This window comes from Corynebacterium jeddahense, from assembly GCF_028609865.1.
Taxonomy (GTDB): domain Bacteria; phylum Actinomycetota; class Actinomycetes; order Mycobacteriales; family Mycobacteriaceae; genus Corynebacterium; species Corynebacterium jeddahense.
This window is the reverse complement of the sequence record NZ_CP063194.1, coordinates 1,525,086-1,981,709: the sequence shown is the minus strand read 5'-3', so window position 1 is coordinate 1,981,709 and position 456,624 is coordinate 1,525,086. Positions and strand designations below refer to the sequence as shown.

The 456,624-nt window shown below is 67.6% G+C and carries 412 protein-coding genes, 5 tRNA genes, 1 other RNA gene, 8 pseudogenes and 1 riboswitch (2 of these 427 running past the window's edge); of the genes and pseudogenes, 270 read left to right on the top strand and 156 right to left on the bottom strand.

All coding sequences use genetic code 11. The annotated features are described in order from the left end of the window. From efeO to CJEDD_RS09570, 6 genes are all read right to left on the bottom strand, one after another. Positions 1-233, bottom strand: the start of a protein-coding gene (efeO, locus tag CJEDD_RS09595; protein ID WP_042409762.1) for an iron uptake system protein EfeO. The gene continues 1,018 nt to the left of window position 1, outside the view; the window shows 233 of its 1,251 coding nt (coding positions 1-233); the start codon lies at positions 231-233; its stop codon lies off the left edge, out of view. Then, positions 230-1,165: an FTR1 family iron permease gene (locus CJEDD_RS09590; RefSeq protein ID WP_042409759.1), complete on the bottom strand. Its 936-nt coding sequence runs from the start codon at positions 1,163-1,165 to the stop codon at positions 230-232. The genes efeO and CJEDD_RS09590 overlap by 4 nt, the downstream gene beginning before the upstream one ends. Positions 1,166-1,276: 111 nt before the next feature. Continuing rightward, entirely contained in the window at positions 1,277-2,788 is a 1,512-nt protein-coding gene (locus tag CJEDD_RS09585; RefSeq protein WP_273657496.1) for a cytochrome b/b6 domain-containing protein, read from the bottom strand. Continuing rightward, on the bottom strand, positions 2,788-3,717 hold the full coding sequence (locus CJEDD_RS09580; protein ID WP_042410373.1) for an electron transfer flavoprotein subunit alpha/FixB family protein: 930 nt from the start codon (positions 3,715-3,717) through the stop codon (positions 2,788-2,790). Before CJEDD_RS09580 ends, CJEDD_RS09585 begins: the two co-directional genes overlap by 1 nt. Before the next feature lie 9 nt (positions 3,718-3,726). Further along, positions 3,727-4,503, bottom strand: coding sequence for an electron transfer flavoprotein subunit beta/FixA family protein (locus CJEDD_RS09575; protein WP_042410370.1), 777 nt, complete (start codon positions 4,501-4,503; stop codon positions 3,727-3,729). A 64-nt stretch (positions 4,504-4,567) separates the two neighbouring features. Then, the gene (locus tag CJEDD_RS09570) at positions 4,568-5,314 is read right to left on the bottom strand and encodes a DUF1542 domain-containing protein (RefSeq protein WP_420536346.1); all 747 of its coding nucleotides are present in this window, start codon (positions 5,312-5,314) and stop codon (positions 4,568-4,570) included. Between the two features lie 118 nt (positions 5,315-5,432). On the opposite strand from CJEDD_RS09570, the gene CJEDD_RS09565 reads away from it, so the two are divergent. Next, positions 5,433-5,507: transfer RNA gene (locus tag CJEDD_RS09565), tRNA-Gly, on the top strand. A gap of 56 nt (positions 5,508-5,563) precedes the next feature. On the opposite strand, the gene CJEDD_RS09560 is transcribed toward CJEDD_RS09565, so the two are convergent. Then, the gene (locus tag CJEDD_RS09560) at positions 5,564-6,745 is read right to left on the bottom strand and encodes an IS1249 family transposase (protein WP_273657494.1); all 1,182 of its coding nucleotides are present in this window, start codon (positions 6,743-6,745) and stop codon (positions 5,564-5,566) included. Between the two features lie 297 nt (positions 6,746-7,042). Here CJEDD_RS09560 and CJEDD_RS09555 point away from each other — a divergent pair. From CJEDD_RS09555 to CJEDD_RS09540, 4 genes are all read left to right on the top strand, one after another. Further along, positions 7,043-7,116 (top strand) — tRNA-Pro (locus tag CJEDD_RS09555). Between the two features lie 81 nt (positions 7,117-7,197). After that, positions 7,198-8,568 (top strand): trigger factor, encoded by a 1,371-nt coding sequence (gene tig / locus CJEDD_RS09550; RefSeq protein WP_042405036.1) that lies wholly within the window; start codon positions 7,198-7,200, stop codon positions 8,566-8,568. 167 nt (positions 8,569-8,735) lie between these two features. Then, a complete protein-coding gene (locus CJEDD_RS09545) occupies positions 8,736-9,329 on the top strand; it encodes an ATP-dependent Clp protease proteolytic subunit (RefSeq protein ID WP_042405039.1) in 594 nt (197 codons plus the stop codon). Positions 9,330-9,366: 37 nt separating this feature from the next. After that, positions 9,367-9,987, top strand: coding sequence for an ATP-dependent Clp protease proteolytic subunit (locus CJEDD_RS09540; RefSeq protein ID WP_042405040.1), 621 nt, complete (start codon positions 9,367-9,369; stop codon positions 9,985-9,987). A gap of 62 nt (positions 9,988-10,049) precedes the next feature. Here CJEDD_RS09540 and CJEDD_RS09535 read toward each other — a convergent pair whose 3' ends face one another. Both CJEDD_RS09535 and CJEDD_RS09530 read right to left on the bottom strand, forming a co-directional pair. Beyond that, positions 10,050-10,742 carry a hypothetical protein gene (locus tag CJEDD_RS09535; RefSeq protein ID WP_052333700.1) on the bottom strand — a complete coding sequence of 231 codons (693 nt, stop codon included), beginning with the start codon at positions 10,740-10,742 and terminating at the stop codon, positions 10,050-10,052. A 55-nt stretch (positions 10,743-10,797) separates the two neighbouring features. After that, complete coding sequence (locus tag CJEDD_RS09530) at positions 10,798-11,565, bottom strand: alpha/beta fold hydrolase (RefSeq protein WP_042405042.1); 768 nt, start codon at positions 11,563-11,565, stop codon at positions 10,798-10,800. Between the two features lie 108 nt (positions 11,566-11,673). Here CJEDD_RS09530 and clpX point away from each other — a divergent pair, with 108 nt between their 5' ends. Further along, positions 11,674-12,951: an ATP-dependent Clp protease ATP-binding subunit ClpX gene (gene clpX / locus CJEDD_RS09525; RefSeq protein ID WP_042405045.1), complete on the top strand. Its 1,278-nt coding sequence runs from the start codon at positions 11,674-11,676 to the stop codon at positions 12,949-12,951. An 18-nt stretch (positions 12,952-12,969) separates the two neighbouring features. Here clpX and CJEDD_RS09520 read toward each other — a convergent pair whose 3' ends face one another. Beyond that, positions 12,970-13,680, bottom strand: a complete 711-nt coding sequence (locus tag CJEDD_RS09520) for a TetR/AcrR family transcriptional regulator (RefSeq protein WP_052333701.1) — start codon at positions 13,678-13,680, stop codon at positions 12,970-12,972. A 104-nt stretch (positions 13,681-13,784) separates the two neighbouring features. On the opposite strand from CJEDD_RS09520, the gene CJEDD_RS09515 reads away from it, so the two are divergent. From CJEDD_RS09515 to CJEDD_RS09500, 4 genes are read left to right on the top strand one after another with little or no spacing between them, the layout of a single operon-like run. After that, on the top strand, positions 13,785-14,756 hold the full coding sequence (locus CJEDD_RS09515) for a malate dehydrogenase (RefSeq protein WP_042405047.1): 972 nt from the start codon (positions 13,785-13,787) through the stop codon (positions 14,754-14,756). A 13-nt stretch (positions 14,757-14,769) separates the two neighbouring features. Continuing rightward, positions 14,770-17,523: a valine--tRNA ligase gene (locus tag CJEDD_RS09510; protein WP_232297656.1), complete on the top strand. Its 2,754-nt coding sequence runs from the start codon at positions 14,770-14,772 to the stop codon at positions 17,521-17,523. Then, a complete protein-coding gene (folC, locus tag CJEDD_RS09505; protein WP_042405049.1) occupies positions 17,524-18,987 on the top strand; it encodes a bifunctional tetrahydrofolate synthase/dihydrofolate synthase in 1,464 nt (487 codons plus the stop codon). Beyond that, on the top strand, positions 18,984-19,424 hold the full coding sequence (locus tag CJEDD_RS09500; RefSeq protein WP_042405051.1) for a DUF4233 domain-containing protein: 441 nt from the start codon (positions 18,984-18,986) through the stop codon (positions 19,422-19,424). Before folC ends, CJEDD_RS09500 begins: the two co-directional genes overlap by 4 nt. Here the strand turns inward: CJEDD_RS09500 and CJEDD_RS09495 are convergent. Further along, positions 19,421-20,848 carry an AMP-binding protein gene (locus CJEDD_RS09495; RefSeq protein WP_042405052.1) on the bottom strand — a complete coding sequence of 476 codons (1,428 nt, stop codon included), beginning with the start codon at positions 20,846-20,848 and terminating at the stop codon, positions 19,421-19,423. The genes CJEDD_RS09500 and CJEDD_RS09495 overlap by 4 nt on opposite strands. A gap of 25 nt (positions 20,849-20,873) precedes the next feature. Between CJEDD_RS09495 and CJEDD_RS09490 the strand changes: the two genes are divergently transcribed. From CJEDD_RS09490 to obgE, 7 genes and pseudogenes are all read left to right on the top strand, one after another. Beyond that, a complete protein-coding gene (locus CJEDD_RS09490) occupies positions 20,874-21,179 on the top strand; it encodes a hypothetical protein (protein ID WP_042405054.1) in 306 nt (101 codons plus the stop codon). 15 nt (positions 21,180-21,194) lie between these two features. After that, positions 21,195-21,605 carry a nucleoside-diphosphate kinase gene (gene ndk, locus CJEDD_RS09485; RefSeq protein WP_042405056.1) on the top strand — a complete coding sequence of 137 codons (411 nt, stop codon included), beginning with the start codon at positions 21,195-21,197 and terminating at the stop codon, positions 21,603-21,605. A 152-nt stretch (positions 21,606-21,757) separates the two neighbouring features. Then, positions 21,758-22,318 (top strand): TetR/AcrR family transcriptional regulator, encoded by a 561-nt coding sequence (locus CJEDD_RS09480; RefSeq protein WP_198132954.1) that lies wholly within the window; start codon positions 21,758-21,760, stop codon positions 22,316-22,318. 176 nt (positions 22,319-22,494) lie between these two features. Beyond that, positions 22,495-25,146, top strand: coding sequence for a translation initiation factor IF-2 N-terminal domain-containing protein (locus CJEDD_RS09475; protein ID WP_052333702.1), 2,652 nt, complete (start codon positions 22,495-22,497; stop codon positions 25,144-25,146). Positions 25,147-25,331: 185 nt separating this feature from the next. Beyond that, positions 25,332-25,637 (top strand): 50S ribosomal protein L21, encoded by a 306-nt coding sequence (gene rplU / locus CJEDD_RS09470; protein ID WP_042405059.1) that lies wholly within the window; start codon positions 25,332-25,334, stop codon positions 25,635-25,637. 21 nt (positions 25,638-25,658) lie between these two features. Then, positions 25,659-25,916, top strand: a pseudogene (rpmA, locus tag CJEDD_RS09465) (50S ribosomal protein L27); the annotation flags it as partial. A 178-nt stretch (positions 25,917-26,094) separates the two neighbouring features. After that, positions 26,095-27,600: a GTPase ObgE gene (gene obgE / locus CJEDD_RS09460; RefSeq protein WP_042405061.1), complete on the top strand. Its 1,506-nt coding sequence runs from the start codon at positions 26,095-26,097 to the stop codon at positions 27,598-27,600. A gap of 55 nt (positions 27,601-27,655) precedes the next feature. Here the strand turns inward: obgE and CJEDD_RS09455 are convergent, their stop codons facing one another. Further along, complete coding sequence (locus CJEDD_RS09455; RefSeq protein ID WP_074432468.1) at positions 27,656-28,729, bottom strand: HNH endonuclease signature motif containing protein; 1,074 nt, start codon at positions 28,727-28,729, stop codon at positions 27,656-27,658. A gap of 57 nt (positions 28,730-28,786) precedes the next feature. On the opposite strand from CJEDD_RS09455, the gene proB reads away from it, so the two are divergent. The 13 genes from proB (at position 28,787) to CJEDD_RS09390 (ending at position 39,661) form a co-directional block, all read left to right on the top strand. Then, complete coding sequence (gene proB / locus CJEDD_RS09450; RefSeq protein ID WP_042405063.1) at positions 28,787-29,902, top strand: glutamate 5-kinase; 1,116 nt, start codon at positions 28,787-28,789, stop codon at positions 29,900-29,902. An 18-nt stretch (positions 29,903-29,920) separates the two neighbouring features. Further along, the gene (locus tag CJEDD_RS09445) at positions 29,921-30,829 is read left to right on the top strand and encodes a D-isomer specific 2-hydroxyacid dehydrogenase family protein (protein ID WP_042405065.1); all 909 of its coding nucleotides are present in this window, start codon (positions 29,921-29,923) and stop codon (positions 30,827-30,829) included. 2 nt (positions 30,830-30,831) lie between these two features. After that, positions 30,832-32,079 carry a glutamate-5-semialdehyde dehydrogenase gene (locus CJEDD_RS09440; protein WP_042405066.1) on the top strand — a complete coding sequence of 416 codons (1,248 nt, stop codon included), beginning with the start codon at positions 30,832-30,834 and terminating at the stop codon, positions 32,077-32,079. 10 nt (positions 32,080-32,089) lie between these two features. After that, the gene (locus CJEDD_RS09435; RefSeq protein ID WP_232297654.1) at positions 32,090-33,028 is read left to right on the top strand and encodes a cutinase family protein; all 939 of its coding nucleotides are present in this window, start codon (positions 32,090-32,092) and stop codon (positions 33,026-33,028) included. Continuing rightward, positions 33,028-33,438: a hypothetical protein gene (locus tag CJEDD_RS09430; protein ID WP_042405068.1), complete on the top strand. Its 411-nt coding sequence runs from the start codon at positions 33,028-33,030 to the stop codon at positions 33,436-33,438. Before CJEDD_RS09435 ends, CJEDD_RS09430 begins: the two co-directional genes overlap by 1 nt. Positions 33,439-33,494: 56 nt before the next feature. Then, the gene (gene nadD, locus CJEDD_RS09425) at positions 33,495-34,064 is read left to right on the top strand and encodes a nicotinate-nucleotide adenylyltransferase (RefSeq protein ID WP_042405095.1); all 570 of its coding nucleotides are present in this window, start codon (positions 33,495-33,497) and stop codon (positions 34,062-34,064) included. A gap of 69 nt (positions 34,065-34,133) precedes the next feature. After that, on the top strand, positions 34,134-34,607 hold the full coding sequence (gene rsfS / locus CJEDD_RS09420; RefSeq protein ID WP_042405069.1) for a ribosome silencing factor: 474 nt from the start codon (positions 34,134-34,136) through the stop codon (positions 34,605-34,607). Between the two features lie 13 nt (positions 34,608-34,620). After that, a complete protein-coding gene (locus CJEDD_RS09415; protein WP_042405070.1) occupies positions 34,621-35,253 on the top strand; it encodes a histidine phosphatase family protein in 633 nt (210 codons plus the stop codon). After that, on the top strand, positions 35,253-36,065 hold the full coding sequence (locus CJEDD_RS09410) for a DegV family protein (RefSeq protein ID WP_042405072.1): 813 nt from the start codon (positions 35,253-35,255) through the stop codon (positions 36,063-36,065). The genes CJEDD_RS09415 and CJEDD_RS09410 overlap by 1 nt, the downstream gene beginning before the upstream one ends. Before the next feature lie 79 nt (positions 36,066-36,144). Next, entirely contained in the window at positions 36,145-36,798 is a 654-nt protein-coding gene (locus CJEDD_RS09405) for a helix-hairpin-helix domain-containing protein (RefSeq protein ID WP_042405074.1), read from the top strand. Positions 36,799-36,801: 3 nt separating this feature from the next. After that, complete coding sequence (locus CJEDD_RS09400) at positions 36,802-38,469, top strand: ComEC/Rec2 family competence protein (RefSeq protein WP_042405076.1); 1,668 nt, start codon at positions 36,802-36,804, stop codon at positions 38,467-38,469. A gap of 1 nt (position 38,470) precedes the next feature. After that, positions 38,471-39,406: a DNA polymerase III subunit delta gene (gene holA / locus CJEDD_RS09395; protein ID WP_042405078.1), complete on the top strand. Its 936-nt coding sequence runs from the start codon at positions 38,471-38,473 to the stop codon at positions 39,404-39,406. Positions 39,407-39,529: 123 nt separating this feature from the next. Next, positions 39,530-39,661 (top strand): hypothetical protein, encoded by a 132-nt coding sequence (locus tag CJEDD_RS09390; RefSeq protein WP_269744990.1) that lies wholly within the window; start codon positions 39,530-39,532, stop codon positions 39,659-39,661. On the opposite strand, the gene CJEDD_RS09385 is transcribed toward CJEDD_RS09390, so the two are convergent. The 4 genes from CJEDD_RS09385 to CJEDD_RS09370 all read right to left on the bottom strand — a co-directional run bounded on the left by CJEDD_RS09385 (position 39,658) and on the right by CJEDD_RS09370 (position 42,640). After that, positions 39,658-40,668, bottom strand: coding sequence for a CE1 family esterase (locus CJEDD_RS09385; protein ID WP_052333704.1), 1,011 nt, complete (start codon positions 40,666-40,668; stop codon positions 39,658-39,660). The genes CJEDD_RS09390 and CJEDD_RS09385 overlap by 4 nt on opposite strands. 95 nt (positions 40,669-40,763) lie before the next feature. Next, a complete protein-coding gene (gene rpsT / locus CJEDD_RS09380; RefSeq protein WP_042405079.1) occupies positions 40,764-41,027 on the bottom strand; it encodes a 30S ribosomal protein S20 in 264 nt (87 codons plus the stop codon). Positions 41,028-41,222: 195 nt separating this feature from the next. Further along, complete coding sequence (locus CJEDD_RS09375; protein ID WP_232297655.1) at positions 41,223-41,729, bottom strand: type II toxin-antitoxin system PemK/MazF family toxin; 507 nt, start codon at positions 41,727-41,729, stop codon at positions 41,223-41,225. A 32-nt stretch (positions 41,730-41,761) separates the two neighbouring features. Next, positions 41,762-42,640, bottom strand: a complete 879-nt coding sequence (locus tag CJEDD_RS09370) for a CPBP family intramembrane glutamic endopeptidase (protein WP_042405081.1) — start codon at positions 42,638-42,640, stop codon at positions 41,762-41,764. A 46-nt stretch (positions 42,641-42,686) separates the two neighbouring features. On the opposite strand from CJEDD_RS09370, the gene lepA reads away from it, so the two are divergent. The 5 genes from lepA (at position 42,687) to efeB (ending at position 50,484) form a co-directional block, all read left to right on the top strand. Beyond that, the gene (gene lepA, locus CJEDD_RS09365) at positions 42,687-44,561 is read left to right on the top strand and encodes a translation elongation factor 4 (protein WP_042405083.1); all 1,875 of its coding nucleotides are present in this window, start codon (positions 42,687-42,689) and stop codon (positions 44,559-44,561) included. A 3-nt stretch (positions 44,562-44,564) separates the two neighbouring features. Then, positions 44,565-45,758 (top strand): alpha/beta fold hydrolase, encoded by a 1,194-nt coding sequence (locus CJEDD_RS09360; RefSeq protein WP_042405085.1) that lies wholly within the window; start codon positions 44,565-44,567, stop codon positions 45,756-45,758. Positions 45,759-45,991: 233 nt separating this feature from the next. Further along, the gene (locus CJEDD_RS09355; protein WP_273657493.1) at positions 45,992-47,995 is read left to right on the top strand and encodes an alkaline phosphatase family protein; all 2,004 of its coding nucleotides are present in this window, start codon (positions 45,992-45,994) and stop codon (positions 47,993-47,995) included. A gap of 9 nt (positions 47,996-48,004) precedes the next feature. Then, entirely contained in the window at positions 48,005-49,243 is a 1,239-nt protein-coding gene (locus CJEDD_RS09350) for an EfeM/EfeO family lipoprotein (protein ID WP_273657492.1), read from the top strand. Next, complete coding sequence (efeB, locus tag CJEDD_RS09345) at positions 49,243-50,484, top strand: iron uptake transporter deferrochelatase/peroxidase subunit (protein ID WP_042407120.1); 1,242 nt, start codon at positions 49,243-49,245, stop codon at positions 50,482-50,484. The genes CJEDD_RS09350 and efeB overlap by 1 nt, the downstream gene beginning before the upstream one ends. On the opposite strand, the gene CJEDD_RS09340 is transcribed toward efeB, so the two are convergent. The 11 genes from CJEDD_RS09340 to CJEDD_RS09290 all read right to left on the bottom strand — a co-directional run bounded on the left by CJEDD_RS09340 (position 50,424) and on the right by CJEDD_RS09290 (position 63,220). Continuing rightward, positions 50,424-51,230, bottom strand: a complete 807-nt coding sequence (locus CJEDD_RS09340; protein WP_157034464.1) for a CPBP family intramembrane glutamic endopeptidase — start codon at positions 51,228-51,230, stop codon at positions 50,424-50,426. The two genes, efeB and CJEDD_RS09340, sit on opposite strands and share 61 nt — an antisense overlap. Positions 51,231-51,233: 3 nt before the next feature. Then, a complete protein-coding gene (locus CJEDD_RS09335) occupies positions 51,234-52,130 on the bottom strand; it encodes a ribokinase (protein ID WP_042407117.1) in 897 nt (298 codons plus the stop codon). 18 nt (positions 52,131-52,148) lie between these two features. Further along, on the bottom strand, positions 52,149-53,480 hold the full coding sequence (locus CJEDD_RS09330) for an ATP-binding cassette domain-containing protein (RefSeq protein WP_042407114.1): 1,332 nt from the start codon (positions 53,478-53,480) through the stop codon (positions 52,149-52,151). Then, positions 53,467-54,246 (bottom strand): ABC transporter permease, encoded by a 780-nt coding sequence (locus CJEDD_RS09325; protein ID WP_042407111.1) that lies wholly within the window; start codon positions 54,244-54,246, stop codon positions 53,467-53,469. The genes CJEDD_RS09330 and CJEDD_RS09325 overlap by 14 nt, the downstream gene beginning before the upstream one ends. Further along, a complete protein-coding gene (locus CJEDD_RS09320; RefSeq protein ID WP_042407128.1) occupies positions 54,243-55,163 on the bottom strand; it encodes an ABC transporter permease in 921 nt (306 codons plus the stop codon). Before CJEDD_RS09320 ends, CJEDD_RS09325 begins: the two co-directional genes overlap by 4 nt. After that, the gene (locus CJEDD_RS09315) at positions 55,163-56,599 is read right to left on the bottom strand and encodes an ABC transporter substrate-binding protein (RefSeq protein ID WP_042407110.1); all 1,437 of its coding nucleotides are present in this window, start codon (positions 56,597-56,599) and stop codon (positions 55,163-55,165) included. The genes CJEDD_RS09320 and CJEDD_RS09315 overlap by 1 nt, the downstream gene beginning before the upstream one ends. Before the next feature lie 9 nt (positions 56,600-56,608). Then, positions 56,609-57,388: a GntR family transcriptional regulator gene (locus tag CJEDD_RS09310; protein WP_042407107.1), complete on the bottom strand. Its 780-nt coding sequence runs from the start codon at positions 57,386-57,388 to the stop codon at positions 56,609-56,611. Between the two features lie 110 nt (positions 57,389-57,498). Next, entirely contained in the window at positions 57,499-58,485 is a 987-nt protein-coding gene (locus tag CJEDD_RS09305) for an LLM class flavin-dependent oxidoreductase (RefSeq protein WP_042407106.1), read from the bottom strand. A gap of 45 nt (positions 58,486-58,530) precedes the next feature. Then, positions 58,531-59,931 (bottom strand): branched-chain amino acid transport system II carrier protein, encoded by a 1,401-nt coding sequence (gene brnQ / locus CJEDD_RS09300; protein WP_042407103.1) that lies wholly within the window; start codon positions 59,929-59,931, stop codon positions 58,531-58,533. A gap of 115 nt (positions 59,932-60,046) precedes the next feature. Then, entirely contained in the window at positions 60,047-61,168 is a 1,122-nt protein-coding gene (locus CJEDD_RS09295; RefSeq protein WP_042407101.1) for a MalY/PatB family protein, read from the bottom strand. Between the two features lie 159 nt (positions 61,169-61,327). Then, positions 61,328-63,220 (bottom strand): ABC transporter ATP-binding protein, encoded by a 1,893-nt coding sequence (locus tag CJEDD_RS09290; RefSeq protein WP_042407126.1) that lies wholly within the window; start codon positions 63,218-63,220, stop codon positions 61,328-61,330. Positions 63,221-63,285: 65 nt separating this feature from the next. On the opposite strand from CJEDD_RS09290, the gene CJEDD_RS09285 reads away from it, so the two are divergent. Further along, positions 63,286-63,885, top strand: a complete 600-nt coding sequence (locus tag CJEDD_RS09285; protein WP_042407099.1) for a hypothetical protein — start codon at positions 63,286-63,288, stop codon at positions 63,883-63,885. Here the strand turns inward: CJEDD_RS09285 and CJEDD_RS09280 are convergent. Then, the gene (locus CJEDD_RS09280) at positions 63,882-64,538 is read right to left on the bottom strand and encodes a carboxylesterase family protein (RefSeq protein ID WP_273657491.1); all 657 of its coding nucleotides are present in this window, start codon (positions 64,536-64,538) and stop codon (positions 63,882-63,884) included. The two genes, CJEDD_RS09285 and CJEDD_RS09280, sit on opposite strands and share 4 nt — an antisense overlap. A 31-nt stretch (positions 64,539-64,569) precedes the next feature. Between CJEDD_RS09280 and CJEDD_RS09275 the strand changes: the two genes are divergently transcribed. The 4 genes from CJEDD_RS09275 (at position 64,570) to CJEDD_RS09260 (ending at position 67,987) form a co-directional block, all read left to right on the top strand. Further along, positions 64,570-66,534: a M3 family metallopeptidase gene (locus CJEDD_RS09275; protein ID WP_042406634.1), complete on the top strand. Its 1,965-nt coding sequence runs from the start codon at positions 64,570-64,572 to the stop codon at positions 66,532-66,534. Positions 66,535-66,613: 79 nt separating this feature from the next. Then, a complete protein-coding gene (locus CJEDD_RS09270; protein WP_157034448.1) occupies positions 66,614-67,687 on the top strand; it encodes a chymotrypsin family serine protease in 1,074 nt (357 codons plus the stop codon). Then, positions 67,687-67,854: a hypothetical protein gene (locus CJEDD_RS09265; protein ID WP_198132985.1), complete on the top strand. Its 168-nt coding sequence runs from the start codon at positions 67,687-67,689 to the stop codon at positions 67,852-67,854. Before CJEDD_RS09270 ends, CJEDD_RS09265 begins: the two co-directional genes overlap by 1 nt. Next, positions 67,841-67,987, top strand: a complete 147-nt coding sequence (locus CJEDD_RS09260; protein ID WP_042406630.1) for a hypothetical protein — start codon at positions 67,841-67,843, stop codon at positions 67,985-67,987. Before CJEDD_RS09265 ends, CJEDD_RS09260 begins: the two co-directional genes overlap by 14 nt. A 3-nt stretch (positions 67,988-67,990) precedes the next feature. On the opposite strand, the gene malQ is transcribed toward CJEDD_RS09260, so the two are convergent. Next, positions 67,991-70,147, bottom strand: coding sequence for a 4-alpha-glucanotransferase (gene malQ / locus CJEDD_RS09255; protein WP_074432508.1), 2,157 nt, complete (start codon positions 70,145-70,147; stop codon positions 67,991-67,993). A gap of 53 nt (positions 70,148-70,200) precedes the next feature. Between malQ and CJEDD_RS09250 the strand changes: the two genes are divergently transcribed. The 11 genes from CJEDD_RS09250 (at position 70,201) to pdxY (ending at position 81,726) form a co-directional block, all read left to right on the top strand. Then, entirely contained in the window at positions 70,201-72,039 is a 1,839-nt protein-coding gene (locus CJEDD_RS09250; protein WP_042406626.1) for an AMP-dependent synthetase/ligase, read from the top strand. Positions 72,040-72,119: 80 nt separating this feature from the next. Further along, positions 72,120-72,788 (top strand): hypothetical protein, encoded by a 669-nt coding sequence (locus CJEDD_RS09245; RefSeq protein ID WP_042406624.1) that lies wholly within the window; start codon positions 72,120-72,122, stop codon positions 72,786-72,788. An 8-nt stretch (positions 72,789-72,796) separates the two neighbouring features. Next, a complete protein-coding gene (hemW, locus tag CJEDD_RS09240) occupies positions 72,797-73,915 on the top strand; it encodes a radical SAM family heme chaperone HemW (protein ID WP_198132984.1) in 1,119 nt (372 codons plus the stop codon). Between the two features lie 10 nt (positions 73,916-73,925). Further along, positions 73,926-74,939 carry a heat-inducible transcriptional repressor HrcA gene (gene hrcA / locus CJEDD_RS09235; protein WP_042406619.1) on the top strand — a complete coding sequence of 338 codons (1,014 nt, stop codon included), beginning with the start codon at positions 73,926-73,928 and terminating at the stop codon, positions 74,937-74,939. A 10-nt stretch (positions 74,940-74,949) separates the two neighbouring features. Beyond that, positions 74,950-76,083, top strand: a complete 1,134-nt coding sequence (gene dnaJ / locus CJEDD_RS09230; protein ID WP_042406618.1) for a molecular chaperone DnaJ — start codon at positions 74,950-74,952, stop codon at positions 76,081-76,083. Next, positions 76,080-76,799, top strand: a complete 720-nt coding sequence (locus CJEDD_RS09225) for a 16S rRNA (uracil(1498)-N(3))-methyltransferase (RefSeq protein WP_042406617.1) — start codon at positions 76,080-76,082, stop codon at positions 76,797-76,799. The genes dnaJ and CJEDD_RS09225 overlap by 4 nt, the downstream gene beginning before the upstream one ends. A gap of 11 nt (positions 76,800-76,810) precedes the next feature. Then, positions 76,811-77,833, top strand: a complete 1,023-nt coding sequence (locus CJEDD_RS09220; RefSeq protein WP_042406615.1) for a PhoH family protein — start codon at positions 76,811-76,813, stop codon at positions 77,831-77,833. Then, a complete protein-coding gene (gene ybeY / locus CJEDD_RS09215; protein WP_042406613.1) occupies positions 77,830-78,396 on the top strand; it encodes an rRNA maturation RNase YbeY in 567 nt (188 codons plus the stop codon). The genes CJEDD_RS09220 and ybeY overlap by 4 nt, the downstream gene beginning before the upstream one ends. Beyond that, positions 78,393-79,709: a hemolysin family protein gene (locus CJEDD_RS09210; protein WP_042406611.1), complete on the top strand. Its 1,317-nt coding sequence runs from the start codon at positions 78,393-78,395 to the stop codon at positions 79,707-79,709. Before ybeY ends, CJEDD_RS09210 begins: the two co-directional genes overlap by 4 nt. Positions 79,710-79,782: 73 nt before the next feature. Continuing rightward, the gene (locus CJEDD_RS09205; protein ID WP_042406610.1) at positions 79,783-80,847 is read left to right on the top strand and encodes a 2,3-butanediol dehydrogenase; all 1,065 of its coding nucleotides are present in this window, start codon (positions 79,783-79,785) and stop codon (positions 80,845-80,847) included. 9 nt (positions 80,848-80,856) lie between these two features. Then, positions 80,857-81,726, top strand: a complete 870-nt coding sequence (pdxY, locus tag CJEDD_RS09200; protein WP_042406605.1) for a pyridoxal kinase PdxY — start codon at positions 80,857-80,859, stop codon at positions 81,724-81,726. Between the two features lie 58 nt (positions 81,727-81,784). On the opposite strand, the gene CJEDD_RS09195 is transcribed toward pdxY, so the two are convergent. Both CJEDD_RS09195 and CJEDD_RS09190 read right to left on the bottom strand, forming a co-directional pair. Then, entirely contained in the window at positions 81,785-82,825 is a 1,041-nt protein-coding gene (locus CJEDD_RS09195; protein WP_273657489.1) for an HNH endonuclease signature motif containing protein, read from the bottom strand. Positions 82,826-82,914: 89 nt separating this feature from the next. Further along, positions 82,915-83,382 (bottom strand): gluconokinase, encoded by a 468-nt coding sequence (locus CJEDD_RS09190; protein WP_042407280.1) that lies wholly within the window; start codon positions 83,380-83,382, stop codon positions 82,915-82,917. Positions 83,383-83,446: 64 nt separating this feature from the next. Here CJEDD_RS09190 and era point away from each other — a divergent pair, with 64 nt between their 5' ends. From era to CJEDD_RS09175, 3 genes are read left to right on the top strand one after another with little or no spacing between them, the layout of a single operon-like run. Then, complete coding sequence (gene era, locus CJEDD_RS09185) at positions 83,447-84,364, top strand: GTPase Era (RefSeq protein ID WP_042407283.1); 918 nt, start codon at positions 83,447-83,449, stop codon at positions 84,362-84,364. Beyond that, on the top strand, positions 84,354-85,070 hold the full coding sequence (gene recO, locus CJEDD_RS09180) for a DNA repair protein RecO (protein WP_042407287.1): 717 nt from the start codon (positions 84,354-84,356) through the stop codon (positions 85,068-85,070). Before era ends, recO begins: the two co-directional genes overlap by 11 nt. A gap of 8 nt (positions 85,071-85,078) precedes the next feature. Further along, positions 85,079-85,804, top strand: a complete 726-nt coding sequence (locus tag CJEDD_RS09175) for an isoprenyl transferase (RefSeq protein ID WP_042407291.1) — start codon at positions 85,079-85,081, stop codon at positions 85,802-85,804. On the opposite strand, the gene CJEDD_RS09170 is transcribed toward CJEDD_RS09175, so the two are convergent. Both CJEDD_RS09170 and CJEDD_RS09165 read right to left on the bottom strand, forming a co-directional pair. Next, positions 85,805-86,278 (bottom strand): Fur family transcriptional regulator, encoded by a 474-nt coding sequence (locus tag CJEDD_RS09170; RefSeq protein WP_042407294.1) that lies wholly within the window; start codon positions 86,276-86,278, stop codon positions 85,805-85,807. It abuts the gene before it with no gap. A gap of 15 nt (positions 86,279-86,293) precedes the next feature. Continuing rightward, on the bottom strand, positions 86,294-86,782 hold the full coding sequence (locus CJEDD_RS09165; RefSeq protein ID WP_081764531.1) for an ArsR/SmtB family transcription factor: 489 nt from the start codon (positions 86,780-86,782) through the stop codon (positions 86,294-86,296). Between the two features lie 176 nt (positions 86,783-86,958). Between CJEDD_RS09165 and CJEDD_RS09160 the strand changes: the two genes are divergently transcribed. From CJEDD_RS09160 to CJEDD_RS09140, 5 genes are read left to right on the top strand one after another with little or no spacing between them, the layout of a single operon-like run. Then, positions 86,959-88,341 (top strand): glycine--tRNA ligase, encoded by a 1,383-nt coding sequence (locus tag CJEDD_RS09160; protein ID WP_042407297.1) that lies wholly within the window; start codon positions 86,959-86,961, stop codon positions 88,339-88,341. Next, a complete protein-coding gene (locus CJEDD_RS09155; RefSeq protein ID WP_042407300.1) occupies positions 88,341-88,847 on the top strand; it encodes a hypothetical protein in 507 nt (168 codons plus the stop codon). The genes CJEDD_RS09160 and CJEDD_RS09155 overlap by 1 nt, the downstream gene beginning before the upstream one ends. Then, complete coding sequence (locus tag CJEDD_RS09150; protein WP_042407303.1) at positions 88,844-89,419, top strand: hypothetical protein; 576 nt, start codon at positions 88,844-88,846, stop codon at positions 89,417-89,419. Before CJEDD_RS09155 ends, CJEDD_RS09150 begins: the two co-directional genes overlap by 4 nt. Positions 89,420-89,444: 25 nt before the next feature. Then, entirely contained in the window at positions 89,445-91,076 is a 1,632-nt protein-coding gene (locus tag CJEDD_RS09145; RefSeq protein WP_081764532.1) for a DUF262 domain-containing protein, read from the top strand. A 22-nt stretch (positions 91,077-91,098) separates the two neighbouring features. Continuing rightward, positions 91,099-92,289 (top strand): type II toxin-antitoxin system HipA family toxin, encoded by a 1,191-nt coding sequence (locus CJEDD_RS09140; RefSeq protein WP_198132993.1) that lies wholly within the window; start codon positions 91,099-91,101, stop codon positions 92,287-92,289. A gap of 11 nt (positions 92,290-92,300) precedes the next feature. On the opposite strand, the gene CJEDD_RS09135 is transcribed toward CJEDD_RS09140, so the two are convergent. After that, positions 92,301-94,340, bottom strand: a complete 2,040-nt coding sequence (locus tag CJEDD_RS09135; protein ID WP_042407310.1) for a TPM domain-containing protein — start codon at positions 94,338-94,340, stop codon at positions 92,301-92,303. A 20-nt stretch (positions 94,341-94,360) separates the two neighbouring features. Here CJEDD_RS09135 and CJEDD_RS09130 point away from each other — a divergent pair, with 20 nt between their 5' ends. Further along, entirely contained in the window at positions 94,361-95,644 is a 1,284-nt protein-coding gene (locus tag CJEDD_RS09130; protein WP_042407312.1) for a deoxyguanosinetriphosphate triphosphohydrolase, read from the top strand. Here the strand turns inward: CJEDD_RS09130 and CJEDD_RS09125 are convergent. Both CJEDD_RS09125 and CJEDD_RS09120 read right to left on the bottom strand, forming a co-directional pair. Then, a complete protein-coding gene (locus CJEDD_RS09125; protein WP_042407314.1) occupies positions 95,641-95,892 on the bottom strand; it encodes a hypothetical protein in 252 nt (83 codons plus the stop codon). The two genes, CJEDD_RS09130 and CJEDD_RS09125, sit on opposite strands and share 4 nt — an antisense overlap. After that, entirely contained in the window at positions 95,889-96,296 is a 408-nt protein-coding gene (locus CJEDD_RS09120) for a guanyl-specific ribonuclease (protein WP_042407317.1), read from the bottom strand. Before CJEDD_RS09120 ends, CJEDD_RS09125 begins: the two co-directional genes overlap by 4 nt. Positions 96,297-96,331: 35 nt before the next feature. Here CJEDD_RS09120 and dnaG point away from each other — a divergent pair, with 35 nt between their 5' ends. Then, positions 96,332-98,290, top strand: a complete 1,959-nt coding sequence (gene dnaG, locus CJEDD_RS09115) for a DNA primase (protein ID WP_042407320.1) — start codon at positions 96,332-96,334, stop codon at positions 98,288-98,290. Positions 98,291-98,566: 276 nt separating this feature from the next. On the opposite strand, the gene CJEDD_RS09110 is transcribed toward dnaG, so the two are convergent. Then, a complete protein-coding gene (locus CJEDD_RS09110) occupies positions 98,567-99,214 on the bottom strand; it encodes an 8-oxoguanine DNA glycosylase OGG fold protein (RefSeq protein WP_042408473.1) in 648 nt (215 codons plus the stop codon). Between the two features lie 34 nt (positions 99,215-99,248). Between CJEDD_RS09110 and CJEDD_RS09105 the strand changes: the two genes are divergently transcribed. Then, positions 99,249-99,845, top strand: coding sequence for a MazG nucleotide pyrophosphohydrolase domain-containing protein (locus CJEDD_RS09105; protein WP_042408468.1), 597 nt, complete (start codon positions 99,249-99,251; stop codon positions 99,843-99,845). On the opposite strand, the gene CJEDD_RS09100 is transcribed toward CJEDD_RS09105, so the two are convergent. After that, positions 99,842-100,291, bottom strand: coding sequence for a hypothetical protein (locus CJEDD_RS09100; protein WP_042408465.1), 450 nt, complete (start codon positions 100,289-100,291; stop codon positions 99,842-99,844). The two genes, CJEDD_RS09105 and CJEDD_RS09100, sit on opposite strands and share 4 nt — an antisense overlap. Before the next feature lie 152 nt (positions 100,292-100,443). On the opposite strand from CJEDD_RS09100, the gene CJEDD_RS09095 reads away from it, so the two are divergent. The 7 genes from CJEDD_RS09095 to CJEDD_RS09065 all read left to right on the top strand — a co-directional run bounded on the left by CJEDD_RS09095 (position 100,444) and on the right by CJEDD_RS09065 (position 107,511). Next, a complete protein-coding gene (locus CJEDD_RS09095) occupies positions 100,444-101,283 on the top strand; it encodes a lytic transglycosylase domain-containing protein (RefSeq protein ID WP_081764564.1) in 840 nt (279 codons plus the stop codon). Positions 101,284-101,338: 55 nt separating this feature from the next. Further along, positions 101,339-102,616, top strand: a complete 1,278-nt coding sequence (gene eno / locus CJEDD_RS09090) for a phosphopyruvate hydratase (RefSeq protein ID WP_042408460.1) — start codon at positions 101,339-101,341, stop codon at positions 102,614-102,616. Between the two features lie 115 nt (positions 102,617-102,731). Continuing rightward, a complete protein-coding gene (locus CJEDD_RS09085) occupies positions 102,732-104,375 on the top strand; it encodes an SWIM zinc finger family protein (protein WP_042408458.1) in 1,644 nt (547 codons plus the stop codon). 12 nt (positions 104,376-104,387) lie between these two features. Then, on the top strand, positions 104,388-104,963 hold the full coding sequence (locus CJEDD_RS09080) for a septum formation initiator family protein (RefSeq protein ID WP_042408456.1): 576 nt from the start codon (positions 104,388-104,390) through the stop codon (positions 104,961-104,963). Positions 104,964-105,041: 78 nt separating this feature from the next. Beyond that, positions 105,042-105,989, top strand: coding sequence for an NAD-dependent epimerase/dehydratase family protein (locus tag CJEDD_RS09075; protein ID WP_042408454.1), 948 nt, complete (start codon positions 105,042-105,044; stop codon positions 105,987-105,989). A 44-nt stretch (positions 105,990-106,033) separates the two neighbouring features. After that, positions 106,034-106,579, top strand: coding sequence for a DUF501 domain-containing protein (locus CJEDD_RS09070; RefSeq protein ID WP_042408452.1), 546 nt, complete (start codon positions 106,034-106,036; stop codon positions 106,577-106,579). Next, the gene (locus CJEDD_RS09065; RefSeq protein WP_042408450.1) at positions 106,576-107,511 is read left to right on the top strand and encodes a Ppx/GppA phosphatase family protein; all 936 of its coding nucleotides are present in this window, start codon (positions 106,576-106,578) and stop codon (positions 107,509-107,511) included. Before CJEDD_RS09070 ends, CJEDD_RS09065 begins: the two co-directional genes overlap by 4 nt. Positions 107,512-107,517: 6 nt before the next feature. On the opposite strand, the gene CJEDD_RS09060 is transcribed toward CJEDD_RS09065, so the two are convergent. Continuing rightward, positions 107,518-107,793 carry a hypothetical protein gene (locus tag CJEDD_RS09060; protein WP_042408447.1) on the bottom strand — a complete coding sequence of 92 codons (276 nt, stop codon included), beginning with the start codon at positions 107,791-107,793 and terminating at the stop codon, positions 107,518-107,520. 143 nt (positions 107,794-107,936) lie between these two features. Here CJEDD_RS09060 and wecB point away from each other — a divergent pair, with 143 nt between their 5' ends. The 4 genes from wecB (at position 107,937) to CJEDD_RS09040 (ending at position 111,947) form a co-directional block, all read left to right on the top strand. Further along, positions 107,937-109,082: a non-hydrolyzing UDP-N-acetylglucosamine 2-epimerase gene (gene wecB, locus CJEDD_RS09055; RefSeq protein WP_042408444.1), complete on the top strand. Its 1,146-nt coding sequence runs from the start codon at positions 107,937-107,939 to the stop codon at positions 109,080-109,082. A 70-nt stretch (positions 109,083-109,152) separates the two neighbouring features. Further along, a tRNA-Ile gene (locus CJEDD_RS09050) sits at positions 109,153-109,226 on the top strand. Positions 109,227-109,245: 19 nt separating this feature from the next. Next, a complete protein-coding gene (locus tag CJEDD_RS09045; RefSeq protein WP_273657488.1) occupies positions 109,246-110,562 on the top strand; it encodes a glycosyltransferase family 4 protein in 1,317 nt (438 codons plus the stop codon). Between the two features lie 11 nt (positions 110,563-110,573). Beyond that, positions 110,574-111,947, top strand: a complete 1,374-nt coding sequence (locus tag CJEDD_RS09040; protein WP_052333798.1) for a glycosyltransferase family 4 protein — start codon at positions 110,574-110,576, stop codon at positions 111,945-111,947. On the opposite strand, the gene CJEDD_RS09035 is transcribed toward CJEDD_RS09040, so the two are convergent. Next, positions 111,932-112,921: a hypothetical protein gene (locus CJEDD_RS09035; RefSeq protein WP_042407464.1), complete on the bottom strand. Its 990-nt coding sequence runs from the start codon at positions 112,919-112,921 to the stop codon at positions 111,932-111,934. The two genes, CJEDD_RS09040 and CJEDD_RS09035, sit on opposite strands and share 16 nt — an antisense overlap. 2 nt (positions 112,922-112,923) lie before the next feature. After that, positions 112,924-114,813, bottom strand: a complete 1,890-nt coding sequence (locus CJEDD_RS09030) for a glycosyltransferase family protein (protein WP_081764536.1) — start codon at positions 114,811-114,813, stop codon at positions 112,924-112,926. 59 nt (positions 114,814-114,872) lie between these two features. Here CJEDD_RS09030 and CJEDD_RS09025 point away from each other — a divergent pair, with 59 nt between their 5' ends. The 5 genes from CJEDD_RS09025 to CJEDD_RS09005 all read left to right on the top strand — a co-directional run bounded on the left by CJEDD_RS09025 (position 114,873) and on the right by CJEDD_RS09005 (position 121,752). Next, positions 114,873-115,793: an ABC transporter permease gene (locus CJEDD_RS09025; RefSeq protein ID WP_042407467.1), complete on the top strand. Its 921-nt coding sequence runs from the start codon at positions 114,873-114,875 to the stop codon at positions 115,791-115,793. Then, complete coding sequence (locus CJEDD_RS09020; protein ID WP_042407472.1) at positions 115,780-116,625, top strand: ABC transporter ATP-binding protein; 846 nt, start codon at positions 115,780-115,782, stop codon at positions 116,623-116,625. The genes CJEDD_RS09025 and CJEDD_RS09020 overlap by 14 nt, the downstream gene beginning before the upstream one ends. Positions 116,626-116,660: 35 nt before the next feature. Then, a complete protein-coding gene (locus CJEDD_RS09015; RefSeq protein WP_052333800.1) occupies positions 116,661-118,457 on the top strand; it encodes a CgeB family protein in 1,797 nt (598 codons plus the stop codon). A 3-nt stretch (positions 118,458-118,460) separates the two neighbouring features. Continuing rightward, complete coding sequence (locus CJEDD_RS09010; RefSeq protein ID WP_042407474.1) at positions 118,461-120,350, top strand: glycosyltransferase; 1,890 nt, start codon at positions 118,461-118,463, stop codon at positions 120,348-120,350. A gap of 508 nt (positions 120,351-120,858) precedes the next feature. Further along, positions 120,859-121,752, top strand: coding sequence for a DUF6492 family protein (locus CJEDD_RS09005; protein ID WP_337956189.1), 894 nt, complete (start codon positions 120,859-120,861; stop codon positions 121,750-121,752). Positions 121,753-122,238: 486 nt separating this feature from the next. Here the strand turns inward: CJEDD_RS09005 and CJEDD_RS09000 are convergent, their stop codons facing one another. The 5 genes from CJEDD_RS09000 to CJEDD_RS08980 all read right to left on the bottom strand — a co-directional run bounded on the left by CJEDD_RS09000 (position 122,239) and on the right by CJEDD_RS08980 (position 129,327). Next, positions 122,239-123,150 (bottom strand): SGNH/GDSL hydrolase family protein, encoded by a 912-nt coding sequence (locus tag CJEDD_RS09000; RefSeq protein WP_157034477.1) that lies wholly within the window; start codon positions 123,148-123,150, stop codon positions 122,239-122,241. 518 nt (positions 123,151-123,668) lie between these two features. After that, complete coding sequence (locus CJEDD_RS08995) at positions 123,669-124,322, bottom strand: hypothetical protein (RefSeq protein ID WP_042407476.1); 654 nt, start codon at positions 124,320-124,322, stop codon at positions 123,669-123,671. After that, positions 124,319-126,343, bottom strand: coding sequence for a glycosyltransferase family 2 protein (locus CJEDD_RS08990; protein ID WP_273657487.1), 2,025 nt, complete (start codon positions 126,341-126,343; stop codon positions 124,319-124,321). The genes CJEDD_RS08995 and CJEDD_RS08990 overlap by 4 nt, the downstream gene beginning before the upstream one ends. Positions 126,344-126,347: 4 nt before the next feature. After that, on the bottom strand, positions 126,348-127,946 hold the full coding sequence (locus CJEDD_RS08985) for a glycosyltransferase (protein WP_081764604.1): 1,599 nt from the start codon (positions 127,944-127,946) through the stop codon (positions 126,348-126,350). 10 nt (positions 127,947-127,956) lie between these two features. Beyond that, positions 127,957-129,327 (bottom strand): UDP-glucose dehydrogenase family protein, encoded by a 1,371-nt coding sequence (locus CJEDD_RS08980; protein WP_081764603.1) that lies wholly within the window; start codon positions 129,325-129,327, stop codon positions 127,957-127,959. A 147-nt stretch (positions 129,328-129,474) separates the two neighbouring features. Here CJEDD_RS08980 and wecC point away from each other — a divergent pair, with 147 nt between their 5' ends. From wecC to CJEDD_RS08950, 6 genes are all read left to right on the top strand, one after another. After that, positions 129,475-130,722 (top strand): UDP-N-acetyl-D-mannosamine dehydrogenase, encoded by a 1,248-nt coding sequence (gene wecC, locus CJEDD_RS08975; protein WP_232297768.1) that lies wholly within the window; start codon positions 129,475-129,477, stop codon positions 130,720-130,722. A 327-nt stretch (positions 130,723-131,049) separates the two neighbouring features. Continuing rightward, positions 131,050-131,850, top strand: a complete 801-nt coding sequence (locus CJEDD_RS08970) for a lamin tail domain-containing protein (RefSeq protein ID WP_042409640.1) — start codon at positions 131,050-131,052, stop codon at positions 131,848-131,850. Positions 131,851-131,948: 98 nt separating this feature from the next. Beyond that, complete coding sequence (locus CJEDD_RS08965; protein WP_273657486.1) at positions 131,949-132,923, top strand: UTP--glucose-1-phosphate uridylyltransferase; 975 nt, start codon at positions 131,949-131,951, stop codon at positions 132,921-132,923. A gap of 70 nt (positions 132,924-132,993) precedes the next feature. Then, positions 132,994-133,203 carry a hypothetical protein gene (locus CJEDD_RS08960; protein WP_157034534.1) on the top strand — a complete coding sequence of 70 codons (210 nt, stop codon included), beginning with the start codon at positions 132,994-132,996 and terminating at the stop codon, positions 133,201-133,203. Beyond that, complete coding sequence (locus CJEDD_RS08955; protein WP_198133025.1) at positions 133,170-133,652, top strand: hypothetical protein; 483 nt, start codon at positions 133,170-133,172, stop codon at positions 133,650-133,652. The genes CJEDD_RS08960 and CJEDD_RS08955 overlap by 34 nt, the downstream gene beginning before the upstream one ends. Positions 133,653-133,676: 24 nt before the next feature. Beyond that, the gene (locus CJEDD_RS08950) at positions 133,677-134,588 is read left to right on the top strand and encodes an ornithine cyclodeaminase family protein (protein WP_042409786.1); all 912 of its coding nucleotides are present in this window, start codon (positions 133,677-133,679) and stop codon (positions 134,586-134,588) included. Between the two features lie 37 nt (positions 134,589-134,625). Here the strand turns inward: CJEDD_RS08950 and CJEDD_RS08945 are convergent. Continuing rightward, a tRNA-Asn gene (locus CJEDD_RS08945) sits at positions 134,626-134,698 on the bottom strand. 99 nt (positions 134,699-134,797) lie between these two features. Between CJEDD_RS08945 and CJEDD_RS08940 the strand changes: the two genes are divergently transcribed. Beyond that, the gene (locus CJEDD_RS08940; protein WP_042409782.1) at positions 134,798-135,088 is read left to right on the top strand and encodes a hypothetical protein; all 291 of its coding nucleotides are present in this window, start codon (positions 134,798-134,800) and stop codon (positions 135,086-135,088) included. 3 nt (positions 135,089-135,091) lie between these two features. Here the strand turns inward: CJEDD_RS08940 and CJEDD_RS08935 are convergent, their stop codons facing one another. Beyond that, positions 135,092-136,171: a hypothetical protein gene (locus CJEDD_RS08935; protein WP_157034533.1), complete on the bottom strand. Its 1,080-nt coding sequence runs from the start codon at positions 136,169-136,171 to the stop codon at positions 135,092-135,094. Between the two features lie 90 nt (positions 136,172-136,261). Here CJEDD_RS08935 and CJEDD_RS08930 point away from each other — a divergent pair, with 90 nt between their 5' ends. Continuing rightward, positions 136,262-136,861, top strand: a complete 600-nt coding sequence (locus tag CJEDD_RS08930; RefSeq protein ID WP_157034532.1) for a hypothetical protein — start codon at positions 136,262-136,264, stop codon at positions 136,859-136,861. A gap of 59 nt (positions 136,862-136,920) precedes the next feature. On the opposite strand, the gene CJEDD_RS08925 is transcribed toward CJEDD_RS08930, so the two are convergent. Further along, the gene (locus CJEDD_RS08925; RefSeq protein ID WP_052333870.1) at positions 136,921-137,550 is read right to left on the bottom strand and encodes a hypothetical protein; all 630 of its coding nucleotides are present in this window, start codon (positions 137,548-137,550) and stop codon (positions 136,921-136,923) included. A gap of 1,081 nt (positions 137,551-138,631) precedes the next feature. Here CJEDD_RS08925 and CJEDD_RS08920 point away from each other — a divergent pair. Together CJEDD_RS08920 and CJEDD_RS08915 are read left to right on the top strand one after the other, a co-directional pair. Next, positions 138,632-139,981, top strand: coding sequence for an IS256 family transposase (locus CJEDD_RS08920; RefSeq protein ID WP_273657485.1), 1,350 nt, complete (start codon positions 138,632-138,634; stop codon positions 139,979-139,981). Between the two features lie 22 nt (positions 139,982-140,003). After that, positions 140,004-140,342, top strand: a pseudogene (locus CJEDD_RS08915) (IS1/IS1595 family N-terminal zinc-binding domain-containing protein); the annotation flags it as partial. Between the two features lie 137 nt (positions 140,343-140,479). Here CJEDD_RS08915 and istB read toward each other — a convergent pair. Beyond that, positions 140,480-141,214, bottom strand: coding sequence for an IS21-like element helper ATPase IstB (gene istB, locus CJEDD_RS08910; RefSeq protein ID WP_081764632.1), 735 nt, complete (start codon positions 141,212-141,214; stop codon positions 140,480-140,482). Then, entirely contained in the window at positions 141,211-142,704 is a 1,494-nt protein-coding gene (gene istA / locus CJEDD_RS08905) for an IS21 family transposase (protein ID WP_273657484.1), read from the bottom strand. Before istA ends, istB begins: the two co-directional genes overlap by 4 nt. Before the next feature lie 1,108 nt (positions 142,705-143,812). Between istA and CJEDD_RS08900 the strand changes: the two genes are divergently transcribed. Next, positions 143,813-147,394, top strand: coding sequence for an RNA-directed DNA polymerase (locus CJEDD_RS08900; RefSeq protein WP_157034536.1), 3,582 nt, complete (start codon positions 143,813-143,815; stop codon positions 147,392-147,394). 92 nt (positions 147,395-147,486) lie between these two features. Here the strand turns inward: CJEDD_RS08900 and CJEDD_RS08895 are convergent, their stop codons facing one another. The 4 genes from CJEDD_RS08895 to CJEDD_RS08880 form a co-directional block, all read right to left on the bottom strand. Then, positions 147,487-148,545 carry an XRE family transcriptional regulator gene (locus CJEDD_RS08895; protein ID WP_042409802.1) on the bottom strand — a complete coding sequence of 353 codons (1,059 nt, stop codon included), beginning with the start codon at positions 148,543-148,545 and terminating at the stop codon, positions 147,487-147,489. Positions 148,546-148,585: 40 nt separating this feature from the next. Next, on the bottom strand, positions 148,586-149,272 hold the full coding sequence (locus CJEDD_RS08890) for a hypothetical protein (protein ID WP_273657483.1): 687 nt from the start codon (positions 149,270-149,272) through the stop codon (positions 148,586-148,588). Between the two features lie 130 nt (positions 149,273-149,402). Next, entirely contained in the window at positions 149,403-150,134 is a 732-nt protein-coding gene (locus CJEDD_RS08885; protein ID WP_042410418.1) for a hypothetical protein, read from the bottom strand. Further along, on the bottom strand, positions 150,115-151,197 hold the full coding sequence (locus tag CJEDD_RS08880) for an ImmA/IrrE family metallo-endopeptidase (RefSeq protein WP_042410416.1): 1,083 nt from the start codon (positions 151,195-151,197) through the stop codon (positions 150,115-150,117). The genes CJEDD_RS08885 and CJEDD_RS08880 overlap by 20 nt, the downstream gene beginning before the upstream one ends. A 220-nt stretch (positions 151,198-151,417) precedes the next feature. Between CJEDD_RS08880 and CJEDD_RS08875 the strand changes: the two genes are divergently transcribed. Continuing rightward, entirely contained in the window at positions 151,418-152,722 is a 1,305-nt protein-coding gene (locus CJEDD_RS08875; protein ID WP_273657482.1) for an ISL3 family transposase, read from the top strand. A 24-nt stretch (positions 152,723-152,746) separates the two neighbouring features. Here CJEDD_RS08875 and CJEDD_RS08870 read toward each other — a convergent pair. The 3 genes and pseudogenes from CJEDD_RS08870 to CJEDD_RS08860 all read right to left on the bottom strand — a co-directional run. Next, positions 152,747-152,968: pseudogene (locus tag CJEDD_RS08870) on the bottom strand (AbgT family transporter); the annotation flags it as partial. A 568-nt stretch (positions 152,969-153,536) separates the two neighbouring features. Continuing rightward, complete coding sequence (locus CJEDD_RS08865) at positions 153,537-154,241, bottom strand: hypothetical protein (protein WP_042409042.1); 705 nt, start codon at positions 154,239-154,241, stop codon at positions 153,537-153,539. A 427-nt stretch (positions 154,242-154,668) separates the two neighbouring features. Continuing rightward, a complete protein-coding gene (locus tag CJEDD_RS08860; RefSeq protein ID WP_157034518.1) occupies positions 154,669-155,178 on the bottom strand; it encodes a hypothetical protein in 510 nt (169 codons plus the stop codon). Positions 155,179-155,254: 76 nt separating this feature from the next. On the opposite strand from CJEDD_RS08860, the gene CJEDD_RS08855 reads away from it, so the two are divergent. Next, on the top strand, positions 155,255-155,452 hold the full coding sequence (locus CJEDD_RS08855; RefSeq protein ID WP_042409045.1) for a hypothetical protein: 198 nt from the start codon (positions 155,255-155,257) through the stop codon (positions 155,450-155,452). 120 nt (positions 155,453-155,572) lie between these two features. Here CJEDD_RS08855 and CJEDD_RS08850 read toward each other — a convergent pair whose 3' ends face one another. Continuing rightward, positions 155,573-157,132 carry an AbgT family transporter gene (locus CJEDD_RS08850; protein WP_042409060.1) on the bottom strand — a complete coding sequence of 520 codons (1,560 nt, stop codon included), beginning with the start codon at positions 157,130-157,132 and terminating at the stop codon, positions 155,573-155,575. Positions 157,133-157,322: 190 nt separating this feature from the next. On the opposite strand from CJEDD_RS08850, the gene CJEDD_RS08845 reads away from it, so the two are divergent. The 6 genes from CJEDD_RS08845 to CJEDD_RS08820 all read left to right on the top strand — a co-directional run bounded on the left by CJEDD_RS08845 (position 157,323) and on the right by CJEDD_RS08820 (position 163,042). Continuing rightward, complete coding sequence (locus tag CJEDD_RS08845) at positions 157,323-157,985, top strand: DUF4230 domain-containing protein (protein ID WP_232297758.1); 663 nt, start codon at positions 157,323-157,325, stop codon at positions 157,983-157,985. A gap of 10 nt (positions 157,986-157,995) precedes the next feature. Next, complete coding sequence (locus CJEDD_RS08840) at positions 157,996-158,646, top strand: hypothetical protein (RefSeq protein WP_042409048.1); 651 nt, start codon at positions 157,996-157,998, stop codon at positions 158,644-158,646. 74 nt (positions 158,647-158,720) lie between these two features. After that, a complete protein-coding gene (locus CJEDD_RS08835) occupies positions 158,721-159,518 on the top strand; it encodes a serine hydrolase domain-containing protein (RefSeq protein WP_042409051.1) in 798 nt (265 codons plus the stop codon). Between the two features lie 76 nt (positions 159,519-159,594). Further along, on the top strand, positions 159,595-161,037 hold the full coding sequence (uriT, locus tag CJEDD_RS08830) for a uridine transporter UriT (RefSeq protein ID WP_042409054.1): 1,443 nt from the start codon (positions 159,595-159,597) through the stop codon (positions 161,035-161,037). After that, positions 161,030-161,968, top strand: coding sequence for a uridine-preferring nucleoside hydrolase UriH (gene uriH / locus CJEDD_RS08825; RefSeq protein WP_042409057.1), 939 nt, complete (start codon positions 161,030-161,032; stop codon positions 161,966-161,968). Before uriT ends, uriH begins: the two co-directional genes overlap by 8 nt. A 264-nt stretch (positions 161,969-162,232) precedes the next feature. Further along, positions 162,233-163,042, top strand: a complete 810-nt coding sequence (locus tag CJEDD_RS08820) for a trimeric intracellular cation channel family protein (RefSeq protein ID WP_052333864.1) — start codon at positions 162,233-162,235, stop codon at positions 163,040-163,042. Positions 163,043-163,066: 24 nt separating this feature from the next. On the opposite strand, the gene CJEDD_RS08815 is transcribed toward CJEDD_RS08820, so the two are convergent. After that, positions 163,067-163,552, bottom strand: coding sequence for a hypothetical protein (locus CJEDD_RS08815; RefSeq protein WP_042409667.1), 486 nt, complete (start codon positions 163,550-163,552; stop codon positions 163,067-163,069). Between the two features lie 40 nt (positions 163,553-163,592). Between CJEDD_RS08815 and CJEDD_RS08810 the strand changes: the two genes are divergently transcribed. The 3 genes from CJEDD_RS08810 to CJEDD_RS08800 all read left to right on the top strand — a co-directional run bounded on the left by CJEDD_RS08810 (position 163,593) and on the right by CJEDD_RS08800 (position 166,476). After that, complete coding sequence (locus CJEDD_RS08810) at positions 163,593-164,510, top strand: DMT family transporter (RefSeq protein ID WP_042409664.1); 918 nt, start codon at positions 163,593-163,595, stop codon at positions 164,508-164,510. A 261-nt stretch (positions 164,511-164,771) separates the two neighbouring features. Beyond that, positions 164,772-165,092 carry a hypothetical protein gene (locus CJEDD_RS08805; RefSeq protein ID WP_042409661.1) on the top strand — a complete coding sequence of 107 codons (321 nt, stop codon included), beginning with the start codon at positions 164,772-164,774 and terminating at the stop codon, positions 165,090-165,092. Beyond that, on the top strand, positions 165,082-166,476 hold the full coding sequence (locus tag CJEDD_RS08800) for an NAD-dependent succinate-semialdehyde dehydrogenase (RefSeq protein ID WP_042409670.1): 1,395 nt from the start codon (positions 165,082-165,084) through the stop codon (positions 166,474-166,476). The genes CJEDD_RS08805 and CJEDD_RS08800 overlap by 11 nt, the downstream gene beginning before the upstream one ends. A 15-nt stretch (positions 166,477-166,491) precedes the next feature. On the opposite strand, the gene CJEDD_RS08795 is transcribed toward CJEDD_RS08800, so the two are convergent. Both CJEDD_RS08795 and CJEDD_RS08790 read right to left on the bottom strand, forming a co-directional pair. Next, entirely contained in the window at positions 166,492-167,292 is an 801-nt protein-coding gene (locus CJEDD_RS08795) for an HAD-IIA family hydrolase (protein WP_042409660.1), read from the bottom strand. After that, entirely contained in the window at positions 167,289-167,585 is a 297-nt protein-coding gene (locus tag CJEDD_RS08790; RefSeq protein WP_042409657.1) for an acyl carrier protein, read from the bottom strand. The genes CJEDD_RS08795 and CJEDD_RS08790 overlap by 4 nt, the downstream gene beginning before the upstream one ends. Positions 167,586-167,602: 17 nt before the next feature. Here CJEDD_RS08790 and CJEDD_RS08785 point away from each other — a divergent pair, with 17 nt between their 5' ends. Continuing rightward, complete coding sequence (locus tag CJEDD_RS08785; protein WP_042409654.1) at positions 167,603-168,502, top strand: Rib/alpha-like domain-containing protein; 900 nt, start codon at positions 167,603-167,605, stop codon at positions 168,500-168,502. A gap of 127 nt (positions 168,503-168,629) precedes the next feature. Here the strand turns inward: CJEDD_RS08785 and CJEDD_RS08780 are convergent, their stop codons facing one another. Beyond that, on the bottom strand, positions 168,630-170,387 hold the full coding sequence (locus CJEDD_RS08780) for an IS3 family transposase (protein WP_273657480.1): 1,758 nt from the start codon (positions 170,385-170,387) through the stop codon (positions 168,630-168,632). Between the two features lie 236 nt (positions 170,388-170,623). Between CJEDD_RS08780 and CJEDD_RS08775 the strand changes: the two are divergent. Continuing rightward, positions 170,624-172,420, top strand: a pseudogene (locus tag CJEDD_RS08775) (NAD(P)-binding domain-containing protein). 266 nt (positions 172,421-172,686) lie between these two features. On the opposite strand, the gene aceE reads toward CJEDD_RS08775, so the two are convergent. Then, complete coding sequence (aceE, locus tag CJEDD_RS08770; RefSeq protein ID WP_273657710.1) at positions 172,687-175,476, bottom strand: pyruvate dehydrogenase (acetyl-transferring), homodimeric type; 2,790 nt, start codon at positions 175,474-175,476, stop codon at positions 172,687-172,689. Between the two features lie 197 nt (positions 175,477-175,673). Between aceE and CJEDD_RS08765 the strand changes: the two genes are divergently transcribed. Continuing rightward, positions 175,674-176,078 carry a DUF3052 domain-containing protein gene (locus CJEDD_RS08765; protein ID WP_042408833.1) on the top strand — a complete coding sequence of 135 codons (405 nt, stop codon included), beginning with the start codon at positions 175,674-175,676 and terminating at the stop codon, positions 176,076-176,078. Positions 176,079-176,087: 9 nt separating this feature from the next. On the opposite strand, the gene CJEDD_RS08760 is transcribed toward CJEDD_RS08765, so the two are convergent. From CJEDD_RS08760 to CJEDD_RS12360, 4 genes and pseudogenes are all read right to left on the bottom strand, one after another. Further along, a tRNA-Val gene (locus CJEDD_RS08760) sits at positions 176,088-176,163 on the bottom strand. 153 nt (positions 176,164-176,316) lie between these two features. Next, positions 176,317-176,730: a hypothetical protein gene (locus CJEDD_RS08755; RefSeq protein ID WP_042408832.1), complete on the bottom strand. Its 414-nt coding sequence runs from the start codon at positions 176,728-176,730 to the stop codon at positions 176,317-176,319. Positions 176,731-176,748: 18 nt separating this feature from the next. Beyond that, positions 176,749-177,699, bottom strand: coding sequence for an SURF1 family cytochrome oxidase biogenesis protein (locus CJEDD_RS08750; RefSeq protein ID WP_232297751.1), 951 nt, complete (start codon positions 177,697-177,699; stop codon positions 176,749-176,751). Between the two features lie 11 nt (positions 177,700-177,710). Further along, a pseudogene (locus CJEDD_RS12360) lies at positions 177,711-177,947 on the bottom strand (replication initiation protein). A gap of 115 nt (positions 177,948-178,062) precedes the next feature. Between CJEDD_RS12360 and CJEDD_RS08740 the strand changes: the two are divergent. After that, positions 178,063-178,575 (top strand): hypothetical protein, encoded by a 513-nt coding sequence (locus tag CJEDD_RS08740; RefSeq protein ID WP_157034512.1) that lies wholly within the window; start codon positions 178,063-178,065, stop codon positions 178,573-178,575. Between the two features lie 193 nt (positions 178,576-178,768). Here CJEDD_RS08740 and CJEDD_RS08735 read toward each other — a convergent pair whose 3' ends face one another. Then, positions 178,769-179,245, bottom strand: a complete 477-nt coding sequence (locus tag CJEDD_RS08735) for a low molecular weight protein-tyrosine-phosphatase (protein WP_074432564.1) — start codon at positions 179,243-179,245, stop codon at positions 178,769-178,771. Further along, a complete protein-coding gene (locus CJEDD_RS08730) occupies positions 179,235-179,867 on the bottom strand; it encodes an HAD-IA family hydrolase (RefSeq protein ID WP_042408823.1) in 633 nt (210 codons plus the stop codon). Before CJEDD_RS08730 ends, CJEDD_RS08735 begins: the two co-directional genes overlap by 11 nt. Before the next feature lie 36 nt (positions 179,868-179,903). Here CJEDD_RS08730 and CJEDD_RS08725 point away from each other — a divergent pair, with 36 nt between their 5' ends. The 6 genes from CJEDD_RS08725 (at position 179,904) to CJEDD_RS08700 (ending at position 186,811) form a co-directional block, all read left to right on the top strand. Next, positions 179,904-181,037 carry a Nif3-like dinuclear metal center hexameric protein gene (locus CJEDD_RS08725; protein WP_042408820.1) on the top strand — a complete coding sequence of 378 codons (1,134 nt, stop codon included), beginning with the start codon at positions 179,904-179,906 and terminating at the stop codon, positions 181,035-181,037. A gap of 9 nt (positions 181,038-181,046) precedes the next feature. Beyond that, positions 181,047-181,727: a zinc ribbon domain-containing protein gene (locus tag CJEDD_RS08720; RefSeq protein WP_042408817.1), complete on the top strand. Its 681-nt coding sequence runs from the start codon at positions 181,047-181,049 to the stop codon at positions 181,725-181,727. Continuing rightward, entirely contained in the window at positions 181,728-182,876 is a 1,149-nt protein-coding gene (locus CJEDD_RS08715) for a bifunctional RNase H/acid phosphatase (protein WP_042408815.1), read from the top strand. A gap of 108 nt (positions 182,877-182,984) precedes the next feature. Further along, positions 182,985-184,742: an IS3 family transposase gene (locus CJEDD_RS08710; RefSeq protein WP_273657480.1), complete on the top strand. Its 1,758-nt coding sequence runs from the start codon at positions 182,985-182,987 to the stop codon at positions 184,740-184,742. Between the two features lie 231 nt (positions 184,743-184,973). Continuing rightward, an RNA gene (gene rnpB / locus CJEDD_RS08705) (RNase P RNA component class A) lies at positions 184,974-185,376 on the top strand. 25 nt (positions 185,377-185,401) lie between these two features. After that, complete coding sequence (locus CJEDD_RS08700) at positions 185,402-186,811, top strand: ribonuclease catalytic domain-containing protein (protein ID WP_042409301.1); 1,410 nt, start codon at positions 185,402-185,404, stop codon at positions 186,809-186,811. A gap of 14 nt (positions 186,812-186,825) precedes the next feature. Here the strand turns inward: CJEDD_RS08700 and CJEDD_RS08695 are convergent, their stop codons facing one another. Further along, positions 186,826-188,001, bottom strand: coding sequence for a galactokinase family protein (locus tag CJEDD_RS08695; protein WP_042409298.1), 1,176 nt, complete (start codon positions 187,999-188,001; stop codon positions 186,826-186,828). Positions 188,002-188,085: 84 nt separating this feature from the next. On the opposite strand from CJEDD_RS08695, the gene CJEDD_RS08690 reads away from it, so the two are divergent. After that, complete coding sequence (locus tag CJEDD_RS08690; RefSeq protein WP_042409297.1) at positions 188,086-188,292, top strand: hypothetical protein; 207 nt, start codon at positions 188,086-188,088, stop codon at positions 188,290-188,292. 4 nt (positions 188,293-188,296) lie between these two features. On the opposite strand, the gene CJEDD_RS08685 is transcribed toward CJEDD_RS08690, so the two are convergent. Then, positions 188,297-189,877 (bottom strand): CYTH and CHAD domain-containing protein, encoded by a 1,581-nt coding sequence (locus tag CJEDD_RS08685; RefSeq protein ID WP_042409294.1) that lies wholly within the window; start codon positions 189,875-189,877, stop codon positions 188,297-188,299. Between the two features lie 82 nt (positions 189,878-189,959). Between CJEDD_RS08685 and CJEDD_RS08680 the strand changes: the two genes are divergently transcribed. From CJEDD_RS08680 to CJEDD_RS08660, 5 genes are all read left to right on the top strand, one after another. Further along, positions 189,960-191,294, top strand: a complete 1,335-nt coding sequence (locus CJEDD_RS08680; RefSeq protein WP_042409292.1) for a glutamine synthetase family protein — start codon at positions 189,960-189,962, stop codon at positions 191,292-191,294. Next, a complete protein-coding gene (locus CJEDD_RS08675) occupies positions 191,291-194,368 on the top strand; it encodes a bifunctional [glutamine synthetase] adenylyltransferase/[glutamine synthetase]-adenylyl-L-tyrosine phosphorylase (RefSeq protein ID WP_273657479.1) in 3,078 nt (1,025 codons plus the stop codon). Before CJEDD_RS08680 ends, CJEDD_RS08675 begins: the two co-directional genes overlap by 4 nt. 220 nt (positions 194,369-194,588) lie before the next feature. Continuing rightward, on the top strand, positions 194,589-196,016 hold the full coding sequence (locus tag CJEDD_RS08670; RefSeq protein WP_273657478.1) for an IS3 family transposase: 1,428 nt from the start codon (positions 194,589-194,591) through the stop codon (positions 196,014-196,016). A gap of 40 nt (positions 196,017-196,056) precedes the next feature. After that, entirely contained in the window at positions 196,057-196,347 is a 291-nt protein-coding gene (locus tag CJEDD_RS08665; RefSeq protein WP_273657476.1) for an IS3 family transposase, read from the top strand. A gap of 255 nt (positions 196,348-196,602) precedes the next feature. Continuing rightward, on the top strand, positions 196,603-196,872 hold the full coding sequence (locus CJEDD_RS08660; RefSeq protein ID WP_042409719.1) for a hypothetical protein: 270 nt from the start codon (positions 196,603-196,605) through the stop codon (positions 196,870-196,872). Here the strand turns inward: CJEDD_RS08660 and CJEDD_RS08655 are convergent. Next, positions 196,841-197,314: an MFS transporter gene (locus CJEDD_RS08655; protein ID WP_052333867.1), complete on the bottom strand. Its 474-nt coding sequence runs from the start codon at positions 197,312-197,314 to the stop codon at positions 196,841-196,843. The two genes, CJEDD_RS08660 and CJEDD_RS08655, sit on opposite strands and share 32 nt — an antisense overlap. A gap of 25 nt (positions 197,315-197,339) precedes the next feature. On the opposite strand from CJEDD_RS08655, the gene thrC reads away from it, so the two are divergent. The 3 genes from thrC to CJEDD_RS08640 are packed head-to-tail and all read left to right on the top strand — an operon-like array spanning position 197,340 to position 199,987. Continuing rightward, entirely contained in the window at positions 197,340-198,788 is a 1,449-nt protein-coding gene (thrC, locus tag CJEDD_RS08650; protein WP_042409716.1) for a threonine synthase, read from the top strand. Between the two features lie 16 nt (positions 198,789-198,804). Next, a complete protein-coding gene (locus tag CJEDD_RS08645; protein ID WP_198133023.1) occupies positions 198,805-198,948 on the top strand; it encodes a hypothetical protein in 144 nt (47 codons plus the stop codon). Further along, positions 198,932-199,987: a S1 family peptidase gene (locus CJEDD_RS08640; RefSeq protein ID WP_232297770.1), complete on the top strand. Its 1,056-nt coding sequence runs from the start codon at positions 198,932-198,934 to the stop codon at positions 199,985-199,987. The genes CJEDD_RS08645 and CJEDD_RS08640 overlap by 17 nt, the downstream gene beginning before the upstream one ends. Here CJEDD_RS08640 and CJEDD_RS08635 read toward each other — a convergent pair whose 3' ends face one another. Further along, positions 199,988-200,761 (bottom strand): hypothetical protein, encoded by a 774-nt coding sequence (locus CJEDD_RS08635; protein WP_042409714.1) that lies wholly within the window; start codon positions 200,759-200,761, stop codon positions 199,988-199,990. A gap of 27 nt (positions 200,762-200,788) precedes the next feature. Here CJEDD_RS08635 and CJEDD_RS08630 point away from each other — a divergent pair, with 27 nt between their 5' ends. The 3 genes from CJEDD_RS08630 to CJEDD_RS08620 are packed head-to-tail and all read left to right on the top strand — an operon-like array spanning position 200,789 to position 202,947. Next, positions 200,789-201,313 carry an NUDIX hydrolase gene (locus CJEDD_RS08630; RefSeq protein ID WP_042409713.1) on the top strand — a complete coding sequence of 175 codons (525 nt, stop codon included), beginning with the start codon at positions 200,789-200,791 and terminating at the stop codon, positions 201,311-201,313. Next, complete coding sequence (locus tag CJEDD_RS08625) at positions 201,310-201,858, top strand: glycoside hydrolase family 25 protein (protein ID WP_042409711.1); 549 nt, start codon at positions 201,310-201,312, stop codon at positions 201,856-201,858. Before CJEDD_RS08630 ends, CJEDD_RS08625 begins: the two co-directional genes overlap by 4 nt. Positions 201,859-201,906: 48 nt before the next feature. Further along, positions 201,907-202,947, top strand: coding sequence for an HNH endonuclease signature motif containing protein (locus tag CJEDD_RS08620; RefSeq protein WP_042409707.1), 1,041 nt, complete (start codon positions 201,907-201,909; stop codon positions 202,945-202,947). A 49-nt stretch (positions 202,948-202,996) separates the two neighbouring features. Here the strand turns inward: CJEDD_RS08620 and CJEDD_RS12355 are convergent. The 3 genes and pseudogenes from CJEDD_RS12355 to glnA all read right to left on the bottom strand — a co-directional run bounded on the left by CJEDD_RS12355 (position 202,997) and on the right by glnA (position 206,200). Further along, positions 202,997-203,485, bottom strand: a pseudogene (locus tag CJEDD_RS12355) (VIT1/CCC1 transporter family protein). A 249-nt stretch (positions 203,486-203,734) separates the two neighbouring features. Continuing rightward, positions 203,735-204,691 carry a TDT family transporter gene (locus tag CJEDD_RS08610; protein WP_081764599.1) on the bottom strand — a complete coding sequence of 319 codons (957 nt, stop codon included), beginning with the start codon at positions 204,689-204,691 and terminating at the stop codon, positions 203,735-203,737. A 72-nt stretch (positions 204,692-204,763) separates the two neighbouring features. Beyond that, positions 204,764-206,200: a type I glutamate--ammonia ligase gene (glnA, locus tag CJEDD_RS08605; protein WP_042409608.1), complete on the bottom strand. Its 1,437-nt coding sequence runs from the start codon at positions 206,198-206,200 to the stop codon at positions 204,764-204,766. A gap of 75 nt (positions 206,201-206,275) precedes the next feature. Between glnA and CJEDD_RS08600 the strand changes: the two genes are divergently transcribed. Beyond that, complete coding sequence (locus CJEDD_RS08600; protein WP_042409605.1) at positions 206,276-206,752, top strand: RDD family protein; 477 nt, start codon at positions 206,276-206,278, stop codon at positions 206,750-206,752. A 3-nt stretch (positions 206,753-206,755) separates the two neighbouring features. On the opposite strand, the gene CJEDD_RS08595 is transcribed toward CJEDD_RS08600, so the two are convergent. The 9 genes from CJEDD_RS08595 to sucB form a co-directional block, all read right to left on the bottom strand. Further along, positions 206,756-208,039, bottom strand: coding sequence for a threonine/serine exporter family protein (locus CJEDD_RS08595; protein ID WP_042409603.1), 1,284 nt, complete (start codon positions 208,037-208,039; stop codon positions 206,756-206,758). 16 nt (positions 208,040-208,055) lie between these two features. Continuing rightward, a complete protein-coding gene (locus CJEDD_RS08590; protein ID WP_042409600.1) occupies positions 208,056-208,841 on the bottom strand; it encodes a DUF4191 domain-containing protein in 786 nt (261 codons plus the stop codon). Positions 208,842-208,884: 43 nt separating this feature from the next. Then, the gene (gene lipA, locus CJEDD_RS08585) at positions 208,885-209,928 is read right to left on the bottom strand and encodes a lipoyl synthase (protein WP_273657475.1); all 1,044 of its coding nucleotides are present in this window, start codon (positions 209,926-209,928) and stop codon (positions 208,885-208,887) included. 5 nt (positions 209,929-209,933) lie between these two features. Then, entirely contained in the window at positions 209,934-210,719 is a 786-nt protein-coding gene (lipB, locus tag CJEDD_RS08580) for a lipoyl(octanoyl) transferase LipB (RefSeq protein ID WP_042405600.1), read from the bottom strand. An 18-nt stretch (positions 210,720-210,737) separates the two neighbouring features. Continuing rightward, positions 210,738-211,130 carry a glycine cleavage system protein GcvH gene (gcvH, locus tag CJEDD_RS08575; protein ID WP_042405602.1) on the bottom strand — a complete coding sequence of 131 codons (393 nt, stop codon included), beginning with the start codon at positions 211,128-211,130 and terminating at the stop codon, positions 210,738-210,740. A 2-nt stretch (positions 211,131-211,132) separates the two neighbouring features. After that, a complete protein-coding gene (gene gcvT / locus CJEDD_RS08570; RefSeq protein ID WP_042405604.1) occupies positions 211,133-212,218 on the bottom strand; it encodes a glycine cleavage system aminomethyltransferase GcvT in 1,086 nt (361 codons plus the stop codon). A 12-nt stretch (positions 212,219-212,230) separates the two neighbouring features. Then, on the bottom strand, positions 212,231-215,095 hold the full coding sequence (gene gcvP, locus CJEDD_RS08565) for an aminomethyl-transferring glycine dehydrogenase (RefSeq protein WP_042405606.1): 2,865 nt from the start codon (positions 215,093-215,095) through the stop codon (positions 212,231-212,233). A 96-nt stretch (positions 215,096-215,191) separates the two neighbouring features. Continuing rightward, complete coding sequence (locus tag CJEDD_RS08560; protein WP_042405608.1) at positions 215,192-216,904, bottom strand: dihydroxyacetone kinase family protein; 1,713 nt, start codon at positions 216,902-216,904, stop codon at positions 215,192-215,194. A 69-nt stretch (positions 216,905-216,973) separates the two neighbouring features. Next, entirely contained in the window at positions 216,974-219,199 is a 2,226-nt protein-coding gene (gene sucB / locus CJEDD_RS08555; protein ID WP_042405609.1) for a 2-oxoglutarate dehydrogenase, E2 component, dihydrolipoamide succinyltransferase, read from the bottom strand. Positions 219,200-219,321: 122 nt separating this feature from the next. Between sucB and CJEDD_RS08550 the strand changes: the two genes are divergently transcribed. Then, entirely contained in the window at positions 219,322-219,717 is a 396-nt protein-coding gene (locus CJEDD_RS08550; protein WP_042405639.1) for a hypothetical protein, read from the top strand. Between the two features lie 141 nt (positions 219,718-219,858). Here CJEDD_RS08550 and CJEDD_RS08545 read toward each other — a convergent pair whose 3' ends face one another. Next, positions 219,859-221,016, bottom strand: a complete 1,158-nt coding sequence (locus tag CJEDD_RS08545; RefSeq protein WP_332307882.1) for a leucyl aminopeptidase — start codon at positions 221,014-221,016, stop codon at positions 219,859-219,861. A gap of 19 nt (positions 221,017-221,035) precedes the next feature. Further along, positions 221,036-221,377: a M17 family peptidase N-terminal domain-containing protein gene (locus CJEDD_RS12280; protein ID WP_332307883.1), complete on the bottom strand. Its 342-nt coding sequence runs from the start codon at positions 221,375-221,377 to the stop codon at positions 221,036-221,038. 73 nt (positions 221,378-221,450) lie between these two features. Between CJEDD_RS12280 and CJEDD_RS08540 the strand changes: the two genes are divergently transcribed. Continuing rightward, on the top strand, positions 221,451-222,557 hold the full coding sequence (locus CJEDD_RS08540; RefSeq protein ID WP_042405611.1) for a branched-chain amino acid aminotransferase: 1,107 nt from the start codon (positions 221,451-221,453) through the stop codon (positions 222,555-222,557). On the opposite strand, the gene CJEDD_RS08535 is transcribed toward CJEDD_RS08540, so the two are convergent. Both CJEDD_RS08535 and CJEDD_RS08530 read right to left on the bottom strand, forming a co-directional pair. Then, positions 222,554-223,540, bottom strand: coding sequence for a nicotinate-nucleotide--dimethylbenzimidazole phosphoribosyltransferase (locus CJEDD_RS08535; RefSeq protein ID WP_042405612.1), 987 nt, complete (start codon positions 223,538-223,540; stop codon positions 222,554-222,556). The genes CJEDD_RS08540 and CJEDD_RS08535 overlap by 4 nt on opposite strands. 4 nt (positions 223,541-223,544) lie before the next feature. Continuing rightward, on the bottom strand, positions 223,545-224,252 hold the full coding sequence (locus CJEDD_RS08530) for a DUF3043 domain-containing protein (RefSeq protein WP_042405614.1): 708 nt from the start codon (positions 224,250-224,252) through the stop codon (positions 223,545-223,547). 148 nt (positions 224,253-224,400) lie between these two features. Here CJEDD_RS08530 and CJEDD_RS08525 point away from each other — a divergent pair, with 148 nt between their 5' ends. Beyond that, positions 224,401-224,745 carry a HesB/IscA family protein gene (locus CJEDD_RS08525; protein ID WP_042405617.1) on the top strand — a complete coding sequence of 115 codons (345 nt, stop codon included), beginning with the start codon at positions 224,401-224,403 and terminating at the stop codon, positions 224,743-224,745. 64 nt (positions 224,746-224,809) lie between these two features. Here CJEDD_RS08525 and CJEDD_RS08520 read toward each other — a convergent pair whose 3' ends face one another. Continuing rightward, positions 224,810-225,457 (bottom strand): DUF1345 domain-containing protein, encoded by a 648-nt coding sequence (locus tag CJEDD_RS08520; protein ID WP_042405619.1) that lies wholly within the window; start codon positions 225,455-225,457, stop codon positions 224,810-224,812. 2 nt (positions 225,458-225,459) lie between these two features. Next, complete coding sequence (gene asnB / locus CJEDD_RS08515; protein ID WP_042405621.1) at positions 225,460-227,382, bottom strand: asparagine synthase (glutamine-hydrolyzing); 1,923 nt, start codon at positions 227,380-227,382, stop codon at positions 225,460-225,462. A gap of 419 nt (positions 227,383-227,801) precedes the next feature. On the opposite strand from asnB, the gene ctaC reads away from it, so the two are divergent. The 14 genes from ctaC to CJEDD_RS08445 all read left to right on the top strand — a co-directional run bounded on the left by ctaC (position 227,802) and on the right by CJEDD_RS08445 (position 241,728). Further along, positions 227,802-228,896, top strand: coding sequence for an aa3-type cytochrome oxidase subunit II (gene ctaC / locus CJEDD_RS08510; RefSeq protein WP_042405623.1), 1,095 nt, complete (start codon positions 227,802-227,804; stop codon positions 228,894-228,896). An 18-nt stretch (positions 228,897-228,914) separates the two neighbouring features. Next, positions 228,915-229,346, top strand: a complete 432-nt coding sequence (ctaF, locus tag CJEDD_RS08505) for an aa3-type cytochrome oxidase subunit IV (RefSeq protein WP_042405626.1) — start codon at positions 228,915-228,917, stop codon at positions 229,344-229,346. Positions 229,347-229,756: 410 nt separating this feature from the next. Next, a complete protein-coding gene (gene ctaE / locus CJEDD_RS08500; RefSeq protein WP_198132962.1) occupies positions 229,757-230,377 on the top strand; it encodes an aa3-type cytochrome oxidase subunit III in 621 nt (206 codons plus the stop codon). 59 nt (positions 230,378-230,436) lie between these two features. Further along, positions 230,437-231,285, top strand: coding sequence for a cytochrome bc1 complex diheme cytochrome c subunit (qcrC, locus tag CJEDD_RS08495; RefSeq protein WP_042405630.1), 849 nt, complete (start codon positions 230,437-230,439; stop codon positions 231,283-231,285). Next, positions 231,282-232,502 carry a cytochrome bc1 complex Rieske iron-sulfur subunit gene (gene qcrA / locus CJEDD_RS08490; protein ID WP_042405632.1) on the top strand — a complete coding sequence of 407 codons (1,221 nt, stop codon included), beginning with the start codon at positions 231,282-231,284 and terminating at the stop codon, positions 232,500-232,502. The genes qcrC and qcrA overlap by 4 nt, the downstream gene beginning before the upstream one ends. Beyond that, positions 232,502-234,133 carry a cytochrome bc1 complex cytochrome b subunit gene (gene qcrB, locus CJEDD_RS08485; RefSeq protein WP_042405635.1) on the top strand — a complete coding sequence of 544 codons (1,632 nt, stop codon included), beginning with the start codon at positions 232,502-232,504 and terminating at the stop codon, positions 234,131-234,133. Before qcrA ends, qcrB begins: the two co-directional genes overlap by 1 nt. A gap of 362 nt (positions 234,134-234,495) precedes the next feature. Continuing rightward, a riboswitch (cyclic di-AMP (ydaO/yuaA leader) is annotated at positions 234,496-234,670 on the top strand. A gap of 13 nt (positions 234,671-234,683) precedes the next feature. After that, complete coding sequence (locus CJEDD_RS08480; RefSeq protein WP_042405640.1) at positions 234,684-235,439, top strand: C40 family peptidase; 756 nt, start codon at positions 234,684-234,686, stop codon at positions 235,437-235,439. 196 nt (positions 235,440-235,635) lie between these two features. Next, a complete protein-coding gene (locus CJEDD_RS08475) occupies positions 235,636-236,658 on the top strand; it encodes a C40 family peptidase (RefSeq protein ID WP_042405637.1) in 1,023 nt (340 codons plus the stop codon). Further along, positions 236,654-237,793: a glycosyltransferase family 4 protein gene (locus CJEDD_RS08470; protein ID WP_273657708.1), complete on the top strand. Its 1,140-nt coding sequence runs from the start codon at positions 236,654-236,656 to the stop codon at positions 237,791-237,793. The genes CJEDD_RS08475 and CJEDD_RS08470 overlap by 5 nt, the downstream gene beginning before the upstream one ends. 11 nt (positions 237,794-237,804) lie before the next feature. Continuing rightward, positions 237,805-238,767 carry an ROK family protein gene (locus tag CJEDD_RS08465; protein WP_042409617.1) on the top strand — a complete coding sequence of 321 codons (963 nt, stop codon included), beginning with the start codon at positions 237,805-237,807 and terminating at the stop codon, positions 238,765-238,767. 13 nt (positions 238,768-238,780) lie between these two features. Further along, the gene (locus CJEDD_RS08460; RefSeq protein WP_042409620.1) at positions 238,781-239,509 is read left to right on the top strand and encodes a lysophospholipid acyltransferase family protein; all 729 of its coding nucleotides are present in this window, start codon (positions 238,781-238,783) and stop codon (positions 239,507-239,509) included. Beyond that, positions 239,506-239,748, top strand: coding sequence for a hypothetical protein (locus tag CJEDD_RS08455; RefSeq protein ID WP_042409622.1), 243 nt, complete (start codon positions 239,506-239,508; stop codon positions 239,746-239,748). The genes CJEDD_RS08460 and CJEDD_RS08455 overlap by 4 nt, the downstream gene beginning before the upstream one ends. A 1-nt stretch (position 239,749) precedes the next feature. After that, complete coding sequence (locus CJEDD_RS08450; protein ID WP_042409624.1) at positions 239,750-240,262, top strand: polyadenylate-specific 3'-exoribonuclease AS; 513 nt, start codon at positions 239,750-239,752, stop codon at positions 240,260-240,262. 77 nt (positions 240,263-240,339) lie between these two features. Further along, on the top strand, positions 240,340-241,728 hold the full coding sequence (locus CJEDD_RS08445; protein WP_042409627.1) for a class II 3-deoxy-7-phosphoheptulonate synthase: 1,389 nt from the start codon (positions 240,340-240,342) through the stop codon (positions 241,726-241,728). Positions 241,729-241,907: 179 nt separating this feature from the next. Here CJEDD_RS08445 and CJEDD_RS08440 read toward each other — a convergent pair whose 3' ends face one another. Both CJEDD_RS08440 and CJEDD_RS08435 read right to left on the bottom strand, forming a co-directional pair. After that, positions 241,908-242,042, bottom strand: a complete 135-nt coding sequence (locus tag CJEDD_RS08440; RefSeq protein WP_269745005.1) for a hypothetical protein — start codon at positions 242,040-242,042, stop codon at positions 241,908-241,910. Positions 242,043-242,592: 550 nt separating this feature from the next. Next, a pseudogene (locus CJEDD_RS08435) lies at positions 242,593-243,489 on the bottom strand (protein kinase domain-containing protein); the annotation flags it as partial. A 25-nt stretch (positions 243,490-243,514) separates the two neighbouring features. Between CJEDD_RS08435 and CJEDD_RS08430 the strand changes: the two are divergent. Beyond that, entirely contained in the window at positions 243,515-243,877 is a 363-nt protein-coding gene (locus tag CJEDD_RS08430; RefSeq protein ID WP_415857860.1) for an Rv2175c family DNA-binding protein, read from the top strand. On the opposite strand, the gene CJEDD_RS08425 is transcribed toward CJEDD_RS08430, so the two are convergent. Genes CJEDD_RS08425 through CJEDD_RS08415 form a run of 3 tightly spaced genes read right to left on the bottom strand, consistent with a single transcriptional unit; the run spans position 243,780 to position 246,982 of the window. Then, positions 243,780-245,264, bottom strand: a complete 1,485-nt coding sequence (locus CJEDD_RS08425) for an alpha-(1->6)-mannopyranosyltransferase A (protein ID WP_273657474.1) — start codon at positions 245,262-245,264, stop codon at positions 243,780-243,782. The two genes, CJEDD_RS08430 and CJEDD_RS08425, sit on opposite strands and share 98 nt — an antisense overlap. Continuing rightward, positions 245,264-246,361 carry a polyprenyl synthetase family protein gene (locus CJEDD_RS08420; RefSeq protein WP_042407859.1) on the bottom strand — a complete coding sequence of 366 codons (1,098 nt, stop codon included), beginning with the start codon at positions 246,359-246,361 and terminating at the stop codon, positions 245,264-245,266. The genes CJEDD_RS08425 and CJEDD_RS08420 overlap by 1 nt, the downstream gene beginning before the upstream one ends. 39 nt (positions 246,362-246,400) lie before the next feature. Beyond that, the gene (locus CJEDD_RS08415; RefSeq protein ID WP_042407862.1) at positions 246,401-246,982 is read right to left on the bottom strand and encodes a GNAT family N-acetyltransferase; all 582 of its coding nucleotides are present in this window, start codon (positions 246,980-246,982) and stop codon (positions 246,401-246,403) included. 159 nt (positions 246,983-247,141) lie between these two features. On the opposite strand from CJEDD_RS08415, the gene CJEDD_RS08410 reads away from it, so the two are divergent. From CJEDD_RS08410 to CJEDD_RS08300, 23 genes are all read left to right on the top strand, one after another. Further along, entirely contained in the window at positions 247,142-247,576 is a 435-nt protein-coding gene (locus tag CJEDD_RS08410; RefSeq protein WP_042407864.1) for an SAV_6107 family HEPN domain-containing protein, read from the top strand. A gap of 124 nt (positions 247,577-247,700) precedes the next feature. Continuing rightward, the gene (locus CJEDD_RS08405) at positions 247,701-248,069 is read left to right on the top strand and encodes a DUF3040 domain-containing protein (protein ID WP_232297726.1); all 369 of its coding nucleotides are present in this window, start codon (positions 247,701-247,703) and stop codon (positions 248,067-248,069) included. 408 nt (positions 248,070-248,477) lie between these two features. Continuing rightward, entirely contained in the window at positions 248,478-248,912 is a 435-nt protein-coding gene (gene mraZ / locus CJEDD_RS08400; protein WP_042407870.1) for a division/cell wall cluster transcriptional repressor MraZ, read from the top strand. Between the two features lie 191 nt (positions 248,913-249,103). Then, positions 249,104-250,117: a 16S rRNA (cytosine(1402)-N(4))-methyltransferase RsmH gene (gene rsmH / locus CJEDD_RS08395; protein ID WP_042407873.1), complete on the top strand. Its 1,014-nt coding sequence runs from the start codon at positions 249,104-249,106 to the stop codon at positions 250,115-250,117. A 12-nt stretch (positions 250,118-250,129) separates the two neighbouring features. Beyond that, positions 250,130-250,840 carry a cell division protein FtsL gene (gene ftsL, locus CJEDD_RS08390; protein WP_052333822.1) on the top strand — a complete coding sequence of 237 codons (711 nt, stop codon included), beginning with the start codon at positions 250,130-250,132 and terminating at the stop codon, positions 250,838-250,840. A 137-nt stretch (positions 250,841-250,977) separates the two neighbouring features. Continuing rightward, a complete protein-coding gene (locus tag CJEDD_RS08385; RefSeq protein WP_052333823.1) occupies positions 250,978-252,876 on the top strand; it encodes a peptidoglycan D,D-transpeptidase FtsI family protein in 1,899 nt (632 codons plus the stop codon). Between the two features lie 15 nt (positions 252,877-252,891). Further along, on the top strand, positions 252,892-254,385 hold the full coding sequence (locus CJEDD_RS08380; RefSeq protein WP_042407879.1) for a UDP-N-acetylmuramoyl-L-alanyl-D-glutamate--2,6-diaminopimelate ligase: 1,494 nt from the start codon (positions 252,892-252,894) through the stop codon (positions 254,383-254,385). Between the two features lie 5 nt (positions 254,386-254,390). Next, positions 254,391-255,911: a UDP-N-acetylmuramoyl-tripeptide--D-alanyl-D-alanine ligase gene (locus tag CJEDD_RS08375; RefSeq protein WP_042407882.1), complete on the top strand. Its 1,521-nt coding sequence runs from the start codon at positions 254,391-254,393 to the stop codon at positions 255,909-255,911. A gap of 37 nt (positions 255,912-255,948) precedes the next feature. Continuing rightward, a complete protein-coding gene (mraY, locus tag CJEDD_RS08370) occupies positions 255,949-257,055 on the top strand; it encodes a phospho-N-acetylmuramoyl-pentapeptide-transferase (protein ID WP_042407886.1) in 1,107 nt (368 codons plus the stop codon). Beyond that, complete coding sequence (murD, locus tag CJEDD_RS08365) at positions 257,055-258,446, top strand: UDP-N-acetylmuramoyl-L-alanine--D-glutamate ligase (RefSeq protein WP_273657473.1); 1,392 nt, start codon at positions 257,055-257,057, stop codon at positions 258,444-258,446. Before mraY ends, murD begins: the two co-directional genes overlap by 1 nt. A 102-nt stretch (positions 258,447-258,548) precedes the next feature. After that, positions 258,549-259,991, top strand: coding sequence for an FtsW/RodA/SpoVE family cell cycle protein (locus CJEDD_RS08360; protein WP_081764522.1), 1,443 nt, complete (start codon positions 258,549-258,551; stop codon positions 259,989-259,991). A 15-nt stretch (positions 259,992-260,006) separates the two neighbouring features. Continuing rightward, positions 260,007-261,110: a UDP-N-acetylglucosamine--N-acetylmuramyl-(pentapeptide) pyrophosphoryl-undecaprenol N-acetylglucosamine transferase gene (locus tag CJEDD_RS08355; RefSeq protein ID WP_042406919.1), complete on the top strand. Its 1,104-nt coding sequence runs from the start codon at positions 260,007-260,009 to the stop codon at positions 261,108-261,110. Positions 261,111-261,112: 2 nt separating this feature from the next. After that, on the top strand, positions 261,113-262,534 hold the full coding sequence (murC, locus tag CJEDD_RS08350; protein WP_042406922.1) for a UDP-N-acetylmuramate--L-alanine ligase: 1,422 nt from the start codon (positions 261,113-261,115) through the stop codon (positions 262,532-262,534). Then, positions 262,534-263,190 (top strand): cell division protein FtsQ/DivIB, encoded by a 657-nt coding sequence (locus CJEDD_RS08345; protein WP_042406925.1) that lies wholly within the window; start codon positions 262,534-262,536, stop codon positions 263,188-263,190. The genes murC and CJEDD_RS08345 overlap by 1 nt, the downstream gene beginning before the upstream one ends. Positions 263,191-263,326: 136 nt before the next feature. Further along, complete coding sequence (ftsZ, locus tag CJEDD_RS08340; RefSeq protein ID WP_042406948.1) at positions 263,327-264,490, top strand: cell division protein FtsZ; 1,164 nt, start codon at positions 263,327-263,329, stop codon at positions 264,488-264,490. A gap of 14 nt (positions 264,491-264,504) precedes the next feature. After that, a complete protein-coding gene (gene pgeF, locus CJEDD_RS08335; RefSeq protein ID WP_042406950.1) occupies positions 264,505-265,230 on the top strand; it encodes a peptidoglycan editing factor PgeF in 726 nt (241 codons plus the stop codon). After that, positions 265,223-265,915 (top strand): YggS family pyridoxal phosphate-dependent enzyme, encoded by a 693-nt coding sequence (locus CJEDD_RS08330; protein WP_042406928.1) that lies wholly within the window; start codon positions 265,223-265,225, stop codon positions 265,913-265,915. The genes pgeF and CJEDD_RS08330 overlap by 8 nt, the downstream gene beginning before the upstream one ends. A gap of 37 nt (positions 265,916-265,952) precedes the next feature. After that, positions 265,953-266,498, top strand: coding sequence for a cell division protein SepF (locus tag CJEDD_RS08325; RefSeq protein WP_042406931.1), 546 nt, complete (start codon positions 265,953-265,955; stop codon positions 266,496-266,498). Positions 266,499-266,508: 10 nt separating this feature from the next. Beyond that, entirely contained in the window at positions 266,509-266,817 is a 309-nt protein-coding gene (locus CJEDD_RS08320) for a YggT family protein (RefSeq protein WP_042406934.1), read from the top strand. A gap of 134 nt (positions 266,818-266,951) precedes the next feature. Continuing rightward, positions 266,952-267,914, top strand: coding sequence for a DivIVA domain-containing protein (locus CJEDD_RS08315; RefSeq protein WP_042406938.1), 963 nt, complete (start codon positions 266,952-266,954; stop codon positions 267,912-267,914). Positions 267,915-268,152: 238 nt separating this feature from the next. After that, on the top strand, positions 268,153-271,320 hold the full coding sequence (ileS, locus tag CJEDD_RS08310) for an isoleucine--tRNA ligase (protein WP_042406940.1): 3,168 nt from the start codon (positions 268,153-268,155) through the stop codon (positions 271,318-271,320). Positions 271,321-271,696: 376 nt separating this feature from the next. After that, complete coding sequence (locus CJEDD_RS08305; RefSeq protein WP_042406943.1) at positions 271,697-273,031, top strand: HNH endonuclease signature motif containing protein; 1,335 nt, start codon at positions 271,697-271,699, stop codon at positions 273,029-273,031. 53 nt (positions 273,032-273,084) lie between these two features. Further along, entirely contained in the window at positions 273,085-274,467 is a 1,383-nt protein-coding gene (locus CJEDD_RS08300; RefSeq protein WP_042406944.1) for a DNA polymerase IV, read from the top strand. On the opposite strand, the gene CJEDD_RS08295 is transcribed toward CJEDD_RS08300, so the two are convergent. Then, positions 274,456-275,349 carry an asparaginase gene (locus CJEDD_RS08295; RefSeq protein WP_273657471.1) on the bottom strand — a complete coding sequence of 298 codons (894 nt, stop codon included), beginning with the start codon at positions 275,347-275,349 and terminating at the stop codon, positions 274,456-274,458. The two genes, CJEDD_RS08300 and CJEDD_RS08295, sit on opposite strands and share 12 nt — an antisense overlap. 75 nt (positions 275,350-275,424) lie before the next feature. Here CJEDD_RS08295 and CJEDD_RS08290 point away from each other — a divergent pair, with 75 nt between their 5' ends. Next, the gene (locus tag CJEDD_RS08290; RefSeq protein WP_042410001.1) at positions 275,425-276,003 is read left to right on the top strand and encodes a WKL family lipoprotein; all 579 of its coding nucleotides are present in this window, start codon (positions 275,425-275,427) and stop codon (positions 276,001-276,003) included. Positions 276,004-276,012: 9 nt separating this feature from the next. Here CJEDD_RS08290 and CJEDD_RS08285 read toward each other — a convergent pair whose 3' ends face one another. Beyond that, complete coding sequence (locus tag CJEDD_RS08285) at positions 276,013-276,999, bottom strand: hypothetical protein (protein ID WP_052333876.1); 987 nt, start codon at positions 276,997-276,999, stop codon at positions 276,013-276,015. A 44-nt stretch (positions 277,000-277,043) separates the two neighbouring features. Here CJEDD_RS08285 and lspA point away from each other — a divergent pair, with 44 nt between their 5' ends. Genes lspA through dnaE form a run of 7 tightly spaced genes read left to right on the top strand, consistent with a single transcriptional unit; the run spans position 277,044 to position 286,362 of the window. Beyond that, on the top strand, positions 277,044-277,553 hold the full coding sequence (gene lspA, locus CJEDD_RS08280; protein ID WP_042409998.1) for a signal peptidase II: 510 nt from the start codon (positions 277,044-277,046) through the stop codon (positions 277,551-277,553). Beyond that, a complete protein-coding gene (locus CJEDD_RS08275) occupies positions 277,543-278,472 on the top strand; it encodes an RluA family pseudouridine synthase (RefSeq protein WP_042410006.1) in 930 nt (309 codons plus the stop codon). Before lspA ends, CJEDD_RS08275 begins: the two co-directional genes overlap by 11 nt. Before the next feature lie 3 nt (positions 278,473-278,475). Next, entirely contained in the window at positions 278,476-278,964 is a 489-nt protein-coding gene (locus tag CJEDD_RS08270) for a hypothetical protein (protein WP_074432579.1), read from the top strand. Positions 278,965-279,022: 58 nt separating this feature from the next. Further along, positions 279,023-280,705, top strand: coding sequence for an efflux RND transporter periplasmic adaptor subunit (locus tag CJEDD_RS08265; RefSeq protein WP_273657470.1), 1,683 nt, complete (start codon positions 279,023-279,025; stop codon positions 280,703-280,705). Between the two features lie 60 nt (positions 280,706-280,765). Beyond that, entirely contained in the window at positions 280,766-281,479 is a 714-nt protein-coding gene (locus tag CJEDD_RS08260; protein ID WP_042405031.1) for an ABC transporter ATP-binding protein, read from the top strand. Continuing rightward, positions 281,476-282,744, top strand: a complete 1,269-nt coding sequence (locus CJEDD_RS08255; protein WP_042405015.1) for an ABC transporter permease — start codon at positions 281,476-281,478, stop codon at positions 282,742-282,744. The genes CJEDD_RS08260 and CJEDD_RS08255 overlap by 4 nt, the downstream gene beginning before the upstream one ends. 57 nt (positions 282,745-282,801) lie before the next feature. Then, positions 282,802-286,362 carry a DNA polymerase III subunit alpha gene (gene dnaE, locus CJEDD_RS08250; RefSeq protein ID WP_042405029.1) on the top strand — a complete coding sequence of 1,187 codons (3,561 nt, stop codon included), beginning with the start codon at positions 282,802-282,804 and terminating at the stop codon, positions 286,360-286,362. Between the two features lie 47 nt (positions 286,363-286,409). Here the strand turns inward: dnaE and CJEDD_RS08245 are convergent, their stop codons facing one another. Beyond that, positions 286,410-286,874, bottom strand: coding sequence for a hypothetical protein (locus CJEDD_RS08245; protein ID WP_042405014.1), 465 nt, complete (start codon positions 286,872-286,874; stop codon positions 286,410-286,412). A gap of 35 nt (positions 286,875-286,909) precedes the next feature. Then, complete coding sequence (locus tag CJEDD_RS08240) at positions 286,910-287,398, bottom strand: hypothetical protein (RefSeq protein ID WP_042405012.1); 489 nt, start codon at positions 287,396-287,398, stop codon at positions 286,910-286,912. Between the two features lie 224 nt (positions 287,399-287,622). Between CJEDD_RS08240 and ilvA the strand changes: the two genes are divergently transcribed. The 4 genes from ilvA to CJEDD_RS08220 are packed head-to-tail and all read left to right on the top strand — an operon-like array spanning position 287,623 to position 290,198. Further along, a complete protein-coding gene (ilvA, locus tag CJEDD_RS08235) occupies positions 287,623-288,912 on the top strand; it encodes a threonine ammonia-lyase IlvA (RefSeq protein ID WP_042405010.1) in 1,290 nt (429 codons plus the stop codon). 4 nt (positions 288,913-288,916) lie between these two features. Next, positions 288,917-289,561: an IMPACT family protein gene (locus CJEDD_RS08230; RefSeq protein WP_042405007.1), complete on the top strand. Its 645-nt coding sequence runs from the start codon at positions 288,917-288,919 to the stop codon at positions 289,559-289,561. A 19-nt stretch (positions 289,562-289,580) separates the two neighbouring features. Then, a complete protein-coding gene (locus CJEDD_RS08225) occupies positions 289,581-289,814 on the top strand; it encodes a hypothetical protein (RefSeq protein ID WP_042405006.1) in 234 nt (77 codons plus the stop codon). Next, entirely contained in the window at positions 289,815-290,198 is a 384-nt protein-coding gene (locus CJEDD_RS08220; protein WP_042405005.1) for an RNA-binding S4 domain-containing protein, read from the top strand. Here CJEDD_RS08220 and CJEDD_RS08215 read toward each other — a convergent pair whose 3' ends face one another. The 6 genes from CJEDD_RS08215 to CJEDD_RS08190 are packed head-to-tail and all read right to left on the bottom strand — an operon-like array spanning position 290,199 to position 298,471. Then, on the bottom strand, positions 290,199-291,227 hold the full coding sequence (locus CJEDD_RS08215) for a GTP pyrophosphokinase (protein ID WP_042405004.1): 1,029 nt from the start codon (positions 291,225-291,227) through the stop codon (positions 290,199-290,201). A 14-nt stretch (positions 291,228-291,241) separates the two neighbouring features. Beyond that, on the bottom strand, positions 291,242-293,617 hold the full coding sequence (gene treY / locus CJEDD_RS08210; RefSeq protein ID WP_042405003.1) for a malto-oligosyltrehalose synthase: 2,376 nt from the start codon (positions 293,615-293,617) through the stop codon (positions 291,242-291,244). Positions 293,618-293,654: 37 nt separating this feature from the next. Beyond that, positions 293,655-294,260, bottom strand: coding sequence for a hypothetical protein (locus tag CJEDD_RS08205; RefSeq protein WP_052333695.1), 606 nt, complete (start codon positions 294,258-294,260; stop codon positions 293,655-293,657). A 53-nt stretch (positions 294,261-294,313) separates the two neighbouring features. Further along, positions 294,314-295,720: a 3'-5' exonuclease gene (locus CJEDD_RS08200; protein ID WP_042405002.1), complete on the bottom strand. Its 1,407-nt coding sequence runs from the start codon at positions 295,718-295,720 to the stop codon at positions 294,314-294,316. Further along, the gene (gene glgX / locus CJEDD_RS08195) at positions 295,717-297,909 is read right to left on the bottom strand and encodes a glycogen debranching protein GlgX (RefSeq protein WP_042404999.1); all 2,193 of its coding nucleotides are present in this window, start codon (positions 297,907-297,909) and stop codon (positions 295,717-295,719) included. The genes CJEDD_RS08200 and glgX overlap by 4 nt, the downstream gene beginning before the upstream one ends. Further along, entirely contained in the window at positions 297,902-298,471 is a 570-nt protein-coding gene (locus CJEDD_RS08190) for a TetR family transcriptional regulator (protein ID WP_042404997.1), read from the bottom strand. The genes glgX and CJEDD_RS08190 overlap by 8 nt, the downstream gene beginning before the upstream one ends. A 215-nt stretch (positions 298,472-298,686) precedes the next feature. Here CJEDD_RS08190 and CJEDD_RS08185 point away from each other — a divergent pair, with 215 nt between their 5' ends. Continuing rightward, complete coding sequence (locus tag CJEDD_RS08185) at positions 298,687-299,439, top strand: nuclear transport factor 2 family protein (RefSeq protein ID WP_042404995.1); 753 nt, start codon at positions 298,687-298,689, stop codon at positions 299,437-299,439. 53 nt (positions 299,440-299,492) lie between these two features. Beyond that, positions 299,493-299,951: a hypothetical protein gene (locus CJEDD_RS08180; protein WP_157034380.1), complete on the top strand. Its 459-nt coding sequence runs from the start codon at positions 299,493-299,495 to the stop codon at positions 299,949-299,951. 3 nt (positions 299,952-299,954) lie between these two features. On the opposite strand, the gene CJEDD_RS08175 is transcribed toward CJEDD_RS08180, so the two are convergent. Further along, complete coding sequence (locus CJEDD_RS08175) at positions 299,955-300,998, bottom strand: YbjN domain-containing protein (protein WP_042404994.1); 1,044 nt, start codon at positions 300,996-300,998, stop codon at positions 299,955-299,957. A gap of 109 nt (positions 300,999-301,107) precedes the next feature. Here CJEDD_RS08175 and CJEDD_RS08170 point away from each other — a divergent pair, with 109 nt between their 5' ends. The 9 genes from CJEDD_RS08170 (at position 301,108) to CJEDD_RS08130 (ending at position 310,529) form a co-directional block, all read left to right on the top strand. Beyond that, entirely contained in the window at positions 301,108-301,302 is a 195-nt protein-coding gene (locus CJEDD_RS08170; protein WP_157034379.1) for a hypothetical protein, read from the top strand. A 1-nt stretch (position 301,303) separates the two neighbouring features. Then, a complete protein-coding gene (locus CJEDD_RS08165) occupies positions 301,304-302,620 on the top strand; it encodes an MFS transporter (RefSeq protein WP_081764456.1) in 1,317 nt (438 codons plus the stop codon). Positions 302,621-302,635: 15 nt separating this feature from the next. Beyond that, positions 302,636-303,274 carry a type 1 glutamine amidotransferase family protein gene (locus tag CJEDD_RS08160; RefSeq protein ID WP_042404993.1) on the top strand — a complete coding sequence of 213 codons (639 nt, stop codon included), beginning with the start codon at positions 302,636-302,638 and terminating at the stop codon, positions 303,272-303,274. Between the two features lie 4 nt (positions 303,275-303,278). Next, positions 303,279-304,085 carry an inositol monophosphatase family protein gene (locus tag CJEDD_RS08155; RefSeq protein ID WP_042404992.1) on the top strand — a complete coding sequence of 269 codons (807 nt, stop codon included), beginning with the start codon at positions 303,279-303,281 and terminating at the stop codon, positions 304,083-304,085. A 2-nt stretch (positions 304,086-304,087) separates the two neighbouring features. Beyond that, a complete protein-coding gene (locus CJEDD_RS08150; protein WP_042404991.1) occupies positions 304,088-304,762 on the top strand; it encodes a TIGR02234 family membrane protein in 675 nt (224 codons plus the stop codon). Positions 304,763-304,829: 67 nt separating this feature from the next. Beyond that, on the top strand, positions 304,830-305,648 hold the full coding sequence (locus tag CJEDD_RS08145) for an indole-3-glycerol phosphate synthase TrpC (RefSeq protein WP_042404990.1): 819 nt from the start codon (positions 304,830-304,832) through the stop codon (positions 305,646-305,648). A gap of 36 nt (positions 305,649-305,684) precedes the next feature. Then, complete coding sequence (lgt, locus tag CJEDD_RS08140) at positions 305,685-306,641, top strand: prolipoprotein diacylglyceryl transferase (RefSeq protein WP_081764457.1); 957 nt, start codon at positions 305,685-305,687, stop codon at positions 306,639-306,641. Further along, positions 306,634-308,061, top strand: a complete 1,428-nt coding sequence (gene pyk, locus CJEDD_RS08135; RefSeq protein ID WP_042404988.1) for a pyruvate kinase — start codon at positions 306,634-306,636, stop codon at positions 308,059-308,061. The genes lgt and pyk overlap by 8 nt, the downstream gene beginning before the upstream one ends. Before the next feature lie 14 nt (positions 308,062-308,075). Next, positions 308,076-310,529, top strand: coding sequence for an excinuclease ABC subunit UvrA (locus CJEDD_RS08130; protein WP_042404986.1), 2,454 nt, complete (start codon positions 308,076-308,078; stop codon positions 310,527-310,529). A gap of 785 nt (positions 310,530-311,314) precedes the next feature. Here CJEDD_RS08130 and CJEDD_RS08125 read toward each other — a convergent pair. Then, entirely contained in the window at positions 311,315-312,064 is a 750-nt protein-coding gene (locus CJEDD_RS08125; protein WP_042404983.1) for an aminotransferase class IV, read from the bottom strand. Continuing rightward, positions 312,057-313,904, bottom strand: a complete 1,848-nt coding sequence (locus CJEDD_RS08120) for a chorismate-binding protein (RefSeq protein WP_042404982.1) — start codon at positions 313,902-313,904, stop codon at positions 312,057-312,059. Before CJEDD_RS08120 ends, CJEDD_RS08125 begins: the two co-directional genes overlap by 8 nt. A gap of 37 nt (positions 313,905-313,941) precedes the next feature. Here CJEDD_RS08120 and CJEDD_RS08115 point away from each other — a divergent pair, with 37 nt between their 5' ends. Next, complete coding sequence (locus CJEDD_RS08115; RefSeq protein ID WP_042404980.1) at positions 313,942-314,424, top strand: GNAT family N-acetyltransferase; 483 nt, start codon at positions 313,942-313,944, stop codon at positions 314,422-314,424. A 7-nt stretch (positions 314,425-314,431) separates the two neighbouring features. Here the strand turns inward: CJEDD_RS08115 and CJEDD_RS08110 are convergent, their stop codons facing one another. Genes CJEDD_RS08110 through CJEDD_RS08100 form a run of 3 tightly spaced genes read right to left on the bottom strand, consistent with a single transcriptional unit; the run spans position 314,432 to position 319,443 of the window. Next, positions 314,432-316,816: a glycogen/starch/alpha-glucan phosphorylase gene (locus CJEDD_RS08110; RefSeq protein ID WP_042404978.1), complete on the bottom strand. Its 2,385-nt coding sequence runs from the start codon at positions 316,814-316,816 to the stop codon at positions 314,432-314,434. Between the two features lie 30 nt (positions 316,817-316,846). Next, on the bottom strand, positions 316,847-318,100 hold the full coding sequence (locus CJEDD_RS08105; RefSeq protein ID WP_042404977.1) for an amidohydrolase: 1,254 nt from the start codon (positions 318,098-318,100) through the stop codon (positions 316,847-316,849). Between the two features lie 2 nt (positions 318,101-318,102). Continuing rightward, positions 318,103-319,443, bottom strand: coding sequence for a DUF4921 family protein (locus tag CJEDD_RS08100; RefSeq protein ID WP_198132952.1), 1,341 nt, complete (start codon positions 319,441-319,443; stop codon positions 318,103-318,105). A 31-nt stretch (positions 319,444-319,474) separates the two neighbouring features. Between CJEDD_RS08100 and CJEDD_RS08095 the strand changes: the two genes are divergently transcribed. Then, positions 319,475-319,864: a hypothetical protein gene (locus CJEDD_RS08095; protein ID WP_042404976.1), complete on the top strand. Its 390-nt coding sequence runs from the start codon at positions 319,475-319,477 to the stop codon at positions 319,862-319,864. Here the strand turns inward: CJEDD_RS08095 and CJEDD_RS08090 are convergent. Beyond that, complete coding sequence (locus tag CJEDD_RS08090; protein WP_273657469.1) at positions 319,834-320,961, bottom strand: glycerate kinase; 1,128 nt, start codon at positions 320,959-320,961, stop codon at positions 319,834-319,836. The two genes, CJEDD_RS08095 and CJEDD_RS08090, sit on opposite strands and share 31 nt — an antisense overlap. Positions 320,962-321,073: 112 nt before the next feature. On the opposite strand from CJEDD_RS08090, the gene gdhA reads away from it, so the two are divergent. The 11 genes from gdhA to ffh all read left to right on the top strand — a co-directional run bounded on the left by gdhA (position 321,074) and on the right by ffh (position 334,651). Further along, positions 321,074-322,420 (top strand): NADP-specific glutamate dehydrogenase, encoded by a 1,347-nt coding sequence (gene gdhA, locus CJEDD_RS08085; RefSeq protein ID WP_042410489.1) that lies wholly within the window; start codon positions 321,074-321,076, stop codon positions 322,418-322,420. Between the two features lie 25 nt (positions 322,421-322,445). Beyond that, entirely contained in the window at positions 322,446-323,186 is a 741-nt protein-coding gene (locus tag CJEDD_RS08080; RefSeq protein ID WP_273657468.1) for a DivIVA domain-containing protein, read from the top strand. Between the two features lie 12 nt (positions 323,187-323,198). Further along, positions 323,199-323,735 (top strand): YceD family protein, encoded by a 537-nt coding sequence (locus tag CJEDD_RS08075; protein ID WP_042405108.1) that lies wholly within the window; start codon positions 323,199-323,201, stop codon positions 323,733-323,735. Continuing rightward, on the top strand, positions 323,732-324,499 hold the full coding sequence (rnc, locus tag CJEDD_RS08070) for a ribonuclease III (protein WP_042405110.1): 768 nt from the start codon (positions 323,732-323,734) through the stop codon (positions 324,497-324,499). Before CJEDD_RS08075 ends, rnc begins: the two co-directional genes overlap by 4 nt. Continuing rightward, positions 324,492-325,313, top strand: coding sequence for a bifunctional DNA-formamidopyrimidine glycosylase/DNA-(apurinic or apyrimidinic site) lyase (gene mutM / locus CJEDD_RS08065; protein WP_042405112.1), 822 nt, complete (start codon positions 324,492-324,494; stop codon positions 325,311-325,313). Before rnc ends, mutM begins: the two co-directional genes overlap by 8 nt. A 15-nt stretch (positions 325,314-325,328) precedes the next feature. Further along, on the top strand, positions 325,329-325,823 hold the full coding sequence (locus CJEDD_RS08060) for a flavin reductase family protein (RefSeq protein ID WP_042405114.1): 495 nt from the start codon (positions 325,329-325,331) through the stop codon (positions 325,821-325,823). An 81-nt stretch (positions 325,824-325,904) separates the two neighbouring features. Next, entirely contained in the window at positions 325,905-327,416 is a 1,512-nt protein-coding gene (locus CJEDD_RS08055; protein WP_042405115.1) for an alanine/glycine:cation symporter family protein, read from the top strand. Positions 327,417-327,434: 18 nt separating this feature from the next. Next, complete coding sequence (locus CJEDD_RS08050; protein WP_042405117.1) at positions 327,435-327,719, top strand: acylphosphatase; 285 nt, start codon at positions 327,435-327,437, stop codon at positions 327,717-327,719. Between the two features lie 81 nt (positions 327,720-327,800). After that, positions 327,801-331,256, top strand: a complete 3,456-nt coding sequence (gene smc / locus CJEDD_RS08045) for a chromosome segregation protein SMC (RefSeq protein WP_042405119.1) — start codon at positions 327,801-327,803, stop codon at positions 331,254-331,256. A 28-nt stretch (positions 331,257-331,284) separates the two neighbouring features. Then, positions 331,285-332,898 (top strand): signal recognition particle-docking protein FtsY, encoded by a 1,614-nt coding sequence (gene ftsY / locus CJEDD_RS08040; protein ID WP_042405121.1) that lies wholly within the window; start codon positions 331,285-331,287, stop codon positions 332,896-332,898. 139 nt (positions 332,899-333,037) lie between these two features. Continuing rightward, a complete protein-coding gene (gene ffh / locus CJEDD_RS08035) occupies positions 333,038-334,651 on the top strand; it encodes a signal recognition particle protein (RefSeq protein WP_042405163.1) in 1,614 nt (537 codons plus the stop codon). Here the strand turns inward: ffh and CJEDD_RS08030 are convergent. Beyond that, the gene (locus CJEDD_RS08030) at positions 334,648-336,810 is read right to left on the bottom strand and encodes an acyltransferase family protein (RefSeq protein ID WP_042405123.1); all 2,163 of its coding nucleotides are present in this window, start codon (positions 336,808-336,810) and stop codon (positions 334,648-334,650) included. The two genes, ffh and CJEDD_RS08030, sit on opposite strands and share 4 nt — an antisense overlap. 359 nt (positions 336,811-337,169) lie before the next feature. Between CJEDD_RS08030 and rpsP the strand changes: the two genes are divergently transcribed. The 12 genes from rpsP to CJEDD_RS07970 all read left to right on the top strand — a co-directional run bounded on the left by rpsP (position 337,170) and on the right by CJEDD_RS07970 (position 348,378). After that, positions 337,170-337,685, top strand: coding sequence for a 30S ribosomal protein S16 (gene rpsP / locus CJEDD_RS08025; RefSeq protein WP_042405125.1), 516 nt, complete (start codon positions 337,170-337,172; stop codon positions 337,683-337,685). 162 nt (positions 337,686-337,847) lie between these two features. Then, entirely contained in the window at positions 337,848-338,348 is a 501-nt protein-coding gene (gene rimM, locus CJEDD_RS08020; RefSeq protein WP_042405127.1) for a ribosome maturation factor RimM, read from the top strand. Beyond that, on the top strand, positions 338,341-339,522 hold the full coding sequence (gene trmD / locus CJEDD_RS08015; protein ID WP_042405129.1) for a tRNA (guanosine(37)-N1)-methyltransferase TrmD: 1,182 nt from the start codon (positions 338,341-338,343) through the stop codon (positions 339,520-339,522). The genes rimM and trmD overlap by 8 nt, the downstream gene beginning before the upstream one ends. Next, positions 339,519-341,795: a Tex family protein gene (locus CJEDD_RS08010; protein ID WP_042405132.1), complete on the top strand. Its 2,277-nt coding sequence runs from the start codon at positions 339,519-339,521 to the stop codon at positions 341,793-341,795. Before trmD ends, CJEDD_RS08010 begins: the two co-directional genes overlap by 4 nt. A gap of 113 nt (positions 341,796-341,908) precedes the next feature. Then, positions 341,909-342,256 (top strand): 50S ribosomal protein L19, encoded by a 348-nt coding sequence (gene rplS, locus CJEDD_RS08005; RefSeq protein ID WP_042405134.1) that lies wholly within the window; start codon positions 341,909-341,911, stop codon positions 342,254-342,256. 221 nt (positions 342,257-342,477) lie between these two features. After that, the gene (lepB, locus tag CJEDD_RS08000; RefSeq protein WP_081764464.1) at positions 342,478-343,167 is read left to right on the top strand and encodes a signal peptidase I; all 690 of its coding nucleotides are present in this window, start codon (positions 342,478-342,480) and stop codon (positions 343,165-343,167) included. A 4-nt stretch (positions 343,168-343,171) separates the two neighbouring features. Continuing rightward, entirely contained in the window at positions 343,172-343,852 is a 681-nt protein-coding gene (locus tag CJEDD_RS07995; protein WP_042405137.1) for a ribonuclease HII, read from the top strand. Further along, the gene (locus tag CJEDD_RS07990; RefSeq protein WP_042405139.1) at positions 343,849-344,154 is read left to right on the top strand and encodes a DUF2469 domain-containing protein; all 306 of its coding nucleotides are present in this window, start codon (positions 343,849-343,851) and stop codon (positions 344,152-344,154) included. The genes CJEDD_RS07995 and CJEDD_RS07990 overlap by 4 nt, the downstream gene beginning before the upstream one ends. A gap of 201 nt (positions 344,155-344,355) precedes the next feature. Next, on the top strand, positions 344,356-344,736 hold the full coding sequence (locus CJEDD_RS07985) for a YraN family protein (RefSeq protein WP_042405142.1): 381 nt from the start codon (positions 344,356-344,358) through the stop codon (positions 344,734-344,736). Further along, a complete protein-coding gene (locus CJEDD_RS07980) occupies positions 344,723-346,264 on the top strand; it encodes a YifB family Mg chelatase-like AAA ATPase (RefSeq protein ID WP_042405144.1) in 1,542 nt (513 codons plus the stop codon). Before CJEDD_RS07985 ends, CJEDD_RS07980 begins: the two co-directional genes overlap by 14 nt. Further along, positions 346,265-347,473, top strand: coding sequence for a DNA-processing protein DprA (locus tag CJEDD_RS07975; protein ID WP_042405146.1), 1,209 nt, complete (start codon positions 346,265-346,267; stop codon positions 347,471-347,473). A gap of 11 nt (positions 347,474-347,484) precedes the next feature. Beyond that, the gene (locus CJEDD_RS07970; RefSeq protein ID WP_042405149.1) at positions 347,485-348,378 is read left to right on the top strand and encodes a tyrosine recombinase XerC; all 894 of its coding nucleotides are present in this window, start codon (positions 347,485-347,487) and stop codon (positions 348,376-348,378) included. Positions 348,379-348,402: 24 nt separating this feature from the next. Here CJEDD_RS07970 and CJEDD_RS07965 read toward each other — a convergent pair whose 3' ends face one another. Beyond that, positions 348,403-348,906, bottom strand: coding sequence for a murein hydrolase activator EnvC family protein (locus CJEDD_RS07965; protein ID WP_074432470.1), 504 nt, complete (start codon positions 348,904-348,906; stop codon positions 348,403-348,405). A gap of 300 nt (positions 348,907-349,206) precedes the next feature. Between CJEDD_RS07965 and rpsB the strand changes: the two genes are divergently transcribed. From rpsB to pyrH, 3 genes are all read left to right on the top strand, one after another. Further along, positions 349,207-350,154: a 30S ribosomal protein S2 gene (rpsB, locus tag CJEDD_RS07960; RefSeq protein WP_042405152.1), complete on the top strand. Its 948-nt coding sequence runs from the start codon at positions 349,207-349,209 to the stop codon at positions 350,152-350,154. A gap of 227 nt (positions 350,155-350,381) precedes the next feature. Then, positions 350,382-351,200 carry a translation elongation factor Ts gene (gene tsf / locus CJEDD_RS07955; RefSeq protein WP_042405153.1) on the top strand — a complete coding sequence of 273 codons (819 nt, stop codon included), beginning with the start codon at positions 350,382-350,384 and terminating at the stop codon, positions 351,198-351,200. Positions 351,201-351,442: 242 nt separating this feature from the next. Then, positions 351,443-352,126 carry a UMP kinase gene (gene pyrH, locus CJEDD_RS07950; RefSeq protein ID WP_042405164.1) on the top strand — a complete coding sequence of 228 codons (684 nt, stop codon included), beginning with the start codon at positions 351,443-351,445 and terminating at the stop codon, positions 352,124-352,126. Here pyrH and CJEDD_RS07945 read toward each other — a convergent pair. After that, the gene (locus CJEDD_RS07945; protein ID WP_081764462.1) at positions 352,123-353,235 is read right to left on the bottom strand and encodes an amidase family protein; all 1,113 of its coding nucleotides are present in this window, start codon (positions 353,233-353,235) and stop codon (positions 352,123-352,125) included. The two genes, pyrH and CJEDD_RS07945, sit on opposite strands and share 4 nt — an antisense overlap. Positions 353,236-353,309: 74 nt before the next feature. Here CJEDD_RS07945 and frr point away from each other — a divergent pair, with 74 nt between their 5' ends. The 3 genes from frr (at position 353,310) to rlmN (ending at position 355,966) form a co-directional block, all read left to right on the top strand. Next, the gene (frr, locus tag CJEDD_RS07940; protein WP_042405154.1) at positions 353,310-353,867 is read left to right on the top strand and encodes a ribosome recycling factor; all 558 of its coding nucleotides are present in this window, start codon (positions 353,310-353,312) and stop codon (positions 353,865-353,867) included. A gap of 118 nt (positions 353,868-353,985) precedes the next feature. Further along, on the top strand, positions 353,986-354,810 hold the full coding sequence (locus CJEDD_RS07935; RefSeq protein WP_042405168.1) for a phosphatidate cytidylyltransferase: 825 nt from the start codon (positions 353,986-353,988) through the stop codon (positions 354,808-354,810). Between the two features lie 52 nt (positions 354,811-354,862). Then, positions 354,863-355,966 carry a dual-specificity RNA methyltransferase RlmN gene (rlmN, locus tag CJEDD_RS07930; RefSeq protein WP_042405155.1) on the top strand — a complete coding sequence of 368 codons (1,104 nt, stop codon included), beginning with the start codon at positions 354,863-354,865 and terminating at the stop codon, positions 355,964-355,966. 65 nt (positions 355,967-356,031) lie between these two features. Here the strand turns inward: rlmN and CJEDD_RS07925 are convergent, their stop codons facing one another. After that, the gene (locus tag CJEDD_RS07925; protein WP_074432472.1) at positions 356,032-356,571 is read right to left on the bottom strand and encodes a DUF2631 domain-containing protein; all 540 of its coding nucleotides are present in this window, start codon (positions 356,569-356,571) and stop codon (positions 356,032-356,034) included. Positions 356,572-356,668: 97 nt separating this feature from the next. On the opposite strand from CJEDD_RS07925, the gene dxr reads away from it, so the two are divergent. Genes dxr through map form a run of 5 tightly spaced genes read left to right on the top strand, consistent with a single transcriptional unit; the run spans position 356,669 to position 363,060 of the window. Continuing rightward, positions 356,669-357,883, top strand: coding sequence for a 1-deoxy-D-xylulose-5-phosphate reductoisomerase (gene dxr / locus CJEDD_RS07920; protein ID WP_042405156.1), 1,215 nt, complete (start codon positions 356,669-356,671; stop codon positions 357,881-357,883). 18 nt (positions 357,884-357,901) lie between these two features. Then, positions 357,902-359,107: a M50 family metallopeptidase gene (locus tag CJEDD_RS07915; RefSeq protein WP_042405158.1), complete on the top strand. Its 1,206-nt coding sequence runs from the start codon at positions 357,902-357,904 to the stop codon at positions 359,105-359,107. Positions 359,108-359,127: 20 nt separating this feature from the next. Further along, positions 359,128-360,291, top strand: coding sequence for a flavodoxin-dependent (E)-4-hydroxy-3-methylbut-2-enyl-diphosphate synthase (gene ispG, locus CJEDD_RS07910; protein WP_042405160.1), 1,164 nt, complete (start codon positions 359,128-359,130; stop codon positions 360,289-360,291). Between the two features lies 1 nt (position 360,292). Continuing rightward, positions 360,293-362,101, top strand: coding sequence for a penicillin-binding transpeptidase domain-containing protein (locus CJEDD_RS07905; RefSeq protein ID WP_273657467.1), 1,809 nt, complete (start codon positions 360,293-360,295; stop codon positions 362,099-362,101). Positions 362,102-362,160: 59 nt separating this feature from the next. Then, the gene (map, locus tag CJEDD_RS07900) at positions 362,161-363,060 is read left to right on the top strand and encodes a type I methionyl aminopeptidase (protein WP_042409356.1); all 900 of its coding nucleotides are present in this window, start codon (positions 362,161-362,163) and stop codon (positions 363,058-363,060) included. A 139-nt stretch (positions 363,061-363,199) separates the two neighbouring features. On the opposite strand, the gene CJEDD_RS07895 is transcribed toward map, so the two are convergent. The 4 genes from CJEDD_RS07895 to CJEDD_RS07880 all read right to left on the bottom strand — a co-directional run bounded on the left by CJEDD_RS07895 (position 363,200) and on the right by CJEDD_RS07880 (position 367,493). After that, complete coding sequence (locus CJEDD_RS07895; RefSeq protein ID WP_042409359.1) at positions 363,200-363,862, bottom strand: hypothetical protein; 663 nt, start codon at positions 363,860-363,862, stop codon at positions 363,200-363,202. Positions 363,863-363,909: 47 nt separating this feature from the next. After that, complete coding sequence (locus tag CJEDD_RS07890) at positions 363,910-364,656, bottom strand: hypothetical protein (RefSeq protein WP_157034521.1); 747 nt, start codon at positions 364,654-364,656, stop codon at positions 363,910-363,912. Between the two features lie 319 nt (positions 364,657-364,975). Then, positions 364,976-366,406 carry a mycothione reductase gene (gene mtr / locus CJEDD_RS07885; RefSeq protein WP_042409361.1) on the bottom strand — a complete coding sequence of 477 codons (1,431 nt, stop codon included), beginning with the start codon at positions 366,404-366,406 and terminating at the stop codon, positions 364,976-364,978. 64 nt (positions 366,407-366,470) lie between these two features. Further along, positions 366,471-367,493 carry an alpha/beta hydrolase gene (locus CJEDD_RS07880; protein WP_042409363.1) on the bottom strand — a complete coding sequence of 341 codons (1,023 nt, stop codon included), beginning with the start codon at positions 367,491-367,493 and terminating at the stop codon, positions 366,471-366,473. A gap of 128 nt (positions 367,494-367,621) precedes the next feature. On the opposite strand from CJEDD_RS07880, the gene mqo reads away from it, so the two are divergent. Beyond that, positions 367,622-369,142, top strand: a complete 1,521-nt coding sequence (gene mqo / locus CJEDD_RS07875) for a malate dehydrogenase (quinone) (protein WP_042409365.1) — start codon at positions 367,622-367,624, stop codon at positions 369,140-369,142. A 114-nt stretch (positions 369,143-369,256) separates the two neighbouring features. On the opposite strand, the gene CJEDD_RS07870 is transcribed toward mqo, so the two are convergent. The 3 genes from CJEDD_RS07870 to CJEDD_RS07860 all read right to left on the bottom strand — a co-directional run bounded on the left by CJEDD_RS07870 (position 369,257) and on the right by CJEDD_RS07860 (position 372,476). Continuing rightward, entirely contained in the window at positions 369,257-370,276 is a 1,020-nt protein-coding gene (locus tag CJEDD_RS07870) for an IS3 family transposase (RefSeq protein ID WP_273657694.1), read from the bottom strand. After that, positions 370,273-371,190, bottom strand: coding sequence for a hypothetical protein (locus CJEDD_RS07865; protein ID WP_042410540.1), 918 nt, complete (start codon positions 371,188-371,190; stop codon positions 370,273-370,275). Before CJEDD_RS07865 ends, CJEDD_RS07870 begins: the two co-directional genes overlap by 4 nt. A gap of 80 nt (positions 371,191-371,270) precedes the next feature. Beyond that, positions 371,271-372,476, bottom strand: coding sequence for a protein adenylyltransferase SelO family protein (locus CJEDD_RS07860; protein ID WP_042410420.1), 1,206 nt, complete (start codon positions 372,474-372,476; stop codon positions 371,271-371,273). A 24-nt stretch (positions 372,477-372,500) separates the two neighbouring features. On the opposite strand from CJEDD_RS07860, the gene cobA reads away from it, so the two are divergent. From cobA to CJEDD_RS07845, 3 genes are all read left to right on the top strand, one after another. Continuing rightward, positions 372,501-373,241, top strand: a complete 741-nt coding sequence (gene cobA / locus CJEDD_RS07855; RefSeq protein ID WP_052333889.1) for a uroporphyrinogen-III C-methyltransferase — start codon at positions 372,501-372,503, stop codon at positions 373,239-373,241. A 130-nt stretch (positions 373,242-373,371) separates the two neighbouring features. Then, entirely contained in the window at positions 373,372-374,265 is an 894-nt protein-coding gene (locus CJEDD_RS07850) for a class I SAM-dependent methyltransferase (RefSeq protein ID WP_273657466.1), read from the top strand. A 24-nt stretch (positions 374,266-374,289) separates the two neighbouring features. Further along, on the top strand, positions 374,290-374,508 hold the full coding sequence (locus CJEDD_RS07845; RefSeq protein ID WP_042404658.1) for a type II toxin-antitoxin system Phd/YefM family antitoxin: 219 nt from the start codon (positions 374,290-374,292) through the stop codon (positions 374,506-374,508). On the opposite strand, the gene CJEDD_RS07840 is transcribed toward CJEDD_RS07845, so the two are convergent. From CJEDD_RS07840 to CJEDD_RS07825, 4 genes are all read right to left on the bottom strand, one after another. Further along, entirely contained in the window at positions 374,505-375,242 is a 738-nt protein-coding gene (locus CJEDD_RS07840) for an NAD-dependent deacylase (RefSeq protein ID WP_042404656.1), read from the bottom strand. The genes CJEDD_RS07845 and CJEDD_RS07840 overlap by 4 nt on opposite strands. 39 nt (positions 375,243-375,281) lie before the next feature. Then, positions 375,282-376,403 (bottom strand): ATP-binding protein, encoded by a 1,122-nt coding sequence (locus CJEDD_RS07835; RefSeq protein WP_042404654.1) that lies wholly within the window; start codon positions 376,401-376,403, stop codon positions 375,282-375,284. 88 nt (positions 376,404-376,491) lie between these two features. Further along, entirely contained in the window at positions 376,492-377,217 is a 726-nt protein-coding gene (locus CJEDD_RS07830) for a DUF1648 domain-containing protein (protein WP_042404652.1), read from the bottom strand. A 10-nt stretch (positions 377,218-377,227) separates the two neighbouring features. Beyond that, positions 377,228-377,914 carry a YaaA family protein gene (locus tag CJEDD_RS07825; RefSeq protein WP_042404650.1) on the bottom strand — a complete coding sequence of 229 codons (687 nt, stop codon included), beginning with the start codon at positions 377,912-377,914 and terminating at the stop codon, positions 377,228-377,230. Between the two features lie 31 nt (positions 377,915-377,945). Here CJEDD_RS07825 and CJEDD_RS07820 point away from each other — a divergent pair, with 31 nt between their 5' ends. Then, on the top strand, positions 377,946-379,724 hold the full coding sequence (locus CJEDD_RS07820) for a proline--tRNA ligase (protein WP_042404648.1): 1,779 nt from the start codon (positions 377,946-377,948) through the stop codon (positions 379,722-379,724). An 8-nt stretch (positions 379,725-379,732) separates the two neighbouring features. Here the strand turns inward: CJEDD_RS07820 and CJEDD_RS07815 are convergent, their stop codons facing one another. Then, entirely contained in the window at positions 379,733-380,527 is a 795-nt protein-coding gene (locus CJEDD_RS07815; protein WP_232297642.1) for a DUF4439 domain-containing protein, read from the bottom strand. A gap of 31 nt (positions 380,528-380,558) precedes the next feature. On the opposite strand from CJEDD_RS07815, the gene rimP reads away from it, so the two are divergent. The 9 genes from rimP (at position 380,559) to CJEDD_RS07770 (ending at position 389,928) form a co-directional block, all read left to right on the top strand. Then, positions 380,559-381,107 carry a ribosome maturation factor RimP gene (rimP, locus tag CJEDD_RS07810; protein WP_042404671.1) on the top strand — a complete coding sequence of 183 codons (549 nt, stop codon included), beginning with the start codon at positions 380,559-380,561 and terminating at the stop codon, positions 381,105-381,107. Next, positions 381,108-382,118 (top strand): transcription termination factor NusA, encoded by a 1,011-nt coding sequence (nusA, locus tag CJEDD_RS07805; RefSeq protein ID WP_042404646.1) that lies wholly within the window; start codon positions 381,108-381,110, stop codon positions 382,116-382,118. A gap of 148 nt (positions 382,119-382,266) precedes the next feature. Continuing rightward, positions 382,267-382,599, top strand: coding sequence for a YlxR family protein (locus CJEDD_RS07800; RefSeq protein ID WP_074432454.1), 333 nt, complete (start codon positions 382,267-382,269; stop codon positions 382,597-382,599). A gap of 106 nt (positions 382,600-382,705) precedes the next feature. Then, positions 382,706-385,600 (top strand): translation initiation factor IF-2, encoded by a 2,895-nt coding sequence (infB, locus tag CJEDD_RS07795; protein WP_042404644.1) that lies wholly within the window; start codon positions 382,706-382,708, stop codon positions 385,598-385,600. Positions 385,601-385,696: 96 nt separating this feature from the next. Then, on the top strand, positions 385,697-386,143 hold the full coding sequence (rbfA, locus tag CJEDD_RS07790) for a 30S ribosome-binding factor RbfA (protein ID WP_042404642.1): 447 nt from the start codon (positions 385,697-385,699) through the stop codon (positions 386,141-386,143). Positions 386,144-386,146: 3 nt separating this feature from the next. Then, positions 386,147-387,142 (top strand): DHH family phosphoesterase, encoded by a 996-nt coding sequence (locus CJEDD_RS07785; RefSeq protein ID WP_042404641.1) that lies wholly within the window; start codon positions 386,147-386,149, stop codon positions 387,140-387,142. Between the two features lie 4 nt (positions 387,143-387,146). Next, the gene (locus CJEDD_RS07780; RefSeq protein WP_042404640.1) at positions 387,147-388,475 is read left to right on the top strand and encodes an MATE family efflux transporter; all 1,329 of its coding nucleotides are present in this window, start codon (positions 387,147-387,149) and stop codon (positions 388,473-388,475) included. Next, complete coding sequence (locus tag CJEDD_RS07775; RefSeq protein ID WP_042404639.1) at positions 388,475-389,275, top strand: metallophosphoesterase family protein; 801 nt, start codon at positions 388,475-388,477, stop codon at positions 389,273-389,275. The genes CJEDD_RS07780 and CJEDD_RS07775 overlap by 1 nt, the downstream gene beginning before the upstream one ends. After that, the gene (locus CJEDD_RS07770) at positions 389,275-389,928 is read left to right on the top strand and encodes a 4'-phosphopantetheinyl transferase family protein (protein ID WP_042404638.1); all 654 of its coding nucleotides are present in this window, start codon (positions 389,275-389,277) and stop codon (positions 389,926-389,928) included. Before CJEDD_RS07775 ends, CJEDD_RS07770 begins: the two co-directional genes overlap by 1 nt. A gap of 73 nt (positions 389,929-390,001) precedes the next feature. Here the strand turns inward: CJEDD_RS07770 and truB are convergent, their stop codons facing one another. After that, the gene (truB, locus tag CJEDD_RS07765) at positions 390,002-390,895 is read right to left on the bottom strand and encodes a tRNA pseudouridine(55) synthase TruB (protein ID WP_042404636.1); all 894 of its coding nucleotides are present in this window, start codon (positions 390,893-390,895) and stop codon (positions 390,002-390,004) included. A gap of 30 nt (positions 390,896-390,925) precedes the next feature. Here truB and CJEDD_RS07760 point away from each other — a divergent pair, with 30 nt between their 5' ends. From CJEDD_RS07760 to CJEDD_RS07745, 4 genes are all read left to right on the top strand, one after another. Beyond that, positions 390,926-391,903, top strand: coding sequence for a bifunctional riboflavin kinase/FAD synthetase (locus CJEDD_RS07760; RefSeq protein ID WP_042404668.1), 978 nt, complete (start codon positions 390,926-390,928; stop codon positions 391,901-391,903). Further along, positions 391,904-392,854 (top strand): nucleoside hydrolase, encoded by a 951-nt coding sequence (locus tag CJEDD_RS07755; RefSeq protein ID WP_042404634.1) that lies wholly within the window; start codon positions 391,904-391,906, stop codon positions 392,852-392,854. Between the two features lie 94 nt (positions 392,855-392,948). After that, positions 392,949-393,218 (top strand): 30S ribosomal protein S15, encoded by a 270-nt coding sequence (rpsO, locus tag CJEDD_RS07750; RefSeq protein WP_042404631.1) that lies wholly within the window; start codon positions 392,949-392,951, stop codon positions 393,216-393,218. Positions 393,219-393,334: 116 nt separating this feature from the next. Then, positions 393,335-395,656 carry a polyribonucleotide nucleotidyltransferase gene (locus tag CJEDD_RS07745; RefSeq protein ID WP_042404629.1) on the top strand — a complete coding sequence of 774 codons (2,322 nt, stop codon included), beginning with the start codon at positions 393,335-393,337 and terminating at the stop codon, positions 395,654-395,656. A gap of 75 nt (positions 395,657-395,731) precedes the next feature. On the opposite strand, the gene CJEDD_RS07740 is transcribed toward CJEDD_RS07745, so the two are convergent. Next, positions 395,732-396,409: an AMIN-like domain-containing (lipo)protein gene (locus CJEDD_RS07740; protein ID WP_157034367.1), complete on the bottom strand. Its 678-nt coding sequence runs from the start codon at positions 396,407-396,409 to the stop codon at positions 395,732-395,734. Between the two features lie 56 nt (positions 396,410-396,465). Here CJEDD_RS07740 and dapB point away from each other — a divergent pair, with 56 nt between their 5' ends. From dapB to CJEDD_RS07700, 8 genes are all read left to right on the top strand, one after another. After that, positions 396,466-397,209: a 4-hydroxy-tetrahydrodipicolinate reductase gene (dapB, locus tag CJEDD_RS07735; protein WP_042404626.1), complete on the top strand. Its 744-nt coding sequence runs from the start codon at positions 396,466-396,468 to the stop codon at positions 397,207-397,209. Continuing rightward, complete coding sequence (locus tag CJEDD_RS07730; RefSeq protein ID WP_052333682.1) at positions 397,210-397,836, top strand: FAD-dependent thymidylate synthase; 627 nt, start codon at positions 397,210-397,212, stop codon at positions 397,834-397,836. Between the two features lie 36 nt (positions 397,837-397,872). Next, positions 397,873-398,781 carry a 4-hydroxy-tetrahydrodipicolinate synthase gene (dapA, locus tag CJEDD_RS07725; protein WP_042404624.1) on the top strand — a complete coding sequence of 303 codons (909 nt, stop codon included), beginning with the start codon at positions 397,873-397,875 and terminating at the stop codon, positions 398,779-398,781. A 2-nt stretch (positions 398,782-398,783) separates the two neighbouring features. Next, a complete protein-coding gene (locus tag CJEDD_RS07720) occupies positions 398,784-400,967 on the top strand; it encodes a ribonuclease J (protein WP_042404622.1) in 2,184 nt (727 codons plus the stop codon). Positions 400,968-401,041: 74 nt separating this feature from the next. Continuing rightward, on the top strand, positions 401,042-401,500 hold the full coding sequence (locus CJEDD_RS07715) for a hypothetical protein (protein ID WP_042404620.1): 459 nt from the start codon (positions 401,042-401,044) through the stop codon (positions 401,498-401,500). A 61-nt stretch (positions 401,501-401,561) separates the two neighbouring features. Further along, the gene (locus CJEDD_RS07710) at positions 401,562-402,188 is read left to right on the top strand and encodes a TIGR03085 family metal-binding protein (protein WP_042404618.1); all 627 of its coding nucleotides are present in this window, start codon (positions 401,562-401,564) and stop codon (positions 402,186-402,188) included. 67 nt (positions 402,189-402,255) lie between these two features. Continuing rightward, the gene (locus tag CJEDD_RS07705; RefSeq protein WP_052333681.1) at positions 402,256-405,369 is read left to right on the top strand and encodes an FtsK/SpoIIIE family DNA translocase; all 3,114 of its coding nucleotides are present in this window, start codon (positions 402,256-402,258) and stop codon (positions 405,367-405,369) included. Between the two features lie 184 nt (positions 405,370-405,553). Next, positions 405,554-406,729, top strand: coding sequence for a TerC family protein (locus CJEDD_RS07700; protein WP_042404614.1), 1,176 nt, complete (start codon positions 405,554-405,556; stop codon positions 406,727-406,729). A gap of 15 nt (positions 406,730-406,744) precedes the next feature. On the opposite strand, the gene CJEDD_RS07695 is transcribed toward CJEDD_RS07700, so the two are convergent. Further along, positions 406,745-407,029 (bottom strand): YciI family protein, encoded by a 285-nt coding sequence (locus CJEDD_RS07695; protein ID WP_042404611.1) that lies wholly within the window; start codon positions 407,027-407,029, stop codon positions 406,745-406,747. Positions 407,030-407,063: 34 nt separating this feature from the next. Here CJEDD_RS07695 and pgsA point away from each other — a divergent pair, with 34 nt between their 5' ends. From pgsA to CJEDD_RS07670, 5 genes are all read left to right on the top strand, one after another. Next, the gene (gene pgsA, locus CJEDD_RS07690; protein ID WP_042404609.1) at positions 407,064-407,618 is read left to right on the top strand and encodes a CDP-diacylglycerol--glycerol-3-phosphate 3-phosphatidyltransferase; all 555 of its coding nucleotides are present in this window, start codon (positions 407,064-407,066) and stop codon (positions 407,616-407,618) included. Continuing rightward, on the top strand, positions 407,615-408,154 hold the full coding sequence (locus CJEDD_RS07685) for a CinA family protein (RefSeq protein ID WP_042404607.1): 540 nt from the start codon (positions 407,615-407,617) through the stop codon (positions 408,152-408,154). The genes pgsA and CJEDD_RS07685 overlap by 4 nt, the downstream gene beginning before the upstream one ends. 23 nt (positions 408,155-408,177) lie before the next feature. Then, the gene (locus CJEDD_RS07680) at positions 408,178-408,564 is read left to right on the top strand and encodes a helix-turn-helix domain-containing protein (protein WP_042404605.1); all 387 of its coding nucleotides are present in this window, start codon (positions 408,178-408,180) and stop codon (positions 408,562-408,564) included. Between the two features lie 69 nt (positions 408,565-408,633). After that, positions 408,634-409,494, top strand: a complete 861-nt coding sequence (locus CJEDD_RS07675; RefSeq protein ID WP_042404604.1) for a PspA/IM30 family protein — start codon at positions 408,634-408,636, stop codon at positions 409,492-409,494. A gap of 219 nt (positions 409,495-409,713) precedes the next feature. Next, positions 409,714-413,556, top strand: a complete 3,843-nt coding sequence (locus CJEDD_RS07670) for a lamin tail domain-containing protein (protein ID WP_198132945.1) — start codon at positions 409,714-409,716, stop codon at positions 413,554-413,556. Positions 413,557-413,587: 31 nt separating this feature from the next. Here the strand turns inward: CJEDD_RS07670 and CJEDD_RS07665 are convergent, their stop codons facing one another. Genes CJEDD_RS07665 through CJEDD_RS07655 form a run of 3 tightly spaced genes read right to left on the bottom strand, consistent with a single transcriptional unit; the run spans position 413,588 to position 415,505 of the window. Continuing rightward, positions 413,588-414,193 (bottom strand): energy-coupling factor transporter transmembrane component T family protein, encoded by a 606-nt coding sequence (locus tag CJEDD_RS07665; RefSeq protein WP_042404602.1) that lies wholly within the window; start codon positions 414,191-414,193, stop codon positions 413,588-413,590. Next, positions 414,190-414,879, bottom strand: coding sequence for an energy-coupling factor ABC transporter ATP-binding protein (locus tag CJEDD_RS07660; protein WP_042404600.1), 690 nt, complete (start codon positions 414,877-414,879; stop codon positions 414,190-414,192). Before CJEDD_RS07660 ends, CJEDD_RS07665 begins: the two co-directional genes overlap by 4 nt. A gap of 5 nt (positions 414,880-414,884) precedes the next feature. Further along, complete coding sequence (locus CJEDD_RS07655; RefSeq protein WP_042404598.1) at positions 414,885-415,505, bottom strand: biotin transporter BioY; 621 nt, start codon at positions 415,503-415,505, stop codon at positions 414,885-414,887. 58 nt (positions 415,506-415,563) lie between these two features. Between CJEDD_RS07655 and CJEDD_RS07650 the strand changes: the two genes are divergently transcribed. The 6 genes from CJEDD_RS07650 (at position 415,564) to CJEDD_RS07625 (ending at position 420,837) form a co-directional block, all read left to right on the top strand. Further along, positions 415,564-415,779 carry a DUF3046 domain-containing protein gene (locus CJEDD_RS07650; protein WP_042404596.1) on the top strand — a complete coding sequence of 72 codons (216 nt, stop codon included), beginning with the start codon at positions 415,564-415,566 and terminating at the stop codon, positions 415,777-415,779. A 276-nt stretch (positions 415,780-416,055) separates the two neighbouring features. Continuing rightward, positions 416,056-417,198: a recombinase RecA gene (gene recA, locus CJEDD_RS07645; RefSeq protein WP_042404594.1), complete on the top strand. Its 1,143-nt coding sequence runs from the start codon at positions 416,056-416,058 to the stop codon at positions 417,196-417,198. 3 nt (positions 417,199-417,201) lie between these two features. Then, positions 417,202-417,789 (top strand): recombination regulator RecX, encoded by a 588-nt coding sequence (gene recX / locus CJEDD_RS07640; protein ID WP_042404592.1) that lies wholly within the window; start codon positions 417,202-417,204, stop codon positions 417,787-417,789. 152 nt (positions 417,790-417,941) lie between these two features. Further along, positions 417,942-419,411, top strand: coding sequence for a tRNA (N6-isopentenyl adenosine(37)-C2)-methylthiotransferase MiaB (miaB, locus tag CJEDD_RS07635; protein WP_232297643.1), 1,470 nt, complete (start codon positions 417,942-417,944; stop codon positions 419,409-419,411). Positions 419,412-419,428: 17 nt separating this feature from the next. Beyond that, entirely contained in the window at positions 419,429-420,037 is a 609-nt protein-coding gene (locus CJEDD_RS07630; RefSeq protein WP_042404587.1) for an Rv2732c family membrane protein, read from the top strand. An 11-nt stretch (positions 420,038-420,048) separates the two neighbouring features. After that, positions 420,049-420,837 carry a hypothetical protein gene (locus tag CJEDD_RS07625; protein ID WP_273657465.1) on the top strand — a complete coding sequence of 263 codons (789 nt, stop codon included), beginning with the start codon at positions 420,049-420,051 and terminating at the stop codon, positions 420,835-420,837. Here CJEDD_RS07625 and CJEDD_RS07620 read toward each other — a convergent pair. Both CJEDD_RS07620 and CJEDD_RS07615 read right to left on the bottom strand, forming a co-directional pair. Next, positions 420,834-421,907, bottom strand: a complete 1,074-nt coding sequence (locus CJEDD_RS07620; RefSeq protein WP_042410350.1) for a GNAT family N-acetyltransferase — start codon at positions 421,905-421,907, stop codon at positions 420,834-420,836. The genes CJEDD_RS07625 and CJEDD_RS07620 overlap by 4 nt on opposite strands. Beyond that, complete coding sequence (locus CJEDD_RS07615) at positions 421,907-423,310, bottom strand: DUF349 domain-containing protein (RefSeq protein ID WP_273657464.1); 1,404 nt, start codon at positions 423,308-423,310, stop codon at positions 421,907-421,909. The genes CJEDD_RS07620 and CJEDD_RS07615 overlap by 1 nt, the downstream gene beginning before the upstream one ends. A gap of 135 nt (positions 423,311-423,445) precedes the next feature. Between CJEDD_RS07615 and CJEDD_RS07610 the strand changes: the two genes are divergently transcribed. The 4 genes from CJEDD_RS07610 (at position 423,446) to CJEDD_RS07595 (ending at position 426,817) form a co-directional block, all read left to right on the top strand. After that, positions 423,446-424,009 (top strand): hypothetical protein, encoded by a 564-nt coding sequence (locus CJEDD_RS07610; RefSeq protein ID WP_042408232.1) that lies wholly within the window; start codon positions 423,446-423,448, stop codon positions 424,007-424,009. After that, entirely contained in the window at positions 424,006-424,905 is a 900-nt protein-coding gene (gene miaA / locus CJEDD_RS07605) for a tRNA (adenosine(37)-N6)-dimethylallyltransferase MiaA (protein WP_042408207.1), read from the top strand. Before CJEDD_RS07610 ends, miaA begins: the two co-directional genes overlap by 4 nt. Next, positions 424,902-425,699, top strand: a complete 798-nt coding sequence (gene dapF / locus CJEDD_RS07600) for a diaminopimelate epimerase (protein ID WP_042408208.1) — start codon at positions 424,902-424,904, stop codon at positions 425,697-425,699. The genes miaA and dapF overlap by 4 nt, the downstream gene beginning before the upstream one ends. 95 nt (positions 425,700-425,794) lie before the next feature. After that, positions 425,795-426,817 (top strand): hypothetical protein, encoded by a 1,023-nt coding sequence (locus CJEDD_RS07595; RefSeq protein ID WP_042408211.1) that lies wholly within the window; start codon positions 425,795-425,797, stop codon positions 426,815-426,817. Between the two features lie 305 nt (positions 426,818-427,122). On the opposite strand, the gene CJEDD_RS07590 is transcribed toward CJEDD_RS07595, so the two are convergent. Both CJEDD_RS07590 and CJEDD_RS07585 read right to left on the bottom strand, forming a co-directional pair. Further along, positions 427,123-427,638: a hypothetical protein gene (locus CJEDD_RS07590; protein WP_052333832.1), complete on the bottom strand. Its 516-nt coding sequence runs from the start codon at positions 427,636-427,638 to the stop codon at positions 427,123-427,125. 17 nt (positions 427,639-427,655) lie between these two features. After that, positions 427,656-428,396 (bottom strand): hypothetical protein, encoded by a 741-nt coding sequence (locus tag CJEDD_RS07585; RefSeq protein ID WP_042408240.1) that lies wholly within the window; start codon positions 428,394-428,396, stop codon positions 427,656-427,658. 82 nt (positions 428,397-428,478) lie between these two features. Between CJEDD_RS07585 and hflX the strand changes: the two genes are divergently transcribed. Then, positions 428,479-430,014: a GTPase HflX gene (gene hflX, locus CJEDD_RS07580; protein ID WP_081764557.1), complete on the top strand. Its 1,536-nt coding sequence runs from the start codon at positions 428,479-428,481 to the stop codon at positions 430,012-430,014. 232 nt (positions 430,015-430,246) lie between these two features. Here the strand turns inward: hflX and CJEDD_RS07575 are convergent, their stop codons facing one another. The 4 genes and pseudogenes from CJEDD_RS07575 to lexA form a co-directional block, all read right to left on the bottom strand. After that, positions 430,247-430,516: an HPr family phosphocarrier protein gene (locus CJEDD_RS07575; protein WP_042408216.1), complete on the bottom strand. Its 270-nt coding sequence runs from the start codon at positions 430,514-430,516 to the stop codon at positions 430,247-430,249. A gap of 28 nt (positions 430,517-430,544) precedes the next feature. Further along, a pseudogene (locus tag CJEDD_RS07570) lies at positions 430,545-431,651 on the bottom strand (PTS fructose transporter subunit IIC); the annotation flags it as partial. Positions 431,652-431,717: 66 nt separating this feature from the next. Further along, positions 431,718-432,506: a DeoR/GlpR family DNA-binding transcription regulator gene (locus tag CJEDD_RS07565; protein ID WP_042408220.1), complete on the bottom strand. Its 789-nt coding sequence runs from the start codon at positions 432,504-432,506 to the stop codon at positions 431,718-431,720. Between the two features lie 43 nt (positions 432,507-432,549). Continuing rightward, positions 432,550-433,236, bottom strand: a complete 687-nt coding sequence (gene lexA, locus CJEDD_RS07560; RefSeq protein WP_042408223.1) for a transcriptional repressor LexA — start codon at positions 433,234-433,236, stop codon at positions 432,550-432,552. Between the two features lie 206 nt (positions 433,237-433,442). Here lexA and CJEDD_RS07555 point away from each other — a divergent pair, with 206 nt between their 5' ends. Together CJEDD_RS07555 and nrdR are read left to right on the top strand one after the other, a co-directional pair. Continuing rightward, complete coding sequence (locus CJEDD_RS07555) at positions 433,443-433,811, top strand: hypothetical protein (RefSeq protein ID WP_157034499.1); 369 nt, start codon at positions 433,443-433,445, stop codon at positions 433,809-433,811. Between the two features lie 100 nt (positions 433,812-433,911). Continuing rightward, positions 433,912-434,370 (top strand): transcriptional regulator NrdR, encoded by a 459-nt coding sequence (gene nrdR, locus CJEDD_RS07550; protein WP_042408226.1) that lies wholly within the window; start codon positions 433,912-433,914, stop codon positions 434,368-434,370. A 23-nt stretch (positions 434,371-434,393) separates the two neighbouring features. Here the strand turns inward: nrdR and hrpA are convergent, their stop codons facing one another. Further along, on the bottom strand, positions 434,394-438,323 hold the full coding sequence (gene hrpA, locus CJEDD_RS07545) for an ATP-dependent RNA helicase HrpA (protein ID WP_273657462.1): 3,930 nt from the start codon (positions 438,321-438,323) through the stop codon (positions 434,394-434,396). A gap of 38 nt (positions 438,324-438,361) precedes the next feature. Beyond that, positions 438,362-439,318: a hydrogen peroxide-inducible genes activator gene (locus CJEDD_RS07540; RefSeq protein ID WP_042408695.1), complete on the bottom strand. Its 957-nt coding sequence runs from the start codon at positions 439,316-439,318 to the stop codon at positions 438,362-438,364. Positions 439,319-439,431: 113 nt separating this feature from the next. On the opposite strand from CJEDD_RS07540, the gene CJEDD_RS07535 reads away from it, so the two are divergent. Both CJEDD_RS07535 and ahpD read left to right on the top strand, forming a co-directional pair. Further along, a complete protein-coding gene (locus tag CJEDD_RS07535) occupies positions 439,432-440,028 on the top strand; it encodes a peroxiredoxin (protein WP_042408698.1) in 597 nt (198 codons plus the stop codon). A 36-nt stretch (positions 440,029-440,064) separates the two neighbouring features. Continuing rightward, entirely contained in the window at positions 440,065-440,589 is a 525-nt protein-coding gene (ahpD, locus tag CJEDD_RS07530; RefSeq protein WP_042408703.1) for an alkylhydroperoxidase, AhpD family, read from the top strand. 69 nt (positions 440,590-440,658) lie between these two features. Here the strand turns inward: ahpD and CJEDD_RS07525 are convergent, their stop codons facing one another. The 6 genes from CJEDD_RS07525 to CJEDD_RS07500 all read right to left on the bottom strand — a co-directional run bounded on the left by CJEDD_RS07525 (position 440,659) and on the right by CJEDD_RS07500 (position 451,866). Then, a complete protein-coding gene (locus CJEDD_RS07525) occupies positions 440,659-441,687 on the bottom strand; it encodes an ornithine cyclodeaminase (protein WP_042408704.1) in 1,029 nt (342 codons plus the stop codon). Positions 441,688-441,719: 32 nt separating this feature from the next. Further along, positions 441,720-443,234, bottom strand: coding sequence for an amino acid permease (locus CJEDD_RS07520; RefSeq protein ID WP_081764570.1), 1,515 nt, complete (start codon positions 443,232-443,234; stop codon positions 441,720-441,722). 39 nt (positions 443,235-443,273) lie between these two features. Next, positions 443,274-446,705 carry a proline dehydrogenase family protein gene (locus tag CJEDD_RS07515; RefSeq protein WP_042408707.1) on the bottom strand — a complete coding sequence of 1,144 codons (3,432 nt, stop codon included), beginning with the start codon at positions 446,703-446,705 and terminating at the stop codon, positions 443,274-443,276. A gap of 158 nt (positions 446,706-446,863) precedes the next feature. Next, positions 446,864-448,111 carry an NAD(P)/FAD-dependent oxidoreductase gene (locus tag CJEDD_RS07510; protein WP_042408525.1) on the bottom strand — a complete coding sequence of 416 codons (1,248 nt, stop codon included), beginning with the start codon at positions 448,109-448,111 and terminating at the stop codon, positions 446,864-446,866. Between the two features lie 80 nt (positions 448,112-448,191). Further along, complete coding sequence (locus CJEDD_RS07505) at positions 448,192-450,750, bottom strand: DEAD/DEAH box helicase (protein ID WP_042408552.1); 2,559 nt, start codon at positions 450,748-450,750, stop codon at positions 448,192-448,194. Between the two features lie 66 nt (positions 450,751-450,816). Continuing rightward, entirely contained in the window at positions 450,817-451,866 is a 1,050-nt protein-coding gene (locus tag CJEDD_RS07500) for a PAC2 family protein (RefSeq protein ID WP_415857858.1), read from the bottom strand. Between the two features lie 215 nt (positions 451,867-452,081). On the opposite strand from CJEDD_RS07500, the gene CJEDD_RS07495 reads away from it, so the two are divergent. Further along, a complete protein-coding gene (locus CJEDD_RS07495; RefSeq protein ID WP_074432555.1) occupies positions 452,082-453,257 on the top strand; it encodes a DUF4192 domain-containing protein in 1,176 nt (391 codons plus the stop codon). Here the strand turns inward: CJEDD_RS07495 and galE are convergent. From galE to dtd, 4 genes are all read right to left on the bottom strand, one after another. Further along, complete coding sequence (gene galE / locus CJEDD_RS07490) at positions 453,254-454,237, bottom strand: UDP-glucose 4-epimerase GalE (RefSeq protein WP_042408534.1); 984 nt, start codon at positions 454,235-454,237, stop codon at positions 453,254-453,256. The genes CJEDD_RS07495 and galE overlap by 4 nt on opposite strands. 20 nt (positions 454,238-454,257) lie before the next feature. After that, complete coding sequence (locus CJEDD_RS07485; RefSeq protein WP_042408537.1) at positions 454,258-454,947, bottom strand: metal-dependent transcriptional regulator; 690 nt, start codon at positions 454,945-454,947, stop codon at positions 454,258-454,260. A gap of 115 nt (positions 454,948-455,062) precedes the next feature. Continuing rightward, complete coding sequence (locus CJEDD_RS07480; RefSeq protein WP_042408540.1) at positions 455,063-456,055, bottom strand: sigma-70 family RNA polymerase sigma factor; 993 nt, start codon at positions 456,053-456,055, stop codon at positions 455,063-455,065. Positions 456,056-456,190: 135 nt separating this feature from the next. Next, on the bottom strand, positions 456,191-456,624 hold the 3' portion of the coding sequence (gene dtd / locus CJEDD_RS07475) for a D-aminoacyl-tRNA deacylase (protein WP_042408543.1). It continues 1 nt past the right edge of the window; the window shows 434 of its 435 coding nt (coding positions 2-435); only part of the start codon is in view: it crosses the right edge, with 2 bases visible at positions 456,623-456,624; the stop codon is at positions 456,191-456,193.

Here is a 456,624-nt window from a genome sequence, read left to right as displayed (position 1 = left end):
ATGACGCGCAGCCCGTCGTTGCCCAGCAGGTAGAACTCGGTGACCTGCTCGCCGTCGTTGGTGACGGAGAAGGTGCGCGCGCCCGACTCGGCGTGGTCGGCGCTGACCTTGCAGGTATCGGCGTTCGCGGTCACCTTGATCGCGTCGCCGTCCGCGGCGTTTTCCACGCACGAGGCGAGGATCAGCGCGAGCGGCGTGGCGGCCAGCAGGGCAAGTGTGCGGCGGGTGGTCATACTGGTTCCTTTGCTAGTTGCGTATCGACGACCGGTCGGTCCGCCCGGTCCTTCCTCAAGTGCGAGACAAACACCGGCACGACCACGGCGATGTACGTGATCCAACCGATGACCTGCAGCCACGACATCTTCGGCTCGAACCCGGTGAGTGCCTTGGCGAACGTGGCCAGCACACCGGTCGGGTCGATCGCGTCCTCGAGGTCGAACGACCACCCGAAGGGGAACGACGCCATCCAGAACGGGTACGTGGCAAACCCCACGAGCACTTCGCCGGTGCGCGGGTGCGTCGGCGCGATGGGCGCGCCGGAGTAGGGCCCCGGCAAGAACCGCGCCTCCTGTAGGTCGTGGATGGCGTAGGCGAGGATGCCGGCGGCGACGATGATGAGCAGCGCGGAGGAGACGCGGAAGAACGTGCGCATGTTCATCTGCAGCGCGCCCTTGAAGATCGCCCAGCCCATCGCGACGGCCACCGCGATGCCGGCGAACGCGCCGATGATCGCGGACGGCTGCACGACCCAGCCCCACATGAGCAGCGTGAGCTCGAGACCCTCGCGGCCGACGGTGATGAACGAGAGCCAGAACATCGCGGTGGCGCCGGCGGCGACGGCCTCCCCGGTCTTGGCGTCGAGCACCTTGCGCATGACGCCGTTGCGGTTCGACATCGACAACACCATGGCGGTGACCATGGCGACGGCCACGAGCGAGAGGATGCCGCCGATCGCCTCCTGCGCGCGGAACGTCAGGCCGTAGCGGCCGAACGTAAACAGCGCGCCGAGCGACGTGCAGATGATGACCGCGAGCGCCACGCCCCACCAGAGGCTGCGCTTCGCGTCCGTGGCGCCGCGGCGGTTTAAGCCCGCGAGCAAAATGCCGACGATGAGCGACGCTTCGAGGCCTTCTCGCAGGCCCACCAAAAACGCGGCGAGGGACATGGGCGCCACTTTCTTCGATGCCGATGGGACACACCCCGCCACGACATGGCTAAGGGTAGCCTTACCCTATTCAGGGCCACCTAAAAAACGCAAGTCGCGCCCGCTGCGGGGCTAGCGCTTGGACACCTTGCCCGTCGCCTGCGCGAGCGGCATGACCACCGACGTGCGCGCCGCCCACCAGCCGAGCGCGGTAACGCCCGCGGCGACGAGGAAGAGCAGGATGCCGGTCCAACCGGTCGCGTCGTCACGCGCTGCGAACATCGCGTTGAAGTTGCCGCGCAGGCCCGTGGTGAGCACGAGGAAGACGTGCACCGCCACGAACGCGAGGAAGTAGACCATGGTGGGGAAGTGCACCGCGCGCGCCCACGCGACCGGCGGCTTCGCCCACGACTTCGGCCACATCCCGCTCATCCGCCAGCCCGAGAGGATCGCGAGCGGCGCCGCGACGAACACGGTGACAAAGTACGCGAGCTCCTGCAGCGCGTTGTAGAACACCCACGGGTGTTCCGTCGGCCAGTCGAGCGAGAGGTACTGCAGCCCCGCGGACACCGCGTTGGGGAAGACGTCCCAGCTCGTAGGAACGATGCGCACCCACTGCCCGGTGGTGAACAGCAGCACGTAGAACACGGCGCCGAGCACCACCCACGCCACGTCGAGCACGTTATGCAGCCACAGCGTGACGGAGATCTTCTTCCCGCCCTTGGTCGGCGTCCAGTACGCCTCGGGGCGCTTCTCGCGGCGCACGTCGAGGCCCGTCTTCACGATGAGCGCCATGAGGAACATGTTGAACGCGTGCGCCCAGTTCAGCCACGCGGGGAGGCCGACGGGGGCGTCGTCCGGCAGCGGCTGCGCGCCGTCGTAGCGGGCGATAAAGTCGGCGCCCGAGTCGGTGCCCACGTACCAGCGCGCGCCGAGGATCGCCGCGGCGAGCACTACGAGCGCACCGATCGCCCACGGCACCCAGCGCCGTTGCGTATCGACGACCTCCGGTTCCACCCGCCCCCGCTTCTGCGCCGGCGCGGGCGCCGGCTTCGCTGCGCGTGTCGGCTGCGCTGTGCGCTCCGGCTTCTGCGCCGGCGCGGTCTTCGCGACCGCGTCCGCGAGCACCGTCGGCTCAGCGGGCTCAGCAGGCTGTGCAAGCGCGTCCGGCGCGGGTTGCTGCTCCGGTGTCGGCTCCGCGACCGCCACCGGTGCGGCGACGCGCACGGTGCCCGCGGGCGGGAACGGCTCGCCGCCGGGCGTGCGCGGCAAGCCGCGGCGCAGGGCCACCTCGACGGTGCCGGCGGCGGGCGTGGCGGCCTCGGCAGCAGCGGCCGGAGCAGCCGCCGCTGCCGGCACCTCCACCGCCACCGACGCGGCGACGCGCACGGTGCCCGCGGGCGGGAACGGCTCGCCGCCGGGCGTGCGCGGCAGGCCGCGGCGCAGCGGCACGTCGACAGTGGCGACGGTGCCAGCGGCGGCGGTGCCAGCGGCGACGGTGCCAGTGGCGGCGTCCGCGGCGGGCGCGGCTTCCGCGACTCCCGCCAAGGGTACGGGGTCGGCAGCCACCTCGACGGTGCCGGCGGGCGGCCATGGTTCGCCGCCGGGGGTGCGCGGCAAGCCGCGGCGGAGTTGGACCTGCATTACTTGCGTGCCTCGATTTCCTTGATCACCTCGGGGACGACGTCGAAAAGGTCGCCGACGATGCCGAAGTCGGCGATCTCGAAGATGGGCGCGTCCTCGTCGTTGTTGATGGCCACGATGGTGTCGGCGGTCTGCATGCCCACGAGGTGCTGCACCGCGCCGGAGATGCCGACGCCGACGTAGAGCTTCGGGCTGACCACCACGCCGGTCTGGCCGATCTGGGCCTCGTAGGGCACTTGGCCCTCGTCGACGGCGGAGCGCGTCGCGCCGACGGCGGCGCCGAGCGCGTCCGCGAGACCGCCGACGAGCTCTTCGAACATGTCCTCATCGCCGAGGGAGACGCCGCCGGCGACGACTTTGTCCGCGGTGAGCAGGTCGGGCCTGCTCGAGGTGCGCTCAACCGGCGTGACGGCGACGACCTCCGCCTCGCGCGCGCCGGACGCCTCGACGTCGAGCTCGCGCACCTCCGGGGTCGCGGCGGCCGCCCGGGTCTCGCAGGAGCCCGGGCGCACCGTCACCACCGGCGCGGAGTGGGTTGCGGCCGCGGTGGCGGAGTATGCGCCGCCGAAGTTCTGGTGGTCGGTGACCACGCCTTCGTCGTCGCGGCGCACGGCCACGGCGTCGGTGAGCAGGGCGAGCCGCTCGCGCACCGCGAAACGGCCGGCGGCCTCGCGCCCGCGCACCGTGTGGGAGAACAGGACGGCGTCGGGGTGGGTGGCGGCGTAGGCGGCGGAAACGGCGTCGATACGCGGCTGCGAAGCGACGAGCACCGTGGCGGCGCCGAGCGAACCGAGCTCGTCGACGTGGGCGGCGTCGTCGGCGAGGACGACGGGCGTACCGAGCGCGCTGGCGGCGCCAATGAGCTCCGCGGCGCCGTGATCCACGCCGCTGTCGAAGGAGCGGTCCGGGACAACGAGAATTGCAGGCATGCGGGCTCCTTAGATGAGGTTCTTCGATTCGAGGAAGTCGACGAGGCGGGCGGACGACGTCGAGTTCGCGTCGAGGATCTCGCCGCGCTCGCGCTCCGGGCGGCGCTCGATGGCGACCATGATCGCGCGGGGGCGAGTGAAGTCCTCCGCGTCGACGCCCAGGTCGGCGAGCGTGACGGCGTGCAGCTCCTTCTTCTTCGCGGCCATGAGCCCCTTGAAGTTGGGGTAGCGCGGGTCCGCGAACTCGTCCGCGACCGAGACGACGGCGGGTAGCGCGGCCGCGAGCTCGACGGTCGCGCCGTCGGAGGCCTGCGTCGCGGTGACGCGCCCGTCCGCGACGGCCACCTCGGTGAGGTTCGTCAGCGCCGGCCAGCCGAGCAGCTCGCCGATCATCGGGGCGATCACGCCCGACCCGCCGTCGGAGGATTCCGCGCCCGCGATGACGAGGTCGTAGCCTTGCTTCTCGACGAGCTTCGCCAGCACCTCCGCAGTCAACGTCACGTCCGCGCCCGCCAGCGCGGCGTCGGAAACGAGGTACGCGTCGGCGGCGCCCATGGCGATGCCGCGGCGCACGGAGTCGGCGGCGGATTCCGGGCCGACGCTCAAGATCTCCACGACGGTGTCGTCTCCGGCGGCTTCGGCGATGCGCAGCGCGGCCTCGACGGCGCGCTCGCCGACCTCGTCGGCCACCACGTCGCCGGAGCGGTCCGTGAGGCCGGTCTCCAGGTTCATCTCGCGGTCGCTGTAGGTGTCCGGCACCTCTTTCAACAGCACGGCTATGCGCACGTCGGCTCCTTATACATACGTCAAACGCAATCGGTGCGCAGTCTATCGCACGGCGCGAGCGCGGCTAGAAGTCGAATCCCCCGAAGTCGAACCCGCCGAAATCGCCGAAGTCGCCGCCCCCGAAGTCTCCGCCGTCGAGATCGCCACCCAGGTCGCCACCGAGCCCGTCGCCCAGGCCACCGGCCTCGAACGCCTGCGCCGACGCGGCGCCGGCCATCCCGCCGAACAGGGCGGAGTAGAACATCATCGAGCCCGCGGCCCACACGCCCGTGGCCAGTGCCGGGGCCCACCACGCGGTGGAGTACCAGCCCGCCGGAACCGGGCGGCCCGCCACCGCGCCGCCGGGGTAGTAGTGCGGGGTGTATTCGGTGGCGTACGGCGAGGCGGTGACCTGGGTGCCGTCCGGCTGCGTGATCGTGCGCTGCTCCGTCACGCGACCGGCCTGGCGCTGGCCCTCGAGCTCCGGCAGCTGCGGGCCGGCGGGCAGGCCCATGATCTCGCGGGCGGCGTTGACGTAGTGCAGGCCCTCGAGCGCGGACTCGCGGGCGAGCATCGCCTGCTTCACGGTGCGCGCGTCGGCGAGGCCGGCGGAAGCGGCGGTGAAGCGCTCCGAGGCGTCCGCCATGGCTTGGCGGGAGGCGTCGTCGGTGCCGGAGAGGTTGAGCACCTGGGCGCCGAGCCGGTCGGTCCAGCGTTTGGCGTCCGCGAGGGCGTCGTCAAGCGAAATCTGCTCCTGCTGGCGCAGCTGGCGCCGCGAGGGGGCGGGGCCCGGCGAGCGCCGCCCGCCGCCCGACATCGGCAGGAACAGCATGGTCGCGAAGATGAAGAAGAGGAAAATCAGACCGAACAATGTGGCTCCTTGGATCGTTGCACGTGTTTGGTTCAACTGCCCCGGCTGCGCTAACATTCCGGGCAGCGCTGACGCGTGCGGGAATGTCGTATAGTGGCTAATACCTCAGCCTTCCAAGCTGAAGACGCGGGTTCGATTCCCGTCATTCCCTCCAAGGTGAACGCCGGGTTAAACGACAAAATGTGTGTCTGGCTCCGGCGTGTCGCGGGGTTAGATGTGGCCTTTTTGGATGCCGATTGAGTGTGTGTAGTTGGTGTCGATAGCGTTGTCGTAGAGGGCTGGTCGTCCGGTTTCGTGGTCGGCTTGGTTCTCGTTGTGGGTCAGGGTGGATACTTTGGCGAGTTGGTCCTGGCCCCAGTTGGACTGCCTGGCGATCTCTACCGGATCGTCAGGCAGTTCCGTTTGCAGATACAGCCACCACTCCAGCATCCGGCGTTGATGCTCCCCGGATCTGCCGCGGTGGGTGCGGGCCAGCAGTTTCAGTTGGGCGTTGATGCCGCCTTCTAGGCTGTTGGTGGTGGATTTGATCCGGCTGGCATCGAGGACACCGTCGGGTGGGTCGAGATAGACAAATAACAGCTGGTTGCGCCATAGGTGGTTGAGGCTGTTGTAGGCCTTGCGGGTGCGTTCATGTGTCCATGACCAGGTGCGTTGCCGTGTCGCCGGGTCGGTTGTCCACGTTTTCTGGTTCATCCAGTCGCGGTAGATAGTGCCGTATTCGTGCAGCTGCGCACCCCACGCGGCGGCTTCGTCAAGATCGGTGATTTTCGTGAGGTTGAGCGCAAGCTGGTAGATCGCTCGTCCTGCATCGGTGCGTGGGCGTGCGGTGGTGTGCCGGCGTACCACGCGTTGGGCGTGGACGAGGCAGCGCTGCACTTTCGTTGTGGGCCAGCATGTCTTGATCGCGCTGGCAGCACCTTGGCCGCCGTCGATGACAGCGATCAGGGGTGCGGGGATACGTTCGAGAAGTCTTTGGTAGTCGCGGGTGGTTTCACGTGTGCACCAGTGCCAGGCGATGACGTGATCCAAGGTGGCGGCCACGATGAGACACCCACCGGCGGTGTAGGTGCCGTCAAGAAAGACCTGGTCGTAAACCCGGCCTTCGTGCCCGATTGTGGGATCGGGGATATCAACTAGCCAGAAGTGTTCAAACCGGCGTTGCAGGGTACGAGGATGACACCCTGCTTCGGCGGCAGCGGTGTTCAAGCTTGCACCGGTCGTGAGGTGGGCGATAAATGCTGCGAAGGCTGCGGAGTTGGTGATATCGGGGCGCTGCTTGGTGGTGGAAGCGCCGCAGTTCTTGCACCGCCACCGGGTGCGGTTGGCAGAAGTCTTTCCATTGCGTTTCATCTCGCCGCCGCACACCTGGCAGCGGGGTTGGTTCTTCGGCATTGATCAAGCCAACACCGGCTACTACCACATGCTGCTGTCACACCCCAGTATTTCGCCGCCCCGGGGCGGATATAAGCTCCAGGAGCATATACTTTCCGGATTACCCCTGGTCATCCCAAACAAATCGACGAATCCGGACACACATTTTGTCGTTTAACCCTGAACGCCGGCTCCGGTTGCGGGGCCGGCGTTTTTGTGCCCTCAATGCTGGGGGTGTCGTATACCCCGCTACAATGACTGTCCTGAGCCGCAAGCGGTCGCCCGATTCGGCTCATACCGTGCGGTTTTACCACCGAACGGGGCGTGGCGCAGCTTGGTAGCGCACCTGCTTTGGGAGCAGGGGGTCGCAGGTTCAAATCCTGTCGCCCCGACAACGGCGGGCCTGCGAAGGCGGGGCCGCCACATAACGAACATCTGACACTCGTTTCCACGAACTAGTACAGGAGAAATCCGTGAAGACTTCCGTCGACAAGCTCAGCGACACCCGCGTGAAGCTCAACGTCAGCGTGCCGTTCGACGAGCTCGGCAAGGAGATCGACCAGGCGTACGCGGCCATCGCGCAGCAGGTCACCATCCCGGGCTTCCGCCGCGGCAAGGCACCGCGCCAGCTTATCGACGCCCGATTCGGCCGCGGCCCGATCCTCGAGCAGGTCGTCAACGACATGCTCCCGACGCGCTACGAGCGGGCGCTCCTGGAAAACGACCTCAACCCGCTCGGCCAGCCCGAGATCGAGATCACGAAGATCGAGGACAACGACGTTGTCGAGTTCACCGCGGAAATGGACGTCCGCCCGGAGATCGAGGTGCCGGACTTCTCCAAGATTGACGTCACCGTCCCGGAGCTCAAGCTTGACGACGCCGCGGTCGACGCCGAGCTGGATACCCTCCGCGAGCGCTTCGGCGAGCTGAAGGACACGAAGCGCAAGCTGAAGAAGGACGACTTCGCGGTCATCGACCTCGAGGCCACCATCGACGGCGAGAAGCTCGGGGAGCTCGGCGCCGAGGGGCTGACCTACCACGTGGGCCACGACGAACTCATCGATGGCCTGGACAAGGCCATCAAGGGTCTGAAGACCGGCGAGGACGCCGAGTTCACCAGCGAGGTGCAGTTCGGCGACCACAAGGGCGAGGAGGCGACCGTGAAGGTCACCGTCCAGCAGACGAAGGAGCGCGTCCTGCCGGAGCTCGACGACGAGTTCGCGCAGATGGCTTCTGAGTTCGACACCGCCGACGAGCTGCGCGAGGCGACCCGCGAGCAGGTCGAGGAGAATGCGAAGGCGCAGCAGGCCGCCGACATCCGCGACGAGGTGCTCAAGGCGGCCCTCGAGCAGGTCGAGTTCGCGTTGCCGGAGTCCATCGTCGACGAGCAGGTGCACAACCAGCTCCACCAGATCCTCGGCCAGATGGCGCACGACGAGGCCGCGTTCGCCCAGCTGCTCGAGGCCCAGGGCACGACCCGCGAGGAGTTCGACAAGCAGTCCCGCCAGCAGGCTGAGGAGTCCGTGCGCACCCAGCTCTTCCTCGACGCCGTCGCCGAGGCGGAGCAGCCGGAGGTTTCCCAGCAGGAACTCACCGACCACATCCTGTTCACCGCGCAGTCCTACGGCATGGACCCGAACCAGTTCGTGGCCCAGCTGCAGCAGTCCGGCCAGATCGCCAACCTCTTCTCCGACGTGCGCCGCGGCAAGGCCCTCGCCGCCGCCATCTCCCGCACGTCCGTGAAGGACGAGGCCGGCAACACAATCGACCCGAACGAGTACTTCGGAGAGATTGAGGACGACGCCGACGCCGAGGTTGCGGAGACGACGGCCGAGGAGAAGTAGCCCTTCTCTCACACAGCGGCCGAGGCGCGCTCGCGTCTCGGCCGCTTTCGTGTGCCTCTGCCCCACAACTCAGACGCGTACGCTGGTAGCGAACAGGCTCGGAGCCGGCGCACCCCGCGGGTAGGGTGGGGTCGTTGAACTGACGAACTAGCGAAGGAGCCTCTCTGATGACTTCCCCGACCCAAGGCATGAACCTGGGAGACTCGGTGTACGAGCGCCTCCTGCGGGAGCGCATTATCTTCCTGGGCCAGCAGGTGGACGACGAGATTGCCAACAAGCTCTGCGCCCAGATCCTGCTGCTCTCCGCCGAGGACCCGACCCGGGACATCAACCTCTACATCAACTCGCCGGGCGGCTCGGTCACGGCGGGCATGGCCATCTACGACACGATGAAGTACTCGCCGTGCGACATTGCGACGTACGGCATGGGCCTCGCCGCGTCGATGGGCCAGTTCCTGCTCTCCGGCGGCACGAAGGGCAAGCGTTACGCGCTGCCGCACGCCCGCATCATGATGCACCAGCCCTCGGCCGGCGTCGGCGGCACGGCGGCGGACATCGCGATCCAGGCGGAGCAGTTCGCGCAGACGAAGCGCGAGATGGCCGAGCTCATCGCGGAGCACACCGGCCAGAGCTTCGAGCAGATTACGAAGGACTCGGACCGCGACCGCTGGTTTACCGCCCTCGAGGCGAAGGAATACGGCATCGTGGATCACGTCATTGAGAACGCCGCGCAGGCCGGCGAGTACGCGATCGGCGACTAAGGCACAAGGCACTCACCGAGAAGAGGAGACAACGACTATGACCTTCCAGATGCCCAATTCCCGCTACGTGCTGCCGCAGTTCCTCGAGGAGACCAGCTTCGGCACGAAGCAGATCGACCCGTACGGCAAGCTCTTCGAGGAGCGCATCCTCTTCCTGGGCACCCAGGTGGACGACACCTCCGCCAACGACATCATGGCGCAGCTGCTCGTGCTCGAGTCCCAGGACCCGGACCGCGACATCACGATGTACATCAACTCGCCGGGCGGCTCCTTCACCGCGCTCATGGCCATCTACGACACGATGCAGTACGTCCGCCCGGACGTGCAGACCGTGTGCCTCGGCCAGGCCGCTTCCGCAGCCGCGGTGATCCTCGCCGCCGGTGCGAAGGGCAAGCGCGCCGCGCTGCCGAACTCGCGCGTGCTCATCCACCAGCCCGCCACCGAGGGCACCCAGGGCCAGGTCTCGGACCTCGAGATCCAGGCCGCGGAGATCGACCGCATGCGCCGCCTCATGGAGGAGACGCTCGCTCACCACACGGGCCGCACGGCGGAGCAGGTGCGCATCGACACCGACCGCGACAAGATCCTCACCGCCCAGGAGGCCGTGGAGTACGGGATCATCGACCAGGTCTTCGACTACCGCAAGCTCAACGGCTAGCAGCACACGAAAAAGCGCCCGTCCCCGCGGGCGCTTTTTGCGTATCGACGAAACCTTCCGGCCTACTCCGCCTCCGCCGAGGTCGACGCCGCAGGCTCGCAGAGGGTGACCGCGCTGCGGATCGCCTCCGGCGCGTCCTCGAACTCGCCGCGGGACCAGCAGACCTTGCCGTTCTGGTTGCCCGCCGGGTCGACGGAGACCCACCCGGTGCCGCGGGCGACCCAGTAGTAGTCCTGCCCGTCGGAGGTGACGGTGCGCGCCCACTCGCGGTTGCAGAACGTGCTGTACTCCTCGCTGCCGGTGCGCGCGCCCTGGGTCGGCCAGGCGCAGGCGGCGCCCGGCTCGTCGGCGGCGGAGTTCTCGCGCGCCGGTGCGGGGGCCGCCGGCGCGGGTTCGCGGGCGGCGTTGCCCGAGCCGGACGAGCCCGAGCCCGAGCCCGAGCCCGAGCCCGAGCCGGAGGAGCTGGAGCGCTTCCTCGTCGACGTCTTCGTGGACGTGCGCGTCGAGCTGGAGCTCGAGGACGAGGAGGAGCTCGACGTCGAGGTGGAGGTGGTGGTCGACTCCTCGGTGGTCTCCTCCGTCTCCTCGGCCTCGGTGGTCGTCGGGGTCGGGGTGGGAGTGACGCTGGTCTGCGGGAAGTCCAGCACCGGCTCGGGGAGACGCACCTCGTCGGCGGAGGAGTCCGAGCAGCCGGTGAGCAGGGACGCGGACAACACCGCTGCGGCGGCGAGCGGAAGGGTGCGGCTACGGGTCACGGCAGGATCGTTCCTTTGCGGTGAAAAACTCTGTGAACGTGTCCAGGCTAGCCCATTACTCGGCGAGGAATCGCGTGAGTACGTCGTTGAAGTCCGCCGGGTTCTCAATCGCCACCTGGTGGGCGCCCGGATCGATGACGACGGACTCCGCCGGACCCGAGACGCCGGCGGCGATCTTCGCCAGCGCATCGGGCGGGCAGGTCGGGTCGCTCGCCCCAGCGATGGTGAGCACCGGGCATTCGATCAGGCCCAGCTCGGCCTCGAAATCCCACGTTGCCAGGGCGTCGCCGTTCTGGGCGTAGCCTTCGTCGTCGACCGAGTCGATCATGTCCCGGATGGTGCGGATGGTGTCCGGATGGTCTCGTCGATACGCGGGTGTGAACCAGTTCTCCACCAACCCGTCCGCGAGCGCGCCGGTGCCATCGCGGCGCGCGGTGGCGGTGCGCTCCTCCCACTTCTCGGCGCCGCCGAGGAAGGTGGCGGTGGAGGCGAAGACCGCCCTGTCCACGCGCCCGCTGTGCGCGGCGAGCCACTGTGCGATCGCGCCGCCGAGCGAGAGCCCGACGACGTCGAAGCGGTCGACACCGCACTCGTCGAGGGCGGCGAGGACGTCGCGCGCCAGCGTCTCGACGCCGTCCGGCCCCTCCGCGGGCGTCCCCGAGGAGCCGTGGCCCCGGTGGTCGACGGTGATCACACGGTAGGTCTCAGCGAGGGCCGGGATCTGGGCGTCCCACGCCTCGTGCGTCGTGGCGATGGAGGACAGCAACACAACGGTGCGCTGCGCGGTGTGGTTTCCGTACTCGGTGGTGTAAAGCAGTGCCATGGCCCCATTGTGGCCAGTTTCCCCGGCGCGTGTCTGCCCGCCCTGTACGGTTTGACGCAACCACTATGCTCGGTGGGGTTAACAGGCAACGGGAGTAGTTAGGCGCATATGGCAACCACGCACGACAGCGCAAGCCTGCTGAAGTGCTCTTTCTGCGGGAAGAGCCAGCAGCAGGTGCGCAAGCTCATCGCCGGCGGCGGCGTCTATATCTGCGACGAATGCATCGAGCTGTGCAACGAGATCATCGAGGAGGAGCTCGCTGGCGCGCAGCGCACCCAGGAGGGCGACGAGGACCGCCTGCCGCGCCCCTCGGAGATCACGGCGTTCCTTGACGAGTACGTCATCGGCCAGGACACGGCGAAGAAGACCCTTGCGGTCGCGGTGTACAACCACTACAAGCGGATGCGCGCGGAGCAGTCGAACGTGACCAGCCGCAAGCGCGACGAGGACGTCGAGATCGCGAAGTCGAACATCCTCCTGCTCGGGCCGACGGGCTCCGGCAAGACGTACCTCGCGCAGACGCTCGCGCGGATGCTCAACGTGCCGTTCGCCATCGCGGACGCGACGAGCCTCACCGAGGCGGGCTACGTCGGCGAGGACGTGGAGAACATCCTGCTCAAGCTCCTGCAGGCGGCGGACTTCGACGTCAACCGGGCGCAGCACGGCATCATCTACGTCGACGAGGTGGACAAGATCTCGCGCAAGAGCGAGAACCCGTCGATCACCCGCGACGTCTCCGGCGAGGGCGTGCAGCAGGCGCTGCTGAAGATCCTCGAGGGCACCGTCGCCTCCGTGCCGCCGCAGGGTGGGCGCAAGCACCCGAACCAGGAGTTCATCCAGGTGGACACGACGAACATCCTGTTCATCGTCGCCGGCGCGTTCGCGGGGCTGGACAAGGTGATCGCCGAGCGCGTGGGCAAGAAGGGCATCGGCTTCGGCGCGGAGATCGACTCGAAGGACGAGCGCGACGAGGCGGACCTGCTCGCCCAGGTGCAGCCGGGGGACCTGGTGAAGTTCGGGCTCATCCCCGAGTTCATCGGCCGCCTGCCCATCATCGCGCACGTCAACGACCTCGACCGGGACTCGATGAAGCGCGTCCTCGTCGAGCCGAAGAACTCGCTGGTCAAGCAGTACCAGCGCCTCTTCGCGATGGACGGCGCCCAGCTCACCATCACCGACGGCGCGCTCGGCGTCATCGCCGACAAGGCCGCGGAGCGCAAGACCGGCGCGCGCGGACTGCGCGCGATCATGGAGGAGCTGCTCGTGCCCATCATGTACGAGCTGCCGGACCGCGAGAACATCGCGGAGGTGGTCATCGACGAGGCCGCGGCGCGCGGGGAGGGGGAGCCGAAGTTCGTCGAGGCGGAGACGAAGCGCTCCGCGTAACGACGCGCACCTTCGGCCCTACACGATCCCCCCGTCGCCACTGTAGAGGTCCGGGTCCTCGACCGGGATCTGGTCGGCCTCGAGGTAGGACTCGTAGCCGGAGTAGGAGATGTTCGAGGTCACGAACGCCAGCACGGCGTCGATGACCATGCGCCGCATCCCGTCGATGTTGCGGCGCGTGCCCAGGTCGACCCGGCTCACCCGCTGCGCCGTCATGGCGTTGCCCACCCGGAAAAAGCAGAGCGATGAGATGAGGGTGAGCAGGTCCACCGCCGTGATGCCGGGGCGGAACGCGCCGGCATCCTGTCCGGCGAGCAGCAGCCCCTCGGCGTGGAGGGCGACGGCGCCCGCGCCGGAGAGCACCGTCGCGTCCTCGTCGACGGTCACCGGGTCGAGGTTCTCGCGCAGGATGAGGCGCACGGCGTCCGGGTTGTCTAAGAACGCGTGGTAGAGCGCGTCGACGAAGCGGCGCATCCCCTCCACGGCCACGGCGTGGGAGCGGTTGAGGATCTCGTCGGGCGGGGAGACGCGCTCGAGCGCCACCTGCAGCGCGCGCATGTACAGGCCCCGTTTGTCGCCGAAGTGGTAGTGGATCATCCGCTTCGTCATGCCGGTCTGCTTCGCCAGCGCCTCCACCTTCACGGCCGCGTAGCCGTCGCGGGCGAAGGCGGTGATCGCGGCGTCGACCACCTCGTTCGGGGAGGGTGCGCCGGATGACAGGTCGGTCACGTCCGTCCCCTTTCTTGCTTGCCTCACCCATATCGTGCACCACAGGGGCCGAATGGCGTGCTTTTCGGGCGAAACCTGCCCCCAGCGGGGGTAGATTGGGGTGCATGGCTGAACTCACATCTGCACCCCAGAAGGTTGTTGTCACCGGCGCCGCGGGCAACATCGCCTACTCGCTGCTGTGGCGCATCGCGGCGGGCGACGTGTTCGGGCCCGAGCAGCCCGTCGACCTCACGCTGCTGGAGATCCCGGATGCCGTGCGCGCGGCGGAGGGCACGGCGATGGAGCTCGCCGACTCCGCGCTGCCGCTGGTCAGCACCATGAACGTCACCGACGACGCCGCGGCCGCGTTCGACGGCGCCCAGGCGGCGTTCCTCGTCGGCGCGAAGCCGCGCGGCAAGGGTGAGTCACGTGCGGACATGCTCGCGGCGAACGGGAAGATCTTCATTGGCCAGGGGCAGGCGATCAATGCGGGCGCCGCCGACGACGTGCGCGTCCTCGTCGTGGGTAACCCGGCGAACACGAACGCGTACATCGCGAACAAGGCGGCCCCTGACGTGCCGGCGGATCGCTTCAACGCGCTCATGCGGCTCGACCACAACAGGGCACTGTCGATGCTCGCGGCCCGCCTTGGGGTGCCGTCGCAACGCATTGAGCGCCTCGTGGTGTGGGGCAACCACGCGGACACCCAGTTCCCGGACATCACGTTCGCCACCGCTGACGGCGCGCCCGTCGAGGTAGACCGCGCGTGGTACGAGGACGAGTACATCCCGCGCGTGGCCAAGCGCGGCGCCGAGATCATCGACGTGCGCGGCAAGTCCTCGGCGGCGTCCGCGGCGTCGGCGGCGGTGGACCACATGCGCGACTGGGTCCGCGGCACGGGCGAGCGCTGGACCACGGCGGCGCTGCCGTCGCGCGGCGAGTACGGCGTCGACGAGGGCCTCGTCTTCGGCTTCCCCGTGCACGGCGACTGGGAGGTCGTCGAGGGGCTTTCGCTTAGCGACGACCAACGGGCCCGCATCGACGCCAACATCGAGGCGCTGCGCGGGGAGGCGGCGATCGCCGACAAGCTGTTTTAGGGCGCTGGTTAAGATAGGGCGCGTGACTGAGAACGATCTTGCGAACGATCTGAACCGCGCCGACGCCCTGCCCAAGTCGTGGGAGCCTTCCGCCCACGAACGTGACCTCTACGAGGGGTGGGTCGACGCAGGCTACTTCACGGCCGACGCGGACTCGGACAAGCCCGCCTACTCCATCGTGCTGCCGCCGCCGAACGTCACCGGCCAGCTGCACATGGGCCACGCGCTCGACCACACGCTGATCGATTCGCTCGTGCGCCGCAAGCGCATGCAGGGCTACGAGGTCCTCTGGCTGCCGGGCATGGACCACGCCGGCATCGCCACCCAGACGAAGGTGGAGGCGAAGCTCAAGGCCGAGGAGGGCAAGGACCGCTACGACTACGGGCGCGAGGAGTTCATCGACCGCGTCTGGGAGTGGAAGGAAAAGTTCGGCGGCACGATCACGACGCAGATGCGCGCGATCGGCGACTCGGTCGACTGGTCGCGCGAGCGCTTCACGCTCGACGAGGGCCTTAACCGCGCGGTGGTGACGATCTTCAAGCAGCTCTACGACCGCGGGATGATCTACCGCGACCACCGGCTGGTGAACTGGTCGCCGGTGCTCGAGACCGCGGTGTCGGACATCGAGGTGATCTACAAGGACGTTGAGGGCGAGTTCGTCTCCATCCGCTACGGCTCGCTCAACGACGACGAGCCGCACCTCGTCGTGGCCACGACCCGTGTGGAGACGATGCTCGGTGACGTCGCCATCGCCGTCCACCCCGACGACGAGCGCTACCAGCACCTCATCGGCGAGGTGTTCGAGCACCCGCTGCGCGAGGGCATGCGCGTGACCGTCATCGCCGACGACTACGTGGACATGGAGCTCGGCACCGGCGCGGTGAAGATTACCCCGGCGCACGACCCGAACGACTACGAGATGGGCCTGCGCCACAACCTGGACATGCCGATCATCATGGACGAGCAGGGCCGCATCGCCGATACCGGCACCCGCTTCGACGGGATGAGCCGCGAGGAGGCCCGCGTCGCCGTGCGCGAGGCGCTCGCGGAGCAGGGCCGCATTGTCAAGGAGGTCCGACCGTACGTGCACTCGGTGGGCCACTCGGAGCGCTCCGGCGAGCCGATCGAGCCGCGCCTGAGCCTGCAGTGGTTTGTCAAGGTCGACGAGCTGGCCAAGATGTCCGCTGAGGCCGTGCGCAACGGCGACACCCAGATCCACCCGGCGTCGCTCGAGCAGCGCTACTTCGACTGGGTGGACAACATGCACGACTGGACGATCTCGCGCCAGCTGTGGTGGGGCCACCGCATCCCGATCTGGTACGGCCCGGAGGACGAGAACGGGCAGCGCGACGTCGTCTGCGTCGGCCCGGACGAGGAGCCGCCGGCCGGCTACGAGCAGGACCCGGACGTGCTGGACACCTGGTTCTCCTCGGCCCTGTGGCCGTTTTCCACGATGGGCTGGCCCGAGAAGACGCCGGACCTGGAGAAGTTCTACCCGACGACGGTGCTGGTCACCGCCTACGACATCCTGTTCTTCTGGGTCGCGCGCATGATGATGTTCGGCACCTTCGCTGGCACCACCACGCCCGAGATCCTCGGCGAAGGCAAGGACGGGCGCCCGCAGATCCCGTTCGAGCACCTCTACCTCCACGGCCTCGTGCGCGATGAGAAGGGCCGCAAGATGTCGAAGTCGCTGGGCAACGGCATCGACCCGATGGACTGGGTGGAGCGCTACGGCGCCGACGCGCTGCGCTTCGCGCTCGCCCGCGGCGCGAACCCGGGCGTCGACCTGCCCATCGGCGAGGACCACGCCACCGCCGCCCGCAACTTCGCCACGAAGCTGTTCAATGCGACGAAGTTCGCGCTCATGAACGGCGCGTTCGTCGACGAGCTGCCGCCGCGCGAGCAGCTTACCGACGCCGACCGGTGGATCCTCGACCGCGCCGAGGAGGTCCGCGCGAAGGTGGACGCCTACCTCGACGACTACCAGTTCGCGAAGGCCAACGACGCGCTCTACCACTTCGCGTGGGACGAGCTGTGCGACTGGTACCTCGAGATCGCGAAGACCCAGATCCCGCGGGGCGCCGCCGACGCTTCCGCCGAGGAGCTCGAGCGCGGCCGCACGACGCAGGTCGTGCTCGGCCGCGTCCTCGACGTCGTGCTGCGCCTGCTGCACCCGACCATGCCGTTCATCACCGAGGTGCTGTGGAAGGCCCTGACCGGCGGCGAGACGATCACGCTCGCGCCGTGGCCGACTGAGGCGGACACAAATGGCGGAGCTGCCGTCGATACGCAGGCCCGCTCCCGTGTCGAAGACGCGATCAAGCTCATCACCGAGCTGCGCCGCTTCCGCTCCGATCAGGGTGTGAAACCGTCGCAGAAGGTGCCCGCGCGCATCGACTTCGCCTCCGCGGACCTCGCGGGGATGGAGGAGCTCGTGCGCCAGATTGCGAAGGTCGAGGCGCCGGGGGAGGGCTTCACGGCCTCGGCGAGCATCGAGATGCGCCTGAGCAAGGCGAACCTCGACGTCGCGCTGGACACGTCCGGCACGGTCGACGTCGCCGCGGAGCGCAAGCGCCTGGAAAAGGAACTCGCGGCAGCGCAGAAGGAGCTGGACACCACCGGCGGGAAGCTGTCGAACGAGCAGTTCCTCGCCAACGCGCCGGACGCGGTGGTGGAGAAGATCAAGGTGCGCCAGCAGGTCGCGCAGGAGGAGTTCGAGCGCGTCACCGCCCGGCTCGAGCAGCTCCCGGAGGCTGGTGCGTAGGTGGACGACGAACGCTACGACATCGAGCAGACCGACTCGGGCCTGACGCTCAACCTCGGCGCGCCGGGTGAGGGGCCGGACGATGCCGCCGCTCCGCGCGCGGTGGGCGAGGAGGATCTGCGCGCGCTCGCGGAGGTCGAGGAGGAGCTCAAGGCGCGCTGGCCGGAGACCGAGATCGACCCGAGCCTCGAGCGCATCGAGCTGCTCATGGACTACCTCGGTGAGCCGCAGAAGTCCTGCAAGATCATCCACGTCGCAGGCACGAACGGCAAGACCTCGACGGTGCGGATGATCGAGTCGCTCCTGCGCGCGCTCGGCCACCGCGTCGGGCGCACGACGAGCCCGCACCTGCAGACGATCACCGAGCGCATCGGCATCGACGGCGCGCCGATCCACCCCGCCGACTTCGTGCGCATCTACCGCGAGATCGAGCCGTACATCGAGATGGTCGACGAGCGCACCGGCACCCCGATGAGCTACTTCGAGGTCATGGTGGGCCTCGCGTTCGCGGCGTTTGCCGACGCCCCGGTGGACGTCGCCGTGGTCGAAGTGGGCATGGGCGGCACCTGGGACGCGACGAACGTGGTCGACGCGGACGTGGACGTGATCATGCCCGTCGGCCTTGACCACACGGAGTACCTCGGCGACACCATCGCCGAGATCGCGGGCGAGAAGGCCGGCATCATCCGCTCGGCCGATGCGGTCGCCGTCATCGCGCAGCAGGAGCCGGACGCGATGCGCGTCATCCTCGAGCGCGCCGTCGAGATCGGCGCCCCCGTCGCCCGCCTCGGCACCGAGTTCGACGTCGCGTCGAGCGAGGTCGCCGTCGGCGGGCAGCGGCTCACGCTGCGGGGCCTGTCCGGCGAGTACGACGACATCTTCGTCCCGCTCTCCGGCCCGCACCAGGCGCAGAACGCGTCGGTGGCGCTCGCGGTGGTGGAGGCGTTCCACGGGGCGTCGTCGGAGCGCCAGCTCGACGCGGACGCGGTGCGCGCCGGGTTCGCGGCGGCGTCCTCGCCGGGGCGGCTCGAGCGCGTGCGCGCGACGCCGACGACGTTTATCGACGCCACCCACAACCCGCACGGCGCGCGTGCGCTCGCGAGCGCGATCGAGCGGGACTTCGACTTCGCGCGCCTCATCGGCGTGCTTGGCATCCTCGGCGACAAGGACGCCCGGGGCATCATGGAGGCGCTCGAGCCGGTGCTCACGGAGGTCGTCGTCACGCAAAACTCGTCCCCGCGCGCGGAGGACGCCTACGAGCTGGCGGAGACCGCCCGCGAGGTGTTCGGCGACGAGCGCGTCCACGTCGAGGAGCACCTGCCGGCGGCCTACGCGCTTGCCGTCGAACTCGCCGAGGAGGCGCTCGCGGAGGTCGGCGTGCAGTCCGGCTCCGGGGTGCTCATCACCGGCTCCGTCGTCACCGCAGGCGAGGCGCGCGCCATGTTTGGAAAGGACCCGCAATGAGCACAACACGCCGCGAGCAGGAGATGGGCCCGCTCGGCCCGGGCAAGCAGCCCGTGAAGGACCCGCTCGCCGGGCTGACCGGCGTGCTCTCCGGCACGCTCGTCATGGAAGCGATCACGATCTTCCTCATCCTCACCGTCATTCTGAAGGTCGACGGCGGGGAGCACTGGACCACGTTCAACTGGGTTTACATCACCGTCATCGGGCTCGCGCACGTAGTGGCGGCGTTTTTTCAGAAGAAGCCGGCCGCGCTGTGGGTCGACCTCGCGCTGCAGATCCCGCTCATCTTCGGATTCTTCATCCACTGGTCCGTCACGGCCGTGGGCATCATCTTCGGCATCGTGTGGTACTTCGTCATCCGCATGCGCTCCGAGATCGTGCAGCGCATGCGCGGCGGTTACCTCACCACCCAGCACCTGGGCACGGCGGAGGACTAACGCAGCTCGCGCCGCAGGATCTTGCCGGCGGCGTTGCGCGGGACCTCCTCGACGAACGTCACGCCCCGCACCTTTTTGTAGGCGGTGACGCGGGCGGCCACCCACGCCATGAGGCCGGCGGCATCCACCCCGGCGCCGTTTCGCTTCACGACGAACGCGTGCGGGACCTCCTCACCCCGGCCGTCCACGCGCCCCGCGACGGCCGCGTCCGCGACATCCGGGTGCGTGAGCAACACCGCCTCGAGCTCCGCCGGCGCGACCTGGAACCCGTGGTACTTGATCACGTCCTTCGCCCGGTCCACGACGGTGACGGTGTCGTCCGCGTTGACGCGCGCGACGTCGCCGGTGCGCAGCCAGCCGCCGGCGAGCGCGGCCCGGGTGGCCAAGGGGTCGCCGCGGTAGCCGCGCATGAGCTGGGGGCCGCGGACCTGCAGCTCGCCGTCCGCGCCGTCGGGGGCCTCCGCGCCGGTGGCGAGATCCACGACGCGGAACTCGGTGTTGGGCACCGCGAAGCCGATGGTGCCGGGGTTGGAGCGCCCGGAGATGCCGACGTGCGTGACCGGGGAGGATTCGGTCGTGCCGTAGCCCTGTAGGAGCACCGTGCTCAGGCGCGTCTCCACCCGCCGCGCGAGCGCCTCGTCGAGCGGGGCGGCGCCGCAGACCATGTGCGCGCACGCGGCGAAGTCGCGCGGGTCGATGCCGGGGTCGTTCGCGAGCCGCAGCGCGATCGGCGGGGCGATGAAGGAGAGCTCGATCGCGTGCTCGCGGTGCGCGCGGGCGAACTGCGCGAGGTCGAAGCGGGCGGCGGTGAAGACGTGGCGGCGCGCGGCGAGCGAGGACAGCAGCAGCGTGTTCAGCCCGTAGATGTGGCTGAACGGCAACGGCGCGGCGACGCGGGTACCCTCGCCGATCCCGCTCGCAGCGAGCGCGGCGTTGAACTGCAGCGCGTTCGCGACGATGGAGCGGTGGGTGAGCTCCACAGCTTTCGGCAGTCCCGTCGTGCCGGAGGAGAACGCGACGACGGCCACCGCGTCCGCGTCCGGGTTGACGACGGCCGGCGGGTCGAAGCAAGGGGCGCCGCCGGGGTGCAGCGTGCCCTCGGCGCCGGCGAGGTCGGCGAGGCGGCGCGCCTCCGCATCGACGAGCGTGTGCCCGATGAGGCAGGCGGTGGCGCCGGCGCGGGACGCGGCGAGCAGCGCGACGGCGAAGTCGATCGAGTTGGGGGCCCGCAGCGCCAGGGTGGTGCCGGGGCGGAGGGAGCGCGAAGCGGCGTCGACAAGCGAGAAAAGCTCGCCGTACGTGACGCTGCGCTCGGTGTCGAGCTCCGTGATCGCGGGCAGGGCGGGATCGGCGCCGTCGAAGGCGAGGGCGTGGAGCGGGGTGCCGGGCAGCGCGATGCCCGGCAGCGGGCTGCGGTGGACCATGGTGATCCAGGCTACGGTATGCCTCATGCGCATCGTGAGCTTTGTCCTGGCAGCCGTGTTCTCGCTCGTCGCCGTGGTCGCGGTGTATACCACCGTGCCCGGGTGGGTGGGCACCGTGGCGATCGTCGCGGCGGGGCTCTTCCTCGTCCTCGGCTTCGCCGAGCAGTACCGCCGCCAGGAGCGGGTGGAGCCGCAGCTTGACGACGAACAGCGCCTCACGGTGCGCCGCATGAAAGAGGAGGGCAACACGCAGCTGGCGATCCAGCAGGTGCAGCTGTGGTTGCGGGGCGTCTCGCAGGAGGACGCGGCGCGCATCGTGCGCGGCGTTTAGGTAGGATTTGGTGCCATGACTGAACGCACTTTGATCCTGATCAAGCCCGACGGCGTTGCGAACGGCCACGTCGGCGACATCATCTCCCGCATCGAGCGCAAGGGCCTCAAGCTCGTCGAGCTGGACCTGCGCACCGCGGACCGCGAGACCGCCGAGAAGCACTACGCCGAGCACAAGGACAAGCCGTTCTTCGGCGAGCTGGTGGACTTCATCACCTCCGCCCCGCTCGTCGCCGGCATCGTCGAGGGCGAGCGCGCCATCGAGGCGTGGCGCCAGCTCGCCGGCGGCACCGACCCGGTGTCGAAGGCGACCCCGGGCACGATCCGCGGCGACTTCGCGCTGTCCGTGGCGGAGAACGTCGTCCACGGCTCGGACTCGCCGGAGTCCGCCGAGCGCGAGATCGCCATCTGGTTCCCGAACCTCTAGGGTTCGCCCCCAAACCGGACTTCTTGACGGCACCGCAGCTTGCACGGCTGCGGTGCCTTTGTCGTTGACGGGGGTACCGAGCTGAATTTTTCCAAAGTGATGTTGTATAAATTGTGTTGCATGTGAACGTGGGAGCAGGAAGGCGGTTGTCGGTGTCATCTCGGTCGGAGCAGGCTCGCGCGGTGGAGAAGCGCGGGGTCATTCTCGAGTCTGCGTTGGAGCTGCTGCTCACCGAGGGACTCAAGGGCGTGACGCACCGCCAGGTGGCGGCCGCGGCGGGGGTGCCGGTCGGATCCATCGGCTACTACTACTCCACCCGAGACAAGCTCGTGGCCACGTGCTTCGAGCGGCTTGTCGACGGCCGCCACGCCGCCTACGGCCAGGCCACCTCTGGCGAGGTCGACCTTGCCGACCCGGTGTGCCTCGCCGAGGCGAGCGTGAGCGTCGTCGCCTGCGGCCAGCCGGAGCGCGCCCGCGCGGTGGTGAGCGCGTTCATCGAGGGCCAGCGCGAGGACAGCGAGGTCGGCGACTCGATCGAGCGGGCGCTTGCCGAGCTCAAGGATATGATCGCCGAGCTCCTGCGGCGCGGCGGGGTGGAGCAGCTCAGCTCCGCGCGCGTGCTACAGATCGTCGTGGGCGCCGCCGTCACCGAGCGCCACCCGACCGCGCCGGTGGCCGCGGTGGCCGACCTGTTGCGCCTCGCCGAGCGGTAGGGGTCGAGCAGCCCGGGCGGGGCTGTGCCACAATGGGTGCGCAAGCGCTCGAGCGCTGAAAAACTTTCACACTCGCGCCCTCGTGCACCGCGCCGTGCGGCCGCTCCAGCACACGCTGGCAGCGCCCGGCCACCCTCGCACGGGGGCGTGGCCGAACTCAACTGGAGAACGTCGCTTTGGCAACACACGAGGAAAACCCCTACGCATCCTTCGACCGCTCCAAGCTCCGCGACAAGACGCGCGTCTTCGCCCTGGCGAAAGAGCTGGGCGTGCCGTCGAAGGAACTGGTCGTCGCCCTCTCCGAGCTCGGGGTGGTCAAGGTCGCGCAGTCGACGCTGACGAGGGCGGAGAGCGAGCAGCTTCTCGACGCGCTGGCGCAGCGCACCGCCCCCAGCAGCGCCGACGAGTCTGGCGAGGCCGAGAAGATCCGCCAGCGCGTGCGCAAGGACGTCGAAAACGAGATCCACCAGATCGAGCAGAAGGTCGACGCGGACCTCGACGCCAACGCGGTTGATGCGGAGCCGCTGACCGACGTCGAGCCGGACGTCACCCCGGCGCCCGAGGCGGAGGCGACGCACGCGCCGCTGTTCAAGGCGCCGGAGCGCAAGCGCCGCCGGGCGAGCCGGCCCGCCGTTGAGGAGACGGTGGCGCAGGAGGAGCCGGAGGACGTCGATACGCAACTGCCCGATGAGCCTACCGCGATCAAGGGGTCGTCGCGGCTCGAGGCGCAGCGCCGGCGCCGCAGCGAGAAGCGCGAGGAGGAGCGCAAGCGCTCGCGGATTGTGAGCCAGGCGGAATTCCTTGCGCGGCGCGAATCCGTCGAGCGGATCATGGTGGTGCGCGAGCGCGACCGTCACGACGGGGTGGGCAAGCTGACGCAGGTCGGGGTGCTCGAGGACGGGCTGCTCGTGGAGCACTTTGTGACGTCGGAGAACCAGGCGTCCATGATCGGCAACATTTACCTCGGCCGGGTGCAGAACGTGCTGTCCAGCATGGAGGCCGCGTTCGTGGACATCGGGCAGGGGCGCAACGGCGTGCTCTACGCAAGCGAAGTGGACTGGAAGGCGGCGGGGCTTGGCGGGCGCTCGCGGCGCATCGAGCACGCGCTGAAGTCCGGCGACCAGGTGCTCGTGCAGGTGACGAAGGACCCGGTCGGCCACAAGGGCGCGCGGCTGACCACGCAGATCTCGCTCGCCGGGCGCTACCTCGTGTACGTGCCGGGCGGGCGCAGCGCCGGGATTTCACGCAAGCTGCCGGCGCCGGAGCGCAAGCGCCTCAAGGAGATCCTGAACAACGTCGTGCCGGGCAAGGGTGGGGCGATCATCCGCACCGCCGCGGAGAACGTGCCCGAGGAGGCGATCGCCGCCGACGTGAACCGGCTGCACAACCAGTGGACCGCGATCCAGGAGCAGGCGGAGAAGGAAAAGCAGTCGAAGGGCGCGAAGCCGGTGACCCTCTACGAGGAGCCGAACGTGCTGGTCAAGGTCGTGCGCGACCTGTTCAACGAGGACTTCACGTCGCTCATTGTCGACGGGCGCAAGCCGTGGAACACCGTCCACGCCTACGTGCAGTCCGTCGCGCCCGACCTGCTCGACCGGGTGGAGAAGTTCGACCGCGCCGAGCACGGTGGCAAGGACGCGTTCGAGGTCTACCGGGTGGACGAGCAGCTGCAGAAGGCGCTGTCGCGCACGGTGTGGCTGCCGTCGGGCGGCACGCTGGTCATCGACAAGACCGAGGCAATGACCGTCGTCGACGTGAACACCGGCAAGTTCACCGGCGCCGGCGGCTCGCTCGAGGAGACGGTGACGTCGAACAACCTCGAGGCCGCCGAGGAGATCGTGCGCCAGATCCGCCTGCGCGACATCGGCGGGATGATCATCATCGACTTCATCGACATGATCCTGCCCGAGAACCAGGAGCTCGTGCTGCGCCGCCTCAAGGAGGCACTGGGCCGCGACCGCACCCGCCACCAGGTCTCCGAGGTGACCTCGCTCGGCCTCGTGCAGATGACGCGCAAGCGCCTGGGCAACGGGCTGCTGGAGACGTTCTCCACCGAGTGCGAGTGCTGCGGCGGCCGCGGCGTCATCGTGTCCGACGACCCGGTCGAGCACGACCCGTACTCCGAGCACGGCCGCGAGCGGGAGCGCGAACGCGAGCGCGAGCGGGCGAGGGGGCGCACACGGCACCGGGAACGCGCCGAGGCGCGCGAGCGCGAGGCGGCGCGGGAGGCCGGTCGCGGCGGCGCGCGGGGCAAGGCGCGCAATACCGCGCACGACGATGTGCGAACCACCGCCCCGGACGCCGGCAAACGCCTCAACGACGACGAGATGGACGACCTGCTTAACTCCATCTTCAGCGACGACGACACTCCGAAGCGCGCCGACGACGCCGAGAAGCCACGCTCCTCGCGCCGGCGCGGGCGCCGCGGCGGTAACCGAGGCCGCGGCCGGGCGGAGCAGCGAGAGCCGCAGCAGGCGTTCGAGGAGGCCGTCGCGGAGTTCGAGGCCTCGCCGCGCCGAAAGCGCCGCACCCGCGGGAACTCGCGCTCGGACCAGCGGCCGCGCCCGGAGGACTTTGAGGTAGAGGCGGAGACGGCCGCCCCGAAGGAGCAGGCAGCGAGCGAGAAGGCCGCGCCGAAGCCAGCAGAGGGACGCCGGGGCCGGCGCCGGGCGACGCGCAAGACCGGCAACGCGACGGAGCACGCGCCGCAGGAGCAGCCGCGGCCGGAGCGGGCCACGCAGGAGCGCGGGGAGAAGCCGGAGGAACGTCGAGAAGCTGGTGCCTCTCCCCGGCGAGGGCGGCGGCGCGCGACCCGGCGCAACGGGTAGCGCGGTTTGATAACGGGCGAGGTGCCGGTGTAGTCTTGCCGAGTCGCTGTTTCGGGGCGAGCTGCCTCGTTGCCTACGCATGCGGGCACGGCTGGCTCACGATGGGCCCCGAAACGCTCACACTGTTCCATTCCACCCCCGTGGCATGCCGGGGGTGGGCGAGTAGAGATAAGGGGTAACCCTCTATGTACGCGATCGTCAAGACCGGCGGCAAGCAGTACAAGGTTGCCGAGGGCGACCTCGTCAAGGTCGAGAAGCTTGAGGGTGAAGCAGGCGACAAGGTCGAACTCACCCCGGTCCTTCTCGTCGATGGGGCAGACGTCACCTCGGGTGCGGACGCGCTTTCCAAGGTCAACGTCTCCGCGGAGATCGTTGAGCAGGGCAAGGGCAAGAAGGTCGACATTCTCAAGTACAAGAACAAGACCGGCTACAAGAAGCGTCAGGGCCACCGCCAGCAGCTGACCACCGTCAAGATCACCGGCATCAAGTAACAACTTAGGAGAGTTTGAACAATGGCACACAAGAAGGGTGCATCCAGCTCCGCGAACGGTCGTGACTCTGAGTCCAAGCGCCTCGGTGTGAAGCGCTTCGGTGGCCAGCAGGTCAAGGCCGGCGAGATCATCGTCCGCCAGCGCGGCACCAAGTTCCACCCGGGCGACAACGTCGGCCGCGGTGGCGACGACACGCTGTTCGCGCGGACCGCTGGCTCCGTCCAGTTCGGCATCAAGCGTAAGCGCCGCATCGTGAACATCGTCCCGGCCGACGGCGCCGGCGTCGCCTCCGAGGTCCTCGAGCAGGCCGAGGCGGCGGGCGTTGTCGAGGAGGGTACCGCCGCAGAGGCGACCGCCACCGCGTAACGCGTTTTCGTCGAGCGCCGCGGGTCCGTGCATTCGGGCCGCGGCGCTTTTTCTTTATCCTTGTCGTGATTGATGAAAGGCGGTTTTCACCATGGCCCAATTCGTTGACCGCGCCACCCTGCACCTCCAGGCGGGCGACGGCGGGCACGGCTGCGCGTCCGTGCACCGCGAGAAGTTCAAGCCGCTCGGCGGGCCGGACGGCGGCAACGGCGGCCACGGCGGCGACATCGTCCTCGAGGTATCCACGCAGGTGCACACGCTGCTGGACTTCCAGTACCGCCCGCACGTGAAGTCGGGCCGCGGCGGCAACGGCGAGGGCGACTGGCGCAACGGCGCGCGCGGCGAGGATCTCGTGCTCGAGGTGCCGGTGGGCACGGTGGTGCGCAGCGAGGACGGCGAGGTGCTCGCGGACCTCACCGTCCCCGGCACCCGCTTCATCGCCGCGGAGGGCGGCTACGGGGGCTTGGGCAACGCCGCCTTAGCGACGGCGAAACGCAAGGCACCCGGGTTCGCTCTCAAGGGCGAGCCGGGCGAGGCGCACGACCTCATCCTCGAGCTGAAGTCGATGGCGGACGTCGGGCTCGTCGGCTTCCCGTCGGCGGGCAAGTCGTCGCTCATCTCGGTGCTCTCCGCCGCGAAGCCGAAGATCGCGGACTACCCGTTCACCACCCTTGTGCCCAACCTGGGCGTGGTCACCGTGGGGCACGACACGTTCACCATCGCGGACGTGCCGGGGCTCATCCCGGGCGCGAGCGAGGGCAAGGGCCTGGGCCTCGACTTCCTGCGCCACATCGAGCGGACCGCGGTGCTCGCGCACGTCGTCGACGTCGCCACGATGGAGCCCGGGCGCGACCCGATCTCGGACATCGAGGCGCTCGAGCGCGAGCTCGATTCGTACGCGGAGGCGCTCGACATGGACTCCGGTCTCGGCGACCTGCGGGAGCGCCCCCGCCTCGTGGTGCTGAACAAGATGGACGTGCCCGAGGCGAAGGAGCTCGCGGAGTTCCTCGCCGGCGACATCGAGGCGAAGTTCGGCTGGCCGGTGCACATGATCTCGACGGCGACGCGCGAGGGTCTCGACGAGCTGAAGTGGGCGATGTGGGACATCGTGAAGCGCTCGCGCGCATCCCGCCCGCGTCCCCAGCGTATCGACGCACCACAGGTCATCCGCCCCAAAGCCGTCGGCCGCCGCGACGAGGAAGGCATCGAGGTCATCCGCGACCCGTTCTATCCCGAGGGCTGGCTGGTCACGGGCGAGAAGGTGGAGCGCTGGGTGCGCCAGACCGACTTCGAGAACGACGAGGCCGTGGGCTACCTCTCCGACCGCCTGAACAAGGCGGGCGTGGAGGACATGCTGCGCAAGCTCGGCGCGCACGAGGGCGACACCGTCACCATCGGCGAGATCTCCTTCGACTGGGAGCCCTCGATCGGCGGCGACCCGACGATGGCGGGCCGCGGCCAGGACGCGCGCCTCGGCGGCACGGACCGCGCGTCGGCGGCCGAGCGCAAGCGCGCCTCCCAGGCCCGCCGCGGCCTCATCGACGAGTACGACTACGGCTCCGACGAGCAGGCGGATCGGGAGCGTTGGCAGGGCTAGGCACGCTGAACGGGCGGCCGCACTGGGTGCGGTCGCCGTTTACCGGGCGCGGGGGCTAGCCGAAGAGCAGTTCCATCGCGCCGCGGGGCCCGCGCGCGTTGACTGCGTCGCGGTCGAACGGGGAGCGCCAAGAGATCCGGCCGTTGCGGCGCACGATCCGGCCGCGCCTGGCGGTGCCGGGGTCGTCGTCGTTCGTGCGGTTGTGGTATCTGCACAGCGGCGCCAAGTTGTCGAGGTTCGTCTTTCCGCCGTGCTTCCACGGGGTGATGTGGTGGAACTCGCAGAAGTCCGCGGCGCGCCGGCAATCCGGCACGGGGCACATGGGCTGGGCCGCGCGCAGCAGGTCGCGCTGTTTCTGGTTGGCGAAGCGCTCGGTGTGGTACATGTTCACCGGCCCGGCCGCGGGGTGGAACGCCGCCACCTCGAGCACGTCGCCGAAGTGTTCTTGGAGGTACTCGGCGCCGGTCATGGTCGTGCCGTCGGAAAGGCCGAGGACTACGTCGTCGCCGGAGCCGGCGAGGATGCGGCAGTGCTCCTCGACCGGGACGAGGAGCAGCGGGCGCGGCACGGCGTGGGCGATGCCGGCGTCGCCGTCCCGGAGGGCGTCGAAAAGCGGTGCTACCATCTGGGGAGCCTCGGGGAGCTCGGGGTCGAGGTCCTGGCGCAGGCGGTGCTCGATGTCGGTGATGTCGCGCTCGGGGGCGGTGACGATCATCGTGCGCATGCCGAGGATGGCCGCGCAGAAGCGCACCTGCGCGCGCGGCTTCTTCGGCGGCGGCTTCGGCACCACCTCGTCCGCGTAGCGCTGCAGCGCCTCGTACCCGCCGCGGAACGCGAGGAGCCGGTGACGCAGCTGCCAGCGCAGCGCGTCGTCGGCGACGCTGCGCAGCCGCTTCTCGATGAGCACGAGCTGGTCGAGCGTGAGCGCGGACGAGCGCGCGAGCGCCACCGCCTCGCGCTGCTTCGCCGTCCATGTCGTCGCGCCGAAGTACGCGCTGTGCGCGAGGCGCCAGTCGCGCACGCGCGCGGGGCTGAACCCGGCGGCGAGGAGGCGCTCGCGATCGAAGTGCGCGAGGAACTCCACCGCGAGTTCGCCGGATGCGGAAAGCATGGTCTCAAATGCGTTCATGATGCGAATAATAGCCAGTCAACCGAAATAGTCAATAGTCCGCTACACTCGCACGGCGTGGAGGAGCTGAGAGACACAATCGCGTCGGCGCGCAAGATCGTGGTGAAGCTGGGTACGTCGTCCCTCGTCGACGGCACCGGTGCGCTGGATCCCGCAAAGATCGACCGCATCGTCGACGCGATCGAGGGTCGCATCGCCCGCGGCTGCGACGTCGTCGTCGTGTCCTCCGGCGCCATCGCCGCAGGGATGGCGCCGCTCGGCCTGAAGGCGCGCCCGCGCGACCTAGCCACGAAGCAGGCCGCCGCCGCGGTCGGCCAGATCCACCTCGCGCAGGTCTGGGGCGCCTCCTTCGCTCGCTACGGGCGCACGGTCGGGCAGGTGCTACTCACGCAGTCCGACGCCGGGTCGCGCGAGCGCGCCCGCAACGCGCAGCGCACGATCGACAGGCTGCGGCAGATGGGCGCGGTGCCGATCGTCAACGAGAACGACACCGTCGCCACCTCGGAGATGCGCTTCGGCGACAACGACCGCCTCTCCGCGATCGTGGCCACGCTCGTCGGCGCGGACGCGCTCGTGTTGCTCTCCGACGTCGACGCCCTCTACGACATCAACCCCGCAGACCCGCGCGCGGTGCGCATCAGCGACGTGCGCACCGGCAGCGACCTCGAGGCTGTCCAGGCCGGCGACGGGGGAGCGTTCGGCACCGGCGGCATGGCGGCGAAGGTCTCGGCGGCGCGCTTGGCGGCGCGCGGCGGGGTGCCGGTGCTGCTCACCGCCGCCGACAAGATCGAGGAGGCCCTCGGCGCGGCGCAGGTGGGCACCGTGTTCCACACCCGCCCCGAGCGCTCGCTCTCGGCGTGGAAGTTCTGGGCGCTCTACGCCGCGGATGCGGAGGGCGTCTTGCGTCTCGACGCCGGGGCCGTCGACGCCGTCACCCGCGGGGGCACGAGCCTCCTCGCCGTCGGCATCACCGGCATCGAGGGCGAGTTCCACGCCGGCGACATCGTCGAGATCCTCGGCCCTGACTCGGCGGCCATCGGCCGCGGCGAGGTGGCCTACGGCGCCGCCGAGCTCGCCGGCATGCTCGGCCGCCGCTCCGACGAGCTGCCGGAGCACCAGCGCCGCGCCGTCGTCCACGCGGACTACCTGTCCAACTACGCCTCCCGCCTCTAGGCGCTACCCTTGGCGGGCATGAAATTCGCCTACCTGCCCAAGCCCAAGGACGAGCCGATCGCGGACCTCGAGGCGAACGGCCACGAGCACGTCGCGCTCGAGGACAACCCGGACATGGTGATCTTCGGCGGCGGGCCGAAGGACTTCCCGGACGAGCTGCCGGAATCGGTCAAGGTCGTGCAGATCGTCTACGCGGGCGTGGAGAACCTGCAGGACGTCTTCGCCACACACGCGAAGCACGGCGTCCGCTTCGCCAACGCCGGCGGGCTCTACGACGACACGGTGGCCGAGTCCACCCTCGCGCTGCTGCTCGCCATCGAGCACCGCCTCAAGGCCGTGCGCCCCGAGTGGAACAACACCCAGCTCTTCGCGGAGAAGCAGTACCTTTTCGACGACAAGAAGCTCGCGCTCATCGGCGCCGGCGGCATCGGCAAAACGCTCATCCGCTTCCTCGCGCCGTTCGGCATGGACATCACGGCGGTCAATCGCTCCGGCAACCCGGTCGAGGGCGCGAACCGCACCGTCACGCTCACCGACGAGGTCTGGGCGGACAACGACTACTTCGTCCTGCTCGCCCCGCTCACGGACGCCACGCGCCACATGGTCAACGCCGACACGCTCGGGAAGATGAAGGACGGCGCGGTGGTGGTCAACGTGGGGCGCGGCCCGCTCGTCGATACGCAGGCGCTCACGCAGTCGCTGCTCAACGGCCACCTGCGCGGGGCCGGCCTCGACGTCACCGAGCCCGAGCCGCTGCCCGCCGACCACCCGCTGTGGGGCCTGGACAACTGCGTGATCACGCCGCACACGGCGAATATCCCGCGGTTCATGATGCGCCGCATCGGCGGGCTCGCCGCGCGGAACTGGGAGCTCTTCGCTGCGGGCGAGACGATGGCGACCGAGGTCGACGTCGAGGCGGGGTACTAGGCGTGAACGAGGTATACGAGCAAGCCCGGCGGGCGAAGGAGGTCGCGCCGGCGCTCGCCGCGCTGCCCACGCCGGAGAAGGACGCGGCGCTTACCGCCGCCGCCGACGCGCTCACGCAGCGCGCCGCCGAGGTCTTGGAGGCGAACGCGCTCGACCTGGACAGCGGCAGGCAGGCGGGGCTGGCGGAGGCGATGCTCGACCGGCTCGCGCTCGATGCGGCGCGCATCGAGGGCATCGCCGGCGGCCTGCGCCAGGTGGCGTCGCTGCCCGACCCGGTGGGGGAGGTGCTCGCCGGCCGCACGCTGCCGAACGGCATCCGACTGCGGCAGGTGCGCGTGCCGCTCGGCGTCATGGGCATGGTGTACGAGGCGCGCCCGAACGTCACCGTCGACGCGTTCGGCCTCGCGCTCAAGTCCGGCAACGCGGCGCTGCTGCGCGGGTCGAAGACGGCGCGGCGCACGAACGAGGCGCTCGTGGCGGTGCTGCAGGACACCCTCGCCGCCCGCGGCCTGCCGCGCGAGGCGGTGCAGCTCCTGCCGAGCGAGACCCACGACTCGGTGCGTGACCTCATCACCGCGCGCGGGCTGGTGGACGTGGTCATCCCGCGCGGCAGCGCGCGCCTCATCGAGTCCGTGGTCACCGGCGCCACCGTGCCCACGATCGAGACCGGCACCGGCAACTGCCACTGCTACATCGACGCGTCCGCCGACCTGGGTCGCGCCATCGCCATCCTGCTCAACGGCAAGACGCGCCGGGTGAGCGTGTGCAACGCGACGGAGACGGTGCTCCTCGACGCAGCGCTGCCCGCGCACGACAAGCTCGCCGTCATCCGCGCGCTCCAGGAGGCGGGCGTGGAGGTCCACGGGGACGTCGAGACGCATGCCGCGTTCGGTGCGCGCGTGACCCCGGCGACCGAGGCGGACTTCGCCGAGGAGTACCTCTCCATGGACATCGCGAGCGCCGTCGTCGACGGCGTGGATGGCGCGATCGCCCACATCGCGCGCTACTCCAGCGGGCACACGGAGGCTATCGCCGCCCAGGACGCGGATGCGTTGCGACGCTTCACCTCCGGCGTCGACGCCGCCGTCGTTGCGTGCAACGCCTCGACGGCGTTCACGGACGGCGAGGAGTTCGGCATGGGCGCCGAGATCGGCATCTCCACCCAGAAGCTCCACGCGCGCGGCCCGATGGCGCTGCCGGAGCTGACCACCACGAAGTGGATCATGGAGGGATCTGGGCAGGTGCGCTAGGGTATCCGTCGTGTTGAAATCCCGTACCTCCCTGCGCGCCCGCGTTGCGACGTTCGTCGCCGCCGTCGCAACCGCCGTCACCGCCACCTTCACTCCCGTCGCACCCGTGCAGGAGGCGGACGCCCAGACCCGCTGCCCCGCGGTCGCGTTCATCGCCGCCCGCGGCTCCGGCCAGAACACCCAGATCTACCCGACCCGCTACTCGTGGGCCGCGCCGTGGACCTCGAACGGCTGGGAGGCCGAGACGATCCGCGCCTTCCTCCAGCGCTCCGAGGCCCGCTACGCCGCCACCCACGGCGGCAACTCGCTGATGAAGGATGTCGAGGTCATCGGCCTCGAGCCGCGCTACTATCCGGCGACGTTCCCGGAATACGACGTGCCCGAGGTCGCCGTGCCCGCCACGATCCTCCAGGCCCTCGGCCTGGCCGTGCAGTGGGCGAACCCGGTGTTCATGACCGCGCGCCGCGCCGCGACCGAGTTCGTCGACTCGGTGAACATCGGCCGCACCGGCGTGATGCAGATGATCAACGACTACGAGGCCTCCCGCGGCTGCCACCCGCAGTACATCCTCTCCGGGTACTCGCAGGGCGCGATGATCCTGCTCGAGCACGAGCGCGAGCTCGCGCGGCGCGGGCAGCTCGCCGGCGTGGTCTACTTCGGCAACCCCAACACCGCGCCGGGCGACTGGTCGACGGTCGGCGTGCCCGGCGGTGGCGCGGGCGGCATGCTCGGCTTCCTGCCGTTCAACTCGAAGACCGCGGCGGGCACCCGCAACCGCGTGAACTACTGCCTGCCGCAAGACGCGGTGTGTGACCTGTCGGTGCAGACGCTGCAGGCCTCCCAGGCCACCGGCGGCAACCACGCCCGCTACTTCCGCTGGCCGTCGCGCTGGGACAACCAGGTTTCGGACTCCTTTGGCCGCTTCGTCGACCAGGTGCGGTACCGCTAATGCGCCGGCTGCGGGGCGCGGCGCTCGCCGCGGCAGCGGCGCTCGGGGCCGTGTGCGCGGCGCCCGCCGGCGCCGCCGAAACGATGGTGCGCGATACGAAGCGCGTCGTCGTGGTCGAGGAGAACTGCACGTGGAAGGTGGACGCCGAGGGCAACAAGCTCCTCGACGAGGCGAGCAAGCCCATCCCCGTCACCGACAAGGACGGCAAGCCGGTGTGCACCACCCAGGAGGTCAAGGGCGGCGCGAACGGGAGCAGCGGCAAGGAGCGCTGGGCGGACGACGAGTCCGGCAAGAAGACGGCCGTCGCCGCCGTGCTCGGCGTCGTGGGTGCGCTCGTGGCCGGGTTGATCGGGATGTCGCTGCTGTTCATCGAGTCCGTCGACATCCACTTCGTGCCGAAGGCGGTGTGACGGGCGTGTCGGAGCACTTCGCGGCGTCCCTCGAGCGGGCGCGGCGCATCGGCGTCATGGGCGGCACGTTCGACCCCATCCACCACGGCCACCTTGTCGCGGCGAGCGAGGTCGCGGACCGCTTCGCCCTCGACGAGGTCATCTTCGTGCCCACCGGCCAGCCGTGGCAGAAGGAGGGCAAGCAGATCAGCCCGGCGGAGGACCGCTACCTCATGACGGTCATCGCCACCGCCTCCAACCCGCGCTTCTCCGTCTCCCGCGTGGACATCGACCGCGGGGGGCCGACGTACACCATCGACACGCTCAAGGACCTGCGCGAGGAGTTCGCGGACGAGGAGCTGTACTTCATCACCGGCGCGGACGCCTTGGCGTCGATCATGTCCTGGCACGACTGGGAGGAGATGTTCCAGCTCGCCGAGTTTGTCGGCGTCACCCGCCCGGGCTACGAGCTGCGCGAGGACATGCTGCCCCCCGCCATCCAGGAGCGGGTGCACCTCGTGGAGATCCCGGCGATGGCCATCTCCTCGACCGACTGCCGCGCCCGCGCCGCGGCGGGCCGCCCGGTCTGGTACCTCGTGCCGGACGGGGTGGTGCAGTACATCGCCAAGAATTCGCTCTACGACTAGCGTTTCGCGGGCCGGCCGTGGGACAATGGCCCGGTCTGTGCCCAAAACACACCCACGAAGGATTGCCACTTGACCGCTCCGCAGATCTCGATTGACCGGGCGAAGGTCGCCGCCAAAGCCGCCGACGAGAAGCTCGGCACCAACATCGCCGTGATCGACGTATCCAACGTCATGGCCATCACCGACGTGTTCGTCGTCGTCTCCGCGGACAACGAGCGCCAGGTCGCCGCGATCGTCGAGGAAGTCGAGGGTGACCTCACTGACCTCGGGGTGGAGCCGAAGCGCCGCGAGGGCAACCGGGAGAACCGCTGGGTCCTACTCGACTACGGCAACTTCGTCGTCCACGTCCAGCGCGAGGCGGAGCGCGAGTTCTACGGCCTCGACCGCCTCTACGCCGACTGCCCGGTCATCGAGGTCGAGGGGCTCGAGCCTTACGAGCGCCCCGCCGCCTTCGGGGACGAGGCGCAGCTGCGCGCCGCCCAGCACATCGAGGATCTGCCGCTCGCCGGCGAGGGCCCGGCCGACGCCGACGACGTCTACTAAGCCGCCGCCGACCATGCAACGACGCCTTATTCTGCTGCGCCACGGCGAGACGGAGTACAACGCGACCCAGCGCATGCAGGGCCAGCTCGACACGGTGCTCTCTGAGCGCGGCCTCGCCCAGGCCCACGCCGCCGCCGCGGAGCTGCGCGACGCCGGCATCGGCAAGATCGTGTCCTCCGACCTCGTGCGCGCCCGGCACACCGCAGAGGTGGTCGGGGCTGATCTGGGGCTCGCTGTAGACGTCGATACGCGGCTGCGCGAAACGCACCTCGGGGACTGGCAGGGCAAGACCCACAGCGAGGTGGACGAGGAGCACGAGGGCGCCCGCGCGATGTGGCGCAGCGACGCGTCGTGGGCGCCGCCCCAGGGAGAAAGCCGCGTCGAGGTCGCGCGGCGGGCGCGCGAGGTGGTCGAGGAGCTCATGGCGTCGCACGACGGGTGGGACGGCGAGGCGCTGCTCATCGTCTCGCACGGCGGCACGATCGCGGGGCTTACGGCATCGCTACTCGGCCTCGGCGTGGAGCAGTACCCGGTGTTCAAGGGGCTTGGCAACGCGAACACGTCGCGGCTCGTGGCGCTGCCGCGTATCGACGACCCTTCGGCCACCCAGTGGTACCTCGAGGCCTGGAACCGGGGGTTGAACTGATGGGTGTGCGCGTGGTGGTCGACTCGTCCGCGGGGCTGCCCGCGGAGGTGGTTCGCGAGCTCGACATCACGGTCGTGGACCTGCACGTCATGGACGAGGGCGACGGCACGTCCACGTCCGGCCTGTCCTCGCTCGAGCTCGCCGCCGCCTACGCGCGCCAGCTCGAGCGCGGCGGGGATGAGGGCGTGGTGGCGCTGCACCTGGCGAAGGCGCTGTCCTCGACGTGGTCGGCGGCCGTGGCGGCGTCGGCGGTGTTCCCGGGGACGGTGCGCGTGGTGGAGACGGACTCGGTGGGCATGACCATCGGCGCCGCCGCGATGGCCGCCGCAACCGTCGCGCAGGAGGGCGGGGACCTCGCCGCGTGTGAGGCGATGGCGCAGTCGACGCTCGCGCGTTCCGAGACGTGGCTGTACCTGCACCAGCTCGATGACCTGCGCAAGTCCGGCCGCCTGCCCACGGGCACGTCGGTGCTCTCGGCGGCGCTGCTGGCCAACAAGCCGATCCTGCGCGTCAACGACGGCAAGCTCGAGCTGGCGGGCAAGACGCGCACGCAGTCGAAGGCGTTTGCCAAACTCGCGGAGCTCGTAGTCGAGCGCGCCGCGGGCCAGCCCGTCTTCGCCGCGATTCAGCACGCGTCCGCGCCGGATCCGGCCGCCCAGCTCGCCGAGCTGCTCGAGGGCCAGCTGCCGGCGGGCTCCCGCGTCATGGTCGAGCCGCTCGTCCCGGCGCTCGCGGTGCACACCGGGGCGGGCGCGATCGGGCTGTCCGTTGTCTTTTCCTCGCACGGGCCTGTGGAGAACTCCCGCGGCTAGTTGACGTTTCAGCGGAGTTATCCACAGCCGCACCCCGCGCCCCTTTTATTTCGTCTGGGGCGTTTGTAGCGTCTCGGGCATGAAGGCCATCGACCGCATTCAGGACCTCACCCGGCCCACCGGGGAGGAGGACCTGCTCGCCGTGCGCTACCCGCAGCCGCGTGTGACGGTGCCGGTGAAGCAGGCCGCCGCGGCGGTGGGGCTGGTGCTTGCACTCGTGGTCGCGTGGGCGCTGCTGCGCGGAGGGGGCGGGACGGCCGAACCAGCGTGGGAGCCTGCCGCGGCGCCGACGGAGGTCGCCGGGGTGGTCGTGGTCTCCGTCGTCGGTGAGGTGGAAAACCCGGGGCTGGTCACGCTCAACGACGGCGCCCGCGTGGCCGACGCGCTGCAGGTCGCGCGCCCGCTACCCGGCGCGGACCTCATCGCGCTCAACCAGGCGCAGCTGCTTGTCGACGGCCAGCAGATCCACGTCACAGCCATTGGCGCCGCCCCGCCGCCCGCGGCCGCCCCCGCGCCGGGCGGTGCCACGGGCGCTGCGGCGGGCGCGGTCTCGCTCAACGCCGCGACCGCGCAGGAGCTCACGGCGCTGCCGGGCGTGGGCGCGGCCACCGCGGCGGCGATCGTCGCGCACCGGGAGGCGAACGGGCCGTTCCGGTCCGTCGACGGGCTGCTCGACGTCAAGGGCATCGGGCCGGCGAAGCTCGAGGCGATGCGCGCCCAGGTGGTGTTGTAGACCGTGGGGGAGCTGCGGCTGGTGCCGGCGGCGCTCGCGGTGTGGGCGGGTGCCGCGTGCTGCATCCTTGTCGGCGCGTGGGCGGGGGCGCTGGCCGTCGCGGTGCTGTGCGCCGCCGCGCTCGCGCTGCGCGAACCGGGGCAGGCGCTGCTCACCGCGGGGCTCGGGGCGGCCGCGGTGGCGACGGCGGGGCTGCGGGTGCGCGCGGCCGCGGCGTGGGAGTTCGGCCGCGCCCGCGCCGAGGTGGCGGGCACGCTGAGCGGGCCGGTGAAGCGGGTCGCCTCGGGCGCGTACCTCGCCAACGTGTCGGTGCCGGGCTACCCGGCGCCGGTGCCGGTGTTCGCGGAGGCGCTGCCGCCGGGCGCGGTGTCGGGCGCGCGCGTCGTGGCAACGGGGACGCTGGGGGAGTCCGCGCGGGCGGGGGTGAACCCGTACACGGTCAACGGCGGCCTCGAGGTGGTCGGGCCGCCGCAGGGGCTGGCCGCGTTCGCGCAGCACGTGCGCTCGACGTTCGCGGCGGTGGTGGAGGCGAAGGTGGGGCCGTCCTCGCAGGGACTCATCCCGGGCATGGTGCTTGGCGACGTCTCCCTGCAATCCGCGGCCGAGCAGCAGGCGTACGTGGACACCGGCCTGTCCCACCTGTCCGCCGTGTCCGGGGCGAACATCGCGGTGGTGACCTCGTTCGCGGCAGTGGCGGCCGCCGCGGTCGGCCTCGGGCTGCGCGGGCGGCTCGCCTGCTCGGCGGCGGCGCTGCTGCTCTACGCCGGCCTCGTCGGGCCAGAGCCGAGCGTGCTGCGCGCGTCGGTGTCCGGGCTCGTCGGGCTCGTGGCGGTGCTCGCGTCGCGCCAGTCGGAGCCGGTGCACGCGCTGTGTCTGTCGGTCATCGGGCTCGTGCTCGTGGATTCGGACCTCGCGGTGCATTTCGGGTTCGCGCTGTCGGTGGCAGCGACGGCCGGCATCGTCGCGCTGTTCCCGTTCCTCTACCGGGCGCTGGCCGTTACCCGGTGGCCGGACATCCTCGTACGGGCGCTCGCCGTGGCGGTCGCCGCGGATGCGGCGACGGCGCCGATCGTCGCGCTTATGGCCGGGCGGGTCTCGCTCGTCTCGGTGGCGGCGAACGTGCTCGTCGCCCCGGTGGCGGGGGCGGTGACGGTGCTCGGGCTCGCAGCGGCGACGCTCTGCCTCGTCCCCGGCGGGCTGGAGACCCCGCTGCTGCGCCTCGTCGAGCCGCTGACGTGGTGGGTGCACACCGTCGCCCGCGTCGGCGCGTCGCTGCCCGGTGCGACGGTGGAGGCGGGCCCGCTCGCCGTCCTCGTCGCCTACGGGTGGATCGCCGCAGGCCTCGCCGCCGGGCGGGTTCGGCTCACGGCAGGTGCGGCGTGCGCGGCGTGCGCACTCGCCGCCGTGGCCGGCCTCGGTGTCGCGGCGCTGCCCGGCCACCACGCCCGGCCCGTCGATACGGCGACGCTGCGCGCGTACGTCGTGGACACGAAGGATGACGTCGAACCGGTCCCGCCCGGCACGCAGCTCGTCGTCGTGCTCGAGGGTGGCGCCCCGCACGCCCGGCCCGTGGCCACGCGCGGGGGCATCCCGGTGATCTTCCCGAACCGCGACGGGCCGGTCGTGCTCTACAGCGACGGGACGCAGCGCCTCGGCGGGGGCGGGGCTTAAGATGGTCGGCATGCTCAACCCCGTGCACCTCGTGCTCGGCGAGGACGAATTCCTTGCCGAGCGGGCCACCAGGCAGATCGTCGCCGAGGCCGGCGACGGCGTCGAGGTGACCACGCTCAAAGCGGGCGAGGTCTCGGAGGGTGAGATCGCGATGGCGACGAGCCCATCGCTGTTCGCCGAGGACCGGGTTGTCGTGTTCGAACACACCGAGCTCGCCGGCAAGGAACCCACCGAGGTTCTGCTGCGCGCGTGCGTCGACCCGGCGCCGGGGATCACGCTCGTGGTCCAGCACACCGGCGGCGGGCGACAGAAGGCGATGGTGAAGAAGTTCGCCAAGGTCGCGCAGGTGCACACCGTCGATCCCCTCAAGGAGGGCGAGCGGCGCACCTGGCTCGCGCAGGAGTTCCGCAGCCACGGCGTGCGGCCCACCCCGGACGTCGTGGCGGCGGTGCTGGAATCCGTCGGCTCCGACCTGCGCGAGCTCTCCTCGGCCGTCTCGCAGCTCGTCAGCGACACCGAGGGAGAGCTCACCGTCGAGGCGGTGCGCCAGTACTACGTCGGCGTTGCCGAGGTCGCGGGCTTCGACATCGCGGACCAGGCGGTTGCGGGCCGGGTCGACCGCGCGTTGGCGTCGACACGCCGGGCCCTGCAGCTGGGCACGGAACCCGCCGCGATCACCGCGGCGCTCGCCCACAAGGTGGGCGACATCGCGAAGCTTTACGACGTCCGTGGCACGCCCGAACAGGTCGCCCGCACGGTTGGGATGCACCCCTACGTGGCAAAGAAGACGATGCAGGTGGCGCGGCAGTGGAGCGGCGAGGCCGTGTCCCAGGCCGTGGTCATCGTCGCGCAGCTCGACGCCGAGGTGAAGGGGCAGGGCGGCGACGCGGAATTCGCCGTCGAGGACGCGGTCCGCCGCATCGCCGAGCTCGTATGATCGCGCCCGCCGACCTCGCCACCATCGTCGGCCCCGCTGCTGCCGCCCGCGCCGTCCGCCGGCACCGCCCTGCTGGTCATCGCCGCGCTGTGGGCTAGCTCGCTCGCGCTGTTTGCGGTGCTCGTGCAGGTGCTTTCCGCCGAGCGCGTGCGCCGGAAGTTTCTGCGCGTCGGCCCGTACGTGGACATCGGCGCCGGCGTGTTCTTCGTCGAGGTCGGCGCGGTGCTTATCGTCCGCGGGGCGGCGGCCCTTTAGAGGTAGCGGCTGAGGAACTGCGCGGTCTCGCGCGTCGCGGACGGGTCGGTGAACCACGTGTGGGTGCCGCCCTCGACGCGCTCCACGGTCGTGCGCGCGAGGCAGCCGGTGGCGTCGAACGTAGTCACGTTGCCGGACCGGGACTGCGAGAACGTGCCGCTGCAGCCGTTCTTGCGCCCGAACGTCCCGGCCACCGCGTCGACCGATGCGTAGCTCGCGCCGTGGCGGGTCCCGCCGCCGTAGCCGACGACGTCGTCGCGCGTGCCGTGCATGAGCAGCACCGGCACCGCCCCCGGGGCGCACCCGGTCACGGTTGGCGTGTAGTACGCGCCCGCCACCGCGGCTGCGGCGCGCACCGTGTCCGGGGCGTGGCAGGCGAGGGCGGCGGCCATCCCGCCGCCGTTGGACAGGCCGACCGCGACGGCGCGGCGGGGATTGGCGTTGTAGCGCGTTGCGACGTCGTCAAGCACCGCCCTCACGTACGCGATATCATCGTCCACGCTGGTGGCGGCGTACGGTGCGCCGCCCCACGCGTCGTTCACGCCCTGCGCGTAGACCACGATGGCGTCATCGAACTCGCGCTCGAGGCCCGCGTAGCCGCGCATCTGCGCCGCTGAGTGCTGCCAGCCCCCGAACCCGAGGACGACGGGGTAGGAGCGCGCCGGGTTGTAGCCGCGCGGCAGGACGGCGTCGTACGAGCGCGTCCGCGTGCCGACGCGTACCGTGTTCGTCTCCACCGACCCGCCGACCGCGCTCGGGGCGGCGTCGGCCTGCCCGCCGCCGGCGCGCGCGATGGGGATGGTCAGCGCGATGCTGGCCGCGAGCGCCGCGATCACCGCGAGCACCTGCACCGTCTCCGGGGGCACTCCGGGGACGTAGCGTTTGAGCAGCGCCTCGAGTTCGGAGGAGGAGCTCAGCGCCTGTGCCTCGGCGGGCGGCGCGACGGTGGCGGACAGGGGCAGGGCGACGGTGAGTGCGGCTGCGAGCGCGCGGCGGGAATGGTTCACGGCAGGTACATCCGATGCTTCGGCGGGGGCGTTACAGCACAACACTGCCCCGCACGCCGAACGGGGCGGGCGGGGCAGTGCGGAGCGCGCGGGCCTTAGGCCATCTTGTTCAGGGCGCGGGCCATGTTGGACTTCTTGTTCGCCGCGCTGTTGCGGTGGAACACGCCCTTGGTCACGGCCTTGTCCAGCTTGCGGGACGCGACGCGCAGCTGCGCCTCGGCAGCGGCCTTGTCGCCGGACTCGACAGCCTCGCGGAACTTGCGGATCTCGGTGCGGGTGGCAGAGCGGATCGACTTGTTGCGGACGCGACGCTTCTCGTTGGTGAGCACGCGCTTCTTCTGCTGCTTGATGTTTGCCATCGTGAATACCTCTTGGTTTCTCGCTTGAATCTGAATGTCGTCGCTCCGGCCCGGGCGTCACGCGCGCCGCTTTGGGTATGAACGCGAACCCAAGGTCCTGTCCGCGTAGCGGTGCGCACCCGGTACGTGGCCGGTGGCGGGCAACTCGGGGCAGATTACCAGGACAGCCTGCGCCGACCAAACCGCGCCAGCCGGCTAGGACCAGGCGAAGCGCTCGCGCAGCGTGTTTGCCACGCGCTCGAAGCGGCGCTGGGGCACGGTGGTGCCGCGGCGGTGCACGTCCGCCTCCGGCACGATGAGGGTCTTGTCCAGGCGCACCCAGCACGGCGAGCCGGACGCCTCCCAGTCGCCGGGGCCGATCTCAAACCAGCGGTCGTCATAAGCGTGCTGCTTCTCGGGGGAGATGAGTAGGCCGAGGATGTCGTGGTGCTCCCGCCCGACCACGAGCATGGAGCGCTCCTTCGGCGGGCGCGAGGGCACGGTCACCCACACCACCTCGCCGGGCTCGGCGCCGCCGTCCATGTCGGGGGCGTAGTAGACGTTGCGGGGCACCGACGCCGTCGCGCGGACGTTGAGGCGCGAGGCGCGCTGGCGGCGCTGCTCGATCTGGTTGGCCACCCGCGCGTTGAGCATGGACAGCCCCTGGTCGAGCGAGCCGGCGCGGGGCCGGCTCCCTCTCCGCTTGAACCGCTCGAACGCCACGATTGCACCTCCAGTTGCAGCTACCGGCAACCTTAAGCCGTCGTAGAAGCGGAGACAACCGAATTTGCGGAGCTTTGTTCGCGCAGCACCCACAGCAGCAGCACGGTCACCCCGATCGTGAGCAACGAGGACATAATCGTCTGCTCCGGGGTGATCTCGGTCTCCGAAGGGTCCGACATCCCGAGCGCGCCGTAGGTGAACACCACCGTGTTGCTCACGGCGTGCAGTGCCACCGTCGCCTCGACGCCGCGCGTGCGCCAGGCGAGCAGCGCGGTGCAGAACGCGAAGATGGAGATGTCCACGAGGCCGACCCAGTTGTAGGCGTGGCTGGCCACGAACGCGACAGCGGGCAGCCCGTAACAGATCCACCCGGGGCGGATCCACTGGCCGAGGATCTGGGGTAGCGCGCCGCGGAACACGAACTCCTCGGCGGCGGCCTGTAGCGGCACCACGATCACGAACGCGGCGATGAGCTGCACCTGCCGCGTGGTCAGATGGGTGGGGGCGTCGTCGAACAGGATCGCGTCGACAAGCACCTGGCCCCCGTAGACCGCGAGGACGACGGCGAGCGCCCTGCCGAACACCCCCCACCGCAGCCGCCCGGCGGCGCTCCACAGCGCGCCGGGGTCGCGGCCCGCGATGCGCGCGGCGAGAAACGGCGCCGGCAGCCAAATCGCGATGAAGAACACCTGCATGAGTGCGGCGAGCGGGTCGGACGAGCCCTCGTCGAAGATGATGTCGTCGACACCGTAGTGGCCGGCCGCGAAGCCCACCGGCAGCGTCACGGCGACGGTGAACACGACGATGAGCACCCCGAGCATCGCGAGCTCCACGAGCGGGCGCCACCACGCGGGACGGGTCGTGCGGTACGCCAGGCCGGCGCGGTGGTAATCGGTGGCTGAGGCAGTCATGGGCAACACCGTACCTTGGGCCCGCGCTCAGTAAGATGTGGCAATTATGGCTGCAACATCGACGAATTTTGCGGAGCAAACGTTCACGGATCCCGCACGGATCCGGAACTTCTGCATCATCGCCCACATCGACCACGGCAAATCCACGCTCGCCGATCGCATCCTGCAGCTCTCCGGCGTCGTCGACGCGCGCGACATGCGCGACCAGTACCTCGACAACATGGACATCGAGCGCGAGCGCGGCATCACCATCAAGGCCCAGAACGTGCGCCTGCCGTGGGTGCCGTCCGCGGGTGAGTTCGCGGGCCAGGAAATGGTCCTCCAGATGATCGACACCCCCGGCCACGTCGACTTCTCCTACGAGGTCGCGCGCTCCCTCGACGCGTGCGAGGGGGCAATTTTGCTTGTCGACGCAGCCCAGGGCATCGAGGCGCAAACCCTCGCGAACCTCTACATGGCCATCGACAACGACCTCGAGATCATCCCGGTGCTCAACAAGATCGACCTGCCGGCGGCCGACCCGGACAAGTACGCCCTCGAGATCGCCAACATCATCGGCTGCGAGCCCGAGGACGTGCTGCGCGTCTCCGGCAAGACCGGCGAGGGCGTGCCCGAGCTGCTGGATAAGGTTGTCGAGCTTGTGCCGCCGCCGTCGTCGCTTCGCGCGGACGGTGAGGAGAACGACGCTGACGCGCCGGCGCGCGCGCTCATTTTCGACTCGGTCTACGACACCTACCGCGGCGTGGTCACTTACGTGCGCATGATGGACGGCAAGCTCGAGCCGAACCAGAAGGTGCTCATGATGAACACTGGCGTGACGCTTGAGATCCTCGAGATTGGCGTCGTCTCGCCGACGATGAAGAAGACAAAGGGCTTGGGCCCCGGCGAGGTGGGCTACCTCATCACCGGCGTGAAGGACGTCCGCGACACCCGCGTCGGCGACACCGTCACGTGGGCCTCCAACGGCGCGACCGAACCGCTCGAGGGCTTCGAAGAGGTCAAGCCGATGGTTTACTCGGGCCTCTTCCCGGTCTCGCAGGAGGACTTCCCGGCGCTGCGCGAGAGCTTGGAGAAGCTGCAGCTGAACGACGCCTCGCTCACGTGGGAGCCGGAGACCTCCGTCGCGCTCGGCTTCGGCTTCCGCTGCGGGTTCTTGGGCCTGCTGCACATGGAGATCACCCGCACCCGCCTCGAGCGCGAGTTCGACCTCGACCTCATCTCCACCGCGCCGTCCGTGACCTACCGGGTGATCAGCGAGGACGGCTCCGAGCAGATCGTGCACAACCCGTCCGACTGGCCGGACGGGAAGATCCCCGAGGTCTACGAGCCGATCGTGAACATGACCATCATCGTGCCCCAGGAGTTCGTGGGCACGACGATGGAGCTGTGCCAGTCTAAGCGCGGGCAGATGAAGAACATGGAGTACCTCTCCGAGGACCGCGTGGAGCTGCGCTACATCATGCCGCTCGGCGAGATCATCTTCGATTTCTTCGACATGCTCAAGTCCCGCACGAAGGGCTACGCCTCGCTGAACTACGAGGAGGCCGGCGAGCAGCTCGCGGACCTGGTGAAGGTGGACATCCTGCTCCAGGGCGAGCCCGTCGACGCGTTCTCCGCCATCGTGCACAAGGACTCCGCGCAGTGGTACGGCAACAAGATGACGAAGAAGCTCAAAGAGCTCATCCCGCGCCAGCAGTTCGAGGTGCCGGTGCAGGCCGCGATCGGCTCGAAGATCATCGCCCGCGAGAACATCCGCGCGCTGCGCAAGGACGTGCTGTCGAAGTGCTACGGCGGCGACATCTCCCGCAAGCGCAAGCTGCTGGAGAAGCAGAAGACCGGCAAGAAGCGCATGAAGAACATCGGCTCGGTGACCGTGCCGCAGGAGGCGTTCGTCGCGGCGCTGTCCACCGACGAGGAGTAAGCGGTGACCCGCACGATCACCATCCAGCGCGATGGCGTCGACGTCTTCGCCCGCGTCCTCGGCGATGCGGACCGCCCGGCGCTGCTCTTCCTCCAGGGCGGGCCCGGCTCGCCCGCCCCGCGCGAGCACTTCGCCTGGATGGACACCGCGCTGCGCCGCGGCTACCAGGTGGTGCTCCTCGACCAGCGGGGCACGGGGCGCTCGACGCGTATCGACGCGCACACGCCAGAACTCATTCACGCCGACGTGCTTGCGCGCCTGCGTGCCGACGCGATCGTGGCCGACGCCGAGGCGCTGCGGGAGGAGCTGGGGCTGGCGCGCTGGGACGTGCTGGGCCAGTCGTTTGGCGGGTTCTGCCTCACGCACTACCTGGCCGCGGCGCCGGAGGCGGTGGGGAGGGCGTTGTTCACCGGAGGGTTGCCGTCGATACGCACGGGCCCCGACGAGGTCTACCGGGCGACGTTTGCGAAGCTCAAGGCGCGCCACCTGCGGTTCAACGAGGAATACCCGGCGGCGGAGGCGGCGGTGCGCGAGGTGTGCCGCCACCTCGCGGCAAGCGAGGAGCTGCTGCCCACCGGCGAGCGGCTTACGCCACGGCGGCTGCGCACGCTCGGCATCGCGCTCGGCCGCGAGGACGGCTTCGCGTCGCTGGCCCGGCTGTTCGAGGCCCCGTTCCACGCGAACGGGCGCCTGCGCACCGACTTCCTCGCGGAGGTGGGGGAGCGGGTGAGCTTTGCGAGGGCGCCGCTCTACGCCGCGGTCCACGAGTCGATCTACGGCGGGACCGTGCCCGGGCCGACGGCGTGGTCGGCGCAACGGGTCTCGGAGACGCTCGACGGCTTCGCGCCGGACGCCTCCCCGGATGACGACGAGTTCTACCTCACCGGCGAGCACATCTTCCCGTTCCAATTCGCCGAGGACCCGGCGCTGCGGCCTTTCGCCGCGGCCGCGGAGGAGCTCGCGCGCAAGGACGACTGGGCGGACCTCTACGCGGGCCTGCGCGGCGCGTCGGGCGGCGGGTTCCGCGCCTACGCAGCGGTGTATACCGACGACATCTTCGTGCCCCGCGAGCTCTCGCTCGAGACCGCCGATGCGCTGGGCGCGGAGGTGTTTGAGACGGCGAAGTACCAGCACGACGGGCTGCGCCGCCACGGCGCGGAGGTGCTGGGGACGCTGCTGGACATGGCGGGGGTATAGCGAGAGTGTACCCGGGTGACGCGAGGGGAAAAACCGGGTGAAATTTGGGTGAACTTCTCCGGCGGGCGCGGTGGGGGTGTGGCGCTGGCCAGCGGAGACCGAAATCGACGCGCAGTAATGCATATTTTCGGGCGAAATTTAGCCGGTGCACGGGCGCTTATAAGGGTCTTAAATAGTCGCCGAAAGTAACCCTTTCACCCTCTTCCCATCGTCGACTCAAGGTTGGAATCACCATGAAGCTTCGCACCCGCGTCATCGCGACCTGCGCCGCGGCCGCCGCTACCGCCTCCCTCGTCCCGGTCGTCGCAGACGCCGAGACCAAGACCCCGATCGAGCACGTCGTGGTCATCTACTCGGAGAACATCTCCTTCGACCACTACTTCGCCACCTACCCGAACGCGCTGAACAAGGACGGCGAGACGCTGCAGGGCTCGAACAAGCCGGCGCCGAAGTTCACCGCGAAGAAGGACACCCCGAAGGCCGACAACCTCGAGAACGCGAACCTCCTCGGCGAGAACAACCCGAACTCCATCAGCCCGTTCCGCATCGGCCCGGGCAATGCCGTGACCACCGACCAGAACCACCACTACGGCGACGAGCAGGCCGCGTACAACGGCGGCAAGATGGACAAGTTCCCGGAGACGGTGTCCACCGACATCGACAAGTACGGCGGCGGCTCGTACGCCGTTCCGGGCATGACGATGGGCTACTACGACGGCAACACCGTCACCGGCATGTGGAACTACGCGCAGAACTTCGCGCTGAACGACAACAGCTACTCCACGATCTTCGGCCCCTCCACCCCGGGCGCGCTCAACCTCATCTCCGGCACCGTCGCGAACGCAACGATGCACGACCCGGCGACCGGCGAGCAGCAGACGATCGAGGACGGCAAGAACCACGCGCTGGCCGGCGTGTCCGCCGACGGCAAGACCGCGACCGTGGTCGGCGACCCGGACCCGCTGTACGACGACTGCTCCAACAACTCTTCCGCGGCGACGAACCAGGTCACCGCGATGCACTCGAAGAACATCGGCGACCAGCTCAACGAGAAGAACGTCACCTGGGGCTGGTTCCAGGGCGGCTTCCGCCCGACCGAGAAGGCCACCGACAACTCCCGTGCACGCTGTGGCGCTGCGCACAAGACGCTGACCGGCGGGACGCAGACGGACTACAACCCGCACCACCAGCCGTTCCAGTACTACGCGTCTACCGCGAACCCGCACCACCTCGCGCCGTCCTCCGACGCGATGATCGGCAAGACCGACCAGGCGAACCACCAGTACGACCTCAAGGACTTCGACACCGCGGTGAAGAACGGCAACCTGCCCGCAGTGTCCTTCCTCAAGGCCGCGAACTACCAGGACGGCCACGCCGGCTACTCCAACCCGCTCGACGAGCAGGCCTTCATCACCCACTACATCAACGAGCTGCAGAACTCCCCGCAGTGGAAGTCGACCGCCGTGGTCATCGCCTACGACGACTCTGACGGCTGGTACGACCACAAGGCCCCGACGATCCTCAACGGTTCCAACGACCCGCACCAGGACAAGGAGATCTGCACCGCCGCAGCCGCAAAGGTCGGCGTCGCCGGCGACAAGCACGGCCAGTGCGGCCCGGGCACCCGCCAGCCGCTGCTCGTCGTCTCGCCGTACGCGAAGACGAACTTCATCGACAACACCTACACCGAGCAGACTTCGATCACGAAGTTCATCCAGGACAACTGGGGCCTCGGCCGCCTCGGTGGCATCGCCTTCGACGAGCGCGCCGGCGAGCTGAACAACATGTTCGACTTCAACGCCAAGACTAAGGCGCCGAAGCTGTTCCTCAACGAGACCGACGGCACCGTGGCGAAGGACTACGCCTCCATCGAGCGCGTGGACAACACCTCCCGCGAGCTGACCAACCTCAAGCCGGTCGCCGAGGGCATGAACGACCCCAAGTTCACCGAGGACGGCGTCCCGGCCATCACGAAGCTGAAGAAGGAAGTCCCGACCCCGACGGAGACCGCACCGACGGCGACCACGACCACCGCTGAGCAGCCGAAGCACGACTCGTCCTCCTCGAGCTCCGACGGCTCCTCGAAGTCCTCCGAAGCGGACGGCTCCTCGAAGGCCGGCATCGTTGCCGCTGTCGTCGCGGCGCTTGCCCTCGCGATCGGCATCGGCGCGTGGTACATGAACGGCATGCCGGGCCTCGACCCGCAGCTGGTCGAGAACATCAAGCTCCCGTTCTAACCTTCACCCATGGACACCTACCAATACGCCATGGCGGTGCTGGCCGCGGTCTTCGCGATCATCGCCGCCATCGTCCACGGCCCGGCGGCCGGCTCGAGCGGTTCGAGCCACCACGGCGCGGCAGCTGAGGCGACTTCCGCCACAGCGACCACCGCGGCCACAGCCAGCCAACCGAGCGGCCAGCCGAGCGAGCCGGCCGCGGGCGGGCAGGACACGACGGCCCCGAACGGCACCGAGCAGGGCAGCAGGTTGCATGTGCGCAACGTGTACAACTGCCCGACGCCGGGTGACGTCGACGGCCGGGCGCAATGGCGGGTGTACAACACGACGGGCCTCGCCCTCAACGTCTACGTTTCCGACGACGAGGGCAACGCCTACCAGGTCCTCGAGCGCATCGGCTCACCCGCCGAGCGCGCCTGGGCCCCCAAGCTTTCCAACGGCACGTACCACCTGACGTGCGTGTTCCACAACGATTCCGCGGTGAAGTCCGGCGACTTCCGCGTCTCCGGCTCCCCGTTCGCGGACACGCCGAAGATGGTGCCCATCACCGACCGCGAGATCGCCGCGGTCTCCGTCGCGCAGGCGGCGAGCCAGAAGCAGCGCGTCCCGGAACTCCAGCAGCGGGCGCACGAGCTTGTCGACGCCGTCCGGTCCGGCGACCGCCCCCGCGCGCAGCGCGCCTACCTCGCCTACCTCGAGACCTATCGCTCCTTCGATGACTCGTCGGAGATGTGGCCTGGGCCGGGGCTGGACGGGTACGAGGACGTCGAGACGCTGCTGTGGTCCGCGGAGCCGGTGAGCGCCGCCGCCCAGCCGGCGGCGGACCTCGCCGCGGCCGTCGACGCGACCGCGGACGCGCTCGCGACCAGCCACTTCGCCATCCCGCAGCCCGACTACGGCCTGCGCGCCCACGAGGTGATGGAGGAGTTCGAGCGCTTCGACATGCGCGGCGAGCGCGACTTCGGCGCCCACGCGCTGCCGGTCGCGCTGCGCGGCGACGTGCGCTCCACGCGCGCCACGCTCGACCCGCTGCGCGAGCTCGTCGAGGGCCGCGGACTCGACACCGCGCCGATCTACGCCCAGCTCGACGAGCTCGATCGGCTCGCCGACGAGATGGACGCGAAGTACGACGTGGCCTACAGCGAGTGGGAGCAGCAGGACCGCCTGCGCCTGCAGGCCGAGGTCGCACGCGCGAACGAGCTGCTCGCGCCCGCGGCCACCATGACCGTGATTCGGAGGATGAACTGATGCCGTGCCCGTTCCACATCTCCCGCCGCGCGTTCCTCACCGGCGCCGCCGCGTCGGTGGCGCTCGGCGCCCAGGCGACCGCGCAGGCGAGCCTGGGCGCCCCGCGTGACGACGGCACGCCGCGCTCCGACAAACCCACCGTCAACGACCCCGACGCCCGCCTCGAGTTCCACGGCGTGCACCAGCAGGGCATCGTGAACCAGCCGCAAACGTACGCCGAGGTCGTCGCGCTCGACTGCCAGTTCACCGGCAAGAAGCGCCTGGAGCAGCTGCTGCGCACCATCACCGAGCGCGCCCGGGCGCTCACCGCGGGCGGGACGACGCCGCCGGACGGCATCGCGTACCCCGCCGGCGACTCCGGCGAGCTCGGCCCGGAGCTGCCCACCGACAACCTCTCCGTCACCCTCGGGGTGGGCGATTCGCTATTCGACGGCCGGTTCGGCCTCTCGGCGAAAAAGCCCGCCCGCCTGCGCGCGATGGAGTCGTTCGCGGACGACACGCTCGTGGCGGACAAGTGCCACGGCGACCTCGTCCTGCAGATCTGCGCCGACCAGCACGACACGGTCACGCACGCGCTGCGCGACATCCTCCGCCACACGCGCGGGGACGTCGCGGTGCGGTGGCGCCAGAACGGGTACATGAACGAGCCGCGCCCGACGGGCACGCAGCGCAACCACCTGGGGTTCAAGGACGGCATTGTCAACCCCTCGCCGGACGAGTTCGACCACCTCGTGTGGGCGGGCGCCGGCGAGCCGGCCTGGGCGGCTGGGGGCAGCTACATGGTGGTGCGACTCATCGCGATGTACACGGAGTTCTGGGACCGCATCTCCATCGCGGAGCAGGAGCAGATCTTCGGCCGCGACCGCGCGACGGGCGGGCCGCTCTCTGGCGGCGACGAATACGCCGAGCCGGACTACCTCGACGACGCGACCGGCGACGTCATCCCGACCGACGCCCACATCCGCCTGGCCAACCCGCGCACGCCGGAGACCGCCGACCAGCTCATGCTGCGCCGCGCCTACAACTACGACAACGGGGTGCGCGACAACGGCACGCTCGACGTGGGCCTGCTCTTCGTCTGCTTCCAGCAGGACCTCGAGCGGCAGTTTGTCACCGTGCAAAAGCGCCTCGAGGGCGAGCCGCTGGCGGACTACATCCGGCCCTACGGCGGCGGCTACTTCTACGCGCTGCCCGGCGTGCGGGGCTCGGACGACTTTTTCGGCAGCGGGCTGCTCGCGTAGCCGTTCCTGGGGTAGCGTCGCAGCAGCAGGGCGATGAGCCCGGTCGCACACAGCGGCGCCGCAACATTGATGAAGAAGTCTGCGATGTGCACCGGCGAGCCGCACACGAGCGGGACGTAAAACGCCAGGTTCGTGCAGGTGTGCAGCGCGACTGGGGCCTCGAGGCCGTCGCTGCGCCATGCGAGGTAGGACACGCACGCGGCGAACGCCGCAACGCCCACGAGCGAGAACGGACCCCCGGTGTGGCCCACGACGAACACCAGCCCCGGCAGGCCGTAGGCGAGCCAGGCGGACCCGCCGATGAGCTGGGGCAGCGAGCCGCGGAATATCGCCTCCTCCGCCGCGGCCTGCAACGGCACCACGATGAAGCAGGCGGCAACCAGCGCAATATTGATGGACCCGCCGGACGCGAGCCGCCACGCCAGGACGGTGGCGTACACCCCGCCCGCGACGAGCAGGCAACGCGCGAGCAGCCCCCAGCGCACGCGTTGCGCCGGGCCGAACAGGTCGCGCCAGCTGCGCCCCGACCACTTCGCCGCCAGGAACGGGGCCGGCAGCGCCGCAGCCATGACGGCGAGGTTGCGCACCTCGGACCACCCCGGATCGAAGGGTTGGCCGCTCAGCACCATCATCATGATGAAGTCAGCGGCTGCTGAGAGAAAGACTGCCAGCACCACGACCTCCGCGCACTCGCGCAGCCGCCCCTTCACTCCCACGCCCGTTGCGAGTTCGTGGTGGTGTGCCAAGTTTTACATCCCCGGCAGCGGGTCGGTGGAGGAGGGGTACGACGGCTGGGCCCCCGGCAGGGTGACGGAGAACGCGCCGACGCGGCAGGCGAAGCGTGCGGCTTCGACGAGCGTGTCGCCCTCGACCACGCGGTGGCAGAACGCCCCGGCGAACGCGTCGCCCGCGCCGACGGTGTCGATCGCCTCCACGGCGGGGGAGGCGACGTGCTCGAACACCTCGTCTTGCGCCACGAGCGCGCCCGCCGAGCCGAGCGTGAGTACGACGGAGGCGAAGCCGGCGCCGAGCAGGCGCCGCGCGAGCTCCTCCGGGGTGCCCGCGCCGTCGAGGCCGAGCTGCGACAGGATGAGCCCCGCCTCGTGCTCGTTGGCCATGAGCGGGTCGGCGCGCAGCAGCGCCTCTCGCGGCACCTCCACCACCGGGGCGAGGTTGACCACGACCCGCCCGGTCGCGAGCTCGGCGGCGCGCGCGAAGCCGTCCGCCGGGATCTCGCCCTGCAGCAGCACGAGCTCGGCCTCCCGCACCGGCGCGGCGTGCCTGTCCACGAAGTCCGCGCCCACCTCCGTGTTCGCCCCCGGCACGACGATGATCGTGTTCTCCCCGTCCGCGGACACCGCGATCACGGCGAGGCCGGTGACGGAGTCGACCTCCTCGACGTGGGTGAGGTCCACCCCGGCGTCGTCGAGGAGCGCCGTCGCGGGCCCGGAGTTTGCGTCGCAGCCGGTCGCGCCGACGAGAACGACCTCCGCGCCGAGACGCGCTGCCGCGCAGGCCTGGTTGGCGCCCTTCCCGCCGGCGGTGATCCCGCCCCCACCGCCCAGGAGTGTTTCTCCCGGGACGGGGTGGCGCTCGACGTTGACGGTGAGGTCGGCGTTGATGGAGCCGACGACGCAAATGCTCATGGCTCCGCAGTCTACGGTCTAGAGCACCGCCTCGAGGAGCTCTCGCGTGTAGGGGTGCTCCGGCGCGTCGAAGATGTCGGCGGTGGCGCCGCGCTCCACGATGCGCCCGGCCTGCATCACGGCGACAGTGGGGCACAGCTCGCGCGCGACCTGCAGGTCGTGGGTGACGAAGACGAGCGTGCCGTCGCCGACGGTGTCGCGCAGCAGGTCGAGCACCTGCCGCTGGATGGTGGCGTCGAGGGCGGAGACGGGCTCGTCGGCAAGCAGGATGCTCGGGCGCGGGGCGGCGGCGCGCGCGATGGAGATGCGCTGGCGCTGCCCGCCGGAGAACTGCGCCGGCCGGCGCGTGCCCGTGCCCGCGAGCCCGACGCGCTCGAGCATCGCGTCGGCGCGGGCCTCGTCGACGCCCGCCTCGCGTATCGACGCCCCGACGGCCATCCGCGGGTCGAGCGAGGAGTACGGGTCCTGGAAGACCATTTGCACGTCGCCGGCGACCCGCACCGTGCCGGACGTCGGCCGCACGAGGCCGGCGATGAGGTGGAGCAGCGAGGTCTTGCCGGAGCCGGAGCCGCCGACGACGGCGAGTCGCTCGCCGGCGCGCACGGCGAGCGAGACGCCGTCGACGGCGCGGGTGCCCCCGCGCTCGAGGGTGACGTCTTCGAGCTCGACGACCGGCTCGCCGAGCGGCACCGGCACCGCCGGCGCGCCGGGGATCGCGGCGGCGGCGAGCTCGCGGGCGTAGGCGGAATCGCGCGGCACGATGCGCCCGTCCTTGAACACGAGCACCCGGTCGGTCATGCGACGCACGACGGCGAGGTCGTGGGAGATGAACAACAGCCCCATGCCGCGCTCGCGCACGAGGCGGTCGAGCAGGTCGAGGATCTCCGCCTGTACGATCGCGTCGAGCGCGGTGGTGGGCTCGTCGCAGATGAGCACGTCGGGGTCGCGGGAGAGGGCGAGCGCGATGAGGACGCGCTGGCGCTGCCCGCCGGAAAGTTCGTGCGGGTAGGCGCCGGGGCGGTCGACGCCGACCTCGGCGAGCAGCTCGCGCGGCACGAGCGAGCCGACCTTCTTCAGCGGGTCGAGCGCCGTCATCGGCTCCTGGAACACCATGGCCACCTTGCGCCCGCGCACGCGGCGGCGCACGCGGTCGGGGGTGCCCACCATCTCCACGCCGTCGACGGTGATCGAGCCGGTCGCGGGCAGGTCGGTCAGCCCCATGATGGACAGCACGGTGACGGACTTGCCGGAGCCGGACTCGCCGATGATGCCGACGCGCTCGCCGGGGCCGACGGAAAACGTGATGTTTTCGAGGATGCCGGGGACGGTGAGGTGCTTAACGTCGATCATCGGTGTCCCCCAACAGGTTGAAGCCGAGCACCGTCACCGCGATGGCCAGGCCCGGCCACAGCGCGAGGTGCGGGGAGGTGGCCAGGTACGGCTGGGAGGCCTGCAGCATGCGCCCCCACGACGCGTACGGCGCGGGCGCCCCGAGGCCCAGAAACGACAGGCCGGCCTCGGCGAGGATCGCGAGCGCCACCGCGACCGAGACCTGGGTGAGCACGATCGGCCAGATGTTCGGCACGACGTGGCGCCACGCGATCCGCGGACCCGGCACCTTGGCCACGCGCGCGGCGAGGATGTAGTCGTTGTGCATCACCTGCAGCGTCCCGGCGCGGGCGACGCGCACGAAGCCCGGGATGCCCGCGATGCCGATGGCGAGCACGACGATCCAGATGGACGCGCCGAACACGGCCGTGAACACGATGGCCAGCAGCAGCGCCGGAAACGCGAGCAGGAGGTCCGCGCCGGCCATAATCGCCTTCGAGGCCCCGCGGCGCATCCCCGCCCAGATGCCGAGCGGCACGCCGACGAGCGCGGAGATGCCCACCGCGCCGACCGCGACGGTGAGCGTGAGCCGGGCGCCGTCCATGACGCGCGAGGCGATGTCGCGGCCGAACTGGTCGGTGCCCATCCAGTGCCGCCACGAGGAACCCTCGAGCCGCGCGGCCGGGTCCGCCTGCAGCGGATCGTACGGCGTCCACACAAGCGAGAGCAGCGCGCACGCGGCCACGAGCGCGACGAGGACGGCACCCACCTTCTGCTGCCTGGTCATGCCTGCCTCCGAATCCGCGGGTCCACCACCGCGTAGGTGAGGTCCACGATGAGGTTCACCACGAGGGTGAACGCGACGATAACCATCATCACGGTCTGGACGGTGGTGAGGTCGCGGTTGCCTACGGCGTCGAGAAGCAGCGAGCCCAACCCCGGGATCGTGAACACCCGCTCGATGACCACCGCGCCGACCACGAGCGACGCGAGCTGCACGCCCACGACCGTGATCACCGGCAGCGCCGCGTTGCGCAGGGCGGAGGAGTAGAGCACATTGCTTATCGACGCCCCGAGGGAGCGCCCCGTGCGCACATAGTCCTTGCCCATCTCCTCGTGCACCGCGGCGGCGACGTAACGGGTGAGAATCGAGGCCTGCACGAGCGCGAGCGAGGCGACCGGCAGCACGGCGTGCGCGGGGCTGCCCCAGCCGTTCGCCGGCAGCCAGCCGAGGCGCACCGAGAACAGCGCGACGAGGGCGATGCCGACGAGGAACGACGGCACGATGATGCCCACCTGCGAGAGCGCCCCCACCACCGCGCCGCCGGGGGAGCGGGCGCGCCGGGCGAGGTAGACGCCGGCCGGCACGGCCACGGCGAGCGAGACCGCCATGGCCAGCAGCGTGAGCGTGAGCGAGACGCCGGCGCGCTCGAGGACGGTGTCGGTGATGTCCTTGCCCGAGGACATGGAGATGCCGAAGTCGCCGGTGAGCAGCCCGCGGACCCAGTCGAGGTACTGCTGCGGCAGCGGCTTGTCCAGGCCGAGGCGGGCGGTGAGCTCCGCGACGGCCTCCTCGGTGGCGGAGACGCCGAGGGCGACGCGCGCCGGGTCGCCCGGCACCGCGCGCAGCAGCGTGAAGATGATGAGGCTCGCGGCGAAAAGCAGCAGCGCGAAGCGCTGCAGGTGTCTGCCGATGGTGCGGATCACTTGGTCACCTCGCTCAGGCGCAGGGAGTCGGTGACCACGTTCGGGTCGAGGCCGCCGACGCCGGGGGCGAACAGGACGATGTTCGGGGCGTTGACGAGGGTGAGCGCCGCGGCGTCGCCCATGATGGTGTCCACCGCGCCGGCCATGTCCCCGGCGGCGATCTCCTCGCGCGCGGCGGGCGAGTCGTAGCCGAGGTAGTAGTCGGGGTTGCCGAAGAGCATGGGCACGTCGCGCGGCTCCACGTGGGCCACGAGCGACGCCTGGTAGTCGTGGCCCTTGAGTACCTGGTTGAGCCACACGGCCGGGAACTCCACCGTCTCCAGGTGCACCGTGAAGCCGACGTCGCGCAGCTGGGAGAAGATGAGCTCGGCCGCCGTCTGCGCGTACGGCAGGTTCGGCACCGTGATGGTGATCTCCGGGGTGCGCCCGGCGAGGAGCTCGCGGGCCTTGTCCGGGTCGAAGGGGTAGTAGTCGCGCCCCGGGAACCAGGGGTCCGTCGGGGGCACGGGCGCGCCGCGGGTATCGGTGGCCAGGCCGTTGTAGACCACGTCGTTGACGGCCTTGCGGTCGATGGCGTAGGCGACAGCGCGGCGCACGTCCGGGTCGTCGAAGGGAGCGCGCTTGTTGTTCATGGACAGCAGCACCTCGCCGTTCGTCGTGCCCACCTCGACGCGGATGTCGTCCGGCAGCGTGTCGATGAGCTGCGGCGCCTGCATCGCCCACACGACGTCCGCGTCGCCCACGCGCAGCGCGTTGACGGCGGAGACCGGGTCGTCGAAGTAGCGGATCTCCGCGTCGTGCGCGACCGGCCCGCCCCAGTAGTCCCCGCGCGCGTCGAACTCAATCGCCTCGCCGACGTCGAAGCGCTTCACGGTGTACGGGCCGGTACCCAGGGGCGCGGTCGCCAGCGTATCGACGCCCTCCGGCGTCATCATCGCCCCCGTGAGCGTGCCCATGGACCACAGCCACGCGTCCTGCGCCGCCGCGTCGCCGCCGACGGTGACGCGCAGCGTGCGCGGGTCGAGCGCCTCCACGGCGGTGACCGGGTCCATCTGCGCCTTGAGCCCGTTCGTCCACTTGTCCTTGACGTAGTTGATGGAAAACGCGGCGTCGTCGGCGGTGAACGGCTTCCCGTTGGAGAACGTCACCCCGTCGCGGAGGTGGAACGTGAACACGCCACCGTCGCGGTCCCAGGACTCGGCGAGCAGCGGAGTGGGGGTGCCGGAGGCGTCGATACGCACGAGCGTCTCGTAGACGTTGCCCACGAGCGCCTGGGGTGCGGCGGCGCCGCCGGTGGTGGTGAAGTCGAGCCCGGCGGGGGCCGCGGCGGCCGCGACGACGACCTCGTCGCGGGGCGCGGTGCTCGAGCATGCGGCGAGGGGCAGCGCCAGCGTGGCGAGTGCGACGGCTGCAGCAAGCGTCCGAGTGCGCATGCTGAGAGGTTACTGGATGGAGGACTCCACCTGGAACCAGAGGGGGGAGGAGTGGCCGCGGACGTTGTTCAGGCCGAAGCGCAGGGTCTCGGTGCGGTACACGTCGCGGGCGACGGAGAGGATCTTGCCGTTGTGGGTGTACGCCGTGATCTTGATCACGAGCACGGGCGCGCCGGGCTCGAGTCCGAGCTTCGCCGCGGTGGCCTCGTCGGCCTGCTCGACCGTGAACGCGCGCGAGATGTTGTTGAAGTCGGTGCCCGCGCGGATGAGCTCGCGGTGGATGGACTCCTCGGAGGTGTCGATGCCCTGGATCGTCTCCGCGAGCGAGGCGTCGAACGCGATCTCCTCGGCGACGATGGGCTCGCCGTCGGCGGTGCGCACCCGCCGCACGATGAACACGTCGTCGCCCGAGTCGATGCCCATGCACTCGGCGATCTTTTCGTCGGCGGGGCTGACGCCGAACTCCTCGACCACCTCGCCCGGCTCCTTGCCCATGCGGTAGATCCAGGAGGTGTTGGAGAGGATCTCCTCGAAGGTCTCGGTGCGGGTGTTCGACAGGACGAGGGAGCGGCGGCCGCGGCCGGAGGAGAGCAGCCCCTCGGCGCGTAGCGTGGCGACGGCCTGCCGGACCGGCCCGCGCGAGGTATTGAACTGCTCGCACAGCTCAACCTCGCTAGGCAGCGACTCGCCGGCGGGGATGTGGCCGGCGAAAATCTCGTCGCGCAGGTAGTCGGCAATCTCCTCGTGCTGCTGCGGTCGGCGGAGAGGGCCGTTCGGCGATTGGGCCATGTGGGGTCACGTCCTTTAGGTGTAACGCGGGACAAGGATGCACCGATACTAAGCCAACGATCGCCAGACGCCTATTAGTTGGAGATGTGTCCCATATATGCCGCAGAGTTCTAGCTGTTCCACGCCTCGGCGAGGATTGCCATCGAGCGCGCCGTCTCCTCGTGGCTGCCGGACTGTAGCGAGATCATGAGCTCGTCCGCCTGGGCGGTAGCCCGGAAGCGCTCGAGGTACTCCGCGACCTGCTCGCCGGTGCCCTCGGCGGTGTAGCGCAGCATGTCCGTGATCTGGCGGCCCTGGAAGGAATTGAGCACGGTGTCCACCTGGTCGTCTGAAAGCACCTTGCCCTGCTGGCCCATGAACGCGCGCACGCGGTTGCGGTGCACGACCTGCGTCTGACGCTTCGCGTCCTCTTCCGTGTCGGCGGCGGTGACGTTGACCGCTGCGATGCAGTACGGCTCGGGGTGGCGCGCGGAGGGCTGGTAGTGCTCGCGGTAGTAGGCGGTCGCTTCCTCGAGGTGCTGCGGCGCAAAATGGGAGGCGAACGCGTAAGGCAGGCCGAGCTTCGCCGCGAGCGTCGCGCCGAACATCGACGAGCCGAGGATGATGAGCGGCACGTTCGTGTTAAAGCCGGGCACCGCCGTCACGCCCGGCAGCGGTGACTCGTTGGACAGCCACGCCTGCAGCTCCTGGACGTCCTGCGGGAAGTTCTCGGCCGAGCGGGGGTCGCGCCGCAGCGCGCGGCCGAGGGTCTGCTGGTCGGTGCCGGGCGCGCGGCCGAGGCCGAGGTCGATGCGGCCGGGGTAGAGCTCGGCGAGCATGCCGAACTGCTCGGCGACGACGTAGGGCGCGTGGTTCGGCAGCATCACCCCGCCCGCGCCGAGGCGGATGCGGCTCGTCTTCGCGCCGATGTGGCTGATGAGCACCGCCGGGGAGGAGGAGACGATACTCGACATGTTGTGGTGTTCGGAGTACCAGATGCGCTCGTAGCCGAGCACCTCCGCCTGCTGCGCGAAGGCGACGGAGCGCTGTATCGCCTCCCCGACGGATTCGTCGGGGAGGCGGGTGCAGAAGTCGATGAGGGAAAGCGGTGCGTTCATGGCCCCCACAGTACGCATTCCGCGTCTCGACGTGCGTCCCGCCGCCTACGCGGAAAGGTCCTCGCCCTCGACCGATTCCATGGTGCCCGGGATCATCGCCGGCTTCGGCCGCGCGAAGTCGATGGCCAGGCCGACGACGAACGCCACGAGCACGGGCACGATCCAGCCGAGGCCCTCGTCGAACAGCGGCGACCAGCTCACGAGCGGGGTGAGCGCGTCTGCGGCCCAGCCCTGCGAGATGAACGTCTCGATCGCGGACCACACGACAGCGACCCAAAGCGGGGCGAAGAACGCCCAGTTGAAGCGGGTGCGGGCGCGGAAAGCCGGCTCGATGAGGGTGAGGAAGATGAGCGTGATCGCCGGCGGGTAGAGGAAGCCGATGACCGGGGCGGCGATGGACATGACGAAGTCGAGGCCCTGGGTCGCCATGATCATGGACGCGACGGCGAAGGTCACGGCCCACACGTGGTAGGAGCCGGCGAACTGCTCGGAGAAGAACTCGGCGGTCGAGGTGATCAGGCCGACGGCGGTGGTGAGGCAGGCGAGCAGCACGATCGCGGAGAACACGGCCTGGCCCGCGCCGCCCATGGTGCGGTGCGCGGCCTCGGCGAGCAGGCCCGCGCCGTTGTCGAACTCACCCGCGCCCGGCATGACGCGGCCGATGAGCCCGAGGCCGATGTAGACAAGCGCGAGCATGATGCCCGCGCCGATGCCGGCGGTGATGGTGCCGTTGACCAGTTCCTTGCCCTCCTTGAACCCGCGGCCGCGCAGGGTGGAGATGACCACGATGGAAAACGCGAGCGCCGCGATGGAGTCCATCGTGAGGTAGCCCTCGAGCAGCCCCGCGGTGAACGGGCCGTCGTCGTACGGCTCGCTCGGCGTGACCGGCTCGGCGTTCCAGCGGAAGGCGGCGACCGAGATCATGATGACAAGCAGGACGAGCAGCGCGGGGGTGAGGAACTTGCCGAGGGTCTCCATGATCGTGTTCGGGTTCCAGCTCAGCAGCAGGGCGACGCCGAAGAACACGACGTTGAACACGCCGGAGGCAAACAGCGAGTCGAAGCCGAACAGCGGCGTCATCGCGGTCTCAAACGACACCGCACCCGTGCGGGGCAGGGCGTAGAACGCGCCGATGGACAGGTACGCCAGCACTGGAAAGACGATGCCGAAGGCGGTGCCGGCGCGCTGCGCGAGGTCGCGCAGGTTCGAGCCGGACAGCGCGATGGCGACGACGGCGAGCATCGGCAGCAGCGAGCCGGTGGCGAGGAAGCCGAAGAGCGCCGGCCAGAAGTTGTCGCCGGCCTGCACGGCGAGCATGGGCGGGAAGATGAGGTTGCCCGCGCCGAAGAACATGGAGAACAAGGCGAGCGCCGTCACGACGATCGCGCTCGTCGAGCGCTTGTGCTGCGGCTGCCCGTCAGCCGTGGAGACCGCTGTGGAACCCATAGGGAGACCCCTCTCGTTTCGTTGGAGTGGTCTCAGCATAATCTAACGGCCCGCTAGGCGGGAACTGGGTTCCGCAGCGTGGGACAGTCAGCGGGCCGCGCGGGATGGTGCCGCGCTACAGCGTGGCGACGGCGTCGCCGATCCGCCGCACCGCCTCCTCGAGGATCGTGGGGCTCGTGGCGAAGTTGAGCCGCGCGCGGTGCTCGCCGCCGGGGCCGAAGTCCACGCCCTCGTTCATGGCCACCTTGGCGTGGCGGCGCAGCCAGGCGGCGGGACGATCGTCGACAAGCTTGGTGCCCGAAAAATCGAGGAACATGAGGTAGGTCGCCTGCGGCACTTCGATGCCGATACCCGGCACGGCCTGCGGGAGGTGCTCGACGAGCCAGTCCCGGTTGTCCTTGAGCTGCGCGACCTCCTCGTCGAGGAACTCGCGGCCCTGCGTGTAGCACGCCTCGGCGGCGACGATGCCGAGGGTACCCACGCCGTCCTTGGCCACGCCCGACATGGCGTTCCAGGTGGCCACGTCCTCGTCGTTGGAGAAGATCATCTGCGCGCACTTCAGGCCCGCGACGTTCCACGCCTTCGACGTCGCCGTGACGGTGATGCACACGTCCGGGTTGTTCGCGGCGGCGCAGACGTGCGTGCCCTCGTAGACGAGCGGGGCGTGGATCTCGTCGACGATGACGCGCCCGCCGTACCTGCGCGCGATCGCGCAGATCTGGTCGAGCTCCTCGGCGTCGAAGATGTAGCCGCCGGGGTTGAACGGGTTGGTGACGATGATGCTGCCCGCCCCGTTCTTGAACGCCGCGTCGACCTCCATGAGGTCGAGCCCGTTCGCCGAGCCGACGTCCACGCGCTCGCGCCCGGCCACCTGGGCGACGTCGAGGAACGGGAAGTACGCCGGCACCGGCACGATCACCGGGCCCTGCGTGAAGTACTCGATGGCGAGCAACACCCCGCGAACGACGTCCGCGACTGGGAAGACGCGCTCCGGGGCGGGGCGCCAGCCGTAGCGCCAGCCGTAGAAGTCCGCCACCGCCTCGCCGAGGTGGTGCGCGTGCGGTGCGGGGGTGTAGCCGAACATCTCGCGCTCGGCGGCGTCGATGATCGCGCGCTTGACGGCGGGCGCGGTGGGGAAGTCGCTCTCCGCGATGAACAGCGGCAGGACGTCCCCGCCGAACTGCGTCCACTTGCGCGTGCCGCGGGCTTTGAGGGTCTCGAGGTCGGGAAATTCCATGCCCGCCACGGTAGCGCCGCGGCTACGCGGACTCGAGAGTTTGATTCGGGCGCGCGATGGGGCGGTTTGCGTGACGACGCGGCTCGCGCTCCGTCTGCCGGTACCCCCACACGACCGAGGACATCACCCAGTCGCCGAGCACCCGGTCGCGCGCGCTGACTAGTTGCGCTCGCTGCCCCCGCCGTCCTCGTCCTCGTCAGCATCGCCGTCGCCGTCGACGTGGAACCCGAACGCCTTGAGGCGCTCCCGGTCGGCCGCCGAGGACGACGCGGTCAGGCGCAGCAGCTCGGAGTAAATGCCGCCGGAGACGGCGAGCTCGGCCGGGGAGCCGATCTCGTCGACGCGGCCTTCGCGCAGGGTGATGATGGTGTCCACGCCCGCGATCGTGGAGAGGCGGTGCGCGATCATGAGCGTCGTGCGCCCGACCATGAGCTCGTCGAGGCCCGCCTGCACCGCACGCTCGGCCTTGGTGTCGAGGGCGGAGGTCGCCTCGTCGAGGATCAAGATCGGCGCGTCCTTGAGCATCGCGCGCGCCACGGCGACGCGCTGGCGCTGCCCGCCGGACAGGCGTAGGCCGCGCTCGCCGATGACGGTGTCGTAGCCGTCGGCGAACTTCATAATGAAGTCGTGGGCGTTCGCGCGCTTCGCCACCGCGACGACCTCCTCCATCGTCGCGTCCGGCTTGCCGTAGGCGATGTTCTCGTAAACGGAGCCGGAAAACAGCGCCGCCTCCTGGAACACCACGCCGGTGGTGGCGCGCAGCTTCTCCACGTCCAGCTCGCCGAGCTCCTCGCCGCACACGCGCAGCCGCCCCTGCTTCACGGGGTAGAGACCGAGCAGCAGGTTCACGATGGTCGACTTGCCGCCGCCCGACTCGCCGACCAGGGCGATCTTTTCGCCTTCGTGGGCGGCGAAACTGACGCTGTGAAGTACGGGTTCGCCCTCCGTGTACGCAAACGTCACGCCGTCGAACTCGAGCACGGGCTCCGCAACGGGCAGCGGGGCTTGCTGCGTGGCCACAACCTCCGGCATCCCGCTCGCCTCCGTCGCGGCGACGAGCTGGCGGTTCGCGGTCGGCTCGACCGGCTCGTCCATCACCTTGAAGTAGTCGCGCGACCCGGCGACGGCGCGCTGGGCGGAGTCGACGATCCAGCTCATCATCGTCACCGGCTGGCGGGCCATGGTGACCATCTGGATGAGCATGACCATCTCGCCGATGGTGAAGTGCCCGCGCAGCGTGCGCAGGAAGAGGATGAGGTAGATGCCCAGGAAGATGAGGTTCATGGCCACCCCGCGCGCGGTGTCCATGGAGTGCCACCAGCGCGACTGCGGGCGGGTGATGTCCACGGTGTTGGTGTAGTGGCGGCCGAACTTCTCCAGCTCGCGCACCTCCGCGCCGTAGGACTTGGTCACCTTCACCGGGCCGACGACCTCGGCGAAACGGCCGTTGCCCTCGTCGATGTTGGCGTTTTTCTCCTTCTCAAAGACTTGCCAGCGCTTCGACGTGAGCGCCGTGAGCCACGTGTACAGGGGGAACAGCAGCGCGAGCAGTACCGTGAGCGGCCAGTAGTAGTACGCCGTGATGCCCAGGATGGCGAAGACCTGGATGAGCATGGGCAGGAAGTTGTTGGTGAAGGACTGGATGAACTGCGTGACGTTCGCGATCGAGCGGTCGAGCCGCGCGATGATCGTGCCGGTGACCTGGTTGTCGTAGTAGCGCTGCGGCAGCGCGAGCAGTTTGGCGAAGTAGCGGGTGGACAGGATCTGGCGGATGCGCGCGACCATGACGTCGCCGAGGTAGCCGGCGACGTTGCGCAGCAGGGAGGCGGTGGCTTCCGCGCCGAACAGGGCGATCGCGAGCCAGATGACGGTGTGGGTGGGGTCCGGCAGGGACGCATCGTGCAGCTTTGCGACGATCGTGTCCGTCGCCTCCCGCACCAAAAACGGCGACACGAGCCCCAGACCCGCCACCAGCGACGAGACCACCACGACGGCGATGTAGTACGGCCAGAGGGCGGAGGCGCTGCGGGCGACGCGCATGAGAGACTGCATAAAATCCACAGGGTAGCGCGCTGTACAGTGGTGCACCGAAGCACAGCTCGACGAAAGGCCCGCCCATGATCCACCGCTTCCGCAGCACGCTCGCCGTCGCCGTCACGCTCGCCGCGGGCCTTGTCCTCGCCGCGTGCGGGGACGACGACCACGCGATGGGCTCGGGCGCGTCCGGCGAGACCACCCAGGTCGAGGCGAGCGAGGCCGCACCGCAGGGCGAGGGCGGCCACGAGATCGGCGTGCACCGCCCCGGCTTCCAGACAAACCAGGTCGAGCCGCTGGTCACCGACCAACTCGACGGCGAGCGGGTGAAGGACCCCGGGATGGAGCTGTCCTACAAGTGGCAGGGCACCTCCACGGCGCCGGGCGGCGGCTCCATCGTCGTGGTCGCCGTGACCAACAACTCGGACGCGCCGCTGCCCGTGGACGCGCTCACGCCGAAGCTTCGCTACAACACGGGCAGCTCGTCGAGCCGCGACCTCAAGGACGCCACGTTCGAGCCCATCGCGGACGAGGCCGGCGTGGACATCGTCGGGCTCGACCAGCCGCTCGGCCCCGGCGCGACCGTGAACGCGAAGTACCCCTTCGACGTGAGCGTGGGCAACCTGTGGGACGCCGAGTTCACCATCGGCAACGTCACGTTCAAGGGCAACCTGAACAACTAGCGCAGCTCCACCTCGGCGAGCGGGGCGAGCTCCGCGTCGTCGAACGGGGCTGGCCCGAGCCCCTCGCCGCGGGTGTAGAAGACGTAGCGGCGGTACGCCCGCTCCACGCGCGCCGGGTGCTCCCGGGCGAGCGCGTCCAGCCGGTCGCGGGTGAGCGGGGCGGCGAGCACCGCGCGGGCGAGCCACCTGCGCCGGGCGACGGGGGTGCGCGCGAACACCGGCTGGGAAAGCCGGGCGCGGCGGAACTCGCCTTTGTAGTGGTCGCGCCGGCACAGCCAAAGCCCCACCGCGGCGGCCTCGCCCGCGCCGACGAGGGTGACATTCGTCGGGTCCCCGCCGTAGCCTTCGGCGTTGTCTTGCACCCAGGCGAGCGCGGCGGCCGCGTCGGCGACGGCGCGGGTGTGCCCCGGCGGGTCGCCGGGCAGGGGGAGGAACCCGGCGAAGCCGCGGCGGTAGCGCACCCGCACGACGACGCCCTCGCCGCTGCCGCTGCCGGGCTCGGGGAGGGGAGTGTCGCCGAGGACGACGGTGACGGGCAGGTCCGCGCCGGGCCGGGTGCCGGCGGGGGCGGTGATGGTGAGGGAGGGGGTGCCGGAGGCGTCGATACGCAGCTGCCCCGGCAGCGGGTCGTCGAACGCGGAAATTTCGCCCATGGGCCGATCGTATCCGCCTACACTGTCCGCCATGACAAACCCGCTTCTCACCCCCTCGACCCTGCCGTACAACCTGCCGGACTTCGCCGCGATCCGCCTCGAGCACGTGGAGCCCGCGTTCGAGGAGGCGCTTAAGCGGCACGGGGCGGAGATCGCCGCGATCACTACCCAGGCCGAGCCGACGTGGGAGAACACGGTCGAGGCGTTCGAGCTGGCGGGGGCGGATCTCGACCGCGTCATGGCGTGGTTTTTCAACCTGCAGGGCACCGATTCGACCGACGAGTTCGACGCCGTCGCCGACCGGATCGTGCCGAAGCTGTCGGCGCACGTCGACTCGATCTACCAGAACGGGGAGCTCTACGCGCGCATCCAGGCCGTTGAGCCGCCGGAGGACGAGGAGTCGCGCCGGCTCTACGGCGAGCTCACGCGCCGCTTCACCCGCAGCGGCGCGGACCTCGACGCCGCCGGCAAGACCCGCCTGCAGGAGATCAACCAGCGCCTCTCCGAGCTCTCGGAGCGCTTCGGGCGCAACCTGCTCGCGGACACGAAGGCGCTCGCGGTGACGTTCGAGCGCGACGAGCTCGCCGGCCTGTCGGAGGAGCAGCTCGCCGCGTACGAGGAGGGCGGGCGCTACGTCGTCCCCGTCGAGCTGCCCACCACCCAGTCGCTGCAGGCGGAGCTCGAGGACTCGACGTCGCGCCACAAGCTTTTCGACGCCTCCCGGCAGCGCGGCCGCGAGTCCAACCCCGAGATCGTGCTCGAGTCGGTGGCGCTGCGCCTCGAGCGCGCGAGGCTACTCGGCTTCGACTCGCACGCCGACTTCGTCATCGCCGAGGAGACCGCCGGCACTGCCGCGGCGGCGCGCCAGCTCATCGCCGACCTCGCCCCGGCGGCCGCGGCGAACGCGAACGCGGAGCGCAAGCTCGCCTCCGAGCTCGCCGGCGTGGAGGTCGACGGCGCGGACTGGCCGTACTGGCAGGCGAAGCGGCGCGAGGAGGAGCTCGGCATCGACGAGGCGGAGCTGCGCAAGTACTTCCCGCTCGAGCAGGTGCTCACCGACGGCGTCTTCTCCGCGGCGAACCTGCTCTACGGCGTCACCGTGGACAAGCGCGAGGACCTCGCCGGGTACCGCGAGGACGTCGACGTGTGGGAGGTGAAGGAGGCGGACGGCACCGGCATCGGGCTCTTGCTCACGGACTACGCCGCGAGGCCGTCGAAACGCGGCGGCGCCTGGATGAGCTCCTTCGTGGACCAGTCGCACCTCGCCGGCACGAAGCCGGTGGTGGTCAACGTGATGTCGGTGAGCTCGAACCTGCTCACCATCGACGAGGTGACCACGATCTTCCACGAGTTCGGCCACGCGCTGCACGGCCTGCTCTCCGACGTGCGCTACCCGTCGCTGTCCGGCACGAACGTCCCGCGCGACTGGGTGGAGTTCCCCTCCCAGATCAACGAGAACTACGCGTTCGCCCCGGAGATCGCGCGCCACTACGCCCGCCACGTGGACACCGGCGAGGTCATCCCCGACGAGCTGCTCGCCGCGCTGCAGGCCTCGCGCCAGTTCGGCCAGGGCTTTTCCACCGCCGAGTACCTCGCGGCCTCCGCGATCGACCTCGCGTGGCACTCGCTCGAGGGCGACGTGCCCTCCGACCCCGCCGCCATCGACGCGTTCGAGCGTGACGCGCTGCGCGAGGTGGGCCTCGACGTCGACGGGCTCGAGCCGCGCTACCGCTCCACGTGGTTCAACCACATCTTCGCGGGCGGGTACTCGGCGGGCTACTACTCGTACCTGTGGGCCGAGGCGCTCGACGCGGACGGCTTCGAGCTCGTGCGCGAGGAGGGCATCAACCGGGCGACGGGGCAGAAGTTCCGCGACGCGATCCTGTCCAAGGGCGCCGCGCGCGACTACGCCGAGGCGTACCGGGCGTTCCGCGGCCGGGACAAGGACACCCGCCCGCTGCTCGAGCGCCGCGGGCTCGGCGGGGCCGTCTCGTAGAACGGCTACGTCTCGCGCGCCCGGTGCGCTAGAGTTGCCGGGAGCCCCACCTAAGAAAGTTGCACAAAGGTATATTTCCATGTCCCGTCCCGCCACCCGCCGCAGCGCCGCGGTTCTCACTGTCGCGGCGTCAGTGGCGACAGCGGCGTCAGTGGCGCTCGCTGCGGGGTGGGCCGCGGCGCCGGCGCCTGCCGCGACGGTGCGCGGGGGGACCAGCGTGGGGGTCTCGCTCACGGCGCCGCCGCTCGACGCGCGCCAGGGCGACGTCTTCTTCGTGGACAACCTGGGCGCGAACCTGCTGACCACCTGCACGATCGGCACGAACGACACCGCCCGGCGCGTGAGCTACGCCGCCGGCCACTGCGTCGTCCGCGACGGCGTGTACAACAAGCAGGGCGCGCTCGTCTACCTCGCCGACGCGACCGGTAAACAGATCCCGTGGCCCGCCGGCACGATCTACCCGGCCGCGGCGTACGACCCGAAGGGCGAGGCGAACGACTGGTCGGAGATCCACTGGTTCACCAACGTGAACGTGGCCGAGAACCGCTTCGGCGGCGCGACCATCTCGGCGAGCGAGCTCACGCCCGGCGACACCGTCTGCTACCACGGCTACGCCTCCCACGGCCGGACGGCGGCGACGACGTGCGGGCCGTTCGTCGGCATGATCGAGAAGACGCTCTATTTCGACGCGCCCGGCCTGCCGCAGTTCGGCGATTCCGGCGGTCCGGTGTTCGTGCCCGGCCGCGGCGTCGTGGGCGTGATGTCGGGGGCGAACTACCTCACCGACGACAAGGGCGGCATCATCATCGACCTCGAGCGCGCGAGCACGATGTGCAGCGGGAACACCTACGACGGCGAGCGTGTGGACAAGTTCCTCCAGGAGCAGCTTGCGTTGCGACGCCCTCCGGCGACCACGACGTCGGCCCCCGCGCCGACGACTCCGCCGACCACAACCATGCCGCCGCCGACGGTGGTCACCGGCGCCGCGACCCCGTCGGTCGTGCCGTCCGTCGCCCCGCCGCAGCGCGAGCCGGAGCCGACGCCCGCCGCCAAGGAGAAAGACCGCACGGTGGAGACCGTCGCGATCGTCCTCGGCGTCGCCACGACGGTCGCGCTCGTGCCCATCGTCGCCTACCTCTTGGGACTCATCTGATGGGCTGGCTCATGGGGCTCACCCCGTGGCTGCAGGTGCCGGTGATCCTCGCCGTCGCCGTGCCGGCGTGCGCGGTGGCGGGCGCGGTGGTGCTCTGGCTCGTCGACTGGGTGTTTCGCGCGGCCGGGCGGATCTCCGCTAGCCTAAGGGGCCATGGCGAACCCTGAAGAGCTGCGCAAGCAGGACCAGAAGCTGCCGCGGCAACAGCGCAAGTACCCGCAGTCGCGGGTCACCCAGGTGATGTGGGTGCTCATTGCGCTCGTGGTCGTCGCGGCGATCGTGAGCGCGGTCACCGGCTAGCGGTTACCGGCGCTCGTCGGTGCGCGGGCGCCGCGACGCCTCGGCGAGGCGCGCCACGAGGTCGATCTCGGGGAGGTCCTCGATGAGGACGGGGGTCCCGGAGGCGTCGCAAAGCGGAATGCACCAGTTGGAGTACTGCTCGCGGTTGGTGCCCGGCTGGTTCTGGATGCGCACGTCGCCCACCATGTCCACGAGGTTCGTGCACGTCATCGCGGACGGGGTGGAGGCGATGAAGCGGGTCAGGCCCACGAGCAGGGTCTCCACGTCGTCGTACTCGCCGAGGTCCTTGTCCAGGAAGTCCACGTCCGCGAGCGCCGTGCCCGCGAACGCGCCCTCGGCCTGCGCGGCGGCAAGCACCTGGGAGATCCACACCGCGTCGGAGGCGTTGAGCTCGTCGAGCGACTCCTCCACGAGCCCGAGCTTGTGGCGCAGCGCGTTGTGCGCGCCCTCGAGGTAGCCCGCGGTCGGCGGCAGGTCGTGCGTGCCCACCGCGGTGAGCGCGAGGTTGCGGTACTGCTGCGAGGGGCGCGGCGTCTCCGGCGGCACGGACTCGAACCAGAGCACGGAGGTGCCCAGCACGCCCTTGTCGCGCAGGACGTCCTGCACCCACGGCTCGAACGTGCCCAGGTCCTCGCCGACGACGACGGCGCCGGCGCGCTCCGCCTCGAGCGCGAGCACGCCCACCATCGCCTCGAAGTCGTAGTTCATGTACGCCCCGTTGAGCGGGGTGTCCATGCGCGGCAGCCAGAAGAGGCGGAACAGGCCCAGCACGTGGTCGACGCGGATGCCGCCGGAGTGGCGCAGCACGGTGCGCAGCAGGTCGCGCCACGGCCCGTAGCCGGCCTCGGCGAGCTGCTGCGGGTTCCATGGCGGCTGGGACCAGTCCTGGCCCTGCTGCGAGTACTGGTCCGGCGGTGCACCCACCGAGGCGTCGGGCACGAGCACGTCGTGCAGCGTCGCCGCGTCGGCGCCGCCGGGGTGGATGCCCACGGCGAGGTCCGTCATGATGCCGATGGACATCCCGGCCGCCAGCGCCCGCTCCTGGGCGATGCGGCGCTGCTCGTCGGCGACGAACTGCAGCCACATGTAGAACCGTACGAGCTCGCGCGGGTCCTCCCCGTCGCGCCGCGGGGAGCCGGGGTGCTCCGACTCGCTCGCCTGCGCGGCGCACCACTCGGCGAACTGCGTGAGCCCCTCGCCCTCGTCGAGGCAGAACAGCTCGAAGTCGTGGGTGCGCGCGGCGTCGCGCTCGGAGGCGTCGTGCAGCAGACGCAGCGCCTCGAGCTTCGCGGCGAAGACCCGGTCGCGCTCGAGCGGGTCGGCGGTGAGGTCCATCGCCTTGAGTGGCGCGGCCAGCGTATCGACGACGTCCCGCTCCTTTTCGCTCAGCATCCCGAACTCCGGCACCTGCTCGACTGCGATGTAGATCGGGTTGACGAAGCGGCGCGACGTGGGCAGGTACGGCGAGTCCTCGACCGGCGGGACCGGCTGCGCGGCGTGGACCGGGTTGATGAGCAAGTAGTCCGCACCGAGGCCCGCCACCGCCTCCGCGAGCGCGCCGAGGTCTGCGAAGTCACCGATGCCCCAGGACTCCAGCGAGCGCACCGAGTAGAGCTGCGCCATGACGCCCCACACCGGCTCGCGCACCACCTCCGCGTTCGTCGACAGGGCCTGCGGCACGACGATGAGCGTGCACGCCTCGTCGAGGTCGTCGGACTCGAGGTGCAGCTCGTGCCAGCCCGGCGGCAGGTCGCCCGGCGTGTGGAACGTCGCCTCGCCCCACACGACGCCGTCCGCGCCCGTCGTGGGCGGCGCCCAGTTCTCGTCCTGCCAGCAGTCGCGCGAGGAGCCGTCCTCGAGGCGGATCCAGCAGTGCGCCCAGTGGCCGTCGTGCACGTGGACGTTGAAGTGCTTCTCCGCCCCCGCGGTGGCCACGACGCACGGCGGCAGCGGCCGGGTCGCCCAGAACTCGCGGCGCGCGTTGAGGTGGAAGAGGAGTTCTTCGTCCGAAGGATCGTCGTCAAGCGGGAGCCCGAGCGCGCGCAAGAGCTTGACAAACGACGCCGCCGGAGGCTCGGTGATCAGCCCGTTCGAGGCGCGGTACGAGGTGCCGAAGCCGTAGGACTCGGCGAGGGCGTGCAGGAGATCCACGTTGGTCACGCCACGCATTCTGCCAAAGCTCACCGCCACCCGCTGGGGTAGTCTTGGACACCATGCCATCGAACGCGCACACGACCGAACTCGGATTCACACTCAAGGACACGGACACGTGCATCGGGCGGCTGGTGGAAACGTGCGAGCAGCGCCCCCACCTCGTCCTGTTCTCGCGGCCCCGCAACTACGAATGGGTCAACGTCACGGCCGGGGAGTTCCTCCAGGAGGTCTACGAGGTGGCCAAGGGGCTCATCGCCGCGGGCGTCGAGCCGGGCGACCGCGTGGCCATCCTCTCCTCGACGCGCTACGAGTGGTCGCTGCTCGACTTCGCCATCTGGGCCGCCGGCGCCGCCTCCGTGCCCATCTACCCGACGAGCTCGATGCACCAGATCCAGTGGATCCTCGAGGACTCCGGGGCGAAGATCGCCTTCACCGAGACCCGCGACCACACCGAGCTGATGACGCCGTTCTTGCTCGACAGCTCCGGGCGGCCGAAGTTCGCGGACTCGCCGTCGCAGCTCGAGCGCATCTACGAGTTCAACTCCGCGGGCGTGGAGACCATCAAGTTCGAGGGGCGCGAGGTGCCGCAGTCGCGTATCGACGAACGCATCGCCGCCCTGCGCCACCCCGACCTCGCGTCGCTGGTGTACACCTCCGGCACGACCGGGCGGCCGAAGGGCGTCGAGCTCACGCAGGGCAACTGGGCGTACCAGTGCTGGGCACTGCTGGAGAACAAGATCGGCGAGGTGTCCTACCCGGGCCAGCGGATGGTGACGTTCCTGCCGCTCGCGCACGTGCTCGCCCGCGCGGTGGCGATCTCGTGGACGCTGTCGGGGGCGACGCAGTCGCACTGGTCCGACACGTCGACGCTCACGGTGGAGCTGCAGCGCGCCCGGCCGAACCTGGTCATCGGCGTGCCGCGCGTGTTTGAGAAGGTGCGCGACGGCGCGTACAACAAGGCAGCCGACGGCTCGGCGGTGGGCAAGCGGCTGTTCCTCGAGGCGGAGCGCGCGGCCGTCGAGTACTCGAAGGCGCTGGACACCCCGGAAGGCCCGACGCGGGTGCAGAAGGCGAAGCGGGCGGTCTACGACAAGCTCGTCTACGCGAAGATCCGCGCCGCGATGGGCGGGTCCGTCTGGTACGGCATCACCGGCGGCTCGGCGATGAGCGCGGACCTGAGCCACTTCTACCGCGGCATGGGCGTGCCCATCTACGAGGGCTACGGGCTGACCGAGACGTGCGCGGCCGCGTGCGTGAACAACGCCGACGGCAACAAGGTCGGCACCGTCGGCCGCCCCGTCAACGGCTACAGCGTGCGCATCAACGACGACGGCGAGATCGAGTTCGCCGGCCCCGGCGTGTTCCAGCAGTACTGGCGCAACCCGTCCGCGACGCAGGAGGCGATCACCGACGGCTGGTTCAACACCGGCGACCTCGGCGAGGTGGACGAGGAGGGCTTCGTGCGCATCACCGGGCGCAAGAAGGACCTCATCGTCACCGCCGGCGGCAAGAACATCTCCCCGGGCCCGCTCGAGGAGATCATCCGCCAGGATCCGCTCATCGCCAACGCGCTCGTCGTCGGCGACGGCAAGCCGTTCGTCGGCGTGCTGGTCACGCTCGACGAAGAGGAGCTCAAGCGCTGGAAGGCGAACCACAACATCCCGGCGAACAAGAAGGTCTCCGAGCTCGCCCAGGACCCGGCGCTGCGCGCGGAGGTGCAGGACGCCGTGAACATGGCCAACGCCACCGTCTCGCGCACCGAGGCGATCAAGAAGTTCCGCATCCTCGACCGCGACCTCTCCGAGCAGCACGACGAGATGACGCCGACGATGAAGGTGAAGCGCAACGTGGTGTTCCAGCGCTTCCAGGAGGACATCGACAAGCTGTACCAGCGTTAGCGGCGCGCCTCCCGTGTGCGGCGGGCGCTCTGGCATAGCATCCCAACTTGTTTACCAGTTCTCTCCAAGGGGGTCTCGCCGTGCACAAGTCCGCAGCCGTGCTGCGCCACCGCGAGCTCACTCAGGAGATCTACAACATCGGCGACGAGGTTGCGGAGTACACCGAGCACCTCGCGGAGGCGATCGCGGACTACGACGGCGAGCTCACGGAGGACTGCCTCGCTGAGTTCGTCGAGATCGTCGACGACGCCCGCCAGGACGCGCGCCGCGTTGTCGCCGAGCTCATCGGCCTGCGCCAAGCGCTGACCACCGGCCGCGCCGCCGGGCACCTCTCCGCCGCCGCGAGCCCCGAGGAGCGCATCCCGGAGCCCGAGCTTCTCGACGCCTCCGGCCTCGCCGACCTCTTCCCCCTCCAGGCGCCGTTCTCCGTGCAAACGATGCAGGACGCGCTCACGGGCCGCACCGACCTCGTCGTACAGCACCTCGGCGAGGTGGTGGGCTACACCCTCGAGCAGACCGACATGGTGGCGCGCGAGCTCGGCGTGGTGAGCCTGCCGCACCTCTACGCCCGCGTCGGCGAGATCGTCGAGGCCGCGGTGCTCGGCTGGGTGGAGACCGTCTGCGTCGACCACCCCGCGTTCGTGCGCACGATGCGGGGCACGAACCCGCCGGAGTTCTTGGAGGAGCGCGCCCGCATCGACCGGATCGTGGCGAAGGTCGCCGCGAAGCGCTCCCGCCGCGGGGCCTAGCCTGCGTGATGGACTCGTTCGGCGTCTACGTCCACGTCCCGTTCTGCGCGACGCGCTGCGGGTACTGCGACTTCAACACGTACACCCCGACGGAGGTCGACTCGTCCCACGCCGAGTACCTCGACGCGCTCGGCCGCGAGCTCGAGCTCGCCGCCGCGCGTGGCCTGCCGGCGGCCGACACCGTCTTCGTCGGCGGCGGCACGCCGAGCCTGCTCGGCGCGGACGGGCTCGCCCGGGTGCTCGGCATGGTGCGCGAGACGATCGGCGTCAACGCCGGCGCGGAGATCACCACCGAGTCCAACCCCGAGTCCACGAGCCCGGCGTACTTCGCCGGCTTGCTCGAGGCGGGGTTCACCCGCGTCTCGCTGGGCATGCAGTCGGCGTCCGCGCCGGTGCTGCGCGTCCTCGAACGCCAGCACACGCCCGGCCGCGCCACCGCCGCCGCGCGCGAGGCCCTCGCCGCCGGTTTCGAGCACGTCAACCTCGACATGATCTACGGCACGCCCACCGAGACCGACGACGACGTCCGCCGCACCCTCGACGCCGTCCTCGCCACCGGCGTGGACCACGTGAGCGCCTACTCGCTCATCGTCGAGGATGGCACGCGCATGGCCCGCAAGATCCGCCGCGGCGAGCTGCCCGCGCCCGAGGAGGACGCCTACGCCGACTGCTACGAGCTCATCGCCGACACGCTTGCGGACGCCGGCTACGGCTGGTACGAGGTGTCGAACTGGGCGAAGCCGGGCGGGGAGTGCCGCCACAACCTCCTCTACTGGCGCAACCGGCAGTGGTGGGGCGCCGGGCCGGGCGCGCACAGCTTCATCGGCCGGGAACGCTTCTTCAACGTCAAGCGCCCCGAGCGGTACGCGCAGCTGCTTCGCGACGGCCACCTGCCGGTCGACGACAGCGAAACCGTCACCGACGCCGAGGCCCACACCGAGGCCGTCATGCTCGGGCTGCGCCTCGCCGAGGGAATCCCGGCGGGGCTGGTTGGGGAGGGGGCGCGGGACGTCGTCGATACGCATGTGCGAGCTGGTCTGCTCGAGCGCGGCGCGCGGCTGCGGCTCACGGACACCGGCCGGCTGCTGGCGGACGGCATCATCACCGATATCCTGGCAGCCGAGTGAGGAGGCGACCATGAGTACTGCGGACGAGCGGCGGCAGGCGGTGCTGCGCGCGATCGTGGCCGACTACATCGCCAACCAGGAACCCGTCGGGTCGAAGACGCTCGTGGAGCGGCACAAGCTGGGGGTGAGCTCGGCGACGATCCGCAACGACATGGCGGTGCTCGAACAGCAGGGCTACATCTCGCAGACGCACGCGTCGTCCGGGCGCATCCCCACCGAGGCGGGCTACCGCGCGTTCGTCGACGCGCTGCACGACGTCAAGCCGCTCTCCGCCGCGGAGCGCCGCGCGATCCTCGACTTTTTGGAAAACGGCGTGGACATGGAGGACGTGCTGCGTCGCTCCGTGCAGCTGCTCGCGCAGCTGACGAACCAGGCGGCGGTGGTGCAGCTGCCGGCGCTCACGGTCTCGCGGGTGAAGCACTGCGAGGTCGTCGAGCTCACGCCGACGCGGCTGCTGCTCGTGCTCATCACGGACACCGGGCGCGTGGACCAGCGCAACGTCGACCTCGCCGCGCCCATCGGGGCCGACGGGGTGCGGGCGGTGCGCGACCTGCTCAACGACGTCCTCGTGGGCAAGACGATGCGCGACGCCTCCGAGTCGCTCGCGAACCTCACCATGCGCGCGCCCGCCCCGCTTGCCGACGCCGTCCGGCGCGCCTCCGACGTGCTCATCGCGACGCTCGTCGACGCCGCCCCGGATCGGCTCATCATCGCCGGGTCGTCAAACCTGCTCGTGCCGTCGGGGAGCCTGCAGGGCGTCATCGACGCGCTGGAGCAGCAGGTGGTCGTGCTCAAGCTCCTCGCGAGCGCGCAGGAGCTCGAGCACGTCTCCGTGCGCATCGGCCGCGAGAACGAGGACGAGGAATTATCTTCCGCCGCGATTGTTACAACAGCGTACGGTTCCGGCGACGAGGCCCTCGGCGGGCTCGGGGTGGTCGGCCCGACGCACATGGACTACCCCGGTACCATGCAGAAGGTTGCCACCGTCGCCCGCTACATCAGCCGCATCCTGCGGGGCGAATAGAAGGGAAGTTATGGCTCTCGATTATTACGGCATCCTCGGCGTGGACCGGGAAGCCACGGAGCAGGAAATCAAGAAGGCGTACCGCAAGCTGGCGCGCAAGTACCACCCGGACGTCAACCCGTCCGAGGAGGCGCAGGAGAAGTTCGCCGAGATCTCCATGGCGCAGGAGGTGCTGCTCGACCCGCAGAAGCGCTCCATCGTCGACCGCGGCGGGGACCCGATGGAGGCCGCCGGCGGGATGGGCGGCGGCGCCGGGTTCGGCGGGGGCTTGGGCGACATCTTCGAGGCGTTCTTCGGCGGCGGGGCCGGGGCCCGCCAGCCGCGCTCGCGCGTCCAGCCGGGCAACGACGCGCTGCTGCGCACCACCATCACGCTTGAGGAGGCGTTCTCGGGCACGAAGCAGGACGTCACCGTGGATACCGCGGTGCTGTGTGAGAAGTGCCACGGCACCGGCTCGCAGTCCGAGTCGAAGCCCGTCACGTGCGGCACCTGCCAGGGCTCCGGCCAGATCCAGGAAACGCAGCAGTCCTTCCTGGGCAACGTGATGACCACGCGCGAGTGCCCCACCTGCCGCGGCTACGGCGAGGTCATCCAGGACCCCTGCCCGCAGTGCGCCGGCGACGGCCGGGTGCGCGCCACCCGCGACCTCACCGTGAACATCCCCGCCGGCATCAACTCCGGCATGCGCATCCGCATGGCGGACCAGGGCGAGGTCGGCCACGGCGGCGGCCCGGCCGGCGACCTCTACGTCGAGGTGCAGGTCGAGCCGCACCCCGTCTTCGTCCGCGAGAACAACGACCTCCACCTGCGCCTCAACGTGCCCATGTACGACGCGGCGCTGGGCACGGAGCTCGCCGTGGACAACCTCGCCGGCGGCGAGACCATCATCGAGGTCCCCGGCGGCACCCAGCCCGGCGACACGATCCACCTGCCCGGCGAGGGCATGCCGCGCCTGCGCGCCGAGGGCGCCGGCGACATGATCGCCCACGTCCAGGTCGCCGTGCCCACCGCGCTGTCCAACGACGAGCGCGCCGCCCTCGAGGACCTGCGCGCCGGCTGCCCCGACGACGCCCGCGTGCACACCGAGCACGACGAGCACGGCGACGGCTTCTTCTCCCGCATGCGCGGCAAGTTCCGCCGATGAGCCTGCCGTACTTCCTCGCCCCCGACCCCGCCGCCGGCGTGCTCGAGGGTACGGAGGCGAAGCACGCCGGCGTGAAGCGGATCCAGCCCGGCGAGCGCATCATGCTTATCGACGGCCACGGCACCCGCGCCGAAGCCACCGTCACCGGGGTGGATGGGTCGGGGTGCGTGCGGTACGACGTCGAGACGCTCGAGCACCTGCCGCAACCCACCCCGCGCGTGACCGTCGTGCAGGCGGTGCCGAAGGGCGAGCGCGCCGAGCTCGCCGTCGACCTTGCGGTGCAGGGCGGCGCGGACGCGATCGTGCCGTGGATCTCGCACCGCACCATCGCGCGCTGGCCCGCGAACAAGCAGGCCAAGCAGGTGGAGAAGTGGCGGGCGCAGGCGCTCGCGAGCGCGAAGCAGGCGCGCCGCGCGTGGGTGCCCGAGGTGCGCGAGCCGGTGACGACGAACCAGCTCGCCGCGCTGCTCGGCGAGCTGCCCGGCGGCAACGCGGTCGTGCTGCACGAGGACGCGACCGAGTCCATCCGCGACCTCGACTTCGCCGCGTTCGGTGACGAGGTCTGGCTCATCGTCGGGCCGGAGGGCGGCATCGGCGACGACGAGCTGGAGCTCCTCGGCGCGCGCCCGGTGAAGCTCGGGCCCGAGGTGCTGCGCACGGCGTCGGCGGCGTTCGCGGGGCTTTGCGCCATCGGCGCGCTGTCCACCCGCTGGTAGGGTAGGGCTACATGGAAGAAATGGTCACGCGCAAGGTCGAGCTCGACTCGGCCTACGCGCAGTCCGTCCTCGGCATCAACGACGACAACCTGCGCGTCCTGCACCAGCAGCTCGGGGTGGGCGTGCACGCGCGCGGCACCGCGCTCACCGTGAAGGGGCACGCGGACCAGGTGGCGCACGCGCTGCGCGTCGTCGAGGAGCTCGAGTCCATGGCGCGCCGCGGCGTGCCGCTCGGGGCGGACACCGTCGTGCAGGCGGTGAAGATCATGGAGGCGGAGGCGCCCGGCTCCGTCGCGGACATGCTTGGCGAGGAGATCATCGCCCGGCGCGGCAAGGTGATCCGCCCGAAGACGGCCGGCCAGCGCCGTTACGTCGACGCGATCGACGAGAACACGATCACGTTCGGCATCGGCCCGGCGGGCTCGGGCAAGACGTACCTCGCCGTGGCAAAGGCGGTGCAGGCGCTGCAGAACAAAGAGGTCAAGCGCATCATTTTGACGCGCCCGGCCGTCGAGGCGGGGGAGAAGCTCGGGTTTTTGCCCGGCACGCTCTCGGACAAGATCGACCCGTACCTGCGCCCGCTCTACGACTCGCTGCGCGACATGATGGACCCGGAGGCGATCCCGAAGCTCATCGAGGCCGGCATCATCGAGGTCGCGCCGCTCGCGTACATGCGCGGGCGCACGCTCTCGGACGCGTTCGTCATCCTCGACGAGGCGCAGAACACCACCGGCGCGCAGATGAAGATGTTCCTCACCCGCCTCGGCTTCGGCTCGAAGATGGTGGTCACGGGCGACACCTCCCAGGTGGACCTGCCGCGTGGCACGGTCTCGGGCCTGCGCGTCGCGCGACGCATCCTCTCCGACATCGAGGGTATCTCCTTCCAGGAGCTCTCGGGCGACGACGTGGTGCGCCACCACCTCATCTCCCGCATCGTCGCGGCCTACGACCGGCACGACGCGCAGAACGCGCTGCGCTACGAGAAGCGCCAGCGCGACATCGAGGCGGAACGCGAAGCGGAGGCGGCACAGTGAGCATCGAGGTCTTGAACGAATCCGGCGAGGGCGAGGTCAACGAGCAGATGCTTGTCGACGTCGCGTCGTACGCCATGCGATCCATGGACGTCCACCCGGAAGCCGAGGCGACGATCACGCTCGTCGACGAGCCGACGATGGCCGACCTCCACGTGCGCTGGATGGACCTCGAGGGCCCCACCGACGTGATGAGCTTCCCCATGGACGAGCTCACCCCCGGCGGCGGGCGTCCCGACGCGGACGCGCCGGGGCCGGCGATGCTCGGCGACATCATCCTCTGCCCGGCTTACGACCGGAAGCAGGCGGAGATGGCCGGGCACGACCTCGCACACGAGATGGCGCTGCTCACCGTCCACGGCGTGCTCCACCTGCTCGGCTACGACCACGTCGAGCCGGCCGACGAGCGCGAGATGTTCGCCCTGCAGAACGAGATCCTCGCCGACTGGTACGACGACCTTGCCCGCCGCGGCGTGGCCTACCAGCCGAAACCGACCGGGGCGCACGCGTTCCCGTCGGCGGCGGACCGCGACGAGCTGGACAAGCTGATGAAGGGCGCCGAGTGACACTCACCCTCACGTACGCGGCGGTCACCGTCGTCGCGCTGCTGCTGTCCGGCCTGTTCGGTTCCATCGAGTCCGCGCTCGCGCCGATCTCGCGCGCCCGCGTCGAGGGGATGGTCAAGGACGACGAGCCGGGCGCGGCCGCGCTCCTGCGCGTCGTGGACAACCGCGCAAACCACGTGAACACGCTCGTGCTGCTCAAGACGGTCCTCGACGTCACCGCCTCGGTCTCCGCGGCGATGCTCGCGATGGACCTCATCGACTCCGACGGGTGGGCGCTCGCCGTCGCGGTGCTCGTGGTCACGCTGCTGCAGTTCTCCATCATCGGCGTGTTCGCCCGCACCGCCGGCAAGCGCAACCCCTACACCATCTCGCTCAAGGCGGCGCAGGCGCTTGGGGTGTTCCAGGTGATCCTTGGGCCCGTCGCAAAGCTGCTGATCTGGGTGGGCAACGTGTTCCATCCCGGTGAGGACTTCCGCGACGGCCCGTACGCCACCGAGGTCGAGCTGCGCGAGATGGTGGAGGTCGCCCAGGAAAAGGGCGTGGTGGAGACCACCGAGGGCCGCATGATCCAAAACATCTTCGACCTTGCGTCCACCCACGCCCGCCAGGTCATGGTCCCGCGCACCGAGATGGTGTGGATCGAGGGGGAGAAGCGCGCCCGGCAGGCCACCGCGCTCATGGTGCGCTCGGGGCACTCGCGCGTGCCCGTGATCGGCGAGAGCGTCGACGAGATCGTCGGTGTCGCGTACCTGAAGGATATGTTCGATGAGCGCGGGGCCGCCGTCGATACGCAAACGCCCCTCACCGAGCTCATGCGCGAGCCGCTGTTCATCCCCGACTCGAAGCCGCTCGACGTACTGCTGCGCGAGATGCAGCAGTCGAACACGCACATCGCGATCCTGATCGACGAGTACGGCGCCGTCGCCGGGCTGCTGTCCATGGAAGACCTGCTCGAGGAGATCGTCGGCGAGATCACCGACGAGTACGACGAGGACGAGGAAACCCCCATCGAGGAGGTCGGGGAGCGCGTGTACCGGGTGCAGGCGCGCCTGCCGCTCGCGGACCTCGTGGACTACCTCGCCGACAACCTCGACTACGAGCTCGAGTACTCCGAGGAGATCGAAGACAACGTGGAGACCGTCGCCGGGCTGTTGTCCTACGAGCTCGGGCGCGTGCCGCTGCCGGGGGCGTCGATCCTGCGCGACGGGGTGCGCTACACCGCCGAGGGCGGGCGCGACCGGCGCGGGCGCGTGAAGACGCGTACCGTACTCGTTTCCGTGGCCGAGCGCACCGAACCGCTCGCGGGAGATTAATCACACTTTTGGGCGCACGTGCGACGGTAGAATCGGCCCTGTAGGCAACGTTTTCTACCGGAAGGAGCAACCCATGCGCGCTGTGCGCTACTACGGCCAGAAGGACATCCGGGTCGAGGACATCGACGCCCCCGTCGCAGGCAAGGGCCAGGTGCTCATCGACATCGCCTGGTGCGGCATCTGCGGCACCGACCTCCACGAGTACCTCGAGGGGCCGATTTTCGTGCCGAAGCCGGGCCACCCGCACCCGATCACCGGCGAGGAGCCGCCCGTCACGCTCGGCCACGAGTTCTCCGGCGTCGTCGCCGCGCTCGGCGAGGGCGTGGACGACCTCGAGGTGGGCCAGCACGTCGTCGTCGAGCCGTACATCCTGCCCGAGGACGTCGACCCGAACGAGCCGGGGCCGTACAACCTGCACCCGGACGTGAACTTCATCGGCCTCGCCGGCGGTGGCGGCGGCCTGTCCGAGCACATCGCCGTCGAGCGCCGCTGGGTCCACCCGATCTCCAACGACGTCCCGCTCGACGAGGCCGCGCTCATCGAGCCGCTGTCCGTCGCCCACCACGCGTTCGTCGCGTCCGAGGCCGGCGAGGGCGACGTCGCGCTTATCGGTGGCGCCGGCCCGATCGGCGTGCTCACCGCGGCTGTGGCGAAGGCGTACGGCTGCACCGTCGTCGTCTCTGAGCTCTCTGAGCTGCGCCGCCAGCGCGCCCTCGACGCGGGCGTGGCCGACTACGCCATTGACCCGTCGTCGCAGGACCTCAAGGAAGAGATCCTGAAGATCACCGACGGCAAGGGCGCCGACGTCGCGTTCGAGGCGACCTCCGTCAACGTCGTGCTCGACCAGCTCGTCGACTGCCTGAAGCTCCAGGGCGTCCTCGTCGTCGAGTCCATCTGGTCGAAGAAGGCCAACCTGGACATCCACGCGGTGGTCATGAAGGAGCTGACCGTCCGTGGCATCATCGGCTACGCCCACGACCACGAGCAGACCATCAAGCTCGTCGAGGAGGGCAAGGTGGACCTCAAGCCGTTCATCACCGGCAAGATCGGCTTTGACGGCGTGGTCGACGAGGGCTTCGACACCCTGATCAACCGCAACGAGACCGCCGTGAAGATCCTGGTGTCGCCGGAGCTCTAAAATGCTCGTATGAGCAATATTCTCTCCATCCAGTCCGCTGTCGCGTATGGCCATGTTGGCAACTCGGCAGCGGTCTTTCCTTTGCAGCGCATCGGCCACGAGGTGTGGCCGGTCTACACCGTGAACTACTCCAACCACACCGGGTACGGCGCGTGGCAGGGGCCGATGATTCCGGCGGCGGACGTCGCCGCCGTCATCGATGGCGTGGAAGAGCGCGGGGCTTTTCCGCGTATCGACGCCATCCTGTCGGGCTACCAGGGCGGCGACGACATCGCCGACGTCATCATCGACGCCGTGGCCCGCGTCAAGGCCGCGAACCCGTCCGCGATCTATGCCTGCGACCCGGTGATGGGCAACGCGAAGTCCGGCTGCTTCGTCGCCGACACCATCCCGCCGCTGCTGCGCGACAAGGTCGTGCCCGTCGCCGACCTGATCACCCCGAACCAGTTTGAGCTCGGCTACCTCACCGAGCGCGACGTGGTCGACCTCGACTCGACGCTCGCCGCCGTCGACGCCGCCCGCGAGATGGGCCCGTCCACCGTGCTGGTCACCTCCGTCACCCGCCCGGAGACCCCGGAGGACGCCATCGAGATGATCGCCGTCGACGACCACGGCAAGTGGATCGTGCGCACCCCGCGCCTGCCGTTCAAGCGCAACGGCTCCGGCGACGTCACCGCGGCCCTGTTCACGGGCCACTACCTGCGTGGCCTCGCGGACAACCCGGCGGACGCGGCGAAGGACGCCCTCGCCAAGACCGCCTCCTCCGTCTACGACCTCCTCCGCGTCACCTACGAGGCCGACTCCCAGGAGCTCACGCTCGTGGAGGCGCAGGACTACTACGCCAACCCGCAGCTCCAGTTCACCGTCGAGGCGCTCTAGCAAAACGGCGCGCCGAATTGCCCGCCCTGTTGGGGCGGGTTTTGGGGTGGGGTGGGGGTTAGTCGAAGAGCAGCTCCATGGCGCCGGGGGTGGTCATGGGTACTTCGGCCCCGTTCGGGGCGATCCAGTGGACGCGCCCGCCGCGGGTATCAATGTGGCCGCGCCACGCGCGCTCCCGGTCGTCGTCGTTGGCCCCGTTGTGGTGGGGGCACAGTTGCACGAGGTTGTTCATGTTGGTCATGCCCCCGTGCTTCCACGCCCGCATGTGGTGGGTTTGGCACGACTCCGCGGCGTGGCGGCAGTTCGGGAACGCGCACGCGGGGCTGAGCAGTTTCGACAAGGTGCGCTGCTTGCCGTTGGCGAGCCGGCTCGTGCGGTAGAGGTTCACCGCCCCTGCCTGCGGGTGGAACGCCGCGACCTCGAGTGTGGCCCCGTACTCCTGCTGCAGAAACTCCGCCCCGCTCATCGTCGTGCCGTCCGTGAGTGTGAGTGTGATGTCGTCGCCGGTGCCGGAGGTGATGCGTAGGTAGTCCGGGATGGGCACGAGCACGATGGGTCGGGGTGCGGCCTGGGGCACGGCTGCCCCGTCGTGGAGCAAGGCGCGCAGGGCGTGGGCGAGGTCTGCGGCACCGGGGATGTCGGATTCTGCCATTTGGCGCAGGAGGTGTTCGAGGTCGGCGATGTCGCGCTCGTTGTAGGTCCAGATCATGGTGCGCATCCCTGCGACGGACTGAGTAAAGCGGCAGGCGGGTTGCGGTTCGCGCACCGGAACCTTGACTAGCCGCGTGATGCGCTTCGACAGGGCCCGGTAGGACCCGCGGTGGCGCACGAGGTCGAGGCGGATGCGCCACCGCTCGGCAGCATCGGCCACCACGCGTAGTTTCTTCTCGATGAGCACTAACTGGTCGAGGGGCATCCCCGCCGCAAACACAAGCGCATCACGCTGTTTGCGGGTGAACTTCGTCGGCCCGTAGTAGGCCTCCCATACCCGCCCCAGGTCGCGCACCCGCGTCGTCGACAGGCCGGCGGCCAGGGCGGCGTCGCGGGAGAAACCGGCGAGCACCTCGACACCGGCTTCGCAGAATTCGTTGAACATCATGGCAGCGACGTTAAACGCCGCCTATCCGCAATGGCAAGACCTTGGCCGAAATGTGGATAACGTTTCCTGAGAATCCCACAATCCGCAGCTCAGCGGGCCGACACCCACGCCGCGATCTCGCGGGCGAGCTCCGCCGGCGGGGTGGAGATGGAGAAGGTGGTGCCGGGTTCGTCGTCACGCAACGGCTCGAGGGTGTCCAGCTGCGAGCGCAGCATCTCCGGCAGCATGAAGTGCCCGGGCCGCGAGTACATGCGGGCGCGCAGCAGGTCCTCGGGGCCCTCGAGGTGCGCGAACACGACGCCGGGCGCCTCCTCGCGCAGCAGGTCGCGGTAGGAGCGCTTCAGCGCCGAGCAGCCGACCACGCCGCCGTCGATGTTAAGCCACGCGGCGACGTCGCGGAGCCAGGGCCAGCGGTCGTCGTCGTTAAGCGGAATGCCCGCCGACATCTTCTCGATGTTCGCCGCAGGGTGGAGCTCGTCGCCGTCCTTGAACGGCACCCCGAGCTCCTCGGCGAGCAGCTCGCCCACCGTCGACTTGCCGCACCCGGACACGCCCATGACCACAATCTTCGGATTTGCCACGCACCGACCTTACCGCCGCCCCGGGTAAGCTCCATGAACTATGAGCTTCACCGACACCCCCGCCGGCTTCAAATCCGGCTTCGTCAGTTTCGTGGGCCGCCCGAACACCGGCAAATCGACGCTGACCAACGCGCTGGTGGGCGAGAAGATCGCCATCATGGCGGACCAGCCGGAGACCACCCGACACCCGATCCGCGGCGTAATCAACCGGGATGACGCGCAGGTCATCGTCGTGGACACGCCGGGCATCCACCGCCCCCGCACGCTCCTCGGCGAGCGCCTCAACGACGTGGTCAAGGACACCTTCGCCGACGTGGACGTCATCGGCTTCACCGTCCCAGCCGACGAGAAGCTCGGCCCTGGCGACCGCTACATCTACGAGCAGATCAAGGAGACGAAGCCGAACACCCCGATCGTGGGAATCGTGACCAAGCTGGACAAGGCGGGCAAGGACACCGTCGGCGAGCGCCTCATCGAGCTGCACGAGCTCCTCGGCCCGGACAGCGAGGTCGTGCCGGTTTCCGCGACGGCGCAGATACAGACGGACACGCTGCTGGACATCCTCGTCGGCGAGCTGCCGGAGGGCCCGCGCTTCTACCCGGAGGGCCACACCACGGACGAGGACTTGGAGACCCGCATCGCCGAGCTCATCCGCGAGGAGGCGCTCCACGGCCTGCGCGAGGAGCTGCCGCACTCCGTCGCCGTCCAGATTGACGAGATGCACCCGGACCCCGACAACCCGGACCGCCTGATGATCTACGCGGTGCTCTACCTCGAGCGCCCCGGCCAGAAGCGCATCATCGAGGGCCCGGACGGGCGGCGCCTGAGCGGCATCGTGCACCGCGCGCGCCGGCAGATCATCGAGCTCACCGGGCGTAACGTCTACCTCGACGTGCGCGTGAAGATCCTCAAGAACTGGCAGCAGGACCCGAAGGCGCTGGGCCGGCTTGGGTTCTAGGCCGAGCTGGCGCGACCGCGCGTTCGTGGTGCGCACGTACGACTTCGGGGAGGCCGACCGCGTCGTCGTCCTGCTCACCCGCGAGCACGGCCTCGTGCGCGGCGTGGCCAAGGGCGTGCGCAAGTCCCGCTCCCGCTTCGGCTCGCGCCTCCAGCCGTTCGTCGACGTCGACGTGCTCGTCTACCCGGGCAGAGGCTTATCGACGATCGCCAGCGCCGACACCGTCACCTACTACGGCGCCCGCATCATCGACGACTTCGACCGCTACGCCGCCGCCTGCGCCGTCATGGAAACGGCGGAGCGGCTCGCCTACGACGAGGCCGACCCGGCCCTCTACGCCCTCGTCCAGGCGGCGCTTTCCGGCCTGCAGACGGACCAGCACCCGACGATGGTTCTCGACGCGTTCATCCTCCAGGCCACCGAGCACGCCGGCTGGGGCTTGAGCCTGTTCGACTGCGCCAACTGCGGCGCGCCCGGCCCGCACGCGGCGTTCAACGCAGCGGTCGGCGGGGCGGTGTGCAACAACTGCCGGCCGCCAGGCTCCATGGACGTCGACCCGGAAACCCTCCACGACATGTGGTTGATGCAGCGGGGGCGCCCCGCGTCGTCGATACGCGTCGCCCACATCCACCGCGCCGCGGTGGCGCACCTCCAGTACAACCTCGAGGGAGGGCTGAAGAGCCTGAAGATCATGGAGCAGGCATAATTGCGCACATGAGCGCTCCACAGATCGACCCGAAGTTCATCCCGAAGCACATCGCACTCGTGATGGACGGCAACGGCCGGTGGGCGCAGCAGCGCGGCCTGAAGCGCACCGAGGGGCACAAGGTGGGCGAGGAGAAGCTCATGGACGCCGTCGACGCCTGCATCGAGCTCGGCGGGGTGGAGTGGCTCTCCGCGTACGCGTTCTCCACCGAGAACTGGAAGCGCTCGCCGAGCGAGGTGCACTTCCTCATGAACTTCACGCGCGACGTGCTGCGCCGACAGCGCGACGAGCTGCACGAGAAGAACGTGCGCGTCGTGTGGTGCGGGCGGCGCCCGAAGCTGTGGGGCAGCGTCATCGAGGAGCTCGAGGTCGCCGAGGAGCTGACGAAGCACAACACCGGTCTCACGCTCGCGATGTGCGTGAACTACGGCGGGCGCGCCGAGATCGCGGACGCGGTGCAGCGCATTGTCGACGACGGCGTGCGCTCCGTCGACGAGAAAACCATCGCCCGCTACCTCTACCGCGCCGACATGCCCGACGTGGATCTCTTCCTGCGCCCGTCGGGGGAGCAGCGCACATCGAACTTCATGCTCTGGCAGTCCGCGTACGCGGAGATGGTGTTCCAGGACGTGCTCTTCCCGGACTTTGAGAAGCAGGACCTGTGGGACGCCGTGCTCGAGTACGCGAAGCGCGACCGGCGCTTCGGCGGCGCGGTGGACAAGTACGCCGAGTAGCTAGCGCTTCGCGCCCGGCGCCTGGCGCTTCGCCTGGCAGGCGCGGCACACGCCGTAGATCTCCGCCTCGTGGCCGATGAGCTCGTAGCCGTAGCGCGCCGCGACGATCTCGGCCCACTTTTCCACCGGGCCGCCCTCGATCTCTTCGCTGCGCCCGCACTCGGAGCAGACGAGGTGATGGTGGTGGTGGCCGGAGAGGCAGTCGCGGTAGAGCGTCTCGCCGTCGGGGGAGTGCAGCACGTCCACGGCGCCGACCTCGGCGAGGGACTGGAGCGTGCGGTAGACGGTGGTCAGCCCGACGGAGGCGCCGTCCTCGGAGAGCTTGTCGTGGATCGTCTTCGCCGAGGCGAACTTGTCGGTCGCGCGCAGCGCCTCGACGACGGCCGCGCGCTGGCGCGTCATGCGGGGGCCGAGTTTGGGCACTGGCCTGGCCGCGGAGCGGGCCGCGGACCGGCGGGGCTGGGGGCGCGTCATGGGCGCCGATTGTAACTAGTCGCGCCGCGGCTGCGGGGTGGAGGGGGCCAGCCCCGGGTCGATCTCGGGGCGCACGCTCGCCGGCGGGTCGATGATCGCGGCGCCCGCGGAGCCGTCGCTCGACGCGTAGTCCTCGGGGTGCCGCCGGGCGTTGCGCCGCTCGGCGAGCTCGTCGCGCGCCTCCGTGTAGTTCGTCAGCGCCGCGAGGTCCTGGATCACCCGGACGACGTCAGGCTGCGCGAGCGAGTAGAGCACCTCGCGCCCGTTGCGTGTCGACGTCACCAGGCCCGCCCCGCGCAACACCCGCAGGTGCTGGGAGATGAGCGGCTGGGACTTGCCCAGCTCCGCGACGAGCTCGCGGACGACGCGCTCGCCGTCGTCGAGCAGGAGCAGGATTTGCAGCCTCATCTTCGAGTCGAGGACCTTCACCAGCTCAGCCGTGCGGGCAATGTCGTCCTCGCCCAACCCGGCGCGTGCGCCGGTGTGACGGTCTAGGTCGCGCATTGGCGTCCCCTTTCGTCAGCGCCGATGAGCTTGCCGATGAGCTTAATGTATTGATCTTCTTCACCATACAAGACTTGGGAGCCGCATTGGGACTCATGTCCAAAATTGGGCTGTGTGCGCGTACCGGCTACACTATGGCCGGTACGTTGCCCGTGTGTCCCTAGCAGGAGATTGTGATGCCAGCATCCAAGATCGATACCGTCGTTAACCTCTGCAAGCGTCGCGGGCTGGTGTTCCCCGCGGGCGAGATTTACGGCGGCACACGCTCCGCGTGGGACTACGGCCCGCTCGGCGTCGAGCTGAAAGAGAACCTCAAGCGCCAGTGGTGGCGTCACATGGTGACGTCGCGCCCGGACACCGTTGGCGTCGATACGTCCGTGATCCTGCCGCCCAAGGTGTGGGAGGCCTCCGGCCACGTCGAGGTGTTCACCGACCCGCTCGTGGAGTCCCTGCACACCCACAAGCGCTACCGCGCCGACCACCTCATCGAGGCCTACGAGGAGAAGCACGGCCACCCGCCGGTCAACGGGCTCGCGGACATCAACGACCCAGAGACCGGCCAGCCCGGCAACTGGACCGAGCCGCGCGCCTTTTCTGGGTTGATGAAGACCTACCTCGGCCCCGTCGACGACAAGGAGGGCCTGCACTACCTGCGCCCAGAGACGGCGCAGGGCATCTTCGTCAACTTCAAGAACGTTATGACGTCGGCGCGCCTCAAGCCCCCGTTCGGCATCGCCAACACCGGCAAGAGCTTCCGCAACGAGATCACGCCCGGCAACTTCATCTTCCGCACCCGCGAGTTCGAGCAGATGGAGATGGAGTTCTTCGTCAAGCCCGGCACCGACGAGGAGTGGCACGAGTACTGGATCAAGGACCGCTACGACTGGTACATCGACCTCGGCATCGACCCGGAAAACCTGCGCCTCTACGAGCACCCGAAGGAGAAGCTCAGCCACTACTCCAAGCGCACCGTCGACATCGAGTACGCGTTCGGCTTCACCGGCTCGACGTGGGGCGAGCTCGAGGGCGTGGCCAACCGCACCGACTACGACCTGCGCACCCACGCCGAGGCGTCCGGCGAGGACCTGAGCTACTTCGACCAAGAGAACAACGAGCGCTGGATCCCGTACTGCATCGAGCCGGCCGCGGGCCTCGGCCGCGCCATGATGGCGTTCCTCATCGACGCCTACGACGAGGAGGAGGTGCCCAACGCGAAGGGCGGCACCGACACCCGCGTCGTGCTGCGTCTCGACCGCCGCCTCGCGCCGGTGAAGGTCGCCGTGCTGCCGCTGTCGAAGAAGCCGGAGCTTGCCGGCCCGGCCGAGGAGCTCGCCGCGAAGCTGCGCCAGCACTGGAACGTCGATTACGACACTTCCGGCGCGATCGGCCGCCGCTACCGCCGCCAGGACGAGACGGGCACCCCGTTCTGCGTCACCTACGACTTCGACTCGCTCGAGGACCAGGCCGTCACCGTGCGCGAGCGCGACACGATGGAGCAGGAGCGCGTGCCGCTCGCCGAGCTTGAGTCCTACCTCGCCGCCCGCCTGATCGGCTGCTAATGCACTACGTCAGCTGGGACCGCGCGAACCGCGACGCGCCGAAGCTGCTCGCCGAGGACGGCCCCGAGGTCCTCGGCATCTTCGAACACGACCGCGCGATCGTGTCGGGGCAGCACTGGGAGTTGACGAGCTCGCCCGACGCTGGCGCCGTCGCCACGTGCGGCGGGCGCGAGGTGGTGCGGACGAACCAGCGCCTCTCGCGCGCCAAGCGCATCGACGTCGCCGTCGCCGGCCACCCCTACGTCTTCATCCCGGAGACCTCGAAGAACTGGGTGGTCGAGGACGCGAGCGGCGAGAAGGTCGCCCAGTTCACGCAAGACCACAACGGCGTGCGCCGCGCGATCCTCGAGTTCGAGGGCGAGACCGCCCTGCCGCCCACCGACGTCGCCGGCCTCGCGTGGGTATCGCGCCTCGTGCTCGAGGCGCGCAAGATGGTCAACACGACCGCGCTCATCGCCACGCTCGTCTTCTTCTCCGCGTTCATTGTGCTAGTGTTCGCGCTGTGATCTGGCAGGGCTTTTCGCTCATCGACGGCCAAGGTTGCCACCTCGCCACCACCACCAACGGCCTGATCGTGTACGGATCCGACGAGCTGCGGGTGGTCTCCGACTCGGCGACCGACTTTCGCGCCGTGCTCGTTGGCACGGGGTCGGAGGGCGCCGGGTCGGAGTTCCGGCTGTGGAAGGCGGGGCTGACGGTGTCGCGCTACCGCGCCGACTGCGCCGGGCGCGCGTACTCCCTGAACCGCATAAGAGTCGGCCCTCTGACTAGCATCTTCGCGCCGGGCAGGGAGATTCGGGCCGTGGACTTGGGGGAGCTCGCAGTGACCGAGCCCGGCTCCGGCACCAAAGCAGCGGAGCCGGTGCTCTCCGCTGGCACTGATCAACCCGGCTCTGACTCCGATATGCTCATACGCCCCGGTAACGGGACGGTTGTGGCCACAACCTGCGCTGAGATGGACGGCGACTTGGTGGTAGAGCCCCAAGTCAAGCTCGACGCGCCGCTTGACTTAGACCTCGTGTTTATGTCGTGGGCGCTAACCTATGTGGACACGCCCACCCGCCGCACAAACTACTAGCTTGCTCGATGAGTTTTAGGAGCCGATGATGACTCATTCCGCCGCGAAAGCTGATTCATTTACCATAAACGAGCTTCATGAGATGGTCGCACAAGGGCGCATGCGGATTCCTTCGTTTCAGCGCTCCTTTCGTTGGGAGTTCAACGACGTCTTAGCCCTCTACGACAGCATCATGAAAGGTTATCCGTTCGGTTCGCTTTTATTGTGGCGACGGGGAGCTCCAGCCGATGAGATCACCCTCGGTGCAATTGACATCAAAACAGGGGAAAAGGAAGACGCATTTTGGGTCGTTGACGGCCAGCAGCGCACGACGTCGCTTGTGAACGTGTTCGACGAGCAAGCGTCTACTACTGATCCACGCTTCAGGCTCGGGTACGACCTGAAGGAAAAGCGTGTGGTGAGCTTGGACGCAGTTTCACCGGTTGCGCTGGTGGTACCTCTTTCGACGCTCTTCGACTTCAGCAAGTCCTTCGCGTGGCTAGAAAAGAATCCGCAGGCCCGCGAATATGCGGCGGAGCTACAGAACGCGGTCAAGTTTCTCAACGATGTCAAGGTTCCGGCTTCCATTGTCGAACAGAGCGATGAATCGGTACTGCGGGAAGTGTTCGACCGGATTAACTCACACGGCAAGCGTCTAAGTGCGAGCGAGATTTTCCACGCGATTCACGGGGGCACTGGCCCGTCTGCTGCCACGCACGGTTCGTTGCAAGGGATCTGTGAAGCAGTCGAAGCGCGCACGAGATTCGGTCTTCTGGACGAACAGGTGGTACTGCAGGCGCTTCTCGTTCGCAGACACCCTGATGTGACTCGCGACTTTCACCAGGAGTTTGAGCCGAAAACCGCGAGTCGTCACAGCATGACTGGCGAAACCCGGGAAGAGGCTTTCGAGCGCACCATCGAAACGCTACTGCGAACGGTGACATTTTTGCGCGAGACGGCGGATGTTCCCCACTACTGGTTCGTGCCGTTCCGGCTACAGTTTCTGGTTCTAGTTCGGTTCTTCGGTCTGTTCCCGGACCCTTCCGCGCGGAATATCGAACTCTTGAAACGGTGGTTCTGGCGGGTGTGTGTGGCCGCCCGCCCGCTTCGTATTACCGGGTCGACGAGTGAAGTCCGTAACTTCGCCTCCCTCGTGCAACCGGACGACGAGGATGGCTCAGTACAGCGTCTGCTTGAACGAATAGGTGAGGCTGGTACCTGCGCTGACGCAGCCGCCGAGGCGGTAAAGGACTTCCGCCCAAACCGCTCCCTGTCGAAAGTGCTGCTGTGTGCAATGTGGGACCAGAGGCCTACCGACCCGTGCACCGGCAAAGCGATGACCTATGAAGAGATTGCGGATGGCATCGGTGAGGAATCCTCCCCAAGCCCGGTAGTAATCAAACTTCGGCGTGAATCGGACGCGGGGTACCGCGCCATTTCGTTGCTCGATGCGTTCCAATTCATCTCCTGCGTAACATCGAGCCAAGAACCCGGAGTACTGAAGTCTCTTCTACTCAATGATGAGTTGGTGTCGCTCTACAACGGAGGTGACTTCGAGCAGTTCAAGCTTGAGCGCGAGGCGCTTATGCGACAGCTGACCGAAGCATTTCTGAGCGCTCGTTGCGGCTACGGTTTGCCTTCGAACCGCTCCATCGCCAGCTTGCAAGTGAACGGGTAGCACCTTGGGATCGGTCACAAGTTTGCCTGTCCGTCTCAGCGACAAACACATCGGCAACCTGCTTGTTTCAGAGGGAAGGACCCAGCTTGTCTTTGCAGAGGACTACTGGAGTGACCCACGCCGCCCGGTGCTCGGGCTGCATTTCGAAGACCATCCAGGGGTCGTGGAGCCGTGGCGCACGGGTTTACCAGTGTGGTTTGAAAATATCGTGCCAGAGGGACGTTTGAGGGATGTGGTGGCACGCACTGTCGACGTCGACCCGTACTCGTCGTTGCGAATATTGCAGTCCATAGGTATCGATCTACCCGGTGCGGTAGTCCTAGGAGCTCCATTCGAAGCGGAAGCTGGTACTAGGGATCTCATGCAGTCCTTGCCTGGTAACCGTGAGTCAAGCAAGTGGAACTTCAGTTTGGCTGGTTACTTTCTCAAATTGTCTGTGGCGAAGTCACAGGGCCGAATTACTACGCCCGCCTTCGGTGAGTATGGCAACTGCATTCTTAAATTCCCCTCTAGCGGCCACCCGAATCTTCCGCTAAACGAGTTCTGGATGATGAGTCTCGCGCGTCACATGGGCTTTGACACACCCGAATTCTTTCTAGTGCCCCGTAAAGACCTGCCAGAGAATGTGAGTGATGATTTCTGGCCGGACACCGAAAACGTTGGATTCGGTATCGTGCGTTTCGATCGAACTGAGGATGGTGAGCGCATCCACATGGAGGACTTCGCTCAGATCCTGAACAAGCTTCCTCACGAAAAGTACCGATCAAACTTTGAAACGGTCGGCAGGATCGCATCCGCGGTGGGCTGCAGTGATGGCACAGCTGAGTTTGTGCGGCGTCTGACGCTCAACATTCTCATCGGCAACGGAGATGCCCACCTGAAAAACTGGTCGGTGATCTATCCCGACGGGCGAAAACCCCAACTGTCTCCGGTGTACGACCTAGTCTGTGACGGCATCTATCCGGGTAGGCACAATCTGGGAATGAAGTTTGGTGGTATCGACATGTTCTCAGCGATTACAAGGAAAACGTTTGAGGGGGCGAGCCAGCGGTTGGGTGATGCCCCGGAGGACGTTTTGGATCAGGTGGACCAGACCTGTGCGGCGTTCGAGGAAGCTTGGGCTGATCTCAACGCGGAAATGCCCAGCGAAGTGCGGGAATTCGTTGGGCGACACTCGTCTGCTGCGTTACTGCGCCTAAGCAAGCCGGCCTAAAACCGGGGCTGCTAGAACGTGCCGCCGCGGTTGGAGGGACGCCCGCCGGAGAACCCGCCGCCTCCGAAGCCGCCACCATAACCACCGCCGTAGCCTCCACCGCCTCCGCCGCCGAGGATCGCACCCCACAGCATCGCGCGCGCCATGGTGTCGGCGGTCTGGCGGTTGCGCGCCGCCTGGTAGCGGTTGAGGTCGTCGTGCGCCGCCTGCTCGGCGCGCCGCGCGGTGTCGGTGGCGGCGCGGGCGTACTCGATCGCCTTGCGGGTGTCGCGCGTGCGCAGCTGGTGGGCCTGCGCGTAGAGGCGCTTCGACTCGGCCAGCAGCGAGCGCGCGTGCGAGCCGATGATGCGCCCGCGGGAGCGGATGAGGTCCTCGGCGCCCTCGATCTGGGCGGTGGCGACCTGCATCTGCTGGTCGAAGAGCTGCAGGGCGCGGGTCTGGTCGCCGGCGACGCCCTTCGCTCGGTCGAGCGCGACGTCGATCTCCGCGTCCAGGCTGGTCAGCTCCTGGTAGAGCGCCAGCGGGTCGGTGGAGTCCCGGTCGCCCATGCTGGCCAGCGCCGCCTGTGCCTTGTGGGAGACGGCGTCGAGCGAAGCGACGTCGATACGAGCACCCTGCGAACGGGCGCCCTTGACCTGCTCGATCTCGCGCAGCTCGCCCTTGATCTCCTCCACGAGGGCGGGCAGGTTCGCCTTCGCCGCGCGGATGTTCTCCTCGGCGTGCTCGATGGCGGCGAGGTTGGTGTCGGAGATCTCCACGGCGCGGGTCGCCGCGGCGAGGGTGTCCAGCAGCGCGCCCTGGCGCCCCGCCGGCTGCTGGGCGAGGGAGCGCGCGTCGCCGAGCGCCTTCTCCGCCTCGTCGAGCGACGCGGCAGCGAGCGCGACGTTGTCGTTGATGGAGGAGAGCATCTCGGCCGGGTACTGGGCGCGCAGCGACTCGAGCGTGCGCGACGCCGGCTCGAGGCGCGCCCGGATGTCCACGGTGCGCGCGAGCACCTTGTCCACCTCCTCGGGGGCGCGCATGAGCACGCCGCGCATCTCGTTGAACTCGGTGGTCTTGTCGCGCAGCGCCTGCTCCGCCTGGCCGGATGAGGAGATGATGTCCACGAGCATGGCGCGCTTTTCGGGCTCGGTTTCCGGGATGGCGTCGTAAAGCTTCTGGTGCGTCGCAAACGCCCGCTGGAGCGTCGCGGTCGCCTCGTTCATCGCGGAGGTAAAGGGGCGCACGCGATCCGCGCCGAACTCGCTCGTGGCCAGCTCGAGCTCCTGTTTGCCCTGCGTGATGGACTCGTCGGCGGAGACGAGCGCGTCGCGCGCGACCTCCTCGAGCGTCGGCGTGGGCAGGTGGCCGAGCGAGTCGGTGTCGGCCGGGTCGAGCGCTTTCGCCGAGGCGATCTCCTGCGCCTGCTGCTTCTTCGAACCCTTGCGCGTCGCCGCGTAGATGCCGCCGCCCGCGAGCGCCGCCACGCCGAGGCCGCCGGCCACCCAGCCCACGCCGGAGCCGTCGGAGCCATTGCTTGACGACGCCCCACCGGACCCCACCGCGTTCACCGCGTTGAGCGCCGCGCCCGACCAGTTCAGCTCGGTGAGCTGCGCGTACGCGGCGGTGTTCATGCGGTCGATCTCGTCCTGCGTCCACTCGTCGCCGCCGCCGACGTTGTAGGCGCGCTCGTCCGGCGAGATCGCGAGCACGGCCGTGTTCGAACCGTTCGCCGCGACGGCCTTGTCCACCCACGCCGACGGCGTGTACTGGCCGAACGAGCGCAGGAACACCACGCGCACGGACTTGCCCTTTGTCTGGCTCACCTTCTGTATCGCCGACTCGATCTCGGAGCGCTCGGAGGCGGTGAGCACGCCGGCGTCGTCGGTGACGGGCTGGGTGAGCAGGCCGGGTTCGACGGAGTCGGTCGTCGCCGTCGCCGGGGCTGCGGGCGCGGCGGGCGCTTGGGCGAGGACGTGGGTGGGCGGAGCTTCCGTCGCAAAGCCGTATGCGGGTGCGGCGGCGCACAACAGCCCGCCGGCGGCGAGGACACGGAGGTAGCGGCTAGTCATGCCGACTAGGGTAGCGCGATGTGTACGCCTACAACGCCGATGATCTTGCACGCCGCGCGGCCGAGGCGCCGAAGGGCGCACAGCTCGCGCCGGATTCGCGCGGGGATTTCTCCCGCGACCGCGCGCGCGTGCTGCACTCCGCCGCGTTGCGACGCCTCGCGGACAAAACCCAGGTCGTCGGCCCCCGCGACGGGGACACCCCGCGCACGCGCCTGACGCACTCGCTCGAGGTCGCTCAGATCTCGCGCGGCATCGGGGAGGGCCTCGGCCTCAACCCGGACCTGTGCGAGATGGCCGGCCTCACCCACGACATCGGCCACCCGCCGTACGGCCACAACGGGGAGGTGGCGCTCAACGAGGTCGCGCCCGCCGGCTTCGAGGGCAACGCGCAGACGCTGCGGATCCTGGCGCGCCTCGAGCCGAAGGTGCTTGTCGGCGGCACCTCCTTCGGCCTCAACCTCACTCGCGCGTCCCTTGATGCAGCGGTGAAGTACCCGCGGACAAGGACGAACGCGGACGGGTCGCTGAACCGCAAGTACTCCGCCTACGACGAGGACGCCGCGATTTTGGCCTGGGCGCGCGAGGGCCACGCGGACGCGCTGCCGCCGCTGGAGGCGCAGGTGATGGATTTCTCGGACGACATCGCCTACTCCGTCCACGACGTCGAGGACGGCATCGTCTCCGACCGCGTTTCGCTGAGCGTGCTGTGGGACCTCGTTGAGCTCGCCGCGCTCGCCGAGAAGGGCGCAGCGGCGTTTGGCGGGGACGCCGACTCGCTCGTCGACGCCGCGGACCGCCTGCGCGCCCTGCCCGCCATCGCGGCGGCCACGGAGTTCGACTACACCCTTAGCGCGTGGGCGGGCCTGAAGGCGCTCACGTCGCAGCTGGTCGGGCGCTACGTTGGCGCGGTGACGAAGGCGACGCGCGAGGACGAAAGAAACCGCGCACTCGCGGAACCCGCGGCTGCTGGGCCGGGCCTTGGACGCCAGCACGGGCGCCTCGTCGTCCCGCCCGACGTCGAGGCCGAGGTCCGCCTGCTCAAGACCGTCGCCGTCATCTACGTCATGGACCAGCCCGCGCATCAGGCGCGCCAGGATCGCCAGCGCGACCGCATCTACCGCGTGCACGAGTACCTCCGCGCCGGCGCGCCGGGCACCCTGGACACGATGTTCCAGGGTTGGTTCGCGGCCGCGGAGACGGACGCGGAGCGCGAGCGCGTCATCGTCGACCAGATCGCCTCCATGACGGAGTCCCGCCTCGAGCGCACCGCGAAGAAGGCGGCCGCGTTCGAGGGGTTCATCTAGATCACGAGCTCGACGCCCTCGTCCGCGAACACCTCGAGCACACTGCGTAGCGACGCCTCCGGCAGCCCACAATCCGCCACCACCACCCGCTTCACCCGGGTCTCGCGCAGCAGGTCCGCGAGCGCGTCGAGGTTCGCCGCCGCGGGGCGCTCGGCGGCGCCGGCTGGCCCGAACGCGGCGCTGGCGATCGCGCGGCCGAAGTCCTCGAGCGTGCGCACCGGGCGGGCGAGAAAGATCGGGTTCATCATCGGACCTCCATCTGGCAGAAGGATTCGTAGTGGTCGGCGGTGTAGAACCACTCGTCGACGTGGCCGTCCGCGCCCCCGCCGGTGATCACGCGCCGGGCCCCGCGGTGGCGCGCGCCGGGCGTGTCCACGGTGTACTCGCGGTAGTAGTTCTTCGGCTGCTCGGGCAGGTGGCGCTCGTAGTTGCCGAAGCGCTTGTCGTCGTTGTCGGGGTAGGGGTACGGGCCGCCGGCCTTGATGAGGTCGACGGTGTCCCAGGCCTCGCGCGGGAGCTTCCCGCACGCGGGCACGCCGGAAGCGGTGCTCGGGGAGGCGGCGGTGCTCGGGGAAGCGGGGGAGTCCGAAGGTGGCGTCGATACGCAACTGCTTAAAAGCAGGCACGCGAGCAGGGCGAGCGGGCGTTTCATAGGGCAACATCGTGCCACGCGCTAGAGTGAGCGCCATGGCAAGGGGCAGGATTCCGGATAGCGACATCGAGGCTATCCGTCAGCGCGCGCCGCTCGACGAGATCGTTGGCGAGTACGTGCAGCTCAAGCCCGCCGGGCACGACTCGCTCAAGGGCCTGAGCCCGTTCAAGGACGAGAAGACGCCGAGCTTCCACGTCCGCCCCGCGCACGGCTACTACCACTGCTTTTCCACCGGCAAGGGCGGCGATGTCTTCTCCTTCCTCATGGAGATGGAGCAGCTGACGTTCCCCGAGGCCGTCGAGGCGGTCGCGGACCACATCGGCTACCACATCAACTACCAGGGCGGATCCACGGGCGCGCGCAACGTGGACCGGGGCACGCGCCAGCGCCTCCTCGCCGCGAACGCCGCCGCGCACGAGTACTTCCGCGAGCAGCTCGAGACCGCCGACGCGAAGCCCGCGCGCGACATGCTGTTCCAACGCGGCTTCTCCCGCGAGCTCATCTACGACTTTGAGTGCGGCTTCGCGCCCCGCGGCTGGGACCCGATGACGAAGCACCTGCTGCGCAAGGGCTTCGAGGTGCAAGAGCTTCTCGACGCAGGCCTGTCCTCCATGGGCAAACGCGGGCCCATCGACAAGTTCCGCGGCCGCCTCATCTGGCCGATCAAGGACACCGCCTCCAACGTCATCGGCTTCGGGGCGCGCAAGCTGTTCGACGACGACCCGCTGGGCAAGTACATCAACACCCAGGACACGCTGCTGTACCACAAGTCGAAGGTGCTCTTCGGCATCGATAAGGCGAAGAAGAACATCGCGGAGAAGCACCAGACCGTGGTGGTCGAGGGGTATACCGACGTCATGGCGATGCACGCCGCGGGCGTGGACACCGCCGTAGCCACGTGCGGCACCGCGTTCGGCGCCGACCACATGAGCCTCATCCGCCGCCTCATGCTCGACGACAGCTTCTTCCGCGGCGAGCTCATCTACACCTTCGACGGCGACGAGGCCGGCCAGAAGGCGGCGGTGCGCGCCTTCCAGACCGACGCGGAGTTCGGCGCGCAGTCCTTCGTCGCGGTCGCCCCCGACGGCATGGACCCCTGCGACCTGCGCCTTTCGCGTGGCGACGCCGCCGTGCGCGACCTCGTCGCCTCCCGCGTGCCCGTCTACGAGTTCGTCATCGAGTCGTTGTTGAAGGACTACCCGTTGGATTCGGCGGAGGGGCGCGTCCAAGCGTTACGACGCACCGTGCCCGTCGTCGCCACCATCGACGACAAAGTCCTGCAGCAGGAGTACGCCCGTCGATTGGCCGGCTGGGTGGGCTGGCCGAACCCGGACGAGGTGCTCGAGCAGGTCCGCGCCGAGGCCCGCAACGCGAAGAAGCCGAAGAAGCAGCTGCGCGCGCCCAAGTCCCAGGATCCCGCTGGCCCCGGCGCCGGTTCCGGTGCTGGCCCCGGTGCTGGCCCCGGTGCTGGCCCCGGTGCTGGCCCCGGCACCCAATCCGAGATCCTCATCCCGCCCCGCCCCGACGATCCCGTCCTGTGGCCGCAGCGCGAGGCGCTCAAGCTCGCCCTGCAGCACCCGGACACGGCGGGCAACTACTTCGACGGCATCAACCCCGACGCGTTCACCCACGACGCCTACCGACAGGTCCGCGAGGCCATCACCGCCGCCGGCGGCTGCGCCCGCGCGGGCGACGCCTCGAACTTCCTCGCCTCGGTGGCGGGGGAGATGCGCGACTACGCCGGCCGCAACTTCGTCTCCGAGCTCGCGGTCGAGCCCATCCACGCCGACGACCTCGACGAATACGCCGACTCCGTCCTCTCCCGCCTCCAAGAAACGCGCGTCGGTGGCCAGATCGCGCAGCTGAAGTCCCAGCTCCAGCGCATGCGCCCCTCCGACGACGAGGAGGCCTACAACGCCCTCTTCTCCGACCTCGTCGCCCTCGAGCAGGCGCGCCGCGACCTCAACGACCGCGCCTTCCGCGGCAACCGGTAGCCCCGCGCCGCGCCCGCCCCGCGCCGGCCCGGCCCGCCCCGCCCCGCGCCCCGCCCCGCGCCCGCCCCGCATTCTCGCGGAAACCGGCTACCTACAACCGGCTACCGGGCCCAAAACCGCCGGGTAGCCGGTTGTAGGTAGCCGGTTTTGCCGCGATGGGGGGGACTCGGCGCCACTGGCCGGGCTCGCACAGGGCGGCCGGGGTGTGTCAGAGGGAATTAGGACAATGTTGACCTCAATCCCTCAACACACCACCCCCCACCCACGCCGAGGTTCCTACGCCTGGTCGGCGGCGAACTTACGCGCGGCCCACTCGACGGCGTCCAACGGCAGCGACGGATCGTACGCGTCGCGCGCGGACTTCAACGCGGAGAGGTACTCCCCGTACTCCGCAGCGGACCAGGCGGATTCCGACGAAAGCCCAGCCACAGCGGCGCGCTTCGAGCAGATGATCACCGGCTTCGACGCATCACCCGGCGACTGCTCGCCGGCGAGGAAGTACGCCACCGCAGACGCCGGCTTCGGCGCGAGGCCGGTGGCGAGCAGGGACGAGTAGGCGTCGATAGGCGAGGCGCCCTCGAGCCCCCGCACCGCCGACAGCAACTGGGCGGCGTTGCCCTTGTTGCGCAGGAATGACTGCAGCTGCATCACCTCGTTGGACTGCCCGGCGACGTAGGCGAAGCAGGCGCCGAGGAAGTCGATGACCTGCTCGCGCGCGTAGCCGGACTCGACCACGTCCGCGGCGAACGCGAAGACCTCGGAGCGCGTGATGGAGGCGGTGGCGTCGTCGCGAAATGGCGGCACGCGACGCAGGTGGTGCGGCCACCCGGTCTTCCAACGGATGGGGGAGAAGGTCACGGAATCGCCCAGGACGTCGGCGGACGTCGGCTTCACTGCCTCGAGGGCTTCTGCAATCTGAGTCATGCGCCCCATTCTAAAGCCCCTACACTTGCCCACCATGACCGCAACCGTCCTGCTTCTCGACCCCCGCTGGCCCACCCTCATCCCCCTCCACCTCGCCGGCCGCATCGGCGGCACCGTCGAGTTCACCTTGGAGGTCCCGGTCGCGGTGCGCTGGGCGCTGGACACGACCGAGGGCGACGGCCACTGGCTCATCACCACCGACGAGGCGCACGCGCGCCGCCTCGAGCAGGGCGGCGCCACCGTCGAGCGCGCCGCCAGCCTCGCCGACCCCGTCTACCAGGCCACGAGCACCATGCACGCCGCCCGCCGCCGCGGCGAGTGGGAGCAGGCCATGACGCACAAAAGCCTCCTCCCGTACCTGCGGGAGGAGGCCGAGGAGGTCGCGGAGGCGATCCAGAGCGGTTCGCTTGACGACGAACTCAAGCAAGAACTCGCCGACCTCCTCCTCCAGGTGCTCTTCCACGCCGAGCTCGCGGCGGAGCGCGGCGCCTTCGACTTCGCCGACGTGGCCGACGCGTTCGTGCAGAAGATGCGCCGCAGGGCGCCGTATTTGTTCGATGGGTCCGAAGGGCTCGTCGATAAGCAGACGCAAGACCGCCTGTGGGCGGAGGGGAAGGCGCGCGAGCGCTAGCGGACGAGGCCGATGACGGTGCGGATGTCCGGCAGGCCGGCCTGCGAGGACAGCTGCGAGCTCATGGCGAAGAACTGGTCGAGCGGCGTGGCCGGGTCGGGCTTGACGATGCCGCACTCCAGCGCGCGGTCCGCAAGCGTGTTCACGGTGGACGCGGACGCGATGCGCAGCGCGGCGTCCTGGCCCACGACGGCGTTGACGTTCTGCACGAGCTGGCCGCGCGTGGTGTCCGGGCCGACCATACGGGTGGCGGTGAGCGAGGTGCGCAGCACGTCGCAGTTCGCGTTGGCGACGCCGCCGTTGAGCAGCTTGATCAGCTCGAGCGACGGGGCCTGGGTCTGGGCCGGGGCCTGGGCCTGGGTCTGGGCGTGGGCCGGGGCGGCGGGGCCGGCGATGGCGGCCGCGGCGACGAGGCCCGCGGCGGCGACGGAAGCGAATCGGCGCATGGGGAGGGATCCTTTCAAGGCGGGGGAGAGGACGGTTGTCCACGGCATACATTACCTGTGACGCAAGTGCCGTGTGCGACTCAAGTGTCTGTTGAAGCGAGCGGCGAGCGCGAGCGCCGCGGCGGCGTTGGCGCCCGGTACACTTTCCGCCCATGACTGCACCCCGGCGAGCATCCCGGCGAGCATCCCGGCGCGTGGCCCGCGGCTGCGGCTGCGCGGGTCTCGTCGCCGCGGCCGCCGCCGTCATCGCGGTGGTGGCGCTCGCCGCGTGGCTGCTCTCCGCGTTCGGCGCCCACGGCACACGAGACGCGCACGAGCCGCTGCGGCCGGTGCCGGTCACCGTCCCGCCGCCGACCGCCGCCGAGCCGCCGCGTATCGACGTCCACGCCCCCGGCCGCACCTCCGACCAGCTCTTCGACTGGTCCCAGGACATCGGCAACGCCACCAACGTGAACGGCCAGGCGATCCGGGCGTACGCGAACGCCGCGCTCATCGCGCAGGAGGCGTGGCCAGAGTGCCACCTGAGCTGGAACACGCTCGCCGGCATCGGCTGGGTGGAGACACGCCACGGCACGTATACGGGCATCTTCGAGAACTCGAAGCTCGACGAGAACGGCTACCCGGTCCCGCGGATCATCGGCCCGGCGCTCGACGGGAAGAACTTCGCGCTCGTGCGCGACACCGACGGCGGCGAGCTGGACAACGACCCGGAGTTCGACCGCGCGGTGGGGCCCATGCAGTTCATCCCCGAGTCCTGGGCCCGCTACGGCCGCGACGCGAACGGCGACGGCAAGGCGGACCCGCAGCAGATCGACGACGCCGCGCTCGGCACCGCGAACCTGCTGTGCAACTCCGGCGGCGCGACCAGGGATCTCGCCACGGAGCAGGGGTGGCGCGACGCCATCTTCGCCTACAACCAGTCGAACGACTACGTGGCCAAGGTGCGCGACGCCGCGGCGAACTACGCGCAGAACCAACCCGCCCACCGCTAGCGCGGGGCTACACTGGTCTGCGGAACAACTGCACTCTACGTATCAAGGAGTCACCATGGCCGACATCATGCACATCTTCGCCCGCGAGATCCTGGATTCCCGCGGCAACCCCACCGTAGAGGTCGAGGCGCTGCTCGCGGACGGCTCCCGTGGTCGCGCGGCGGTGCCATCAGGCGCGTCGACAGGTGAGCACGAGGCGCACGAGCTTCGCGACGGCGACGAGCGCTACGGCGGCAAGGGCGTGCAGAAGGCTGTCGATAACGTGAACGAGGTCATTGTCGACGAGCTCGCGGGGTTGGAGGCGGACGACCAAAGGATCGTCGATACGCTGATGCTCGAGCTCGACGGCACCGAGAACAAGTCGAAGCTCGGCGCGAACGCGATCCTCGGCGTGTCCATGGCGGTGGCGAAGGCCGCCGCCGACGCCGCGGAGCTGCCGCTGTACCGCTACATCGGCGGCCCGAACGCGCACCTGCTGCCGGTGCCGATGATGAACATCCTCAACGGCGGCGCGCACGCGGATTCCGGCGTGGACGTCCAGGAGTTCATGATCGCCCCGATCGGTGCGGAGAGCTTCCGCGAGGCCCTGCGCATGGGCACCGAGGTCTACCACGCGCTGAAGAGCGTGCTCAAGGCGAAGAACCTCTCCACCGGCCTCGGCGACGAGGGCGGCTTCGCTCCGTCCGTGGGCTCGACGCGCGAGGCGCTCGACCTCATCGTCGAGGCGATCGAGAAGGCCGGCTACACCCCGGGCAAGGACGTCGCGCTCGCGCTCGACGTCGCCTCCTCCGAGTTCTTCGAGGACGGCCACTACAACTTCGAGGGCGGCCGCCACACCGCTGACGAGATGGCGAAGGTCTACGCGGAGCTCGTGGAGAACTACCCGATCATCTCCATCGAGGACCCGCTGGACGAGGACGACTGGGCCGGCTACACCAAGCTCACCGCCGAGCTCGGCGAGAAGGTGCAGATCGTGGGCGACGACTTCTTCGTTACCAACCCGAAGCGCCTGGCCAAGGGCATCGAGGAGAAGGCCGCGAACGCGCTGCTGGTGAAGGTGAACCAGATTGGCACGCTCACCGAGACCTTCGACGCCGTCGAGCTCGCGCACCGCAACGGCTACCGCACGATGATGTCGCACCGCTCCGGCGAGACCGAGGACACCACCATCGCGGATCTCGCCGTGGCGCTCGGCTGCGGCCAGATCAAGACCGGCGCACTGGCGCGCTCGGAGCGCGTGGCCAAGTACAACCGCCTGCTGCGCATCGAGGAGGAGCTCGGCCCGGCCGCCGAGTTCGCGGGCCGCTCCGCGTTCCCGCGCTTCAACAAATAAGCATTAGCTTATCGACGAGCCGAAGGTTCAACAGGTATCGTTGCTCCCCGTGAATACGGAAACCCCGGCGCGGTTCCGCCTCGCGGGAGCCAACTGCCACCGTAAGGTAGGAACCATGTTTGACAACCTGACGGTGGACACCATTGCCGAGCGCACCGACCACGCGAGTTTCGACCGTGGCCAGAAGATCGACCCGGGGCGCGTGGAGATCGTGGAGCGCGGCGACGACGTCGTGCGCGCCAAGGTCACCGCGCCCTACGAGTACCACGTCTGCCTCGAACTCGACGGCACCGACCTCGTGGCCACGTGCGACTGCAAGATCGAGCACGAGTGGTGCCGCCACGCGGTGGCCACGGCGCTCAAGCTCATCAACGAGCGCGGCGGCGAGATCTTCGACCCCGCGATGCAGGCCGCGGCCGCCGCGGAGGCCGTCTTCGACGACGAGGTGGACACCTACCTCGCCGCGTTGTCGCGCGAAGAGCTCATCCAGGTCGTGCGAAACCTGCGCGTCGCCCAGCCGCGCATCGACCTTTCCCTCGAGGTCGGCGCGGCCGAGCACCGCGGGGGCCCGCGGGCAGTCGGCGAGCGCATCTCGCAGCGCGTACAGCGTCTCGCCCGCAAGAACCCAGGCTGGTCCGCGCGCCTGACCGCGGAGGCGGCGCAGGAGTGGTTCGATCTCCTCGACGTCTGCTCCGCCTGTATCGACCGCGGCTGGGGCGCGGAGCTCGTCGTCCCGCTCGAGTCCGCCACCGAGGGCATCGGCCAGATGCTCTTGCGTACCGACGACTCCTACGGCGCCCTCGCAGACGCCTACCGCACCGCGATCATCCTCCACCTCGCCGCGTACCGGCAGTCCCCGCCGACGCCGGGCGAGGTCGTGGAGTGGATCAGCTCCCTCGTCTTCGAGGAGTACGGATTCGGCGAGCCTGACCTGGACGACTACGCCGAGTGGCTGGACATCGAAGCCGTCGACGAGATTGAGAACCGCCTGGACAAGCAGGACACCCACGCGCACTACGACGACTCCTTCGAGTACCTCCGCGAGGGCATCGCCCGCCTGCGCGGCGACGACACTGCACTCGAGCAGATGCTCTCCGGAGACGAACTGCTGGAGTTCTACGAGGAGCGCGCCCGCGACGAGGACGCGCGTGACCTGCTCACCCAGGCCGCCGCGGAGCGTGTAAGCAAGAAGCGCCTCGGCCTCGGTGGCACCGGCGTGTCGCTGGAGGCCCTCACGAGCCGCCTCGACCGCTACTTCGGCCCCGGCAGCCTGCTCGCGTTCCGCACGAAGTTCGCGAAGGCCCACCCGGGCCGCGGCTTCCGCGAGCTGCTCGCCGAGGACGGCGTGACCCCCGAGATGGCCATGGGGGTCATCGAATCCGCCCCGAGCTGGCTGCGCGCCAACCTGCAGCTGCTCTACGCCATCCGCTTCGACGACTTCGACCTGGGCTACGCCGTGGCCACCGAGCACCCGCGCCCGGAGGAGCTCGACCCGGAGCTCGTCTTCGAGATGGGCACCGCCATCGGCGTGAACGTCGACCGCGCCCGCGGCACCGAGCTCATGTTCACGCTCGCCGAGCACTTCGCCGCCGCCGGCGACCTGCCCAGCTACAAGCGCCTGGAGTCCGAGCTGCGCGACATCCGCAAGTTCGTCGCCGACGACGCCGCCGCACTCGAGCGCTTCGAGGCCCTCATCGCCGACATGCGCGAGCGCTACGCCGGCCGCGCCGCGATCCGCGAGATCCTCGAGCGGATCTAAGATCTGCAGGCTATGAAGAACCGCCCCGCCACCCCGCGCAAGGTCCCCGTCGCCAGCCGCGACAAGGAAAACGCCGAGCGCGCCGCGCAGAAGGCGGCCCGCGGCCGTTCGCGGGCCCTGCCGAAGCAGGACATGGTGGGCGTGGTCGTCCTCATCGCCGTGGTACTCCTCGTGCTCATGGCCATCGCCGCGCCGCTGCGCAACTACTACGAGGGCCGCGCCGAGATCGCCCGCGCCAACGAGTCCATCACCCAGCTGCAGGCCCAGAAAGACGCCCTCGAGCGCGACATCGCCATGTACGACGACGACGCCTTTATCAAACAGGAGGCCCGCCGCCGGCTCGGCGTGATGGAGGAGGGCGAGACGGCCTGGCGCATCATCGACCCCCGCATGTCCGCCCCCGAAAACATCACCACCGGCAAGGAAGACATCCCCGACACTCGCTCCTGGCCCGAGGTGATGTGGGACTCGCTGCGCCCCGCCGAGGGCACACCGCTTGACGACGCAGCTTCGCCCGCCCCTGTGGCTCCCGAGGCGCCGGCCGCGCCCGCTGAGGAGCCATCGGCAGAGGAGCCTGTGGGAGAATAGCCCACGATCAACGAGTAAGAACCGTTCGTTATAGACTGAGCCTGTTTGGCTACGCTGAGAAGAAAAGGATTTTCGCATATGCAGGCTGTTGTTACAGGTGGAGCGGGATTCATCGGCTCGCACCTCGTCGATCTGCTGGTGTCAGAGGGACACGCGGTCACCGTGATCGATAATCTCAGCAGCGGGCGGCGCGAGAATATTGCAGAGCACCTCGAATCCGGCGCGGCAGAGCTCCTCGAACAAGATATTCGCGATGCCGATTTCGAAGCCGTATTTCGGCGAGTGGAACCGGAGGTCGTCTTTCACCTCGCGGCGCAAATCGATGTTCGCCGCTCTGTGGAAGACCCGCTGCTGGACGCCGAGATGAATATCGCGTCGACCATTCGGCTCGCGGACGCGGCGCGGCGGTCCGGCGTGCGCAAAGTTGTCCACACCTCCTCCGGAGGATCGATCTACGGCGAGCCTGAGCAGCTACCCGCAACCGAGCAGTTGCACGTTGACCCCAAGTCGCCGTACGCCGCTTCCAAAGTTGCAGGTGAGCTTTACCTCAACGTTTTTCGTGCTCTCTACGGCCTGCAAACAAGCTTCATCGCACCGGCGAATGTGTACGGCCCACGGCAGAATCCATTCGGGGAAGCTGGCGTTGTCGCAATCTTTTCTCGCGGCTTGTTAGATGGGAAGCCGACTCGGGTGTTTGGGGGCGGGACAAACACGCGGGATTACGTCTACGTCGGTGATGTTGCGCGCGCGTTTTATCTGGCCTCGGGTGAGAAGGGGGATGGAGAGCGTTTCAACATTGGAACAGGCGTGGAGACGACCGATCGCGCGCTGCACACCGCAGTTGCCGCAGCTGTAGGTGCCGAGGACAACCCCGCTGACGAGCCCGCTCGTCTCGGGGACGTGGCCCGTTCTGCGCTCAGCTACGATAAGGCGAAAGACGTTCTCGGCTGGGAACCCGAGGTAGATCTCGCCGAGGGTGTAGCCCGAACTGTTGAGTACTTCCGTAATCAATCTGCCTCTAGCTAGGAGCCGCGAGCGAATCTAATCGGAGGCGTGGGACAATAACCCTCATGCAACCCACGCAAGAGCAACTGGACATAGTAGCCGAGCAGCTCGGTCGCGTCCCCCGCGGCGCGCTCGAGGTGTCCTACACCACGCCCGACGGCCAGCCCGCCGTGATCAAGACCGCCCCCAAACTGGACGACGGTACGCCCTTCCCGACGCTGTACTACCTCACCGACCCCCGCCTGACCGCCGAGGCGTCCCGCCTTGAGGCCGCGCAAGTGATGAAGTGGATGGAGGCCCGTCTCGCGGACTCCGAGGAGCTTCAGCGCGACTACCAGTCCGCCCACAAGCACTACCTCACCGAACGCAATGAGATCGAGGACCTGGGCACCGAGTTTTCCGGAGGCGGCATGCCGGAGCGTGTGAAGTGCCTCCACGTGCTCATCGCTTACGCCCTTGCCGAGGGCCCGGAGCGCGTCCGCTTCGGCACCGAGGGAGTGGCTCTTGCCGCCGAACACGGCAACCTGCGCGGTACCGCCATCCCAGCGGACTGGCCGACACTGAATGACCTCGCTATCACCCTCGAGGAAGCGGGGGAGGGGCTGGCATGACCCGCGTAGCAGCCGTTGACTGCGGCACCAACTCCATCCGCCTGCTCATCCACGACACCGAAGCCGGCGAGGTCTCGCGCAGAAATACCATCGTTCGTCTCGGCCAAGACGTCGACGAGACCGGGAAGTTCAACCCGGATGCTATCGAGCGCACCCGCGTCGCCCTTGCGGACTACGTCGAGGAAATGGAGCGCGAATCCGTTACCCGCGTGCGCATGGTGGCCACCTCCGCCACCCGCGACGCCGCCAACCGTGAGGACTTCTTCGCCATGACCCGCGAAATCCTCGGCCGCATCCAGCCCGGAGCAGTCGCTGAAGTCGTTACTGGGGAGGAAGAGGCAGCCCTGTCGTTCCGCGGCGCTACAGCAGACCTAGACGCGTCGCGAGGGCCGTTCTGCGTGATAGATCTCGGCGGCGGCTCCACCGAATTTGTGATGGAAACAGATTCCGGTCTACACGCCAAGTCCACTCAAATGGGATGTGTGCGCATCACGGAACGGTTCATGCGCACCGATCCGCCAACGCAGCAGGAAACCGACGCTGCGCGCGCCTACATCGACGAGCGGATCGCCGAGGCCGCCGCAGAGGTGCCGTTCGATACCGCGCGCACCTTTGTTGGCTGCGCTGGGACATTTACGACGCTCTCTGCCTTAGCACAGGGATTGCCCACCTATGACCCGGAGGCGATCCACATGTCAGGGGTTCCCTTCGGGCGAATGCGCGAGGTGACCGCGAGCCTGCGCAGCAAGACCGCCGTGCAGCGCCTAGAGAACCCTGTGATGCACCCAGGCCGCGCGGACGTCATCGGCTCAGGCTCCACAGTGGTGGAGCAGATGATGGATGCCTTTGAGAAAGCAGCGAACGCGTCAAGCTTTGTGATCAGTGAGAAGGACATCCTCGACGGGATCGTCGCCGACCTGTCGCGCGATTAGAACCGGTTAATCCTCGTCAGGTTCGTATAACTGATCTTCGAGCTCCTCGGGCTTTTGCTTTCCTCGGAGCTTCCGGCCCTTGTTCAGATCCTTTACTTCCCGCATCCGCGGTTCGGGATCGATCTTGTTGGCAATCGCCTTGCGTGCGGAGTCGGTAATCTGCTTCGTCACGGGCGAATTCACGACGGCCTGGGTGGCATTGACAATCTGGTGATAACGCTTGCGACCAGCTTTCGTACCGAGGACGTAGCCAGCCGCGGCTCCGATGGCGTATTGGTACATGCAAGTTATCTTACCTGTGAGTTGAGAATAGAAAATATCCTTAAAGGCGCTGCATAAGCCAGCCGTGTAATACGTTGTAAATAGCTAGCTTTTTTCACAATGAAGTTTGCGAGGAACCCGTGGCTGCATCAAAGCCCAAAATCATGACAGTCTATGGCACTCGGCCAGAGGCGATCAAGGTTGCACCAGTTGTCAGCGCTTTGCAGGACGACGACCGCTTTGAGACCGTCGTTGTCTCGACTGGCCAGCATCGCGAGATGTTGGAGCAGGTAAATAAGCGTTTCGGAATTGTACCAGACTACGACATGGCATTGATGAAGCCGGGCCAGTCTCTTAACGAATTGGTTTCCCGTGCCCTTGTTGGACTTGATGAGATCGTCGTTCGAGAGCAACCAGATGCGATAATTTCTCAAGGCGATACTTCCACTGCCATGGCGGCGGCCTTGGCAGGGTTCCACCGTGGCGTGAAAATCGTACATCTCGAAGCCGGACTCCGTACGGGAAATATTTTTTCGCCGTATCCGGAGGAAGCAAATCGGAAAATCATCGGCCAGGTAGCCAGTCTGCATCTCGCGACGACCGCGGAATCAAAGGGAAACCTGCGACGCGAAAACTTCCGGACGAAGGACATCGTAGTTGCAGGTAATACGGTCATCGATGCGCTGCTGGCCGCTTCCGAGTGGGACGTCAATTTCGAGGATCCCCACCTTGAAGCCCTCCGTGGTGGAGACAAGCGCGTCATACTAGTTACCACTCACCGTAGAGAAAACTTTGATGCTATGACTGAGATTGGTGGCGCCGTACAGGATTTGGCCAAGAAATACCCGGATCACACCTTTGCGCTTCCGCTCCATCTCAACCCCAAGGTGCGCGAAGCAGTGCTGCCAGAGGTGAAAGATCTGCGCAACGTCATCATCACCGACCCTTTGCCGTACGACCAGTTCACCGCACTGCTGTCCATGGCCCACATCGTGCTGACAGATTCTGGCGGAGTGCAGGAAGAAGCGCCGTCCTTGGGAAAGCCGGTATTGGTGATGCGCGAGAACACGGAGCGCCCCGAGGCCGTCGTTGCAGGCACGGTCAAGCTGGTAGGAACGGATCGTGAGCGAATCGTGGCTGAGGCGTCAAACCTCCTCGATCACGAAGCCGCCTACGCAGCCATGGCCAACGCGGTTAACCCGTACGGTGATGGCAAGGCCGCGGCTCGCGCCGTGGCCGCGATCGCTGCACTCACGGGTGTCGGTGAACGTGTTGCCGAGTTCGAGCCTAGGGACACGGAGCAGCAGTAGTCCTGGCACTTGAGCGTTTCGTCTGTTCTTCCAGTCGCGGGTTATAGTATTGGATGGCTAACTGCCAGTAGGGGCTATAGCTCAGTCGGTTAGAGCCGCGGACTCATAATCCGCTGGTCGCGGGTTCGAGCCCCGCTGGCCCCACCCGTACAAGACGAGTCGTTTGAGGAGGAACACTCTGCGAATCCTTCTCATTACCCAGTACTGGGCCCCCGAAAACGGTGTTCCCCAGCGGCGTTGGGCATGGCTGACTAGGGTACTGGAAAACGCGGGGCACGAGGTCATCGTCGTTGCCCCGCCGCCGCACTACCTCCGCAACGTGGGCGTGAAGGAGTGGTGTGCGCAAAAGGGCTACCGTTCACGCATTGAGCTGCGAGATGGGCAGCCAGGACGGGTTATTGTGCGGTCTGGGTATGTGCCCGGGGGTTCGTCGATAACCAAAAAGGTGCTTAATCAGCTCGCCGTGGCCGCGGGCGGTCTGTATGTTATTTTTCGACGGAGGGGCGCACTCGCGGACTTTGAGCCCGAAATCGTGATAGGTACGGTGCCGGCTTTGCCAACTGCTCTGGTTACCGCCGTGTCTGCGTGGAGATTCAAGGCTCCGTACATCATCGACTTGCGGGACGCGTGGCCCGAGCTACTCACCGTTTCAGACCGGTGGAATGCCTCCACGGGACGGCCGTCTCTGCGGCAGCGGCTGCTAACCAAAGGGCCTCTGCAGGTGGCCATCAAGGCAACCGATGTCTGGCTAGATCGAATTCTGCAGCACTCAGCAGCCGTTATTTCCACATCGAGCTACCTCGCGGATGACTTGCAACGGCGTACCTCTCAGGGCCGCCGGACCTATACGGTCAGAAACGTGTTTCCGCCCGAAACACTGATATCAAAGCATGTCGATGTTTCCGGCTCCTCGGACCAACTCAATGTGCTCTACGCGGGCACACTGGGTCGCGCCCAGAACCTGTTCAACGCGCTGCTGGCTGCGCAGGAGGCAGAACGCCTCGGCGTGCGAGTGCATCTCCGGTTTGTGGGTGCCGGTGCGGCGAAGCAGGAGTTGATGCAGTCCGCGGATCGGCTCGGAATAGACGCGGTGTTTGAGCAGCGTCGCGGCGCCGATCTCCTCGAGGAGTGCTATGAGTGGGCCGATACTGCATTGGTTCACCTGACGGACTGGGCCCCATTGGCCAATGCGGTGCCGTCGAAGACGTACGAGCTCATGGATCAGGGGCTGCACATCTCGGGCGTTGTGGCGGGAGAGACCGCGGATATCATTTCAACCCTCCAGGCTGGCGATGTGGTTGAGCCGGAGAATCCGCAGGCGCTCGCGCAATTGTGGGTCGACCTTGCGCGCGATCGCTCGCGGCTGCAGGTGCCCAGAAAAGGGGCTGAGTGGGTGCACCAGCAACGGGAGAGCGCCGCGCCTGCAACGTTGCTGGAATGCGTGGAGTGGGTCTACTGGGTCCACTCGCGCCGAAACTGACTGAGCCGGATATGAATAAGCGAGCAGGATACACGTTTAGTCGCGCGCAGTTTGCCCCACTTGCGGCCAGCAGCTTTGCTGCCCAGATCGCACGAGATCCGGCGGCATTTGCATCGAAGGTGAGCACCCGGCTTACCGGCCGGCCCCTTCGCCTGTGGGGATCGGCTGGGGAACAGCTTCCAGGAGATTTTGCGGTTCCGATCTACAAATCTGACTACGGGGGCTTTAAAGGCACTGTCCTGCACGTCCTGACGAACTCGCTGCCCCACTCGACCGGCGGATACGCGATTCGCAGCCACGAAATACTCAAGGCGCAGGCAGAGATTGGGTTATCCCCGTCAGCGATCACCAGGCTGGGCTATCCGGTCAGTGTGGGCAAGATGCCAGCCGGAGCCTTTGAGCTTGTCGACGCCATCCAGTACGCCCGCGTACTCCCATCTTTCTACCCCCTTCGATTTGCGAAGCAAGTACGATTGCACGCCGATTGCATAGCCCGCGAAGCCGAGGAGCGTGGCGCTAGCGTCTTGCACACAACGACGCCGTGGCCAAACGCCGCAGCAACCTCCCTCGCTGCCGCCAAGTTGGGTATCCCATGGGTGTACGAAGTTCGGGGTGAGCCGGAGGCCACGTGGGCGGCGTACCAGCCAGCGGAATCTCAGCCGGAGCAGTCCGCATACTTTCACGCCGCGCGGGCGAAGGAGGAGGAAGCGATGCGGGCAGCCGCTGCGGTTGTCGTGCTGAGCCAAACCTCCAAGGAGGCGATCCAAGCGCGCGGCGTTCACGGTCGCATCGTTGTAGTGCCGAACGCGATCGATGCCGGCTCGCCCGCGAAACGGATAGACCAGGAGGAAGCCCGCCACGTACTCAAGCTGCCCCAGCGACGGTATGTCGGAGCCGTGAGCTCGGTGGTGGAGTACGAGGGCTTCGATACCCTCATCCGTTCGCTTCATCGCCTACCCCGAGACGTGGCGGTACTACTGGTCGGTGACGGCACTTACTTGCCAGCGCTGAAAAGGCTCGCCGCCACGGAACGACTAGCGGATCGAGTGGTGTTCGCAGGCCGCCAACCTACGACCCAAATCGCCCCCTGGTACTGCGCGCTCGACGTGTTTGTCTCACCCCGCGTAGACACGCCCGTCACTCGTACGGTCACACCGATGAAAACGCTCCAAGCACACGCGTTTGGCATCCCCGTAGTGGCTTCAGACCTGCCCGCGCTGCGGGAAGTGACCAGGCAAAAAGCGTTCTACTTCACGCCTGGCGATCCAGCTGCACTTGCACAGGCGATACGGATGGCCCTTGCCGCCCCCCGGAAAGCTGTTCCTAGCCTCCCAACGTGGGCGGACGCCGCCGGCACGTACTCCGAGCTCTACGCGAGTTTGTAGCTCGACGCAGATGTGAAACCGAGCGATCTAAGCGCAAGTTCGTCATTTTCCACCACCGCCCGAAGCGCAGCGTGGAAGACACTTTTCGGTGGAGCGATGTGGCCGTCGCCCCAGCCGCCAAACAGTAGCTGAATGTTGGGGCTATCACCGAAGGCCTTGACAAAGGGATCGAGGTGCCCGCGTATGTGGAAGACATCGGTGGAGTTTTGCATGTACAGAATCCGCGGCACCCGATCAGCCTCACCGAGTTTGTCGATCGCCGAATACCCTCCCGCTGCGAGGAACGCATCCCGGTCCCCACCCCAGGCAAGGTTGATGAACGTTTGCACGTGATCCTCGTGGTACAGCAACGCGTTGGTCTGGGCATTGGCTATCAAGGCTGTGGCACTGGGTATTGCCGCAGCCTGTACGAGCGAGGCGAATCCGCCGCCTGAGGAGCCGAACAGCACAATCCGCTTCGCGCCAACCGAAGCAGCAGTTTTGCGAATGATCCTTGTCGTGACCTGCTGCAGATCCGGCTGGAACCGGTTTCCGGCATGCCACGCCAACGGCAATTCGGGGGAGAGATACAAGGAAGGGTCCGTGAATGAGAGTCTTGCCAGGTTCAAACCGCTGGACACGTTCGCGCCGGAGAAGATCGGCAGCGCCGCATTGAGCTCGAGCGCCCCGTGGAACACGACCAACAATACGTCCGCGCGATTCCGCGTGAGCTCGAAATCAATGGGGAGGCCGCCGTGCCAGAGTGAGTGCACCCCTTTGCGCACACGCTTTGCGGCCTCAAACGCATCAATGTCGTGCCACACCGTTTGTATGGTGGGGAAGAAACCGACTGCTCTCTCCCGTGCAACGTGCGAATCGTCTGGGGAATTGAACAACGCTGGCGTCTGGTACACAGCGACTGCTCTGGAGACGTCGCGATGCACCCGCATCAGCTTGCGCCGGTACTCCCGTTTCTGCTCGTAAGAGAGTTCCATTGTCACACCTCCACGTGCTTGACGTTCATCCCGAACGTTTCGACTTCGGCGTTTGCCAGGATCTCTGCATCACTAATCGCCCAGGTGTGTTCGGTGTTACCGCGGATGCAGAGGTAGTTGAAGCTATCTGCTGAATACACCTTTCGCCCCTTGCGCTCCAGCCGTAGGAGAAAGTCGCTGTCCTCGCCCTTTGTTCGATCCGCGAACGGCGTGTCTGCAAACACCTCGCGCCAACCTACCAGCGTCGCCCCCGCGACGAAGTTGCGCCAGATGTGTTCCTGGTGCTTCCACCGCCTGGCTATCAGATTCGGGCCAGGCAGGTAGAAGTAGATCGATCCTTTCCCCACCACATCCGCATTCATGTTTACCAGCGTGTTGACCTGGTCGCGGAGGTAGTTGGGCAAGTAAAAATCATCATCATCAAATTTCGCTACAATCTCCCCGTTCGCAGCCTCCACGAGCGCGTTCAAGCATTCGCCAAGGCTTGTTTGGCTTGTCCGGTGCAGTACTTGCACCCCCTCAATCTCAGCCGCCTCGGCCCGGCGTGCGAACGAAGAATCAATTTCGACCCCATGTCCGAGGACAAGAAGTTCCACGCGCTGGTAGGTTTGGGCAGCCACTTGATCAAGCAAGTGCGAGAGTTCAAAGTCTCGGTTCGTTGAGCAGATCACACTCACCAGGGGCAATTCGCCTTCGCCCTCGCCCAGACCCAGCTCCCGGACGATTACCCTCGCCCGCTGCCGATACGTGTGTTCTTCCCACACGCGACGTAATGCGAGTTGTGTGGTGCGCCGACGCAGAAGCTCTGAAGTGAGCAACGACCGCAGAACTAGCTCAGCGTCATCGCTGGAACGCACCGACGGCACCTCTTCCGCGGTGAAGAAGTTCCGAAGCGCTGCCGACTCGGTGCTCACCACCGGTGTCCCCGACGCAGCAATCTCGAAGATCCGCCGTGCGCACATGCTCGGGCTCTCAACGACGGAGTTAACGTTCAAGAAGACCTTGAACGCCCTATACGCGGAAAGCATCTCGGGGTAGGGGAGCGAACCAACCACGTGCTTGCTCCACTTGGAAGGAAACTGGTACTTCGCATCCCCACCTGCATGACGGGAGAAGATGGTGAACTTGGCCTCGGACTGCTGGCTGATCCGGTGGGCTGCCCCCAACAGCAGATCCATCTGTTCTCGGCGCTGCTTGAACTTGTGCCGGAAGTACGTGCCTGCGAAAGCGATGTCGCCAGCAGTCTCGGGGACATCGTTGCGCGCCGGGTTCTGCAGTGCGGGCTGCGCGGCGAACGGAAGGACGAACACGTGCGCATTCGGAAAGAGCTGCTTGTAATCCGAAACCTTTCCTGAGTCTGTCGTAGCAATGAAGTCGAACAACGCGGCGGTTTCTCGGAAATCCTCGAAGTGTGCTGGATCCTCCTTGTTCCAGAAGACAGTGGGGACTCCGCGCTCCCGACACGTGGCGATTACATCTTGCAGCTCCTGCGAGGGCGCATGTTCCCCGACAAGCTGGTACTTCCAGGCGCCGCCACTGCCGGCCCAGGCGGACTCTACAAGCAGGAAATCCATCGCCGGAAGGTCCGCACCTGGTGTCACCTGGACTAAGTTAAGCTCTGGTGTCCACGCCGCTAAAGAGAACTCGTCCAGAATGCATCCGGCCGTCAGGTCGAAGTGAGGTGGCCGCTGGGGTAGTGCAAAAACGCTTCCCGGCACCACTGGTGGGAACCCCCCAGCCGAAACCCGCCGAACACGAGCCGCTTTCACCTGTTTCTGCGCTTTGCGCAGTTGATACACCACAGGTTTCGGAGCGTGGCGCAGGATGAAACGCTTCGCTCGTGTCACGGTGGCCCGCGCAACGCTGGAAAATGGGTGCGAGCGTCTCGCCATTTCGGTTCACTCCTAACAATTCAGTAATATTCCAATCATAGGTTGAGAGGAGCACAGGAATGCGTCGCAATTGCTCGCAGGCCGAGGACACTCACAAGGAAGCTGATCTACTGGGCGTCCAAGAACCCATTACAGTTGAAGTGAACATGCGCGGAATGCGCAAACTTAATGTACGCCCCCCGCTGCAGTTGTATCTACAACAGCTGTGGGGGAGAAGGCACTTCATTGTTACCGACGCTCGCTTTCGTGCTTTCCGCACGGCCAAGAGTTATAACCTGTGGCGCTTTTGGCTCATCGCGCAACCGCTGCTAGACGCCACCATGTACGGCATCATCTTCGGCTTCCTGCTGAAGACATCGCGCGGCGTGGAGAACTTCATTGGCTTCCTCATAATTGGCGTGACATTCTTCGGGTTCCTTACGTCTTTAGTCAATGGGGGCCAGTCCCTTGTGCAAACTTCGAAGAACCTCATCCAAGCGTTCTCGTTCCCCAAAGCCACGCTTGTTTTTTCCCAGTCCCTGAGGTATCTTATTGACAACCTGCCGGCACTGCTCATTGCAATTGTGTTTGCACTCGTGGCCCAGTGGCACAAGCCTATCTCGTGGACGGTCATCCTTGTTATCCCGCTCACATTTCTCGTGTGGGCGTTCGGTACCGGGCTCATGTTCATCGTCGCCCGCATCACCGCATTCCTGCCGGATTTCAAGGTGATCATCAGCGTAGGCATCCGTGCGTGGTTTTTCAGCTCGGGCATCTTCTTTCCGCTTGAGCGATACGCCCACTCGCCAATTCTGTACAAGATCTTCTCGTTGAACCCGGGGTATATCTTTCTCACCGCGATCCGCGACAGCGTGCTCTACGCCACCGTTCCATCCGCGCAAACCTGGCTCACCCTCATCGCCTGGAGCCTGGGCACGTTCATCGTCGGTCTCGTCTTCTTCTGGATGGCCGAGGAAAGGTACATCAATGTCCACGCATAACCCCGAAACTCAATCTGTCATCCAACACCCGGCAGTCGTCGCGCAGAACATCGGCAAGGATTACGTACTCACCGGCGCTGACGCAAGCGGCGGGCGCTCTTTCTGGAAGCAAAAGCGTGCCCGCACTGTCGACGCGCTTCGGGGGGTGACTTTCGTTGTACAGAAAGGCGAATCCATCGGTATCATCGGCCGTAACGGTTCTGGCAAGTCCACCTTGCTTCGTGTTATCGCAGGCAGCGAAGCGCCCACGTCCGGCACTATCCACGTGTCCTGCCAGCCCACTCTGCTCGGTGTCGCACCTGCCCTGCAGAGCTGGCTCACGGGCGAACAGAATGCGTACCTGGGACTCCTCGCCCTGGGCATGTCGCCAGACGAAGCCCGCGACACCGTCCCGAAGATCATCGAGTGGGCCGAGCTGGGAGAGGCAGCCACGCGCCCCATGGCCACTTACTCGTCCGGCATGGGTTCCAAGCTGAGCTTCGCAATCTCCACTTCGGTAAGGCCAGAGGTTTTGCTTGTCGACGAAGCCCTGTCCACCGGCGACTCCGCTTTCGGTGCGAAAGCCCACAAGAGGATGGAATCTCTCCTTCAAGATGCCGGAAACGTTTTCCTCGTTTCTCACATCCTCGATACGGTAAAAGAGAACTGCGACCGCACCATTTGGATCCATCGTGGTGACATGATCGCGGACGGCCACACGGATGAAGTCGTGCAGCGCTACCAGGAGTTTTCAAACCTGTTCCGCGATGGCGCAGAGGCGAAGGCGATCGAACTCCTCCGCCAAGTCCGCGCGACGCTTCCCGACATTACGATTCAGCCAGTCAAGGGCTAGCATCGCCGCTTGCTAGCGGAGGTAAAGTACTCCTCATGCATGTGCCCCGCACCTTTAAGCTCAACTTCGCCCTTACTTCACTTGGATTTGCCACATTGTCCGCGTCTCGACTTGCGGCGCCTGTACTGAAGAAGCACCAGCGAAGCACGATGGAAGGCGTGGGTCTCGCACTCATTGGCGTGGGTGAAGCTGCGAAACTCGTACGCAACGAGAAGGAATCACAGCGGGCAGCGGAGCGGGCAAAGACGACCGACCGCGCCCTTAACAGGATCCTGGCCAGGATCGAATCCCAACCGCGCGTAACCAAAGCTTCGAGGCGTCGCGCCGCGAAGCCCCGTAAGCTCGAGGAACACCGCGTTGCCGCCATCCTCGATGAGTTCTCCTATCACAGCTTCGCACTAGAATGCCAGCTCATCCCCATCACTCCGGAGAATTGGCGTGATCGTTTCGAGCAGGAACAACCGGATCTGTTCTTCTGCGAGTCGGCATGGTCGGGCAGCGACCCTATCGCACGCCCTTGGCGCGGCAAGATCTACGCCTCGGAGAACTTCTCGCACGAAAACCGTTCGGCTTTGCTCGATATTCTCCAGTACTGCAAGCGCGAGGGTATCCCTACCGTCTTCTGGAACAAAGAGGATCCCTCACATTTCGACGACCGTGCCCACAACTTCGTCGCCACCGCTACCCATTTCGACCATATCTTCACCACGGACGCCGCCTGTGTGCCTCGCTACCAGCAAGAATACGGCCACCCCAGTGTCCACGTCCTACAATTCGCGGCTCAGCCTAAATTGTTTAACCCCATCGAGATCACGCGCCGCAGCGATGATGCTGTCTTCGCCGGCGGCTGGTATGACAACCACGTCGAGCGCTCGAAGGATATGGTTACGATTTTTGATGCAGTCATTGCCTCCGGTCACAACCTCAAGATCTACGACCGTTACGCAAACTTTGCCGACGACACCACTCACATTTTCCCGCGGCGCTACCAGCCGTACATCAACCCGCCTGTCCCCGGCGACCAGGTAGCAAAGGTGTATAAGGAATCTACCCTTGGTATCACGCTGAACACTGAGACCGAATCGGAGACCATGTTTGCTCGCCGCATCTTTGAGCTCATGGCCTGCAACACCTTTGTCATCTCGAACTACTCGCGCGGTGTCGACCAGCTCTTCGGAGACACCGTCCTTTTCCTCGACCAACACCCAGAGGATCTCAGGGTATTGAGCACATTGCGAATCGACGACGCACGGCACCGTAACCTTAAAACAGTCCTGCGCGACCACACCTACCGTCACCGCTTTGAACAGATTGCCCGCGTAGCGGGTCTCGAGTTCGCGCCTACCGAACCGGCAGTGGCCGCTACTGCGGTGGTCACCGACCCCGCACAATCTGAAGCCGCCTTCACCTATCTCCGCCAGCTCAGCGGCCCCAACGTCGTTGCGAAGATCCTCCTCGTCGGCCCCACCGTCGAACCCTTCGACTACGGTCTGCTCCTGCGCGACTACAACCAAGACGGCGTGCAGGTGATCCGCTTCGCGGAGGATGCTCCGCGTAGGGGAGAGGTCCTCAGCGCTACTGAAGTAGACCACTTCCTCGTTTTCCCTGCCGCAACTCTGCCGGACCCTCTTAATCTGGAGGACACCCTCGAGGATCTATTGCTTCACGCCCAATATGCCCCGGGAGCCATAACTATGGCCCACAGCCAACAACCATTTACTTTCGTCACCCAGAGTCTGAAAGACACCGTATTGATTCCCGCAGTTGCGGCCGAACCAACCCTCGGCGCAGTCATCGCCAACCTACCCTTCGAGCAGCTTCTCATCGCCTAAGCTATGAACCCAATTGTCTCGGTCATCGTACCCAGCTACAACCCGGGCGCGAAGTTCACACAATGTCTTGCTTCGCTCGATCGGCTCCGCGAAGTCCTTGAATTTCAAGCCGTGCTCGTGGACGATTGCTCCACCGATTCCACCTATGCCCGTATTGTCCGTTTTGGGGGTACTCGCGACTGGGTCACCCCCCACCAGCTGGAACGGAACTCGGGTTCCCCCTCGAAGCCGCGTAACATCGGTCTAACACTCGCCACCGGCGATTACGTCATCTACCTGGACGCGGACGACCAAATCCTGCCAGAGGGCGTCATCGCCGCCCTCGATGTCGCCCGACGCACCAACGCCGACTTCGTCCGCGCTCCCTTGATTCGCGTCGACGGCGGCGGCGAACAGCTCATGAACACCATCGACAACTGGTCGGCCTTTCGCTCCCGTTCCGAGAAAGCTAAGGCGATCGTTCGCTTCCACAGCACAATCCCGACGGCCCTGTTTTCCCGCCAGTTCCTCCTGGATCATGCCCTCACTTGGTCCACGGATCTGCACATCGCGGAGGACGCCGTCTTCCTCTATCAGGCCTTGGCTGCTGGAACAGTGGAATACGCCGATGTGCCTCTGTACATTTACGATTCCACTTCGGTTGCAGGCCAAACTTCCGCGACACAGCGCTATGAGAATGCCGAAATGCGGAATCACATAATTGCCTGGTCCGAGTGTCAACGAATCTTGGCCACCTTAGGCATCGACTATTTCGCCACCCGTGGGCAAGTTGCCCTCCAGGCTGTCATCAGGAATATGATCCGTTACAATCGCAATGGTTTCGACCGCGACACGTTTCGCGAGTTTGGAAATCTTCTCCGCAGTCACCCATCGGTCGCCCAGTACACATACAATGACCGATTTGCTGAGATCCGTGATCTGATTCTGGCCGATCGATACGAGGATTTTCTAGAGGCAATCAAAGCCCGCATGGTTATTGCTGGCCCAGACTTGAAATTCATCATCCCGGCTCTCCCCACGCTAGAGCAACATTATCAAGTGTGTATTGATGAATGGTTGAGCCACGATGAGCATGACCAATTACGGAGCGAGAAGCTGCTCTCCTGGGCAGAAATAATCTTCTGTGAATGGATGCTGGGCAACGCAGTTTGGTATTCGGAACGTAAAAAACCAGAACAGCGTCTGGTGGTTCGCTTGCACCGTTTTGAACTAACAAAAGAGTACGGTTTGGATGTGGAGACAGAAAACGTTGATCGTTTCGTGGTGATTGCTCCGGCGCTCGTGGATGAGCTGCAAATCACATTCGGTATCCCGCGCACGAGGATTGCTTACGTGCCCAACTTCATACCAATCAACGATTACGACAGGGGAACGGATCCGAGCCGAGTCTTCAATCTAGCGATGGTCGGTTTCGTGCCCAAGCTCAAGGGCCTGCATCGGGCTCTCGAGCTACTCGCAGAGTTGCGCAAGTACGACAAACGCTACACTCTAAGTCTCTATGGAAAGCACCCGAGCGAATACCCGTGGGTCATGTCAAATCCCGAAGAGGTAGCTTACTTTGAGTACTGTAATCAAATCGTGCGTGAAAATAATCTAATGGACGCAGTGCATTTCGGCGGATGGATTGATACCAAAAAGGTACTTTCAAACGTGGGTTTCGTACTGTCCTTGAGCGACGTGGAAGGATCACATGTCGCGGCTACGGAGGGATTCGCATCAGGAGCGATTTCCCTAATTTTGCACTGGCCGGGAGCCCTATTCCTGTATCCGAAAAACTTCATCTTCAGAACGCTTGATGAAATATGTGGCTACATCTTGGACAAAAGTGACCAGCAAGTTTATGAAAGAGAACAGAAAATTGGAGCCGAAGCAATGAAGCGATTGTATAAATAGTGCCTTTTGGCGCTACTACAATGTTGCTTCGGAGGTCTAACGAATCGCCCAAGTTGCAAGATTCAACGATTAATCGAACTGGAGAATTGGTCTTACCGGAATCGACCGAGCTGAGTAAAACCGTATAACTTGCGATTAGGTCGATGGGATTGAAAAATTTTGCTCAACTCTATAGTGGTGATTAAGTGCGGGCGTCTACCAGGATATGACGAGTTTTCGATAAAGATTCCATGGCAGTCGCGCAGGGTCCCCACTAAAAGGGGGACGTCAAACTGACCGTGCGGCCGGTTGTGCGACTTGTGTTGAGCTGTCTAATTGTAGATAGAATGCTGGTCGGAACCAGGGGATTGCTTCGATACTATGCTCGAAGCAAATCGTAGGGTGTTCACCTACTTATCAAATAATGCTGCTATCGTCTTTTGGGTCAATAGCAGATAGGATTCTACTTCTGTTAAAGAGTAGATAACGGTCTGAAAATTATCCTACGGGGAGAGAATGAAATGGTACCATACCGGTAGTCTCCATAACTTTCCGGGGCGATGTCCGCCTAACATTTCTGCAGATCTTAAGCTTCGACCGTCTGTTCGAACTTAACCGTCTCGGCACTCTCTATGTCGTCATAAACGACCCAAGTCCTGAACAGGCGCTGGAGACCCGTCGGATACTAAGTGGATTGCTTTCGGCCAATGGAATCATTTCTGACTGTATGCGCGATAGGCTGAGAATAATTGATTGGAATGATGTTTTTCCGAGCGTTCCCAAGGTAGGCCAGCGTGACCAGCAGGCTATCAAACTCGGAATCTCACGGTTGATTACCGAGGAGTTCTTTTTAGTACTTGATGGGAAAAATCATTTTGTCCGACCGTCGAACATATTTGACTTTTTTGAGAGTGGCAATCCCAAACTCCCGTTGACGAAGAAAGTCGAAGAGTTCTGGAAGCGTTGTTTGTATCCCTCGGTTGATGTCATGGAAGCCGACGATCGTTTCAAATCGAGTATGTGGCCATCCGTCACCCCGTACGTTATGTACACAAAATATGCGCGTGAGGTTTGCCAATTCTTGGAGAATAAGTACTGCCTGCCTCTTCCGTTAGTTTTTAATGAAACTGGAGACGCGACTGAGTTTCTGATGTATTATGCTTATGTCGCTGATCGCTACGGGACTGATGGATACGCCGACGTTCCACAGCCCAATAAGACCTTGTTCACAATTGCTCCTCGGTACCCTGAACAAGTTGAAGCGTTGATTAAATCTGTTCGCGACGAAAACATTTCAATGTTCGGACTACATCGCAACCGAATACCTAAACTGACTGGTGAACAGAAAAGCCTTATCGCGAATCTCTGGTACACGAGTCTCCTTTATCCATGGGAATCGGCGAATTGGTTTATGGTGAGGTAACGAAAAGTCTAAATTTCGAGTGCATTTCCAAAGGGTCGTTTCGATTTAATGTTATCGGTCGGCTTTTGGATAAGTTCATAGTTAACTGGGCAGCCACCGCCACTGGGTAGTCGGCGAGACCGGTTGTCGCGGCGTCGTTTTAAAACCAAGAAGAGGAAGGCCGGTAGACGCTCCTCAAGGTGCTTACGACTCGGCGCGCTCTTTATTGACGGCTGTCTCCAAACGATAGATACTCTGCCCCGCAGCACCTGTTCAATATCCTTGCAGCACGGGAACTCCGCGGGTCGACCCTTCTGTCGCACTATTACAGCTCGGTCGAACGGACAAATATTGACCCTGATACTGGCGTGTTAGAATCCATCCTCAACTGCTTAGATGCTGGCTAGCCCCACAGGATTAGCCCGAGTTGCCCGGCACTCACCAGGGTGTTACTCGGTTCCCATCGAACGCGAGATCGTTTCGAGGAGAACCGTAGACCCAAGGATCCTAATATTGGCTTCTAAAGAAGTCGTATAGCAAAGTCGCCATCTTCTGTTGGCCGGTAGTATTTAAATGCAACGTATCGTAAAAATTTTCGGTAGCCCCTATGAATTCACTTGAGGCATCAAGCGTTGGAACTTTTAATTCGGCCGCCGTCTCTCGTGCGGCGAGATTAATCAGGTTATAGTGCTCTATGTATTGGGTATGGCCAGAGCTATCGGGGAAGAGGGCGTCAAGGTAAGGATCGACGCCGAGGTCGGCGCTTCTAAACGGAGAAAGAACTACCAGCGGTTTTCCTCCAAACGCCTGGCAAAGCTCTAATAGGCTGCGAAACAAAATTCTCTGCGAGACCGTGCTGGGGGGAACCATCTGTGTCGCCCTACTGGTGTTCCGAGGGTCCAATATCGGTGCATGCATCGTGTGACTGGACCAGTATGACGACTGCGAGGTCATCGCACGGTTGTCGATCATTGAAGTAAAGAAAATGACTTTTTCAGTGTACTTCAACAGGGGTACAACTTTATTCAAAAAGATGTTGTAAGTATGCAACAAGTTTTCTCCCGAGTACCCACCGTTTAATACAACGAAGGGAAACCCCGTCTTTTGCAGCTGATCCTCAAAAAGGGAGGGAAATCTCAATCTCTCGTGTTCAAATAGGGATTCAACAAATGAGTCTCCCAAGAGAATCACTTTTCGCTTACGTCCCGGGTCTGGGACTTCATTTCCAGTCTTGATGAAACCGTTTTCGTCCGTGCGGAGCCGAAAAGCCTCTTGGGCGAGTGACCCATCAGTACTCCTCAAATACTCATTGGAGGGGGTTTTCGTGGTGTCCTGCGAAATGCCCCACTCTTTTAATCGGATATATCGTCGTTCGTCCATGATTGATTGTGTTTCAAAAGAGGTAGAAAAGATATTCAACTAAGATCTTGTATTACTGACCGAATCAAAATCGCCAAAGGTACTCCTATACCGCCTAAAGTGAGGAGGTGCCAGAGGGTGGCATAAAGAGCACTTTGGAGCATCAGGTAGCGGTATAACCGGATTGTACCCGGTTGCGTCCCTTGCCGTGGCGTAACGCTGGCCGGCCAGCGATTCGACTCACCTATTAAAATCCCACCGATGGGTTACAACGATGACCGCTGCATCGCATTCTATCGACACGGCAGCCATCTTGCTAGTCTACTTAGTAGGCCTATCCGGATTTGAAGCGCCAGATGCTCTAGGGCTTTCATCGCCCCGATTGTTCTGCCGTTACCAGCATCGTTTGCATTGCCGAATACGGTGTGGCCCCCAATGAACGCACTAACCACCACAATGGCTACTGTCGCAGCGGTCTCGATACGCCCGTGCGCCTAATTGAAGTGATAACGCCTACTTGCATCGTGTGCTAACGGAGAAGTTGGGGCGGTAACCATGGGGCGGTGAAGAAATAGAGGTTATTCTCCAACTTCGAGGCGCATGTCGATAGAGCGGAGCACCTTCCGCAACTCGGTGGCACCAGGTCCGTTAAGCCTGGGAATTCGGATCGTGCCTATTTCAAAAGCATCTGCGATAAGAATCACAACGGCGATTAAGGGCGACCACCAATCCCGGCTGAAAGGCTCAAGGTTCTCTTGGAACCTAGAAATGTTGGCTGGAATGTCGATATATGGCAGTTCCATCGACCAGCCGACACGCCGGGAAGAATCGTGGAATGTCAAAACGAACTCTCTGTCGCGCTCGAACGAGTTTGTAGCCGCTGGAGTTGGAAGGTTTGAGTTCGCTAAGTTCAAGCTCGCGATGTTGGGGCGGCGGCAGGGATCTTTCGGTCGAAAGTCGACCCCGGAGAAATAGACGTAAGGTTGGCCGAGATAGCTTTGAAGAGCCTCGGCAACGGGGCGATCGATGTGACCCTGATAGCTCACCCTTCCTTCTATATACCGACCGAAACACAATGTTCCAGCTGCAGCAATCGAATTACTGTTGACGGGTCTGGGCGAGATGAATTCGAACTGGAGCTTAGTGGGCTGAGGAATTCCGTCGTATTCTTCGGCAGATGCGGAGAGCTTGCTGAAGCCGACGATGTCATCGAAAACAAAGCTGAAGATCATAGGTCTGCGCTTCCAATACTGAAAATAAAATCACTGTTTCCAATCAAGTCATGGGCGATGCCAGCCATGTCTGGGCTGATTTCGTAGAGATTGACCCAAGACTCTGCTGAGCTACCGCTCTTCAAAAAGAGGGGAGGGTAGTCAGCATCTTCATCTGGGAAGGTCTCAATTTTTACTAAGTAATCCGCAGGACCCCTAGGAGCAAGAATCGCTTCTAATGCCCCCCAGAGGCCTTGTTTCAGAACATAATCCTCTTCGGCCTCCAAGCTGGTATAGAATGATAATTTAGCTCCGCATGATTGCCACTCGAGAATTTCCGCCCAGCTGTTTCCCGAGAGAACGCCCCATTTAAAGCAACCCGCTTGGGATTCTCGTTTCAGCGTGAAAAGTTGTTGAAACTCGGCATCATCGGGGGTAGGCTTCTCAACGCTCATTGGATGTATAAAAACAAGCCGCTGGGCAAACGAGTCAGGTCCATATTTTGCAAGCAATACGCTTGGCGCCAAATTGGCTACTTCAACTGTTGGTGAATTCTTGTCAGAACTCTCACGCTTAAATTTGGTTTGCGGTAGTGACGCACTTGGGTGCCCGAACTGCTTCGATGTAGCCCATGAGGCTTTCTGGTAAGCGCTGTCGGCATGTGTTACCTGTTTGTCGTGTAGGCGTCGTAGAATAGCGATCTTCCCGGTGTGGGAGAGGGTCATGCCGTTTCTCAACATTCGCAGCGCCATGTTCAGGTCTGATCCTGAGCGGAACGTCTCATCATAAGGAGTAGCTTCCATCAGCGATTTGCGCAGCATGAGGGTTGGATGAAGATATACTCTACCACCGAATCGGATTGCATCTTCGGAGAACTTTCGCCCAGGGAACACTTCGTATTTGCCCCCTGGCCTGTCTTCAAAATCAATCCAGCCTCCATAGGTACCGTCAAGATCACCGGTCAAAGCCGTAAGGTGGTCTTCAATGCGGGTGGGTAGCATCAGGTCATCATCGTCGTGAACCATGATCCAGTCGGCCGAGCACAAGGATGTACCGATGTTTCGTGCGCCAGCTAAACCAATTCCTTCAGTCCGCTGAGTCTTGAGACGACGATCTGATATCGATTGAAGAAAAGCCCATGTGCCATCGCTGGAGCCATCATCGATGACTATCAGTTCGAAGTCTTGGATCGTTTGGTTGAATACTGAGGATATAGCTTCTTTGAGGTAACTAAGCCTATCTTTCGTTGAAATCACGATGGATACGGCGGGGCGGGCATCGGCCGGCTTGTAACGCCATTGTCGTAGGTTTCGAACTACGCTTCGGTCGTTTGATAAAATATTTGAATTGCGCTCAATTGCGATACTCCCCGCCACTGTTTCCTCATTGGCCCGCCTCGATGACGGGTGCCAGATATGGTAGATAGCTATTTTCGGGTCGTCTATCCAATCAAATCTGTAGCCGAGGGACCGAAGACGTTGAGCGAAGTCAATGTCCTCACCTCCGTAAGTATGCATCCGCTCATCAAACCCACGTGCAGTTAGGAACGCTTCCCTCGTGCAAGCGATCATTCCTCCCATTCCATAACGTGGTCGGAAGAGCGATTGCTCCTCGCACTCTTCGAAGTCGATCTCATTGGACTCCGCGAAGTACGCCGCGTCCATGTGTTGGGGCAGGTCCTTGCATTGAAGAATGCAGAGTTTGGAATCCGGTTCGGTGAAACGGGACAGGATACCCTGGATAGCGTCGGGGGTAAAGATCATATCTGCATCTGTGCTGATGAGGATTTCGCCTGTCGACTCGGAGAATCCTGCGTTAAGTGCACGCGATCGCGACCACGGATCACCATTGTCAATTCGCTTAACGGTCGCTCCAGACGCTTGTACAAGGCTGCGGACGGATTCTGCATCCTTGGACCCGTAATCAACAACAATGACTTCACCGCCAGCTTTGTGCACTTGGGGGACCAACGAGCCGAGGGAGACACGCAGGCGGTCAAGGCCCCAGTCCTTGAAACCAATGACCACGGAAACCGTCTTCATTAAATTACTCGCTTTCCTTCAACTTGAATGAGGCTGTGCTCAACTCCGACCGTTGGGTAACAAATACTCCGCTAATAGCACTTCGGGGATCAACTTGCTTGTCCCAGGGATGAATCTGCAACTCAATTCTTTGGGCCTGGGGCAACGTAGGTAGAAACATCGTCATCTCTTGTTCGATACCGAATTTGTCGGAACTTGGGACATAAACATATTGTGCATTGAAGAAATCAGAATAAGTTAGCCCCTCAACGGCTTCCTTAATCTCGCTTCCTGTCGCGTCCCAGAATCTAAAAATTGCTACGAACGACTTGATGGGTACATCCCTCTGAAAATGGAATTGGAGGGTCGTCGTTTGGGGGTCTAGAGACGCGGGAAGGGCGTAACGGATTTCTCGTCCTCTGCCTGACGGCTCAGTCTTTGACATACTTACCTCGGTTGAATTCGTTATTGTATCTAAATCAATACCAGATATTTCAGCGAACAGCAGCTCCCATCTATTGTATATTTGATCAGGCGCATATTGGTCAGCTGCTGCTTTTGCCGACTCGGACTTGGCTGACCATCGTTCAGTGTCTTCGAACAGTTCAAGCGCTAATTTTATGAAGGCCCTTTGGTCGCCCAATGGCACAACAAACCCAGCATCGTGGCTTGCAGCGAATTCTCTCGTGCCTGGACCGGCGTCATAGACAACGCACGGGGTGCCAACCGATCCGGCCTCGAGGAGCATCATTGGAAAGCCTTCTCGTGGGGAGCAAGACACTACTGCTACGTGGTTAGCTAAAACCTCTTGAGGTTCTGATGTGAAACCGGCGATTTCAACGATCTCAGAAAGGTCCTCAGTTTGGATGAGGTTTTCCAGTTCGCTTTGCAGAGGGCCTGTTCCAAAGATTCTTAACGGTGGCAGCGGGGTTCCAACCTCTCGACTGAATGCCCACACATTGACAAGCTCCCTAACACCTTTTTCGGGGTGCAACCGTCCTACATAAGCAAAAGCTGGCCTTCGTTGATCGCGCGGCCTGACGGTGCCACCAGCGATTGCATTGGGGATTGCAACTCCGTTCGAGTTTCCCTCAGCCTGGAATTTCTTGTGATCCTCATTAGTGAGGAATACCGATTTATCGCATTCAGAGAGTAAGCGTTGTAAGAGATTGTAGTAGCCGGCAGTGCGTGCATATTCCCATGAGCTGTGGTACGCACCCACTAGGTGAAAGCTTCTGTCTGTGCGTTTCAGTAAGTGGGCGTGCTCCAAATCGACCAAACAACCATACTGAACTGCTATCACAACAGTATGGTCATCGAGTGTGCCGAAAATCGAGTGGATTCGGCGGCTCGCGTTAACGCGCTTTTGAAAGATCTCTTCGGTTTTTTGCTGGTCACCGTCGGTTCGAACAAGGTCTTCGTACCCCTTGTCGTGAATAGAAGTGACCTTCACCCCGATCTCGTTATCGTCTGAATGGAACCGTGATACCACAGATACCGAATAACCCCTGCGGCTCAATTCCGCTGCGGAGTCGATCACGTGTTTTCGAACCCCGCCCATTGCGGAAGCGTCCTCGAGGAAATAAATGACCGATGTGATCTCGCTAGCTCGTCTATCGCCCATGCCTTAACTCTTACTGACGGTACGATGTAGCATAAACTGGTGAAGTGGGGAGTGTTGAACAAACCTCGTGGGTCGAGCGGCCAAGCCCCCATATTCTCCAGCCCGCCTGCTGCCAATCGGCGACGGGGAGGACGTTGCGGCCGTCGATAAGCAGCTGCTTCTCGACGAGCCCTCCGGCCCACACTGGGTCCATCTGCTTGAACTCGTCCCACTCGGTAGCCAGAATGGTGAGTTCAGCGCCGCGCAGTGCATCCTCGAGCGAAGCCGCGTAATCGAGGTCGGGGATTATTTTTCGTGCGTTGACCATGCCCTGCGGGTCGTAGACGCGCACCGCCGCACCCGCGAGCGAGAGCTGGCCGGCGACGGCGAGCGCCGGCGAATCGCGCACGTCATCCGAGTTCGGCTTGAACGCCGCGCCGAGCACCGTGATCCGCTTGCCGATGAGGCTGCCCAGCTCCTCGCGCGAGAGGTCCACCACCCGCTGGCGGCGGCGCATGTTGATCGCGTCGACCTCGCGAAGGAACGTCAGCGCCTGGTCCGCGCCCACCTCGCCGGCGCGCGCCATGAACGCCCGGATGTCCTTGGGCAAACACCCGCCGCCGAAGCCCAAGCCCGCGCCGAGGAACTTCCGGCCGATGCGGTCGTCGTAGCCGATCGCGTCGGCGAGCTGCGTCACGTCCGCGCCGACGTTCTCGCATACTTCGGAGACGGCGTTGATGAAGCTGATCTTCGTGGCCAGGAACGCGTTCGCCGAGACCTTCACCAGCTCCGCGGTCTGCAGGTCGGTGACGATGAACGGGGTGCCGTTGGACAGCGGGGTGGCGTAGACCTCGCGGGCGGTCTCCTCGGCACGGGAGTCGCCGGCGCGGTGCCCGATGACGATCCGGTCCGGCTCGATCGTGTCCTTGACCGCGTAGCCCTCGCGCAGGAACTCCGGGTTCCACGCGATCTCCACCGTCGTGCCCGGCTTCGCCAGCTTGTCGGCGCGCTCCTGCAGCGCGCCGGCGGTGCCGACCGGGACGGTGGACTTGCCCAGGATGAGGTGGTCGCCCTCGAGCTGGGGCACGAGGTCGTCGATGACGGCTTCGACGTAGCGGGTGTCCGCCGCGTACGAGCCGCGCTGCTGCGGGGTGCCCACACCGATAAAGTGGACGTTGCCGAAGGCAGCGGCCTCGGCGTAGCTCGTCGTAAAGCTAAGGCGACCTGCCTCAATGTTGCGCTCGAGCACCTCCGGCAACCCCGGCTCGTAGAACGGCACCTTGCCGTTCTTCAGCGCCTCGACCTTGGCCTCGTCCACGTCCACGCCGAGCACCTCGTGACCCAACTCCGCCATGCAGGCGGCGTGGGTTGCGCCTAGGTAACCAGTACCAATCACAGTCATCCGCATAAGATGACATTATGCCCTGTCTGCATTTTTCACTCTACTAGGGGCTGGATTTGCGATTGTGGCTCTATCTACGTGGGCCAAATTCGGAATCCGACTCGAATACTTTGTAATGTTGTTTGGCAGAACCTGAAGGAGTTTTCTGTGCGCGCAACTACAGCGATAAACGTGTCGGTGATCGGGCTAGGTTACATCGGCTTGCCCACAGCTGCCTTTTTCGCAAACGCCGGGCAACAGGTGTTGGGGATTGATACTGATCCTCGCATAGTTGATTCGGTTAATGACGGCGTTACTCCGTTCGATGAGCCTGGTTTCGCAGCTCTTCTGCAGCATGTAGTAGATGAAGGATTGCTGCGCGCGAGCGCAACGCTCGAAGCCGCGGACGCATTCGTTATTGCAGTCCCTACGCCTGTTCGAAAAGATCATCGGCTAGATGACCGGTATATACGCTCGGCTGTGAGCAGTATCGCTCGAGTTATACAGGGCGGTGAGCTGGTGGTCTTGGAGTCGACCTCACCACCTGGGACTACCAGCGAGATGGCTAAATATCTATTGTCTCTTAGGCCAGACCTCACTCTGGAAAGTGGAAAAGAGAACAGCGTATATTTCGCGTATTGTCCTGAGCGCGTGATCCCGGGTGGAATAATGAGAGAGATGGCTTCCAATGACCGAGTCATTGGGGGGTTGAATTCTGCTTCGCTAGAGAGAGCGAGGAATCTTTACAAAACATTCGTCAACGGCAGCATCCTGGGCACCGATGCGAAAACCGCTGAGATGGCAAAGCTAACTGAGAATTCCTACCGGGATGTCAACATCGCTTTCGCAAACGAGCTATCGCTTATTTGCGCGGAGAATGGGGTAGACGTTTGGGAGCTGATCGAACTTGCCAATCATCACCCCAGGGTTAACATTTTAGAGCCTGGGCCGGGAGTTGGCGGACACTGCATTGCAGTTGATCCCTGGTTCATAGTTTCGTCGACGAAACAGGCTCGACTTATTGAGATGGCTCGCAGAGTAAACGATGCCAAGCCGGACTTCGTAGTGCGCCGGGTGGAAGACTCCATTGCTTCAACCAGTGCCAAAACCGTAGCAATCCTGGGTCTGACCTTCAAAGCGAACGTCGAAGACTTGCGTGAATCTCCAGCGCTAGCGATAGCAGAAACCTTGACATCAGATCACCCTGATGTACACTTTCTTATAGTTGAACCTCATGTGGAAGTCCTGCCAGGCACTTTAGGGTCGCATTCGAACGCAGACCTAGTGGATCTGAGTGCAATAGAAGAGGGATGCGAAATAATCGTGCTTTTGGTCGATCACGACGAGTTTCTTGAGCCTGTTTCGGATCTTAACGACAAGGTGATATTGGATTTTAAGGGGGTGTGGAGCAGCTAACCTTGGGATAGCGAATTGGAAAAGCCTCCTAGGGGCGGACGGGGCATTGCGGAATTTGAAGCGCAACACCCCGAGGTTTTGACCCGCTAATCTCAGTTAATTCACATTTCGCTTGGTGACATTTCACGTTTCCCCCACTCTTCTAGGTTGATGGATGGCTGCTCCGCCGTAGGGTAGTCATTGACTACCTCAGGAGCATCATGGAAGTTCACAAAAATGCTGTGCGCGGGTGCATCGCGCTTGCATCGAGCGATTGTCATCGCACTGCCCCTGGCCGCGGGCTCGGTACCCAAGGCTGTCGCGCAGGATGAGGCGATGCACGGAATCATGAAATTTCGTAGGGGCGTTGTTATCACTGAGCTGAATAACGGAGGCCCGGGCGGCTACCACGACAACTTCATCGAAATTGCACACTGGTCCGATTCGCCGGTGGATGTGACCGGCTGGCAGCTCTTCCGGTGCACCGGCACGGGTTCGGTGGCCTCCGCGCCGCAGAACACCCTCGACGGCACCATCGGCGCCGGCGAGACGTGGGTCTTTGCGCGCGAAAGCAGCCAGTCCACCATCGCGGACGCGGACGTGAAGGGCCGCTACAAGACGTCGTTTGCCAACGAGTCCTACGGCGCGCTGTTGCGCGATAAGGGTGGCAAGACTGTCGACGCCGTCGCCGTGCAGTTCCCGGGCACGGCGAGCCAGGCCTGCGGCGAGGGTGCGGTGCTGGCCAACACCACCGACTCTGCCCTGGGCGAGAGCTTCCAGCGGGTGAAGGACACGGACGACAACGCCTCCGACTTCATCCGCGCCCCGCGCACGCCGAACAAGGCGCACGCGACCGAGGCGTCGGCCGCTCCGAAGCGCGGGGACGTGCTCATCTCCGAGGTGTACCACACCGGCCCGGACGGCGAGGGCCTCATTGAGATCGCCAACTACGGCAAGCAGGAGGTTGACATCGCCGACCTCCGCATCGACGTGGTCAAGCAGTTCGGCCGCCGCTTCAACGGCTACACGCGGGCCGGCCAGATGCCCGTGGATAAGTTGGCGCCGGGTCAGGCCGTCGTCATGTCGCGCGAAAGGCTCGCCTCAGCCTGGGGGGCAGAAATAATTCGCGGCGGATGCCCGCCGACTTAATAATTGCGAGCGTGGTCAGCGGGTGTGGGCAGCTTAATCAACGGGAAAGTCGTTAGGCTTTCATAGGTCGCGGAAATTTAGCTGTAAGCTTCACGTTTATGCGGAATTCTAGCGACCAACTTGCTTCGGTGACCAACGTTCCCGTGAAGACCGTGGTGGTGCCGGCGGCGGGGATGGGCACGCGGTTTTTGCCGGCGACGAAGACGGTGCCGAAGGAGCTTCTGCCGGTGGTGGATACCCCGGGCATTGAGTTGATTGCGGAGGAGGCCGCGGCGTTGGGGGCGCAGCGGTTGGCCGTGGTGGTCGCGCCGAATAAGGAGGAGATCATGCGGCACTTCGGCGAGTTCGCCGAGCTGCAGCGGATCATGCTCGCCCGCGGCAAGGACGAGCAGGCGGCGAAGGTCGGCCGCGCGAACGGCCTCATCGAGGCCGTGGCGGTAACGCAGGATCAGCCGCTGGGCCTCGGGCACGCGGTGGGGTGCGCGGAGGCGGCGCTCGACGAGGACGAGGATGTTGTCGCCGTGATGCTGCCGGATGACCTGGTGTTGCCGGTGGGCGTGATGGAGAAGATGGTGGCGGTGCGCGAGCAGCTCGGGGGTTCGGTGTTGTGCGCGTTTAACGTCACGCGCGATGAGGTGTTCAACTACGGGGTGTTCGACGTGGAGGAGCCGGTCGACGGCTTCGACGGGTTTGAGGTGCGTCGGGTGCGCGGGATGGTGGAAAAGCCTGCTGTTGAGGATGCGCCGTCGACGTTGGTGGCCACGGGCCGGTATTTGCTGGATCGGGGGATTTTTGACGCGTTGCGCCGCATCGAGCCGGGCAAGGGTGGGGAGTTGCAGCTCACGGATGCGATTGAGTTGATGATCTCGGAGGGGCATCCGGTGCATGTGGTGGTGCACGAGGGCAAGCGCCACGATCTGGGTAACCCGGGAGGGTATATCCCGGCGAACGTGGACTTCGGGTTGCGGGACGCGAAGTACGGCCCGGCCCTGTACACCGCGGTGAAGAAGATCATCGCCGACTACGAGGCGGAGCACCCCGGGCTTGCCGGCGGCACTTCCGCGCAAGTGTAGCGCGGTGGGCGGCGAGGGCTGCGGAAGAATTGTAGTTCTGGGCCCTGGGTAGTGGGGAGATAGCATGAGAATGCGCAGGAACTTCGACATCTCCTTTGCCACGCAGTACCAGCTGTTCGTCTTCGACCAGGACGGCAATATCGTCGACCGCGTCGGCTCCGCGCGCGAGGAGGCGGAGAGCTTCTGCACCCGGGGTACGGCCCTGCCGGGCAACTTCAACGGCCTGAAGGGCGAGTCCTGGCGGAGGTGTTCACGTTCCGCAAGATTGACTCCCCGGTGAAGATCACCGCGCTCACCACCGGTGGCCCGGGCGGTGCGGGCGACAACTTCTTCGACCTCACCAACACCGGCACCACGACCACGACCAGCACCGTCACCGCGACGCCGGGTGCGATGACTACGACGGTTGCTGCGCCGACGACGAGACCGTCGCCGACGACGGTGACGTCGCCGAAGGTCGTCGTCAAGCCGGGCGAAACCCTCACCTCCACCGTGACGGTGACGGAGACCCCGGCTGCGGCGAAGGGCTCGAGCGGCTCGTCGCGCGGTTCGTCGGAGTTCGGCTCCTCGCGTGAGGATGGCAAGATCACCGTCGGCTCGAGCACGACCATCACGCCGTGGGGGATCCTGCTCACGCTGCTGGGCACGCTCGGCATCGTCGGCCTCATCGCGGCGCTGCTCGACTACTTCGGCGTGGACATCCAGAAATACATCGACATGGTGTGGTAACCCGGGGGTTCCTACACTGGCCGCATGCGCACCCTTTCCCACAGCGACGTCATTGCGGCCTTCACCCCGGCCGAGGCCGTCGAGGCAATCCGGCAACCGCTCCTCGACGGCTTCGACCCCGCCACCGACCCCCACCGGCAGAAGGTGCCCCTGCCACACGGCGAGATGCACCTGCTGCCGTCCGCGCTCGGCGGCGCGGTCGGCGTGAAGGTCCTGGGCATCCAGCCTGCGCACTCGCGTATCGACGTCCCCCTGGTCCAAGGCACCTACCTCCTCATGGGCGGCGAAACCTTAACCCCGGAGCTGGCCATGGACGCCGGGGCGCTGACCCAGCTGCGCACCCCCGCCGTGTCGGTGGCCGGGGTGTTCGACCGCCTGCGCGCGTCCGCCGAACCGCTCGAATGCGTCGTCTTCGGCACCGGCGTCCAGGGCCGGGCGCACGCCGAGACGATCGCCGGCGCGCTCGAGGACGTGCGGGACGTCTCGTTCACGTTCGTCTCGCGCCACGAGCCCGCTGGTGTGCGGTGGCCGTGGGCGGCGTCGGGGAGCGCGGAAGCTGTTGCGGCGCTCGGCCGCGCCGGGCTGGTGGTCACCGCGACCTCGTCGTCGCAGCCGATCCTGAGCGCTGAGCATTTGCGTGACGACGCCACCGTCCTCGCCGTCGGCGCCCACACCGCGGACACGCGCGAGCTGGACGAGTCCGTGCTTGCAGGCGCCCAGGTCGTGGTCGAGGATCTCGGGGCCGCGCAGCGGGAGGCGGGGGATGTGGTGATCGCCGTGGAGAAGGGGGCGCTTGCCTGGGACGACGTAGTGTCAATGGCCGCCGTCGTGCGCGGGGAGGTCGAGCTGGACCCGGCGCGCCGCGTGGTGTTCAAGACCGTGGGCATGCCGTGGGAGGACCTCGCCGTGGCGCGCGCGGTGGCGGAGCGGGCGTAAACGCGAAAAAGGAGCCCTTGCGGACTCCTTCGGTGTGCTCCTCCAACTGGGCTCGAACCAGTGACCCTTCGATTAACAGTCGAATGCTCTGCCAACTGAGCTATGGAGGAATATGTTGCGCTTGGCAACGAGTAGTAATAATAGCGTGGCGGAGTGGGTGGGCAAAATCGCCAGGTGATGGGCTGTATTCGGGGTGTACGGTTGGCGCTATGTGGTTGCCGATTGGAGGGAATCGTCCCAAGGCTCTGGCCGGCGGATTGATCGGGTTCGGTGTTGTGCTGCTTCTTACCGCGGGCAGGTCGGAGGATTGGAGGGCGCTGACCTATGCGGGGGTGGCGTTGATCGTCCCCTCGGTGGTGTGGCTGGTGGCTAATCGACGGATTGCGCGGCCGTGGGGCGCGTGGTGGTGGGTGATAGCCGGTTTCGCAGTCGCGTTGGGTGTGTGGGGGCTGGCGTTGTTCCCGGGGCCGGAGCAGGTGCCCTATCGCGGCGTGCGTTAGCGCCTAGCGGGCGGTGGCGGTGGTGCGGCCGATATGCCACTCGCGGGTAGAGGTGTTGAGGGTGGAGGCGTAGACGTCGAGAAGCAAGGTGTCCTTGGAGTCATGCGCGACGAAGCCGGACTTGTAATGCGCGTCGTATGTGCGGCCTGTAACGGGCCAAAGCGGGTGATCGGCGACTTCCCAGGCGATGCCGTCGGGGGAGCGCATCAGGAAGGTGAAGCCGCGGACGCCGTTCTTGTTGAACTCGGTGGTGGTGAGAAGTCCAATGAACTCGCCGTCGACGAGTTGAATGTCTACGTGCCAGGGCTCGAAGCTTGGGGCGAATGACGGCAGCTGCGCTTCCATTCGCGGGCCCCAGCCTTTGCCAGTGGGGATGGGTTCGGTGGATTCCCAGTACACGAGGGTGTTTTCTTCGCCGGTCGGGCGGATGGCGTAGAGGCGCCAGGTGCCATCGACTTTCACTAGTGCCTGGGAGAGCACGTTCGAGGTAGCGATAACGGTTTTAGGCAACCAATGCACGCCGTCGGTGCTGGTGGAGAGGAAGAACTCCACCTTTTTGTTCGGGGTAACGCGGCGCCAAGTGAGGATGAGCTGGTTGTTGTCGAAGACGAGGTTGGGGTCGGAGTTAAAGGACTCGGGTGAGCCGGGGGCGTCGTCGATTGGGTTGGTCAGGCCGGGTGGGGTTTGCCAGGTATGGCCGTCGTTGGAGGCAAGGATGTCGGGGTCCTCCTCTGCATCGCGCGAGTGCGGGTAGGGGGTCATGGCCATCCAGTAGGTGAATCCGTTCCAACCGCCGGGAATGTGCACGACGGAAGGGTGGGTGGCCTGGCCGGAACCGTCGTGCGTGGGCAGATCGAGCCGCTTCGGTGCTGGCGCCCTCCAGTCGTTGATGGTGAACGGGCCAGTGCGTGGAGGAGTTTGGGTTGCTGCAGCTGGGGGAGGTGCCGGTTGCGCCTTTCGGGAGCTGCCAGCAGGGTCTGCGAGCCCGATGGCGATGACGATGGCGGCGAGGACGGCCATAAGCGCTGCGGCGAGTTGCGGGGCGAATGGGTGCAGGCGGTTGATTAAGGCATCGATGGTCATTTCGGCACTCCGGTAGGTTGTGGTGCCCTTCGAATGTAGTGTTCGAAGGTGCCGTGCGCGGTGTCGCGAAGCTTCGCTAGGGTGGTGCACATGAAGAAACCGGTGCTGGCAATGGGCATGGCTGCAACCCTGGCCGCGGGCTCAATAGTTTCGCCAAACGGGATGGCGGTTGCGGGGGCTGCTGAGGTGGGGAACGGAGTCGTCGACAAGCAAAGGCTCGAAGGATCATCCTCCGATGGGGAGGGCTTGAGCCCGGGGGCGATCGTCGCCATTGTGCTGGGGGTGCTGGCTGCGGTGAGTGCGGCGGGTTTCGCTGCGGTGCAGCAGGGGCTGCTCGAGCTGCCGGCGCTACCGAAGGGGTCGGCGCCGCAGAATGGTGGTGGAGCGCCGAAGCGTGGGGCGTGTGACGCGGGGCAGTTCGATCGGTTAGTGCCGGGGTGGCCGGCAGGGTTCGGTACGCATGTGGACTACTGCGATGGCCAGTGGGCCGTAGCGGGAGCCAAAGGCACCGACTGGATCGTGTACTTCCGGTACGTGGGGGATCGGTGGACCGTGGTGCCGTCGAACGGGACGAAGCAGAGTGGGATGAAGCGGGCGTGCTACAACGGAATCACGCTTAGAGAACAAGGGGCGCCGGAGGAGTTCATTCGGCGGGCGCCGATCTGTACGCCGGGGGAGATTGGGAAGTAGGGGGTTCGGGCAAAGAGATGTGCCCCACCTCGATCTGAGGTGGGGCACTGCCATTTGGTCTACTTCAGCGTCGGAGTGAGAGCTGCAAGCCCGTTGGGCGCGACCGACTTCTTGTCGTCAACTGGATCGACAGCGGTCATGGTGATGCGGAGCTCGCCACCGCCCCGGACATCTACCGTGCGCGGTTTCATCTCACCCTGCTTGACCAGTACGCGGTCCCGCAGGCCGCCGTTGAGACGCACCTCAATAATGCCGACACCACCGGAGTTGGGAATGTTGGTGGCCCAAGCTGCGGTGTAGTTGAGAGCGCTAAACCGCTCATCGAGTTTGAACGTAGCGACGCTGTCCCAAGTGTCGGTAGAGATGAGGGATTGTGGGTAATCCTTGCCATCGACGGTGACATCCACGCCAGACTGCATGGCCGCAACCCAATTTCGGTGGGTGTGGAGGTACTTCGCATCGGCGAACTCTGGTTTGGAGTAGTCGCCGGAGTTGGCCGGTTTTGAGGTAGTGGTCGTGGACGTCTGGGTGGACGGGGTTGAGCGCTTGGAGGAGCCGTCCCCGTCGCTGCCCTGAACCGCGGCGACGATGACACCGATCGCGGTGATGATGCCCACGATCGCGGTGGCGATCTGGGGGATGAGGTTGTTGAGCTCGCGAAGCTGACGCTCGAGGTCTTTGGGGATCATGGGTACTCCTTGGGAGAGGTCGGGAAATGACAATATGATTTAACCACTGTGCGGGGGTCTGTGCGCGCTTGTTGGGGTTGGAACTTCAGGTGAGGCGTGGGCCGGGGCGTGGGGGCCGGAGGTTCGTCGATAAGCGGGATGCCCTGGGCTTGTGGGAGCGGAGGTGATTTCGTACTGTGACTACCGCGCTGGTAGGGGCAAACCTGAATTCGCGGACGGCCGGGGAGTTACTTCACATATGAGACTCTGGGGCTGAGCACGGTGAGGCCGTAGGGCCAGCCGAGATTTGCGGGATCTGTGCCGTACGCGGTGTAGGCGGTCAGTTCCAACTCCACCCGGCCGCCACCGGGGACGGAGAGCGTCTTGGATTGGAGGAGCCCGGGGTACACGTCCATCGTGTCAATGAGCTGGCCGGTGTGGTAGGCGCGAATTACCCCGTGGTGGTTTGTTTGGTAGACGTCCGGGTTCCATGCGCGGTCGAATCTGAGCGCGTTTCGGTTTGTTTGGCTCCTTGGGTGAGGAGGGGCGATGACATACTCAATTAAAAAAAGTAAGGGAATTTTTTTGGGGGTTGGGGCCGGAGGTTCGTCGATAAGCGGGAGCCCGGGGTTTGCGCTTTAGTGGTGGGACTGCCGCTGCGGTAGGAGCAAACCTGAATTCGCGGACGGTTTTTTGATTCGTCGATACTGGTTTCCCCAGTTCGTCGCTGCTGGTCTTTAATGCCGCGGCACGCGAATTTAGGTTTGTGTCGTAAACCTGAATTGGCGCAAGCCAAAGCGACAGGTATTGAGGATCCTTCCGACCACACAACGGGGGTTCTACAAGATTTTAGAGGCCTCGAGAGGGTTGAGGGTCAGAATGTGTGTCCGGGATCGGTGATTTCCGGTACCTGACCTCTGGGGTTGCCGGAAGTATATGCTCCGGGAGCTTATATCGGCCATGATGGTCAAATATCCCCGGTGTGGCGGCGCTGATGTGGTATCGGCCGGTGGTGTGGTGGCGCAATGCCGAAGAACCGACCACGTGAGGGTGTCAGGAAGTTTGTGTGTGAGGCTCTGATTGAGAAGGAGTTTCACCGATAATGACTACGGTGTCACCGAAGAAGAACCATGACCCGGCGAGGGTCAACGAGATCAGCGAGAAGCTGATGGAAAATCCTGAGCTCGCCAGTTTGATCAGTGAACTGTCGACCTCGGCTGATGATGCAAGCGAGCTGGTCAAAGGCTTGCTGCAGGCATCGATCAACGCTGGTTTGCAGGCGGAGATGGATGCGCATTTGGGTTACGGCCATTCCGACCGCAAGGCGAAAGCCCAGGTGGAAACCGGGCGGGGCAGCAATCACCGCAACGGGTCGTACACCAAGACCGTCGATTCTGGCTACGGCCCGGTGGAAGTGACTGTGCCCAGGGATCGTGCCGGCACGTTTACTCCCCGGATGGTGCCGAAAGGTGCACGCCGACTCACAGAGCTCGACGACATGATCGTCTCGCTGTACGCCGGCGGGATGACCGTGCGCGATATTCAGCACCATTTAGCGACCACCCTTGGGGTGGATATGAGCCCGGATACGATCAGCACCATTACCGATGCGGTCTTGGAAGAGGTCATGATCTGGCAGAACCGTCAGCTCGATGAGTTTTACCCGGTGATCTTCCTCGACGCGCTGCGCGTGAAGATCCGTGATGGCCACCGCGTGGTCAACAAGGCTTGCTACATGGCGGTTGGTGTCGACATGGACGGCATCAAGCACATCCTGGGATTGTGGATCGCGGACAATGAAGGCGCTGCATTCTGGGCATCGGTGTGCGCGGATCTGGCCAACCGCGGTGTCCAGGACGTGTTCATCGTGTGCTGCGACGGACTCAAAGGCTTGCCGGAAGCTGTCGAGGCAACCTGGCCGAATTCGATGGTGCAGACCTGCATTGTGCACCTGATTCGGGCTGCGAACCGGTGGGTGTCGTATCAGGACCGCAAGGGAGTTTCCCGTGCGCTGCGTGAGGTCTACACGGCCGCCAACGAAGACACCGCACGTGCCAGCCTGGATGCGTTCGAGACCAGTGAACTCGGCCGGAAATACCCGCAGTCGGTCAAAGTTTGGCGTGATGCGTGGGAGCGGTTCGTGCCGTTTCTGCAGTTCCCGCCGGCGGCACGACGGGTGCTCTACACCACGAATTCGATCGAGTCGCTCAATGCTGAATTGCGTAAAGCTACCCGTAACCGGGGCCAATTCCCGAACGATACTGCGGCGCTGAAAACGCTGTGGCTGATGATCTGCAACATCGAAGACAAGCGCGCCGCCCAGCGAGCGAGGAAAGCGAAGCGCGAGATTGAATGCAACGGCTATATTGAAGGAGCGAAAGCCACCGGGTGGAAACAAGCCATCAACCAACTAGCCGTGGCTTACCCCGACCGATTCGCGGACTACTTGTAAACCAAACCCCCGCACACAAAGAATCGGACACTCTCGACCACGTTGCCACTGCGGCGGCGAGATGAAACCCAACGGCACCACCACAAGCGGGAAAACTAGGTGGCGGTGCAAGCTCTGTGGGGCCTCAACAACGAAATCCCGCAGCGATATCACCAACGCAGCCGTCTTCCGCCAGTTCATCGATCACTGCACCTCCACCACCGCGCTGAAACACACCGCCGATGCAGCCGGAGTCAGCCACTCCACGCTGAAACGGCGTTTCAGCGGGTGCTGGCTGATCGATGTCCCCGACCCGACGATCGGACACACCGGGCGGGTCTACGACCAGATCTTCCTTGACGGCACCTACACCGTCGGCGGTGTGGCTGATCGCGGACCGCTGGTTTGGCCGGCCTCGGGGAGTGTGTTTTGTCAAGTTGTTGTAGGCCATTTCGGCTCGGATTTTTAGGCCAGGTCTGCACGGTTTTGGGCCGTTTAAGCGTTACTGGGGTTTCGGGGTTATTTCATGAGGGCGTTGGCCATGCGGTAGGACTGGCCGGTGAAGGTGATCATGCGGCCGTGGTGGACGATGCGGTCGATCGCTGCTGCTGCCATGTCGTCGTTGCCGAAGACTTGGCCCCATTGGGAAAACGCGAGGTTGGTTGTGATGATCAGGCTGCGTTGTTCGTAAGCGTCGGCGATGGCTTGGAACAACAGTCTTGCCCCGTCGGTGTCGATGGGGATGTATCCGAGTTCGTCGATGACGAGGAGTTCGTTTTTGCCCAGAGCTGTGAGCTCTTTATCGAGCCTGCCTGCGTGTTTCGCGTTGCGTAGATGGTCGACAAGTCCGGCGGCGGTGAAGAATCTTGCGGGGATGCCTTGCAGGCACGCTTGGGTGACGAGTGCGATAGCGAGATGTGTTTTCCCGGTGCCGACATCACCGTAGAAGACGAGGTCTTCACTGCCGTTGAGAAACTCGAGTGTGGTGAGGTGTTCGCGGGTGATGTCGGCTGGCAGGGTGACCGGTGACCAGTCGTAGCTGTCGAGGGTTTTGCGTACCGGGACACGCGCGCGGTGCATCAGGCGGCGCGCTCTGGATGCGGCCCTGGATTCAAGCTCCGCTTCGAAGAGCTCAATGAGGATGTCGCATTGGCGTGGGGTGGCATGGTCTGCGCATTCGCGTAGTACGGCGGTGGTGAGGTAGAGCTGGCGGCCAAGTGCGACAACGCGATCTTTGGGGGTTGGGGTGGTCACTTTGCGGTTGCCTCCGCATGCTGTGAGGTGGTGGTTGTGGTGGCAAGGAGCTGGTCATAGGTGGTGAGGTTCGCTCTGCTGTGTTGTGTTGGTGGTGGGGCGCTGTAGCGTGCGGCGATACCCAGATGAGGCCCAGTTGGTTGGGCGTCGGTCTCTAACAGTGCTGCGGCTGCGGTGACGGTGGCGTCGAATCCGCACTCTGTGGCGGTGGTTTCGGCGTGGGTGAAAAAATCCCGGCGTGTAGCGGCATCCGCCCCGTCGAGGTAGCCCACGACAGCGTCCGGCATGTGATGGCGAAGCGGCGAGTTCGTCCACGCCCCGGGTTTCTTCGCTAACCCAGGCAGCAGACTCATCGGGTTGATCACCGTCGAGTCCGCAGTGCCGAAGACTCTCGGCAGCGCGATGATACGTCTGGTGTCGTCATCTAAGACGGTGACGGTGTCGTGGGACAACTCCAGCGTGACTTGCCTGTTCGCCCAGGCAGGCCCGACCAGGTAGCGATTGCCGTCTAGCGTGACAACACCGGTTTTGTCGGTGCGGCGCACGTCGAAACGCACCGGGTTAAACCGCACCGACGGGCACGCTTTAAGCGCATGCTGATCATGTGTGAACAGCTCAGCGACCGTGGCTGCCTTCTTGTAGTGGGTGTGGGTAGCAAACGCGGCGCACCCGGACTCCAAAAGGGTGTTCAACTCCGCTAGGGAGGCAACTTCCGGCACAGGCACGAGCAGGTTTCGGCGGATGAAGCCGACCGCGTTTTCCACATTGCCTTTCTCATGGCCCGAATACGGGTTGCAGTACCGCGCCCGGGTCCTATAGTGCGCTTTGAACGCGGCGAAAAGCTCCGATTCCACCACTTTCGGGCCGACGCGACGCCCGACGGCGGTCGCGTTATCGAAGACCATCTCAGTTGGCACCCCGCCGGCGGCGTCGATGACATCCAGCAGCCCGGTAATGACGCACTCGGCGGTTTCACCGGCAAAGGCCCTGCAAAACCTCATATTTGAGTACGGAAACGTCACCACCAGAAGGTGCACAACCCGCGCGGCTGAGGCCATGATGACTTCTGCCTGGCCGAAATCGACCTGGATGACCCCCGGTGACCATTCCAACTCCATGAACCCATCGCCTGGGGCTTTATGGTCCTTCTTCCACTGCTTCACGTAGCGCTGCACCGGTGAATACGAGCCTGTATACCCATGCTCGTTGGTAAGCCGGTCACAGATCCGTTTTGCTGTGTGGCGTTGCTTGCGCGGCATGCGCTGGTCTTGCTCAAGCCACTGATCAACAACCGCGCACAACGCCTCACCCAGCACGATTGAGCCTGGTTTGCGTGTCTTCACCGGCGCGGTCGGGCTGAAATCGTCCTGGTTGACGTACTTATCGACCGTAGCGCGCGACACGTTCACCGCCTTCGCGATCGCTCGTCTGGACATTCCCTCGTCGTCGAGCTGTCTGATAGTTTCGATCGTGGTCATGCTGATCGTCATCTACTTTCTGGTCCCTTCCTGAAAAATCCAAGTCCCCAACCTCGCGGCCAAACGAAGATGGGACGTTTCTCAGGAACAGAAACCTACTGGGGGGTGGTTATCGGCATGGCCCTTTCCCTTTCCAGAAAAGGGGCCACACCAGCCACAGCAACGCACCGGGGAACTGGCCTACTTTTCCGCGCTGAAACGGACCAAAACAGGCCGCCGAAACGGACTACTTCCCAAGCCGAACTGGACCACCTACATCAGATCAGACACAGGGGAGTGCTGTGGTGGGTGCTGGTGGCCGCGGCGGTGGTGTTCGGCGTGTGGGGAATTGCGCTGTTTCCGCCGAGATGAATGGGGAGGCTGCACTAGGGGGGCGCCATGAAGAAACAGGTGCTTGCCCTCGGCGTTGCTGCCACAGTCTCCATGTCCGCTGTTGCTGCCCCTGCGGGGTATGCGGAACCCGCCGTTGTGGAGGGGGTTGGGGCGATGGGGGAGGGGAGGAAGCGTCGATAAGCACGGGCGCAATTGTTGGCATTACGCTCGGCGTGCTGGCGGCTGCGGGGCTCGGTGGGGCGGTCGCGGTGCAGCAAGGATGGCTGAAGCTGCGGGAGCCGCTTGACGCGCAGGTGCTCGGTGGGATGGCGTCGCTCTCATCGGCGCTGTCGATCCCGGGGCTCGCGCCGAAACCTGCGGCAGGGTCCTGCTCGCCGGCGGCGTTTGACGCTGTGATCCCGGAGTGGCCGGCCGGGTTTGGGACTTCGGTGAGCTACTGCGACGGCAGGTGGGCTGTCGCGGGGGGGCGAAGGGGACGGACTGGATTCTGTTTTTCAAGCACTCGAACGGGAAGTTGGCGAAGATTTCGTCGGACGGTACGACGCGGCGTGGGATGACGCGGGCTTGCTACAACGGGATCAAACTGCGCGAGCAGGGGGCGTCGGAGGCGTTCATGCGTGAGGTGCCGGTGTGTACGCCGGGGGAGATTGGGAAGTAGTTCAGTTCGGGCCGATGGTGCCGGATGGAAGCGCGTATGGTTTCGGCAGTCTGTACTTCATTGAGTAAACAAAAACCCACCGCACAAATACTGCGCAGGAATTTCTCGTATAAAGCTATTATCCCCTATGTGACGACATCTAAGCCTGGCAATTCAGATTGCAAGCCCTCCGGCCCGCCGCCGCACGTGTTTGGTAATTGGCCCGAACATTGGCTTGCGGGTAGGCACGGCCTACAAACCGATCTCCTACTGTCGTACCGGAAGGCGAAGGCAGACATATTTCAGGACTCGTATTTGTCCCATGAAGCTGTGGCGACTTTCGAGGAAGACCTTTGCAGTAATCTGGAGCAACTCGCGAGCCGAATCCGAAGCGTCAAGCGGGACATAGCGTTGAAGCGTCGCCAACTGCCCGGTGGTGGCGAGGCTATCGGTCTTGATGAATTGGTGGGTGCCTTACAAATGGATTGCAATTGGATTCGCGGAATAGTAGGTACGCCGAGTTATACCCTCAAGAAGATCGGAACGTGGACTGAAGAAAGCTCCGATGGGTGCGCTGAACTCAAAGGTGTCAAGGTTCATCACTTCTCAACTAGGAGATTGAGCGAGCAACGCAGTGAAGAATGGAACGCGAAGCACGTCAACCCGGGGTCCCAACCGGATGGGAAAGATAGAGAGGTCGTTCTTCGGGCGGTTTGTCCGGGGACGGTCGACTTGCACGTTCTTTCGGCTTTATGGGTCCTTCGCGTCGGCTCTAAACTAGACGCAGAGCTCAGTCCGAGCGTTTACTCCAATCGGGTACGACGAAGCTTTGATAAGAAACGCGTTAACCAATTTGCGGTGGGAAGCCTCGAACCATACCTATTCAAGTATCGAGCCTGGAAGAATGATGGAGTAAGTGCGGTAGAGCGGATCCTCGAAGAGAAGAAGGACGCTTTATTTATCAGCGCCGACTTCAGCGATTACTTCCACAATATTGATCCTGAATTCTTACTCAGCGACGGGTGGTTGAGTCGGTGGGGAGACTCACTTTTCGCTGGTGATGAGGGAAACCTAAACTTCGCTATCCATCTCCTTCTAGTGAAAGCACTTTGTGCGTGGGACGAAATTCTCCGTGCCGATCTGGGTGACAAGGACGCAGTTGGTGGACTGCCGGTCGGTGTTACAGCAAGCAAGGTGATCGGGAATGTGGCCTTGATGGAACTGGATCAAGCTGTTGTGGAAGGAATCAAGCCCCGATTCTATGGACGATATGTGGACGATATCGCTCTCGTGATAGAGGGCCACCATGATATCCAAAACCTTTCTAGCCTCGGCGAGTGGATCCGTCACCGGCTACGAACTCGCACGCACTGTGGAAGCGGTCCAGACAAAGAAAACGTAGTGCTCAAGCTCCCTGCTTGCTCGGAGGATCTTGAGTCCCCGGACAGTCAAGGCGAGACTGAAGCCTCTATTTACGTTGAGGTTCCCAACCGGGCTAACTCGACCTTTAGAATTAACACGGAAAAAGTCTCGATGATTCACGCCGAGGGCAGGTACGGGAAATCAGCAGTTGAACATGTTCGCAGGACTATGGAGGAAAACACGAGTGAGTGGCGAAACTTGCCCGTCTTGCCGGAGGACCCGACAGAACTGGCTTCTGAGTTAATCACAATCATGACGTCGGCCCCTGCGGGAGAAGATGAGGTGCTCGGCCTGGAGAAACTCGCAACCAAGCGGGCGGGTTTGGCCTTAAAAATCAAAGACCTCGAAACCATCGGACGAAATGTGAACTCCAGTTCATGGAAAGAACACAGAAGACAGTTCGTGATCGCCTTTCTGGAGCACACGATGCGGCCGATAATGTTTTCAGATTTCTACCGCTACTATCCTCGGTTATTCCGGCTAGCATTGGACACGGGGGACACGCAGCAGGCACAGCGGATCGCGCACGAACTGGTATCGCTTGTAAAATGGATTGACGACGTGAGCACTGCTGTTACGGTGTCGGGCTACGAAGAAATCGATTCCGAGACACGGGCTAAGGTGATGGCTTCTTGGATGCAGCTCCTATACGACGAGTACTTCGATGAAATCGTGCGCACACCGTCGAGCTTGTGTTCTGCAATTCAGAAGAGAGCTCTCATGCAAACTTTTGAGGAGCTTGACTCGGGTAACCACAGTGCGAGTAGGGCCTGGCTTGTTTCCGGTATACAGCAAACTAGACCCCTAGAGTCTCTAGCTGATGACACTTTTGACCGGCTGTTCGCCATGGATTTGGCATCTGTTCCATTCCGGCAGACCTTGGTGCCAAGGGAAATGGATCAGTATTCGACCGGCAATCCCCAGCAGTTTGAGATACGCCATTTTGCTTTCCTCTGGGGAAGAAAGCCTAAGGCTGGGCACCTGGAAATGCTCGACCGGCTGATTGGAGAGAGCTCATGGAAACTCCTCGAACTGTTGGATAGGCGCGACGCGAGATTCAACCTCGAGTCACTTCAACGCGAGATCGATAAACAACGCCGCATCGAGGCCGAAGGCGGATGCCAAGAAACCGATGTAATCGCGGTGCGGGGGTTGATCTTCCCAACACGTCCCATGAATACCGCCGAGCTTTTCGCCTGGACAGGTGTTGCTGATCCATCTGGTGCAGCATGGTCCGAGACCGGTATTAGGCTTCGCCACGTACAAGACTGGTTTCTACTGGCTCGCGGATTCTCCGAGCGAGCCGACGTATTCCCGGACAGCCCCGACAGCGATAAGAACCGGCAGAAGCGTTTGCAACTCGCGATCATGGACGAGCTTGACGCACCGCCGGGGCTCCCGTGGGGCAGCCGCAAGGGCGTGGACGTTTGGCTCCCAGTTTCAAAGAACTGGGACCAGTCGAAGGTCAGGGTAGCGGTCGGGGCGTTGTATACGTCGGAAACCTGCATCACGAAATCGCTCCAGAAGGCTCCGGATTTGAGCCTAAAGCGTTGGAACCGAACTGCCGAATTAATGAACTCAGTGTTGCAGGGTGATGAGACCGACTACTTCGTCCTCCATGAAGTTGCTCTACCCCCAACATGGTTTCTCACAGCGGCGCTCCATTTATCGAGGAGACATATTAATTTAATCTCAGGTGTGGAATACCTTCACGGACAGTCCAACACCGTACACAACCAAGTGTGGCTCTCAGCAGTGCACAACGGGTTCAAATTCCCATCGGTGGCTCTATACACGCAGGATAAGCAGAGACCGGCTCATCCGGAAGCTCATAATCTCCAAGATGTTGGTGGTCTGAAACTACAGCCCAAGAATTCCTGGAAGGGTAGGGCAAAACCTCCCAAAGTTGCTCACGGTAATTTCATTTTTGCCATGCTCGTCTGTTCCGAACTCACAAACTCTGCATATCGGAATTCTCTTCGCGGTGCAATCGACGCTTTATTCGTAGTCGAATGGAACAAGGACCTCAACACCTTCAACTCTCTTGTTGAGGCATCAGCCCTGGATATTCATTGCTTCGTGATACAAGACAACAACCGAAAATATGGCGATTCGAGAATCCGAGTCCCTGCTAAGAAGAGTCATGAGCGTGACATGGTACAGATTCGTGGAGGAACGAATGAACATTTCGTTATCGGCGAGCTGAAAATCAAAGAGCTACGAGAGTTCCAAAAGCTATTGACGAGCGATGAGGAAACCTTCAAACCGTTGCCTGACGGATTTGAGTTGGCCCCAAGCAGACGGACATAGAAGGATGAGAAGCTTCTGAGAGCAGCGAACGCCGAACGACAGTCGGGTATGAGCTCACAAGAAAAGGGGGAAAGCCACGTTTTGGATCTTCATTAACGCACTACGCGCAGTGCGGGGCGGGCAGGAGCAGTTATCGCGCTGGTGGTTGAACCCCCGACTGCGTGGGGTTGCGAGCCCAGCATCAAGGCATGGAGATCCTGCTCCGGCAATTTTGTCACAGCTGCGATGCCTGAAATGCTTGCGCCTCCCTCTGAGGACAAGACGTAGTCGAAGACTCGGGAGCGCTCGTATTGAAGCTGGCTACCGGGTTCTTCTTTTCTGAAACCGCGGATGGATAACGCCGTGAGGTAGTTTTTATATTCGCGTTCGCTAAGCTTTCCATTCTCGTATGTTGCTCTAAGCATCGCCATTGCGGATACTTTCAAAATGCGTTTAAGCTGGAAAATATCATCCAAACTCGGATGAACGCGTAGGTGCGCGTGCACGATATTGGGCGGGATGAGAAGGTTCGAGGCGAACTCGTCCGCCTCAGGCTCTCGGCTGGTCGCGTCGGAGGAGTTTGCCCTGCTGTGGAGTAGAAGATGCCCGAGTTCGTGCGCGAGATCGAACCGCGTGCCTTCCGGAGTGCGACGTCGTGCCAAGAATATGTACGGTTGCTCACCTTCCCACATTGAGAAGGCGTCCACAGCCGATGCGGCTGGAGGTAGGCCCATGACCGCGACGCCGACAGACTCTGCAAGATGGATCGAATTCGGGAACGGTCTGTCACCTAGTTGCCAAATAGTGCGAACGTGGCTGGCTGCATCCGCAGGGGAAAGCCCTGAAAGGTCCGGAACATGGGGTAACGGAAAGTTGTAATTGTGTCGCAGCCACTCAACCAGAGGTCGAGCATTGGCACCGGATGCAACCGCCGCGCTCTTCTGCTTCTGGGTGGCGCGACTACCGGCACGAAATAGAGTGGAGTCCAACGCGGGCACCTCAAGTTCCGAGGCTACAAAGTAGTCGGCCGGAAAATTAAGCGACGATGAAAGCCGATCAAGTAGAGAATCCGTTCGCTTCGGCGGTGGACCCTCCTCCTCCCAGCGGGACAATGTAGACGGGGTGACATCCAGATCAGCTGCTAGCTCTGTTTTCGTGAGCCCTCGGCGCATTCGGGCAACCTTGATTCGGGATGGCGAGATACGGGTGGAGTTATTCCCCGGCCGCCCGTGTGATTGTGAAGTCAATATCGCCGTCCTCATGCCCGAAAAGATCTGGCTGCGCCATGACAAAATCTGGATGGATCGGTTTTAGTAGAACCCTCACAAGCCATCCCTCGACTCCTCCGTTCTTGGAAACTCCTGTGGCTAGGGAAAACTCGCAACGGAGTTGCTGGTTCTCTTTATCATAGAAGTAGAGGAGGAACCACTCTCCTTCCGGAGGAGTGTTTCTTGCGTCCGCAGATAGTGCTACCGAGCACAACGATTCCCATTCTAGCGGCAGCTGGTTCGAGGCGTTGACTGAATGGATTGTCGCCACCCCTTTCTTTCGAGCAAAGTCTGGCACGGCATTCTTTAGGCCGGTGGCGGAATTGCCCGCGACTGCACCGAACTGAGTTAAGTTTTCTACGTGTACGATGAGCGGGCGATTCTCTGGGTTCGCCATTTCCCATTTACCCGTTTTGCAGTGAGAGTGGCGGATCGAGGCATTTGTCTCGGCCCACTGGTAGGTAGCTGGCGCGGTAACGGGGTCGTAGACTCCGCAATTCAGACGTTTCGCGAAGCCCTCTGTTAGCCCCTCAACCAGACTGTCCACATCGATGTCGCGTTTTGCGAGATATTGTTTGGCATCGCTTGGAGCGATAATGATCGTTTGTTCGATTGGCGATGGGGTTGCCACCTTGGCTCCTTTCGAGCGAGTCCCGGTTAGCGATAGGGTAGCATGGCGACCTGGTACGCTTCGATGAAAGGTGAACAGGTGAGCGAATGAGCGTGGGGTAAGGGGTTCTGTGATCTAAGCGCAGAGGCGTTTAAGCCGGGATTGCAGGAGGCGGTACCCAGCCGGAAACAAGGTGACAAAGGAAGTGCGTGCGGTGGTCAGCGTCATTGTCGTCGAGATTGTTCGCCCGCAGGCAACCATCGCATGGGTCGTTGGGGCCGGGCGCTGGTAAACCGTCGACGAGCTGGTAAAGCTCGGTGAACTCGTCTGAGGATCTAACGGGGAGACGGTAGTCCGGATCTTCCGCGGGGTTGCTGCCGAGAAGGTCGCTGACAATCCTTTCGGCCTCGTCGCGCCCGAGACGGCCCAGGCGGACTAAGCAGGCAAGCAAGTCCAGTGTGGATAAGCAGACAAGCCGGGATTCGTGAGCGGTCGCACGCCCCATCCAGTCATCGACATAGACACATGGTTGCCCTTTCAGGATCAAGTTCTCGGCGTACGCAATGCAGGCTGCCTCTCCCGCGTTCTTGCCGCCCTCCATCGGCGCAGTGCTGAGCAAATCCAAAAGGGGCTGCTTCGGGCGTAGCTTGGTTTCCCTTAATTCGCGCGCTCGGGCCTCGGCAGAGGTATCCGGCGGCAACACCGTAATGGCGCCTGATGAAAGGGCAGCCTGGTTCTTTTCGCTGGCGCTGCGCAGCTCCATCTCCACATCGCGCGGATATCTGAGTCGGATGTTCAACTGCGAAAGGAGGTCAAAGATTCGGATATGGCCGGTTTGCGCAAGGTGGGAGAGTGGGCCGGTGTCAACGATCAGCGTCAGCAAACTGCACCCCGTAACCGTAGGACTGGGCTTCCAGAGGGCTTAACGTGCCAGCGTCCACGGCGTCATGGAGCTGTCGCAGGAGCTCGCTTGAGACTCGGTTCGGTTCAAGGACAACTCTTGTCCGGATTATCTCCTCATCTGCGGATTTCTTCGCTAATAATCGTTCCGCATCTTCGGCGGAAAGTTGTCCTGCGCTTTTAAGAAGTCCAATCGTGGAACGCCATCCCATGCCGTAGGTCTTTGCGATCTTGAGCGCCGCCTCGACCTCGCCTAGTTTGTGCTTCGTTGTTTTGAAACCAGACAACGCCTGGTCCGGCAGAAGGAGGTGAGCTGCAAACGAGCTGCACGCCTCCTCGATCTCGAGCGGTTCATCCCGGTCCTTATCGGTGTCCAGCTCATCAGGACTTACCGGGCCGCCCTCATAATCGTCGCCGATGAGCCAGTGGCATAGCTCGTGAGCCAAGACAAAACGTTGGTGGAAAGAGAACTTCGAAGAATCGATAACAGCGATCCCGAGAGAGTTATTCTCCCCGGGGCCGGTCACCTCCATCATCAAACCGGGGGTTTGACCTGGCGAACCGTCTACTTCAACTGCGAATTCCCAAAGGCCCAGGCGTTCGCACAGTTGTGAGAGTTGCATTAATGGTTCGCGAAGCCCGATGCCAGCTCGCCTTCGGATGAGATTGGCCAAATGAGCGGCTTCGTTGTGCGTACGCGGCATATCAAAACGCGGGCGAGCAACTCCGGAGACGATCTCGCGGTCCATGAGATTGTGAATATCCCGGACCACAGTCTCTAGCGTGTATTCAATCAAGGAAGGGTTCTGTGTTCCCACCTGAGCGTAGCGGCTCATCACCAACGGTAACTCCGCTCCGTCAACCCACGAGAGGGGTCGGCGCAGAACCGAAAGGATCGCGTCTAGCTCTACCGCGTAGGGATAGTGGATGCCTTCCTCGATGTCTCTGAAGGTTTTCGCATCGAGCTTGGCGCTCGCCGCGAACTCGCCCGAACCCCAGCCTTGACGGACCCGTTCATCGCGCAGTTTCACGCCGAGCTCATTCACGGTGATCACCTTCGGATGTAATGGGCTTAATAAGAGACGGGGACGTTACTGAAACCAGGGTAGTCGAACCGGAGGCCGTCGATAAGCAAAGGGGCTCTTCGTGTTTGGGAGTGCGTGGGTCGTTTTTCGGGGTGCTTGGGTGTGGCACAAGATGTGGGGGTCCTTGCTGGGTTAAGGATTTAGGTGTTCAAGCCAATCCGAACTCAACAAGGACCCTGTAATGCAGCCTAGTTCCAACATTGTCGCCGATACCATTTGCCGCACCGCGGAGCTTGGGTTGGCGATTACGAATGCCGCCCACAACGACACGCTCACCGTCATCGACTGTGAAGCGCTCGACCCGATCAACTCCTGCCCATCGTGTGGACAGCCAGGTGTGCTGCGTGACCACGTCTGCCGGGAGTTGGTGGATCTTCCTGTTGTCGGGTTTCCCACCCGGTTACGGGTGCGTCTGCCGCGCTTTCGGTGTGTGAACCGCCTCTGTTCGCAGAAGATCTTCCGGGCTGGCCTGGCATGTGCTGACGATCGCTCGAAGGTCACGCATCGGGTGGTGCGCTGGATCTTGCAGCGTTTAGCGATTGACCGGATGAGTATCGCCGCCACCGCCAAAGCACTCGGGATCAGCTGGCAGCTGACATGCGATCTCGCATTGTCCATGGCCAGGGAACTCGTCGCCGACCCCGACCACTTGGCCGGGGTGCGCATTATCGGGGTTGATGAGCACAAATGGGCCCACGATCGACGTGCGGCCGGCGGCGGGTTCGTCACCGTGATCGTGGATATGACCCGCCACCACACAGGCCAACCAGCGAGGTTGCTCGATGTCATTCCGGGAAGAAGCGCGAACGTGCTCACATGCTGGATCAACCAACAGCCGAAAGCATTTCGCGACGAGGTGGAAGTGGTCACCATGGATGGGTTCCAGGGCTACGCCACCGCAGCTGACGAGGCGCTTCCTCACGCAACCCGGGTGATGGACCCGTTTCACGTGGTGCGTCTTGCCGGCGACAAAGTCACCGCGTGCCGTCAGAGGCTGCAGCGTGAAACCTACGGCAGGCGCGGCAGGACCAACGACCCGTTATATAAAAACCGTCGCACCATGCTCACCCGCACCGGTCTGCTTAATGGCGAGCAGCAGCACCGCTTGGATGTGTTGTTCAACTACGACGATGACTACGCGGTGCTGCAAGAGACATGGCTGGTGTACCAGGAGATCATCGACTGCTACGAAGACCCCAACAAGCGCCGTGCGAAAACGAAGATGCGCAGGCTGATCAACCGGCTCCGCGGGCTTCGTCAGGCCGGGCTTCAAGAGCTGACCCAACTCGGGCGAAGCCTGCACAAACGCCGCACCGACATCCTCGCGTTCTTCGATATCGGCGCCTCCAACGGGCCGGTCGAAGCCATCAACGGCCGTCTCGAACACCTCCGCGGCATCGCGCTAGGGTTCCGCAACATCAACCACTACATCTTGCGTTGCCTGATTCACTCCGGCGGCCTCCAACCCAAGATCAACGCACTCTAAAACACGAAGAGCCAGCAAAGGCCCCTAGAGCTCGTAGCCCATGGGGGAGCCGGGGCCGAGCGGGATGCCGGCGTAGTACCAGATGAGGAAGAAGAGGAACCAGCCGATGAGGATCGATACGGTGTAGGGCAGCGCGAGGGACATGGGGGTGCCCACGCCGGCTTTCTTTTAGTACTTCTGCAGGAAGGTGAGCGCGAGGGCGAAGTAGGGCGACATTGGGGTGACGATGTTGGAGGGGGAGTCGCCGAATTATAGGTTGCGCACTTCTGCATTTCTTACCAGCCGATAAGCGTGAGCGCGAAAGCGTTATCGCGGTGTGCGCTTTGTGCCCTGGGGTGCGACGAGATCCATCTCTGTGCCGCCGAAAGAGGCTCGCCAGGAACCCGTGTAGAAGCCGGTAAGCTGGCCGGCGAGGAATACGGGGGAGCCGGAATCACTGAGAGCATGGGGAGCGGGGCGTTGAAAAGCTATAGCTCTGGCGTGGCGCAGGTGTTGTGTGTTGTGCGGACGATTTGCCAGCTATGAAATTAGTTCTTGAATCTCGCCCTGCTGCGCACGCGGTCCAGCTTTTCCGCGTTTCTAGTCGCGATACCCACATTGTCCTGCTTGACGCCTAACGATGCAGCAACCTCAGCAACCGCCCCACCAAATGCCACCCGAGCAGCCGCCTCCTGGCGAACCTCCATCGGAGTCCACTTCGAAGCCACAATAACCACCTCTTTCTAAGTGAGGTGGTGCATTCGCCGTGTGACCGTGGGATAGAGCTCGAGCTCAAGACGAGACGTGTTCTTCCAATCCTTTGAACGTAAGGATTCTAGATCAGCATTTCGGGTGTGAAATAGTATCGCACACCATTAGCTTGAACGACGGCTTCTGCTACCGGCTTGGAGTAGTCACCGGAGTTGCCGGGCTTCGCTGTGGCGGACGGGGTGGGGGTCTTCTCGCCATTCAGGCTGCCAGAGCCGCCGCCGGGGTTGACGGCGGCGACAATCACGCCGATTGCGGTGATGACGGCAAGCAGCGAGCCGACGATCTGGGGAAGCAGGTTGGCACGGGAGTCTCCTTTGCAGGAATTGTGAAAGGTAATGATAACTACATTTAAGCATGTGCCAAGGCGTCGCGCAGGGGAATATTCAGGGGACGGGGAGTTATGGATGTGGCGGGAGCTCGTCGATAAGCATTGCGGTCGAGCTGTAATGTGACCTTTAACGGACCACGCGGAGCGTCGGGCGGGCGGGGCGCTTGTGGAATAAGCAGAGTTCGAGACCGTGTGGGGCTGGGCGCTGAGCATGAGGGCGTGCAAATCCTGCTCCGGGAGCTTCGTTTCGGCGGCGATGCTCGAGACGCTTGAGCCTCCGTCGCTGGAGAGAACGAAGTCGAAGACGCGGGAGCGCTCGTACTGCAGCGTGCTGCCTGGCTCGCTGGTTCGGAAGCCGCGGGCGGACAAGGAAGTGAGATGGGAGCGGTACTCGCGCTCGCTGAGCTTTCCGTGGTGGTGGGCGGCGCGAAGCATGGACATGGCTGACACCTTCAGCGCCGTCTTGAGCCGGAGAATGTCGTCTAGGCTCGGATGCAAACGTAGGTGTGCGTGAACTGCACTAGGCGGGATGAGAAAGTCCGCTGCGAACTGGTTGTGGACGTTTTTTCCTGTTCAGCCCGGGCTAAGCGCGCCTGAAGCCGTCCCAAAACGCTTGCCACATTGTGGTGGGGCGGGAACGAAGCTCCTCGTCCAAGGCGTCGCGCACCGCTTGGCGGGGGTCAGTGCTTCGTGCATGGGCGGGGTCATCGGCGCGGCCGTGCGCCTGGAAATTGCGGTTGGCAACTTTCGGGCGCGTTGACGTGCTATTCGCACTGCGGCCCTTGCGGGTCCTCGGGTTTGTTACTGAGCTCATTGCTTCCTCCCTCCAGAAAGGAGACATTTGGGACGTTATAGTATCTGATGCGGGTTAATCCGAGGCTTCTTCAGAATCATCGGGGGTTTCCGCCCGCGGTTTCTCATCGTTAACGTAGTCTTGGATGCTTTTTGCGAGGCCCGTGTCCTCAGCAAGAAGGCCAGGCGTAAGAACGAGTCCACTTAGCAGGTTCCAGCCAAGGGTTCGCTCCCGTTCCAGTTCGCTGGTGGTGAGGTCCATTGCCCATTGGAGCCTGGCTAGCGCGGCATCACGGTCGTCAGCGTTCCTCTTCTGCCTTAGTGAATCCACTGCAACGCTTGCGGCAACCAAACCAACTACTGCGGTGGGTGCGCCTTGAACGATATTCATCGAAAGGCGGAGATTGTCCCAAAAATCTGACCATGCGAAAAGCGAACCAATACCCACGAGGAATACAACTGCAGCCCCCAAGAGCACAGTTATGTAGGTGATCCGCGTGACGGCCAAGAAACCTGTCTTAGCCGATTGACCAGCCTTAGTGGCACGCCGGATACGAGATTCATGGTCTTTTGATTGCGTGATCACTTTCGCTCACCCCCGTGCAGACACTGTATACGGATTAGGCGGGTGACGGGGCGGGCCGAAGGCTCGTCGATAAGCAATGGGTCCGGCTGCGCTCGGCACCTCGGTGAGCTACTGCGACGGCACGTGGGCTATCGCCGGCGCGCAGGGTACTGGCACGACGCGTGGGCCGGTGCAGCGCTCCTGCTACAACGGCATCAAGCTGCGCGAGCAGGGCGCGCCCGAGGAGTTCATCCGCAAGGCGCCGATCTGTACGCCGGCGGAGATTGGGAAGTAGGCCCCGGGACGAGGAGGGGAGGGGCCCGGAGGCAATGAGGTCAATATTGTCCTCAATCCTCTGACGGCCACCCCACTAGGTGGAGGGGTGGCCGGAGGGGGCGTCGATACGCAAACGCCCCTACACCTCGTAGCCCATCGGCGCGCCGGGGCCGAGGGGGATACCCAGGAAGTACCAGACCATGAAGAAGATGAACCAGCCCACGAGCATGCACAGCGAGTAGGGCAGGGCGAGCGAGATGAGGGTGCCCACGCCGGCCTTCTTGTAGTACTTCTGCAGGAAGGTGAGCGCGAGGGCGAAGTAGGGCGACATCGGGGTGATGATGTTCGAGGGGGAGTCGCCGATGCGGTAGAGCATCTGGGTGACTTCGGGGGAGACGTTGACGTACATCATCATCGGCACGACGACGGGGGCCATGAGCGCCCACTGCGCGGAGCCGGAGGTGATGAAGAGGTTGATCAGCGTCACCATGAGCACGAACGCGGCGAAGAGGACCACGTTGGGCAGATTCCAGGTCTGCAGCAGCTCGGCGCCTTTGATGGCGGTCCAGGGGCCGAGGTTGGACCACTGGAACCACGCGAGGAACTGCGCGACCACGAAGAACAGCACGAGGATGGGCAGGAGCGACTCGAGGCCCTTGGCCATGAAGGAGGGGATGTCCGCCGGGTCCTTGATCGTGCTCACGATGAGGCCGTAGACCAGGCCCGTCACAAAGAACGCGAGCGAGATCGGCACCGCGATGGCCTGGATGAGCGGGGACTCCATGAAGCCCTCGTCCGCGTTGTGGAACGGGGAGCCCGGTACGAAGATGAGCGCGAAGTAGATGGCCAGGAAGACGAGGATGGCAATGCCGGCCCATTTCAGGCCCTTGGCCTCGAGCGGGGTGAGCGAGAGGTCCTCGTCGTCCTCGCGGGTGTGGGCGTCGTCGGGCTGATTGTCCTCGTCGAACTGGAGCTCGTCCTCGTCGATTTCGTCGTGGTCCACGAGGTCGGCGGCCTTCTTGTCTATGTAGAACTCGGTCACCGCGGTGATGATCAGGGAGAGCACGATCGCGGACGGGATGACGAAGAAGATGTTCGCCAGCGGGGAGACGACGTAGTCCGCGTCCACGAGCTGCGCCGCGGAGGTGGAGATGCCGGCGAGCAGGAGGTCGGTGATGTTGAGGATGAGGGAGGCATCGAAGCCGGCCGACGACGCCGCGAACGCCACCATCGCGCCGACGACCGGGGAGCGGCCCATGGCGTGGAAGGCCATCGCGCCAAGCGGGATGAGGATGATGAAGATGGCGTCTGAGGCCACCGAGCCCGTCACGCCCGCGAGCGCCACCATGAAGGTGAGCATCTTCGGGCTCACCTTGGACACCATCGCGCGCACCATCGCGGACAGCAGCCCGGATTGCTCGGCCACGGCGACGCCGAGCATGGTGGCCAGGACGACGCCGAGCGGCGGGAACGCGATGAAGTTCTGCACCGCGTCCGTGACCATGCGCGAGAGGTTCTCGCCGGTGAGCAGGTTTTCGACGTGGATCTCCTCGCCGTTCGAGGGGTCCACGGCGGACAGCCCCGCCTTGTTGGCCAGCCAGGAGCTGACGGCGACCACGCCGGCGAGGATGACGAAGAGCCAGAACGGGTCGGGCAGCTTGTTGCCCACCTTTTCAATCCAGCCGAGGAAGCCGGTCATGCCGTCCTGCTGGGTCTCGTCAGCCTTGCTCTCGGCTTTGTTCTCGGGCTCGCGTTTCGGCGCTGTTTCGGGCTGGGTCCTGGTGGATCCGCTCATGGCGTGCCTCTCTGGTCGGGGGCGTTTGTCGATACACCCTTGAACAAAAGGTGAGAGCGAGCTTACAGAAGCGCGCGCCCGTAGACTGTCCAAAGTGAGCACCGAAGTCCAGATCGCGCCCCGCGAGCCGCGTCGCCGCTCCGGCTGCGCGGGCGTCGCAGCCGCTGCCGTCGCCGTCATCGCCATCCTCGCGCTCGTCGCGGGCCTCATGCGCCCCGCCCTGTTCGGCATGGGGGAGGAGAAGGTCCAGTCGACGACCATTGGGGCGTCGCTAAGCGATATCGCGGAACTCGCCGTCGAGGAATACGCGTTCTCGGACGTGGGCAAGTTCGACCAGGCCGGCCTCGAGGTGCTCGGCGTGCACGTGCCGTTCACGGGCCGCAACTTCCTGATCACCTACGACGGGCGCGTCACCGCGGGCATCAAGGACGCATCGCGTATCGACGCCTCCGTGGACGACGCCTCCCACCAAATCACCGTAAAACTCCCCGCGGTGGAGGTGCTGGAGTCCCACATCGACGCCGACAGTGTGCAGGTCTACGACCAGTCCATGAACCCCATCAACCAGCTGCGAGTGCAGGACGTCGCGGGCTTCATCGCGGACCGGGAGAACGCCGCGCGCGACAAGGCCGTCGCCCAGGGGCTTCTCGACCGCGCGCGCTCGCGGGCGGAGGAGCTAGCGACCAAGCACGTTCAGGCGCTCATCGACGGCACCGCGGAGGCCGATTACCAGGTGCGCGTCGAGTCCGCGCGGTAGTCTTTGCCGCATGCGTAACCCTGTCGCCGCGGCCGCCGTGGCCAGCGCCCTCGTCCCGTGCCTGTCTGTTGCTAGCCTTGCCGCGCCGGCCGCGCTTGCGGAACCATCGGCCGATGACAACCCTCGCGAGTGCACCATCGAGTACACCGCCGACGACATCCCAGCGCTCGCGGCGGGGTTGCACGGCGACGACATCCTCTACCAAGCCACCTCCCGCCGCGCGGCAATCGACGCCTGGAACGACGGGCAGGCCAAGCTCAAAGCCGGCCTCGGTGCGAATGGGTGGGGCACGGTGAGCGACGTGGTCGAAGACGGCGCGCACCCCGGCCCGGCCGATAACACCGGCAGCTCGGTGGCCCGCGAGGAGTTCGAACGGGTTTCCTCGCAGCCGCAGCCCTTGCGCACGTCCCACTTCAGCCCCGCCGAGGTCGCGTTCTTCGAGAACGCCGCCGACTACACCAGCCAGCGCCTCACCGACTGCGGCAAGGACATTGCCCGCACGGCCCCGGAGGCGCCGTCAAGTCTGAAGCTCGCGCTCGCGCCGAACAAGATCGCCTCGATCGTCCTGGCCATCCTTTCAGCGGTGTGCGCCGGCCTGGCCGCCACGGGGATGAGGATCCCGGGCGTGGAGATGCCCGAGCTCCCGCAGCTGCCGTGGTAGGGCCTCGAGGGAATGAGGACAATATTGTCCTCAATCTCCATCACACCCACCCCACCCCCACGTACCCTGGCGCCATGAACCTCGAGCAGTACTTCGGCGACTGGCCGGTGGACAACGTCGCGGCGGCGCTCGTCGGCACCCGCGAGGCCGCACTCGGCGACGACACGCGCGTCTTCGAACTCGCCAGCGTGACCAAGCTCCTCTCCGCATACGCTGTGCTCATTGCGGTGGAGGAGGGGGCATTCTCGCTTGACGACGCCTCCGGTCCCCCCTCATCAACCATCCGCCACCTGCTCGCGCACGCCTCCGGCGTCGGCTTCGACACCCGCGAGCCCCAGAAGGCGCCGGGGGAGCGCCGGATCTACTCCTCGGCCGGCTACGAAATCCTCGCCGACCACGTCGAGGAGTCCACCGGCATCGCGTTTGCCGACTACGCCCGCGAAGGGGTCTTCGAGCCGCTCGGCATGGGGGACACGGAGATATATGGGTCGGCGGGGCATGGCGGGAGGTCGTCGATACGCGATCTGCGCGCGTTCGCCGCCGAACTCCTCGAGCCCACACTCCTCGACCCCTCCACGCTCGGCGAGGCGTTCACGAACCAGTTCGGCGACCTGCGCGGCGTCGTGCCTGGCTACGGCATGCAGAAGCCCTGCCCGTGGGGCCTCGGCTTCGAGATCAAGGGCGACAAATCCCCGCACTGGACCGGCGACGGCATGCCCGCGAGCACGGTCGGGCACTTCGGCATGGCGGGCACGTACCTGTGGGTCGCGGGCGGCCAGGCGTGCGTCGTGCTCACCGATCGCGAGTTCGGCGACTGGGCGAAGCCGCTCTGGCAGGAGACGAACACCGCGCTGTGGGAGGCGCTGGCGTAAGCCCGGAAGAAGAGGGTGTACCCCCGGAGGAATTCGTCGTTACGCTGCATTCTTAGCTCTGATTTAAACTGCACGCATGACAACGAACACCACCCCGCAGCCAGCGGCGGGGCAGAAGCTGCCGACCAACCAGGTCGTGCCCCTGATGACGGCGCTGCTGGTCGCCGTCTTCGCGTTCCAGCTCAACGCCTCGATGCTCGCCCCGGCGCTGGCCACGATGGAGACCGAGCTCAACGCCACGACCTCCCAGATCGGCATGACGCAGACCGCATTCTTCACCGCCGCGGCACTGTTCGCGCTGTTCATGCCGCGCTGGGGTGACCTCATCGGGCGGCGCAAGGTGCTCGTGGGGATGATGGTGGTCACCGTGATCGGCTCGGTCGTCGCCGCGCTGGCCACGAACGTGACCATGCTGTTCATCGGCCGCGTCATCCAGGGCGTGTCCGGCCCGACCGTGGCGCTGACGTCGGTGATGCTGCGCCAGGCGGTGCGCGAGGAGAAGCAGTTTGCGTTCCTCGTCGGCATCCTCACCTCGGTCAACGGCGGCATCGCGGGTGTCGACGCCCTCCTCGGCGGCTGGCTCACCTCCGCGTTCGGCTTCCGCTCCCTGTTCTGGGTCATCGGCGCCGCCGCGCTTATCGCCGTATTCGCCGTGCGCTACGGCGTGCCGGAGACGAAGTCGAGTGAGCTCCAGCCGATGGACTGGAAGGGCGTGGTCACGCTCGTCGTGGCCGTGGGTACGATCCTCACCGCGCTCAACGAGGCCGGCGCGCTCGCCGCCGCGAACTGGTTCATGGTCATCATCCTGCTGGTCATCGGCGCCGTCGCGCTCGTGGTGTTCTGGCGCGCGGAGAAGGCCAGCACCCACCCGCTCATGTCCACCGACCTGCTCTCGCAGCGTCGCACGTGGGCGCTGCTCCTCACCACCACGCTCACCATGACCGGCGTCTTCGCCGTCATGAACGGCCTCGTGCCCAACCTCGCGCAGGACGACGTCGCCGGCCCCGGCCTCTCCGCCGGCGTCGTGTCCTGGTGGACGCTCACCCCGTACGCGCTCGCCGGCCTCATCATGGGCCCGGTCTCCGGCTGGCTCGCCGGGCGCGTGGGCTACAAGATCATCCTCCAGATCGGCATCGCCGGCGCCGCGCTGTCGGTCTTCCTCGGCCTCGTGGTCGTGGACCACCCGACGCGCGGCATGCTCCTGCTCATGTCCGTCCTCGCCGGCATCACCTACGCCGGCATGGGCAACATCATGCTCGGCTCCCTCGGCGTCGTGCTCGCACCGAAGCACAACCAGGGCTACCTGCCCGGCCTCAACGGCGGCGCGTTCAACCTCGGCGCGGGCCTGTCGTTCACGGTCGTCTTCGCGGTCTTCTCCGCGCTCGACGGCAGCTACCGCGCGGGCATGATCGCCGGCGCGGTGCTCCTGGCCTGCGCGTTCGCCGCGTCCTTCCTCATCCCGAAGCCGGAGACGGTGCCGGACACCCTCGCCGCGGAGGACCTGGCCGCCCGTGCGTAAGGTCATACTCGACTGCGACCCCGGCCACGACGACGCCGTCGCCATCCTCCTCGCCGCCGGCAACCCGGACATCGAGCTGCTTGGCCTCACCACCGTCGGCGGCAACCACACCATCGACCACGTCACGCGCAACGCGCAGCAGGTGCTCACGGTCGCGGGCCTCAGCGGGGTGCCCATCTACCGCGGCGCCTCGAGGCCTTTGCTTAACGACGTCGTCACCGCCACCGACATCCACGGCGACACCGGCATGGAAATCCACGGCTTCACGCTTCCCGAGCCCGCCGTCCCGGTCGAGGAGGAGCACGCCGTGAGGTGGATCGTCGATACGCTAATGCGCGAGGAACCCGGCACCGTCACGCTCGTGCCCACCGGCCCGCTGACGAATATCGCGCTTGCCGCGCGCCTCGAGCCGCGCATCGTGGAGCGGGTGCGCGAGGTCGTGCTCATGGGCGGCGCGGTCGGGGCGGGCAACGTCACGGCGTCGGCGGAGTTCAACACGTTTGTGGACCCCGAGGCCGCCGCGATCGTGTTCGGCGAGAACTGGCCCGTGGTCATGGTGGGGCTTGACCTCACGCACCAGGCGCTGGCCACGCCCGCGGTCGAGGCGCGGTTCGCATCCCTCGGCACCGCGTGCGGCGACTTCGTCGTCGGGCTGTTCGACGCCTTCCGCCGCAACTACAAGGACGCCCAGGGCTTTGAGAACCCGCCGGTCCACGACCCCTGCGCCGTCGCCTACGTCATCGACCCGACCGTGGTCGAGACCGTGCGCGTGCCCGTGTCCGTCGAGCTCGCCGGCACCCTCACCCGCGGCCGCACCGTGGCGGATTTCCGCGCGGCGCCGGGCGCGGACTGCCACACCGCCGTGGCCACTCGCCTCGACGTCGACCGGTTCTGGGACCTCGTCGTCGACGCCGTCCGCGCGCTGGGGTAGGGGCGGGGCGGCGCCCGGGCGCGGCGGGGCTCGCCCGGGCGCGCCGGCGTTCGCCCGGCCCGCAGCGTTCGCCCGCCCCCCCCAGCGCAAAACCGGCTACCTGCAACCGGTTATCACCCGGTTTTCGGCCCGTAAGCCGGTCCTAGGTAGCCGGTTTTGGCTTGGGAACCCCGCCACGCCGCCCCGCCACGCCGCCCCGCCGCAGGTCGGCCGCCGTCGCCAGCCGCGGGCACCGCGGGCACGCCGTCGCTAGCCTTGGCGCCCATGGATGTTTCGGACAACGTCGGCAACCTCTACTTCGTCCTCGAATACACGGGCGTGCTGCTCGCCTCCACCATCGGCGGCACCGTGGCCAAGCGCATGAACTTTGACATTGTCGGGTTCGCCTTCATCGCGTACTTGTCGTCGCTGGGCGGCGGCTTTATCCGCGACGCGATCCTGAGCAACGGCCCGGCCGCCGCCCTCACGAACCCCGGCTACCTCATTACCGCCACGATCGGCGCGCTCATCGCGTACTTCGGCAACCTCCACGGCAAGGTCTGGGAGAACTTCCGCTTCTACGCGGACATCATCACCATTGGCGTGTGGGCGGTCGCCGGTACGCTCAAGGGCCTCATGGCGGATCTCAACTTCGTCCCCTGCATTCTCCTCGCCGTGATCACAGCGACCGGCGGCACGATGATGAGGGACATTGCGTTACGACGCGTCCCGTCCCTCTTCACCTCCGAAAAGATGACCGTATTCCCCGCGATCATCTCGTCCGTGATCATGCTCGTGTTCAACCGCTTCGACCTGGTCTGGCAGGGCATGCTCGCCGCCGCGATCGCCGCGCCGATCTTCGCCGCCGCGGTCTACTTCGGCGGCGACAGGCTTTCGATGTTCCAGGCGAAGCACACCGAGCGCCCCCTCGAGAAAAAGATCGGCGACGCCCTCGGCGTGGACACCAAGAACAGTGAGGACACCGGCGACGACGTCACCCGCGCGCTCGAGGACGCCACCGACGAGGAGCTCATCGCGGCGCTGCGCGTCATGTTGAAGAACGAGGTCCTCGCCCGCACCGAGTCGAAGGCGTAGCTCCCGCCGCGCTGAGGTCTTATTTCAGAGCCGGGAGGCCGGGGTGCCGCCCCACGGGTAGTCGGTGGGCCACCCAGCCGCCGGATCAGAAGCAGTACCCGCACCAGTATCAGCACCCGAGCGCGACCGCGGGTCCTCGTAGAAGCGCGGGTCGTTGAGCAGCTCCTCCAGGTCCTTCATCTGCAGCTCGGCGTCGCCGAACGATGTGGTCACTCGGTTCGCCAGCACCTGCGACGTGAGCGCCGTGCCAAGGATGTCCACCACGAGCGCCGCGGCGGGCAGCGCCTTGCGGGCTCCCTGCGGGAACAGGCCCACCACGCCGAGGATGAACGCGGCCTGCAGCAGTGGCGCCCCGAACGCCGCGGAGCGCGCGGCCAGGCTCAACAGCGTGCCGAGCACCGCGCAAACGAGACCGGTGATGCCGATGAGGTTGGTGCCGGAGGCGTCGATACGCGATGCCTGCGGACGTGTGTACGCCGGGCGCTCTGGGCCCAGAAATGGTGTAGTCATGCAAGATGAGCGCCGGCGCGCGACGTGAGAAGATCGGGCAATGCTCCTCCTCATCGCGCTCGTCGTCGGCGGGCTCATCCCGATCCAAACCGCGGCGAACTCGCGCCTGCGCCTGAGCGTGGGCAACCACCCGGTCGTCTCGGCGCTCATCTCGTTTTCCGTGGCGCTGCTTGTGGCCATCGTTGCCACCACCATCCTGCGCGGCAACCCGCTACCGCACTTCGCGCCGGGCACGTCCGCGCCGTGGTGGGTGTGGTTCGGCGGGCTTATGGGGGTGTGCTTCGTGCTGGGCAACATCGTCCTCTTCCCGCGCCTCGGCGCCGTGCAGACGGTCGTGCTGCCGATCCTCGGCCAGGTGGTGATGGGCCTGGTCATCGACAGGTTTGGCCTCTTTAACGCACCGCGTATCGACGTTTCCGTTCCGCGCATCCTCGGCGCCCTCGTCGTCCTCGTCGGCATCGTGGTCACGCTGCGGGCCGATGCCTCGGCGAAGGCGGAAGGCGATGCCCACGGCCTGGAGCTGTGGGCGTACCGCGCGCTCGGCGTGCTCGTGGGCGTGGGCTCGGCAGTGCAGACCGCGGTGAACGGCTACCTGGGCACCATCGCCGGGTCCTCGCTGCACGCCGGCGAGATCAACCTGGCCGTCGGTTCGCTGCTGTTGCTCATCGCGGCGCTGGCGACGAGCCCCGGCCAGTTCACGCGCCGCCCCGAGCCGGGGCCGTGGTGGATGTGGGTCGGCGGCCTGGTGGGCGCGACGTTCGTCATCTCCGGCGCGACGCTCGCCCCGCTGCTGGGCACGGCGACGACCGTCATCGCCTTCAACGCGGGCACGATCGCGGCGGGCCAGGTGCTCGAGGCGCGCGGGGCATTCGGGGCGCGCAAGAACCCGCTCACGGCGACGCGCCTCGTCGGGCTGGTGGTGGTGTTCCTCGGCGTGCTCGCGGTGCGGTTGCTGTAACCCGCACACACTCCTCAACCTCAACCACAACTCGAGCGAACAGGGGGATCAACCAGGCCTTGAGGGTTGCCCGAGTCAACCAGTGTGAAGCAAGATCAGCCCTGCGCAAGCACGAGCAACAAGAGGCCGTTGGGGAAGACGAACCTCTCGTCTCGCACTCCGTCGCGCGGGCCAGTCACCCGCGCGGCAACCCCGCCTAGTCACCGGGAACCGGAGTGCGCCACACACAATCGCCGCACTCGCGGAGAAGGGTCCCCACCGATGACGACAACACTGGCCGCGCCCCGCACGTGCCGCACCCGCGCCCGCATGACCTACACGCTTGAGGTCGAGGGGATGGCGGGGGAGTACCGGATGGACGTCGAGAAGCTGATGCTCCTCCTGCCGGACGGCGACGAAGGCGAGGTGTGGTTCACACGCTGGCAGCGACGCGCGGACCGCACGTATTCCTGTCGCGAGACGATCCTCGCGACGCCCGCCGAGCTGCAGCCGTTCGAGCGCGCGCTCGGCGAACTCGCCCGTGACGCAAACTTTATGGCGAGCGTCACGCAGCGCTCCTACCATGGGCCACATGTCCACTAAGTACCGCGTACAAAACCCGAAAACCAACGAAATCGAGGAAACCTTCGACTTCATCACCGACGACGAACTCGAGCAGGCCCTCGCCACCGCCGACGCCGCGTTCAAGCAGTGGCGCGAGAAGAGCTTCGAGGAGCGCGGCGAGGTGCTGCGCAAGGTCGCATCGCTTTTCGACGCGCAACGCGCCGACCTCGCCAAGATCATCGCCGACGAGATGGGCAAGGCCATCAACGAGGGCGACGCCGAGGTCGACGACGTCGTGGAGATCTTCAACTACTACGCCGACCACGGCGCCGAGTTCGGGGCCGACGAGGAGATCCCGAACGAGCGCGGCGGCACATCCGTGATGCGCAAGGTGCCGCTCGGCGTGATCCTCGGCATCATGCCGTGGAACTTCCCGTACTACCAGGTCGCGCGCTTCGCGGCGCCGGCGCTCATGGCCGGCAACGTGGTCATGGTCAAGCACGCCGAGATCTGCCCGCGCTCCGCGGCGGCGATCGAGCGCATCTTCGACGAGGCCGGCGCGCCGAAGGGCATCTACACGAACCTGTACGCGCAGCACTCGCAGGTCTCCACGATCATCGAGGACAAGCGCGTGCAGGGTGTCTCGCTCACCGGCTCCGAGCGCGCCGGCCGCGAGATCGCCGCGCAGGCGGGCAAGGCGCTGAAGAAGTGCGTGCTCGAGCTCGGCGGCACCGACCCGTACGTCGTGCTCGACGCCTCCGACGTGAAGAAGGCGGCGGAAACGGCGTGGAACAAGCGCATCGGCAACGTCGGCCAGGCCTGCACGTCGAACAAGCGCATGATCGTCATGGACGACATTTACGACGAGTTCGTCGACGCGCTGGTGGCGCTGGCGTCGTCGTATAGCGAGGGCGATCCCCGGAACCCGGGCGACGGCGCGGAGTTCTACCCGCTGTCCTCCCGCGACGCGGCCGAGAAGCTCGCGCAGCAGCTCAAGGTCGCCGTCGACGAGGGCGCGACGCTGCACGTCGGTGGCGAGGTCACCGGCAAGGGCGCCTACATCACCCCGGCCGTGATTACCGGCATCCCGGCCGGCACCGACTCCTACTACGAGGAGTTCTTCGGCCCGGTCGCCGAGGTGTACAAGGTTTCCTCCGAGGACGAGGCCATCGAGCTAGCGAACGACTCGCGCTACGGCCTCGGTGGCGCCGTCATGTCGGAGGACGAGGAGCGTGCGAAGCGCGTCGCGTCCAAGATCGACACCGGCATGATCCACGTGAACATCCCGCAGGCCCGGGGCGCCGAGCTGCCGTTCGGCGGCGTGAAGGCGTCCGGCCTCGGTCGCGAGCTCGGCCCGCTGGGCATGGACGAGTTCGTGAACAAGCAGCGCTTCTACGTCGCGGGCTCCGACTCGCAGGTGTAGCGCTCCCGCGCGCGGCTACTCCCCGTCGGCGTAGAACCCGTCGCCAAACGGGTCCCAGATCCGGTCCACCAGGTCCGCCACGGAGTTCACGGCGGCGGTGGGCCGGAAAGGGTACTTGGCAATCTCGGCGTCGTCCGAGATGCCGCTGCGCACGAGGATGGTGCGCATGCCGGCCTCGAGGCCGGCCTTGACGTCGGTGTCCATGCGGTCGCCGATCATTACCGTGTTCTCCGAGTGGGCGCCGATGTTGTTCAGCGCGGTGCGCATCATCACGGGGTTCGGCTTGCCCACGTAGTACGGCTTCATGCCGGTCACCGCCGTGATCATCGCCGCCACCGAGCCCGTCGCCGGCACGACGCCCGCCGGGCCCGGGCCAGTCAGATCCGGGTTGGTGGCGATGAAGCGCGAGCCGTTGCGGATCAGGTTCGACGCCGTGGTCAGCGCCTCGAACGAGTACGTGCGCGTCTCGCCGAGGACTACGAAGTCCGGGTCTGCGTCGGTGAGGATCCAGCCGATCTCGTGCAGCGCCGTGGTCAGGCCAGCCTCCCCGATGACGTACGCGGAGGCCTCGCCCGCCTGCTGCGAGAGGAACTTCGCCGTCGCGGTGGCGGAGGTCCAGATGCGCTCCGGCTCGATGTCCAGACCCATGCGCGTGAGCTTCGCGGAGAGGTCGCGCGGGGTCTGCATCGAGTTGTTCGTGAGCACCATGAACTCGATGCCGTCGGCGCGCAGCGCGCGGATGAACTCCTCCGCGCCGGGGATGACGTTGCCCTCGCGGTGCAGGACGCCGTCCATGTCGGTCAGGTACGAAATCATTGCTGCTCCTCGATGTAGCGCGCCAGTTCCCCGGCGGTGTCGTGGGTGGCGTAGACGTGCTCGTCGATACGCACTGCGAACTCCTCCTCGATGCGGACCGCGAGCTCGATGCGATCGAGCGAGGTGAGTCCCGCCTCGTCGAGGCGGGTGGTGGGGGTGATGTCGGAGCCGCCTAGCGTATCGACGAGCTCCGCCAACCTCCCGAACACATCCCCCGACGACGGCGCCTTGTCCTCGCCGCCCTCGCCGCCGAGCTCGAGCCCGCCGAGATCCAACCGCTGTGAAAGTTCCATGCCGATATGATAAGCCCATGCAACGCCTCGCACTCCCGGCCGCAGTGGCCGCCCTCGCCGGACTCGTCGTCGCCCCGGTAGCCTCCGCCGCGACGATGGACGAGCTGTACCAGCCGTACTTTGACCCGACCCCGCGGCTGGTGCACGCGGTGCCCGGCGACGGCGTGAGCACGAACGCCGAGTACACGCTCCAGGGCGCGCCGGAGGGCACGACGTGGAAGCTCGACGGCCAAAACACCGAGCTGTGGAAGATCCAGCTGGAGCGGCACGGCGACGTGCTCAGCGCGCGCCTCAACCACTACGGCAACGAGCCGGTGGCGGCGGGGGAGAACACGGTCCCCGGGCGCGCCCGGGTGACGTACCCGGATACGTCCTGGGAGTACATCGATGCCGCGCCGGTGCTCGTTCCGGACGACGCGTTCCTCTACGACCCGCTGTACGACACGGTTACCGCCGACCCAGGCGAGACCGCGACCCTCACGCCCCACAACAACTTCGAGCTACCTCTGCCTGACAACGCCCAATGGTCCTTCACCCGCACTCCCGCCTTCGGCGCGACCCTCGACGCGCACACCGGCGCGATCACCGTCGCGGTGCCGAAGACCTCCTACGACGGCGCCTCCTTCGACGTCAAGGTGACCTTCGCGGACGGCACGTCGCGCAACGCTGCCGCGTTCCTGAAGAACTCGGGCAAGGGCGTGGTTGCCCCGCCGCCGACAACGACGGCGAACCCCAAGCCGGGCGGCTCGCAGCCGGGCGGCTCGCAGACCGGGACAGCGAAGCCCGTGCCGTCGACCTCCAACGCCCCGGCGGGCTCCTCGCCGCTGCAGAAGGCGGCGCTCGTGGTCGGCATCCTCGCCGTGGTCGCGGGGATCGCGGCGTTCGCCATGCCGTACGTGCAGCAGTTCCTGCCGTAGCGCGGCGGCGGGCGGGGGCGGTCCTCCTCCCCTCAACGCCAAATCCAGCTACTAAGACCCAGCTAATCGGCTTTTTGGGGATGCGGTCTTTTTGTTGGAGTGCGTTTTGGGGGACTTTGTCTCGTTGTTATGCACTCAGTGCCTTGCGGTGCTCGGCGATGGTGGTGTAGCCCTCGCCGAGTGTCGACTTCAATCGTGTGTTGATGTAGAAGTCGATGTAGGAATCAATATAGTCGCGCATTTGCGCCACCGTCATCGTCGACACCACAGGCCTGCCTTTGAGCAGTTCTTGTTTCATCGTGCCGAAGAAGCCTTCGGTGCGCGCGTTGTCGCCGCTGGTGGCTTTGCGCGACAGTGACGGGATGTATCGCCACCGGTTGCCGCACCATGTATCGGCCTGGCAGTCGGGGCAATCCAAGATGTTGTGGGTGTGGTCGGTAATCAGACTGACCCAGCGTTCACTGCGGTAGAGCCCACCACGATCGGAATGGATGATCGGTTGTGCCTCGTCGGGTTTTACCTCGTCGATTCGCGCGATCATCTCGGCGACCAAGTCGTGGTTCGGTGATGTTGACATGGTCACCGCAATCGGCATCCCGTCGTAGAAATCGATCGCTGCCGACAGAAACAATTTGCCGTCTGGGCAGTGGATTTCGGTGACGTCGGTGCCGATTTTCTCCCACGGGGCATCCGCGTGGAAATCGTGGGTCAGCCCCTGAGCGTCGGCGTGGTCGATGAAGTACTGCGACGGTGCAACAACCGGCCGGGCCACATCCACATCCGCATCCCCATCATCGTCACTGTTGTCGGTTGGGGCGATCAGCAGCAGGTTCGCGGGTTTGTGGTCGGTTTCACCGGTGTAGGAGGAGTATTTGCCCGACGCTTTCGCCGGCGGGCGGCACCCAAGCTCTTCCATGAGGGTACGCACGATCTTTTCCGACACTGTATGCCCCATGATCTTCAGCCAGGCGTGGATGCGCCGGTAGCCGTAGCTTTGCCCGGATTCGGCTGCTGCCTGCAAGATCAGCGGTTTGAGTGCAGCGCGGCGCTGTTCGCGCTGGTGCACCACCTTCGTGTGGGTGTGTCGGTGGTAGTAAAACGTCGACTGCGCAATCCCGACAACCGCGCATGCTTTGGCGATGGAAAACCCGTGGGCGTCCGTGAGGGCAACCACCACTGCGGCTTTCGCCGCGGTGGACAGTTCCCCGTCACGGACGTCGTCTTTTCCCCGCGACTCACCGCCACGGACGTTGCCTTTTCCCTGCGGCTCACCGTCGCTCATGAGCACTTGGATAATGGCGTCTTTGACTGTTTCCCGGTCGCGCATCTCGACAACGAGCTTTTTCAGCTCGTCCATGTCACTGGGTAAATCAGCGATGTCGTCTATCGGTCCAGGCCCTGGCAGCCACTCGTTGACTGGCCGGGGTGGCCTTTTCGCATCGGCTGCTTCATCGACTCGCTGCTGTTGATGGTTGCGTTGGACTTTGCGGTGTTTGCTCACGCGTTCCATTGTCGCCGCAAACGCCTCGTCGAAGGTCATCGACGCTGCCGAATCGCGGTCGTCATCGTCTGGCCAGTACCGCTTCGTCCAGGTCAGTGCTGCGGTGTCGTTGACATCGAACTCCACGGCAATCTCACGCACCGTCGCCTGCGAGGTCAACCTGCGTGCTACAACCTTCGCGATGGTCTCAGCGTCGTAGGCGCGTCGCGTGCCATCAAAGGACTGGCCGCGGCGTTTGGCCGCAACCCAGTTGCCGACCGTGTCCACCGATGGTCGGCGACCACATACGTCTTCAGCCCAGTCGCAGACCTCACGGGCAGACGCCCCAGCCAAAAACCTCTCAACCGCACCATCGCGGATATCAGATGGAAACCCTGCGGGCATTGGAATACCTTCCAGCCCCCAACACTCCAACTTTTTGTCCGCGCTCCCTTTTAAGGCGATTAGCTGGGTCTTAGTAGCTGGAAACGTGTGCCACGGGCCGCCGCGGGCCGGTGGGGACCGGTGCGGGGACCGGGCGTAACCCGGCAAACAGTCACATCCGGGAAAAGTGAGTGACGGGCGACACATTTGGCTACAGTGTGTCGTGCACCACAAACCGGATGTGAAAGGACCCAACAATGTCGGACACTCAAGCGCGCGAATGGCTGGACAAGCTCGAAAGCGCGACGGGGAACGAGAATCCCGAGGAGGCGGCGGCGCAGGTAGCGGAACTGTTCGAGGAGGACAGCTTCTGGCGCGACCTCATCAGCTTCACCTGGAACCTGCACACGGCAGAGGGGCGCGACGAGATCGCGCGGATGGTGCGCGAAACCCACCCGGCCTGCCAGATCACCAACACGCAGATCACCGAGGAGGCCGACGAGGGCGACGGCGTCACCCGCGTGCAGTTCACCTGCGAAACGAAGGACTTCAACTGCCGCGGCGTACTGCGTCTGCGCGACGGGCTTGCCTGGACGCTGCTCACGTCGGGTCGCGAGCTCAAGGACTTCCCGGAGCGCAAGGGCCGCACGCGCGAGCTCGGCGCACAGCACGGGCCGGACCTCGACCCGGAGAACTGGGCCGACAAGCGGGAAAAGCGCCGCGCCTCGCTCGGTGTGACGGAGCAGCCCTACGTCCTCGTCATCGGGGGTGGCCAGGGCGGCATCGCGCTCGGCGCACGGCTGAAGAGGCAGGGGGTGCCGACGGTGATCGTCGATAAGCAAGCTCGCCCCGGTGACCAATGGCGCGGCCGCTACCACTCCCTGTGCCTCCATGACCCGGTGTGGTACGACCACCTGCCCTAACTGTCGTTCCCAGACGACTGGCCCGTGTTCACCCCGAAAGACAAGATGGGGGACTGGCTCGAGCACTACGTGGGCATCATGGACCTCGACTACTGGACGGACACCGAGGTCACCAGCGCCACGTTCAACGAGGCGGAGGGGTGCTGGGACGTGACCCTCAACCGCGGCGGCGTGGAGACCGAGATGCACCCGGTCCAGCTCGTGTTCGCGACCGGCATGTCCGGCGTGGCCAACAAGCCCCACCTGCCCGGCCAGGAGAACTTCCAGGGGGAGATCCGCCACTCGTCCGAGCACCCCGGCGGCGCGGGCGACGAGGGTAAGGACGTGGTGATCCTCGGCGCGAACAACTCGGCGCACGACATCGCCGCGGACCTCGTGCACAACGGGGCCCGGCCCGCGATGGTGCAGCGCTCCTCGACGCTCATCGTGCGCTCCGACGCGCTCATGGGCCACGTTCTCGGGCCGCTGTACTCGGAGGATGCGGTGGAAAACGGCATTGACACGGACACCGCCGACCTGCTCTTCGCGTCCTGGCCGTACAAGCTGCTGCCGGCCGAGCAGAAGAAGGTCTTTGACGTCATCCGCGAAGAGGACAAGCAGTTTTACGACGACCTCACCAACGCCGGCTTCCTCATCGACTTCGGCGACGACGACTCCGGCATGTTCATCAAGTACCTCCGCCGCGGGTCCGGCTACTACGTCAACGTTGGCGCGTCCGAGCTGGTCATCGACGGCCGCGTGCCCGTCTACTCCAACACCACCATCCAGGAAGTGAAGGAACGCTCCGTAGTGCTCACCGACGGCACCGAGATCCCCGCCGACGTCATCGTGCTCGCCACCGGCTACGGCTCGATGAACGGCTGGGTGGAAAAGATCGTGTCCAAGGAGGCAGCGGATACCGTGGGCAAGGTGTGGGGCCTGGGCTCCGACACCACCAAGGACCCCGGCCCGTGGGAGGGCGAGCTGCGCAACATGTGGAAGCCGACCCAGATCCCGAACCTCTGGTTCCACGGCGGCAACCTCCACCAGTCGCGCCACTACTCGCGTTACATGGCGCTGCAGCTCAAGGCCCGCTACGAGGGCATGGACACCCCGGTCTACGAGCTCGCCGAGGTGCATCACGCAGCGTAACGACGGCTAAAGCGGGCGGGGCCCGGCGGCGGGCGGGGCTCGGTCTCAGCCCAGCCCCGCCAGCCGCCTGAACCCGGTCCTCCTCCCCTCAACGCCAAATCCAGCTACTAAGACCCAGCTAATCGGCTTTTTAAGGCGATTAGCTGGGTCTTAGTAGCTGGAAACGTGTGCCACGGGCCGGCGCGGGCCGGAGCGCGAGGGCGGTTTCACCGGGGAAACGCGCACCCGCAGCGCCAGCGCACCAGCGCACCCGCGGCGCTCAGCTCCTACTCGGCCGCGTTCTCCGGGCCCTCCTCCTCAGCGGGGTGGACGGGCTCGGCGGCGGTCGGGTCGTCGATCTTCAGGTCCTTCGCGGCCTTTGCCGCCACGGAGCGGTCGATCTTGCCCTCCTTGGCCAGGCCGAGCAGGGCGGCGACGGCCATGGACTCGGCGTCGATGTTGAAGAAGCGGCGGGCGGCCTCGCGGGTGTCGGCGAAGCCGAAGCCGTCGGCGCCGAGCACGATGTACTGGCCCGGGACGTAGGCGCGGATCTGCTCCTGCAGGTCGGAGGCGAAATCGCTCGTGGCGATGTATGGCCCGGAAGTCTGCTTGAGCTGCTTCGTCGCAAAGGCTTCCTCGACCTCCTCCTCCGGGTGGAGCAGCTGCTCGTTGGCCTTGCGCTGGCCGTCGCGGGCGAGCTCGGTCCAGGAGGTCACCGAGTAGATCGCGGCGCCGACGTTGTACTGCTCCTGCAGGATCTCCTGCGCGCGCAGCGCCTGCTGCATGCCCACGCCGGAGGCGAGCAGGGAGACCTTGTTCTCGAGGTCCTTGCCCTCGTCGTAAAGGTAGATGCCGCGGTGCAGGCCCTCGACGTCGAGGTTGTCCGGGCGGGCCGGCTGGTGGTGCGGCTGGTTGTAGACGGTGATGTAGTACATCACGTTCTCGCCCGGGTTGTCGCCGTACATGCGCTCGATGCCCTTGGAGATGATGTACGGCATCTCGTAGGCGAAGGCCGGGTCGTACGGGATGACGGCCGGGTTCGTCGACGCGAGGATCGGGGAGTGGCCGTCCATGTGCTGCAGGCCCTCGCCGAACAGCGTGGTGCGGCCGGCGGTCGCGCCGATGATGAAGCCGCGGCCCATCTGGTCGCCGGCGGCCCAGAAGTTGTCGCCGGTGCGCTGGAAGCCGAACATCGAGTAGAAGATGTACATCGGGATCATCGGCTCGCCGTGGGTGGCGTAGGACGTCGCGGCGGCGATGAAGGAAGCGGACGAGCCGTCCTCGTTGATGCCCTCATGCAGGATCTGGCCGTCGATGGCCTCGCGGTAGGACAACTGCAGGTCGTGGTCCACCGGCACGTAGTTCTGGCCGTGCGGGTTGTAGATCTTCAGCGTCGGGAACCAAGAGTCGAGGCCGAACGTGCGGGCCTCGTCCGGGATGATCGGCACGACGCGCTTAGCAATCTCCTTGTCGCGCATGAGCGCCTTGAACGTGCGCACGAGCGCCATGGTGGAGGCGACCTGCTGCTTGCCGGAGTCCTTGAACATCGGCTTGAAGGTCTTCTCGAAGTCCGGCAGCTCCAGCGGGGTGAACTGGGTGCGGCGCTCCGGCAGGTACCCGCCGAGCTCCTCGCGGCGCTTCTTCAGGTACTTGATCTCCTCGGCGTCCTCGCCCGGGTGGTAGTAGGGCGGCATGTACGGGTCCTTCTCCAGGACCTCGTCGGGGATCGGGATCTGCTGCTTGTCGCGGAAGAGCTTGAGGTCGTCCAGCGAGAGCTTCTTCATCTGGTGGGTGGCGTTGCGGCCCTCGAAGTTGTGGCCCAGGCCGTAGCCCTTCACCGTGTGGGCGAGGATGACGGTCGGCTTGCCCTTCGTCTCCAGAGCGCGCTTGTAGGCGGCGTAGACCTTGCGGTAGTCGTGGCCGCCGCGGCGCAGGTTGAAGATCTCCTCGTCGGTCATGTTCTCCACGAGCTTCTTCGTGCGCTCGTCGCGGCCGAAGAAGTGCTCGCGGACGTAGGCGCCGTCGCTGCCCTTGAAGGTCTGGTAGTCGCCGTCCTTCGTGGTGTTCATGATGTGGACGAGCGCGCCGTCCTCATCCTTCGCCAGCAGCTCGTCCCACTCGCGACCCCAGACGACCTTGATCACGTTCCAGCCGGCGCCGACGAAGAAGCTCTCCAGCTCCTGGATGATCTGGCCGTTGCCGCGCACCGGGCCGTCGAGACGCTGCAGGTTGCAGTTGATCACGAACGTGAGGTTGTCCAGCCCGTAGAGGGACGCCATCTGGATGAGGCCGCGGGACTCCGGCTCGTCCATCTCGCCGTCGCCGAGGAAGGCCCAGACGTGCTGCTTGTCGGTGTCCTTGATGCCGCGGTCCTGCAGGTACTTGTTAAAGCGGGCCTGGTAGATCGCGTTCATCGGGCCAAGGCCCATGGACACGGTCGGGAACTCCCAGAACTCCGGCATGCCGTGCGGGTGCGGGTAGGACGGCAGGCCGCCCTGCTCGCGGGAGTGCTCCTGGCGGAAGCCGTCGAGGTCGTCCTCGGTGAGGCGGCCCTCCATGAAGGCGCGCGCGTACATGCCCGGGGAGGCGTGGCCCTGGAAGAAGACCTGGTCGCCGCCCTGCTCCGCGTTCTTGCCCTTGAAGAAGTGGTTGAAGCCGACCTCGTAGAGCGCCGCCGCGGAGGCGTACGTCGAAATGTGGCCGCCGACCTTGATGCCGGGGCGCTGCGCGCGGTGCACCATCACCGCAGCGTTCCAGCGCATCCAGCGACGGTAGCGCTTCTCAATCTGCTCGTCGCCCGGGAACTCCGGCTCGAGCTCGGTTGGGATCGTGTTGACGAAGTCCGTCGACGAGAGCGCCGGCAGCGGCACGCGCTTCGCGTTCGCGCGCTCGATGAGGCGCAGCATGAGGTAGCGGGCGCGCTCCGGGTCCGCCTCCTCGAGTAGCCCGTCGAGGGAGTCCATCCACTCCTGGGTCTCTTCCGGGTCCGCGTCGTGCAGGTAGGACGCCACGCCTTCGCGCAGGGACAGGATGTTCGTGTCAACATCCGCCGCGCTCTTCACTCGGGCGTCGATCATCTCTTGTTCGTTCTCGGCCACTTCAACCTCCTGGGTTCGTCGGGGCAATAGCGTTTCCCAGGATACGTCCTCGCGCCGACGAATTCCGACACTGGGCACGTTTTGGTGAGACTAATCACCGCTTTGCGCGCAGAGCATGCGTATCGACGTTAAGCTGACGCCAACTCACCGCAACAATTCATGGAGGACGTGGAATCTTGAGTGCCACAGGAGTGGACACCTACGCTGCGCGGCTCGGGGTCGGACCCGACGATGTCGTACAGGAGATCGGCTGGGACGACGACGCTGATTCGGCCATCTCCGAGGCGATCGAGGACGCCATCGGCGCCGAGCTCCTCGACGACGACGCCGAGGAAGCCTGCGACGTCATCTTGCTCTGGTTCCGCGACGGCGACGGGGACCTCGTCGACGAGCTCGTGGACGTCTCCCGCGGCCTCGGCCCCGGCGGGCGCATCTGGCTTATGACACCCGGCGCTGGCTCCTCCGGCGTCGTCACCCCCGCCGAGATCGCGGAATCCGCCCAGCTCGCCGGCTTCGTACAGACCAAGGCGGACCGCTTCGGCGGCTGGCAGGGCTCCTGCCTCACGGCGCCCAAGCGGTAGCGCCAATCGTGGTGCGCCATGAGGGGCTCGAACCCCCGACCTACTGGGTGTAAACCAGTTGCTCTTCCAGCTGAGCTAACGGCGCGTGTGCCGGATAACGCTACCAGAGCCGCGCACCGGGGCGAAACCCGCCGACCCCCGGAGCCGACCAGCCCCGTGAGCCAACCAGCCCTGTAAGCCAAATGCTTACCCGAGGATGCTTACTCCTCGAGAGCGAGCCGGCCGGCGGGCGCCCGCGCTAGAGCGTCCGGGCCTCGATGGCGGCGAGGATGCCGAGCTCGAAGCGGGCCGAGGGGCCGTCGAAATCCACGTCCGCGACGTCCCACTCCGAAAACCGCACGCGCGCGGAACCGGCAAGCGAGTCCGCGGCGTCCGGCACGACGGCGATGTCCCACAGTTCGCACCCTGCGGCGGCGCAGGCCCGGGCGGCGCGGGTGGCCAGCGACCCGGGCGCGGCCAGGGCGAACAGGGGCGCGCCGTCCGGATCGCGCAGATCCGCGAGCGCGGCGAAGGGGCGGGCGGCGAAGCGGACGGCGTCGTCGAACACGGCGTCCTCGATGTCGTCGGGCTCGACGCCGTCGGCGGGTACCACGCCCGCGGCCTCGAGGGCGAGCAGCAGAGACTCGATCTGTTCAGCGACGGCGGTTTCCACTCTTCCCCCTTCGACGGGCTAGCGTTCTCGCTCCTTATCGTAGGCCTTGGCCCACGGGTTGGCGCGGGACGATCCGTAGCGCTGGCGCCGTGCCGGGGCGGGCGCCGGGGCGGGCGCAGTGGTAGGCGAAGGAGCAGGCGCAGCAGGAGCGTCGGGATCGGGGTCGGGGCCGGGGGAGCCGGAGGTGGCGTCGATACGCATTTGCTCCTGCTCCTCCTCGAAGCGGCGCCGCTCGCGCGAGTCTGAGACGAGGAAGTAGATGAGGCCGGCGGGAGCGGCGATGCCGAAGAGGATCCACTGCAGCCCGTACGAGAGGTGGTTGCCCGTCTCGAGCTGGGGCAGGGGGATCGGGTCGAGCACGCCGGGCTGGTCGCTGAGCAGCTGGAGGTAGGGCTGGACCACGTCGATGCCGTCGAGCGAGCCGATCTGGCCGGGGCTGATGGAGTAGACCATGTCGTAGCCCTGCTCGTGCATGGGGGCGTTGGGGTGGACGCCCTCGTCGGCGCGCAGCATGCCGGTGACCGATACCTCGCCGGCGGGGACGGGGTCGACGTGCGGGACCTGCGTCGAGTCGACGGCCTTCACCCAGCCGCGGTGGACGATGATCGTGCGGCCGTCCTCGAGCGTAAACGGGGTGAGCACCTGGAACGCCGGGGTGCCGTCGACGGGGCGCAGGCGCAGCAGCACGTCGTGGCCTGTGTAGTGGCCGGTGGCAACGACGCGGGACCACTCGTTGTCCGGCGGGAGAGAGCCGTCCGCGCCGAGGCGGTCGGTGATCGGCTCCGGGTCGTGGTCGAAAGCGGCGGTGATGTGCTCGTTGCGCTCGACGAGCGCCTCGTTCTTGCCCAGCTGCCACGGCGCGAGGAACGTGAAGGCGTAGTAGGAGAACAGGCCGATCAGCAGCGCGGCGATGATCCAGCCGGGGGTGAGCATCTGCCGCCACCACGACTTTGGCTGGTTCGCACTCACGGGCGGTTAGTCTAGTCGCTTCCGCACCCCTTGATGAAGTCGGACAGCCGGTCAATGCGGTGATGCTGTCGATACCTGATATACCGATCCGGGCTATCCCCGGTGTAGAACGGGCTGCGGCTAAACCGGTGGGCAAAATTCGGATCTTAATCCAAGAACCCAACCAAGGTGCGGCGCGTGGCCGCTAGAAGCTCCAAGTTCTGCGATGTGCCGGACTCGTTGGCATAGACGGGATCAATCAGCCACAAGCATCGGGCTTTGCCGCTAAGCCGGTTAATGCCCGCAAGATTGTCACTACGACGGGCACGTTTTACGCACGCGTTTATAGCAAACCAACCCGCGTAGGTTGTAAAATTCCCGGCAATGACTGACAATGCTCCCCGGGTCGTTCCCCCACCACGTATCTATCTGGCGTATGTGAAACGCTTCTACCTAGACGATCCTAGCAGTTCTTTACAAGTCTTGACAGGTGCTAGTTTCGACGAAACAACCGTCCTCAACTGGATCGAAGAGGGGAAACAGATAAACCATGATATCTGGTACGAGGACATTCCCATTGATAATCTCCCTCATCCCAGTGCTGCACCGCGTGAAATTCTCATCCACTTTACCGGCCCATTTATGGACGACGAATACTGTAATCAGGATCTCCAATGGTCGAATCCGGTAGGACGTAAAGCTCGCGTCCCAGATAGTTTCCTTGGAATCGTGCGTCCCCAACCTGAACGAGAAGGAACACAAAACGAAGACGGTTATTTAGGCGATAACACGTACCTGTGGCGGGTCCCATGCCCATGGAAGAGTCGCTACTTGCTGTCACCGTTTACTGAAAGTAGTAACGAATACATTAACTACGGTCGCCCTTTCTCGGTCTAAGTATTGCTTCAAGGGCCTATAGATTCGGTGAGGTGACCCACTTCTCACCCCGGATTTCCTTCCCCCTTTAGGCACACCATCGTCGACCTACTGCTTGGTCTGCGCAACTTGGACGCCGGTGAGCACCCTCGCCCGCCCTTTGTACACGCCACGGGCTTTCGCCCGCCTGATCCTCTCTGGCGCTCACGCCGGGTTAGTCTAGTCGTTCACGCACCCAGGCAATAATGCCATCAGCTGCGCTCTCGATCTGCTCGCGCACCACCGCAAAGCCCTCCGGCCCGCCGTAATACGGGTCGGCCACACCCGCGCCTTCCTCAGCGGCGGCGTCGAAGGAGCGCAGCAGCCGCACCTTGTCCTCCGGCACGCCGCGCACGACCAGCTCGGAAACGTGGTTCGTGTCCAGCGCCACGATCAGGTCGGCCTGCTCCTGCGCATACCCGAACTGCTGGGCGCGGTGGGCTTCGCCGTCGTAGCCGTGCGCGGCCAGCTCGGCGCGCGCCCGCTCGTCGGCTTTCTGTCCCACGTGCCAGCCGCCGATGCCTGACGACGTCACCGTCACCGCGTCCCCCAGCCCGGCCTGCGCCAGTTTCTCGCGCAGGATCACCTCCGCCATGGGGGAGCGGCAGATGTTGCCGGTGCAGACGAAGTCGATGTGCAATTTAGAACTCACGGATGATCCTCTCTAGTTCGGCGGCGTCACGCGCCACGTAGTCGGCCAATTCCCACTCCTCGGCCGCGCCGTAACCCCAGGTCACGGCCACGCTCGGGATGCCAAAGTGCGCGGCGCCCTCGAAGTCGTGCAGCCGGTCGCCGACCATCAGCGGCCGCTCGGGCGTAGCAGTCTCCAGCACGTGCCGGATCACGTCGACCTTCTTCGCGCGCACCCCGTCGTTCGACGCCGCGCCCAGGAAATCGATGTGTTCCAGCAGGCCCGCGCGCTCAAGGGCGGCGCGGGCGAAGCGTTCGCTTTTCGACGTCGCCGTGCACACGCGGTAGCCCTCACCCGCCAACCGCTCTACCAGGACATCCATGCCGGGGTAGACCTCGAAGCGCTGCCATCCCTCGCCGGACATGTAGTCGGAGTAGGCACGCATGGCCTGATCCACCTGCGCCGCAGACATGCCGAGCGAGCGCATGGTCTCCGGCATTGGCGGGCCGGGGATGCGGCGGATGAAGTCCTCGTCGGGCACATCCCAGCCCACGTCCTTAAGCCCGAGCAGGAAGCCGTGGCGGATGCCGGGGAAGGAGTCGATGAGGGTGCCGTCGACGTCGAAAAGCAATGTGGTGGTCACGCTTGCCCACTGTTCCAAATTTGTAGGCTGGCTGCCATGACTGCTGTGACTGTGCAAGACGTTGTCGGCGCGCTCGAGGCCGCCTACCCGCCCGCGCTGGCCGAGAGTTGGGACCAGGTGGGACTCATCTGCGGCGACCCTGCCGACGAGGTGACCAAGGTGGCCTTCGCGCTCGATTGCACCCAGGAGGTGGCGGAGGCCGCCGTGGCCACGGGTGCCCAGCTGCTCGTCGTCCACCACCCGCTGCTCCTGCGCGGCGTGCACTCCGTGGCGGCGGACACCCCAAAGGGCAAGGTCATCCACACCCTGCTCGTCGGCGGCTGCGCTCTGTTCGCCGCGCACACGAACGCGGACTCGGCCCGCCCGGGTGTTTCCGACGAGCTCGCGGAGCTCGTCGGCATCACCCCGGGCCGCCCGATCAAGCCCGTGGCGCTCGACGCCGTGGACCACTGGGGCGTCCACGTCCCGCCGGAGGCCGCGCCCGCGCTGAAGCAGGCGCTGTTCGCGGCCGGCGCCGGCGCGATCGGCAACTACCGCGAGTGTGCCTTCTCGTTCGAGGGCACCGGGGAGTTCACGCCGGTGGAGGGCGCGCACCCGACCGATGGGGCCGTGGGCACGCACTTCACGGCGGATGAGATTCGCGTCGAGTTCGTGGCGCCGGCGCGGTTGCGCCGGAGGCTCGTCGATACGCTGCGGGCGCGGCACCCCTACGAGGAGCCCGCGTTCGACGTGGTGCAGATGGCGGACACGGGCGACCTCGAGCGGGCCACGGGCCTCGGGCGCATCGGGGAGTTGCCAGAGCCGATGACGCTGCGCGAATTCACCCAGCAGGTGGCCAACGCCCTGCCGGAGACGGTGTGGGGCGTGCGCGCCGCCGGCGATCCGGAGCGGATGGTGCAGAAGGTGGCGGTCTCCTCGGGCGCGGGCGATAGCTTCCTCGAGGACGTGGCGGCGCTCGGCGTGGACGTCTACGTCACCTCCGACCTGCGCCACCACCCCGTCGACGAGCACCTGCGCGCCGGGGGACCCGCCGTCATCGACACCGCCCACTGGGCCAGCGAGTTTCCGTGGACGGAGCAGGCGGCGGGTATCGTTGCGCCGTTGGGCGTCGGCACCGAGATCCTGCGCATCCGTACCGACCCCTGGACCGTCTCCGCGCACCCCGAATAAGGAGTTCCGATGCACCTTTCCAAAGACCTGCAGCCCGTCCTCCTGCAGCTCGCCGACGCCGACCGCGCGTCGTCGCAGCCGCGCGTTCGCCCGGAGGAGCAGGAGTTGCGCACGCTTCTCGACGAACGCCAGCGCCTCACCGACGCCTCCTCCGCGGCGCAGCTTGCCGTCGACGACATGGAGCTGGAAATCCTGCGCATCCAGGAGGACGAGCGCAAGCTGAAGAAGCGCGAGATGGACGACAAGCGCCAGCTCGGCGCGGAGACCGACCCGGAACGTCGCAAGGACTTGGAGCACGACCGTTACGCCGCGAAGTCGCGCATCGCCGACCTGCTCTCCGAACTCAAGGAGGCGCACAACGAGATCGCGGCGCTGCGCAACAACCGCGACGTGCACGCCGCGCGCGTGGACGAGGCGAACCGCAAGGTCGAGGCTGCCCAGCGCGCCGTCGACGCCCTGCCCGCCGTCGAGGACGTGGACACCGCGTCCCTGCGCGAGCAGCTGCCCGCCGACGTGCTGGGCGCCTACGACGACATCGGCGCCGCGAAATTCAACGGGCGTGCCTGCGGCGGCTGCTTCATCCAGCTGCCTCCGTCCGAGCGCGCCGAGGTCCTCGCCGAGCCCGCCGACGAGCTGCCCACCTGCCCGAACTGCGGCACGCTGCTCGTGCGCGTCACCCCGGAGCAGTAGATGCAGGTCACGCTCTACTGCGACGGCGGCTCGCGCGGCAACCCCGGAGTCGCCGGCTCGGGCTCCGTGCTTTACGACGCCTCCGGCGATACCCTCGCCGAAATCGCCTACGTCGTGGGCAAGAAGGCGTCCAACAACGTCGCCGAGTACCACGGCCTGCTGCGCGGACTCGAGGCGGCGCGCGAGGTGGGGGCGACGCAGGTGGAGGTCTTCATGGACTCCAAGCTCGTCGTTGAGCAGATGACCGGGCGCTGGAAGATCAAGCACCCAGACATGCAAAAGCTTGCCCGCCAGGCCCGCGACCTCGCCTCCGGGTTCGACTCCGTTACCTACACCTGGGTGCCGCGCGCGAAGAACAAGAAGGCCGACGAGCTGTCCAACGTGGCCATGGACGCCGCCGCGCGCGGGGACAAGCCGGGGATTGTGAAGGGCACCGGCGTGTGGGTGGGGGAGAAGAAGGGTGAGCCGGAGGGCGTCGAGAAGCAATCGCCCTCGCACACGACGGCGAGCCCCGCACACTGGGCCGGCGAGGACGCCCCGCGCACCCGGTTCATCCTGCTCCGCCACGGGCAGACGCAGCACTCGGCCGAGCGGCGCTTCTCCGGTACCTCGGACCCGTCGCTCACCGACACCGGCCGCGAGCAGGCGCGCCGGGCCGCCGCAGCGCTGCGCGGCTTCGGCCAGGTGGACGCCGTCGTCGCGTCGCCGCAGGCCCGCGCGCAGGAGACGGCGCGTTTTGCCGCCGAGGCGCTCGGGCTCGAGGTGGCCACGGACGACGCCCTGCGCGAGATGGCGTTCGGCGACTTCGAGGGGCTCACCCGCGAGGAGGCGGCGGCGAAGGACCCGGCGGCGTTCGAGGAGTGGCAGGCGTCGGCGAGCGTGGCGCCCCCGGGCGGGGAGTCGCTCGCCGCGCTGCACCGCCGCGTCACCCGCGCGCGGCTGAAGCTACAGGAGCGCTACGAGGGCCAGACCGTGCTCGTGGTCACGCACATGACGCCGGTGAAGTCCTTCGTGCGGCAGGGCCTCGGCGCGAACGCGGACATGTTCAAGCACCTGTTCCTCGACCTGGCCAGCATCTCCGTCGTGGACTTCTACGGCGACTACGGCGTGGTGCGCTGCGTCAACGACGTCGCCCACCACCGCGGGTAGTGCGCGAATCCGCCCCCGGCTCCGCGTTTCCAGCTACTAAGATCCAGCTATTAGCGTTTGGGGAGCGCGGACAAAAAGTTGGAGTGTTGGGGGCTGGAAGGTATTCCAATGCCCGCAGGGTTTCCATCTGATATCCGCGATGGTGCGGTTGAGAGGTTTTTGGCTGGGGCGTCTGCCCGTGAGGTCTGCGACTGGGCTGAAGACGTATGTGGTCGCCGACCATCGGTGGACACGGTCGGCAACTGGGTTGCGGCCAAACGCCGCGGCCAGTCCTTTGATGGCACGCGACGCGCCTACGACGCTGAGACCATCGCGAAGGTTGTAGCACGCAGGTTGACCTCGCAGGCGACGGTGCGTGAGATTGCCGTGGAGTTCGATGTCAACGACACCGCAGCACTGACCTGGACGAAGCGGTACTGGCCAGACGATGACGACCGCGATTCGGCAGCGTCGATGACCTTCGACGAGGCGTTTGCGGCGACAATGGAACGCGTGAGCAAACACCGCAAAGTCCAACGCAACCATCAACAGCAGCGAGTCGATGAAGCAGCCGATGCGAAAAGGCCACCCCGGCCAGTCAACGAGTGGCTGCCAGGGCCTGGACCGATAGACGACATCGCTGATTTACCCAGTGACATGGACGAGCTGAAAAAGCTCGTTGTCGAGATGCGCGACCGGGAAACAGTCAAAGACGCCATTATCCAAGTGCTCATGAGCGACGGTGAGCCGCAGGGAAAAGGCAACGTCCGTGGCGGTGAGTCGCGGGGAAAAGACGACGTCCGTGACGGGGAACTGTCCACCGCGGCGAAAGCCGCAGTGGTGGTTGCCCTCACGGACGCCCACGGGTTTTCCATCGCCAAAGCATGCGCGGTTGTCGGGATTGCGCAGTCGACGTTTTACTACCACCGACACACCCACACGAAGGTGGTGCACCAGCGCGAACAGCGCCGCGCTGCACTCAAACCGCTGATCTTGCAGGCAGCAGCCGAATCCGGGCAAAGCTACGGCTACCGGCGCATCCACGCCTGGCTGAAGATCATGGGGCATACAGTGTCGGAAAAGATCGTGCGTACCCTCATGGAAGAGCTTGGGTGCCGCCCGCCGGCGAAAGCGTCGGGCAAATACTCCTCCTACACCGGTGAAACCGACCACAAACCCGCGAACCTGCTGCTGATCGCCCCAACCGACAACAGTGACGATGATGGGGATGCGGATGTGGATGTGGCCCGGCCGGTTGTTGCACCGTCGCAGTACTTCATCGACCACGCCGACGCTCAGGGGCTGACCCACGATTTCCACGCGGATGCCCCGTGGGAGAAAATCGGCACCGACGTCACCGAAATCCACTGCCCAGACGGCAAATTGTTTCTGTCGGCAGCGATCGATTTCTACGACGGGATGCCGATTGCGGTGACCATGTCAACATCACCGAACCACGACTTGGTCGCCGAGATGATCGCGCGAATCGACGAGGTAAAACCCGACGAGGCACAACCGATCATCCATTCCGATCGTGGTGGGCTCTACCGCAGTGAACGCTGGGTCAGTCTGATTACCGACCACACCCACAACATCTTGGATTGCCCCGACTGCCAGGCCGATACATGGTGCGGCAACCGGTGGCGATACATCCCGTCACTGTCGCGCAAAGCCACCAGCGGCGACAACGCGCGCACCGAAGGCTTCTTCGGCACGATGAAACAAGAACTGCTCAAAGGCAGGCCTGTGGTGTCGACGATGACGGTGGCGCAAATGCGCGACTATATTGATTCCTACATCGACTTCTACATCAACACACGATTGAAGTCGACACTCGGCGAGGGCTACACCACCATCGCCGAGCACCGCAAGGCACTGAGTGCATAACAACGAGACAAAGTCCCCCAAAACGCACTCCAACAAAAAGACCGCATCCCCTTGAGAGGCGATTAGCTGGGTCCTAGTAGCTGGATTTGGCCCCATGAGCTGGCTGGAGCGGGCCGGGGCGGGCTGGGGACGCCTAGGCGGGGCCGGGGCGGGCCGGGGAAGGCCGACGAGGCGCCGCGGGCCGGAGGTTGAACGTCGCGAAGCAAGAAGCGTAAGCTCACAAACCGCGAATGAGCCGGCCGGGCGGCCGCGGCGCTGCGAACCACTGCACACCAGAAAGGCGCAGGTCGAGGAAAGTCCGGACTCCACAGGGCACGGCGGTTGCTAACGGCAACCCGGAGCGATCCGCGGGAAAGTGCAACAGAAAGTAGACCGCCTCGTACGAACTCGTACGAGGTAAGGGTGAAAGGGTGCGGTAAGAGCGCACCGGCGTGCGTGGCGACACGCGCGGCCAGGTAAACCCCGCCGGGAGCAAGGCAAGAGCCCCCGCCCGCAGCGGCGGAGGTCGTCGGACGTAGGCTGCCCGCCCAGTCCGAAGGTAGCTGCTTGAGGCGCCCAGCAATGGGTGGCCCAGATGGATGGTCGCCGCCCCGCTCGCGGGGAACAGAATCCGGCTCACAGGCCGACTCATTCGCCCATTCGTGGCACGATGGCAACCTATGAAGCTCTACGCCGCGCCGCTCAACTTCCGCCCGATCGCCCGCGAATTCGGCGTCCGTACGCAGTTTTCGCCCGAGCTCCACCGCGCGGCGTCGCAGCTCGAGGACCGCTTTTCGCAGTCGCGTATCGACGCTCGTTCCGTCCCCCTTGTCACCATCGACCCCGCGGGGTCGAAGGACTTGGACCAGGCGGTGCACGTCGAAAAGCGGCCCGGCGGCGGGTACGTCGTGCGCTACGCCATCGCGGACGTGGGCGCCTTCGTGGCACCCGGCTCCCCGGTGGCGGAGGAGTCCCTCGAGCGCGGCCAGACGATCTACCTGCCCGACGAGCCGGCGCGCCTGCACCCCGAGGAGCTGTCGGAGGGCTCGGCTTCGCTCCTGCCGGACGTGGACCGGCCGGCCGTGCTGTGGACATTCGAGCTCGACGAGGACGGCGAGGTCGACGCCGCCCACGTCGAGCGCGCGCTGGTCCGCTCGGTGGCGAGGCTGGACTACGAGGGCGTCCACGCCGACCTCGAGAACGGGACCGTGCACCCCTCGATCGCGCTGCTGCCGGAGGTTGGCGTGCTGCGCCAGAGGTCGTCGTTACGCAGGCACGCGATTAACCTGCGCCTGCCGTCCGTGCGCGTCGTCGGCGACGGCGGCACCTTCGAGCTGGTCATCGAGCCGCGCCACCCAATCATGGACTACAACTCCGAGATCTCCCTGCTCACCGGCATGGTGGCGGGGCGGATGATGGTGGACGCCGGTGTCGGGTTCCTGCGCACACTCGGACCGGCGGACGCCAGCGGGGAGGCCGAGTTCCGCCGCGAGGTGCGCAACCTCGGCTTCGATCCGGCCGGCGACATCGGCGAGTTCCTCGCCGGGGTGGACGCCGACACCCCGCGCGGGATGGCGGTGATGCGCGAGGCGCAGAAGCTCCTGCGCGGGTCGGGGTACGTCGACCTGTCCGAGAAGCAGGCGGAGGTGCACGCCGGCATCGGCGGGTTCTACTCGCACGTCACGGCACCGCTGCGCCGCTTGATCGACCGCTACGCCACCGAGGTCTGCCTGGCCATCTGCGCGGACGAGCCGGTGCCGGAGTGGGTGGAACGCGACGCGCCGCGGGTGATCAAGACGATGGGGCGCTCCTCGCAACTCGCCAACACCGTGGAAAAGGCGTGCCTGCACCTCACCGAGGCGACCGTGCTCGAACCGTGGGTGGGCCACAACTTCGGCGGCGTGACCCTGAAGACATCCGGCGTGGGCGCCCCGGCGGACGTCGACGAGCACGCCCGCATCTTCGTCGTCGACCCGCCGGTGCTGGCGTCCTCCGCGGGCGCGCCCGCGGAAGGCACGGAGACGAAGTTTTCCCTCGTGCGTGCGGACCCCGCCGCGCGCGAGGTCGGGTTCGCCTGGCCCGCAGACTAGAACGAATAATCCGCCTACGCCTCGACGCGGGCCGCCTCGCCGGGCAGGACCTCCACGACCTCGAAATCGCGCGCCATCGCGTCGGCGAAGGCGTCCGCCTCGCGCACCGGCACGAACGCGATGACGGCCTCGGACGTGCCGGTCGCGGCCGGGCGGGCCGCCACGGCGCCGCGCTCCCGGGCGAGCGCCACCAGCGCGTCCGGGGTGGCCAAGCCGTGGGACTCGGACGGCGAGTTGAGCAGCGTGAACAGCTCGTTCACCCGGCGCGAGCGCAGCGCCTTCGCCGCCGCGAGCGAGCGCAGTGTCTCGGTCTCGCAGAACTGCACCCAGCGGCGCGCCGCCTCCGGGGCGGGCGCGGTCTCGTCACCGGCGGCGCGCCGGGCCTCGACCCACTGGACGACGCGGGCGGAGGCGTCGGGAAGCTGGCGCAGCGAATCGACGCCGAAGTTAGCGCACGCGGCGTCGATGAACGCGCGGTGGTCCGCGATCGCCTCGCGCTGGTCCGTGTAGGGCTGGCCCAGCTCCTTGGCCAGGGAGAACACGCGCACGCCGTGGCGCGACGGGTGCGGGGCCTGGGTGAGCGAGCCGTCGGCGTAGTCAAGCACGCTCACGCCCTCGCCGCCGCCGCGCAGGGCGACGGTGTGGCGGGCGCGCAGCAGCGCTAGCGAGGAGTGCGAGGCCACGGCGTGGGAGCAGACTTCCGCGAGGCGCGCGCGGAACGGGGCGGTGTCCACGTCCTCGTGCCCGGCGGCGAGCGCGAGGGCGATCGCGGCGTCCGCGGCGTAGAGCGCGCCGAGGCCCGCGCCCACGGGGACGTCCGATTCCACGGTGATGTCCAGGCCCGCCGTGTCCCGGGAGAGCACCTGCCGCTGCACGAGTGTGTGCACGAGACCCCACCAACGCCGCTCGAGGCCGGCGGCGGGCGCATCGTCGTACGGCGTTTGTGCGACGAGCTCCTGGCCGAGCGGCCCGCGGGCGGTGAAGGACAGTAGGCCGTCGCGGCGCGGGCTCACCGCCGCGGCGGCGCGCAGGGAGGCGGTGCCCGCCAGCGTCACGCCGCCGAAGTGGTCGACGTTCTCGCCGATGAGCACCCAGGTGCCTGGGGCCGTCGCAACGCGTGGCGACGCCCCCGGGTGAGCTGCGCGAACGCGCTCCACGGGGGACTGTGCGGGGGGTTTAAATCTGGCCATTGCTCGCTCCTTAACAGTCACCAGACTACCAAGTGCGCCGGTAGTCTAGAACCCGCAAACGACCCCCGAGCAAAGGAGCGGACCATGTCCGACGAGCAGTTTTACTACAACCCCTCCACCGGCGAGGTGACCCAGGGCATGCAGGCCTCCTGGGACAACCGCATGGGCCCGTACGACACGCGCGAGGAGGCCGAGGCCGCGCTGCAGATCGCCGCGCAGCGCAATAAGCAGGCCGACAGCGAGGACGAGCGCGACGACAACTGGGGCGCCGCGCCGTCCTGGGAGCAGTAGGGTGTTACGGCTTGATCTTCTTGAACGCCTTACGCACCTCGCGCACGGCGTCGTCGTAGCCGCTTAACGCCTGCTCCCCGCGATCGAGTTCGCGCTGGTAGAGCATGCCGTAGGCGAAGGTGTCCTCGCCGCGCCCGCGGGCCTCATCGGCGAGGCGCTCGATGCGGTCGCGCGAGGTCACCGCGTCCTGGAAGTCGCCGAGCTGGGACTGCAGCGCCTTGCACGCCTTCGCCAGCCGCTCGGCCTTGAGCCCCGCGCCCTGCGCCGCGTTCGCGGAGTAGCGCAGCTTCTTCGCCGCCTTGCGCACGTCGTGGACGTAGTTCTCGCGCTCGTGCAGCGGCAGCGTCGTGTCGTCGTAGAACTCGACGACCTTGTCGTGGCGCTTCTTCAGTTTCTTGTAACCGCGCTCGAGGTGGTCGTAGAGCACCTCGGCCGACTGCTTCTCCTCGTCCTTCTTGCCCGCGCTCAGCGCTACGGGCGGCTCCGCGAGCAGGGCGTCGATGGCGTCCAGGAGCGCCATGAACCGCTCGGAGTCGAGCATTGCCACGATCTTTTCGTGCGCCGCGTTGTAGTCGGCGCGCATGTCCCCGGCGATGTGGGTGCGTGCCGCGTCGTCGACGAGGCCGGATTCGTCGGAATCGAGCAGCTCGGTGAAGCGCTCCTCGACCACCTCGGCGTCGCGCGCCTCGCCGAGCACACCCGCGGCGTACTTCAGCTCGTCCTCAAGCGACGCGAGCTGCTCGCCCTCGAGGATGCCCTCGAACGTCTCCAGCAGGGAGCGCATCTCGCGGGTGGACACGCGCATCTGGTGCACCGAGTCGGCCTCGTCGGCGCGCACGCGCGGGTCCCAGCCGACGATCGCGTCGCGCTGATTGCGTAGCGACGCCACCACGGTGGCCGCCGCGGAGTCGTCGTCAAGCGACTGCTCCGACTGCAGGTGCGGCGGCAGGGGCGCGGTCTTGAGCGAGTCGCCGAGCGCGGTGGCGAGCTTCGACGGCGACGACGACTTGCGCGCGCCGGCCGAGATGAGAAACGACGTGGCCTGGTTGATCAGCGCGTTGCCCTCGTCGGTGCCGGCGAGCGCCTCGGAAAGCTCGAGCTCCCACTCGCGCCAGCTCGTGCGCTCGCCGCCGGGCAGGAGTGACCAGGCGGTGACGTGGTCGTCGCAAAACTCCGCGACGGTGCCCTCCGCGCCGGCGAGGGTGATCTCCACGCGGCGGTTATCCACCTGCGCGATCGGCTGCAGCGGCTCGTTGCGGACGATGGCGCGGACCTGGGCGCGCAGCGCCTCGGGCACGGCCGTCGGGTCGTCGAGAGGCATGCGCACCTCGTTGCGGCCCTCGCCCTTCGGCAACTTTATGTGCCAGCCGTCGTCGGCGCCGCCGGTGCGCCGGCGCAGCGTGATCTTGGAGCGGGTGAGGCGCAGGTCCTCGGTGTCGTAGTAGACGGCGGAGAGGTTGTGCTCGCGCATGCCCTCGATCTCCTCGACGCCGGGGAGCTGGGTGAGGTCCGGCATGCCGGTGCCCTCGTCGACGGCGAGCTTGACCTCCACCTCGAGGAACTGCTCGGGTGCTTGTGCAGCCATGATCGTTGTCCTCCTTACATCGTTTGTCGGCCCCAAGTTTAGCGCGCTGAGCGCCCGCCCAAGCCCGCTACAGTGAAGACCCATGAGCACCCAAACCGACAACGTGCTGCGCCTGGTGGAGCAGCAGGAGATCGCCTTCATCCGCCTCTGGTTCACCGATATCTTCGGCTCGCTGAAGACGGTGATGATGTCGCCCGCCGAGCTCGAAAGCGCCTTTGAGGAGGGCGTCGGCTTCGACGGATCCTCCATCGAGGGGTTTAGCCGCATCTCCGAGTCGGACACCCTGCTGCGCCCCGACCCGTCGACGTACCAGCCGCTGCCGTTCGACGAGGGCACCGGCATCCAGACCGCCCGGATGTTCTGCGACATCACGATGCCGGACGGGGACCCGCTCTTCGCCGACCCGCGCCACGTGCTGCGCCGCCAGATGCAGGCCGCGCGCGACATGGGCTTCGAGTTCGTGGCCAGCCCCGAGATCGAGTTCTACGTGGTCAAGCCCGGCCAGGGGGACCAGCCGCCGGTGCCGGCGGACAAGGGCGGCTACTTCGACCAGGCGAAGCGCAATGAGGCGCCGCGCCTGCGCCGCATGGCCGTCTCCGCGCTGGAGTACATGGGCATTGTCACCGAGTTCTCGCACCACGAGGGCTCGCCGGGCCAGCAGGAGATCGACCTGCGCCACACCGACGCGCTCACCATGGCGGACAACATCCTCACCTTCCGCTACGTGGTCAAGACCGTGGCGGAGATCAACGGCGTGCACGCGACCTTCATGCCCAAGCCCTTCGCCGACCTCGAGGGCTCCGCGATGCACACCCACTTCTCGCTCTTCGAGGGCGATTCCAACGCGTTCCACGACCCGGACGACGAGATCAGCCTGTCCGCCACCGGGCGCCAGTTCATCGCCGGCATCATCGAGCACGCCAACGAGATCTCCGCGGTGACCAACCAGTGGGTGAACTCCTACAAGCGCCTCCAGTTCGGCTCCGAGGCACCCACCGCCGCGACCTGGGGCATCTCCAACCGCTCGGCGATGGTGCGCGTGCCCACGTACCGGCTGAACAAGGCGGAGTCGCGCCGGGCGGAGGTGCGTTCCCTCGATTCCGCGTGCAACCCCTACCTCGCGTTCGCCGCGATCCTGGCCGCGGGGCTCAAGGGCATCGAGGAGGGCTACGAGCTCGACGAGCCGGCCCGCGACGACGTCTTCGCGCTCACCCGCCGCGAGCGCCGCGCGATGGGGTACCGCGACCTGCCGGGCTCGCTCGACCAGGCGCTGCGCCACCTCGAGCGCTCCGAGTTCATGGCCGAGGTGCTCGGCGAGCAGGTCTTCGAGTTCTTCCTCCGCGCGAAGTGGGAGGAGTGGCACACCTACACCTCCCAGATCACCCCGTGGGAGATCGACACCGGGGTTGACCTGTGACCAGCCCGGCCGTCAGCCCCGCCAAGCTCGGCCTCACCAGCCCGCGCGCCGCGGAGGACCTGCAGGAGCTTTCGCTTATCGACGAAGCTTCGCTCTACACGCTCGCCGGCGCAGGCGACCCCGACCTGGCCCTCAATAACGCGCACCGCCTCCACGCCGCCCTCGGCGACGGCTGGGGCGAGCTCCTCGACGCACTGCGCGCCAACCCGGTCTTCCGCACCCGCTTCTTCGCCCTGCTTGGCGGGTCGACGGCGCTGTCGGACCACCTCATCGCCAACCCGGGCGAGTGGCGCAGCCTGCTCGAGGAGGTCCCGGACGGCCCGGAGATTTTCCGCACCATGCTCGCGGCGGTGGGCGTGGACGCCGACGGGCCGGGGCTGTACAGGGCCGGCGCCGACGCCGGGGCTTCGCTGGCGGCGGGGCAGGGCGGAGTCAACGTCGCAAAGCAAGCGCTCCGGACCGCCCACCGCACCCTCGTGATGCGCATCGCCGCCGCGGACCTCGCCGGCACGTTCGCCGCGGTGAAGGGCCACGGCGAGGGCGAGCCGATGCGCTACGCCGTGACCACGGAGCGGCTCACGCAGCTCGCGGACGCGGCGCTCACCGCGGCGCTCTCGGTAGCCGTGCGCGACGTCTACGGCGACGACGAGATCGACGCCGAGCTCGCCGTCATCGCGATGGGCAAGTGCGGCGCGGGCGAGCTGAACTACATCTCGGACGTGGACGTCGTCTTCGTCGCGGAGCCGGCGACGCCGAAGATCGCGCGCGTGGCGGCGGAGATGATGCGCATCGGCTCCGCCTGCTTCTTCGAGGTGGACGCCAACTTGCGTCCCGAGGGAGCGTCCGGGGCGCTCGTGCGCACGCTCGACTCGCACGTGTCGTACTACAAAAAATGGGCAGAGACCTGGGAGTTCCAGGCGCTGCTCAAGGCGCGGCCGATGACCGGGACGATGGCGCTCGGCCGCTCGTATTCGGAGGCGCTCTCGCCGCTGGTGTGGGAGGCGTCCCAGCGCGATTCCTTCGTCGAGGACGTCCAGGCCATGCGTCGCCGCGTGCTGGAGAACGTGCCCGCCGACGTGCGTTCGCGCGAGCTCAAGCTCGGCCCCGGCGGCCTGCGCGACGTGGAGTTCGCGGTGCAGCTGCTGCAGCTCGTGCACGGGCGCATCGACGACTCGCTGCGCGCCCGCAACACCCTCGCCGCCCTCGCCGCGCTCGCCGAGGCGGGCTACGTCGGGCGCGAGGACGCGAAGGTGCTCACCGAGGCCTACGAGTTCCTCCGCCTGCTCGAACACCGCCTCCAGCTGCAGCGCTTCAAGCGCACCCACCAGCTGCCCGAGACCGACGACGAGCGCCGCAACCGCTGGCTCGCCCGCGCCGCCGGCTTCACCGCGGACAGCCGCGGCACCGCCAACGAGGCGCTCCACCGCGAGCTCAAGCGCGTGCGCCGTGACGTCGCCGACCTCCACGAGCGCCTCTTCTACCGCCCGCTGCTCAGCGCGGTGGCGGACATGACCGTCGGCGAGGCGACCCTGTCCGCGGACGCGGTGAAGGCCCAGCTCGCAGCGCTCGGCTACCGCCACCCGGCGCGCGCGTTCGACCACCTCTCCGCGCTGGTCAAGGGCTCCTCACGCAAGGCGAAGCTGCAGGCCATCCTCCTGCCCACGCTCATGCACTGGCTCGCCGACACCGCCGACCCGGACCAGGGCCTGCTCAACTACCGCAAGCTCTCCGAGGCGGCGGTGGACCGCAGCTGGTTTTTGCGCATGCTGCGCGACGAGGGCGTCGCGTCGCAGCGCCTCATGCACATCCTGGGCACCTCGCCGTACGCCGCCGACCTCATCATCGCCGCCCCGGACGCGGTAAAGCTCCTCGGCGACGGCTCGAACGGCCCCCGCCTCCTCGACGCCGCCCCGGACCAGGTGCACAAGGCCATCATCGCCTCGGCGAAACGCCACCAGGCGGACCCAGACAAGGCCGTCTCGGTCGCCCGCGCCCTGCGCCGCGCCGAGCTCGCGCGCATCGCCTCGGCGGACCTCCTCGGGCTCATGGAGGTGCGCCAGGTCTGCCTCGAGCTCACCTACGTCTGGGAGGCGGTGCTCGAGGCCGCCCTGCGCGCCGAGGTGTTCGCAGACCTCGCATCTTCGCGTATCGACGAGCCTCCGGCCCGCATCGCCGTCATCGGCATGGGCCGCCTCGGCGGGGCCGAGCTCGGCTACGGCTCCGACGCGGACGTGATGTTCGTCGCCGAACCGAGCGAGAGCTTTGTCGCCGAACACGGGGAGCGCGGGGAGGCGGACGCACTCGCTTGGGCCGCGAAGATCGTCGACCAGATGCGCGCGCGCCTGTCCAAGCCGTCCGGCGACCCGCCCCTCGAGGTGGACCTCGGTCTGCGTCCCGAGGGCCGCTCCGGCGCGGTCGTGCGCACCATCGCGAGTTACGAGCGCTACTACCGCGAGTGGGGCGAGGTGTGGGAGCGCCAGGCCCTGCTGCGCGCGGCCGTCGTCGCCGGCGACCGCGGCGTTGGCGACACGTTCCTGCAGGCCATCGACTCGTTCCGCTACCCGGAGGGAGGCGCGGCGCCCGCGGACATGCGGGAGATCCGCCGCATCAAGGCCCGCGTGGACAACGAGCGCCTGCCCCGCGGCGCCGACCGCGCCACCCACACCAAGCTCGGCCGTGGCGCCCTCGCGGACGTGGAGTGGACGGTGCAGCTGCTCACCATGCAGCACGCCCACACGCACGAGGAGTTGCGCACGCCGTCCACGCTCGATGCGCTCGACTTCCTCGCCGACCTCGATGACCCAGCCGTCATCCGCGGCGCCGACGCGCGGGTCCTGCGCACCGCCTGGCTCACCGCCACGCGCGCCCGCAACGCGATCGTGCTGGTCACAGGGAAGCGCACCGACCAGCTGCCGGCGCCGGGCCCGCAGCTCGCGCGGGTCGCCGGCTCCGCGGGCTACGACCCCGACGACCAGCAGGAGTTCCTCGAGGACTACTTGCGCATCACCCGCCGCGCCCACCAGGTGGTGGAGCAGGCGTTCTGGGGAGAGGTGCCTTCGCTCGAGTTCGACTGAGGTGGCGCCGGCAGCGCTGGTGCCCCGGGCGCCGCCCCGCCTTGGCCGCGTTTGTGCCCCGGCCACCGCGCCGCGTTTGTGCCCCGGCCACCCCGCCCCGCCCCGCCTCGGCCCGGCCGCCGCCCCGCCTTGGCCGCGTTTCCAGCTACAAAGAACCAGCTTTTCGGCGAAAGGGAGCGCGGACAAAAAGTTGGAGTGTTGGGGGCTGGAAGGTATTCCAATGCCCGCAGGGTTTCCATCTGATATCCGCGATGGTGCGGTTGAGAGGTTTTTGGCTGGGGCGTCTGCCCGTGAGGTCTGCGACTGGGCTGAAGACGTATGTGGTCGCCGACCATCGGTGGACACGGTCGGCAACTGGGTTGCGGCCAAACGCCGCGGCCAGTCCTTTGATGGCACGCGACGCGCCTACGACGCTGAGACCATCGCGAAGGTTGTAGCACGCAGGTTGACCTCGCAGGCGACGGTGCGTGAGATTGCCGTGGAGTTCGATGTCAACGACACCGCAGCACTGACCTGGACGAAGCGGTACTGGCCAGACGATGACGACCGCGATTCGGCAGCGTCGATGACCTTCGACGAGGCGTTTGCGGCGACAATGGAACGCGTGAGCAAACACCGCAAAGTCCAACGCAACCATCAACAGCAGCGAGTCGATGAAGCAGCCGATGCGAAAAGGCCACCCCGGCCAGTCAACGAGTGGCTGCCAGGGCCTGGACCGATAGACGACATCGCTGATTTACCCAGTGACATGGACGAGCTGAAAAAGCTCGTTGTCGAGATGCGCGACCGGGAAACAGTCAAAGACGCCATTATCCAAGTGCTCATGAGCGACGGTGAGCCGCAGGGAAAAGGCAACGTCCGTGGCGGTGAGTCGCGGGGAAAAGACGACGTCCGTGACGGGGAACTGTCCACCGCGGCGAAAGCCGCAGTGGTGGTTGCCCTCACGGACGCCCACGGGTTTTCCATCGCCAAAGCATGCGCGGTTGTCGGGATTGCGCAGTCGACGTTTTACTACCACCGACACACCCACACGAAGGTGGTGCACCAGCGCGAACAGCGCCGCGCTGCACTCAAACCGCTGATCTTGCAGGCAGCAGCCGAATCCGGGCAAAGCTACGGCTACCGGCGCATCCACGCCTGGCTGAAGATCATGGGGCATACAGTGTCGGAAAAGATCGTGCGTACCCTCATGGAAGAGCTTGGGTGCCGCCCGCCGGCGAAAGCGTCGGGCAAATACTCCTCCTACACCGGTGAAACCGACCACAAACCCGCGAACCTGCTGCTGATCGCCCCAACCGACAACAGTGACGATGATGGGGATGCGGATGTGGATGTGGCCCGGCCGGTTGTTGCACCGTCGCAGTACTTCATCGACCACGCCGACGCTCAGGGGCTGACCCACGATTTCCACGCGGATGCCCCGTGGGAGAAAATCGGCACCGACGTCACCGAAATCCACTGCCCAGACGGCAAATTGTTTCTGTCGGCAGCGATCGATTTCTACGACGGGATGCCGATTGCGGTGACCATGTCAACATCACCGAACCACGACTTGGTCGCCGAGATGATCGCGCGAATCGACGAGGTAAAAACCCGACGAGGCACAACCGATCATCCATTCCGATCGTGGTGGGCTCTACCGCAGTGAACGCTGGGTCAGTCTGATTACCGACCACACCCACAACATCTTGGATTGCCCCGACTGCCAGGCCGATACATGGTGCGGCAACCGGTGGCGATACATCCCGTCACTGTCGCGCAAAGCCACCAGCGGCGACAACGCGCGCACCGAAGGCTTCTTCGGCACGATGAAACAAGAACTGCTCAAAGGCAGGCCTGTGGTGTCGACGATGACGGTGGCGCAAATGCGCGACTATATTGATTCCTACATCGACTTCTACATCAACACACGATTGAAGTCGACACTCGGCGAGGGCTACACCACCATCGCCGAGCACCGCAAGGCACTGAGTGCATAACAACGAGACAAAGTCCCCCAAAACGCACTCCAACAAAAAGACCGCATCCCCAAATATCGCGAAAAGCTGGGTCTTTGTAGCTGGAAACTGTCGCGGGGGCCGGGGCAGGGCCGGGCGCGCAGGCTGGACCGGGCCGAGCGGAGGCCGTGGAGGCAGCGCAGGAGGCCGGGCAGGAGGCCGGGCGGGGCTGATGGTGGAGGCGGGGAGGGCGGGACGGCGTCGATAAGCGGGGCGCAACGCAATATGCTCGGGGACATGGCAGTAAACATGACGATCGACCTCAACGACGCCACCTTCGCCGACCTCGTCGCGCTCGTGGACGCGGCGCGCGTGGCAGGGGTGGACCCGGCGACGAGGCTCGCGCACGACGGCGGCACGCTCGCCATCAGCGTCGAACCCGGCGCTCGGCCGGCGCGGCGCGAGGCGACACCCGAGCGGGAGCGCACGATCGCCCCGCTTGGCGACGCTGCGATCCGCTCCGTCGTGGACATCCTCACCGGCCGCCAGGAGCCGCCCCGGCGGTAACGCGTCGACGCGCGACGGCAAAGCCAACCAGCCACACGAACCACACGACGACCACGGCGGCCCACGCGACCCGGAAGTCGGCCCACGAGTATGCGCCCCCGCGCGAGTGCGCTTCGAGGATCGCGCCGAAGGCCTGCGAGGCGACCATCGTGGCAACGAAGCCGCCCATGTTGGACAGGCCGGTCCCCGTGGCCACCATGGTGTTCGGCAGTGTCTCGCGTACGGTGTCGAACCCGAAGTTGGACGACGGGGTGGTGAGCGCCGTGGTCACGGCGACCAGCGTGGCGGCCAAGGCGCCGCGCGGGGACGGGGAGGCGAGGAAGAGCCCCCAGGCGGCGATGTTCACTGCGGCGATCACCGCGCCGACCACCGCGCGGCGCGACCCGGCGCGGGCCGAAAGAACCCCGGTGAACAGCGAGACGACAATGCCGGCCACCGTCATGAGCGCATGCCGTAAACTTTCCTGGGTGGATTACATCTCAACGCGCGACGCGCAGGCCAGTGCCCGCTCCTTCACGGACATTCTGCTCACGGGCTTAAGCCCCGACGGTGGCCTCTTCATGCCGGCGGTGTACCCGACGATAACGCCCGAGCTTCTCGACGACTGGCGCGCGCTGCTCGCCAGTGACGGCTACGCGGCCCTCGCCGCGGAGGTGCTCAAGCTTTACGTCGACGACATCCCGCCGCGCGAGCTGGAGGAGATTGCGAAGCGGGCGTACCGCACGCCGGTGTTCGCCGACGAGGAGATCGTGCCTGTCACGCGCCTGACGGACGGCTTGTACATCGCGCACCTGTCCGAGGGCCCGACCGCCGCGTTCAAGGACATGGCGATGCAGCTGCTCGGCGAGCTGTTCGAGTACGAGCTCGGCCGGCGCGGGGAGGAGATCAACATCCTCGGCGCCACCTCAGGCGACACGGGATCTTCCGCGGAGTACGCCATGCGTGGTCGCGACAACATCCGCGTGTTCATGCTCACCCCGGCTGGCCGCATGACCCCGTTCCAGCAGGCGCAGATGTTCGGCCTCGACGACCCGAACATCTTCAATATCGCGCTCGACGGCGTCTTCGACGACTGCCAGGACGTGGTCAAGGAAGTCAACGCCGACGCCGCGTTCAAGTCGAAGTACGCCATCGGCGCAGTGAACTCCATCAACTTCGCGCGCCTGCTCGCGCAGGTGGTCTACTACATCGCCGCGTACCTCAAGGTCACCGAGACGAACGACGAGCGCGTCTCGTTCTGCGTGCCCACCGGCAACTTCGGCAACGTGTGCGCCGGGCACATCGCGAAGCAGATGGGCCTGCCGATCGACCAGCTCATCGTGGCCACGAACGAGAACGACGTTCTCCACGAGTTCTTCACCACCGGCGAGTACCGCCCGCGCTCGGCCGCCGAGACGCACGCGACGTCCTCGCCGTCGATGGACATCTCCAAGGCCTCGAACTTCGAGCGGATGCTTTTCGACGCCACGCTGCGCGACTCCACTGTCACCGCCGAGCTGTTCGGCGTGAAGGTCAAGGAGGGCGGCTTCGGCGCGGACGACCTCGGCGAGGAGGTCCTCGCCCGGATCCGCGGCGAGTTCGGGTTCCGCTCCGGCACGTCCACGCACGCCGACCGCGTGGCCACGATCAAGCGCGTGTACGACGAGTACGGTGTGCTCGTGGATCCGCACACGGCGGACGGGATCGGCGTCGCAACGCAGTGCGCTGGCGACGTCGACACCCCGATCGTCGTGCTGGAAACGGCGCTGCCGGTGAAGTTCGCCGACACGATCGCGGAGGCGATCGGGCAGGCCCCCGAGGCGCCGGAGCGCTTCGCGGGCATCATGGGCGCCGAGCGCCACGTGGTGGACCTGCCGAACGACGCGGAGCGCGTCAAGGAGTTCATCGCCGACGCCATCGAATCCACGGACGTTTAGAGGAAGGGAGCGCGACATGGCGCAGGAGCAGTTTGCGGGGCCGGAGCACTACACCGACTTCGACCCGGAGAAGTTCCTCCGCGACCTGAAGATCCAGGCCGCGGAGCAGGCCGGCGAGGACGGCGCCGTAGAGGACCCCGAGGTTGAGCGCCCCGAGTAACCGGCCCAACCTCGCCCACCAGTACCAGCCCGCGGACGGGCAGCAGTGGCAGTTCCCGGCCACGCCTCAGTTCCCCGTGCCCGCGCCGCCGCAGACGCCCGACCCCCGCGCGCGGCGGCGCGCCGGGCTGCGTCTCGGCGGCTGGATCACGGTCATCGTGGCCACGCTCGGTATCGTCGCCATCGTGGTGTGGCTCGGGCTCAACGCCTCAAAGGTGCCGACGGCCACGGTGGAGCAGCGCGACGCGCTCTCTGAGGTGCAGACGCCTGGCGACGCCCCGCAGGCGCCCGCCGGGGAGACGAACAACGTGCGCGTCCCCGCGTTCGCGCCGTGGGCGCCGGGCACGAAGATCCAGACCACCGACCACTACCCGGCGCCGGGGGAGCACTTCACCGCGCAGTCGTGCACGACCGCGTTCTCCTTCACCGGCGCCGACGGGCGCGCCTACGCCGTGACCGCCGGGCACTGCGGGCGCAAGGGCGACCTCGTGTGGCCGACGAATGCGTCCACCGCGTTCGACTACACCACCGAGGTCGGCCACTTCATCTACTCGGGCCTCTACCACCCGTCGAGCGCGGAGACGGAGGGCGTCGACGTCGGCATCATCGAGATCACCGACACCGAGCGCTACATGGACGTCGTCGGCGCGCCGATCCCCACCGGGGTGGCCGACGCCGCCGTCGAGGAGGGGCGCGTGTGCAAGACGGGCGCGACCACGGGCTACACGTGTGGGCAGTTCGAGGCGACCGAGCGCGTCCAGATCGTCAACCTCGACGCCGACGCTGAGCGCGAAACCTACGGCGACATCGCCGCCGTCTGCGCCGCGTCCGGCGATTCCGGCGGGCCGGTGTTCACCGAGCTGGGGGGCCGCGCGGCCATCGTCGGGGTGGTCTCCGGCACCGAGGCGGGCCGCTCCAACGAGCAGTGCTTCGAGGGCATGGACAACCCCCACCTCATGAGCTACTCCAACATCAACCAGGTCATGGCCGTGATTGGCCAGGTCGTGCCGGACGCGGACTGGGTGGCCCAGCGCTGGTAGCTACCGGTCGAGCCCCCACCGGCGCGCGAACGCCTCGCCGGTTTCCCAGTGCTTCGTCTGCTTGCCCGTCTTCTTGTCGTTGTCCATCACCACGACGTCGTCGCCCGCGTAGGCGTTGAACGTGATGCGGTCGAGGTCGTCCGGGCGCTCCACGCGATCCCAGGCCCGCTCCAGTTTTTCCGTGTTGTCGCCGGCATCCATCCAGTTCAGCGCGACGTAGTGGAGGTGGCCGCGGCCCGCGTAGTCGTAGAACGCGAGCGAGTCCGCGCCCTCCTTGTCCGCGAAGGCGAGGAGGGGCTGGATGGTCTCCGGAGGGATCGTCGCAAAGCAAAAGCCCCAGAAGTTCATGCGCATCCCGCGTGGCGACGTCAACGTCACCGTGTCCAAGCAATTCTGCTCGAGTAGGCGCGACAGGTGGCTCGCGAGCTCCTCCGGCTCCGCGACCGCCTCCTCGGTCAGGTTCCCGCGCAGCATCGCGCCGGTGTTCGTCTCGCCGACCTCGACGTCGGTGATGAGGTGGGGGCGGATGCTCTCCGCGATATTCGTCGTGTCCGCCGGCGCCGGGTTGAAGGGGCGCTCCGGCTGCGGGGGATCGACGGCGGTGCTCTTCGCGTCCGCGGTGTAGCCGACTGCCATCGCCGCGCCGAGGATCACCGCGATGACGAGCACACCGTACGCCGTGACAAACAGCGGGGCCGGAATGCGCCGGAGCCAGGGTTGCTTCTCCGGCGCAGGCTGCTCGGGCTGCTCGGGAGCGGTGACGGCGGTGCTCATAATGGAGGGGATTGTACACTCGCGGGCATGCCTATCCCGGAGTTCATCGTGGAAACGCGCAAGAAGATCGGCACCGACCTCATGTGGGTGCCCAGCGTGTGCGCCGTGGTGCTTCGCGACGCCGCGAGCGACTCAGCCTGGGCCGTGCCGGACGTGCTGTTGGTGAAGCGCTCCGACAACGGGGAGTGGACGCCCGTTACCGGCATCGCCGACCCCGGCGAGGAGCCGCACGCCGCTGCCGTGCGCGAGGTGGCCGAAGAGACCAGCGTGCGCGTCAAGGCGGCGGCGCTGCTCGGCGTGGGCGCCGTCGGCCCGGTGACGCACGCGAACGGGGACCTCGCGTCGTACATGTCGGTGCAGATCCGCTGCGAGGCGCTCGACCCGGCCGCGGAGCCCGTCGTCGGCGACGACGAGTCCGTCGACGTCGGCTGGTTCCCCATCTCGAACATGCCGGTGACGGACCCGAAGTGGCGCCTCGTCATCGGCGACGCCGCCGCGCAGCGCCGCCACCCGGCGGGGTTTGCGCCGCGGATGGGGCTGACGAAGCGGTGAGGCTCGGCGTCGACGTCTCCGAACACCAGGCGGGCCTCGACGTTTCCGGCTTCGACTTCGTCATCGCCCGCACCACGGACGGCACGTACCGCGACGCCTGCTTCTCCACCTTCGCCCCGTACGCCACGTCCGCCTACCACTTCCTGCGCGCGCCGTCGGAGGGCACGACGGTTGAAGAGCAGGTCGCGGCCGCGCTCGAGGTTCTCGGCGGGCTCTCGCTGCCGATGTGGCTCGACGTCGAGTCCGCGGAGCTTTCGCTTATCGACGTCCGTTCCGCCCACCACGCCTTCACCGCCGCCGGCGTCGACGTTGCGGGCGTGTACGTGAACGCCTGGTTCTGGCGCCGCCACATGCTCCTGGCGGACCCGTCCGAGTTCGGCGCGCTCTGGCTCGCCGACTGGGGCGACAACCCAGTCGTCGCGCCGCCCGCTGCGCCGGATCGGCCCTGGCCAGCGCCGCTCGGCCTGCCGCGGCCCGCGGTGTGGCAGTTCACCTCACGCGGCATTGTCGATGGCGTCGAGGTGGATCTCGATTGCGCACTTTAGTGTGCAAAGTGTTTACAGTGCGTTTGTTGTGCGGTTAGCGTCGCTGCCATGATGTTCAACGAATTCTGCGAAGCCGGTGTCGAGGTGGTCGCCGGTTTCTCCCGCGACGCCGCCCTGGCCGCCGGCCTGTCGACGACGCGGGTGCGCGACCTGGGGCGGGTATGGGAGGCCTACTACGGGCGGACGAAGTTCACCCGCAAACAGGCTGATGCGCTCGTGTTCGCGGCGGGGATGCCGCTCGACCAGTTAGTGCTCATCGAGAAGAAACTGCGGGTAGTGGCCGATGCTGCCGAACGGTGGCGCATCCGCCTCGACCTCGTGCGCCACCGCGGCTCCTACCGGGCCCTGTCAAAGCGCATCACCCGGTTGGTGAAGGTCCCGGTGCGCGCACCGCAACCCGCCTGCCGCTTTACTCAGTCCGTCGCAGGGATGCGCACCATGATCTGGACCTACAACGAGCGCGACATCGCCGACCTCGAACACCTGCTGCGACGCATGGCAGAATCCGACATCCCCGGTGCCGCGGATCTCGCCCACGCCCTGCGCGCGTTGCTGCACGACGGGGCTGCCGTCCCCCACGCCGCACCCCGACCCATCGTGCTCGTGCCCATCCCGGACTACCTACGCATCACCTCCGGCACCGGGGATGACATCGCCCTCACGCTCACGGACGGCACGACGATGAGTGGGGCGGAGTTCATGCAGCAGGAGTACGGGGCCACACTCGAGGTCGCGGCGTTCCACCCGCAGGCAGGGGCGGTGAACCTCTACCGCACGAGCCGGCTCGCCAACGGCAAGCAGCGCACCTTGTCGAAGTTGGTCAGCCCCGCGTGCGCGTTCCCGGACTGCCGCCACTCCGCAGCAACCACCCAAACCCACCACATGCGGGCGTGGAAACACGGCGGCATGACCAACATGAACAACCTCGTGCAGCTGTGCCCCCACCACAACGGGGCGAACGATGATGATCGGGAGCGCGCGTGGCGTGGCCACATCGATACCCGCGGCGGGCGGATCTACTGGATCGCCCCGAACGGGGCCGAAGTACCCATGACCACCCCCGGCGCCATGGAGCTGCTCTTCGACTAACCCCACCCCACACCAAACCCGCCCCAACAGGGCGGGGAATTCGGCGCGCCTAGTGCACGTTTGCGCCGAATATCGAGCCGATGGCAAACGTCGCGGCGAGCGCGAGGGACCCGCCGACGACGATGCGCGTGACGGACCGGCCGACCGACGCCCCGCCCAACTTCGCGGATAGCGCCCCGGTAAGCGCAAGCGCGAGGAGCGTGACGCCGAAGATCGCGGCGACGCGCCACGCCGCCGGCGCGACGAGCGCGCTGGCGAACGGCAGCGCCGCACCGAGGAGGAACGACAGGAACGAGGCGATGCCCGCGGATCAGGGGTTGACCTGCTCGTACTCCGCGTAGCCCAGCGAGCGTTCCGAGTCCCGCTGCGACGACACCGAGACGTACTCGCCAAGCGCCATCGACACCGCCCCGCCGATGACGGCGGCGAGACCGGACATCGCGATGGTGGTGTGGTCGGCGGTGGCGCCGGCCACACCGACGACGACCGCGGCGGTGGAGACGATGCCGTCGTTCGCGCCGAGGACCGCGGCGCGCAGGCGGTTGAGGCGCTCGCCCGAGCCGGGGTCGCGGGGCTCGGCGGCTGGAGCGGCTGCGGGAGGCGCTGCGGCGGCACGGGCCGACGCGCCGGCAGGGGCCGACCCGGCGGCCGCGGGGCAGTCGGCGGGGCAGCGGTCTGGGCGGTCGGGGCGGATCAAGAGGTCGGTCATGGGCCCCATCATCGCGGGGTTCACGCGCTCCCGCAAGCAAGTTCGTACTGCCTTAGTGCAGGTCAGGGCAGGCAAATATCACCGGGGAAGGGGTGCGTTGCGGGCGGCCTCGCGGCGGCCCTCGGCCACCCAGGTGACGAAGCGGCTCGCGCACAGCGTCCAGTGCGTGATCAGCAGGATCGGCACGGTGAGCGCGACGACGTCGAGCCAGTGCTGCCCGCTCACGAGCGCCATCTGGTGGCCGCCCATGCTCACGGTGCCCGGCGGGAACGTGCACGCCCACCAGGCGGGCGAGTAGTCCACCCAGCGCAGGACGTTCGGGTAGAACTGCGCCATGGCATAGAGGCCCAGGGGGAGGGCGAGGAAGAGCGCGACGCGGCCGTAGTAGATGGAGAACGTGCCGGGGTAGAGGATCTGCATCGCGGTAGTGGACTGCCCGATGACGCCCAGCGGCACCCACGAGGTCGCCGAGTTTGGCCCGGACAGGTCAACCTTGCCGTGCCACGCGGCCCAGTAGACGCGGGCGAACGTCGGCACGGCGGTGCACAGCGACATGAGGAACAGTACGGTGCCCAGGACGTGGTAGAACTGCCCGTAGTCCTTGGCCAGCCAGCCCGCGACGGACGCCGAGATCATCGGCCCGACCAGCGGCAGGCCCCAGGGGAACTTCGGGGGGCCGTCGAACCGCGTGAGCTGGATCGCCCACGTGACGACGGTGACGGGCCCGCCGATCCAGAACGCGACGAGACGGAAGATCCCGTTGCCCGTCAACCCGGACAGCGCCGCGCCGAGCGCGAGGATGCCGATGAAAAACATCGACCACTCCGCCATCGATGTGCGCCCGAAGCTCGGCTGGCGGTAGCGGATGAACCCCGCGGTGAGCACGACGAAAATCGCGCAAGCGAGCGCCACGAACGCACCCGCCGCGACCATCATGTGCTCCTCAACGAGCAGGCGGGCCACAATCGACGTGCCCATGAGGCTGCCGCCCCACGCTGGGCCGGGCGGGGGCAGTTCGCGGAATTTATCGGTCACAACGCATATGGTAATTTCTTTCCCTCCGCCGCGCGCGTTTGGCCCTGTGCAAGGGGGCCGGAGGGACGTCGATTAGCAGTCGAAGTAGAGCTCAAACTCCTGCGGCGTCGGGCGCAGGCGCGACGGCGCGATCTCGTTGTCCATCTTGAGGCGGACGTAGGTCTCGATGAGGTCGTCGGTGAACACGTCGCCCTCGGTGAGGAAGTCGTGGTCCGTCTCGAGCGCGGCGAGCGACGCCTCGAGCGACGTCGGGGCCTGCGGGATGTCCTTGGCCTCCTCCGGCGGCAGCTCGTAGAGGTCCTTGTCCACCGGGGCGTGCGGCTCGATGCGGTTCTTGATGCCGTCGATGCCCGCCATGAGCATCGCCGAGAAGCCGAGGTACGGGTTGCCCGACGGGTCCGGGGCGCGGAACTCGATGCGCTTCGCCTTCGGGTTCGTGCCGGTGATGGGGATGCGGATCGCCGCGGAGCGGTTGCGCTGCGAGTACACGAGGTTGATCGGTGCTTCGAAGCCCGGCACGAGGCGGTGGTAGGAGTTCAGCGTCGGGTTGGTGAACGCGAGCACCGCGCCGGCGTGCTCGAGTAGGCCGCCGATGTACCAGCGCGCGATGTCGGACAGCCCGCCGTAGCCGGACTCGTCGTAGAACAGCGGCTCGCCGCCCTTCCACAGGGACTGGTGCGCGTGCATGCCGGAGCCGTTGTCGCCGGCGAGCGGCTTGGGCATGAAGGTGACCGTCTTGCCGAACTGGGTGGCGGTGTTCTTCACGATGTACTTGAAGTCCTGCAGGTCGTCCGCCGCGTGGAGCAGGGTGTTGAAGCGGTAGTTGATCTCCTGCTGACCGCCGTTGCCCACCTCGCGGTGGAAGCGCTCGATGTCGAAGCCGGCGGTGGCGAGGTTGCGCACCATCGCGTCGCGCACCTCGACGGTCTTGTCGTGCGGCGGGACGGGGAAGTAGCCGCCCTTGACGCGGTTCTTATAGCCCAGGTTCGGGCCGCCGTCGGCCTCCACCTCGTTGCCGCGGTTCCACCAGCCCTCGGCCGCGTCGAGCTCGTAGAACGCGGCGTGGCCGTCCACCTCGTATCGCACGGAGTCAAACAGGTAGAACTCCGCCTCCGCGCCGATGGAGCAGGTGTCGGCGATGCCGGTGGATTGCAGGTACTCCTCGGCCTTCTTTGCCACGTTGCGCGGGTCGCGGGAGAACGGCTCGTGGGTGAACGGGTCGTTGACAAAGAACTTCACGTTGAGCGTCTTCGAGCCGCGGAACTGGTCGAGCTTCGCCGTCTTCAGGTCCGGCATGAGCGTCATGTCGGATTCCTCGATGGTGGTGAAGCCGCGGATGGACGAGCCGTCGAACGCGAGGCCGTCCTCCATCACGTCCTCATCGAACATCGACGCCGGGATGGAGAAGTGGTGCTCGATGCCGGGCACGTCGGTGAAGCGCACGTCGACGAATTCCACCCCCTCGTCGGCGATAAATTTCTTGACGTCCTCGATGTTGTCGAAGGCCACGGGCGGTACTCCTCGTCGGTCGGCTGAAAAAAGCAGTTTCGAGTCTAGTCGCGCACCCCGCTAGTCTCATAGAGCATGGCAGCTTCTCGACGTCCCGACTGGCGCAACGGCCCAGAAATCCCGAACCAGTACACCGGCGAGGGCGCCCTCCCGGAGTACCCGGGACAGTTCCTCGGCCTGCCCAAGGACGGCCCGGGCTCGCAGGCGTCGGTGCTGCGCCGCATGGGCGGGGTGTTCATCGACTGGGTCATCTGCGGCGTCGCCGCGTGGCTGATCACCCAGAACACGCACGCGCTCGGCGACCAGGCGACGGTGACGTACCTGCTCTGGATCGTGCTCGGCATCGTGTGCGGGTGGCTCTTCGCGCGCACGCCGGGTATGGCGGCGCTGGGGATGGGCGTGGCGCGCGTGGACAAGGAGGAACCCGTCGGGTTCTGGCGCGCGGCGGTGCGCACGATCCTCACCGGCTTCGTGCTGCCCGCGGCTCTTGTCGACGCCGACGGCCGGGGGATGCACGACCGCGTCACCGACACGACGGTTATCCGCGCCTAGGGGTCATTCGCGCCTAGGAACCCCGTCGAGCTCAGCGTCGAAGTCGATGTAGCGGGAAAACGCCCACGTCGGGTCGGTGAGCATGCGGGCGACCGCCAGGCCGCCGGCGATGAAGAGGACGACGAACGTCACCTCCGTGAACCGGGTGAGCGCGTCCGTGATGTCGCTGATAGCGAAGCTGTGCACCGCCGCGTAGATCGCGGTGCCCGGGATCATCACCAGCGTCGCCGGGATGGTCACCGTCACCCGCGGCACGCCGGTCGCGCGGCCGAGCCAGCTGCCCGCCAGCCCGATCGCCAGCGCCGCGAGGAACGCGGCGAGGAACGAGCGCACCCCGGCGGCGAGCAGCACGAGCCGGCCGAGGTTCGCCAGCATCCCGAGCACCGCCGCGCTGAGCGCCATCCGCCGCGAGGAGTTGAACAGCAGCGCGAAGCAGCCGACGCTGACGAAGCTCGCCACCGCGCCGCCGAGGAAAAACTCGAGGGTGTCCGGCACGGCCTGCGTCGGCGCCTCCGGCGTACCGGAGAGCATTGCCACGACCGAGACGGTGAGCATGGTCACGACGATGATCTCGAGCGCGAAGACGAGCCGCGGGATGCCGGCGGTGAAGTCGAAGCGCGCGAGGTCGACGAAGGAGGAGAAGAGCGGGAACCCGGGGATGAGGAACAGCACACTGGCGACGAAGCCGGGGGCGATGCTGTCGTCGACCGGCAGCACCGCGGCGAGGGCGAGGAACGAGACAGAGGCGACGAGCGCGGCGGCCATGGTGACGCCGAGTTGGTTGAAGTGCGCGTGCGTCAGCTTCACGCGGACGAGCTGGCCGGCCGCAGCGGCGAGGCAGACGAGCGCCGCGGCGAGGTAGCCGAACTGGTTGAGCACGGCGAAGCCGGCGCAGGCGAATCCGGCGGCAGCCGTCGATACGCGAAGGCCCCAGCGCGGGGTTGGGATGCGCTCGATCTCATCGAGGGCCGCGTTGATCTCGTCCGCGGTTCGGTAGCTGGCCAGCAGGCTGTGCGCGGTCGACTCGAGCGCCTCGATGCGCGAGGCGTTCACGCCCGGCACCGGCATGTCGGCGACGACGGTGCGAAACTCCTCGCCGCGGTGGAACGTGCAGCTGATGGTGTTGAAGCCGACGAGCACGTCGGCGTTGTCGAAGCCGAGCGAGCGCGCGCAGCGCTTCACCGCCCGGATGACGCGGTAGCCCGCCGCGCCCGAGGCCAATAGCAAACCGCCGAGGCGAAGGCAGGTGTTCGCCTCGGCGGCCATCTCTGAATGGTGCTGAGTCATGCTCGAAAACGCGCGCTTACTTCCCCTTGCGCTCCTGCATGCGGCGCATCTTGCGGTTCATGCCCGCCATGTTCTGCGCCTGCTTCGGCAGCGGGCCACCGGGCAGGCCGGCCGGCTGGCCGCCGCGGGTGCGCGAGTCCATCGCGTCGAGCTTGGCGGAGAAGTTGTACACCTCGTCCTTCTGGTAGTTCTTCGGCAGCTTGAGCAGGTGCTTCTGCAGGTCGCGGGTGCGCACCTGGCCCTCGCCCTCGCCGGCGTAGACCTCGAAGACCGGCACGCCGGCGAGCAGGCGCTCCACGCGCTTGCGCTCCTTCTGCATGAGCGGCTTGAGCCGCTTCGGGTCGCCCTCGCCGACGAGCACCACGCCGGGGTTGCCCACGACGCGGTGCACGGTGTCCATGTGGGTGTTGGCCTGCACGCCGGTCTTGGTCAGCCACACGATGCCCATCGTGTTGCGCATGTTCTCCAGCGTCCAGCCGGCGGCGCCGGGGGTGTCGCCGACCTCCTCGTACATCGACTTCTCCAGGCGGCGGGAGAAGATGAACATCGCCAACACCGCGCCGAGGATGAGGCCCATGACGAGCCAGAACCACTTCCAGCCCCACCACATGCCGAGGAGGAAGAAGAGCAGGCCGCCGCCGAGGACGCAGGCGACCATGATGGGCACGAGCGCCTTGTCGCGCTTGCGCTGGATGTCAAACGCCTGCTTGAGCTGCCCCCGTGTCGCCTTGCTCTTCGCGCGCTTCGCGGCGCGCTCTTCCTTTTTCGCCGCTTTCGCCGCGGCCTTGTCCTGCGTAGCCATGGCCCCAACTGTATGCCACGGCCCGCACGCGGGCCAAAGACCCCTAGCGGGTCTGCACAGGGTGGTCCGCGGACGCGCCGTACTTCTTCAGCAGCGTCGACGCCTCCTGGGCGGTATCGCCTTGCGACGTCTCCGCAAGGTGCTTCAGGTTCTCCGGCAGCTCGCGGCCCCGGTGCGCCATCGCCTCGACGTAGAGCTTGCCGGCGCGGTACGAGGAGCGCACGAGTGGGCCGGACATGACGGCGCCGAAGCCCATCTCGTAGGCGGCGTCGCGGTACTCGATGAACTCCTCCGGCTTCACCCACCGGTCGATCGGGTGGTACGTCGGGCCCGGTCGCAGGTACTGGGTGATGGTGATGATGTCGCAGCCAGCGTCGACCAGATCCTGCAGCGCCTCGAGGACCTCCTCGCGCGTCTCGCCCATGCCGAGGATGAGGTTGGACTTGGTGATCAGCCCGTAGTCGCGCGCCTGGCGGATCACGTCGAGGGAGCGCTCGTAGCGGAACGCCGGGCGGATGCGCTTGAAGATGCGCGGCACGGTCTCCAGGTTGTGCGCGAACACCTCGGGCTCGGCCTCGAAGACCTGCTGCAGCAGCTCCGGCTTGCCGGAGAAGTCCGGGGTGAGGTTCTCCACGCCGGTGTGCGGGTTGAGCTCGTGGATCTTGCGCACCACCTCGGCGTAGAGCCAGGCGCCCTCGTCCTCGAGGTCATCGCGCGTCACGCCCGTGATGGTGGAGTAGTTGAGGTTGAGGTCGCGCACCTCCTCGGCCACGCGGCGCGGCTCGTCGCGGTCGAGCGGGTCGGGGCGCCCAGAGGCGATGTCGCAGAAGTCGCAGCGGCGCGAGCAGCGCGACCCGCCGATAAGGAAGGTCGCCTCGCGCGACTCCCAGCACTCGTGGATGTTCGGGCAGCCGGCCTCCTGGCACACCGTGTGCAGCCCCGCGCCCTTGACCTTCTTCTTCATGTCCTCGTACTCGGGACCGGTCTTCACGGAGTTGCGGATCCACCGCGGCTTCGTCTCGATGGGGGTCTGCGAGTTGCGCGCCTCAACGCGCAGCAGCTTGCGGCCTTCTGGTGCTACAGTCACGCCTTTCACCGTACCTTCCGTGTCAAACCTTTGGACGGGTCGGGCCGGGTGGCAAACGTGTGGTCCGCCACCACCAGCTCCCCGGCGAGCGCGCGCTCCAGCTCGCGCACGACGGGCCCCGCCATCTCGGCCGGCGCGACGCCGCGGCCGAGCTCGAGCGACAGGGTGGTCACGTCCGCGTCGTCGATGCCGCACGCGACGATGTGCCCGTAGTGCTCGAGCGTGTTGTTGCAGTTCAGGCTCAGCCCGTGCATGGTCACCCCGCGGGTGATGCGGATGCCGAGGGCCGCGATTTTGCGCTCGCGTATCGACGCCTCCGGACTCACCGCCCGCGTCTCAGCCGGCACCCAGACCCCGGAGCGGCCGTCGATGCGCCCCGCCGTGGTCACGCCCGCGGCGCGCACGACCTGGATGAGCGCCTCCTCGAGCCGGCGCACGTAGTCGACGACGTCCACCGGCTCGGCGAGCTTGATGATCGGGTAGACCACGAGTTGGCCCTCCCCGTGCCACGTGATGCGCCCGCCGCGGTCCACGGGCACGACCGGCACGGGGTAGGACGGGTCCGGCATGTCCTCCGGCTGCGTGCGCTTGCCGGCGGTGAAGGTGGAGGGGTGCTCGAGGACGAGGATGGTGTCGGGTAGCTCGCCTTTGGCCCGTCGAGAAGCGATGTCCGCTTGGAGGTCCCACGCCTCCTGATAGTCGACGAGCCCCAGCTCGCGCACGTCAATGGGCGCGTCTGAGGCTCGGATGGATTTGTCGGCGGGGAAGAACGGGTCGCGCGGGGCAGTCATGCCCCAAGCGTAGTACCCCTAGTCCTCGACGCCGTTGGCGGAGGCGTACTCGTCGGCGCTGAGCAGCGGGCCGACCTCCTCGACCTCGACCTCGAAGAGCCAGCCCTCGCCGTACGGGTCGTTGTTGATGGCCTCGTACGCGCCGTCGATGTCCTCGTTCACGGCGGTGACGGTGCCGGTGACCGGCGAGTAGAGGTCGGAGACGGACTTGGTGGACTCCACCTCGCCGCAGGTCTCGCCGGCGGTGACGGTGTCGCCGACCTGCGGCAGCTCCGCGAAGACGACCTCGCCGAGGCGGTCGGCGGCGACGTGGGTGATGCCGACGCGCACGGTCTGGCCCGCGGCGTTATCCGGGGTGGCGTTGATCCACTCGTGGTCCTCGGAGTAGTAGAAGTCGGGCTTGAGTGCCATGGTTATGCGTCCTCTCGGGAGTAAAACGGGGTCGAGACAATAGTAAACGGGTAGCGGCGTCCGCGGATGTCGATCTCCACCTCGGTGCCGACCTCCGCGTGCTGCGGGTCGAGGTGTGCGAGCGCGACCGGGTGGCCCAGCGTCGGCGACGGCTGGCCGGAGGTGACCACGCCGATCTTCTCATCGCCGCCGGCGAGGAAGACCTGCGAGCCCTCGCGCGCGGCGCGGCGCTGCTCGGAGGCCAGGCCCGCGATGACAACGCTCGGCTCGCGGCCGGCGAGCGCGTCCTTGCCCACGAAGTCCGCCTCCTTCTTCGCAAACGCGCGGCCCATCCCGGCCTCGACCGGGGTGATGTCGGCGGTGAGCTCGTGGCCGTAGAGCGGCATCGCGGCCTCGAGGCGCAGCGAGTCGCGCGCGGCGAGCCCGCACGGGGTGCCGGCGCCGACGACGGCGTCCCACACGGTCGCGGCGTCGGCGTTGGCGATAAACAGCTCGAAGCCGTCTTCGCCGGTGTAGCCGGTGCGGGCGACGAAGACATCGACATCGCCCTGCTCGGCGTGCAGCGTCATCCACGCGCCGGAGTAGTAGGAGAGTGCGCCGGGGTCGTCGCTGAGCAGCGGCTGCAGCACCTCGAGCGCGCGCGGGCCCTGGACCGCGACGAGCGCGATGGCCTCCGAGTCGTTGCGCAGCTCGACGTCGAAGTCGCCCTTGCGCGCCTCGAACGCGGCCCACACGGTGGCGGTGTTCGCGGCGTTGGGCACGACCATGAAGTGGTCCTCGGCGAACTTGTAGGTGATCAGGTCGTCGAGGATGCCGCCGTCCTCGGCCACGATCATGGAGTACTTCGCCTTGCCCACCTTGAGCGCAGACAGGTTGGAGATGAGGGTGTAGTCCAAAAAGGCGGCGGCGTCGGGGCCCTGCACGTCGATCTCGCCCATGTGGGAGAGGTCGAAGATGCCCACGTCGGTGCGCACCGCGCGGTGCTCCTCGAGCTCGGAGGAGTACTTCAGCGGCATGGTCCAGCCGCCGAAGTCGGTGAAGGACGCCTGCAGGGCGTCGTGCTTGGCGTGCAGCGGGGTCTGTGGCATAGCTGGTTCTCCTTAGTACGATTCGTTCTTCTCGTCGACCACGACGTCGGTTTCCTCGACGACCTCCGGCGTGATGTCGAAGGCCTCCGGCGGCGGGCAGGCGCACTGCAGGTTGCGGTCGCCGAAGGCTTCGTCGATACGCCGCACCGGCGGGAAGTACTTCGCCCGCTCGAGGCTCGCGACCGGGTACGCGGCCTGCTCGCGCGTGAACTCGAACGGCCACTCGTCGCGGATCACGCTCGCCGCGGTGTACGGCGCGTTGTGGACGACGGACTTCTCGTACTCGATCTTCCCGTCGATGATGTCCTGGATCTCCGCGCGGATCGAGCGCATCGCCTCGATGAAGCGGTCGAGCTCGGCGAGGTCCTCGGACTCGGTCGGCTCGACCATGAGCGTGCCGGCGACCGGGAAGGCGAGGGTGGGGGCGTGGAAGCCGTAGTCGATGAGGCGCTTGGCCACATCGGCCGCGGTCACGCCCGACTGGTCGGTGAGCTCGCGCAGGTCGAGGATGCACTCGTGGCCCACGAGGCCCTCGTTGCCGGTGTAAAGCACCGGGAAGGAGTCCTGCAGCTGGCGCGCGATGTAGTTCGCGTTGAGCACCGCGTGCGCCGTCGCGCTGCGCAGCCCGGCCGCGCCGGACATCGCGATGTAGGCCCAGGAGATCGGCAGCACGCCCGCCGAGCCGTAGCGTGTCGACGCCACAGGCACCCCACCGTCGCCATCCAGCGCCGCGTTCGGGTCGCCCGGCAGGAACGGGATGAGGTGCTCCGCCACGCCGATCGGGCCGACGCCCGGGCCGCCGCCGCCGTGCGGGATGGTGAACGTCTTGTGCAGGTTGAGGTGGCTCACGTCGCCGCCGAAGTCGCCCGGGCGCGCGATGCCGGTGAGCGCGTTCATGTTCGCGCCGTCGATGTAGACCTGGCCGCCGGCCGCGTGCACCTTGTCGCACACGGTGCGCACGTCCGCCTCGTACACGCCGTGCGTGGACGGGTAGGTGAGCATGATCGCCGCGACGTGGCCCTCGTGCTTCGCCAGCTTCTCGTCGAGGTCCGCGATGTCGATGGAGCCGTCCTCGGCGGTCTTGACCACTACGACGCGCAGGTTCGCCAGCGTCGCGGACGCCGCGTTCGTGCCGTGCGCCGAGGCCGGGATGAGGCAGATGTCGCGCTCCGTCTCGCCGTTGGCCACGTGGTAGCCGCGGATGGCCAGCAGGCCCGCGAGCTCGCCGGTCGCGCCCGAGTTCGGCTGCACAGAGACCTCCGCGTAGCCGGTGATGGCGACGAGCCAGGAGCGGATCTCGTCGATGAGCTCGCGCCAGCCCTCGGTGTACTCGTCGGGGGTGTACGGGTGCACGTTTGCGAACTCCGGCCACGTGATGGCCTCCAGCCCCGCGGTGGGGTTGAGCTTCATCGTGCACGAGCCGAGCGGGATCATCGTGCGGTCGAGCGCGAGGTCCTTGTCGCCGAGCGCGCGGATGTAGCGCATCATCTGCGTCTCGGAGTGGATGCGGTTGAACGTCTCGTGGGTGAGGAAGTCGGTGGTGCGCCCCAGCGCCTGCGGCAGCCGCGCCTCGCCGGCCGCGCCGGGCTGCGCGCCGAAACCCGAGAGCAGCGCCGCGACGTCGGCGTCGGTGGTGTCCTCGCCGAACGAGACGCCGACGGTGGTCGCGTCGATCGCGCGCACGAGGTAGCCGTCCTGCGCCAGCTTGGCGACGACCTCCGGCGCGTCACCCACCTCCACCGCGACCGTGTCGAAGAACTCCGCGTGCTTCACCTTCACCCCGGCCTGCTCGAGGGCGGTGGCGAAGTCGGCGGCGCGCTGGTGCGCGGCGCTCGCGATCGCGGTGAGGCCCTCCGGCCCGTGGTAGACGGCGTACATCGACGCCGTGACGGCGAGCAGCGCCTGCGCGGTGCAGATGTTCGACGTCGCGCGCTCGCGGCGGATGTGCTGCTCGCGCGTCTGCAGCGCGAGGCGGTAGGCGGGGTAGCCCTCGGCGTCCTTGGACACGCCGACGAGGCGGCCCGGCATCTGGCGCTGCAGCTTCGCGCGCACCGCCATGTACGCCGCGTGCGGGCCACCGTAGAACAGCGGCACGCCGAAGCGCTGCGTCGAGCCGATGGCGATGTCCGCGCCGAGCTCGCCTGGGGACTCGAGGAGGGTGAGCGCGAGGATGTCCGCATCGACGGCGACGAGGCCGCCGCGGTCGTGGATCGCCTCGATCACCGGGCGCGGGTCCGCGATGTCGCCCTCGGTGCCAGGGTAGGCGAACACGGCGCCGACGAGGTCCTCGCCCACGACGCCCTCGGCGAGGTTCGCCACCTCGACCTCGAGGTCGATGGCGCGGGCGCGCTCGGCGGCGACCTTGATCACCTGCGGGTGCAGGCGCGCGTCGAGCAGCACGCGGCGGCCCTTCTTCACCACGCGCGACATGAGGCCGACGGCCTCCGCCGCGGCGGAGGCCTCGTCGAGCAGCGAGGCGTTCGCGATGTCGAGGCCGGAGAGGTCCTCAACCATCGTCTGGAAGTTGAGCAGCGCCTCGAGGCGGCCCTGCGAGATCTCCGCCTGGTACGGCGTGTAGGCGGTGTACCAGCCGGCGTCCTCGACCACGCCGCGGCGGATCACCGGCGGGGTGAGCGTGGAGTTAAAGCCCTGGCCGTAGAAGGCGCGCAGCACGCGGTTCTTGCCGGCGAGCTCGCGCAGGCGCGCCTGCGCCTCGTACTCCGTGAGCGCCTCCGGCAGCTCGAGCGGGCCGTCTGCCAGGATGCCAGACGGCACCGCCGCCGCGATCAGCGCATCGATCGAGTCGTACCCCAGCACACGCAGCAGTTCCTGCTGTTCGTGCTGGTCTGGGCCGATGTGGCGGGCGATGTAATCCAACTGGCGCTCCTTCTCCGGGGACGTTCAAACCACGGATCAGCATAGCGGGTCGCGCCCCCACCCAAGCCAGTTTCATACAAAGCTGTCTAGATGGGGCTAGAACTCGTCGACGCCCGCCTCGCCGAACAGCCACGTCACCGCGATCGCGCCTGGGTCCGGCACGTCCTTCGCGCTCCCGCCGAGGTACGAGGCGCGGCCCTTCTTCGCCTGCATCCCGCGCGTGGACTTCGCCCCCTCGACCGCCGGGCCGAAGACGTGCTCGAGCACATCGTCCACCGAGCCGTCGGCGTCCTTGGCGGCCTGCGCGGCGGGCGCGAGCGCGTCGATAAGCGTGTTGTCGCCCTCCTTCGCGCCGCCGAGGTCGGTGATCTGCTCGTTGCCGCGCGCGAGCCCGTCCGCGAGCGCCCCGGCGAACGCGCCGCCGTCCGCGTCGCGCGAGTCCACCCCGGCCTCCTCGAACGCGTCCGCCATCGCGCGGAAGAGCGTGCCCAGCACCGCCCCCGAGGTGCCGCCGGCGCGCACGAGCATGCGGTGGGCGAAGAAGTTGAGCACGTCGGCGTCCGAGCCCATTATCGGCGTATCGACGTCACCAAAGGCCGCCTCCATGTTTTGCCCGAAGTCGCCGTCCCCGGCCTGCCGGTCGAGCGCGGTGAGGTCGTCGAAGCCCCCGGCGAGGCGCTCCACGAACGCAGTGAGCCACGCGTTTTCCCCGCCCTCGTCGGGCTGCTCCACGTCGTCCACCGTCCGCGCGTCGGCGTACTCCGGGTCGCGCGCGACGGCGGGCCACGCCGGGGCGGACGTTTCGGCGTCGAGAAGCTCGAGCAGCTCCTCGTCGAGCATCGTGAGCGTGAGTGAGATGCCGGCCATGTTCAGCGAGGTCACCAGCGAGCCACGGATCCCGCGGCGCACCGTGACCCCGCGGTCTGCGAGCTGTGTGAGCGCCTCGCCGAAGACGAGGTCCATCTCCAGCTCGCTCGTGCCGCCGAGGCCGTTGACGAGGAGGGCCACCTCCGCGCCGTCGGTGTCGACGCCGGCCTTGCCCAGCGATTCGAGGATGCCGTCGAGGAGCTCGGCGACCAACGCCGCCGCGCTCGGCCGCTTGTCCTCGTCCGTCTCGCGCCGCTCGACGCCCGGCTCGCCGTGGATGCCCACGCCGATTTCGATCTGGCCGTCCTCGAGGTCGAACGTGTCGCGGTCGCTGGTCGGGGAGTGGCCCGGCTGCAGCGCCACCGCCATGGAGCGTGACCGGTCAGCGGCACGCTGCGCCACCTCGGCCACGGCCTTGAGGCCGTCGCCACGGGCGGCGGCCGCCCCGGCGATCTTCTCCACGATGATGGTCGCGCCCGTGCCGCGTCGGCCCGGGGAGTCATCCTCCTCGTCGATCTCGGTGGCCACGTCGTCGGCGACGAGCACCTGCTCCACGTCGACGTTGGTGCTGTTGGCGGCCACGGTGAAGTTCATGACGTCGCCGGTGTAGTTCTTCACCACGTGCACGACACCCGCGCCGTTATCAGCCCACTCGGTGGCCGCGCCGATCTGCACCGCGTTCGGGGAGGTGAACAGGAGGCCTGGGCAGGCGGCGTCGAGCATGCCCGTGCCGACGAACCCGGCGTGCATCGGCTCGTGGCCCGACCCGCCGCCGGAGATGACGGCGACGCGGGGCGGGCCGGAGGTGGCGGCGTCCCGCATGAGCCCCACGAAGCCCTCGTCGTGCCACTGCGCGGACGGGTGGGCGGCGACGAGGCCGCCAAGCGCTTGGCGCATGAAGTGGTCTTTGTCGTTGCGGAATGATTTAAAAGTGTGAGCCATGCCACCACTGTACGCCGGCACGGCAAAGCCCGGCGCCGATCGTTGTGGCGCCGGGCTCAGCGGGAGGGGTTAGACGTCGAGGTCGGCCTCGAAGTCGCCCTGCTCGATGCGGTCCTTGATCGTGGTGACGAAGCGGCCCGCGTCAGCGCCGTCGATGAGCTGGTGGTCGTAGGTGAACGGCAGGTAGCACATCTGGCGGATCGCGATGGAGTCGATGCCGTCCTCGGTCACGATGACCGGGCGCTTCTCAATCGCGGCCGTACCCAGGATGCCGGCCTGCGGCGGGGTGAGCACCGGCGTATCCAGCAGCGCGCCCTCGGAACCGATGTTGGTCACCGTGAAGGTGGCGCCGGACAGGTCGTCCGGGCGCAGCTTCTTGTTGCGTGCGCGCTCGGCGAGGTCGGCGATCGCCTTCGCGATGTCGGCGAGGTTCATGTCCTGCACCTTCTTGATCACCGGCACGAGGAGGCCCTGCGGCGTATCGACGGCGATACCGATGTTCACGTCGGAGTGGTACGTGATCTCCTTCGCGTCAGCGTCGTAGGAGGCGTTGACGTTCGGGTGGGAGACCAGTGCCTCGGCCGCGGCCTTGACGAAGAACGCGAGGTACGTGATGTTTACGCCGTGCTTCTCGACGAACGCCGGCTTGACCTTCTTGCGCAGCTCCGCGACGCGCGTGACGTCGACCTCCTGCACGTGGGTGAGCTGCGCGGTGGTCTGCAGCGACTCGACCATCTTCGCGGCCGTGATCTCGCGGATGCGGTTCACGCGCTGGGTGGTGCCGATGAGCTCCGCCTTCGCCGGATCCACGGACTTCGTGGACCAGTTCGAGCGCGGGCCCTTGGCCTTTTCGGCCTCGCTGGTGACGGCCTTGGAGTCGGCACCCTTCGCGGCGCCCTCGGCCTTGCCACCCTCGACGGCGGCGAGGACGTCCTGCTTGCGGATTCGACCGCCGACGCCGGTGCCCTCGACCGTGCTCAGGTCCACGCCGTGCTTGTCGGCGAGCTTGCGCACGAGCGGGGTGACGTACGGGACGTTGTCGCCGTTGTTCACCTTCGCGGAGGCGTTCTTCGAATCGCCCTCGCTCTTCTCAGCCTTCTTCTCCGGCTTCTTCTCGTCCTGCTTCGGCTCCTCCTTGGACTCCTCAGTCTCCTCGGCCTCCTCGGCGTCCTTGGCGTCGGCCTCGACGTCCTCGGTGTCGGCGTCGGTGGACTTGGACTCCTTGGCGTCGTCGGCGTCGTCGTCATCGTCCTCGTCGGCGGCCGCCTCGGCGTCGCCAATGATCGCGATGGCCTGGCCGACCTCGACGGTGTCGTCCTCCTCGGCGAGGATCTTGATGAGGGTGCCCTCAACCGGCGACGGGATCTCCGTGTCGACCTTGTCGGTGGAGACCTCGAGCAGCGGCTCGTCAACCTCGACGAGGTCGCCGACCTCCTTCAGCCACGTGGTGATCGTGCCCTCGGTGACGGACTCGCCGAGCTCCGGCATCTCAACCTTGGTGCCCTCGCCGGAGCCCTTCTTGTTCTTGGAAGAGGACTTCTTCTCGGACTTCTTCGGCGCGTCCTCCGGGTTGTCGCCCTCGCCCTCGGCGGAGTTGTCGTCCTCGACCTCCTCGTCGGCGTCGGCGACGTCGTCGTCATCCTCGTCGGCGTCGGCGGAGCCCGCAGCGTCGGCGTCACCGATGCGCGCGATCACGTCGCCAACTTCGACGGTGTCGTCCTCCTCAGCGAGGATCTCGATGAGCGTGCCGGCGACCGGGGACGGGATCTCGGTGTCGACCTTGTCGGTGGAGACCTCGAGCAGGGGCTCGTCGACCTCGACCTCGTCGCCGACCTCCTTCAGCCACGTGGTGATCGTGCCTTCGGTGACGGACTCGCCGAGCTCCGGCATCTCCACGTCGGTGGCGTCGCCGGACGCCTTCTTGCCGGAGGACTTCTTCGCCGGCTTCTCTTCCTTCTTCTCGGTCTTCTTGTCGACCTCGGCGTCCTTGGCGTCGTCGTCCGAGTCCTTCTTGTTCTCGTCCTTGTCGGCGTCGTCGGAGGAGTCAGCTTCCTCGCCCTCGTCGCCGATGATGGCGATGACGTCGCCGATCTCGACCGTGTCGTCCTCGTCAGCCTTGATCTCCAGGATCACGCCGGCCACCGGGGAAGGGATTTCGGTGTCGACCTTGTCGGTGGAGACCTCGAGCAGCGGCTCGTCGACCTCGACAGTGTCGCCGACTTCCTTCAGCCACGTGGTGATCGTGCCTTCGGTGACTGATTCGCCCAGCTCGGGCATCTCAACTGAGTGCGCCATTTCTTAAAGTCTCCTCATTGAAACGTTGGAAGCTATACAGCCCAAAGCGTACCTGTATCCGGCGCGCTCCGTGGGCCAAGGGGTGACCTTTCCTACGTTTCAAGCCCCGTATGATGTGGGGCGTGTTCAACCTGTTCGGCAACAACAAAAAGTCCACGACGTTTAAACCGCCGCGCGCGCCGGGCGAGACCATCCGTGCCGAGGACGCGCAGTACCTGCGCGACTGGGTTGTCGGTCGCGCGTTCGTCGAGGGCTATGTTGAGCCGGAGACCATGGTCAACGAGATGTCGGTCGTCCTCGTGGACGAGCACGGCAACTACACCCGCCGACGCATCGGCGGCCCGAAAGGCATCGACCAGGTGGCGAACATGCTGGGCATCGTCCTCTACGACGTCGAGGAGACCGGCTACCCCGACCGGATGCGCAAGCGCATCGAGCAGGAGCGCATCCTGCGCAAGCGCGAGGAGCAGAAGGAGCGCCGCGCCAAATTCGAGCGCGGAGAGAACCCCTACGCGTAGCGACGCGTCCCCGCACCCGTTGCAAAAATCCGCAACCTGCGCTGGACGCCTGACCGGCTTTAAAACCCTAGCTCACAGACTCGTGCGCGCCGCCGCATGTTGATTTTTACAAACAACAGCCAGCCAGGCCCCAACACCCCGCTACCCGGCGAGCCTGGTGACCGCCTCCACCACCGTGCGCACCGGCGCGCCGGTCGCCCGCTTCGGCGTGTAGCCGTGCGCCCCGCCGCCGTTCCATGCCGGGCCGGCGACGTCGATGTGCGCCCACTCCACGTCCTCGGGCACGAACCGCGACAGGTACAGCCCGGCGAACAGCATCCCGCCGGTGCGCGCGTTGTGGGTGTTGCGGATGTCGGCGATGGGGGACTTGAGCTCGTCCTCCTGCTCCTCGAGAAGCGGCATCGCCCACGCCTGCTCGCCGACGGTTCGCCCGGCGTCGGCGACGAGGTCGCGCAGCTCGTCGGAGCCCATCACGCCGGCGGTGCGCGCGCCGAGCGCCACGAGCTGCGCGCCGGTGAGCGTCGCCGTCTCGATGAGGTAGTCCGGCGCGTCCTCGCAGGCGCGTGCGATGGCGTCGGCAAGCACGAGGCGTCCCTCGGCGTCGGTGTTGATCACCTCGCTGGTGATCCCGCCGTAGTGCGTGATCACGTCGCCCGGGCGCGTCGCGGACCCGGACGGCATGTTCTCGGCGAGGGGGAGCCAGGCGTCGACGCGGACGCCAAGACCCAGCCGCGCGATCGCCGCGAGCGCCGCGAGCTGCGCCGCCGAGCCGCCCATGTCGGAGATCATGTCCTCCATGCCCGAGCCGGGCTTGAGCGAGATGCCGCCGGTGTCGAAGGTGATGCCCTTGCCCACGAGGGCCACGCTTCTCGACGCACCTTCGGGCGCCCACGAAAGGTGCACGAGCCGCGGCGGGCGGGCCGAGCCGCGGCCGACGGCGAGGATGCCGCCGAAGCCGGCCTGCTCGAGCTGCGCCTCGTCGAACACCTCGACGTCGAGGCCCGCGGCCTGCGCGACCTCGCCCATCACGCCGGCGTAGGACTCGGGGTAGAGGAAGTTGGCGGGGGTGTTCACGAGGTCGCGGGCGAGGTTGACGGACTCCGCGACGATGACGGCGCGCTCGAACGCCTCACGCGCCGCGTCGTCGGCGCCGACGACGCTGACCTCGGTGGTCTGCGGCAGCTCCTCATCGGGGTTGTCCTCGTCAAGCGTCTCCGCGCGCGACTTCAGGCCGTTGTAGACGTAGCCGCCGAGCAGCAGGCCCTCGACGACCGCGCCCGCGCCAAATTCCGTGGACACAGCCGCGTGCTCGACGCCGTTAAGCGCCCGCGCCGCCGCGCCGGCGCCGCGGCGCCCGCGCCGCCGCGCCGGCGCCGCGGCGCACGGCCTCGTCGTCGATATCGGCGGCGTCGCCGAGGCCGAACGCGAGGACCAGGTGGCCGTCGAGAAGCAGGCGCGTCATCTCGCCTTCCGTACCCTTCGCGCCGACCGCGACGAGCGCCTCGAGCAGCCCGCGCGGGGCGAGCGCCGTGACGGGCACCTCGATGCCGTCCTCGCCTTGGGCGACGGGGATGAGCAGCGCGGCGTCCTCCGGTGCGGACGCCGCGAGGACGGTACGCACGGTGGTGCCGCGGGCGGGCAGGGAAACGTCGAAGGCCATGGAATTCACCTTTCGTGTAGCGGACAGGTTTCCCCGGACGAGCGTACTCAGCGGGGGGAGTAACGTTGGCCGCATGGCAGCAATCGAATTCGCAATCACCCCGTCCGACCACCCCGCATCCGACGCGGAGCGCGCGAAAACTCTGGAGGACCCGGCGTTCGGCCAGGAGTTCACCGACCACATGGTCTCCATCGACTGGACCGAGGACAAGGGCTGGCACAACGCGCAGGTGCGCGCGTACGGGCCGGTCACGCTCGACCCGGCCTCGAACGTGTTCCACTACGGGCAGGCGATCTTCGAGGGCCTCAAGGCCTACCGTCACACCGACGGCTCCATCACGGCGTTCCGCCCCGAGCAGAACGCCAAGCGCATGAAGAACTCTGCTCACCGCATGGCCATGCCGGAGCTTCCGGAGGAGATCTTCCTCGAGGCCGTCCGCCAGCTCGTGGACATCGACCGCGCGTGGGTGCCGGAGCCCGGCGGTGAGGCGTCGCTGTACCTGCGCCCGTTCATGATTGGCACGGAGAAGACGCTTGGCGTGAAGCCGTCGTCAAGCTACACGTTCTACGTCATCGCCTCCCCGGCGGGCGCGTACTTCTCCGGCGGCGTGAAGCCGGTGAGCGTGTGGATCTCCGAGGACTACGTCCGCGCAGCCCCCGGCGGCACCGGCGACGCGAAGTTCGCCGGCAACTACGCCGCGAGCCTCCTCGCCCAGCAGCAGGCTGCGGCGAAGGGCTGCGACCAGGTGGTCTGGCTCGACGCGTGCGAGCGCAAGTACATCGAGGAGATGGGCGGCATGAACCTCATGTTCGTCGAGGGCACGGGCGAGAACGCGAAGATCATCACCCCCGAGCTCTCCGGCTCGCTACTGCCGGGCATCACCCGCAAGTCTCTCCTCGAGGTCGCCGAGGACCTCGGCTACGCCACCGAGGAGCGCAAGATCACCGTCGACGAGTGGCGCTCCGGCGCCGAGGACGGCACGATCTCCGAGGCGATGGCGTGCGGGACCGCCGCCGTGATCACCCCGGTGGGCACGGTGAAGAGCAATGAGGGCGAGTTCACCGTCAACGGCAACGAGGCCGGCGAGGTCACCATGGAGTTGCGCGAGCGCCTGCGCGGCATCCAGACCGGCGACGTTGAGGATACGCACGGCTGGAACACCGTCCTCATCGAGGGCTAGTCGCGTATCGACGACCCTCCGGCCACCACCTCGCCCACCAGCTCCGCGGCGAGGTTGAGCTGGGGCAGCACGGCCAGGGCACCAGCGCCTTGGCCTGTTTTTATGCCCAGATCCGCCACCGGCGTGAGCTCGAGCGCCTGCAGGCACCCCTCGTGCGCGGGCTCGTCCGTGCGCTGCGCCGCGAGGAGCCAGCCCCTGGTGCCGGGGGCGAGGCGCTCGGCGACGTAGGCCGCGGTGGCGGGGTACGGGCCGTCGAAAAGCACGGGCGTGCGGCGCGCCGCGCACTGGGCGATGAACCCGGCGAGGAACGCGAAGTCTGGGCCCGAAAGCTCGGCGCAGACCCGCTCGGTGTCGTCGCGGAAGCCGCGGACGCGGAACATCGCGTCGCGCACCGCGGCGGTCTTGACCTTCCACACCTCGTCGTTCACGCCGGAGCCGCGGCCGACGGCCTTGACCGGCTCCGTGCGGGTGAACGTGCCGTAGAGCGCGGCGGCGACGGTGGTGTTGCCCACGCCGATGTCGCCGGGGACGATGAGGTCCGCGCCGGCGTCGATCTCGTGGTCGGCGACCTCGGCGCCCGCGGCGAGCGCGGCGTCCCACACCTCGCGAGGCACGGCGGACTCGACGTCGATGGCGCCGGTGGGGGCATCGAGGTAGTCCGCGATGAGCCGCACGCTCGCCCCAGACGCGCGGGCGGCCGCCTGCGCCGGGCCCGCGCCAGCCTCGAGCTCGGCGGCGCGCACAGCGCCCGCGTCGGCCGTCCACGCGGAGACGCCGCGCGTGGCGATGCCGTGGTTGCCGGCGACGACGATCGCGCGGGGGCGGGCGAACGGAGCGGGCACGTCGCGGCCCTGCGCGGCGGCGATCCACGCCCCGAGCGCGCCGAGCCTGCCCAGCGCGACCCCATTTGCGGAGCCCGCGAGCGCGTCGGCCACGGCGAGCGCGTGCGCCTGCTTCGGCGCCTCCACCGACGAAAACTGCATGGCGCTACACCTTCGCCCCGACGGCGACCCTCGGCTTCGGGGTGCGCCAGTTGCGCGGCTGCGTGGCGCGCGAGAACGCGTACATGCCCAGGCCGAAGCCGGTGTCCGCGTCCGGGAACTTCTTGCGCACGGCGCGGTTGGCGCCGCGGCCGATGACAAAGCCCTCGATGAAGATCGTGAGCATGAACACGAGGCTGAGCAGCGACAGTGCCGCGGAGACGCGCGGCAGCCACGTGCCGATGAGCATGATGAGCAGCAGCACGACCGCCGCCGGCATGACGTAGTTGTTGAAGAAGCGGCGCGAGTCCACCCAGTCGCGCACGTAGGCGCGCACTGGGCCCTTGTCGCGGTCGGTGAGGTAGCGCTCGTCGCCGGCGTCGATCTTCGCCTGCATCTCCCGGTTGCGGGCGCGGTTTTCTTCCCTGACCTCCTTCTTGTGCGCCTTCCACTCCTCTTTGGACATGGACTTTTTCAGCTCTTTTTCGCGCTGCCGGATCTGCGCGGGGGTCGCGGCGTTCGGGTCGCGCACCACGCCGCGCTTGATTTCTTGGTCGATGCGCTTCGGCGTCGGGCGCCCCTTCGGCGGCGTGTAGCCCTTCGGGAGCTTCGCCTCCGCCTGCGGCTCGGCCGTGGGGGAGGAGGCCTCGGGCAGCTCGACCTTCGTCGAACCCGCGCCGGCGTTCTGCTCGGATTTCTGCCAGGGAAGTTTCACGCACCCTAGGCTACAAGGCGCGCGGAGCTTCCCGGCAACGACCGGCAGCGACCGGGAATACCGGGGCGGCTGCCCCTGTTGCACCGCCTGTGGCGAGTGGGCGCGTAGCATGGGCGCCACTCGAAAGAGACGTTCGAAGGAGTACTCAATGACTGCACCTACTTCCGCAACCGGTGTGAATCTGTCCGAGGCCGCGGCGGCGAAGGCGAAGGCGCTGCTCGACCAGGAGGGCCGCAACGACCTCTCCCTGCGCATCGCGGTTCAGCCCGGCGGCTGCGCCGGCCTGCGCTACCAGCTCTACTTCGACGACCGCGACCTCGACGGCGACAAGGCCGACGTCGTCGGCGGCGTGCGCCTCGTCGTGGACAAGATGAGCGTGCCGTACCTCACCGGCGCCACCATCGATTTCGCTGACACGATCGAGCAGCAGGGCTTCACCATCGACAACCCCAACGCGGGTTCCGCCTGCGCCTGCGGCGACAGCTTCAACTAAGCGCCTGCGTATCGACGACAAGCACCTCCGGCCCGCCACGGGCCGGGGGTGCTTTCCTGTGCGCCTAGCTCCCGAGCGACATGACGAGGTTGATGCTCGTCGCCGTGATCGCGATGCCGAACACGAACGCGTAGATGCTGTGCACCAGCGCCACGCGGCGCATCTCCGGCTGCGTGATCGCGGTGTCGGAGATCTGGTAGGTCATGCCGAGCGAGAACCCGGCGTACGCGAAGTCGAGGTAGGTGGGGTCTTCCTCCTGGTTGAACTCTATCCCGCCGACGGGCGGGTGGGCGTAGTAGACGTCCGCGTAGCGCAGGATGAACACGGTGGTGATGAGCAGCCAGCTCGACGCGACCACCGCGAACGCCGCCAGCCCGGTCGCCCACGCCTCGGCACCCTTCGCGCCGGCCGCGTCGACCATGAGCAGGCCGACCGAGGCGAGCGCGATGAGCGCGGCGAGGTTGACCAGCAGCGCGCGGGAGAGTCTCGACGGCTCCTCGGAGCTGGCGTACGCGGCGGTGCCGGAGGCGTCGAGACGCGAGATGTGCGCCCACACGAGCACGAGGTAGACGATGGAGGCGACGCCCCACCCGTAGGCGGGGGCGCGCCAGGGGCCGGCGAACGTCGCGATGAGCGGCGTCGCCACGGCCATGACCGCGATGAGCACGGTGTTGTGGCGCCGCGCGAGGGTCTTCCGGGATTGGCCGCGCATGGCTACAGCTTAACCGGGTAGTCCTTGTGCTCGATCTGGGGGTCGATGCGGTGCTCGACGAAGATGCCGTGCCAGACCATGAACGCGAGCACAGTCCAGAGGCGGCGCGAGTGGTCCGAGACGCCGTCGCGGTGCTCCTTGAGCATCTCGAGCACTTCCGGCTTGTTGAAAATGTCGTCCGTCTGGGAATCGCGGATGGTGTCCTGGGCCCAGCCATAGAGCTCGTCGCCGGCGAGCCAGTGGCGCATCGGCACCGGGAAGCCGAGCTTCTTGCGGTGCAGCACGTGCTCCGGAACGATCTGCTCCATCGCCTTGCGCAGCGCGTACTTCGTGGTGCCGTGGGTGATCTTCTGGTCGTAGGGGATGGTCTGGGCGACTTCAAAGACCTCCTTGTCCAAAAACGGCACGCGCAGTTCGAGCGAGTTGGCCATATTCATCTTGTCGGCCTTGACCAGGATGTCGCCGCGCATCCAGGTGAACAGGTCGAGGTTCTGCATGCGCGCGACCGGGTCCATCTCGGTCGACGCTGCGTAGATCGGGGCGGTGACCTCGCGGTGATCCCACTCGCGCTTCGCCCAGGGCAGGACGCGCTGCAGCTGCGCGAAGTTGAAGGAGCGTGCGTTGCCGTAGTAGCGGTCCTCCATCGGCGTGGTGCCGCGCTCGAGGAGGCTCTTGCCTTTCACGCCCTCCGGGAGCACGCGACTGAGCCGGTTCAGCCCGCGGTTGAGCGGGGTGGGCAGCTTCTCAAACGGGGCGAGCGAAAGCGGCTCCTTGTAGATCGTGTAGCCGCCGAACAGCTCGTCCGCGCCCTCGCCGGAGAGCACGACCTTGACGTGCTTGCGGGCCTCCTGCGCCACGAAGAAGAGCGGCACGAGCGAGGGGTCCGCGACCGGGTCGTCGAGGTACCACATGATCTTCGGTACGGCCGCCGCGTACTCCTCGGGGGAGACGATCTTCACGATGTGCTCCACACCGATCGCCGCCGCGGACTCGGCGGCGACGTCGACCTCGGAGTAGCCCTCGCGCTCGAAGCCGGTGGTGAACGTGAGCAGGTTGGGGTTGTGACGCTTCGCCAGGGCCGCGATGGCCGTGGAGTCGATGCCGCCGGAGAGGAAGGAGCCGACGGTGACGTCGGCACGCATGTGCTTCGCCACCGAATCCTCGAGCGCCCTCGCAATGCGGTCGTAGAGGTCCTGCTCCTTGCCCTTCACAACGGGGGTGGGGGTGAAGTGAGGCTTGAAGTAGCGGTCGGAGTGGACCTCGCCGCCGGGCTTGAGCGTGACGGTGCAGCCGGACTCCACCCGGCGGATGCCGCTGTGCAGGCTCTCCGGCTCCGGCACGTACTGGAGGTCCACATAGTGCTCGATTGCGCGGCGGTCAAGGCCCAGGCCGAGACCGAGCTCCGGCGCCATCTCGAGGATGGACTTCTTCTCCGAGGCGAAGACCGTGCCCCTGTCCGTCGTGGCGTAGAACAGCGGCTTGATGCCGAACTGGTCACGCGCCGCGAACATTGTCTCCGTCTCCGTGTCCCAGATGACGAACGCGAACATGCCGCGCAGGTGCTCGACCACGTTGGCGCCCCAGTGGTGGTAGCCCACGACGATGGGCTCGCCGTCGCCCTCGGTGTTGAACGTGTAGCCGGCCGCCGCGAGCTCCTCGCGCAGCTCGACGTAGTTGTAGATCTCGCCGTTGAACGTCAGCGCGTAGCGCTCCGGCGACTCGGCGGGGCCCCAGCGCAGCGGCTGGTGTGAGTGCTCGATGTCGATGATGGCGAGCCGGTTGAAGCCGAACACGGCGTCGTCGTCGCTCCAGGTGCCGGCGGCGTCGGGGCCGCGGTGGTACATGCAGGGCAGGGCGCGCTCGACCGGTTCCACGAACGCGGGCGCGTCACTGTTGGCGGACAGCAGGGCTAGAAGGCCACACATACAAACCTCTCCGTATATATAAGGCGCACCCGCGCTCGGGCGCGCCGACGAGTCCCCTCAACAATAGGGTTTGGGCCGCGAATCGGGTGAACCGGCCGCGGCTCGGATCCGCCCAACTTTCGCCGTGCCCCATAAGGGGGCCAACTTAAGGATGAAACCGGGCGACCGTGCCGCGGGTCACACCGCGGGCGCGCGCCGCTGGTCCGCTAACCCGCAGCGTGGGGCTTATTCCGGCGAAAGCAATTGCGTATCGACGATCCTCCGGCCCGCAACGCCCCCGCCCGCCGCCGAGATTCCGACAGCCCCGGCCCCATGAACTATTCTGGCCACATAGGAATGTTCTGCCAGTGCGCTCTGCGTACGGCGTGCGTACGGCACGGGCATTCGGTGGTTTTAGTGTGGACAGGAAGGCAACACACGTGGAAAAGGAAGCAAACCGCGGTTTCGCCAGGAAGGCCGGTGTCGCGGGCGCACTCCTGCTGGGCAGCCTCACGCTGACCGGCTGCGACGTCGCCCCGCCGGAAGGGCTCGCGAACATCCTCGACATGGGCTGGCCCGATCCGGTGACCCCGGAAGGCACCCAGATGTACAACTTCTGGGTGTGGGTCTGGTTGGCCGCCTGGATCATCGGCTTCATCATGTGGGGCCTGTTCATCATGGCGATCGTCCGATGGAACCACAAGGCCCGCGTGAAGAAGGGCGACGGCGAGTTCCCGAAGCAGCTGCAGTACAACGTGCCGCTGGAGCTGGGCCTGACCGCCCTGCCGATCATCATCGTCATGGTCCTGTTCTTCTTTACCGTGCAGGCGCAGACACGGACGACGGCCCTGGATAAGGATCCGAAGGTCACCGTCGACGTCACCGGCTACCAGTGGAACTGGAAGTTCGGCTACGCCGAGGTGGACGGCGAGCTCACCGCGGACGGCAAGACGTACGACGGCCTCGACTCCGAGCGTCAGGCGGCGGCGGAGAAGACGAAGTACGACCCGCAGGACATGCACAACGCGAACCCGATCCACGGCACCTCGATGGGCGATCTGTCCTACCTCAACTTCAACAAGATTGAGACGATCGGCTCCACCGAGGAGATCCCGGTGCTCGTGCTCCCGACTGAAACGGCGATCGAGTTCCGCCTCGCGTCCGGCGACGTGAACCACGCGTTCTGGGTGCCGGAGTTCCTGTTCAAGCGCGACGTGTACGCCCACCCGGAGGCGAACCAGCAGCAGCGCAACTTCCAGATCGAGAAGATTGAGAAGGAAGGCGCCTTCGTCGGCCGCTGCGCCGAGATGTGCGGTACCTACCACTCCATGATGAACTTCGAGGTTCGCGCCGTGAGCCCGGACAAGTTCGAGAAGTACATCGAGTACCGCCGCGAGCACCCGGAGGCCCCGAACTCCGAGGCGCTGCGTTCCATCGGCGAGGAGCCGTACGCCACCACCACCCACCCGTTCGTCACCCAGCGCGACGCGACGCGCGACGGCGACAACACCGTCGACCCGAACGCGAACGTCTAAGAAAGAGAGCACGCAGCAATGGGAACCGGATCAAAAGTTTTCTACGCCATCGGCACCTTCCTCGCACTGATGGCAGTGTTCTACATCCTTGCGACCAACTGGATCGGTGAGGACGCGTACCTGTTCGGCGTCGAGTGGATCGGCGCGGTCGGCCTGACCCTCGCGGCAGCCTTCTCTTTCATGCTCGGCGGCTACCTCAACATCACCGAGCGTCGCATGGACATCGTCCCGGAGGACTGGGAGGAGGCCGAGATGGAAGACGGCGCCGGCGTCCTCGGCTTCTACTCGCCGAGCTCGATCTGGCCGTTCGCGATGGCCGCGTCCATCTGCTTCCTCGGCCTCGGCATCGCCTTCTGGCAGCTGTGGCTGCTGGCCTTCGGCGCGGTCATGCTCATCTGGACCACCGCGCAGCTCAACCTGCAGTACGGCATCCCGCGCGAGAAGCACTAGCCACCCGCGCAGCCCCGCACCCCCAACCTGCCCCGCAGGCTGGGGGTGTTTTCGCGCCTGCAACCCCGGGGGTCAATCGAAAGTTGGGGACGTGGGGGAACGCCGGCGGTGCGGGCCGGGCGGGTGTGAGATATGGCACATGCGGGAACTGTGGGCGGCGGGCGGCGGCGCGCCGGAGGGCGTCGATACGCAAACCGCTCCGGGCGCCGCTTCCGGGGCGGGGGAGCGGTCGGCGCGATGACCTGCAACGTTGGGCGTCGTAAAACGGGGCGAAAAAGTTCCCGGCGAAGCGAAAAAACTTTTTGCAACAAACGTGTCTACAAAAAGGCGCAGCTCCGGGCCGTGCTCACAGGAAAATTACGGGGGTGAGTGAGATGAATATCAGGCGGAGATAGGGGATAATCACACGCGTGACGACCGCAATTACAAACCAAGATATGGCGACACCGCAGAATCGTGTCCCAGCGCTGAACCGTCCGAACATGGTCAGCGTTGGCACGATCGCGTTCCTCGCCCAGGAGCTCATGTTCTTCGCCGGTTTGTTCGCGATGTACTTCACGTCGCGCGCAAACGGCCTGGCCGCAGGGGACTGGGGCAACCAGACCGAGCACCTCAACGTGGTGTTCGGCCTGGTGATCACCATCGTCCTCGTGTCCTCTTCGTTCACGTCCCAGTTCGGTGTGTTCGCCGCTGAGCGGGGTGACGTTTTCGGGCTGCGCAAGTGGTTCACCGTCACCGTCGTCCTCGGCGTGATCTTCCTCGGCCTCGTGGCCTTCGAGTGGACCTCGATGGCGTCCGAGGGCGTGACCCCGCAGGCGAGCGTCTACGGCTCGGTGTTCTACATCATCACCGGCTTCCACATGGCGCACGTGACCGCGGGCATCATCGCCTTCGTCGTCGTGCTGCTGCGCGTGGCCAAGTCGAAGTTCACCCCGGCGCAGGCAACCGCCGCGATGGCGGTGTCCTACTACTGGCACTTCGTCGATGCTGTTTGGATCGGCGTGTTCATCACCATCTACCTCGTTCAGTAGATCGGCCCCGGGTTACGCCCGGGACGCGGAAATTCTGAAAAGTCGTTTAAGGGAACACAATGAATAACTCACCCAAGAAGAAGCGCCAGGGACGCAAGACGCAGCGCACCGTCGCTGGCGCCGCCGCCCTGACGCTGGGGTTGACCGGGGCGGGCCTGCTCGCCTCCGCGCTGACCCCGAACGCGCAGGTGGCTACGGCGGCGCGTGATGACCAGGCGCTCATCCAGGAGGGCAAGGACATCTACGACGTCGCCTGCATCACGTGCCACGGCGCGAACCTGCAGGGCGTGAAGGACCGCGGTCCGTCGCTTATCGGTACCGGCGAGGGCGCCGTGTACTTCCAGGTCAACTCCGGCCGCATGCCCATGATGTCCAATGACGCGCAGGCCGAGCGCAAGCGCCCGCGCTACACCGAGAACCAGGCCCTCGCCCTCGCCGCGTACGTCGCGGCGAACGGCGGCGGCCCGGAGCTCGTGTACAACAAGGACGGCTCCCTCGCGATGGAGGAGCTGCGCGGCAAGAACTACGACGGCAACATCCAGGCGGCCGACGTCGCCCGCGGCGGCGAGCTGTTCCGCCTCAACTGCGCGTCCTGCCACAACTTCACCGGCCGTGGCGGCGCGCTCTCGTCCGGTAAGTACGCCCCGGTGCTCGATCCTGCGAATGAGCAGGAGATCTACCAGGCCATGCTCACCGGCCCGCAGAACATGCCGAAGTTCTCCGACCGCCAGCTCAGCGCTGACGAGAAGAAGGACATCATCGCCTACATCAAGTCCACCAAGGAAACCCCGCTGCCCGGCGGCTGGGGCCTCGGTGGCCTTGGCCCGGTGTCTGAGGGTATGGCGATGTGGATGATCGGCGTGACCCTGGTCGCGATCGCTGCTATGTGGATTGGATCCCGCTCATGAGTGAAGTGAAGAAGAATTACAGCGTCGAAGAGCTCGACCGCATGAACAACGCGGAGCTCGCCGCACTCGGCACCGAGCTCGACGACGTCACGGTCGCCTACCGCAAGGAGCGCTTCCCGGTCGAGGGTGACCCGCGCGAGAAGTCTGCGGAGCGCGGCATCAAGATCTGGCTCACCATCTCGGTGCTCAGCGCGCTCGCCTTCATCGGCGTGTACCTGTTCTGGCCGTGGGAGCCGAAGTTCCACGGCGACGACGGTCTGTGGACGTACACCCTGTACACCCCGCTGCTTGGCCTCACGGCCGGCCTCGCGTTCTGCGCGCTCGGCGTCTCCATCATCCAGTACGTGAAGAAGTTCGTGCCGGAGGAGATCGCGGTGCAGCGCCGCCACGACGGTCCGTCGAGCGAGCTGGACCGCCGCACGACGACCGCGCTGCTCAACGACGCCTGGGAGACGTCGACCCTTGGTCGTCGTAAAGCACTGCAGGGTCTGTTGGGCACTGCGGGCGTCCTCGCCGGCCTCATGGTCATCGCCCCGCTCGGCGGCTTGATCAAGAACCCGTGGAAGGTCCGCCACGAGCTGGACTACCACGGCGATGGCACCCTGTGGACCCACGGCTGGACCATCCAGGACAAGGGCGTGAAGGTCTACCTCGGCCGCGACACCGGCGCGATCGCCGAGCTGCACGAGGGTGAGGTCGGCTCGCACTACAGCACCGCCGGCGTGTCCCGCCTCGTGCGCATGCGCCCGGAGGATCTCGCGGCCGCCGCGATGGAGACGGTGTTCCCGCTCTACCCGGAGGACGTGAACGACGGCGAGGATTACGATCCGGCCCGCGACGTCTACGAGCACCACATGCACTCCATCCACGGCCCCCGCAACCCCGTCATGCTCATCCGCCTGCGCTCGCAGGACGCGAAGCGCGTGGTGGAGCGCGAGGGGCAGGAGAACTTCCACTACGGCGACTACTACGCCTACTCCAAGATCTGCACGCACATTGGTTGCCCGACCTCGCTGTACGAGGCCCAGACCAACCGCATCCTGTGCCCGTGCCACCAGTCGCAGTTCGATGCCTTGCAGCATGGCAAGCCGATCTTCGGACCGGCCGCCCGCGCGCTGCCGCAGCTGCCTGTGACTGTTGACGAAGACGGTTACCTCATCGCCAACGGGAACTTTGTTGAGCCCGTCGGCCCGGCCTTCTGGGAGCGTCAGTCCTAATGAGTACCAAAATGAAACAAGCCGCGGAAAATGTTGATTCGCGCTACACGATCTCGGGCGTGCTGCGCCCGCAGCTGAACAAGGTCTTCCCGACCCACTGGTCCTTCATGCTCGGCGAGATGGCGCTCTACAGCTTCGTCATCCTGCTACTGACCGGTTGCTACCTCGCGCTGTTCTTCGACCCGTCCATCACGAAGGTGATCTACGACGGCGCGTACCTGCCGCTGAACGGTGTCGAGATGTCACGCGCCTACGCTTCGGCGCTCGACCTCTCCTTCGACGTGCGCGGCGGCCTCTTTGTCCGCCAGATGCACCACTGGGCTGCGCTGATGTTCATGATGGCGATGTTCGCCCACATGATGCGCGTGTTCTTCACCGGCGCGTTCCGCCGCCCGCGTGAGGCGAACTGGCTCATCGGCGTCACCCTCGTGCTGCTCGGCATGATCGAGGGCTTCATGGGTTACTCCCTGCCGGACGACCTGCTCTCCGGCGTCGGCCTGCGCATCATGTCCGCGATCATCCTCGGCCTGCCGATCATCGGCACCTGGCTGCACTGGGCGATCTTCGGCGGCGACTTCCCGTCGGACCTCATGCTGGACCGCTTCTACATCCTCCACGTGCTCATCGTCCCGGGCATCATCCTCGCCCTGGTCGCCGCGCACCTCGCGCTGGTCTGGTTCCAGAAGCACACCCAGTTTCCGGGTCCGGGCCGCACCGAGAACAACGTTGTCGGCGTCCGTATCCTCCCGGTGTTCGCCACCGAGGCGATCGGCTACATGATGGTCGTCTTCGCAGTACTCTCTGCGATGGCCGGCCTCACCTCGATCAACTCCATCTGGAACCTCGGCCCGTACAACCCGTCGCAGGTCTCCGCCGGTTCGCAGCCTGACGTGTACATGCTCTGGACCGACGGCGCCGCTCGTGTCATGCCGGCGTGGGAGCTCTACCTGGGCCACTACACCATCCCGGGCGCGTTCTGGGTGGCCATGCTGTGTCTGGTCATGGTGATCCTGCTGATCTCCTACCCGTTCATCGAGAAGAAGATCACCGGCGATGACGCCCACCACAACCTGCTGCAGCGCCCGCGCGACGTGCCCGCACGCACCGGCATCGGCGTCATGGGCCTGACGTTCTTCCTGCTGCTCACTATCTCGGGTGGTAACGACCACGTCGCGCACTTCTTCCAGATCTCGCTCAACGCGATGACCTGGGTGGGCCGCATCGGCCTCATCGTCTTGCCGCCGCTGGCGTTCTTCATCACCTACCGCCTGTGTATCGGCCTGCAGCGCTCGGACCGCGAGGTGCTCGAGCACGGCATCGAGACCGGCATCATCAAGCGCCTGCCGAACGGCGCGTTTGTGGAGATCCACCAGCCGCTCGGCCCGGTGGACGCGGACGGCCACCCGCAGCCGCTCGAGTACGCCGGCGCCCGCGTGCCGAAGCAGATGAACCAGCTCGGCTTCGCCGACTCCGAGACGGTGGGCAAGTTCGCCCCGGCAGAGCTCGGCGTCACCGAGCGCGTCCGCGACATGGAGGAGCAGAACCACCACGAGGCCGTCGAGACGCTGCGCGCGCTCGAGGCCACGAAGGACCGCTCCGACCGCGACGCGACGCACACCAGCGCCGAGTAGGCGCCCACTGCGGTCGTAACCGCGCCCCATTCCGCTTGCGGGATGGGGCGTTTCCTTTTGTCACAACTCGGTGAACTTAGGCATGTGTCGAAGGTCACACAGACTGTTATCTTAGGGTTATGTAGAGGTTTGCGGCGCACGCACATTGCGGCCTGAGTTGACGTAAACATGCAGGTAGACACCCATAGTAGGTGAGCTTTTGTGTATCGACGACCCTCCGGCCGCGCCACGCCAGCCCCGCCCCGGCGCCCCGGATGTTGTTGATAACGGATCTGTAACGGAGTGGCGAATGGACACGGCCGTTGCCGTTTCGTAACCTGATCGAGACATTGCGACAACAGCCGTTGGCAGCATGGTCCGAAAAGAACATATAGCCGTAACCCTCAGGCCCGCCCGCACCCCGCGGACGGCGCGGACAGGGGACCGGGGAACCACAGTGGGAACTTCCGTTCCCCGTGGGGCGCCGGGCCGAACCGGCCCAGGGCTCATTCTCAACACCCCGCCCGACAGCTAACCCGGTTGGCGAAGAGAAGATATGGAGAAACGTACAGTGGCAAAGCACCGTCGCCAGACCAACACCGCAGCCCGCGCAGCAGCGGCCACCACCGCTCTCGCAGCAGGCGCTGCGCTCATCGCGCCGGCCGCCGCCTCCGCCGCCGAGGTCCGTGTGCCCAACACCCCCGTCACCGTCCAGGTTCCGGGCATTGAGAACGTGCCGGGCATCGCCGCGATCCCGGGCATCGACGCCTGGATCCCGTCGCTCTCCGGCGTTTCCGCCGAGGGTGACATCCGCAACGCGATCAACTCCGTGAAGGCGCTGCCGGGCGTGAACAGCGTGCCGGGCTTCAGCGATTTCATCGCCAACGTCGAACGCCAGGTGCTTCCGGCCCAGCCGGCGCAGGTCGCCCAGACCTACGCAGCCCCGGTCGCCGCACCGGCCTCGGCTCCGGCCCCGCAGCCGTCCGTCGGCGAGCGCATCGTGTCCATCGCCCAGTCGAAGATCGGCTCCCCGTACGTCTACGGCGCCGCCGGCCCGGACGCTTTCGACTGCTCCGGCTTCACCTCCTGGGTCTACTCGCAGGTTGGCAAGTCCATCCCGCGCACCTCCCAGGCGCAGGCCTCCGCCGGCCAGCAGGTCGCGCTGAGCGACATCCAGCCGGGCGACATCGTCGTGTACTACAGCGGAGCGTCCCACGTTGCCATCTACGCCGGCAACGGCCAGATTATCGACGCGCTGAACTCCGGCATCCCGGTGGGTTACCGCGACATGTACATGATGCCGATCTACTCTGTGGTGCGCTTCTAAGCGTCGCCGCCCGCGGCGCTCCCGCCGCATCCGAACCCCGGTTCCGCCTTCGTGCGGGCCGGGGCTTTCTTCACGTTCAGCCCCTTGAATCACACCTGTCACGTCTTCGCTCGAGGCGGTATTTTTTGCTTGGCGGGAGGGGCCTGACCGGCTATAGTTTGTTCGTTCTCATCACCCAGGCGAAGAGGTAGTTCTCGTGGGTAAGCACTCGCTCCGTTCCTCCCGTAACCGCAGTGTGCCGGCCGCTGCTGCGGCCAGCATTGTCTTGCTCGGCAGCGCCGCCGCCCCAGCGCGCGCGGACGACGTGGACAAGTTGATCGACGAGATGGATTCCATCTCCCACGAGGCCACCGCGAAGGCGGAGGAGATCAAGGGCCTGGAGGACAAGATCGCGGCGTCCGAGAAGAAGGTTGACGACGCGAACCGCCGCGCGAAGGACGCGAAGGCCGAGCTCGCCTCGCTGCAGGGCGTGAGCCAGGAGCAGCGCAAGAACGTCGGGGACATCGCGCAGTCGCGCTACCGCATCCCGAAGTCCGAGACGCTCATGTCGACACTGGACTCCGGCAACCCGCAAGAGGCGATCGACCGCTCGGCGTACCTCGCCTCGCTCACCCGCAACTCCCAGCGGGCGCTCGACGAGCTCGAGGTGGCCAATCGCCAGGCCGCGGACAAGGCGACCGAGGCGAACATCGCCGTGGCGGAGGCGCAGCACTCGCGCAACGAGCTCGAATCCCAGCGCAAGAAACTGGAGAAGGAGCGCGCGGATCTGGACAAGCGCGTGAAGGACATCGAGACGCGCGTGGACAACCTCAACGAGGCGGACCGCCAGCGCTGGGTCACGAAGGACAACCCGGTTGACGCGGCCGCGCTGCCGGGCGCGGTCTCCGGTGTGGCCGCGGCCGCGCTTGCGGAGCTGGGCAAGCCGTACGGCTGGGGCGCCGCCGGCCCCGACGCGTTCGACTGCTCCGGCCTCATGGTCTGGGCGTACGCGCAGAACGGCATCGGCATCCCGCGCACGTCGCAGGCGCAGCTCGCCGGCGGCACGCCGGTCCCGCTCGACGCGCTGCAGCCTGGCGACATCATCGGCTACTACCCGGGCGTGACGCACGTGGGCATGTACATCGGCGACGGCATGGTGGTCCACTCCTCGGACTACGGCATCCCGATCCAGGTCGTGCCCCTGAACTCTATGCCGATCCAGGGCGCCGTGCGCTATTAAGACGCTCCTTGTCACCAACGACTTCCCGCCCACCGTGGGCGGGATTCAGTCGTATCTGCGGGACTACGTCGACGAGCTTGTGCGCCGCGACGGCGCGGACTCGATCGTCGTGTTCGCCTCGACCCAGGATGCGAGGGCTGCGCGCGCGTACGACGCGAGCCAGCCGTTCGAGGTCGTGCGCTGGCCGCGCCGCGTCATGCTGCCCACGCCCGCGACCGCGCGCGAGGTGGCGCGGCTCGTCTGGGAGCGCGGCGTGGACACCGTCTGGTTCGGCGCCGCCGCGCCGCTCGCGCTCATGGGCGGGGTGGCCAAGCGCGCGGGGGCAAGCCGCGTCATCGCGACGACGCACGGCCACGAGGTCGGGTGGGCGAAGCTGTCCGGGGCCCGCGGGGCGCTGCGCGCCATCGGCCGCCGCGCCGACACGGTGACATACATCTCGGACTACACGCTCGAGCGCCTCCGCGGCGCGCTCGGCGGCCACCCCAAGTACGTGGCGCTGCCGTCGGGTGTAAACACGGGGTTCTTCCACCCGGCCACGCCGGACGAGCGCGCCGCCACCCGCGCCGCCCTCGGCGTCGGCGAGGCCCCGCTCGTGGTGTGCGCCTCGCGCCTCGTCGCGCGTAAGGGGCAGGATGTGCTGATCGAGGGCTGGCCGGAGGTCCGTCGATACGCAGCGGGCGCGCAGCTCGTCATCGTGGGGGAGGGGCCGTACGCGCCGCGGCTGTGCGAGCTCGCGGCCGGGGTCGAGGGGGTGCAGTTCACCGGTGCGGTGCCGCGGGAGCGCCTGCGCGACATCGTCGCGGCCGCCGACGTGTTCGCGATGCCCGCGCGCACCCGACTCGGCGGGCTCGACGTCGAGGGCCTCGGCATCGTCTACCTCGAGGCCCAGGCGTGCGGCGTGCCCGTCGTCGCCGGCGACTCCGGCGGCGCCCCGGAGACCGTCACCGCGGCCACCGGCGTCGTCGTCGACGGGCGAGATGCGTCCGCCGTCGCGGGGGCAATCGCGCGGTTGCTTAACGACGCCGGGGGCCGCGCCCGCATGGGCGCCGCCGGCCGCGCCCACGTTGCGGAGCGCTTCTCCTGGGACGTGCTGGGGCAGCGCCTGTCAATGCTGTGCCGGGGACCGCGGGACTAAACTGCGCAGTTATGGCTGAACAGACTCCGGAGGGCGCGCTCACCGTCGGCTTCGACATCGGCGGCACGAACGCGCGCGCCGCCGTCGTGGACGCGCGCGGCACGATCGTCGACGAGATCCGCACCGGCACCCCGCACGACGCGGACGGGCTCACCCGCACGATCGTGGGCATGGTGGGCGAGTTGCGCGGGAAGTACGACATCGCCGCGGTGGGCCTCGCCATTGCCGGGTTCTTGGACCCGGACTGCGAGATCGTGCGCTTCGCCCCGCACCTGCCGTGGCGCGACGACCAGCCGGTGCGCCGCGACCTCGAGGCGGCGCTCGGGTTGCCGGTGCGCCTCGAGCACGACGCGAACTCCGCCGCCTGGGGCGAGTACCGCTACGGCGCCGCCCGCGACATGGAGACGTGGGTGTTCTTCGCCGTCGGCACCGGCATCGGCGCGACGCTCATGCACCGTGGCGAGATCTACCGCGGCGCGTTCGGCACGGCCCCGGAGTTCGGGCACATCACCGTCGTGCCGGGCGGGCGCGTGTGCTCGTGTGGCAAGCAGGGCTGCCTCGAGCGCTACGCCTCCGGCACGTCGCTGGTGGACTGCGCGATCGACATCGCCACAAACGGCGGGTACCGGAAAGCGCCGCTGTACCGGGCGGTCGTCGAGAAGCGGGCGAGCGGCCACGACATCATGGCCGGCGCACGCGCGGGCGACGAGCTCGCGCTCGCGGCGCTCGACAGCTTCTCCACGTGGCTCGGGCGCGGCCTGGCGATGGTCGCCGACATCCTCGACCCGGCCCAGATCGTGCTCGGCGGGGGTGTGAGCGACGACGCCGACCTGTACCTCGCGGACGCGCGCGCGGCGATGGAGGCGAACATCGTCGGCGCCGGATACCGCCCGCTGCCGGAGATCCTCTGCGCGGAGCTGGGGTCCCGGGCGGGTATGATCGGGGTCGCAGACTTGGCCCGCGAGCCGCATTAAAATGGGAGAAGCGATGGAAAACAAGCGGTATTCCCTGTTCAAAGCTATCCTCGGGCCGCCGCTGCTCGTGTGGAACCGCCCGCGCATCTACGGCGCGGAGAACATCCCCAAAGCGGGGGCGGCGATTCTGGTGTCCAACCACCAGGCGGTGATGGACTCGTTCTACCTGCCGCTCATGGTCCGCCGCCAGCTCACGTTCCCGGCGAAGAAGGAGTACTTCACCGGCACGGGCGTCTCCGGCAAGATCCAGAAGTTCTTCTTCTCCTCGGTGGGCCAGATCCCCATCGACCGGGAATCCAAGGACGCCGGCGACACGCTGCAGGCCGCGGCGGAGGAAGTCCTCGCGCGTGGCGACCTCTTCGGCATCTATCCCGAGGGCACCCGCTCGCCCGACGGGCGCGTGTACAAGGGGCGCACCGGGATGGCACGCGTCGCGATGGCGACGGGCGTGCCCGTCATTCTCACCGCGATGATCGGCACCCGCAACGCGAACCCGATCGGCACCACCATCCCGCGCCCGGCGAAGGTGCGCATCAAGATCTCGGAGCAGATCGACCCGCACGCCTGGGCGCGCGAGCACGGCTACGACCCCGCCTCGCGCGAGGCGGTACGCCCGTTCACGGACTACTGCATGCAGCGCCTCGCGGACATGGTGGGCACGCAATACGTCGACGTCTACGCGTCGGACGTGAAGAAATCGCTGGAAGAGACCGGGGAGTACCCCGAGGGGGCGAGGCCGTGAACAAGCAGTTGATCGTGCGCGTCGTGCTCGTCTGCGTCGTCGTCGCGCTCTACCTCGTCGCGTCGCAGACGGGCTGGCACCCGAAGCTCGCAGGCCCGCTGGCCGTGGCCGCCGTAGCGGTGGTGATGTTCTGGCCGAAGCGCGGCAGCGCAGGCGACGAGGATGGCGCGGAGGGTGCGGAACGTGTGCCGTCGAGACGCGAAATGCTCGAGGAGATCCGCGCGGAGCAGCGCAAGTAGCATGCGGTACTTCTACGACACCGAGTTCATCGAGGACGGCACCACGATCGAGCTCGTCAGCATCGGCATCGTCGCCGAGGACGGGCGGGAGTACTACGCCGTGTCCACCGACTTCGACGCCACCCGCGCGAACGAGTGGGTGCGCGCGCACGTGCTGGACAAGCTGCCGCGGGCGGGCCACCCGTCGTGGAAGCCGTCCGCGCAGATCCGCGACGAGGTGTACGCGTTTCTCACGGCGGGGCGGACCCGCCCGGAGCTGTGGGCGTGGGTGGGCGCCTACGACCACGTCGTGCTCGCCCAGCTCTGGGGCGACATGGCGGGGCTGCCGAACGACCTGCCGCGCTACACCCGCGAGCTGAAGCAATACTGGCAGATGGCGGGCAAGCCCCGGCTGCCGAAAGTGCCCGACGGCAACCACGACGCGCTCGTGGACGCGCGCCACAACCTGCGCAAGTTCCGCGTGTGCGCCGACGCGCTGCCGCTTGACCGCGACGGCGCCGTTTCCAAGATGTGAGATCGCCCAGCCGCTTCGTGGGAACCCGCAGGCAGTAATGCTTGTCGACGCTCACCCCGCGTGCTACAACTGTAGGGGTGAGTTGGACGATAGATATTCCCAAAGACGTGCTGCCCGACCTGCCCCCACTGCCGGGCGACCTGAACGCCAAGTTCCAGGACGTCATCGCGCGCGACGCGAAGCAGCAGCCGTCGTGGGATCCGGCGCAGGCGGAGTACGTGCGCAAGATCCTCGAGTCGGTGCCCCCGGTCGTCCTCGCGCCGGAGGTCGAGGAGCTCAAGGCCAGGCTTGCCGACGTCGCCCTCGGCAAGGCGTTCCTCCTCCAGGGCGGAGATTGCGCCGAGACCTTCGAGTCCAACACCGAGCCCCACATCCGCGCGAACGTGCGCACCCTTCTGCAGATGGCGGCGGTGCTCACGTACGGCGCATCGATGCCCGTGGTCAAGCTTGCGCGCATCGCCGGCCAGTACGCGAAGCCGCGCTCCTCTGACCTCGACGGCAACGGTTTACAGAACTACCGCGGCGACATCGTCAACGGCGTCGAGCCCACCGCCGAGTCGCGCCGACACGACCCGGCCCGCATGGTGCGCGCCTACGCGAACTCGTCGGCGGCGATGAACCTCGTGCGCGCCCTGACCGCCTCCGGCACCGCGGACCTGCACCACATCAACGACTGGAACAAGGAGTTCGTGTCCAACTCGCCGGCCGGGGCGCGCTACGAGGCGCTCAGCCGCGAGATCTCGCGCTCGCTCGCGTTCATGGACGCCTGCGGTGTGAGCGACAACAACCTGCGCACCTCCAACGTCTACGCGTCCCACGAGGCGCTGCTCGTGGACTACGAGCGCGCCATGCTGCGCCTGGCCACCGATGCCGCGGGCGAGACGAAGCTCTACGACCTCTCCGCCCACCAGCTCTGGATCGGGGAGCGCACCCGCGGCATCGACGACTTCCACGTCAACTTCGCCGCGCTGATCAGCAACCCGATCGGCCTCAAGCTCGGCCCCACCACCACGCCAGAGCAGGCCGTCGCCTACGCTGACAAGCTCGACCCGGAGCGCGAGCCGGGCCGCCTGACCATGGTGGCGCGCATGGGCCACGACAAGGTCCGCGACGTGCTGCCCGGTATCGTCTCCGCCGTCGAGGCGTCGGGCCACAAGGTGGTCTGGCAGTCCGACCCGATGCACGGCAACACGTTCACCTCCTCCAACGGGTACAAGACCCGCCACTTCGACAAAATCATCGACGAGGTGCAGGGGTTCTTCGAGGTCCACCGCGAGCTGGGCACGCACCCGGGCGGCATCCACATCGAGCTCACGGGCGAAAACGTCACCGAGTGCCTCGGCGGCGCGCAGGACATTACCGACGTCGACCTGCCGGGCCGCTACGAATCCGCCTGCGACCCGCGCCTGAACACCGAGCAGGCCCTCGAGCTGTCGTTCCTCGTCGCGGAGATGCTGCGCTACTAGCGACGGCTCCGCCGCGCGAACGCGCCGCGGGCCCCCGTCCACCGCGCGAACGTTCCGCGGGCCCCGTCCGCCGCGCGAACGCGCCGCGGGCCCCCGTCCACCGCAAAACCGGCTACTTGGAACCGGCTACCGCACCGTTTTTCGTCGGTAAGCCGGTCCCCGGTAGCCGGTTTTGCGCGCTACTGCTGGGGGACGACGATCTCCGGCAGCTCCCCGTACATCCCCGAGCCGAACCACCACGCGCCGACCGCGACGGCAGACGCTACTAGCGTCGGCGCCCGCGCGAACGCGCCGCGGGCCCCCGTCCACCGCAAAACCGGCTACTTGGAACCGGCTACCGCACCGTTTTTCGTCGGTAAGCCGGTCCCTGGTAGCCGGTTTTGCGCGCTACTGCTGGGGGACGACGATCTCCGGCAGCTCCCCGTACATCCCCGAGCCGAACCACCACGCGCCGACCGCGACGGCAACGACGGCGACGATCGCGAGCAGCGTGTACAGCGCAACGCCGAGCGGGGAGCGGTTCGACACCGGCCGCACGGCGCGCCGGGGCGCGGGCGGCCGCGACGCGGCGGGTGGCTGTGCGGGCACGGGCCGAGGCGCAGCCGCAGCGGGTGCCGCGCCAGGCACCGCACCCGCCGCACCGCCCGCACGCGCCGCGGCCGCCGGCCACTGGCTGCGCGCGGCGGAACGTTCTTGCCCCTGCGCCGGCCGGGCCACGGGGGCGACACGCGTCGGTGCTTCGTCGCCTGGGAAGAGGCGCTGCTCGGCCGCGCCGCCCGCAGCACCGCCCGCGCCACTCGCAGCGCCCGCAGCACCGCCCGCGCCACCCGCGGCGCCGGCCGCGCCGCCCGCCGCGCGCACGGTCGTCGGGTGCTCGGCGGCCCGGTGCGCCGCGGCGTTGCGGGGCGCGGGCACCGTGTAATCGGGCAGGCCGAGTTCACGGGCGACGTCGTCGAGGGCGGCGAGGAAGTCAGCGGCGTCGCGGAACCGGTCCGCGGGCTGGCGGGCGGTGGCGGTGGCGACGAGCTCGTCGAAAAGCTTGGGCACCCCGGCGATCTTCGATGACGGCGCGGGCACGTCCGTGCGCAGGCGCGCGTAGGCGTGGGCGAGCGGCGTCTCGCCGGTAAACGGGGTGTGCCCGGTGAGCAGCTCGAAGAGGACGATGCCGGCGGAGTACACGTCGGAGGCCGCGGTGAGCGGGCTGCCGTCGACCTGCTCGGGGGAGAGGTAGGCGACGGTGCCCACGATCTGGTCCGTCGACTGCGTCGCGTCCGCGGCGGCGCGCACGAGCCCGAAGTCGGAGAGCTTCACCAGGCTCGAGGTGTCGATGAGCACGTTGTCCGGCTTGATGTCGCGGTGGACCATGCCCTTGTCGTGCACCACGGAAAGCCCGGTGAGCATCCCGCGCATGACCGCCGCCGCAGCGTGCGGGGGCATCGGCCCGCGCTCGGCGAGCAGCTCGCGCAGGGTGCCGCCGGTGATGAGCTCCATGATGAGAAAGACCTCGTCCCCGGCGGCGGAGAAGTCGTACACGTTGACCAGGTTTGGGTGGCTGAGCTGGGCCATCGCTCGGGCCTCGCGGCGGAAGCGCTCGCGGAAGACCTCGTCGTGGACGTACTGCTCGTGCATCACCTTCGCCGCCACCTCGCGCCCCAGCCGCATGTCCACGCAGCGGTACACGGTGGCCATGCCCCCGCGCGCGATAGCGCGGTCGACGACGTAGCGCCCGTCGAGGGTCGTGCCTGCGCTCAAGGTTGCCATGGGCTCAAGGGTAGAATCGCCGACCGTGAGCGCACAAACGAATCTCGAGCAATTGCTTAGCGACGAAACCCTGTTGGCCCTCCCCGACGCCGCGGAAGCGCTCGGCGTGCCGGTGACGAAGGTGCACGACTACGTCGGCGCCCGCAAGCTCGTGGTCTACGTCAAGGACGGCAAGAAGTTCATCCCCGAACGCCTGCTGGGCGAGGACGGCCTGAGCAAGTTCGTCTCGGGCGCGATCACGGTGCTGTCGGACGGCGGCTTCGACGACAACGAGATCCTCGCCTTCCTCTTCACGCCGGACGATTCGCTGCCCGGGCGCCCCGTGGACGCGCTCCACGGCCAGAAGGCGCGGGAAGTGATCCGTCGCGCGCAGGCGATGGCGTTCTAGCGATCCACTGCACCGCGACGACGGCGGCGGTTGCCGCCGCGGCGAGGAACCACACCGAGTAAAGGCGGTGGTTGCCGCTGCCCTGAAACGCGAGGGCGACGATTATCGACGCCCCGACGGTGATCCGCTGCACCCACACTGGGGGGCGGAACGCGCCAGCGAGCGAGATGATCGAGGCGTAGTACCAGGGCAGCGTCACGGCGTTGGTGGCGAACGCGACGGCGTACGCGGCCGTGGTGCCGGCGACGGCGTCGCGCCCGTACTCGCGGCCCTCGCGCGGGCGGTAGATCCACCACACCGCGACGAGCCCGGCGAGCATGAGCACGCTGCACACCGCGCGGGTCACGTTGAGGACGGCGTTGTAGCGGAACGTATCGTCGAAAAGCTGGAGCAACGGGGTGAGCAGCTCCGCGGCCAGAGTGGGGCCTGCGAGGGGGTTGATCACCTTCGAGTTGCCGGAGAGCTGCTCCACCCAGCCCCACGAGGAGCCGCACACCCACGTCACCGCCTCGAGCACGGCGGCGGTGACGGCGGCGGCCCAGGCGCCGCACGGCAGGATGCTCAGCCACTTGCCGCGGCGCTTCGCCATGAGCCAGACGACGAAGGGGAGGGCCACCGCCGCGGTGGCCTTGAGCGAGACGGCGAGCGCGATGAGCGCGATGCCCGGCGTGCACCGGCGCATGCGCAGGCAGGCGAGCAGGCCGACGTTGACCAGGCCGACCATGACCGCCTCGTTGTGCATGCCACCGATGAGGTGCAGCAGCATGACCGGGTTGGCCACGCCGAGCCAGAGCGCGAGCCCCGGGTCCCCGCCGACGGCGCGCGCGATGCGGGGCACGCTCCACGCGATGAGCGCGAAGCCGGCGAGCGCGATGCAGCGGTAGGCGATGACGCCCGCCGTGACGTTGTCGCCGACGAGCGTGGTCACCGCGCGGCCGATGCCGAGGTGGAGCGGGCCGTACGGGGTGGTGGTGTTGCGCCAGTCGTGGGAGACTTCCCAGAGGTACGGGCCGGGGTTGATGGCCGCGCCCTCGGTGTAGGGGTCGAAACCGTCGCGCAGCATCGCGCCCTGCATAAGGTAGGAGTAGACGTCGCGCGACAGGATCGGGGCGCTCAGCGCGAGCGGGGCGGCCCACGCCACGACGGCGCGCCGCACCTCGGCAGCCGTTGGGCGGGTGCGCCAGAGCCACACCCAGCAGACGACGAGCGCGACGATGCCCGCGGTGAGCGAAGTGTCCATGAGCCCCCGGCCGTGGCCGTACGTGAGCTGCTCGAGGCCCACCTCGCGCATGAGGCCGCCGCGGTAACGCGTTGCGCCGGCGCCGAACGAGCCGATGGCGATGAGGGCGCACGCGTAGACGCCTACGGTCGTGGGGGTTGCCCGCATCACATGCGCCGGTCCGTGGCCTTGCGGGCGAGCGCGGTGAGCGCCTGCGCCGCGTCGTCGTCGACCCCGTCGAGGTGGCGCAGGCCCGAGGCCGTGAGCTCGTTGATGCGGGCCTCCACGGCGTCTTCGGCGCCACTGTCGCGGATGAGCTGCGCGAGGCGGGCGAGGCCTGCCGGGTCGCTGACCTGGCCGATGCCGTCGCGCAGCTCTTGCGCGGCGGACGGGTCGTGCTCGTCGAGTAGCTCGAGCGCGGTGGCGAAAAGCACGGTGCGCTTGCCCTCGCGCAGGTCGTCGCCCGCGGGCTTGCCGGTGACGGCCGGGTCGCCGAAGACACCAAGCAGGTCGTCGCGGAGTTGGAAGGCGATGCCGATGTCGCGCCCGTAGCCGCGGAAGGCCTCGATCGTCGTGTCGTCCGCGCCGGCCAGTGCCGCGCCGAGGTGCAAGGGGCGCTCGATGGTGTAGGCGGCGGTCTTGAACCGGTTGACCCGGTCCGCTAGCTCCGCCGACTCGCTGCCGCGGCTCTCCAGCATCATGTCGAGCAGCTGGCCGCCGATGACCTCGGTGCGCATCCCCACCCACGGCTCCGCGGCGCGCTCGAGCGCGGCGAGCGAGACGCCGGAGTAGCGCCACATGTCCTCGGCCCAGGCGAGCGCGAGGTCGCCGAGCAGGATGGCCGCGTTGACGCCGTAGGCCGCCGCGCTGCCGCGCATCCCTCGCTCGCGGTGGTCCGCTTCGAGGGCGCGGTGGACCGTCGGGTGGCCGCGCCGGGTGTCGGAGGCATCGATGATGTCGTCGTGGACGAGCGCGCACGCCTGGATGAGCTCGAGCGAGCTCATCGCCCGCAGTACCGCGTCGGGGTCTTCGTCGCCCTTGGCCAGGCCGCCGGCGCCGGCGAACCCCACCCAGCCGAAGCTCGGGCGCATCCGCTTGCCGCCTTCGAGGACGAACGCCCGGAGGTACTCCACGGCCTCGGCGACGGGTTCGCCGATCGTGGCGACCGCCTCGGCCCTGTCCTCGAAGAACGCCGCGAGGTTGCGTTCTACCGCCCCGGGGATCGCGTCGAGCCCCAGTTGTTCTGGCCGAAGTTGTTCTGCCACGTGTGCTGCTCCTCGCCTCGTTGTTGTACCCCCACAACCCTACTGTGCGCCCGCGGAACCATACTGCGCGCCCGCGAGGTCGAGCGCGAGGATGGCAAACGGGCGCGAGTCGCCGTCGTAGAGGAAGTTGCGGGCGACGTCCGTGAACCCGAACGCGCGGTAGAGGCGGAACGCGTTGTTCGCTTCGCCGGCAACCTCGGGGGTTGACAGGAGCGCCCAGCGCGTCGGCGCGGCGCGCAGCAGCTCGGTGAGCAGGCGCTTCCCGATGCCCCGGCCTTGGTACGACGGCGAGACGTGGATCTCCGCCACCTCGAAGTAGTCGGCAAGCATCTCGCGGTCGCGCTGCGTGGGGCCGCCCAGCTCGTGCATCGCGCGCACGAGCTGGCGGTCCCACCAGCGCTCCCGCGTGCCGATGAACCCGTACGCGACGCCGACGATAACGCCGTCGTCCACGGCGGCGAGCGCGGTGAAGCCGGGGGAGCGTACCTCGCCCTTCCACACGCGGATGCGCCCGGTGCGTATCGACGGCGCGTAGCCCATCGCCTCCATATAGATATCGACAAGCGTCGGGGCGAGCATGGCGAACTCGGCCGGGGAGAGGCGCTGGATGGAAACGGTCACCTCACCATCGAATCACGTTGGGGCGCGGGGCGGGAGGAAACGGGAGATATAGAACGTATGTTCGCATGTCTCCGGGGTGGTGTCGAACGGCTGTTTTATGGTGCGGGCATTCAGAAAGGACGTCACCCCGCTCGCGAGCGGGCAACGAAAGGAAGAACAATGCACAGTGTCATCTCCGCCACCACGGGCAAGACGTACGGCGCGGGTGCGGCCGTCTCGCGCGGCGAGCAGTTCCTCGACACCGCCGAGGCGCTCCTCGCGCAGGCGCACGGCGACTTCGAGGAGGGCAGCTACGACCTGGCGATGGAAAATGCCTACCGCGCGGCGCTGCGGGTGGCCGGCGCGTGGTGCAGCCGCTCGCCGGCACTGCGCAAGCGCAAGCGGCTGCCCACAAGCGCCTGGGACAAACTGGCGCTCACGGGTGAGGAGGGTGCCACGTGGGCGAAGCGGTTCGCGGCGTACTCCGCGCAGCGGGGCAGGGTCGCCTCTGGAATCGAGACCAACCCCGGCGCCGCCGTCGTGCTCGAGCTCATCGGCCACGCTGAGGCGTTCCTGTTCGAGGCGCGGCCCGAGGCGGGGGCGCTGGCGGCGTAGCCCGGAGGGGAGGAGGGGAACAACTGCCGGGCCCGTGCCGTTATACAGTTGTTGTGACCGGCGGAAGAGATCCGCCGAACAGCTGGGAACGGGAGTGAGAGCAGTGTCGCTATCAGAGCAGGAAATGCGCGCTCTGCGCGAGATCGAGCAGTCGCTGTTCGCGGAGGACCCCCAGTTCGGCAGCACTGTTGCTACCGAGACGGGGATGAGTTCCGCGCCGCAGACGGGGCGGCTGACCATGCGCAGCTTTGCCCTCATCGTGCTCGGCATCGTCATGTTGCTCGGCGGCGTCGCGCTCGCGTCGTGGAGCACGTGGACTGTGCTCCTCAGTATCGCTGGCTTCGCGGTAATGCTCTTCGGCGGCGTCATGGCGCTGTGCACCCCGGCATCCGCGCGTAGCCCGCAGGCGCGCCGGGCGCCCGCCCAGCAGCGCTCGCAGCGCGGCGCGAGCATGGAGGAGAGCTTCCGCAGGAGGTTTGAGGACCGCCAGTAGCGTCCCGCCCCAGCGGAGCGCCTGCCCACACGTGGGCAGGCGCTTTTTTCGTGCCCCACTTCGCCCCACTGCGGCGCCCCACTCTCGCCCACTGGTCGGTGCGAGGGGTCCCGCGCACGCCACGGACCCGGAAATGGAGCGGCGTGTGGGGCGGAACATGTCCCGTGGGATGCGTGTGGCTCCGGAGCTCGGGTACTTCCCCCACGCCAAAACTACCCATGTGATCAGCAAAAACGCCGACACGCCCCCACTTTTTCGCGCGGAATGTGGCGGATGTGGGGGAAAGTGGGTTAAAGTGGGCGACAGCGGAGTGAAGTGGTGTGCATCTTGACTACGTGCACACCGTGGAACGAAGCCGAGAGAACTCCATAGCCAACAGTCCAAAGGTGAAGGAAGGTAGGTCGCCGGATGTTTCTGGGAACCTACACTCCCAAGCTCGACGACAAAGGTCGCTTGACGCTGCCCGCGAAGTTCCGAGAGGACCTCGCGGACGGGTTGATGGTGACCAAGGGGCAAGACCACTCGCTCGCGGTGTACCCCCGCGACGAGTTCGCCTCCCGCGCCCGCAAGGCCGCGGCGGCGTCGCGCACGAACCCGAAGGCGCGCGCGTTCATCCGCAATCTGGCTGCCAGTGCGGATGAGCAGACGCTGGACGGCTCCGGGCGTATCACCTTGTCCCCGGCGCACCGGGAGTACGCAAACCTGTCGAAGGAATGCGTGGTCATCGGTTCGGTGGATTTTCTCGAGATCTGGGACCTCGAGTCCTGGAATAAGTATCAAGAAGAGACGGAAGCCGCGTTCTCCGCGGCGGACGACGACGACATTCTCTCCGGTCTGCTGTAGGACTGACTACCCCGCGGCAGGCGGCACAGGAGAGCGTGTACGGACTCTGTCCGGGGCGAGAAGCGTTCTGGTGTACTTCCCCGACATCAGAACAGCCGCCCCGGGCAGGGCTCTATGCGCTCCCCGCACTGGGACGCACGGCAATCGCACCACACCACTTCAGGATCGTTAGGCAAACGGAGGGATCGGACATGGCGCACCACACGCTCGCCGACGACCCTCACGGCCACGTTCCCGTGATGCGCGACCGCATGGCCGAGCTCCTCGCGCCGGCCGTCGAGCGGTTCGGCGCGGACGCCGTGCTCATCGACGGCACCCTCGGCGCCGGCGGCCACACCGAGCACTTCCTCACCGTCTTCCCCGACGCCCGCGTCATCGGCGTGGACCGGGACCCGAACGCGCTCGCCCAGGCGTCCGAGCGCCTCGCGCCGTTCGGTGAGCGCTTCACCCCAGTGCAGATGCGTTTCGACGCCGTCGGCGACGCCATCGCAAACAACGACGGCCCCGTCTTCGACACCGCGCGCGAGCGCGGGATCGCGGGCGCCCTGTTCGACCTCGGCGTGTCCTCCATGCAGCTGGACCAGGAGGAGCGCGGCTTCTCCTACCGCGGAGACGCGCCGCTGGACATGCGCATGGACCCCACGACCGGGATCACCGCCGCGGAGGTGCTCAACACCTACAGCCACGGTGACCTCGCGCGCGTGCTGAAGACATACGGCGACGAGCGCTTCGCCGGCAAGATCGCCTCCGCGATCGTCGCCGAGCGCGAGCGCGAGCCGTTCGACCGCGCCGGCCGGCTCGTGGAGCTGCTCTACGACACGATCCCCGCTGCGACCCGACGCACCGGCGGCCACCCCGCGAAGCGCACCTTCCAGGCGCTGCGCATCGAGGTGAACCGCGAGCTCGAGGCCGTGGAGAACGTCGTGCCCGTGATCACCGGCCTGCTCGGCGTCGGCGGGCGCGCGGTGTTCATGAGCTACCAGTCACTGGAAGACAAGATCGTCAAAGCCGCGTTCGCCGACCTCACCGCGTCGAAGACCCCTGCCGGCCTGCCCCTCGACCTGCCCGGCACGGAGCCGGCCTTCCGCACCGTGACGCGCGGCGCGGAGAAGGCGCCCGCCGAGGAAATCGAGCGCAACCCTCGCGCCGCGCCGGTTCGGGTGCGCTGCATCGAAAAACTCCGCCCCACCTCCCAACCACGCTAAAGGACACTAGCCATGGCACGACAGACCCGCACCGCCGTCCGCCCCGCGACGGACACCCGCGCGCCGGGGCGCACGCCGCGCCGCACCGAGCACCCGATGCCGGGTGTCAAGCCCCACGTGCCGCACCCCAAGGCCCGCGGCCGCCTGGGCTCCCAGCAGGTTGTGTCCGTCCGCGGTCGCCGCGTGGCGTCGACGCCGCAGGCGCAGTCGCGCTTCTCCTCGCTCTCGCAGATCGCGCTGCCGCTGCTCTTCGTCGGCATTGCGCTCGCGATGGTGCTCTCCGGCGTGGCCACCTCGCAGACCTTCACCATCCAGCAGCTCCAATCGCAGGAGCGCGACTTGACGAACCAGGTGGAGTCGCTCAACCGCGACCTCGAGCAGCGCCGTTCCGCCGCGCACATCGCGGAGCGGGCGGAGGCCGCGGGCATGGTCGTGCCCGCCGAGCCCGGCATCGTCACGGTCGACGCGGAGGGCCACGCCGAGGAACGACAGCCGTTCAACCCGGAGGCGTCGGCAAAGCTCGCGGACGTCAACGGCGACGCCATCGGCAAGGCCCGCGCGTCGAGCGACGACAAGGCCACGAGCGAGCTGGGCGACTCGCTGACGCAGCGCCCGGGCGGCCGCACGCTCGGCGCGAACCAGCCGGGCCAGCCGGCCCAGCCCGCGCCGCAGCAGTTCGCGAACGTCGCGCCGTACCAGTCCAACGCGGCCGCCCGGCCGTAGCCCGCGTGGCACCACCGCGGGGCCGGTCACGCGGTGCATGATGGAGCAAGTATTTCCGCCGGAGAAAGGATGGGCGAACGCACGTGGGTAGTACAGCGCGCTCTGCATCTTCCGGCGCACCCCGCGGCCAGCAGAACATCACGAGCCGGCGCGTCTACGTCCTCGCCCTCATCTTCCTCGCGGTGGCGGCGCTGCTCATCGGCCGCCTGTTCTGGGTTCAGGTCGTCATCGGCGACGAGCTGCGCGCCCAGGCGCACGAGCAGCGCAGCCGCACCTACGTCGACCGCGCGCGCCGCGGCGACATCGTCGACCGGGACGGCAACAAGCTCGCCTACACCATGCAGGCACGCTCGCTGACCGTCTCGCCGGTGCAGCTACGCGAGGAACTCAAAGAGCAGCAGGAATTGCAGATGCGTATCGACGGCCTCTCGGCCGACGACATCGCCGCCCAGGTCGACGCCCGCGTCGAGGACACCCTGCGAACGATGGCCAACGAAATCCCCGGCATGATCGGCGACGGCGAGGTCACGTCGAGCGGCGACAACGCGTCGGGCGAGCCGACCGCGCAGGTTGGCAAGGTGAGCGCGAAGGAGATCCTGGACAAGCTCCACGCCGACACGACCTACGAGGTGCTTGTGCGCAACGTGGACCCGGACGTCGCCGCGAAGGTGACGGAGAAGTTCCACGGCATCGCCGCGGACCACCAGGACATCCGCCAGTACCCGAACGGCGCGGTGGGGGAGAACATCGTGGGTAAGGTGTCCGCGGACGGGGAGGGCCAGTTCGGCCTCGAGGCGTCGCGGGACGCGGACCTTAACGGCATCGACGGACGCTCCACCGAGGACGTCTCGGCGGACGGTCAGTCGATCCCGGGCACGCTGCGCGACGTCGTCCCCGCGGTTGGCGGCTCCCGCGTCGAGCTCACCGTCGACCTCAACCTGCAGACGTACGTGCAGCAGGTGCTCGAGCAGGCGAAGGCGAACTCGCTGGCGAAGCAGGCCGAGGCGGTGGTGCTCGACGCGCACACGGGCGAGGTGCTCGCGATGGCGAACACTGACACGATCAATCCGAACGGTGACGTCGAAAAGCAAATCAAGCAGGGCAAGGACTTCGAGAACCCCGCGGTGTCCCACCCGTTCGAGCCAGGTTCGGTGGCGAAGGTGATCACCGCCGCGGCGGCGATCGACCAGGGGCTTACGGACCCGAGCGAGGTGCACCAGGTGCCCGGCTCTATCGACATGGCCGGCGTGACCGTGCGCGACGCGTGGGAGCACGGCGTGATGCCGTACACCACCGCCGGCATCTTCGGAAAGTCCTCGAACGTGGGCACGCTGCAGCTCGCGCAGCGCCTCGGCGAGGAGCGCTACTGGGACTACCTGCAGCGCTTCGGCATCGGCTCCGCCACCGGCATTGAGCTGCCGAACGAGTCCGAGGGCCTGCTGCCCGTCATCGAGCAGTGGTCCGGCGGCACCTTCGCCAACCTGCCCATCGGCCAGGGCATGAGCTGGACCGCGCTGCAGATGGCGAGCGTGTACCAGACGCTGGCCAACGACGGCGAGCGCATCGAGCCGCGCATCATCGCGAAGGTCACCGGCCCGGACGGCGAAGAGCTGCCGCGCGAGGAGCCGAAGCACACCCGCGTCGTGTCCCCGGAGACGGCGCGCACCACCGTGGACATGTTCCGCTCCGCGTTCCAGCAGGACCCCACCGGCGTCAACTCCGGCACCGCGCAGGGCAACGGCCTCGAGGGCTACCAGCTCTCCGGCAAGACCGGCACGGCGCAGAAGGTGAACCCGGAGACTGGCGCGTACTCGCAGAGCGCGTACTGGATCACCTTCGCCGGGATCGCGCCGGCGGACAACCCGCGCTTCGTCGTCGCCATCATGCTCGACGAGCCCCAGCGTGGCGTCCTCCACGGCGGCACGGGCGGGCAGTCCGCCGCGCCGGTGTTCCGCCAGATCGCGAGCTGGATGCTCAGTCGCGAGAACGTCCCGCTGAGCCCGCCCGCCGAGCCGTACGTGCTGCAGGCCCAATAAATGGAAGGAACCGCTATGCCAACGCCTACGCCAACGCTGCAGCGCCTCGCCGAGCTGGCGGGCGCGCGCGTCGTCAACGCCCCGGCCGGCGAGGTGCCCGTAACGTTCGTCGGCCTCGATTCGTCGCAGGTCGAACCGGGTGGGCTCTTCGCCGCGCTGCCCGGTACCCGCGTCCACGGGGCGAGCTACGCCTTCGACTCCGCCGCCGGCGCGGTCCTCACCGACGAAGACGGCCTCGCCATCATCCAGCAGACGTCGGATCGCCGCCCCGTCCTCGTTGTCGACGACGTGCGCGCGGTGCTTGGCCACGTTGCCGCCGAGATCTACGGGCACCCATCGCGCGACTTCACCCTGCTCGGCGTGACGGGCACGTCCGGCAAGACCACGACGACGTACATGCTCGAGCGCGAGCTGACCGCGGCAGGTTGCAAGGTGGGGCTCATCGGCACGACGGGCACGAAGATCGTGGGCCGCGACATCGCCACCGAGCTGACCACGCCCGAGGCACCGACGCTGCAGGCGCTTTTCGCGCACATGCGCGACGAGGGCGTGACGCACGTGGTCATGGAGGTTTCCTCCCACGCGCTCATGCTCGGCCGCGTCACCGGCGCCGAGTTCGACGTCGCCGCGTTCACCAACCTCTCGCAGGACCACCTGGACTTCCACCCGACGATGGAGGACTACTTCCAGGCCAAGGCCCTCTTCTTCGACCCGGCGAGCGAGCTCCGCGCCGCCCGCAGCGTCGTCTGCGTCGACGACGAGTGGGGCCAGCGCATGGCCGCGCTCGCCGAGTCCCCGGTCACCGTCGCCACCCGCGGGGAGGCGGACATCACCGCGGAGCTCGTGCGTATCGACGCCTCCGGCACCCAGCACGTCCGCCTCCACGGCGCGGGGCCCGACCGGGAGTTCGCGCTGCCGATGCCGGGCGCCTTTAACGTCGCCAACGCGGCGCTCGCGGCGGGCGTCGCCGAGGTGGCCGGCGTCGACCTCGACGCGTTTCTCGCCGGGCTCGAGCGCGCCGCGGTGCCGGGGCGCATGGAGCGCATCGACGAGGGCCAGCCCTTCGTCGCGGTCGTTGACTACGCCCACAAGCCGGCCGCGATCGGGGCGGTGCTGTCCACGCTGCGCGGCCAGGTCGACGGACGCATCGGCGTCGCCGTCGGCGCCGGCGGCGACCGGGATGCGTCGAAACGCCCGCTCATGGGCGCCGAGGCCGCGAAGGGCGCGGACTACGTCGTGGTCACCGACGACAACCCCCGCACCGAGGACCCCGCCGCGATCCGCGCGGCGGTCCTCGAGGGCGCGCGCGGCGCCGGCACCGGCGCCGAGATTGTGGAGATCGGCCCGCGCGGCGAGGCCATCGACGCGCTCGTGGCGTGGGCGCGCCCCGGCGACGCGATCATCGTCGTGGGCAAGGGCCACGAGGTGGGGCAGCTGGTGGGCGACCGCAAGCTCCACTTCGACGACAGAGAAGAAATGCGGCGCGCGCTCGCCGGCAGGAAGGCGTAACAGACATGATTCCAATGACGTTGGCTCGCATCGCCGAGATCACCGGGGGCCGGCTGAGCCCCGAGGCAGATCCGGACGCCATGGTCACCGGCTATGTTGAGTTCGACTCGCGCAAGATCGGGCCCGGCGGGCTGTTTGTCGCCTTCCCCGGTGCGCGCGTCGACGGCCACGATTTCGTGGACAAGGCCGCGGAGGCGGGCGCGACCGCGTCGCTGACGACGAGGGAGGTGGGCCGTCCTGCGGTGATCGTCGAGAAGCGGCCGCCCCACGAGGGGGACAACTCCGACCTCGCGGCGAACGACCCCGACGGCTCCGCGGCCGGTGTCGTCGACGGGATGTCGAAGCTGGCGGCGGCGGTGGCGCGCGAGCTCGCCGCGGACCACGGGCTGCAGATCGTCGGCGTGACCGGCTCGGCCGGCAAGACGTCGACGAAGGATCTTATCGCCGCCGTGCTCTCGCGCGCCGGCGAGACCGTGGCGCCGCCCGGCTCCTTCAACAACGAGATCGGGCACCCGTACACCGTGCTGCGCTGCACCGAGGAAACCGACTACCTCGTCGCCGAGATGTCCGCTCGCGGGATCGGTCACATCGCGCACCTCGCGACGATCGCGCCGCCCTCGATCGGCGTCGTGCTCAACGTGGGCTCCGCGCACATCGGCGAGTTCGGCTCCCGCGAGAACATCGCCGTGGCGAAGGGCGAGCTCGTCGAGGCGCTGCCTGCCAGCGGCGTCGCGGTGCTCAACGCCGACGACGACCTCGTCTCCGCGATGGCGCCGCGCACGCAGGCGCGTGTGGTCACGTTCTCCGCGTCCGGCTCGCGCGAGGCGGACTACTACGCCACGGACGTCGAGCTCGACGCGGTGGCGCGCGCCTCGTTCACCATGCACACCCCGGCCGGCGAGCCGCAGCACGTGGAGCTCAACGTCTTCGGCGCGCACCAGGTGGGCAACGCGCTCGCCGCCGCGGCGGTGGGCGTGGAGCTGGGCATGGACGCCGCGACGGTGGCGGCGGCGCTGTCGAGCGCGCACTCCGTGTCGGTCAACCGCATGGACGTCAACACGCGTGCCGACGGCGTGACCGTGATCAACGACGCCTACAACGCCAACCCGGAGTCGATGCGCGCCGCGATCGCCGCCCTCGGCTACACCGCGGCGGCGCGGCCCGGCGTGCGCTCCGTCGCTGTCCTCGGCGAGATGAGCGAGCTCGGCGCGGGCGCCGTCGAGGAGCACGCGGCCCTCGCCGACGAGCTGGCACGCTACCGGGTGACGCACCTTGTCGTCGTCGGGCGCACCAACGCGCTCGACGCCCTGGGGGAGCGCGCCCGCGAGCACGGCATCCAGACGACCGTCGTCGACGACACCGCCGAGGCCGCCGACGCGGTGCGTGAGCTGCTGGCCGCAGCGCCGGCGGGGGCCGAGGACTGGCGCACCCGAGAGGACCGCGATGTGGTCTTGGTGAAGGCGTCGAACGCCGCGCGGCTGTGGGCGGTGGCCGAGTCGCTGCTGCAAGGGCATACGCTTAGGTAAGACTCGCGACGAAACGACAAGCAAGGTAGAGCACTCCATGGTTCAAGTCATCTGCGCCGGGATCATCAGTTTCCTGGTCTCGATCTTTGTCACGCCGCAGTTCATCCGGTACTTCAACCGGCGCGCGATGGGGCAGGAGATCCGGGAGGACGGCCCGGCGTCCCACGCCCGCAAGCGCGGCACCCCGACCATGGGCGGCATGGCTATCCTGCTCGGCATCACGCTCGGCTATCTCGGCGGCAGCCTGTGCGCGCTGGCCACGGGCCACACCGCGTTCACCGCGTCCGGCCTCATCGTGCTTGGGCTCACCCTCGCCCTCGGCCTCGTCGGCTTCGCGGACGATGGCATCAAGCTGTTCATGCACCGCAACCTCGGGCTGAACAAGACCGCCAAGCTCGTCGCCCAGTTCGTCATCGCCATCGGCTTCGGCCTGCTCATCCTGCGCTTCCCGGACGAGAACGGGCTCACCCCGGGCTCGCCGTTCCTCTCCTTCGTGCGCGACATCGACACCATCCACCTCAACCTGGGCGGCGGCGTCATCGGCACCATCGCCTTCCTCGCGTTCATCTACATCCTGCTCGCGGCGTGGTCCAACGCGGTGAACCTCACCGACGGCCTCGACGGCCTAGCCGCGGGCACGACGGCGCTCGTCATGGCCGCCTACACCGGCATCACGTTCTGGCAGTTCCGCAACTCCTGCGACGCGGTGGCCACGGCTGGGTGCTACACGGTGCGCGACCCGCTCGACCTCGCCATCCTCGCCGCATCCGGTTTCGGCGCCTGCGTCGGCTTCCTGTGGTGGAACGCGGCGCCCGCGAAGATCTTCATGGGCGACACCGGCTCGCTCGCCCTCGGCGGACTCGTCGCGGGCCTTTCCGTCGGCTCGCGCACCGAGCTGCTCATGATCATCATCGGCTCGCTGTTCGTCCTCGAGGCTGCCTCGGTGGTCATCCAGGTCGCCTCGTTCAAGACCACGGGCAAGCGTGTGTTCCGCATGGCGCCGTTCCACCACCACTTTGAAAACGGCGGCTGGCCGGAGACCGCGGTGGTGGTGCGGTTCTGGATCATCGCCGCGATGTCCGTCATGCTCGGCCTCGCCGTGTTCTACGGCGAGTGGCTCTCCCAGAACGGGGTGGGGCTGTAATGCTTGACGGCCCCGTCCTCGTCGCCGGCGCCGGCGTGTCCGGCCTCGGCGCCGCGCAGCTGCTCGCGCGTGCGGGCGCCGACTTCACCGTTGTCGACGACACCCCCGCGGGCCGCGTCCGGGCCACCGAGCTCGGCTTCGCCACCTGCACGAGCGACGAGGCGCGCGCCCGCTTCGGCGAGACCGAGCTCGTGGTCACGTCCCCCGGGTGGCGCCCGGATACGCCCCTGCTTGTCGACGCTGCGTCCGCCGGCGTCGAGGTCATCGGCGACGTCGAGCTCTGCTACCGGCTCGACCGCGCGGGCGTGTTCGGCCCGCCGCGCACGTGGCTCGTGGTCACCGGCACCAACGGCAAGACCACGACGACGGGCATGCTCGCCGCGATGATGGCCGAGGCCGCCCGCGACACCGGCCGGCGCGCGAGCGCGTGCGGCAACATCGGGGTCGCCGTGAGCGAGGTCATGCTTCTCGACGAGCGCGTGGACGTCCTCGTCGCCGAGCTGTCGAGCTTCCAACTCCACTGGTCCTCCCAGCTCGTCCCGGACGCGGGCGTGCTGCTCAACCTCGCAGACGACCACATCGACTGGCACGGCAGCTTCGCCGCCTACGCGGCAGCCAAGGCCAAGGTGCTCCAGGCCCCGGTTGCCGTCGCCGGCGTCGACGACGCGGAGGTACGCCGCCTCGCCGCGGCGACGGGGCGCGACGACATCGTCGGTTTCACGCTCAATGAGCCGGCGGACGGCCAGGTCGGCGTGGTGGACGGGCGCATCGTCGCGAAGCTGGCGGGCGAGACGGTCGACGTCGCAAGCGCCGAGGGGATCGAGCCCTCGGGGGCGGCGGGTGTCCTCGATGCCCTCGCGGCATCCGCGGTTGCGCTCACCCAGGGCGCCACGCCGGTGCACATCCAGCGCGCGCTCGCGTCCTACCGTGTGCGCGGTCACCGCGGCGCGGTCGTGCACTCCGGTGGCGGGGTGGAGTGGGTGGACAACTCGAAGGCCACCAACCCGCACGCCGCCGATTCCGCGCTCACCGGCGCCGGCACGGTCGTGTGGGTCGCGGGCGGGCAGCTCAAGGGCGCCTCCGTCGACGCGGTGGTGCAGGCGCACGCGGAGCAGTTCCGCGCGGTCGCGCTGCTCGGTGCGGACCGCGAGCTCATCCGGGAGTCCGTGCGCCGCGCCGCCCCGGACCTGCCGGTGTTCGTCACCGACTCGACGGACCCGGAGGAGGCCATGGACGCGGTCGTGGCGTGGGCCGCGACGCAGGCCCAGCCCGGCGACACCGTGCTCCTCGCCCCCGCGGCCGCGAGCCTCGACATGTTTTCCGGCATGTCGGCGCGTGGTGACGCGTTTGCGGCCGCCGCAATGCGACACTGGTGCCCGGACAACAAGTAAGCTCAACTTCAGGTTGAGACTTACTGGGACGGAAGGGGCACGATGACGGTTCAACGCGAACCCCGCGCGCAGCGACGCGCACCAGGTGAAATGCAGCGCCAGATGCAGCACTCACCGCAGCGCCAGATGCAGCGCCGCCCGCAGCGCGCGCAGCAGCCCGCCGCGGAATCGCGGCTGAGCGCCGCGGTCCGCCGCATCGAGGCCGCGCTCGACGCGCGCCCGCTCATCGACTACACGATGATCCGCAGCATCGTGCTCTTCCTCGCAGGCCTCGGCGTCGTCATGGCGATGAGCTCGTCCATGGCCACCTCGTTCGCAGCGAGCGCGAGCGTGTGGGCCCAGGCCGCCCGCCAGGCCATCATGGTGGTCTTCGGCCTCGTGCTCTTCTGGGTCGCGCTGCAGACGCCGCCGGAGCGCCTGCGCCGCGCCTCCAACTGGCTCATGATCATCTCGATCTGCCTGCTCGTCGCCGTGCTCACGAGCCTTGGCACCGGCCGCGAGGAGGTCGGCTCCCAGTCCTGGCTCGCGATCGGCCCGCTGCGCCTCCAGCCGTCCGAGGTTGCCCGCGTCGCCATCGCCATGTGGGGTGCCCAAGTGCTCGAGCACAAGGACCCGAAGCGGATCGGCGCCATCGACAACGGCTTCGTCGGCTTCGGCGCGGTGGCCACGCTGTGTGTGCTGCTCATCGGCATGCAGGGTGACATGGGCATGGCGCTGTCCTTCGCCGTCGTCGTCGCGTTCATCCTGCTGTTCGCCGGCGTCTCCCTCAAGGCGGTCGGCGTGCTCGCGGCCGGCGGCTTCGTCGCGCTGCTCATCGCGTTCTTCTCCGGGGGCTTCCGCTCGAACCGCTTCCACGTCTACTTCGACGCGCTGCACGGCCACTTCGACGACACCAAGGGTGCGGCCTTCCAGTCCCACCAGGGCTTCCTCTCGCTCGCGGACGGCAACGTCTTCGGCGTCGGCCTCGGCCAGTCCCGCGCGAAGTGGTTCTACCTCCCAGAGGCACGCAACGACTTCATCTTCGCCGTCATCGGCGAGGAGCTCGGCCTGTGGGGCGGCGCACTCGTGATCGCGCTTTTCGCACTGCTCGCGTTCTTTGGCCTGCGCACCGCGCGCCGCGCCCAGTCGCAGTACCAGGCGCTTATGGCCGCCTCCCTCACCGCCGCGGTGGTCTCCCAGGCCTTCGTGAACATCGGCTACGTCGTGGGTCTGCTGCCCGTCACCGGCATCCAGCTGCCCATGCTGTCCGCCGGCGGCTCTTCCGCGGTGATCACGCTCGGCGCGATGGGCGTGCTCGCAAACATCGCGCGCCACGAGCCGGACGCGATTTCCTCCATGCAGAACTACGGCCGCCCCGTGTTCGACCGCGCCTTCTTCATTGCGGAGCCGCGCGCGCTGGAGCAGGAGCGTTCCGCGCGACAGGTCCAGCAGGGTGAGCCGGAGCGGCGCCAGCAGCCGCGCCGTGAGCGCTTCGGCACACCCGTCACCGCTCGGGCGGCGGCGCCGCAGCGTTACCATGGGCAGCCGCGCACGCCACGGCATTAGGACGTGAGGAGGACCATGGGTACCAACGAGGAACGCACCGCACCGCTGAGCGTCGTCGTCGCCGGCGGCGGCACGGCCGGCCACATCGAGCCGGCGCTCGCCATCGGCGAGGTGCTCCGCGACACCTACGGCGCCGAGGTCGTCGCCCTGGGTACGGAGCGCGGACTGGAAACCACAATCGTGCCGGCCCGCGGCTTCGAGCTTGCGCTCATCGACCCGGTGCCGATCCCGCGCGGGAAGCCGTGGAAGCTGGCCGCCGTGCCGTTCAAGCTGCGCCGCTCGGTGCGCCAGGCGAAAAAGACGATGCGCGCGACCGGCGCCCAGGCCGTCCTCGGCACGGGCGGCTACGTTGCCGCCCCGGCGTACCTCGCGGCGAAGTCGCTCAAGCTGCCGTTCTTCGTCCTCGAGACGAACGCGCTCGCCGGCATGGCCAACAAGCTCGGCGTCAAGCTCGGCGGCACCGGCTTCAACGCGGTGCCCAACTCCGGCATGCCCGGCGACGTCGTCGGCATCCCCGTGCGCCCGGGCGTCGGCGTCGACCCGGACGGGGCCAAGGCCGAGCGCGGCTACCGCATGTGGGGCCTCGACCCGCAGCGCAAGACCATCCTCGTCACCGGCGGCTCGCAGGGCGCGGTGAACATCAACGCCGCGCTCGCGGGCGCGGTCGAGCGCCTCACCGCCGAGGGGTTCCAGGTGCTGCACGCCTACGGCCGCAAAAACGACGCCCCGGCGAAGCACGACCGCTACACGGCCGTGTCCTACATCGACGACATGGAGGCCGCCTACGCCGTCGCGGATGTCGTCGTGTGCCGCTCCGGCGCCATGACCGTGGCCGAGAATTCCGCCGCGGGGCTGCCCGCCATCTACATCCCGCTGCCGCACGGCAACGGCGAGCAGGGCCTCAACTCGGCGCACCTCGTGGCCACCGGCGCCGCGCTGCGTATCGACGACGCCGCGCTTACCGCGGACACGCTCGTCGAGACGCTGGTGCCCCTGCTGCACGACGACGCCCGCCTCGCCGAAATGCGCGACGCCCTCGAGCACTCCGGCGCCGGCAGCGTGGCCGAGGACCTGGCGCAACGCATCGTCGAGGCCGCCGGCGCCGCACGAAAGGACTAGACATGACAGATCTCTCCCGCGTCCACCTCATCGGCATCGGCGGCGCCGGCATGTCGGGCGTCGCGCACATCCTGCTCGACCGCGGCGCCACCGTCACTGGCTCGGACGCGAAGGACTCGCGCCCTGTCCGCGCGCTGCGCGCGAAGGGCGCGCAGATCGCGGTGGGCCACAACGAGGCGAACCTCGAGCTCGCGGGCGAGCTGCCCACGGCGGTGGTGACGAGCTTCGCCGCGATCCCGCAGGACAACCCCGAGCTCGTGCGCGCGAAGCGCGAGGGGATCCCGCTGCTGCGCCGCTCCGACCTGCTCGCCGAGCTCATGGAGGGCCGCACGCAGCTGCTGCTCGCCGGCACGCACGGCAAGACGTCGACGACGTCGATGACCGTCGTGGCGCTGCAGGCGGCAGGGGAGGACCCCTCGTTCGCCATCGGCGGCCAGCTCAACCGCGCCGGCACGAATGCGCACCACGGCCAGGGCAGCGTCTTCGTCGCCGAGGCCGACGAATCCGACGCCTCGTTCCTGCGCTACGCGCCCGACGTCGCGGTGGTGACCAACATCGAGCCGGACCACCTCGACTTCTACGGCACGCGCGAAAAGTACTTCGCGGTGTTCGACGACTTCGCCGACATCGCCGGCCACCTCGTCGTGTGCCTCGACGACGATAACGCCGCGGCCTGCGGCGAGCGGGCGATCGCGCGCGGGGTCACCGTCTCCGGCTACGGCACCGCAGAGGCCGCACAGCGCCACCCCGACATCCCGGCCGCAGCCGTGATCACTGGCGAGCGCGCCGAGGGCGAACACACGGCGGTGGAGGTGACGTTGCGCACCGAGCGGGTGTGCGGCCGCGTCGCCTACACGCTCGCCATTCCGGGCCACCACATGGCGCTGAACTCCGCCGCGGCGCTCCTCGCCGGCGCGCTCGTCGGCGCGAACCCGGAGAAGCTCGCCCAGGGCCTCAGCGAGTTCACCGGGGTGCGCCGCCGCTTCGAGTACAAAGGCAGCGCCGGGGAAACCCGCGTGTACGACGACTACGCGCACCACCCGACGGAGGTCGCGGCGGTGCTCACCGCGGCCCGCGAGAAGGCGGAGGCGGAGGGCAACGGCGCCCACGTCGTCGTATGCTTCCAGCCCCACCTGTACTCGCGCACGCAGGAGTTCGCCGACGAGTTCGCGCAGGCGCTTTCGCTCGCGGACGCGTGCGTGCTGCTCGATATCTACGGCGCCCGCGAGGCGCCGGTGGAGGGCGTGACCTCGCACATCATCGCGGACAAGATGACCATCCCGGTGCGCCTCGAGCCCGACTTTTCCGCCGCGCCCGCCGCGGTCGCGGCCGAGACCCGTCCGGGCGACATCGTGCTCACGATGGGCGCCGGCAGCGTCACCCTGCTCGCGGACGAGATCCTCGCCGCCCTGCGGGAGGCATAGTGTCGCGCCGATCCATCGCCATCCTCGCCGGCTGCATCGCGCTCGTCATCGCCGTCGCCGCCGCGCTGCCGTTCACGCCCGCGATGCCCGTGAAGTCCATCGACGTCGCGGGCACCGTGAACCTCTCCGAAGAGGAGGTGCAGGCGCTCGCCGGCATCGAGCCGGACACCCCGATGGGGCGGGTCGACGTGCACCGCGCCGCGCGCCAGGTGGCCGCCAACCCTTGGGTGGAGACGGCGAACGTCAAGCGCGACTGGCCCAGCGCCGTCGACGTCACCGTCACCGAGCACGTGCCGGTTGCGTGGGTGGACCAGGGTGGCGAGAAGCACCTCATCGACCGCGAGGGGCGCGATTTCGTCGTCGCGGAGCCGCCGGCGGGAACAGTGCAGCTCGTGGGCGTGGACAGCGGCAACGAGAACCAGATGCGCGACGCGGTCGCGGTAGCGTCGTCGATAAGCGAGAAAGCCCGGCCGCGCGTGCGCGAGCTCGCCACCGACGGCCCGTACAACTTCGTGCTCATGCTTGACGACGGCCGCCCGGTGACCTGGGGGCCAGCCAACGACAACCAGAACAAGGCCCTCGCGCTCGAGACGGTCCTCCAGCTCGAGGGGCAGTCCTTCAACATCACCAACCCCGAACTCGTCACGTCGCGCTAAAACCGCAGGTCACAACTCTAAAGTTGGGGTTGAGGGTTGTGACACGCCGAGCGCGCAACACGAATTCGGCGCGCCGTCAAAGATGATGGGAGGCAGCTTCAGACAACCTCTACCTGTGAAAGGCGAGACCACCACCATGACCTCTCCCGCCAACTACCTCGCCATGATCCGCGTCGTCGGTGTCGGTGGCGGCGGCGTCAACGCCGTGAACCGCATGATCGAAGAGGGCCTCAAGGGCGTCGAGTTCGTTGCCATCAACACCGATTCGCAGGCGCTGCTGTTCACCGACGCGGACACCAAGCTCGACATCGGCCGCGAGGCCACCCGCGGCCTCGGCGCCGGCGCGAACCCGGAGGTCGGCCGCACCTCCGCCGAGGATCACAAGCAGGAGATCGAGGAGTCGCTCAAGGGCTCCGACATGGTGTTCGTCACCGCGGGCGAGGGCGGCGGCACCGGCACGGGCGCGGCCCCGGTGGTGGCCGGCATCGCGAAGAAGATGGGCGCGCTGACCATCGGCGTCGTCACCCGCCCGTTCACCTTCGAGGGCAAGCGCCGAACCCGCCAGGCGCTCGAGGGTATCGAGAACCTCAAAGAGGTCTGCGACACCGTCATCGTCATCCCGAACGACCGGCTGCTGCAGCTCGGCGACGCCGAGCTGTCCATGATGGAGGCCTTCCGCGCCGCCGACGAGGTGCTTTACAACGGCGTCCAGGGCATCACGAACCTCATCACCATTCCAGGCATGATCAACGTCGACTTCGCGGACGTGCGCTCCGTGATGGCCGACGCCGGCTCGGCGCTCATGGGCGTCGGCTCCGCGCGCGGCGAGAACCGCGTCATGGCCGCCACCGAGCAGGCCATCAACTCCCCGCTGCTGGAGACCACGATGGAGGGCGCGAAGGGCGTGCTCATCTCCGTCGCCGGCGGCTCCGACCTCGGCCTCATGGAGGTCAACAACGCCGCCTCCATCGTCGAGGAGAAGGCCGACGAGGACGCGAACATCATCTTCGGCACCATCATCGACGACAACCTCGGCGACGAGGTTCGCGTCACCATCATCGCCACCGGCTTCGACGAGAAGGCGAACGCCCGCCCGACCGAGCCTGCGGAGCAGCCCGTTCAGCAGCAGTCCCAGGAGCCAGCCGCGGCGCCCGCCGACAAGGCCGAGCAGCCCCGCGAGGACTACCAGGCGCGCCACCGCTACGACTCAAGCCGCGGCGGCCTGTTCACCGACCGCGATGCGCCCCGCGACGACGAGGGCGGCTTCGATGACGTGGACGTGCCCGACTTCATGCGCTAGTTATGCTGGCTGGCATGCCAGATCTTTCCCACCGCCCCGTCCGCATGGTGTTCACCTCCCGTGCGGGCGGGGTGTCGTCGTCCCCGTATGACTCGTTCAACCTCGGCACCCACGTTGGCGACGACCCCGCCGACGTCGCCGCCAACCGCGCCCGCCTCGCGGACGTCCTCGGCCTGCCCGCGGAGCGCTTCGTCTGGATGGAGCAGCTGCACACGAACACAGTCACGCGTATCGACGCACCTTCGGCCATCCCCGTCGAAGCCACCGACGCCCTGGTGACTCGCGAGAAGAACCTCGCGCTGTGCGTGCTCGTCGCGGACTGCACCCCGGTGTTGCTCTCCGACCACACCGCCGGGGTCATCGGCGCCGCCCACGCCGGGCGGATGGGCGCGCGCAACGGCATCGTGCGCAATACCGTCGAGGCGATGGCCGAGCTCGGCGCCGAGCCCGGCCGCATCCAGGCGCTCCTCGGCCCGGCCGCCGCCGGCGAGTCCTACGAAGTGCCGGACGCGATGGCTGGAGACGTCGAGAAGCATCTGCCCGGCTCCCGGACCCGGACGCGCAACGGGACCGCCGGCATCGACGTCCGCGCCGGGCTCGTGCGCCAGCTCATGAGCCTCGGCGTGACCCACATCGACGCGGACCCGCGCGACACCATCACCGACACCGACTTTTTCTCTCACCGCCGCGAGGGTGTCACCGGGCGCCAAGCGGGCGTAATTTGGATGCCTGATGCTTAACCTCGACCGAGTCCTCGAAGACATCCACGCCGCAGAACAGGCCGCCGGCCGCGCGCCGGGCAGCGTGCAGCTGCTGCCCGTGACCAAGTTCCACCCCGTCGAGCGGATCATCGAGCTCGCCGATCGCGGCTTCACCCTCGTCGGCGAGAACCGCGAGCAGGAAGCCCGCGAGAAGGCGCAAGCGCTCGACGGGCGCTGCGGCATCGCGATGATCGGGCAGATCCAGTCGAAGAAGGCGAACGCCGTCGCGCGCTGGGCCGCGGAGGTGCACTCGCTCGATTCCGCGAAGCTCGCCCGCGGCCTCGACAGGGGAGTGGCGCTCGCGCTCGAACGCGGCGACCGCGGCGCGGACGCCGACGTGCTGCCGTGCATGATCCAGCTCTCCGCCGACGGCGACGCGGCGAGGGGAGGGGCGACGGCCGACGAGGTCGCCGAGATCGTCGAGGCGGTCGAGGCCGCCGAGCACCTCACGCTCACCGGGTTCATGGTCGTGCCACCGCTCGACGCGGACCCCGCCCGAGTGTTCACCGAGGCGCGCTCGCTGACCGACGCCTACGCCGCCGACCTCAACCGCGGCTTGAGACTTTCCGCTGGTATGAGCGGTGATTTCGCCACCGCAATCGCGTGCGGGTCCGATATCGTGCGTGTCGGAACAGCCCTCCTCGGGCCCCGCCCCGTACCCTGAATTCCACCGCGATCTCACCTCACAAGGAGCCACCCGTATGTCTTTCTTCGGCAGCGCAAAAGAATTCTTTGGCCTCGGCCCCGTCGACAACGGCGAGGACGACGCGTACTACGACGACCCCCAGTACAGCTCGTCCTCGTCCGGCTCCACCGCCTACAACCGGGACCGTGGGGACCTGCGCGACCGCGCCGAGGTCAGCGCGACGCCGCGCCCGGGCCGCGCTGAGCGCGCCGAGTACCGCTCCGAGCACCGGGCGGACCACCGCAGCGAGTCCCGCTCCTCCTACCGGACCCCGAGCGCGCCGACCCACATCGTCACCGCCGCGCCGCGCACGTACAACGACGCCAAGGAGATCGGCGAGCCGTTCCGCGACGGGGACGCGGTGGTCATGGACCTCACCGACCTTGAGGCCGCCGACGCGAAGCGCATCGTCGACTTCGCGGCCGGGCTCTGCTTCGCCCTGCGCGGCAACATGCACAACCTGTCGCGCGACGCGAACACCCGCAAGCGCGTGTTCGCGATCGTCCCGGAGAACGCGACGGTGGGCAAGGACGATCTCAAGCGGGCCGCCGGCCTGCGCTAGGTGATCACGCGTGGCACTTTTCGGAGCTATCCTCTACGCACTCGTCGGCCTGTACGCGCTCGCGGTGGTCATCCGGATCATCGTCGAGATGATCCAGGCGTTTTCGAAGCGGTTCGACCCGCCGCACTGGTTCATCCTCATCGTCGAGCCGCTGTTTCGCGCCACTGACCTGCCGGTCAACGCGCTGCGCAAGCTCATTCCGCCGCTGCGCCTCGGCGGCGGCGTCGGCCTCGACGTGAGCGTGATCGTGCTGTTCCTCCTCCTCGCTGTGTTGCAAACAATCATCGGCGCGACGATGATCAGCCCCGCCGTGCGCTGACCCGGCGTGGCCTGCGCTACACTCTCGAACGAAACAGGTACAATTCAGCAGACAACGTGAGTGCGTTCCCGTAACGTGGGACGCGTTCACTGCCCGCACCGGCGGGTACGTTTACGACATCGAAGGGAACGCAAATGCCGCTGACACCAGCAGACGTGCACAATGTCGCTTTCAGCAAGCCGCCGATCGGCAAGCGTGGCTACAACGAGGACGAGGTCGACCAGTTCCTCGACCTCGTCGAGGACACGCTGGCGCAGCTGCAGGACGAGAACGACGAGCTGCGTGCCCGCGTCGACGAGCTGGGCAAGGGTGCGCCGGCCGCCGCCGCGCCGGTGGTGCGCGCGTCCCACTCCGATGTCGATGAGGCTGCGCTCCGTCGCGAGATCGAGCAGATGCTTCGCGCCGACTTCGACGCGCAGCTGCGTTCCGCGAACGAGGCGAAGTCCAAGGCCGAGGCCGAGGCCCGCGCCGCCAAGGATGACGCCGCCCGCGCCCGCAAGCAGGCTGAGGAGGCCGCGAAGCAGAAGCCGGCCGAGGCGAAGGCGGCAGTCTCCCAGCCCGCCGCCCGCCAGGACGTCTCCGCCGACACCCACGTGCAGGCCGCGAAGGTGCTCGGCCTCGCCCAGGAGATGGCGGACCGCCTCACCAGCGACGCTCAGGCAGAGGCCACCTCGATGCTCGCCGACGCCCGCGCCGCCGCAGAGCGCGAGATTGCCGAGGCGGAGAGCAAGTCGAAGAAGCAGCTCGAGGACGCACAGACCCGCTCCCGCACCCAGCTGCAGGACGCGGAGACCCGCTCCAAGCAGCTCGTCGCCGAGGCCCAGAAGAAGGCCGAGGAGACCACGAACGAGGCCAGCTCCCGCGCCGACGCACAGATCCGCCAGGCGGAGGAGCAGGCGAACAAGCTCAAGGCGGACGCCGAGCGCAAGCACACCGAGATCATGAACACGGTGAAGCAGCAGCAGACCGCGCTGGAGAACCGCATCGCGGAGCTGCGCACCTTCGAGCGCGAGTACCGCACCCGCCTGAAGACGCTGCTCGAGTCCCAGCTTGAGGAGCTCGAGGCGCGCACCACCACCGCGCCGAACGAGAAGTAATCCAACTCACTCGCGTCACGCCCGGCAGTCGTTGTAGACTGCTGGGCGTTACTTGTAACACGCGTCGATCCGGCCATCACCGGGGAGCGTTTCCGGAAGAACGGCGAAAGCTCACTAGACCCGGACGTTGCACATGGGAGACGTCACTTCCTTCACCGCAATGAAGTGGGGGTGCCCCGGCACCCCAAGCAGGGTGGTACCGCGCAGCAATGCGTCCCTGCACGGCTGAAGGAGTGTCATGGTTGGCAACGTCTACCCCAAAGTGGACATGACGGGCGGCAGCGACCGCTTCCCGGATATGGAGCGCGTCGTCCTCGACTATTGGAACAGTGACGGCACGTTCAAGGCCTCGCTGGAGCAGCGGGAGGGCTGCGAGGAGTACGTGTTCAACGACGGCCCGCCGTTCGCGAACGGCATGCCGCATTACGGGCACCTGCTCACCGGCTACGTCAAGGACATCGTCCCGCGCTACCGCACGATGCGCGGCTACCACGTCCCGCGCGTGTTCGGCTGGGACTGCCACGGCCTGCCGGCGGAGCTCGAGGCCGAGAAGCAGCTCGGCATCACCGACAAGGCGCAGATCGAGGACATGGGCCTCGAGCAGTTCAACGAGTACTGCGCCAAGTCCGTCATGCACTACGCCGAGGAGTGGGAGAACTACGTTACCCGCCAGGCGCGCTGGGTCGACTTCGAAAACGGCTACAAGACGATGGACCCGGAGTTCATGGAGTCCGTCATGTGGGCGTTCAAGACCCTCTACGACAAGGGCCTGATCTACCAGGGCTTCCGCGTGCTGCCGTACTCGTGGGCGGAGCACACCCCGCTTTCCAACCAGGAGACCAGGCTTGACGACGCGTACCGCGAGCGCCAAGACCCCACCGTCACCGTGACCATGCCGTTCACCGGCGCCCGGGCCGGCTTCGCGGCCGAGACCACGTGGGCGGAGCACCCAGAGCTGCACGGCGCCGCCGCCATCGCGTGGACCACCACGCCGTGGACCTTGCCGTCCAACCTCGCGCTCGCCGTCCACCCCGATGTGGAGTATTCGCTGGTGAGGCCGGAAGGTAGCGTCGATACGCCGCTGCTGCTCGCCTCGAACCTCCTCGGCGCCTACGCGAAGGAGCTGGGGGACTACGAGCTCGTATCGACGTTCCGAGGGTCGCAGCTCGAAGGCCTCGAGTACGAGCCGGTGTTCGACTACTTCCGCGACACCGACGCCGCGGCGAACGCGTTCATGGTGCTCAACGCGGACTACGTCACCACCGAGGATGGCACGGGCGTGGTGCACCAGGCCCCGGCGTTCGGCGAGGACGACATGGCCACCTGCCAGAAGTACGGCATCGGCCTGGTCATCCCCGTCGACGCGGACGGCAAGTTCACCTCCCAGGTGCCGGAGTACGCCGGCCGGCTCGTGTTCGACGCGAACCGCGACATCATCCGCGACCTCCGCGCGAAGGGTCGCGTGGTGCGCGACCAGACGATTGTGCACTCCTACCCGCACTCGTGGCGCTCGGGCGAGCCGCTCATCTACATGGCGCTGCCGGCGTGGTTTGTGAAGGTCACGGAGTTCCGTGACCGGATGGTGGAGCTCAACCAGGAGATCGAGTGGATCCCGGAGCACATCCGCGACGGCCAGTTTGGCAAGTGGCTCGAGGGCGCGCGCGATTGGAACATCTCGCGCACCCGGTACTGGGGCTCGCCGGTGCCGGCGTGGGTCTCCGACAACCCGGAGTACCCGCGCGTGGACGTCTACGGCTCGCTCGAGGAGCTCGAGCGCGACTTCGGTCGCGGCCCCGAGTCGCTGCACCGCCCGCACATCGACGAGCTGACCCGCCCGAACCCGGACGACCCGACCGGCAAGTCGACGATGCGCCGCGTGCCGGACGTGCTCGACTGCTGGTTCGAGTCCGGCTCCATGCCGTTCGCGCAGTACCACTACCCGTTTGAGAACGTCGAGGAGTTCGAGACCCGCCAGCCGGCCGACTTCATTGTCGAGTACTCCGGCCAGACCCGCGGCTGGTTCTACCTCCAGCACGTCATGTCCACCGCGCTGTTCGACCGCGTCGCCTTCAAGAAGGTTGTCGCGCACGGCATCGTGCTGGGTTCCGACGGGCTGAAGATGTCCAAGTCGAAGGGCAACTACCCGGACGTCATGGAGGTCTTCGACCGCGACGGCTCCGACGCCATGCGCTGGTTCCTCATGTCCTCGCCGATCCTGCGCGGCGGGAACCTCATCGTCACCGAGCAGGGCATCCGCGAGGGCGTGCGCCAGGCGCTGCTGCCGATCTGGAACGCGTACACGTTCCTGCAGCTGTACTCCTCGGAGGACGCGCAGTGGTCCGTGGACTCCGACAACGTACTCGACCGCTACATCCTGGCCAAGACGCACGACCTCGTCGAGAACGTCGGGGCGGCGCTGGAGGACACCCGCATCGCCGACGCCTGCGACGAGGTGCGCAAGTACGCCGACACGCTGACAAACTGGTACGTCCGCCGCTCCCGCGACCGGTTCTGGGAGGGCCAGGAGACCCACCCGGAGGCGTTCAATACCCTGTACACCGTGCTCGAGGTGGTCACCCGCACCGTCGCGCCGCTGCTGCCGTACGTCTCCGAGGTGATCTGGCGCGGCCTCACCGGCGGCCGCTCCGTGCACCTCACCGACTACCCGTCAGCAGCGAACCTGCCCGCCGACGACGAGCTCGTCGCCACCATGGACGCGACGCGCGCGGTGTGCTCCGCGGCGTCGTCGGTACGCAAGGCAAACAAGCTGCGCAACCGCCTGCCGCTGCCGAAGCTCACGGTCGCGCTGCCGAACGCGGGCGCGCTCGAGCCGTTCCGCTCCACCATCCGCGACGAGGTGAACGTGAAGGACGTCGAGCTCACCGACGACGTCGACTCCGCCGGCTCCTTCGAAGTCGTCGTGAACGCCAAGGGCGCCGGCCCGACGCTGGGCAAGGACGTGCAGCGTGCCATCAAGAACGTCAAGGCCGGCAACTACGAGCGCCGCGGCGACGATGTCGTCGTCGACGGCGACATCGTGCTCACCCCGGAGCTCTACACCGAGCGTCTCGTCGCTGAGAACCCCGAGAGCACCGCGCGTGTCGACGCCTCCGGCGCCGTCGGCCTCGTCGTCCTCGACACCACCGTGACCGAGGAGCTCGAGGCCGAGGGCTGGGCAGCGGACGTGATCCGCGGCCTGCAAGACGCCCGCAAGCACGAGGGCCTGGACGTGTCGGACCGCATCGCCGTCGTGCTCGCCGTGCCTGGTGAGAAGGAGCCTTGGGCTCGTCGTCACGCGAAGCACATCGCTGCCGAGACGCTGGCGACCTCGTTCGAGATCGTCACCGAGCCGGTCGAGGGTCACGACATTATCGACGGCGTGACCGCCACCGTGCGCAAGAACTAGCGCGGCTGCTGCCGCTGCACGGCGCTCTCAACTCAGAGTTGAGGGTGCTATGCAGCGGCATAGCTTATTGGGGGGGCGTTTTCAGTAGTGGGGGAGTGGCTGTTCGCCGGGATTATGCCGCAGCATAGTTTATTGGGACAGGGTTCCATTAAGGGGGACGGCCGGTGGAGCCCCCCTCGAGCACTATGCAGTGGCATAGCTTAATGGAAATTGCTTTCAATTTGCATGCGATAAAAATACGAAAAGGTGTGCCATATACTAACGAAAGAAAACAAAAAGGGGAGCCAAAAAGTTTTAAATTAATTGGAAAAACTCCTTGACTCGAACATGCGAACGGTTATAATGAAACGCACAGCAACTATCAAGGGGGTTTACAGTGAGCATCGCGTCGAGCCTAGAAAAGCCAGTTCAAAGGTCTGTAGAGCAGGGAGAAACGCTGCAGGATCGGATTCGTTCGTACTACATCCACGCGAACGCGAATCGCGCGGTCATGTTGGATTTAGTGGGCGAATTCGACGAGGCGGAGATGTACCTCGAGCACGGGCATTACACCACCTCGGCGTGGCTCCAGCAGGAACTCAACCTGCCGATCTCAACCGCGTACGAGTATGTGCGGGTGGCACGCGGACTGCGAAAGTTTCGCTGCCTCCTCGATGCGTTTGAAGCGGGGGTTATGCCGTATTCAACGGTGCGGTTCCTGTTGAGGTACCTCACAGAGGAGAACGAAGAAGAGCTGGTGGACCTCGCGCTCGTGCTCAGCTTCGCCGACCTCCGCCGGGCAGTGGCTGGGGTGGAGGAGGCGGGTGAGAAGACCGCGCCCGATGAGCCGTTCTTGAAGGCGCACACTCGCGATGACGGGATGCTCGACCTCCGTGGATTATTGCCGGCCGTCACGGGGCAGGAGTTGCTAGCGGCGCTGAAGATTGCCCAGCTCGCGCAGTACGGGATCGACGATGTCGACGTCGAAGACCTCAACAATCCGGATGTCATCGACGACCTTATCCAGCAAGCGGAAACGGGTGAAGAAACCTGCCCCGCGGAGCAGACGGCCGAGCCGCGCAAGGACACGAAGCTGAGTACCGAGGAAGTACTCCGGCTACCCTCGCGCTTCGGGCCGCCGGAGCCGGCCGACCTTTACCCGGCGTTCTTGGGGATGATCGCGATGGTGAGATCCAACCCCGTCAGCCCGCTGCGGTGCCCTGGCGCGCACGTCAACATTGTGCTGACCGAGGATGGCCGCGGGTTCATGCCGGAAAACATCGCCGCGCCCTCGAGCGTGGTCCGCAGTTACATCGCCAACGCCACAGTGCGCATGCACTTGCTGGACAAACGGGGGTTGACGCTCAACGTGAGCAGGTCCCAGCGCTTCGCCACCGACGGGCAAGTCCAGGCGCTGCTCGCGGTGTGGGGCCACCAGTGCGCGATGCCTGGCTGCACGCACCGCCGGTTCATCCAGATTCACCACCTGCGTGAATGGGAGTACGGCGGCGGCACCGACATCGATAACCTGATCCCGCTCTGCTCGAGCTGCCACTCAAAGGTGAGCCACGGCGTCGCCCACATTCAGTCGAAAGGGGCGGACCTCTACTTCCGATTCGCAGACGGGTCGCAGTTCGTCTCCAGGAATCGCGCGATGCCCCGCCGAACAGAGCCCTTCGAAGGCAAGCTCGCCGATGTTGTCGCCGACGCAGCACTCTCGTTCGCCGACTAGCGGGAATCGGCGTGGATTAGCACCGCTGCGGATCGCTCGTGCACAGTGGAGACATGAACCGCTGGGTGCTGCACATCGACATGGACGCGTTCTACGCGTCGTGCGAGCAGCTCACCAGGCCGACGCTCAAGGGCCGGCCGGTGCTCGTGGCGGGGGTCTCCGGCCGCGGCGTGGTCGCGGGGGCGAGCTACGAGGCGCGCAGGTACGGAGCCCGCTCGGCGATGCCGACGCATCGGGCTGCCCGGCTGGTAGGAAACCAGGCGGTGTTGGTCGCGCCGCGCAGGCCGGTGTACATGGCGGCGTCGAGGAGGGTCTTCGAGGTGATCGGCAGGCACGTCGACGTGGTGGAGCAGCTCTCCATCGACGAGGCGTTCATGGAGCCCGCTGAGCTGACCGGGGCGACGCCAGAAGAGGTGCGCGACTGGTCGAACCAGCTGCGCGCGGCGATCAAGGAGGAGACGGGGTTGCCCAGTTCGATCGGGGCGGGGCCGGGGAAGCAGTACGCGAAGATCGGCTCCGGAAGGGCCAAGCCGGACGGCGTGTTCGTCATTCCGCACGAGCAGCAGCTGGAGATTCTGCACCCCATGCCGGTCAACGCGCTCTGGGGCGTCGGCCCGGTGACGGAGGCGAAGCTGGCTGCGGCGGGCATCGAGACGATTGGCGACCTCGCGAGCCTGAGCGAGAAGGAGCTGGACATCGCCATCGGCGGCGCGGTGGGCAAGCAGCTGTGGTGGCTCGCCCGCGGGGTGGACGACCGTCCGGTGGCGCCGCGGGCGGTGTCGAAGCAGATTTCCTCCGAGCACACGTACCCGCAGGATCTCACGGCCCCGCCCGAAGTCGACGCGGCCCTCGAACGGGCGGCCGCGGAGTCGCACCGACGGCTCAAGAAGGACGGGCGCGGGGCACGCACTGTCACGGTCAAGCTGCGGATGGCGGACTTGCGCATCGAATCGCGCTCGGCGACGCTGCCCTACGCCACCGACGACGCGGAAACGCTGCTGGCCACTGCGTTTCGGCTGGTGCGCTACCCGGACGAGGTGGGGCCGATCAGGCTCGTGGGGGTGTCGTACTCGGGCCTGGAGGACACGCTGCAGGACGTGCTGTTCCCGGAGCTGGACCAGGCGATTGTGAAGCCGGCGCCGGTGACGGCGGATTACGAATCCGGGGTGAGCGACCACGAGGCGCAGTTCGACGCGGACGTGACCCGCGACGTCGCGGCCCCACAGGGCACCTGGCGCGCGACGCAGGACGTCTACCACCCCGACTTCGGGCACGGCTGGGTTCAAGGGGCCGGGAAAGGGTGGGTGACGGTGCGGTTTGAGACGCGGGCCACCGGGCCGGGCAGGATCAAGAGCTTGCGTAGCGACGACCCGCAGCTCGTGCCCGCCGACCCCCTCGATTCGCTGGCGTGGGAGGACTGGCTCTCACAGGAGTGAGCGCGGATCCACGCCGGTCGCGAGTGCGGTAGCGAGCGCCACCCGGGCCTGACCCGCGCTGAGGTAGCCGGCCGGGATCGCCCCGAGCGCGCCGAGCGTCGAGCCGCCGCCCGCGCCGCCGTAGGAGAACGACACGTCGCCGTGCGGGACGGAGCTCGCCACCACCACGGGCGTGCCGCGGCGAAGCAGCGCGGCGACGGACTCGCCCATCTCGGAGGAAACGTTGCCGGAGCCGAGCGCCTCGAGAATCACGCCGTCGGCGTCGCGCACAGCTTCGACGAGGCGGCCGTCGGCGCCGGCCCAGGCCCGCACGATCGGGACGTCGAGGCCCGCGAGCGGGGCCGCGGGCACCGGCATGGGGCGGGGGAGTGGTCGCGGGCTGGCCAGCGCAAACGCGTCGTGGGCGGTGGTGGCGACCTTCATGACGCCGCGGGCGGGCAGGGTGGCGCCGTCGAAATGGATGTGCACCCCGGCGCGCTGTGGGTGGGCGGCTGCCTCGATGGCGCCGCGCAGGTTGGCGGGCCCGTCCGGCGCGGCGTCGTCGGCCGGTCGCATGGCGCCGGTGAGGATGACCGGGCGGGGGTCGCGGTGTACGAGGTCGAGGCCGAGCGCGGTCTCGGCAAGGGAGTCGGTGCCGTGCGTGACGACGACGCCGGCGACGGAGGCGTCGAGAAGCGAAGTACGCACCGCCTCGCGCAGGCGGTCGAGGTCGGCGAGGGTGGCGGACGAGGAATCGATGCGGTTCGCGTCGACGCCGCGCACCTCGTGCACGGTGGCGCTTTGGGCGACGAGCTCGGCGGCGGTGAGCGTGGGCACGAGCGCGCCGTCGCTGCCGGCGGTGCAGGCGATCGTGCCGCCGGTGGAGATGACCATCACATGCATGCGCACCAGAATGCCAGAATTGGCCGGTCGTGCAGTAACGTGGTGCGGAGGAATAGAGCGACGCAAGGAGAACACGTGAATACACCCCGCTTTGTCGCAGCCCTCGCCGCGGCGGGTCTCGCACTGGGCCTGACTGCCTGCTCCCAGGACTCGGAGAGTAACGAGGAAACGACGACCACGGCGCAGTCCGCCACATCCGAGGCCGCGCCGGTGGCGCAGATGCCCACCGCCGAGGAGCTCAACGCCGTCCTGCAGCGCGCCGCGGACCCGAACCTGCCGATCTCCGAGCGCGTGAACACCGTGCAGGGCGGGGAGGCGTCGCCGGAGCTGTTCGACCTGATGACGCAGTCCCAGCAGCAGTCCGGCGCGAAGTTCCAGGTGGTCAACCCGGTGCTGCCGGGCTACACCGCGAATTCCGTGCTGGCCACGGTTAACTTCACGCGCCCGGACGCGGAATCGCAGCTCGCGGAGGACGTCGAGTTCGTCTACGAGGACGGCAACTGGAAGATCTCGCAGAGCTGGGCGTGCTTCCTTGTCTCGAACACGCTGCCGCCCGAGCAAGTGCCGGCGATGTGCAACTCGAGCACGGCGTCGGCTGCTCCGGCCTCGCCTGAGCAGGCTCCGGCGCAGGCCCCGGCCGCGCCCGGCCTCTAAGCCCGGCCTCTAAACGCCGTACTGCACAGCGCGCGTCGTGTCCTGCACGACGCGCGCTTTGCCGTCGCCGCCCGAGTAGACGAGCCGGGTGGTAGCGGCCACCTGCCCGGACACCGGCAGCGGGTGGGCGAGGTCCACGACGACGGAGCCCTGGGAGGTGGTCTCGGCGGACTCGACCTCGACGTCGGAGCCGTCGAGGGCGCCGGCTGCTTGAGCGTCGATACGCAGGCTGCGTTGCGACGGCTGCTCCGCCACCGAAACGTCCAGCGAGACCGAGTCCCCGTCGATGGCGGTGACGGTGTAGGTGGTGGTGCGCTGCAGGGTTGCGTCGCCGACGACGCGGCTGGCCACCGTCCACACCGCGCCGACGCCGACGGGCTGCTGCGGGAACACCACCGCGTTCGTGACCAGCGCGAGCAGCGTCGGCTCGACGGCCTGGCGGCCGCGCTCGGGGGCGTCGGCCGGGGAGCTGAGCTTGAGCGTGGACACGGTGCCGTCCTCCCCGGCGCGCCACCGCATAAGGAAGCCCTCGGTCGCGGCGACGTCCTGGCCGACGGCGAGGTCCGAATGCTTGCCGGAGCCGACCGTGAAGTCCACCTGCCGGGCCGCGTCCTGCTCGCCGTCGCCGGGGGCGGGGGCCGTGCCGGAGGTGACGCTGAGCGGCAGGGTGGTGGTGTCGAGGTCGCCGCCGGCGGGCGCGTGCGGGTCCACGGCGGTGCCGGGCGCCTCGGTGTGCTGGTCGACGCCGGTGGAGACCGCGACCGTCGTCGACCACTCCCCGCCGTCCGCGTTGTCCTGGTCGCGGTAGGCCAAACGCACCGGGTTCTCGCCCTCGTTGAGCACGGTGACCTCGGGCGCGTCGACGGGGAAGGCGGGGATGCCGTCGAACGGGTCGCTTTCCGACGAGCAGGCGGCCAGCGTGAAAACGAGGCCGGCGGCGAGGGCGGTGGCGGTGCGGGTAACGCTGCGGGTAACGCTGCGGGTAAAGCTCAGCATCCTTTAGAACGTACCCGCAGCCGACCGGCTAATGTGGGTCGGCGATGGATCAGCCAACGAAACCCCGCACCGCCCCGCGCCACCTCGGGCTGGTGGTGGCGGTGATGCTCGTGGTGGCGGCGGTCGACCAACTGGTCAAGCACATCATGGTGGCGTGGCTCGAGCCCGGCGTGCCGCACCCCGTGATCGGCGACTGGTTCCGCTTCTACCTGCTGTTCAACCCGGGTGCCGCGTTCTCGATGGGACAGAACTCCACGTGGCTGTTCACCACGCTCCAGCTGGCGTTCGTCGTCGGCGCGCTGTGGTTCGGCCCGCGCGTGGCGTCGCGGTGGGAGGCGTTCGGCCTCGCGCTCGTCGCGGGCGGGGCGCTGGGCAACCTGTGCGACAGGTTCTTCCGCCCGCCGGGATTCTGGTTCGGGCACGTGGTCGACTACATCTCGGTCGGCAGGTTCGCGGTGTTCAACCTGGCGGATGCCTCGATCACGGTCGGGGTCGTCATCTTCGTGCTCGCCACCTTCGTTACGGAGCGGAAGGGGCATGTCGATGCCGGGTGAGTTCCGGGCGCTGCCGGTGCCGGAGGGGCTCGAGGGGATGCGGGTGGACGCCGCGATCGCCAAACTGTTCGGCGTCTCGCGCTCCGTCGCCGCCGAAATGGCCGCGGGCGGTGACGTGCGGGTCAACGGCGCGGGCGCCCAGAAGTCGGACCGCGTCGCGGCCGGCGCGCTGCTCGAGGTGACGCTGCCCGAGCCGCGCCGGGCGCCGGAGCCGGCGAAGGAGCTGGTCGAGGGGCTGGAGATCCTGTACCAGGACGCGGACGTCATCGCCGTCGATAAGCCGGTGGGCGTGGCGGCGCACCCGACGCTCGGCTGGGAGGGCCCCGACGTCGTCGGCGGTCTGCAGGCGATGGGCTTCACCCTTCCCGAGGCGGGCCCGCCCGAGCGGCACGGGATCGTGCAGCGTCTCGACGTCGGCACCTCCGGCGTCATGATCGTGGCTGCGAGCATCCCCGCGTACTCGGTGCTCAAGCGGGCGTTCAAGGAGCGCACCGTGGACAAGACCTACCACGCACTCGTGCAGGGGCTGCCGGACCCGATCGAGGGCACGATCGACGCGCCGATCGGGCGCCACCCGTCGGCGGGCTGGAAGTTCGCGGTGACGCAGGACGGCCGCCCGAGCGTGACGCACTACAGCGTCATCGAGGCGTTCCGGCGCGCGAGCCTGCTCGACGTGCACCTGGAGACGGGGCGCACGCACCAGATCAGGGTGCACATGTCTTCCGTCGGGCACCCGTGCGTCGGCGACCCGATGTACGGCTCGGACCCGAACCTCGCCCGCGAGCTCGGGCTGCAGCGCCAGTGGCTCCACGCGACCCGCCTCGGGTTCACCCACCCGCGCACCGGCGAGTACATGGAGGTCGAATCCCAGTACCCGGCGGACCTGCGCGCGGCGCTCGACGCCGTGCGGCGGGGGTAGGCGGTGCGCAGCGCAGTGGCGGCAGTCGCGGCCGCGGCGGCGCTCATCGGGGCGTTGTACGGCATCGGCGCGGCCCACCCGCCGGCGCGGGAGGTGCCGCAGGGCGACGAGGTGGGCGCCGAACGCAGCGAAACGCCAGACGAGTACGCCCGCCGCTGCCGACAGAGCCTCGAGGCGGCCGGCGCTGAACCCGCGTTCGCGCTGGTGACCTTCGACGCGCCGGTCGGCCCCGCGGAGGCGGCGGAGGCGACCGCGCCTGTCGCGCGGGCGAGTGCGGTGGTGGCGGGATCGATCGTCGTTACGCCTGAGCCCACGGCCGGGCACACGCGGGCCGACGTGTTCGCGCGGGCCGCCGGGGACGCGCCGGTGCGGTCGGTAGTGGTGTACGCCGACGGCGGCGCGCTGCGCGAGGTCGCGGCGGAGGCACACGTGGCCACCGTCGAAGTTCTGCCGCCGGACGCGGTGTGGGGCGCGTTCGCGATCCGGGTGTGAGCGCCGGGGCGCCGTGTATAGTTCATCCGGAATTGCCCGCCCCGTACGAGGAGTTCTCTTGGCGTTTCGCACCGCATCCAGTTCCCCTGCCCGTCTGACCCGAGCCAGTGTGGCGCTCGCCGCCGCGTCGACCCTGCTGCTGGCGGCGTGCGGTTCCGGGGGCGACGACAAGGACGCGAAGGGCGATGGCCTCAACCCGGGTGACTACACGATCGCATCGGGCGAGGGCGTGTCCAACAGCGTGGTGGTCAACGGCACGATCGCGCCGGCGCGCGCGGTAAACATCACGACGATGGTGCAGTCGGAAGTGAAGAAGGTCGCGGTCAAACCCGGCGACCGCGTGACCGCGGAACAGTTCCTCGCGGCGATGGACACCGCGCAGCTCGAGCGGCAGCTTGAGGTGCAGCAGAAGCAGCAGGCGAACTCGCAGGCGGACGCGATGGCGAACGTGGAGCTCGCGCAGAAGCAGCTCGACGCCTACCAGGCGGGCATTGACAACGGCACCAACCCCGGCATCCGCTCGGCGCAGGCCCAGGTGAACCAGGCACAGGCGGCGTACAACGCCGCGGTGGCCGGGGGCGCGCGGCTGTTCGAGCGCGGCGTCGCGGCCGTCGAGCACGTCGCCGGCGGGGTGTCGTCCCACGGCTCGAGCGGCGGGGAGTCGCAGGTGCCGGGGGTGCCTGCTCAGCCTGCGCAGCCTGCACAGCCAGCGCAGCCTGCCCAGCCAGCGCAGCCCGGGCAGGATGCGTCGCAGGAGGAACTCGCGCAGCTGCTCGGCGGCGACGGGGGAGCGGGCGCTGCAGCGAATAGTGCGATGAGCCCGGACGAGGCGTACGCGGCGCTGCAGGCGGCGCAGGCGGAGCTCGCATCGGCGCAGACCCAGGCGGCGCAGGAGCGCGACCAGCTCCAGGCGCAGGTGGATTCCGCGTGGCGCCAGGCGCAGGCGGCACAGCTCGGGGACGGCGACGGCACGCTGGAGTACCAGGTGCAGGAGTCCACGGTCTACGCACCGATGGCCGGGCTGGTGACCAGCGTGGACGTGCAGGAAGGCGATATCCCGCAGGGCAAGCTCATGACCATCGCGGACGACTCGCGCCTGATCATCCGCGCGGAGGTGCGTGAGGCGGACGTGCCGAACGTCGCCGCGGGTAACCGCGTCGAGTTCACCTCGACGGCCACGGGCAAGAAGAAGTTCAGCGGCCGGGTGACGCGCGTCGCGCCGGCCGCGGAGGTCCCGGCGGGCGGGCAGGCGGCCCAGCTCGGCGCGGTCGGCTCTGGCGAGAAGGGGAAGTCGGACGTGACGTTCCCCGTGGAGATCGAGGTCACCGGCGACAAGGAGGGCCTGCTGCTCGGTGGCAGCGCCCGCGCCGAGATCATCACCGCGGAGTCGAAGGGCGCGCTGAGCGTGCCGCTCGATGCGGTCATGGACAACAACGGCGAGAAGAAGGTCTACGTGCTCGCCACCGACGGCGACGATGCCACCACGGGCAAGGTCGAGGAGCGCGCGGTGAAGACGGGCGCCGAAAACGACGTCGACGTCGCCGTCACCGGCGGGGACCTCAAGCCGGGCGACATCGTGATCAACTGGCCCGATGAGTACAAGGACCGAGTCGGCGACGAGGTCAAGATCACGGACCCGGGCTTCAACGCCGACAAGGTGCGCGAGGCGCGGGAGACGAAGCAGCGCACGACGGCGACGGTGACGGTGACCAGCACGCGCCGCGCCGCTGAGGGGCAGTAAGTGTTCCGCAAGCCGAGGCACGGCGGAACGGACGTCGATACGCAACGCGAACCGAGCGACATGGCCGAGACCGGTCTGCTCATCGACATGCGCAACATCGTGAAGACGTACAACGTCGGCGAGCCGAGCGAGCTGACGGTGCTGCACGGGATCGACTTCTACGCGGAGCAGGGGGAGTTCGTCTCCATCGTCGGCCCGTCCGGCTGTGGCAAGTCGACGCTGATGAACCTCATCGGCATGCTCGACCGCCCGACGGAGGGCGCCTACGCCTTCAACGGGGAGCCCGTGTACGCGAAGCAGGACGCCGAGCTCGCCTCGTACCGGAGTAAGAACATCGGGTTCATCTTCCAGAACTTCAACCTCATCGGCCGCATTGACGCGCTGCAGAACGTGGCCATGCCGATGATGTACGCGGGCGTGCCGAAGCGCGAGCGCGAGGAGCGGGCGGTGGAGCTGCTCGAGCGTATGGGGATGGGCGACCGCATCCACCACAACCCGAACGAGCTGTCGGGCGGGCAGAAGCAGCGCGTGGCGATCGCGCGTAGCCTCGCCAACGATCCGGACCTTTTGCTTGCCGACGAGCCGACCGGCGCCCTCGACTCACACACCGGGCGCATGGTCATGGACCTGTTCCACGAGCTACACCAGGACCTGGGCAAGGCGATCGTGTTCATCACCCACAACCCCGACCTCGCCGAGGAAACCGGGCGCGTCGTCGAGATGATGGACGGGCGCATCGCCGCGGTGCGCGCGCCGGAAGGAGCGCGGAAGTGAACGTCCGGGAATCGATGAGGCTGGCGCTGACCAGCATGAACACGAACAAGATGCGCTCGCTGCTCACCCTGCTCGGCATCATCATCGGTATCATGGCCGTGATCATCATCATGACGCTAGGGCGGGCGCTGGAAAACGACGTGATGGGCGGCCTCGAGGAGGCTGGTACGACCACCTACCCGGTGCTGATCCACGAGCGCGCAACGGACGGGGAGGAACAGGACGACCCGTTCTTTAGCCTGAGCCAGAACCCGCCGACCGACGAGCGTGACGGCATGACGCTTGAACAGCTCGACGACCTCAAGCGCACGTTCGGCGACAGGGTGCAGGGCGTGGACATCGACGTCAACGGCAGCGGCGACGCCGCCAACGACGACGCCACGGCGAGCGTGGACGTGTACCCGGTGGTTGAGAAGTCGCTCGAGATGCGGGGGCTGACGGTCGAGTACGGCCGCGGCATCACGCAAGAGATGATCGACGGGCAGCGCCCGGTCGCCGTCGTCTCGCCCGAGCTCGTCAAGGCGCTCTTCCACGACGACCCGTCCGCGGCGCTCGGGTCGCGCTTCGACCTCGAGGTGGACGGCCAGCCTGGTGTGTTCACGATCGTCGGCGTCCTCGCGCCGCAGCAGGACGACCCCGGCTTCGGCTCGTCCTCCTACGGCGAGGCGTACATTCCCGCGACGGCGGCCGACCGGGTCGGCCTGGACGCCGGATGGACGCCGTCGTTTAGCGTGCGCTCCGCCCCGAACGAGGACGCCGACGCGTTCCGCAACGACCTGCAGAACTACCTCAACGGCCTCTACGACGGCAACGACCGCTACGAGGCCGAGGTGTTCGACATCTCGTCGAGCCTCGCGGGCATCTCCACGATCTTCCGCACGGTGTCCGCGGTGCTCTCCGCGATCGGCGGTATCTCGCTGCTCGTCGGTGGCATCGGGGTGATGAACATCATGCTCATCACCGTCACGGAGCGCACCCGCGAGATCGGCGTGCGCAAGGCGCTCGGCGCGACGCAGAACGACATCCGCATGCAGTTCATCGTCGAGGCGATGCTGGTGTGCCTCATCGGCGGCGTCATCGGCGTAGTGCTCGGCGGCGCGATCGGCATGATCGCCACCGCCGCGTTCCTCAAGATGACGTGGCCGCCGGCGAGCGCCGTCATCTTCTCCCTGCTGTTCTCGCTGGCCACCGGCGTGTTCTTCGGCGCGTACCCCGCCTCGAAGGCGGCGAAGATGCAGCCTATCGACGCCCTCCGGTACGAATAGACGAACGTTCGTTCGATACGGTTTGGCCGTGTCGGGCCGCGGTCTAAGATGACCGCCATGGCCAAAAACTCCTCCTTTGTGCACCTGCATAACCACACCGAATTCTCCATGTTGGACGGCATGGCGAAGGTGGATTTGCTCGCCGAGGAGGTCAGCCGCCAGGGCATGCCGGCGGTGGGGATGACGGACCACGGCAACATGTTCGGCTCGAACGCGTTCTACCGGCGCATGGTGTCCGCGGGCATCAAGCCGATCATCGGCATCGAGGCGTACATGGCGCCGGAGTCCCGCTTTAACAAGAAGCGCGTGCAGTGGGGCACCCCGGACCAGAAGGCGGACGATGTCTCGGCCTCCGGCGCGTACCTACACCAGACGATGCTGGCGGAGAACGCGACGGGCCTGCACAACCTGTTCAAGCTGTCCTCGCTCGCCTCCTACGAGGGGCAGTTGGGCAAGTGGCCCCGCATGGACGCCGAGCTCATCGCGGAACACGCCGACGGCATCATCGCGACGACGGGATGCCCGTCCGGCGACGTGCAGACGAGGCTGCGGCTGGGCCAGTACGACGCCGCGCTTGAGGCGGCGGCGATGTGGCAAGACATCTACGGCAAGGACAATTATTTCCTCGAGCTCATGGACCATGGGCTGCACATCGAGCGCCGCGTGCGCGAGGACCTGCTGCGCATCGGCGAGACGCTCGGCCTGCCGCCGCTGGTGACCAACGACTGCCACTACGTCCTCGAAAGCCAGGCCCCGGCGCACGAGGCGATGCTGTGCGTGCAAACCGGTAAGACGCTGCTCGACCCGGACCGGTTCAAGTTCGACGGCTCGGGCTACTACATCAAGTCCGCGGAGCAGATGCGTGAGCTCTGGGACTCGACGGTGCCCGACGGGTGCGACAACACGTTGTGGATTGCCGAGCGCGTCGAGGACTACGGCGAGCTGTGGGAGGAGCACCCGCACGACCGGATGCCGATCGCGGACGTGCCCGAGGGCTACACGCCGACGACCTGGCTGCGCGAGGAAGTGCTGCGGGGGCTGAAGGACCGCTTCGATGGGGAAGACGTCCCGGACGAGTACCTCACCCGCGCGAGCTACGAGATCGACGTCATCGACATGAAGGGCTACCCGTCCTACTTCCTCATCGTCGCCGAGCTGATCAAGCACGCCCGCGAGGTGGGCATCCGTGTCGGGCCGGGGCGTGGCTCCGCGGCCGGCTCGCTCGTGGCCTACGCGCTGACCATCACCAACATCGACCCGATGGAGCACGGCCTGCTCTTCGAGCGATTCCTCAACCCCGAGCGCCCGTCCGCCCCCGATATCGATATCGACTTCGACGACCGCCGCCGCAGCGAGATGATCACCTACGCCGCCGAGCGATGGGGCGAGGACAAGATCGCGCAGGTGATCACCTTCGGCACCGTGAAGACGAAGCAGGCGATCAAGGACTCGGCGAAGGTGAACTTCGGCCAGCCCGGCTTCCAGATGGCGGACCGCATCAACGGCGCCCTGCCGCCCGCGATTATGGCGAAGGACATCCCGCTTTCCGGCATCACCGACCCGGAGCACGCGCGCTACGCGGAGGCCGCCGAGGTCCGCTCGCTCATTGAGACGGACCCGGATGTGGCCAAGATCTACGAGACGGCGCGCGGCCTGGAGGGCGTGGTGCGCCAGGCGGGCGTCCACGCGTGCGCGGTGATCATGGCGTCGGTGCCGCTCATGGACCACATCCCGATGTGGAAGCGCCCCGCCGACGGCGCGCTGATCACCGGCTGGGACTACCCGGCCTGCGAGGCGATCGGCCTGCTGAAGATGGACTTCCTGGGCCTGCGCAACCTCACCGTCCTCGGCGACGCGCTCGAGAACGTGCAAAAGAACCGGGGTGAAACCATCGACCTCGAGGCGCTGGAGACGGACGACGAGAAGGTCTACGAGCTGCTCTCGCGCGGCGACACCCTCGGCGTGTTCCAGCTCGACTCCGGCGGCATGCAGGAGCTGCTCAAGCGCATGAAGCCGACCGGGTTCAACGATATCGTCGCGTCGCTGGCGCTGTACCGACCGGGCCCGATGGGCGTGAACGCGCACTGGGATTACGCGGACCGCAAGAACGGGCGCAAACCCATCACGCCGATCCACCCGGAGCTGGAGGAGCCGCTCAAGGAGATTCTCGACGAGACCTACGGCCTCATCGTCTACCAGGAGCAGATCATGAGGATCTCCCAGAAGGTCGCGAACTACACCGCGGGCGAGGCAGACGGCTTCCGCAAAGCCATGGGTAAGAAGAAGCCGGAAGTGCTGGCGCAGCAGTACGAGAAGTTCTCGGCCGGCATGTTCGATAACGGTTACTCGAAGGAGGCCGTCGACGCGCTGTGGGGCACGATCGAGCCGTTCGCCTCCTACGCGTTCAACAAGTCCCACGCGGCGGGCTACGCGCTCGTGTCCTACTGGACGGCGTACATGAAGGCGAACTACACCGCCGAGTACATGGCGGCGCTGCTCACCTCCGTGGGCGACAAGAAGGACAAGTCCGCCATCTACCTCGCGGACTGTCGCCACCTGGGCATCAGCGTGCTCCAGCCGGACATCAACGAGTCCGAAGAGAACTTCATCGCTGTCGGCGAGGACATCCGCTACGGTCTCGCCGCCGTGCGCAACGTGGGCACGGAAGTGGTCGAGTCGATCAAACAGACCCGGAAGGAGAAGGGGGCGTTCACCAGCTTCTCCGACTACCTGGACAAGATTGACCTGCTGGCGTGCAACAAGCGCATCACGGAATCTCTGATCAAGGCGGGTGCGTTCGATTCGCTGGAGCACCCCCGCAAGGGCCTCATGCTGATCCAGGAAGACGCTGTCGATTCCGTCCTTTCGACGAAGAAGGCGGCGGACAAGGGGCAGTTCGACCTGTTCGCTAGCTTCGGCGGGGAGGACGGGGCGGACAACGCTGCGTTCGCGATCGAGGTGCCGGACGATGAGTGGGACCGCAAGCACAAGCTCGCGCTCGAGCGCGAGATGCTCGGCCTCTACGTCTCCGGCCACCCGCTCGACGGATTCGAGGATGCGATCGACGCGCAGACGGACACGCAGCTCACCACGATCCTCTCGGGCGAAATGCGCAACGGCGCGGAGGTGACCATCGGTGGCCTCATCTCGAGCGTGGACCGGCGGTACTCGAAGAAGGACGGCTCTCCGTGGGCCATCGTGACGCTCGAGGACCACCACGGCGCCCAGGTGGACGTGCTGCTGTTCAACAAGGTCTACGCGCTCGTGGCACCGCAGATCGTGGAGGACAACATCATCCTGGTGAAGGCCCACGTCTCCATCCGCGACGAGCGAATGAGCCTCTTCGGCGACGACGTGAAAGTGCCGGAACTCGGCCCAGGCAACGGGGCGGGGCTACCGCTGCGGCTCACGATGCGCACGGACCAGTGCACCGTGGAAAACATTGCGAAACTCAAGCACGTGCTGGTGAACAATCCGGGGGACTCGGACGTGTACCTCAACCTCGTGAACGGCGACTACAGCCAGATGATGGTGCTGGGAGACCACCTGCGCGTGAACAGGTCTGCGAGCCTCATGGGGGACCTCAAGGCCACGCTCGGCGCGGGCATCCTGGGGTAAGACGCAAAACGCCCGCCCCAGCGGGGCGGGCTTTGTTCGCGCGTGTATTACTTCAACGCGTTCAGGATGGTGTTGATCTGATCCTTGTAGCCCGGCACAGCGGCCAGGAGCGTGATCAGGGCGGCAACCGCGGAAGACGCCGCGGTGACCCACACCGTCACCTTGAGGATGATGTCGAGTGCCTCTTCCTCCCTGGAGGACGGCTGCAGCCACTTCGGCGCCGTGTAGGTCGGCGACGGCTTGTTCGTGACAGTCGGGCCGTTGCCGGAGGCGGACGGCTTCGCCGTCTCGGTTACCGTCGCGGTGACCGTGCCGGCAGACGGAGCGGTGGAGGTCGGCGTGGCGGTGGGGCTCGGCGTGGCGGTGGGGCTCGGCGTCGGGGTCGACTGGGCGGGCTTGGAGGCCGAGTTCGAGGGCGTGCTGCTGGTGTCAGCTGCGGTGGCCACGGCGGCGATGGTGCCAGCCGCGAGGGTGGAAGCTGCGACGGCCGCGATGATGTTGCGGAGCTTCATTGGGAATCAAACCTTCCTGAGGGTTGCGTCAGAGTTTAGAACGGCAGGTTGAAGTTCGGGAGGTCGAACTTCGGAACGTTGACATTCGGGATGCCGAGAGAGAACTCGCGGTTAAGGGCATCGATGATCATGTTCAGGCCGCGCGGGTCGGCGAGGACGATCAGCGAGGTGGTGAGCAGTGCGCCGGACAGGGCAGAAACCCACGCAACGGCGTTTCTTTGCGAAGAGCCCGTGGAGCTGCCCTCCTTCTTGGAGTTCTTCGAGTTGTTTGCCGGGGTGGACGGCTTGGTGGTCGTCGGCTTGGTGGTCGTCGGGGTAGGCGCGGACTGGGTGGCCGTAGTTGCAGTCGTCGCCGGGACCAGGGTAGCGGCCGGGATGGTGGTCGTGGCCTTACCTGCAGTGGTCGAAGCCGGCGTGGCGGTCGTGGCCGGCGCCGGCGTCGAGGACTCCTGAGCGATGGCCGGGACTGCGGTCAGCGTGGCGGCGGTCGCAATCGCGACAACGGCAGAGGAAAAACGCTTCATAAATCAAAAACTCCTGTAGGAATCGGGGTTTATCGCTGTCGACGAGGGCGCCGGACAGAACACTCGGATGAACCTAGCAGGTTCATCTTGAAAAATATAGCGTTACGCCACAGATTCGTTTCAACACACAGGTAACTCCTGTAACGCGCGGGGCGTTCGGCGGAGGCGAGGGGCAGCGGCGGCGAGCACCGTCGGCACGCGGCGGCGCGATAGACTGGGCGACCATGCGCACTGGCAACCCAGACCCCTACGACGCCGTCCACGCTGCAGACATCCAATTCGCGCAAGGGCGGATTTCCTCCGTGATCACCCCGACGCCGCTGCAGTACTGCCCTCGGCTGTCGGAGCAGTACGGCGCGGACATCTACCTCAAGCGCGAGGACTTGCAGGATGTGCGCAGCTACAAGATCAGGGGCGCCTACTACGGCATTTCGAGGCTGTCGGAGGAGGCGCGTGCGGCGGGTGTCGTCGCGGCGTCGGCGGGCAACCACGCCCAGGGGGTGGCGTACGCGTGCCGGGCGATGGGCATTCAGGGCAAGATCTTCGTGCCCAAGCCCACCCCGAAGCAGAAGCGCGACCGCATCCGCGTCCATGGCGGCGACGCCATCGAGCTCGTGGTCACGGGCAACACATTTGACGAGGCGGCGCAGGCGGCTCGTGAGGACGCTGCGGCGCGCGGCGCGACCGTCGTCGAGCCATTCGACTCCCGCGACACCGTCACCGGGCAGGGCACCGTTGCCGCCGAGATCGTCTCGCAGCTCGCCAGTCAGGGCAAACAGCTCGACAGCGTGATCGTGCCCGTTGGCGGCGGTGGCCTGCTCGCCGGAGTCGTCTCTTACGTCGCGGACATGTCGCCGGCGACCCGTGTGGTCGGGGTCGAGCCGTCAGGTGCGGCGTCGCTACGCGCGGCTGCGGAGGCGGGCGGGCCGGTGACGCTGGAGACGATCGACCCGTTCGTCGACGGCGCCGCGGTCAAGCGTGTCGGGGAGATCCCGTGGAGCATCTTCAACACGCACCGCGACATGGTGTCGCTCTACGCCGCCGACGAGGGCGCGGTGTGCACCGAGATGCTCGGCCTCTACCAAAACGAGGGCATCATCGCGGAGCCCGCCGGCGCGCTGTCGGTCGCGGGGCTTTCGCTTGCCGACGTCCGTCCGGGCTCCACCGTGGTCTGCATCATCTCCGGCGGCAACAACGACGTGCTGCGCTACGCCGAGGTGATGGAGCGCTCCTTGGTCCATCGCGGCCTGCGTCATTACTTCCTGGTCAACTTCCCGCAGGAGGCGGGCCAGCTGCGCTTCTTCCTCGCAGACGTGCTCGGGGAGGAAGACGACATCGTCCTGTTCGAGTACCTGAAGAAGAACAACCGCGAGACGGGCGCGGCGCTCGTCGGTCTCGAGCTCGCCCACGCCGAGGATCTCGGGCCGTTGCTCGAGCGCATGGAGCAGTCGCCGATCAGCTGCCGCCGCCTCGAACCGGGTACGCCGGAATACGACTTCATCGTCGCGGGCTAGCCGGATGCGTTCCGCGTACGAGCGCCCGGCGGCGGGCGAGCCGGCCACGCACGAGATCGAGATCAAGCGCTCCCGCTTCATCTGCTGGGTCGCGCGGGCGACGACGGAGGACGAAGCCCGCGAGGTGGTCCAAGCGGCCCGGGACGCCTACCCCGACGCGCGGCACCACTGCTCCGCCTTCATCGTCCACGTCGACGGTGCGCAGCCGATCGAACGCTCCTCGGACGACGGCGAGCCCTCCGGCACGGCCGGCAAACCCATGCTCGAGGTACTCAAAGGCTCGGGCATGCTCGACGTCGTCGCGGTGGTGATCCGCTACTTCGGTGGCGTGAAGCTCGGCACCGGCGGGCTGGTCAGCGCCTATACGGACGCGGTTTCGGCGGCGCTCGAGCAGGTGAGGCGAACCACGCGCGAGGTGCGCGAGCTCGCGACCGTGGACCTGCCGCATGCGGAGGCGGGCCGCATCGAGGCGGAGTTGCGCGCCGCCGGGGTGGACGTGGTTGACGTGGCGTACGGCCGCGCCGCCACGTACACGCTCGCGTTCGCGCCGGGGGAGCGCGAGCGCGTCGACGCACTGCTGGCCGCCGCGACCCACGGCGGTGCCGAAGCGAAAGACGCAGGCCACCGTTGGGTCGAGCGGGGCGGATAAGGCGCTAGACTGTGGTCCTATGACGATGCAGCCGCGCCCTAACAACCCGATCGACCAGCGCAAAGCCGCCGTGCGGCTGTACTCGCGCAACGCCGCGCTCTGGGCCGGCGGCGGCGTCGCGGGCGGTATCGCGTTCGGCCTCCTCTTCGGTTCGTGGACCGTGTTTTTCATCGGCCTTGTGGTCGCGGTGGCCGGCGGGTTCGCCAACTGGAACAAGGTCCAGAAGATCGTGAACCACAAGGACCAGTACTAATTGACGCAGCCGACGGGATCCGCGGTCCGCATCGACGTCTGGCTGTGGGCGGTGCGCATCTTTAAGACGCGCAGCCAAGCCGCCGAGGCGGTGCGCGCTGGCCACGTGAAGATTGAAGACAAGACGGTCAAGCCGTCCGCCCAGGTCGTGCCCGGCGAGACCGTGCGGGTGTGGAAGGACCACCGCGACTACGTTCTCGAGGTCACTGCGACGGTGCACAAGCGAGTCGGGGCGCCGGTGGCGCGCAGCTGCTACATCGACCACTCGCCGCCCCCGCCGCCGCGCGACATTTTCGCCGCGCCGCCCGTGCGCGAGCGCGGCAGCGGCCGCCCGACGAAAAAGGAGCGGCGCGAGACCGACCGGCTGCTCGGTCGCCGCCGCTAACTACTCGCCGCGCAGCAGGGCGAGCCTGCTCGTGAGGCGCTTGCGCCGCACGCCGGGGCGGTTACCGGCGTCCCACGTCTTCTCGATGTGCTCGCTGCCGAAGCGGTTGAGCAGCAGGTCGTCCATGATGCGCACCTGGCCCGGCATGAACGGGTAGTTGAGGGTGTTGGAGACGGCCTCGATGTCGGCCGGGTTGGTCAGCTCGGCGACCTCGGAAACGACCTCGATGCCGTGCGCGCGCAGCAGCTCGGTGAGGAAGCGGTAGTCCCCGGCGCGCGAGAGCGGGAACTGGCTACCCAGCAGTACGGTGAGGATGCCGGGCAGCGTTTCCGGTGAGATCTCGGCGTCGACGTCAGTGTTCACCCGCTCCTGCGGGTCGGCAAGGGTGGCAATCTGGTCGAACTGCTGGTCGGCGAGCTCGATGAGCCCGGCGGCGAGGGTAAACGCGCGGTCCACCCGTGGGTCGAGCTTCTCGCTCGCGCGTTTGTAACGGATGTCGTGCTCGAACTCGGCCCAGGCGTGCTGGAGGACGGTGCGGATCTGCACCTCGAAGACCTGGCCGGCGTAGTCCTCGAGCCCCTCGGACTGCTCCTCCACGCGCACGACAAGGTGGTGCGAGCCGTAGCCGAAGCCGCCGGCGACGCGGGTCTCCTCCGCCTTGTCCACGCTGCGCAGCACCTCGAACTGGTCCGCCAAGAGGCGCTGCACGGCCGGGATCTCGGTGGAGTGCAGCACGGTGATGCGCGCGCCGAGGATGTCCTTGATGTCGTGCCAGGGGTCGTGGTAGAGCAACGTGCCGTCGGCACGCGTCTTGCGCGCCTTTTCTTTCAGCGAGGTCCACGATTTCACGCGGGCGTCGACGCGGTCGAACTGCACGCCCGCGTCGCGCATGAGTTCGTGGAGCGCGTGCCGGAACGTGGCGGCGGCGTCGGGGTGCTCGTTGACCCAGGCGAAGTACGTCGAACCCAGCCGCGCGATCGTGTCGTCGGCGGCCTTGTTTCGCTTGGCCGGCTGGTGGGAGGTGCTCATAACGGCGCAGTAGCTTACCGGGTAAGCAGGACGGCTGGAAGTTCGTCGCAAAGCGTAGTGACCTCGACCGTCCCGGAGACGCCGCGCCCCGTCAACCGGTCCACCCAGGGGCCGTCCGGCAGGGTCAGCGTCGTCCCGCGCCACCCGCCGTCGCGCTCAAGGGCGAGGGGCTCGCGCGTGGCCAGCGCGATGACTTGCGGCCCGCCGTCCGCCGTGCGCGCCATGCCTACGAGATGGCGCCGCGCCTCGCCCTCGGCGAAGACGGCCTGGTAGCCGCCCTCGAGGAAGAGCTCGGGCCGCTCGCGCCGCAGCGTCAAGCATTCCCGCACGATGCGTTGCTTCTCGACGTCCTCCGGCGTCCCCGCGCCCGCCGCCCGCGCCGCGTAATCGACGAAGCGGCGGTTGTCCGGGTCCACGAGGGAGAAGTCGAGGAATTCGGTGCCCTGGTAGGTATCCGGGATGCCGGGGCCGACGAGCTGGAGCAGCTTGCGGCCGAGCGAGACCGCCACGCCGCCGCGGTCGAGCGTGCGCGCGAACTCGGCGAGCGCGGCGGTGGCTGGCCCGTCGACAAGGTGGGCGACCCACTCGGTGATTGCGGCCTCGTAGGCGAGGTCGTTGTCGTACCAGCTGGTGTGCACGTCGGCCTCGCGCACCGCCTTCACCGCGTACGCCTGGAGGCGTTCGGTGAACTCCGGGGTGGCCTTGCCGTCGCGGGGCCACGCGCCGAGGACGTTCTGGAGGAGGAAGTGGCCCGTGGCCGTGTCCGGCGGCGGGGTGAGCGCGAAGACGTCGCGGGAAAGCTGCGCGAACTCCTCCGGCAGCTCGGCGATCTCGAGCATGCGCGCCCGGGTGTCCTCGCTGCGCTTCGTGTCGTGGGTGGTCAGGGTCGTCATCGCGTGCGGCCACAGCCGGGCGCGCTCGTCCTGGAGCAGGTGGAACTCGGCGGGGCTCACCCCGAACCTGCCCGGGGCGCCGCCGACCTCCTGCAGCGCGACGAGGCGCGACGCCCGGTAGAACAGCGTGTCCTCGACGCCCTTCGCCATCACCGCGCCGCAGACCTGGGCGAAGCGGTGGGTCGCCTCGCCTCCCGCGAGCGCGGCCGCGGCGACGAGGTCGAGGGCATCCGGGTTGAGTCCGAGGTCGCTGGCCGCCATCTCCGCGACGAGGGTCGAGGTCAGCCGCGACAGCGACCGGTAGTCGGCGCGGTAGACCGGCATCCGCGCGACGAGCTCGACGAGTACCTCCGTGAGGTCGTCGTCACTCACGTCCGCGCCGGCGGTGGACAGGTTGTCGCGGCGCACCGCCCGCGCGAGGCGGCGCACCGCGGCGGCGAGCTCCTCTTCGGCGACCCGCGCCTTGAGCATGCGCTCCGCGGTCTCGATGGCACCCTCGTCCCAGGTAGATCCGCTCGCGCGGTAGGCGAGGGTGCCCAGGCGGTCGGCGGCGTCGGCGTTGACGAAGACGCCGTCGAACTCGCGCAGCGCGTCGTAGCCCGTGGTGCCGTCGACGTCCAGGCGCGGGTCGAGCGGCTCGTCGGCGGCGAGGATCTTCTCCACGATAAGCCACCTGTCCTCGCCAACCATCGTGCGCAGGCGGGTGAGGTAGCCGAACGGGTCGGTGAGCCCGTCGGGGTGGTCGACGCGGATGCCGTCGATGATCCCGTCGTCGAGCAGGGACTGCAGGGCGGCGTGGGTGGCGGTGAAGACGGCCTCGTCCTCCTGCCGCACGCCGGCGAGGCCGTTGACGGAGAAGAAGCGGCGGTATGAGATCACCCCGTCGCGCCAGCACATGAGACGGTAGTGCTGCCGGTCGTGCACGGCCTCCGGGTCGTCGTCAAGGCTGGCGTAGCTGCCCGGGGCGAGGGGGAAAACGTGCTCGTGGTAGGTGAGCACGTCCTCGCCGTCGCGGTGCGCGAGCGCGAGCGCGGCGGTGTCGCCCGGGCTGCCGAGGACGGGCACGCCGATGCGCCCACCGGCCCCGTTGTCCTCGTCCCAGTCGATGTCGAAGTAGCTGGCGTAGTCGGAGCCGCGGCCGTGCTTGAGCACGTCCCACCACCAGCGGTTCGCGCGTGGGTTTTCTACACCGAGGTGGTTGGGCACGATGTCCACGATGAGGCCGAGGCCCGCCTCGTGCGCGGCGCGGGAGAGCAGCCGCAGCCCGTCGATGCCGCCGAGCTCCGGGTTGACCAGCGTGGGGTCGATGACGTCGTAGTTGTGGTTCGACTCGCGGCTCGAGGCGAAGATCGGGGAGAGGTAGAGGTGCGAAACGCCCAGGTCTCGCAGGTAGGGCACGATCTCGGCGGCCTGCGCGAAGCCGAACTCGCGCCCCTGCGGGTCGGCGTGGGGCCCGCGCAGCTGCAGGCGGTAGGTGGCGGTAACGGGTCGGCGCATGAGGTCTCCTTCTGCAGTGCGGGCGACCCCTCACACCCTAGCTGCGGCCGGGGTGGTAGAGCAGCGGGAAGCCGACGGAGTACGTCACCACGTCCGCCCGCGGCAGGGCGGCGGCGACGGCGTGCGGGGCGGCGTCGAAGACGAAGAGACGCTCGCCGTCGTCCGTGGCGTAGGCGAGCATCGCCTCGGGGTGCAGGACCGCCTCGAAGTGGCGGTGGAGCAGCGTGAACGTCTGCGGATGCGCGAGCCAGTGCGCGGCGGCGACGCCGTGCCCGGCCACCTCGAAGCCGCGGGGCAGCTCCGCCCCGCCCCACGCCGCGGCGCACGTCACGGCGGGGCTGCGGACGAGGAACTCCACCCCGCGCTCCGTGTGGGCGCGCGCGGCAAGCTCCGCGGCCGCCGCGTTCCACAGCTGGTGCGCGCTCATGCCGGCGGCGCCGAGCGCCTGGTGGGTGAGCGCCGCGCCGTCTGGATCGGCGAAAACGCACGCCAGGCCAGGCGACAGGGAAAGGAACGCGGTGGACGCGCCGAACCCGCGCGCGAGCCTGCCCGGCGCGCCGATGGTGTCGAGGCGCGCCAGGCGCTGCGTCGCGGGCAGCGGCAGGGCGGGAGAGGGGCTGGGGATCGTGTCAAGGAGGTGCATACGTAGTTAGACGCGCGCTGCACCCCGCCGGTTCCCCGGCCGCCGAAACTTTTTTACAGCCCGAGTGCCTCGTAGAGCCGCTCGGCGGGCCAGATCTCGATGTCCTGGCCCTTCTCTTTCAGCTCGTGCGCCCGTTTCTCCTTCGACGTCATCGTGGCCCACTCGCCCGCGACGAGGATGGTCGTCTTCTTCGTCACGTTCTTGCCCACCTGCGCGCCTTGGCGGGCGATCGCCTGCCACAGTTCGCCCTTATCGTACGGCTCGAACTCGCCGGTCAGGGTGACGTTCTCGCCGTAGAGCGGCGCGTTCGGGTCCGCGTCGGCGCTCGGCTCCGGCACGGTGTCCGGGGTGGCCACCGACTGCCAGGGGGCGGGCTTTTTCGGGCCGTTGCTTGACGACGCCCTCCGGCCCGGCCCCGCCTCGCCCGGCCCTGCCTCGCCGGATCCAGCCTGGTTCGAGCCGCGCGGGGCCGCGGTAGCCCGCACCGCGGCGGCGGCGCCCTGCTCCGCGAGCTCGGCCTGGCGCGCCCGCCCGGCGCCGGAGCGGTCCCGCAGCACCGGGGTGACGCGGGCGTCGTCGATGGCGCCGAGGGTAAAGCCGGCGTCGTGCACGAAGCGCATGAGGCTGCCGGTGTGGCCGGCCTGGCGGGCGAGCCCCACCATGACGGCGGCGCAAGCCGCGGCGTCCTCGCACGCGTCGTGGTGGTGCTCGAGGGCGGCGCCGAAGTGCTTTGCCAGCGTGGGCAGCTTGTGGTTGTCCACGTCGAGCTTCGTCGCGCGCGCCTGGGCGAGGGTGCAGGCAAAGAGGAGCTGCGGCACCTCCGCGCCGGTCTCGCGGCAGGCGTCGCGCAGGGCGGAGGCGTCGAACTGCGCGTTGTGCGCGACGAGCGGGAGCTCGCCGACGAACGCGACGAGCTCGGGGATGCGCTCGTGCACACTCGGGGCGTCCGCCACGTCCTGCGCCGTGATGCCGTGGACGGCAACGTTGCCGGGCTCGAACGTGCCGATGCGCTCCGGGGGCTGGCACAGCCAGGAGACGCGGTCGACCTCCTCGCCGTCGATCACCTTCACCAGGCCGATCTGGCAGATGGAGCCCCAGCGCGGGTTCGCCGTCTCCACGTCGAAGCCGACGAAGTCGAAGCCGGGGATTCCCGCGCCGCCGGCGACGGGCTCGGTGTCGGGGGCCGTGCCGCGCTGCGCGTCGTCGAGAAGCGAGCGCAACTGCTCGGGGCCCTCGACGTCGCCCGGGGCGAACCAGAACGCGGTGGCGCCGGCGCCCGTTTCGACGTCGACGCGGCTGCGCGTCCACGCGTTGCCCGGGGTGACGGTGACGCCGGTGATGTCGGCGATGCGCACGATCCGGTTCTCGCGCCCGCCCGTGAGCGAGGCGGCGAGCGGGGTGGGGGTCGCGGTGAGCGCGTCGTTGGTGACGGTCAATGTTGCGCCGTGCGCGGGGATCACTGCTCGGCCACCGCCTTGCGGCCCTCGCCCGCGGGCGGCTGCGTGCGGCGCAGCACGAGGGCGGAACGCTGGCCGACGGTCACCGTCGCGCCGGGCTGGACGGTGTCCGCGTCCTCGCGCACGCCGCGCGCCTGGGTGGTGTCCACGACGACCTCCCACTCGTCGCCGAACTCGGCGGCGGGGATGGTGAAGTCGATGTCCTCGAAGTGGGCGTTGAACATGAGGAGGAACGAGTCGTCCACGACGCGCTGCCCGCGGCTGTCGGGCTCCGCGATCGCCTCGCCGTCGAGGTGGACCATGAGCGCCTTGCCGAAGGCGGCGTTCCAGTCGTCCTGCGTCATCAGAGTGCACTCGGGGGTGAGCCAGGAGATCTCGCGGCCATGCTCCTCGTCGCCCAGCGCGCCGCCGGCGAGGAAGCGGCGGCGGCGGAACACCGGGTGATCCCTGCGCAGCTGGATGAGGTGGCGGGTGAAATCGTGCAGGTCCGCCGCCTCCTCGAGCTTGCCCCAGTCCATCCAGGCGATCTCGTTGTCCTGGCAGTAGACGTTGTTGTTGCCGCCCTGGGTGCGTGCGAGCTCGTCGCCGTGGGCGAGCATCGGGGTGCCCTGGGAGAGCATGAGGGTGGTGAGGAAGTTGCGGCGCTGGCGGGCGCGCAGCTCGAGGACGGCCGGGTCGTCCGTCTCGCCCTCGACGCCGCAGTTCCAGGATCGGTTGTGACTCTCGCCGTCGCGGTTGTCCTCGCCGTTGGCTTCGTTGTGCTTGTCGTTGTAGCTCACCAGGTCGTTGAGTGTGAAGCCGTCGTGCGCGGTGATGAAGTTGATTGACGCGGTCGGGCGGCGGCCGTTGTGCTGGTACAGGTCGGAGGAGCCGGTGAGCCGGGAGGCGAACTCGCCGAGCGTGGAGTCCTCGCCGCGCCAGAAGTCGCGCATGGTGTCGCGGTACTTGCCGTTCCACTCGTTCCACAGGGCGGGGAAGTTGCCCACCTGGTAGCCGCCCTCGCCGACGTCCCACGGCTCGGCGATGAGCTTGACCTGGCTGACCACCGGGTCCTGCTGGACGAGGTCGAAGAAGGTGGCCAGGCGGTCCACGTCGGAAAACTCGCGCGCCAGGGTGGAGGCGAGGTCGAAGCGGAAGCCGTCGACGTGCATGTCGGTGACCCAGTAGCGCAGCGAGTCCATGATGAGCTGCAGCGAGTGCGGGTCGCGCACGTTAAAGGAGTTGCCGGTGCCCGTGTAGTCCATGTAGTGGAACTTGTCGCCGTCGACGAGCCGGTAGTACGCCTCGTTGTCAATGCCGCGGAATGCGATCGTCGGGCCCATGTGGTTGCCCTCGGCGGTGTGGTTGTACACCACGTCGAGGATCACCTCGAGGCCGGCCTCGTGGTAGGTGCGCACCATCTGCTTGAACTCCGCGACGGCGTCGCCGGGCGCGTGCGAGGAGGAGTAGTGGTTCTCCGGCGCGAAGAAGCCGAACGTGTTGTAGCCCCAGTAGTTGCGCAGCCCCAGGTCGCGCAGCCGGTCGTCCTGCAGGAACTGGTGCACCGGCAGCAGTTCGACGGAGGTCACCCCGAGGTCCGTGAGGTAGTCCACCATCGCCGGGTGCGCCATGCCCGCGTACGTGCCGCGCAGCTGCTCCGGAATGCCGGGGTGCGTCTGCGTCATGCCCTTGACGTGGCACTCGTAGATGACGGTCTCGTCTTCCGGGATCTTCGGTGCGCGGTCGTCGCCCCAGTCGAAGAAGGGGTTGATCACCACCGACAGCATCGTGTGGCCGAGCGAGTCCTCCTCGTTGCGGCCGGTGCCGGGCTCCTCGGCGTGCGCGTCGTAGGAGAACAGGGACGTGTGCTGGTCGAACTCGCCGTCAAAGGCGCGCGCGTAGGGGTCGACGAGCAGCTTGTTCGGATCGCAGCGCTTGCCGTTCGCCGGGTCCCACGGCCCGTGGACGCGGTAGCCGTAGCGCTGCCCGGGCGAGACGCCGGGCAGGTAGGCGTGCCAGACGTGGTTGTCCACCTCGTCGAGCGGGATGCGCTGCTCCGCGCCGTCGTCGTCGATGAGGCACAGCTCGACCGCGTCGGCCACGCCGGAGAAGAGCGCGAAGTTCGTGCCCGCGCCGTCGAACGTGGAGCCGAGGGGGTAGGCGGAACCCGGCCAGACGATGGGCTCGGGTGTCGCATTCGTCGTCTCAGTCATGGGGCCACAGCTTAGTGCGCTCGAGCCCGGCCAGCAGGAATCCAACGGCGGCCGCGTGCTCCTCGCCGTTCGCCCCGCCTGCCGCGCCCTCCGGCGCGCCCGTCGCCTCCGCGAGTTGCGCCGTCGACTGCGTCACCGCCGCCTCGCCGAGGGTGAGGTGCAGCAGGCCTCGTGCCGCCGCCCGCGCGTCGCGTGTCGACGCACCTTCGGCCGCCAACCGCACCGCCTCATCGAAGCGGCGCTCGAGGTCGTCGCGCACCTGCGAGTCTGGCTGGCCGACCGCGGCGACGACCACCTCCGCGCCGTCGCGCACGCCGAGCATGAGCTCGCGCAGCTGGCGTGAGAGGGCGGCGGGGTCGGGCACGGGGCCGTCGAGAAGCGGCTGCACGATGGCCTCGGCGACGGTGGCGATGAGCTCCTGCTTGTTGGCCACGTGCCAGTACAGCGCCCCCGGGGCCACGCCGAGTGTGGTGGCCACGCGGCGCATGGAGACGTCCGCGAGCCCGTACTCGCGCAGGATGCCCAGGGCCGCGCCGGTGATGCGCTCGCGGGATAACTGCATGCCACCCAACCTTAGATCCCGTCGGGCACGGCGAGGGCACGGCCGGATTGACGGGCAGCTCACAGAAAGCCCCCAGAACTTCCGTAATGCGGTGGCATCGGGCCGTCAGTGAGTAGTTGCTACTATTTCCGGAGACGTTCACCGTGGCTCGCGTCGCGCGCAGTGAGTGCGCGCCCGGGCAGCCGCGGTCCAACCACGAGAGGTATGCAACAACCGTGAAGCTGAACACCAAGACCGGCGTGGCCGCCGCCGCGGCAGCGACCGCGCTCGCTTTCCCGCTCGCCGCCTGCGGCTCCAACGACGACGACGCATCCTCCGGCGGCCTGTCCACCGCCGCCGAGGCGTCGCCGCTGAACTCCGCGACCGAGCTCACCGAGTCCTCCACGGCAGACGCTGAGCACAAGGACGGCGAGACCACGGCGGCCGGCGACGATAAGGGTGAGAAGAAGGACGACAAGTCCAAGTCGAAGGACAAGGAGACGAAGACCTCCACCACCCGCGTGACCAAGTCGGGCGGTGGCCAGGACGGCGGCGACGCCCCGACGCTGGCCAACCCGTTCGAGAACGGCCTGCCGAAGAACACCAACGAGCCGCTGGCGAACGGTAAGCCGGGCAGCGAGTCCGACCGCAAGCAGATGGAGGACACCGCCCGCACCGTCCTCAACCCGGACTCCTTCGCCACCTGGACGCGCACGATCCTGGACAACTCCTGCACCGCTGTCCGCGAGCCGATGATGGACGAGCTTGAGCGCCAGGGCATGACCCTCGACCAGGTCGAGGAGGCCGGCCGCCTCGCCGAGCAGCAGGGCCAGACGCTCGAGCTGCCGAAGACCGATGTGAGCCTGTCCGACGTCCGCGTTGACGGCGATCGCGCTTCCGCCAGCCTGACGGCGAAGACCTCCGACGGCGAGCAGACCGACACCATGATCTTCCAGAAGGAAGACGGCCGCTGGAAACTGTGCAACTAGCACGGAGGCACACGCTGAGCGCCGGAGCTGGGCTCCTGGCGCTCAGTCTCGTATTGGGCCTTGCCGCTGGCGCGAGCTGGGGCGTGCTGCGCCCGGCGTACACGGGCGAGGCGGCCGACGGCGGCGTGCGCATCGACACCGATGCAAGCCCCGCGAACGTCGCGTTCACCGGCTACGCGTGGTTTGCGGTGCTCACGGCAGCCGTGGGCGTCGTCATCGCCGCGGTGGCGTGGCGGGCCGTGCAGCGCGGGCGCGTCCGCGGCGGGGTCGGCTGGATGCTGCTCGCGGTGTTTGCCGCGGCCGCAGCCGCCGCGGCGGCGTACATCTGCGGCGGGTTCGTCGTCGCTGCGCTGCACCCGATGCCCGACGTCACGCAGCTGCAGCCCGGCGACACGGTCACGCTCGTGCCCCCGGTCGAGCCCGGGGTGGGCTGGGTGGCCGGCCCGTTCGCCGCGGCGGTCGTGTACTGGTGCACGAACCTCGTCGCGCTCCAGGGGCAGCCGCAGCGGTAGCGCCTAGGTGTTCGGCCACTCCACGGCGGAGCGGCCCGACACGAGCTGGCTCACGTAATCGATGGACGCGAGGCACGCCGCCAGCGAGGAAACGGTGAACTCCTCGACCTGCTCCGCCGCCGCCCCGGCGGTCGCGAGCATCGTCGCCTCCGCGTGCATGTGCAGCCTGCCGTCGAACTCGTGGAGGTACGCCGCGGCGCCCGTCGCGCGCTCGTTGACGTCATTGCACACCAGCCAGAGACGGAGGAACTCCTCGTCGGCGTCGAGGCCGGTGTCCCACATGCCGGTCACCCGCGCGTAGGTTTCGTCGCTGTCGCCGTCGACGGTGAGCGCGAACGGCACGCCGTTGACGCCCGTGGCGATGATGCCGCTCTCGTTCATCGCGTAGCGGAAGTCGAGGGAGTCGAGCACCCCCGCGAGCGTCTCCGGCGCGACGGGGCGCAACGCGGCGTCCAGCGGCGCGAACAGCTCCGGCGCCGAGACGATGTCCTCGCGCCCGCCGCGGGGAAGGTGGCGCAGCGACGGGTGGCGGCCGTTGAGCACCTCCGCGTCCTGGAGGCGCAGCAGCTGCGGGGGCAGCAGGTGGTCGAGCGCCGCGTCGAGAAAGCGGGTCCGCAGCTTCGTCGAGAAGGAGGCGGCGTGCGCCAGCGTATCGACGAGCTCCGCCCCCAGCTGCTCGTCCGTCAGCCCGTGCTTGATGTGGATCGGCCGGCGCATGCGCACGGTGAAGTCCCCGGACTCCGCGAGCCGGTACGAGGCGGCGGGGCCGACCCGGTCGTGGTTCCAGGTGTTGATGAAGCGGGCGAGCGCGGTGGCGTGCTCGAAATCGGTGGGGATGCGCTCGGCGGTGTCCACGACGAGCGCCATCGGCTGCCGGTAGTCGATCCAGACCGCGGCGGTAAAGCTCAGCGCGGCGACGACGAGCCGGTCCGGGGCGTCGTCGCGCTGCACGGACGCAAAGCCCAGGCCCCGCAGCGCTTCCGCCACGCGCTCGAGCGTTACCTCGGTCGGGTGCTGCGCATCGGCCGCGGCCGCGTGCTTTCCCATGGTGACCTCCTGCGTGGTGTTGGCAACCCAGCATAAACGCCCTGACCGGCGGGCGAAACGGGCGCTGTTTACAATGTCTGCGATAGTCGGTTCCCCGGGAGTGCGGGGCGTGAAGGAGGGCGTTGCGTTGGCCGGACTGGGCAACCCGGTGTTGGTGATCATCCTGTGTCTCGTCGCAGGGCTCTTGGTCGGCGGCGTGTGGGCGTCGTACCAGAACGGCTCGAAGGCACTCACCGTCGTGCTCGCCGCACTCGCCGCGATGGCGGTGCTCTTCGCCGTGCTCACGCTGGCGCAGGTGATGTAGCGTGGCCGCCTTCTCCGTCTTCGCCAACGCCAACCGGCCGCTCACCCGCGGGGAGGTTGAGGGCTTGACCAACGTGTGGCGCGCCCGCGGCCTCATCCCCGTCCTCGTCGCGGTCGCCTCCGCGTTCGCGGCGTGGGCCCTGCTCCTGCCGGTGGTGCCCACGAACGTGATCGACGACGGCCAGCCGACCTCGCTCGCGGGCCTGTCCACGGGCGTGTTCATGCTCGCCACCGTGATCACGCAGGTGTTCACGCCGCGGGCCCTGCGCACGCTCGGCTACCGGCGAGTCATCGCCGTCTCGTCGCTGCTGCTCGGCGTGCCCGCGCTCGGCTACATGCTGGGGATGGACCCGGCCCCGCTGCTCACCGTCAGCGCAATCCGCGGCGTCGGCTTCGGCGCGCTGTCCGTCGCGGAGGCGGCGATCGTCGCCGAGCTCGTGCCACTGCGCTTGCTCGGAAGCGCCACCGGCATCTTCGGTCTCGTCGTCGGGCTCGCGCAGATGCTCGCCCTGCCCGCAGGCCTCGCGCTCGTGGACGTGGTCGGCTACCGCCCCGTCTACGCCATCGCTGGGGCCATCGGGCTCGTGTCGCTCGTGGCCTCGTTTGCCGTCCCCGTCATCCCGCAGCCCGCGCCCGATTCCGAGACCGCCCAGGGCGTGCACGTGCCCATGTGGCACCTCGTGCTCGTCCCGGCGCTTGCGCTCATGTTCATCACCACCGCCTACGGCGCGATCACGAACTTCCTGCCGGTGTCCATGCGCGAGCTCGACCCGGCCCGCGGCGCGGCGCTCGGCGGCGTCATGCTCAGCGTGCTCAACTTCGCCGCGATGCTCTCGCGCTACGCTGCGGGCAAGATCATGGACCGGCGCGGGTACCCGGGCAGCGTCCTCATCCCGTTCCAAATCGTCGCCGCGCTCGGCGTGCTGCTCATGGCGGCCATCCTCGCCCTCAAGCTGCCGGTCTGGGTGATGTTCATCGCTGCGCTGCTCTACGGCGCGGGCTTTGGCGCGGCGCAGAACGAGGCGCTGACGATGATGTTCTACCGCCTCCCGCGGCACAAGACCTCCGAAGCCTCCGCGGTGTGGAACATCGCGTTCGACGGCGGCACCGGCCTCGGCTCGACGTTCTACGGCATGCTCATCACCACGATGGCGTTCGCGCCGATGTTCGGCATCGCCGGCGGCGTGATCACGATCGGACTCGTGGTCACGCTGCTGGACCGGCGGCTGGGCAAGCACCGCGTCGTCGAGGTGAACAACCTCTCCGCCCGGTTGAAGTCGGTGCAGGCGCCGCGACGTTACCCGCGCGATGAGCGGTAGCTAGACTACCTGACCATGACGCATATCCCCGCTGGTCTCACCGTGGCCGTGCTCGACTACCCCGAGGGGGCGGAGGGCGGCGCGATCGACGCCACCCGGGACGCGCTCGCGCAGCTCGGCGCGATCGCGTTCGCCACCGCGGACCCGGCGGAAGCGCTTGCGGCGGACGGGCTCGTCGTGGCGGGCCGGGGCCCGGCGACGGCGGCGGCGAAGTCGCTCGCGTCGGTGATGGGGGAGCGCATCGTCGGCCAGCGCCTCGCCGGGGCGCGCCCCGTGCTCGCCACGGGTACCGGGATGCAGGTGCTCTTCGAGCAGGTCGACGCGAAGTCGAAGGGGTTCGGCGAGTGGCCGGGAGGCGTCGAGAAGCTAGACGCCCAGCTCGAGAGCGCACACGTGTCGCCGGCGCCCGACTCGGAGCTGCTGCACGGTGTGGATCCGGCGGCGGAGTTCGACTTTCATGCCGGGGCGGGCGTGCGCGAGTTCGCGCTCGACGAGGACGACTTCATCGCGTACCCGCGGCTGAGCTGGGTGCAGGAGCCGCACGTGCTGGCGGCCGTGGAAAACGGCGCGCTGTGGGCGACGCAGTTCCACCCGGAGACGTCGGGCGAGGCCGGGGCGGCGGTGCTGGGCAACTGGCTGCGCCAGCTGGGGTAGGGCCGTGGCGGACGAACGGGCGCTTTCCGGGTACGCGCAGGCGGCGCAGGCCGCGGTCGACGAGGCGCGCGAGATCTTCCTCGCCGAGCTCGGCGCCGCGCCCGCGCTGTTTAAGGGGCCGGGCGACTTCGCCACGGCGGCGGACCTCGCGATCGAGAAGTTGCTGCGCACGCGGCTCAAGGCGGAGACGGGCGTGACCGTCTACGGCGAGGAGCAGGGCGGCAACCTCGACCCGCGCGCGTGCTGGGTGGTCGACCCCATCGACGGCACCTCTAACTATTCTTCCGGCAACCCGAACTGCGCGATCTTGGTCGCGTTGCTTCTCGACGGCCAGCCGGCCGCCGCCGTCGTCGACGCCCCGCTGCTCGGCATGCGCCTGACCGCGGTGGAGGGCGGGCCCGTCGCCCTCAACGGCGAGACGCTACCGCCACTCGGCGCGACGAGCGCGGCGGCGCCGCAGGTCGGGATGGGCTCGCTCGCCTCGCTCGACCGGCGCCGCTTCCCCTCGAGCGTGCGGCTCGCCCTCGCCGGCGCCCTCGCCGAGGAGGGGCTGCGCCCGCGCATCAGCGGCTCGGTCGGCGTCGACCTCGCGTTCGTGGCGCAGGGGATCTACCGCGCCGCGGTGAGCTTCTCCCCGCACGTGTGGGACAACGCCGCCGGCGTGCTGCTCGGGCGCTGCGCCGGCGCGACGGTGACGGCCGGCGACGGCAGCGCCTGGGCGCCGGGGAAGGTCGGCGCGATCGTGGGCACCCCCGACGCGCACGGCGCCGTGCTGCGGATCCTGCGCGGCGCAGAGGAAGAAAGGGGTTAACGGTGGCACAAGCGGACAAGACACTCGCCCGCGCGGGCGCGGCGCTGCTCGGCGTCGCGGGCGCGCTCATCTGGGCGGTCGCCCGGACGACGTGGGTCGACGTCGAGTACGTCGACGACCTCTCCGGCGCCGGGACGGCCGCCGTTCGCGGGGCCGACTGGTCGACGGAAGCGGTCGCCGTCGCGGTGCTGCTCATCGCGGGCATGGCCGCCGGGTTCGCGCTGCGCCGCGTCGGGCGACGGGTGGTCGGCGCGATCGCCGCGCTCGCCTCCGCGGGGGTCGCCGTGCCCGCCGCGCAGCTCCTCGTGCGCGGGGCCGACACCGAGCGCGCCCACGCGATCCTCACCGCCGGCGCCGAGCAGTCCGGGGCCGGCACCGCGGGCTCCGGCAGCGGGTCCGGGGCAGACACGATCGCGCAGTGGGCTGAAATTACCTCGGCGACGGTCGTGCCGCTCGGCCCAGCGCTCACGCTCGCGGGCGCGGCCATCGGGCTCGTCGGCGGCCTGCTCCTCGTGTTCCGGCCGGCAGCGGACTCGCCGCGGCAGAACAAGTACGAGAAGGAGTCGGTGCGCAGGGAGAAGGTACGCAGCGACCTCGAGCAGGACCCGCAGTCCGGCCGCGTGCTCTGGGACGCGATCAGCGCCGACATCGACCCCACGGACCCGGCCGGGAGGTAATTTCTGGTTGCACCGGGCGACCGGCTAGCCTTACTCGTATACAGCCCATTGCCTCCGGGAGGTAGCCATGCCGGCCACGAGCGCACTCGACAGCGTCGTCGAAGCCGTGCTTAGCGACGTTGCGAAACGCGAGGCGATAGTGCCGTTCAAGGAAATCAAGGCACGCTCACGCGATATGGCGCCGACCCGGGATGCCCGGGCGGCGCTTTTGCGTCACGGGTGCAGCGTGATCGTGGAGATCAAGCGCAACTCGCCCGTCTTCGGGCCGACGGGGGCGAGCGGAACGAGCGTCGATACGCTGGCGCGCGACATCGAAGCTGGGGGAGCGCACCTCATCGCCTGCCAGACTGAACAGATGCGTTTCGACGGCTCGCTCGCCGACATGGCGGAGGCCCGCGCGGCGGTGGAGCTGCCGATGATGTGCCGCGACGTCATCGTCGACCCGTACCAGATCCACGAGGCGCGCTGTTACGGTGCGGACGCGGTGCCGCTGCAGGTGGGGATCCTCGAGCAGGCCCGGCTGGTGGCGTTGCTCGACCGCGCGGAGTCGCTCGGCATGGCCGCGGTGCTCGAGGTGCGCACGCCCGAGGAGGCGGACCGGGCGCTCGAGGCGGGGGCGAGCGTGGTGGCCGTGAACTCCTGGACCTTTGACACGAACGATCTCAACCGCAACGCCTTCGCCGAGATCGCGCCGGGGCTGCCCAGCAACGTGATCAAGATCAGCCTCGGCGGGGTGGCCACGCCGCGCGACCTCATCGACGCCGCCGCGTGCGGGGCTGACGCCGTCCTCGCGGCGGAAGCTGTCATGGCCGCGGGCGACGTGCTCGCCGCGACGCGCTCGCTGGCGACGGCGGGGCAGCACCCCGCGTGCCCGTCGAGGCGCTGACCCGCGCCGGGTGGCACACTGTTGTGCGTGCACTCGCTGATTCTCGCCAACATTCCGTCTCCGCCGCAGGGCGTCTGGTACCTCGGGCCGATCCCGATCCGCGCGTACGCGCTGTGCATCATGACCGGCATCGTCGTGGCGCTGGCGATCTCACTGCGCCGCTACGCCGCCCGTGGCGGCAACCCGGACACGGTGTGGGACGCGGCGATCGTGGCCATCCCGGCCGGCATCGTCGGCGGGCGCCTCTACCACGTGATTACCGACCACGATAAGTACTTCGGTGAGGGCAAGGACCCGTGGAAGGCGTTCAACATCTCCGCCGGCGGCCTGGGCATCATCGGCGCCGTCGTGCTCGGGGCGCTCGCCGTGTGGGCGATGATGCGGCACAAGAAGCTGCCGCTCGCCCCCCTCGCGGACGCCGTCGCGCCAACCATCATCCTTGCCCAGGGCATCGGGCGCCTAGGCAACTACTTCAACCAGGAGCTCTACGGCGCGGAGACGAACGTGCCGTGGGCGCTGGACATTTACTACCGCGTCAACGATGCGGGCAACTACGCGCCGCTCACGGGGCGCTCCACCGGCGAGGTGATCGCGAGCGTGCACCCGACGTTCCTTTACGAGCTGATCTGGAACGTCGCCATGTTCTTCGTGCTTATCTGGGCCGACAAGCGCTTCCGCCTCGGCCGCGGCAGCGTGTTCTGGCTGTACGTGGCCAGCTACACCCTGGGCCGGTTCTTCATCGAGCTCATGCGTCGCGACGAGGCGACGCACATTCTCGGCCTGCGCGTAAACACGTGGGTCTCGGCGATCCTCTTCATCGTCGCGGTGGTGGTATTCCTGCGCCAGCGCAAGGACCGCGAGACGCCGGAAGAGGTTGATCCTTCGTACAACTCCGCCGGTTCGGCCCCGGCACGTGTCAGCGAAGCGGAGTACCGTGGGGAAACGGAACACACGCAAGCAACCTACGAAGGCGAGGTTCGACAACGTGGATAGAAACACCAAGATCGTTTGCACGCTCGGGCCGGCGGTGGCCAGCAAAGACGCCATCCTGGGCTTGGTGCGCGACGGCATGGACGTCGCGCGCCTGAACTTCTCGCACGGCGAGCATGCCGACCACGAGCAGAACTACCGCTGGGTGCGCGAGGCGACCGACGAGACCGGCCACGCCGTGGGCATCCTCGCCGACCTGCAGGGCCCGAAGATCCGTCTCGGCCGCTTCGAGGGCGACGGCAAGACGGTGTGGGAGACCGGCGAGACGGTGCGCATCACCGTCGACGACGTCGAGGGCACGCACGACCGCGTGTCCACCACCTACAAGCACCTCGCGGATGACGCGAAGCCGGGGGATCGCCTGCTTGTCGACGACGGCAAGGTGGGCCTCGTCTGCACCGAGATCGACGGCAACGATGTCGTCTGCCGCGTCACCGAGGGCGGCCCGGTATCGAACAACAAGGGCGTCTCGCTGCCGGGCATGGACATTTCCGTGCCGGCGCTGAGCGAGAAGGACAAGGAAGACCTGCGCTTCGCGCTGCAGCTCGGCGTGGATATCGTCGCCCTGTCGTTCGTGCGCTCCCCGTCGGACGTGGACCTCGTGCACGAGATCATGGACGAAGTGGGCAGGCGCGTGCCGGTCGTCGCCAAGCTTGAAAAGCCCGAGGCCGTCGACGCGCTCGAATCCATCATCCTCGCGTTTGACGCCGTGATGGTCGCCCGCGGCGACCTCGGCGTGGAGATCCCGCTCGAGCAGGTGCCGCTCGTGCAGAAGCGAGTCATCCAGATCGCGCGCGAGAACGCGAAGCCGGTGATCGTGGCCACGCAGATGCTCGACTCGATGATCGAGAACTCCCGCCCGACCCGCGCCGAGGCCTCTGACGTGGCCAACGCCGTGCTCGACGGCGCGGACGCCGTCATGCTCTCCGGCGAGACGTCCGTCGGCGTGGACCCGCACAACGTGGTGCGCACCATGAGCCGCATCGTGCGCTCGGCCGAGACGGTCGGCGACGTGCCGCCGCTCAACCACATCCCGCGCACGAAGCGCGGCGTGATCTCCTACTCGGCGAACGACATCGCGAACCGCCTCAACGCGAAGGCGATTGTCACGTTCACCACCACCGGCGACACCGCCCGCCGCGTTGCCCGCCTGCACCCGGATCTGCCGCTGCTCGTGTTCACGCCGGTGCAGCAGGTGCGCTCCCAGCTCGCGATGACGTGGGGCGCGGAGACGTTCCTGTGTCGCGAGGTGCACAGCACCGACCACATGATCCAGGTGGTCGACGAGCAGCTGCTCGCCATGGACGAATACAACGAGGGCGACACGATGGTCGTTGTCGCCGGCACGCCGCCCGGGGTGGCCGGTACCACGAACACGATCCACGTGCACCAGCTCGGCGAGGACACGCGACAGGGGCAGTAGTTACGCTGGTAGGCATGACCAAAATCGACGCTGGAATCGAAGTCCGCGACGCCCACCTGCACAACCTGCGCAACGTCGACGTCGAGATCCCCCGTGGCACGCTCGTCGCGGTGACCGGGGTGTCCGGCTCCGGCAAGTCCTCCCTCGCGTTCGGCACCATCCACGGGGAGGGGCAACGGCGCTACCTTGAATCGGTAGCGCCGTTTGCGCGTCGCCTCATTTCCTCCGCGGTGGACCCGCAGGTCGGCTCCATCGACGGGCTGCCGCCGACGGTGGCGCTGCAGCAGTCCACCACCGGCGGCGGGGCGCGCTCCACGGTGGGCACGGTTTCCGCGCTGTCCAACTCGATCCGCCTGCTCTACTCGCGCGCCGGCGATAACCCGAAGGGGTTGTACTCCGACTCGTTCTCGCCGAACACGCCCGAGGGCATGTGCCCGGCGTGCCAGGGCACCGGAACCGTCCACGAGCCGACCGAGGCGTCGATGGTGCCGGATCCGACGCTTTCCATCGAGGAGGGCGCCATCGCCGCGTGGCCCGGCGCCTGGGCGGGCAAGAACTTCCACGACATCCTCGCCGAGCTCGGCTACGACCTCGATTCGCCGTGGCAGGACCTGCCGAAGCGCGACCGCGAGTGGATCCTGTTCACGGACGAGCGCCCCGTGGTCACCGTGAAGCCGACGCGCGGCGCCGACCAGATCCAGCGCAACTACGAGGGCACGTGGCGCTCCGTGGCGTCGTACCTGACCAAGACGCTCGCGGAGACCCAGTCCGACAGCCTGCGCAAGCGCGTGCTGTCCTACATGGAATCCCGCGTCTGCGAGGTCTGCGGCGGCCGTCGCCTTAACCCCGACGCCCTCGCGGTGACCTACGCCGGCATGCCCATCGACGAGCTCGGCGCCCTCCCCCTCGACCGCGTCCACGCGGTGCTCTCGGCGCAGGACCCCGCGCCGAACTCCGCCGAGGACCTCCTGCTCAGGCAGATCGTGCCGGCGTTGCAGTCAGCGCTCGACCTTGGGCTCGCGCACCTGAGCCTCGACCGCCCCGCCCGCACGCTCTCCGCCGGCGAGCTCCAGCGCATCCGCCTCGCCGCCCAGCTGCGCTCCGGACTGTTCGGCGTGGCCTACGTCCTCGACGAGCCGTCCGCGGGACTGCACCCCGCCGAGCGCGGCGCGGTACTCGACATTTGCCGCCGCTTTATCGACGCGGGCAACTCCGTCCTCCTCGTCGAGCACGACATGGACCTCGTCGCGCAGGCCGACTGGCTCGTGGACGTCGGCCCGCTCGCCGGTGAGCGCGGCGGCGAGGTGGTCTACTCCGGCCCGGTCGCCGACTACGACGCGGACACGCCCACGGCGAAAGCGCTTGCCAACCGGACGCTTTCGCTTTGCGACGCCCCACGGCCCGCCACCGGCACCCTCACCCTGTCCGGCGTGCGTGCGCGCACCATCGACGGGTTGGACGTGTCCTTTGGGCTGGGGCAGTTCACCGCCGTGGCCGGCGTGTCCGGCTCCGGGAAGTCCACGCTGGTGAGCACCGTGCTCGCGGGCGTGCTGCGCGAGTCCGCATCGGCGGTGGCGGACGAGGGGGATGAGGGGGACGCGGGAGACGATGCCGCGGATGATGCTGGTTCGGCGGGGGAGGCCGGATGGGGCGTCGATACGCATGCTGGCTTCGATGCCGTGAGTCGAGTCGTGCAGATCACCCAGCGGCCCATCGGGCGCACGCCACGCTCGACGCTGGCGACGTACACCGGGCTGTTCGATGGCGTGCGCAAGCTGTTCGCCGCCACCGACGAGGCGAAGCGGCGGAAGTGGACCGTGTCGCGGTTCTCATACAACCTGAAGCAGGGGCAGTGCCCAACGTGCGGCGGCGCGGGCACGATCGAGGTGGAGCTGGTGTTCCTACCCGGCTCGTACACCACCTGCCCGGACTGTGGCGGCGCGCGCTACAACGACGAAACCCTCGAGGTGACCTGGCACGGCCTCAACGTCGCGCAGGTGCTCGACCTCACCGTCGACGAGGCCGCAGACGTGTTCGTCGACGAGCCGAAGATCCTACGCGCGGTGGAAACGCTGCAGGCCGTGGGGCTGGGCTACCTGCGTCTCGGCCAGGGCGCGCCGGAGCTCTCCGGCGGCGAGGCACAGCGCATCAAGCTGGCCACCGAGCTGCAGCGCTCGCGCTCCGCGCGCCGGGGCCACACCGTCTACCTTCTCGACGAGCCGACGACCGGCCTGCACCCGGCGGACGTGGCGCTGCTGGCGCGGGAGCTCAACAGCCTCGTCGACGCGGGGCAGACCGTCATCGTCGTCGAGCACGACCTCGCGGTGCTCGCACAGGCCGACCGCATTATCGAGATGGGGCCGGGCGCCGGCAGCGACGGCGGACGGATCGTCGCCGACGGCACGCCGGCAGAGCTGGCCGAGCGCGACACGGCGACGGGGCGGGTGCTCGCCGCGCGGTCGGCGTAGGCGTTCTGGGGATTCTGCGGCGTCTGATTATGCGGCTGCATAGTGGTCTCGAGTGGTGCTTGAGGGTTGTATGCAGCGGCAGAATCTCGGGCGGTGGGCTTGGTCGCTTGAGAAGTGCGCCAGCCCTTTGCGGCGTCTGATTATGCGGCTGCATAGTGGTCTCGAGTGGTGCTTGAGGGTTGTATGCAGCTGCAGAATGCGGGGTGGTGGGCTTGGTCGCTTGAGAAGTGCGCCAGCCCTTTGCGGCGTCCGGTTATGCCGCTGCATAGTGGTCTCAACCAGCGCTTGAGGGTTGTATGCAGCGGCAGAATGTGGGGTGGTGCGCCTGGTTTTGGGGCGGGTGATTCTGCAGCTGCATAGCACTCTCAACCAGCGCTTGAGGGTTGTATGCAGCGGCAGAATGTGGGGGTGGTGTGCCTGGTTTTGCGGCGTCTGATTATGCGGCTGCATAGCACTCTCAACCAGTGCTCGAGGGTTGTATGCAGCGGCAGAATCTCGGGCGGGGCACCGGGCTGCTAGGGAAGTTCGCCGGCGTCTGATTATGCGGCTGCATAGTGGTCTCGAGTGGTGCTTGAGGGTTGTATGCAGCGGCAGAATGTGGGGTGGTGCGCCTGGTTTTGGGGCGGGTGATTCTGCAGCTGCATAGCACTCTCAACCAGCGCTTGAGGGTTGTATGCAGCGGCAGAATCAGGGGCGGTGCGCATGGTTTTGGGGCGGGGTGCGAATAAGCGCCTGCATAGCACTCTCAACCGCTGCTCGAGGGTTGTATGCAGCGGCAGAAATGGTCAGCGGAAACCGCCCCACCACCAGGCCTGCCACTCGGCGGCGTCTGGGTGGGCGGGCGGAGTGATCACGTCGTGGCCGACCCGGATCTCGCTTACTGGGCTGATGCCGTGGAGGGAGTTCAGGAACCACACCGGGTGCTCGGCAGCGAGTTCGGGTCTGCACTCACGGGGCTCGACGCGCATTCCCAACTCCGCGGCCCGCGAGGCCACCTGGCCCAGCGTCACGCTAGGCAGTCGCGTGCCGTCGGGAACGCACAATGTGTCCCCGTCCCACATCACGAGCGCGCCGGTAGTGGCCTCCAGCATCGCGCCGCCCGGGTCGGCGATCACCGTGTCGTCGGTGCCCTCGATCTGGTAGCGCGAGCGGTAGTCGCGCAGCGCCTCGAAGTCGGGGCCCTTCACGAAGGGCTGCGTGCGGGGATCCGGCGCCGCGACATAAGTGAGCGCTGTGGTGGGGCGAGGGGGTGGGGCGGGACGGACGTCGAGAAGCAACTGCCCCTCAGATAGCGCGATGCGGGGGAAGAGATCCCCCTCGCCGAGCAGCGCGAGCATCCCGTCGACGAAGCCGGCGGGGAGCGGCCCGTCGACGAAGCCGGCGGGGAGCGGCCCGGCCGTCGCCGAGAAGCGCTCGAGGTGGAGTTCCAGCCCGTTCGCGCGGCCGGACGAGTGGCGCCACGAGTCGGCGACCGAGAAGGGGCCGCCGGAACCCGGGCGCTCGACGAACCCGCCGCGCCAGGCGTAGCTACGCATCGAACGCCCCCAGCACCGATTCGGCCTTGAGGTCGCGCTCGGCGAGCTCCGCGGCCGGGTCGGAGTCAAGCACGATCGCGCCGCCCGCGCCCACCGTCACCGTCGAACCAGCGCGCACGGCGGTGCGGATCACCACCGACAGGTCGGCTTGGCCGTCGAAGCCGAGGTACCCGAGCGCACCGGAATACACGCCGCGAGGGCCAGTCTCGAGTGTGTCGATGATCTCGCAGGTCCGCAGCTTCGGCGCGCCCGTCATCGAGCCCGGCGGGAAGGTGGCGCGGATGGCGTCGACCACCGTGGCGTCGTGACGCAACCGCCCCGTGATCGTGGAGACGAGCTGGTGCACCGTGGCGAAGGACTCTACCCGCATGAGCCCAGGCACGCGCACGGTGCCCGGCTCGCAGACGCGGGAGAGGTCGTTGCGCAGGAGGTCCACGATCATGAGGTTTTCCGCGCGCGTCTTCGCGTCCTTCAGCAGCGCCGGGTCCTGGTCGGCGGCGATGGTGCCCTTGATCGGCTTCGCCTCCACCTCGCGCCCGCGCACGGTGAGGAAGCGCTCGGGCGAGGCGCTGGCCACCTCCACGCCGTCGAACACCAGGTGCGCGGCGTAGGGGGCCGGGTTGTGTTTGCGTAGCTGGGCGTAAATATCGCCCTCGGCGCGCGCCGTGTACGTGTCGGTCAGGCACACCTCGTAGCTCTCGCCCGCGCGCAACAGCTCCTGCGCCCGCTCGATCCGCTCCAGGTAGTCGGGTGTGCGACAGGAGCCGTTGCTTATCGACGCCCCTTCGGTCCCATCCGCCCCGACCAACTTCGCCGCCAGGCGGTCCATGAGCTCGGTGTCACCCTCGCCGACGAGGCAGCACAGATGCGCCACTTCCCGTTCGTGGTCGTAGACGATGAAGGACTGCGGTCGCACGAAGTACGCGTCCGGGTACGGGGAGCGGTGGCGCAGCGTGATGGGCAAAGTGAGCTGGGCGCACTCGTAGCCCAGGTAACCGACGACGCCGCCGGTAAAGGGCAGATCGGGCGGGTCCAGGATGGGAGTTGCCAGTTCGCGCTCGAGGGTGGTGAGGATGTCCGGGGTGTCGTCGTCAAGCGAAAAGCAGAAGGAGCGCGACAGCGGACCTGTGGTGTCGCCCAGGATGGAGTAGCGCCCGCGCGGGTCGGCGGAATCGAGGAAGAACGCGTCGTGGCCGTCGCGCTTGAGCGCGTCGAACACGCGCGGGCAGTCGAGCGCGCCGGGCACCTCGCGGTGGTTGAGGCGCCAGCCGCCGAGGAAGTTGCGCATGAGCGCTTTGCCGTGCTGGGTGAGCACGGATTCGGGGTGGAATTGCACGCCCCAGTGCGGCAGGCCATCGACCTTGAGCGCCTGGACCACGCCGTCTTCACTGCGGGCGTGGACGGTGATGCCTGGGACCTCCTCGACGTGCAGCGAGTGGTAGCGCACTACCTCGAAGTCTTGCGGGATGCCGGCGAAGATGCCTTCGCCGGAGTGGCGGATGTTGGAGACGAAGCCGTGGCGCGGCTCCGGCGCGCGGGTGACGCGCGCGCCGGCTAGCATCGCCAGGCCCTGGTGGCCCAGGCACACCCCGAGCAGCGGCACGCGTGCTTCGGCGGCGGCCTCGATCACCCGGCGCGAGGCACCGAAGTCCTCCTCGCGCTCCGGGGTGCCGGGGCCGGGGGAGATCACGACGTGGCTGAACTCGCCTTTGCGCACGCGATCAGGCAGGCCCTCCGCTTCGCCCGCGGGGACGACGAGGGGCTCGCGTCCCGAGGCCTGCGTGATGAGGTGGGCGAGGTTGAACGTGTACGAGTCGTAGTTGTCTACCAGCGCAATCATCGGATCAGATGGTACGCGGGTGGTAGCGTGTACTCGCATGAACGCCACAATCCGGCACGCGAACCGCTCCGACGCCGAAGCAATTGCGGACGTGCACAACCGTTCCCGCGCCGAAGCGTACCGGGGGCTGATCGCGGACGACATCCTCTTTGGGGAGGAGCACACCTACGCCCTCGCGCAGGCGTGGCGGGAGTTTTTCACCGTTCCCGTTGCGGGCGCCCGGGTGGCCGTGGCGGAGGTTGGCAGCCAAATCGTGGGGTTCGCGTACGCGCTCCCCGCCGACGGGCCGGCCCCGATTGAGCTGCACAACCTCTACATGCTGGAAAAGGCGAAGGGTACCGGCGCCGCGACGATGCTGCTCGACGCGGTCGTCGAACCCGGCGAGCCCGCGTTCTTGTGGGTCGCGGAGTGGAACGAGCGTGCTCAGGCGTTCTACCGCAAGCACGGCTTCGCCCTCGACGGCGCGGAAGCCTTTCACGAAGGCGACCAGATCACCGTCAAGCGGATGGTGCGCGGCTAGCTGATCCCTAGTTGATCGGGGTGGGCGAGATGTTCCAAACCTCGCCTGCGTAGTCGCGGATCGTGCGGTCGGAGGAGAAGCGGCCGGACTCGCAGATGTTGATCCAGCATTTCTTCGCCCACGCTTCCTGGTCCGCGACGTAGTCCTGCGCCATGCGGTCGCGGGTTGCGCGGTAATCGGCGAAGTCACCCAGCACGTAGTAGGTGTCGGAGGCGTAGGCGCCGGAGCCGTCGACAAGCGAGCGGCGGATGCCGTGGAACAATCCGGTGCCTTGGTCATCGAGGGTGCCGTCGATGAGCGCGTCGAGCGCGCGGCCCAGCCCCGGCGTGTTCTGGATGACCTCCTGCGGCTCGTAGGTGCGCTTCAGTTCGGGGAGCTCCTCCTCGCGTGCGCCGAAGATGTATGCGTTGTCCTCGCCGACGGCCTCGACGATTTCGACGTTTGCGCCGTCCATCGTGCCCAGGGTGAGCGCGCCGTTCATCATGAACTTCATGTTGGAGGTGCCGGAGGCCTCCTTGCCGGCGGTGGAGATCTGCTCGGAGACGTCGGTGGCTGGGATGATCTGCTCGGCGGGGGAGACGTTGTAGTTCTCCACAAACACCACGTGGATGAGCTTGGACGCCACAGGGTCGTTGTTCACCAGCTCCGCGATGGTGTTGATGAGTTTGATGATGCCCTTCGCCATCACGTAGCCCGGCGCCGCCTTCGCGCCGAAGATGAACGTGCGCTTCGGCAGGTCCGTCTCGCCGTCCTGGGTGATGCGGAAGTACAGGTCCAGGATGTAGAGCGCGTTCATGAGCTGGCGCTTGTACTCGTGCAGGCGCTTGATCTGGGTGTCAAAGACGCTGTCCGGGTCGATCTCTACACCCTGGCGTTGCGCGATCCACGCTGCGAAGTCGCGCTTGTTCGCCGCCTTAATCTCGCGCAGCTCGCGCATGACCTCTGGGTCGTCGACACGCGGGCGCAGCTCCTGCAGCTTGGCGAGGTCGGTGACCCACTCGTCGGAGCCCGCGAGGCGGTCGAGCAGTTCGGACAGGCGCGGGTTGCACATGCGCAGCCAGCGGCGCGGGGTGACGCCGTTGGTCTTGTTGTTGAAGCGCTCCGGGTAGAGCCCGTGCCAGAAGCCGAGGGTCTCGCGTTTGATGATCTCGGTGTGCAGCGCCGCCACGCCGTTGACGGAGCAGGAGGCGTAGCAGGCGATCCACGCCATGTGCACGCGCCCGTCGTGGACCGGGGAGTAGTAGTGGGCGGTCTCGGCGTCGACGCCGCGGGCCTCCATGTCGATGCGGTAGCGGCGGTCGATCTCCTCGACGATCTCCCAGATGCGCCAGAACAGTTGCTTGAAGATGGATTCCTCCCAGGTCTCCAGCGCCTCCTGCAGCACGGTGTGGTTGGTGTAGGCGAAGGTGTGGGTGGTCACCTCCCACGCCTCGTCCCAGCCGAGGCCGTGCTCGTCCATGAGCAGGCGCATGAGCTCGGGGATGCCGAGCACCGGGTGCGTGTCGTTGAGCTGCACGGAGTTGTACTTGTGGAAGTCGCGCAGGTCCTCGCCGTGGGCGGCGATGTAGTCGTCGATGAGCTCCTGAAGCGAGGCGGAGACGAAGAAGTACTGCTGGCGCACGCGCAGCACCTTGCCGGCGTACGTGGAGTCGTTCGGGTAGAGCACGCGCGTGATGTCGTGGACGGCCTCGCGCTCGAGGATCGCGTCGTTGAAGCGCTGGGAGTTGAACGCGTCGTAGTCGAACTCGTGCATCGGCGAGGCGTCCCACAGACGCAGCGTGCCCACGTTGGCGGTGCCGTAGCCGGTGATCGGCATGTCGAAGGGGATGGCGCGCACGTGCATGTCATCGAACTTCACAATGCGCTGCTCCGAGCCGCGGCGGATGATGAAGGGGTAGAACGACTCCTTCCACGCGTCCGGGTGCTCGCGCTGGAAGCCATCCTCGAACTCCTGGCGGAACAGGCCGTAGCGGTAGAGGATGCCGTAGCCGGTGAGCGGGAAGTCCTGCGTCGCCGCGGAGTCGAGGAAGCAGGCGGCGAGGCGGCCCAAGCCGCCGTTGCCGAGCGCGGCGTCGTGCTCAGCCTCGAGGATGTCGGTGAGCTCGAAGCCGTTGGCCTTCGCCACAGCCTCCGCCTTATCGACGAGCCCAAGGTTCGTCAGGTTATTCAGCAGCGCCCGGCCCTCCAGGAACTCCGCGGAGAAGTACGCGGCGCGCCGGGTGGATTTGTAGGCGTTACGGGTCGCGGCCCAGTTGTCGGCGATCTGCTCGACGGTGGCGGCCGAGAGCCCCGTCCAGAACTTCTTGACGGTGGAATCCTGCGGCGCGCGGCCGGAGAAGCTGCGGACGTGGCCCTCGACGGTGTGCTCGAATGCTGGCTGAGTAGCAGTCATGTGTCCCGAGCGTACCGAGACTTCGCCGAGTTAGCGCGCGAGGTACGTCAGCGCCGCGGTGGCGGCGGCGCGGGTGGCGGCCGCGATCGTTGGCTCGTACTCGGGCAGGAACGTCGGCATGTGGTTGACGGGCACGTCCTCGCCGACGCGGTCCTCTGCGACCGCCTTGTCCCACACGTCGCGCGGGGTGCAGCCGACAAGCCAGAAGAAGTACGGGGCGCCGAAGGCCTGGGGGATGACGGGGAAATCCTCCGAGACGGTCTTGGGGTCGGCGGTGACGGACTCCTCGCCGAAGACCTCGTCGAAGCGCTCGCGCACCGTGGTGAACAGCGCCTCGTCGTTGTCCAGCAGTTCGCCGTGCGCGAAGTAGGACACCGTCGCCTCGTCGAGCGAGCCGGACGCGAGCACCTCGGCGTGGACGACGCGCTCGATGGCGGCGTAGACGCGAGCCTTGACCTTCTCGCTGTAAAAGCGGCAGTTGAGCACGAGCTCGGCGTGGCCGGGGATGATGTTGTTCGTCGTGCCGGCGTGCATGCTGGCGACGGTGACCACGGCGAAGTCCGCCGGGTTCACCTCGCGCCCGACGATGCCCTGCAGGCGGGCGATGATCATCGCCGCGGTGTATGTCGGGTCGATCGCGTTGTGCGGCATCGAGCCGTGGGCGGCGCGGCCGGGGATGCGCACGCGGATGGAGTCGCACGCAGCGAACTGCGGGCCCGGCTTGGACATCACCTCGCCGGCGCGGCCCGGCATGACGTGCTGGCCGAAGACGACGTCGGGCGCGGGGATCTTCTCCGTCAGGCCGCCTTCGACCATGTCCTCGGCGCCCGCCCCGATCTCCTCGCCGGGCTGGAACAGGGCGATGTAGGTGCCGGACCAGTTCTCGCGTGTGTGGTCCAGGATGTCGCAGGCGCTGAGCAGCGCGGTGGTGTGGATGTCGTGGCCGCAGGCGTGCATGGTGCCCACCGTCTGCCCGTCCGCGGTCTTCACCGTCTTGTGGGAAGCGTAGGGCGCGCCGGTTTCCTCCGTCACGGGCAGGCCGTCGAAGTCGGCGCGGTGCAGCACCGTGGGGCCGTCGCCGTTGCGGAACACCGCGCAGATGCCGAATTTGCCGATCGGGGCGACGACGTCGCAGTCGAAGCGCGCGAGCTCCGTCATGAGGCGGCTGTAGGTCTCCTCCTCCTGCAGCGAGAGCTCGGGGTTGGCGTGGAGCAGCTCGTAGAGGCGGCGCTGCCACGTTTCGTCGACGGGGTGGGAATCGATGATCTCGGCGATGGTGGTCATGGTCACCAGTCTAGGTTCGGGTTGTACTTGAGCATGTTCGGCTCCGGCGCGCACTCCTCGGCGATGCGGACGCCGTCCGCGAGGTGGCCGTCGTGACGCAACGAGCGCAACGCGGCGGTGACGCGGTCGCGCACGTCGAACGGGGAGAGCGTGTTCACGTAGATCTGGGTGCCGCCCTCGAAGCCGGCAACGGTGGAGATGCGCCACTTCACGTTGATGCGCCACGGCATGGGCACGTCGAGGTCGACGGGGCGGTAGTGCCACTCCTCGTTCGTGGCCACCTGGGTGCCCGTCGCCGCGTGGGCGGCGTGCAGCAGGTCGGAGACCGCGCGCACCTCGTCCGCGGTGTGCTCCCACGGCTCGCTGGCGCGCGACTTCGAGTACACCGTCATCGTCGGGTAGCGGTGCCCCACGCCCGCAACCAGGATCGCGTGCTCGTTCTCCGCGATCACCAGGTTGTGGTAAAAGGCGTGGTTAATGCCCCATTCGTTGTACAGGTTGAGGTTTTGGCGCAGCTTCGCGGTTTCGGTTTCGGCGTTCACCCCGCGCTCGTCGATAGCCACGAGCTGCTTGTGCAGGTGCTCGAACGACGCGCCGGCGGGGGAGAGCCAGTTCTGGAACACCACGACGTAGCGGGCGTAGTTGTGCAGGCGCACGAGGTCGTGCAGCGAGTCGAGCGTGAACGCGATGAAGCGGTAGTGCTCCTCGGGGGTGAGCGCGCCGGAGCCGGCGAGGTCCGCGGTGGTCTCGGCCCCGTCGGTGTAGTGGCGCCGGGCGATGATCACGTCGTGCCCGCCGCCGAAGTAGGCCGGCGCGAGCTCGAGCAGCTTCTCGTCGCCGACGTCCGGGTCCTGCCCGGCGGCGGCGAGGCGCGTGCGCACCGTCTCCAGCACGTGGGCGCGGCCGGCGGGGTCCGCGAGGTAGCGCTCCATCTGGGCGCGGCGCGGCTCGGGCATGGCGTAGCCGTAGTTCTTCTGCCAGTACTCGTAGGAGACGATCTCGAAGAGGTTGGGCACGCGCCGGAACTCGGCCTGCGTCGCGTCGAGCTCGCCGGGCAGCAGGTCGCGCAGGATTTCGTAGCCGTCGCCCGCGGCCACGAGCCGGGACCGCTCCGGCGGGGTGCTCAGCTTGCGCGCGGCGCAGAAGTTGCACGCGTCCTCGTGCGCGCCCGGCGCCAGCGGCGTCGGCGCGGCGGCGGGGGCGGACAGCGGCCGGTTGCCGCGCCCGGGCACCGTCCACACCTCGGTGCCGGAAAACGGGTTGACCTGCTTGACGGTGCCGTCCGCCATGGCCCGCATCGTGACGTGGTACGAGTGCACTGCGTTGACGGCGGGGTTGGACATGCTCGCCACCATACCGGTTAGCCTTACCCCCATGGCAGTGATCCAATTCGACGTCCTCGTCCCGCCCGCGGCCGCCGGCGAGGTGCGCGACGCGTTCCAGCGCGCGCTGGACATCCTCGTGCGGCGCGAGATGCTCACCTCCGGGTCGGTGGCGATGGAGCGGGTGCGTATCGACGACGCCGTGCGCGCCCAACTCGCCGAAACCTACGAGCGCGACCGCGGCGAGCCCGCCGACGGCGCCGAGGTGCACCGCTACCGCATCGAGGCCGACGGCGCGGACAGCGTCAACCGCCTCGCCATGGGACTCTCGCGCATCCTCACCCCGAAAGCCGACCTGCCGCGCGACCCGGTGCTGCTCGAAGACCAGGACCGCTACGAGGTGCGGTCGATCTACCCCTGGACCGTCGAGGTGTTGAGGTAGGCCACGGCGATCTCCGCGCCGGCGCGCACGAGCTGCTCGCGCGTGTCTTCCACGTCGGGGAGTGTGACGGCGAGGGTGCCCTCCGGCGACGCCTCCTCGAAGCTCCCTGCGGCGATGGCGAACACCGCGCCCGCCTCCCGGGCCAGCTCGCCGACGACGGAGGCCACCTTGCCGGTGCCCGTCTGCCCGTCGTAGCGGCCCTCACCCGTAATCACGAGCGCGGCGCCGTCGACGTGCTCGGCGAGCCCGTTCGAGTCCGCGACCGCCCGCGCGCCGGGCACGATGTGCACGTGCGAGGCGTCGCCGTGGAGCATGGTGGACAGCCAGGTCAGGCCGATGCCGACGCCGCCCGCCGCGCCGAGGCCGGGGGTCTGCGGATCCACCTCGGCGACCTCGCAGAGCCGGGCCAGCCCGCGCTCGAGCGTCTCCACGTCCTCCGGACCCGCGCCTTTCTGCGGGCCGAACACGCGCGCGGCGCCCTGCGGACCCGTGGCCGGCGCGGTGGTGTCGGTGAGCAACACCCACTCGACCGCGCCGGCGGGAACGTTGACCTTTGCGGTGTCGAAGCTTGCGAGCTTCTCCAGCGCGCCGCCGCCGGGCGGGAGCTGGTAGCCGGCGGCGTCGAGCGGGTTCACGCCGAGGGCGACGAGGATGCCGGTGCCGCCGTCCACCGTCGCGGTGCCGCCGAGGCCGAGCACGATGCGCGTCGCCCCGCGGGTCTGCGCGTCGGCGATGAGCACGCCGGTGCCGTACGTGTCGCCCGTGAGCGGCACCGGGTCGTCCTCGACCGCCGGCAGGCCGGACGCCGCCGCGACGTCGATGAACGCCGTCGCAGTGGGGGCGTGGAACGTGTATTCGGCCTCGGTGAGACGGCCGGCGGCCGTGGTCGTCGGCAAGCAAATGCGCTCTCCCTCGAACAGCGACGAGGTGCCCTCGCCGCCGTCCGCCATCGGCGTGAGCACGAGCTGCGCGTCTCGGATGACGGAGCGCACGCCCTCGGCGAGCCACTCGGCAGCATCCTCGGCGCTGGCGGTGGACTTGAACGAGTCCGGCGTGACCACGATTTTCGGGGAGGGGGCGGGGTCGGGGTGAGTCATGCGGGCGATTCTAGCGGGGGTGAATCGAAAACTACTCGGTGCGTGCCCGAGTGGAGTAGCATTCCTCCGGTACGTAATTCTGCAACGCTATAGGTATTGGAGGACCACGCCGATGAGCGCAATTGACCAGGAAGTCGCCGGTTACTACCAGAAGGTGCTGGAGCGCAACGCGGGTGAGCCCGAGTTCCACCAGGCGGTGGCCGAGGTGCTCGGATCCCTGAAGATCGTGCTGGAGAAGGACCCGCACTACGCCGACTACGGGCTGATCGAGCGGCTCTGCGAGCCGGAGCGGCAGATCATCTTCCGCGTGCCGTGGATGGACGACGACAACAACGTCCGCGTCAACCGTGGCTTCCGCGTCCAGTTCAACTCGGCGCTCGGCCCCTACAAGGGCGGCCTGCGCTTCCACCCGAGCGTGAACCTGGGCATCATCAAGTTCCTCGGCTTCGAGCAGATCTTCAAAAACTCCCTCACCGGCCTGCCCATCGGCGGCGCGAAGGGCGGCTCCGATTTCGACCCGAAGGGCAAGTCCGAGGGCGAGATCATGCGCTTCTGCCAGTCCTTCATGTCGGAGCTGTGGCGTCACATCGGCGAGTACCGCGACGTCCCGGCTGGCGACATCGGCGTCGGCGGGCGCGAGATCGGCTACCTCTTCGGCCAGTACCGCCGCCTGGCCAACCAGCACGAGTCCGGCGTGCTCACCGGCAAGGGGCTGACCTGGGGTGGCTCGCTCGTGCGCACCGAGGCCACCGGCTACGGCGCGGTGTACTTCACCGACGAGATGATGCGCGCCGGCGGCGACTCCCTCGACGGCGCCAAGGTCATCGTCTCCGGCTCCGGCAACGTGGCCATCTACGCCATCAAGAAGGCACAGGAGCTCGGCGCGACGGTGGTCGGGTTCTCGGACTCCTCCGGCTGGGTGGAGACGCCGAACGGCGTCGATGTCGAGCTGCTGCGCGACGTCAAGGAGCAGCGTCGCGGCCGCGTCTCGGAGTACGTCGACGAGGCCACTGGGGCCACGTTCCACAAGGACGGCTCGATCTGGGACCTCAAGGCGGACGTCGCGCTGCCGTGCGCGACCCAGAACGAGCTCGACGGCGATCACGCCCGCACCCTCGTCGGCAACGGCGTGCGCTACGTCGCGGAGGGCGCGAACATGCCATCCACCGCGGAGGCGATCGAGGTGTTCCGCGAAAACCACATCTGCTTCGGCCCGGGCAAGGCCGCGAACGCCGGCGGCGTGGCCACCTCGGCGTTGGAGATGCAGCAGAACGCCTCGCGCGACTCGTGGACCTTCGAATACACGGACAAGCGCCTCCACCAGATCATGTCCAACATCTTCACGATGGCGAAGAACACCGCGGAGGAGTACGACCGCGCGGGCGACTACGTCGTGGGCGCCAACATCGCCGGCTTTAAAAAGGTGGCCGACGCGATGCTCGCGCAGGGCGTGATTTAGCGGCGATTGGGTACGCTAGGGGCCTATGTACCGCGTGTTTGAAGCTCTCGACGAGCTAGTTCAAAAGCTGGAGCAGGCCTACGGCGTGCCCATGACCTCCAACTGCATGGTCCCCCGCAACGAGATGCTCGGGCTTCTCGACGATCTCCGCAACGCCATCCCCGGCGACCTCGACGACGCGCAGGATGTCTTGGACAAACAGGACGAAATCCTGCGCGGCGCCCAGGACCGCGCGGACATCCTCGTCGGCGACGCGGAGGAGGACGCGCGCCGCATCCTCAGCGACGCGCACTCCGAGTCGGAGTCCATGCTCTCCGACGCGCAAGCCCGCGCCACCGAGCTGGTCACCGGCGCGGAGGACGAGTCCAACATGATGGTCACCCAGGCGCAGAACGTCGCCGAGATGACCGTGAACAACGCGCAGCGCGAGGCCGACAGCATCATCGACGCCGGCAACCAGGACTACGAGCGCTCCGTGGAGAAAGGCCGCGCCGAGCAGGAGCGCCTCATCTCCGAGTCCGAGGTCATGCGCCGGGCGGACGAGGAGGCCCACCGTCTCGTCGACGAGGCGACCGCGGAGTCCAACCGCCTGCGCGCCGAGTGCGACGACTACGTGGACTCCAAGCTCGCCGAGTTCGAGGAGACCCTGCAGTCGGTGCTGCGGACCGTCTCCTCCGACCGCTCCGCGCTGCGCCGCGGCGCGGGTGCCTCGGGGGCTGGCCGGGTGCGCCGCGGCAGCTACGGCGACGACTACTCCGCGATGTAGTCTGTGGGGGTTATGGCTACCAATCCCTTCGTATTCGACGTCTCCGGAGTGATCAACGGCGACGGCCTGCCGGAAACGGTGACGCAGACCGGCCCGTCCCCCTCGCGCATCGGGCCGGAGATGATCGCCATCCCGGAGGGGCGCGACGTCGAGGTCGAGGCGACGATCATCCCCCTCGGCTCGGGCGTGATGGTCGACGCGACCGCGACCGCGGTGCTCGAGGGGCAGTGCGTGCGCTGCCTCAAAGAGCTCACGCCGACCGAGACGCTGCGGATTTCCGAAGTGTTCTCGAACTCGGACGACTTCATCACGGGCGACGCCGAGGTGGACGAGGACCGCGGCTCCGGCGATGAGATCGCCCGCATCGTCGACAACACCGTCGACCTCGAGCAGGCCTTCGTCAACGAGGCCGGGCTCGACTGGCCGTTCAACCCCACCTGTCAGCCCGAGTGCGCCGGCGACACCGACGTGCCCGCCCCGGACGGCGTCGAGGGGGAGGACAACGACCTCATCGACCCGCGCTGGGCCGGGCTGGAGAAGTTCCTGTGAGTAGGTCCGGCAAGAAGCACGAGGACGACTTTCAGGTGTGGGACGCCGCCTTCGACGCGGTTGACCACGCGCCGCTCATCGAACATCTCGGCATCGACATCGAGCGCGACGGCCTCAAGCTGGCGCTCACGCACCGCTCCTTCGCCAACGAGCACAACCACCTGCCCAACAACGAGCGACTCGAGTTCGTCGGCGACGCGGTGCTCGGCCTGTCGGTGGCGACGAAGCTGTTCGAGCTCTACCCGTCGCGCGCCGAGTCGGACCTGTCGCCGATGCGCGCCGCGATTGTCTCGCGCTACGGTCTCGCCGACATCGCCCGCGAGATCGACCTAGGCACGCACGTGCTCATCGGCAAGGGCGAGGAGCACACCGGCGGCCGAGAGAAAGATTCCATCCTCGCGGACACCACCGAGGCGGTGCTCGGCGCGATCTACCTCCAGCACGGCTTCGAGCCGGCGCGCGACGTCATCCTGCGGCTCTTCGACGAGAAGCTGCGCCACGCCACCGTGAGCCAAAAGCACCAGGACTGGAAGACCGCGCTGCAGGTGCGGCTCGCCGAGCTCAAGCTGCCGGTCGCCGAGTACCGCTCGGAGGCGGAGGGGCCGGAGCACAATCAGACGTTTACGGCGCAGGCGCTTATCGACGGCGTCCCGCGCGGCACCGGCACCGGCCCGAACAAGAAGCTCGCCGAGCAGGAGGCGGCGCACCAGGCCGTGCTGTTCCTGCGCGACCACGCCGCGGAGGCCGCGCTCGGCCATGCCTGAGCTGCCCGAGGTTGAGGTGGTGCGCCGCGGCCTCGACCGCCACGTGGTGGGGCGCACGTTCGGGGCCGTCGAGGTGCTCCACCCCCGCGCCGCCCGCGGCAACGCCGTCGACCTGGAGCAGGTGTTGCCGGGCCTGACCGTCACGGGCACGGGGCGTAGGGGCAAGTACCTGTGGCTCACGCTCGACGACGGCGCCGCGCTGCTTGTGCATTTGCGCATGAGCGGGCAGATGCTCGTCGCAACGCACGGCGCCATCGCCTCGCCCCACCTGCGCATCCGCGCAGACATCGGGGACGCGGAGCTGTGCTTCGTGGACCAGCGCACGTTCGGATTCTGGCAGTACACCGCGCTGGCCGGCGGCGTGCCGGAGCCGGCGTCGCACATCGCGCCGGACCCGTTCGAGGAGGAGTTCGACCTGCGCGAGGCGGCGCGGGCGATGCGGCGGAGGCGCTCCGCGCTGAAGACGGTGCTGCTCAACCAGGAGGTGGTCAGCGGCATCGGGTCGATCTACGCGGACGAGGCGATGTGGGCGGCGCGGCTGCGACCGTGGCGCAGCGCGAAGACGATGCGCCAGCGCGACGCCGAGGCGGTGCTCGTGGCCTCGCGCGAGGTCATGGCGCGCTCGCTCGAGCAGGGCGGGACGAGCTTCGACGCGCTCTACGTCAACGTCAACGGCGCGTCGGGGTACTTCTCCCGCTCGCTCAACGCCTACGGGCAGGCCGGCCGGCCCTGCGCGCGGTGCGGCACGCCGATCGAGCGTGTCGTGGTGGGCGGGCGCTCGAGCTACTACTGCCCGGCGTGCCAGGTGTTGTAGGTACGGTGGGCGTGCATGGTTGACCAACAGGCGTTCAAGGACGCGATGTCCCAGCTCGCGGCCGCGGTGGCGATCGTGACCACGGGCACCGAGGAAGAGCCGCACGGCACGACGGTGAGCGCGTTCATGTCGCTGTCGCTGGACCCGCCGATGGTGCTCGTCTCGCTGGACCAGAAGTCCTCGCTGCTGGCGTTGCTGGCCGAAGGGGCGTCGATAGGCATTAATGTGCTGTCCACCGAGCAGGACGGGCTCGCGCGCCGCTTCGCCGACAAGTCCGTGGACCGGTTCGCGGGCGTGGCGTGGGCGATGGCAGACGGTGCGCCCCAGCTCGCGGGCGACCACACGTGGGTGGCGGGGACGGTCGCGCGCAAGATCGCGGCGGGGGACCACGTCCTCGTGCTCGTGGACGTGCAGGCGGCCACGGTGAACACGAACTGCCCGCTGCTGTACTGGCAGCGCGAGTTTGGCACCCACGGCACCATCGCGCACGCGCAGGAGGTGCGGGGGTAGACGTTGGCGTCTTATGTGGCGCCGCGGCAAATCCGGAAGCTTGTTATGTGAGTAACAGAACCTGCGGATACACTGCGCGCCATGGATTCCGCTCTCTCTTTCGTTGAGGACACGCTCAACGGTTTCATCTGGAACGTCGTCCCGGTGTTCCTCATCTTTGCCGGTGTGTACTTCGGCTTCCGCACCCTGTTCGTGCAGATCCGGATGTTCCCGGACATGCTTAAGGCCGTGGCCGAGACGCCGAAGGGCAAGGACAAGGAAGGCCGCGACCTCGACGAGGAGTACGGCGGGCTCTCCGCGTTCAAGGCGTTCACCATCTCGGCGGCGTCGCGCGTGGGCACCGGCAACATCGCCGGCGTGGCGCTCGCCATCTCGATCGGCGGCCCGGGCGCGGTGTTCTGGATGTGGATGCTCGCGCTGCTCGGCGGCGCGACGTCCTTCATCGAGTCGACGCTCGCCCAGCTGTGGAAGACGAAGGACGCCGAGGGCAACTACCACGGCGGCCCGGCGTACTACATGACGCGCGGCCTGGGGTGGAAGCCGCTCGCCGTGATCTTCTCCGCGTTCCTGGCCATCACGTACGGCTTCGTCTACAACGCCATCCAGACCAACTCCATCGCCGAATCCGTGAGCGGCTCGCTGGACAACGACTCGACGACGGTGAAGGCGGTTGTCGCCGCCGTGATCGCGCTGCTCACCGCCGCGGTGATCTTCGGCGGCGTGACCCGCATCGCGTCGTGGACGCAGGTGATCGTGCCGTTCATGGCCGGCGCGTACATCCTCCTCGGCATCGCGGTGCTCATTATCAACTGGCGCGAGATCCCGGGCATGTTCGAGCTCATCGTCGGCCACGCGCTCGGGCTCAAGCAGGTCGCCGGTGCGGGCGTGGGCGCCGCGTTCACCCAAGGCATGCGCCGCGGCCTGTTCTCCAACGAGGCCGGCATGGGTTCCGCGCCGAACGCGGCGGCGGCGGCGACGGTGTCCCACCCGGTGAAGCAGGGCCTCGTGCAGACGCTCGGCGTCTACTTCGACACCCTGCTCGTGTGCTCCATCACCGCGTTCGTGGTGCTGCTCGGCCCCGCGGTGAACTACGGAAGCGACGACATCCAGGGCGCGGCGCTGACGCAGTCCGCGCTGGCCGATTCAGTCGGCAACTGGGGCCAGCACGCGATCACGTTCATCCTGTTCTTCCTCGCGTTCTCCTCCGTCATCGGTAACTACTACCTCGCGCAGGCGAACGTGCAGTACCTCACCGACTCGAAGGCGGTGATGACGGGCTTCCGCGTTGTCGTCATCGGCTTCGTCATCTTCGGCGCGTTCGGTTCCGTGCCGCTCGTGTGGGCGCTCGGCGACACGATGGCGGGCCTGCTGGCCATCTTCAACATCATCGCCATCGTCCCGCTCGGCGGCGTGGCGCTCAAGCTGCTCAAGAACTACAACGAGCAGCGCAAGCACGGCATCGACCCGGTGTTCAACCGTGACATGCTCCCCGAGATCAAGAACGTGGAGTACTGGGACGGCTCCGACCCGGTCACCCGCCGCAGCGCCGAGGACCGCGTCACGGCGCTGCGCGAGGGCCTCGACCGCGCGTAGCCGGTAGGCTCGGGCGGCATGGCAGATACACGCATGACCGCCCACGTGCGCGGCAACGTCCAAGGCGTCGGGTTCCGGTGGTGGACCCGCTCCCGCGCCCTCGAGCTGGGGCTCTCCGGCTACGCCAAGAACCTCGCCGACGGCCGCGTCGAGGTGGTGGCGGAGGGGGCCGAAGGTGACGTCGAGAAGCTGCGGACGCTCTTAGAGGAGCAGCCTTCAACGGCTGGCCGGCCCGGCAGCGTCGAGCACGTGCAGGCGCAGTACGGCGAGCCGAAGGGCGCGGAAGGGTTCGAGGAGCGATGAGAAAGCTACCTCGATGGTTACGGTTGGGGCTTCTTCGTGGTCATGCAGGCGCGCTAGCCCGCTGCCGGTAACATCCACAAAATGCACCTGAAATCGTTGACGCTCAAGGGCTTTAAGTCCTTTGCGTCGGCGACGACGATGAAGTTCGAGCCCGGCATCTGCGCCGTGGTGGGGCCGAACGGTTCCGGCAAGTCGAACGTCGTGGACGCGCTCGCGTGGGTGATGGGGGAGCAGGGTGCGAAGAACCTGCGCGGCGGGAAGATGGAGGACGTCATCTTCGCAGGCGCGGGCGGGCGCAAACCGCTGGGGCGCGCGGAGGTGACGCTCACCTTCGACAACACCGACAAGCGCCTGCCCATCGACTACACCGATGTGGCCATCACCCGCCGCATGTTCCGCGACGGCGCTTCCGAGTACGAGATCAACGGCTCGAAGGCGCGGCTGATGGACATCCAGGAGCTGCTCTCGGATTCCGGCATCGGCCGCGAGATGCACATCATCGTTGGCCAGGGCAAGCTCTCCGAGATCCTGGACTCGCGCCCCGAGGAGCGCCGCGCCTACATCGAGGAGGCGGCGGGCGTGCTCAAGCACCGTCGCCGCAAGGAGAGAGCGCAGCGCAAGCTCGCCGGCATGCAGGCCAACCTCGACCGCCTGACAGACCTCACGCAGGAGCTGGGCAAGCAGCTCAAACCGCTCGCCCGCCAGGCGGAGGCGGCGAAGCGCGGCGCCGCGGTGCAGGCGGAGCTGCGCGACGCGAAGCTGCGGCTCGCGGGCGACCAGGTGGTCAAGCTCAGGGCGAAGCTTAACGACGCGAAACGTTCCGCGGACCTCCTCGCCGAGCAGGTGGACACCGTCACGGCGACGCTAGAGACGGCGGTGGAGGCGCAGGAGGCCATCGAGGCCCGCCAGCAGGAGGTCCAGCCGCGGGCGCAGGAGGCCCAGCAGCTCTGGTTCACGCTGTCCACCCTGGCCGAGCGGGCGAGCGCGACCGAGCGCATCGCCTCGGAGCGCGCCCGCAACGCCGGCGCCGAGGTGCCGTACGCGGGGCAGGACCCGGAGGAGCTCGAGGCGCGCGCCCGGCTTGCCGACGAGCGCTACGCCGAGGCCCTCGAGGCCGCCGAGGAGGCCGCCGAGCAGCTCGAGTCGGTGCGCGAAGAGGTCGCGGAGCGGCAGGTGGCGTACGACGACGCGGAGCGCGAGCACATGGCGCAGGTGCGCGCGATCGCGGACCGGCGCGAGGGGGTCGTCCGCCTGCTCGCCCAGGAGGAATCGCAAGCTAAGGCCGTCGAGGCAGCGGAGGAGGAGATCCGGCGGTTCGAGGAAACGCTGGGCGAGACCCGCCAGCGCGCGCGGGAGGCGGACGCCGACGTCGGCGCGGTGCGGGAACGTCTCGCCGGTTTCGAGGCGGAGCGAGCCCCGCTCGACGAGGCGTTCGCCCGCGCCCACACGGAGTCGGACGCCGCCGACAAGCGCCTCGACCAGCTGCGGGCGGCGCAGCGCGAGCACGAGCGCGCGGTGGCGACGCTGCAGTCGCGCATCGACACGCTCGCCGAGCAGGCCCCGCGCGCCGAGGCGGCGGAGTTGCTCGACGGCTTCGAACCCCTCGCGCAGCTCGTGGCCGCCGAGGACGGGTTGGGCGCGGCGCTCTCGGCCGCGCTCGGGCCGCACGCGGAAGCGCTCGCCGGGGAGGTCACGCCGGAAACCCTTGCGGCGCTCGAGTCCGCGGCGCGCACGGTGGTGCTGGATGCCCGCGGCGGTTCGGGCTGGCGCCTGGACACGGACGTGCAGGCGGATTGGCTGCTCGACCACGTAAGGCTCGATCGTGCGATCGTGGGGCCGGTGACCAGGCTGCTCGCGGACACCGTGCTCGCCGCCGACGTGGAGGCCGCCCGCGCCGTCATCGAGCAGGACCCCCGGCTGCGGGCCGTGACCCCAGGCGGGGTGCTCGTCGGCGAGGGCTGGGCCGCGGCGGGCGCCGGGCAGGCGACGACGGTGGAGGTCGCCGCGCGCATCGAGGCCGCCCGCGCCGAGCTCGCCGACGCGCAGCAGCGCCTCAATGAGCTGGCGGGCACGCTCGAGGGCGCGACCGCCGCGGCCGACGACGCCCGAGTGAACGCCGCCTCGGCGAAGGCGGCGCTGCGCGAGCACGACACGGAGCTCGAATCCTGGCGGCGCGACCTCGCTCGGCTGACCAAGCAGGCGGAGGCGAACAAGTCGGAGCACGAGCGCGCCGCCGCCCGCGCCAATGAAGCCGACGCCCGCCTCGCCCAGCGCCGGGCGGAGCTCGACGAGACCCGCGACCGCCTCACCAGGGTGGACACGGACGTGGCGGCCTCGCCGGAGGAGCCGTCCTCGGCCGAGCGCGACGCCGCTCGCGCGGCCCTGAACCAGGCGAAGTCGCTCGAGATGGAGGCGGTGCTCGCGTCCCGCACGGCGCAGCAGCGCGCCGACGCGGAGGCGGGCAAGGGTGACGCGCTGCGGCGCCAGGCTGAGCAGGAGCGGCAAGCGAAGGCGCGCCACGAGGCGGCGATGGCGCGGCGGAGGGCGGAAGGGGAGCTGGCAGAGGCCGTCGAGAAGCATGCCCGCGACCTCTCCGCGCGCATCGCGGACGCCCTCGAGCGCGCGACCGCCGAGCGCGACGACCTCGCCGCGCAGGCGGCGAGCCTGCAGGGGCAGCTGCAGCAAGCCCGGCAGCAGGTGAGCGCCACCCGCCAGCAGCTCGCGCGGCTTACCGACAGCGCGCACCAGTCCGACATCGCGCGCTCGCAGGCGCAGGTGCGTATCGACGAAGCCGAGGCCAACGTCGCTGCCACCCTCGGCATCGCGGTGAGCGACCTGCTCGCGGACTACACCCCGGGCGAGGATTTCGACCGCGCGGCGGAGGAACAGCGGCTCAAGCAGGCGGAAAAGGACCTGCGCGCGCTGGGCAAGGTGAACCCGCTCGCGCTCGAGGAGTTCAAGGCGCTCGAGGAGCGCTACACGTTCCTGAGCACCCAGCTCGACGACGTCATCCAGGCGCGCAAGGACCTCGCCGGCGTGATCGAAGACGTCGACGCACAGATTCTGCAGCTGTTCACCGACGCCTGGGCGGACGTGGAGGCCGAGTTCCCGCGCGTGTTCCAGACGCTCTTCCCCGGCGGCGAGGCGCGGCTCCTGCTCACCGACCCCGACGACATGCTCACCACCGGCATCGAGATCGAGGCCCGCCCGCCCGGCAAGCGGGTCAAGCGCCTCTCGCTGCTCTCGGGCGGCGAGAAGTCGCTCACCGCGCTCGCTTTCCTCGTCGCCATCTTCCGCGCGCGCCCCAGCCCGTTCTACGTGCTCGACGAGGTGGAGGCAGCCCTTGACGACGTCAACCTCCGGCGCCTCATCGCCCTCCTCGAGGAGCTGCGGCAGGATTCCCAGCTCATCGTGATCACCCACCAGAAGCCGACGATGGACGTGGCCAACGTGCTCTACGGCGTGACCATGCGCGGCGACGGCGTGACGCGCGTGCTCTCCCAGCGCATGCAGCCGGCCGGGGCTGCGCCCGCGTGACACCGGCTGGCCTGGCACACTGGAGCGCATGAACACCACTGTCCTATGGATTGTCATTGCGGTCATCGTCATCGCGCTGATCATCGCCGGCATCGTCGTCGCCGGGAACAAGCGCAAAGCGTCGAAGACCGTCTCGTTTGAAAAGCCCGAGGAGCCGAAGCAGCTCACCCAGCAGGAGAAATCCGGCAACTACCAGGCGAAGGGCGGCTTCAACTTCGCGCAGGCGGACGCGCAGCCGAAGCAGCCCGAGCCGATCCGCCGCGAGCAGCCGAAGCCAGCTGCCGCGGCGTTCGCCGAGCCCGCCCAGCCCGCGGAGCATGAAGAGAGCGTGATCGAGCGGGCGATTTCGCGTGACGACGAACCGCAGGTGGCCCAGCCCACCGAGCCGACCCAGGCGCCCGAGCCAGCCCCGGCACCCGCCGACGAGGCCGTGGCCGAGGAGCTGCGCGCCCAGGAGGAGGAGCTGCCCGCGGCGGAAGAGGTCGTCGATACGGAAGCGGTGACCGAACAGGCGCAACCCGCCGAGCCGGAACCGCCGGCCGCAGTGGAGCCCGAACCGCTCGAGCCGGAGCCCACCGCTGCGGAAGCCGAGGCGGAGGAGGCTGCGGCAGCCGCGGCCGCCGCGGCGGAAAGCGCCGAAGAGGCGCGCGAGACCGGCGCGCCGGTTTCGGACGAGGCCGTTGTCGTCGAGCCGCCCGCGGACGAGCCGCTCGACGAGATCGAGCCGGCCGCCGGGCGCATCGGCAAGCTGCGCGGGCGCCTGTCGCGCTCCCAGAACGCGATCGGCCAGGGGCTCCTCGGCATCCTCACCGCGGGCGACCTCGACGAGGACGCGTGGGAGGAGATTGAGGACACCCTCATCATGGCCGACCTCGGCGCTGAGCTGACGATGAAGGTCACCGACGACCTGCGCCAAAAGATCGCCGAGCGCGGCGTGGAAACCGAGGAGCAGGCCCGCGCCATGCTGCGCGAGACCCTCATCGAGGCCGCCCGCCCGGACCTCGACCGCTCGATTAAGGCGATGCCGAACGACGGCAAGCCTGCCGTCATCCTCGTCGCCGGCGTCAACGGCACCGGCAAGACCACCACGACGGGCAAACTCGCGCGCGTGCTCGTCTCCATGGGCCACACCGTCGTCCTCGGCGCGGCGGACACGTTCCGCGCGGCCGCGGCTGACCAGCTGGAGACCTGGGGCAAGCGCGTCGGCGCCTCCACCGTGCGCGGCAAGGAAGGCGCGGACCCGGCGTCCGTCGCGTTCGACGCCGTGGCCACCGGCGTGGAGGAGGGCGCGGACGTCGTGCTCATCGACACCGCGGGCCGCCTGCACACCTCCACGGACCTCATGGACCAGCTGGGCAAGGTCAAGCGCGTGGTGGAGAAGAAGAGCCACGTCGACGAGGTGCTGCTCGTCCTCGACGCGACGGTCGGCCAGAACGGCATCACGCAGGCGCGCGTGTTCCGCGACGTCGTGGACATCACCGGCGTCGTCCTGACCAAGCTCGACGGCACCGCGAAGGGCGGCATCGTCTTCCAGGTGCAGGAGGAGCTCGGCGTGCCTGTCAAGCTCGTGGGCCTCGGCGAGGGTGCGGACGATCTCGCGCCGTTCGAGGTGGAGAGCTTCGTCGACGCCCTCCTCGGATAACAACCGCACCACCACGAGGTCGGCGTGCACGGCATCACGGTGACCGAGGCGCAGGCGACGGCAAGGTCGAATGTGAGAACAGGTGGGCACTCGCGTTAGGCTGTATCGAACTCATTTAGCGACAGAGGGAGTGCACACCGTGTTCGAGTCACTGTCCGACCGCCTCCAATCCGCCCTTGGTGGCCTGCGGGGCAAGGGCAAGCTCACCGAAGAGGACATCAACGCCACCGCGCGCGAGATCCGTATCGCGCTGCTGGAGGCGGACGTGTCGCTGCCGGTTGTCCGCGCGTTTATCAAGCGCGTCAAGGAGCGCGCGCTCGGTGCCGACGTCTCCGCCGCGCTGAACCCGGCGCAGCAGGTGATCAAGATCGTCGACGAGGAGCTCACCAACATCCTCGGCGGCGAGACGCGCCGGCTGAACCTAGCGAAGAACCCGCCGACCGTGATCATGCTCGCCGGCCTCCAGGGTGCCGGTAAGACCACGCTCGCCGGCAAGCTGGCGAACCACCTGGCCAAGCAGGGCCACACGCCGATGCTCGTGGCGTGCGACCTGCAGCGCCCGGGCGCGGTGCAGCAGCTGCAGATCGTCGGCGAGCGCGCCGGCGTGCCGACGTTCGCGCCGGACCCCGGTACCTCGATCGACTCCTTCGAGCACGAGATGGGTACCTCCCACGGCGACCCGGTCGCGGTGGCGCAGCAGGGCATCGAGTACGCGAAGCAGCACAAGAACGACGTGATGATCATCGATACCGCGGGCCGCCTCGGCATCGACGAAGAGCTGATGACGCAGGCGCGCAACATCCGCGACGCGGTGAACCCGGACGAGGTCCTCTTCGTCATCGACGCCATGATCGGCCAGGACGCGGTGAAGACCGCGGAGGCCTTCGCCGAGGGCGTCGACTTCACCGGCGTGGTGCTGACGAAGCTCGACGGCGACGCCCGCGGCGGCGCCGCTCTGTCCATCCGCGAGGTGACCGGCAAGCCGATCCTGTTCGCCTCAACGGGTGAGAAGCTCGACGACTTTGACGTGTTCCACCCGGACCGCATGGCCAGCCGCATCCTGGGCATGGGCGACCTGCTCTCCCTCATTGAGCAGGCGGAACAGACCTACAACGAGCAGGACGCGGAGGCTGCGGCAAACAAGCTGGCATCCGGCGAGCTCACGCTCGAGGACTTCCTCGACCAGCTGCTCATGATCCGACGCATGGGGCCGATCGGCAACCTGCTCAAGATGATGCCGGGCGGCAAGGCCATGAACGAGATGGCCGACATGGTCGACGAGAAGCAGCTCGACCGCATCCAGGCCATCATCCGCGGCATGACGCCGCAGGAGCGCCAGGACCCGAAGATCCTCAACGCCTCGCGCCGCAAGCGCATCGCCAACGGCTCGGGCGTCTCGGTCGCCGAGGTCAACCAGCTCGTGGAGCGGTTCTTCGAGGCGAAGAAGATGATGGGGCAGATGGCCAGCCAGTTCGGCCTGCCCGGCATGCCGGGGATGGGCCGCAGCGCCACGAAGAAGAAGCCGAAGGGCCGCAAGGGCAAGAACGGTAAGCGCAAGCCGGCGAAGCGCGGCGGCGGGATGCCGAAGATGCCGGGGATGCCGAATTTCCCGGGCATGCCCGGCGGCATGCCGGACCCCAAGGAGCTGGAGAAGCTCCAGGAGCAGCTGCCGGCCGGCATGCAGGGGATGGACCTGAACAACCTCGACTTCGACGAGGCGATGAAGCGGATGCAGAAGGGGAAGTTCTTCTAGGCGTCGGCTGCGGGGGCGGGGGCGGCCGGAGGCTCGTCGAGAAGCGAGAGCTCCCCAAAGATCGGCCCGAGCTGCTCCCAGAGCAGCGGGGCGAGGGTGGCGGCGTAGGCGTTCGAAATGTGGTTCTGGTCGCGGTAGATGTAGACGTTCCCGATTTGCGGCGGGCAGATGCCGTCGATGCAGTACCACGGCTCGGTGTCGATCTCCCACTGGGCGGCGCTGCCGTCGAGGAAGAACGCGGCGGGGTCCTCGGGGGCGTACACGACGTCCGCAGGCATCGAGCAGTCGCGCTCGGTGTAGCCCGCGACGATGCACAGGTTCGGGTCCATTGGGGCCCCGTCGGGGTTGAACATCCACGGGTTGTCGCGCAGGCCGACGAACGGCACGTTGAGCTCGGCGAGGCGCTCCCACAGGCGCGCGTAAGCCTCCGGCACGTAGTCCGCCGAGGCGATGCCCTCGCCCGCGTGGCCCGCGGGGCGGGTGGAGGTAGAGACGATCATCGCTGGGTTGAGCGCCTGGATCTCCGCAAGCGCGTTTTCGCCCCACTCGGCGCACACGGGGGAAACGATCTCGTTCGCTGGGTCGTCCGGGCCGCCGACGACGAGCGGGCACTCCTGGCGCACGAAGGACGCGACCTTGAAGTGGTGCTCCTTGCCCAGCTGGTCGAGGGGGATGACGAACGGTTCGATGTGCGAGCCGCCGACGAGCACCACCGTGGTCTGCGCGTTCACGTCGCCGTAGACGCAGTCCGGCCCCGGCATCGCGTCGGCGTCCTCGGGCAGGAACACCATGCAGCCTTCCTCGCCGATCGGCGGGAACACGCCCGCGATGAGGTTCGGGTTCGGCGCCGGCTCCACCGCCGGGACCGCGGCGCCGCGCAGCGCCATTGCCCCGGGGTACGTCGCCGGGTCGAGCGGCTTCTCGGCCGAATCCACCCGGTGGTCCCAATAGGGCTGCACCGCGAGCGCCACCACGAACAGCGCCGCGGCGAGGGCGCCCCCGGCCGCGCGCAGCCCGCCGGGCAGGGTGCGTAGCGACGCTCGCGCGTCCGCCACCGGGGTATCCGTGGCCTTCGGCCGCGGCCGGTGCTGGCGCAGCGGGTCCTCGACGAACGTGTGGGTGACGTGCGCGAGCGCCATCGAGAGAGCGATCACGGCGCCGCCGAGCCACGCCGGTGGGGTTTTAAAGCCACCGATGACCGTGACCAGGATGAGCAACGGCCAGTGCCACAGGTACAGCGGGTAGGCGATGCTGCCGAGCCACGTCATCGGGCCGGAGGATAACACCGTCGATACGGCGTTGCTGTTGCCCGAGAGCACCACGAGCGCCGCGCCGATGAGCGGGAAGAGCGCGAGTGGGCCCGGGAACGCGAGCGAGGTGGGGATGATGAAGCCGGTGGCGGTGATGAGGCCGACGCCGGTGAGCGCCGTAAGCCACGCCGTGGACTGCGGCAGCTGCCACTCCGCCGGGACGAACGCGAGCAGCGCGCCGAGCGAGAGTTCCCAGGCGCGCGAGAAGGTGGAGTAGTAGTTCTCCCCGGTGCCCACGAGCCCGAAGCGCGACGCCCAGGCGAACGAGCACACCGTGATCGCGGCGAGCACCCCGATGGCCACGCGCTTCGTGCGCTTCGGGTCGGCGTTGAGCTTGGACACCGCGAACGCGACGGCGGTGCCCATGAGGATGGCGACGAGGTAGAACTGCCCCTGCACCGACATGGACCACAGGTGTTGCAGGGGAGAGGTGTCCTGGCTGGCGGCGGCGTAGTCCGCGTTCTGCGCGATGAGCTCCCAGTTCTGGTAGTAGAGCATCGACGCGGTGACCTGGCGCGACAGCTCCGTCGACATGAGCTCAGGCGCGAACCCGAGCACGAGGAGCACGACCGTGACCACCACGAGCGCGAGCGCCGGCACGAGCCTGCGGATGGTGCGCCACAGCGGCCACCACGGGTTGAGGCTGGGGTTCGGGCGCAGCGCGTAGCGCAACTGGCTGCCGAGGAAGAAGTAGCCGGAGAGCAGGAGGAACACGTCAACGCCGCCGGAGACGCGGCCGACGAAGACGTGAAAGATCACCACAAGCGCGATGGCGTAGCCGCGCAAACCGTCGAGGTCGACCCGGTATGCGGTGGAGCCGCGCGCGGGGCTTAGGGGGGCTGCTGCCATCGTTCCTACCCCGTCTTCCAACCTCGTCCGCTAACGTCACAAACGTTAAAGACCATACATCCTCGCCGGGGCGCGCCCGAACAGCCTGGCCCGAGCGGCTCGCCGGCGGCGGCCGTTTTTGGTTTCGGGGGCGCTCGCGCGTACAGTATCTCAAGCTGTCAAGCGGGCGAGTCCGCCATCGTTGCGCGGAGCACCCGGCTGGCACGACAAGTCCATAACTGCGTACGCGCCGGACCCGTCCCTGGTTTCCGCACCGGGTCGGCCGGCCAGTCACGCGCAGGGTAAAGAAGAAGGGTTGAACCGGCTCGTCGATACGCGACGAGTGCCTGCACTGCCCAGTGACCACAAGGAAGTACACCATGGCTGTAAAGATCAAGCTGCAGCGCCTCGGCAAGATCCGCAACGCGCAGTACCGCGTCGTTGTCGCCGACGCTCGCACCCGCCGCGATGGCCGCGTCATCGAGAACATCGGCATCTACCACCCGAAGGAAGAGCCGTCGCTCATCCGCATCGACTCCGAGCGCGCCCAGTACTGGCTGGGTGTCGGCGCGCAGCCGACCGAGCCGGTGCTCGCGCTGCTCAAGGTGACCGGCGACTGGCAGAAGTACAAGGGCCTCGAGGGCGCCGAGGGCACCCTCAAGGTGAAGGAAGAGAAGCCGTCCAAGCTCGAGCTGTTCAACCAGGCGCTCGAGGAGGCCAAGAACGGCCCGACCGCCGAGGCCATCACCGAGAAGCGCCAGAAGGCGAAGGACGAGGCCGCCGCGAAGGAGGCCGCCGAGGCTGCCGCCGCTGCTGAGGCTGAGGCCGCTGAGGCTGAAGCTGCCGAGGGCGAGTCCGCCGAGGCTGCCGAGGAAGCTCCGGCCGAGGAGAACTAAGCGCCCCTCGCTTCTCAGCGACACCCCCGTTCCGCTTAACGCGGCACGGGGGTTTTGTCGCTCGCTGGGGGTTGTTGGCCCGGTTGTTGGCCTGGTCTTGCCCGGGAGTGGGGAGCCGCCACCGCAAACCGCCACCGAAGCAGCCTGCTACCGTAGCCACCCATGGAGCTCAACATCGGCCGTGTGGTCAAGTCCCACGGCGTGAAAGGCGAAGTCGCCGTGGAGTTGCTCGCGGACGAGTCGGAGGAGCACATCGTCGCCGGGGCGGTGCTCACAGGCCGCCAGGCGGGCAAGGAACGGGAGCTGACTGTCAAGACGGTGCGCCCGCACCAGCAACGCCTCCTCGTCAGCTTTGAGGAGGTGCCGGACCGCACCGCCGCGGACAGCCTGCGCGGGATGAAGTTCGTCGCCGAGCCGCTCGAGCGCGACGATGACTCGGACGAGTACTACAACCACGAGCTCATCGGCCTCAAGGTGTTCCACGATGGCGAGGAGGTCGGCGAGGTCACCGGCGTGATGGACGCGCCGAACCGCAAGATCCTCGAGATCGACTACCGCGGCAAGGAGGTGCTCGTCCCGTTCGTTATGGACTTCGTGCCAGACCTCGACTTGGACGCGGGCACCCTCGTGATCACCCCGCCCGAGGGGCTGCTCGATGTCTAAGCTGCGCTTGGACGTCATCACGATCTTCCCCGAGTACCTCGACCCGCTGCGCCACGCGCTGCTGGGCAAGGCGATCGAGCAGGGGATCCTCGAGGTCGGCGTGCACGACCTGCGCGACTGGGCCACCGGCAACCACAAATCCGTCGATGCGCCGCCGCTCGGCGGGGGGCCGGGCATGGTGATGAAGCCTGAGGTGTGGGGGCCCGCGCTTGACAGCGTCGCCTCCGGCCGCACCGGCGCCGAACTCCACTCCGCCGCCGCGCACCGCAACGACAAGGCGCGCCACGACGACGTCGCCAACGTCGCAGCGCGGCCGTACTCGGGCGGGGATGTCCGCGAAAGGGAGAACCCGGCGGCTCCCCTGCTCCTCGTGCCCACACCCGCAGGCACGCCGTTCACGCAGGAGGACGCGCGGGCGTGGTCGCGCGAGGAGCACATCGTCTTCGCGTGCGGGCGCTACGAGGGCATCGACCAGCGCGTGTTGGAAGACGCGAAGCAACGCTACCGGGTGCGCGAGGTCTCGATCGGGGACTACGTGCTCATCGGCGGGGAGGTGGCGGTGCTCGTCATCGCGGAGGCGGTCACGCGGCTCATCCCGGGCGTGCTCGGCAACACGGAAAGCCACGAGGACGACTCGTTTTCCGACGGCCTGCTCGAGGGCCCGAGTTACACGAAGCCGCGGGTCTGGCGCGGCCTGGAAGCCCCGGCGGTGCTCACATCCGGCGACCACGCGAAGGTGCAGGCGTGGCGCCGCGAGCAATCGCTCAAGCGCACGAAAGCGGTGCGCCCGGACCTGCTCGAATGCGCGGAGCTCAGCGACGAGGATCGGTTCGCGCTCGACGCCCGAGACGTCACCACCAGCCTGGACGTGATTGTGGACGGGAAGCGGTGGAGCGGAGCCGTCGAGAAGCGAATGCGAAAGTCGCTCAAGCAGGCGGGGTACCGCACGACGAGCATCGAGCTCGAGGGGCCGCGCGCGGCGCACTGCTTCGAGCCGTCGATGCTCGAGCGGCAGTACGAGTACGAGCACGGCCGCCCGCCCGCCGGGGAGGTCCGCGGGCTGACGGTCACGGGCCGCACCGCGCTGCCGCTGGCGGAGGCGACGCAGGCGGTCGCCGCGGCCCTGCCCGAGGGCACCCCGTGGTACGGCACCACAGTAGTATCGCCCGAATGACATCAATCGCAGACACCATCGCGAACGAAATCAACGTCAAACCGGGGCAGGTCGAGGCCGCCCTCAAGCTGCTCGCCGAGGGCAACACCGTCCCCTTCATCGCCCGCTACCGCAAAGAGGCGACGGGCGGCCTCGACGACGCGCAGCTGCGCCACATCGAGGAGCGCAACACGTACCTCATCGAGCTCGCCGAGCGTAAGAAAGCGGTGCTGGAAAGCATCGAGGAGCAGGGCAAACTCACCGACGAGCTCAAGCGCGAGATCCTCGCAGCCGACACGAAGGCGCGCGTGGAGGACCTCTACCTGCCGTACAAGAAGCGACGCAAGACCAAGGCGGACATCGCGCGCGAGGCGGGGCTCGAGGCGCTCGAGCAGCAGCTTATCGACGATCCTTCGGCCGACCCCGAGACCCTCGCCGCGGCCTACCTGTCCGAGGGCTTCCCGGACGCGAAGGCGGCGCTCGACGGGGCGCGTGCGATCCTTGTCGACCGCTTCGCCACCGACGCGGACCTCGTCGGCGAGGTGCGCGACCGGGTCTACGCGCAGGGCACGATGCGCTCCGGCGTGGTCGAGGGCAAGGAAACCGAGGGCGCGAAGTATGCCGACTACTTCGAGTTCTCGGAGCCCCTCGACACCCTGCCGAGCCACCGCATCCTCGCGCTGCTGCGCGGCGAGTCGGAGGGCGTGCTCGTGCTCGACATGGACCCGGGCGAGGAGGCCGTGTACGAGGGGATGATCGCCGAGCGCTTCGGCCTGCCGGTGAAGGATTCCGAGTGGCTGGCCAAGGCGGTGCGCTGGGGCTGGCGTACGAAGCTGCAGGTCTCCGCGAACCTTGATACGCGCATGCGGCTCAAAGAGAAGGCGGAGGCTGGCGCGCTCGAGGTGTTCAAGACGAACCTGCGCGACGTGCTCCTCGCAGCACCCGCCGGGCAGCGTGCCACGCTCGCGCTCGACCCGGGCTACCGCAACGGCGTGAAGTGCGCGGTGGTGGACGAGACGGGCAAGGTGCTGGCCACCACGATCGTCTACCCGCACCAGCCGCAGAATAGGTGGGACGCGGCGCGGGCGGAGCTGGCCACGCTCGCCGCGGAGCACGGCGTTGAGCTCATCGCGGTGGGCAACGGCACGGCGTCGCGCGAGTCGGAGAAGCTCGCCGGGGAGGTCGCGGACCTCATCGCGCAGGCGGGCGGGAAGCGCCCGACGCCGGTGGTGGTCAGCGAGTCCGGCGCGTCGGTGTACTCGGCAAGCCCCATCGCGGCGGAGGAGTTCCCGGACATGGACGTCTCGCTGCGCTCGGCGGTCTCCATCGCCCGGCGGCTGCAGGACCCGCTCGCGGAGCTGGTGAAGGTGGACCCGAAGGCACTCGGCGTGGGGCAGTACCAGCACGACGTGAACCAGACCGCGCTCGCGCAGACCCTCGACGCCGTGGTGGAGGACGCGGTGAACTCCGTCGGCGTCGACGTGAACACGGCATCCGTGCCGCTGCTCGAGCGCGTCGCGGGCCTGTCCGGCACGGTGGCGAAGAACATCGTGGCCTACCGCGACGAGCACGGCCGCTTTACCACCCGCAAGGAGCTGGGCAAGGTGCCGCGCCTCGGGCCGAAGGCGTTCGAGCAGGCCGCGGGATTCTTGCGCATCCAGGGCGGGACAAACCCGCTGGACGCCTCCGCGGTGCACCCTGAGGCGTACCCGGTCGTGGAGAAGGTGGCGGCGACGACGGGCCTGGCCACCGAGAAGCTGATCGGTAACACGACGGTGCTGACGAAACTTTCGCCCGCGGACTTCGCCGACGACACCTTCGGCGTGCCCACCGTCACCGACATCTTGGCCGAGCTGGACAAACCGGGCCGGGACCCGCGCCCGGAGTTCAAGACCGCGTCGTTTAAGGAGGGCGTCAACGAGGTCAAGGACCTGATACCCGGAATGATCCTGGAGGGCACGGTGACCAACGTGGCGGCGTTCGGCGCGTTCGTGGATGTCGGCGTGCACCAGGACGGCCTGGTCCACGTCTCCGCCATGAGCCACAAGTTCGTCTCCGACCCGCACGAGGTGGTGCGATCTGGGCAGGTGGTGAAGGTGAAAGTTATGGACGTCGACGTCGCGCGCAACCGCATCGGGCTGAGCTTGAGGCTTGACGACGAGCCAGGGCAGCCCGCCGCGGCAAAGACACAGCAGCCGCGGAAGAAGGGGCAGGGGCGGAAGGGGCCGAAGGAACGTCGTCAAGCGAACGGCTCAATGGCCGATGCCCTCAAGCGGGCGGGATTTGGGAACTGACCGGCGGGTCTGTAAGATACCGCAGGTTGTTGTAACCGACACGAACCGGCCGAGCGCCCCGCACGGGGAAGCGCCGCCAGGGTCCTCTGTCCGAAACGAAAAGGATTGCTTCTATGAGCAACGGCAAGATTGATCTGGTCGACGCCGGCCAGCTGCGCGACGACATCCCGGACTTCCGCCCGGGCGACACCCTCGACGTGCACGTCAAGGTCATCGAGGGTTCCGTGACCCGTACCCAGGTGTTCACCGGCTTCGTCGTGCGCCGCCAGGGCGGCGGCATCCGCGAGACCTTCACCGTCCGCAAGGTTTCCTTCGGCATCGGCGTCGAGCGCACCTTCCCGGTGCACTCCCCGAACATCGAGAAGATCGAGGTTGTCCGCAAGGGCGACGTGCGCCGCGCGAAGCTGTACTACATGCGCGACCTGCGCGGCAAGGCTGCCCGCATCAAGGAGCGTCGCTAGTTTCAGCGCGCCTGTGAACCCCGTCCGAGTTGCCTCGGACGGGGTTTGTCGCGTTTTGTCGCGTTCTAGTGGCAGGCCGCGGTGGTGCTAACGTATCCCGGGTGACGAATTCGAACGTGCCCGCGAACGGGCAGCCGGCCCAGCAGCCCCACAACCCGTACGCACAGGCCGAGCCGGTGTACGAGGTGGACGGCGCTGCGGCGCAGGGCGAGAAGAAGGAAATGCCCTGGTACATCGAGATCCCGGTCGTCGTCGTGCTCACGCTGCTGATCATGTTCCTCATCCAGACCTTCATCGGCCGGCTCTACGTCATCCCGTCCGCGTCGATGGAGCCGACGCTGCACGGTGAGAACGGCTCCGGCGACCGCATCTTCGTGGAGAAGGTGAGCTACTACTTCTCCGACCCGAAGCCGGGCGACGTCATCGTCTTCGCGGGCACCGATTCGTGGAACACGGGCTTTACCTCCAACCGCTCCGACAACCCGGTCGTGCGCGGGCTGCAGGAGGCCGGTTCCTGGGTCGGCCTCGTGCCCAAGGACGAGAACACGCTGGTCAAGCGCATCATCGCGAAGGGTGGCCAGACGGTGTCGTGCCAGGCGGGTGACCCGGCGATCATGGTGGACGGCAAGCCGATTGACCAGTCCTACATCCTCCAGCCGAACTTCTACCCGGTGGATCCCTCGACCGGCTCGGACGCGTGCGGCGGCCCGTACTTCGGCCCGGTGACGGTGCCGGAGGGCAACTACTTCATGATGGGCGACAACCGCACCAACTCCCTCGACTCGCGCTACCACATGGGTGACCAGTACGAGGGCACGATTCCGAAGAAGAACATCCGCGGCAAGGTCGAGGCCGTCGTCTTCCCGCTCAACCGCATGCAGGGCGTGGCCGACCCGGACATTCAGAAGTAGGGCAGTGCGCCGCCTGAAACAACTGCGCACCTACGAAGTCGCGCTGGACAAGGCGGGCCTCGGCCCCGTCGCGGGCGTCGACGAGGCGGGTCGCGGCGCGTGTTTCGGGCCCATCACCATCGCCGCGTGCGTCCTGCCCACCCGCCCGCTTCCGCAGCTCGAGGGGCTCACCGACTCGAAGCAGCTCACCGCCCGCAGGCGCGAGGTGCTTTTCGACGCCATCCGGTCCACCGCGACCGCCTACAGCGTCGTGCACGTCCCGGCCGCCGAGATCGACCGGCGCGGCATCCAGCATGCCAATCTCGATGGCGCGCGTCGCGCCGTGGCGGGGCTGTCGGTGCGCCCGGGCTTCGTGCTTGTCGACGCGTTCCGCATCCCCGGCCTCCCCGCACCCCAGCTGCCGGTGATCGGCGGGGACTTCACCGCGCGCTGCATCGCCGCGGCGAGCGTGCTGGCGAAGGTGAGCCGCGACCGGCTCATCTGCGAGATGGCGGCGTCGTACCCGGAGTACGGGCTCGAGGCGCACAAGGGGTATTCCACGAAGGTGCACATGGACGCGGTGCGCCGCCACGGCGCGAGCGCCGAGCACCGTTATAGTTATGCGAACGTCAGGGACGCTGACACGTTTTATACCGAGTCTCTCACCGAGTCTCTCACCGAGTCGACTGCAAGGGGTCATGTATGAGCGCCGAGGATCTTGACAACTACGAGGCCGAAGTCGAGCTCTCCCTGTACCGCGAGTACCGCGACGTGGCCAGCCAGTTCTCCTACGTCGTGGAGACGGACCGCCGCTTCTACCTCGCCAACGGGGTGAAGCTCATCCCGCACACCGAGGGCGGCGACGTCTACTACGAGGTGCTCATGTCCGACGCCTGGGTGTGGGACATGTACCGCGCCGTGCGCTTCGTGCGCTACGTGCGCGTGATCACGTACAAGGACGTCAACATCGAAGAGCTGGACAAGCCGGAGCTGACCTTCCCGGAGTAGTCGGCCCTGCCAGGCCGAGCCGCCGGGAGGAGCAGGGGGTGTAGGGCAAAGGGATTGAGGTCAATTTTGTCCTCAATCCCTCGGCACCCCACCCCACCCCGACAGCGCTTTGCGATTTTTTCGGCCGAGGGAACCGCGCTACCACTTCTTGCGTCTAATAGGCACCCAACATTTTGGAACCTATGACGACAAGGAGTGGCAATGCAGGTGGATTACGCGGCGCAGTACGAGCTGGGCCGGGCAGGGGAACGGGCCGCCATCCGGTGGTACGAGGAGGAGGGCTACACCCTCCTCGCGCACCGCGCGCGGATGCGGGCGGGCGAGATCGACGCGGTGGTGGAGGACCAAGACGGCACGATCGTGTTCGTCGAGGTGAAATCGCGCCGCGGCACCGCGTTCGGCGCGGCCGAGGCGGTGACCACGAAGAAGCTCACCACGATGCGGCGCTGCGCGGCGCAGTGGCTCGAGCAGCACCCGGCGGCGGGTCTGCGCGAGATCCGCTTCGACGTCGTCGAGGTTGTCCTCGACGGCGAGGATTACATCCTGCGCAGGTTCCCGGGGGTCGAAGATGGCGCTTGCTAGCACGCGCAGCGCGACCGTCGAGGGGGTCGCCGCGCAGATGGTAACGGTGGAGGCCAACGTCGGCGCCGGCCTGCCGGGCATGCACATGGTGGGCCTCGGCGACGCCGCGGTAAAGGAGTCCCGCGAGCGGATCCGCACCGCGATCGCGAACTCGTCGCTGGCGTGGCCGCGGACGAAGATCATGGTCTCGCTCTCCCCGGCGCACCTACCGAAGGCGGGCTCGCACTTCGACCTGCCCATCGCGCTCGCGGTGCTCGGCAGCCTCGACCCGCGGGCGCACGAGCGGCTCGCGACCACGATGTTCCTCGGCGAGCTCGCCTTGGACGGTGCGTTGCGACGGGCCGAAGGCGTGCTCCCGATGCTCCTCGCCGCGCTCGGCACGGCAGATGGCGCGGGCGGCGCAGGGAACACCGTGAAAACGGTGGTGGTGCCGCGGGCGAACGCCGAGGAGGCCGCACTGCTCGGCCGGCGCGAGGTGCTCGTCGCGGACTCGCTGGCCCAGGTGTGGCGCTGGTGCATCGGCGAGGTGGAGTTGGAGGGGGTGGGGGCTCCGGAGGCGTCGATACGCAAGGCGGACGTCCCCGACTTCCGCGACATCGCGGGGATGAGCGAGGAGCGCGAGGCGCTCGAGGTCGCGGCCGCGGGCGGGCACCACGTGATGATGATCGGCCCGCCGGGCAGCGGCAAGTCGATGCTGGCGGAGCGGCTGCCGTCGATCCTGCCGCCGCTGACGGTGGAAGAGATGGTGGAGGTTACGGCGATCCACGCCGCCGCCGGGACCTCCGGCGGGGGTGCGGTGGCGGCGCGGCCGTTCGTCGCTCCGCACCCCTCGATCACGCGCGCGGCGCTCACCGGCGGCGGGGGCGCGAACCCGGTGCCGGGGGCGGTGAGCCTGGCGCACCGCGGGGTGCTCTTCCTCGACGAGGCCTCTGAGATCCCGGCCCACGTGCTCGACGGGCTGCGCATCCCGCTGGAGAAGCGGGAGGTGCGCCTGAGCCGCCTGCGCAGCGACGTCGTGTACCCCGCGGATTTCCAGCTTGTGCTCGCGGCGAACCCGTGCGCGTGCGAGCGCAAGCGGGGTAAGTGCGTGTGCACCTCCCCGGTGCGCGCGCGGCACCTGCGCAACGTCTCCGGACCGCTGCGCGACCGCATCGACGTGGTCGTGCGCACCTCGGGCGACGCCACCGTCGTCAGCGCGGAGGGCGCCGAGCCGTCGAGCGCGATCGCCGAGCGAGTCCTCGCCGCCCGCGAGCGAGCGAGCGCAAGGTGGACGCGGGCGGGTATCGAGGAGTCCGTCAACGGCCGGGTCAGCCCCACCCTCATCCGGCGCTGCTTCCCGGCGCGGGAATCGGCGATGGCGTTTTTGGAGACGGAGCTCGCGCTGGGGGAGCTCACGCAGCGCGGGGTGGACCGGTGCCTCAAGCTCGCCTGGACGCTCGCGGACCTCGAGGGCGTGGACGTGCCGGACATTGACCACGTGGACCGGGCGATGGCGCTGCGGACCTCGCACGCGAAGGCGGTGGCGTAGATGAGCACACTGGAATCCTGGGCGTACCTGAGCCGCGTCGTTGAGGGGCCGTCGCGCCACCTCCAGGCGCTGCTGCGCGAGGGCCGCACCGCTGACGAGATCGCAGACGGCGTGCGCTCCCGCGCCGGGTGGATCGGCGGGCTGCGCGCGCAGACCGAGAACCGCTACACCTGGGACCGTCCCGCCGAGGACCTCGAGCGGGCGGCGGAGTGCGGTTACACGCTGCTCACGCCGGAGTCGCCCGGGTGGCCGCGCGAGGCCATCGACCTCGCGTTCACCCGCGGCGCTGCGGCGGCGGCGCACAACGGCGCCGTGCCCCAGCCCGACGGCATCGCCCCGCACGCGCTGTGGGTGCGCGGCAACCCGGACCTGGCCGGGTTGTTTGCGAACTCCGTCGGCGTGGTGGGCACGCGCCAGGCGACGCAGTACGGCCACACGGCCACGCGCGACCTGGTCAAGGGGCTGGGGAAGTACCGTTACACGATCGTCTCCGGGGGCGCCGTGGGCATCGATACGGTGGCCCACCTCACCGCGCTCGACGTCAACGCGCCCACCGTGGCGGTGGCTGCGTGCGGGCCGGGCGTGGCGTACCCGCGCTCGAACGCGGCCATGTTCGACCGAATCGCGGCGTCTGGGGGCGCGATTGTCAGCGAGTACCCGCCGGATACCACCCCGGACCGCCACCGTTTTCTCACCCGCAACCGGCTCGTCGCGGGGCTCACGCTGGGCACCGTGCTCGTCGAGGCGGCGTTCCGCTCCGGGGCGCTGAACACCCTGAAATGGGTGAACACGTTCAACCGCGCGGCGATGGCCGTGCCGGGCCCGATCACGGATGTGGAGTCGCTCGGCGCCAACCTGGCCATCCAGGATAACCGGGCGACGATGGTGCTCAACGCCGACCAGATCCACGAGCAGCTCTGCGGCGTCGGGCAGGTGGACGCGGAGGGGGCGATGGAGGCGCTCTTCCCGGCGAGCGACGTGCAGCGGCTCACCAGAAACGAGTTACGCATTTACGACGCGCTCCCGCCCGTCGGCCGCCCCGGCCGGGAGGCGGAGGACATCGCCGCGGACGCTGGTCTGACCATCGGGCTGACGGTGCACATCTTGATGGACCTCGCCGGACGCGGGCTCGTCGAGCGGGAGCGCCGGCTGTGGTCCCGCGCCGAACGCCCGGACGAGGAGGAGAGCGCGGCAGCGTCGCAGGGGTAGACTCCTGGGGCATGAGTAAACCAGTGGGGCAGCTGCAGGCGGCGGTGGCGGACTTCGCCGAGTACGCCGAGCTCGTCCTCGGGCGCTCCCCGAACACGGTGAAGGGCTACGTCTCGGACCTGGCCACCCTCGCGGGGTTCGCCGACACATACAGCGAGTTCACCCTCGACGCCCTGCGCCGCTGGCTTGCCGACGCCCTCGCGGCGGGCAAGAGCCGCTCGACGCTTGCCCGCCGCACCGCTGCCGTGCGGGCGTTTTCCACGTGGTCCTACCGGCAGGGCCACATCGACGCGGACGTGGCAGCGCGCCTCAAGGCGCCGAAAGTGACCCGCCCGCTGCCCAACGTCGTGCGCGGCGAGCGCGCCGGCGAGCTCGTGGAGGCGGACACGGCCGACGACGCGCACCCCGCGGAACACCTGCGCGACCGCGCGATGCTCGAGCTGCTCTACGCCACCGGGATGCGCGTCGGCGAGCTCACCGGGCTGAACCTCGGCGACGTCGACCTCGCCCGCGGGCTCGCCCGGGTCACCGGTAAAGGCAACAAGCAGCGCGTCGTGCCGTTCGGGGACGAGGCCGCGGCGGCGGTCGCCGAGTGGCTCGAGCGCGGCCGCACCGAGCTCGCGGGGGAGACCGACGCGCTGTTCGTCGGCTCGCGGGGCGGGCGCATCGACCAGCGCCAGGTGCGCCGCGTCGTGGACCGCGCCGGGGCGCGCACGGGCGTCGAGCACGTCAGCCCCCACACGCTGCGCCATACCGCCGCCACGCACATGCTCGAAGGCGGGGCGGACCTGCGCGTGGTTCAGGAAATGCTTGGGCACACGAGCCTGCAGACCACGCAGATCTACACCCACGTCTCCGCCCAGCGGCTCAAGCGCGTGTACGACCAGGCCCACCCGCGGGCCTGACGCCGCCTACACCGGCTACACCGGTTACACCGGCTTGAGCCGGATCCGGGGCGGGTCGAGCAGCCGCAGCGGGTCGATGTAGGTGTCCTTGCCGGCAAGCGCGCCCCAGTGCAGGCCGTCGTGCGCACCCGAGTACGCCGCGGAGGCGCGGGCGAGGGTGCCGATCGGCTGGCCTTCGCTCACGCGGTCGCCCACCGCGAGCGTGGTGCGCACCGGTTGGTACGTCGTGCGGATACCGCCCGGGTGGTCGACGGAGACCACGGGCGTGCCCGCCACCGCGCCGACGAACGCGACGGTGCCGTCGCCCGCCGCGAGCACGGGGCCGCCGGCGCGCGCCGGGAGGTCCACGCCGCGGTGGCCGGGCTGCCAGTTTCGCTCCGGGATCTCGGCGGGCCGGCTCACCCCGGCCGGCTGCCGAGTGCCCGCAACCGGGTCGACCCAGGCGAGTGCGGGGGAGGCGGACGCAAAAAGAGCGCAGCTGATGGCGGTGAGGGCGGCTGGGGGCCGGAGGATCGTCGATACGCACATGCTCGCACTACAGCACCCCGGGCGACGGAAGGGAACCCCGCGCCCGCGAAGCTGTGGATAACTCGCGCGCGCGGGCGGGGCTATCCACAGAACGCGCAGATGAGATTAGGTTTTTGCGGGGTGAGCGGGTAGTGTTGCTCGGGCAGCTCGTATGGGCTGACGACGCGCGCCGGATAATGCCAGCTCAGCGACGGTCCCTCTCACAGGGTGCGGGGCTAGCACGGTGCCAGGGTGCGGGATAAAAACCCGCACGTGAGACTTTCTAGTAACCGAACTACTTTCTCCGAAGGAGACAAAGCCATGGCAGTTGTAACCATGCGTGAACTCCTCGACGCCGGTGTGCACTTCGGCCACCAGACGCGTCGCTGGAACCCGAAGATGCGCCGCTTCATCTTCACCGACCGCAACGGCATCTACATCATCGACCTGCAGCAGACGCTGACGTACATCGATGAGGCGTACGAGTTTGTCAAGGAGACCGTCGCGCACGGCGGCACCATCCTGTTCGTGGGCACGAAGAAGCAGGCCCAGGAACCGATCCAGGAAGAGGCGCAGCGCGTCGGCATGCCGTACGTGACGCACCGCTGGCTGGGCGGCATGCTCACCAACTTCCAGACCGTGTCCAAGCGCATCGGTCGCATGAAGGAACTGCAGGCCATGGATGCAGCCGAGGACGGCTACGCGGGCCGCGGCAAGAAGGAAATCCTCATGCTCACCCGCGAGCGCATCAAGCTCGAGCGCGTGCTGGGCGGCATCGCGGACATGACCAAGGCGCCGTCCGCGCTGTGGATCGTGGACACGAACAAGGAGCACATCGCCGTCTCCGAGGCTCAGAAGCTGCGCATCCCCGTCGTGGCCATCCTGGACACCAACTGCGACCCAGACGTTGTCGACTTCCCGATCCCGGGCAACGACGACGCCATCGGCGCCGTGAAGCTGCTCACCCACATCGTGGGCGAGGCTGTCGTGGCCGGCAAGCAGCAGCGCGAGGAGCGCCAGCTCGCCGCCGCGCGCGGCGCCGCCGGTGACACCGACGCGAAGCGCCAGGCCGAGGTCTCCGAGGCTGCGGCTGCCGCCGCGGTGTCCGAGGATGTCTCCGCCGCCGACGCCGCCAAGGCCGCCGTCGCCGCCGAGGCTGCGGCGCCGCAGGTGGTCGAGGCGGTCGAGCAGCCGGCAGCCGTCCGTGCCGCCGAGCAGGCTGCGGACCAGGCTGACGCCCAGGCAACCGGCACCGAGTCCGCCGAGTAAGGCACCGGCCTACACGGCACCGTGCCACCCGAGCACCCCGTAGCCCGATCGCGCCCGCCGGTGAATCCGGCGCTGTCGCGGCGGGCGCGGGGTGTTCGCGTATCTCACCCGTTTCCTCGCCGTGCCGCGCCATAGTGGCCCGCCATCGTGCCGAGCCAGGCATCGTCGGCTACGCTTGAAACGGTTTGAACCCTTTTAGCAACACATTCACGAGGAGGATCGCCCCTATGGCGAACTACACTGCTGCTGACGTCAAGAAGCTCCGCGAGACCACCGGCTCCGGCATGCTCGACTGCAAGAAGGCGCTCGAGGAGACCGACGGCGACTTCGAGAAGGCCGTCGAGAACCTCCGCATCAAGGGCGCGAAGGACGTGGGCAAGCGCGCCGAGCGCAACGCGCTCGAGGGCCTCGTCGCCGTCTCCGGCAACACGATCGTGGAGATCAACTCCGAGACCGACTTCGTGGCCAAGAACCAGGAGTTCAAGGACGTTGCGGACCAGATCGCCCAGGCCGCCGCGGCCGTGAAGGCGAACTCCCAGGAGGAGCTGGCCAACGCCGACGTCAACGGCGAGGCCGCGCACGACGTGCTCGAGCGCCTCTCCGCGAAGATCGGCGAGAAGCTGGAGCTGCGCCGCGCCGCAACCCTCGAGGGCGACAACGTCGAGGTCTACCTGCACCAGAAGGCCGCCGACCTCCCGCCGGCCGTCGGCGTGCTCGTCGCCTACACCGGTGACAACGCCGAGGCCGCGCACCAGGTCGCGCTGCAGATCGCCGCGATGAAGGCCCGCTACCTCAACCAGGACGCCGTGCCGGCCGAGGTCATCGAGAAGGAGCGCGCGGTCCAGGAGGAGATCACCCGCAACGAGGGCAAGCCCGAGGCTGCCATCGAGAAGATCGTCGAAGGCCGCATGGGCGGCTTCTTCAAGGACGTCGTGCTCCTCGACCAGCCGTCGCTCGCGGACTCCAAGAAGACCGTGAAGCAGTTCGCTGACGAGAACGGCATCGAGGTCACCGACTTCGTCCGCTTCGAGGTCGGCCAGGCGTAACCCGCCCCGCCGTCAAAGCCTCGGTCTTGTACCGGGGCTTTTGCGTTGCGACGCGTGCCCGCCCCACCCGCTACCACCTTTCGCAGCGATCCTGTCAGCCCGGACACCACCCCGCGCCCCAGCGGATCTGGGTTTGCGGCCACGCAGCGTAGAATCTTCCGGGAGTGTTACGAGACCCCCAGCAAAAGGAGCAATGACCGGTGACTGACCACAACCCCAACCGCACAGGTTTCAAGCGAGTGATGCTGAAGCTGGGCGGTGAGATGTTCGGCGGCGGGAAGGTTGGCATCGACCCGGACGTGGTGGAGTCCGTCGCCCGCCAGATCGCGGACGTCGCCCGCGGCGGAACCGAGGTGGCTGTGGTGATCGGCGGCGGCAACTTCTTCCGCGGTGCCGAGCTGCAGCAGCGCGGCATGGATCGCGCGCGCTCGGATTACATGGGCATGCTGGGCACGGTGATGAACTGCCTGGCGCTGCAGGACTTCCTCCAGCAGATGGGCGTGGATTGCCGCGTGCAGACCGCGATCAACATGGCCCAGATCTCGGAGCCGTACCTGCCGCTGCGCGCCGCGCGCCACCTGGAGAAGGGCCGCGTGGTCATCTTCGGCGCCGGCATGGGCATGCCGTACTTCTCCACGGACACCACGGCGGCACAGCGCGCGCTCGAGATCGGCTGCGAGGTGCTGCTCATGGCGAAGGCCGTCGACGGCGTGTACGACTCGGATCCGCGCACGAACCCGGACGCGAAGCTCTACTCCGAGATCTCGCCGCGCGAGGTCATCGAGCACGGCCTCAAGGTTGCCGACGCCACCGCGTTCAGCCTCTGCATGGACAACAACATGCCGATCCTCGTGTTCAACCTGCTCAAGGAGGGCAACATCGCCCGCGCCGTCGCTGGCGAGCAGGTGGGCACCCTCGTCGCCTAGCCCGCAGCGACGCCCGCGAGCAGCGCCTCGACGTCGCGCGCCACGCGCAACAGCTCCGGCCCGGTGAGCGTGAGGCTGCCGAGGTGCACCCCGCCGAGCGCGATCGCGGGCGTGCCCAGCACGTTAAACAGCGAGCACCAAGGCGACCACTGCGTCTGTGCCTCGAAGCTCTCCGCGGGGGAGAGCGACGGAAAGTAGCCGAGCGGCGGCGGGTCGAACGCGAGGGTGGGGGAGAGCACCGCGTCCACGCCCCACTGCGCTGCGAGCAGCCCCGGCAGCGCGCGCTTGTGCGCCGCAGCCGCCTCGAGGGCGCCGGGCGCGAGCCGGTGTGACTCCTCGACGAGCCAGCCGATGTAGTCGCTGTCTAGCGGGTCCACGTTGCGGAAGCCCGCCTTGATCGCGACGGAAAAGTGCGCGTACGTCTCGCGCGACTCGCGGTAGGGCGCGAGTTCGACCACGTCGTAGGGCAGGAGGGCAGCAAGCGTCTCGACGATCGCCCCGCGCCGATCCTGCACCGGCGGGTCGGCGAACACGCCCCGGGTGAGCACCCCGATGCGCACCGGCCGCCGCGCCCGCCCGCCCGCCGGCCACCCGGTAAGGGTGAACAGGTCTTTGACGCCTCTGGTGAGGAACCCGTGGGCGGGCAACTGCCGGCCCGCGAGCTTCAGCCCGACGACCTCGCACGCCGCGGCGGGCACGCGCACCGAGCCGCCGGCGTCCGTGCCGTGCGCCGCGCGGCAGGTCCCGTCCGCCACGACTACCGCGGCCCCGGTGGACGAGCCGCCCGGCGTACACTCCGGGTAGGCGGGGGATTCGAGCACCGGCACGCCGGGGCGTTCCGCGTAGCACGTGGCCCCGAGCTCCGAGGTGAGGGTTTTGTCGGGGACGGTGGCACCGGCGCGGAGCAGCGCCTCGACGAACGGGTCGGTCTCGGTGGGATGCGTCGTGCGCGCGGGGTTGCCGTGGGTGGTGGGCAGGCCCGCGACGTCGGTGCCGTCCTTCACCGGGATCTGCCACCCGGCGAGGCGCCCGCGACGCTGCGGTGCAGCGGGCGCGCCGTCGTCCGCGCCGCCGGGCGTTGCGGCGGACGTGAACGCGGGGTGCAGCATGGCGACAGTGTAGGCCCGGGCGACGCTGGTACGTTAGTGGGGACGCAATCCCGAGAAACGATAGGGGTACACCCATGATTGATGACGTTTTGCTGGACGCCGAGGAGCGCATGACCCACTCGGTGGACCACACCCGCGAGGAGCTTTCCACCATCCGAACCGGCCGTGCGAACCCGGCCATGTTCAACGGTGTGATGGCGGACTTCTACGGCGCGCCGACCCCGATCACCCAGATGGCCACCATCTCGGTGCCGGAGCCGCGCATGCTGCTGATCAAGCCCTACGACATGTCCACCATGGGCGAGATCGAGAACGCCATCCGCAACTCCGATCTCGGCGTGAACCCGACGGACGACGGCCAGGTCATCCGCGTCTCCGTGCCGCAGCTCACGGAGGAGCGCCGCCGTGACCTGGTCAAGCAGGCGAAGCAGAAGGGCGAGGAGGGAAAGATCGCCATCCGCAACGTGCGCCGCTCCGGGATGGACGCGCTGAAGAAGATCCAGAAGGACGGCGACGCCGGCGAGGACGAGGTCGCCACCGCCGAGAAGTCGCTGGACAAGACGACCCAGACGTACGTCGCGCAGATCGACGACATCGTGCAGCGCAAGGAAGCCGAGCTGCTGGAGGTCTAAGGTGGCCACCACCGAGCACGAATACGGGCACGAACACGGGCACGAACACGAGCACCGCGCCACACCGAGCCGCTGGCCCTCGCACGCGCCGAAGCCGAAGAACAAGGCGGGGCGCGACCTGCCCGCGGCGATTACGACCGGCGTGGTGCTCGGCGCGCTCGTCATCGCCGCCGTCATGGTCGGCCCGGTGGCCTGGTACCCCCTCGTCGCCGTCGCGGTCGCGCTCGCGATGTGGGAGGTGATGACGCGCCTGCGGGAGGGCGGCTACCAGCAGCCCCGCACGCTCATGATCATCCTCGGCCAGGCGATGCTGTGGCTGTCCGTCCCGTACGGCACCACCGGCCTCGTCGCCGGCTTCGCGTTCACCGTGCTCGTGGTCATGTTCTGGGGCATGTTCCACCAGGGCCGCCACAACCGCCCCGAGAACTACCTGCGCGACACTGCCGTCGCCATCTTCGTGCTCGCCTGGATCCCGCTGTTCGGTACGTTCGCCGCGATGATCTCCGTGATCAGCGAGGGCGGCGTCGACGGCTCCCGCTTCATCGTCGCGTTCATGCTCTGCGTCGTGGCCAACGACGTCGGCGGCTACGCGGCGGGCGTGATGTTCGGCTCGCACCCGATGGCACCCGCCGTGAGCCCGAACAAGTCGTGGGAGGGCTTCGGGGGCTCGCTCACCGCCGGCGTGATCACGGGCATCCTCGTTGTCGCACTGCTTATCGACGGCCCATGGTGGATGGGCGTCGTCCTCGGCATTGCGCTCGTGCTCTGTGCGACGATGGGCGACCTCGTGGAAAGCCAATTCAAGCGCGAACTCGGCATCAAGGACATGTCGAACCTGCTGCCGGGCCACGGCGGGATCATGGACCGCCTCGACGGCATGTTGCCCGCGGCGGCGGTGACCTACATCCTGCTCACCTCCACGGCGCTCATGAACGGCGCGTAACCCCGGCCGGGATTCGAATTTGGCGCGCTAACGTGCCAAAATGGGGCGCACTATGAGCGACTTCCCCCAGATCCAACTCCTCGCGCCCAAGCGCGGGATGCCGCCGAAGCACTTCGCGGACCTGACCAAGGACGAGCGCATCGCCGCGCTCAAAGACCTCGGCCTGCCCAAGTTCCGCGCGGACCAGATCGCGCGCCACTACTACGGCAAGTTCGAGGCGGACCCGCTGACCATGACGGATCTGCCCGAGCACCAGCGCCAAACGGTCAAGGACGCGCTGTTTCCCACGCTGCTCACCCCGGTGCGCACGGTGGAGACCGACGACGGCGACACGACGAAGACGCTGTGGCGCCTCCACGACGGCATCCTGCTCGAGTCGGTGCTCATGCGCTACCCCGGGCGCGCGACGCTGTGCATCTCCTCCCAGGCCGGCTGCGGCATGGCCTGCCCGTTTTGCGCCACCGGCCAGGGCGGCCTGGACCGCAACCTGTCTACCGCGGAGATCGTGGACCAGGTGCGCGCGGCGGCGGCGATGATGCAGGCGGAGGGTTCGCGCCTGTCCAACGTCGTGTTCATGGGTATGGGCGAGCCGTTGGCGAACTACAACCGCGTGGTCGCCGCGGTGCGCCAGATCACCCAGCCCGCGCCGGACGGCTTCGGCATCTCGCAGCGCAACGTCACCGTCTCCACGGTCGGGCTCGCTCCGCAGATTCGCCGCCTCGGCGACGAGGGTCTGTCGTGCACCCTCGCCGTGAGCCTGCACACGCCTGACGACGAACTGCGCGACGAGCTCGTCCCCATGAACAACCGCTTCGCCGTCGCCGAGGTGCTCGACGCCGCCCGCTACTACGCGGACCAGACGGGCCGGCGCGTCTCCATCGAGTACGCGCTCATCCGCGACATGAACGACCAGAACTTCCGCGCCGACATGCTGGGCAAGAAGCTCCACGCCGCGCTCGGCTCGCTCGTCCACGTCAACGTCATCCCGCTCAACCCGACGCCGGGCTCGAAGTGGGACGCCTCCCCGAAGGCGCGCCAGGACGAGTTCGTGCGCCGCGTCGCCGCCCAGGGCGTGCCGTGCACGGTGCGCGACACGAAGGGGCAGGAGATTGCGGCCGCCTGCGGCCAGCTCGCCGCGGACGAAAAGGCGGGGTAGGCCCCACCGCGCACAAAAACACCCGCTGGCAGGTCGGCCAGCGGGTGTCGTCGATACGCGAACGCTTACATGCGCTCGTGCTTGCCGGTGGCGGCGTCGACCTCGACCACCTCGACGGTCTCGCGGACCGGAGCCGGGTCGACAACGTGGGTCTCCTCGTTGCGCTCGATGACGCGGTCCTCGCGGTGCGCCGAGCGCAGGTGCGCGACGCGGGCCGGCTCGATGTTGAGGGAGCGCAGCTGGGAGTCGGTGAGGTTCTCGTACACGTCGCCAGAGAGCGTGGCCTGGTTGTAGATCCAGTCCGGCTCGACGTGGCCGGCCGGCTGGTTGTGGGAGGTCACGGTGCGCACCTGGTGCAGCTTCGGCTTCGTCGCCTGGAGGATGAGGCCGAGGGCGATGAGGACGGCCAGCGCGATAAGCCAGATCGTCTCCACGTGGCCCTGGTGGTTGCCGAAGTTGTAGGCGACGAGCACCAGCACGGAGATCCACCCGGCGGTCTGGATGGTGCGGTCGGACAGCGCGCTCCAGCCGAAGCGGGCCGACGGCACGTCCGCCTCGGACACACCGTTGTACACCTGGGGTGCTGTTTCATTCGCGTGAGCCACGGGAATGCTCCTTCATTATTTGCGTCAGGGAGGCTGATAAAACTCTCGGCGTCCATCATCGCACACCGGGCACCGCGCTGGTGACTCATCACCCCTAATGAGTTCAAACTTTCGCACCACGTGCCGCGAAACATGCCACAATGGCAGCGTGAAGAATGTACTGATTCTCGGTTCCACCGGTTCCATCGGCACGCAGGCGGTCGAGGTGATCCGGGACAACCGCGACCAGTTCAACGTCGTCGGCCTGGCGACGGGCGGCAACAACCCCGACGTCGTCATCGAGCAGGCCCTCGAGTTCGGGCTGAGCGCGGATCAGATCGCCGTGCGCAACATCGAGGGCGCGAAAGCGGTGTCGAAGGCGCTCGGCGGCTACGTCATCACCGGCGACACGTGCGCGTCCGCGCTCGTGGATTCCCAGCCGGCGGACATTGTCCTCAACGCGCTCGTCGGCTCGGCCGGGCTGCCCGCCACGCTGGAGACGCTCAAGAACGGCACGACGCTCGCGCTCGCGAACAAGGAGTCCCTCGTCGCGGGCGGGCGCATCGTCCTCGACGCTGCGGCGCCGGGGCAGATCGTGCCGGTGGATTCGGAGCACTCCGCGATGGCGCAGGCGCTGCGCTGCGGCCGCAGCGGCGAGGTGGCGCGCTACGTGCTCACCGCTTCCGGCGGGCCGTTCCGCGGCAAGACGCGCGACGAGCTCATGGACGTCACCCCGGACCAGGCTGTGGCCCACCCGACGTGGTCCATGGGCACGATGAATTCACTCAACTCCGCGACGATGGTGAACAAGGGCCTGGAACTCATCGAGGCCTCGCTGCTGTTCGACGTGGACCCGGACCTCATCGACGTCACGGTGCACCCGCAGTCCGTCGTCCACTCCATGGTGACGTTCACGGACGGCGCCACCATCGCGCAGGCCTCCCCGCCGTCGATGAAGCTGCCCATCTCGCTCGCGCTCGGCTGGCCCGACCGCGTCGCCGGGGCGCAGGAGGCGCTCGACTTCACCCAGGCCTTCGAGTGGAGCTTCGAACCGCTTGACGACGACGCCTTCCCCGCCGTCAAACTCGCCCGCCAGGCCACGAAGCAGGGCGACCCGTACCCCGCGATCTACAACGCGGCGAACGAGGCGGCCACCGACGCGTTCTTCGCCGGGCGGATCCGCTTCCCGCAGATCGTGGACCTCATCGCCGAGGTGCTCGACGGCGCGGGCAGCTACGCCACCACGCCGGGCGACGTCTACGACATCATGCGCATCGAGGCCCGCGCCCGCGAGCAGGTGGGCAACGCCGTCGCGCGCCTCGAGCGCGCGTAGCGCGGGGCACCGCAGCACGTGACTGTCCTGGGCATCCTGGCGTTCGCGCTGGCCATCGCGGCGTCGATCGCGCTGCACGAGGCCGGCCACATGTTCACCGCCCGCGCGTTTGGCATGCGGGTGCGCCGCTACTTCATCGGCTTCGGCCCGACGCTGTGGTCGACGACGAAGGGCGGCACCGAGTACGGCGTCGCGGCCCTGCCGTTCGGCGGGTTCTGCGACATCGCGGGCATGACGGCGATGGATCCGGTCACCCCGGAGGAAGCGCCGTACGCGATGGTGAACAAGCCCGCCTGGCAGCGCATCGCCGTGCTCGCCGGGGGCATCGTGATGAACCTGCTCATTGGCATGGTGATCGTCTATTTTGTGGCGATCTTTGCCGGCATCCCGAACCCGAACGCGGACACGACGCCGCGGGTGGGCGAGGTCACCTGCGTGGCCGACCAGGTCGACGCGGGCACGCTCGCGGACTGCGAGGGCGAAGGACCCGCGGGGGAGGCCGGGGTGCGCCCGGGCGACACGATCGTCGCCGTCGACGGCGCGCCGGTGGAGCAGTTCGCGGACCTGCGCGAGGCGGTCGCGGACAAGCAGGGGCAGTCCGTTGAGCTCGAGCTCTTGCGCGACGGCGCCCCCGTCACCGTCGCGGTCCCCGTCGCCGGCGTGGAGCGCATTACCACCTCCGGCGAGCGGGTCACCGTCGGCGCGGTGGGCATCACCGCCGCGCCGATCCCGGACGCGATCAAGCGGTACGGCCCCGCCGAGGCCGTGCCCGCGACGGCGCGGTTCACTGGCGAGATGCTGCGCGTCACCGTCGAGGGCATTGCCGCGTTCCCCGGCAAGATCCCGGGCGTGGTCGCGTCGCTGTTCGGCGCTGAGCGCGACGTCGAGGGCCCGGTGAGCATCATCGGCGCCTCCCGCACCGGCGGCGAGCTCGCGGAGCAGAACCAGTGGTCCGCGTTCTGGATGGTGCTGGCCAGCTTGAACTTCTTCCTCGCCCTGTTCAACCTCGTGCCCCTGCCGCCGCTCGACGGCGGGCACATCGCGGTGGTGTGCTACGAGAAGCTTCGCGACGCCTTCCGGCGCATTCGCGGGCTGCCGCCGGGCGGACCGGCGAACTACGAAAAGCTCATGCCGCTGACATACACGATGGCGGCGCTGCTGCTCGCGGTGGGCGTGCTCGTGATGGCCGCGGACGTGGTCAACCCCGTCAGAATTTTTGGGTGACGGTGCTAGAGTTAGCCACCATGAACACCCCCATCGGATTAGGCATGCCAGAAGGCCCGGCTCCGACCCTGGCCCCGCGTCGCAAGACCCGCCAGCTGATGGTTGGGGGTGTGGGCGTCGGCTCCGATCACCCGATCACCGTGCAGTCGATGACCACGACGAAGACGCACGACATCAACGCCACGCTGCAGCAGATCGCGCAGCTGGCCACCGCGGGCTGCGACATCGTGCGCGTGGCTTGCCCGAAAACCGTCGACGCGGAGGCGCTGCCGGCCATCGCCGCGAAGTCGCCGATCCCGGTCATCGCGGACATCCACTTCCAGCCGAAGTACATCTTCGCCGCCATCGACGCCGGCTGCGCTGCGGTGCGCGTGAACCCGGGCAACATCAAGGAGTTCGACGGGCGCGTGAAAGAGGTGGCGCAGGCGGCCGGCGACGCGGGCATCCCGATCCGCATCGGCGTCAACGGCGGATCCCTGGACAAGCGCCTGCTGGAGAAGTACGGCAAGGCCACCCCGGAAGCGCTCGTCGAGTCCGCGATCTACGAGGCCGGCCTGTTCGAGGAGTATGGATTCGGCGACATTGCGATCTCGGTGAAGCACTCCGACCCGGTGCTCATGGTGGAGGCCTACCGCCAGCTCGCGGAGAAGACGGACTACCCGCTGCACCTCGGCGTCACCGAGGCGGGCCCGAAGTTCATGGGCACCATCAAGTCCTCCGTCGCGTTCGGCGCCCTGCTCGCCGAGGGCATCGGCGACACCATCCGCGTCTCGCTGTCTGCGGACCCGGTGGAGGAGATCAAGGTGGGCGACCAGATCCTGCAGTCGCTCAACCTGCGCCCCCGCAAGCTCGAGATCGTCTCCTGCCCGTCGTGCGGCCGCGCCCAGGTGGACGTGTACAAGCTCGCCGAAGAGGTCACCGCCGGCCTCGAGGGCATGGAGTTCCCGCTGCGCGTCGCCGTGATGGGCTGCGTGGTCAACGGCCCGGGCGAGGCGCGCGACGCGGACCTCGGCGTGGCCTCGGGCAACGGCAAGGGCCAGATCTTTGTCAAGGGCGAGGTCGTGGAGACGGTGCCGGAATCCAAGATCGTGGAAACGCTCATCGCCCACGCCCTGCGCATCGCCGAGGAGGAGGGCCTCGAGGAGGTCGCCGGCGCGAAGGCCGAGGTCAAGGTCACGCGCTAGCATGCGACGCCGCCTAGCTGGGGTGGTCGCGGCGGTGGCGCTTGCGTCGTCGATAAGCAGTTGCACCCCGCGTCCCAACGATGCCGAGCCCGCGGCCGACGCGTTCCTGAGCGCGCTGGAGAAGCGGGAGAGTACAGCCTCGCGTATCGACGACCCTTCGGCCGCCGACGCTTCCATCGCCGAGACCTGGAACGGCCTGCAGGCCGAGGGGCTCGACGCGGAGCTGCTCGACGTGCACCAAGACGACAACCTCGCCACCGCGAAGTACCGCCTGACGTGGCAGCTGCCGCGCGAGCGTGAGCTGAGCTACGACGCGCAGATGACCCTCACGCAGTCCGGCAACGAGTGGACCGTGCGCTGGCAGCCGTCCGTGCTGCACCCGCGCCTCGGCGCGAACCAGCACCTTGAGCTGCGCGCCGTGCCGCCCGCGCAGGCGAGCGTGGTCTCGTCGGACGGGGTGGAGCTGCTCAAGCCGGGCACGGCGTACCGCGTACTCGTGGATACGAGCGCGATGCGCAGCGCCGGCGCTGCCGCGTCCGGGATCAGTGGCGCGCTCGCGAAAGCGCACGAGGCGGACCGCGGCGTGCCGCTGCGCGACGCCGAGGGGCTGGAAAAGGAGCTCGCCGACGCGGACGGCGTGTACTCGGCCGCGGTCATCCCCGCCGCCGCGCGCGACGCGTTCGAGTCTGCGCTGGCGGGGGAGCCGGGCGTGCGCCTCAACGAGGAGGCGGCGATGGTCAACGCCGAGCCGACGTTCGCGCCCGACATCATGGCGCGCGTGGGCGAGCTCGTGCGCGACGACCTCACCGGTGACGCCGGGTGGAGCGTCGACGTGGTGAACGAGAACGGCGCGGCGTACGAGCGCCTCGAGGGCGAGGACCCGGCGCCCGCCCCCGCCGTACGCATCAGCCTCGACCATCGCGTGCAGCTCGCCGCGGAGCAGGCGCTCGAGCCGATGGCGGGGCAGAAGGCCATGATCGTGGCCATCCGCCCTTCGACGGGCGGGATCCTCGCCATCGCGCAGACGCCCGCCGCCGACGCGGAGGGCAACCTGGCCACGATGGGCCAGTACCCGCCGGGCTCGACGTTCAAGATCATCTCCGCCGCCGCGGGACTCTCGCGCGAGGGGCTTGTGCCCGGTTCGCCGGTGCCATGCCCGGGCACGATGGACCTCTACGGCCGCACGGTGACCAACTACGCGGGCTTCAGTCTCGGCACCGTGCCGCTCGAGAGCGCGTTCGCGCACTCGTGCAACACCACGTTCGCGGACATCTCCACGAAGCTCAACCCGGGCGAGCTGAAAGAGGTAGGAAAGCAGTTCGGCTTCGGCGTGGACATGGAGATCCCCGGTGTGGAGACGTTCACCGGCTCCATCCCCGAGGGCGAGGAGCCGCTCGACCGCACGGAGGCCGGCTACGGCCAGGGCCTCGACCTGGCTAGCCCGTTCGGCATGGCGCTCGTCTCCGCGACCGCGGCGCGCGGGGCGATGCCGGTGCCGTTCCTCATCCAGGGCGCCGAGACAAAGGTCACCGGCCAGGTCGACCCGCCAGCGCCGCAGACTATCGACGAGCTGCGCCAGCTCATGGCCGCCGTCACCGCGCCCGGCGGCACCGCGTCGAATATGAGCGCTGAGGGCGACATCCGCGGCAAGACCGGCGAGGCCGAGATCAACGGCGGCTCGCACGCCTGGTTCACCGGCTACCGGGCCGACGACGACATCGCGTTTGCCACGCTCGTGGTGCTCGGCGGCGGCTCCGAGGCCGCGGTGGCGCTCACAAACACGATGCTGTCCAACCTGCCGCTGCACTAGGGCGCACTGAGCAATCGGCCTCGGCGGGGCGGTTTGGGCCCGGGACTACCATTGTGGGTATGAATCCACGAGGACTACTTACGCCAGGAACACCCACCCCGGAGCGGAAGGTGCCCGCCTCCATCGAGCGCCCGGAGTACGCCTGGAAGGACGAGGTGCAGGAGAACGTCGGGGAGCCGTTCGTGCAGACCCCGGAGACCATCGAGGCGATGCGCGAGGCGAGCAAGATCGCCGCGAACGCGCTCGCGCTCGGCGGGGCGGCGGTGGCGCCAGGGAAGACGACGGACGAGATCGACGGCATCGTGCACGACTATCTCGTCGAGCACGGCGCGTACCCGTCCACGCTGGGCTACCGCGGCTACCCGAAGTCCTGCTGCATCTCCCTCAACGAAATCGTCTGCCACGGTATCCCGGACACGACGGTTATCCAGGACGGAGACATTGTCAACATCGACGTCACCGCTTACAAGAACGGCGTGCACGGCGACACCAATGCGACGTTCCTCGCCGGCGACGTGGCCGAGGAGCACCGCCTGCTTGTCCAGCGCACCTACGAGGCCACCATGCGCGGCATCAAGGCGGCGAAGCCGGGCCGGGAGATCAACGTCATCGGCCGCGTCATCGAGTCCTACGCCAAGCGCTTCGGCTACAACGTGGTCACCGACTTCACGGGCCACGGCGTCGGCCCCACCTTCCACAACGGCCTGGTCGTGCTGCACTACGACTCCGACGCCTACCGGGACGTGCTCGAGCCGGGCATGACGCTCACGATCGAGCCGATGATCAACCTTGGTGCGCTGCCGTACCGCGTCTGGGACGACGGGTGGACGGTGCAGAACACGGACGGCGAGTACACCGCCCAGTTCGAGCACACGATCGTGATCACCGACGACGGCAACGAGATCCTCACCATCCCCGACGCCGACGTGGCGGCCGGCCAGCTGATGCTGGGGGAGTAGCGCCAACGAGGGTTTGAGCGGCCCCGTGGAGCAATCCGCGGGGCCGCTCGGTTTCGCTGCGCGATGAGCCGCGCAAAAGGAAACGCCCCGCTGCGCAGTGCAGCGGGGCAGAGTCTAGGCAATGCCTAGGCAGCGTTCCTTACAGGGACGGAAGCTGGATCCAGCCGTTGTAGGAAGCGTAGTTCACACCGGCGATGATGAGGCCGATGATGGTGCCGATGCCGGCGATGGAGAGGGTCTCGTTCCAGATACGTGCCCACTGCGGAACGTTAGCAACGTCGGTGGAGGAGCCGAGCATGTCCTGCTTGCGGACAGCGCGGTCACCCTCGGTCTTGGCGCCGATCTGAGCGTCGGTCACGTCCGGGTTGAAGACATCGGAGACGAAGTCGCCGAACTTGACGTCGTTGCCGCCGGAGAGACGGTCGTCGCCGTTGCGGTTGAAGCCAGCGAACAGGGTGTCGCCGAAGCCACCGCGGTCAGCGTCAGGCTTGACCTGGGTCTGCGGAGCGGGGGTGGTGTGGTTCGCCAGCCAGTCCTGAACCAACTCGCGATCGGCCGCCCCTTCATCGCTGTTCAGGTAATCGTTGAGCTTCTGAGCGCGCTCGGTCGGATCCTCGATCTTGCGGATTGCGTCGAGCTTATCCGTCTTCGGCAGGACGGAGAGGGCGAAGGTGACCTGCTCCGGGCGGAAAGAGACGTGACCGTTGCTGTCGGCCTCAGCGGCGGAGGCGATGCCCAGGCCGGAAACCAGGACAGTGAGGGCGGTAGCCGAAGCAACCGCGGTGTTGCGGAAATTACGCATTTGAATTCCTTCTTTCAGGTGAAAATGGAGGTCTAGCGGGTTTCCGCTTAGAACTTGACCGGACCGTGGACGATGAAGTTGTAGAGCGGGCCGACCACGAGGCCAGCGATCGCGGACGCAACCAGGAACCAGGTAGCGCCGTAGAGAGAGACAGCCCAGGTCGGAGTCTGATCGTGGTTCTTGTTCTTGCCGAAGACGTCGTAGCCCATCGCGTAGTCGGAGTCCTTGGAGTTGACGCCGTCCTTGTAGACGTCGATGCCCTTGTTGTCCTTCTCGATGCGCTCGATTTCCTGGGTCTTCAGGATGTCGTCGCGCACCTTCTTGGCGTCCTGGTAGGCGTCCTTCTTCTTCTTGAGATCAGCCTGAGCGTTCTTCAGGTCCTCGACGGCAGCGTCGCGAAGCTTCTCGGCGTCCGTCTGCCGTGCCTTTGCGTCGTTGGCGAGCTTGCGGTCAGCGGTAGCCTTGTCCTTGACGGCCTGGGTGGCGCCAGCCTTCTGAGCCTCAGCCTCGGACTTCTCAGCCGCGTCATTGAGGATGCCGGTGGCCTTCTTCGCGTCTTCGGCCTGCTGCTGGGCGGTTTCGTTGGCCTTCTTTGCGGCCTCGAGAGTCTTCTCGGCCTGCTCTGCCTCAGCCTTGGTCTTGTCGACGTTCGCCTCAGCCTGAGCGAGGGTGATGGTGGTGACGGACTTGTTGGTGTCGTCCTTCACAGGAGCAGCGGTTGCAACTGCGGTGGAGCCGAATGCCACTGCGACGGCGGTTGCGCCGGCCAGGGCTGCCTTACGGAAATTACGCATGAAACGAAATCCTTCTCTGATAGTTCTTGCACGACGTCCGGGTGGAATTCAAAGAAGTCCAGGGGCATTGAGCTCCTAGGACCGATATCAAGTCTTGCGACTCGGTCCCGGTGTCGAAGATGACAATAGCCGAACCCTTGCCGCTGTGTGCAAGTCCCCTTGAAGTTTTCGTTCAGAAATCCATAAAAGGTTGGATATTTGTGAGTTCCCTGAAAAGGCTGTCCGCAGCCGTGGAACTGTGACGTGCGTTTTTAGTCGCTTGTACGTCAATCGTTGCCCAATCGAGACATAACCCCCAAAATGGGGATGAAGTTGAGGTTTAGACTTCCTTGAACGTCAAGTCGAGGCCAAGGATTGCGTTCTCCGTGACCTCCGCCAGCGCAGGGTGGATCCAGTACTGGGAGCGCGGGAACTCGCGTAAGTCCAGGTCATAGGCCAAAACGGTGATCATCTGCTGGATGAGCGTTGACGCCTGCGGCCCCATGTAGTGCGCGCCGAGCAGCTTGCCGGTCCCGCGATGCGCGACGAGTTTGACCACGCCGGTGCTGTCCTCCAGCCCCCAGCCATAGGCCACGTCGCCGTAGTTCTGCACCTTGACCGTGACGTCCGCGCCCTGTTCACGGGCCTGCTCCTCGGTGAGGCCGACGGTGGCGATCTGCGGGTGGGTGAAGATCGCGGACGGCACGTGCTCGTGCGGCATCGGGGTGAGCGCGTCGTCGCCGGCGCCGGACCAGGCGGCGAGCACGTTCCTGGACACTGCCCGGGTCTCCGCGTTTGCCACGTGTTTGAGCTGGTACGGGGAGGAGAGGTCGCCGAGCGCCCAGACCCCGTCGGCGGTGGTGCGGCCGAACTCGTCGACCTGGACGCGCCCGTCCGGGTGAACGTCGATTCCGCCGGCGGCGACGTCGAGGGTGTCGCTGTTGGGGGTCCTGCCGGTGGCGATGAGGAGTGCCTCGGAGGTGACCTTGGTGCCGTCGTCAAGCGTGAGCATCACCGCGTCGCCCGTGCTGGAGGCGGAAGCGACTGTGCGGCCGATGTGGGTGGTGTAGCGCTCGGTGGCGAGCTCGTTGAATGGCTCGCACAGGTCCTTATCCAGGTGGCGGAGGAGCTGCGAACGGCTCACGATGGTTACCTCGGTGCCCAGCGCGTCGAAGACGTGCGCGAACTCCATGGCGATGAAGCCGCCGCCGACGATGGTCAGCGTCTTCGGTTGGCGCTCAAGGCGCATGATGTCCTCGTTGGTGTGGAAGGGCACGCCCTTCGCCCAGTCGGGGATGAAGGGGCGCGCACCCGCGGCAAGGATGATCGTGTCCGCGGTGATGGTCTCTTCGGCGCCGCCGCGCCCGGTACGCAGGGTCTTGGGTCCGGTGAAGGACGCCTCCGTGTCGTAGACGGTGACGTTCGGGCAGCCGTTGCGGCGGTAGTCCTCGCCGCCCTTGGCAATGACGTCGATGCGCCGGTCGAAGACGCGTTCCTTAATGGCGTCCCAGTCCGCGCCGTTGAAGGTGAGGTCCACGCCGAGCTTCGCCGCCTCGCGCGGGGCGTAGGCCTGCTCGGCGGCGAGGACGTACATCTTGGTCGGGATGCAGCCGACGTTGAGGCACGTGCCACCGAACGCGCCCTTCTCCACGAGCGCGACCTTTTTGTCGTCGAACTCCGGGGTGAGGATGGAGTTGCCGGACCCCGCACCCACGATGATCAGGTCGAACTGGGTCGCCTCGGGGGCTCCGGCGGAAGCGGTCGCGCTCATGCACTTCTCCTCTATATATATGTGCGTAACGCGTACAAACGTTACTGCGCGCAGGCGAGCGCGTCTAGCCAGCGCAGTTGAGCGCGTCGAGCCAGGTCAGCGTGGCCTTGAACGCGGCCTCGCGGGCGTGGCGTTCGGAGAGGTAGACGTCGTGGCGGGCGCCGTCGATCACCTGCACCTGCGCCCCCTCGGTGAGGGTGGGCGCCCAGCACTGGATCTGCTCGACGTCGAGCACGGTGTCCGCGGTGTCGGCGGCGGGGGAGTACTCCTTGCCCAGGTACGAGTGCGAGGAGCACAGGGTGAGCGTGGGCACCCCGGTGTCCACCTCGCCGCCGTGGACCGGCTCCTGGGCCTTGACCACCGCCCGCATCCAGCCAAGGTACTTCCGGTGGCCGCCAAGCGGCTTCCACTCGGTGTTGAAGTCCCACTCGCCGTGTGCGCCGTTGTAGATCGACTGCCCGTACGTTCCCTCGCCGCCCGCCGGCAGCGGGAGGGAGGGGAAGACCGCGCCGAGCGCGTTGACCACCGGGCGCAGCGGCACCACCACCCAACGCGGGAACTGCAGGTCGAGCCACGGGCTGTTGAGCAGCACGCCCGCCAGGAGCTTATGGTCCTCCGGCTGCTCTCGGCGTAGGTGGTCCGCCCACAGTGGCACGATGAGCCCGCCCGTCGAGTGCGCGAGCACCGCCACCGAGCCGTGCTCCTTCGCGATGGTGCGCAGCGCGAGCGTGAGCTCCTCGAAGTAGCGCCGCATGTCGAGGGTGAAGTGCCAGCGCTCACCCTTGCGGTGCGCACGCCCGCAGCGGCGTAGGTCGAGCGCGTAGAACGCGTGCCCGTGCTCGCTCAGCTCGTCCGCCACGTGTGTCTGAAAGAAGTAGTCCGACATGCCGTGCACCCACAGCACCGCGGGTTTGCCGCTTTGCCGGTTGTGCGACAGTGCCCTCTTGTCCCGCACGAGCACCGCGCGCGGGCGCCGCTTCGTGTCGGGGTCCTTGGCGAGGTGGAGAACTGCCTGCTCGTAGCCCTCGCCGAGGACGTCGGGTTGCCACTCCAAGGGTGCTTCGCCGTGGGATGTGTCGTGCCTCATGCGGCCGATGATACTGGGGCGGTGGGGAGGGCCTCTGGGCGTCGATACGCCTTATGAGCTTTTACGAGCTGGGGGACGTAGAATGGCCGTACTCCAAAATTGTCGAAACCCTAAAAGGATGACTGCATATGTCTGACAACGGTGGTAACAAGTACGCGGACGAGGTGGACATCCTGCACGTCGGCGCCGGCATTATGAGCGCGACGCTGTGCTCCATGCTCCACGAACTGGAGCCCGACTGGAGCCAGATGATCTTCGAGCGCCTCGACGGCCCGGCCGAGGAGTCCTCGTACCCGTTCAACAACGCCGGTACCGGACACTCCGCGCTGTGCGAGCTGAACTACACGCCGGAGAAGAACGGCCGCATCGACGTGACCAAGGCGCAGGCGATCAACGAGAAGTTCCAGCTCTCCCGCCAGTTCTGGTCTTACCAGGTGGAGCACGGCGTGCTCAAGGAGCCGCGCGCGTTCATCAACCCCTGCCCGCACGTGTCCTTCGCCCAGGGCGAAGACCAGATTAAGTACCTGCGCAAGCGTTACGACGCCCTGTCGGGCAACCACATGTTCCCGAACATGCAGTTCACCGACGACCGCGACACGTTCGCAGAGAAGCTGCCGCTCATGTCCCAGGGCCGCGACTTCGACGCCGAGCCGGTGGCCATCTCCTGGACCGACGCCGGCACCGACATCAACTACGGCTCGCTTACTCGCCAGTTCCTCGACGGCGCGAAGCGCAACGGCACCGAGATCCGCTACGGGCGCGAGGTGACCAACATCAAGCGCGAGGGCAACTTCTGGAAGGTCACGGTGAAGAACGTGCACACCGGCGACAAGCAGGTCGTGCGCGCCCGCTTCGTCTTCGTCGGCGCCGGCGGCTACGCGCTCGACCTGCTGCGCAAGGCGGGCGTGCCGGAGGTGCACGGCTACGCGGGCTTCCCGATCTCGGGCATGTGGCTCAAGACCACGAACCAGGAGCTCGTGCAGCAGCACAAGGCGAAGGTGTACGGCAAGGCGAAGGTCGGCGCCCCGCCGATGTCCGTGCCGCACCTCGACCTGCGCGTCGTGGACGGCGAGGAGTCGCTGCTCTTCGGCCCGTACGGCGGCTGGAGCCCGAAGTTCCTCAAGCAGGGGTCCTACCTCGACCTGTTCAAGTCCATCCGCTTCGACAACATCCCGTCCTACCTCGGCGTTGCGGCGACGAACATCGACCTGGTGAAGTACCTGGTCTCCGAGGTCTTCCGTGACTTCGACGGCAAGGTGGACATGCTCCACGAGTACTACCCGGCCGCCGACGGCAAGGACTGGGAGGTTGTGGTCGCCGGCCAGCGCGTGCAGGTGATCAAGCCGGCCGCGTTCCCGCGCTTCGGCTCGCTCGAGTTCGGTACCGCCCTGGTCAACGACCAGAACGGCACCATCGCCGGCGTCCTCGGTGCCTCCCCGGGGGCCTCCATCACCCCGGCCGCGATGATCGAGCTGCTCGAGCGCTGCTTCGGCGAGCACATGATCGATTGGTCGGACAAGCTCCACGAGATGTTCCCGACGTACGGCAAGGCCCTCAAGCGCGACAAGGCGGCCTACGAGGAGCAGTGGGAGTGGACTCAGAAGACGCTGGGCCTGGATACCGACGAGAACCACCTCGGCAACGCATAGGGTCCTTTGAACGAAAGCTTGTAAAAATCGACAGCGGTTCGGCGTTCTCCCAGGTGGGAAGGCGCCAGGTCGCCTTGGCGCTTTGTGTCAAGTGGTTGTGAACGGGTTTGGGTGTTAGATCGTGATGGGTTGTGGGGTTGGGGCGGTTTGGGTGGTGGTGCGGATGATGCTGACTTCTGCCGGGAGGCCTGTGCCAGCTTTGGTGTCCGGTAGTTGTGTGATGGTGCCTTTGCTTAGCGCGTTTCGCATCCCTTCTTCTCGTTTGCGTTGCAGTTCGCTCCAGGTGCCGTCGAGGACTGCTTGTGGTGGGTAGTAGTTGATCCCGCTGTGTGGGGTGGCGTTGTAGACCGGCACCCAAGCGCTGACCCAGGTGTTTGCTTCGCCCAGCGTGGTGAAGGTTTTCGGGTAGTAGGTCCTAGTCTTTAGGGTGTGGAACACCGACTCGGTGTGCGGGTTGTCGTTGCTGGTGTGCGGCCGGTTCAATGAGCGGGCCACACCATGTTCGGCAAACAGTTTGCCGAGTCGTTTGCTGGTCATGGCAGCGCCGTTGTCGGAGTGGACAGTGTGCACATTTGGAAAACGGGTGAAGATGTCGGCGAACATCGCTGCTGCAAGCTGGCTGTTTTCTCGTTCTGCGACGACGAACCCGACGATGGCGCGCGAGTACAGATCGATCACCATGTGCAACGCGAAGGTCTGTCCGTAGTATTGGCCAGGCAAAAACGTGATATCCCAGCACAGTACCTGCCCGGGGGCGGTGGCGTGCACATGCGGCGGTGTGGCGTCGCGGCGGCGTTTGGCTTGTCTGGCTTTGGTGTTGTGGCGTTGGTGCAGCAGTTTGCCGTGGGCTTTAGCCACCCGGTAGAAGCTGCGCAGGCTCGCCAGGTAGGTCCCGTTGTTCAACGCGGCGTAAAACACCTGGTCCACCCCGCAATGCGGATTGTCGTCCAGCAGCTCCACTATGTCTGTGACTGTGGCATCAGACAGCCGGTTGATCCGGCGTTGGTGATGCGGGATCGGGTTGTCGGTGCGTGGGCGCGGATTGGTTTCGTAGAAGACCCGGCTGCGCGAGGCACCGATGATGCCCATCGCCTTCGTTTTGGAGTAGCCGACGGAAACGAGCTGGTTGATCAGCGTTTCTTCTGCTTGCCGGCCTTGCTCGTAGAGGCGTTGTTGGGCGTCGGTGAGGACTTTTCCTCCGCGTTTGAGTCCACGCCAGGTGCTCCTGGCATGGTCGCTAAAGCTTTTCCCAACACATCAGTGGCCAGCTCAGCCCGCTCTGCCCTTTCCGTCGCCTTATCTAAGGCACGCTGCATTGCTTCTTCACGGCGTTTGGCATCGAGTTCGATCTTGCGTTTGTCCTGCGTCAGCGCGGAAATTTCCTTGCGCAGCTGCTGAATTTCGGCGCATTCATCCATCGTCAACGTTCCAATCCTCCTTGGTCTTGTGCGTGTTGGCAGGTCACCGTCAGCCACCATTGCTGTCCAGCGTCGCACGGTGTGACCAGCAAGTCCATGCGCCACCAACCAGGCTTCTTTCTGGCCATGCGGCACTAACCCGTACTCGACGACCACCTCACGGATGTACTCCGCACTCGGTCTGCCCAGGTAGGCAGCATCAACCATGTGTTTGGCGCGCTCGACGCCGTCAACGCCGTCGTCAATAGTTTTCGACTTCTGCAATGCGCGGGCCCACCGCCCGATATGGGGATACTCGATTCCCTGCCGGGCGCACCACGGGCCTTTCGTGCCATGCGGCAACAGGTTGTAAATCGTGATCATCTGCCGCTGCTGCGCTGGATGAAACCACTTTCCAAGGCCAGTCACGCGGTACGGGGAGAACACGAACGCCACAGCCTCAAGCGACGCCAACGTCTCCTCATCGAGTACTTCCCCCGCCGCCAGCACACGCGGCGGCTGCGACAAGATCTCCTCGACCTCCTCGCGCGACGTCTTAGGCTTGACCTTTCGGGCAACCACCGGGGCTTCAGCAACCGGTGGCGACGTCAACGTCGACGGCACCAACTGAGGCAACTGCGAATCGGTCATGAACAAAACCTCCTACGGTTCGTCGTTCACAACCACCCTGACACTAAGGGTGGAATGTCGATTTTTACAAGCTTTTCGCGTTATGTGCCGCAGAACGTGACGTAGGGGAGCTGCCCCTCAGGCCGGGCCATCCATTCGGGCCCGGCCTTTTCGTTGTACGGGTCACTCACGGCGGCGAGCAGGGCGTGGTACTTGTCGTAGTCGCCGTGCTGCTCGGCGGCGTCGATCGCCTCCTGGAGCATGTGGTTGCGCGGGATGAAGACCGGACCGGGTGTCCCGCCAATGCCGTGCTCGCGGTTGTAGGTGGTGATGTCGGCCGCCGCGTTGAGGCCGTCGAGGTCCGCGCCGATCCACCTCGCCCACGCCTCGTCCCAGGTGGCCTGGACGGTCTTGACGTACGCGTCGACCTTCTCCGCCCCGAGCAGCGGGTAGAGTGCCTCGGCGAGGCGGGCCATGTTCCAGGCGATGATGTTGGGCTGGTTGCCAAAGGCGTAGCGGCCGTGGCGGTCGATGGAGGAGAAGCTCGCAGCGCCGTCGAAACGCTCGGTGAACGCGCACGGCCCGTAGTCGATGGTCTCGCCGGAGAGCGCGACGTTGTCCGTGTTCATCACCCCGTGCACGAAGCCGATGCGCATCCAGCGCGCGACGAGGTCGAACTGGCGGCGGGTGACTTCGGCGAGCATCGTCTCGGCGTCCATGAACCCCGCCGCCTGCACAACCTTCTGGGTCAGCTCTTCCGACTGCGTCGCCGCGTACTGCACGGTGCCCACGCGCAGGTGGCTCCTTGCCACGCGCACGACGATGCCGCCGGGCACCGCGCCCTGCTGGCGGATGACGGTGCCGCCCGTGGTGAGCACCGCCAGCGAGCGGGTGGTGGGCACGCCTGCGGCGTGCATGAACGCGGAGACGAGGTGCTCGCGCAGCATCGGGCCGACCGCGCCAACCCCATCCGTGCCGCGGCGGGAGAACACGGTGAGCCCGGAGCCCTTGAGCTGGATCTCGCGCCCGCCGATGTCGCCGAGGAGTAGCGCGCGGCCGTCGCCGAGCAGCGGCACGAACTGGCCGAACTGGTGGCCGGCGTACGCCATCGCGTGGCCCCCGTAGGCGCCGGTGAGGAACCGAAGGCCGTCGCGGCTACGCAACCACGCGACGTCGAGGCCGAGCTCTGCGGCGAGCGGCTCGTTGAGCGCCACGAGCTGGGGGTTTTCAAACCGCGTGCCCGGCTCCTCGTGGGCGAGCTCCGGCAGCGCGTCGGCGAGCGAGTGGGCGAGCTGGGGTCGGGTCATGGCCCCACCCTAGACTGTTGCGCTATGGGAAACGGCCACATCACTCTCGTCGGCGGCGGCCCGGGCGCGTGGGACCTGCTGACCATCCGCGGGCTGCGCGCGCTCGAGGCGGCGGACGTCATCCTCGCCGACCACCTCGGGCCCTCCGCGGAGCTCGCCGAATTTCTTGACCTCACCGGCAAGGAGGTCGTCGACGTGGCAAAGCTGCCGTACGCGAAGCAGGTGGCGCAGGAGCGGATCAACGAGCTGCTGGTGGCGTACGCGCGCGAGGGCAAACACGTCGTGCGGCTCAAGGGCGGCGACCCGTACGTGTTCGGGCGCGGGTTTGAGGAGCTCCAGGCGTGCGCGGCCGCTGGGCTCACCTGCGATGTGGTGCCCGGTGTGACATCGGCGATCTCGGTGCCCGCGACGGCCGGCGTACCGGTGACGCAGCGCGGGGCCACGCACGCGTTCACGGTGGTCTCCGGCCACGTGCCGCCCGAGGATCCGCGCTCGCTCGTGGACTGGGGCGCGCTCGCCCGGGTCGGCGGCACGATCGTGGTGGTCATGGGCGTGCGCAACGTGCGCGCGATCGCGGCGGCGCTCGTCGAGGCCGGCCTTGACGCCTCGACCCCGGCCGCCGTCGTGCAGGAGGGCGAGACCGACGCACAGCGCGCCTTCTTCGCCACCGCCTCGACGCTGGCCGACGTCATGGAGGCCGAGGGCGTCGCGTCCCCCGCCGTCTACGTCTTCGGGGAGGTCGCGGGCCTTGCGCACGCTCGATAGCTTGATCTGGGATGTCGCGTTGGGCGTGGCTGAGCGCGCAAACCCTGGGAGCCAAAGCCTGGGAACGGCCGAAAAAGACGCGTTTCCTGGTTCTGCCTCCCAGGGTTTGTCGGAGGGCGGTCAGGGGACCGTGCTCATCTGCCACGACCCGACGCTTGAGCTCACCCGCGCGGCGGTAGCGACGGGTGCGCGGGTGGTCTTCTGCGACCCGGACTACGCGCGCAGCGGGAAAGCCCTGGCACTCGGTGCAGAGGTAGCCGGCGACGTGCGCCTGGACAAGTACCTGGCCGGGGCGTCCGGTGCCGCGGTCGCGATCGGGGAGGCGCCGAAGTCGCTTGCCCGGCTCGACTACCTCGCGCGCTCCATCGCGGGCGCGGGCTACGACAATGTGCGCGTCGTGCTCGGCGCGAACAACAAACACCTTTCGCGCAGCATGAACGCGGTGCTCGGCGAGTCCTTCGCGGAGGTTGCGGCGTCGCGCGGGCGCGGGAAGTTCCGCTGCCTTACCGCCGCGGGGCCGCGAGAGGTGTCGTACGAGCCGGTGCGCGGCGACGGGCTCGTCGCCGTCGGGGGCGTGTTCTCCGGGGCGAAGGCAGACCGGGGCGGGGAGCTGTTGCGCTCCTGCCTGCCAGCCGAGCCCGGCCGCCTGTTGGATCTGGGCTGCGGAAACGGCTCTGTCACGCGGGGTCTCGGCGGCGTGGCCACGGACGTGGACGCCGATGCGGTGCTTTCCGCCCGCGCCATCGGGCTGGAGGTGACGTGGGACGACGCCGGCTCGCGCCTGCCGGACGCGGCTTTCGACACCATCGCGCTCAACCCTCCTTTCCACGACGGCACCACCGTCGACGCCACGCTCGCGCAGCACCTCCTCGACGCTTCGGCGCGGTTGTTGGCTCCGGGCGGGGCGCTGTACCTCGTGCACAACTCGCACTTGCGCTACCGCGGCGAGGTGGAGCGCCGCTTCGCGTCCGTGGAGCAGGTCGCTCGCGATAGAACTTTCACCGTGCTCCGGGCCAGCCGCTAGGCTGAAATGCGCAAAGGAGGCAGGATGGCACTGACAGTTGACGAAGCACGCGAGAACTTCGACAAGCTGATGCGGCAGGTAACCGTAGAGGGCAAGCACGTAAAGATCCAGTCACGCATCGGTGATGCGGTGCTCATTTCTGCGGACGAATTTCGATCCTGGAAGGAAACTGCCCACATTCTCGGCACGCCCGCGAATGCGCGCAGGTTTTTCCGAGCCTACGAACAAGCAGTGTCCCGTTAGCCCAAGAGGGCGGGCAGGGCGTTGGCGGCGGTGTCCTCGATGACCACGTCGGACAGGTGCGACAGGTCGGTGCGCATCGGCGTGACTTCGATGATTGGAATTTCTCGGGCGTGCGCCAGCAGCGGCAGGCCGGCCGCGGGGTAGACCACGCCGGAGGTGCCCACGATGACCAGGGCGTCGGCGGTGCGCATCCGACGCTCCGCCTCTTTCCATTCGGCCTCCGGCAGGGCCTCGCCGAACCACACCACCCCGGGGCGCACCGGGCCGGCGCAGACAGGGCAGGCCGGGGGAGTGATCGCCTCCACGGGCTCTGTGGGGAAGTTGATGGGCTGGGCGAAGCGCTCGTCGCAAAGCGAACAGCGAAACTCGAACAGCGAGCCGTGCAGGTGGACGACCTCTTTGCTGCCGGCACGCTCGTGGAGGTTGTCGATGTTCTGCGTGGTCACCGTCGTGTTTGGCGAGCGCGCGATGGCGATGTGGCCGGCGTTCGGCTCGGCACGCTGCGCGAGGTGGACGCGCCAGAGGTACCACGCGAACATGGTGTCAGGGTCGTCGTGCCACGCGTCGATGGACGCCATGTCCTGCGGGTCTACGTTCTCCCACAGGCCGGTTTGCGCGTCGCGGTAGGTGGCGATGCCGCTGTCGGCGCTCATACCTGCGCCGGTGAAGACCTCGATGTGGGAGGCGTCGGCGATAAGGGCGCGGGCGGTGTCAATGGTGGAGGATGCGGTCATGGTGGTGACGGTACCTGCGTGAGACAGGAGTCTGAGGTTTTAGCTAATTCGCTGAGGCCGTCCGCGGTCGAGCAGGTACTGGCCCAGATATGGCTGAGCGAACTCGATGAGACCCCAGCCAGCGGAGGTGATCAGGTCGTGTTCGATCAGGCGGGCGCGAATGTCGGAGAGTGAAGTGGCAGGGCGGCCGAGAGACTCCGCTAGTGCCGACGTCGAGATCTCAGACAAACCGGTCTCGTCCTCGATCTCGGCCATCGCACGTAGATATTCCATCTGCCGTGGTGGGAGATCCCGTAGCGCTGGTTGGAGGACTTGAACGCCGAGGCGTTCAAGCGTGAGAGGGATCGCGTCGGACACTGCGTGGGCATCGATGCTCTCCAGCCCCAGTTCGTCGGCGGCCTCCCAGGACAAGTAGCCAACTAGCTGCACGAGGTAGGGGTAGCCCTTGCTGAACTCGGCTGCCCGCTGCGAGTCGTCGAAAGCTCTACCGCCGTCACGGGCAGTGTCAGCGAGCGCAACGTTAGCGTCCTCCAGCGTGAGTGGACCGAGTTCGTAGTGGCGCGCTCGTCGGAGAAAGGTTGCGCCGGGCAGGTCGAGCAGGGTATTGATCCCGTGGGTCAGCCCAGCCATTGCTACCGCAACCGGGAGATCATCACGCACCAGATCCTGGTACGCCACGGCGACCTGCGTGAGATCATCTGGCGAGGCGTCCTGCACCTCGTCAATCGTGATGAGTACTCCGGTGCCGCGGAGATGGGAGATGAGCTCGCGCAGCTGGGTGGATAGTCTCGGGACCGGGTCGCGTGATTCCACATCTGTTTGCACGGAACCGATGCCGGCCACAGAAAACCCAGTTATCTGGCGTCGCTGCGGAGGGGACAGCCGATTAATCGCTTCGGGGATCGCAGACTCAATGAGCGATTCTGCAATTCTTTCCCGTGCTGAGGCGCGGAGCACGATCCAGCCGTGGCGTGCCGCAATGTCTTCGAGCTCGGTGAGCAGCACCGTCTTGCCAATGCCCCGAGACCCAGAGATCAGTATCGACCGGTCCGGATTGCCTACGGAACCTAAGATGGCTGTCTCAAAATCGCCGAGCACCGTCGCGCGGCCGGCCCAGACGAGGGGGCTGGCACCGAAAGTCGGTCGGAATGGATTGTTCATACTGGTCAGAATAGTGCAACCGATAAACCGATAAATTCGCCTCGGCCGATAAACCGATAAATTGTGGGCCGCGACGGCTTAGCCCCCGCTACATCACGAAAGGCAGCACGGTGCACACGACGGGGGTCGCAACCACGCCGAGGATCATCCGGCGTACGTAGCGCTTGCCCGGCGCGTGCGCGGTGTTCACCGCGATCTTTCCCGGATTCGACGGCAGCACCGCCGCGACCATCGGATCGTTCGGCGCCGAATACGTACCCATGCCGCCCTGGTAGCGCAGTTGCTGATTGCGGGCCTGCTCGTCCGCGTCCGGTTCGATACCGTCCTTCGCGGAGGTCAGTCGCACCGCAATCACGACCACGTAGACGAGAAATCCGACCCACAGCGCGGCCTCTAGCCAGAATGGCAGGCTCACGTCGGGTACCACCATGGCAATGTTCATCACCGTGAGCAACGCCGCCAGCGCGAGGATGATTTTGGAGACGATGTCTGCGGAGGCGTCGCACAGCTTTTCGACGCGCCGGGCCACCGTCTCCGAAAACGGCAGCGCGTCCTCCGCCGGAATGTCGACGGTGCGTCGGGCAAGCGCCCGCGGCGGCAGCAACAGCGGCATCACCGCAGAGACGACGACGCCAATGATCAGCGCGAGCGTCGTGCTGAGCAGCGTCTTGGGCGCGAACCCGTCAACCTCGCCGGTGGGGCCGATGTGCACCGGCACTGGGTCGGGGATTGCGTCCCAGCGCAGCAAGATGTAGGCGAACCCGGCGGCGTAGATCAGTGCGGCCGCAGCGTAGCGACGGTATTGGGCGGGCATAACGCTCAAGCTACACACGCATCGTGAGCAGCGTGCCGTCGACAGTAATGTTGAAGCCGGCGGCGGAAGCGATCTCGGCAACTTCCTCGGCCGACGCTGCGGCATGCAGTGCAAGCGCGCGGGCCAGCTCGCCCTTGTAATGCTTGTTGAAGTGGCTGACCACTTTGCCGGTGTCAGCCTGCTCCACGCGCACCGTCACCGCCCCCGGCGCCGGGCCGAGCTGCTGGTACGCGCCGGAACGCAGGTCCACCACGAAGTCCTCCTGTGCGAGCACATCGCTAACCGACGTACCCCACCACGCCTTCATGGTCCTCCCGCCCACCTTGGACCCGCCGGAGACGCGGTAGCGCGGCAGGCAATCCGTCGCTCGCACCAGCCCGAACAGCGCCGATCCGACGACGATGCGCGAGAGCGCGGCGTCGGACAGCGAGGCGGCGTCGAGGGCGTCGTAAAGCACCCCGGTGTAACGCCGGATCGCTGGCATGACCGGCGCGGACCGCAGCACCAGGTTCTCCTCGGCATCCGCGCGCTTGCCGGCGGGGATCTTCAGCTCGGACATCTGGGTGTCGACGGTGGTGGCCGTGAGGACGTCGATAAGCGAAGTGCGCACCGGATCGAGCGACGGAAACGAGAGCGCCATCGGCGCGGCGACGCCGCCGGGCGCCTTGGTCTCGGAGGGCGGGAGCACGATCAACATGCGCCAAACCCTAGCGGTAAGCTTGCCAACCATGATTACACGCCTGTCCACGCTGTTCCTGCGCACGCTGCGCGAAGATCCCGCCGACGCCGAGGTGCCCAGCCACAAGCTGCTCGTGCGCGCCGGCTACGTGCGCCGCGCCGCGCCTGGCGTGTACTCCTGGCTGCCGTTGGGCCTGCGCGCGCTGCGCAAGATCGAGGGCGTCGTGCGCGAGGAGATGGACGCGATGGGCGCCCAGGAGCTGCTCTTCCCGGCGCTGCTGCCGCGCGAGCCCTACGAGGCGACGAACCGCTGGACCGAGTACGGCGACGACCTGTTCCGCCTCAAGGACCGCAAGGGCGCGGACATGCTGCTCGGCCCGACGCATGAGGAGATGTTCACCACCGCGGTGAAGGACCTGTACTCGAGCTACAAGGACTTCCCGGTCACGCTGTACCAGATCCAGACGAAGTACCGCGACGAGGCCCGCCCCCGCGCCGGCATCCTGCGCGGGCGCGAGTTTGTGATGAAGGACAGCTACTCCTTCGACATGACCGACGAGGGCCTGGCTTCTTCGTACGCCGCTCACCGGGCCACCTACCAGCGCATCTTCGACCGCGTGGGCCTGCGCTACGAGATCTGCAAGGCCACCTCCGGCGCCATGGGCGGCTCCGCGTCCGAGGAGTTCCTCGCGTACTCCGACAACGGCGAGGACACCTTCGTCGTGTCCACGGCGGGCGACTACGCCGCCAACGTCGAGGCCGTGACCACTGTCGCGCCCGCTCCGCGCGGCTGCGACGGCCTGCCCGAGGCCGTCGAGCACGACACGCCCGCCTCCGAGACCATCGCCGGGCTCGTCGAGTGGGCTAACGGCGAGGGCATTCTTATCGACGGCCGTCCGGCCCAAGCCTCCGACACCCTCAAGTGCATGGTGGTCAAGATCAACGACCCGCGCGCGCTGAACGAGGACGGCTCGCCCGTCGGCCCGCAGCTCACCGGCGTGCTCATCCCGGGCGACCGCGAGCTGGACGAGAAGCGCCTCGAGGCCTCGCTCGAGCCCGCGACGTTCGAGCTCGCCACCGACGAGGACTTTGCCAAGCACCCCTTCCTTGTGCGCGGCTACATCGGCCCGCGCGGGCTGCAGGCGAACGGGGTGCGCGTGCTCGCGGACCCGCGCGTGGTCGAAGGCTCGTCCTGGATCACCGGCGCGGACGCCCCGCAGCGCCACGTCGTCGGCCTCGTTGCCGGCCGCGACTTCACCGTCGACGGGTTCATCGAGGCTGCCGAGATCAAGGCGGGCGACCCCTCGCCGAGCGGCAACGGCACCGTCGAGCTCGCCCGCGGCATTGAGCTCGGCCACATCTTCCAGCTCGGCCGCAAGTACACCGAGGCCATGGACGTGCAGATCCTCGACGAAAACGGCAAGCGCGCCGTGCCCACCATGGGCTCCTACGGCATCGGCATCTCCCGCATGCTCGCCGTGATCGCCGAGCAGCGCCACGACGAGAAGGGCCTCGTCTGGCCCGTCGAGATCGCCCCGTACCAGGTGCACGTCGCGGTGGCGAACAAGGACGCCGCGGCGCTCGAAGCCGGCGAGCGCATCGCCGCGGAGCTCTCCGACGCCGGGCTCGAGGTGCTTTACGACGACCGCCCCAAGGTTTCCCCCGGCGTCAAGTTCAAGGACGCGGAGCTGCTGGGCATGCCGTTCATCGTCATCCTCGGGCGCTCCTTCGCCGACGGCATCGTGGAGCTGCGTATCCGCGGCGGCGAGACGCTCGAGGTCCCGGCCGACGGAGTGGTGGCCAAGGTGCAGGAGCTCGTCCGCGGCTAGGGACTGAGCTACACCCGCTGGGCGTGGGCGGCGAGGCGGATCGCGTCCTCGCGCCACTGCGCGGCATCGGCGCGGGCGGCGGCGTAGCGCCACTCCTTGACGAGGTCGGCCTGCATGGACTTCACCAGCTGCGCGGCTTCCTCCGGGCTGGTCGGCTCGGCGTAGCCGTCGGCGAAGGCGTAGCCGGCGGCAGGGACGAGCGCCTCGCCGACACCGGGCGGGAGGATGCGGGTGAGGGCGTCGACGCGCTCGTGGGACGCGTCGCGCAGCACGCCGATCCGGGCGTGCAGGCCGTCGTCCGCGTAGGCGAGCGCGATACCGAGGCCGTAATACATCGCGTTCTCGCGGGCGAGCATGTCGCGGGCCGCGGCAGCGTCGGCGTCGGAGGTGAGCTGGCCCTGGACCGGCTCGAGGTCCACCGTCGTCAGCGCGAGGGCGTCGATGGCCTGGGCGACGACGAGATCCACCGAGTCGGACGGCACCTTGTCCGCCGCAGCGACCGTGTGCTCGAGCAGCGCCGAGGCGTCGGCCGCTGCGGGTAGCTCCGTGTCGCCGCCCGCCACGTCGCACGACGAGGGCGTCTTGCCGCTGGGGTCGACGCCGCAGAGCCGGAGGGCTTCGTCGTTAAGCTGCTGCGATTGGGTCTGCCGCAGCGCGCGCCAGTCTGGGTCGCCGCCCGTCGCATCCGCGGAGGCTTGCTTCGCCAGCGCCATGATCTCGCCGTTCGGGCGCGGCCCGACGACGTCCATCACCGTGCAACTGGTCAAAAGGAGCGCGGCCGGCAGCACGAGGAGTTTCTTCACCCGCTGCACGTTACACGCTAGGTTGGACGCCATGGCTTTTCCCACGAACGACGAACTCGAGCGGCTGGTGCAGCCCATCGCGCAGGCGTACGGCATGGACATCGAGGGCATCAAGACGGTCAAGGCGGGCAAGAAGTCGCAGGTCGTCATCGCGCTCGACTCGGATACGCACCCGACGCTCGACGAGCTGGAGGAGGTGTCGAACGAGCTCTCGCAGCGTTTCGACGACGCCGAGGAACGCGGCAGCGTCAACTTCGGCGCGGGCTACACCCTCGAACTGACCACGCCGGGCGTGGACCTGCCGCTCACCGCGCCGCGGCACTTCCGCCGCAACCGGGGCCGGACGGTGACCGTGGGCGACGAGCGGTGGCGCCTCGGGCCGCTCGACGACGCGGAGGAGCACGTTGCCCTCGTGCGCGCGGGAAAACGCGGGCCCGAGATCCGCGTTTCGCCGGTTTCCGAATTGGCTGGTGCGGTGGTAGAAATTGAGTTCAACGCGCCCCCGGCGGCCGAGACGGAGCTGACCGAGCAGGCGTTTGCAGAGCTCGAAGCCGCGGCGGCGGCACAGGAAGGGAAATAAGTGAATATCGACCTGAACGCGCTGAAGGCGATTGAGGAGCAGCAGGGGATCCCGGTCGAGGACTTGCTGGGCACGATCGCGAACGCGCTGCTCTACTCGTACCGCGAGTTCAAGGAGACGAGCGGGGGCGAGCGCTCGAAGGCGCGCGTGGACATCGATACGGAGACGGGTGACGTCGCCGTCATCGTGAGCGAGCTCGGCGAGGACGACGAGGTCGTGTCCGAGTACGACGACACGCCGGCGAACTTCTCGCGCATCGGCGCCGTGGCCGTGCGCGACGCCATCAAGGGGCGGCTGCGCCAGGCCGAGGCGGGCCGCGTGTACGACGAGTACGCGGGTTTCGAGGGCAAGGTCGTCTCCGGCATCGTGCAGCGCGACGCGCAGGCGGAGGCGCGTGGCCTCAACATCGTGCAGCTGGGCACGGAGGCGGACCCGCAGGACGGCATCCTGCTGCCGGCGGAGAAGATCCCGGGCGAGGTGCTCAAGCACGGCGACCGCATCAAGGCGTACGTGGTCGGCGTGAACAAGGGCGACAAGCGCGTGCAGGTCAACCTCTCGCGCACGCACCCCGAGCTTGTGCGCGGGCTGTTCGCGCTCGAGGTGCCCGAGGTGGCGGACGGCTCCGTGGAGATCGTCGGCATCGCGCGCGAGGCCGGCCACCGCTCGAAGGTGGCGGTGCGCGCGACGGTCAAGGGCGTGAACGCGAAGGGCGCGTGCATCGGCCCGCGCGGCGCGCGCGTCTCCAACATCATGGACGAGCTCGGCGGGGAGAAGATCGACATCATCGACTGGGACGAGGATCCGGCGAAGTACGTGGGCAACTCGCTCGCGCCGTCGAAGGTGGTCAACGTCGAGGTGCTCGACCGCGAGGCCCAGTCCGCGCGCGTGACGGTGCCGGACTACCAGCTCTCGTTGGCCATCGGCAAGGAGGGCCAGAACGCCCGCCTCGCGGCGCGCCTCACCGGCTGGAAGATTGACATCCGCTCGGACGCCGACGCGAACGAGACGTAAATCTCACCCGTGTGATTCCCATACCCGCTGGAAATATGGTTCCGGCGGGTTTTGGCGTACAGTGTGATACGGCTTGACGTCCGCACGACCGGTGCGGCGAGGGCGGCAGTAAACGGTAGTGAAACTGTGTGGAACGGGAAGGACGCGGATGAGCGGAACACGCAAGCAGCCCATCCGCACCCGTACCTGCATTGCCACCCGGGTCCCGCAGCCTGATACGCAGTTGCTGCGGGTCGTCGCCGATCCGGACGTGCCGGGGAGAGTGCTCGCGGACCCGGCCAGGAAGCTTCCTGGTCGTGGCGCGTGGATCACCCCGACGCTGGACGCAGTTGAGCTGGCGGAACAACGCCGCGCCTTCGGGCGGGCGCTCCGTCTGTCCGCGCAAGCGGATCTAGGTCATGTACGTACGTACCTTGGGTCGTCGCAACGCAACTGCGACGGCGCAACAGACCCAGACGATAAAGGAAAGACCGAACACTGATGAGTACGCAACCATGAAGCAGCATCAGCGATGAAAGTCACTGACCACGTCTAGGGGCCGGTAGCCGGACGGCGCCGTGCTCCTAGCATGAACACCAAGGAGACACGTGCCCGGAAAGCTACGCGTACACGAGTTGGCCAAGCAGCTCGGCGTAACAAGTAAGGAACTGCTCGCCACGCTGAAGGACCAGGGCGAGTTTGTGAAGACGGCGTCCTCGACGATCGAGCCGCCTGTCGTAAAGAAGATGCGGGCTTACTACGCCAAGCAGAACGGCGGCGACGCAGCCGCGGAGGAGAAGGACAAGGCCCCCGCGCCGAAGAAGCCGCCGCTGAAGAAGCCCGGCCAGAACCGCGCCGCGGCCAAGCCCGCGGCCCCGAAGCCGGGTGCGGCGAAGAGCGCGCCGAAGGCCCCGAGCGAACCCGCGCAGTCGCAGCCGGTGCCGACCCCGCCGGAGGAGCCCGCCGCGAAGACAGCGGCCACCGAGCCGACTCCGAAGCCGGCCGGTGCGCCGAAGCCGGGCGCGGCGAAGCCTGCCGCCCCGAAGCCCGCTGGCGCGACGCCGGGCGCGACGCCGGGCGCGAAGCCGGGCGCGAAGCCGGCTGCCCCGAAGCCCGCCGGCGCGAAGCCGGGGGCACCGAAGCCGGGGGCGCCAAAGCCCGCCGCCCCGAAACCCGCGGCGGCGAAGTCGGACGGCCCGACGCCGGGCGGCATGCCCCGCCCGATGCCGAAGCCGGGCGGGCGCCCGCGCGTGGCAAACAACCCGTTCTCCTCGAACACCGGCGGTGGCCAGCGCCCGCCACGCCCGGGCGGGGGACGCCAGGGCCAGGCGCGACCCGGCCAGGGTGGGCCGCGCCCCGGCGGTGCTCGCCAGGGCGGTGGTTCGCGCCCGTCGCCGGCTGACATGCCTGCAGGTCCGTCGCCGACCCAGATGCCGTCCAAGGCGGCGGCACCAGGCGGCCGCGGCCGCGGCGGTGCGGGTGGCGGCCGTGGCCGTGGCGGCCAGGGCGGCGGCCCGAACCGCGGTGGTGGCGCTCCGGGTGCGGGCGGCGGCTTCCGCGGACGCGGCGGTCGTCGCGGCGGCACGGCCGGCGCGTTCGGCCGTCCGGGCGGTGCGCCCGGCAAGCGCCGTAAGTCGAAGGGCCAGAAGCGCGCCGAGTACGAGGAGATGCACAAGCCGAACGTCATCGGCGGCGTGCGCTTGCCCGACGGCGGCGGCCAGACCGTGCGTCTGCGTCAGGGCGCGACCCTGTCGGACCTGGCGGAGAAGATCAACACCGACGCATCCGCGCTCGTGCAGGCCCTGTTCAACCTGGGCGAGATGGTGACGGCGACGCAGTCGGTCTCCGAGGAGACGCTGCAGCTGCTCGGCGCCGAGATCAACTACGAGGTGCAGATCGTCTCGCCCGAGGACGAGGACCGCGAGCTGCTCGAGTCCTTCGACCTGCAGTTCGGCGAGAACGAGGGTGGCGACGAGGCGCTCGAGCAGCGCCCGCCGGTGGTCTCGGTCATGGGCCACGTCGACCACGGCAAGACGCGCCTGCTGGACACGATCCGCAACGCGAACGTGGCCAAGGGCGAGGCCGGCGGCATTACCCAGGGCATCGGCGCGTACCAGACCGAGGTCACCCTCGAGGACGAGCCGCGCAAGATCACGTTCCTGGATACCCCGGGCCACGAGGCGTTCACTGCCATGCGCGCCCGCGGCGCCCAGTCGACGGACCTGGCCATCCTCGTGGTCGCGGCGGACGACGGCGTGATGCCGCAGACCGTCGAGGCGATCAACCACGCCAAGGCGGCGGACCTGCCGATCGTGGTCGCGGTGAACAAGGTGGATAAGCCTGAGGCGCAGCCGGACAAGATCCGCGGCCAGCTCACCGAGTACGGCCTCGTGCCCGAGGAGTACGGCGGCGACACGATGTTCATCGACATCTCGGCGAAGCAGGGCACGGGCATCGAGGACCTCCTCGAGGCCGTGCTGCTCACCGCCGATGCGGCCCTCGAGCTCACGGCGAACCCGGACATGGACGCCCAGGGCGTGGCCATCGAGTCGCACCTCGACCGCGGCCGCGGTCCGGTGTCCACCGTCATCGTCCAGCGCGGCACGCTGCGCGTCGGCGACTCCATCGTCGTCGGCGGCAACTTCGGCCGCGTGCGCCGCATGGTCGACGAGTGGGGCAACGACGTCGAGGAGGCCGGCCCGTCGCGTCCGGTGCAGGTGCAGGGCCTCAACGGCGTGCCCGGCCCGGGCGACAACCTGCTCGTGGTGGAGGACGACCGCGTGGCGCGCCAGATCGCCGCGCAGCGCGACGCCCGCCACCGCGCGGCGATGCAGGCCCGCACGAAGAAGCGCGTCTCCCTGGAGAACCTGGACCAGGCGCTCAAGGAGACGAGCCAGCTCAACCTCATCCTCAAGGGCGACAACGCAGGTTCGGTGGAGGCCCTCGAGGAGGCGCTGCTCAAGATCGAGGTGGACGACGAGGTCGAGGTCAACATCATCGACCGCGGCGTCGGCGCGGTGACGCAGACGAACGTCTCGCTCGCCGCGGCCTCCGACGCCGTGATCATCGGCTTCAACGTCCGCGCCGACGGCAAGGCCACCGAGGAGGCCAACGCCGAGGGTGTGGAGATCCGCTACTACTCGGTGATCTACCAGGCCATCGAGGACGTCGAGAACGCGCTCAAGGGCATGCTCAAGCCCATCTACGAGGAGCGCGACCTCGGCGAGGCGGAGATCCGCCAGATCTTCAAGGCGTCCGCGGTCGGCCTCATCGCCGGCTGCATGGTCACCGAGGGCAAGGTCAAGCGCGGCGCGAAGCTGCGCCTCGTCCGCGACGGCAACGTCATCACCCCGGACGCGACGATCGAGTCGCTGCGCCGGGAGAAGGACGACGTCACCGAGGTGGCCAAGGGCTACGAGTGCGGCATGGTGCTGTCCTACCCGGACATCCAGGTGGGCGACACCATCCAGACCTACGAGATGGTCGAGGTGCCGCGCGACTAGCGTCGCAACGCAATTGCGTATCGACGAGCCCCCGCTCCGCGCGAACCCGCGCTGGGCGGGGGTTAGACTATCGGAAGTTTTGACGAAGGAGTTGACATGGCTGACAACCCCCGCGCCCAGCGCTTGGCAAAGCAGATTCAGACGATCGTGGCCTCTGCCATCGAGCGCGAAATCAAAGATCCCCGCCTCGAGCTGGTGACCGTCACGGACACCCGCGTCACTGGCGACCTGCACGACGCGACGGTGTACTACACCGTCCGCGGCCGCGACATCAACGACGAGCCGGACTACGACCAGGCGGCGGAGGCGCTGCACCGCGCCCGCGGGCAGATCCGCAAGATCGTGGGCGACCAGCTCAACGTGCGGTTCACCCCGACGATCGCGTTCGAGCGCGACACCGTGCCGGAGTCCTCGGCGCACATGGAGGAGCTGCTCAACCGCGCCCGCGCGCGCGACGAGGAGCTGGCGAAGCTGCGCGAGCACGCGACCCCGGCGGGGGAGAGCGACCCGTACAAGCGGCCCGGCGACGCGGCCGCGGAGTAGCACATGGCGTCGTTGTTTCCCAGGGCGGCCGCGCAGTTCGAGGCCGTCGCTGACCGCCTGCGCGCGGCCGAGAAGGTGAGCGTGGTCGCGCACGTCAAGCCGGACGCGGACGCGGTCGGCTCGGCCTGCGCGCTCGTCGGCGGGCTGCGCCAGCTCGGCGTGGACGCGTCCGCGCACATCGGCCAGCCGCTGCCGCACTCGGCGAACCTGCGCACCGTGCCCGGCGTCGACGAGATCGCTTACGGCACGCCGCTGCCGAAGGACGGGCTCGTGGTCACCGTGGACTGCGCCTCCGTCGACCGCACCGGGGCCTTCCAGCCCGCGATCGAGGCGGACCCGTCGCGGGTGGTGGTCATCGACCACCACAAGACGAACCCAGGCTTCGGCGGGCTCAACCTCATCGTGGATTCGGAGTCCACGACGACGATGATCCGCGAGCTGTTCGCCTACCTCGGCGTCGAGCTGGACACCGACCTCGCGTACTGCCTCTACGCGGGCCTGGTCACGGACACGGGCAGCTTCCGCTGGGGCAGCCCGCGCATGCACGCGCTCGCCGGGGAGCTCATGGGATACGGGCTGAACACGCGCCAGATCGCGCTCGACCTTATGGACACGATGAGCGCCGTCGACCTCCAGCTCATGGGGGCGGTGCTCGCCGAGACCCAGATCATCCCCGCCCACGGGCTCGACATCGCCGTGCTCACCATCCCGCTGCCGCTGCACGCGCGGATGAGCCAAACCGCGGTCGAGGCCGTCATCGACTACGCCCGCGCGCTCGAGGGCACCGACGTTGGCGTGGTGCTCAAGCAGCAGGCGCCGGAGTACTGGGCGCTCTCGCTGCGCTCGACGGTCGTCGACGTCTCCCGTGTGGCCGCGCGCCTCGGCGGCGGGGGCCACCGCGCTGCCGCCGGCTACTCCGCGGCGGGCAGCAGGGAGGAGATCGTGCGCGAGCTTATCGACGCGATCCCGGAACCCACCGCACCCCAGCCCCAGGCGTAGCGGCATGGCCCACACACAGCCCGCAAACGTCGGCCGGGAGATCCTGCGCCTCGCTCTGCCCGCGCTCGGGGTGCTCGCCGCCAACCCGCTCTACCTGCTGCTGGACACCGCGGTGGTGGGCCGCCTGGGCACGGCCGAGCTGGCCGCCCTCGCCGCCGGCGCGGCAGTGCAGTCCACCGTGACCACGCAGCTGACGTTCCTCTCGTACGGCACGACCGCGCGCAGCTCGCGTTTCTTCGGCGCGGGCCGGCGCGAGGACGCCGTCGCGGAGGGGGTGCAGGCGACGTGGGTGGCCTTGGCCGTCGGCACGGTGCTTGCGCTCATCGTCGGCGTCTTCGCCGAGCCGATCGCCACCGCGCTATCCGGCCACGCCGACACCGGCGCGCTCGCGGCGACGTGGATGCGGGTGAGCGCGTTCGCGGTGCCGCTCACGCTCGTGATCATGGCCGGCAACGGCTGGATGCGCGGGGTGCAAAACACCCGGCTGCCGTTCCTGCTCACGCTGTGTGGGCTCGTCCCCGGCGCGGTGGCGCTGCCGCTGCTCGTGAGGCGCTTCGGGCTCGTCGGCTCGGCGGTGGCCAACCTCCTCGGCATGGGCATCACCGCGGCGCTGTTCCTCGTCGTGCTCACCCGCGAACACGGGAAGTACGGCGGGAGCTGGGCGCCGCGCTGGGACGTCATCCGGCGCCAACTCGTGCTCGGACGCGACCTCATCGTGCGCTCCCTGTCCTTCCAGGTCTCGCTGCTCACCGCCGCGGCGGTCGCGGGGCGCTTCGGCGTGGCGGCGCTCGCCGCGCACCAGCTCATGCTGCAGCTGTGGAACTTCCTCACCCTCGTGCTCGACTCGCTGGCGATCGCTGCCCAGACGCTCACGGGCTCCGCCCTCGGGCGCGGCGGCGCCGACGAAGCCCGCGCGGTGGGGGCGCAGGCCCTGCGGTACTCGATGATCTTCGCGGTGGGGCTCGCCGCCGTGTTCGCCGTGTTCGGCAGGCAGATTCAGGGGTTGTTCACGGACGACCCGGAGGTCGTCGATACGCTGCAGGCTCCGTGGTGGCTGCTCATCGCGATGATCGTGGCGGGCGGCGCCGTCTTCGCCCTCGACGGGGTGCTGCTCGGTGCGTCCGACGCCGCGTTCCTGCGCAACCTCACGCTGTTCTCGCTGCTCGGCGTGGCGCTGCCGATTATCTTGGCATCAGGCGCGTTCGGCTGGGGACTCACCGGGATCTGGGTGGGCCAGCTCGCGCAGGTGCTCGCGCGGCTCGTGGGCGTGGTGTGGCGGTTCCGCTCGATGCGCTGGGCCGTCGCGGGCGTGTCCGACGGAAGGACGGAGTAATGACAACAACCTTGTGGGCAGTGAGCGACCTGCATGCGGCGGTGAAGCGCAACGGCCCCCACATCGACTCGATCCGGCCGGCTGACCCGTCGGACTGGCTCATCGTCGCCGGCGACGTCGCCGAGCGCCAGGAGCTGATCACCCAGGTGATGGGGGAGCTCGCCGAGCGCTTCGACACCGTCATCTGGGTGCCCGGCAACCACGAGCTGTTCTGCCGCTCGGCGGACCGGCACCGGGGCCGCGAGAAGTACACGATGCTCGTGCAGTCGATGCGCTCGCTCGGCGTGATCACCCCGGAGGACCGCTACCCGGTGTTCGGCGGCGTCACCGTGTGCCCGCTGTTCACCCTGTACGACTACTCGTTCCGCGCCCACGACCTGAGCGTCGAGGACGCCCTCGCGGCCGCCCACGAGAAGAACGTGGTGATGACGGACGAGATCGCAATCGCCCCGTTCGTGGACATCCGCGCCTGGTGCTGGGACCGCCTCGCCTACACGACGAAACGGCTCTCGCGCATCAGCGGACCGACGATCCTGATCAACCACTGGCCGCTCGTGCAGGAGCCGGTGCAGCAGATGCGCTGGTCCGAGATCGCGCTGTGGTGCGGCACCCGGCACACCCGCACGTGGCCGCAGCGCTACGGCGCGCAGCAGGTGATCTACGGCCACCTGCACATGCCCGGCGTGACGGTCGTCGACGGCGTGGAGCACATCGAGGTCTCACTCGGCTACCCGCGCGAGTGGGAGCGCCACCCGTCCGGGCAGCCGTTCCCGTACCCGGTGATGGAGGTTCAGCTGTGATGCAGGACCTCTCACTGTTTCCGCCGGAGGCGCGCTGCGTTTTCCACCTCACCGACGACGCGGGCGATCTCACCCACTACGAGCACCTGCACCCGGATGAGCGCAACGTGGTCAAGGCCGCCGTCGACGTGCGCAAGGGCGAGTTTGGCGACGCCCGATGGTGCGCCCACCAGGCACTTCGCGAGCTCGGCGTGGCCGCCAGCGGCGCGATCCTGCGCGGGGAGCGCGGCATGCCACTGTGGCCGGAGGGATACACCGGCTCGCTCACCCACACCGACGGGCTGCGCGCGGCGGTGGCGGCCTCGACCCGCCACGTGCACTCGATGGGCCTCGACGCTGAGCCGGCGGAGCCGCTGCCCGCGGGCGTACTCCACTCCATCGCCAGCGAAACCGAGATCGCCATGGTCGAGCGCATGCGCGCCGCCGGCCACGAGTGGGCGGACAGGCTGCTGTTCTGCGCCAAGGAAGCCACCTACAAGTGCTGGTACCCGATGACGCGCAGGTGGCTCGACTTCGACGAGGCCGAGATCGAGCTGCGCGCCGACGGCACGTTCATCTCCCAGCTGCTCGCCCGCCCGGCGCCGGTGCCCATGTTCGAGGGGCGCTGGGTCGTGCGCGGTGGCTACGTCATCGCGTCGACGTACGTGCGGTAGGGGCGGCTCCCCACCTAGGCGAGAAGGGGCAGCCAACGCACCCCAACACACCCCGGAAACACGCCCCCAGCCGCTACAGCGTCGACGGCCGCGCCACAAACACCGTCGCCAGCCGCTTGCCCTGCTCCTTCACCAGCGCCACCGCACGTCCGTCCGGCCCGACCGCGGCGTGCACGCCCTTGAGCCCCCGCGGCTCGAGCCATTTGCCCATCGCCAGCGCCGCGTACTCCTCCTCCGTCACGTCGAGGACCGGCCACGCGCGAGTGAGGGCCTCGTCGAGGGTGAGGGAAAGCGCCGGGGCGTCCTCGAGCTGGTCCAGGGTGCGCGCGGCGGAGATGGTGAAGGGGCCGACCCGGAGGCGTCGCAACGCAATGAGATGCCCGCCTACGCCGAGGGCGGCGCCGAGGTCGCGCCCGAGCGAGCGGACGTAGGTGCCGGAGGAGCAGTGGACCCGCGCGTCGGCGTCGACGACGCCGTCGTGGCGGCGCATCTCGGCGAGGTCGAAGGCGTGGATGGTGACCGGCCGCGCCGGGATGTCTACCTCCTCGCCCGCGCGCGCAAGCTCGTGGGCGCGCCGGCCGCCGATCTTGATTGCGGAGACCTTCGACGGCACCTGCATGATTTCGCCGGTCAGCCGCGCGACTTCGGCGCGGATCGCCTCGTCGGTGACCGCGGAGGCGTCGTGCGTGTCGACGACGTCCCCTTCGGCGTCGTCCGTCGTCGTCGAGGCACCGAGGCGGATCGTCGTCTCGTAGACCTTGTCGTGCGCGACGAGGTGGGCGAGCAGCTTCGTGCCCCGCTCGATGCCGGCGACGAGGACGCCCGTGGCCATGGGGTCGAGCGTGCCGGCGTGGCCGACCTTGCGGGTGCCGAAGATGCGGCGCAGGCGGGCCACGACGTCGTGGCTGGTCAGGCCCTGCGGCTTGTCAACGACGACAATGCCGGAGGCTGCGAGGGGATCGTTCATGGGTGTCGAGTATGCCGTAGTGTGTCCCAGGTGGACATTCTGCGTGGGCTTGCAAACGTGCCGGAATCCTTCGCGGAGACCGGCACGGTGGTCACTATCGGCGTCTTCGACGGGGTGCACCGCGGCCACCAGCTGCTGATTTCGCAGGCGGTCGCCACCGCGCGGGAGCTCGGCGTGCCGTGCGTGGTGATGACGTTCGACCCGCACCCCGTGACCATTTTCGCCCGGGAGCACGCCCCGGCCGCGCTCATGCCGCTCGACGAGCGCGCCCGCCACATCGCGGAGCTCGGGGTGGACGACCTGCTGGTGATCGACTTCCGCGAGGAGCTCGCCGGCATGAGCCCCGAAGACTACGTCACCGAGGTACTCGCCGGGCTGCTGCACGCCAAGCGCGTGGTGGTGGGGGAGAACTTCACGTTCGGGCGCGACGCCGCGGGAACGGCGTCGACGATGGCGCAGCTCGGCAGCGCCGCGGGCATCGAGGTCGACGTCGTGCAGCTGCTTGCCGACGGCGGCGTGCGCGTCTGCTCTACGGCCATCCGCGAGCAGCTGTCCGGCGGCGACGTTCACGCCGCGACGGAGTTCATGGGGCGGCACTTCTCCGTCATCGCCCCGATCGAGCGCGGCGCCGGCCGCGGCGGCAAGGAGCTGGGGTACCCGACGGCGAACCAGTACGCCCCCGAAACCTCCGCCGTTCCCGCGGACGGGGTGTACGCCGGCTGGCTCACCATCATCGACGGCGCGACCGCCGGGCCGATCGACGGCGACATGGAGCCGGGCATGCGCTACCCGGCGGCGATCTCGGTGGGCACGAACCCCACGTTCGGGGACGCGCGCCGCAGCGTGGAATCGTTCGTCCTCGACCGGGACGCCGACCTGTACGGGCGTCTGGCGCGCGTCGAGTTCGTGGGCAAGGTCCGCGACATGGTGAAGTTCAACTCCGTCGACGAGTTGCTCGATAACATGGCCCGTGACGTGCGCACCACCCGCGAAATCCTAGGAGTGTAAATGGCCCGCAAGCTCATCTTGGACGTAGACACCGGCATTGACGACGCGCTGGCGATCGCCTACGCGCTCGCCTCGCCGGAGCTCGAGCTCATCGGCGTGACGTGCACGTACGGCAACGTCGAGGTGGACCAGGCTGTGCGCAACTCGCTCGCCATCCTCGAGCTGTTCGGCCGCCGCGACATCCCCGTCTACGCCGGCCCGCAGCCGGACGGCTTCGAGGTCATGGAGATTTCCCAGTTCATCCACGGCGTCAACGGCGTGGGGGAGGCGCCGCTTTACGACGCAGAACGTTCCGTCGAACCTGCCTCCGCCGTCGACTTCATGGTCCGGGCCGCCCACCACTACGGCGACGACCTTGTCATCGTGCCGGTCGGCCCGCTCACCACGGTCGCTGCCGCGGTGGAGCAGGACCCCGCGTTCGCCGAGCGGGCCCACATCGTGTGCATGGGCGGCGCCCTGACCGTGCCCGGCAACGTCACCGCCTACGCGGAGGCGAACATCAACCAGGACCCGGACGGGGCGGACCGGGTGTTCCGCGCGTGCAAAGACATCACGATGATCGGCCTCGACGTCACGCTGCAGACGCTGCTCACCGTGGTGGAGTCGGAGGAGTGGGAAAAGCTCAACACCGCGGGCGGGGACTTCCTGGCCAAGGCGACGAACTACTACATCAAGGCGTACGAGACCACCGCGCCCCACCTCGGCGGCTGCGGGCTGCACGACCCGCTCGCCGTGGCGGTCGCCGCCGATCCGACGCTCGTGTCCACCCTGCCCATCAACCTCAAGGTGGACACGGACGGCCCGACGCGGGGGCGCACCATCGGCGACGAGATGTGTCTCAACGACCCGGTGAAGTCCGCCCACGTGGCCATCGACGTCGACGTGGAGCGCTTCCTCGCCGAGTTCATGCAGCGGCTCACCGGTTTGGCCCGCGAGACCCCGGTCGTGTAACCTCACCTTGTCCTGCGCGCGACTGCGGTCCGCAGTGGTTGCGCGCGGCTGAACTACGTGAACGAGTGCGGACTGCAATAAAGGAGAACCCTCGATGGCTCTGACCACTGAGAAGAAGGCCGAGATCCTCAAGGCCTACGGCCTGCACGAGACCGACACCGGCTCCCCGGAGGCCCAGATCGCGCTGCTCACCGAGCGCATCAACAACCTTACCGAGCACCTGAAGGAGCACCAGCACGATCACCACTCCCGCCGTGGCCTGCTGCTGCTCGTCGGTCGCCGCCGCAGCCTGCTGAAGTACCTGCGCGAGAACAACGTGGACCGCTACCGCGACCTCATCGCGCGCCTCGGCCTGCGCCGCTAATTGGGCGAAGCTGCCGTCGATACGCAGCCGCCCGAACAATCGCCCCACCTGCATGGTGGGGCGATTTTTGTTATGATCATTGGCCGTTGCACGAGCACAGACGACCGGCGGCACCGATGATCGCCGACAACCTTCGAAGGAGAGAGATCCTTTTGAGCTTCACACCGAACAACAGCTTCGACGTCAACGTCGACGAGGACTTCGGCCTCACCGAGGCTGTGGCCACCCTGGACAACGGCGACTTTGGCACCCGCACCGTGCGGTTCGAGACCGGCCAGCTCGCCCGCCAGGCCGACGGGTCCGTGACCACGTACCTCGACGAGGAGACGATGCTGCTGGCCACCACCACGGCGTCGAACCAGCCGCGCGAGGGCTTCGACTTCTTCCCGCTCACCGTGGACGTCGAGGAGCGCATGTACGCCGCGGGCAAGATCCCGGGCTCCTTCTTCCGCCGCGAGGGCCGCCCGTCGACGCAGGCGATCCTCGCCTGCCGCCTCATCGACCGCCCGCTGCGCCCCACCTTCGTCAAGGGCCTGCGCAACGAGGTGCAGGTTGTCATCACCGTGCTCTCCCAGCACCCGGAGGAGTACTACGACGTCGTGGCCATCAACGGTGCGTCCGCCGCAACGCAGCTGTCCGGCCTGCCGGTCTCCGGCCCCGTCGGCGGCGTGCGCATGGCGCTGCTCGCGGACGACAAGCACCCGGAGGGCCAGTGGGTCGCGTTTCCGAACCACGAGCAGCACGAGCGCTGCCTCTTCGAGATGGTGGTCGCGGGCCGCATGGTCGAGCGCAAGCGCGGCCGCAAGACCGAGGAAGACGTCGCCATCATGATGGTGGAGGCTGGCGCTGGCGTGAACGTTGTCAAGCAGGTCGAGGCCGGCTACCCGGCGCCGACCGAGGCGACCGTCGCCGAGGGCCTCGAGGCCGCGAAGCCGTTCATCGAGACGCTGTGCCGCGCGCAGCGCGCCCTCGCCGACGAGGTGGCCAAGGATACGAAGGAGTTCCCGCTCTTCCCGGCCTACTCCGACAAGGTCTTTACCGCGGTGGAGAAGAAGTCCGCGAAGAAGCTGGCGAAGCTGCTCACCATTAAGGGCAAGGCCGAGCGCGACGACGCGACGAACGCGTACATGGAGGAGATCGAGGAGCAGCTGCTTGACACCTTCGACATCGACGACGACGACCGCGAGGCCGTCGCGGCCGCCTCGAAGGAGATCCGCGCCGCCTACAACGCGGTGATGAAGCAGATCGTGCGCGAGAAGATCCTCTCCGAGGGCTTCCGTATCGACGGCCGAGGGCTCACCGACATCCGCGACCTCGAGGTGGAGGTCCAGCTCGTTCCGCGCGCCCACGGCTCCGCCCTGTTCGAGCGCGGCGAGACGCAGATCCTCGGTGTGACCACGCTGGACATGCTGAAGATGGAGCAGCACATCGACTCCCTCACCCCGGAGGACTCGAAGCGCTACATCCACCACTACAACTTCCCGCCGTACTCCACCGGCGAGACGGGCCGCGTCGGTTCCCCGAAGCGCCGCGAGATCGGCCACGGCGCGCTCGCCGAGCGCGCACTGCTGCCGGTGATCCCGCCGCGCGAGGAGTTCCCGTACACCATCCGCCAGGTCTCCGAGGCGCTCGGCTCGAACGGCTCGACCTCGATGGGCTCCGTCTGCGCGTCGACGCTGTCGCTCTACAACGCGGGCGTGCCGCTGGCCGCCCCGGTTGCCGGCATCGCGATGGGCCTCGTCTCCGGCGAGGTTGATGGCGAGACCGAGTACGTCGCGCTCACCGATATCCTCGGCGCCGAGGACGCGTTCGGTGACATGGACTTCAAGGTCGCCGGCACCCGCGAGTTCATCACGGCCCTGCAGCTGGACACGAAGCTCGACGGCATCCCGTCGAGCGTGCTTGCCGATGCCCTGAACCAGGCGCGCGACGCCCGCGAGGCGATCCTGGACACCATGTCCGAGGTCATCGAGGGCCCGGACGAAATGAGCCCGCTCGCGCCGAAGATCACCACGGTGAAGGTGCCCGTATCCAAGATCGGCGAGGTCATCGGCCCGAAGGGCAAGACCATCAACCAGATCACGGAGGATACCGGCGCCGAAGTGTCCATCGAGGACGACGGCACGGTGTTCGTCTCGGCCGCCTCAGGCGAGGCCGCGGACGCGGCGGTGGAGAAGATCAACGCGATTGCCAACCCGCAGCTGCCGAAGGTCGGCGAGCGCTACCTGGGCACCGTGGTCAAGACCGTCGCGTTCGGCGCGTTCGTCTCCATCATGCCGGGCACCGACGGCCTCATCCACATCTCCAACCTGGGCGGCAACACCCGCGTGGAAAACGTCGAGGACGTCATCCACGTCGGCGACAAGGTCGAGGTTGAGATCCGCGACATCGACAACCGCGGCAAGATCTCGCTCGTGCCCGTAGAGGACGGCGAGTAAGCCAGTTTTCGGGTGGGGGAGGGCCTCCGAGGGAATGAGGACACATTTGCCCTCATTCCCTCGGAGGCCCTCCCCCTACTTCTGGAAGTCGACGACGAGGCGCGTCGGATTGTCCAGGAAGTAGAGGTGGTACGGGCGCTTCGCGTCGAGGCCGACGACGTACTGGGCGTCCGCCTCGAAGATCCCGCCGTTTTTCACCTGGAGGATGCTGCCCGCGGCGACGCCGTCGGAATTGGCCTTCTCCACCTCCGGGCCGTCCCACACCTGGCTGAGCGGCACGCCCTGGATGATCATGCCGAAGTACGCGTTCCCTGCCGGCACGAGCGGGTAGCCGGAGGCCTGCTGGCGCGGGTCGTCGTCGTAGCCGGCGATAACTCCCGGCCGGCCGGTGCCGGAAAACTCGATGACGAGGCGGTCGACATCGTCGTGGGCGCCCGCGCGGATGTCTTCGATGCGCTGCTTGGCCGCGTAGGAATCGAGCCGCGTGCCCTCGAGTGTGAACGGGGCGACTGGGCCTGCGGCAGCCGGGGCGGGGGCCGCGGCGGCCTGCGCCGGCGAAGTGGGGGTAACCGTCGAGACGACCGACTCCGTCACCCGCTCGGCCGGACTCGTCGCCGTTTCGCGTTCGGTCTCGGTCACCGTGGTCGTCGCGGTTCCGTTACCGGCGCTGCAGCCTGCGAGCAGTAGGCCGGCGCCGAGCAGCAGGGCGGTGGCGTGGCGGGGTGTCGTGTCGTCTCTCGTGGCTCCTCTCATAGCTCCCAGACTAGCCGGGCTACCATGGCCTGCGGACGCAAACAGAAAGGACGCGCATGTTGAAGGTCGGAGTGTTGGGCGCCAAGGGCCGGGTCGGCTCGGCGGTCGTCGCCGGGGTGAACAAGGAGGAGGACCTCGAGCTCGCCGCCGAGATCGGCAGCGGCGACGAGCTGCAGCAGCTTCTCGACGCCAAGGTGGACGCCATCGTGGACTTCACCACCCCGGGCGCGGTGATGGGCAACCTCGAGTTCTGCATCAACCACGGCATCCACTGCGTCGTGGGCACGACCGGCTTCGACGACGAGCGCTACCAGCAAGTGCGCGACTGGTGCGCCGCCAACGAGGGCGTCGGCGTGCTCATCGCCCCGAACTTCGCCATCTCGGCCGTGCTCACCATGGCGTTCGCCCGCCAGGCCGCGCCGTTCTTCGAGTCTGCCGAGGTCGTCGAGTTCCACCACCCGAATAAGCTCGACGCGCCGAGCGGCACGGCGGTGAAGACGGCGCAGGGGATTGCGGAGGCTCGTCGAGAAGCGAACATGCCCGCGATGCCGGACAAGACCGAGCAGGCGCTCGACGGCGCGCGCGGCGCCGACGTCGACGGGGTGCCGGTGCACGCCGTGCGCATGCAGGGCATGGTGGCGCACGAGGAGGTCATCTTCGGCACCACCGACCAGTCGCTGACGATCCGGCAGGACTCCTACGGCCGCGAGTCTTTTGTCCCGGGGGTGCTCACCGGCGTGCGCGAGGTGGCGAACCACCCGGGCCTGACCATCGGCCTCGACGAATACCTCGGGCTGTAGATGCGGGTGCAACTCGTCGCCGCGACGTCGCTGCGCATCCCCGGCCCGGAGGGCATGACGGACGGCGAGGCCACCATCGCGCACGCCGCCTTGTCCGACATCGCGCCGGAGGGGCTGTTGCATTCGCTTATCGACGACGACCGCACCGGCCTGCTCGACCACGCCGGGGCGAGCCTGCACATCCGGGGGATCTCGCGCGACGCGGCCCACGCCCTCGAGGCCGCGCCCGGGCTGCACGTCACCCTGCGCGCGGACGAGGGGTTCGTCGTGCCGGCGGTTATCGCCGGGGACGAGGAGCTCGCGCGCATGTTCCGCACCGCGGTGGAAGACATTCACTTCGTGCAGGGGGAGCTCGGCGCCGCAGTGGAGGAGCAGCTCGCCGGGGAGGCGAACGCGCTGCTGCGGCGCAAGCGCGCGGCGGAGGCGGTGCGCGCGCTCGCGCCCGCCGCGGCCGCGGTCCAGGCCGTGGCCTCCGGGTCCTACCGCGCGTGGCGGGAGTTCGTGGCGGACCACGATGGGCCGTACGAGCACGAGGAGACCCGCGCGGTGGCGGAAGCGGTACTCAAGGTCATGCGGGGCGAGGCGCCGCGGCTGTTTGGCGATTTGGGCGCCGAAGGCCGTCGATAAGCAATTGCGCTGAGTGGGCAGGTATCCTACTTGCCCATGGGCACATCACTGAAAGCTGATCGAGGCGCCGATATCTTCGGCTCCGTTTGCGTCGCTATGGTCACGCCGTTTGATTCCGACGGTGAACTCGACCTCGGCGCAGGACGCGATCTCGCTGCCCACTTGGTAGAAAACGGAATCGATTCACTAGTGCTCGCGGGCACGACGGGCGAATCCCCGACGACGACGGACGAAGAGAAGGTCGCGCTGCTGCGCGCCGTGCGCGACGAGGTGGGGGATAACGCCCGCATCGTCGCCGGTGCCGGGTCGAACAACACCCGGCACGCGGTTGCGATGGCGAAGGCCGCGCAGGAGGCGGGGGCGGACGGCCTGCTGGTGGTCACCCCGTACTACTCCAAGCCCTCGCAGGAAGGCGTGTACGCGCACTTCGAGGCGGTGGCCCAAGCGACCGACCTGCCCGTCTGCCTGTACGACATCCCGGGCCGCTCCGGCATCGCCATCGCTCCGGACACCGTCCGCCGCCTGGCGGAGGTGCCCACGATCCAGGCGATGAAGGACGCGAAGGGCGATTTCCTCGAGGCCGCGGCGCTCATGCACGAGACGGGTCTGGTCTGGTACTCGGGCGACGACCCGCTGAACCTGCCGTGGCTGGCGGCCGGCGCGACCGGCGTCATCTCGGTGGTGGGGCACGCCGCCCCACGGGCCCTGCGGGAACTAGTGAACGCATTCGAGGCCGGCGACCTCGCCCGTGCGCGGGAGATCAACGCCACCACGCTCAACCTGCTGGCGCGCCAACAGGGCGCGCTCGGCGGCGTGACATTCGCAAAGGCAGCCCTGCGACTGCAGGGCATCGACGTGGGAGACCCGCGCCTGCCGGTGGCTGCAGCCACCGACGAGCAGGTCGAGCGGCTCCGCGACGAGATGAAGAAGGCTGGAGTCCTATAGATATGAACGAACCCCGCAATCGCGCACGCAAGGTGACGCGAAAGGCTGGACCGCCGGAGGCGTCCGACCAGCAGCCCGTGTTCCAGGCACCGGAGGCAGCGCCGATCGAGCGCCCGGGCGCCGGTGACGGCGGCGACGCTGGCGCCGGTGCCGGTGCCGGTGCCGGTGCTGGCGCCGCCGAGGTCCGCGCCGACAACGGCGGCAACGACAACGGCGGCCGAGACAACGGCGGCAACGACAACGGCAACGGCCGCGACAACGGCAACGACAGCGGCAACGGGGGTGGCCGCAGCCGGCGCCGCGGTCGCGGCCGGGGCAACGGTGGCCGCGGTAACGGCAACGGCGGCCACGGCGGCGAGGGCCGCGGTAACGGCAACGGCGGCCACGGCCGCGGCGGCAACGGCGGCGGGCGCCGCAACCCGGTGAAGTCCATGCAGGGCGCGGACCTGACGAAGCGCCTGCCCGCCCCGGCGAAGCTGGCCAAGGACACGCTGCGCATCTACGCGCTCGGCGGCATCTCGGAGATCGGCCGCAACATGACGGTCTTCGAGTACAACGGGCGCCTGCTCATCGTGGACTGTGGCGTGCTGTTCCCGAACTCGGACGAGCCGGGCGTGGACCTCGTGCTGCCGGACTTCGGGCCGATCGAGAACAAGCTGGACAAGGTCGACGCGCTCGTGGTCACCCACGGCCACGAGGACCACATCGGCGCGATCCCGTGGCTGCTCAAGCTGCGCAACGACATCCCGATCTACTCCTCGAAGTTCACCAACGCGCTCATCGCCGCGAAGACGCAGGAGCACCGCCAGCGCCCGAAGCTGCACGACGTGAACAAGGACTCCGAGGTCACTGTCGGCCCGTTCCGCCTGCGCTTCTGGCACGTCGGCCACTCCATCCCCGAGTGCCTCGGCCTCTCGATTAAGACGGGCGCTGGCCACGTGGTGATGACCGGCGACATCAAGGTGGACCAGACCCCGTACGACGGCAAGCCGACGGACATCCCGGCCCTGGCCCGCTACGGCGACGAGGGCATCGACCTGTTCATGTGCGACTCCACGAACGCCACCATCCCGGGCATCTCCGCCTCAGAGGCCGGCATCGAGGAGACGCTCACCCGGCTAGTCGCGGGCGCGCGCCAGCGCGTGGTCATCGCGTCGTTTGCCTCGAATGTCTCGCGCGTGCAGATGGCGGTCAACGCCGCCGTGGCCAACAACCGCAAGGTGGCGTTCAACGGCCGCTCCATGCTGCGCAACATGGAGATCGCCGAGAAGATGAACCTGCTCAAGGCGCCGAAGGGCACGATTATCCCGATCGAGGAGGCCGCGAAGATGGCGCCGCACAAGACGGTGCTCATCACCACCGGCACCCAGGGTGAGCCGATGGCGGCGCTGTCGCGCATGTCGCGCCGCGAGCACCGCCAGATCACCATCCACGACGGCGACACGATCATCCTGTCGTCCTCGCTCATCCCGGGTAACGAGGAGGCCGTCTTCGCCGTGATCAACAACCTCGCCCAGATCGGCGCGAACGTGATCACGAACTCCGAGGCGCACGTCCACGCGTCCGGCCACGGCTACGCGGGCGAGCTGCTCGCGCTCTACAACGCGGCGCGCCCGCGCAACGCGATGCCGGTGCACGGCGAGTGGCGCCACATGCGCGCGAACAAGGAGCTCGCGATCTCCACCGGCGTGAAGCCGTCGAACACCGCGCTCGCCCAGAACGGCGTGGTCGTGGACATGCACAAGGGCCAGATCAAGGTCGCGGGCCAGTACCAGGTGGGCCAGCTCTACGTCGACGGCACGACCATGGGCGATGTCGACCCGGACGTGCTCGCCGACCGCACCTCGCTCGCCTCCGGCGGTGTCGTGTCCATCACCTGCGTTATCGACGACCGCACGGGCCGCCTGCTCGAAGCCCCGCAGGTGTCCACCACGGGTTACTCCGACGACGACCGCGACTTCAACAAGAAGGTCGTCGAGGGCGTCGAGGCCGTCATGGGCGACCTCGCCGCCGAGGGCGAGAACGACCCGTTCCGCATGGTGCAGCAGATCCGCCGCAAGGTCTCGCGCGCGATCGAGCAGAACTACAAGCGCCAGCCGGTGATCCTCCCGACGGTGGTGCCGATGTCCTCGGACAACCACGCCGCCTCCGACGACGAGATCGCGGCGACGCGCGAGTCGCGCTAGGAGCAGTTCGCTTCTCGACGCTCCTTCGGCAGGGCCACCGTAACGGCGGCCCTGCCTTTCGTGATGTAAGGGATATGAGACCTTCACAACCAGCGCTCACCCTTGTCGCCCTCGCCACCGCCGTTGCCACCGCCCCCGGCGTCCTACCCGCGGCGGGCGCGGCGGAGCGGGTCCACGAGCTGCAGCCGGGAACCACGGTGCCTTACGATCCCGGCTACACCGGCTCTTGGCTGAGCTACGACGTGGTGCGGCCGGGGGACAAGGACTTCTTCCACGGAGGCGATGGCGCCATCCGGGTGCTGGGGCGCTTCGACGCTGATCAGATTCTCTGCATGCATTACAAGGGCGGGTTTGGTGGGTGCTACGTCGAGGGGAAGACGGTGACCGACCTCGGCTACGGGCCGGCGGGCCGCGTGGTCACCACCGACCCGGTGTGGGCAGCGTTCGCCCCGGTGATTCGGGTGCTCAACGACCTGTACGCCAAGATCTTCGCGGTCGCGTGGAACGCGGGCATCCTGCCCGCGTCGATGTAGCACGCAGTTCACCACCCCGCCCCGCCGCACCACACCGTGCCGCGGGGCTAAGCTCGGGCGCATGTCTTTTGCGCAGAAAGAACGTGAACGCCTCGCCGAGCTCTTCCTCGAGGTCGGCCCGGATGCGCCGACGCTGAACGAGGGCTGGGTGACACGCGACCTCGCGGTGCACCTGCTCATCCGCGAGTCCAAGCCCGCCGCGGCGCCCGGCATCTTCGTCGACGCGCTCTCGGGCGTGACGGAGAAAGAGACCGAGAAGCAGATGGCCCGCCCGTACGAGGATGTCGTGCGCGAGTGGGCAGCCGGCCCACCGGTGTGGCTGAAGCCGCTCAACACTGCGATGAACACCTCCGAGCACTTCATCCACCACGAGGACGTGCGTCGCGGCGGGGGAGTGGTGGCGCCGCGCGAATTTTCCCGGGCGGTGAACGAGGAGCTTTTCGCGCTGGCGAAGCGCTTCGGGCGAATGACGCTGCGCAAGGCGCCCGTGCCCGTGATCCTCACCCCGCCGGACATGCCGCCGGCCACGCTGGGGGACAAGGCCGGTGTGGCCGAGCGTGGGGACAACGTACTGCGCGTCGCCGGTGAGCCGGGGGAGCTGCTGCTCTGGGTGTCGGGGCGCGACGCCGTCGAGGTGGAGAAGTCCGGCGCGGTAGACGCGTGCAAAGACTTCACTGTCAAGATGTAGCGCTTGACCGGCGCGCGCCGGTGTGGCGTATGGGGAAAATGTGACTTAAGGCGTTAGAGTTACACCCATGTCTGTCAAAAACACCGCACCGCGCTCGTCTCGGTCTCCCTCCCGCCGCCCGGCGGACGGCACCCGCTACGGCGGTCCGGTGTCGATGACGCACCCGCCGACATCCTCCAACGTCGCCGCCGACACCGCCGACGAGCGCGTCGGCTCCGCCTACAAGGCCGTGGGCAGCTCGCTCGGCGCCGCAGCGCGCGGCGTCGGCGCGTTCTTCCGCCGCGACCACGAACCCGAGGAACACGAGGATTTCTTCGAGCCCGAGCGTGACGACGACGCCCCGCGCGAGCGCCGCGGCCGCCGTGCACCCCGCGAGGAGGAGGCCGAGGAGCGCGCACCCCGCGAGCCCCGGTTTGGCAACGGGGGCCCGAGCACGTTCGAGACCCACGCCGACGCGTGGGGCCTCATCCTCATCGGCCTCGCCGCCGTGATCGGCGGCTCCGTGTGGTTCGACGTGGCGGGGCCGGTCGGCGACCTCATCTCCACGGGGACGCACTGGCTCATCGGCGCGGGCGCGCTCATCCTGCCCGTCGTCCTTGTGGGCGTGGCGCTTGCGCTCATGCTCAACGTGCGCGCGAGCGACGAGGTGCGCGCCCGCGTCACGCTCGGATTTAGCATCATCGCGCTCGGCATGCTCGGGCTCGTTCACGTCTTCGCCGGAAACCCCTCGGCGTGGTCGGAGCGCAAGACCGCCGGCGGCGTGATCGGTGCGTTCACCGGCGGTCTGCTCGCCGCCGGGTTCTCCGCGTACATCGCGGTGCCGCTGCTTAGCCTCATCATCGTCTACGGCGCCCTCAAGGCCACGGGCATCACGGTGCGCGAGGCGTACGACTACGTCAAGGGCCTCGCGATCGGGATGTTCGCCGGGTTCCGGTCCGGGGGCGCGGCGGACGCGGACGAGGACTCGGACCCCTACGCACACGTATCGGACGACCTCGACGACATCGCGGACGGCCGCGAGCGACGCTCCGCCACGGCAACTGCGACTGCACCGGCGCCGCGCCCCGCGCGCAACTTCCGGGCCGAGCGCCCGGCCCGTCCGCCGCGCCGCCGCCCGACGCCGATGGAGAGCTACCCCACGAACGAGACCGACCGCGGCGATGACGAGCTGTTCGACTTCGCCGACGAGGTCGACCTCGACGGCGACATTGACCTCGGCGGCGCCACCGACCTGGACGCCGACCTCGACGACGCCGCGCCGGCCCAGCCCGCCGCCGCCCCCGAGGCGCCGACCACGGCGGTTTCGCGTCCGGCCCCGGCGAAGCGCCGCCCCGTGCGGGACAACGAGACGCGCGTCATCGAGCGGGGAGAACGCGAGCCGGAGGGTGAACGTCGAGAAGCAACTGCCCCCGACGCCGTGGCCAGCTCCCGCGAGCAGATGGCGAAGGCGATCGCGGCGCGCTCGGGCATCGACGCGTCGAAGATCCCGGCGACGACGCCGAAGTCCGAGCTGGAGAAGCCGGCGCAAAAGGTGCGCAAGATCCCGCAGGGCGACTATACGCTGCCGTCGACGGACCTGCTCATCCCCGGCGCCGCGCCGAAGACGCGCACCGAGGCGAACGACCGGATGATCGAGGCGATCACGGACGTCTTCGAGGAGTTCAACGTCAACGCGCAGGTCACCGGGTTCTCGCGCGGGCCGACAGTGACGCGCTACGAGGTCGAGCTCGGCCCGGGCGTGAAGGTCTCGAAGATCACGAACCTGCAATCGAACCTCGCGTACGCCGTGGCGACGGACAACGTGCGCCTGCTTACCCCGATCCCTGGCAAGTCGGCCGTGGGCATCGAGGTGCCCAACGCCGACCGCGAGATGGTGCGCCTTCGCGACGTACTCGACGCGCCGAAGGTGGCGGCGCAGGACGACCCGATGCTCATCGGGCTGGGCAAGGATATCGAGGGCGAGTTCATCGCCAGCTCGATCCAGAAGATGCCGCACCTGCTCGTGGCCGGCTCGACCGGCTCCGGTAAGTCGGCGTTCGTGAACTCGATGCTCGTCTCGCTGCTCACCCGCGCGACGCCGGAGGAGGTCCGCCTCATCCTCGTCGACCCGAAGATGGTGGAGCTCACCCCGTACGAGGGCATTCCGCACCTGATCACGCCGATTATCACCCAGCCGAAGAAGGCGGCGGCCGCGCTGCAGTGGCTCGTCGAGGAGATGGAGCAGCGCTACATGGACATGAAGTCCGCGCGCGTGCGCCACATCAAGGACTTCAACCGCAAGGTCCGCTCCGGCGAGCTGGTGGCCCCGCCGGGCTCCGAGCGCGAGATGCGCCCGTATCCGTTCATCGTATGCGTCGTCGACGAGCTCGCCGACCTCATGATGACGGCGCCGAAGGAGATCGAGGAATCCATTGTCCGCATCACCCAAAAGGCGCGCGCGGCCGGCATCCACCTCGTACTGGCGACGCAGCGCCCGTCCGTCGACGTGGTCACCGGCTTGATCAAGACGAACGTGCCATCCCGTTTGGCCTTCGCGACGTCGTCGCTGACGGACTCGCGCGTCATCCTCGACCAGGGCGGCGCCGAAAAGCTCATCGGCATGGGCGACGGCCTGTTCATCCCCCAGGGCGCCGGAAAGCCGCAGCGCCTCCAAGGCGCGTTCGTCACCGACGAGGAGATCCAGGCCGTCGTCGAGGCAGCGAAGTCGCAGGATGAGCCGGACTACGTTGAGGGCGTCACGGAGGACAAGCAGGCCGAGGCCAAGGTCATCGACGACGACATCGGCAAGGACATGGACGACCTCCTCGAGGCCGTCGAGCTCGTGGTCACCTCGCAGCTCGGCTCGACGTCGATGCTCCAGCGCAAGCTGCGCATCGGCTTCGCCAAGGCCGGCCGCCTCATGGACCTCATGGAGTCGCGCGGCGTCGTCGGCCCGTCCGAGGGCTCGAAAGCGCGCGAGGTGCTGGTCAAACCCGAGGAGCTGGACACCATCATCTGGATGATCAAGGGCGCGGACCCCGCGGAGGCGCCCAAGGAGCCTTCGCTTGACGACGCCTCCTTCGGCGACCCCAGCGACATCGCCTCGGATGCTGGCGCGGAGGGCGGCGCTGCGGGTGGCGCCGGCGGGGGCGACACCAAGACTGTCACCGCCACGTATAACCCGACCGGCGGCGCGTTCTAGGGGGCGTCGGCGGGGCGGGGCCGCCCGAATCGTGTAGGGTGAAACACGCTTGGAGGGGAGTACCCCGGAAGTGTCCAGGACCGTCAGCACGGAGCCGTCGATACGCAATGGCCCCGGTCCGGACAGCCCACGCGGTGGGGGAGACCTCCGGTCGTCTCTGTAACTCTGACCGGAGGTTTTACATATGCATGTGCCCCTGTACGTATGGCTGATCACCTCGGTGGTGATCCTGGGATTCTTCGTCTTCGACTTCGTCTCGCACGTGCGCACGCCGCACGAGCCGACGATGAAGGAGGCCGGCGGGTGGGCGCTGTTCTACGCGGCGATGGCGGCGCTGTTCGGCGGCGTCGTATGGGCGCTGTGGGACGGCGACCACGCCGTGCAGTTCTTCACCGGCTACATCACCGAGCTGTCGCTGAGCGTTGACAACCTCTTCGTGTTCGCGCTGATCATGGGGGCGTTCAAGATCCCCCGGGCGTACCAGCAGAAGGTGCTGCTCATCGGCATCGTCATCGCGCTGATCTGCCGTCTGGTGTTCATCTTGCTCGGCGCGGTGATCATCGAGGCGTGGTCGGACGTGTTCTACCTCTTCGCCGCGTTCCTCATCTACACCGCGATCAAGCTGGTGGTCGACGAGGTGACCGACGCGGAGGCGGACGACCCGAACGACATGTTTGTGGTGAAGACGCTGCGCCGGGTCATCCCGGTGACGAAGTCGTACCACGGCGACAGCCTGGTCTCGACAACGGAGGGTGGCAAGAAGGCGGTCACCCCGCTGTTCGTGGCGCTGCTGTCCATCGGCTTCATCGACGTGATGTTCGCGTTCGACTCCATCCCGGCCATCTACGGCATCACGCAGGAATCGTTCCTCGTGTTCACCGCGAACGCGTTCGCGCTGCTCGGCCTGCGCCAGCTCTTCTTCCTGCTCAACGGGCTGCTCGACCGGCTTGTGTACCTGCCGTACGGTCTCGCGGTCGTCCTCGGCTTCATCGGCGTGAAGCTGCTGCTCCACGCGCTGCACGAAAACAGCCTCCCGTTCATCAACGGTGGCGAGGGTTTCGACGTCCCGGAGGTGGGCACCGTGACGTCCCTGCTCGTGATCGTTGGTGTGCTCGCGGTGACCGCGCTCGCGTCCCTGGCAAAGGACCGCGCGGACGTGAACGCGGGGCGGAAAGAAGCCGACGAGAAGAAGTACCACGTGGACTACGACGACCACGGCAACCGTCGCAAGGTGGACCGCCACGGCCACCACATCGAGTGGATCGACGACCCGGCCACGTCCGGCAAGGGTGACCACACGGCGGACGGCTCGCGCGGCACGACGCACCTCGACGTGCCGCGCGGCGGGCGAAAGGCGTAGCGCCTAAAACAGCGCCTAGCTGAAGATGTTGGACACCGGGTTCCACTCGCGGATGTCCCGCGCGGCGAGCGCCCCGGCCACGGAGTAGGGGTCCTGGTCGAGCACGTCCGCGGCGTCGGCCTCGGTGGCGGTGTCGGGCAGCTGCAGGATAATCAGCGCCTGCTCTGTGCCGACGTACGGGCCGGACCCGACGATGCGCCCCAGGGCCAGCTGGCCGGCGATGAATTCGCGGTGGGCGGGGCGGGTCGCGTCGACAAGCGAAGGCTCCCCGTACGTATACGTGGCTGCGAAATACTTCATGGTGGGCAGTCTAAGAGGAAGCGGGAGGGTGGGTATGGTGGAGCGCGTGACCAACGCCCAAGCACCGTCGAATTGGAATCTGCCGAACGTCTTAACGTCGCTGCGGATTCTGTTCATCCCCGTCTTCGCGTGGTTGGTGCTCTCGCAGCGCTGGTGGTGGGCGTTCGGCCTCTTCGTCGCCCTCATGATCACGGACAAGCTCGACGGCGACATCGCCCGGGCACGCGGCCTGGTCACCGACTTCGGCAAAATCGCCGACCCGATCGCCGACAAGGCGCTCATGATCACCGCGCTGGTGACGCTGAACATCGCGAGCACGCTGCCGGTGTGGGTGACGGTGGTCATCGTCATCCGCGAGCTCGGCATCACCGTGTGGCGCTTCGCCATGCTGCGCCGCGGGCAGGTCGTTCCGGCGTCGAAAGGCGGCAAGCTCAAGACCGCGCTGCAGACCCTCGCGGTGGGGCTGTACCTCTGCCCGCTGCCCGGCTGGATGGACACGCCGACGTACGTAGTCATGCTCGTCGCGGCCGCGGTCACCGTGGTCACGGGCGTGCAGTACCTCATCGACGCGAGGAAGGTGAATCAGTGACCACAGCGCAGTTGCTTATTGACGAGCTCCGTGTCCGCCGCCAAACCATCGCCTTCTGCGAGTCCCTCACCGCCGGCCTCGCCGCGGCGACGCTCGCGGAGGTGCCGGGCGCGTCCGATGTGCTCGTCGGCGGGCTGGTGACGTACTCGCCGGAGCTCAAGACCGCGCTGGCCGGCGTCCCGGCGGAGACCATTGAGCGCGAGACGGTGGTCTCCGCCGCGGTGGCTCGCGAGATGGCGCGCGGGGCGCGTCGTGCGTGCGGGTCGGACTGGGCGGTCTCGCTCACCGGCGTCGCCGGGCCTGACGCGCAGGACGGCGTGCCGGCCGGCACGGTGTGGATCGGGCTCGCCGGGCCGAAGTGGACAGCGTCCTCGCAGGCGGCCGAGCTGCTCGACGCCTCCTGCAGCCGCTTCGCGCTGCGCGAGGGTGCCGCCGTGCCGGTGCGCGTACTCGCGGGGGAGCGCAACGAAGTGCGCCGACTCGCCGTCGAGGCCGCCCTGCGCGGAGCACTTTCCGGCGTGCGGGAACAAAACTAGGCGTTTACTCGTTGGAGACTCTGATGACCACAACGACACTGCTGTACCAGACCCCGGTAGACCTACCCGCCGCGCCTGCCGCTCAGCCTGCGCCCGCTGCGCCCGCTGCGCCCGCTGCGCCGTCGCGCGAGCCGCTGTTCCGCGAGGCACTCGGCATGTCGCTGCGCGCCTTCCGCGCCGATAAGGGCGTGACGCTGCGCGAGCTGGCGAAGGAGGCGCGAGTCTCTTCCGGCTACATCTCCGAACTCGAGCGCGGCCGCAAAGAGGTCTCCTCGGAGCTGCTGGCGTCGCTGTGCGAGGCGCTGGACACCACCGTCTCGGAGGTGTTGCTGGAAGCTGTGGCGAACATGTCGATGCACTCCTTCACGGAAGAGCTCGCCCGCACCACCCCGGCCGCGGCGGAAGCGTAGCGCGCGGTTCGTGACTACAGTGGTTGTCGTTTGACAAAACCGCTTAGATGAAAGGTCACGGTTGTAACCATGGCGAATCCGTTCAAGAAGTTCTGGGACTACCTCATGGCCCTCTTCGACAACAAGATCGAGGAGAACGCCGACCCCAAGGTCCAGATTGAGCAGGCGATTAACGACGCGCAGCGTCAGCACCAGGCCCTGTCCCAGCAGGCTGCGGCCGTGATTGGCAACCAGCGCCAGCTGGAGATGCAGCTGAACCGCCGTCTGGAGGAAGTGGAGAAGCTGCAGGCGAACGCGAAGCAGGCGCTCCAGCTCGCCGACAAGGCCCGCGCGGAGGGCAACGCACAGAAGGCGCAGGAGTACGAGAACGCCGCCGAGGCGTTTGCCGCGCAGCTGGTCACCGCCGAGCAGGGCGTCGAGGACACGAAGCAGCTGCACGACCAGGCGCTGCAGCAGGCCGCGCAGGCCAAGCAGGCCGTCGAGCGCAACGCGGCGCACCTGCAGCAGCAGGTGGCGGAGCGCTCCAAGCTGCTGTCCCAGCTGGAGCAGGCCAAGATGCAGGAAAAGGTCAACGAGACCATGCAGTCGATGAACGCCATCACCTCCCAGGGCCCGAACCTGGATCAGGTGCGCGACAAGATCGAGCGCCGCTACGCCAACGCACTCGGCGCCGCCGAGCTGACGGAAAACTCCATCCAAGGCCGCATGGCCGAGGTCGAGCAGGCGGGCATCCAAATGGCCGGCCACGGTCGCCTCGAGCAACTTCGCGCCGAGATGGCGGGCGAGCTGACCTCCGGCCAGAAGCCGGCGATTGAGCAGGGTGGCGCTGCTCAGGGTGGCTTCGAGCAGGGCGGGGCGTCCCGCCCGGTCGGCGGCGAGGTGAACGACGACGCCGTCGCACAGCGCATGCGCGAGTTGCGCGGGGAGTAAGGCGCCTCTTCATAAACGCCCCAGTGAAATCTGGGGCGTTTTTCATGCAATTTTTAACCTAGATTTCACCTGTGGTTTTTCTTGGGGAAATCTGTAGATCGTACTTTCTATGAGTTCGTTCAAGTTCCGATCTTGTAAGGATTTGTGTTGAGTATGAACTCAGGGTTTTCGCGCCGACGCGGGGTAGTGCTGGCGACACTCGCTGTTACCAGTCTCGGTATGGGGTTTGCGTGTGCGCCGGCCACTTTTGCAGCTGACAGTGACATTGTCATTAACGAGGTCACCACGCAGGGCCGCGATGCGATCGAACTCGCCAATAAAGGGGCGCAGGACATCGACATCGCCGGCTGGACGATTTTCGACAGTGACGACGGCAAGGGCAATAAGCCGATCGTGTTTCCGGCGGGGACGATCATTCCGGCCGGCGGATACTTCGTGTTTTACCCGGACTCCAAAGAGGGCGGCATCGCGCCGGACGGCAGTGCAGGGTTCGGTCTCGATGGCAACGACAGTCTCGAGTTGAAGAATGCGTCGGGGAAGCGCATTGACTTCCAGAGTTGGACGTCGGACCCCGTGTACGGCAATGTGGATACATCATGGTCGCGCATCCCGGACATGACAGGCGAGATGGTCGCTGCACCTCGGACAACACTCGGTGGTTCGAATTACGGCGAGCTGAAGAAAGGCACCAAGGTCGCCGCTGACTCGGTGGTCAAGATCAACGAGGTTAATTCTCAGGGTAAACCCCAAGACTGGGTGGAGCTCATCAATACGAGCGACAAAGCCGTGGACATTTCAGGCTGGCGCGTTCTTGACAACGACGACACGAGCGAGGTGATCGAGTTCCCCGCCGGAACCACCATCGAACCCGGCGGCATATTCACCTTTGAGACTCAGGGGACGAACGTCCCGGGAGGCGGCAAGGGGTTCGGGCTTGGCAAGGGAGACTCGGTCAGACTGTTCAACTCAAACGGTCTCCTTGTAGACATCACCTCGTGGCCTGCTGGAACGCACGCCGATCCCTGGGGGAGAAATCCCGATGGCACGGGTGAATTCGGTACGCTCACCAAGTCCTCCCGCGGCGAGTACAACGTCGCAAAGCCAAACACCTCCGGACCCGCCACCACGCAGCCCTCGTCGAAGAGCGGAAACGTCGTTATCAACGAGGTGGCGACGAAAGACGTCATCGACGACTGGGTGGAGCTCTACAACATGGGCGATACGCCCGTTGACATCTCTGGGTGGAAGCTCACCGACTCCGACGGGCTAAGCAAGCACCAGGTGGTCATCCCGAAAGGCACCACGCTTCAACCCGGTGAGTTCAAACAGTTCTACGTCGACGCTTTAGCTGTCGATGGCGGCAAGGGATTTGGCCTCGGTGCCGCGGACGAGGTGCACCTCTTCGACGCTAAAGGAAACGAAGTTGATCACACGGATTGGAAGTCCCACCAAATCCAATCGCTTGGACGCATTCCGGACGGAACGGGTGAATTCCGCGGCACCGGAAAGCCGACTCCGGGGGGGCCAAACATTGAAAAGGTTGTGTGGGCGGAAAAAGAGTGGCCGTTCGACCCCCAGGAGATCGTCGACCTTGACCTTGGTGCGGACTTCCGGGCGGAGGACACCTCCGGTATCGACTTCGATGAGGACGGAAACGCCTGGGTGGTGAACAACACGACGGGCACGTTGTACAAGCTGGTCTACGATGACGCCTCTCGAACATACTCGGTTGACGGGAAGTGGCAGCTGCGCTACAAGGACGGTAACGGTGCGCCCGATGCGGAGGGTGTGACCGTCGGTCCCGGTGGTGCGCTCTACGTGGCCACCGAGCGCGACGGCGACGAGCCGAGGGTCTCCCGTCCCTCGGTGCTTGGGTACGACCGCCCGACCAAATCCAGTGGTGACATTAAGGCGACTCACGAATGGAATCTGGCTTCCGCGTTTACACAGTTGATCGGCTACAACGGTGGGCTCGAAGCAATCTCGTATATTCCAGAGCTGGACGCATACGCGGTCGGCGTTGAAACTACGGGTGAAGTCCTCTTCGTGAAACTGAATTCTGACGAATCCTTTGTCGAGGTACATGATCGTTATAAGGCGCCGTTCGAACAGGTGATGGCGCTCGACTACAACAACGAGAGCAAAGAGCTCAGGGTTGTGTGCGACGAAAAGTGTGAGGGTGCATCGATCGCGCTCAAATACGACGGGTCGAAATTTGTCGAGGTAAGCGGGGCAGAGAAGCGACCGCAGGGGATGAAGCAGAACTTCGCGAACGAAGGGTTTGCGTCCTACACCAAACTTGGCGAATGCTCCGATGCGGGTAAGCAGACAGTAGCTACGCGCTTCCTGTGGTCGGACGATGGGTTCAGCGATGGAAAGACGTCGATGCGCGCGGCGTCGTTCGAAACCACGCAGACCTGCAAGCCGCCGACAACCGTCCCGGCAACCACGACTTCGGGGTCTACTATCGCCACTGCTCCGGCTACGACCGTGGTCGTTCCGGCGACGACTGTGACGACCACACCGACAGCCACGGTGACGGATCCCGCGAAGACGCTGACCATCACTACGACGCCCACGACCTTCACGACTACTCCGACGGTGACGGCGACGCAGACGACGGTGCCGACGACCACGGCGGTGGCGAAGACTGAGGTGGCGACGGAGACGGCGCAGGTTGTTACGACTACTCCGACGGTGACGACGACGCAGACGACGGTGGCGACGGAGACGGCGAAGGCTGTCACGACTACTCCGACGGTGACGGCGACGCAGACGACGGTGCCGACGTCTACGGCGGCGGCGAAGACTGAGGTGGCGACGGAGACGGCGGAGGCTGTTACGACTACTCCGACGGTGACGGCGACGCAGACGACGGTGCCGACGTCTACGGCGGCGGCGAAGACTGAGGTGACGACGGAGACGGCGAAGGCTGTTACGACTACTCCGACGGTGACGACGACGCAGACGACGGTGCCGACTGCAACCGCAGACGCCAGCACGGTGACAGAGACGGCGACCGCCAAGACGGTCACTGTAGTTCCGACTGTGACCGAGAAGGTCACCACGACGCCGACGCACACCGCTGCGCCGGTGACGATCACCGAGACCATGACCGCCCTGCCAGTCACGAAGACGGCGGAGCCGGTCACGGAGACGGCGACGGTGACCGAAAAGGTCACCACGACGCCGACGGTGACCGAGAAGGCCACCACGACGCCGACGCACACCGCTGCGCCGGTGACGATCACCGAGATCAAGACCGCCCAGCCTGTCACGAAGACGGCGGAGCCGGTCACGGAGACGGTTGCGGGCGGCACCGAGACGGTGACCACCACCCCGACGCTGACCACGGTCGGCAAGCCGGTCACGGAGACCGCGACGGCCCCGGCGGTTATCAACACCGTCACGCCGAAGTCCACGACTGAGCGCGTCGCCCCGGCGCTCACCGGCATTGTCGCGGGGGAGACCCGCGTGATCTACCGGGTCCCCGCGGCGGAGGGTGCCGTCATCGAGGTCAAGGACCTTCCTGCGGGCCTGCAGTTCGATGCGGAGAAGCACCTGCTCGCGGGCAAGGTGGAGAAGCCGGGCGTGTACGAGGCGACCATCGTCACCACGCTCGATGGCGCGACCACCGTGGAGCAGCTCAAGATCGTGGCCGCACCGTCGACGGGGTCCAACAACGCGGCCCCGGGCGCCACCACGACGGTCACCACCGCGGCAAGCCCCGCGACGGTGACGTCCGTGACCACGGTGCCGCAGGCCGCGGGCTCTTCGCTCGACGGCAAGTGCGTCGCCGCGATCGCCGGCTGGCTCATCCCGCTCGCGGCGCTGGTCCCGCTCGGCTTGGCCACCCAGATCGAGCTGCCGCTACCGCCGGAGCTGACCGAGGCGATCCGCCCGCTCCAGGAGCAGGCCGCCCAGCTCTTCCCGCAGGTTGACCCGCAGGTGCAGATGGCAGCCGGTGGGCTCGCCGCGGCTGCGCTCGGCATCGTGGCGATCGCGTCCATCCTCAACGCCTGCACCGGCGGCGAGGGCAGCTCGGTGGGCAGCAGCAAGTAACCGCGTGGCGGGTGCCGTCGAGAAGCAATTGCTAATCGACGGCACCACGGGCCATCAACGCCTCACCCATCATCTTCGCGCGGCGGACCGAGCGGATGACGAGCGGGATGACGAACGCGGCAAAGGAGAACCCGACGCCGCGGGCCTTGCGCGCGTCGAGGACCTCGTTCGCGGTGGCGAGCGTGAGGGGGATGAGGCGGATCGTGAGCGCGATGGTGAGCGAGATGAGCTCGCCGGTGCGCCCGAAGGGGGCGAGCGCGCGGTCGAGGGCGGCGAGCAGCTCTTCGACAGGAGTGGTCAAGGTGAGCAGGTTCGCCGCCGCGATGGTCGCAAGCAGGCCGATGAGCAGCGTCGACGCACGCACCACGCCGTTCTGCCAGGCCATGAACGCGCCAAGGAACACCAGGACGGGCAGGAGCGGCACGAGTTGGCGCCACGCCAGCCCCGCGGGGATGCGCGCCCAAGCGTAGAGCACGAGCACGAACACCAACGCCGCCGCCGCGTGCCAGGGCTGCGTGGGCAGGGCCGTGACCACGACGATGAACGCCACGAGCAGCACGAACTTGAGCGCGGGATCCAGGCGGTGCAGCAGGGTCGTGCCCGGGACGTAAACGCCGAGGGGGAGTTCGCGGATCACGGTTTCGCGTCCATGAGGTCGGTGTAGAAGGCGACGGCGTCGGCGGGTGCGCCGTCGTAGACGAGCTCGCTGTCGTCAATGACCAGCACGCGGTCGAAGTCGCGGAGCATGTCCAGGTCGTGCGTGACCACGAGCAGCTGCTGCTCCAGCGACATCAGCTCGCGGACGATGCGGCGGCGGTTACGCAAGTCGAGCAGCGTCGTCGGCTCGTCGGCGATGATCGTGTCCGGCTCGATGACCAGCACGGACGCAAGCGCGAGCATCTGCTTTTCACCGCCGGAAAGGGTGTGCGGCGAGTTTTCGGCGCGGTCGGCGAGGTCGAAGCGGGCTAGTGCCTCGTCTACGCGCCGGCGCACCTCATCGCGTGGCAGCTTGAAGCGGCGCAGGGAGAACGCGACGTCGTCGGCGACGCGGGGCATGACGATCTGAGACTCGGCGTCGGAGAAGACGAACCCGACGCGCTTGCGGATGTCCTTGCCGTGGCGTTGGGGCGACAGCCCGTCGTAAAGCACCTGCCCTGTGGTGGGCTCGATGAGCCCGTTGATGAGGCGCACGGTCGTGGACTTGCCCGAGCCGTTCGACCCGATGATGCCGATGCGCTGCTCGCTCAAGCTCACAGTGAGCGGCGCGAGGACGGTCTCGTCGTCGTAGGTGACGGACGCGCCCTGGAACTCGATGAGGGGCATATTGCTTATCGACGAGCCCCGCGCAAATCAGGGAACGCCTGGTGCACCGCGAACGCGATGGCGATCATAAGTACGGTCTTGCCGGCGTCTGGGAGCAGGAACGGCACCTGGGCCGCCCACGCCCCGCCGAAGCTCATGTCGGTGCGCCACATGAGGCCGAAGACGCCGCAGAGGTACTGGAAGAACAGGGCGACGAAGCCTGCAACGGCGAGGATGCCGATAGTCGCGCCCTTGTTCGAGCGGAACGGGGCGCGGTAGGCGATCGCCCCAGCGACCGGCGCGGAGACGAGGTAGCCCACGAGGTAGCCGACCGTCGGACCACCGAGGGCGGAGATAACGGTGCGGCCGCCGGCGAGGACCGGGAGCGCGAGGCCGACGAGGAGGAAGATGCCGGCGGTGTAGAAGCCGCGGCGCGAGCCCAAAACGAGGCCGGCGAGGATGACGGCCGCGTTCTGCAGAACGATGGGCACGCCGGCCGCGCCCACCGGGATGGAGACGAAGCCGAGGACGATGATGATCGCGGCGAAGACGGCGATAAGGGCGATGTCTTGCGCGGTGCTGTTGCCGCTGCTCTTGGCGGCGCGGGCGGCGCTGTTCGTGGCGCGCTGGGGCTGTGCAGTTGTCATGGCGGGAAGTGTACCTGAACACCGTTCAACTGTGGGCTGTCGGGTAAGGTGGTGAGCCATGCGTTTGACGGAATTCCACCAGCTTGTGCAGGACGAGTTTGGCGCGGACCGCGCCCAGTGGATTGTGGAGACCCAGGTGCTGTCGCGCTATGAAAAGACGTCCGCCGAGCTCATTGACAGCGGTGTTGACCCGCGCGAGGCCTGGCGCGGGCTGTGCGAAGCTTTCGACGTCCCGGAGGAGCGGCGGCTCGGCGTCGACAGGCCGGGGCGCTAGCGCGAGGTTTCAGGGCGCTCCGGCGCCGCCGAGCCTAGGAAGGTTGGGGGATGGCGTCGCACTGCGGGCGTGTCGCGCTTTTGTTCGAACATGTTTGCGTGTAGGGTCTGCGGTGTCGCCGTCGCGTTCTACAGTGATCCACGTTTCCGCTACCGGGACGCCCCGCCAACAAATTTGCGGCGGGAGGGAACCGAAGCGGGTGTGCGATACGTCTAAATAGGAAAACTGCACGCGACGCGCTTGCGCGCCGCCGAGACTCTTGGAGGGATTCACCACATGGCAACGAAGAAGAAGGCCGCGACCGCCGGCAACGACCGCCAAAATGCGCTCGATGCCGCGCTGGCGATGATTGAAAAGGATTTTGGCAAGGGCGCCGTCATGCGCCTGGGCGACGAGAACCGCCCGCCGATCCAGTCCATCTCCTCCGGCAACACCGCGATCGACGTCGCGCTCGGCATCGGCGGCTGGCCGCGGGGGCGCATTGTAGAGATCTACGGCCCCGAGTCGTCGGGCAAGACCACGGTGGCGCTTCACGCGATCGCGGAGGCCCAGAAGGCCGGCGGCATCGCGGCGTTCATTGATGCGGAGCACGCCCTCGACCCCGAGTACGCGAAGAAGCTCGGCGTGGACACCGACAACCTGCTCGTCTCCCAGCCGGACACCGGCGAGCAGGCGCTCGAGATCGCGGACATGCTCGTGCGCTCCGGCGCGATCGACATCATCGTCATCGACTCGGTGGCCGCGCTGACCCCGAAGGCGGAGATCGAGGGCGAGATGGGCGACAGCCACGTCGGCCTGCAGGCGCGCCTCATGTCCCAGGCGCTGCGCAAGATGACCGGCGCGCTGTACAACTCCGGCACCACCGCCATCTTCATCAACCAGCTGCGCGAGAAGATCGGCGTGATGTTCGGCTCCCCGGAGACCACCACCGGCGGCAAGGCGCTCAAGTTCTACGCATCCGTGCGTTGCGACGTCCGCAGGATCCAAACGCTCAAAGACGGCCAGGACTCGATCGGCAACCGCACGAAGATGAAGGTGGTGAAGAACAAGGTGTCGCCGCCGTTCAAGATCGCCGAGTTCGACATCATGTACGGCGAAGGCATCTCGCGCGAAAGCTCGATCATCGACATGGGCGTTGAAAACGGCATTGTGAAGAAGTCCGGCTCCTGGTTCACCTACGAGGGTGACCAGCTCGGGCAGGGCAAGGAAAAGGCCCGCCTCTTCCTCAAGGAAAACCCGGACCTGGCGGACGAGATCGAGGACAAGATCTTCCAGGCCCTCCACGTGGGCAAGTACGCGGGCAATGCGAACGACGAGCTCACGGACGACCCGGTCGACATGGTGCCCAACGTCGACTTCGACGACGAGGACGACGAGCTGGACGCGGCCTCCGCGCCGGAGCCCGCCAAGGCGGAGTAGCGGGTGCCGGACCCCGAGAAGATCGCCCGGCTCCAGGCCGCGCTCGACGCGTACGAGCCGGGCAGCGGGTTCATCGACCACGCCCACGAGGATGCGCTCGCCCCGGTGCGCAAGCGCGCGCTCGGGCTGCTCGATCAGCGGGCCCGCTCGCGCGAAGAGCTGCGTTCGCGGCTGGTGAAGGCGGAGTTCGAGCCGAAGCTCGTCGACGAGGTGCTCGACGACCTCGCCGCTTCGGGCCTGCTCAACGACGCGCAGTTCGCCTCCGAGTGGGTGCGCCAGCGCGCCGCGCGTCGCGGCAAATCGGCTCGCGCCCTGGACATGGAGCTGCGCGACAAGGGCGTCGGTGGGGCGGACAGGGCGGCGGCGCTCGAGCAGATCTCGGAGGACGACGAGGAACGCACAGCCCGCGACGTCGCGGAGAAAGCTGCGCGGAAAGTCAAGGCCGCCCCGTCGGACCGCGCGGAGTACGACAAGCAGCTGCGTCGCATCGTCGGGGCGCTGGCGAGGCGCGGCTTCAACCAGTCCATGGCGCTGCGCATCGGGCGCGAGGCGCTCGACGAGCGGGTCGCGGGGCTGGGGGAGTGTAGCTAGGCGGAACCTGCGCGGGCTCAGGGCGCGGATCGGTTATGCGTAGGCGAGCTGCGCCGTTATGATCACCCCCCGTGACTACGGCGAGCACCCCCACCCCCAAATCAGCAGAGGACACCCCGCGCACCTACGAGGTGCGCACGTTCGGCTGCCAGATGAACGTGCACGACTCGGAGCGCCTGTCCGGCATGCTCGAGGACGCCGGCTACGTCGCCGCGGACCAGGGTGAGGAACCGGACCTCGTCGTCTTCAACACCTGCGCGGTGCGAGACAACGCGGACCAGCGCCTGTACGGCTCGCTCGGCCAGCTCAAGCACACGAAGGACAACCACCCGGGCATGCAGATCGCCGTCGGTGGCTGCCTGGCGCAGAAAGACCGCGACACGGTCATTGAGAAGGCGCCGTGGGTGGACGCCGTCTTCGGTACCCACAACATCTCCGCGCTGCCCGCGCTACTCGACCGCGCCCGCGTGGAGGACGAGGCGCAGGTGGAGATCGTCGAGTCGCTCGAGGTCTTCCCCTCCGTCTTGCCCGCCAAGCGCGAGTCCTCGTACGCCGGGTGGGTTTCCGTCTCCGTCGGCTGCAACAACACGTGCACGTTCTGCATCGTGCCCAGCCTGCGTGGCAAGGAGATCGACCGACGCCCTGGCGACATCCTCGCCGAGGTCCAGGCGCTCGTGGACCAGGGCGTGTCCGAAGTGACGCTGCTCGGCCAGAACGTCAACGCGTACGGCGTGAACTTCGTCGACGAGGATGCGGAGCGCGACCGCTCGGCGTTTTCGAAGCTGCTGCGCGCGTGCGGCGGCATCGAGGGCCTCGAGCGCGTGCGCTTCACCTCGCCGCACCCGGCGGAGTTCACTTCCGACGTCATCGACGCGATGGCGGAGACCCCGAATGCCTGCCCGCAGCTGCACATGCCGCTGCAGTCCGGTTCGGACAAGGTGCTCAAAGAGATGCGCCGGTCCTACCGCTCGAAGAAGTTTCTCGCCATCCTCGACGAGGTGCGCGAAAAGCTCCCGCACGCCGCGATCACCACCGACATCATCGTCGGCTTCCCCGGCGAGACGGAGGAGGACTTCCAGGCGACGCTCGACGTCGTGGAACGGGCCCGGTTCACCTCTGCGTTCACGTTCCAGTACTCGCCACGCCCGGGCACGCCGGCAGCCGAGATGGATAACCAGATCCCCAAAGCGGTCGTGCAAGAGCGCTTCGAGCGGCTCCTCGCGCTGCAGGAGCGGATTAGTGGCGAGGAGAATGCGAAGCTCGTCGGTACGCAGCAGGAGCTCCTCGTCCAAGCCGACGGCGGGCGCAAGAACGACCGCACCCAGCGCATGTCCGGCCGCGCGCGCGACGGGCGCCTCGTGCACTTCGGAGCCTTCGGCCCCGAAGGAGAAGCATGTGAGGAGATTCGCCCGGGCGACTACGTCACCGTCACCATCACGGACGCGAAGCCGCACTACCTCATCGCCGATTCCGGGATCCAGGAGCACCGTCGCACGAAAGCGGGCGACAACTCGGCCGCGGGCGAGGTGCCCACGACGGCGCCGGTCGGCGTGGGGCTCGGCTTGCCGACGATCGGTCGTCCCGCGGCCGCGCCTGCCGATTCCGCCTGCTGTGGCGGCTAGGTCTACAGTTGGGCGACATGACGCAGCCCAGCACCGATAGCCAGTCGCTCGCCCGCGCGGAGAAGGACGCGGCCTCCCAGTTGGACATGGGGCAGCGGCGGTGGGTGCTCGTCGGCTGCGCGGCGGCCTATCTTGTCGCGCTGTGCCTGCCGTTCGCGGGCGACGCCTCCGGCTGGCAGGTTCTCGGCGCGTCGGGCGCCGCGAAGGACGCGCACACCGCCATCACCGAGTACCTCTTCGCGTGGTTTTCGCTGCTCGGCCTCGGCGTGCTCACCTCGCTCGCGGTCGCCGTGCGCCGCTTCTCGCTCACCGTCGCCGGGTGGGCGCTGACCACCGTCTCGCTCGTGTTCTCCGTCCTCGGCATCTGGCTGCGCAACTCCGGCGGCACCGGCATCGGCCGCGGGGCGGGTTACTACCTCGCCATGCTTGCGGTCGCCGTCGCCGTGTTCACGCTGTTCCCGCTCATCTGGTCGCGCAGCGACGCGCAGGTTGACATCGCGCGCGAGCGCGCGGAGGCCCAGCAGCGCGACGAGGCGGCGTACGCGCCAATGGTTCCGCAGCACGAGAACCCGCTGCTTATCGACGACCGAAGGGCTCGCGCAGCGGAGCGCCACCGGCGCAGTTAAAATGTCAAAACATGCGCTCCCCTTTGAAGGCGACAATAGCGGTCGCCACAACCGCCACGATCGCGTCCGCCGCGATCGCCCCCGTCCACGCCCACGCCATTGAGATCGCCCCGCCGAACGCCGCGGTCGAGCAGCTCAACGAACTGGCGAACCGCCGCGTCGCGGTCGGCCCGCTCCAGGCGACCCTGGGCCAGATCGCGGGCGTTATCGCGGCGTCGGGCGTTGGCATCGCGGCGATCGCCCTTGCGGTCGAAGCAGTGAAGTGGAGAATCGACGAGGAAAGCCCCAAGGAAGGGGCAGGATCGTGGTGCGGAACGTTGGAACTAGAGGCAGAGCTGTACCAACGGGTCATCGCTCACCCCGCTCAATACGCAGTCGTCGGTGGCAGTTCTAATTTCGTGCCGGACGGCACCTACAGCTACGCGCTCGTTGATGCCACGGGCGACCGAAAGCCGGAGTTGCTGCTGCGCCAGAATGGTACCGAGATCAATCCCGTCACGGTGTTCACCGTTCGGGACTACACGATCGTTTCCATGAAGACGCCGCTCGATGACGGCGCGTCGAGCGGCGGGGGATTCCGCGCTACGGTGTTCGGGTCGGTGGACGGCACTGGGCTGTACCAGCTCACCAGGTCCGCTGGGGAGGCAATGCACACACTGCGCACGCTGAAGCTGGGCAACGGCAATCTGGAGGAGACCGCGCGCCAAGAAGTGCCGGCCACCGGCGGTCTGCCGCAGAACGTCAAGCCACTGAAGTGGTGCTCCAGCTCAGACTCGAGCTGCCTCCGCAACGCCAACTAAACCCGCTGCCACGCCGTCGTCGAGGACACCACCTCGGCGCCGAGCGCGGTGAGCAGCGCCGCCGCGGCGGAGGAATCGGCGGGGGAGGAGCAATACACCGTCTCTAGGTCGTCCCACACCTCGCGCGCCCGCTCGAGCGTCGCGCGCAGCAGGCCGGCGCCGATGCCCCGGCCCCGGAACGCCGGCAGCACGTAGACGAGCCCGAGCTCGCACACCGCTGGGTCGTCGGAGGAGTAGTGCACCGCCTCGCATAGGCCGACGATCTCCCCGCCCGCGTAGGCGAGCCCGGTCAGTTGCGCGCCGCCGCGGTCGTTAAGGCGCTCGCCGGCGTCGACGATGCGCTCGAGGTCCCACTCGATGGTGTCCATGACTAGCTCCCCGCGCGGGTAGTCCGCGGACGCCGCGGTGAGCAGGCGGGAGAACTGCGCGAGCTCTCCGGGCGGCGCGGTGCGCGGGGCGGCGAATCCGGGCCCGGAGACGACGTCGAACGCGGCGGCGCCGGTGCGAGGCAGCGCCGACACGGCGTCCACGGAAAACGTCGCCTGGTCCTCCCGGAACGCCGGGCGGTAGCCGAACGCCCGCACGTACGGTGGCTCCGGGGCGCCGCAGGCGTGGGTGACCCACAGCTGGCGGGCGGGGCGCTCGAGGCGGGCCGAGAGGTCGTCGAGAAGCGAAAGCGCGCTGTGCCAGGGCGCCTCGGGCAGCGGCTCTCCCGGTAGGGGCGCGATCTCGGCGTCGAGGGTGAGGTTGGCCTCGACGACGCCGAGATCCTCGAGGAGCGGCAGGGAGACGAAGAGCCAGGCGTCGACGGGGTCGCCGGGGAAGAGCTCGGGGTAGCCGAGGTCCGTCACGGGACGCGGCGCCTGCGCCGACGAGAGGCCGAAAAGGATCGCCTCCGACTCGGCGGAGGGCTCGAGGCGCTTCGCGATGTGCGAGGCGGTCACGCCCGAGGTGGCAAGGCCGGTGATGTCCTGGATGGCCAGCGTGGCGGAAAACGCGTAACCCCCGACCACGGCCTCCGTAGCGTCGGGGGCGCCGGGGCGGGGGACGAACTGCTGCGGGTGGAGCACTACTGGTCGTTGACGGCCTTGGCGGCGACGTCGGCGAACTCCTGCCACTGCTGCGCCTGCTCGCGCAGCGACGCGGCCTTGGCTGCGTCGCCCTTCGCCTCGGCGGCCTCGGCCTGGCGCACGAAGTCGTCCGCCTTGACCTGGAACTGGTTCACCTTCTCCTGCGCGACCGGGTTGGACTTGCGCCACTGGCGTTCCTCGGCGTCGGCGACGCGCTGCTCGAGGTCGCCGATCTTGTCCTCGTACTCGCGCACGCGCCCGCGGGGGACGTAGCCGATCTCGTCCCACTTGTCCTGCAGCTCGCGCAGCTTCGACTTCGCGGCGCCGAGGCCCTTCTCCGGGTCGATGAGCGGCGCGTACTCCGCGATGAGCGCGTCCTTCGCCTTCGCGTTGTCCTCGAACTCGCGGTCGCGCTCGGCATTGACGGCGTTGCGGGCCTCGAAGAAGTGGTCCTGGGCTGCGCGGAAGCGCTCCCACAGCTTGTCGTCCACCTCGCGCGGGGCGCGGCCGGCGGCCTTCCACTCCGTCATGAGGTCGCGGTAGGCGCGCGCCGTCTCGCCCCAGTCGGTGGAGTCCTTGAGCGCCTCGGCCCGCTCGACGAGGTCCTCCTTCGCCTTCTTCGCCTGCGCGCGCCCGCGGTCGAGCTCCGCGAAGTGCGAGCCGCGGCGGCGGTTGAAGCTATCGCGGGCGCGGGAGTAGCGCTTCCACAGCTGGTCGTCTGTCGCGCGGTCGATGCCGCGGATGCCGCGCCACTCCTCGAGGATCTCGCGGATGCGGTCGCCCGCGCGCTTCCAGTCCGTGGAGTTTTCGGCGAGATCCTCGGCTTCGGCGGCGAGGGCCTCCTTGCGGGCGATTGCTTCTCGACGCCGTTCCGCCTTCTGCTCCTTCGCCTGCTCCCGTGCGGAGTCGGAGTCCGCGACGGCCTTGTCCAAGCGGGCCTCCACGGCGTCGAGGTCGCCGATCACGGCCGCCTCGCCGAGCGACGCCTTGAGCGCCTCCGCGGACTTGCGGATGCTGTCCGCGTCCTCCGGGTGGGCCTTGAGGCGCGACTCGAGCAGCTCGACCTCGGTAACCAGGTCGTCGTAGCGCTGGCCGTAGTGGGCGAGCCCCTCCTCCGGCGTGCCGGCCTGCCAGGAGCCGATCTGGCGCTCCTCGCCGCCGCGGGTGAGAAAGACGTTGCCCTCCTCGTCCACGCGCCCGAACTTCGACGGATCCGACGGCTCGCGGGCCGGCACCGGCGCCGGGGTCGCCTTCGGGGAGGCGGGGGCGGCACCCGGGCGCGGGCCGGGCTTCGCGTCAGGCCGCGGGCCCGGCTTCGGGCCCTTGCCGGCCATCGCGGCGGGGGAGGGCCGGTTCGTGCCCGGAGCGGGGGTGGAGTTCGACGGGGTGTTCGGCTCGGTCATCGTGGACGTCCTTTCCGCAGCCGTGTGTGGCCGCACTGTGCCGCGCTGCGCGGCTGCCTTAGCGCAATGTGTGCGATAGTACAGGCCCGCCCGCCGTCGCGGGGCGCAATAAGCCCGCTGGGTAGGGTGGTGTGGGTGACATCGAACCTCTGGATCGTGCCGGGCTCGCCCGCGCTCGCCCTGTCGCCCGACCCCGCCTCGCGGCGCCTCCTCGGCGCGACGCGCGCGCTTGCCGGTACGGCGGGCGGTCGCGCGGTGGACATCGTCTGCTCGCTCGACGACCGGTGGCGCACCGAGCACACGGGCTCGTTCGCCGCGTGGGGCGCGCCGGAGATCACGGTGCGCGGCGGCAACCACCTCGGCGAACTCGTGGCGCGCTTCGCGCTCGGCGACCCGGAGATCCGCGAGGTGCGCGGGCGCATCGGCACGCCCGACCCGGACGCGGTCACGGTGGTGGTGCTCGACGGACCCGCGGGGCTGACGCAGCGCGCGCCGCTATCGCTTGTCGAGGGCGACGCGGCGGCCCACGAGCGCATCCAGGCGTGGTTGGGCGGCGGGGCGCCGGAGGACGTCGCAACGCATGTGCTCGAGCCCGCACTTTGGGAAGAACTTGCGGCGCTGCACCCCGTGCAGGCGCGGCTCATCGACGCCGACGGCACCCTCGGCGTGGGGCGCTACGTGGCGGAGTGGCGCGTATGAGGCCCGTCGCGGTGGTGGGGCCGACGGCGAGCGGGAAGTCCGCGCTCGGGATCGCGCTCGCGCAAGAACTCGGCGGCGAAGTGGTCAACGTCGACTCGATGCAGCTCTACCGCGGCATGGACATCGGCACCGCGAAGCTCGCGCCGGACGAGCGCGGCGGCATCCCGCACCACCTGCTGGACATCTGGCCGGTGACCAAGACCGCGTCCGTCGCGGAATACCAGGCACTCGCGGTGCGCACGGTCGAGGACATCATGGCGCGCGGCAAGGTTCCCGTCATCGTCGGCGGCTCCATGCTGTACGCGCAATCGCTTCTCGACGACTGGCAGTTCCCACCCACCGACCCCCAAGTCCGCGCTCGGTGGGAGGCCCGCCTGGAAGACATCGGCGTGGATGCGCTGCATGCCGAGCTGGCCGACGTGGACCCAGAGGCCGCGCGCATCATCGAGGACAAAGACCCGCGCCGCACCGTCCGCGCGCTCGAGGTGATCGAGCTGACAGGTCAGCCGTTCAAGGCCTCGCAGCCGCCGAAGGCCGCCGAGCCGCGTTGGGGCGCGCGCATCCTCGGGCTGCGGACGACCGCCGAGTGGTTGAACCCCCGCATCGAGTTGCGCACGCGTCTGATGTTCGAGCAGGGGCTTGTTGGTGAGGTGCGTGGGTTGTCCGAGCGTGGCCTGGTCAGGGACTCTACCGCCGGGCGCGCCATCGGTTACGCCCAGGTTCTGGCGCATTTGGACGGGGAGCTGAGCGAGGACGAGGCAATCGAGCAGACCATCACGGGTACGCGCCGCTACGTGCGACGCCAACGCTCCTGGTTCAACCGCGACCCCCGCATCAGCTGGCTCGACGCCTCCGGCCCAGACGTGTCTGGCGCGGCGTTAGACTCGCTCGGGTGAAGTTCATCAAAGCCCACGCCACGGAAAACGACTTCGTCGTGGTGGTGGATGTCGACGACCAGTTGGAAATCACGCCCGAGCAGGTTGCCTTCCTGTGCGACCGCCGCGCCGGCATCGGCGGCGACGGCCTCCTGCGGGTCGTGCGCCTCGGCGGTACGTGGTTCATGGATTACCGCAACGCCGACGGCTCCATCGCCGAGATGTGCGGCAACGGCATCCGCGTCTTCGCCCACGTGCTTGTGGCCGAGGGGCTGGAGAGCGCATCGGAATTCGACGTGGATACCCGCGCGGGTGTGAAGCGCATCTCTGTTTTGTCGGCCGATGCGTCTGATGCGGTCGTGTCCGTGGGCATGGGACAGGTCGAGGTCACCGGCGTGTCCACCGCGTCGATGGGGTCCTTCGATTTCGCCGGCATCGGCGTCGACGTGGGTAACCCGCACCTTGCGTGTGTGATCCCCGGGTTGACTCCTTCTGAGCTCGCTTCCATGTCTTTCCAGGCCCCGGAGTTCGACACCGAGTTCTTCCCCGAGGGCGTGAACGTTGAGGTGCTCACCGAACTTGCCGACGGTGCCGTCCACATGCGCGTGTGGGAGCGCGGCGTGGGCGAGACCCGCTCCTGCGGCACCGGCACCGTCGCCGCCGCGCAGGCTGCGCTTGCGGACGCGGGCATTGAAAATGGGTCCGTCGTGGTCAACGTTCCCGGTGGCGCCATCGAGGTCGAGCTTGCCGACGGCGTGGCGACGATGACCGGCCCGTCAACCATCGTCGCCCGCGGGGAACTCGTGAACTTCTAGTTTGAAGCTGACTTGAATATTTTGTCCCGGCGGGCCAGGGCGCGTTTTATGATCATCTTGTCGTTGTTCCCCCAGCTTTCCGACAGGAGTTTCCCATGCAACGCAAAGCCCTCGCCACGACCGTCGCCCTCGGCCTCTCGGTATCCCTGATCACCGCACCCTCCGCCGACGCCGCCCAGATCGGCGCGAAGGACGCCAACGATACTTGCGCAGTGCGCCTCACCGATGCGGAGCAGAGCGCTTTGGAAGAAGCCATTCAGAGCATCTCGACCCCCAAGGCTGGCGAAGCTGTAGCCGAAGCGATAGAAACCGTTTACCCGGAGTTCAAGGCCCCCGCCGACGCGTTCTTCAGCAACCCGGTTGTCGAGGCAGTTGCGAATGCGTACGCGGCAGATAAAGAACCTTCGGCTAACGTTCTGGAGGAATTTGATTCTCTTCTGGAGACTCAGTTCGCGGCCGTTTCAGAGGATTCGGCGGAGGCATTTGAGATTTACCTCTACGCACGTGGCTACACTGCCTACCCCAGCCTGGCGGAATCAGAGTTTTTAAGTGAAATTAAAGACGAACTTCCCACGCTCACCGAGGTAGCTGCATCGCGGGACAATGTGACTGTGGACGTCGTCGGATTGGCCATAGATCTTCTTGGCCTCCCGGCCAACAAGGCCCGTGCATTCCGAAACTCTATTGAAAACTCCGACTTTGGCCGGACCACGCTGACTCATTATCAGGAGTATGCGAAGACTTACAACGCGGCCCAACGGGCCTGTGCCGACGGCGGCAAAACTGACGTTCGATTCCCTACTAAGTCGACAACGCCGGGGGCGGGTCAAAACACCGGTTCTCAGAACCCGAACGAGGAGACCAAGAGCAACAGGGACCCGAACACTGGCACTGGCACTGGCACCAACAACGACAAGACGAACGCAACGGGCACGGGTACCGGTACCAAAAACAACAAGAATCAGAACGACGACACCCCGGTTAACACTGATGATGCTGGCTCCAGCGAGACCGGCAAGATCATCGGCATTGTCGCGGGTGTTCTCGCAGCGATTGGTTTGATTGCTGCTGGCGTTGTGGCATTCGCCCCGCAGCTCGGAATTCAGCTGCCGTTCTAGTTGGTAGCTCCTCGAACCGGGTCGGTGCCAGCCGGCCCGGTTTCGCCTGTCCTGTGCCGCTGAATGATCTTTGAAAAAGCCTCAGGACCAAGTGTGGATCGCAGTTGGCGACAACCGCTTGAAAAAATTCTTCAGGAGCGAGGTTCGAGGAAGCGCACCCCCGCTGAAAGACCTTCAAAGATCCCTCAGGATCAGGCGCGGATCGCAGTTGGCGACGGCGGCTTGATTAAATGTCTCGGCGCCGGGCCCCAACCTAGACCTGAGGCTCAAAGACCCGAATTCCACACACCGAGGCCACAACCCACCTACGCCGGGCCGATCTCCTTCGCGGCCCGGCGCGCGTCGTCCCAGGCGGACTGCAGCTCGAACGCGCGCTCGTCGGCGACGGCGAGGAGGCGTTCAAGCTGCGTCTTATCGGTGGACGCGGACTCGAGGTAGCTGTCGATGCGCTCGAGGAACCGGCGGGCGGACGAGGCGCGCAGCAGGAACTCGTTGATCTGCGGCACCGTGCCGTCCGGGTCGGCGAGCGCGGGGTAGTGCAGCGTGCGGTCCGCGATGTCCGCCGCGGCGGGGCCGTGCTGCAGCTGCTCGTAGGCGTCGAGGACCTCGGCGATGTCGTCGCGCGCGTAGAGGAGCGACGAGCGCATCGCCAGGATCTCCGGGTCAGCCTGCACGCGGCGGGAGAACAGCACCGCGCAGATGACGAGCAGCACCGACAACAGCAGCCCAGGCAACTTCAGCGTGAACACCAGCAGCACGACGGCCGCCAGCACCAGCGCGCCGAACAGCGCGCGGGAGAGGTCTCTGTCGGGTGTACTCATCGGGTGCCCCTACACGGCTAGTGTCCGCCGCACCCGCAGGATCCGCCGCAGCCGCCGCACCCGTCGCCGGAGGCGTTCGGGATCGAGCCGGCGAGCACCGCGGTGCCGGCGATAACGCTGTCGCGCTCGGGCAGGTCCCCGTCGGGCAGGCACACGTCGAACGGGAACGCCGCGTCGACAGTGGCGTGGATGAAGCGCTGGCCGGTGAGCTCGGAGGTGCGGTACTCCGCCTCAAGCACGCGGCCGGAGAACTCCGCGCGCGCGTCCGGGATGGCGGCCGCGCCGGACGCGACGGCCTCTGCGCCGGGGGAGGCCACCGCGCCGACGATCGCGCCCGGGTGGAGCGCGAGGTACGCGTCGGTGGAGGCGTAGCGCTCGACCGAGAGCGCGAGCGCCGCCAGGGAGAGTTCCTGCCATTCCAGCGTGGGCTCGTCGACAAGCAACGGCTCCTGCGCGAGGTTGATGGTGGCGGAGGCGATCGCGCCGCCGCGCGGGTCGACGATGTCGGCGAGCGCGACCACGTCGTTGAGTGGCGTGATGTGCGCGTACGTGCGCGTCACCGCGTCGAAGCCGGCGAAGGTGGCGAACGGCTCGACCGCGAGGATGTTCAGCTGCGCGCCGGACGGGTCGGCGTACTGGATGAGTTGCCCGCCGCGCACCTCGCCGGTCACCGCGAGCCGGTTCGTGGCAATGGCGGATTCGACCGCGTCCTGCCACTTGTCAAAGGCCAGGCCGATGGATGAGAGGTCGCTGCTGATCGCTGTGCTCATGGGGCTAGATTCTAGACGCACGTCCCACACCGGAAGAATCGCGGGCCTTCGCGCGTTCAATCGGGTAGATATGACAGAGAACTATTCCGTAACCACGAAAGAGCATTTATTGCTTCACGACGAACTCACGCCGGAAGAACGCGCCCACGAGGATCTGCTGCGGCAGGCTTTCCGACACAATTCGCCCCAGCCCGGCGCTGAGCCGACCGTCGGCTCGCTCGACCTTGAGGACCGCAACGCGTTCCGCTCCGTCACCGGGGCGACGGAGCTGCGCGCCGAGGAACAGCAGGACGGCTACGAAGTCGAGTACCGCAAGCTGCGCCTCGAGGAGGTCCTCCTCGTCGGCGCGTGGACCGAGGGCACCACGGCCGAGATGGAAGCGAACATGTGGGAGCTCGCGGCGCTGGCGAAGACCGCGGGCGCGCAGGTCGTGGACATGCTCTACCAGAAGCGCGACAAGCCGGATCCCGGCACCTACATCGGCTCCGGCAAGGTCGCGGAGCTGCGCGAGATCGTGCAGGCCACGGGCGTGGACACGGTGATCTTCGACGGCGAGCTCTCGCCCTCGCAGATGATCGCGCTCGAGGAGGCGCTGAAGATCAAGGTGATCGACCGCACGATGCTCATCCTCGACATCTTCGCCCAGCACGCGAAGAGCCGCGAGGGCAAGGCGCAGGTGAGCCTCGCGCAGATGGAGTACCTCTACAGCCGCACCCGCGGCTGGGGCGGCAACCTCTCGCGCCAGGCCGGCGGCCGCGCCGGTTCGAACGGCGGCGTGGGCCTGCGCGGCCCGGGCGAGACCCGCATCGAGGCGGACCGCCGCCGCCTGCGCACCGAGATGGCGAAGCTGCGCCACCAGTTGCGCGACATGACCACCGCGCGCGAGGTGAAGCGGGCGCGCCGCCAGCGCTCCTCGATTCCGAAGATCGCCATCGCGGGCTACACCAACGCCGGCAAATCCTCGCTCATCAACGCGATGACGGGCGCGGGCGTGCTCGTGGAAGACGCGCTGTTCGCCACCCTGGACCCGTCGACACGCAGGGCGAAACTCGCCGACGGGCGCAACGTCGTGCTCACCGACACCGTCGGGTTCGTGCGCCACCTGCCCACGCAGCTCGTCGAGGCGTTCAAGTCGACGCTCGAGGAGGTCGCGGGCGCGGACTTGGTGCTCCACGTCGTGGATGGCTCCGACGCGTTCCCGCTCAAGCAGATCGAGGCGGTCAACGACGTGCTCGCCGAGGTCACCCGCGATTCCGGCGACGAGATGCCGCCGGAGATCGTGGTGGTGAACAAGATCGACGACGCGGACCCGATGGTGCTCGCCGAGCTGCGCCACGCGCTGGAGAAGTCCGGGCGCGACGCCGTGTTCGTCTCCGCCCTCACCGGAGAGGGCATCGCGGAGCTCGAGGCGCGCATCGAGCAGCACCTCAACTCCATCGACGCGCACGTGACCATGGTGGTGCCCTACACGCGTGGCGACGTGGTCAGCCGCGTCCACGACGAGGGCACCGTGCGCAGCGAGGAGTACGAGGAGGCGGGCACGCGTATCGACGTCCGCCTGCCGCGGGTGCTCGCCGAGCAGTACGCGGAGTTCGTGGTTTCCTAGTTCGCCGGCCCGGTCAACCTCACCCTCAACTTCGGCGGCGTCGCCCTCGAGGGCATCGCGCTCGGATCGGTCGGCATCATCGCGATTTACCCGATCCTGCGCTCGATCTACGACACGGTCGGCGAGGGGCAGTACCGCTAAGCGCTGCTGGGCAACCGCGCGAAAAACGCCCGCGCCGCCCGGTGCGAAACCGGTGCGGGGCGAGCGCTGGTGAACGTCGTAACGCTGCTGCCTACTCCTCGTCGAGGTTCTTCGCAATGAGGGCGGCGATCTCCTCGACGGCCTCCGCGTTGTCTGAGGTGACGGTGACCTCGTCACCGTGCTCTGCGCCCATCGCCATGATCATGAGGGAGGAGGCGGCGTCGGTCTCGTCGTCATCGTCGCCGCCCACGAGGGTGAGCAGGATCTCGTCGTCGTACTCGCCGGCCGCGTCCGCGATGACGGTTGCCGGGCGGGCGTGCAGCCCGACAGTGGAGCCGACCTTGACAGTCTTGGAAGCCATAATCTGATGTCCTTTCGATCGTTTGCGGTTACGAGTGTACGGCCGCCTTGGGCGACGCCGCCACCTGCTTCAGCGCGATGACGGCCGCGGTGGAGACCACCACGCCGGCCGCGAGCGCGATGAGCATGCCCCACCACGGGTGGTAGGCGAAGATGACGAACACGCCGCCGTGCGGCGCCTGCGACTGCACGCCGAGGGCCATCGAGATCGCGCCGGCCGTCGCGCCGCCGGCCATCATCGCGGGGATGACGCGGAACGGGTCGGCCGCGGCAAACGGGATGGCGCCCTCGGAGACGAAGGAGAGGCCGAGCAGCCAGGCGGACTTGCCGTTCTCCCGCTCCGCGGGGGTGAACAGGTTGCTGCGCAGGAACGTGGCCAGGGACAGGGCGATCGGTGGCACCATGCCGGAGATCATCACCGCGGCCATGATCTCGTACGCGCCCTGCGTGCCCGCCGACAGGCCCGCGGTGCCGAAGAGGTAGGCCGCCTTATTCACCGGTCCGCCGAGGTCGAAGCACATCATGAGGCCGATGATGATGCCCAGCAGCACCGCGGAGGAGCCGGACATGGACTCGAGCCAGCTGGTCAGGCCCTCCATGATCGCGCCGAGCGGGCAGCCGAGCAGCAGGTACATGAGCACGCCGACGATGAGCGAGGTAAGCAGCGGGATGATCACCACCGGCATGAGCGAGCCGAGCCAGCGCGGCACCTTCCACGTCTGGATCCAGTAGGCGATCACGCCGGCGAGCAGGCCCGTGACCAGGCCGCCGATGAAGCCGGCGCCGACCATGACGGAAATCGCGCCGCCAACGAACCCGGGCGCGATGCCGGGGCGCCCGGCGAGGCCGTAGCCGATGTAGCCGGACAGCGCGGGCACGACGAAGCCCATCGCCATCTGCCCGGTGGCGAAGAGTACGGCGCCGAGGTAGAGCATCCACCCGGACCGGGAGAACGAGATCAGCTCGCCGTCGACCATGACGTCGTGGCCGGGCAGGTTAGCGGGCGAGTAGTCCGTCACCAGCGCCTGCCAGCCGTTGGCCATGTCGGCGCCACCGAAGAGGAACCCGAGCGCGAGCAGGAGGCCGCCGGCGGCCACGAAGGGCACCATGTAGGACAAGCCCGTCATCACGGCCTGCTATTCCGGTTACACCCGAATTATGTCCGATTGTGTCCGTTTAGGCAACGAGGTTCGCGGTGTGGTTTACCCCTCGTTGGCGAGCACAACCTCGACGCCGTGTTCCCGCAGTTCCTCCACGAACGCGGGCGGTGCATCCGCGTCCGTGACCACGACGTCGACGTCGCTGAGCGAGGCGAAGCTGACGAGGTAGTCGTTGCCGATCTTCGTGGAGTCGCACAACACCACCACGGTGCGCGCGTTGGTGACCATCGCGGTCTTCACGGCGGCCTCCTGGGCGTCCGCGGTAGACAGGCCGTGGTCGATGGTCAGCGCGTTCGTGCCGATGAAGGCCACGTCCGCGCGCAGCAGCGCGAGCGTGCGAAGGGCGGTGCTGCCCACGACGGCCTGGGTGACCGGACGCACGGTGCCGCCGAGCAGCTGCACGTCGTTGAGCCCCGCGGTACTGAGCTCGAGCGCCGTGGGCAACGAGTTCGTCACAATCGAGCACTCGTGGGCGAGCCCGTTTTTGGCGATGAGGTCAGCGAGGCTGCTGATGGTCGTGCCGGAATCGAGGAAGATGCCCCCGCCGTCGTGGTCCGGGAGGAACTGTAGCGCGGCACTGGCGATCGCGTTTTTCGCCTCCGAGGAGGCCTTCGCCCGCGCATCGAGGGGGAGCTCGGAGGTGAGGAACGACTGGTTTGCCACCGCGCCGCCGTGGACGCGGTGCACCACGCCCTCCTCATGCAGCGCCGCGAGGTCACGGCGGATGGTCTCCGCCGTGACCCCGAATCGATCTGCGAGGTCGGTGACGCTCACGCGGCCCTCAACTGCGGTGAGCGACGCGATCTGGCGCTTGCGTTCCTCGGCGTACATAGGCCTCCTCCAATTCCCCCCACTCCGGGCAAGCGGGAGCTGGCTATAGGGTACGGAACACCGAGATGACCCGCCCCATGATTTCGGCTTCGTCGCCCTTGATGGGGGCGAACGCCTCATTGTGGGGGAGGAGCCACACGCCGGACGAGTCCTTGTGGAACTCCTTGACGGTCGCCTCGCCGTCGATGAGCGCGGCGACGAACTCGCCCTCCTCCGCCACGGGCTGCGAGCGGATGACCACCCAGTCCCCGTCGAGGATGCCCGCGTCCTTCATCGATTCGCCGACCACGCTGAGCATGAACACGTCGCCGTCGCCGAGCAGCTCCTCCGGCAGGGGGTAGTACGTGTCCACGTTTTCCTCGGCGAGGATCGGCGCGCCGGCCGCGATCTGGCCGACCACGGGCACGTAGCGCGCCGTCGACGCGTCTTCCGGGGCTGCCTCCTGCGCCTTCTTCTTCGGCTTCGGCGAGGTGGTCTCCTGCAGGTGGCGCAGGTCCACCGCGCGCGGCTTGTTCGGGTCGCGCCGCAGGAAGCCCTTCTTCTCGAGCTCCTTGAGCTGGTACGCGACGGAGGAGGTGGACTGCAGACCGGTCGCGTCGCCGATCTCGCGGATGCTCGGCGGGTAGCCGCGGAGCACGACGGCGTCCTGGATGACTTGGAGAATGCGCCGCTGGCGGTCCGACAGCGTGCTCATGTCGAGGTTGGCGGGCTCCGACTTCTTTCGTGCCATGGGGGCTCCTTCTGTGGCGGGTGGGTGCGACTACGAACGTACCAGAGAGGGCAAGCATGTTCGAGGATTTGCACACTGTAGTGGACACGCATCGGCGCGCCTGCTATAAATCGAACATGTCATCGTATTCGAACATACTAACGGGAGCGTGTTCGAACGTGTCGCGGACGCAAGTACAGTGTGCCGCGGATAGAAAGGAGACCACCATGTCAGTCGTGATTAACCCAGCAAGTGCCGCCAAAAAGCCGACCCGAGTTCAGGCGCCCGTCGTGCCGCCGGCGGAAGTGTGGGATCTGGAATCTCCCGCACGGCGCCCGGCGTGCGCCCGCGCTGTTCGAACCATCGCCGTTGGCGATCGAACTTCTGAGCGCTCGGTAAAGCGGTCCGGCCGCAACGCGGAGGCGGCGGGAAGTTCGTTCGAAATGCGTCGCGAGAACCGGGAGAGTGTCCTGCTCGGCGCCGTGCTCACGGCGGCGCTCATTATCGGCTCGGCCGTCGGCGGCGCGTTCTCGAGCGGGGACGAGGTGCCGATGTCGAAGGTGGCCTATTCGGCGTCGGTGGGCGCCGAGCACTAACGCGCGGGGCCGTTAGGGCGGGCGGGGCCCGCGGGTAACATCGCAAGGCGTAGACGCACCGCCTCGATGCCGGGGCCCGATCCGGGGAGGAACCGCTTCCGTGTATTGCCCCTTCTGCCACAACGAGCACTCCCGCGTCGCCGACTCGCGCCTTGTCGAGGGCGGGTCCGCCATCCGCCGCCGGCGCGAGTGCACCGAATGCGGCGGCAGGTTTACCACGGTGGAGAAGGCTGTCCTGACCGTGGTGAAGCGTAACGGGGTGAGCGAGCCGTTCGACAGAGACAAGCTCATCGTCGGCGTCCGGCGCGCCTGCCAGGGCCGCGACGTGTCGGACGACGCGCTCAAGCGGCTCGCCCAGGAGGTTGAGGAGACCGTCCGCGCGCAGGGCAGCTCGCAGGTGCCCGCCCACGAGATCGGCCTCGCCGTCCTCGAGCCGCTGCGGGCGCTCGACGAGGTCGCATACCTGCGTTTCGCCTCCGTGTACAAGTCCTTCGAGAGCGCCGACGACTTCGAGTCGGAGATCCGCCTCATGCGCCGCCGCGACCGAGAAGACTTCTAGGGAAGATTTCCAGGGAGGATTTTCTAGGCGAGCGCGTCGATCTTCTTCTCGATGCGACGCTGGCTCACTGGTTTCGGCGTGCCCAGGCGCTGCGCGAACAGGCTCACACGTAATTCCTCGATCTGCCAGAGGATGTCCTTGTACGCCTTCGTCTTCTCCCGCCCCGCCGGGAGCCGCTGCATCTTCGCGGCGAGGTAGCGCTTCACCGAGTCGACAACGCTCTGCCGGTCGGCGTCGCGGTCCGGGTCGAGGCGCATGTCCTCGAGGCGGATGCGCATCGCGTCGATGTAGCGGGGCAGGTGCTGCAGGTGCCCGATGCCGTGGACGGTCACCGCGTGCTTCGGCAGGAAGAACGCGAGCTGGCCGCGCATGTCGTCGATGGCGGGGCCGTCCCACTGCTCCAGCTCGGCGGCGAGGTTGGCGTACTCCGCCAGGGCCGGGGCGAGTGTGACTACGACGCGGCGCACAGCGCCCGGCACCTCCGGCTTGATTTCGGCGGCGAGCGCCTCGAATTCCTCGGGCGAGCGCACCGGCCCGCCATGCGCGAACATAAGGTCGCGAATGACGGCGATGCGCGCGTCGTCGACGAGCCCGGCCGCGCCGCCGTGCGGGTAGCGGTCCACGGCCACCTTGTGGCGCAGCGGCAGCCCCTTCGTCATCTGCGCGGCGTTGACGGAGATCTCGCGCAACAGCAGCGTGAGCGTCGCCGTGACCATCGACGCCTCGGCGGCCGCCTTCGTCGGGTGGACGGTCACCTTCACCCCGTCCTTCGTCGCCTCGAGGGCGGGGTAGGCGTCGACGTCGTTACCGTCGATGGTGGTGGTGACGGTTTCCGGGACCGCGCCGAGCGTGTCGGCGGTCCACTTCTGCACGGCTTCGGACTCCGACGTCCGCCCCGCCTGGGAGACGGAGGACCGGATCTTGCCGGCCTGCCGGCGCTTGAGCGCGGCGAGGTCCTTGTCGTGGTCGACCACCTTGCCGCGGCGGTCGATCGCCGCGTACGTCACCCGGAGGTGGGCGGGCAGCGCATCTGGGTTGAAGTCGGAGCCGTTGATGCCGCGCCCGCCCAGGCTGCGCAGGGCGTCCGCGAGCGCGTCGGTGAACGGGGCGTTCTCGCCAGTGTCGCTCTCGGCGATGACCTCGAGGGCGCGCTCGGCGAAGTCGGGCGCCGGGACGACGGTCTTGCGCAGCGCCTTCGGCAGCGTCCGGATCATCTCGGCCGCGAGCTCGGGGCGCAGGCCGGGCACGAGCCAATCGAACCCGTCCTCGCGGAGGTTCGCCAGCAGGGGCACCGGCACCTCCACGGTCACGCCGTCGAACGGGTCGCCGGGCTCGAACTTGTAGCGCAGGGCGTAATCGATGGAACCCTGCCGCCGCACTTCGGGGAAGGCGGCGGCGCCGGCGTCCACGCCGTCGTCGTCAAGCAAACTGCTCGGGTCGAAGTCGAGGTAGTGCTTGTCCTTCGCCCGCTGCTTCTTCCACCACGAGTCGAAGTGGCGTGCGGTGGTCACGTCGGCGGGCAGGCGGGAGTCGTAGAACTCGAACAGCGTGTCTTCGTCGACGACGAGGCCGCGGCGGCGCACCTTCTCCTCCACGGAGGCGGCCTCGGCGAGGAGCGCCTCGTTGTGGTCGATGAACGTGTGGTGGCGGTTCCAATCGCCCTCGAGCAGCGCGTGGCGGATGAACATGGCGCGCGCCCCAGCGGGGTCGACGCGGTGATAGGGCACGAGCCGGTCGCGCACGATGGTCACGCCGTAGAGCATCGATTTCTGGTGCACCATCGCCGCGGAGCGCTTCCGGGACCACACCGGCTCGGAGTAGGAGTGCTTCATCAGCTCGCCCGCGGCCGCCTCGACCCACTCCGGCTCGATTTTGGCCACGTCGCGCGCGAACAGGCGCGAAGTCTCCACGAGCTCCGCGGCCATGACGAACTCCGGGGGCTTCTTGCTCAGCGACGACCCGGGGAAGATCACGAACCTCGTCCCGCGCGCGCCCTGGAACTCCTTCGAGTTCCCGTCGCGCGCGCCGATGTTGGAAAGCAGGCCGGTGAGCAGGGACTTGTGGATCGCGTTCGCGTCGCGCTCGCCGGCGACGTTCTCGGCGCGGGACCAGCCCAGCTGGCGCTCCACGTCGCGTAGCTGCCGCACGAGGTCGAACCACTCGCGGATGCGCATGTAGTGGAGGAACTCCCGCTTCATGCGCTTGCGGAAGGCGTTGCCCGTGAGCTCGTCGCGGGATTCGCCGATGTAGTCCCACAGCTTGAGCGCGGAGAGGAAGTCCGACTCCTTGTCTTTGAAGCGGGCGTGCGCCTGATCCGCCTGCGCCTGGAACTCCAGTGGGCGCTCGCGCACGTCCTGGATGGTCATGTTCGCGACGATGACGGTGACGTCATCGAGCACGCCGAGCCGGTTCGCCTCGACGAGCATGCGCGCCATCTTCGGGTCGACGGGGATGCGGGCGATGTCCCGGCCGATGCCGGTGAGCACGGGCGTGCCGTCGCGCTCCTTGTCGCCGATCGCGCCGAGCTCGTGGAGGATCTGCAGGCCGTCGCGCACGGACTTCGGATCCGGGGGCTGGATGAACGGGAACTCGGCGACGTCGCCGAGGCGCAGCGAGATCATTTGCAGGATCACGCTGGCCAAGTTGGTGCGCAGGATTTCCGGGTCGGTGAACGCGGGGCGGGCCTCGAAGTTCTCCTCCGAGTACAGGCGGATGGCGATGCCGTCTGCGGTGCGCCCGGAGCGGCCCGAACGCTGGTTGGCGGACGCCTGCGAGACCTCCTCGATGGGCAGGCGCTGCACCTTCGTGCGCGTGGAGTAGCGCGAGATGCGCGCCAAGCCTGTGTCCACCACGTAGTGGATGCCGGGCACCGTGAGCGACGTCTCGGCGATGTTGGTGGACAGCACGATGCGCCTGCCCGAGTGGGGGGCAAACACGCGGTGCTGCTCGGCATTGGAAAGCCGGCCGAACAGTGGCACGACCTCGACGCCGCGCCAGCGCTTCTTCTCAATCGCCTCCATGCAGTCGCGGATGTCGCGCTCGGAGGCGAAGAAGCAGAGGATGTCCCCGTCTCCCTCGCGCATAAGCTCGGCGCACGCGTCCACGACGCCGTCGATCATGTCGGTGTCGATCTCCTTGACCGACCCGTCCTTCGCCTGCACCTGCTCCACGAGCGGCCGGTAGCGAATCTCCACCGGGTACGTGCGCCCGGAGACCTCGATGATGGGCGCCGGGGTGCCGTCGGCGTCGGCGAAGTGCGCCGCGAACGCCTCCGGGTCGATCGTCGCGGAGGTGACAATGACCTTGAGGTCCGGCCGCTTCGGCAGCAGTCGCTTAAGGTAGCCGAGCAGAAAGTCGATGTTGAGGCTGCGCTCGTGTGCCTCGTCGATGATGATCGTGTCGTAGGCGTTGAGGAAGCGGTCGCGCTGCATCTCCGCGAGCAGGATGCCGTCCGTCATGAGCTTCACCGCGGTGGAGTCGGACACCCGGTCGTCGAAGCGGATGGCGTAGCCGACGGATTCGCCGATGTCCTGGCCCAACTCGTCGGCGATGCGCTCGGCCACCGTGCGCGCGGCGAGTCTGCGCGGCTGCGTGTGGCCGATGACCCCGCGCCGACCCCGCCCGAGCTCGAGGAGCATCTTCGGGATCTGGGTGGTCTTGCCCGAACCCGTCTCGCCCGCGATGATGACTACCTGGTTGTCGCGGATGAGCTCCATGATGTCATCGCGCCGAGCGGACACTGGGAGGTTCTCGGGGTACTCGATGGCGGGGATGAGGGCGTCTCGCTTGGCGACGACGTCCCGCGCCGCCTCAACATCCGCAGCGATCGCGGCGAGGGCCTCCGGGCTCGAGGCGTTTTTCAGCCGGCGCCGGAACCGGCGGACGTCGGCGAGCGGGACGCCGTCGAGCGCCTCGTACAGCTGCGGTTTGCTTTGATGTGCGGACTCGTTCATTCCTGCGTTACTACCTGCGTTCATCTAGAAGCGGCATTCTACCGCGGCAGCAGCGCCGCCCCCGATTCCGCGGCGTCGCGGTAGGCCTCGGCGACGAGTTCGCCGAGCTGCTCGTACTCGGAGCGCCGGCGCGAGGACGCCCGCATGACGAGGCCGACGGTGCGCTTCGCGTCCACGCCGTCCGCGAACGTCGCCACCGCGAGGCCCGGGCGGGCGCATTCCGCCGCCACCGCGGACAGCGGCACGAGCGTCGTCCCGAGGCCGGCCACGACGAGCTGCACGATGGTGGTCAGCGACGCCGCGCGGGTGACCGACTGCGCGCCGGGGGTGCGGCGCACCTCGGCCAGGGTGCACAGTTCGACGATCTGGTCGCGCAGGCAGTGCCCGTCGTCAAGCAAGAGCAACTCCATCTCGCGCAGCGCCTCGAGCGGCAACGCGCTCGCACCGGCGAGGGGGTGCTCGGCCGGCACGACGGCGACGAACTCCTCGTCGTAAAGGGGCAGCTCCGTCACGCCGGTCGCGAGCGTCGGGGTGGCCATGATGGCGAGGTCGAGCGTCCCGTCGCGCAGCTGCTGCAGGAGGTGCTCCGTCTGGTTCTCCACGATGCGGGGCTCGAGCTGCGGGTACGCGTCGTGCAGCCGGGTGAGCAGCGCGGGTAAGAGGTACGGCGCGACCGTGGGGATGACGCCGATGGTGAGCGGGCCGGAGAGGGCGTCGCCCGTGCCGCGGGCGTGGGCGGAAAACGCGTCGGCGGCCTCGAGCGTCGCCTTGGCGTAGGGGAGGAGCTCCTCGCCGGCGGGGGTGACAATGACTCGGCGCGTGGAGCGCTCGATGAGCTGGATGCCCAAGCCCGTCTCCAGTGCGGCGAGCGCCTGGGAGGCCGACGGCTGCGAGATCCCCAGCATGTTCGCCGCCGAAACGAAGTGCTTCTGCTCCGCGACGGTGACGAAGGTCCGCAGTTGCGCGAGTGTCGGTTTATACTCTCGATTGCCCATACCTATGAGTTTACATGGTTCCATAGGTTTTTCGTTGAAACGTTCCGGATTCTGTGCCATACTGGAACTCGTCCGATGAAAACACGTCTGACCAGTTTCTTTGGAGGATAACTATGCCGATCATGACCGTTGGGGAGCGCTTCCCGGAGTTCGACCTCGTCGCCCTGAAGGGCGGCAACCTCAAGGAAGCGAACGCCGCTTCCCCGGACGACTACTTCGAGCGCGTCTCCCTGGACAAGTACGAAGGCAAGTGGAAGATCGTCTTCTTCTACCCGAAGGACTTCACGTTCGTCTGCCCGACTGAGATCGCCGCGTTCGGCAAGCTCAACGAGGAGTTCGAGGACCGCGACACGCAGGTGCTCGGCGGCTCCACCGACAACGAGTACTCCCACTTCAACTGGCGCGCGACGCACGAGGACCTGCTGAACATCCCGTTCCCGATGTTCGCTGACGTGCGCCACGACCTCATCCGCGCCCTCGGCGTGGAAAACGCGGACGGCGTGTGCGACCGCGCGACGTTCATCATCGACCCGGACGGCATCATCCAGTTCGTCTCCGTCACCCCGGACGCCGTCGGCCGCAACGTCGACGAGGTGCTGCGCGTGCTCGACGCGCTGCAGTCCGAGGAGGTCTGCGCCTGCGACTGGCAGAAGAACGACCCGACGAAGAACATCGACAAGATGGCCGTGGTCCAGGAGTCCCTGAAGTAAGCACCCACCCCAACCCGTTCGACGAAGGAGATCGAGATGTCGATTGACAACCTGCGCGAGGCCCTGCCGGAGTACGCGAAGGACCAGAAGCTCAACCTCGGCTCGCTGACGCGCTCCACCGAGCTCAGCGAGCAGCAGCTCTGGGGAACCCTGCTCGCCTCCGCGGCGGCGACGCGCAACGCGAAGGTCATCGCCGAGATCGCGGAGGACGCGAAGACGCACCTCTCCGAGGAGGCGGTCGAGGCGGCGTACGGCGCGGCGACCGTCATGGCGATGAACAACGTCGCCTACCGCGCCAAGGGCTGGCTCGGCGACGACTACGCCAACGTCAAGTTCGGCTTGCGCATGAACATCATCTCCAAGCCGGGCGTGGAAAAGGCCGACTTCGAGCTGTGGTCGCTCGCCGTGTCCACCATCAACGGTTGCGAGCACTGCGCCGTCGCCCACGCGAACACCGTCCGCGAGGAGGGCGTGACCAAGGAGCAGGTCTGGGAGGCCGTCAAGGTCGCCGGCGTCGTCCAGGCCGTGGCCCAGGCCATCGCCATCGAGGACGCGCGCTAAGCGTATCGACGAGTAAACCTCCGGCAGGACACCGTTCCTGCCGGAGGTTTCGTCGTGAAGCGAGACGCCCTAAAGCGGGCTGAGCACGCGGCTGGTCAGCGAGAACAGATCCTTCGGGTCGTCCGGCTCGGCGACGAGGTCGATGAAGGTCTGGAAGTCCGTGCCCGCCGTCGAATCGCGCAGGTAGCGCAGCGCGGAGAAGTCCTCGATGGCGAAGCCGACCGAGTCGAACAGCGTGATCTCCTCGTCGCTCGTGCGGCCCTCGCGCTGCCCGGCGATGACCTTCCAAAGCTCGACGACCTCGAAGTCCTCGGGCTTGTTCTGGATCTCGCCCTCGATGCGCGTCTGCGGCGGGAACTCGACGAAGACGGTCGCGTCATCGAGGATTCGCGGGTCGAGCTCGGTCTTGCCGGGGCAGTCGCCGCCGACACCGTTGATGTGCACGCCCGGGCGGACCAGCGAGTAATCCAGGATCGTGTTCTGCGCCTTATCGGCCGTGCAGGTGGTGATGATGTCGGCGCCCTCGACCGCGTCGTCGACGCTGTCAGCGAGGTAGACCTCGATGCCGAGCGGCTCGATGTTGCGGCGGAACTTCTCCATAGCGTTCGGGTCAATGTCGAAGATGCGCACGCGCTCGATGCCGAGTGCCGCGCGGAAGCCGAGCGCCTGGAACTCCGACTGCGAACCCGCGCCGATCATCGCCATAACCTGCGCATCCTTGCGGGCGAGGACCTTCGCCGCCATCGCGGACGTGGCGGCGGTGCGCAGCGCGGTGAGCAGCGTCATCTCCGCCTCGAAGGTGGGGTAGCCGTTGTCCACGTCGGCGAGGACGCCGAAGGCCGTCACGGTCTGAAAGCCGCGCGCCGGGTTGGAGGGGTGGCCGTTGACGTACTTGAAGCCATACTCGATGGAGTCCGAGGTCGGCATGAGTTCGATGACGCCGATCGGGGTGTGGCTGGCCACGCGGGGGATCTTGTCGAACTTCTCCCAGCGGGCGAAGTCCTCCTCGATGTAGCCGAGGATGCCGGCGATGAGCTTTTCCACGCCGTGGTGGTCGATCCAGCGGCACATGTTGGTGACGTCGACGAGTTGGGTCATGGGAAGTTACGTCCTTTCGTAGAGGGTACGGGTTAGTGCTTGGGTAGCGGGGGATCGATGTCGGGGGCCCTGTCACCCGTGATCTTCTCGTAGTTCACGTGGGAGCGGGAGATGAACTCGACGCGGTCGCGGACCTTGAACCACCCGAACGCGAGCGCGGGCCACATGAGCAGCGACACGACGAGCGTCCACGTGCCTACGGGGTAGTCGAAGGCCATGAGCACGACGACGAGCACGAGGAAGAGTAGCGAGATGATGTCGGTGGCCGGTGAGAACGGCGCCCGGTACGACGGCCGGGTGTACTTGCCCTCTTTCGCCAGCCGCACGAAGCGCATGTGCGACAGCGAGATCGCCGCCCAGGACGCCATGGTGCCCAGCGCCGAGATGTTGAGCACGACCTCGAAGGCCGCCTCCGGCACGAGGTAGTTGAGCACGACGCCGAACAGGGCGACGCCGGTGGTGAGCAGGATGCCGCCGTACGGCACGCCGCCCTTGGTCACCCGGCCGGCCCACTGCGGGGCCGAGCCGGCCTTAGACAGCGAGTACATGATGCGGCCGGTGGAGTACAGGCCCGCGTTGAGCGACGACAGCGCGGCGGTGATGACCACCAGCTGCGTGATCGGGCCGGCGGCCGGGACGCCGATTGAGTCGAAGAAGGTGACAAACGGCGACTCGTCCCCGGAGTAGTCGGTGTACGGCATGAGCAGGCACAGCAGCAGGACCGAGCCGAAGTAGAACAGCAACAGGCGGAACACGACGGCGTTGATGGCGCGCGGGATGTCGCGGCGCGGGTCCTCCGCCTCGCCCGACGTCGTGCCCAACAGCTCGATGCCGGCGAAGGCGAACACGACGCCCTGGATGACGATGAGGGCGGGTAGCACGCCGTTGGGGAACCAGCCGCCGTAGTCGGATATGAGCGACAGACCGGTGGGCTCCCCGTTGGGCTTGCCGAAGATCACCATGAAGATGCCGACGGCCAGGAAGGTGAGCAGGAACGCGACCTTGATCAGCGAGAACCAGAACTCCATCTCGCCGAAGAACTTCACCGAAATGAGGTTCATCGCGGTCACCAGCACGATGACGGAGAGGGCGACCACCCACTGCGGGATGTCGTCGATCCAGGCGTAGTACTGGGCGAACCAGCGGATGTAGATCGCGAGCGCCGTGGCGTCCGCGACGGCGGTGGCCGCCCAGTTGAACCAGTACAGCCAGCCGGACACGTAGGCGGCTTTCTCGCCGTAGAACTCGCGGGTGTACGAGACGAATGACCCGGACGTCGGGCGGTGGACGATGAGCTCGCCGAGGCTGCGCAGGATGAGGTAGCCGATGAACCCGCACAGCAGGTACATCAGCGCCAGCGACGGGCCGGCCGATTCCAGGCGCGAGCCGGCGCCGAGGAAGAGGCCGGTGCCGATCGCGGACCCGATCGCGATCATGTTGATCTGCCGGGTGGACAGGCCCTTCTGGAGCCCCTCGTCCTCGTCCGGGAGGACGCCCGCTTTCGGGCGGGACGAGGGCGTGGGCGGCGTGGGCTTGGAGGTAGTCATTGCGGACCCCCTGGGGTAGGTGGATAGGGGAAGGGGAGGCTAGTCCCGGATGCCGGCCGGGTCTTGGATGACGCCGAAGCGGTGGAGGGTGGCGGAGACAGACTGCTCGAGCAGGTACGGCAGGAGCTCCCTGCGGCCGTCGATAAGCGCCGGCCCGTCGAACACCGCGGTCGAGATGTCGCCGTAGAGCTCCTCGGGGGCGTCACCAATGACGCGCACGCGCGGCGGGTTGCCCTCGACGGTGTGCGCGTCGACGGTGACGCCCGCGGCCTCGAGGTCCGGCGCGAGCGTTGCCGGCGTGACGACGCGTACCGCGGTGCCCGTGATGGCGGTGGCGATGAGCTGGCGGTAGACGTCACGCAGCGCGTAGTGCTCGCCGACGTAGATCACGACCGGCTCGAGCGTGTTGCGGTAGCGGAAGATGTTCGCCTCCGAACGCAGGCCGGAGAAGTCGTGGCCGTGGCCAAACTCGCGGTCCCAGGCGCGCTGGTCGTACTCGGCGGCGCGGGAGAGCCAGCCGTAATCCTCGGTGCTCACCTGCGGGCGGAACTCCTCGAGCAGGCCCTGCACCTTCGCGGAGAGGCTCACGCCCGGCGACGGCGCGAGGGTGTCGCTGTCGCGCCACGTGCCCATCTGCGCCACGTAGTTCGGCCCGCCCGCCTTCGCGCCGGGGCCCACCGAGGACTTCTTCCAGCCGCCGAACGGCTGGCGCTGCACGATGGCGCCGGTGATGCCGCGGTTGACGTAGACGTTGCCGGCTTCGACGCGGTCGAGCCAGTGGTTGATCTCGTCGCCGTCGAGGGTGTGGATGCCCGCGGTGAGGCCGTACCCGGTGGAGTTCTGCCACTCGATGGCCTCGTCGAGGTCTTTCGCGTGCATGATGCCCAGGACGGGGCCGAAGCACTCGTTCTGGTGGTACCAGGAGCCGGGCTTGACGTCGTCGCGGATGCCGGGGGACCAGAACTTGCCCTCCTCGTCGAGCTGCTTCGGCTCGAGCAACCAGGTCTCGCCGGGCTCGAGACGGGTCAGGCCGCGCTCGAGCTTCTCGCCGGGGGCCTCGATGAGCCCGTTCATCGTCGTCGACAGGTCGGTGCCCGGGCCGACGACGAGGGTGGAGGCGGCGTCGAGCAGCTGGTTCTTCAGCCGGTCGGATTCTCCGGCGGAGCCGACGAGGATGGCCAGGGATGCCGCCGAGCATTTCTGCCCGGAGTGGCCGAACGCGGAGAGGTAGAGGTCGTTGACCGCGAGATCCGGGTCCGCGGACGGGGTGATGATGATCGCGTTCTTACCGGAGGTCTCGGCCATCACGTTGAGCTTCGGGTTCCAGGACTTGAACAGCTGTGCGGTGTCAGAGGCGCCGGTGAGGATGATGGCGTCGACGGCGTCGTCGGTCAGCAGCGCCTTGCCCGCCTCGCCCTCGTCGGCGCGGACGTACTGCACGGTGTCCGGGTCGATGCCCTTCGCCTCGAAGACGGTGTGGATGCAGTCCGCGATGAGCTTGGCGCACTGCGTCACCTGCGGCGCGGGCTTGAGGATGACGGCGGAGCCGGCGGCGAGCGAGGCCATGACGCCGCCGGTGGGGATGGCGACGGGGAAGTTCCACGGCGGGACGACGACGGTGAGCTTGTTCGGCTCGAACTCGCCCGCGATGTCGTCGAGGTGGCGCGCGCTGTCGGCGTAGAAGTCGCAGAAGTCGATCGCCTCGGAGATCTCCGGGTCGGTCTGGTCGACGGTCTTGCCGGCCTCGTGGGCGGCGATGGCGATGAAGTCGCCGCGGCGACGCGCGATCTCGTCGCCGATGGCCTCGAGCACCTCGGCGCGCTCGTCGGAGGAACGCGCGCCCCAGGCCCGCTGCGCCTCGAGCGCGCGGGCGATGTGGTCGCGGATGGCGGACGGGTCGGTGATCTCCTCGCCGGTGTCCACCGCCGGCGGGTTGTTGAGGTGCTCGACGGCCCACGCGCGGTTCGCCTCGAGCGCCGGGTCGGTGTCCGGCTCGTTGAGGAAGCGGCCGGTGGCGGCCGAGTCGGCCGCCACGTGGCGCCCCTGCTCGTCGTTACGGTTCTGCGTGCGGTTCGGCCCGTTGTGCACGTCCCAGCGGTTGTCCACCGCCCAGCGGAAGACCTTTTCCTGCTCCTTGATCGGGTCGTGGTCCGCCGTCTTCGGCGCGAAGAGTGCGGGGAGGAAGTTCTGCGGGGCCGCCGTTTCCTCAAGGCGGCGCACAAGGTAGCTCACGGCGACGTCGAAGTCGTCGCGCTTGACCACCGGGGTGTAGAGGATCTGGCGTCCGTAGACGTCGCGGACGATCTCCTGCTGCGCGGGTGACATGCCCTGCAGCATCTCCGAATCCACCATGCTGGTCACGCCGCGGCGCTGCGCGAGCTCGTAGGCGAGCGCGGAGGTGAACAGGTTGTGCGAAGCGACACCGATGGACAGCGCGTCCGCGTACTCCGGGCGGAGGATGAAGTCGAGCAGGCGGTAGTAGTTCGCGTCGACCTCGTCCTTGGTCAGGTACGGGGCCTGCGGCCAGCCCTTCACCTCGGCGTGATGGCGCTCCATGGAGAGGTTCGCGCCCTTGACTAGGCGGATCTTGATCTTCGAGCCTCCCTCGGCCACGCGCCGCTGCGCGAACTCGGCGAGGTACTCCAGCGCGCCGAGCGTGTCCGGCAGGTACGCCTGGAGCACGATGCCGCCCTCGTAATCTTTGAACTCGTCCTCGCTGAGCAGCTGGGTGAACACGTCGATGGTGAGGTGGAGGTCGTGGTACTCCTCCATGTCCATGTTGATAAACACCCGCGGGTCGCGGTCGCGCGCCGCGCGGTAAAGCGGCCGGATGCGGTTCTTCACCTGGCGCACGCACTCGTCGTAGTCCCAGTGGTTGAGCTGGGAGACCATCGAGGACGCCTTCACCGAGACGTAGGTGACGCGCGGGTTCTTGATGAGGGCGAGGGTGCGCTCCGCGCGGTCGGTCGCCTCCTCCTCGCCGAGGACGGCCTCGCCAAGGAGGTTGAGGTTGAGCTGCTCGCCGCGCTGCTTCGCGTTGTCGAGGAGCTTGTTCACCGCGTCGGACTCGGCGTCGAGCACGAGGTGGCCGACGAGCTGGCGCAGCCGGGCACGCGCGGCGGGCACGACCACGTTGGGCAGGAACGGTCCGACGAAGGCGCCCACGCCGACGAGCAATGCGTTGATCTGGCCCAAGAACCGCGCGTCCACGCCGCGTGTGATGGAGCGCAGCGCGTTCGCGGCCACCCGGTTGCTCTCCGGGCGCATGACGCGGTCGACGAAGTCCATGGTGAAGCGCACGCCGTTGTCGTCTCGGAGCATTTCGGCGAGCTGCTGGGTGGAGGCGTCGTTGGCGTCCGCCTCCGCTGTCTCGTCCATCCAGTGGTAGGCGCGCGCGACGGCGGCCTCGACGACGGCGTCGAGATCGGCGCTGTTCGGCGGCGGGGTCTGGCTGGTGCTGAGCTGTGGCATCTGTGTTCCTTATCACTCAAGAGTCATGAATGTGACAACGCATAACTTAGGCCAGGAGTGGGAGCTTCATGACAACCGCCCCGGTGTTTTTCCGCCGTGACGCAAAACCCCCGCTCACACCGTGGTTCGAGCGGGGGTGGCGGGGGAGGAGGTGGGGCCTAGAGGCCGCCGAACGGCCCGCGCAGTGGGTCGAACGGCTTGATCGTCTCGTCGACCTCGCCGGTGGCGATCTGCTTGGCCAGCATCTTGCCGGACAGCGGGCCGAGGATGATGCCCCACATGCCGTGGCCGCCGTTCGTGTACACGTTGGGCACCTTCGTCGCGCCGACGAGCGGCAGCCCGTCCGGGGTGACTGGGCGCGAGCCGACCCACTCGTCCTGGCGGTCCTCCCAGTCGATGCCGCGGAAGAACGGCTTCGTCGTGTGGATGATCGAGTCGATGCGGCCGGGCTGGAACGGCTCGTCCGGCCCGCGGAACTCCATGGTGCCGGCGACGCGGAAGCGGCCCTGGTACGGGGTGCAGGCGATCTTCGGATCCGGTAGGTAGACGGGGCAGGTCGCCGGCTCTGCCGTCTCCACGGAGAACGAGTAGCCGCGGCCGGCCTGCACGAGGGTGGTCACGCCGAGGTCCTTCGCCAGCTTGGGTAGCCAGGCGCCGGTGGCGATGACGACGTTGTCCGCGGCGAGCCACTCGCCGGTGGCCAGTTTCACGGCGGGCTTGCGGGTGGAACGCACCTCGACCACCTCGACGCCGGTGGTGATCGTGCCCCCGCGCTCGACGATCGAGCCCGCGATCGCCTGGCAGTACGGGCCAGGCTCGATGAAGCGCTGTCCGCCCATGCGGTACGTCGCGCCGACCTTGTCGGTGAGCATCGGGGCGTCGGTGCGTGCGTCGTCAAGCGTGATCTGCTCGAAAGGGATGTCCTGGCCGTGGCGCTGCGCGCCCTCGACTTCCTTGAGGAAGCCGGCGGCGTGGTCCTCATCCTCGAAGCCGATGATGAAGGGGCCCTCGTTCGTGTGCGCCTGGACGCCGCCGGCCTCGAGCTCGTCGAATGCGGCGAGCGCCGCGAGGTCGGCCTTGGTCAGCCCGGCCATCGTCTTGTCCCAGGCGCGGCCCGTCGCGTGCGCCATGAAGTTCGCGCAGAAGCGCCACAGCTTCGGGTCGATGCGCACCGGCACGTCGAGCGCGGCGTGCTTGTCAAAGAGCGCGGTGGGCCCGTACGCCCAGAGGCTCGAGTTCGACAGCGGGATGGTCTTGCCCGGTGCGAGCCAGCCCGCGTTGCCCCAGGAGGAGCCCGCGGCGACGCCGATGCGGTCGATCACCTCCACGTCGTGGCCGTATTCCTGCAGGTGCCACGCGGTGGCCAGGCCGGTCATGCCGGCGCCGACGACGAGTGTGCGGGTCATGTGTGGTCCTCCTCACTTCGGGGAATCGTTGTGCTTGAGGTAATGTACCGCAGCCCCGCCCGCGGGGCAGGCAGTTCGGGCTATTGCGTATCGACGCCTCCGGCCAGCCCCCGCAGCCCCCGCATCTCGAGCGACGCCAGCCGCACCTCGCCCGCCTCGTCGGACGCGTCGAGGTCCACCACGCCGTGGAGCTGGAACGCGTTGTCGCCGTCCGGGTCTTTGATGATTTGGGTGACGGGCCACCGCCGCCCGGTCGTGTCCTCAATGCGGAAGTGCTCGGGCCCGCGGGCGTCCGGCCCGAGGTCCACGTCGTCGTACTCGTCGAAGTAGTCGTCCATCGCCTGCGGCCAATCGAGACGCGCGTCCGGGTCGAGGTAGTCCAGCATCCCCGCGAGCTGGTCCTCCTTCTCGTAGGCGAACAGTTCGACGAGGCGGAAGAAGAAGTTGCGCACCATGATGGTGAACGCGCGCCGGTTCGCGGTGAGCGCCGTCGGGTCCTCCACGCCGAAGGCGAGCTCCCGGTCGATGGTGTCCTGGCCCACCGGCTGGTCGTCGCCCGTCATGTGCGCCCACTCGTCGATAAGCGAGGAATCCACCTGGCGAATGAGCTCGCCGAGCCAGACGACGATGTCCTCGAGCTCGTCGTTTATGTACGCCTCCGGGACGGAGTAAGACAGCGTGCGCCACGCGTCGGTGAGGTAGCGCAGCACCACACCCTCTGACCGGGCGAGGCCGTAGGTGGCGGTGAGGTCGGAAAACGTCATCGCGTGCTCGATCATGTCGCGCACCACCGACTTGGGCGAGAGCTCGAATTCCTTCGCCCACGGGTTACCCTCGCAGAAGGTCTCGAACGCCTCTTCGAGCTCGTCCTCCAGCGGCTTGGGGTAGGTGACGTCCTCGACGATCGCCATGCGCTCCGTGTAGTCCACGCCTTCCGCCTTCAGCGCCGCGATCTCCTCGCCGCGCGCGGCGGTCTGCTGCGCCTGCAGTAGCTGGCGGGGATCGTCGAGGATCGCCTCGAAGGCGGAGATCACGTCGAGCGTGTACGTCTCCGACTCCGGGTCGAGGAGCGACAGGAACGCGAGCGCGAACGGGGCGAGCGGCTGGTTGAGCGCGAAATCACGGTCGAGTTCCTGGGTGAGCGTGTACGGGCGGAAGGCGGGGGAGTCGGGCGTGCGCTCGACCACGCCGGCGTTGACCAGCCCGCGGAACAGGTGAACCGCGGTGACGATGTCGCGGTTCTGCTTCGCCCGGTTGTCGTGGTTGGTGCGCAGGAGGTGGCGCATGTGCTCGTAGCCGTCCCCGGGGCGGGCGACGACGTTGAGCAGCATCGAGTTGGACACCTTGAACTGGCTGGTCAGCTCCTCGGGCTCCGCGACCTTGAGACGCTCGAAGGTCTTCTCCGACCAGGACACCTCGCCCTCGCGCGCCGACTTTTTCCGCAGCTTCTTCAGCTTCGCGGGGTCGTCGCCCGCCTTGCGCCGCAGCTTGACGTTTTCGATCTCGTGCTCCGGCGCCTCCACGATGACGGTGCCCTCCGTGTCGTACCCGGCGCGGCCAGCGCGCCCCGCGATCTGGTGGAACTCGCGGGACTTCAGGATGCGGCTGCGGGTGCCGTCGTACTTTGCCAACCCCGTGATGAGCACCGTGCGGATGGGCACGTTGATGCCGACGCCGAGGGTGTCCGTGCCGCAGATCACCTTGAGCAGGCCGGTCTGCGAGAGGCGCTCGACGAGGCGGCGGTACTTCGGCAGCATGCCCGCGTGGTGGATGCCGATGCCCTGGCGGACGAGTTTTGAGAGGGTCTTGCCGAAGGTCGTCGTAAAGCGAAAGTCTCCGATCTCCTCCGCGATGCGGGCCTTTTCTTCCGCCGTGACCATCTTCATGCTCGTGAGCGCTTGGGCGCGTTCGGTGGCCTCCCGCTGGGAGAAGTGGACGACGTAGATCGGCGCCTTGCCGTCGGCGAGGAGTTCCTCGATGGTCTCGTGGACCGGGGTGAACACGTAGTGGAAGTCGAGGGGGACGGGACGCTGGGCCCCGCCGACGTAGGTGGTGCGCCGGCCGGTGCGCCGCGAGAGGTCCTCCTCGAGCCAGGCGGTGTCGCCGAGCGTGGCGGACATGAGCAGGAACTGCGCCTTGGGCAGCTCGAGCAGCGGCACCTGCCACGCCCAGCCGCGGTCGGGCTCGGAGTAGTAGTGGAACTCGTCCATCACCACCTGGTCGATGCGCGCGTTCGCCCCTTCGCGCAGGGCGATATTAGCGACGATCTCCGCCGTCGCCGCGATGATGGGGGCGTTGCCGTTGACCGTCGCATCACCCGTCATCATCCCCACGTTTTCCGGGCCGAAGATCTCGCACAGCGCGAAAAACTTCTCGCTCACCAGTGCCTTGATAGGGGCGGTGTAGAACGTCCGCTGCCCGCGCGCCAGCGCGATGAAGTGCGCGGCGTTGGCCACCATCGACTTCCCCGAGCCGGTTGGGGTGGCGAGGATGACGTTGTCGCCGGCGAGTAGCGCGAGGGACGCCTCCTCCTGCGCCGGGTAGAGGGTGATCCCGCGGGAGGCGGTCCACGCGGTGAACGAATCCCAGACCGCGTCCTCGAACAGGTTTTCCGGGGCCTCGGCGATGTCTGCAAGCATGTCGGTGAGCGTCACGCGTTCAACCGTAGCCGACGCCCCGACACGACCCCGGCCGCCCGAGCGGGCCTAGCCGCGGTCGCCGGGTTCGCCGGGGTCGTCGCCGGGTTCGCCGCCGGTCTCGTCCTCGGGTGCGTCGGGGTCGATGACGTAGTGGTCCCGCAGGCGCTGGTCGTCCTCCTCGCTGCGGGGCAGGCCACGGCGATCCCCGCGGTCGCGGTCCTCGATGGCGGTGAGGTAGTTCTCGAACGCCTCGCTGATCTCCTCGCCGGTGGGCATCTGCGCCTCGCCCGGCATCATCGCCTGCGGGTGGCGGTTGCGGTACTCGTCCATCTCCCGGTCGTAGTGCTCCTCGAGCGCCTGCACCACCTGGGTGATCTCCTCGGAGTTGTTGGTCTGCTCCGCGAGCTGCTGGGAAATGCGAGCCATGTCCGCCTCGATCGAGCGCAGCGGGAACTGCAGGTCGGTCGAGTCCTCGACGGACTGCAGGAGCTGGAACGTGGCGTGCGGGTACGGCGACGCCGCGACGTAGTGGGGCACGTGGGCGGTGTACCCGGCGACGCTGCGCCCGCGCTTGTGCAGCTCGCGCTCGATGAGGATCGACGCGGAGCCGGGCACGCTCACCATCCCGTCGAAGGTGAACATCGACCCGACGAGGTCCCGGTCGTTGCCGTGCGCGGACACGACGAGCGGCCGGGTGTGCGGCGCACCCATCGGGGCCGCGTACAGGCAGATCGTCTGGGCGGCGTCGAAGCGGTCCGCGAGGTCCGCGACGGCCTCGCTGAACGCCTCCCACCGCAGGTCCGGCTCGGGGCCGGAGAGCAGGAGGAACGACGCGCCCTGCTCGTCGCGGAGCACGCGCATATCCAGCTGTAGGTCGGCGACGTCGGTGATCTCGGCATGCGCCATGGTCACCGTCGGGCGCCGCGAGCGGTAGTCGATGAGCTCGTCGTTGCTGAACGTGGCGACGGTGCGGGACTCCAGCGCGGCCTTGAGATGGTCGGCCGCGGACTCGACCGCGTGCCCGGCGTCGGCGTAGCCGTGCATCGCGATGACGAGCGTCGGCCCCGGCGACGATTCCTCGCCGACGCGGGGCGCGGGGTACTCCAGTTCGTACATTCGACGATCCTGCGTCATGGTGTGGCCTCCTCAAACATCGGAGCCGGATTGCCGGCTCGCTCCACCTGCACAACGGGCGGGGGAACCGAATCATTCCCGGCGCCCGCCCACGTGGAGTGTCCATTGTGCCCGACGCCGGGCCCGCCCAGGCGCGGCGGGCCGATATTTTCCGGTGCGCGAGGGAACCGGAGGGGTGGTTTCTGCGTCATATACTTATGACGAATACTCAACCGCAACCGCAAGGAACAAATCAGCCTGGCGATCAGACTGCCCAGTTCGAAACCGCCGCCGCACTCCAGTCCCCGTCCCACCTCATCGCTTCCATCCCGGGCGCGCTCGGGTACTTCCCGAACGAGGCCGTGATCCTCGTCAGCCTCTACGCGCGCCCGGGCGAGCCTGGCGCGCTCGACGTGGGGGCGTACCTCGACGCCGACCTCGGCAGCACCACCAGTATCCAGCGTGCCCTCCAGCGCGTTCCAGCGGGCAACCACGTCGCCACCTTCGCCGTGATCGTGACCCGCGTGCCGCACTCGGACATGGTCGCCGCCGCCGCGGCGGGCCTGCACCAGGCGGCCGACGAGTTCGGCGAGCTCGTGGAGGCCTGCTGGATCGTCTCCGAGATCGCGGACGGCACCCACTACCAGCTCGTCTTCGGCCCCGATGCGGAAATATTCGACTCGTGGGGATGGGACGCCGGGTACCACTGCGGAACCGTCGCCTCCGTCGCCGCCTCTGCCGCGATGCGCCCGCTGATCACCCACGGGGTCCTGCCCGAGCTCCACCGCGACGACGTGTTTCGCCATTTCGACCCCGTCTCCGACGCCGACGTGGCGATGAGCGAGGCGATCGCGCCGGAGGCGTACCGGAAAGGCGCCGAGCTGCTCGAACTCACCCAGTCGGCACCGTGGCTCGCGCTGCGCCAGATGAAGGCGGCCTCCAACGTGTTCCTGGCAGCCCCGAACGTCAAGCTCATCGACAGCGAGGGCAGCCTCATTCTCGACGACGTGTTCGCCTCCGCCGCCGACGTCGAGCTCGTCGCCGCGATGCTCACGCGCAACATGCTGCGCGACTGCCTCATCGAGCACGCGCTCGACCATCCTGGCGCCGCGAGCGCCGTGCTGGTGAGCGTCGCGCGCAACTTCAGCGGCCGCATCCGCGCCAACGCCCTGTGCCTCTGGGCGATGGTCGCGGTCTCGCAGCAGCTGCACGGGTGGGCAAGCGTCGCGCTCATGTGCGCGGACGACGAGGTACCGGCGCACTCGCTCGCCGGGCTGCTGGCAAACGTCCTCGGCGTCGGCCAGGCAGGCGCGTTAATCGAACTCAGCAGGCGCGGCTGCCGGGACACCTGGCGCGAGGTCGAGCGACGGGCGGCGGCGCAGGCCGACGGCTAGCGCCGGGCGGAGTGGGACCGGTCGCCGAGCGCGCGGGTGAATTCCCAGGCGTCCTCGACGATCCGGTGCAGCTCGGTGCGCGTCGGGTCCCAGCCGAGATCGCTGCGGATCTTCTCCGAGGACGCGATGAGCACCGCCGGGTCGCCAGCGCGGCGCGGCGCCACCTCGGCCGGGATCGGGTGGCCGGTAACCTCGCGGCACACGTCGATGACCTCGCGCACGGAGTAACCGTCGCCCGAGCCGAGGTTGTAGATGCGGTGCGTGCCGGGGGAGTTCGACTGCAGTGCCAGGAGGTGCGCGTCGGCGAGGTCGCGCACGTGGATATAGTCGCGCACGCAGGTGCCGTCCTTAGTAGGCCAGTCGTCGCCGTAGACCATGATCTTCTCGCGGTAGCCCATCGCCACCTGGAGCACGATCGGGATGAGGTGCGTCTCGGTGAGGTGGTTCTCGCCCACTCCGTCGTGCGCGCCGGCGACGTTGAAGTACCGCAAACTGGTCGCGCCCAAGCCGTACGCGTTGCAGTACGACGTAATGGCGTAGTCGATGGCCAGCTTCGTCGCGCCGTACGGGTTGGTCGGGCGGGTCGCCGCGTCTTCGGTGATCGGCACCACGTCCGGCTCCCCATATGTGGCGGCGGTGGAGGAGAACACGAGGCTGTGCACGCCGTGGCGGCGCATCGCGTCGAGCAGGGACAGGGTGACGTCGAGGTTGCCGTGCCAGTATTTCGCCGGGTCCTCGACCGACTCGCCGACGAGGGAGCGTGCAGCGAAGTGGAGCACGCCGTCGACGTCCCCGCCGCCGAGGATCTCGTCGGCCACGTCGACGAGATTGCCCTCGACGAACGCCGCCCCCTCGGGCACCGCGTAGCGGTTGCCCGTGCTCAAATCATCGATGACAACGACCTCGTGGCCGGCCTCGATGAGCGTCGCCGCGCAGACGCTTCCCACGTACCCGGCGCCGCCGGTGACTACGAGCTTCATGTGCTGTTTCCTCTCCTGCCTTACGCTTCCTGCTCCACGCGCAGCGCGTGGGCGACATCGCCCGGAAGCTCGAAATGTTTGCCCTCGGCGGTATCGATGGCGACGCCGCCTGCCTCCAGCGGGCTGAGCGTGACCACCTCGCCGACGAGGTGGCCCGTCGCCGCGAGGGACAGACCGTCCTCCAGAGGCACCTGGAGGATTTCACTGATCTGGACGACGCGTGCACGCACCGGCTCCTTCAGCCGCAGGTCCGACGCGCGCGTTCCCAGCTCTGGCGACGACGGGGAGGCGACCCCCAGCTCGTCGAGCGCCGGGATCGGGTTGCCGAACGGGGAGCACGTCGGGTTGTCCAGGACCGCGACGACGCGGCGTTCCACCTCGTCGCTCATCACGTGCTCCCACCGGCACGCCTCCTCGTGGACCTGGCTGAGGTCGAGCTTGAGTACGTCGGTAAGCAGGCGCTCCGCGAGCCGGTGCTTGCGCATCACCGCGGTGGCGCGCTCGCGCCCTGCGTCGGTGAGCGAAAGCGAGCGGTCGTGCTCCACGACGATGAGGCCGTCTCGCTCCATGCGGGCAACCGTCTGCGACACTGTCGGCCCCGACTGCTCGAGGCGCTCGGCGATACGGGCGCGCAGGGGAGTGATGCCCTCCTCTTCGAGCTCATAGACGGTGCGGAGGTACATCTCTGTGGTGTCGACGAGGTCGCGCACGATGCTTCATCCTTCTATTCGCGGTTGCGGAGACGGTTCAGGGCGATAGAGAAATACTGTAGCCCAGCTACTGCCGACGTGCGGCGGGGTAGCTGGGCTGCGGGGCGCGGTGGCGCTAGAGCGCGTAGTCGCGCAGGCGGTCGGCGCGCTCGCCGGCGCGGAGCTTCGCCATGACCTCGCGCTCGATCTGGCGCACGCGCTCGCGGGACAGGCCGTACTGGCGGCCGATCTGGTCGAGGGTGCGGGGCACGCCGTCGGTCAGGCCGTAGCGCATCCGGATGACGTCCTGCTCGCGCTGCTCGAGGCCGTTGATGATGTCCTCGATGTCGTCGTGGCGCAGGGTGGTTACCACAGCGTCTTCCGCGTCGGTCGCCTCGGCGTCCTCGATGAAGTCGCCGAGCGGCGCCTCCTCGTCCGCGCCGACCGGCATGTCCAGACTGACCGGGTCGCGGGACTGGCGCAGCAGCATCTCGATCTTCGACTCATCGATGCCGGATTCCTCCGCCAGCTCCTCGTTCGTGGGTTCGCGCCCGAGGGACTGGTACATCTCGCGGCGGATGCGCGAGAGCTTGTTCACCTGCTCGACGAGGTGGACTGGGAGGCGGATGGTGCGGGACTGATCCGCCATGCCGCGGGTGATGGCCTGGCGGATCCACCACGTCGCGTACGTGGAGAACTTGAAGCCCTTCGTGTAGTCGAACTTCTCCATCGCGCGGATGAGGCCGAGGTTGCCCTCCTGGATGAGGTCGAGCAGCGGCATGCCGCGGCCCGTGTAGCGCTTGGCCAGGGACACCACGAGTCGGAGGTTCGCCTCGAGGAGGTGGGCGCGCGCCTTACGGCCTTCCTTCGCCAGGATCTTCAGGTCGCGCTTCATGGCTCGCGTGAGGTGCGCGTCCGGGTCATCGAGCAGGTGCTGGGCGTAGAGGCCGACCTCGATCTGCTGGGCGAGCTCCACCTCCTCTTCCGCGTCGAGGAGGGCGGTCTTGCCAATGCCGTTGAGGTAGACACGAACCAGATCCGCGGACGGATTGTCGTTTGTCTGGTTCCTGCGGCTGCCGCGGTCGACAGCTTCCTCGTTCTCTTGCGCGGCGCGATCCGGTTGGGTCATGTGCCAATGCCTCCTCGGATAAAATGGACGGCGGGGAATCTAGTGGGGCAACGATTGCCAGCGTGCCATTGTTCCCAGATCGCCGATTAAAATTCAGCCAACTCCTAGGAACCTGTCCACCTTTTACGCCTCGACTTACGCCTCGACGATGACGGTGAACGGGCCGTCGTTAACGCTCGCCACCTCCATGTGCGCGCCGAACCTGCCCTGCTCCACCGTGATACCCCGCCGCCGCAGCTCCGCGGCGATGCGCTCGATGACCGGTTCCGCGACGCCGCCCGGCGCCGCGTCGCTCCACGAGGGGCGGCGGCCTTTCGCCGTGCGTCCCATAAGCGTGAACTGGCTGACCAGCAGCACCGGGGCGCCCGCGTCCCCGACGGAGACCTCGCCGTCGAGGATGCGCAGCTCGGCGATCTTGCGCGCCACGGTGCGCCACGCGTCCTCCGCGTCGTCGCGGCCCACACCGACGAGCGCAAGCACGCCGCCGGTCTCGGGACAGTCGATGGCGCCAACGACCGCGCCGTCGACGGTGACCGAGGCGTTGGTGACGCGGGTGAGCACGGCTTTCA

What these genes read in the sequence shown, in the direction of transcription:
- CJEDD_RS09590 (WP_042409759.1), bottom strand. Translation starts at nt 1,165, where the DNA reads ATGTCCCTCGCCGCGTTTTTGGTGGGCCTGCGAGAAGGCCTCGAAGCG.
- CJEDD_RS09585 (WP_273657496.1), bottom strand. Translation starts at nt 2,788, where the DNA reads ATGCAGGTCCAACTCCGCCGCGGCTTGCCGCGCACCCCCGGCGGCGAA.
- CJEDD_RS09580 (WP_042410373.1), bottom strand. Translation starts at nt 3,717, where the DNA reads ATGCCTGCAATTCTCGTTGTCCCGGACCGCTCCTTCGACAGCGGCGTG.
- CJEDD_RS09570 (WP_420536346.1), bottom strand. Translation starts at nt 5,314, where the DNA reads ATGCTGTTCCTGCCGATGTCGGGCGGCGGGCGGCGCTCGCCGGGCCCC.
- CJEDD_RS09560 (WP_273657494.1), bottom strand. Translation starts at nt 6,745, where the DNA reads ATGCCGAAGAACCAACCCCGCTGCCAGGTGTGCGGCGGCGAGATGAAA.
- CJEDD_RS09545 (WP_042405039.1), top strand. Translation starts at nt 8,736, where the DNA reads ATGACTTCCCCGACCCAAGGCATGAACCTGGGAGACTCGGTGTACGAG.
- CJEDD_RS09540 (WP_042405040.1), top strand. Translation starts at nt 9,367, where the DNA reads ATGACCTTCCAGATGCCCAATTCCCGCTACGTGCTGCCGCAGTTCCTC.
- CJEDD_RS09530 (WP_042405042.1), bottom strand. Translation starts at nt 11,565, where the DNA reads ATGGCACTGCTTTACACCACCGAGTACGGAAACCACACCGCGCAGCGC.
- clpX (WP_042405045.1), top strand. Translation starts at nt 11,674, where the DNA reads ATGGCAACCACGCACGACAGCGCAAGCCTGCTGAAGTGCTCTTTCTGC.
- CJEDD_RS09515 (WP_042405047.1), top strand. Translation starts at nt 13,785, where the DNA reads ATGGCTGAACTCACATCTGCACCCCAGAAGGTTGTTGTCACCGGCGCC.
- CJEDD_RS09500 (WP_042405051.1), top strand. Translation starts at nt 18,984, where the DNA reads ATGAGCACAACACGCCGCGAGCAGGAGATGGGCCCGCTCGGCCCGGGC.
- CJEDD_RS09495 (WP_042405052.1), bottom strand. Translation starts at nt 20,848, where the DNA reads ATGGTCCACCGCAGCCCGCTGCCGGGCATCGCGCTGCCCGGCACCCCG.
- CJEDD_RS09490 (WP_042405054.1), top strand. Translation starts at nt 20,874, where the DNA reads ATGCGCATCGTGAGCTTTGTCCTGGCAGCCGTGTTCTCGCTCGTCGCC.
- ndk (WP_042405056.1), top strand. Translation starts at nt 21,195, where the DNA reads ATGACTGAACGCACTTTGATCCTGATCAAGCCCGACGGCGTTGCGAAC.
- rplU (WP_042405059.1), top strand. Translation starts at nt 25,332, where the DNA reads ATGTACGCGATCGTCAAGACCGGCGGCAAGCAGTACAAGGTTGCCGAG.
- obgE (WP_042405061.1), top strand. Translation starts at nt 26,095, where the DNA reads ATGGCCCAATTCGTTGACCGCGCCACCCTGCACCTCCAGGCGGGCGAC.
- CJEDD_RS09455 (WP_074432468.1), bottom strand. Translation starts at nt 28,729, where the DNA reads ATGAACGCATTTGAGACCATGCTTTCCGCATCCGGCGAACTCGCGGTG.
- CJEDD_RS09445 (WP_042405065.1), top strand. Translation starts at nt 29,921, where the DNA reads ATGAAATTCGCCTACCTGCCCAAGCCCAAGGACGAGCCGATCGCGGAC.
- CJEDD_RS09430 (WP_042405068.1), top strand. Translation starts at nt 33,028, where the DNA reads ATGCGCCGGCTGCGGGGCGCGGCGCTCGCCGCGGCAGCGGCGCTCGGG.
- nadD (WP_042405095.1), top strand. Translation starts at nt 33,495, where the DNA reads ATGGGCGGCACGTTCGACCCCATCCACCACGGCCACCTTGTCGCGGCG.
- CJEDD_RS09415 (WP_042405070.1), top strand. Translation starts at nt 34,621, where the DNA reads ATGCAACGACGCCTTATTCTGCTGCGCCACGGCGAGACGGAGTACAAC.
- CJEDD_RS09410 (WP_042405072.1), top strand. Translation starts at nt 35,253, where the DNA reads ATGGGTGTGCGCGTGGTGGTCGACTCGTCCGCGGGGCTGCCCGCGGAG.
- CJEDD_RS09405 (WP_042405074.1), top strand. Translation starts at nt 36,145, where the DNA reads ATGAAGGCCATCGACCGCATTCAGGACCTCACCCGGCCCACCGGGGAG.
- holA (WP_042405078.1), top strand. Translation starts at nt 38,471, where the DNA reads ATGGTCGGCATGCTCAACCCCGTGCACCTCGTGCTCGGCGAGGACGAA.
- rpsT (WP_042405079.1), bottom strand. Translation starts at nt 41,027, where the DNA reads ATGGCAAACATCAAGCAGCAGAAGAAGCGCGTGCTCACCAACGAGAAG.
- CJEDD_RS09370 (WP_042405081.1), bottom strand. Translation starts at nt 42,640, where the DNA reads ATGACTGCCTCAGCCACCGATTACCACCGCGCCGGCCTGGCGTACCGC.
- lepA (WP_042405083.1), top strand. Translation starts at nt 42,687, where the DNA reads ATGGCTGCAACATCGACGAATTTTGCGGAGCAAACGTTCACGGATCCC.
- CJEDD_RS09355 (WP_273657493.1), top strand. Translation starts at nt 45,992, where the DNA reads ATGAAGCTTCGCACCCGCGTCATCGCGACCTGCGCCGCGGCCGCCGCT.
- CJEDD_RS09350 (WP_273657492.1), top strand. Translation starts at nt 48,005, where the DNA reads ATGGACACCTACCAATACGCCATGGCGGTGCTGGCCGCGGTCTTCGCG.
- efeB (WP_042407120.1), top strand. Translation starts at nt 49,243, where the DNA reads ATGCCGTGCCCGTTCCACATCTCCCGCCGCGCGTTCCTCACCGGCGCC.
- CJEDD_RS09335 (WP_042407117.1), bottom strand. Translation starts at nt 52,130, where the DNA reads ATGAGCATTTGCGTCGTCGGCTCCATCAACGCCGACCTCACCGTCAAC.
- CJEDD_RS09330 (WP_042407114.1), bottom strand. Translation starts at nt 53,480, where the DNA reads ATGATCGACGTTAAGCACCTCACCGTCCCCGGCATCCTCGAAAACATC.
- CJEDD_RS09325 (WP_042407111.1), bottom strand. Translation starts at nt 54,246, where the DNA reads ATGACCAGGCAGCAGAAGGTGGGTGCCGTCCTCGTCGCGCTCGTGGCC.
- CJEDD_RS09315 (WP_042407110.1), bottom strand. Translation starts at nt 56,599, where the DNA reads ATGCGCACTCGGACGCTTGCTGCAGCCGTCGCACTCGCCACGCTGGCG.
- CJEDD_RS09310 (WP_042407107.1), bottom strand. Translation starts at nt 57,388, where the DNA reads ATGGCCCAATCGCCGAACGGCCCTCTCCGCCGACCGCAGCAGCACGAG.
- CJEDD_RS09305 (WP_042407106.1), bottom strand. Translation starts at nt 58,485, where the DNA reads ATGAACGCACCGCTTTCCCTCATCGACTTCTGCACCCGCCTCCCCGAC.
- brnQ (WP_042407103.1), bottom strand. Translation starts at nt 59,931, where the DNA reads ATGGGTTCCACAGCGGTCTCCACGGCTGACGGGCAGCCGCAGCACAAG.
- CJEDD_RS09295 (WP_042407101.1), bottom strand. Translation starts at nt 61,168, where the DNA reads ATGGAATTTCCCGACCTCGAGACCCTCAAAGCCCGCGGCACGCGCAAG.
- CJEDD_RS09290 (WP_042407126.1), bottom strand. Translation starts at nt 63,220, where the DNA reads ATGCAGTCTCTCATGCGCGTCGCCCGCAGCGCCTCCGCCCTCTGGCCG.
- CJEDD_RS09285 (WP_042407099.1), top strand. Translation starts at nt 63,286, where the DNA reads ATGATCCACCGCTTCCGCAGCACGCTCGCCGTCGCCGTCACGCTCGCC.
- CJEDD_RS09280 (WP_273657491.1), bottom strand. Translation starts at nt 64,538, where the DNA reads ATGGGCGAAATTTCCGCGTTCGACGACCCGCTGCCGGGGCAGCTGCGT.
- CJEDD_RS09275 (WP_042406634.1), top strand. Translation starts at nt 64,570, where the DNA reads ATGACAAACCCGCTTCTCACCCCCTCGACCCTGCCGTACAACCTGCCG.
- CJEDD_RS09270 (WP_157034448.1), top strand. Translation starts at nt 66,614, where the DNA reads ATGTCCCGTCCCGCCACCCGCCGCAGCGCCGCGGTTCTCACTGTCGCG.
- CJEDD_RS09265 (WP_198132985.1), top strand. Translation starts at nt 67,687, where the DNA reads ATGGGCTGGCTCATGGGGCTCACCCCGTGGCTGCAGGTGCCGGTGATC.
- CJEDD_RS09260 (WP_042406630.1), top strand. Translation starts at nt 67,841, where the DNA reads ATGGCGAACCCTGAAGAGCTGCGCAAGCAGGACCAGAAGCTGCCGCGG.
- CJEDD_RS09250 (WP_042406626.1), top strand. Translation starts at nt 70,201, where the DNA reads ATGCCATCGAACGCGCACACGACCGAACTCGGATTCACACTCAAGGAC.
- hemW (WP_198132984.1), top strand. Translation starts at nt 72,797, where the DNA reads ATGGACTCGTTCGGCGTCTACGTCCACGTCCCGTTCTGCGCGACGCGC.
- hrcA (WP_042406619.1), top strand. Translation starts at nt 73,926, where the DNA reads ATGAGTACTGCGGACGAGCGGCGGCAGGCGGTGCTGCGCGCGATCGTG.
- dnaJ (WP_042406618.1), top strand. Translation starts at nt 74,950, where the DNA reads ATGGCTCTCGATTATTACGGCATCCTCGGCGTGGACCGGGAAGCCACG.
- CJEDD_RS09225 (WP_042406617.1), top strand. Translation starts at nt 76,080, where the DNA reads ATGAGCCTGCCGTACTTCCTCGCCCCCGACCCCGCCGCCGGCGTGCTC.
- CJEDD_RS09220 (WP_042406615.1), top strand. Translation starts at nt 76,811, where the DNA reads ATGGAAGAAATGGTCACGCGCAAGGTCGAGCTCGACTCGGCCTACGCG.
- CJEDD_RS09205 (WP_042406610.1), top strand. Translation starts at nt 79,783, where the DNA reads ATGCGCGCTGTGCGCTACTACGGCCAGAAGGACATCCGGGTCGAGGAC.
- pdxY (WP_042406605.1), top strand. Translation starts at nt 80,857, where the DNA reads ATGAGCAATATTCTCTCCATCCAGTCCGCTGTCGCGTATGGCCATGTT.
- CJEDD_RS09195 (WP_273657489.1), bottom strand. Translation starts at nt 82,825, where the DNA reads ATGATGTTCAACGAATTCTGCGAAGCCGGTGTCGAGGTGCTCGCCGGT.
- CJEDD_RS09190 (WP_042407280.1), bottom strand. Translation starts at nt 83,382, where the DNA reads ATGGGCGTGTCCGGGTGCGGCAAGTCGACGGTGGGCGAGCTGCTCGCC.
- era (WP_042407283.1), top strand. Translation starts at nt 83,447, where the DNA reads ATGAGCTTCACCGACACCCCCGCCGGCTTCAAATCCGGCTTCGTCAGT.
- CJEDD_RS09175 (WP_042407291.1), top strand. Translation starts at nt 85,079, where the DNA reads ATGAGCGCTCCACAGATCGACCCGAAGTTCATCCCGAAGCACATCGCA.
- CJEDD_RS09170 (WP_042407294.1), bottom strand. Translation starts at nt 86,278, where the DNA reads ATGACGCGCCCCCAGCCCCGCCGGTCCGCGGCCCGCTCCGCGGCCAGG.
- CJEDD_RS09165 (WP_081764531.1), bottom strand. Translation starts at nt 86,782, where the DNA reads ATGCGCGACCTAGACCGTCACACCGGCGCACGCGCCGGGTTGGGCGAG.
- CJEDD_RS09160 (WP_042407297.1), top strand. Translation starts at nt 86,959, where the DNA reads ATGCCAGCATCCAAGATCGATACCGTCGTTAACCTCTGCAAGCGTCGC.
- CJEDD_RS09155 (WP_042407300.1), top strand. Translation starts at nt 88,341, where the DNA reads ATGCACTACGTCAGCTGGGACCGCGCGAACCGCGACGCGCCGAAGCTG.
- CJEDD_RS09145 (WP_081764532.1), top strand. Translation starts at nt 89,445, where the DNA reads ATGATGACTCATTCCGCCGCGAAAGCTGATTCATTTACCATAAACGAG.
- CJEDD_RS09135 (WP_042407310.1), bottom strand. Translation starts at nt 94,340, where the DNA reads ATGACTAGCCGCTACCTCCGTGTCCTCGCCGCCGGCGGGCTGTTGTGC.
- CJEDD_RS09125 (WP_042407314.1), bottom strand. Translation starts at nt 95,892, where the DNA reads ATGATGAACCCGATCTTTCTCGCCCGCCCGGTGCGCACGCTCGAGGAC.
- CJEDD_RS09120 (WP_042407317.1), bottom strand. Translation starts at nt 96,296, where the DNA reads ATGAAACGCCCGCTCGCCCTGCTCGCGTGCCTGCTTTTAAGCAGTTGC.
- dnaG (WP_042407320.1), top strand. Translation starts at nt 96,332, where the DNA reads ATGGCAAGGGGCAGGATTCCGGATAGCGACATCGAGGCTATCCGTCAG.
- CJEDD_RS09110 (WP_042408473.1), bottom strand. Translation starts at nt 99,214, where the DNA reads ATGACTCAGATTGCAGAAGCCCTCGAGGCAGTGAAGCCGACGTCCGCC.
- CJEDD_RS09105 (WP_042408468.1), top strand. Translation starts at nt 99,249, where the DNA reads ATGACCGCAACCGTCCTGCTTCTCGACCCCCGCTGGCCCACCCTCATC.
- CJEDD_RS09100 (WP_042408465.1), bottom strand. Translation starts at nt 100,291, where the DNA reads ATGCGCCGATTCGCTTCCGTCGCCGCCGCGGGCCTCGTCGCCGCGGCC.
- CJEDD_RS09095 (WP_081764564.1), top strand. Translation starts at nt 100,444, where the DNA reads ATGACTGCACCCCGGCGAGCATCCCGGCGAGCATCCCGGCGCGTGGCC.
- eno (WP_042408460.1), top strand. Translation starts at nt 101,339, where the DNA reads ATGGCCGACATCATGCACATCTTCGCCCGCGAGATCCTGGATTCCCGC.
- CJEDD_RS09085 (WP_042408458.1), top strand. Translation starts at nt 102,732, where the DNA reads ATGTTTGACAACCTGACGGTGGACACCATTGCCGAGCGCACCGACCAC.
- CJEDD_RS09080 (WP_042408456.1), top strand. Translation starts at nt 104,388, where the DNA reads ATGAAGAACCGCCCCGCCACCCCGCGCAAGGTCCCCGTCGCCAGCCGC.
- CJEDD_RS09075 (WP_042408454.1), top strand. Translation starts at nt 105,042, where the DNA reads ATGCAGGCTGTTGTTACAGGTGGAGCGGGATTCATCGGCTCGCACCTC.
- CJEDD_RS09070 (WP_042408452.1), top strand. Translation starts at nt 106,034, where the DNA reads ATGCAACCCACGCAAGAGCAACTGGACATAGTAGCCGAGCAGCTCGGT.
- CJEDD_RS09065 (WP_042408450.1), top strand. Translation starts at nt 106,576, where the DNA reads ATGACCCGCGTAGCAGCCGTTGACTGCGGCACCAACTCCATCCGCCTG.
- CJEDD_RS09060 (WP_042408447.1), bottom strand. Translation starts at nt 107,793, where the DNA reads ATGTACCAATACGCCATCGGAGCCGCGGCTGGCTACGTCCTCGGTACG.
- wecB (WP_042408444.1), top strand. Translation starts at nt 107,937, where the DNA reads ATGACAGTCTATGGCACTCGGCCAGAGGCGATCAAGGTTGCACCAGTT.
- CJEDD_RS09040 (WP_052333798.1), top strand. Translation starts at nt 110,574, where the DNA reads ATGAATAAGCGAGCAGGATACACGTTTAGTCGCGCGCAGTTTGCCCCA.
- CJEDD_RS09035 (WP_042407464.1), bottom strand. Translation starts at nt 112,921, where the DNA reads ATGGAACTCTCTTACGAGCAGAAACGGGAGTACCGGCGCAAGCTGATG.
- CJEDD_RS09030 (WP_081764536.1), bottom strand. Translation starts at nt 114,813, where the DNA reads ATGGCGAGACGCTCGCACCCATTTTCCAGCGTTGCGCGGGCCACCGTG.
- CJEDD_RS09025 (WP_042407467.1), top strand. Translation starts at nt 114,873, where the DNA reads ATGCGTCGCAATTGCTCGCAGGCCGAGGACACTCACAAGGAAGCTGAT.
- CJEDD_RS09020 (WP_042407472.1), top strand. Translation starts at nt 115,780, where the DNA reads ATGTCCACGCATAACCCCGAAACTCAATCTGTCATCCAACACCCGGCA.
- CJEDD_RS09015 (WP_052333800.1), top strand. Translation starts at nt 116,661, where the DNA reads ATGCATGTGCCCCGCACCTTTAAGCTCAACTTCGCCCTTACTTCACTT.
- CJEDD_RS09010 (WP_042407474.1), top strand. Translation starts at nt 118,461, where the DNA reads ATGAACCCAATTGTCTCGGTCATCGTACCCAGCTACAACCCGGGCGCG.
- CJEDD_RS08995 (WP_042407476.1), bottom strand. Translation starts at nt 124,322, where the DNA reads ATGATCTTCAGCTTTGTTTTCGATGACATCGTCGGCTTCAGCAAGCTC.
- CJEDD_RS08990 (WP_273657487.1), bottom strand. Translation starts at nt 126,343, where the DNA reads ATGAAGACGGTTTCCGTGGTCATTGGTTTCAAGGACTGGGGCCTTGAC.
- CJEDD_RS08985 (WP_081764604.1), bottom strand. Translation starts at nt 127,946, where the DNA reads ATGGGCGATAGACGAGCTAGCGAGATCACATCGGTCATTTATTTCCTC.
- CJEDD_RS08980 (WP_081764603.1), bottom strand. Translation starts at nt 129,327, where the DNA reads ATGACTGTGATTGGTACTGGTTACCTAGGCGCAACCCACGCCGCCTGC.
- CJEDD_RS08970 (WP_042409640.1), top strand. Translation starts at nt 131,050, where the DNA reads ATGAAATTTCGTAGGGGCGTTGTTATCACTGAGCTGAATAACGGAGGC.
- CJEDD_RS08965 (WP_273657486.1), top strand. Translation starts at nt 131,949, where the DNA reads ATGCGGAATTCTAGCGACCAACTTGCTTCGGTGACCAACGTTCCCGTG.
- CJEDD_RS08960 (WP_157034534.1), top strand. Translation starts at nt 132,994, where the DNA reads ATGCGCAGGAACTTCGACATCTCCTTTGCCACGCAGTACCAGCTGTTC.
- CJEDD_RS08950 (WP_042409786.1), top strand. Translation starts at nt 133,677, where the DNA reads ATGCGCACCCTTTCCCACAGCGACGTCATTGCGGCCTTCACCCCGGCC.
- CJEDD_RS08940 (WP_042409782.1), top strand. Translation starts at nt 134,798, where the DNA reads ATGTGGTTGCCGATTGGAGGGAATCGTCCCAAGGCTCTGGCCGGCGGA.
- CJEDD_RS08935 (WP_157034533.1), bottom strand. Translation starts at nt 136,171, where the DNA reads ATGACCATCGATGCCTTAATCAACCGCCTGCACCCATTCGCCCCGCAA.
- CJEDD_RS08930 (WP_157034532.1), top strand. Translation starts at nt 136,262, where the DNA reads ATGAAGAAACCGGTGCTGGCAATGGGCATGGCTGCAACCCTGGCCGCG.
- CJEDD_RS08925 (WP_052333870.1), bottom strand. Translation starts at nt 137,550, where the DNA reads ATGATCCCCAAAGACCTCGAGCGTCAGCTTCGCGAGCTCAACAACCTC.
- CJEDD_RS08920 (WP_273657485.1), top strand. Translation starts at nt 138,632, where the DNA reads ATGACTACGGTGTCACCGAAGAAGAACCATGACCCGGCGAGGGTCAAC.
- istA (WP_273657484.1), bottom strand. Translation starts at nt 142,704, where the DNA reads ATGACGATCAGCATGACCACGATCGAAACTATCAGACAGCTCGACGAC.
- CJEDD_RS08895 (WP_042409802.1), bottom strand. Translation starts at nt 148,545, where the DNA reads ATGCGCCGAGGGCTCACGAAAACAGAGCTAGCAGCTGATCTGGATGTC.
- CJEDD_RS08875 (WP_273657482.1), top strand. Translation starts at nt 151,418, where the DNA reads ATGCAGCCTAGTTCCAACATTGTCGCCGATACCATTTGCCGCACCGCG.
- CJEDD_RS08865 (WP_042409042.1), bottom strand. Translation starts at nt 154,241, where the DNA reads ATGTCCATGCTTCGCGCCGCCCACCACCACGGAAAGCTCAGCGAGCGC.
- CJEDD_RS08855 (WP_042409045.1), top strand. Translation starts at nt 155,255, where the DNA reads ATGGGTCCGGCTGCGCTCGGCACCTCGGTGAGCTACTGCGACGGCACG.
- CJEDD_RS08850 (WP_042409060.1), bottom strand. Translation starts at nt 157,132, where the DNA reads ATGACCGGCTTCCTCGGCTGGATTGAAAAGGTGGGCAACAAGCTGCCC.
- CJEDD_RS08840 (WP_042409048.1), top strand. Translation starts at nt 157,996, where the DNA reads ATGCGTAACCCTGTCGCCGCGGCCGCCGTGGCCAGCGCCCTCGTCCCG.
- CJEDD_RS08835 (WP_042409051.1), top strand. Translation starts at nt 158,721, where the DNA reads ATGAACCTCGAGCAGTACTTCGGCGACTGGCCGGTGGACAACGTCGCG.
- uriT (WP_042409054.1), top strand. Translation starts at nt 159,595, where the DNA reads ATGACAACGAACACCACCCCGCAGCCAGCGGCGGGGCAGAAGCTGCCG.
- CJEDD_RS08820 (WP_052333864.1), top strand. Translation starts at nt 162,233, where the DNA reads ATGGATGTTTCGGACAACGTCGGCAACCTCTACTTCGTCCTCGAATAC.
- CJEDD_RS08815 (WP_042409667.1), bottom strand. Translation starts at nt 163,552, where the DNA reads ATGACTACACCATTTCTGGGCCCAGAGCGCCCGGCGTACACACGTCCG.
- CJEDD_RS08810 (WP_042409664.1), top strand. Translation starts at nt 163,593, where the DNA reads ATGCTCCTCCTCATCGCGCTCGTCGTCGGCGGGCTCATCCCGATCCAA.
- CJEDD_RS08805 (WP_042409661.1), top strand. Translation starts at nt 164,772, where the DNA reads ATGACGACAACACTGGCCGCGCCCCGCACGTGCCGCACCCGCGCCCGC.
- CJEDD_RS08800 (WP_042409670.1), top strand. Translation starts at nt 165,082, where the DNA reads ATGTCCACTAAGTACCGCGTACAAAACCCGAAAACCAACGAAATCGAG.
- CJEDD_RS08795 (WP_042409660.1), bottom strand. Translation starts at nt 167,292, where the DNA reads ATGATTTCGTACCTGACCGACATGGACGGCGTCCTGCACCGCGAGGGC.
- CJEDD_RS08790 (WP_042409657.1), bottom strand. Translation starts at nt 167,585, where the DNA reads ATGGAACTTTCACAGCGGTTGGATCTCGGCGGGCTCGAGCTCGGCGGC.
- CJEDD_RS08785 (WP_042409654.1), top strand. Translation starts at nt 167,603, where the DNA reads ATGCAACGCCTCGCACTCCCGGCCGCAGTGGCCGCCCTCGCCGGACTC.
- CJEDD_RS08780 (WP_273657480.1), bottom strand. Translation starts at nt 170,387, where the DNA reads ATGCCCGCAGGGTTTCCATCTGATATCCGCGATGGTGCGGTTGAGAGG.
- aceE (WP_273657710.1), bottom strand. Translation starts at nt 175,476, where the DNA reads ATGATCGACGCCCGAGTGAAGAGCGCGGCGGATGTTGACACGAACATC.
- CJEDD_RS08740 (WP_157034512.1), top strand. Translation starts at nt 178,063, where the DNA reads ATGACTGACAATGCTCCCCGGGTCGTTCCCCCACCACGTATCTATCTG.
- CJEDD_RS08725 (WP_042408820.1), top strand. Translation starts at nt 179,904, where the DNA reads ATGACTGCTGTGACTGTGCAAGACGTTGTCGGCGCGCTCGAGGCCGCC.
- CJEDD_RS08720 (WP_042408817.1), top strand. Translation starts at nt 181,047, where the DNA reads ATGCACCTTTCCAAAGACCTGCAGCCCGTCCTCCTGCAGCTCGCCGAC.
- CJEDD_RS08715 (WP_042408815.1), top strand. Translation starts at nt 181,728, where the DNA reads ATGCAGGTCACGCTCTACTGCGACGGCGGCTCGCGCGGCAACCCCGGA.
- CJEDD_RS08710 (WP_273657480.1), top strand. Translation starts at nt 182,985, where the DNA reads ATGCCCGCAGGGTTTCCATCTGATATCCGCGATGGTGCGGTTGAGAGG.
- CJEDD_RS08700 (WP_042409301.1), top strand. Translation starts at nt 185,402, where the DNA reads ATGAAGCTCTACGCCGCGCCGCTCAACTTCCGCCCGATCGCCCGCGAA.
- CJEDD_RS08695 (WP_042409298.1), bottom strand. Translation starts at nt 188,001, where the DNA reads ATGGCCAGATTTAAACCCCCCGCACAGTCCCCCGTGGAGCGCGTTCGC.
- CJEDD_RS08690 (WP_042409297.1), top strand. Translation starts at nt 188,086, where the DNA reads ATGTCCGACGAGCAGTTTTACTACAACCCCTCCACCGGCGAGGTGACC.
- CJEDD_RS08685 (WP_042409294.1), bottom strand. Translation starts at nt 189,877, where the DNA reads ATGGCTGCACAAGCACCCGAGCAGTTCCTCGAGGTGGAGGTCAAGCTC.
- CJEDD_RS08680 (WP_042409292.1), top strand. Translation starts at nt 189,960, where the DNA reads ATGAGCACCCAAACCGACAACGTGCTGCGCCTGGTGGAGCAGCAGGAG.
- CJEDD_RS08670 (WP_273657478.1), top strand. Translation starts at nt 194,589, where the DNA reads ATGCCCGCAGGGTTTCCATCTGATATCCGCGATGGTGCGGTTGAGAGG.
- CJEDD_RS08660 (WP_042409719.1), top strand. Translation starts at nt 196,603, where the DNA reads ATGGCAGTAAACATGACGATCGACCTCAACGACGCCACCTTCGCCGAC.
- CJEDD_RS08655 (WP_052333867.1), bottom strand. Translation starts at nt 197,314, where the DNA reads ATGACGGTGGCCGGCATTGTCGTCTCGCTGTTCACCGGGGTTCTTTCG.
- CJEDD_RS08645 (WP_198133023.1), top strand. Translation starts at nt 198,805, where the DNA reads ATGGCGCAGGAGCAGTTTGCGGGGCCGGAGCACTACACCGACTTCGAC.
- CJEDD_RS08635 (WP_042409714.1), bottom strand. Translation starts at nt 200,761, where the DNA reads ATGAGCACCGCCGTCACCGCTCCCGAGCAGCCCGAGCAGCCTGCGCCG.
- CJEDD_RS08630 (WP_042409713.1), top strand. Translation starts at nt 200,789, where the DNA reads ATGCCTATCCCGGAGTTCATCGTGGAAACGCGCAAGAAGATCGGCACC.
- CJEDD_RS08620 (WP_042409707.1), top strand. Translation starts at nt 201,907, where the DNA reads ATGATGTTCAACGAATTCTGCGAAGCCGGTGTCGAGGTGGTCGCCGGT.
- CJEDD_RS08600 (WP_042409605.1), top strand. Translation starts at nt 206,276, where the DNA reads ATGGCAGCTTCTCGACGTCCCGACTGGCGCAACGGCCCAGAAATCCCG.
- CJEDD_RS08595 (WP_042409603.1), bottom strand. Translation starts at nt 208,039, where the DNA reads ATGACTCAGCACCATTCAGAGATGGCCGCCGAGGCGAACACCTGCCTT.
- CJEDD_RS08590 (WP_042409600.1), bottom strand. Translation starts at nt 208,841, where the DNA reads ATGGCTACGCAGGACAAGGCCGCGGCGAAAGCGGCGAAAAAGGAAGAG.
- lipB (WP_042405600.1), bottom strand. Translation starts at nt 210,719, where the DNA reads ATGACTGCCCCGCGCGACCCGTTCTTCCCCGCCGACAAATCCATCCGA.
- gcvH (WP_042405602.1), bottom strand. Translation starts at nt 211,130, where the DNA reads ATGGCACTCAAGCCCGACTTCTACTACTCCGAGGACCACGAGTGGATC.
- gcvT (WP_042405604.1), bottom strand. Translation starts at nt 212,218, where the DNA reads ATGCCACAGACCCCGCTGCACGCCAAGCACGACGCCCTGCAGGCGTCC.
- CJEDD_RS08560 (WP_042405608.1), bottom strand. Translation starts at nt 216,904, where the DNA reads ATGGCTCACACTTTTAAATCATTCCGCAACGACAAAGACCACTTCATG.
- sucB (WP_042405609.1), bottom strand. Translation starts at nt 219,199, where the DNA reads ATGGCGCACTCAGTTGAGATGCCCGAGCTGGGCGAATCAGTCACCGAA.
- CJEDD_RS12280 (WP_332307883.1), bottom strand. Translation starts at nt 221,377, where the DNA reads ATGGCCTTCGACGTTTCCCTGCCCGCCCGCGGCACCACCGTGCGTACC.
- CJEDD_RS08540 (WP_042405611.1), top strand. Translation starts at nt 221,451, where the DNA reads ATGGCAGCAATCGAATTCGCAATCACCCCGTCCGACCACCCCGCATCC.
- CJEDD_RS08535 (WP_042405612.1), bottom strand. Translation starts at nt 223,540, where the DNA reads ATGCAGTTTTCGTCGGTGGAGGCGCCGAAGCAGGCGCACGCGCTCGCC.
- CJEDD_RS08525 (WP_042405617.1), top strand. Translation starts at nt 224,401, where the DNA reads ATGACTGCACCTACTTCCGCAACCGGTGTGAATCTGTCCGAGGCCGCG.
- CJEDD_RS08520 (WP_042405619.1), bottom strand. Translation starts at nt 225,457, where the DNA reads ATGCGCGGCCAATCCCGGAAGACCCTCGCGCGGCGCCACAACACCGTG.
- asnB (WP_042405621.1), bottom strand. Translation starts at nt 227,382, where the DNA reads ATGTGTGGCCTTCTAGCCCTGCTGTCCGCCAACAGTGACGCGCCCGCG.
- ctaF (WP_042405626.1), top strand. Translation starts at nt 228,915, where the DNA reads ATGGGAACCGGATCAAAAGTTTTCTACGCCATCGGCACCTTCCTCGCA.
- qcrC (WP_042405630.1), top strand. Translation starts at nt 230,437, where the DNA reads ATGAATAACTCACCCAAGAAGAAGCGCCAGGGACGCAAGACGCAGCGC.
- qcrA (WP_042405632.1), top strand. Translation starts at nt 231,282, where the DNA reads ATGAGTGAAGTGAAGAAGAATTACAGCGTCGAAGAGCTCGACCGCATG.
- qcrB (WP_042405635.1), top strand. Translation starts at nt 232,502, where the DNA reads ATGAGTACCAAAATGAAACAAGCCGCGGAAAATGTTGATTCGCGCTAC.
- CJEDD_RS08465 (WP_042409617.1), top strand. Translation starts at nt 237,805, where the DNA reads ATGGCTGAACAGACTCCGGAGGGCGCGCTCACCGTCGGCTTCGACATC.
- CJEDD_RS08460 (WP_042409620.1), top strand. Translation starts at nt 238,781, where the DNA reads ATGGAAAACAAGCGGTATTCCCTGTTCAAAGCTATCCTCGGGCCGCCG.
- CJEDD_RS08450 (WP_042409624.1), top strand. Translation starts at nt 239,750, where the DNA reads ATGCGGTACTTCTACGACACCGAGTTCATCGAGGACGGCACCACGATC.
- CJEDD_RS08425 (WP_273657474.1), bottom strand. Translation starts at nt 245,264, where the DNA reads ATGCGGGCAACCCCCACGACCGTAGGCGTCTACGCGTGCGCCCTCATC.
- CJEDD_RS08410 (WP_042407864.1), top strand. Translation starts at nt 247,142, where the DNA reads ATGCACAGTGTCATCTCCGCCACCACGGGCAAGACGTACGGCGCGGGT.
- CJEDD_RS08405 (WP_232297726.1), top strand. Translation starts at nt 247,701, where the DNA reads ATGCGCGCTCTGCGCGAGATCGAGCAGTCGCTGTTCGCGGAGGACCCC.
- mraZ (WP_042407870.1), top strand. Translation starts at nt 248,478, where the DNA reads ATGTTTCTGGGAACCTACACTCCCAAGCTCGACGACAAAGGTCGCTTG.
- rsmH (WP_042407873.1), top strand. Translation starts at nt 249,104, where the DNA reads ATGGCGCACCACACGCTCGCCGACGACCCTCACGGCCACGTTCCCGTG.
- ftsL (WP_052333822.1), top strand. Translation starts at nt 250,130, where the DNA reads ATGGCACGACAGACCCGCACCGCCGTCCGCCCCGCGACGGACACCCGC.
- CJEDD_RS08380 (WP_042407879.1), top strand. Translation starts at nt 252,892, where the DNA reads ATGCCAACGCCTACGCCAACGCTGCAGCGCCTCGCCGAGCTGGCGGGC.
- CJEDD_RS08375 (WP_042407882.1), top strand. Translation starts at nt 254,391, where the DNA reads ATGATTCCAATGACGTTGGCTCGCATCGCCGAGATCACCGGGGGCCGG.
- mraY (WP_042407886.1), top strand. Translation starts at nt 255,949, where the DNA reads ATGGTTCAAGTCATCTGCGCCGGGATCATCAGTTTCCTGGTCTCGATC.
- murD (WP_273657473.1), top strand. Translation starts at nt 257,055, where the DNA reads ATGCTTGACGGCCCCGTCCTCGTCGCCGGCGCCGGCGTGTCCGGCCTC.
- CJEDD_RS08360 (WP_081764522.1), top strand. Translation starts at nt 258,549, where the DNA reads ATGCAGCACTCACCGCAGCGCCAGATGCAGCGCCGCCCGCAGCGCGCG.
- CJEDD_RS08355 (WP_042406919.1), top strand. Translation starts at nt 260,007, where the DNA reads ATGGGTACCAACGAGGAACGCACCGCACCGCTGAGCGTCGTCGTCGCC.
- murC (WP_042406922.1), top strand. Translation starts at nt 261,113, where the DNA reads ATGACAGATCTCTCCCGCGTCCACCTCATCGGCATCGGCGGCGCCGGC.
- ftsZ (WP_042406948.1), top strand. Translation starts at nt 263,327, where the DNA reads ATGACCTCTCCCGCCAACTACCTCGCCATGATCCGCGTCGTCGGTGTC.
- pgeF (WP_042406950.1), top strand. Translation starts at nt 264,505, where the DNA reads ATGCCAGATCTTTCCCACCGCCCCGTCCGCATGGTGTTCACCTCCCGT.
- CJEDD_RS08330 (WP_042406928.1), top strand. Translation starts at nt 265,223, where the DNA reads ATGCTTAACCTCGACCGAGTCCTCGAAGACATCCACGCCGCAGAACAG.
- CJEDD_RS08325 (WP_042406931.1), top strand. Translation starts at nt 265,953, where the DNA reads ATGTCTTTCTTCGGCAGCGCAAAAGAATTCTTTGGCCTCGGCCCCGTC.
- CJEDD_RS08315 (WP_042406938.1), top strand. Translation starts at nt 266,952, where the DNA reads ATGCCGCTGACACCAGCAGACGTGCACAATGTCGCTTTCAGCAAGCCG.
- ileS (WP_042406940.1), top strand. Translation starts at nt 268,153, where the DNA reads ATGGTTGGCAACGTCTACCCCAAAGTGGACATGACGGGCGGCAGCGAC.
- CJEDD_RS08300 (WP_042406944.1), top strand. Translation starts at nt 273,085, where the DNA reads ATGAACCGCTGGGTGCTGCACATCGACATGGACGCGTTCTACGCGTCG.
- CJEDD_RS08295 (WP_273657471.1), bottom strand. Translation starts at nt 275,349, where the DNA reads ATGCATGTGATGGTCATCTCCACCGGCGGCACGATCGCCTGCACCGCC.
- CJEDD_RS08285 (WP_052333876.1), bottom strand. Translation starts at nt 276,999, where the DNA reads ATGCTGAGCTTTACCCGCAGCGTTACCCGCAGCGTTACCCGCACCGCC.
- lspA (WP_042409998.1), top strand. Translation starts at nt 277,044, where the DNA reads ATGGATCAGCCAACGAAACCCCGCACCGCCCCGCGCCACCTCGGGCTG.
- CJEDD_RS08275 (WP_042410006.1), top strand. Translation starts at nt 277,543, where the DNA reads ATGCCGGGTGAGTTCCGGGCGCTGCCGGTGCCGGAGGGGCTCGAGGGG.
- CJEDD_RS08260 (WP_042405031.1), top strand. Translation starts at nt 280,766, where the DNA reads ATGGCCGAGACCGGTCTGCTCATCGACATGCGCAACATCGTGAAGACG.
- dnaE (WP_042405029.1), top strand. Translation starts at nt 282,802, where the DNA reads ATGGCCAAAAACTCCTCCTTTGTGCACCTGCATAACCACACCGAATTC.
- CJEDD_RS08245 (WP_042405014.1), bottom strand. Translation starts at nt 286,874, where the DNA reads ATGAAGCTCCGCAACATCATCGCGGCCGTCGCAGCTTCCACCCTCGCG.
- CJEDD_RS08240 (WP_042405012.1), bottom strand. Translation starts at nt 287,398, where the DNA reads ATGAAGCGTTTTTCCTCTGCCGTTGTCGCGATTGCGACCGCCGCCACG.
- ilvA (WP_042405010.1), top strand. Translation starts at nt 287,623, where the DNA reads ATGCGCACTGGCAACCCAGACCCCTACGACGCCGTCCACGCTGCAGAC.
- CJEDD_RS08230 (WP_042405007.1), top strand. Translation starts at nt 288,917, where the DNA reads ATGCGTTCCGCGTACGAGCGCCCGGCGGCGGGCGAGCCGGCCACGCAC.
- CJEDD_RS08225 (WP_042405006.1), top strand. Translation starts at nt 289,581, where the DNA reads ATGACGATGCAGCCGCGCCCTAACAACCCGATCGACCAGCGCAAAGCC.
- CJEDD_RS08215 (WP_042405004.1), bottom strand. Translation starts at nt 291,227, where the DNA reads ATGAGCACCTCCCACCAGCCGGCCAAGCGAAACAAGGCCGCCGACGAC.
- treY (WP_042405003.1), bottom strand. Translation starts at nt 293,617, where the DNA reads ATGCGCCGACCCGTTACCGCCACCTACCGCCTGCAGCTGCGCGGGCCC.
- CJEDD_RS08205 (WP_052333695.1), bottom strand. Translation starts at nt 294,260, where the DNA reads ATGCACCTCCTTGACACGATCCCCAGCCCCTCTCCCGCCCTGCCGCTG.
- glgX (WP_042404999.1), bottom strand. Translation starts at nt 297,909, where the DNA reads ATGACTGAGACGACGAATGCGACACCCGAGCCCATCGTCTGGCCGGGT.
- CJEDD_RS08190 (WP_042404997.1), bottom strand. Translation starts at nt 298,471, where the DNA reads ATGCAGTTATCCCGCGAGCGCATCACCGGCGCGGCCCTGGGCATCCTG.
- CJEDD_RS08175 (WP_042404994.1), bottom strand. Translation starts at nt 300,998, where the DNA reads ATGGGAAAGCACGCGGCCGCGGCCGATGCGCAGCACCCGACCGAGGTA.
- CJEDD_RS08160 (WP_042404993.1), top strand. Translation starts at nt 302,636, where the DNA reads ATGACGCATATCCCCGCTGGTCTCACCGTGGCCGTGCTCGACTACCCC.
- CJEDD_RS08145 (WP_042404990.1), top strand. Translation starts at nt 304,830, where the DNA reads ATGCCGGCCACGAGCGCACTCGACAGCGTCGTCGAAGCCGTGCTTAGC.
- CJEDD_RS08130 (WP_042404986.1), top strand. Translation starts at nt 308,076, where the DNA reads ATGACCAAAATCGACGCTGGAATCGAAGTCCGCGACGCCCACCTGCAC.
- CJEDD_RS08125 (WP_042404983.1), bottom strand. Translation starts at nt 312,064, where the DNA reads ATGCGTAGCTACGCCTGGCGCGGCGGGTTCGTCGAGCGCCCGGGTTCC.
- CJEDD_RS08120 (WP_042404982.1), bottom strand. Translation starts at nt 313,904, where the DNA reads ATGATTGCGCTGGTAGACAACTACGACTCGTACACGTTCAACCTCGCC.
- CJEDD_RS08115 (WP_042404980.1), top strand. Translation starts at nt 313,942, where the DNA reads ATGAACGCCACAATCCGGCACGCGAACCGCTCCGACGCCGAAGCAATT.
- CJEDD_RS08110 (WP_042404978.1), bottom strand. Translation starts at nt 316,816, where the DNA reads ATGACTGCTACTCAGCCAGCATTCGAGCACACCGTCGAGGGCCACGTC.
- CJEDD_RS08105 (WP_042404977.1), bottom strand. Translation starts at nt 318,100, where the DNA reads ATGACCACCATCGCCGAGATCATCGATTCCCACCCCGTCGACGAAACG.
- CJEDD_RS08100 (WP_198132952.1), bottom strand. Translation starts at nt 319,443, where the DNA reads ATGTCCAACCCCGCCGTCAACGCAGTGCACTCGTACCACGTCACGATG.
- CJEDD_RS08095 (WP_042404976.1), top strand. Translation starts at nt 319,475, where the DNA reads ATGGCAGTGATCCAATTCGACGTCCTCGTCCCGCCCGCGGCCGCCGGC.
- CJEDD_RS08090 (WP_273657469.1), bottom strand. Translation starts at nt 320,961, where the DNA reads ATGACTCACCCCGACCCCGCCCCCTCCCCGAAAATCGTGGTCACGCCG.
- gdhA (WP_042410489.1), top strand. Translation starts at nt 321,074, where the DNA reads ATGAGCGCAATTGACCAGGAAGTCGCCGGTTACTACCAGAAGGTGCTG.
- CJEDD_RS08080 (WP_273657468.1), top strand. Translation starts at nt 322,446, where the DNA reads ATGTACCGCGTGTTTGAAGCTCTCGACGAGCTAGTTCAAAAGCTGGAG.
- CJEDD_RS08075 (WP_042405108.1), top strand. Translation starts at nt 323,199, where the DNA reads ATGGCTACCAATCCCTTCGTATTCGACGTCTCCGGAGTGATCAACGGC.
- mutM (WP_042405112.1), top strand. Translation starts at nt 324,492, where the DNA reads ATGCCTGAGCTGCCCGAGGTTGAGGTGGTGCGCCGCGGCCTCGACCGC.
- CJEDD_RS08060 (WP_042405114.1), top strand. Translation starts at nt 325,329, where the DNA reads ATGGTTGACCAACAGGCGTTCAAGGACGCGATGTCCCAGCTCGCGGCC.
- CJEDD_RS08055 (WP_042405115.1), top strand. Translation starts at nt 325,905, where the DNA reads ATGGATTCCGCTCTCTCTTTCGTTGAGGACACGCTCAACGGTTTCATC.
- CJEDD_RS08050 (WP_042405117.1), top strand. Translation starts at nt 327,435, where the DNA reads ATGGCAGATACACGCATGACCGCCCACGTGCGCGGCAACGTCCAAGGC.
- smc (WP_042405119.1), top strand. Translation starts at nt 327,801, where the DNA reads ATGCACCTGAAATCGTTGACGCTCAAGGGCTTTAAGTCCTTTGCGTCG.
- ftsY (WP_042405121.1), top strand. Translation starts at nt 331,285, where the DNA reads ATGAACACCACTGTCCTATGGATTGTCATTGCGGTCATCGTCATCGCG.
- CJEDD_RS08030 (WP_042405123.1), bottom strand. Translation starts at nt 336,810, where the DNA reads ATGGCAGCAGCCCCCCTAAGCCCCGCGCGCGGCTCCACCGCATACCGG.
- rpsP (WP_042405125.1), top strand. Translation starts at nt 337,170, where the DNA reads ATGGCTGTAAAGATCAAGCTGCAGCGCCTCGGCAAGATCCGCAACGCG.
- rimM (WP_042405127.1), top strand. Translation starts at nt 337,848, where the DNA reads ATGGAGCTCAACATCGGCCGTGTGGTCAAGTCCCACGGCGTGAAAGGC.
- trmD (WP_042405129.1), top strand. Translation starts at nt 338,341, where the DNA reads ATGTCTAAGCTGCGCTTGGACGTCATCACGATCTTCCCCGAGTACCTC.
- CJEDD_RS08010 (WP_042405132.1), top strand. Translation starts at nt 339,519, where the DNA reads ATGACATCAATCGCAGACACCATCGCGAACGAAATCAACGTCAAACCG.
- rplS (WP_042405134.1), top strand. Translation starts at nt 341,909, where the DNA reads ATGAGCAACGGCAAGATTGATCTGGTCGACGCCGGCCAGCTGCGCGAC.
- lepB (WP_081764464.1), top strand. Translation starts at nt 342,478, where the DNA reads ATGCCCTGGTACATCGAGATCCCGGTCGTCGTCGTGCTCACGCTGCTG.
- CJEDD_RS07990 (WP_042405139.1), top strand. Translation starts at nt 343,849, where the DNA reads ATGAGCGCCGAGGATCTTGACAACTACGAGGCCGAAGTCGAGCTCTCC.
- CJEDD_RS07985 (WP_042405142.1), top strand. Translation starts at nt 344,356, where the DNA reads ATGCAGGTGGATTACGCGGCGCAGTACGAGCTGGGCCGGGCAGGGGAA.
- CJEDD_RS07980 (WP_042405144.1), top strand. Translation starts at nt 344,723, where the DNA reads ATGGCGCTTGCTAGCACGCGCAGCGCGACCGTCGAGGGGGTCGCCGCG.
- CJEDD_RS07975 (WP_042405146.1), top strand. Translation starts at nt 346,265, where the DNA reads ATGAGCACACTGGAATCCTGGGCGTACCTGAGCCGCGTCGTTGAGGGG.
- CJEDD_RS07970 (WP_042405149.1), top strand. Translation starts at nt 347,485, where the DNA reads ATGAGTAAACCAGTGGGGCAGCTGCAGGCGGCGGTGGCGGACTTCGCC.
- CJEDD_RS07965 (WP_074432470.1), bottom strand. Translation starts at nt 348,906, where the DNA reads ATGTGCGTATCGACGATCCTCCGGCCCCCAGCCGCCCTCACCGCCATC.
- rpsB (WP_042405152.1), top strand. Translation starts at nt 349,207, where the DNA reads ATGGCAGTTGTAACCATGCGTGAACTCCTCGACGCCGGTGTGCACTTC.
- tsf (WP_042405153.1), top strand. Translation starts at nt 350,382, where the DNA reads ATGGCGAACTACACTGCTGCTGACGTCAAGAAGCTCCGCGAGACCACC.
- pyrH (WP_042405164.1), top strand. Translation starts at nt 351,443, where the DNA reads ATGCTGAAGCTGGGCGGTGAGATGTTCGGCGGCGGGAAGGTTGGCATC.
- CJEDD_RS07945 (WP_081764462.1), bottom strand. Translation starts at nt 353,235, where the DNA reads ATGCTGCACCCCGCGTTCACGTCCGCCGCAACGCCCGGCGGCGCGGAC.
- frr (WP_042405154.1), top strand. Translation starts at nt 353,310, where the DNA reads ATGATTGATGACGTTTTGCTGGACGCCGAGGAGCGCATGACCCACTCG.
- rlmN (WP_042405155.1), top strand. Translation starts at nt 354,863, where the DNA reads ATGAGCGACTTCCCCCAGATCCAACTCCTCGCGCCCAAGCGCGGGATG.
- dxr (WP_042405156.1), top strand. Translation starts at nt 356,669, where the DNA reads ATGAGTTCAAACTTTCGCACCACGTGCCGCGAAACATGCCACAATGGC.
- ispG (WP_042405160.1), top strand. Translation starts at nt 359,128, where the DNA reads ATGAACACCCCCATCGGATTAGGCATGCCAGAAGGCCCGGCTCCGACC.
- CJEDD_RS07905 (WP_273657467.1), top strand. Translation starts at nt 360,293, where the DNA reads ATGCGACGCCGCCTAGCTGGGGTGGTCGCGGCGGTGGCGCTTGCGTCG.
- map (WP_042409356.1), top strand. Translation starts at nt 362,161, where the DNA reads ATGAATCCACGAGGACTACTTACGCCAGGAACACCCACCCCGGAGCGG.
- CJEDD_RS07895 (WP_042409359.1), bottom strand. Translation starts at nt 363,862, where the DNA reads ATGCGTAATTTCCGCAACACCGCGGTTGCTTCGGCTACCGCCCTCACT.
- CJEDD_RS07890 (WP_157034521.1), bottom strand. Translation starts at nt 364,656, where the DNA reads ATGCGTAATTTCCGTAAGGCAGCCCTGGCCGGCGCAACCGCCGTCGCA.
- mtr (WP_042409361.1), bottom strand. Translation starts at nt 366,406, where the DNA reads ATGAGCGCGACCGCTTCCGCCGGAGCCCCCGAGGCGACCCAGTTCGAC.
- CJEDD_RS07880 (WP_042409363.1), bottom strand. Translation starts at nt 367,493, where the DNA reads ATGAGGCACGACACATCCCACGGCGAAGCACCCTTGGAGTGGCAACCC.
- mqo (WP_042409365.1), top strand. Translation starts at nt 367,622, where the DNA reads ATGTCTGACAACGGTGGTAACAAGTACGCGGACGAGGTGGACATCCTG.
- CJEDD_RS07865 (WP_042410540.1), bottom strand. Translation starts at nt 371,190, where the DNA reads ATGACCGATTCGCAGTTGCCTCAGTTGGTGCCGTCGACGTTGACGTCG.
- CJEDD_RS07860 (WP_042410420.1), bottom strand. Translation starts at nt 372,476, where the DNA reads ATGACCCGACCCCAGCTCGCCCACTCGCTCGCCGACGCGCTGCCGGAG.
- cobA (WP_052333889.1), top strand. Translation starts at nt 372,501, where the DNA reads ATGGGAAACGGCCACATCACTCTCGTCGGCGGCGGCCCGGGCGCGTGG.
- CJEDD_RS07845 (WP_042404658.1), top strand. Translation starts at nt 374,290, where the DNA reads ATGGCACTGACAGTTGACGAAGCACGCGAGAACTTCGACAAGCTGATG.
- CJEDD_RS07840 (WP_042404656.1), bottom strand. Translation starts at nt 375,242, where the DNA reads ATGACCGCATCCTCCACCATTGACACCGCCCGCGCCCTTATCGCCGAC.
- CJEDD_RS07835 (WP_042404654.1), bottom strand. Translation starts at nt 376,403, where the DNA reads ATGAACAATCCATTCCGACCGACTTTCGGTGCCAGCCCCCTCGTCTGG.
- CJEDD_RS07830 (WP_042404652.1), bottom strand. Translation starts at nt 377,217, where the DNA reads ATGCCCGCCCAATACCGTCGCTACGCTGCGGCCGCACTGATCTACGCC.
- CJEDD_RS07825 (WP_042404650.1), bottom strand. Translation starts at nt 377,914, where the DNA reads ATGTTGATCGTGCTCCCGCCCTCCGAGACCAAGGCGCCCGGCGGCGTC.
- CJEDD_RS07820 (WP_042404648.1), top strand. Translation starts at nt 377,946, where the DNA reads ATGATTACACGCCTGTCCACGCTGTTCCTGCGCACGCTGCGCGAAGAT.
- rimP (WP_042404671.1), top strand. Translation starts at nt 380,559, where the DNA reads ATGGCTTTTCCCACGAACGACGAACTCGAGCGGCTGGTGCAGCCCATC.
- CJEDD_RS07800 (WP_074432454.1), top strand. Translation starts at nt 382,267, where the DNA reads ATGAGCGGAACACGCAAGCAGCCCATCCGCACCCGTACCTGCATTGCC.
- rbfA (WP_042404642.1), top strand. Translation starts at nt 385,697, where the DNA reads ATGGCTGACAACCCCCGCGCCCAGCGCTTGGCAAAGCAGATTCAGACG.
- CJEDD_RS07785 (WP_042404641.1), top strand. Translation starts at nt 386,147, where the DNA reads ATGGCGTCGTTGTTTCCCAGGGCGGCCGCGCAGTTCGAGGCCGTCGCT.
- CJEDD_RS07780 (WP_042404640.1), top strand. Translation starts at nt 387,147, where the DNA reads ATGGCCCACACACAGCCCGCAAACGTCGGCCGGGAGATCCTGCGCCTC.
- CJEDD_RS07775 (WP_042404639.1), top strand. Translation starts at nt 388,475, where the DNA reads ATGACAACAACCTTGTGGGCAGTGAGCGACCTGCATGCGGCGGTGAAG.
- CJEDD_RS07770 (WP_042404638.1), top strand. Translation starts at nt 389,275, where the DNA reads ATGCAGGACCTCTCACTGTTTCCGCCGGAGGCGCGCTGCGTTTTCCAC.
- truB (WP_042404636.1), bottom strand. Translation starts at nt 390,895, where the DNA reads ATGAACGATCCCCTCGCAGCCTCCGGCATTGTCGTCGTTGACAAGCCG.
- CJEDD_RS07755 (WP_042404634.1), top strand. Translation starts at nt 391,904, where the DNA reads ATGGCCCGCAAGCTCATCTTGGACGTAGACACCGGCATTGACGACGCG.
- rpsO (WP_042404631.1), top strand. Translation starts at nt 392,949, where the DNA reads ATGGCTCTGACCACTGAGAAGAAGGCCGAGATCCTCAAGGCCTACGGC.
- CJEDD_RS07745 (WP_042404629.1), top strand. Translation starts at nt 393,335, where the DNA reads ATGATCGCCGACAACCTTCGAAGGAGAGAGATCCTTTTGAGCTTCACA.
- CJEDD_RS07740 (WP_157034367.1), bottom strand. Translation starts at nt 396,409, where the DNA reads ATGAGAGGAGCCACGAGAGACGACACGACACCCCGCCACGCCACCGCC.
- dapB (WP_042404626.1), top strand. Translation starts at nt 396,466, where the DNA reads ATGTTGAAGGTCGGAGTGTTGGGCGCCAAGGGCCGGGTCGGCTCGGCG.
- CJEDD_RS07730 (WP_052333682.1), top strand. Translation starts at nt 397,210, where the DNA reads ATGCGGGTGCAACTCGTCGCCGCGACGTCGCTGCGCATCCCCGGCCCG.
- dapA (WP_042404624.1), top strand. Translation starts at nt 397,873, where the DNA reads ATGGGCACATCACTGAAAGCTGATCGAGGCGCCGATATCTTCGGCTCC.
- CJEDD_RS07720 (WP_042404622.1), top strand. Translation starts at nt 398,784, where the DNA reads ATGAACGAACCCCGCAATCGCGCACGCAAGGTGACGCGAAAGGCTGGA.
- CJEDD_RS07715 (WP_042404620.1), top strand. Translation starts at nt 401,042, where the DNA reads ATGAGACCTTCACAACCAGCGCTCACCCTTGTCGCCCTCGCCACCGCC.
- CJEDD_RS07710 (WP_042404618.1), top strand. Translation starts at nt 401,562, where the DNA reads ATGTCTTTTGCGCAGAAAGAACGTGAACGCCTCGCCGAGCTCTTCCTC.
- CJEDD_RS07705 (WP_052333681.1), top strand. Translation starts at nt 402,256, where the DNA reads ATGTCTGTCAAAAACACCGCACCGCGCTCGTCTCGGTCTCCCTCCCGC.
- CJEDD_RS07700 (WP_042404614.1), top strand. Translation starts at nt 405,554, where the DNA reads ATGCATGTGCCCCTGTACGTATGGCTGATCACCTCGGTGGTGATCCTG.
- CJEDD_RS07695 (WP_042404611.1), bottom strand. Translation starts at nt 407,029, where the DNA reads ATGAAGTATTTCGCAGCCACGTATACGTACGGGGAGCCTTCGCTTGTC.
- pgsA (WP_042404609.1), top strand. Translation starts at nt 407,064, where the DNA reads ATGGTGGAGCGCGTGACCAACGCCCAAGCACCGTCGAATTGGAATCTG.
- CJEDD_RS07680 (WP_042404605.1), top strand. Translation starts at nt 408,178, where the DNA reads ATGACCACAACGACACTGCTGTACCAGACCCCGGTAGACCTACCCGCC.
- CJEDD_RS07675 (WP_042404604.1), top strand. Translation starts at nt 408,634, where the DNA reads ATGGCGAATCCGTTCAAGAAGTTCTGGGACTACCTCATGGCCCTCTTC.
- CJEDD_RS07670 (WP_198132945.1), top strand. Translation starts at nt 409,714, where the DNA reads ATGGGGTTTGCGTGTGCGCCGGCCACTTTTGCAGCTGACAGTGACATT.
- CJEDD_RS07660 (WP_042404600.1), bottom strand. Translation starts at nt 414,879, where the DNA reads ATGCCCCTCATCGAGTTCCAGGGCGCGTCCGTCACCTACGACGACGAG.
- CJEDD_RS07655 (WP_042404598.1), bottom strand. Translation starts at nt 415,505, where the DNA reads ATGACAACTGCACAGCCCCAGCGCGCCACGAACAGCGCCGCCCGCGCC.
- CJEDD_RS07650 (WP_042404596.1), top strand. Translation starts at nt 415,564, where the DNA reads ATGCGTTTGACGGAATTCCACCAGCTTGTGCAGGACGAGTTTGGCGCG.
- recA (WP_042404594.1), top strand. Translation starts at nt 416,056, where the DNA reads ATGGCAACGAAGAAGAAGGCCGCGACCGCCGGCAACGACCGCCAAAAT.
- miaB (WP_232297643.1), top strand. Translation starts at nt 417,942, where the DNA reads ATGAACGTGCACGACTCGGAGCGCCTGTCCGGCATGCTCGAGGACGCC.
- CJEDD_RS07630 (WP_042404587.1), top strand. Translation starts at nt 419,429, where the DNA reads ATGACGCAGCCCAGCACCGATAGCCAGTCGCTCGCCCGCGCGGAGAAG.
- CJEDD_RS07625 (WP_273657465.1), top strand. Translation starts at nt 420,049, where the DNA reads ATGCGCTCCCCTTTGAAGGCGACAATAGCGGTCGCCACAACCGCCACG.
- CJEDD_RS07615 (WP_273657464.1), bottom strand. Translation starts at nt 423,310, where the DNA reads ATGACCGAGCCGAACACCCCGTCGAACTCCACCCCCGCTCCGGGCACG.
- miaA (WP_042408207.1), top strand. Translation starts at nt 424,006, where the DNA reads ATGAGGCCCGTCGCGGTGGTGGGGCCGACGGCGAGCGGGAAGTCCGCG.
- CJEDD_RS07595 (WP_042408211.1), top strand. Translation starts at nt 425,795, where the DNA reads ATGCAACGCAAAGCCCTCGCCACGACCGTCGCCCTCGGCCTCTCGGTA.
- CJEDD_RS07590 (WP_052333832.1), bottom strand. Translation starts at nt 427,638, where the DNA reads ATGAGTACACCCGACAGAGACCTCTCCCGCGCGCTGTTCGGCGCGCTG.
- hflX (WP_081764557.1), top strand. Translation starts at nt 428,479, where the DNA reads ATGACAGAGAACTATTCCGTAACCACGAAAGAGCATTTATTGCTTCAC.
- CJEDD_RS07575 (WP_042408216.1), bottom strand. Translation starts at nt 430,516, where the DNA reads ATGGCTTCCAAGACTGTCAAGGTCGGCTCCACTGTCGGGCTGCACGCC.
- CJEDD_RS07565 (WP_042408220.1), bottom strand. Translation starts at nt 432,506, where the DNA reads ATGTACGCCGAGGAACGCAAGCGCCAGATCGCGTCGCTCACCGCAGTT.
- lexA (WP_042408223.1), bottom strand. Translation starts at nt 433,236, where the DNA reads ATGGCACGAAAGAAGTCGGAGCCCGCCAACCTCGACATGAGCACGCTG.
- CJEDD_RS07555 (WP_157034499.1), top strand. Translation starts at nt 433,443, where the DNA reads ATGTCAGTCGTGATTAACCCAGCAAGTGCCGCCAAAAAGCCGACCCGA.
- hrpA (WP_273657462.1), bottom strand. Translation starts at nt 438,323, where the DNA reads ATGAACGAGTCCGCACATCAAAGCAAACCGCAGCTGTACGAGGCGCTC.
- CJEDD_RS07540 (WP_042408695.1), bottom strand. Translation starts at nt 439,318, where the DNA reads ATGGGCAATCGAGAGTATAAACCGACACTCGCGCAACTGCGGACCTTC.
- CJEDD_RS07535 (WP_042408698.1), top strand. Translation starts at nt 439,432, where the DNA reads ATGCCGATCATGACCGTTGGGGAGCGCTTCCCGGAGTTCGACCTCGTC.
- ahpD (WP_042408703.1), top strand. Translation starts at nt 440,065, where the DNA reads ATGTCGATTGACAACCTGCGCGAGGCCCTGCCGGAGTACGCGAAGGAC.
- CJEDD_RS07525 (WP_042408704.1), bottom strand. Translation starts at nt 441,687, where the DNA reads ATGACCCAACTCGTCGACGTCACCAACATGTGCCGCTGGATCGACCAC.
- CJEDD_RS07520 (WP_081764570.1), bottom strand. Translation starts at nt 443,234, where the DNA reads ATGACTACCTCCAAGCCCACGCCGCCCACGCCCTCGTCCCGCCCGAAA.
- CJEDD_RS07515 (WP_042408707.1), bottom strand. Translation starts at nt 446,705, where the DNA reads ATGCCACAGCTCAGCACCAGCCAGACCCCGCCGCCGAACAGCGCCGAT.
- CJEDD_RS07510 (WP_042408525.1), bottom strand. Translation starts at nt 448,111, where the DNA reads ATGACCCGCACACTCGTCGTCGGCGCCGGCATGACCGGCCTGGCCACC.
- CJEDD_RS07505 (WP_042408552.1), bottom strand. Translation starts at nt 450,750, where the DNA reads ATGCTTGCAGACATCGCCGAGGCCCCGGAAAACCTGTTCGAGGACGCG.
- CJEDD_RS07500 (WP_415857858.1), bottom strand. Translation starts at nt 451,866, where the DNA reads ATGTACGAACTGGAGTACCCCGCGCCCCGCGTCGGCGAGGAATCGTCG.
- CJEDD_RS07495 (WP_074432555.1), top strand. Translation starts at nt 452,082, where the DNA reads ATGACGAATACTCAACCGCAACCGCAAGGAACAAATCAGCCTGGCGAT.
- galE (WP_042408534.1), bottom strand. Translation starts at nt 454,237, where the DNA reads ATGAAGCTCGTAGTCACCGGCGGCGCCGGGTACGTGGGAAGCGTCTGC.
- CJEDD_RS07480 (WP_042408540.1), bottom strand. Translation starts at nt 456,055, where the DNA reads ATGACCCAACCGGATCGCGCCGCGCAAGAGAACGAGGAAGCTGTCGAC.